Here is a 459,598-nt window from a genome sequence, read left to right on the forward strand (position 1 = left end):
TGATCAGGCACTATCTCGCCTGCGGGCTCAATCGCGGCAATATCGCCTTCGGCATCGTCGCCCTGATCATTGTCGCGGCGCTGTTCTTTGCGGCACAATTTTTGGGAACGATGCCGATCCCCGAAGCGGATTTCGTCGCCTATCTGAAGAGCCGGATGGCCGATCCCTCGCGAGCCGATCTGCTGCAATTCGCCTACATCTGGTACCAGCCGCTGTCCAAGGAGGTCTCGGACACCTGGGGGCGCCTGCCGCACAACGTCCTCGGCGTACCCGTGTTCGCGCTGCTGATCTGGCTGCACACGCCGCTGTGGCGTTTCTTTTCGAAGCTCATCGGCGCGCTCGCAAGCGAGACGCACCGCCGCCTCGTGCTCGCGGCACTGATCGGAATCAGCCTCGCCTATCTCGTGATGTTTGCGATGGTGTTCGACTATTCGCGCTGGATCTCGAACTGGGCGGTCTGCATGTTCCTGCTCCTGCATGCCGTGAAGATGCTGCCGGCCGCGCAGGAGACAGCGCTGATCCCGACGGAGGATCAGAAAACGAATATCTTCGGCCTGATCCTCACGCTGATCCCGCGCGTTGGAATCATCCGGCCGTTTTAGAGCACTGGTTGAAGTCTAATCGAGTATGGCCAACAGCGATGCTCTCTCCGTTCCCTCCCCCCTTGTGGGGGAGGGAACGCACTTTCGCCGGAGCGCGTGTCGAGTCTCATCGTTTCAGGTCTTAAAACCTCGCCCGCCTGATCCGCACATACAGCGCGCCCTCGCCGCCATGGCCGATATGCGCCGTCTCGAAGCCGACGACGAAGGCGCGGAATTCCGGCAGGCTCAGCCATTCCGGCACCAGGCGGCGCAGCACGCCGCTTTCGCCGCCGCTGCGGCCCTTGCCGGTGATGACGAGGACGAAGGTCAGGCCGTCGTGATGGGCGCGGTGCAGGAAGCCGGTCAGGGCGCGATGCGCGCGCGTCTGGGTCATGCCGTGCAGATCGAGCCGCGCCTCGATCTCGCTGCGGCCGCGCGACAGCTTTGTGCGCTCGCGCTTGCCGAGCGGCGCCAAGGGCGGGACGGCCGGTTTTGCGGCGCGCGGCGCCGGTGCAGCGGCGACCGGCCGTGGCGATGACGCAGGCCGCGTGACGGGTGCTGCGGGCAAAGGCTCGGTGCGCGGAGCGGCATGCGCCTTCGCCGCGCGGTGCTTCCTCAGCGGCTTGACCTGTTTGGCAACGACTTCCCACAGCTCGCGCTCCTCCTCGCTCAGCGCGCGGCGGCGCGGCGAGGGGCGAGGCTCCAGCACGGGCGGACGGGACGATCGCTTCATTGCTGCCGATGGGGCCGTTTCTTCACTGGCCGCTGGGGTTCGGAAGCGGGCTCGATCACGGGACGCGGCGCCGGCAGCGGGACTGGACCCGCGATGGCGACGGTGTCGCTCTTGGTTTCCGCGGGGCCGGCGGCAGCGGCCGGCTTCGCCGTCCCCTTCCCGGGGTCGGTTTGCGGAAACAGCTTGGCGATCTTCTCCGAGGGGCGCGGATCAGGCAGCGGCAGCCGGGCGCCGCGTGCCGAGGGATCGAGGCCCTTCGGCACCAGCATCACGAAATGCATGGGATGGCGCAGTCGCCCCGAGATGCGGCCGGCCTCCTGGCCTGCGCCGAAAAACAGATCGGCGCGCGCAGGGCCAATGATGGCCGAGCCGGTATCCTGCGCGATCATCAGCCGATGGAACGGTGTCTTCGAGCGTTCGGACTCGATCGGCAGCTCGCCCTCAATGAAGAACGGCGTGCCGTAGACATGCAGCGCCTTGTCCACCGCGATCGAGCGTCCCGCCGTCAGCGGGATACCCTGCGCGCCCACCGCCTCATCCTTGTCGGAGAGGTTGACCTCTCGGAAGAAAATATAGGCGCGGTTCTGGCGGCGCAGATCCTTGGCACCGTCAGGATTTTGCGCCATCCACTCCCTGATCTTCTGCATCGACATCTCTTCCTTCGGAATGATGCCGCGCTCGATCAGGACGCGCCCGACGGCAGTGTAGGGATAGCCGTTATAGGCGTCGTAATTCAGCCGGACCGTGCCGCCGTCGTCGAACTTGATCCGCGCCGAGCCCTGGATCTGCGCGAACAGCAGATCGGTCGGATCCTTCAGCCAGGCGATCTCCAGCCCGCGGCCGGCGATCTTGCCGTCCTCGATCTCGCCGCGGTCGTAATAGGGCACCAGCTTGCGGCGGCCGATCTTGCGATAGACCGGGCCCTTGTTGGGCAGGCTGACCGAATCCTGCTTGTAGCCGCGCACGAACAGATTCGAGGGACGCCGGTAGACCGGAACGTTGTAGACGTCGGTCTGCGTGCGCGATCCCTCCAGCACCGGCTCGTAATAGCCGGTGACGAAACCGTCGGGCTCGCCGAGGCGGGAGATCCGCAGCGGCGCGAAATTCTCCTCGAAGAAGGTCTTTGCTTTGGCGTCGTCGATGAGATCGAGCGATTTCGCCGCCCGGCAAGGTTCGCTCAGCGAACCTCCCAAGGCTTTCGGCTCGGCCGCGCCGGTTTGTGCATTGATCGGCTTGCAGCTGGCGCGGAACGTCTTGTACGCCGCGAGATGATTGTCATCGCTCCAGCCCTTCACGTCCGCCCAGGCCAGCGGCAGATATTGCGCGCCCGGAATTTCGAACGGCAGCGGGAGCTGCGGATAGGGCAAGGCCCGCGGCGGAGCCGCAGGCAATTGCGGGGGATGATGGTGATGGCTGCGATAGTGGCGCCGCGCGGCCTCGGCGCCGAGCGAAAACGACGACAGCACGACGACACCTGCGCAAAGCGCCGTCGCGCCGGTCTTCAGATAGACCTTAATTCGCGCTTCCGGTGCCAACCAGCTTCCAGTTCGGATCGCGAGAGGTGACGTCGCGGGCGAAAGTCCAGATGTCGGTGATGTCGGCGACCGTGTCGGCGCTGCCGTCGACGATATTGCCGGCCTTGTCTCGGGTGGCCGAGATCATCTGCGAGACGAAGCGAATCGTGAGCTGGGCGGTACGGTCGCGCAGCTCGGCGCCGACGAGTTCGGCCTTGTCGATCGAGACGAAGCGGGTCTCGGTCTTCTGCTCGTTCTTCTCGCGTTCCTTGATCGCGGCCTCGAAGCTGTCATAGACGTCCGAGGACAACAGGTCGCGCAGCGCGCGGCGGTCGCCATTGGCAAAGGCCAGCACGATCATCTCGTAGGCACCGCGGGCGCCCGAGATGAAATGGCGCGGGTCGAACGTGGCATCCTTGTCGACGATGGCATCCAGGCCCTGCGCAAGCGCGGTGCCCGGCTCGGTCAGGCCCTTCCAGCGATCGGAGGGCGGGGTCGGCTCAGCCGTCGGCGCCAGCGGGGCCTGGTCGATCACCTTGCCCGGCATGGTCACGACGTTGTTGTCCTGGGCACCCCCGAGCGCATTGCGAGCGGCGGTCCGATCGAACGGCGGCCGCTCGTTGCCGGTACGCTGCCCGAGCACGCTGCGCAGCCGCAGAAAGATGAAGACCGCCAGCGCCAGGAAGATGATGGTGTAGATGTCCACGTCGGATTCGCTTTCTGGTCTTTGCTCTGGGTCTTCGCTTTGGGGTCGTCGCCGGGAAAATCAATCCGGCCAGTAGACCGTTCCATACGGGAACGGCAAGTCTACATCACCATTTTAGGTCCACGTCAGGTCCGTGGGATGTAGGCACGAAATCTTGCCCGGCCAATGGCGCCTTTTGGCACAGCACCGAGTGTAGCGCGTTTTATGCTTAAGGGGAAACCCGATCCTGCCCGGAAATCGCGCATCTTCAATCATTTAAGGCGCAGTTTTGCGGAAAAGGCGGGATGAACGCGGCGGTTGCGACGCGGCCGGAATCCGCCTCCGGGACCGTTCGTCCTTGTGGAATGAGGCGGCCCTATGTTAGCCAACCGCCGCGAAATTCAGCCCAAATCGGGTAAGGAGAGACTCTCATGACCAATGGTAACGGCACCCCTCCCGAGGCGGCCCAGGCTCCCCAGCTCAACGTGCTGGCGCAATATACCAAGGACCTTTCGTTCGAAAATCCGAACGCGCCCAGCTCGCTCCAGCAGCAGAGCCAGCCTCCCCAGATCAACATCCAGATCAATGTCAGCGCCAACAATCTCAGCGAACAGGAGTTCGAGGTGACGTTGTCGGTCGAAGGCAAGGCCGAGACCGCGGGCAAGATCATGTTCTCGTTCGAGCTCGCCTATGCCGGCGTGTTCCGCATCGCCAACGTGCCGAAGGAGAATCTGCATCCGCTGGTCATGATCGAGTGCCCGCGCCTGCTGTTCCCGTTCGCCCGCGAGATCATCGCGACCGCGGTGCGCGACGGCGGGTTCCCGCCCCTGATGCTGGATCCGGTCGACTTCGTCGGTCTCTACCGCCAGAACATGGAGCGGCAAATGGCCGCTCAGCCGAGCGGCCAGGCCTAACCAGCCGGAGGAGCTGGAGCGGGCAAAAACTCGTTCCAGATCGCCTTGTCGCCGAGCGTTGCGATGAAGGCCTTGTGGGCCTCACGCTCGGCATCGGAAACCCGCGGCGCGAGCGGCACCAGCCGCTGCCGCCGCGGCGCATCGCCAGCCGCATTGACCCGAATCTCCTGAGCGTCCGACGCCAGAAGCAGCTGCGACTGCCGCGCCCCGACCAGATCGACATAGACCTCGGCCAGCAGCTCGGCATCCAGCAGCGCGCCGTGCTTGGTGCGGTGTGAATTGTCGATCGCATAGCGCGAGCAGAGGTCATCGAGCCGGTTGGACACGCCGGGATGCTTGCGCCGCGCCAGCAGCAGCGTATCGACCAGCCGTTCGCGCGGGATCGCCGCGCGCTTGATCTTGTCGAGCTCGGCATTGATGAAGCCGATGTCGAACGAGGCGTTGTGGATCACCAGCGGCGCATCGCCGATGAACTCCAGAAACGCATCGACGACCTCGTGGAACAGCGGCTTGGTCGACAGAAATTCGGCCGACAAACCATGCACCGCAAAAGCTTCCGCCGGCATGTCCCGTTCGGGATTGATATAGACGTGATACGTCTGCCCCGTCGGCATGCGGTTGAGCATCTCGACGCAGCCGATTTCGACCAGACGATCGCCGCGCAGCGGATCAAGGCCGGTGGTTTCGGTGTCGAGAACGATTTCGCGCATGTCTTGAGATCAGTAGCTTGAGAGCAGCGTCTTGAGAACCGTGTGAGGAGACGGCGAATCAGGCTCGCCGCTGCGGCATCTTAACGACCTCGGCCAGGATGTGGGCGATTTGCGCGCGCACCGGGTCAAGTCCGTGTGACGTATCCACCACGAAATCGGCCCGCTTGCGCTTCTCGGCGTCCGGCGTCTGCTTGGCAATGATCGCGTCGAGCTTGGCTTCGTCCATGGTACCGCGCGCCAGCACCCGCTCGCGCTGGAGTTCCGGCGAGGTCGAAACCACGACCACGGCATCGACCCGCTTCTCGCCACCGGTCTCGAACAGCAGCGGGATGTCCAGCACCACGACCGGCGCCTTGGCGGCTTCCGCCTCGGCAAAAAACTTTTGCCGGGAGGCGCCGAGCATCGGATGGACGATTTGCTCGAGCTGCTTGATGGCCGCGGGGTCGTGCACGACGCGCGCCGACAGTTTTGGCCGGTCCACCTTGCCGTTCACAGTGGTGCCGGGAAAGGCGGCCTCGATGGCGGGCGCCGCTTCGCCTTCATAAAGCTGATGCACGGCGGCATCGGCGTCGTAGACGGGCACGCCGGCCTCCGCGAACAGTTTCGCAGTGGTGGATTTCCCCATCCCGATCGAGCCGGTCAGTCCCAGGATCCGCATCGGCGCTCAGCCCTGTCTGTCATTCACACCGCAACTAGCCGTTCGCGTCGCAGGAACGCAAGCAGCGGCAGCAGCGGCAGGCCGAGAATGGTGAAATGATCGCCCTCGATCCGCTCGAACAGATGGATGCCCAGGCTTTCAAGCTGATAGGCCCCGACGCTGGTGGTGACGGCGTCGCCGGCAGCGTCCAGATAGGCTGAAAGCTCGTCCTCGGTCATTTCGCGCATGGTCATATGTGCGACCGCGACGTCTTCGAAAACAATCTTGCTGTCATGCGCCACGGCCACGGCGGAATTCAGCTCATGGCTGTTGCCGGCGAGATCGCGCAATTGCGCCAATGCCTGCGGACGGCCTGCGGGCTTGTTGAAAAGACGGTTGCCAAGAGCCAGTGTCTGATCGGCCCCGATCACGTAGCTTCCGGGATGATTGGCCGAGATCGCCTTGGCCTTTTCGCGCGCCAGCAGCAGTGCGATCTCGCGCGGATTTGAAAGCGCCGAAGCTAATTGAATACCGCGCTCGTCGATATCGGCGGTAATAGCCTTGAACTCCAGCCCGGCATTGGCCAGCAGCATTTTTCGGGCACTGCTCTGCGAGGCCAGAATCAACGGATGTTTGCCGAGCCACAGACCCATCGCGAAAGCTATCCGGAAGGCCGGTTGCGCTGGCGATCGCTGTAGAGCTTCATGATCGCCGCCGCGGTTTCCTCGATCGAGCGTCGCGTGACATCCAGCAGCGGCCAATCATGCTTGGCACTGAGCTTGCGCGCAAACGCAACTTCCTCGGTGACCGACTGCCTGTCCGTATAGGTGTCGTTGCCGGAGTCGGTCCCCATCGAAAGCAGGCGATTCTGACGGATCTGGATCAGGCGTTCCGGCGTCGCGTGCAGGCTGACGACCAGCGGCCGCGTCAGCGTCTCCAGTTGCGAAGGCACCGGAATGCCGGGAACCAGCGGCACGTTGGCGGTGCGGATGCCGCGATTGGCCAGATAAATCGACGTCGGCGTCTTGGAAGTGCGGGACACACCAACCAGCACCACGTCGGCATCGTCGAGACCTTCGACATGCTGACCATCGTCATGGATCATGGTGTAGTTCAGCGCATCGATGCGCTTGAAATATTCCGCGTTGAGGACGTGCTGGGCGCCGACGCGGCCGGTGGTCGCAGCCCCGAGATAGGCTTCGAACAGCTGCATCACCGGGCCGATAATCGACAGGCTCGGAACATTGATCTCCTTGCACTTGTCCTCGAGCCTGGAGACCAGATCCTTCTCCAGCAGCGTGAACAGCACGATCCCCGGCGCTTCCTCGATCTCGTCGAGCACGCGGTCGAGCTGCTTCTGGCTGCGCACCAGCGGATAGACATGCTCGACCGGGGTGACGTTGGCGTATTGGGCCGCAACCGCGCGTGCCACGGTGATCAGCGTCTCGCCGGTGGAGTCGGACACGAGGTGCAGATGGAAATAATTGTTCGAGGTTGGCACAAAATCTCTTTGTATGGAGTCGGTGTGGATTGTGGATTTCTGTGGAGCTTAACCCCTCGGAAAGGGTTGCGCGACACCAGGGGCGGGACAAGTGCCAATTTTCTTCACACCGCTGCCCGTCAGGACAAGTCCGGCGCCCTCGCTGCGGGGAAACGGGATTGCGCGGACAACCCCCTTGATAAGCTGCCGACAGAAAGGCGCAAGCCTTTGAAGCTGGCCGACTTATCGTAAATCGCCGCAGCGATCAGGGATATGTTGATGGATGTGAACAAGCGCGCGTGAACGTGCGGACGGAATTGTGTGAGTCCAATCCACGGTCACATAGACTCAAACCTTAAGAATCTAAGATTCTAGATTTGAGGAAGGCGCTACGGACGGATATGTGTGCAGGCAAGACCTTAACGAGTTCTTACTATCCCCAGCGTTCCCTCGGCTGGCTCAGAAATCCGGACGCAGAAAATGTTTGAAGACGTCTATCTCTGGATCAAGGCGCTGCACGTGATCGCCGTCATCTCCTGGATGGCGGGCATGCTCTATCTGCCGCGGCTGTTCGTTTATCACAGCGAGGCCGAAATCGGCTCGAAGCAGTCGGAAACGTTCAAGGTGATGGAACGTCGGCTGCTCAAGGCCATCATCAACCCGGCCATGATCGTCACCTGGCTCGCCGGGCTCTATCTCGCCTGGTCCGGCCACTGGTTCTCGTTTGGCTGGCTGCACGTAAAACTGGCATTGGTCCTGGCGATGTCCGCGGTCCACGGCTTTTTTTCTCGCTGGCTGAAGGATTTCGCCGCGGACCGACGCCCCCGGACCCAGAAATTCTATAGAATTATCAACGAGGTGCCGACCGTCCTGATGATTCTCATCGTCATCATGGTGATCGTGAAGCCGTTCTAGGCAAGGCGCGCGACGATTAGCTCAGCGCTTCGGCTTGCGGAGAAGGGAGCGATTTTCTATATTATCGATATCCCACCCAACGCAGGCGGATGTGGTTGTGTCTGAGCTTTCCAGAGGCCGGACACCGCATCAGGTTTGAAGCCTCATCGGCACTTAACCTTGCCAGACCTGCGGACCTTATCTTCTCACGTCCGCATTTCAGAGCCTCCTCGCACCCCTCCCAAGGTTACCCCACAGGACCACCCCAATGCGGGAAATTAAACTCGAAGACCTCAAGTCCAAAACGCCGGCCGAGCTCGTCTCGTTCGCGGAGGAGAACGGGGTCGAGAATGCCAGCACCATGCGCAAGCAGGAGCTGCTGTTCGCCATCCTCAAGCAGCTCGCGCTCGCCGAGACCGATATTGTCGGCCAGGGCGTCGTCGAGGTTCTCTCCGACGGCTTCGGCTTCCTCCGCTCGCCCGATGCGAATTATCTGCCGGGCCCGGACGACATCTACGTTTCGCCGTCGCAGATCCGCCGTTTCGGCCTGCGCACCGGCGACACCATCGAAGGCCACATCCGCAGCCCGAAAGAGGGCGAACGCTATTTCGCGCTGCTGAAGGTCAACACGCTCAATTTCGAGGATCCGGAAAAGGCCAAGCACAAGGTCAATTTCGACAACCTCACGCCGCTGTTTCCGAATCAGCGTTTCCGCATGGAGATCGACGATCCGACGCGGAAAGACCTTTCTGCACGCGTGATCGACATCGTCGCGCCGATCGGCAAGGGCCAGCGTGCATTGATCGTCGCGCCGCCGCGCACGGGTAAAACCGTGCTGATGCAGAACATCGCGCACTCGATCACGCACAATCACCCCGAATGCTATCTGATCGTGCTGTTGATCGACGAGCGTCCGGAAGAAGTCACGGACATGCAGCGCTCGGTGAAGGGCGAGGTCGTGTCGTCGACCTTCGACGAACCCGCGGTGCGTCACGTCCAGGTCGCCGAGATGGTGATCGAAAAAGCCAAGCGTCTGGTCGAGCACGGCCGCGACGTCGTGATCCTGCTCGATTCGATCACGCGTTTGGGCCGCGCCTACAACACCGTGGTGCCGTCATCCGGCAAGGTGCTGACCGGCGGTGTCGACGCCAATGCGCTGCAGCGCCCGAAGCGCTTCTTTGGTGCCGCCCGCAACATCGAGGAGGGCGGCTCGCTGACCATCATTGCGACCGCGCTGGTCGATACCGGCAGCCGAATGGACGAAGTCATTTTCGAAGAGTTCAAGGGCACCGGTAACTCGGAACTGATCCTGGATCGCAAGGTCTCGGACAAGCGCACCTTCCCGGCGATCGACATCTCGCGCTCCGGCACCCGCAAGGAGGAGCTCATCACCGATCCGCAGGTGCTCAAGAAGATGTACGTGCTTCGCCGCATCCTCAACCCGATGGGCACGATGGACGCGATCGACTTCCTGCTCGACAAGCTGCGCTCGACCAAGAGCAATTCGGAGTTCTTCGACTCCATGAACACCTGAGCATGGTGCAGCAAGAAATTAGAGGGCGCCTTCGGGCGTCCTTTTTCGTTGTGCGGCTCTGCTGCGGCGTAGATGCAGCATGGAGCTGTGTCGACGCGCAGATCCAGATTTCTCAGAAGATGTTGATATACCTACAGAATGCTTGACATCGGCTGGCGGACCTTTGCCAAACGGCGAGGTTTTTGCAGCGAATTTCCGGGTCTCTATTGCGATGCAACATGATCTTTGCTGCGGCAAAGGCGCAGCAAAACGGACCCGCCGCGGTCCTGGGAGCGGCCCATTTGCCTTTTCGTCCCGAGCCGGACAAATAGGCCATGCATCCGCGAGACCAGACCATCTTTGCGCTCTCGTCCGGCCGGGCGCCGAGTGCGATCGCCGTGGTGCGCGTCTCGGGTCCGCAAGCCGGTCTGGCGCTGACGACCTTGGCGGGGAAGCTGCCGGCGCCGAGGCAGGCCAGCCGCCGGCTGCTTCGTGACGGCGCGGGCCAGCCGATCGACGATGCGGTCGTGCTGTGGTTTCCGGGGCCGGCCAGCGCGACCGGCGAGGACGTCGCCGAATTCCACGTTCATGGCGGCCGCGCCGTGCTCTCGGTACTGGTCGCCGCAATTTCGATAATTCCGAATATGCGAGCCGCCGAGCCGGGCGAGTTCACGCGGCGCGCGTTCGAGAACGGCAAGCTCGACCTGACCGAAGCCGAGGGTCTCGACGATCTCATCCATGCCGACACCGACCGCCAGCGGCGCCAGGCGCTGCGCCAGTTGCAGGGCCTGCTCGGTGACCGCGCGCGCGACTGGCGCGAGCGCATCATCGAGGCCTCGGCGCTGATCGAGGCCGGCATCGATTTTTCCGACGAGGGCGATGTGCCGGCGGAATTGAGGTCGCCGGCGGTGAAAGCGATCAAGGCCCTGCACGACGAAATCACAAAAGTCCTTGCGGCACAGGGACATTCTGAACGGCTGCGTGAGGGCCTGGTGGTTGCGATCGCGGGCGAGCCGAATGTCGGCAAGTCGACGCTGATGAATCAGCTCGCGCGCCGCGAGGTCGCGATCGTCTCGCCGCATGCCGGCACGACGCGCGACGTGATCGAGGTCCAGCTCGATCTCGATGGCTATCCCGTCACGGTGATCGACACCGCCGGCATCCGCGAGACCGATGATCCGGTCGAGCAGGAGGGCGTGCGCCGCGCGCGAGCGCGGGCCGAGGACGCCGACCTCGTGCTGTGGCTGGTGGAGGGGGAGCAAGCCGTCAATCCGGACGCGCTGCGTTCCCTTCGGAAATCCGAAGGCGGCGATCGGTCGGAGGGGTCCGTCTGGATCGTCCGCAACAAGATCGATCTCGGGGGCCGGGCTAGCAAGTTGAGCAGCGAGTTCGGGATCTCGGCGAGACAGGGTGATGGCATCCCCGAGCTGGTCGATGCGCTGGTGAAATTCGCTTCCGAGTTTTTCGGAACCACCGAGGGCGCGCTGGTGACCCGGGCTCGCCAAAGGGAACTGTTGGTCCGGACGTCGGAGAGCTTGCGCCGGAGTCTGGACCTTGTAGAAGACGGCGAGGAGCTTGCAGCCGAAGAGCTGCGCGCCGCCGCTTACGCCTTGGGCCGATTGCTGGGCCGGGTAGATGTCGAAGACGTCCTCGGAGCGATCTTCCAAAAGTTCTGTATCGGAAAATAAAGCTAGTTCTTCATTGTAGAACTAGCGCTTGTTCCATTCCTTCTGTCTCACGTTATCCCGCTCGCTTTAAGCTCGATATCGATCGGGAACCCGCTTCGGAATCGGGGTGGCGTGAAGCGTGAATTGGGGCCTTTGGCTCCTTCGCCTCATCCGGTCCGGTCTGGGTGCCCGGATGTTTCACGTGAAACACTGGTTGGGTGAGAGTAAGGCCGGGCGAATTGGAGTTCCTCTCTTCAAGCGAGTCCCAGGACCATTCCAGGGCCTCTATTTTCGCCTCTTATTGCGAAGAGCCCCTGCGACGAAGCAATCCACGCTGCCTCCGAGAAAGGGATTCTGGATTGCTTTGCTCGCAATGCCTGTGGCCATCATCGGATCCAACATCCACCCAGTCGTCACCTTGCCGGGTGGAATGCCGATTTCGTTTCACGTGAAACACGAAACAATTCAATGGCCATTCTACTGTGCATGGGGTTGTTTTCGTGAAATCGCTTTCGGCCCCCTGGTCCGTGTTTCACGTGAAACATGCCTCGCCAGTTTCTTCTTCCGGCTTTCCCGACACTGAGCTAGAAGTCCGGACATGCGAACAGAGCGAGAGAGCTTCGACGTCATCGTGATTGGCGGCGGCCACGCCGGCTGTGAAGCCGCGGCTGCGTCTGCCCGGATGGGCGCAACGACCGCACTGGTGACGCATCGTTTCTCTACCATCGGTGCGATGTCCTGCAATCCCGCGATCGGCGGCCTCGGCAAGGGGCATCTGGTTCGTGAAGTCGATGCGCTGGACGGTCTGATGGGTCGCGTCGGCGATGCCGGCGGCATCCAGTTTCGCGTGCTCAATCGCCGCAAAGGTCCCGCCGTCCGTGGTCCTCGGGCCCAAGCCGACCGGAAGCTTTATGCCGCTGCGATGCAGGCCGCGATCCGGGAAACTGAGGGTCTTTCCGTCATCCAAGGCGAGGCTGACGAGCTGATCGTGGTCGATAACCGCGTCACCGGACTGCGCCTGGCGGATGGCCGGGAGCTTCGGGCAGGGGCTGTTGTCGTCACCACCGGTACCTTCCTCCGTGGTCTCATTCATCTCGGAGAGAAGAACTGGCCGGCCGGCCGGGTCGGAGAGGCGCCCGCGATGGGTCTTTCCGGCTCCTTCGAGCGCGCCGGCTTCACCCTTGGACGGCTCAAGACCGGCACTCCGCCGCGTCTCGACGGCACCACGATCGACTGGTTCGCAGTCGAAATGCAGCCCGGAGACGAGCCGCCGGAGCCGTTTTCGGTGATGACCGAGCGGATCACCACCCCGCAGATCCAGTGCGGGATCACCCGGACCACATCCGCGACCCATGAGGTGATCCGGGCCAATGTCCATCGCTCCCCGATGTACTCCGGCCAGATCAAGAGCTCTGGTCCCCGCTATTGCCCCTCCATCGAGGACAAGATCGTCCGCTTCGGCGATCGTGACGGTCATCAGATCTTCCTGGAGCCGGAAGGCCTCGACGACAGCACCGTCTATCCCAACGGCATCTCGACCTCGCTGCCGGAGGAGGTCCAGCTCGCGATCCTCGCCAGCATCCCCGGCCTTGAGCGAGTGAAGATGGTCCGGCCGGGCTATGCCATCGAATACGACCACATCGATCCCCGCGAGCTCGATCCGACCCTGCAGACCAAGCGCCTCCGCGGCCTGTTCCTGGCCGGACAGATCAACGGCACCACCGGATACGAAGAGGCTGCCGGGCAGGGCATCGTGGCCGGCCTGAACGCGGCACTGGCTGCGAGCGGGGCCGCATTGACGGTGTTCGACCGTGCCGACGGCTATCTCGGTGTGATGATCGACGACCTCGTCACCCGCGGGATCAGCGAGCCCTATCGGATGTTCACTTCCAGGGCCGAGTATCGCCTGACCTTGCGGGCGGACAATGCCGATCAGCGTTTGACCGAGAAGGGGATCGCTTTGGGGTGCGTCGGCAGTGCCCGGACCCAGCATCATCGTGCCAAGATGGACGCCCTGAACGCGGCCAGGGCGCTGTCGAAGTCGCTGGCGATCACCCCGAACGAAGCGATCAAGCACGGGCTGTCCCTGAACCGGGACGGCCAGCGCCGGTCGGCGTTCTCCCTGATGGCCTATCCGGATATCGGCTGGAGCCAGGTCCGCGCGATCTGGCCGGAGCTGTCCGCCATCGATCCCGTCATCGCTACCCATCTCGAGATCGACGCCAAGTACGATGTCTACCTCGAGCGCCAGAGCGCCGACGTCGAGGCCTTCCGGCGCGACGAGGGGCTGGTGCTGTCTGAGGTCGATTACCAGCAGGTGCCCGGGCTCTCCAACGAGGTGCGTGCCAAGCTGGAGAAGGCACGGCCGTTCACCGTCGGGCAGGCTGGCCGGATCGACGGCATGACGCCGGCAGCGCTCGGCATTCTCGCGGCCTATCTCCGGCGTGAGGCACGCAAATCCACCAAGGCAATCGCATAGGCGTTTCACGTGAAACAGCGCGGACCGGGCGGGGACAGACCGCTAACGCGACGACCAGGGACAGGTGAGGGCGCGCATCGTCGATCTGACCCGGGACCGACCAAGCCGAAGATCGACAAAGCCAGTGCCAACGATCAGGCGCTCGATTCCGTCATCGCTGCCGACAAGCGTGAGGCGCTCGAGCTCGCGCCCGTTTCACATGAAACGGAAGCCCGGCTCGATCGCTACATCGCGCTGCTGCGGGAGTGGCAGGCCAAGACCAATCTGGTCGCGCCCTCGACCCTGCCAAACCTCTGGACCCGGCACATCGCCGACTCGCTCCAGCTCGTCGATCTCGCGCCCGCCGCGAAGCGCTGGGCCGATCTCGGCAGCGGCGGCGGCTTTCCCGGCGTCGTCCTGGCCTGCGCCATGGCCGGGACGCCGGGTGCGAGCGTTCATCTCGTCGAGCGAATCGCCAAGAAGGCGGCGTTCCTGCGCGAAGCGGTTCGCGTCACCACATCTCCGGGAGTCGTACATCTCGCTGAGATCGGGGATAATGTGGATAGAATCACCGGCCCCGTCGATTGCGTCACCGCCCGTGCGCTGGCTCCGCTACATCAACTCATCGGCTTTGCGGAGCCGCTGATGCGCCAAGGCGCAAAGGCGTTATTTCTCAAGGGTCAAGATGTAGAGGCTGAATTGACCGAAGCCGCTAAATATTGGAATATCGAGCCTCGACTCCACCAAAGCCGCACGGGTGACGGCTGGATCGTGGAGCTCGATGCCGCCGAACGGCGCAGCTGAGGCGCTCAGGGGTTGAGTGGGGAAATTTCGATGACCGTGATTGACGAGCCGCAGCAAGAGCAGACCCAAGAACCGACCCAAGAACCGACCAGCGAGGTGCCGCATGGCCATCCGCGCATCCTGGCGCTGGCGAATCAGAAGGGCGGTGTGGGGAAAACAACCACAGCGATCAATCTTGGCACCGCACTCGCCGCGATCGGCGAGCGTGTGTTGATCGTCGATCTCGATCCGCAGGGCAACGCCTCGACCGGCCTCGGCATCGATCGCCGCAACCGCTCATGCTCGACCTATGACGTGCTGATTGGTGAAGCCCCGCTGCGCGAGGCCGTGGTCTCGACCGCGGTGCCGCGGCTGCACATCGCGCCCTCGACCATGGATCTCTCCGGCCTCGAGCTCGAGCTCGGCACCACGCCTGGCCGCGCCTTCAAGCTGCGCGACGCCATCGGTGCGCTCAACAACAACGTCTCGCCGGATGCCGACTACACCTATGTGCTGATCGACTGCCCGCCCTCGCTCAACCTGCTCACGGTGAACGCGATGGCGGCGTCGGACGCGATCCTGGTGCCGCTGCAGTGCGAGTTCTTCGCGCTCGAAGGTCTGTCGCAATTGCTGCAGACCGTGGAGCAGGTGCGCTCGACGCTCAATCCGAACCTGTCGATCCACGGCATCGTGCTGACCATGTTCGACTCGCGCAACAACCTCTCCAACCAGGTCGTCGCCGACGTCCGGCAGTTCATGGGCGAGAAGGTCTACAAGACCATGATCCCGCGCAACGTGCGCATCTCGGAAGCGCCGTCCTACGGCAAGCCGGTGCTGGTCTACGATCTCAAATGCGTCGGCAGCGAAGCCTATTTGCGGCTCGCCACCGAAGTGATCCAGCGCGAGCGCGAGCTGCGCGTCACGCATTGACGAGGCCGTAGGGTGGGCAAAGGCGTCTTCGCCGTGCCCACCGTCTTCCACACACGATCGGTGGGCACGCTTCGCTTTGCCCACCCCAAGATTCTACGATTCGAAATTCAGTTCTGGAGTGCTGCACCGTGAATCCAAGGGAGCTGGCGATGGCCGACGAAGCGCGTTCGCGATTGGGCCGGGGTCTTGCAAGTCTGATCGGTGACGTCGGCGGCGAGGCTCAGCATGTCGATCGGCCGCGCGCGCAGCGCAAGGTGCCGATCGAGTTCATCAAGGCCAATCCGCGCAATCCGCGCCGCACCTTTTCGGACACCGAGCTGAAGGAGCTCAGCGAGTCGATCAGGCAGCACGGCGTGATCCAGCCGATCGTGGTGCGTCCGGTGAAGGGCGCACAGGACCGCTTTGAGATCATCGCCGGCGAACGGCGCTGGCGCGCCTCGCAGATGGCCGGCCTGCACGAAGTGCCGATCGTCCCGGTCGACATCAGCGACAGCGACGCGCTGGAGTTCGCGATCGTCGAGAACGTGCAGCGCGAGGACCTCAACCCGATGGAAGAGGCGCAGGGCTATCATGCGCTCGCCAACGAGTTCAAACGCAGCCAGGACGACATCGCAAAGGTCGTCGGCAAGAGCCGCAGCCACGTCGCCAACATGATGCGGCTGACGAAGCTGCCGGCCGAGGTGCAGGCCTTCATCGCGACCGGTGAGCTGACCGCAGGCCACGCCCGCGCGCTGATCGGCGTGCCCGATCCGCTCGCCGCCGCCAAGCGCATCGTCGAGGAGGGCCTCAACGTCCGCCAGGCCGAAGCGCTCGCGCATGAAGAGGGCGTACCGGAGCGCAAGCCGCAAAAGGCGCGCGCCACCGGCGGCAAGGAAAAGGACCCCGACACGATCGATCTCGAAAAGCGCGTCAGCGACGCGCTCGGCCTCAAGGTCACCGTCAATCACCGCGATCCCGGCGGCTCGGTCCAGATCAGCTACAGCAACCTCGATCAGCTCGACGAAGTGATGAAGCGGCTGGCGAAGGGCGTGCTGTAGGCCAAGCCCTCGCTGTCATCCCCGCGAACGCGGGGACCCATACCGCGTGATTTATCGATCGGACCGGGCGCGCAGTACCGGACCGCAAGTCTTCGCCAAACGACTTCCTGTGGTTATGGATCCCCGCGTTCGCGGGGATGACAGCGTGGCTCAGCCCCGCCGCTTCGCGTTCGCGGCGATCGCCATCAATGTCCGCTGGGCGATGGCGGCGGCTAGCGTGGATTGCTTGCGGGTGTCGAGCGCCGCGGTCGCGAGCTGCTCGATGATGGCGGCGAGCCGCGCCACGCTGAAATTTCGCAGCGCCGTTTCGACCGCGGGCTTACGTGAAAAATGCAGGCGCGGATAGCCGCCGTCGAGCACGGCGGAGGCAGGCTGGCCGTCGGCGATTGCGAGCGCCGATTTGTGCAGCCACGCAGCCTGACGCTGCGCGGCGGAGATGATCACGCCGGGATAGGTGCCGGCGATCATGGCCTTTGCGAATTCGGTCTCGACGATGTCGGGCCGTCCGGCAAAGGCCCCGTCGACGATCGGGTCGAGCTTGAGCTCGGACGCATCAGCGACCACGGCCATCACGTCGTCCAGCGTGACCTCGCCTTTGCCGTGGGCGTAGAGCGTCAGCTTGCGCAGCTCGTTGCGCGAGGCCTGGCGGTCGCCGCCGAGGAACGACATCAGCGCCGCGCGGGCGTCCTGCGCGATGCGCAAATTTGCGATGCGCAATTCGTCATCCATCAGCTTGGCAAGGTCGCGCTCGGTGTCGGGATAGCAGCCGATCGCTACCGCGGCCTTGGCCTTCTCGCAGGCTTTTCGCAGCGGCGATTCCGGGCGCAGCTCGCCGGCCTCGATTACGACGCGGCAATCTTTCACCGACATCTCCGCCAGCGTATCGATGCCGCTGGCAAAGCTGCGCGAGCCGGCGCGAATGCGGATGGCGCGGCGGCCGCCGAACAGCGGCACCGTCATGGCCTCGTCGACGAGGCGCGAGGGCTCGGCGGAGAGCTCGTCACCGTCGAGCCTGACCAGCGAGAACGGATCGTTGGGATCATCGACGGCAGAGGCGATCAGCGCATCGGCGCGCTCGCGCACCAGGCCGGCATCGGGACCGTAAAGAAGGATGATCGGGCGGCCCGCATCGGGGCGGGCGAGGAAGGCGTCGATCTCTTTTCCACGCAGCGCGACCATGTTGCCTGTTACCTTGTCATTCCGGGGCGCGCGAAGCGCGAACCCGGAATCCAGAGGTTGGGAATCGAGATTCTCAGGTGCGCAATTGCGCACCGTAGTTCTCGCTTCGCGAGCCCTGAATGACGGGAATAATCAGGTGCCTGCGGTGAAGAACGAGGCGAGCCGGGTGGTGATGTTCTCAGCGATCTCGTTGGCGGCACGATCCTCCGCGTCGCGCACGGCGCGGGTGCGAGAGAAGCGCTGATAGGACCCTGGCATGTCATAGGACACGCGCGAGAACGTGGTGCCGGTCATCACCGACTTACCGGTCGCGACCTCGATCAGATTGTACTGGGCGTCGATGCCGAGGTTTTCGCTGGTCGGCAATCCCGTCGTGGCGCTGACGATCAGCGAAGAACGGCTGGAGGTGAAGCGGATGTCCAGCCGATGGGTCGGCGGCATTCCCGTCGCGGTGCCGTAGAGCTTGAAGGCGAGAGCATTGCGGACTTCGACACCGACACGGGCCTCGCGGGAGGCATTGGGCTTGGCGATCGGTGGGAGCTCGACCCCCATCAGTTTCTCGCGCAAGCCGGGGGTGCCGTCGCCACGCTCGGCATACATCGGCTGGAAGCAACCAGCCGTCAGCGCCGCCAATGCGGCGACCGCCAGCAAGCGGGCTGCGATGCGGATCCTAGCCGACAACATTTACGATCCTCTTGGGGACGATGATCACCTTGCGGACGGGCTTGCCGTCCAGGGCCAGTTTTACCGCATCGAGAGCCAAAACGGCAGCCTCGATTTCCGGATTCTGGGCCGCTGTTGCAACTGTGACGTCACCCCGCTTCTTGCCGTTGACCTGGACCACGAGGGTCACGCTGTCTTCAACCAGCAAATCGCGTTCGATTTGCGGCCAATGGGCCTCGGAAACCAGCCCGCTCTGGCCCAGAGCCTGCCAGCACTCTTCGGCAAGGTGCGGCATCATCGGGGAGAACAGCTGGACCAGGATCTGACCGGCTTCGCGGATCGCCCAGGCCAAATCAGGGGCGGGCTGGCCGGGTCGCTGCAAGATCTCCGAGAAGGTATTGGCGAATTCGCGGATATGGGCCAGGCAGACGTTGAAGTGCAGCCGCTCGATTCCGGTGGTGACCTTGTCGAGCGCACCATGGGCGGCCTTGCGCAAGGCGGTCGCGTCCGGGCCGAAGCTGGCCGGCCGGGCCGCCGGCGCGGCTTTGCCGAGTTCGATGGAATCGTTCACCAGCCGCCACAGCCGCTGCACGAAGCGCGAGGCACCCTGGACGCGCTCGTCGCTCCAGATCACGTCGCGGTCGGGCGGGGAATCCGACAGCATGAACCAGCGGGCGACATCGGCGCCGTAGGTCTCGATGATGTCGTCGGGATCGACCGTGTTCTTCTTCGATTTCGACATCTTCTCGATCGGGCCGATCTGGATGTCTTCGCCCGTCGTCAATAGCGTTGCGCAGCGCCCATTTCCGCCGACCTCGACCTTGACCTCGGCCGGCTGCACATAGGTGCCGTCGGCCTTCTGGTAGGTCTCGTGCACCACCATGCCTTGCGTGAACATGCCGGCGAACGGCTCGTCCAGCGCGATGTGCCCGGTCGCCTTCATCGCGCGGGTGAAGAAGCGGCTGTAGAGCAGATGCAGGATCGCGTGCTCGACGCCGCCGATATATTGGTCGACCGGCAGCATCCGGTTGGCGACGGCAGGCGTCGTCGGAGCGGTCTCGTTCCAGGGATCGGTGAAGCGTGCAAAGTACCAGGACGAATCCACGAAGGTGTCCATGGTGTCGGTTTCGCGCTGAGCCTTGGCCCCGCATTTGGGGCAGGTGACATGCTTCCAGGTCGGGTGATGGTCGAGCGCGTTGCCCGGCTTGTCGAAGGTCGCATCGTCAGGCAGCGTCACCGGCAAATCGGCATCCGGGACCGGCACCACATCGCATTTCGGGCAGTGGATGACGGGAATCGGGCAGCCCCAATAGCGCTGGCGCGAAATGCCCCAGTCGCGCAGGCGGAAATTCACCTGGCGCTCGCCGACCGGCGCGTTGCCGCGCTGCTCGCTTTCCAGACGTTTTGCGACCTCGTCCTTGGCCTGCTCGATGGTCATGCCGTCGAGGAAGCGCGAATTGATCATGCGGCCGTCACCGTCATAGGCGGTGTCGGTGATGACGAACGACTTCGGATCCTGGCCCTCGGGGCACACCACCGGCGTGTTGCCGAGATTGTACTTGTTGACGAAGTCGAGGTCGCGCTGGTCATGCGCCGGGCAGCCGAAGATCGCGCCGGTGCCGTATTCCATCAGCACGAAATTGGCGACATAGACCGGCAGCTTCCAATTCGGATCGAACGGGTGCACCGCGCGGATGCCGGTGTCAAAGCCCTGCTTCTCCGCGGTGTCGATGATCGATTGCGCGGTGCCGATCTTCTTGATGTCGGCAATGAACTCCGCAAGCTCGGGGTTCTTCGCGGCGGCTGCCTGCGCCAGCGGATGATCTGCCGAGATCGCCATGAACTTTGCGCCGAACAGCGTGTCCGGGCGCGTCGTGAAGATCTTCAGCTCGCTCTCGCCGGCGGGCGTCGTCGCCTGATCCAGCGCGAAGCGAACCAGCAGCCCTTCCGAGCGGCCGATCCAGTTGCGCTGCATCAGCCGGACCTTGTCGGGCCAGCGATCGAGCCCATCGAGCGCGGACAGCAGCTCTTGCGAGTACTTCGTGATCTTGAAGACCCACTGGCTCATTTCCCGTTGTTCGACAACGGCGCCGGAACGCCAGCCGCGGCCGTCGATCACCTGCTCGTTGGCGAGCACGGTCATGTCGACCGGATCCCAGTTGAGCTTGCGCTTCTCACGCTCGGCGAGGCCGGCGCCGAGCATGTCCAGGAACATCTTCTGCTGATGCTTGTAGTAGCTGGGGTCGCAGGTCGCGAATTCGCGTGACCAGTCCAGCGACAGCCCGATCGAGCGGAGCTGCTTTTTCATCGCGGCGATGTTGTCGTAGGTCCAGGCTTTCGGCGCGACCTTGCGCTCAATCGCGGCATTCTCGGCCGGCAGGCCGAAAGCGTCCCAGCCCATCGGATGCAGCACGTTGAACCCCTTGGCGCGCATGAAGCGGGCCAGCACGTCGCCGAGCGTATAATTCCGAACATGGCCGATATGGATGCGCCCGGACGGGTAGGGGAACATCTCGAGCACATAGTATTTCGGCCGCGAATCGTCGTTCTTGGAGACGAAGATCGCCTGTTCGTCCCAGAGGCGTTGCCAGCGCGGTTCGGCGTCGCGGGCGTTATAGCGTTCGGAGGTCATGGAATCGTTGGGGTTTTCGTGGGTTCGGCCGTCTCAAGACGGCGGACTAGGCCATAGAAGTCCTTAGGGGGTCAATGGGTTGCCGCAGTTTGGAACTTTGTCGGGGCCTCCGCATAACTACGAAGGTCGGCGTTGGGGTGTGATTAAGGGGTCAATGCCAATTTGCGGCCCGACGAGACCGCATGAGTGCGATGGATTCCAGCTTCGACGAGCCCGATTACGACTATGCCGCGTCCATTGCCGGACGGGCGATGCGGAGCATGGCCGAACAGCGGATTGCGCCGACCCCGGCCAATTTTGCCGTCTGGTTCCTGTATTTCGGGGACGGCCATGAGGATCTGCGCAACGCGATCGATCTTCTGATCGACCACAATCGTCCTTTCGACGCCCGAACCAATCAGGACCTGTTCAAGACCTATGTCGCGCCCCAGGTGAGTGCCGCCGTGGTCGACACGTCCGAGCGGCTGCAGGCGCTCATGGGGGCCGCGAAGGAGTTTCTGGCGACCGCGATCGCCGACAATCATTCGCAGATGCAGGTCATCAGCGAGGTGGCGGACCAGGGCAAGGCCGGCGTCGATCCGAAGGCGCTGGTTGCCCAGCTCATGAACGAGCTGGCGCGGGCCGCCACACGGGCGACACGGCTGGAAGCCGGCTTTGCGGAAAAGACCCGCGAGCTCGACGTGATCCGCGATTCGCTATCGAGGTCCGAGGAGCGCGCCCGGACCGACACGCTGACCGGCCTCGCAAACCGGCGGGCGCTCGACGAATTCCTGCGCAAGGCGCAGGCGACTGCCGCGTGGGGCGAGCCGCTCAGCGTGCTGATGCTCGACATCGACCACTTCAAGACTTTCAACGACAATTTCGGCCACGGCGTCGGCGACCAGGTGCTGCGCCTGATGGCGAAGGTGCTGCGCGAAAAGGTTCGCGAGCAGGACCTGCCGGCCCGCTATGGCGGCGAGGAGCTGATCGCGGTGCTGCCGGATGCCGATCTCGCCACCTGTGCCGAGATCGCCGAGCGGATCAGGCACGCGCTCGCCGAGTGCACGATCACCCGCCGCTCCACCGGCGAGGTTCTGCCCAGCATCAGCGTGTCGATCGGCGTGGCGCAGTACCGGGCCGGCGAAGCGATCACCGATCTCGTCGAGCGCTGCGATCGCGCACTCTATCTCGCCAAGAGCAGCGGCCGCAATCGCGTGGTGACGGAGACCGAGCTCGATCGCGCCGGGGCTGCGGGATAGCCTGTTGAGGGGTGGAGACGACGACGTTGGTCTTGGCTGACGATCAGCCCGCCATCATCATTTCGGTGGCGCCGGTCTCGATCGCCTGCACGCCGTGCTCGACGACATTGTTGCGGCCGCGGTGTTTTGCGGCGTAGAGCGCGGCGTCGGCGGCTTCGATCAGGTCGCCGGGACGCAAGGCCTCGTTCGGCTTCGTCGCGGCAACGCCGATCGAGACGGTGACGATCATGTGGGCTGAGGTGATGTGCGGCAGGCACAGCTTCAGCACGGCCGCGCGGGCCAGCTCGCCGATTTCCACGGCGCGGTTCACATCGGTGTTCGGCAGCAGCAGGCAGAATTCCTCGCCGCCATAGCGCGCCGCAAAGCCCATCGTGTCGGCGGCGATGCCGGACAGCGACTCGCCGAGCCTGGTCAGGCAGGAATCGCCCTCGAGATGGCCATAGGTGTCGTTGAACAGCTTGAAATGGTCGACGTCGATCATCAGCAGCGCGAGGTCGCTGCCATATTGCTGCGCGCGCATCCACTCGAAGTCGAGCCGGCTCTGGAAGCCGCGACGGTTGGCGAGCCCCGACAGCATGTCGATCGAGGCCATCACCGTCAGCCGGTCGTTGCTCGCGATCAGCTCGCGCTCGCGCTGGCTCAGCTGCGCCGCCATCGCGTTGAACGCGCGGGCGAGCGGCACGAACTCGGCCGGCAGGCGATTGCGCGCCGCGCGGGCCGACAGATCGCCCTCGCCGAGACGCTTGGCCATGTCGACGAGCATCTCGATCGGCTTGATGACGAGCTTTTCGGCGGCGATCAGCGCGCCGAGCAGGACGAACACGACGACGAAAGCGAGCTGGAGATAGGCGGTGCGGATGTCGCGGTTGACCGCCGCGGACACCTTGTCCTCGTCGATGCTGGCGATCAGGCGGGCGTTGGTGCCGGAGATCCGGATGTAGCTGACCGCGCGGCGCGAGCCGTCGGCGGCGAGGAAAGACAGTGAGCCTTCATCCTGGTCGGAACGAAGGGCCCTGTCGGCGATGGCCGACATCAGCGGCATGTTGTCGAGCGGACGGCCGACTGCGCTGTGCTGATCGGCCGGAGCGGCCAGCACGGTGCCTGCGCTGTCCACCAGCACGGCGGTGATGCCGGCGCGGCCGCCAAGATTGCTCATGACCTTCGACATCCAGTCGAGATTGACCGTGGCAAGGACGACGGCATCGGAGACGCCGCTGAAGGCGGACACCGGATAAACTGCCATCACCGTCGGCGTCGCTATCGGCCGCGACAGGATGAAATCGCTCAGCACGAAGCGGCCGCTCGTTTGGGCCTGCTGAAAGTAGGGCCGGTCGCTCAGGTCGAGGCCGACATACATGTTGTTCGTCGCGCACTGGATGCGCCCGTCTACGCCCGCGATCAAAAGCGTGCGGATCCAGGGCAGGTTCGACGGCAGGCTCGCGCGCAGCACGTCGCAGCTCTTGCTGACGCCGCCGGCAGAGGCGCGAATAAAGGCCTCCGATTTCAGGATGGTCTCGACCGACGAGATCACCTCGCGCTGCGCATCGGCGCTATGTCGCGCCACGGTGGTGAATTCAACCGTGGCCTGCGCGATCTGCCGGGTGCGGGTGTCTTCGAGCGAACGGATGCGCTCGAGCATCAAGGGCGCCACCAGAATCACCGCGAGCAATGCAAGCCGCGCCCGGATTCCGAGAACCTGCTTGAGTTTCGCTCGTTTGCGGTTGAGACTGATTCTTGCCATCTTCGCTACCCACCCCGTTGGCCAAGGTAAAGCGAAGGGTTCAAAAACTCTTTCTTGAACTCGGTAAAATTGGACTTACCTCGGTCAGGATCACAGCCAAGCGACGTCATGACAGAAGCCAACGCCGCGCCGGTAACCGGCCATTCACCAAACGCGCTCGCCGCGGTCGAAGCCGAAATCGCCCGCGCCTGCAAGGATGCGCGACGCGATCGCGCCTCCGTGACGCTGATCGCGGTGTCCAAGACTTTCGCCGCAGATGCAATTACCCCGGTTATCGACGCCGGACAGCGCGTATTCGGCGAGAATCGGGTGCAGGAGGCCAAAGGCAAGTGGCCTGCGTTAACGTCTGTTTACTCGGGCATCGCGCTGCATCTGATCGGACCGCTGCAATCCAACAAGGCGAAAGAGGCGGTCGCGCTGTTCGACGCGATCCATTCGGTCGACCGTCCGAGCATTTGCCAGGCGTTAGCCAAGGAAATCGAATCCCAGAACAAGCACCCGCAACTCTTCGTCCAGATCAACACCGGCGAGGAGCCGCAGAAGGCCGGCATCGCGCCCGGCGAGGCCGACGCCTTCCTCGCCAGCTGCCGCGACACCTATGGGCTGACGATCTCCGGATTGATGTGCATCCCGCCGGTCGACGAGCCGCCGGCGGCGCATTTCGCGCTGACCGCCAAGATCGCCGCGCGCAACGGCTTGACGAATCTCTCGATGGGCATGAGCGCGGATTTCGTCAATGCCATCATGCTGGGTGCCACACATGTGCGCGTGGGGAGTGCGATCTTCGGGCACAGGTGATTGCTGTCGTCCCTGCGAACGCAGGGACCCATACCGCGTGATCTTTGTTTGGTGGGCGGTCTTCGTACCGGCGAAACTCAGGTAACTCCCAATCCTCGCCAAACTTCTCCCCGGGGTTATGGGTCCCTGCGTTCGCAGGGACGACAGCCGAGCATGAGGCTACTTACGCAAACCCCACCGACACTTTCCCCAGCACACCAAAGTCCGCCGCGAAATGATCGCCGGCCTCGATCGGCAGCGGCGGATGGCACGTGCCTGTGGTCACCACCTCCCCCGCCCGCAAGGTCAGTCCAAGCCCGCGCAGCTCATTGGCGAGCCAGGCGAGCGCGGCGCGGGGGTCGCCGAGCACGTTCTTGCCGTGGCCGACACAGCGCTCGCCGCGCAGCGTGATCTGGGGCCGCTCCTCGACGAGATCCATCGCACGCCAGTTCGCAGTCGTCGCCGCGCCCAGCACGAACAGATGCGCGCAGGCATTGTCGGCGATCAGCTGCGCCTCGCCCGCTCCAGCGAAATCGGCAAAGCGCGAATCGGGGATCTCGATCGCAGGATGGAAGGTGTCGACCGCGGCGAGCACCTCATCGACGCTGTAGGGCGTTGCACGTGGCGTCAGATCGCGTCCCATGCGGAAGGCGAATTCAGGTTCGCCGACGCGCATCTCGTTGCCCTTCATCGACGCAGTCCCGCCATCGGCAATCACGGTGTCGGTCATGATGCGACCGGCGAGCGGTCCCGTGACATTGATGTGCTTCTGTCCTGATACGCTCGTGGCCGCGATCTTCCAGCCGAACAATGTCCCGCGCGACAATGTTTCGAGCCCGGCCTGGATGGCGTAGCCCTCCGTGCGGCTCTGTGGCCGCAACCGCGGCTCCAGCGCGTCAAGCTTGGTGCCGTCGCGCCAATGTTGAACGAGCACGCGCGAGGCGGCTGCGATCTGATCCCTGTCGAGCATACGTCCTCACCCGATGATGATTCTTGTTCTTGGTCCCAATCGCCGCAGCAATTGCAGCATCGCAGATTTCGTCATGGAGACGCAGCCCGCGGTCGGGCCGAAATTGTCGCGGGCCAGGTGCAAAAATACCGCGCTGCCGCGGCCGGCGACCCGCGGTCGCGTGTTGTGGTCGATTTCGATGATGAAGTCATAGAGATGGTCGGCACGCTTGAGCCGGTCACCGCCCTGCCCCTCGTCGAGCCGGATTCCCTGGTTGTAATGGCGATCCCTGGGGTCCTCGCACCAGGCGTCCTCTCCGGTGATGATCCGGGCCGGCAGGAAGCTCTGCGGACGGCTGTGTCGGTCGCCCCGCCACCACAAGCGCTTGGGACGGAAGCTGCCCCTGGGGGTGCCGCCGTCGCCCTCGCGCTTGTTGGCCAGGATGCCGCCCCGCCCCAGCGCAACCGGTATGGTCAGCGATCCCGCCGTCAGCCAGCCTCGGCGCGGATTCCCGGCCGCAGGCTTAACGCGGATCGCAGAGAGCGGTCCGGCGCTTCGATTCTTGGTGTAACCAACTGAAGCTGCTTTATTTTTCATGTGAACGTGCAATGTCGAATTCATTACAGGACATTCATCAAACCGGCCTGCTATTCTGAGTTAGAGTGCTTCCGGCTTGTGAATCGGTAACAGCCCACTACTTCAACACGAACAACAATAATAACGGCGACCCCTAAACTTCCCCTCACGGCTGGGTGCAGCATGGATGCGCGCCGAGCCGGACCCCAAAAGGATGACCCCCTATGGCCAATGCCCGCAAGATCCTGATCGTGGATGACGATACCGATCTGCGCGACACGTTGGTGGAGCAATTATCGCTACACGAAGAATTCGAAGCCTCCGCCGTCGATACCGGCGCCAAGGGCGCGAGCGCCGCCAAGGCCAATGCCCCCGATCTCGTGCTGATGGATGTCGGCCTGCCCGACACCGACGGCCGCGAGGTGGTCCGCTCCTTGCGCAAGGGCGGCTTCAAGGCCCCGATCATCATGCTGACCGGGCACGACACCGATTCCGATACGATTTTGGGGCTCGAATCCGGCGCCAACGACTATGTGGCAAAGCCCTTTCGTTTCGCCGTCCTGCTGGCCCGCATCCGCGCCCAGCTGCGCCAGCACGAGGCCAGCGAGGACGCGGTGTTCTCGGTCGGCCCCTACTCCTTCCGGCCCGGCTCCAAGATGCTCACCGCCGCCAATGCGCGCAAGGTGCGGCTGACGGAGAAGGAGACCGCCATCCTCCGCTTCCTCTACCGCGCCGGCCAGATGCCGGTTTCGCGCGAGACCCTGCTCCAGGAGGTCTGGGGTTATAATTCCGGCGTCACCACCCACACGCTGGAAACCCACATCTACCGCCTCCGCCAGAAGATCGAGAAGGATGCCGCCAACCCGGAAATCCTGGTCACGGAAGCCGGTGGCTACAAGCTGGTGCCGTGATACGCTCGAAGGGCGTGCGAATCGTTTTAGATCGCATGCCTTTGAGCCTCGGATCTGAATGTCAATTGACGACGACGTAGCGCTTCTCGAGCGTGTCCCGACATTGCGCCTGTTGGGAGACGCCTCGTTGCGCATGCTGGCGATCGGCTCCGAGCAGCGTAACTTCGTCCGCGGCGATACCCTGTTCAATCTCGGCGACGACGCCGATGCCGGCTTCGTGGTCCAGCGCGGCGCCTTCCGGGTCGATGACGGCGCCGGCGCCGAGATGATCGCCGGTCCCGGCGCGCTGATCGGCGAGCTCGCGCTGGTGGTGCCGATGAAGCGGCCGTCGAGCGCGATCGCGCTGGAGCACTCCTCCGTCATCCGCGTCGCACGCAGCCTGTTTCAGCGCGTGCTCGAAAGCGATCCGGCCGCGGCGGTTCGCCTGCGCGATGAGTTCGCGGTCCGCTCGAGCCAGATTGCCAGCGATATCCTGATGGCGGGTGCGAAGCTGACGTCGTAGCTTCCCGTCATTCCGGGCGCGCGACTTCGTCGCCCTGGAATGACAGACGCTACACCTCCAGCGTCACCGTGACAGGCACGTGGTCCGACGGCCGCTCCCAGCTCCGCGCATCGCGCAGAATCCTGAAATCGCTGACCGCATCCTTCAACGCGCGCGAGACCCAGATGTGATCGAGCCGGCGGCCGCGGTCGCCGACGGTCCAGTCGGCGGAGCGGTAGCTCCACCACGTATAGACTTTTTCCGACATCGGAATCCGCTCGCGTGCGACGTCGACCCATTCGCCGGCGGCCAGCGCGGCCTGCAGCTTTTCGGTTTCGATCGGCGTGTGCGAGACCACCTTCAGAAGCTGCTTGTGCGACCACACGTCGTTCTCGTGTGGGGCGACGTTGAGATCGCCGACCAGGATGTGGCGATCCTCGCCGCGCGGATGCAGCGGCTCGCACGCCTTCATCTCGTCGAGGAAGCGAAGCTTGTGGTCGAACTTCTCGTTCAGCGCGGGATCGGGAATGTCGCCGCCGGCGGGGACATAGAAATTATGCACCACCAGCGGCTTTGCGATACTGGCCTTCTCGCCGAACGATACGGAGATGTGACGCGAATCCAGCTTGTCGCAGAAGGTGCGGATATCAGTCGATTCGAACGGAATCTTCGAGACGATGGCGACGCCGTGATAGCCCTTCTGCCCATTCAGCGCGACGTGCTCGTAGCCGAGCCGCTTGAAGCGCTTCAGCGGAAAGGCATCGTCGATGCACTTGGTCTCCTGCAGGCACAGCACGTCCGGCCGCGCGCTCTTGAGGAATTTCGCGACCAGATCGATGCGCAGCCGCACCGAATTGATGTTCCAGGTTGTCAGGGAAAAACGCATGGGAAATGCGTCTTAGCACGGATTAGTGCTGGGAAAATGCTTGTCCACAGCGAGCTCTCGTAGGGTGGGTTAGCCGAAGGCGTAACCCACCACGGTCTTTCACCGCGGTAGCAGAAGTGGTGGGTTACGCTGCGCTAACCAACCCTACGAGACCTATCCCGGCGCCGGGCCGTAATTGGTGAAATCGATCTTGAACATGCCGGGATCGAGCTTCTTGCTCGAGTCCAGATTGTAGACCGCGATCGTGGTGTCGTAGCCCTGCGGATCGGTGACGGTCCACTGCTTCAACTGGCCGTCCTTGGCGCCGAACATCAGCAGGAGGCGGCTGGTGCCGACCAGCGCCTGCTTCTCCTCGATGGTGACGCTGACGAAGACGTCGTCGGCTGAGACGCCAACGACATTGGTGTCCTTCATCAGGTCGATGCGATCCGACAGCAGGAAACGCAGCGGCGTCTGCGACAGCGGATAGACGTCCTGGGTCGCGAGCTTGCGGTCGCGCACCACCAGCGAGGATCCGTCTGCGACGATGTCGATCGGGCTCGGCGCGTCATATTCGAAGCGCACCTTGCCAGGTTTCTGGATGTAGAAATCGCCTTGCGTCTTGCTGCCGTCGGGACCGACCTGGACGAAATTCCCGACCAGCGTCGACAGCGACGACAAATAGGCACTGACCTTGGCCGCCTGCGCCTTCTGGTTGGCATCGAAGGTCTGGAAGATGCTGCTCGGCACGTTGCGGCGCGGATCCGGGATCACCGGATTCGGCGGCGTCTGAGTCGCTCCGGTGACTGCGGGCCCGCCGGCGGACGCTCCGCCGTCGCGGCCCTTCGGTGCGGGTTTCGGCACCGGGACGTTCTGCGCGAACGAGGACGCCGTCACCATCGCAGCGGTGACGAGAAGCACGCCGGCCACGCGCGCGCCTCGCGCAGCGATGGTGGCAGCGAATCGAATGTCCGGATGTCTGATCAACGCGTCGTCCTAACGTGGCTGGGCGTCTTTTAGCGTGATTTCGGGCAAAAGCAGATAACGATTTCGCGTGAAATGATGTCTGGAGGCGGCTGCCTCACATATGGCTGTCTTCTTCCTCGACCAGAATCTCGCGCTTGCCGGCGTGGTTGGCGGGTCCGACGATGCCTTCCAGTTCCATGCGCTCCATCAAGGATGCGGCGCGGTTATAGCCGATCTGCAGGCGCCGCTGGATGTAGCTGGTCGAGGCCTTGCGGTCGCGTTTGACGATCGCAACGGCCTGCTGGAAGAGGTCGCCGCCGCCATCGCCACCCATGCCGGTGGCGTCGAACACCGCGCCGTCCTCGTCCTCGGTGGGCTCTTCGGCCGTGACGGCCTCGAGATATTCCGGCTGGCCCTGCGTCTTGAGGTGACGCACCACCTTCTCGACTTCCTCGTCGGAGGCGAAAGGTCCGTGCACGCGGCTGATGCGGCCGCCGCCCGCCATGTAGAGCATGTCGCCCTGGCCGAGCAGCTGCTCGGCGCCCATCTCGCCCAAAATGGTGCGGCTGTCGATCTTGGACGTCACCTGGAAAGCGATGCGGGTCGGGAAGTTCGCCTTGATGGTGCCGGTGATGACGTCGACCGACGGACGCTGCGTCGCGAGGATCACGTGCAGGCCGGCGGCGCGCGCCATCTGCGCGAGGCGCTGCACCGCGCCTTCGATGTCCTTGCCGGCGACCATCATCAGGTCGGCCATTTCGTCGACGATGATGACGATGTAGGGCAGCGGGTCGAGCGAGAGCTTCTCTTCCTCGTAGATCGCCTTGCCGGTCTCCTTGTCGAAGCCGGTATGCACGGTGCGCGTCGGCTCTTCGCCCTTGGCCTTCAATTCGAGCAGGCGCGTGTTGTAGCCGTCGATGTTGCGCACACCGAGCTTGGCCATGTTCTTGTAGCGCTCTTCCATCTCGCGCACGGCCCATTTCAGCGCGACCACCGCCTTCTTCGGGTCGGTCACGACGGGCGTGAGCAGATGGGGAATGCCGTCATAGACGGAGAGTTCGAGCATCTTCGGATCGACCATGATCAGGCGGCACTGGTCCGGGCGCAGCCGGTAGACCAGGCTGAGGATCATGGTGTTGATGGCGACCGATTTGCCGGAGCCGGTGGTGCCGGCGATCAGCATGTGCGGCGTGCGCGCGAGGTCGATGATCACAGGATCGCCGCCGATGGTCTTGCCGAGGCAGAGCGGCAGCTTCGCCACCGTTTCGGTGGCTTCCTTGGCGATCAGCAGCTCGCGCAAATAGACCTTTTCGCGATGCGCGTTCGGCAGCTCGATGCCGATGGCGTTGCGGCCGGGCACCACGGCGACGCGCGCCGACAGCGCACTCATCGACCGCGCGATGTCGTCGGCGAGTCCGATCACGCGCGACGATTTGATGCCGGGCGCCGGCTCCAGCTCGTACAGCGTGACCACGGGGCCCGGATTGGCTTTGACGATTTCGCCGCGCACGCCAAAGTCCTGGAGCACGCCTTCGAGTGAACGGGAATTGGCTTCCAGCTCGGCCTTGCTGAGCGGCTGGCGATCGCCGGCCTTTGGCGCGGCCAGCACGGAGACGGACGGAAGCTCGAACTTGTCGGAGGATTTCTTGGCAGCAGCCTTCGGGGCAGCCTTCTTGCGCGGGGCGCGCGCGGCGGGCTCCTCCTCTTCCTCCTCGTCTTCTTCCTCTTCCTCGTGCTGATCCTCGTCGTCCTCGTCCTCGGACTGCGGCGAGATCGAGGGCGCGGCGCGGCCGCCGCCCAGATTCGGCTCTTGGCGGCTGAACGCCACGGCCTTGGTCTTCGGGCCGCTCGAGACCAGCGAGCGGTAAGCGGCACCACAGAGCCAGATCAGCCGCGCCTTCGTGCTCATCAGTGCATGGAACAGCCAGCCCAGCGACACAGAGCCCCGATCGTTCTCCTCGTCCTCGTCGAGCGGCTTGTCGTCGTCCTCGATCTCCGAGAGCTCGTCGTCGTGCTCGCGGGCGCCAAGACCGCATGCGATCAGGAAGGTCGCGGCCATCGCGGCAAACAGGATCGTGCCCAGCACCACGCGATAGATCGTGCCGGCCGGCCCGAAAATCACTGCGGGCGCGCGCACGAGCGCATCGCCGACCACGCCGCCGAGGCCGGTCGGCAGCGGCCATGCGCCGCCATGCGGCCAGCAGCTGACGAAGCCTGCCGCGATCACCGTGCAGAGAATCCAGGAGCCGAGCCGCAGCGCCTCGCGGTCGAATGCGCGGTGGGTCATCATGCGCCAGCCCCAGACCGCGACGGTCAGAACCAGCATGATGGCGCCGAGCCCGAGGATCTGCATCGCAAGGTCGGCGCCGATCGCGCCGGCATAACCGAGAATGTTGCGGATCGGCCTTGAGGTCGCGTGGCTCAGGCTGGGGTCCTGCACCGACCAGGTCATCAGCGCTGCCGAGGCAACGCCCGACAACGCGATCAGGCCGAAGCCGGTGAGCTCGCGCACGCGCCGAGCCAGCCCCTCGCGGATCGAGGGCGGCAGATGGCCGACCAGTGGAATGACACGTTCGATTGTCGACATGCTCATGGGCCCCACCTAACCCAGAGTCTCGACCAGCCGGTGCAACGCCTGCGCCGTGGTCTCGCCATCCTGCACCAGCGCCAGGCGAATGTAGCCTGCGCCGGGATTGAAGCCGTCGGGCTGCTGCCGCGCCAAAAAGCTGCCGGGCACCACGCGCACGCCTGCTTCCTTGAACAATTTCAGACACACCGACACGTCGTCACCGATCTCGGACGTGTTGAGCCAGACGCAAAAGCCGGCGTCGGGCCGTCGGTAGCCGTAGCGGTTACCGATGATCTGGTCGGCGAGATCGAACTTGATCCGGTAGAGCCTGCGGTTCTCCTCGACATGCGCCTCGTCGCCATAGGCAAAGGTCGCGACGTGCTGGAGCGGCACCGGCACCTGCGGCGCGGCGATGTTGCGCAGCTCCAGGAACATGCCGATGAACTTCTTGTCGCCGGCGGCGAAGCCGACGCGCAGGCCCGGAAGATTTGAGCGCTTCGACAACGACTGGAACGCAGCCACGCGGGTGAAATCGGGGCCGGCGCATTCGAGCGCACTGCCCGGTGCTTCGCGGGTGTAGATCTCCGAATAGCACTCGTCGCTGAGGATCATGAAGCCATAGCGATCGGCGAGGCTCTTCAGCCGCGTGAAGTAGTCACGCGAGGCGACCGAGCCCTGCGGATTGGCGGGCGAGGCCAGATAGAACGCCACCGTGCGTGCCAGCGTCGCCTCGTCGATGGCGTCGAGGTCAGGCAGGAAGCCGTTCTCGACGGTGGTCGGCAGATAGACCGGCTCGCAAGCTGCGGCACCCGCGCCGGCGCCATAGACCGGATAGAACGGATTCGGCATCAGGATCGCCGGTTTGCCGGGGCGCGGGCCGACATAGCGGACGGCCGCGATCGCGGCGAGGAACAGCCCTTCGCGGCTGCCATTGAGGACGAGAATCTCGCCCTTGGGGTCGAGCGGCCGCGGCAGCTTGAAGCGCGACGATAGCCAGCTGCTCGCGGCTTGGCGGAACGGCTCGGTGCCCTGGTTCATCGGGTAGCGGCCGAAATCGGCGATATGCTTGGCCAGCACCGGGCCGACGAAGTCAGGCACCGGATGCTGGGGCTCGCCGACCGCGAGCGAAATCAAGGGCTTGCCGGGTTGATGCGGCGCCAGCAGCTCGTTGAGCCGGACGAAGGGCGAGCGTTCGGTGTCTAGGCTTCCACCTTCCAGCGGCGCACGGGATGAAGCGGTCATGACCATTCTGGGCGCCAGCACTCTTGGAACAGCCGGTCGCGCGAAGGCACCGGCGGGAAGCGGTTCAGTTCACCATAGATAGGGCGAGGTTAAGACGCGATTAACCATCGGCCGCCGCCTCCGTCCAGAGCAGGAATAATGAGGCCGGATAACAACGGGATGCGAGGCCGCTCGGGGGGCGCGTGGCCGGGCTTGTCCCGGCCATCCACGGTCTGTTTGCTGCCGCGTCGAAGAACGTGGATGCCCGAGCCAAGCCCGGCCATGACGAGCTTCGCAAGTCGGGCGCCTCAATGCCCCGGAAGCTTCTCGAACGTTGCCATCCCCGCCGGGATCGCATGAAACTCCTGCATGTCGCAGGTGTAGATCGCCATCTGCGGCTGGAATTGCTTTGGCTCGTCCAGCGTGCCGACCTTCAGGATCGCGGCTGGCAGCCCGGGAGCCCTGGTCACCAGATGCGTGCCGCATTCGGCGCAGAATTCGCGCGTGACGGCGCGTTCGAGATCCTTGCGCGTGAACTGCTTGGGCTGCCCCAGGATGTAGCTGAAGCCGGCCACCGGCATCGCGATGAAGGTGTTGGGCGCGCCGCCCGAGATGTACTGGCACTCGCGGCAATGGCACTGGGCCTGCATCATCGGATCACCTTCGGCCACGTAGCGCACTTCGCCGCAATAGCATCCGCCTTCCAAACGCATGACGACCTCCCCGATTATTGTTTCTTGTGGTCGATATTTCTGCGCCGCCGGTGCGGAATGGCAATCCTTTTCTTCGCTGCGAAATCAAAGCACCCCGCCCAAAAAGAAAGGGGCTCCAACTTGCGCTGGAGCCCCTCAACGGTCAGGGCATTGCCGGGTATGTGCCCGAACCGTAGTTCTGAGCGCGATCTCCGGGGAGACCGCGCCCGGGAGGAGACTTACATGTTGTAGGCGCGCTCGGTGTGCTCGGTGATGTCGAGGCCTTCACGCTCGCTCTCGACGTTGGTCCGCAGGCCAACGATCACGTCGACGACCTTGTAGAGGATCGCCGAGCCGATGCCCGACCACACCAGCGTGGTGCCAACGCCCCAGAGCTGGGCGATCATCTGCGCCGCGAAGTCGTAGTCGCCGACCTTCGGCGGGATCGCGGTGTAGTCCATGACGCCAGCGCCACCGAGGGCGGGGTTGACGAGAATGCCGGTGCCGATGGCGCCGACGATGCCGCCGACGCAGTGCACGCCGAACACGTCGAGGCTGTCATCGTAGCCGAGCGCGTTCTTCACGACGGTGCAGAAGAACAGGCAGACTACGCCGACGATGAGGCCGAGGACGATCGCGCCCATGACGCCGGAGTAGCCGGCCGCAGGGGTGACCGCCACGAGGCCCGCGACCGCGCCGGAGATGACGCCGAGCACCGACGGGTGACCCTTGATGATCCACTCCGCGAACATCCACGACAGCGCGGCGGCTGCGGTGGCGACGAAGGAGTTGGTCATGGCGAGCGCAGCGCCGCCGTTGGCTTCCAGGTTGGAGCCGGCGTTGAAGCCGAACCAGCCGACCCAGAGCAGCGAGGCGCCGATCATCGACATGGTCAGCGAGTGCGGGGCCATCAGCTCCTTGCCGTAGCCGACGCGCTTGCCGATCAGGAGAGCGCCGATGAGGCCTGCGATGCCGGCGTTGATGTGCACCACGGTGCCGCCCGCGAAGTCTATCGCGCCCTTCTTGAAGATCCAGCCGGCGTCGGCGTTGAGCTCGTCGAGCTTGGCCTGCGCCGCGGTCTTCGCGGCCGCATCAGTGGCAGCAGCGAGCGCCTTGGCCGCATCCTGGATCAGGTCCGGACCCTGCCAGTACCAGACCATGTGCGCGATCGGGAAATAGATCAGCGTGACCCAGAGCGGGATGAACAGGGCGATCGCCGAGAACTTCATGCGCTCGGCGAAGGCGCCGACGATGAGGGCGGGCGTGATCGCCGCGAAGGTCATCTGGAAGCACACATAGATGAGCTCCGAGATGTTGGCGTCGACCGAGAAGGTCGCGGCCTTCGTATCGGTGGTGACGCCCATCATGAAGGCCTTGGAGAAGCCGCCGATGAAGTCGGAACCGCCGGTGAAGGTGAGGCTGTAGCCGTACACGGCCCAGATCACGGTGACGACGCAGACGGTGTAGAACACCTGCATCAGGACGGAGAGCATGTTCTTGGAGCGGACGAGACCGCCGTAGAACAGCGCGAGGCCGGGGATCGTCATCAACAGCACCAGCACTGTCGATGTCAGCATCCAGGCGTTGTCTCCCTTGTTGACCGTTGGCTCGGCGTAGGCTGCGGTCGCAGCGAACAGGCCGACTGCGAGAGCCGCCAATCCCGCGCCATAGGGACGCTTGAACGTCATATTATTCACTCCTGATTGGATAAAGGTTGAGCGCGAAATCAAAGGGCCGCGGCATCGGCCTCGCCGGTGCGGATGCGCACCGCGTGGTCGAGGTTGATGACGAAGATCTTGCCGTCGCCGATCTGTCCGGTTTTCGCGGCGGACGTGATGGCGTCGATGGTCTTGTCGACCTGGTCGGAGGCGACAGCGACCTCGATCTTGATCTTGGGCAGGAAGCTCACGGCATATTCGGCGCCGCGATAGATTTCCGTATGGCCCTTCTGGCGGCCATATCCCTTGACTTCCGTCACCGTGAGACCGTGAACGCCGATGGCGGTCAGGGCGTCACGGACTTCTTCCAGCTTGAATGGCTTGATAATCGCCATAACAATTTTCATGGGTCCTATCCCCGCTTGGGCCCGGTCCGGACGTGGCCGGGCGTTCTCGACTGGTTCGCCACGAGGGAGAAAGTTCACTACGCGGGCACAGCCTGGACCCGTAGAATCAAATGCCGTGCCAGATCGGGCGCGGTACCTAACGGACTATGAAAACGGGTGTTTTCGCGGTGGACGGGCATTGCTGTGCAGTGCGCTATTCCGTCGCGCCCAAAACGTGGTCAGGCCTGCTCAAAATGCGAGCATGACAGGCTGCCGACACAATATTGCTCATGCGTCGGGCAGCTTAGAGGTAATTACGTAGCGCCGCCGCCTATTGCAGGGCTTCGCCGTGCTGCGAAATATCGAGCCCCTCGAGCTCGTGCTCACGGGATACGCGCAAGGGCACGAACAGGCCGACCAGCTTGAGCAGGATGAAGCTCACGCCAGCCGACCAGACGAAGGTGACGGCGACGCCATAGAACTGGATCAGGAGCTGCTGCGGGTGGCCCTCCAGCAGGCCGGCGGTGCCGCCGATGGCGCTGGTTGCGAACACGCCGGCGAGCAGGGTCCCGGTCAGGCCGCCGATGCCGTGGACGCCGAACACGTCGAGCGAATCGTCATAGTTGAAGCGGTGCTTCAGCCAGGTGCAGGCCCAATAGCAGACCGCACCCGCAATGATGCCGATGACGATGCCGTGCCAGGGCGCCACGAATCCGGAGGCCGGCGTGATGGTGCCGAGCCCGGCCACCGCGCCGGAGATCATACCGAGCACGGAGGGCTTGCGCCGTGTCGACCATTCGATCGCGCCCCAGGTCAGCGCACCGGCGCAGGCGGCAAGATGGGTGGCGATGATCGCCATCACCGCGCGTGAATTGGCCGCGCCCGCCGAGCCGCCGTTGAAGCCGAACCAGCCGACCCACAACAGCCCGGTGCCCATCACCGCGAGCGAAAGATCGAACGGCGAGAGATTTTCGGAGCCGTAGCCGTGACGGCGCCCCATCACCTTGGCGGCGACGAGGCCGGCGGTGCCGGCCGACAGATGCACCACGAGGCCGCCGGCGAAATCCAAGACGCCCATGCTGTTGAGGAAGCCGCCGCCCCACACCCAGTGCGCCAGCGGAATGTAAACGAAGATGAACCAGGCGACGGAGAACAGGAGATAGGCGGAGAACCGCATCCGGTCTGCGACCGAGCCCGCGACCAGCGCCACCGTGATGATGGCAAACGTCATCTGGTACAGCATGAACAGTGCTTCCGGAATGGACTTCGCCGCCGGGTTGACGCTGTCCATGGTCATGCCGGCGAGAAACCAGCGGTCGAGCGTGCCGATCCACGGGCCGTCGCCGACGAAGCACAGCGAATAGCCGAACGCGACCCAGAGAATGGAGATGATCGTCACCGCGGCGAGGCTTTGCGCCATGGTGGCGAGCACGTTCTTCTTGCGCACCATGCCGGAATAGAACAGCGCGAGCCCCGGGATCGTCATCATCAGCACCAGCGCGGTGGCGACGATCATCCAGGCGGTGTCAGCGGTGTTGATCTCAGAGGCCGCCGCTTGCGCCGGCGCGGCCATGACCAGCGCAAGTCCGATCGGCGCAGCCATGGCAGCTGCGCGGCGCAAATATCCCGCCATGTCGTTCCCCCAGCATAGAAATACGTCGCACGCTGTGGCGTCGTTGCCCGGCGCGATCGAAGAAGGTGTATCAGGGCGTTTTCGAGCGAAGCGGATACCGGTTCGCGCCAGGAAAACGCGTCAAAACAAAAATCTAGAGCGCGTCGCTGTCGGTTTCGCCGGTACGGATGCGCAGCGCGTGGTCGATCGGCGTGACGAAGATCTTGCCGTCGCCGATCTGCCCGGTGCGCGCGGTCGAGGTGATCACGGCGACCGCCTTGTCGGCGACGTCGGAGGCGACCGCGATCTCGATGCGCAGCTTCGGGAGGAAGTTCACGACATATTCGGCGCCGCGATAGATCTCGGTGTGGCCCTTCTGCCGGCCATAACCCTTCACCTCGGTCACGGTCATGCCGTGGACGCCGATCGCCGTCAGGGCCTGGCGGACCTCATCGAGCTTGAAGGGTTTGATGATCGCGACGACGAGTTTCATGGTCAGGCCTATTCCCCGGGATGCGCCGCGCCGTATGTCCCCGGCGCAGCGTCAATCTGGCATCTTTCCGGGCAAATGGCATAAAAAAGTTGCAGACTGAAGCGGAAAAACGTCTGGCCATGTGAACGGCCGCCTCTGTACAGGGCAGCCGTTCATCCTTCACAATGCATTTTTGGCATGGTGAACCCAAGCGTCCCGGCCGGTACAAACGTATGTTTGAGGGGGACGCTTCATGGCGAGTTGGTTCTACGCATCCGAGGGCAAGCAGCAGGGGCCCTTTCCGGAAGGGCAATTCCGCGATCTCGTCGCCCAGGGCGTCGTGCGCCCGGATACGCTGGTATGGTCCGAGGGCATGGCCGGCTGGCAGAAGGCTGTCGAAATCCCCGGCCTGATCGGCGGCGGCGGTGCGCCCCCGGTGATCCCGGCCGGCGGCCCGCCGATGATGGGCTCCGGTGGCTATGCCGGCGGCGGAGGCGGAGGGTCGCTGTCGGTCGATTTCAGCATTCTCGAGTTCACCTGGCGCACGCTCGTGCTCGTGATCGGCTCGTGCTTCGTGATCCCGGTGCCGTGGCTGTTCGTCTGGTACACGAAATGGATCGTGCCCTGCATCAAGGTTCCCGGACGGCCCAATCTCAGCTTCACCGGCAACGCGATGACGCTGGTGCCCTGGTTCTTCGGCTTCATCGTTTTGGCGATCGCGCTCGGCTTCGTCGGCAGCCAGCTGCTCTCCAATCTGCTGTTCATCGTCCAGATCGTGCTCTACTGGCTGCTGATCAAATGGATGATCGCAAACCTTGCTTCCAACGGGCAGCCGCTCGCTCTCAGCTTTACCGGTTCGGTCTGGGCCTATATCGGCTGGAACCTGCTGTTTGCGATCTCCATCATCACCATCATCGGCTGGGCCTGGGTTGCCGCGGCCCAGATGCGCTGGTTCTGCCGCAGCATCGAAGGCACGCGGCGCGAGATCGTGTTCAAGGGCAGCGGTCTCGACATCCTCTGGCGCGGCATCGTGGCTGCGATCCTGTGCAGCCTGATCATCCCGATTCCGTGGGTGTATCGCTGGATCATGAACTGGTTCGCGTCGCAGACCGAGCTCGCTCCGCGGGGCGCGCAGTCGCGCATGTAACGGCTGCTGGCTTTCGGTAGCGAGCAACCAGGATGTCCAATCGAATCTGGTTTCACGCATCTGAAGGCCAGCAGAAGGGTCCCGTTTCCGGAGGCGCAGTTTCGCGATCTGATCGCGCGGGGAATCGTGCGATCGGATACGCTGGTCTGGGCCGAGGGGATGACCGGCTGGCAGAAGGCCGGCGCGGTCCCCGGTCTCGTGCCCGGCGCATCACCGGCGGTGGCTTCGAGCGGCGACGCGCGAGGCCGGCTGTCGGTGGACCTGCCGCTGTGGCCGTTCCTGGGATGGTGCATCCTGCTGGTGGTCGGCAACGCCGTCGTGGTGCCGGCTCCCTGGATCGCCACCGGCTACTACCGCTGGCTCTTCCCGCGCGTCCACGTTCCGCAGCGGCCGAACATCGGCTTCACCGGACAGGTCGGCGATATCTGGTACGTCTTCGTCGCGCTTGCGCTGGCGGGCTATGTGGGTCTCGTCCACGACCTCTTTCAGCTTGCGACGATTCCGCTCCAGGCCTTCCTGTCCTGGATGGTCATGCGCTGGGTGGTTGCCAATCTCAGCTCGAACGGTCAGCCGATTCCGATGACGTTCGACGGGAGCCCCTGGGCCTTCATCGGCTGGCAGCTCCTGATGTTTCTCGCCATGTTCACGATCATCGGCTGGGCCTGGGTCATGGCCGCATGGATGCGCTGGATTTGCCGAAACATCGCGGGAACGCGGCGCGAGATGATATTCGTCGGCACGGGCCTTCAGCTATTGTGGCGAACCCTCGCATTCGGCTTCGGCTGCCTTCTGATCATTCCGATTCCGTGGCTGCTGCGCTGGTACTTCACGTGGACCATGGCGCAGTTCGAGCTCGTCGAGCGCGCGAGGGCAACGGCTTAGGATTTGCGTTCGCGCACGGAGCCTTCCTGCGCGACGGAGGCGACCAGCGTTCCGTCCGGCTTGAAGATCGAGCCGCGGGTCAGGCCGCGGCCGCCGCGCGCGCTCGGCGAATCCTGTGCGTAGAGCAGCCATTCGTCGGCGCGGAACGGGCGATGAAACCACATCGCATGGTCGAGGCTGGCGGGCATCATGCGCTTGTCGAACAGCGTGCGGCCATAGCGTGCCATGATCGCGTCCAGCAGCGAGAAGTCCGAGGCGTAGGCGAGCGCGCACATGTGCAGCGCTGGATCGTCGGGCAGCTTCGCGGCGGTCTTGATCCAGACGTGAATGCGGCCGTCGTCGATCTTCTGGCCGAAATAACGGCCGAGCTCGACAGGACGCAGCTCGATCGGACGATCGGATTCATAGTAGCGGCGGATGAACTCCGGCATCTCCTTGAACATCGGCTGCTTCGCCACCTCCTCCGCCGTGAGCTTCTCCGGCGGCGGCACGTCGGGCATCTTGTCCTGATGGTCGAACGCACTCTCCTCTTCGGCGTGGAACGACACCATGATCGAGAAGATCGCGTTGCCGTGCTGGATCGCGGTGACGCGGCGGGTCGAATAGCTCTTGCCGTCGCGCAGGCGTTCGACCTGGTAGATGATCGGGATCTGCGGATCGCCCGGCAGGACGAAATAGCAGTGCAGCGAATGCGGCAGCCGGCCCTCGACCGTGCGGCAGGCCGCGACCATCGCCTGCCCGATCACCTGGCCGCCGAACACCCGCTGCCAGCTGGTCTTCGGGCTGTTGCCGCGGAACAGATTCACCTCGAGTTGCTCGAGATCGAGGATCGAAATGAGGTCGATCAGGCTTTTGGACATGGAGTGAGCTTTCTCGCCGTCGTTCCGGGGCGGATGGTCCACAATGGGCCGTTCCGCCCTTGTTTCACCGCACTGTTTCGCCCACCTCAAGTCTGCTAGCAAGACCAGGATTTGATCGGGAATTTGGGTATGTCGGTACAGGGTAGCATTGTCATTGGTGGCGGCGCGTTTGCAGGGCTTGCGCTGGCCCTGGCGCTGCGACAGGGGCTCGGGCCCGAGATTCCCGTCATCGTCGCCGATCCCGCGCTCGCTACCCGGCCAAGCCGCGACCCCCGCGCCACCGCGATTGTGGCCGCCTGCCGCCGCCTGTTCGAGGCGATCGGCGCCTGGGACGACGTCAGGAGCGAAGCGCAGCCGATCCTCGACATGGTCGTCACCGATTCCAAGCTGGAGGATGCCACCCGTCCGGTCTTCCTCAATTTTGCCGGCGATGTCGCGCCGGGCGAGCCCTTCGCGCATATGGTCGAGAACCGCCGCTTGATCGATGCGCTGGTGGTGCGTGCCGAGGCCGAGGGCATCGATCTGCGCGCCACCACGGTCGCATCCTACGATGCGCGCACCGAAGGCATCGACGTGACGCTCGGGGACGGCAGCGCCATCGCGGCCAGCCTGCTGGTTGCCGCCGATGGCGCAAGGTCAAAGCTGCGCGAGCGCGCCGGCATCGCCACCCATGGCTGGGAGTATGACCAATCCGGCATCGTCGTCACGGTCGGCCATGAGCGCGATCACGAGGGCCGCGCCGAAGAGCATTTTTTGCCGGCGGGCCCGTTCGCGATCCTGCCGCTGTCGGGAAAGCGCTCGTCGCTGGTATGGACCGAGCGGCGAGCTGAGGCCGCGCGGATCATTGCTCTCAGCGACGAAGAGTTTCACGCCGAGCTCGAGCAGCGTTTTGGCCTGCATCTCGGCGAAGTGAAGGCGCTCGACAAGCCGCGCGCCTTTCCGCTGTCCTATTTCGTCGCGCGCTCCTTCATCGCCACCCGCCTCGCGCTGGTCGGCGATGCCGCCCATGTCATCCACCCCATTGCGGGCCAGGGCCTCAACATGGGCCTGAAGGATGTCGCGGCGCTGGCCGAGGTCGTGGTCGATGCCGCGCGGCTCGGCATGGATCTCGGCGCCGCCGACGTGCTCGAGCGCTACCAACGCTGGCGCCGTTTCGACACCATGGCGATGGGCGTTGCCACCAACTCGCTGAACTTCCTGTTCTCCAACCAGTCGACGCTGCTGCGCACCGTCCGCGACATCGGCCTCGGCCTCGTCGATCGCGCCCCGCCGCTGAAGAACCTCTTCATCCGCCAGGCCGCGGGATTGACGGGCGAGGTGCCGCGGCTGCTGAAGGGCGAGGCGTTGTAAGGGGCGCTGGCGCTAATCTCCGCTGTCGTCCCGGACAAGCGAAGCGCAGATCCGGGACCCATAACCACAGGGAGTGGTTTGGCGAAGACTCGGAGTTGTCACTTCGCTCCGCAACCGCTCTCTGTGGTTATGGGTCCCCGCGTTCGCGAGGACGACACCGAGTGTGTCGCGCGGTCATCGCGCAACAACGGGCTACCCGACCATCATCAATCGATCTTGCGCGCCTCTTCCGGCAGCATGATCGGGATGCCGTCACGGATCGGATAAGCCAGCTTGGCGCTGCGCGAGATCAGCTCCTGCTTTGCAGAATCGAACTCCAGCGGGCCCTTGGTCAGCGGGCAGACGAGAATTTCCAGCAGTTTGGGATCGACGCTGGCTTCAGGACGTTCGGTGGACGCGTTCATTGGAGTCTCCGGCAATCGGTAGCCTCTAGCACAGAAATCCGCGCCCGCCCATCGCGGCTGCCAAAGCGTTTTCCCGCGCAGTAGGTTACCGGTTGCGCAAAGAAAGCGCGTCAAGATAAGAAATCTACGCGGAGACCATCGTCAAGACCTCGTCGAGCAGGGACTGCAGCCGTGCTGCCGGCACCGGCGCGCCTGACAGGGCGAAGCCGAGGAATGTCCAATACAGGATCTGCGCCCGGGCCTGCGCAGTTGCCGGGGTGAGCCCGCGTTTTTCCAGCAGCCCCTCGATATAGTCGAGCCGGCGGCGGTCGATCGCGCGCACGGCCCCTTGCGCGGCCGCATCGAAGGCCGCCCAATTGCGCACCGCGCGTTCGAGCTCGAGCCGCGCACCGAACGACCTCCGTAGCAGCGCCTTGAGCGGGTCGTCGCCGGCGGCTTCGACGTCGGCGATGATCTGCTCGGCCGCGATCTCGCGCCAGCGCTTCAGCACGGTGGCCTGGAATGCGCCGAGATCGGCGAAATGCCAATAGAAGCTGCCGCGCGACACGCCCATGGATTTTGCCAGCGGATCGGCCTTGAGCGCGGTGAAGCCGCTTTTGGCGAGCGCCTTGAGACCTTCCTTGATCCAGTCGTCGGCGGAGAGCTGTTCGGTCATGTCGGTTCCCGGAGGCAAACCATACACTAGTGTATTGACAAGCCGCAGGCCAGCGCCTATCCCACCATACAGAACTGTATGGAGAGATGATGATGCGTGATCTCCTGCTGCAATGTGCCGGCCTTGCCACCATCGCCGTAGCCCTCATTCATGGCGTCCTCGGCGAGACCAAGGTCTTCGCCCGTGCCCGCATCGAGCCGGAACGGCTCCGCACCCTGATCCGCCTGGTCTGGCAGACTTCGACCGTGGCGTGGATCGGCGGCGGCGTGTTGCTGCTCGCGACTCCCTGGATGGCGTCCGAGTCGGCGCGGCACTGGATCGTCATCACGCTCGCCTGCGTGCTCGGCTTCGCCGCCTTCGCCAATGCCTGGGCCACGCGAGGCCGGCATTTCGGCTGGATGGCGCTCAGCGCCGTCGTGGCGATGACGGTCGCCGGCTACTGAGCGTCGACGAGCGACGCATGGATGCGTCCCGGCGGAGGCGAAAGCGGCATGGGCTTTGCCGTCAGCCAGGGCGTGCGCGGTCGTCTCCGCTGGGCGGACTGGCTGCAGCGCCACTCACCGGGCATGCGAAGTGCGGCCTAGCGCAATTGGCGAAGTCGGCCGTTCATCCCGGCCGTGAGGCGTAAGGCCGCAGCGCCACTGCGAATGCGGGCTGCCTGCGGACAGCACTGATCTTTTGCCGGTCGTTAGAAGAACTCTAAATCCAATTGGCCCCGTACCGGATTGACTTCACCATCACCTTTGCTTCCTTCAGTCCGGCTTCGCGGCTCGCGTAGCGCGCACGACAGAGGAGGAGACGTTCGTGAAGGTCATTCGTGTTGTTGCCATTGCACTGACGGTTGGAATGGGCATGGGGTCGGCCGCCATGGCCGACGGTTTCAAGGATTGCACCAAGCTCGACAAGGCGTCGTGGAAGCCGGCCAGCGAGGCCGAAGCCAAGGCCAAGGCACTCGGCTACGAGGTGCGGCGCTCCAAGATCGAAGGCTCCTGCTATGAGGTCTACGGCGTCAAGGAAGGCAAGCTTTACGAGCTGTTCTACAGCCCCGAAGATCTCAGCCTGAAGCACACGATCGCCAAGTAGACCGCGCGAATTGATCCGCGCAAAACAAGGCTTGAGGATGGTCTTCGCTTGATCGAAGAAGCGATGCCAAAAGCGCGCGGGGGGGCCGACCGGCCCCCCGCGGATCGAACCGCTTCGCGGACGGTCGCGGTCTGGGACCTCCCGCTGCGCCTCTGGCACTGGGCACTCGCGGCTAGCGTTCTGGCCGCGTGGTTCACGCCCACCGTCTATGACCGAACTCACCGCATCGTCGGCTATGCGGTGCTCGGACTTCTCGTCTTTCGCCTGGTCTGGGGCTTCCTGGGAAGCCGCTATTCGCGCTTCCGGATGGTCGGCGTAAGGCTTCGGGCGGCGCCAAGCTATCTCTGGAATCTGCGCCGCGGCATCACCGGCCGCTACATCGGGCTCAATCCCGCCGGCACCTTGATGCTGGTGGCGCTGCTGGCTGCGCTCGCCGTCTCGACGATCACGGGAGCGATGTCGGTCACCACCACCTTCTTCGGCGTCTGGTGGGTCGAAGACACCCACCATTATTCATCGGATGCGGTCATCGTCCTGGTCGTGGTCCACGTCGTGGGCGTGGTGCTGATGGGGCTACTCCAGCGCGAGAGCCTGGTCCGCGCGATGATCACCGGACGCAAGCGCATCCGCGGCCATTCCTAAAAATATCGTTGCCGATCGATGCACGCGTCCTGCAGCCGGCACGGTCGCGGCATGGCCTCAGGCCGTTCGTCAGATCGAGTTGTACGAGTACCGTTAACATGCCGGTAAGCATGCAATCAGGCACGGCACAAAATTAACGTGAATGGCGGTTAGCCGATCCACCATCGATAACTATCGACGATGGAGCGCTGCTGGATGTTCCGCGTTTTCTCCTGCCTTGCGGTCGAGCACGATTGGCGGCTCGTTGTACTCGCTGGTCTGGTCTGCTTCGCTGCAAGTATTGTCGCGGTCAGCATCTTTCATCGTGCGATCGCGACGCGCGCAAGAACGCGGTGGATCTGGATCACGATTGCCGGCGCGGCCATCGGATACGGCATCTGGGCGACGCATTTCGTCGCGATGCTCGCCTACGAGCCGGGCGTTCCAACGGGCTACGGCATCGTGCCGACCGCGTTTTCTCTCGCTGCGGCAATGCTCCTGACCTCGGTCGGTTTCGGCGTTGCAGTCGGCACCTCCGGCCGGTGGCGCGCGATGGCAGGGGGCGTCATCATCGGCGGCGGCATTGCCAGCATGCACTATCTCGGGATGTGGGCACTTGAGGTGCCGGGTCGAGTCGTCTGGTCGGTGGACCTCGTGTTCGTCTCGATCATTTTAGGCATGTGTCTCGGCTGCGCCGCGCTGGCTGTCGCGCTCATGTACCAGGGCTACCGGGGCACCCTTGCGGCGGCAATCCTGCTGACACTCGCGATCGTATCGCATCATTTCACGGCCATGGGGGCGGTGCAGATCACGCCAGATCCAACGCGAGCGACGACGGATAGCCTTTCGCTTTCTCCGGCCCTCCTCGCGCTTGCTATCGCCGGTGTGGCGCTATCCGTGCTGGGAATGAGCCTGGTCGGCGTGCTGGCCGATCGTCGCCTGGCGACCCGGACCGCCAGGTTCGAGGAGATCATCAACCAGCTCTCGGTTGCCCGGCAGCAGCTCGAAGGCTCGCAGAACGAACTGCAGGACCAGAAGCTCAGGCTTGATACGGCCATCAACAACATGGTCGAGGCTCTCTGCATGTTCGATGCGGAGAGGCGACTTGTGGTCTGCAACGAGCGATATGCCCTGCTCTATCGGCTGCCACCAGAGCTGCTGCGAACGGGGACCCCGCACGCCGACATCATCAGGCATCGCGTCGTGACCGGCATTCTCAAGAGCGACACCAGCGAGGGCGCAGCCGAGCAGTTCCTGTCGAAATTGGCCGCGTTGCCGTTCGATGCAGTCTCGAGCAGAATCGACGAGTTCACGGATGGTCGGTTGATCTGCGTGACGCGACAGCCGATGGCCGGCGGCGGGTGGGTGGCCACGCATCTTGATGTCACCGAACAACGCCGGTCCGAGGCCAGGATCGCTCATATGGCGCAACACGATGCGTTGACCGATCTGCCAAATCGCGTGCTGCTCAGGGAGCGGATGGAGCACGCCATTGCGGTTACGCGTAGCGGCGGCGTCGATCTGGCCGTGCTCATGCTCGATCTCGATCGCTTCAAGGAAGTCAACGACACGCTCGGACATCCGGCAGGCGATTCCCTGCTGCGCGCCGTTTCTGCGCGTCTGCGCGAGTGCACCACGGAAACCGCGCTGATCGCTCGACTAGGCGGCGACGAGTTCGCCGTGATCGACTACGTGACCAACCCGGCCGTCGAGGCCGCCACCCTCGCCGAGAACATCAGAAAGGCGCTTTGCGAACCCTTTGATCTCGGCGATCACCGGGTCACGGTGGGCACCAGCATCGGCATTGCCATCGCGCCGCGCGATGGCAGTGATTCCGACGGGCTCATGAAGAGCGCGGATCTCGCCCTCTACTCGGCCAAGAGTGGTGGACGTGGCGCATTCCGCTTCTTCGAGCCGGAACTCGACCAGCTCATGCATGCGCGACGCAACCTGGAGCGCGACATGCGGGATGCGCTTGCTGGCGGCGAATTCGAGCTGCACTACCAGCCATTCGTCAATACCGCGACCGGCGAGATCCGCGGCTTCGAAGCCTTGCTGCGCTGGCACCACCCGCGGCGTGGTCTGGTCTTGCCCGGCGAATTCATACCGCTCGCGGAGGAGGCCGGCTTGATCGTGCCGCTGGGAGAATGGATCTTGAGGACGGCCTGTGCGGAAGCCGCCAAATGGCCTGCCCATCTCAAGATCGCGATCAACCTGTCTCCCGCTCAATTCAGGAGCAAGGAGCTTGTTCCGGTCATTGTCGATGCACTGGCGAGCTCGGAAATTGCGCCACACCGGCTCGAGCTCGAGGTCACCGAGACGGTGATCATGCACGACAGCGAAGCCGTATTCGCAGCACTTGGTCAATTGCGCAAGCTCGGCGTGCGAATCGCCCTGGACGACTTCGGCACCGGCTATTCATCGCTGAGCTTTCTGCAGAGATTCCCGTTCGACAAAATCAAGGTCGACCGCAGCTTCGTCAGCGAACTGTCCAGCGCAAGGGCAGACGCGCACCATCTCGCGCGAGCAGTCGTTCGCTTCGCAGTCAGCCTCGGCAAGACGACGACCGCCGAAGGCGTCGAAACGAAGGAGCAATTGGACGTCCTCCGTGAAGAGGGGTGCGTCGAAACGCAAGGCTACTACTTCGGTCGGCCGATGCCCGCATCCGCCATTGCGAAAATGTTGCGGCGAGGTGCCAAGCGAGGTGACAAGGCAGCCGTCTGCGCTGCGTGAGCACCCGCATCCTCACTGCAGCGGAGGATCGCCGCTGGTGCGCTTCTTGGCGAGGTCCATCTCCGTCACCGCGATCAGAATCTCGGCGCGGGTCTTCAGGTCGGGCGCCTCCAGCATGGCCTGCTTCTCCGCGGGGCCATAGGGCGACATCATCGCCAGCGCGTTGACGAGCGCTTCGTTGGGCGCGCTTTCGACGCCTTCCCAGTCGACCTTGAGATTGTTGGCCTTCAAAAAGTCTGCCAGCACGGCCAGCAGCGCCTCGCGGTCGACCTCGTCCTCGCCCATGCGCGCGGTGAAGTCGTCGACGAAGGCGAAGAAATCCACCTTGCACTGCCGGTAGGCGGTGAGCACCTCGAGCTCCTCGACCACCTTGAAGCGCGAGACGCCGGTGAGCTCGAGGATGTAGCGGCCATCGCCGGATTCGGCGAGCTGGGTGATGCGGCCGACGCAGCCGACGCGGAACAGCGTCGGCTTGTCGGAATTCTTCGGCGAGTGCGCGACATCAGGCTGGATCATGCCGATCAGGCGATGTCCGTCGCGGAAGGAATCGTCGACCATCGACAGGTAGCGCGGCTCGAAGATGTTGAGCGGCATCTGGCCGCGGGGCAGCAGCAGCGCGCCCGGCAGCGGAAACACCGGAATGATCTCCGGGAGGTCGGCGGGTCCGCGATATTCGATGTTGATCGGCATCTGGTCCCGGTCCCCGCTGACTTGGTCAACCGCGCCTACGAAAACAGGATCGTCGACAAGCGCTTGCGTCCCTCGACGGTTGCATCATCCGTGCCGCCCCAGGCTTCGAAGAACTGCACCAGCTGCTTGCGGGCGCCGTCGTCGTTCCATTTGCGGTCGCGCTTGACGATCGCGAGCAGCTGCTCGGTAGCGGCCGCACGGTTGCCTTGCGCGTTGAGCGCGGTCGCGAGGTCGAATCGGGCCTGATGATCGAGCGGGTTTGCGGCGACTTTCTGTTCCAGCTCGGCGACCGGTCCGAGCGATTGCGCCTGCTCGGCGAGATCAATCGCGGCCTGCACGGCCTTTACCGCGGGGTCGTTGCGCTTGGATTCCGGCACCATGGCGAGCGTCTGCTTGGCCTGCTCCATCGCGCCGGAGACGGCATAGCATTTTGCGAGGCCCGCGAGCGCCGCGATGTTGGTGGCATCATGCTGGAGCACCTCGGCGTAGATCTGCGCCGCCGCAGCCGCATCGCCCTCGGCGAGCACGGCTTCAGCCTCATGCAGGATCTCGGCGATATTGGGCTCGCCCGGCGCGGTCACGCCTTTTGTCAGCTTTTCGATGAAGGCGTTGAGCTGGCTCTCGGGCACCGCGCCCATGAAGCCGTCGGCGGGCTGGCCGTTGACGAAGGCGATCACGGCCGGGATCGACTGGATGCCCATCTGGCCCGGGATCGCCGGGTGCTGGTCGATGTTCATCTTGACCAGCTTGACCTTGCCCTTGGCCGCCTTGACCGCCTTTTCGAGCAGAGGGGTGAGTTGCTTGCAGGGGCCGCACCACTCCGCCCAGAAATCGATCAGCACCGGCTGGCGCTTCGATTCCTCGATGACGTCCTTCACGAAGGTCTGGGTGGTGGTGTCCTTGATCAGATCGGCCGCAGCCGGGCCCGCCGCTCCGTTACCCTGGTCGATGATCGTCACGGGATCCCCTCGTCTATGTCCGGAATGGCGGGTCTTTAGCACGCCGCCACACCTTATGCTCGCTGTCGGCTCCTAAATTGGGCCGCGACGGCCGAATTTCAATCCATTGCGGCCGATTCGCCGGTTCCGGGGCACTTTCGGGCCATTTCGCCGCATTCAGGCTCCATATGGGGCCCCAAGAACCGAATCTAGATCGCCGGTAGCTGTTGCATTCCCCTCCCGGTTTTGGCATAGGACAGCCGTTGCCGGCGCGTCACGCGACCGACACAGGATGCGGGTGTAGCTCAGTGGTAGAGCACGACCTTGCCAAGGTCGGGGTCGAGGGTTCGAGCCCCTTCGCCCGCTCCAGTTTTTCCCAAAGCATCCAGCCGATCCGGACGGAAACGTGGTTCGCCGCGCCGCTGGCGGCTGTCCCGGGTTCGCAATGACAATTCTGGTCACCGGCAGCGCAGGCCACCTCGGGGAAGCCATCCTCCGGACCCTCCGGGCTCGCGGTTCCCCGGTGCGCGGGATCGATCTGAAGCCATCCTTCACCGACGCGGTCGGCTCGATTGTCGATCCCGGCTTCGTGCGCAGCCAGATGGACGGCGTCACCGCCGTCATCCACACCGCGACGCTGCACAAGCCGCATGTGGGGACCCACAGCAAACGAGACTTTGTCGACACCAACGTCACCGGCACGCTCAACCTGCTAGAGGCGGCGGCGAGCGCCGGCGTGCGCAGCTTCGTCTTCACCAGCACCACCAGCGCGTTCGGCTCGCAGCTCCGCTCCGGGGCGGGACAGGCGGCGGTCTGGGTCACCGAGGATCTGCCGCCGGTGCCGAAGAACATCTACGGCACCACAAAACTGATGGCGGAGACCCTGTGCGAGCTGTTCTATCGCGAGCGCGCTCTGCCGGTCGTCGTCTTGCGGACCTCGCGCTTCTTTCCGGAAGATGATGACGATCCGGCGATGCGCTCGGCCTACACGCTGGAGAACGCGCAGGCCAACGAGCTGCTCTATCGCCGGCTGGACATCACGGACGCCGTGAGCGCGCATCTGCTCGCCGCCGAACGCGCCCCGAAGATCGGTTTCGCCCGCTACATCGTCTCCGCCACCAGCCCGTTCGAGCCGCGCCATCTCGCCGCGCTTGCGCGCGATGCGGCCGGTGTCGTGCGCGAGCTCTATCCGGATTGCGCGCAGCTGTATGCGGCGCGAGGCTGGAACCTCCTCCCCGAGATCGACCGCGTCTATGTCAACGAGCGCGCGCGGCGTGAGCTCGGCTGGCGGCCGGAATTCGACTTCGCGCATGTGTTGAGCTGCCTTCGCGAGGGTCGCGATTTTCGCAGTGCGCTGGCGCGCGAGGTCGGCGCGAAAGGCTATCATGATTCGGTGTTCGACGACGGGCCTTACCCTGTCGCCCCCTGAGCGCCGCGTTCGTCATTTTGCTCGATGCATCAAATGCCTGTCCGGCGTCACCGCGTGCAACCCGGCCCGAGCCGTTCTACTGTGCATGGGGTTGTTTTCGCAGTTTTTGTTTTGGCCCGTCTCTCGTGCTGTCTGACGGCGAGCCGCCTGCCGGTCTGATTCCGCGTTGCAGCGAGAACGCTGTCGTCGCGGTGTTCGCGCTCATTGACACTCCGTCTCAATATTTAATGAGCGCAACCGCAACCCATGCGATGCCCTTCTCAGCACTCGCAGATGTGCTAGCCTTTTTATGTCTGCCTCTCGGCAGACCCCAAACTTCGCCTCTCGACTAGCAAAACAAAATAAATCGCAGCCCTGGCGGCTGCCTTAGGGGAGTGACGCGATGACATCGATGTTCCATCGATCCGTGTTGGCACTTGCGGCCGTGGCCCTTCTTGCGGGGACCAGCGCCGGCAGCGCGCAACAGCAGGACAAGAGCAAACCGCTGAAGAAATACGAATCCGGCACCAAGGAGTTCTGGACCCATCCGCCAGATGACTGGTTCCTCGGCGACGAGACCGAGGCGCAGAAGGGTCTCGCGCCGCCGTCGGGTCCGCCGACCGGCGCCTCCGATGCCGAGCTCGCCAACATCATCAAGAAGGTCAAGCTGCCGCCAGGATTCAAGATGGAGGTCTATGCCTCCGGCGTGCTGGCCGCGCGGCAGATGGCCTGGGGTGACAAGGGCACGCTGTTCGTCGGCTCGTTCGGCCTCGGCAACGTCTATGCCATCAAGGACAACAACGGAAAGAAGGAGGTCAAGACCGTCCTCAAGGGCCTCAACATGCCCACCGGTCTCGCCTTCAGGGACGGCGCGCTCTACGTCATCGCTGTCGACAAGCTGATCCGCTACGACAATGCGGAGGCCAATCTCGACAAGCTCGGCGACGGCAAGGTCGTCTATGACGACATGCCGTCCTATGCCGCGCATGGCTGGAAGTACATCGCAGTCGACAAGGAGGGCTGGTTCTACATTCCGTTCGGACCGCCCTTCAACATCGGTGTCCCGCCGACCAGCGTCTCGCAGATCCGCCGCGTCGATCCCAAGACCGGCAATGCCGAGATCTACGCGCTCGGTGTCCGCAACTCGGTCGGCGGCGACGTCGATCCGCGCACCGGCAAGTACTGGTTCACCGAGAATGCCCGCGACTGGATCAGCGATGATCTGCCCTCGGACAAGCTGAACATGATCAACCGGATCGGCGAGCATTTCGGCTATCCCTATTGCCACCAGGGCAATCTGCCGGACGACAAGTTCGCCATGGGCCACAAATGCTCCGAGTTCACGCCGCCGGTGTTGAACCTCGGTGCGCACGTCGCTCCGCTCGGCATGAAGTTCTATACCGGCGACCAGTTCCCCGCCGAGTACAAGAACAACATCCTGATCGCCGAGCACGGCTCCTGGAATCGCCACAAGTACCAAGGCGGCCGCATCATGCGCGTGATCGTCGGGCCTGACGGCAAGAACCCCAAGCAGGAGGTGTTCGCCTCCGGCTGGATCGAGGGCGACCAGGGCTATCTCGGTCGTCCTGACGACATCATCCTCGCCAAGGACGGATCGATCCTCGTCGCCGACGACTGGGCCGGCGCGATCTACCGCATCAGCTACAGCAAGAAGTAGCACGACAAGAGAAAGAGGCTGCGGTGGCCGGAGGGTGCCGCAGCCTCTTTGCTGAAAACGTGGATGTTGTCGTTCCGGATTGCGCGCCAGCGCAAGTCCGGAACCCATAACCATAAATCGGGGTTATGGATTCTCGGATGCGCAATTGCGCATCTTAGCTCGTGCTTCGCACGCCCTGGAATGAGCTAATTAGATCGGAATTCCCACGATGCGCCGCCAGTTTTCTTCTTACGCCATCGGCGCGCTCTCGCTTGCGGCGCTCGCATCCGTCCCGGCTCAGGCTGCGGACAATGCTGCGATCAAGGAGAAGGCTGCCGTCTGCTCCGGCTGTCACGGCGAGAACGGCATTTCGCAGACGGAGAATATCCCCTCGCTGGCCGGCCAGCCTGATCAGTTCATCCAGTGGCAGCTCGTGTTCTTCCGCGCGGGCTCGCGCAAGAACGACCAGATGCAGCCGATCGTCGAGGAGATCACCAATGAGGACATCCGCAATCTCGGCGCTTATTTCTCGCAACTGACGCCGCCGAAGGGACCGGAGGACAGCGACCCAGACCTGTCGAAGAAAGGCGCGCAAGTTGCCGCAGGCCGCCGCTGCGCCTCATGCCATACGGACAGCTTCGCCGGCACCAAGGGAGTGGCGCGACTGGCTGGCCAGCGCGAGGAATATCTGGTCAAGGCGTTGCGCGACTACAAAGCGGGCCAGCGCGTCGGCGGCGGCGTCGCCGCGATGGCCGATGTCGCCTATCACATGAGCGACGAGGAAATCACGGCGGTCTCGCACTATCTCACGCATTTGAAATAGTGCGGGGCTAGTTGCGGCAATCTCCGCTGTCGTCCCGGACAAGCGCGCCTCGAGCGCGCGCAGATCCGGGAGCCATAACCACAGGAAGATGTGGTTACGAGGGCTCGGAGTGACGACGTCGCGCACAATGTAGTCTTGTGGCTATGGGGTCCGGATCTGCGCTTACGCTTGTCCGGGACGACACCGAGTGTGTGGCTGGGTGTTACCCCGCCCGCTGCCTCTCATACGCCTTCAAATGCGTGTAGGCGATGCGCAGCTTGGGCACCGGCACCTTGGCGGCATCGGCGCGTGCGATGAGATCGCCGATGACGTGATCGGCTTCGACCGGCAGGCCCGCCTTGATGTCGCGGAACATCGAGGCCGTCATCGGCGAGCCTTCGGCGGTGAGGTTGCCCTTCACTCGCTCGAAGAACGGCCCGCCCGGCGTATAGCCCGACGCGGTGGCGATCGCGCTGGTCTCATCGAGCATGCCGAGCAGGAAGTCGCGGCCGCCGGGCGCGGCGAGGATGTTGCCGACGGAGGTGCGCATCAGGCTGGTGGAGGCCGCAAGCGAGGACAGGAACACCCACTTCTCCCACATGTCCTGCATGATGTTCTGGCTGGCGGCGGCACCGGTGATACCGCTCTTGAAGGCCTCGTCGATCGCCTTGACGCGATCTGACAGCTTTCCGTCGCGCTCGCCGTAGTTCAGCGACTGCATCGGTTGGAGCTGCACCACCTCGCGTTTCTCGTTCAGGGTCGCCGCGATGGCGCAGAGGCCGCCGAGCACGCGCTCCTTGCCGAATTTTGCATCGAGGATATCGAGATGCTTCATGCCGTTCAGCATCGGGATGATCGCCGTATCAGGTCCGACCGCCGGCGCAAACGATTTGATGGCGTCGTCGAGATCGAACGCCTTGCAGCTCAAGAGCACGACGTCGAACTTGTCCTTGAGCGCGTCGGCTTGCACGGTCGGCGGATTCTTCAAGGTCACATCGCCATTCGGGCTCTTGATGATGAGGCCGGCGCTTGCGAGCTCGCCGGCGCGGCGCGGCCGGACCAGGAAGGTGACGTCGCGGCCGGCTTGCAACAGCCTGCCACCAAAATAGCCGCCGATGGCGCCGGCGCCGACCACGAGGATACGCATGGGATGCTCCATTGTTGCTCTTGATTATTACTCTTGGCGGCTACTTATAATCGCCATTTCGAGCGAAGCGAAGCAATCCAGAATGCTGCCGCGATCACATTCTGTCGCCGGAGAATGAGCGGCTAAGTCCCGAGCACCATCTCCTCGACCTCGCGCAGCTGCTCCTTGCCGAAGAACATCTCGTTGCCCACGAAGAAGGTCGGCGAGCCGAACGCGCCGCGGGCAACGGCGTCCTCGGTGTTCTTGATCAGCCTGCCCTTCACCTCGGGTTCCTGGCTGCGGGCGAACAACTTCTGGGCGTCGAGCCCGGATGAGGCCAGCGCCTTCGCCGCGATCTCGGGATCGTCCATCTTCTTCGGCTCGCGCCACATGTGGTGAAAGGCCGCCTCGACGTATTTTTCGAATACGCCCTCGAGCTGTGCGGCAATCGCCGTGCGCATCAGGTTCAGCGTGTTGATGGGGAAATGCGGATTCCAGACATAGGGCTGGACATGGAAGCGCTTGACGAAGCGCTCGGTCTCGACCTGCTGGAATTCACGCTTGTTCTTGATGCCCGCGAGCGTCTCGGCCGGCGACTTGTTGTTGGTCGACTTGAAGATGCCACCGAGCAGGATCGGCACATATTCGAACTTGACGCCGATGCGCTGCTCGATCGCGGGGATCGCGAGGTGGCTGAGATAGGCATTCGGGCTGCCGAAATCGAACAGGAATTGCGGGGTTGTGCGGGTCAAAATCGTCTCCGTGACCTAACTTTTTTGATCTGGCTTACCCACATTGTGACGCAGCGTGCCCTGCGGGTCCACCGTTTAATGATGAGCATAATACTCTGGAAATCAGACCAGCCGTCGGATCGCCCGCTTGCGCCAGACCATGAGGTAATAGCCCATCTGCAAGACGAACATGGCGCAGAACACGATGGGATAGGCGGCCCACACGCCCGCAAGGCCCATCGTGTGGCTCAGGATCACCGCGGCAGGCAGCTCGATCGCGAGGATCGCGAAGATCGAGAGCAGCATTGGCATCAACGCGACGCCGGCCGCCCGCATGGCACCTGAGAACACTGTGGCGAGGCCAAACGGCACCGAGCTCCACAGGGCGATATCGAGCAGGCCTTTTGCCAGATCGAGCACGGCGGCATCGGTGATGAAGATGCCGAGGATTGCGCGCGGCGCGAGATAGATCAGCGCCACGAGCCCACCGGTCAAAACGAGGTTGAAAGCGAGCCCGGTCCGCACGATGCCGTCGAGCCGGGCCCTGTCGCCGCTGCCGACGGCCTGCGCGCCCAGGATCGAGACCGCGATCGAAATCGACATCGCCGTGAACTGCGTGTAGCCCATCACCTGGTTGACGGCGCCATAGGCCGCAGTGGCCTCCGATCCAAAGCGGTTGACGAGGCCGAGCAGAACCAGCTCTGCGATCGCCATCACCACCATGCCGATAGCGCTCGGCAATCCGATGCCGAGGATTTTTCCTAGCATGGCGCCGTTGAGCCGCAGGTGACCCAGCAGCGCCGCATCCGGCGCGAGCGCGTGCTTCTTTCGTAGCAGATAGAGTGCCAGCGCGATCAACGTGAGTGCGTTCGAGATCGCGGCCGCCCACGCCGGGCTGGTGATGCCGGCCGCCGGCAGTCCGAATGACCCACGGATCAACATCGGCGTCAGGATCAGCCCGATCGCGGTCGACAACGCCAGCGCCAACAGCGGCGTCAGCGCATCGCCGACGCCGCGGATCATCGCCGTCATCAACAGGAAGATGAAGCCGAGCGGCATCGTCAGCAGCATGATGCGCGCATAGGCGCTGGCCTGGTCGAGAATGTCCGCGGGCGTGGCGAGAGCCATCATCAGCTGACGGCTGAAGAGCCCGCCGATCAGCGCCACTGAGATTGAAAGCAGAAGGCCGATCGCGAGCGTCGTGCCTACGACGCTCTTGATCCGGCCGTGCTCGCCCGCGCCAAAGGCCTGGCCGATCAGCACGGTCGCGCCGGTGCTCAGCCCCATCACGAAGGCGAACAGGAAGAACATCACCGGGAAGAAGACTGAGACCGCGGCGAGCGCATCGACGCCGATCATCTGGCCGAGATAGACGTTGCTGACGGTGCCGAACAGCGATTGCAGCGCGTTGCTCAGCATCAAGGGTGCGAGGAAGCGGAGGAATGTTGTCCAGAGCGGCTTGGGGACAGACATGGATTGGCCTTTCATCAGGGCGTGCGAAGCCGTTGCCGCGCAATGCGCGGCTCGGCCGTCGATGGGAAGGTGAGAGCGCGCGCGCCTTAAGCGCGGTCGCTGTAGGCGAGCTTGACGATGTGGTCGCGGATATCGGTCGGCCAGTCCGCGATCAGTCCGGTGAAGCGTCGCCGGTCGTCGGCAAACAGCGCGCGCGAGGCTTCCTCGAACTGCGGCAGGTTGCCCGCCATGGTCGACATGAAGTGGTAGGCCGCGTCGCGCGCCTGCCGCTCGCGGTCCTTGTCGCCGCTCGCGCGCCTGGCCTCATCGACGAGCTTGCGCAGCGCGACCGAGGCGCCGCCCGCTTGCGCGTTGAGCCACTCCCAGTGTCGCGGCAACAGCGTCACCTCGCGCGCGACCACGCCGAGCTTCGGCCGCCCGCGCCCGCGCGGCTCGCTCGGTGGAGTGCTCTCCTCGACCGGCGGCGGCACAAGCTTCGCCAACCGCGCCAGGACCTCGCGATCCCCGCCGCGCAGATCGAAGTCGATCGATCGGCCGGTGCCGTCCTCGAAGATGAGGATGGGCTCGTCCGGCCGTTGCGCTACCCGCTTGACGACCAGCGCGATCTCGCCTGCCGGCCCGGACACCAGGCGACGCTGCCCCTGGAAGGCGGTGAAAATCTTCTGCATTGGAATCATTGTCATTTTGACGACGTTGGGTCATTTAATACCCGGGTAAATTGTCGGCGTCAATATACCCGGGTGAAAATATCCGTCCTGATGGCTCGACATTGTGATCCCAGGCTGGCACGAACGGCGCCGCGACTGCGCACGCCTAGCCACTACGCCTTGCCCCGGGGACCTCGCCGATGCTGACCGTTCACCACCTCAACAATTCCCGTTCGCAGCGCGTGCTGTGGCTGCTCGAAGAGTTGGGCGTGCCCTACGAGATCGTGCGCTATCAGCGCCAGCCGGACATGCGCGCGCCGAAGGAGCTGCGCGCCATTCATCCGCTTGGCAAGTCGCCCGTCATCACCGACAACGGCAACACTATCGCCGAGTCGGGCGCGATCATCGAATATCTCATCGCGACCTACGGCAACGGCCGGCTGATCCCGCCGCCGAACACGCCGGAGCGGCTGCGCTTCACCTATTGGCTGCATTACGCCGAAGGGTCCGCGATGCAGCCGCTGCTGTTGAAGCTGCTGTTCACGCTGATGCCGAAGCGCGCACCCGCGCTGCTGCGTCCGCTGGTGCGCAAGGTCTCGAACCAGGCGCTGACCACCCTGGTCAATCCGCAGCTCAAGCAGCACATGGATTACTGGGAAGGCGAGCTTGCAAAGAGCGAGTGGTTCGCCGGCAACGAGTTCACCGCAGCCGACATCCAGATGAGCTTTCCGCTGGAAGCGGCGCAAGCGCGCGGCGGGCTCGAGCAGGGCCATCCCAAGGCGATGGCGTTCCTCGAGCGCATCCACGCGCGGCCTGCCTATGCGCGCGCATTGGAAAAGGGCGGGCCGTATCAGGTGGGACGGTAGTTCTTTTTTATCGTCATCCCGGGGGCGCCCGAAGCGCGAACCCGGAATGACGAGATCCCGGGTTCGGCTCTGCGAGCCGCCCCGGGATGACAGTGACTGCTAGTGCGCGTGCAACACGCGTCCGCGCGTCTCCGGCAGCGCGAAGGCGGCGATGAAGAACAGCGCGTAAGCGACCACCGCGAAGATCGCGGTCGCATTCGCAAGCGAGGTCGACGCCGACAGCGCGCCGACGAGGAACGGAAACAGCGCGCCGATCCCGCGGCCGAAATTGTAGCAAAAGCCTTGGCCGGAGCCGCGCAGCCGCGTTGGATAGAGCTCGGTCAGGAACGCGCCGATTACTGCCCCGCAGCTTCTGCGCCGCGCGTGCGCGGATCGGGTGCGCCGAGCGGCCCGTTGGGTGTCACGACAATCGAATTGGCCGACGTCTGCCCCATCGGCTCGACGATGACATGGCCCATCGCCTTCAGCTTACCCAGAACATCGCTCGGAAAGCCGCCCTCGACACGGACTTCGTCCGGCAACCATTGGTGATGCAGCCGTGGCGCTGCGACGGCGGCCGCAACATCCATCCTGTAATCGAGGACGTTGACGATGACCTGCAGCACGCTCGAAATGATGCGGCTGCCGCCGGGCGAGCCCGTCACCAGCACCGGCTTGCTGTCCTTCAGCACGATGGTCGGCGACATCGAGGACAGCGGCCGCTTGCCGGGGCCCGGCAGATTGGCCTCGAAGCCGACGAGACCGTAGGCATTGGAGGCGCCGATTGCGGCGGTGAAATCGTCGAGCTCGTTGTTGAGCAGCACGCCGGTGCCGTCGGCAACGAGGCCGACGCCGTAGCTGAAGTTCAGTGTATAGGTGTTGCTGACGGCGTTGCCGCTGGAATCGACGACGGAAAAATGCGTGGTGTTGCTGCCCTCGCGCGGCGAGGGAGCCGCGGAAACGAGCTCCTTCGACGGCGTGGCGCGTTCGGCGGAGATGCCGGCGCGCAGCTTGGCGGCGTAGTCCTTCGCGACGAGCGTCTCGATCGGCGCGTTGACGAAGGCGGGATCGCCGAGATAGCGCGCGCGATCTGCGTAGGCGCGCTTCATCGCCTCGATCAGAAGATGCAGCGATGCCGGCGATCCCTGCTTCGAATCGGCAAGCTGAAAGCCCTCGAGGATGTTGAGCGTCTCCACCAGCACGACACCGCCCGACGAAGGCAGCGGCATCGACACGATGTCATAGCCGCGATAGGTGCCGCGCACCGGCGCGCGGATCACGGCCTGATAGGCCTTCAAATCGGCGGGCGTCATGATGCCGCCGGCGTCCGTCACGGCTTTGGCGAGCTTTTCCGCGACCGGTCCTTCATAGAAGCCGCGTGGCCCCTGTGCGGCGACGGCCGAGAGCGTTTCAGCGAGATCGCCCTGCACCAACCTGTCGCCTTCGCCCAGCGGCGTGCCATCGGGCCGCGAGAAGATTTTCGCCGAGGAGGGCCAGCGTTCCAGCCGCCGGTGCCAGTTAGGCAGCGTGTCGGCCATATCGTCGCCGACGGCGAAGCCGTCGCGGGCCAGCGCGATCGCGGGCGCAAGCAATTGCGCCAGGGTGAATTGCCCCGAGCCGTATTTCTCCAATGCCAAAGCGAGGCCCGCGACCGTGCCGGGCACGCCGACACCGAGCGCGGAATCCCGTGACTTCGCCGTATCGGGCTTGCCGTCGGCGCCGAGGAAGATTTGCGGCGTGGTGGCAGCCGGCGCCGTCTCGCGGTAATCGATCGTGATGTCTTCGTTGCGGTCCGCGGAATGGATCACCATGAAGCCGCCGCCGCCGATATTGCCGGCACGCGGATAGGTCACGGCCATCGCAAAGCCGGTCGCGACCGCGGCATCGACCGCATTGCCGCCGCTCCGCAGGATATCGGCACCGATCTGCGCAGATATCCTCTCCTGCGCGACGACCATGCCGTGCTCGGCGGCGACGGCGCGCACCGTGTCAGGCGCGGCTGGGACATAGGCCCGTCGCGCATCCTGGGCGGCCGCCGGTGACAGTCCAAACGCCAGGGCGGCTATGAAGGCGAAAAATGTCCGCCTTGTCGAATTTGACGACATCATCAAGCTTCCGCCGTGGCTTCGAACCAGTTCACATGCCTCGCTGCAATGCTATACGGTTTGCCCCAAGAGAGGCAAAACTGTTCGTGATGAGGACTGCGTGATGACGACGATCGCCCCGGATGTGCGCATGGCCGGCGTGGCGCGGACCTATCCGCCGCGCGCCGCCGTCGTCAGCTGGATTTTCTTCGACTGGGCCGCGCAGCCTTATTTCACGCTGATCACGACCTTCGTGTTCGCGCCCTATTTCGCCACCAGCATTGCGCCGAACCCCGCCACCGGCCAATCGATGTGGGGATTTGCGATGGCGGCCGCGGGCCTTGCGATCGCGTTGATGTCGCCGGTGCTGGGCGCCATCGCGGACGCCTCGGGCCGTCGTAAGCCGTGGATCGCCGGGTTCGGTGCGCTGCTGGTGGTTGCATCCTGCACGCTATGGATCGGCAAGCCCGGCGATCCCTCCATCATTCCGCCACTGCTCATCGCAGTCGCGCTCGCCAGCGTCGGCGCGGAATTCGCTACCCTCTTCAACAATGCGATGATGCCGACGCTGGTGCCGCCGGAGCGCATCGGACGGCTCTCCGGCACCGGCTGGGCCACCGGCTATGTCGGTGGAATCGTCAGCCTGATCATCGTGCTCGGTTTCCTCGCGGCCAACCCGCAGACCGGCCGCACATTACTCGGCTTCACGCCGCTGTTCGGGCTCGATCCGGTCAGCCATCAGGGCGATCGCATCGTGGGGCCGCTGACCGGGCTGTGGTTCATCGTCTTCGTGACACCGCTGTTCCTGTTCACGCCGGATTATCCGGCGAAGCGCCCGGTGCGCGAGGCTTTGCGTGAGGGGCTGTTGGAGCTGAGGCAATCGATCAGAAGCCTGCCGCAGCAGAGATCGCTGGCGGCATTTCTGCTCGCCAATATGATCTATACGGATGGTCTGGTGTCGCTGTTCGCCTTTGGCGGCATCTATGCCGCGGGCACCTTCGGCTGGCACACCATCCAGATCGGCACCTTCGGCATCATGCTCGCGATTGCCGGCGCATTTGGCGCATGGTTCGGCGGCAAGCTGGATGATCGTCTCGGGCCGAAGCGCGTCATCGCCGGCAGCTTGCTCGTGCTGCTGTTGTCCGTGGCGGCAATTCTCCTGGTCGACAAGGACAGCGTGTTGTTCATCAAGGTCGCGCCGCCGCAAGCAGACGCTCCCTTGTTCTCGAGCGCGGCCGAGCGCGCCTATCTCGTGCTGGGCTGCCTCATTGGCGCGGCCGGCGGTCCACTCCAGGCGGCCTCACGCACGCTGCTGATCCACCTCGCACCGAAGGACCGCATCGCGCAGTATTTCGGCCTGTTCGCGCTGACCGGGAAGGTGACGTCCTTCATCGGACCGCTGCTGATCGGCACGATCACCGCGGTGACCGCAAGCCAGAAGGCCGGCATGGCGGTGCTGGTGGTGTTCTTCGTCGCGGGGCTGGGGCTGTTGATGCGGGTGCGGGATTAGTCGCATCACGCGATTCATCCTTCGTCATTGCGAGGAGCGAAGCGACGAGGCAATCCAGACTATCTCCGCGGAAACAGACTGGATTGCTTCCGCCTTCGCCAAGGCTTCGGCGGACAAGTCGCTGCGCTCGCAATGACGAAGTCGGTGGGTTCGTCGTTCGCTCTTGTAGCTCGCCTTGCCGATCGACTCAGTGCCGGAAATGCCGCGTGCCCGTGAACACCATGGCGATGCCGTGCTCGTCGGCGGCCTTGATCACCTCGTCGTCGCGCATCGAGCCGCCGGGCTGCACCACCGCGGTGGCGCCGGCCTCGATGCAGGCGAGCATGCCGTCGGCGAAGGGGAAGAACGCATCCGACGCCACCACCGAGCCCTTGGTGAGCGGCTCGGCGAGCTTCAGCTCGTTCGCCGCATCCTGGGCCTTGCGCGCGGCGATGCGGGCCGAATCGACCCGGCTCATCTGACCCGCGCCGATGCCGACGGTGGCGAGATCCTTGGCGTAGATGATCGTGTTCGACTTGACGTGTTTTGCGACCCGGAACGCAAACTTGAGGTCGCGCATTTCAGCGTCGGTCGGCGCGCGCTTGGTCACGATCTTGAAGGTCATGTCGTCGACCACGGCGTTGTCGCGGCTCTGCACCAGCAGGCCGCCGGCGACCGTCTTGGCGGTGAGGCCAGGCGCGCGCGGATCGGGCAGGCTGCCGGCGAGCAGCAGCCGCAGGTTCTTCTTGCCGCCGATGATGGCGATCGCTTCCTCGGTGGCGTCGGGCGCGATGATCACCTCGGTGAAGATTTTTGTGATCTCGCGGGCCGTATCCGCGTCCAGCGGACGATTCATCGCGATGATGCCGCCGAAGGCCGAGGTGGAATCGCAGGCCAGCGCCTTGCGATAGGCGTCGACGAGGTTTGATCCCTCCGCGACGCCGCAGGGGTTGGCGTGCTTGACGATGACGCAAGCCGCGGTGCGCTTGGCGTCAAACTCGCCGATGCATTCATAGGCCGCATCAGTGTCGTTGATGTTGTTGTAGGAGAGCTCCTTGCCCTGGAGCTGCCGGGCCGTGGAGACGCCCGGGCGCTTGTCGGGCGTCACGTAGAACGCCGCGGTCTGGTGCGGGTTCTCGCCGTAGCGCAGCGACTGGATCAACTTGCCGCCGAAGGCGCGGAAGTCGGGCGCGTCGATCTCGAGCTGGCGATTGAACCAGTTCGAGATCGCGGCATCGTAAGCGCCGGTGCGCGCATAGGCCTTCGCGGCAAGCCGCCGGCGCAGTTTCAGCGTGGTCGCGCCCTTGTTGGCGGCGAGCTCGTCGAGCACGGCCTTGTAGTCATCTGCCTCGACGACAACGGCGACGTCGTCATGGTTCTTCGCGGCGGCGCGGATCATCGCGGGGCCGCCGATGTCGATGTTCTCGATGCAATCCTCGAAGCCGGCGCCTTTGTCGACGGTCGCCTCGAACGGATAGAGATTGACGACCAAAAGATCGATCGGTGCGATGCCGTGCGCCTTCATCGCGTCCACATGTTCCTTGTTGTCGCGGATCGCGAGCAGGCCGCCATGTACCTTCGGATGCAGCGTCTTGACGCGGCCGTCCATCATCTCGGGGAAGCCGGTGAGGTCGGAAACATCCTTCACCTTGAGGCCGGCCGCGGCGATTGCTTTCGCAGTGCCGCCGGTCGAGACCAGCTCGACATCATGCGCGGCGAGCGCCTTTGCGAATTCGATCAGGCCGGTTTTGTCGGAAACGGAAAGCAGGGCGCGGGTGACGCGGCGGGGATGGTCAGTCATGAGCAAGATCCTCTGTCTTAAGGAGTGTCTATGCCCAGGCGCGCGGCAGATATGTGTCGCGCTTCCCGATGGTGCTCCATCCAAGGTCGCCAGTCGCGCGAGCGAGGGCTCGATAGCAGTTTTCGGCGTGCTTCACAACGATCAGATAGGGCTGAATCCGCGCGTTTACAGCGGAAGTTCCGGTTCGCGCCGAGCGTTGCGGCGGGCATTGGTGACGGTCGGCGATGCCGTCGAGCGGACAAAGCTCCAGCGGATCGAGGGCGCCTGCCGCGCGTCCTGCCGGATCACGATCTGGGCGGTGCGGCGCGGCCCGTCATTGCCGGCCAGGAACACGCTGTCCTCGAGGTCGACCTTGTCGTCGAGCGCCTCGAAGGTCCAGACGTCGCGGTTCGGCAGCACCAGCATGACGCCGCGCGCATCAGACAGCCGGCTCGCCTTCACTGCCGGATGCAGATGGAAGCGCAGCGCAAAGTCAGCGTCGGCACCCTTGAAGCGTCCGCCCTGCGGCGGCGACAGCGTGTCCTCGCCGTCGATGCGCGCGCCGTCATTGGCGATCATCAGCACGCGGCGGTGGATCGCGCCGAATTTAGAAAGATAGCCGTCATGCGAGGTCGTGAGCAGCGTGCCGTTCTGCACGATCTCGCGATAGCTCTCGACCTCGACGGGGCCGCTGGTAACCGGCGAGCCGTGCAAGAGCCGCTTCATCGCCGACATCTCGACGAACTGGCACGACGAAGTATCGTGATAGGTCAGCGTCGAATGCGCCGCGGTGCCGCGGGCGAATGGCCGCCAATTGTCGCGGCCCGTGGTCGGCATGCCGCAATTGGTGACGATGCGGCTGATGCCGGAAGACAGTTCGAACGACAGGCAGCCGGCATGGGCATCGTGGCTGACGCCGGCTGGCGGCGGCGGGCCGGTGTCGATGATCACAGTGGTCTGGCCGGCATCGAGGCGCTGAAAGCCGGTATGCGGCATGTTCGCCATCGGCGCGCCGTGGGTGTCGTCATAAGCGAGCAGCGTGGCGAGCAGGTCGGACGATGTCGCGCTCATGCCGTTGAACAGCGCGAAGTTACCGTCGCCGTGGCGGAAGAAGCGCAGCATCGGCATCATGCGGTCGATCGCGTTGAGCAGCGCCGGCGGTGGCGCGATGTTGCGCGCAGCAAACGTCTGCCGCAGCGGCAGCAGGTCGATCAGGAGTTCGATCAGCGCGCCCGGATTGCGCGAGATGTGTCCGCCGTCGGGCAGGATCTGCCGCTGCAATTCGTCCGACAGCTTCTTCGATGCGCTGCGGATTTGGCCCGCCTGGTTGGCGAGGCACAAGGCCGCATAGCACAGCGCGATCAGCACCTGGAGCTTCGGCACCCCGTCGGGAATGTTGACCATGGTGTAGCGCAGGAAGCGGATCTCGCGCGCGAGGGCGCGCAGGTAACGGCGGTAGAACTTGTTGTCGGTCTCGCCCAGCACCAGCGGCGCCTGCGACAGCAGCGAGATCACGCGCCGGGCCAGCACGTCGGCGCGGCGCGCGACCGGGCGGCGCTTGTTGGCGGGGTTGGCGATCCAGTCCTCGATCAGCGCGCGCGCATTCGCCCGTGTCAGCGCGGTGTCGGCGGCGCGCAAATGGCGCAGCCAGCCGAAGCCGAGCAGCGCGACTTCCCAATCCTCCGACGGCGGCTCGAGATCGAAGATCGAACGGCCGTGGCAATTGACGATCTTGCCGGCGAAGACGAAGCGGCCGGCATAGATTTCGGCGGCGCGAGTCGCATCCGCGGTGCGCAGATCGTGCGGCGCGATGATCAGCCGATCGGTGCGGCCGGGCCAGACCCGCGACAGCGCAACGGAACCGCCGCTCGCGCGCGCGAGCATGTTCCGCGCGAAGCGGTTCATGACCAGCGTCGAGATACGTCTGCGTTGAGCGACCGACACGCTTTGCCTTGAAGGGGGAGAGGATTCCGACGAATCCCTATTAATCCCAAAATCGGACGTCTGACACCACCTTGAACGTGTGCGAATCAGCGTCGCGGTCGCAAAATCCGGTGCAAAATCAGGATTTAACGAGCCGGGTCGCGAAAAACCCATCGAGACCGCCGAGCTTGGGATCGGCGTTCGGCAGATGGCTGGGCAGGGTGCGCAGATCGCCGTCCCCTGTGATGATTTCGTCGAGGCCCGCGACCTCCGCGGCCTCGATCGGGACGCGGCGAAGCGCAGGCTCGCTCGCCAGCAGCGTTGCCACGGCCTGCTCACCCTCTTCGGGTTCCAGCGAGCAGGTACAGTAGACCAGCGTGCCGCCCGGCTTGAGCAACGATACCGATTTTCGCAGCAGCCGCTGCTGGAGCACAGTCATGGCGGTGACGTCGGCTTCCTGCCGCAGCCACGCCACATCGGGATGACGGCGGATCGTGCCGGTCGAGGTGCAGGGCGCATCGATCAAAATACCGTCGAAGCCTTCGGCTGGGCCGGCCCATTCCACGGCGTCAGCGACGACGGTCTCGGCCTGGAGCGACAGCCGCGCCAGGTTTTCACGCAGCCGCATCACCCGGGCCGGCGAGCGGTCGATCGCCGTGACCTGCGCGCCGGCATGCGCCAGTTGTGCGGTCTTGCCGCCGGGGGCGGCGCAGAGATCGGCAATGGACTTGCCCTTGACGTCGCCGAACAGCCGGGCCGGCAGCGCGGCGGCGGCGTCCTGCACCCACCATTGTCCCTCGGCGAAGCCGGGCAGCATGGTCACCGAGCCGTGCAGCAGCATCCGCACCGTTCCGGTCGGAAGCGTCTCGCCGTGCAGGCGGTTCGCCCATTGCGCGGCATCGGACTTCACCGTGAGATCGAGCGAAGGCTCGTGGCCGAGTGCCAGTGCCATCTCCCTTGCGGTTGCTTCGCCATAATGCGCGCTCCAGCGCGCGAGCAGCCATGGGGGCAGATCCAGCGATTGCGCGGCGACCTCCTCGACCAGCGCCGCGCCCTCGCGCGCGCAGCGGCGCAGCACGGCATTGACGAGGCCGGCATAGCGCGCGGCGCGCCGGTCGGATTGCACCAGGCGAACGGAGAGGTCGACGGCCGCGTGATCCGGCACGTCCATCCAGAGGATCTGCGCCGCGCCGATCAGGAGTGCGCTCTGCGCGCGCGGCGCATCGGAGGGGATGCCCTTGTCGAGCAGGCGGGACAGCACATGGCCGAGCGTGCCGAGCCGGCGCAGCACCGTGGCGACCAGTCGCCGCATCAGCGCGCGGTCGCGGTCGGCAAGCGTCTTCAGTCCGGGATGGGCGCCGCTGCCGTCGAGTTGGTCATCGAGCGTACGGTGCTTGTGCAGCACGCCGTCGACGATGTCGGCGGCAATCCGTCGCGCCGCGAGACCGGGCACTTCGGACGGAGGGGCGAAACGTTGAGATGGCATGCGGAAGCAAGGTTCTGAGCAAGCGGCAGTTCCGCCGCAATGGGCGCATGCCTTGAGAACCCAATCTCTGGCACGCGAATATGCCAAATGTAAGAATCGCTTCGGGCTTTTTCAGCCCTTCCGGGCCGATTTCAGGAATGCGTTATTGGACATCGCGTTGCGGCTCGTCCTGCGCTAGAAAGCCTGGCGATGAGTGATCAGCCTCCCGTTCCCGCCCGCAAGCAGCTTACGCCGGCAGCCCAGCGCGCGCTGGCCGAAGCCGAGGCGCGCCGACAGTCCGCAGCCGCGCAGGCCCAAGAGGCCGGCAAGGCGGCGCCGAAGGAGTTGCAGGGGCCGAAGGGACCCGAGCCGACCCGCTACGGCGACTGGGAGCGCAAGGGCATCGCCTCCGACTTCTGAGCGATCGCCGGTCCTGGAAGGCGTCCACTCCCGCCACTACAGATAGTGATTGTCCCTGAGATAACCGATGATGCGCTCGCAGGCCGCGTCGGTCGACATTTCTGACGTGTCGATGGTGATCTCCGGCGCCCGCGGCATCTCGTAGGGCTGATCGATGCCGGTGAACGATGGCAGCTCTCCCGCCCGTGCTTTGCGATAGAGCCCCTTGGGATCGCGATGCTCGCATTCGGCCAGCGGGGTCGCGACATGGATCTCGATGAACTCGCCTGCCTCGACCCGCTGGCGCGCCAGCTCGCGCTCGTTGCGGAACGGTGAGATCAGCGCGACCAGCGCGATCATGCCGGCATCGACGAACAGCGCCGCGATCTCGGCAGTGCGCCGGACGTTCTCCGCCCTGTCCGCGTTGGAGAAGCCGAGGTCGCGGTTGATGCCGTGGCGGAGATTGTCGCCGTCGAGCAGCGCGGCGTGGCGCCCGAGTTCGGCAAGCCTGCGATCGACGAGATCGGCGATGGTCGATTTGCCGGCACCGCTCAGCCCCGTGAACCAGAGCACGCAGGGCCGCTGCTGCTTCAGCTGCGCCCGCACGGGTTTGTCGACGGCAAGCCGCTGCCAATGAATGTTGGTGGCGCGGCGGAGCGAGAGATCGATCATTCCCGCGGCGGCGGTGCGATGGCTGATGGGATCGACGAGAATGAAGCTGCCCATGTCGCGGTCGTCGCGATAGGCCTCGAACACCAATGGACGGTCGAGGCTGAGATGGGCGTAGCCGATCTGGTTGGCGTCGAGTGTGGCAGCGCTTTCATGCGCCATGGTGTCGATGGCGATGCGGTGCTTGAGCGTCGTGATCACCGCGCCGGTCGAGGCCGCGCCGCATTTGAGCAAATAGCGACGGCCCGCGACCATGGCCTCGTCGTCGAACCAGACGAGATGGGCGGCCAGCTGATCCGAGACCTGTGGCGCGGGCCCCGCCGTCAGCACGTCGCCGCGACTGACGTCGATCTCGTCGGTCAACGTGAGCGTCACCGATTCGCCCGCCGCAGCGCGGTCGCGCTCGCCGCCGGGGGTGAGAATGCGCGCGATGCGCGTCTGGCGGCCCGAGGGCTGCACGGCGATGGTCTCGCCGATCGCGATCGTTCCGCTGGCGATACGCCCGCAGAAGCCGCGAAACTCCGCATGCGGCCGGTTGACCCATTGCACCGGCAACCGGAACGGCCGCTGCGAGACATCGCCGGAAACGTCGACCGATTCCAGATAGGCGGTGACGGTCGGCCCGGCGTACCAGGGCATCCGCGCGCTGGCGGCGACGATGTTGTCGCCGTCGGGCGCGACGACAGGGATGCACTGGACCTGCGAGATTCCGAGCTGTCCGGCCATGGTCAGATATTCGGCAGTGATGGCCGCAAAGCGATCCCCGTCGAATCCGATCAGATCCATCTTGTTCACGGCGAGCACGACGTGACGGATACCAAGCAGCGACAGGATGTGGCTGTGGCGCCGCGTCTGCGTGATTACGCCCTTGCGGGCATCGACCAGCACCACGGCGAGATCGGCGTTGGAGGCGCCGGTCGCCATGTTGCGGGTATACTGCGCGTGCCCCGGCGTGTCGGCGACGATGAAGCGGCGCAGCTTGGTGGCGAAGAAGCGGTAGGCGACGTCGATCGTGATGCCCTGCTCGCGCTCGGCCTGCAAGCCGTCGACCAGCAGCGCGAAATCGAAATCGCCGCCGGTGGTGCCGACCGTCCGGCTCTCGGACGCCAGCGCGTCGAGCTGGTCGTCGAGCAGCGTCTTGGAATCGTAGAGCAGCCGGCCAACCAGCGTGCTCTTGCCGTCGTCGACGCTGCCGCAAGTGACGAAACGCAGCGTCGGACGATCGTCCTGTTCGAGCCGCGGCGCATCGGAGGCAGCGATCGTGGGTGCCTCGTGATAGGACATCAGAAGTAGCCTTCCGCTTTCTTGCGCTCCATCGATGCGGGACTGTCCCGGTCGATCATGCGTCCCTGCCGCTCGGAGGTGCGCGAGGCCATCATCTCGCGCACGATCTCGGGGAGCGTTGCCGCGGTCGAGACCGTGGCGCCGCTGAGCGGATAGCAGCCCAGGGTGCGAAACCTGACGGAGCGCCATCGCGGCTCTTCGCCTGCATGCAGCGGCATCCGTTCATCGTCCACCATGATCAGCGCGCCGTCGCGCTCAACCACCGGGCGCGAAGCCGCCAGATAGAGCGGAACGATCGGGATGTCCTCGAGCAGGATGTAGTCCCAGACGTCGAGCTCGGTCCAGTTCGACAGCGGAAACACCCGCATGCTCTCGCCGGGTGCGAGCATCGTGTTGTACAGGCTCCACAGCTCGGGCCGCTGGTTCTTCGGATCCCAGCGATGCGCCGCGCTCCGGTGCGAGAACACGCGCTCCTTGGCGCGCGATTTCTCCTCGTCGCGCCGCGCGCCTCCGATCGCGGCGTCGAAGCCGTGGAGGTCCAGCGCCTGCCGCAACGCCTGGGTCTTCATGACGTCGGTGTAACGGGCCGAGCCGTGGGTGAAGGGGTCAATGCCCTGGCTCAAGCCGTCATTGTTGGTATGGACGATCAGGTCGATGCCGAGTTCGCGCGCGCGACGGTCGCGAAACGCGATCATCTCGCGGAACTTCCATGTCGTGTCGACGTGCAGCAGCGGAAATGGCGGCTTGCCGGGATGAAAGGCCTTCACCGCCAAGTGCAGCAGCACCGAGGAGTCTTTGCCAATGGAATACAGCATCACCGGCCTGCGGAATTCGGCCGCCGTCTCTCGCAGGATGTGAATGCTTTCCGCCTCCAGGCGCCGAAGATGGCCGGCGGCGTGAAGCTGCTCGCCGCCGGTTCTTTCAAGGAGGGGTTCGGCGCTCGTGGGATTGTCCAGCATGCGGATCACGCGGCCTCAGCGAACCAGTCGCCGAACAGATGCGCCGAAATTGCCGCATTCAGGCCGAGATCGCGGACGCACGCCGCGACCGAAGCTCGATAGGCGTCATTGACCCCGCAGCGCTCCAGGATCTCCAGCTGAGCTTCGCTCACCGAGCCCGTCGCGCGGCGCTGGTAGCGATAGGCGCTATCGGAGGTGTGCAGATTGGGCACCTTGTAGATCGTCGCTTCGCTCGGGAAGATGACGCGCGCGTTGTTTGCCTGCACGCTTCCCGGTTCCCGCCATGACGTCACGGCATTCTCGGTAAAGCTGCTCGAAAGGCCGAGGCGGTCGAACAAGACGCGCACCGACGACAGGGCCTCCTTGCTCACCTCGTAGACGTAGTGCGTGACGGGAACGCCTTGTTGCTGGGCGTAACCTGCGACGCGGGCCGCGCTGAGTGCGGCGACGACATAGTGCCGCAGCAATGTATCTTCGGGCGCGCGCGAAATCAGCTTCTCGAGCCATGACGCCAGCGAACTCGCCGGCTCGCGATCGAGCATGATGAGATGCAGACGGTGCCGCGGATAGCCTGCTTCGACCAGGAGCTGCAGCGGATTGAACAAGCTCTCGGCGAGCACGTAGGGCCCGATCGTTTCCTTGCTAAAGATGTGCGGCTCGTCGCTCGCCGAGGGGATGACCCAGGGCGTCAGCGGACGGCCGACGAGCGCGTCGCGCAGGATCGCCTTCAGCGGTTGATAATATGAAGGCATGCCGGTCATGCCGAACAGATTGCTGAGGGCGGTCGAGCCGACTCTGGCCTTGCCGCATGCAAAATAGAGCATCGGAAAGTCCTGCGCCGGACGATGCAGGAAATCCTCGGCGAGGCAGTCCGTCACTTCACGCATCAACGTCGCGAGCGTGACGGCTCTGCTCTGGAATTCGCCCACTGGGGACAGCAGCATGGTGTCGAGGGAACTGTGCTGCTGCCGAACGAGGTCGGCCATTCGTTCGAGCGAATCGGCTGAAATTGCGTCGATGTTCATGTCGGAGGACCCGCTGTAGGGAGTTCCACGAGCGATTGCTCGTTGGATCTTTTCCAACCTACAGTTGTCAGGGGTGCCGGACAATTCCGGGGAATCCCGGAGGCGCTATCCATACGCGACGAGCATTGAAGATGTGCTCGTCGCCGCTATGCAGTTTCATACCGCGCGCACGGTGTTGAGGAACTTCTCGACTTCCGTCTTCAAGAGGCTGCTTTCATTCGACAGCGAGCGCGCCGATGCCAACACCTGCCCCGACGCCGCGCCGGTCGCGCTCGCGCCATGACTGACCTGGGCGATCTTGTCTGCGACTTCGACGGTTCCCTTGGCGGCTTCGCTGACGTTGCGCGCAATCTCGGCCGTCGCTGCACCCTGTTCTTCGATCGTCGCTGCAATGGTGGACGAAATGTCTGAAATGCGGGCGATGGTCGCGCCGATTTCCTTGATCGCTCCGACGGAGTCCTCGGTTGCCGATTGCATGCCGGCGATCTGCGCGCTGATTTCCTCGGTCGCTCGCGCGGTTTGCGCCGCGAGCGCCTTCACCTCGCTCGCCACGACCGCAAAGCCGCGGCCGGATTCGCCGGCGCGCGCCGCCTCGATCGTTGCGTTCAGCGCCAGGAGGTTGGTCTGTTCGGCAATCGCGGTGATCAATTTGACGACGTCGCCAATTCGGCCCGCCGCCTTGAGCAGTTCATTGATCCGGACATCGGTGCGCTCGGCCTGCCTGACCGCTTCGCTGGCGATGCGGCTGGAATCGTGGACCTGGCGTCCGATCTCGACGACCGAGGTGCTCATTTCCTCGGCGGCGGACGCGACCGCTCCGACATTGGTGGACGCTTCCTCCGAGGCCGCCGCGACCATTCCGGAGAGTTCCTGGGTCTCTTCCGCGGTTCCCGACAGCGTACCGGCGGCTGCCTCGAGCTGCTGGCTGGCCGCTGACACAGAGTCGATGATGCCGCCGACCGCGGCTTCGAACACGCCGGCGAGCTGGGTCATCTCTTCCTTGCGCTGAGCGGCCGCAGCGGCTTCCTGATTCTTCTGCTCAACCTCCATCTGCTCGATACGGATCAGGTTTTCCTTGAAGGTCTGAGCCGCGCGAGCGTTGTCGCCGACTTCATCGCCGCGGCGCGTGTAGGGAATCTCGATCGCCTTGTTGCCGGCGGCGAGCTGGAGAAGCACGTCGCCGATGCGCCGGATCGGCCGGGCGATGTTCGACACGGAAAAGACGGCGGACCCGATCAACGTCAGAACGACGAAGACGCCGACGATCAATGCGAAGGTGGCGACGCGGTCCAGTTCGGCCAGCATCTCGCCCTTGCGGCGCGCGGCGAATTCGTTGGCAACGCCGACCAGATCGTCGATCCGTTTGCTGACTTCCAGGGCTGCCGGACGCATACGCTCTGCGAGAATGGTGGCCTTCGTCGACTCTGCGGCAGTCCTGGCGCCGCCCGAGGGGGCGCCAATGACGGTCTTTTGCGCCCCCGCCAGTTCAATGCCGCTGGTCAGATACGCATCGACGAATTTCTTGGTCTCACGATAGGCGTCCTGGGTGACCTTGCGGGTCGCCCGGTCGGTGGCCGTATCGATTTCCGCGCCGGCTTCGCCTGCTCGCGCGCGGAGATTCTCGAGGAGCTTGTCAACCTCTCCGGCTGACGAGGCGGAGCTGATCTCGAGAGCTGCGAGCTGCGCCCGCGCCATCGCCGTCTGCGCCGCTTGCGCATTGCCTTTGTTGAGGTAGTTGATCGTGACCAGGCGATTGGATTCGGCAATCGACCGGTTGCCGAGCATCTGGTTGGTCAGCATGCCGCAGACCAGCACAACGCTCACGCCGGTGACGATGCCGAGCTTTGTTCCAATGCGAAACCTGAATGACCCCACCGCTCTCTCCTCGCGTTGCTGTATAGCAGGTATTCGCAACCAATGATTGAGATTTGGGTAATATTCGCGGATCTCCGGTAGAACTACGGCCGACATATTCGACGATGGAATTTTCCTGCACGCTTGCCCGTCGATCTGGTTCCGCTATGTACGCGCCCGTGCTTTGAGTTCCCCCGTCTCTGTCCTAGCGTGATTGATGCCTTTCCGGGATCGACCTAATTCCTATCGGCCGCAATTCGGCGGCTCGCCGTTCGGTCGGCGCTTCTCCGGATTATTGCCGTGGATGTTCGTGGTGGGCATCGCGCTGGCCGTCGTGCTCACCTTTCGCCATGGAATGAGCTGGCTTGTTCCTGATGCCGATGGCGACCGCACGCGGAATGCCGAGATCGTTCTCGAGCAGGCGGGCCATCCCGATGTTCGCGAGCCGGTGGACGTCATTCGCACCATCGACGGCGACACCTTTCTCGCGCGCGTTCGTCAGCGCGGCGGCCGCGATCTCGTCGTGCGGGTTCGGTTGCGCGGCATCGACGCGCCCGAGATGAAAGCGTCTTGCCGGGAGGAGCAGGACAAGGCCGAAGCCGCGGCCCGCGCGTTGCGCGATCTGCTCGGTCAGGGCGACGTGACGATCACCAATCTCGGCCCCGACAAATACGGCCGCGTTCTCGCCGACGTCGCGACCCGGCGGACTGCGAACGTTGCGGCGGCATTGCTCGCCGGCGGTTTTGCGCGAAGCTACACTGGCGGCCATCGCGACGGCTGGTGCACGCGCAGCTGGCGCTTCTGGTAACAAAAAAGCCGCGTTCGGGGACGCGGCCTTTTCCTGTCTTGCCTTGATCCTGGCGATCAGCGCGTCACGACCACCGTGGTGCCGACCGAGACGCGGCCATAGAGATCGGTGATGTCGTCGTTGAGCATGCGGATGCAGCCATAGGAGACGAAGCCGCCGATCGAGCCCGGCACGTTGGTGCCGTGGATGGCGTATTCACCGCCGGCCAGCGTCATCGCCGCAACGCCCATCGGGTTGCGCGGCGAGCCGCCCGGAATCATGTCGGGAATGCTCGGCTTGTCACGCTTGACCTCGGCCGGCGGTGCCCAGGCCGGGTTGCGATATTTCCCGTCGATGCGGGTAGTGCCGGCCCATTGCTTGCCGGACTTGCCGACACCGACCGGATAGCGCACGGCGTGGCCGTTATCGAGGATGAGATAGAGCCGCCGCTCGCTGGTTTTGACCACGATGGTGCCCGGCGAATAGTCGGCCAGATGCGCCCCCACCATTTCCGGCCGCGCCTGCGCCGCCGTCGACATCAAGACCCCTGCCCCGATGGTGGCGGCCAGCGCCGCCGCAATCCTAATCGACATCGATTTTCCCCTAAGCCCGAACGGATCGTCCAAAATTACGCGGAACCGGCAATCGCCAGCTTGCCACGTCCTTGTCAGGGGACATTCTTAACCGCGCCCGTTAACCGGTTGGTTTCCAAGCACGGCTGCCAAGGGCCAGCCAGCAGGGGGAACAAAGGAAATGTTCGAAATAAAGTAAATGACCTGAAAACAACACTCGGCGGGAAAGATGCGGCCGCACCGGCACGCGCGCTGACGAGTGCGTGAGGATGTGAACGGCTGTTGCTTACCGGAGGGTCGACGACAAACGCGGTCTCGCGTCCCGGACAAGGCGCAGCGCGTCGCGCCGCGACGCAGAGCCGGGACCCAGTTCTTTGCGCTGGGATGGATGGGCCCCGGCTCAGCAGCGCACCGCGACGTGCGCGCTGCGCTGCGTCCGGGGCAGGAGAGCAAGCTTACGCCGACTTCTTGTTCTGCCGGTTCCTGACGAGATCATCGACCACGGCGGGATCGGCCAGCGTCGAGGTATCCCCCAGGCTGCCCGGCTCATCCTCGGCGATCTTGCGCAGGATGCGGCGCATGATCTTGCCGGAGCGGGTCTTGGGCAGGCCCGGCGCAAACTGGATCTGGTCCGGGGATGCGATCGGGCCGATCTCCTTGCGCACCCAGGTGACGAGCTCCTTGCGCAGGTCCTCGGTCGGCTCGATGCCGGCCATCAGGGTGACATAGGCGTAGATGCCCTGGCCCTTGATGTCGTGCGGGAAGCCGACCACGGCAGCCTCGGAGACTTTCTCATGCGCCACCAGCGCGCTCTCGACTTCCGCAGTGCCCATGCGATGGCCGGAGACGTTGATAACGTCGTCGACGCGGCCGGTGATCCAGTAATAGCCGTCGGCATCGCGGCGGCAGCCGTCGCCGGTGAAGTACTTGCCCTTGTAGGTCGAGAAATAGGTCTGCTCGAAGCGGGCATGGTCGCCGTAGACCGTGCGCATCTGGCCGGGCCAGGACCGCGTCAGGCAGAGATTGCCCGAGGTCTCGCCGTCCAGAACCTTGCCGTCGGCGTCGACGATCTCAGGCAGCACGCCGAAGAACGGCTGCGCCGCCGAGCCCGGCTTGAGCTTGGTCGCGCCCGGCAGCGGCGTGATCAGGATGCCGCCGGTCTCGGTCTGCCACCAGGTGTCGACGATCGGGCAGCGGTCGTCGCCGACGACGCGGTGATACCACTCCCACGCTTCCGGATTGATGGGCTCGCCGACCGAGCCGAGCAGGCGGAGCGAGGCGCGCGATGTCTTCTTCACGGGCTCGTCGCCCGACTGCATCAGCGCGCGGATCGCGGTCGGTGCGGTGTAGAAGATGTTGACCTTGTGCTTGTCGATGACGTTCCAGAACCTGGAATTATCCGGGTAATTCGGCACGCCTTCGAACATCAGCGTCGTCGCGCCATTGGCGAGCGGCCCATAGAGAATGTAGCTGTGGCCGGTGACCCAGCCGACGTCAGCGGTGCACCAGTAGATGTCGCCGTCGTGATAATCGAAGACGTATTGATGCGTCATCGAGGCGAACACGAGATAGCCGGCGGAGGTGTGCAGCACGCCCTTGGGCTGGCCGGTCGAGCCTGAGGTGTAGAGGATGAACAGCGGGTCCTCGGCGTGCATGTGCTCGACCGGGCATTCCGTCGTCACCATCGCCGCCGCCTCGTGATACCAGAGGTCGCGCGTCGGGTTCATGTCGATCTTGCCGCCGGTGCGCTTGACCACCACGACCCAGTCGACGTCGTCGGCCTTGGCGAGCGCGGCGTCGACGTTGGCCTTCAGCGGCACCTTCTTGCCGCCGCGCAGGCCTTCGTCCGCGGTGATGATGATCTTGGATTTGCAGTCATTGATGCGCTGGGCGAGGCTGTCCGGCGAGAACCCCGCGAACACCACGGAGTGGATCGCGCCGATGCGCGCGCAGGCGAGCATCGCATAGGCCGCTTCCGGAATCATCGGCAGGTAGATGGTGACGCGGTCGCCCTTCTTGACGTTGCGGGTGCGCAGGATGTTGGCCATCCGGCAGACCTCGTCGTGCAGCTCCTGGTAGGTGATATGCTTGGACTGCGAGGGATCGTCGCCTTCCCAGATGATCGCGGTCTGGTTGCCGCGCTTGGCGAGATGCCGGTCGATGCAGTTGTAGGCGACGTTGAGGATGCCGTCCTCGAACCATTTGATCGAGATGTTGCCGGGCGCGAACGAGACGTTCTCGATTTTCGTCGGCGCGTGCATCCAGTCGATGCGCTTGGCCTGCTCCGCCCAGAAACCATTCGGGTCCGAGATCGAGCGAGCGTACATCTCCTTGTACTTGGCCTGGTCGACCCAGGCGCGCTTCGCCCACTCCGCCGGGACGTCGTAGATCTTCTCGGACATGCTTCCCTCCACATACGGCAGGCCGAACGCTAGCGACCGGCGAGCCGACTTGATCATTGACTGATTATGCGTCGGGCTAACCGGGCCCGACAAGGAGCACAAGCTGGACCTTCGGCGGGCGGCCGGCCATGCGGAGGATCAAGGCCACCTGCTGTGACTGTCGCAGATCTGAAACAAGCCGGCGGGCGGCTTTTCGGGGCCTTGCCCAGCTCCGCGGAACAGGCCGGCGCAGGGGCCCCATGCATTAATGGAGGTATTTAGAAACCACCCTCACCGATTCGGGACTCGCAATAGTGTTCGGAACACCCTAAATGGCCAACCCGGGCCCGAAGAGACCCTTCGGAACAAAAATCAGAACAGCGGCATTGACCGGTAACAGACAGGGCTAAGGCATAAGACTATGATGGATCAGCAGAATCTCGGGACGATACGGCCCGCTTCAGCCGATCCTGCGGCCATTGCATTGGCCAAAGCCCTCGGACAATGGCCGAAACCCGCCGCTTTCAGGCGTCCTAGCCCGAAGAAGGCCTTCGACACGGCGCCCGCGGCGACGGTCGAAGCGCTCGCCAAGGAGCTCGGCCTGCGGCTCGGCGACCAGAACGAGCTGACCATCCGCCGCATCCGGCGCGGCAAGGGCTATTCCTTCGTGCGTCCCAATGGCGCACATATCCGCGACGCCCGCACTATCCGCCGGCTGCACGCCATGGCGGTGCCGCCGGCCTATCGCGAGGTGCGCTACTCCGCCGATCCGAGCTTGCATCTCCAGGCCGTGGGCCGCGATGCCGCAGGCCGGCTGCAATATCGCTATCACGCCGATTGGGAGAAGGTCCGCGAGCACCGCAAGGCGCATCGTCTGGAAAAGCTCGTCGGCGCGCTGCCAAAGATCCGGCGCAAGGTCTCGGCGTTCCTGTCGGGCGACGAGCCGACGCGTGAATTCGCGCTCTCGGCCGTGATCGAGCTGATCGCGCGCACTGCGATCCGTCCCGGCAATGAATCCTATGCCCGCCTCAACGGCACCCGCGGCGCCACCACGCTGCTGAAGTCGAACGTCACGCTTGAGGACGACAGCTTCGTGCTGACCTTCAAGGCGAAGGGCGGCAAGGCGGTGCGCAAGGAGTGCGATGCGGCCAAGCTGGTGCGCGCCATCGGCATTTTGCAGGGCGTCCCCGGCAAGCGCATGTTCCAGTATCGCGATGCCTACGGCATCGTGCGCGCGGTCAACACCACGCAGGTGAACGCGTTCTTGCGCGAGATCGCCGGCATCAAGATTTCGCTGAAGGATTTCCGTACGCTGATGGCGTCTGCCGTCGTCGTGGAATCGCTGTCGCGAATCACGCCGGCGACCAGCCAGCGCGGCCGCAAGAAGCAGGTGCTGGACGCGATTCGCGCCGCAGCCGACAAGCTCTCCAACACGCCGGCGATCTGCCGCAAGAGCTACGTCCACGACACCATCGTCACCGCGTTCGAGGACGGCATCCTCGAGCGCTTCGCCGCGACCATGAAGGGCCAGCGCTCGCAGGCGAGGCGCGAGCAGCTTCTGGCGCAGGTGGTGGCGACAGCCGCGGTGTAACGAGTCGTCCGTTAAGAAGCCGGATTGATCGAGGCTGGCCGGGCGAGCGTGCGCCATAGCTGGGCCAGGAACAGGCACAAGAGATATCTCAGCCAGGCGAGGATGCGGCGGAAGTTGTGTCCGACGGCTGAGAGGACGACGTTGGCGGCATCGCCGGCGCGGCCTTTGAGGTAGCAGCGCCCGAGGTGGCCTTCCGCCTTCAGGTGTCCGATGATGGGCTCGATGGCGGAGCGGCGGCGCAGCTCGCGCTTGATGACACCGAAAACGCCGCGCTTCTGGCCGGAGATGAAGACGCGACGGGGATTTTGTGCGTCGTGGCCGCGGTATCCCTTGTCGACATAGGCCCGCTCGATCGGACAGCCGGTGAGTGTCTCGGTGCGGTCAATGACGTCCCGCAAGGTGTGACCGTCGTAGGGGTTGTCGGGCAGTGCGCTGGCGTGCAGCACGAACAGGCCACCGGGAGCCCGGCGGTTGTTGGTGACGATGGAGGCCTTCACGCCGAACTCGTAAGGCGCGCTGGCCTTGCCCTTGCCGATGCACTCCACTTCCGGGGCATGGAAGGAATAGAGCTTCCAGCCGCGCTGGCGCTGCTGCTGCGAGCGGATCTGCGTGGCCCGGCCGAGCGGGAGGGCGAACGCCTGCTCCAGTGCTGGCTGGCCTTCGATCTTGCGGCGGATGTCGCGGATGATCCGGCCCAGCCGGCTACGCAGGATACGCAACTGCCGCTGATGCCGCCTGAACTGTTTGGCATGGGCGTAGCGGCCGGCCATCATCGCGGCGGCCTTGGCGATGCGAGCATAGGATTGCCGCAGCCTGACGCCGTGCCTGATCGCCAGGCGGTTGAGCCCCTTGATGGCCGCATGCAGCAGCTTGGCATCGGTCGGAAAGGTGATGGCCTTCGGCTGCACCGTGGTGTCGACCGTAACCCGCTTGAGGTCCTGGCTGCGTAATGCACCGGCCTCGTGCGCTACCCGCAAGCTCTCGGCCAGCAGCAACTCCAGCTTGTCGCCAAGCCGCTTGCGCCAATGGCTCAGGTCCGAGCGCTCGTGCGGGAACGTGTGCTGAAAGAACTCTTCCCCGGTGAAGAACTGGAAGTATGGGTCATGGACCCAGCGCTCGCACACCTCCTCATCGGACAGCCCGTAAATGTGCTTGAGCAACAGCAGACCGATCATGAAGCGCGTCTCGATCCCGGGCCTGCCGTTCTCGCTGTAGAGCGGCGCGATCTCGCCGTCGATCCAGTCCCAATCGACCTTGCCGGCGAGCAGAACCAGCTCGTGCTTCATATTGATGATCTGGTCGAGCCGAGCCCGGAACAGATCGTTCGATCCCGTCGTCTTGTGCTTCTTCGGCCGCATCGTTCCCTCCGATGCAGACAAGGAATCATGCTTCCCGCTTCGAGGGAATCCACGAAAACCAAATCGCAAGGTTCTGACGCCCAAAGCATCAAAACCTTGCAATCTGGAAATGCCCCTTAGCCCAAATCGAGATTCCCGATCAGTGGCTTAGTCCTTCTTCACGGACGACTAACGACACTGCCGTATGGTGGGCAAAGCGAAGCGTGCCCACCATTTCTGTTGCGGTGTTGGGGTAGATGGTGGGCACGGCGCAAGTGCGCCTTTGCCCACCCTACGAGAGCTACGACTTGGGCGAGACGCCGTTGTCGGGACCGGGATCGCCGCCTGCGGCTGCGGTCGTGAGCCGTTCCATATAATGCGCCCACCCCGTCGCGTGCGCGGCGGCCTGCGCTTCGCTTGGCAGGCCGCTATGGGTCATGCGCAGCAGCGTGCCGCCGTCGCGCTCGATCAGGTCGATCTCGATCAGGCTCGAGCCGGGCGGTACCTCCTGGCCGCCTTCCCATCCGAACGTGTAGGCCAGACGATGCACCGGCACGACCTCGCGGAAGGCGCCGCGGGCGACGCCGCTGCGGGGGCCGATGCCCTTGAGCAGATAAAGCCCGCCGGGATGCGGCTCCGTGGTGGCATCGGAGCCCATCCAGCTCAGGATTTTCTCGGGGTCGGTCAGATAGGCGAAAACGGTGGAACGTGGTGCCGCGATCTGGGTCTCGCGTCGCACTATGAACGGTTCGGTCATCGGCGATCATCCCTTCGCTGCCATTGGCACATGGCGGCGCCAAAGCGGCGCGTCAAGGATTGCCCGTGACAAAGGCGGCCCGCCTTGGCCATGATCGAGCCATGCAGCTCTCCCCGACCCTCGCCTGGCTTGTCGATGCCGCTTCGGATAGCGCCGGAGCTGATCGCCTGCTTGCGGAACTCGCCGCCCATCTGGTCGCCGACGGCGTGCCGCTTGCGGGGGGCGCCCTGACGCTGGAGGTGCCGCATCCGCTGATCGCGAAGCGGACCTGGTTGTGGCGTGCAGACAGCGGCCAGGTAATCGAAGCACTCGGCTTCGCGCCGGGCGGATTGGCGCCCGATCCGCCCAACGATGCCGGTCGCCGCTGGCTGCGCGACATCGCGCGCGGCGACGTCCACGAAGACATCGCCGGACGTCCAGATGGGCCGCAGCTTTGCTGGATCGGGCCGCGTCCGTTCACCGCGGACGACATCGGGCAATTGCGCCAGGCCGCGCGTTTTGCCGCGACGCCCCTCGCCGTGCTGGCCGCGCGCGCCACGTTGCGCGCGACGTTAGATGCCTATCTCGGCAAGCGGAGCGCGGAGCGGGTGCTGGCGGCACCTCTGCGCCGCGATCTCGGCGAGACCATTCAGGCCGCGCTGCTCTATGCCGACCTCCGCAACTTCACGACGTTGTCGGAAACCTCTCCGCCTGCACAGGTCATCGCCGCGCTGGATGCCTGGTTCGATCGCATCGCCGGCGCTGTCCACGCCTTTGGCGGCGAGGTGCTGAAATTCATCGGCGACGGCGTGCTCGCGATCTTTCCGGTGGTCGAGGCATCGCCCCGCCGCGCGTGCGATGCCGCCCTGCGTGCCGCAGGCGCGGCCGAGGCCGGCATGGTCTATCTCAACAAGGAGCGCGGCGCTCAAGGGTTGTCGCCGCTGGCATTCGGTGCCGCACTTCATCTGGGCGAGATGCTGTGGGGCAATATCGGCGCCGCCAACCGGCTCGACTTCACGGCGATCGGTCCCGCCGTCAATCTCGCCAGCCGGCTCGAGGGATTGTGCAAGTCGCTGGGGCGGACCGTGCTGGTGTCGGGCGCGCTCGCCGCCGAGACGGACATGCCGCTGATCGCGCTCGGATCGCATTCGCTGCGCGGCATTGCTGCGCCATGCGAGGTGTTTGCGCTGCCGGAGATGTGAGCGCGGGTATTGCAGGTCGTTGTGCGATGGCCGTGCCAAACTCTCGGTGTCGTCCCGGCGAAGGCCGGGACCCATAACCACCAAATTATATTGTAGCACGCGCTGGTAACCCCGAGTCCTCGCAAAACGATTGCTGCGGAGTATGGGTCCCGGATCTACGCGCGCCTAAGAGCGCGCTTGTCCGGGACGACGGCGGAGAATTAAGGCCGCACCTGCGGCTAAACCCCGCCCATCTTGCAGACGAGCTTCCACTCCTCGGCCGTCACCGGCTGCACCGACAGGCGCGAATATTTCACCAGCGCCATGTCGGCGAGTTTCTTCTCGGCCTTGATCGTCGCCATCGTCACCGGCGTCTTCAACGGCTTGTCGGCCTTGATATCGACGCAGACGAATTTCTCGGTCTTGTCGGTCGGATCGGGATAGGCCTCCTTGATGATCTCCGCGATGCCGACGATCTCCTTGCCCTCGTTGGAATGATAGAAGAATGCCTTGTCGCCCTTCTTCATGGCGACGAGGTTCTGGCGCGCGGTATAATTGCGCACGCCGGTCCAGGCCTCGCCCTTGGCGCCCTTTTCCACCTGCTGGTCCCAGGACCACACCGATGGTTCGGATTTCACCAGCCAGTAGTTCATCGCGCGTGCCCTATCCATTCGTCATGGCCGGGCTTGTCCCGGCCATCCACGTCTCTGCCATCAATTCAATATCAAGACGTGGATGCCCGCGACAAGCGCGGGCATGACGAGAAGACGTCATTCCTCTGCCTTGAAGGGGCGCGTCATCAGTCCCGAGATCGCGGCGTCGATCGTGCTCCGGCCGCTCAGGATCGACGCGACGGCTTCTGACACCGGCATCTCGACGTTTTGCGAAGCTGCGAGTTCGATCAGCACCGGCGCGGTGAACTCGCCCTCGGCAAGCTTGCCCGCAGGCGGCTGCTCGCCGCGGCCCAAAGCAAGGCCAAGGATGAAATTGCGCGATTGCGGGCTCGAGCAGGTCAGGATCAAATCGCCGAGGCCGGACAGGCCGGTGATCGTTTCGCTGCGTGCGCCGAGCGCGCGGCCGAGGCGCGTCAGCTCGGCAAAGCCGCGGGTCGTCAGCGCGGCCTGGGCGGAGGCCCCCAGCTTGCGCCCGACCGCGATGCCGACTGCGATCGCCAGCACGTTCTTGGCTGCGCCGCCGATCTCGACGCCGCGGATGTCCGTGGAGTGATAGGGACGGAACGTCGGTGAGCCCAGGGCCTGCACCAACGCGCTCGCCAACGTCTCATCGCCTGCCGCCAGCGTCACCGCCGTCGGCAAGCCGCGCGCGACATCGTCGGCAAAGCTCGGACCCGACAGGATCGCGGGCTGGACGTGCGGCGCGGCCTCCGCGATCACGTCGGTCATGAATTTATGGGTGCCGTGCTCGATGCCCTTGGCGCAGGCGACGATCGGCACCGGCCCTGTCAGATGCGAGGCCAGCATGTTGACGGCGCCACGCAAATGCTGCGCCGGTGTTGCGATCAGCAACATGTCGGCGCGTGCGGTAAGCGCCAGATCGCTGGTCACGACGATCTCCGGCGCGATCTGTACGCCGGGCAGTCGCGGATTGTCGCGTGTCGAGGCGATCCGCGCGGCATGCTCGGCATTCCGTGCCCAGAGCGTGACGCTCCGTCCTGCCCGCGCCGCCACGGTCGCCAGCGCCGTGCCCCAGGCGCCCGCCCCGATCACCGCGACAGATTGGAACGTGGTCATGGCTAGAATCCCGCCCGGGTCTTGCCGTAGCCGGTCGGCGCCGTCGCGTTGGCGTCGAGCAACCAGCGCGCGCGGGGCTGCGCTTCCATCGTGTCGGTCAGGCCGAGTGCGAGTCGTTCGGCGCCGGCCCAGGCGATCATCGCGCCGTTGTCGGTGCAGAGCGCGGGCGGCGGCATGATCAGTTGCGTCCCGGCTTGCTGTGCGACCTCATCGAGGGCGCCGCGGATCGCCTGATTGGCCGCGACGCCGCCGGCCGCGACCAGGGCACGCGGTGCGCCGAATTTTTCGCGGAACAGTCTGAGGCCGACGCTCAGCCGGTCGGCGGTCGAATCCAGCACGGCGGCCTGAAAGCTCGCGCAGAGATCGCTGACGTCCTGCGGCGTGATCTCGGCTAGCCGGCTCGCTTCAGTGCGGACTGCCGTCTTCAATCCCGACAGCGAGAAATTGGCGTCGGGGCGTCCCTGCATCGGCCGCGGAAACGCAAATCGCGTGGCATCGCCGCCTGCCGCCGCGCGCTCGACCTGCGGGCCGCCGGGATAGGGCAGGCCCAACATCTTCGCGACCTTGTCGAAGGCCTCGCCGATCGCGTCGTCGACGGTGGTGCCAAGCCGTACATACTGGCCGACGCCGGTGACCGCGACGATCTGGGTATGGCCGCCCGAGGCGAGGAACAGGCAGTAGGGAAATTCGATTCCGTCGGTGAGGCGCGGCGTCAGCGCATGCGCCTCCAGATGGTTCACCGCAACCAGCGGCGTGTCGTGCACCATCGCGATCGCCTTTGCGGTGGTGAGCCCGACGATGACGCCACCGATCAAGCCCGGCCCCGCCGCGGCCGCGACGCCGCCAAGCTGGGCGAAGCCGACGCCGGCTTCCTGCATCGCGCGATCGATGATGCCGTCGAGCAGATCGACATGGGCACGGGCGGCGATCTCCGGCACCACGCCGCCGAAGCGGGCGTGCTCCTCGATCTGCGACCGCACGATGTTGGACAGGATCCTGCCGCTGCCGTCAGGCGCGCGCTCGACCAGTGCCGCGGCTGTCTCGTCGCAGGTTGTTTCGATGCCCAGTACCAGCATTGGCGAATTGTTATCCAATTTGCGCCCTTGCGCTCATCCGTAAAGCAGAGTTCTGGTACGTCCGGTAGCATTCCGGGGCCAGATTGCGCAATCGCCACGCGCGGCTTCCTCACGAATGCGTGGCCGCCAATCGGTTCGGGAACACCAGCGATGTCCATTCTTGTCACACGGCCGCATCCCGACAATGAGGCGACGGCGGAAAATCTGCGCGCGCGGGGGCTTGCGGTGCTGCTTGCGCCGGTGCTCAAGTTCGAGCCGGTCGCCTTCCATGACGAGAGTGAAGCTCCCTACGGTGCCATCCTCGTCACATCGGCCAACGCGATCCGTGCCGTCGCGCCACAATTGCAGGATCTTGGTCTGTTGGAGCTGCCGTTGTTTGCGGTCGGTGAGCATACGGCTGCTGCGGCGCGCGACGCCGGCTTTGCCGAGGTGATCGTCGCCGGCGGCGATGCCGCGTCCTTGCGCGACAAGGTGATGCAGAGCGCACGCGACAAGGTGCTGAAGAAAAAGAGCACGCTGCTGTATCTCGCAGGCGCGGATCTGTCGCGCGACCTCGGCGGCGAGCTCGGTGCGGAGGGGTTCAGCGTGGTCACACAGACGACCTATCGCATGGCGCCGGTCAAGCATTTGCCGCGCGAGGTCTGCGAGGGCTTTGCCGCTCACGGCGTCGAGGCGGTGCTGCACTACTCCCGGCGCAGCGCCCGGGCGTTCCTGGATGCGGCCAGGGACGAAGGCGTCGAAATCTCGGCGCTGGCTATACCGCAATGCTGCCTGTCCGAGACTGTTGCCAGCGTGCTGCGCGATGCCGGCGCGTCGCAGGTTCTGGTGGCTGCGACACCGGACGAAAATGCCTTATTTACCACCTTGGAGCGTGCGTTGCGCACCCGTTTGGCGTAAGAGGTCGAGCCGAATCCGACGTAATCGGGTCCGTCCCGCGTATGGAAGTGTGAGGAACCGTCACGATGGCCGACCACAAGCCTGAAGACGCAGGATTGGCTCCTGAGTCCGGCCGTGCCAAGCGCACTCCGCCCACCATCGACCTCGAAGCCACCGAAGTCTCGACCCAGCCGCAGGAGGCGGCGGTCGAGCCGGAGGCTCACCTGGAGCCCGAGCGAGCCGCGCACGAGCAGACCAGGGTCGAGGAAGCCAAGTCCGAAGAGATCGAGTCCGAAGAGACCAAGTCCCAGCCGCAGCCTGAACGCGCTGAGGAACAGCCTTCCGTCGCGTCCGCGCCGATGTCGCCCTGGGTCATCGCGCCGTTCTCCGGCGCTGTCGCAGCGGCGGTCGTGATCGCGGTCGGCTGGTTGCTGGGCTGGCCCGCCGTACAGGCGCCGCCGGCCGCCCCGCAAGTCACGAGCGCGACGGTCGATGCGCTGAGCGGTCGCGTTGCGGCAGTCGAAGCCAAGGCCGGCAAGCCCGCCGCTGATCCCGCCATGGCGGCGCGGATCGACGCGCTGGAGAAATCCGCAACCGGCTTGCGCAGCGACGTCGCCAATCTGCGTGCGCAGTCCGACAAGACCGCGAGCACATTGAACGATGCGAAAGCGGCGCCGCAAACTGCCGTGCCCGACCTTGCCGCTCTGAGCGACCGCATCGCCCAGCTCGAGCGCGCCAGCAAGACCGAACGTGCCGAGCTTGCGCAGCAGGGCGAGAAGATCGCCGATGCGAAGAGGATGGACGACAAGCCGCTGCGTCATGTGGTGGCGGCGGCCCTGCTCGACGTCGCCGTTCGTCACGGCGATGCTTACGAGTCGCAATTGGCCGCAGCGCGGGCGATGGCGACAAAGCCCGATGCGCTGAAGCCGCTCGACACCTTTGCCGCGTCAGGCATTCCGACGCCGGTGGCGCTGAGCCGCGAGTTGCTCAATATCGTGCCGAAGCTGTCGCCGCCGGCGGAAGCCCAGACCAGCGGCACGGGCATCGTCGAGCGTCTCCAGGCAGGAGCCTCAAAGCTCGTCCGCATCGAGCGCACCGACGGGGTCGGCAACGATCGCGGCGCCATCGTCGCACGGGTGACGGCAGCGGCGCTGCGCAATGATTTCGTGGAAGCGCGGCGCGAGCTCAAGACGCTGGCCGAGGCCGATCGTGCGCCGGCGCAGGCCTGGCTCGACAAGGCCGATGCCCGCGACGCTGCGCTCGCCGCTTCCCGCAAGTTCGCCGACGATGCCATGGCGGATCTCGTCAAGCCTGCTCAATAAAGCTTCGCGCAACAATCAGCGCGTATAGGGATCGCCATGCTTCGCATCGTCCTCTTCCTTGTCCTGATCGCGCTGGCGGCGGCCGGCGCGGCCTGGGTTGCCGACCAGCCCGGCGATCTCGTCCTGACCGCGGGCAGTTTCCGCGCCTCGACCACGCTTCCCAAATTCGTGTTCCTGCTTGGCCTGTTTGCCGCGGCCGTCGTGCTGGTCTGGAGCATCGTGACGACGATCTGGCGCACGCCGGGGCGTCTGCGCCGCCGCCGCCATGACAAGCGCCACGCGCGGGGCCGCCACGCCATCACCCACGGCCTGCTTGCGATCGGTCATGGTGACACCGCGCTCGCCCGCCGGCACGCGGAAACGGCGCGGCGACATGCCCCGAATGATCCGCTCGCGCTGCTCCTGCATGCGCAGTCAGCGCAGCTCGAAGGCAATCGCGACGAGGCGCAGCGCGTCTTCCGCGCCATGGCCGAGCGCGAGGACACGCGCCTGCTTGGCCTGCGCGGCCTGTTCATCGAAGCGCAGCGCGCCGACGATGCGGTCGGCGCCGTGATGATCGCGGAGGAAGCGATCAAGCTGTCGCCGTCCTCGACCTGGGCCTCGCATGCGGTGCTCGGCTTCCGCTGCGCGCGTGGCGACTGGAGCGGTGCGCTTGCGATCCTCGATTCGAATCTGTCTGCGGGGCAGATCGACAAGCAGACCTATCGCCGGCAGCGCGGCGTCCTGCTCACCGCACGCGCGCTGGAATTGGCAACCATGGACCGCGACGTCGCGCGCGAGAGCGTGATGGAGGCGATCAAGCTGGCGCCGACGCTGGTGCCGGCGGCGGTGCTCGCCGCAAAATTCGAGAGCGAGGCGCATCAGGTGCGCCGCGCCATGAAGCTGGTCGAGGCCGCCTGGATCGCGAATCCGCATCCCGATCTCGCCGATGCCTATGCCCACGTGAAGCTAGGCGATACCGCGTGGCACCGCTTGCAGCGGGTCGAGACGCTTGCGGCCAAGACGTCGGCCGACAAGCCCGGTCATGTCGAGGGCCAGCTCGCGATCGCGCGCGCCGCGATCGATGCCTCCGAGTTCGCTCGCGCGCGCGAGGTGCTCGCGCCTTATGTCAAGGATCCGACCCAGCGCGTCGCGCTGCTGATGGCCGAGATCGAGCGCACCGAGCACGGCGATGGCGGTCGCGCCCGCGCCTGGACCCTGCGCGCGGTGCGCGCCCGTCACGATCCGGCCTGGACTGCGGACGGCTACGTCAGCGACCGTTGGCGCCCGGTCTCCCCGGTCACCGGCCGGCTCGATGCGTTCCAGTGGCAGACCCCGGTCGCGAGCCTGCCTTCGGACAAGGGGACCACGATCGAATCCTCGGCCTTCGAGGAGGCCATGCTGGCGGCCCCGCCGCCGAAGCGGGTGACGGTGGCTCCCAGCGAAGGCCCGGCGGAACCGCCCGTGGCGGCACCAGCATCGGCACCGGCGTCAGTGCCGGCCGCGCAGGACAATTTGCCCCCGATGGCCAAGGACGAGCCGGCCGTTGCGACCGCCGAACCGGTCCAGCCGGCCCCCGAGCCCGCCGAATCACCGCCGCCCGCGGCGACCCCCGTGTTCCGGAGCCGCGCCGACCTCGGCAAACCCGCGCCAGCGCCGATTCCTGCGGTCATCCCGATCGTCCGGGCCCCCGACGATCCCGGGATCGATGACGAGGGTCCGAGCGATGAATTTACGGAACAAATCGGTACACCCAAGGCTCAGGCCGGCGGCTGGCGCGGATTCTGGTCCCGCTGGGGCGCGTGAGCCGCATTTCGAATCCGGTTTGTCCTTGCCAATTCGGGCCATGCCCGATATCAGGAGCGCGCGTATCGGGGCCGGCATCGCCTTGGCCCCGGCAGGGTTCGCCGCAATAGCTCAGTTGGTAGAGCACGTCATTCGTAATGACGGGGTCGGGGGTTCGAATCCCTCTTGCGGCACCAGCGCCTCAGGTTGTCCAGCCCGAAGAGATGGGTAACGCATCGTACCTAAGAGATGGCTGACAACCTCGTGCCGGCCGGGTGTGGGCAATGGGGCAGGCAGGGGCATGGCGAACGGAACGGGGGCCGCGGATCGGAGCGACTGGGTCCGGCTGCCGGGCCTCGTCATCCTTGCGGCGTTGATCACCGCCATCGTCGCTTCCAAATCGCTCGACGCGTCGCGGCTGCACAGCCGGCTGTCCGTTCCGCCGCTCTATGACGACGTCGCCTATTTCGGCGACGCGGTCAGATGGGTGAGTGCCTTCGGAAGCCGCGGCGTCGCCGGCAGCGTCTGGGACTTGCTGCATCACCATGCGCCGTTTTCGACGCTGGTGGCGGCCACCGGTTTTTGGTCGTTTCCCGGAAGCTATCTCGGTCCTTATCTCGTTCATGCCGTGATCGTCTTCGGCTTCCTGCTCGGGATCATCTGGCTGGTTCGGCGACGGCCGGTCCTCGAGATCGCATCGTGTCTGATCGCAGCGGTGTGCGTGCCAGTGCTGTGGCACACGATCACGGAAGCGCGTCCCGATCTGCCCTCGGGACTTGCCATCGGTCTTGCCGCCGGTGCCATCGTCTACCGCGGCGTGCTCCGGCGCAGCGCCCGGTCGCTGGCTGGCCTCGGGGTCGCCTGTGCACTCGCCGCCTGCATCAAGCCGACGTCGTTCCCGGCTGCGCTCGCTCTGCTCGGCAGTGCGTTCGCGATCCGGCTGGTCGTCGATTGCATCCAGGCCGGCGGATTGCGCTTGTCGATCAGGACTGCGCTCGGCGCGCTCGTGTGGTTCGTGCTGCCGTTGATCGCGACCACGGCCGCGCTGATCGGGCCCGCATTGGTCGAGACCGTCACCTACATTCTTATGGTGTTCGTCGGCCAGCGCGACCTCTGGACGACGGGCGAAGGTTTCTGGCCCGGGCTGCTACGTTTCTCCATCGGTGGAGAGGGACAGTTCGGCCTGCACTATTGGCTCGCCATCGGGTTGGCCTTGATGCTGCTGCGCTTCGTGCTCGCTGCGATCCGGGGCCGGGCTGCGGTGCTGGATGCCGTCGTTCTGCTCGCGACCGTGCTGATTGCCTACGCCATTCCGTCCGTTGCCGAGATCAAGACCTACTTTTTCGGCGCAATGTTCTACGGCGTGTTCATCGTCGCGATGGTCCTCAATGGCTGCGCCATCATGGCGTCCATTGAATCGCTGCTTGCGCGCACGGCCCTTGCGACAGCCATCCGTCGCCATATGCTGACGGCGGGCCGGGTGCTTGCGCTCGCAATGGCGTTCGCGCTGTTCGTCAAGCACGTCGTGATCGGTCAGCTCAGCGTGGCGACGCCGCTGAGCGCACAGCAGCAGGACAGCATCCGCGCATCGACCGAGCGTCTCTGGTCGCTTCTGCGCGACGTCAAGCCACCGCCGTCGGGCCCGCTTTATGTCGGCTTTTCGAGTCCCTACCCGGTCACGCCCGCGACCATTCAGTTGTATGCGGCGCAGGCGCGGATGAATCTCGTCGTCCGCGGCGAGATGCTGCATCGAACGGCAGCGGCCACCGCAGACGCGCTTCTGCAGTCGAACATCCTCGTCGTCTCGAGCTCGATCCAGCACACGCTGGTCGGACCGCGGGTCGGCGATGATCTCATCGCCCGCATGGACGCGGAAAAGGGCGTCTGCCTGCTCGACAGCATGAGCTTTCCGGATGTGACGCTGCGGGTCTATCGGCGGGCGTGTTGATCGCAGCCGGCCGGTTCGAAATTGCTCCGCGATTGTGTGAGGCCAATCACTTAACCCAGGACACCTTCCCCGTAATGTCCCGGGTACGCCAACACGGGGAGATTTCACATGCGCAAGATCATTCTGGTTGCCGCCATGGTCCTGGCTTCTGCCTCTGCCCAGGCAGACGGCTCCCGCAGCCTGTCACTGTCCGCGGCGGGCGCTCAGGCCCCTGCTCCACAAACGACGCCGACCGCCGCCACGGCGCAGGTGAGCGAAGTCGCGCCAGCCGCGGAGGCGCCGAAATATTCCGATCGTCCGCCGGCAGTGTCGCTCTCTGCGCCGGCCGCCACGGTCACGCCGGCGGCTCCCGCGGTGACCACGCCCACGACCACCCCGGCGCCGGTCGCGACAACCAAGCCCGCCACCAAGAAAACGGCAAGGGCGGACCAGCCGAAGTCCAAGCGCTGGACCGAGCGCCGCATCATCAGCGAGCTGCACCGCCACGGCATCTATTGGTAAGCCGTTCGCCAAAAGCAAATGGCCGGGCAAAAAGCCCGGCCATGACGCTAGACTTTGGATCGGATCGCTGGCGTTTACTGCGACACCGTCTGCACCACGCTTCCGATCGGACGCGTGTTCGTGCTCGCGGTCGGCACCTTCATGTCCTTCATGATCGCTTCGTCATATTCCGGCAGCGTCTGCAGCGTCGTCTTGGCCTTCATCTGCACGACCTTGTAGCCGCCGGCCTTCAACCGCGCGAGCAGCGTCGGCAGGGCCAGTCCGGTATTCTTCTGGAAATCGTGCATCAGGATGATGCCCTTGCCGAGCTTGTCGAGCCGGGTCATCACCGTCTCGATGATCTTTTCCGGCGTGGCGCCCTTGCGGAAGTCGAAGGAGTCGACGTCGGTCGAGAACATCGCGACGTTGCGGGTGCCGAAATAGCCCACGATCGCCGGATTATGCTGGAGCTGCGGAAAGCGGAAGAACGGCGCGGGGTTGGCACCCAGCGCGAACCTCACCGCGCTGATGCCCTTTTCGACCTCGTCCTTGGCCATCTGCTCCGTCATCTTCTTGCCGTTCAGATTGACGTGCGACCAGGTATGCGTGCCGACCGTATGGCCCTGGGCCAGCACCTGGCGCAGGATCTCCGGATGATAGGTCGCATGCTTGCCGACCGAGAAGAACAGGCCCTTGGTGCATTCATCCGCCAGCGCCTTCAGCACATTCGGCGTGTTCACCGGCCAGGGACCGTCGTCGAAGGTCAGCACGACTTCCTTGTCGGTGAGGAAGTCGAATTGCTTGAAATGATCGAAGCCGAAGCCGGGGCCGCCGGTGGTGTCGATCTCGACCACGCGGGCGACGCCCAGCGCGTTCGGATTGGTGCAGGTCGATTTCTGCTGAACCGGCATGGCCGGGGCGGGCGCGGGTGCCTGAGCAACTGTCGTCGGCTTGGCGGCGATCGTTGCGGTGGTCTCGACGTCATCCCTGGCGGCGAGCTTCGCCGGTGCCGGCAATTGATCGGCGGCACGGGCGGCAATTGTCTTGGGAGCGGCCTGATCGGCGCGCGAGGAATAATAAAACCAACCGCCGGCGGCGATCACGACCGCCGCAACTACACTGGCCAACATCAGGCCCAACGCATTACGCATCGCTATTCTTTCCAATTACGCAACCAAACCGGCGGAATTTCCCGCGCGACGAGCCATTAATGCGAAGTAACAGTTAACGTGACACCAACACGACGGCGGTTGTGGAGGAATTTCAGGGCGGTGCGCCAAAGTGACCGACGTCACAGTCGGGGTGCGGCCCGTGACCATCATCACAGTGGAAACTGTTTTGCTGGAGCATCGTAGCTCCCATCAACAACGGGCACCGTTGCGACGGCGCCAATGGGAGCTTCAAATGACCAAATCTCCTGACACCAAGTCTCTTAACACCAAGTCCTTCTCTGCCAGTCTCCGCGACATCAGCCTGGCGCTCGGCCTTGCCGCCATTGTCTCGCTCGTCTCGACGACCTCGAGCTTCGCCTTCTCGGCCGAGGCGCAGCAGCAGTGCACCGGCGACGCCTTCCGCCTGTGCTCGTCGGAAATCCCCAACATCCCGAAGATCACGGCCTGTATGATGAAGCATCGCTCGGACCTGAGCGTCGGCTGCCGCGCGGTGATGGACAAGGATCTCGCCAAGGGCGCGTCGCGCAAGGTCGCTGACGCCCAGGACAAGCAGTAAGAGCACGCAACACCGTCATCGTTGCGTCGGTTAGCTCCCCTCGCGAATACGCCCCGGCGTCTAGCCGGGGCGACGCGGCGGCGTCATGCGGCCGCCAATAAAGCCGTTGCGGCTGAGGGATCGTCGCACTAGCTTCGCCCGCACATTCTTCCGGGTAAGAGGCATTACGCGATGACCAGATTTCTTTTCATTCTTCTCTTGCTGCTCGGCGCGTCGGTCGCATCCGCGCAGCAGCAGCCGGGCCACGATGCCTGCGCGCGCGATGTCACCCGCTTCTGCCGCGCCGTGATGAACAATGGCGATGGCGCTGTGCTCGCCTGCCTCAAGCAGAACCGCACCAAGCTGAGCAAAGGCTGCGACAAGGTGCTGACCGAGCACGGGCAGTAGTGCTTCCCGTGGCCCGGATGGAGCGAAGAAACCTACGTGCTGCTCCCCGCCGCGGTCGCGACCACCGGCAGCACCTCGGCGCTCGCACGATCTGGCGTCTCATCCTTCCAGCGCACCGAGCCGAACGGACGCTCCAGCATGCGGCGGATCCGCACCGGCTCGGGACCGATATGGAAATCGATCGCCTGCTGATGCAGCGCGCGTTCGGACTGCGTCGAGCGGTTGCGCTGGCGCAGATAGTCGAACCAGGTCGGGCAATGATAGCGCTCGGTCCACAATTCGGGGTCGGCGATGTCGCGGGCGATCGACCAGCCATAGGCGCCGTTACGTTGCCGTGAGAGCTGCACGTCCTGCATCACGTTGTGGAACGCGCGCGCGTTCTCCTGTGACACGCGGTATTCGATCTCGACCACCAGAGGTCCGCTGCGCCCTGTCAGGGACAGTTTCACCTCGGGATCGGCCAGCACGTCGGCATCCTCGTTGCGGGCACCGACGCGCGGCATCGTCAGCCAGATCCCGAGCAGGGGCGAGATCAGCATCAGGCCGGCGGCGGTCAACAATGCGACCTCGACGCCGGCATAGTCGGTGAGATGGCCCCAGCCCCAGGCGCCGATGGCGATGCCGCCGGAGATCGAGGCCTGGAATGCCGCGAGCGAGCGACCGGCGACCCAGCGCGGCGCCGAGAGCTGCACGCCGATATTGAACAGCGCGATCGCGGCCATCCAGACCGCGCCGGCCAGCACCAGCGCAGTTGCCGTCAGCACCGGCTCCGTGCTCAGGGCAAGGGCAGCCATCGCGAACGCCATCGAGATGGTGCAGGCGCGGATCGCGGCCTCGCCGCTCATGCGCTTGCGCAATTCGTGGATGTTGAGCGCGCCGACCACGGCGCCCATGCCGAAGGCCCCCAGCATGATGCCGTAGGTCTGCGCACCGCCATGCAGCAGGTCGCGCGCGACCAGCGGCATCAGCGCCATGATGGCGCCGCCGATCAGGCCCATCACCAGCGTGCGCAACAGCACGATCTTGATCGGCGGCGAATTGGTGATGTAGCGGAAGCCGGAGACCATGGCGCGGTTGAGCTTTTCCCGCGGCAGGCGCGAGGGCTCGGTGTTGCGCCGCCACAGCAGCAGCACCACCAGCAGCGGCAGATAGAGGATCGCGTTGCAGGCAAACGCCGCTACCGCGCCGAGCGCCGCGACGATGACGCCGCCGACTGCGGGCCCAAAACTGCGGGCGATGTTGTAGCTGATGCCGTTCAGCGCGACGGCCGAAGGCAGCGCATCGGGCGGCACCTGTTCGTTGACCGAAGACTGCCACGCCGGGCCGAACAGCGCGTTGCCGCTGCCCACCACGAAGCAGAAGGCGAGCAGCGTCTCCGGGCTGATGAGATTGAACCCGGCCAGCACCGTCAGCGCGGTTGCGCCGGTGAGTGCAATCATCAACGAGACCAGGGTGACGATGCGGCGGTCATACATGTCGGCGATGGCGCCGGCCGGCATCGAGATCAGCATGATCGGCAGCATCAAGGCGGTCTGCACCAGCGCCACCTTGTCCGCCGAGGCCGCCATCTGCGTCATCGCCCAGGCTGCACCCACGCCCTGGATCAGGAGGCCGAGATTGGAGAGCAGGCTGGCGAGCCAGATGCGCCGGAACACGGTGTACCGCAGAGGCGCGGTGATGCCGTCGGCGGCGATTCTCTGGCGGTTCGTCTGCTCGGTCATATCCCCTTCCAAACGTGCTGGCAGAATGGTCTTGGAGTGATCTTGGGCGATTCCGGCAAATTCAGTGATGCCTGCGAAAGTCCTTCGCTGTCCAGTGGTTAGGCCGCTATAAGCGGTGCAAAGAGTTGGGTTGCCGGGAGGAACATATGAAGCTGTCGCGACGGACGATCCTGCAGGGGGCAGGCAGCTTGCCTTTCGCAGTTGCGAGCTTGCGGACGGGCGCATGGGCCCAGACCGCGCCCGCCGCGGCGCCTGGCACCGAGGTGCCGCCGATCGTGTTCGTCCACGGCAATGGCGACTACGACGCGCTCTGGATGACGACCTTGTGGCGGATGGAATCCAACGGCATCGCGCGCGATCGCATGATGGCGATCAACTTCACCGATCCCAATGCGCGCAGCGACGACACGGTTGAGCAGGCGAACCGTTCCTCGACCGAGGACCAGCGCCGCGAGCTCGCCGCTGCCATTGCCGAGTTGAAGCGCCGCACGGGCGCCTCGCGCGTGGCGCTGGTCGGCAGCTCGCGCGGCGGCTATGCGATCCGCAATGTCATCAAGAACGGCGGCGCCAGCGATGTCAGCCATGCCGTCCTGTGCGGCACACCCAATCACGGCGTGTTCGCGACCGACGACCAGCCCAACAACGAGTTCAACGGCCGTGGCGTATTCCTGCGCGGCCTGAACGAGGGCGAGAGCGAGGTGACGCCGGGTGTCGCCTTCCTCACCTTGCGCAGCGACGGCATGGACAAATACGCCCAGGCCGACGGTCGCTTTATCGGCAAGCCGGGCACGCCGACCGGCGTCACCAATGAAGGGCCGGAGCTGAAGGGCGCCACCAATCTCGTGCTCGGCGCACTCGATCATCGCGAAGTGGCGTTCCATCCGCGCGCCTTCCGCGAGATCTACAAATTCATCGCGGGACGCGAGCCCGCGCGAATTGCGATCGTCCCGGAGCCAAGCGTCCGGCTCAGCGGCCTCATCACGGGGACGCCCGGCGGCGTGCCGACCAATCGCCCGGTGGCGGGCGCAACCGTCGATGTCTTCCGCGTCGACCCTGAAACCGGAGAGCGCAAGGGCGGTGCGCTGCACAGCGCGAAGACCGGCGCCGACGGCCGCTGGGGGCCAGCGCAGGTCGATCCCGCCTGGTCGCTCGAATTCGTCCTGGCATCGCCCGAGATGCCGACGACGCATATCTACCGCTCGCCGTTCCCACGCTCATCCGACGTCGTGCATTTGCGCGCCGCGCGCCCGCTGGGGCCGGCCGACAAGGACGCAGGAGCTGTCGTGATCATGTCGCGGCCGAGGGGCTATTTCGGCCTGCCGCGGGACGTGGTGCTGTTCGACGGCAAGGAGCCGGCCGACGTCAAGCCGGGCGTGCCCACGGATGCGGCAGCAACCCTGCGGCTTCCCGCCAGCGAGGTTGGGCGTAACATCGTGGCCGAGTTCGGCGAAGAACGAATTGTGGCGCGCGCCTGGCCGGCCCAGGAGAACAGGATTGCGGTCGCCGAGCTGACTTATTAGCTATTTTGCCTGCGTCACATCTCTCGGGAGAGAGCCATGAATATCGCCAGCGTGCGTAGGCCCATCATCCCCCCGGCTCCCCCGCGTGCGCCCGACGACATGTCGTTCTTCGGCCGGCTTGCCGTGATCCGGCGCAACATGATCGCGACGTGGGGGCAGCCTGCTTACGAGGAAGAGGTCATCAAGGGCCGCTTCTTCCTTCGCAACAGCTTCATCCTGAATCAGCCGGATGCGATCCGGCACGTCCTGCTCAACAATTACGAGAACTATACGCGCACGCCGGCGGGCATCCGCATGCTGCGCCCGGTGCTCGGCGACGGGCTTCTGATCGCGGAAGGACACTCCTGGACGTTCCAGCGCCGGACGCTCGCGCCGGCCTTCACGCCGCGCGCCACCGCCAACCTCGTGCCGCACATGACGGCGGTGCTCGACGAGACCATCGCGAAGCTCGATACGCAGACGGGCGCGCCGGTCGATCTGCGCGAAATCATGCAGCGCATGACGCTGGAGATCGCGGGGCGCACGATGTTCTCGTTCGGCATGGACCGGCATGGCGCGACCCTGCGCAATTTCATTATGGAGTATGCGTCCCGGCTGGGACGGCCCTACTTCCTCGACATGCTGCTGCCGGTGTCGTGGCCGAGCCCGATGGATTTTGCCCGCGCCCGTTTCCGCAAGCGCTGGACCGAGTTCGTCGCGATGCTGATCGCCGAGCGGCGCGCTGCCGGCAAGAAGGACGGCGCGCCGCCGCGCGATCTGTTCGATCTCATGGACGCGGCGCGCGATCCGGAAACCGGCAAGGGCTTTTCCGACGAGCAGCTCGTCGACGAGGTCGCGACCATGATCCTGGCGGGTCACGAGACCACCGCAACGGCGTTGTTCTGGGCGCTCTATCTGCTCGCGCTCGATCCGGAGACGCAGGAGGAGGTGGCGTCCGAGACAAGCGGCGAGCATCTCGACAGCATGGCCGACATCGATCGCCAGAAATTCACCCGCGCGGTGATCGACGAGACCATGCGGCTCTATCCTCCCGCCTTCCTGGTCGCGCGCGCCGCACGCGAAAAGGACAATGCGGCAGGCGTCGAGATCAGCAAGGGCGACATCATCATGATCGCGCCCTGGCTTCTGCACCGTCACGAGAAGCTGTGGGATCAGCCGAACGCGTTCATTCCAAAGCGCTTCATGTCGACGGAGGCGCCCGATCGCTTCGCCTATCTGCCGTTCGGCGCAGGTCCGCGCGTCTGCATTGGCGCGCCGTTTGCGCAAGCCGAATCCGTGCTGGCGCTGGCTCGGCTGATCGGCGCGTTCCGTGTCGAGCTCGCCGATCAGGCCAATCCCGTGATCCCGCTCGGCGTCGTCACGACCCAGCCGGACCACTCACCTATGTTCCGTATCACCCGTCGGTGACAGGCGATTGCCTGGCCGATGGCGTGATTCAACCAGCAGAGTCCCGCCATGAGCGACATCCAGGCCCAGTTCTCCGTTCTGAAGCAGACCGCTGACACGAAGGTGGTCGATGCGATTGCGCGTCTGATCGAGGACGGCGAAGATCACGAGCTCAACCGCGTCAATGTCCTCGATTTCGCCTCGCAACATGCCGTCGACGAAGAGCACGCGATCTCGGCCTTCCTGCACGCGGCGCGGCTCGGGTTGTTCGATCTCGGCTGGAACGTGCTGTGTCCGGGCTGCGGCGGCGTGCTCGGCGCGCACACCACGTTGAAGGCGCTCAAGCCCGACGACTATCACTGCGCGCTCTGCGCTTGCGGCTACAAGGCCTCCGTCGACGATCAGGTCGAGGTGTCCTTCACCGTGAATCCGCGCGTGCGGCGCATCGCGGCGCACGACCCCGACACGCTGCCGGTGTGGGAGTATTTCAAGCAGGTGTTCTGGAGCTCCGGCGTCGACTTCAACAAGGACTCATTCGCGACGCTGGCGAACGAGGTGACGCTGGATACGATGGAGTTGCCGGCCGGCGAGAAGGCGACCATGTCGCTGCAGCTGCCTGGTGACTTCGTCATCATCTTCGAACCGGTCACGCACGCCGCCCATTTCATCGACGTCCAGGGCGAGCCGACCAGGGATCGCCAGCAGCTCGCCATCATGTACAACAAGGTGCAGGCCCCGACGGGGACCACGACCATGCGGCCGGGTCCGCTGCGGCTATCGCTGGAGAACCAGGCCGGCGTGCGCGTGCTGCCGTCGGTGTTCATCGCGGCCGAGGCGCTCCATCATCTAATCGGCAAGCGCAAGCCGTTCCTCACCGCCAAGCGGATGCTGTCGAACCAGACCTTTCGGGATGTGTTCAAGGCGGACAATCTCAGTCTCGACCAGCGGCTCCAGATCACGTCGCTGACCTTCCTGTTCACCGATCTGAAGGGCTCGACGGCGCTCTACGAGCGCGTCGGCGACCTCGCCGCCTTCGATCTGGTGCGCGCGCATTTCCATGCGCTGCTCGAGATCATCTCCTCCGAGAAGGGCGCGGTGGTGAAGACGATCGGCGATGCCGTGATGGCGACCTTCGTCCGCCCCGAGCATGCCATCGTCGCGGGCCTGCGGATGCGTGCGGCGATGGACCAGCTCAACAAGCGGCGCGGCACTGATGATCTCATCGTCAAGATCGGCATCCATGAAGGTCCCTGCCTCGCGGTGATGCTCAACGAGCGGCAGGATTATTTTGGCCAAACGGTCAACATCGCCGCCCGCGTGCAGAGCCTGTCGACCGCGCAGGAGATCCACATCACCGGCCCGGTGCTCGATGCGCCCGCGGTTGCAGAGGTGCTGGAGCAGCGCGCGATCAAGCCGATCCAGAAACAGGCGGCGCTGCGCGGCATCGCCGACAAGATGGTGGTGTACGAGATCCCGTGAGCCTCAGGCGGTCATTCCGGGGCGATGCGCAGCATCGAACCCGGAATCTCGAGAGTTCGTGCTCTGCGCGCACACGGAATGACCGTGAACAGATTGCCGAAACGTAATGCAGCGCGCGGAACTGACGCACGTTGCGCCGGTTGAGTTTCCTGCTCATATAATGCTGGTAACGGCCGCGCCTCGCGGCTGTATCGATTTCGGTAGGATCTTATGCTCGACGGCCTGCGCCAATTCATCGCCGACATTGTCGCCCCCAATGACCAGAACCGCACGTTCGGCGACAGCGATTATCGGTTGGCGGCCACCGCGCTGCTGGTCCACGTAATCTCGCTCGACGGCCAGCCGAGCGCGGCCGAGCAGCGCAAGCTGCACAGCCTGATCGAAAGCCATTTTAAGCTCGATCGCGGCACTGCGGATCGTCTGATTGCGGACGCCACCCAGGTCGAGGGCGAGGCGGTGGACCTCTATCACTTCACCAGCGTCATCATGCGCTCGCTCGACGAGGAGGGTCGCAAGCGCATCGTCCGGATGATGTGGGAGCTGGTCTATGCCGACGGCCAGGTCTCCGAATTCGAAGACAACGTCGTCTGGCGCGCCTCCGACCTGCTCGGGATTTCCCAGCGCGACCGGATCGACCTGAAGCATACGGTGGCCGAGCGCGCCGGTGGTCAGGTGACGGACAGCGCCGTCGGCGGCTGATCCGCGCAAACCGGCGGATGGCCGGTTGTGCGGATCACATGACGAAACTTTAATGTAGCTGCCGGCCGTCCGGCTCCGGATTCGTCCGTAAAAACCCGGCTTTCCTGCTCCTCTTGACGCCCGCTCAGGCGGCCATGCGGCCGACGCCGCTTGCCTGTCGCGCACGGCTTATGCTCTCGTTCCGTCATTGCGGGGCCAAAAACTTCAATTCAAGAGACTTCGATCGTGGCTGAGCGGGTAACGTTGATCACCGGTGCTTCGGCGGGCATAGGTGCGGAGCTGGCGCGCGTGTTTGCCGCCAATGGACATCGCCTCGCATTGACGGCGCGGCGCGCGGATCGATTGGAGGCGCTCGCGAACGAGCTCGCCGCCAAAGGCGGCAAGAAGCCGATGATGATCGCCTGCGATCTCCAGGACCTGGACGCCGGCGAGACGATCGCGGCGGCGCTGGCCGCTGAAGGCGTCGAGCTCGACCACCTCGTCAACAATGCTGGTTTCGGCGTGTTCGGCGACGCCATCGAGCGCGATCGCGACGAGCAGATCGGGATTGTCGATGTCAACGTGCGGGCTCTGACCGATTTGTCGCTGCGCTTCGCCGATCAACTCATCAGGAACAAGGGCGGTCTTCTCAATGTCGGCTCGGTCGCGGGCTTCCTGCCCGGCCCCGGCATGGCCGTCTATTACGCGTCCAAGGCCTACGTGATTTCCTTCACCGAAGCGCTGCGGGCCGAGCTCGCGCCGCGCGGCGTTCGGGTCACCGTGCTTTGCCCGGGTCCCGTGCCCACCGAATTCCAGGCGCGCGCCGGCGTCGGCTCCGGACATGATACGGCCCTTCTCAATGTTTCAGCCGCCGCTGTCGCGCAGGAGGCCTATCGTGGCTTGATGGCCAACAAACGGGCAGTGCTGCCTGGTCTGGGCATCAAGATTGTGCCATTTGCCCTGCGCTTCTTCCCGCGGGGCTTCATCCTGGCCGCCACCAGCCGATTCCAGAGGCAGAGGCATTAGATCTCGAAGCTCCCGTATTGGCCCGGAGCTTGCTTCGGTTTCGTTGTGTGCACGAACTCACACGAAATTAACGATCGCTTAGTTATGCTGGCGGTCTGAACCGATAGCATTCGCAAAGGCCATGTCGTTACGGACGGACAGGTTTGGTAGCGCAGAGGTGGTGCCCTTCCCGAGGAGGACGCCAGGCGCCGTCGCCTCCGAAACCCAATTGCCGGTTCTGATCATCCTGCACCAGGAATCCTCGACGCCGGGCCGTGTCGGCAATGCGCTGCGTGCGCTTGGCCATCGTCTCGACATCCGCCGTCCCCGCTTCGGCGATCCCCTGCCCGAGACGCTCGATCAGCATGCCGGCGCCGTGGTCTTTGGCGGTCCGATGAGCGCCAATGATTCCGACGACTATATTCGCCGCGAGATCGACTGGATCGAAATTCCGCTCCGCGAGCAGCGGCCGTTCCTCGGCATCTGCCTTGGTGCCCAGATGCTGGCGATGCAGCTCGGCGCCCGCGTCGCGCCGCATGCCGATGCGCTGACCCAGATCGGCTACTACCCGATCCGGCCCACAGCCGCGGGCCACGCGCTCTGCCCGGCCTGGCCGGCCCAGGTCTATCACTGGCATCGCGAGGGATTCGAGCTGCCTGTCGGCGCCGAGCTGCTCGCAGAAGGCGACGATTTTCCGGTGCAGGCGTTCCGCGCCGGCAATGCCTTCGGCGTGCAGTTTCATCCTGACGTGACCTACGCGATGATGCATCGCTGGACCACGCGCGGCTATGACGGCTTCAGTGCGCCCGGTGCGCGGCAGCGACATCATCATTTCGCCGATCGTGCCGTATACGATGTCGCAGAGCGTGCCTGGCTCGACCATTTCATCGACGGCTGGCTGACGCGCCGGCCGGTGCTGGCGCAAGCCGCCGAGTAATCGCGTGCTCGCGCAGGTTCTCGCAGGTTCTTGGCGCAGGTCCTTGGCGCAAGTCTCTGCCTCTTTCCTGGATATGCTAGGCTCACCGCCAACGAGCGCGCGAACGCGCCGGAAAGCAAAGGGAGAGCGTCATGGCCTACGAGCACATTCTCTATGAGGTGAGCGACAAGATCGCGACCATCACGCTCAACCGTCCCGATCGCATGAATGCGTGGACGCCGACCATGGAGCGCGACGTGCGCCATGCGATGGAAGCGTCAAACGCCGATGACGATGTCCGCGTCATCGTGCTGACCGGCGCGGGCCGCGCCTTCTGCGCCGGCGCCGACATGGATGCGCTGAAGGGGCTCGACCCGATGACGTCCGGCGCGCGTCGAACCTGCCGCCGTTCGACATGAACCGGCGTCCGGACTGGCAGACGCGCTACGGGTTCTATCCGTCGATCAAGAAGCCTGTGATCGCCATGCTCAACGGCGCCACGGCCGGCATTGGGCTGGTGCACGCGCTCTATTGCGACCTGCGCTTTGCCGCCGACAACACGGTGTTCACGACGGCCTTCGCGCGGCGCGGCCTGATTGCCGAGCACGGCATCAGCTGGATGCTGCCGCGCATCGTCGGTCACGCCAACGCGATGGATCTGCTGCTCTCGGCGAGGCGCGTGCCGAGCGACGAGGCGTTGCGGATCGGCCTGGTGAACCGGCTCTGCCCGCCTGACAAGCTCCGCGAGGAGACCTATGCCTATGCGCGCGATCTCGCCGATTTCGTCTCGCCGAGCGCGATGGCCGTGATCAAGCGCCAGCTCTACGAGGTGCCGTTCCAGACGCTGGCGGAGGCAACGATCGAAGCCAACCGGGAGATGATGGTGGCGCTCGCCGGCAGCGATTTCCGGGAAGGCGTGGCGAGCTTCATGGAGAAGCGGCCGCCGAGGTTTACGGGGAGGTAGGGGGATTTCGGAGGGAGCCCGCCTTCGCCCTGCGGGCTTCGGCGAGGCAGCCTTCGCTAACTTCGCTGCGAGAGACTTCCCAAGGCTTGCCTAACCGTAGCTCGCGAAGCGAGCGAAGGCTGGTGGAGCCAGGCGGGATCGAACCGCCGACCTCGTCATTGCGAACGACGCGCTCTCCCAGCTGAGCTATGGCCCCTTTGTTGGCCGCTCTGGTAAACGCGACCGACAACCGGGCGCCATTTAAGTCCCCGCCAAGGTCAAGTCAAGGACGCGTGTCACCCGGTTTTAGCCATTCGGGGCGCGGACTTCCCTTGTTTGGGCGGGGGGGAACCGATATCTAGCAAAAGGCGTCAATCCCGACCGCAGCCAACGTTTTCAAAAGCCAGAGGCTTCAAAAGCCATGCGTGCCGTTCTCGACATCGTCATCATCGTGCTCGACCTCTACGTCTGGCTGCTGATCGCCTCCGCGATCCTGTCCTGGCTGATCGCCTTCAACGTCGTGAACACGCGCAACCAGTTCGTGTCGGCGGTGGCCGAGTTCCTGTACCGGATCACCGAGCCGGTGCTGGCGCCGATTCGCAACTTCCTGCCCAGTCTCGGCGGTCTCGACATCTCGCCGATCATCCTGATCCTGCTCATCATGTTCATCGAGCGGGTGATCCTGTACTACATCTACCCGAACGTGATCTGAGGGGGCTGGAGCCCTTGGTTGCGAACGAAGGTTGTAAGGAACCCTGGCGTTACTCGGCCGCAGGAATCAGCATCGCGCTGCGGGTGACGCCGCGCGGCGGTCGCGACGGCATCGACGGAATCGAGCAGCTGGCCGACGGCCGCAGCGTGCTCAAGGTGCGGGTGCGCGCCATCGCCGATGGCGGCGAGGCCAACAAGGCCGTTTTGGTCCTGCTGGCGAAATCGCTGGGCGTCCCCAAGGCCGGCGTAAAGCTCCTGTCCGGAGCTACCTCGCGGCTGAAGCAGATCGCGGTCGACGGCGATCCGGCACGGCTCGGCGAAGCCCTGCGCCAGCTCGTCTCGGCCCAATCGAAAGACTGAGGGAACTAACATGACCGCCAAGATTATCGATGGAAAAGTCATCGCCGCGGAACTTCGGGCCCGCGTCGCCGACGAGGTCGCCCGCGTCAGGCGCGAGCACAATCTGGTGCCGGGACTGGCGGTCGTGCTGGTCGGCAGCGACCCCGCCAGCGAGGTTTATGTCCGCTCCAAGCACACCCAGACCCAGGCCGCTGGCATGGCCTCGTTCGAGCACAAGCTGCCGGCCGACGTCTCGCAGGCGGAGCTTCTGGCGCTGGTCGCAAAGCTCAACCGCGATCCGGCCGTGCACGGCATTCTGGTGCAACTGCCGCTTCCGAAGGGGCTGAACACCGAAGCGGTCGTCAACGCCATCGACCCTGCCAAGGACGTCGACGGGCTGCATCCGAACAATGCCGGCCGGCTCGCCGGCGGTTTCGAAGCGCTGTCGCCCTGCACGCCGCTCGGCTGCATCATCCTGACCAAGAGCGTGCACGCCTCGCTGGAAGGCATGAACGCCATCGTCATCGGCCGCTCCAATCTGGTCGGCCGCCCGCTGGTGCAATTGCTGCTGAACGAGAACGCCACGGTGACGATCGCGCATTCGCGCTCGCGCGACCTGCCCGGCCTCGTGAAGCAGGCCGATCTCGTCTATGCCGCGGTCGGAAGACCTGAGATGGTGCGCGGCGACTGGCTCAAGCCGGGTGCGACCGTGATCGACGTTGGCATCAACCGCATACCCAAAGAAGACGGCAAGACGCGCCTCGTCGGCGACGTCGCCTATCAGGAAGCGCTTGGTGTTGCTGGCGCGATTACGCCGGTGCCGGGCGGCGTCGGTCAGATGACGGTGGCGTGCCTGCTGGTCAACACGCTGCGCGCGGCCTGTGCGATCGCCGAGCTACCGAAGCCGGCGGTGTAGCCAAACTCTCGTGCCCCGGACGCAGCGCAGCGTGAAACGATGCGCTGCAGAGCCGGGGCCTAGCGGCAGCATGGGTCCCGGCCCTGCGACGCGTCACACCGGACGATGCTACGCATCGCCGGGACATGCCGCATCGCGTCCGGGACACCAAAGCTCAGCCCTTCTTCTTCTTCTCGCGATCCATGCCTTCGAGGATCAGCTTGTGCGCGTCCTCCGGACCGCCCCAGCGCAGGATCTTGACCCATTTGCCCTTCTCGAGATCCTTGTAGTGCTCGAAGAAGTGCTGGATCTGCTGCAGCGTGATGTCGGGCAGGTCGGAGTACGACTTCACCTTGTCGTAGCGCTGCGTCAGCTTCGACGACGGCACCGCCAGAATCTTCTCGTCGCCGCCGGCTTCGTCTTCCATGAACAGCACGCCGACCGGGCGCACGCTCATGACCGCGCCGGGAATGATAGCGCGGGTGTTGATGATCAGGACGTCGCAGGGGTCGCCGTCATCCGACAAGGTGTGCGGGATGAAGCCGTAGTTACCGGGGTAACGCATCGGCGTGTAGAGGAAGCGGTCGACCACCAGCGTGCCGGCCTCCTTGTCCATCTCGTATTTGATCGGTTCGCCGCCCACGGGGACTTCGATGAGGACGTTGACTTCGTGAGGTACGTTCTTCCCGATCGAGATCGCATCGATACGCATTCAAGGCTCCGTTATTGCCGAGGATAAATCGCGCCCGGCAGCGATTTGGCGCTGTCATACGCGGGCTTGGCCCGCTGATCCATCGCGTTTTTGTGAAATAATGAATCCGGAAATCACCGGCTCAAAGGCAACGGTATCGACGGAAGGGAAACGCTGCCGCTGAGCTTTCAGCAGCTCAATTGGTCCAAGCGAAGGCAACCTTGTCGAGCGACTTCGGCCCGAACCGCTCCGAGGAGCGGGCCACCATACGGCCCCCCAGCGCCCGGTAGAACTCGGTCGCAGGATCGTTGTCCGAGAGCGCCCAGACCACCATGCTCTTCAGCCCGCTCTGCATCAGGTCGCGGCGGGCGGAGGCGAACAGGCGGCGGCCGAAGCCGAGGCCCTGGAATTCGGGGCGCAGGTACAGCTCGTAGATCTCGCCGTCGAAATGCAGGCTGCGGGCGCGGTTGCGGCCGTAATTGGCGTAGCCCGCGATCTTGTCGCCGAACACCAGCACGCTGACGCGGCTGCCCTTGCGGATCGCGCTGTCCCACCATTGCGGGCCGCGGCGGTTGATGAGCTTTTCCAGCTCGGCGCCGGGAATGATGCCCTGATAGGCGGAGCGCCAGGCTTCGTCATGAGTAGACGCCACCGCAGTTGCATCTGCAGCTTTGGCCGGCCGGACCTCGATCAGGGTTGTGCTCATGGGCGCAATCAAACCAAGTCGCCGCGCCGGCGGCAAGACCTATCGTTAATTATCGGTTAACGTGTGGACTTTGTGCATCAGTATCTGAACCATGTTGTACCGAAAAAAGACAGGACGCCGACTCGAATGGCACCGGCGTGCCGTGTGTCAGTGCAAAACTCCCTCTGCGGCAACGAATGAAGGGCGAGGGCCACGCAGAAAGTCCGCCCATAGTGATTCGTTCCTACTAGTGTGGCTGTCGCTGTTCGTGCTCGCCCTCGGCCATTCATGCGGCTTCTCAACATCTTCGCGCTTATGACTCTGCTGGCCTTGCTGACTGCGCCGCCTCTGTGCGCTCAGGTCACGTTTGGCCCATCGGGCGAGGAGGGCGAACCGTTTCGCCGACAAGAGTGGCGGGTGCCGTCGCCGGATACCGACATTGCTGCGCGTGCCCTGCTGTTTCGCCCTGCCGGGGCAGGTCCGTTCCGGCTGGCGGTCGTCGCACACGCCTCGACGCAGAATAGCTTGCGTCGAGCGCAAATGCCGCAGCCGGAATATCGTGCGCTCGCCGCCTATCTCGTCGGGCGCGGTTTTGCCGTTCTGGTGCCGGAGCGGCTGGGCCATGGCGTGACCGGCGGCCGCTATGTCGAGGACCAGGGCGGATGTGACGAGGCGGATTATGCGCGTTCGGGCCGTGCAACGGCCGAGGAAATCCGGCTCGCGCTGGAGTTCTTGCGCAAGCAGGATTTTATCCGCAAGGAGGCCGCCATCGTGATCGGCCATTCCGCCGGCGGCTGGGGTGCGCTGGCGCTCGCCAATGCCGATCCGAAGGCGATCGCCGCGATCACAGTATTTGCGCCAGGGCGCGGCGGCCATGCCAATGATGAGCCGAACCGGATCTGCGCGCCACACACGCTTCTTGCCGCCGCTGCAGAGTTCGGCAAGGGCGCGCGCATTCCTGTCACATGGCTCGTTGCAACCAATGACAGCTATTTTTCGCCGGCGTTTTCAAAGGGCCTGGCCGACGCATTTCGCGGCAGCGGCGGCAAAGTCGACTTCCACACCTTGCCGGCCGCCGGCAGCGAGGGGCACTGGATGATCGAAAGTGAGGCCGGCGTCAAAGCCGCGAGCGGGGAGCTCGTGGATGCGCTGAATAAGGGCAGGCCAACCGCGACCAAGAAGCCATGACGCTGTATTTCCTGGTCAAATTTCTCCATGTGCTCGGCGCCATCGTCATCCTCGGCACCGGAACCGGCATCGCCTTCTTCATGCTGATGGCGCATCGCACCGACGATGCGGAGTTCATCGCGCGCACCGCTTCGGTCGTCGTCATCGCGGACGCAATCTTCACACTGTCGGCCGTGCTCCTCCAGCCGATCACGGGCGGCTTGCTGATGATGCTCTCGGCGACGTCGATCACCGAGCGCTGGCTGCTCGCCTCGCTCGTGTTGTATGCCGTCGCCGGCCTGTTCTGGATCCCTGTCGTCTTGATGCAGATCGAGATGCGCGATCTCGCGCGAAAGGCCGCGGAGCAGCACAAGGCGTTGCCACAACGATACTTCGTCCTGTTTCGCCGCTGGTTCGCGTTCGGCTTCCCCGGCTTCGGCGCGACGATGCTGATCCTCTGGCTGATGATTGCAAAGCCGTTTTGAGAGCCGTGATGAACCAGCGAACCATTCTGGTGCTCGGCGCCTCCGGCCTGATCGGCCGCTTCGTTACGGACGATCTTCGCTCGCGTGGCTTTCGCGCGCTTGGCGTGGCGCGCAGCCTGTCGCCGGCGCAGAAGACGAGCGCGCTAGATATCGAGCTGCCGATCCTCTCGTTCGACGCGCCTGCGTTCACACGGCTATTGCGCGAGCATGCGGTGGATGTCGTCGTAAACTGTCTCGGCGTGCTCCAGGACGGCCCCGGCAGCGACACAGGTGCCGTGCATCGCGATTTCGTTGCGCGCCTGCTTGCGGCGATCACCGACAGCGGCCGCGCGATCCGGCTGGTGCACCTCTCGATCCCCGGAGCGGCCGAAGCCGATCGCACCGCCTTCGCAACGACCAAGCGCGAGGCCGAGCGCCTGATCGCGGCCTCAGGCATTACGCACGCCATCCTGCGGCCCGGCTTCGTAATCGCACCGTCCGCTTATGGCGGCAGCGCCATGCTCCGCGCGCTCGCTGCCTTCCCACTCAACCTGCCGGACAAGGCGATGGCGACGTCGTTCCAGCCAATAGCCATCGAGGATATTTCGGGCACCATCGCCTGGCTTGCGGCGCGCGACATCGACGATGCCTCTGTAAACGCGCTGAGCTGGGATCTGATGCAGGCTGAGCCGGTCACCATGGCCGGCGTCATCAGGCAATTCCGCCTTGCGTTCGGCACGGCCGGGTGGCCGCATGTCGCGATGCCGTCCTTCATGCTCGATCTTGGCGCTAAGATCGGCGATCTCGCCAATTATCTCGGCTGGATGCCGCCGATGCGCTCCACGGCCATCGCCGAGCTGCGCCGCGGCGTGCGAGGTGATCCCTCGGCATGGATCGCCGCCACGGGCATCGCACCGAAGACGCTGGTCGATATGATTGGTCGTCATCCCGCGACCGTCCAGGACAAATGGTTCGCGCGGCTATTCCTGGTCAAGGCGCTGATCTTCGCCAGCCTCGTCATGTTCTGGCTCGTCTCCGGCTTCATCGCGCTGTTCGTGTCCTACCGTGCCGCCGCCGGCATCCTGACGGCGCACGACTTCCCGGCCGCGCTGGTCGATCCCATCACCATCGGCACCAGCCTGATGGACATGAGCATTGGCGCGATGATTGCCTTTCGCCGCACCGCGGCGACCGGGCTCGTTGCTGGCATCGTCGCCTCGCTCGGCTATATGTTCGGTGCGGCGGTGCTGACGCCCGATCTCTGGATCGAGCCCCTCGGCGCGCTGGTGAAGACGGGGCCGGCGATCGTGCTGATGTTGGTGGCGCTCTTGTTGCTGGATAATCGCTGATGCCCAAATGGCCCGATGACGACGTGATCCTGTTCGACGGCGTCTGCGTCTTCTGCTCGCGCTGGGTCCGCTTTGTCGCGCAGCGCGACGCGGCGAAGCGGTTTCGCTTCACGCCGATCCAGTCGGACTATGGAGCCCGGCTCGCGCGGACATTCGGCATCGATCCCGACGATCCCGACACCAATGCTGTGGTTCATGGCGGCGAGGCGTTTCTGAAGTCCGACGCTGCACTGACGGTATTGTCTCTGCTTCCCCGCTGGGGTTGGGTGCGCATGTTGTTCGCCGTACCGAAGCCGCTGCGGGACCCAGTGTACAACCTCATCGCGCGCAACCGCTATCGCATCTTCGGCAAGTATGACGCGTGTTTCGTGCCTGATGCAGATTTGCGGGCGCGAGTGATCGAGTGACGCGACAGCGGCGCCACAAGATTGGTGTCGTCCCGGCGAACGCCGGGACCCATAACCACAGGACGGAGTTTGGCGAAGACTGGAAGTTAGGGTCAATCCGCGGTACGCGCACCACGCGTGACTGAAAGATCACGCGGTATGGGTCCCGGCGTTCGCCGGGACGACATTGGTGGGGAGGTTAGCGCTTCCCGATTGCCGCCAGCACTTCCGTCGCCGCCCGTTCCCCGCTGTCCCGCGCCCCATGCGCAGTCGTGAAGAAGGTTGGCGACGTCGCCTCGCCCGCAAAAAATAGCCGGCCATCGACCGGCGCGGCCAGCACGGCGCGATCCCCGGCGTGGCCGGGCAGCGCGTGCGAATAGGAGCCTCGCGCGAACGGATCATGTGCCCAGCGCGACTCCGCGAGCGGCTTCAGCTTGCGGCGGATGTCATTGCCGAGAAAGCCGGCGATTTCGTCGATGCTGTGCGCGGCGATGGCGCCGTCGCCGGAATCTTCCAGCGCGCGGGCGAAGCTGCCGCCGAAGAAGCCTTCGATGCAGGGCTGGCCGAACGGGCGGATGTGGTAGGTGCCCATCGCGGTGCGCATGGTGGCGCCGCGCAAGTTTGCTTCCTTGGGAAAGGCTTCGGCGTCGTCGAGCGCGAGCGTCACCTTGTCGTCGACGCCGAGCGGGAGGCCGGCCGCTGCGTCGACCTTGGACGGTAACGGCGGCGAAAAGCGGATCGTCTCATCGGCGATCAGGTTGGTCGGCACGGTGATGATCACCATGTCCGCGGTCAGCGTGCCCTGCGAAGTCTCGAGTCGGATGCGTCGGCCGGAATGATCGATCAGCGCGACGTTGCAGTTCAGCGCCACCGGGCAGGGCGCGCCATAGGCCGCAACAAGCGCGCCATAGCCGCGGCGGACGCGCCAGTTGAGACCAGAATCCTCATAGGCGTCCCAGTCCAGCGTCGACATGTCCTTGAGTTCGCAGCCGTTGATATAGGTCGAGATCGCATCGATCATGGGATTCCAGCGATTGCCCGCCTCGAGGCTCCGGCTCGCAGGCTCATCCTTGCCCTTCTGCGCTGCTTCCCAGAGGCGCTCATAGAACGCGTCCATCGCGCCCATGAAATCGTCGCGCTCGCCTTGCGGAAACGCGTTGCCATAGGCGCGCTCGCGCCAGGGCGGCAGGTCCTTGTTGAGCTCGAAACCGAGCTGCTGCGCGATCGAAACGAAGGAGTTCTTGTCCGCCGAGTGCAGCCAGCCGCAGCCGACGTCGAAGGTCACGTCAGGTGAGGCCTGGACGGTCCAGGCGCGGCCGCCGAGCCTGTTCCGTGCCTCCAGCACGATCGCGGAGAGACCGGAGCCCGCCAGCGCGTGTGCAGCGCCGAGGCCGGCGGCACCGGCGCCAACGATCGCGACGTCCACGGAGGAGGGGAGGGAGGTCATGGGCGGGCTCTAGCACGTTCGCTGGGTGTGCTGAAGCCGGACGGGTAAACGCTTTTGCAGGGTGGGCAAAGGCGCTCTTGCGCCGTGCCCACCATCGTCCATTGGTGGGCACGCTTGCGCTTTGCCCACCCTACGGCACTACGGAGAGCGGTGGCCTTACGCCACCGCTTCCTTGGCCTTCTCCGCGCGCTTGCGCTCGTTCGGGTCGAGATGCTTCTTGCGCAGGCGGATCGACTTCGGGGTGACCTCGACGAGCTCGTCGTCCTCGATATAGGCGAGCGCCTTTTCCAGCGTCATGCGGATCGGCGGGGTCAGGCGCACGGCTTCGTCCTTCGAGGTCGTGCGGATGTTGGTGAGCTGCTTGCCCTTGAGCACGTTGATCTCGAGATCGTTGTCGCGGGTGTGCTCTCCGACGATCATGCCCTTGTAGACCTTCCAGCCGGGCTCGATCATCATCGGGCCGCGGTCTTCCAGCTTGAACATGGCGTAGGCCACCGCGTCGCCCTGGTCGTTTGAGATCAGGACGCCGTTGCGGCGGCCCTGGATCTCGCCCTTGTACGGGGCGTAGCCGTGGAACAGGCGGTTCATGATCGCGGTGCCGCGGGTGTCGGTGAGCAGCTCGCCCTGGTAGCCGATCAACCCACGGGTCGGCGCGTAGAACACCAGGCGCTGACGATTGCCGCCCGAGGGCTTCATCTCGATCAGCTCGGACTTGCGCTCGCTCATCTTCTGCACGACGACGCCGGAATGCTCCTCGTCGACGTCGATCACGACTTCCTCGATCGGCTCCAGGGTGGCGCCGGTGGCTTCGTCCTTCTGGAACACGACGCGCGGGCGCGACACCGAGAGCTCAAAACCCTCGCGGCGCATGGTCTCGATCAGGATCGCGAGCTGCAATTCGCCGCGGCCCGAGACTTCCATCGCGTCCTTGTCGGAGGCTTCGACGACGCGCAGCGCGACGTTGCCTTCGGCCTCGCGGAGCAGACGGTCGCGGATCATGCGGCTCGTCACCTTGTCGCCTTCAGTGCCGGCGAGCGGGGAGTTGTTGACGATGAACGACATCGACACGGTCGGCGGATCGATCGGCTGCGCCGGCAGCGGCACTTCGACGGTCGGATCGCAGAAGGTGTCGGCGACGGTGCCCTTGGTCAGGCCGGCAATGGCGACGATGTCGCCGGCTTCGGCTTCCTCGAGCGGCGTGCGCTCGAGACCGCGGAACGCCAGGATCTTGGTGATGCGCCCGGATTCGACCAGCTTGCCCTCGGCGTTGAGCACCTTGACCTGCTGGTTCGGCTTGAGGATGCCGGACGAGATGCGGCCGGTGATGATGCGGCCGAGATAGGGGTTGGCCTCCAGGATGGTGCCGATCATCCGGAACGGACCTTCCTCGACCTTCGGCGGCGCGACGTGACGCAGGATCAGGTCGAACAGCGGCTCCATGCCCTTGTCCTTCGGACCCTCCGGGCTGTCAGCCATCCAGCCCTGCTTGGCCGACCCGTAGAGGATCGGGAAGTCGAGCTGTTCCTCGCTGGCGTCGAGCGCGGCGAACAGGTCGAACACCTCGTTGATGACTTCGGTCGGGCGCGCGTCGGGGCGGTCGACCTTGTTGATGACGACGATTGGCTTGAGGCCGACCTTGAGCGCCTTGGAGACCACGAACTTGGTCTGCGGCAGCGGGCCTTCAGCGGCGTCCACCAGAACCAGGGCGCCGTCCACCATGTTCAGGATGCGCTCGACCTCGCCGCCGAAATCGGCGTGGCCGGGGGTGTCGACGATGTTGATGCGGGTGTCCTTCCACTGCACCGAGGCCGCCTTGGCCAGGATGGTGATGCCGCGCTCGCGCTCCAGGTCGTTGGAGTCCATGGCGCGATCGGTCACCTTCTGGTTCTCGCGGAACGTGCCGGACTGCTGGAGGAGTTTGTCGACCAGGGTCGTCTTGCCGTGGTCGACGTGAGCGATGATGGCGACGTTACGGAGGTTCATGAGTGAGCTTCTTTGGTTCGAACAATGGGTTAAGCGCGATCTCGCCGGTCGGACCGGGACCTCTTCTCGAAACAACGCTGGAAGACTGGAAACGGGGCGCTTTCCGCCCAAAAAGGAAGCCCGGCCATATCGACCGGGCAGCCTACGCGTTGCGGCGCAATATATGCAAAAACCGCCAAAAAACAATGCGTTCTTTGGGCCTTGGTTGACTGAATTTTGCCCGGGAATTCCCGGGGCTTAGCTGCCGTTCCGGGCCGGCGGGGCCTTTCGCCCCATGATGGCCGCCCAGATCAAGACGACGCCTCCGATGCCGATGACTAGTCCCAAAAACACCAGCGACGCGATGTCGGAGGGGATCTGGCCACCCTCGACCACCGACATTCCGCCGAACAAGAGCGCGCAGAGCCCCGGCAGCAGCATGAAGATGCCGGCGATCGCCATCAGCGCGGTCAGGCAGCCGCTGCGCTGTTGCTGGTTCTGCGGAGGCACTGCCGGTGGGCTGGGGCTGGAATCGCTCATGGTCTCTTTCTCGCTGCCCTGATCAGCATCACGCCGGCAAATGCCACCAGCAGTGCGAGGGCGAGGATGGGGGTAAAGCGGGTGTCGAAGTGGGACGACTGGGTCTGGTCGAAGGCAAAGATCAAAGCGCAGATGCCGGGCAGCAGCAGGATAACCCCAAACATCACCATGAGCGCGGTGACGCATCCGCTTCGCGACGGTGGAAGTGGAGGCGTCTCGCTCAACGAGGCATCTCCTCGCGCTGCGTAGCTTCCCGATAAGTGTCGCCGCGCAGCGCCGCGCGAATGCCGTCGATCTTTCCGTTCCGGTAGAACAGATTGTAGGTGTCGAACGGAATGATCGCGCCTTGCTCTGTCACGAAATGGATGCAGCTTCGCTTGACGTTGCCGACGCAGAAATTGAAGCGATCGAGAAACTGCACGATGGTGACGCGGAACACGTTCTCGTAAGAGAGCCCTTCCGGCACCTGAAAGCTCGGCAGGCAGCAAAGCAATTCGCAGACACGCTCGCTCGTGTTCTGCGGCCCCGATGACAGTGAGAACAGATCGACGAATTTCTCCCGCAGCACCGGATATTTCTCCGGGCTGATGGTGTTGGGCATCACGGCGACAAGCTGCTCCTGCGGAATCAGCGAGGTCAGGGGCAGCACCCTCTCGCCATTGCGCAGGCCATAGCCGATCGAGATGCTTTCGGGATTGCAGGGCAGCGGGATCATGTCCTTGTCACCGAACACGCCGGTCTCGATCACGCGCTTGCGGATCTCCGACAGCATGATGCGGTCGGTATTTTTGTCGAAATTCTCGTTGCGGCCGGCGTCCTGCACCGGCTGCAGCGTGACGCCGCGCACGCATGTCCAGGTGAGCGCGTGGCGGACGATGTCGCCGATCTCGGCATCGTTGACGCCGCGCTTGATGGTCGCGACCAGCGTGGTCGACACGCCGTAGTGCTCGAGATTTTCCAGCGCCTGCTGGCGGATTTTTCGCAAATCCGCGCCGCGCAAGTCGATCAGCGCGTCGCGCTGCAGCGAATCGAACTGGAGATAGACCTCCAGCCCGCGCCTGTTCTCGGCGAGCCGCGCCACGAAATCCTTTTCGCGGGCGATGCGCAGGCCGTTGGTGTTGATCATGACGTGCCGGATCGGGCGGGCGCGCACCGCGTCCAGGATCTCGAAGAAATCAGGATGCAGCGTCGGTTCGCCGCCGGAGATCTGCACGAGATCGGGCTCGCCCTCGCTTGCGACTAGCGCGTCCAGCATCTTCTCGACTGTCGCGAGCGGGGTGAATTTCGTTCGTGCCGGCGAGGATTCCGCAAAGCAGACCGGGCAGGTTAGGTTGCAGTGCTCGGTGATCTCGATCAGCGCCAGGCAGGAATGCTGCTCGTGGTCGGAACAGAGACCGCAATCATAGGGACATCCGAATTCGGTGCGCTGCTGGAATTGCAGCGGTCGGTCACCTGGCTTGATGAAATCCTTGCACAGGCGCCAATAGGCGGCATCCGTCGACACCAGCGTCGACTGGACGCCGTGCTCCCTGCAGCGCTTTTCGTACCAGACCTCGTTGTCCAGGATCTGGATCTTGGTCGGCACCAGCTTCAGGCAGGTCTCGCAAAGAGATTGGGTCTGGCCCCAGAAAATATAGGGACGCGACTTACGCAACGGCGCGTTCATGCATGGGTCTCGCTTTGGGCGCCGTCGCCAGCATGACGCCGGCGTAGAGCAAAATGGACAGCGACAGCAGGTGAAACAGGGTGAAGGGGCCGATCAGCGTGCCGTAGGGCTTGAGGAATTCCCACGCGAAGCGTTGCGCTCCATAATAGGCAAGAACCAGGTAGAAACCATTGGTGATCACAAAGGCGTTCCGGTTCACGACGGCGAGCACATAGAGCAGCGCGAATACGGCCATGGCCGCGCTCTCATAGAGCTGCACGGGATGGCGCAGCATGCCGTCGCCGAAATCATGGGCCCATGGCAGCGCCGTCGGCGTGCCATAAGTGAAGTCGTCGAGGCCTGCGAAATAGCAGCCGAGCCGGCCGATCGCGATGCCGAGCGCCAGCGGCAGCGCAAAACGGGCACCGGTCCGCGCGGCGATCCCCGCGGACCATTTGTAGAGCTCGATCGCCACGATGCCGCCGGCAATCGCGCCCTCCACCGAGCGCGCAATGCCGCTCTCGCCCGACAGCCACAGATTGGCGGAGCCGAACAGGTAGGCCCCGAGGCCCGCGCCGAACACCAGCGCGGCGATATAGGGCAGCTCAAAGGATTGCGCCGGAAACTGCAGGCGCTGCCGCGACAGCCAGTAGACGGCCGCCGCCGCCGCCAGCCACGCCAAGACGTCGAAGATGGTGTGTAGGAAAGCCCCGCTCATGCGGGGGATATTAGCCCAGGTTCCGGCCGTGCGGGATAGTGCGCCTGCTCGTTCTCCACGCCGGGGAAGCGAGGCGGATCGCTAGCTGGCCTCCCGCTCCTCGGTCGGATAGACGCCGCGCAGCACCTCCTCGAAGTGCATTTTCACCGCGTCGTTGCACAGGCAGGCGCGAAGCCTCAGGCCGTCGCGGTTGCGAACCAGGATCGATCCGCGCCTCGTGTCGAGAATCCGTTCCGCCTTGAACGATTGAAGCACGCGGCTGGCATAGCTGCGACCAACGCCCAACAGCGTCGCAAGCTGTTCGTGGGTCAGCGGCACGCTATCCTCGTCGCCGGTGCGCTCCATCGCCGCCAAGATCCATTTGGCGGTCCGCTGTTCGATCGAATGGATCGCATTGCAGGCGGTCGACTGGAAGATCTGCGCCAGCATGCAATCGGCGTAGCGGGCAAAGATGTTGCGCAGCGACGCCGAGCGCAGCTTGGCCGCTTCCAGCTTGGCGACATGAATGCGCGCAAACGGGCCGCCGAATTTCACGCAGATCCGGGTATAGGCCGGCAGGAATCCTTCGCTGACGATGCCGCCCACCGCGCCTTCGCGACCGACCAGGATGGTCTCGACGTCTCGGCCATCCTCGTTGGGCACGAGAAAGGTCGCGAGCGCGGGTCCGCAGGGGAAGTGGACGACCTGGACATCGTCACCGGGGCTGTAGAGCAGCTGGCTGGCGGCGGAGTTTTCGACGGTCACGTGCGGTGCGAGCAGGGCGTAGTCTGCCTGGTTCAAACGCCGCAACAAATTGTTGGCCGGACGGCTCTCGACCTCGGTCATCTTGCTGATACGCGCATCCATCGTGAACTCCCATCCTCCTCCCACCTTAACGAGTTCCGTGCATTCCCTGTGTGCACAAGTGGACAGACTGGAGAACGACAATGTGGTGGGTTTCGTTCCGGGAACCTCTCCGATGCGCTGTGCGCAGGCATCGTGTCGCGGCAGTCCTGATCCGACCCCCACACACAAGATGCGATCAGGGCTCCCTGAACGCAAAAGATAACTTCCGCTTTGAACGCGTCATCGTCGGCTGGCGTGATAGAGCCGTTGTTGATTTGAGACGCAAAAGGTAATACCGTTATGTCATATGATTCGATCGACGCAAGCGCAGAAAGCCGAGCGGCTGAGGGCGGCGCGACGCTTGCTCGCGAAGAAAATCGGCATGGCGGAGGCGGCCTTGGTGCTGTCGCGCGAAAGCGGCTTGTCGCTGCGGCAGGCCTATCGCTATCTCGAAGTGGCCAAAAGCAGGGAGCGGCTCCTTCCCGCGCCGCAGCCATCAGTGACGCTCTCCCTGAAGATGCCGGCCGATCTTGCCCAAAAACTCCAGACGCATGCGACGGCTTCCAGGCTTTCGGCAAGCGAGGTGATGCGCCGAGCGGTGGCCGCTTATCTCGCGTCTGTCCGCGAAGATGGCTGAGCGGCGAAAAAAACGCGACGTTCGACTCGAATTTGCGTTCGATCGCCTCGTCGCCGTCAAACTTGAACAGGTTTACGAAATTCTCGTTCCAGATCAGGTGCGCTTCGCGCGCGCTGGCGCCGATGTGACGGGAGGCGAAGATGAAGACCGCCGCGATTTACGCCAGAGTGTCGTCGGACAAACAGAAGGAGGAGAACACGATCGCCAGTCAGACGAGCGCGCTGATCGCTTTCGCGCGCGAGCAGAACTGCGACGTGCCGGCGGAATGGGTGATCGAAGACGACGGCTATAGCGGCGCGAGCTTGTTGCGCCCCGGACTTGAACGACTGCGCGACCTCGCCGCAGAAGGGCGGATCCAAGCCGTGCTCGTCTACGCTCCCGATCGGCTGAGCCGGCGCTATGCGCATCAAATCCTTCTTATCGAAGAGTTCGCGCGCGCCGGCGTCGAAGTCTTGTTCATTCGCTCGAGACGGGCAGCGACGCCGGAAGACGAGCTGCTGCTGCAGTTTCAGGGCATGATCGCCGAATATGAACGCGCGCAAATCCTGGAACGGTCGCGGCGAGGGAAGCGCCATCGCGCCCTTCAAGGCCAAGTGAGCGTGCTTTCCGGCGCTCCGTTTGGCTATCGCTACAAGCGCAAGACCGATCACTCTGCCGCCTATTATGAGATCGACGAGCGACAGGCCGGTATCGTGCGCTGGGTCTACGAGCTTTACACCGCAAAAAGCCACAGCATCGGCGCCATCACGCGCCTGCTCAATGAGCGCCAGATTCCGACAGCCAAAGAAACAGGCCGCTGGGAGCGCTCGACGGTCTGGGCGATGCTGCGCAATCCCGCGTATAAAGGAACGGCCTGCTTTGGCAAGACGCGGATCGCGCCGCGCATGCGTGTGACGCGGCCGTTGCGATTGCGCGGCGGCGTCGCTCCTCGCAATAGCGCAAATCATGAGCTTCCTCGCACAGAGTGGATCGAAATCCCTGTGCCGACCATCATCAGCGAAGAGACCTTCGCATTGGCGAACGAGCTTTTGGAAGCCAACAAGAAGCATGCCCCGCGACGCACGATCACGCCGAGCGCCCTGCAAGGATTGTTGAGCTGCGCCAAATGCGGCTATGGGCTCTATCGCACCTCGACCAGGTCGAGCGCTCGAACCATCCATTACTACCGCTGCTTGGGCTCGGATGGCTGGCGCCGGCTCGGCGGGCCGGTCTGCGACAGTCGCCCGACGCGCCAGGATTTGCTGGACGAGGTGGTATGGAAAGAGATCGCGCGTTTACTTGAAGACCGACAGCTCATCGAAGACGAACTTGAGCGCCGGCTCAAGGCGGCGCGCAACTCCGATCCCACACAGCGCCGGGAGGAAACGCTTCGCCGCGATCTTGCGCGTTCCCGGAAAAGCATCGAGCGTCTCCTCACGGCCTATCAAGAGAGCCTTCTCTCACTTGAAGAGCTGCGCAGTCGCATGCCCGATTTGCGTAGCCGCGAACAGGCTTGCTTGTCGGCGCTGCAGGCGATCGAAGACCAATCGCAGGAGCAGGAGGTTTGTCTGCGTCTCGCTGAATCCGTGACTAGCTTCCTCGAGCGCCTCCGCTCGTCCGTCGGCGCGCTCGATATAATCGAACGCCAACGCGTGCTGCGCCTTCTCGTGAAGGAAGTCCTCGTTGGCGACGACAAGATCGTCATCCGCCACTCCATCCCCCTCCCACCCACCCCTCCCGGTGGAAAGGCGCCCGGCGCCGCCAATAGCTCCGTGACCGCTCCCCCACCGCAAAGTTATCTTTTGCGTTCAGGGAACCATGACACCCGCACTTTCCAATGGCTCAAGCTGGCCGGCCGATGTTCTGATCGTCGAAGACGACCCGATCATCGCGATCGATTTCGAGGACCGTCTGCTCGGGTTTGGGGTGACGGGCGTGCGGACCGTCGGCTCGGTGACGCAGGCGCTCGGCGCCATCGCCAAGCGTGCGCCCGACTTCGCGCTGCTCGACGTCGAGTTGATCCGCGAGACGAGCTTTGCGGTCGCCGCGCGGCTGGCCGCGCTGAAGATACCGTTCGTCTTCGTCACCGGCTATGGCGCCGAGGCGCGCATTCCGCCTGAATTCTCCGGCCAGCCGCGGTTGCAGAAGCCGTGCTCGAGCGACGCGCTGGAGGCGGCGCTGAAGGTGCGCGCCCTCGATTAGCGATCAGGCCTGCTTCGGATCGAGCGTGGTCGACCATAGCGCGACGTCGGCGCGGTCGCGCAAGGTCACCGTCATTTGGCCCGAGGCGCCGTCGATCTTGACGTGACCGAAGAATTGCATGCCGGCGGACGGCGGCAGGTTCTGGCTGTCCTTGCCCGGCGCCTTGACGAAGCGCACCTCGGGCCCAAACGTGTTGTCGAGCGCGTTCGGACCGAACGTGCCGGCATGCAGCGGACCCGACACGAATTCCCAGAACGGCTCGAACTCCTGGAATTGTGCCTTGTTCGGATCGTAATAATGCGCGGCAGCGTAGTGCACGTCCGCCGTCAACCACACCGTGTTGCTGATCGGCGCCATTTTGATGAAACGCAGCATGTCGGCAATCTCGAGCTCGCGGCCGCGCACCGGGCCGTCACCCTGCGCGACCGCTTCCGAGCCGCCCTTCGGCGTGTCCGACACGACGAGGCTGAGCGGCATGTCGGAGGCGATCACCTTCCAGGTCGCGCGCGAATTGAGCAGGCCGCGCTTGAGCCAAGCGATCTGGTCCGGGCCGAGGAAGTAGCTGGCGGGGCCGTAAGCGGTGTCCAGATTGGCGCCGTTCGGGCCGCGATAGCTGCGCTCGTCGAGCACGAACACGTCGAGATGCGGGCCGTAGGAGATCTGGCGATAGACCCGGCCCGGCTCAACGATGCTCTCGCGCATCGGATACATCTCGTGGAAGGCGCGGCCCGCGCGGGCGGCGAGCAAGGCGATGTCGCGCTCCTTGTAGGCGGCCGGCAATTCCTTCGACAGCGACCAGTTGTTGGTCACTTCGTGGTCGTCCCATTGCACGAAGATCGGCACCTCGGCATTGAAGGCGCGGAGGTTTTCGTCGGTGAGATTGTATTTGTGCGCGGCGCGGTACTCGTCCAGCGTCTCGGCGACCTTGGCCTTCTCGGGGATGGTGACGTTCTTCCAGATCTTGCCGTCGGCGAGCTTCACCTCGGATTGAATCGGGCCGTCCGCGTAGATGGTGTCGCCCGAGTGCAGGAAGAAATCCGGACGGTGCTTGCGCATCGCCGAGAAGGTGAACATGCCGCCGTCGTCGGGATTGATGCCCCAGCCCTGGCCGGCGACGTCTCCGCCCCAGACGAAGCTGACGTCGCGGCGGTCGGCCGGCGCGGTGCGGAAGCGGCCGACCACCGGCTCGCCCTCGATCGCGCTGTGGGAGAGATCGCGGAAGCGGACGCGGTAAAAGATGTCCTGGCTAGCAGGCAGGTTCTCGATCAGCATCTTCGCGGTGAAGTCGCTCTCGGGGAGCGCTGCGATCGGCGGTAGCGCGCGGGCATCCCTGAATGACTCCGTCGTCGCCACCTCGACCAGCATCTGCGCGGGCCGATCGGTGCGCGCCCACACCACGCCGCCGTCGACAGTGACGTCGCCCGACTGCACGCCATGAGTGACCATCGGCCGATCGGCCGCGCGCGAGAGATAGGGCATCGCCATCGTGCCGAGCGCACCGGCGCCGGTGGCAAGGAAGCGGCGGCGGGAGAATTTGATGTTCATGGGACGGGTCCGCTGGCTACTGTCTTGCGCTGTCATTCCGGAGCGCGCGAAGCGCGAATCCGGAATCTCGAGAATCCCCGGTACGCAATTGCGTGCCTGGTCCTTCGGACCATCCCGGAATGACCGTGGGAGCTATATTGAGACAATGTGACGCAGCGATAACGCGCGCAAGCGTTACGCGTTGCCGGCGGCCCTGAACTGGGCGCCGGCGCGCTGCAGGTTCTGCGGCAGGCTGAACAGCACCGCCTTGCGGTCGGCGACGGCGGCGTGGAACTGATCCAGCGCGATGTTGAAGGCGGTGAGCGCGGCTTCCTCGATCGCGCCGTGATCGAAGCAGCGCAGCGTGTCGCGCAGGATCTCGTCAGCCTCGGTCTGCATCTGGTCGAGCTCTTCGGTCGTCTCGCATCTGCGTGCGGCGGCGATCATGTCGAGCAGCCGTTCGCGCTGATGGTTGTTGTTGTCGCGCTCGTCCTTCTTCAGATAGCCGGCGAACCAGGCGCCGATCGAGCCCATGGCGGACAACGCCATCAGGCTCCACCAGATGTAATCGCTGTATTTGTCGAGGAAGGTCTTTTCCTCGCCATCGACGAAGGCGGCAGCGCCCGGATGCACCGGGATCACCGCATCCTTGTCGGTGTCGGGCGTTTCGATCTTCGCCGCCAGCGGGAATTCCGTCACCAGTTGCTGGCGCACGGCGAAGAGCTGGCGCGTGAACGCTGCGATGGTGGTTTCGGACACGCCTTTGCGCGCCACGACGTGGTGCGAGAAGCTGATGGTCTTGACCTCGTCATCCGGGCGGGCGGGCGAGCCGCCATAGGTGCCGGCGGGAATCTCGGACGCTTCGTAGACCGGGTGGTTCTGCGCGATCGCATCCGCGGACTCGATCGCGAGGAAGCTGGGCGCGCCGAAATCCTTGGTGGAGGCGGCGATCGCATCTGCCGTGATTTTGCTGTTGACCGGGCCGGCCGCGAGATAGGCGTCGGCCTTCTGGGCCTTGATCGCTTCGGCGACCTCGTTGGCCGGGAATTGCACGATCTCGACCTTGGCGGGATCGACGTTGTATTGCTGGAGGATCACCTTGAGCAGATTGACGTTGGCCTGGGTGCGGCCGACCACGCCGACGCGATGGCCGGCGAGCTGCGAGATCTTGGTAATCTTCGCGCCCCGCTTCTTGCCTTTGCCCGGTACGGACCACAGCACCACGACGTTCTTGCGCAGGGTCGCGACCGCTTGCGCGTTCTTGGGCACGTCGAGGTCGCCGCGCACGATGGCGAGATCGACCTTGCCTTCCGCAAGCGCATTGGCGCTGGCGGTGGCGCCGTCGGTCTGGATCGGTCGCAGCCGCACCTGGCCCTTGCTCTGCGTGAAGGCCTGCGTCAGCGCCTGCACGACCTTGACGTCGTCGCTGTTGGCGGGACCGACCGCGATCTTCAACGTCACGGGCCGCATGGCGAAGTAGTAGCCGCCGACGAGTGCGCCGATGATGGCAAGCACGAGCGCAAGAGACACGAGCGCGGTCTTCCGCGCCGCGGATCGCGGCGAAGGCGGAGAGGGCGTTTCGGCCAGGTCCAATCCCCCGGTCATCGATCTCCCAAACAGGCGCTTCAGGCTCAGTTTCATCTTGGCCGGCGATTTACGCCCGTAATTGTAGCAAATTTCTTGTCCGGCGGGGTTACATCTCCGTCATGGTTAGCGGATGGCGGAAATCCCGTATGAACCCGGGCGTCAGCGGGGTGTTAGGGTAAAGTTCCCCTGAAGGACGGAGATATGACCATGGCAGAACGGCTCTCGGCGGAGGCGCGCAGGCAGGCGCTGGGCGGACTACCCGGTTGGGGCGAGGTTCAGGGCCGGGATGCCATCGGTAAAAGCTTTATCTTCAAGGATTTCAACGAGGCGTTCGGCTTCATGACCCGCGCCGCGCTGGCCGCCGAGAAGATGGATCACCACCCCGAATGGCGCAACGTCTACAAGACGGTGGAGGTGGTTCTGTCGACCCACGACGCCGGCGGCGTCACGGCGCTCGACATCGCGCTGGCCAAGACGATGAACGCGATCGCAGGCTGAGACCGGCCGACGTCTTGCAGTGATCGGCCACATCCCCATCTTGTGATCAGTCGGGATGCGGCGGTCCGCCGCCCGGGCTGAACGGGAGTTTGTCGAACATGGCTGCCGAACACAGCGTCGGTTTCGAGCCGGCCGATCGGCTCGCGGAAGATCGCGAGAGCGTGCGCCGCCGCTTCTGGCGCAAGCTGAAGCGTGTCGCCGCGCAGCTGCCGTTCGCGGAAGACCTGCTTGCTGCTTATTACTGCGCGTTCGACCGGCAGACCCCGCGCCACGTCCAGGCCGCGCTGTTAGGTGCGATCGCCTATTTCATCCTGCCGTTCGATTTCGTCGCCGACGTGATGCCGGTCCTCGGCTTCGCCGACGACGCCGCCGTGCTCGCCACCGCCATCCGCATGGTTTCCGGCCACATCACGAATGAGCATCGCGAAGCCGCGCGCGCTGTGCTGAAGCGCGGGGTGGGTGAGATGGAAGAAGGCGCGGCGCAGTAGGCGCGGTCTGCCAACGCTGTCATTCCCCGCGACCCGGCTACGCCAAGGCTTCGCCGGGGTTGAGGTCCAGGGGCGCCGAAGCTTTAGCGAAGGCGGCAGGCGGGGAATCCAGTACGCCGCGGCTCCTCGGTTCAATCGTGACTGCCTCTGGAAGACTGGATCGCCGCCCCAGCGCGCAAGTGCGTACAAGGCGGGCGATGACAGCGAGCGTGAGGAAGAAGCTCGCTACTTCTTCCCCGCCTCCACCCGCGCCTTCTCCGCGTCCCATGCCTGGAATTGCTTGAACAGCGTTTCCCTGTCCGCGTCGGACACGTTTGCGGCCGTGGGGCTCTGCTTCAGGAACGCCTCGAATCGTTGCCGTGTCACCGGCTCGACGCCGTGCTTGTCGAGCCATTGCTGCGCCACCGGCAATCTGTTCCACCCCGACAGGGGTGCCGCGAGCGAGACCTCCTTCCATTTGGGATGGAAAGGCGCGTTCTGGAGCGCCGGGAATTTCGTGAAGAACGCGTCCACGAACAGCGCGAGCTTGCGATAGCGCTCGGTGTTTGGCGCCCAGCTATAGGCCGCGAGCACCGCCGGCACCGCGATGGTGTCCACGCTCTCGCCCTCCTTGATCAGGTTCGGATAGTCCTTGGTCGTCAGCGTCGCCGGCAGATAGTCGCTCTGGAGCGGCTTTGCATAGTCAACCTTGGCAAGATGGAAGCGGCCGTCATTGTTGAAGGTCGAGACCGATTTGTACGGCTTGCCGCCGACCACGATGACGGCGTCGATCTCGCCGGCCTTCAATTTCTCCATCGCGATGCGCTGCTCGACATAGACGAAGTTCGCCTTGATCCCGAGCCGCTCGAACACCGTGAGCGCGGTGACGAAGGTGCCGCCATTGGGCAGGTCGACGCTGACCTTCTTGCCTTCGAGGTCTTTCAATGTCGCGATCGATTTCGGCGCGATCACCTGCATCTCTTCGTTGTAGAGCTTTGTCACATAGGTGAACTGCTTCTTGATGTCCTTGGCAAAACCCTTGCGCTCGAGATAGTCGAGCGTGTCGGCCCGCACGATGCCGAGATCGACGCCTTGCAGGAACAGGATGTCGGCAACGCTCTGCACCGAGCCGCGGCCGACGATCGGCAGCACGCGGATCTTGTTGCCGTCGTCGAGCACCGAGGCGAGGTCGGCGCCGAACTGCACGTAGGTGCCGCCGATCGTGCCGGTGATCAGCGTGACGGTGTTGGCATTCAGCGCCTGCTTGGTCGAGGTCGAGCCGAACTGGAAGATGGCCTTCAGGCCGTCCGAGACCTTGGCCGGATCATATTCGGTCTGCTCGGCGCCGGCGGTGGAGGCATAGATCGTCATGATGGCGGCAAGTGCCATTCCAAAAGCGTTACGCATGATGTCCCCTGAAGAGTTCTAATTCTGAAACCGGACGAGGCGCTGGCGCGCCTCCGCCGATCCGAGTGATGCAGCCCGCTGGTACCAGTCACGTGCGGCGGATGCGTCGGCAATGACACTTCGCGCATCGCTGGTGCCGAGCACCGTGGGATCATAGGTCTGCGCCAGCAGAAGCGCGGCCGTTGCATCTTGCGCATTGGCCGCGCGTTCGAGCAGCAGCCGCGCTGCGGCGATGTCACCGATCCTCAACAGGCCCTTCGCGCGCGTCATCAACCCTGCCAGCGTGTCGGCGTCGAGCGTCCTGACCGGCTCAGGCGGTGCAGGCTGCGCCGCGACGGGCTCCGGTGCCTGCACTGGTGCTTGCACTGGTCCTTGCGCTTGCAGCGCAACCTGATAGGCGGTCGCTATCGCTTCGCGGCTTGGCACCAGCGGTGCAGGGAGGTCCCGTGAGTCGGCGCTCGCCAGCGTCGTGTTGGACACGCGGGCCGGATCCTTGAGCGGGGTCTGCGGTGTCGCCGGCGCATTGGCCGACGCCATGGCCATGTCCGGCGCGACCCCCACCCAGCTACCGGCATTGGCGGTCAAGAAGCCGCGAAAGTCGGATTGATACAGTACGGCCAGAACTGCCAGGGTGGACGCTGCCAGAACAGCGGCGAGAACACGCGGCACAATTCTGGAACGCAACTCCACCGGCGTATATTCGCTTGGGTCCGGCGCGCCGAGCGGATCGGACAGGAACAGCGGAATCGGATCGTCCTGCGAAAGATCGGCCCGTGCGGCGCGCGCACGGACAAAGGACGCGGTCGGTGGATGTGATGCGGCTCGATGGAAGTCGAGCGCACTCGACTCCTTCGACGGGCGGTACGCCGTCGTCTCCATGGTGATGCTCCCCATTACTAACGCAACGCAGGGGCATTCCCGGCTTCAGTCTTTTTATTGTTGTCCAGAAGTACCCCGCAAACTGGAGCCGGTAAATCGCCGTCTGAATCAGCCCAAAAAACGACGACGATTTGCGCGAATCGGGAGAGATTTGGGTTTGATTGCGGCGAGGCCGGGGAATGCACCGCAATTTTGGCGGGCATGGTTGAGGGAGCTTTACCAGGCGACGGCGCACGAAAAAGCTGGCGCAGCTCAAGCGACGCCAGCGATTCTAGCGGTGACGGTTGTGTATGTGGCGATGGCGATGCCTACATCCTCACGGATGCAAAATCACCTTGCCCATGGCCTGACGTCCCGCGAGCACCTTTAGTGCATCCGCCGTCTGCGCCAGCGGGAAAGTGCGGTCGACATGCGACGAGATCTTTCCTTCCGCGGTCCACTTCACGAGCTTCTCGAGATTGGCGCGGTTCTTCTCCGGATTCTGCCGCGTCCATGCGCCCCAGAACACGCCGCGGATGTCGCAGCCCTTCAGCAGCGCGAGGTTCAGCGGCATCTTCGGAATGTCGCCCGCGGCGAAACCGATCACGAGGAAGCGGCCTTCCCACGCGATCGAGCGCAGCGCCTGCTCGGCATAGGCACCACCAACCGGATCGAAGATGATGTCGACGCCCTTGCCGCCCGTGAGTTTTCGCAAGCCCTCCTTCAGATCCTCCTTGGCGTAGTTCAAGGTCAGCTCGGCGCCATGCGCCTTCGCGAATTCGAGCTTCTCGTCCGACGAAGCGCAGGCGATCACCTTCAATCCCATCAGCTTGCCGAGCTCGCAGGCGGCAAGGCCGGTGCCGCCGGCGGCGCCTAACACGGCAAGCGTCTCGCCCGGCTTCGGGCTGGCGCGATCTTCCAGCGCATGCAGCGCCGTCCCGTAGATGATGATGATGCCGGCCGCGCGGTCGTAGTCGAGATTGTCGGGGATCTTCACGATCGACGCCGCCGGCAGCGCGATCTTCTCGCGCGCGCCGTTGTGGCCGCAGGAAGCGACGACGCGATCGCCGACCTTCAGATCAGTCACGCCGGCGCCGATGCTCTCAATCACGCCCGCGACTTCCGCGGCCGGCGAGAACGGGAATGGCGGCTTGATCTGGTACTTGCCCTGAATCATCAGGATGTCGAAGAAGTTCAGCGCCGCCGCCTTGATCGCGATCACCGCTTCGCCGGGACCGGCCACCGGATCCGGCACTTCAGCCAGCACGAGATCGTCAGGCTGGCAATATTGCGAGCAGAGGATGGCTTTCATGGCGGCACCTTGGGCGTTTCGAGTGGAATTATAGTTTGGCCGTTTCTGCCGGATTTAGGCACGGGCGACAATCCGGTTTCTTTGCTGGATGCCATGTTCGGCCTATCCTCGTCATTGCGAGCGGAGCGAAGCAATCCAGACTATTTCCGCGGGACGGATTCCGGATTGCTTCGCTGCGCTCGCAACGACGGAGCAAGAAGAAAAGGGAGGATTCAAACGATGTTTGAAACAGGCCTGCTGAGGGACAAGCGCATCCTCGTCACCGGCGGCGGCTCGGGCCTCGGCGCCGCGATGGGGCGCCGTTTCCTTGCACTCGGCGCCGAGCTCGTGATCTGCGGCCGCAAGCTCGACCGGCTGGACGCAACCGCGAGCGAGATGCGCGACGAGACAGGTGGCAAGGTCACGACGATCGCCTGCGACATCCGCGACGGCGTGGCCGTCGACAGCATGATGGAGCAGATCTGGCGCGAGGCGCCGCTCGATATCCTCGTCAACAACGCCGCTGCGACGTTCATCGCACAGAGCGAGCATCTATCGTTCCGAGCCGCCGATGCGATCCTCGCGCCGACGCTGCATGGCGCGATGTATTGCACGCTCGCTGCCGGCAGGCGCTGGATCGAGGACAAGCATGGCGGCGTCGTGCTCTCGATCCTCTCGACCTCGACCATCACCGGCCGCGCCTTCACCGTGCCGTCGGCGATGGCAAAGTCGGCGCTGCTGGCGATGACCAGAAGCCTCGCGGTGGAATGGGGGCCGAAAGCCATCCGCACCGTCGCCATCGCCCCGGGTCCGTTCCCGACCGCGGGCGCGTCGGGGCAGCTCCGCCCCGAAGGCCGTGACGAAGGCTGGACCGCGCGCAATCCGCTCGGCCGGACCGGGGAGCACAGCGAGCTTGCCGATCTCGCCAGCTTCCTGGTCTCGGACCGCGCCGGCTACATCAATGGCGAGATGGTCGTCATCGACGGTGGCGCGCATCTGCGCAGTTCCGGCGCCGAGGATTTACTGCGTTGGACCGAGACGCAATGGGCCGACCAGCGCGCCGCGCGATCCAAACCTTAAGGCGCCGCTGATACCGCTAACTGCCTTCCCAAATTGGACTTTCCCGGCTATCCCTGCCGGGGGACAAAGCGCGGCCGGGCCATCTTCCAGTCACAATATTGAGGGAACCACTCCAGCATGTGGCGGGTGCTATCTTTAGCTTTGATGATCGGCATGATGACGTGCGGGATCGCCGATCTTGCGCGGGCGCAGACGGCGCAACCGGCGCCGAAGGCCGCACCGAAGTCGGCGGCTCCGCCGGCCAGTACGACTGCAAAGAGCGCGGCAAAGCCCGAGAGCAAGCCTGCGGCGCCGCCCCCGGCGGTTGCGGGTGGCGCGGAGCCGACCCTGATCGGCCAGTTCGGCACCTGGGGCGCTTATTCGGCGACGCCCAACGGCAAGAAGGTCTGCTTCGCGCTGGCAAAACCCTCGTCGTCGAAGACCAATCCGCCGAATCGGCCGCGCGATCCCGCTTATGCCTTCGTCTCGACCCGTCCGGCCGAGAAGGTGAACAACGAAGTCTCGGTCATGATCGGCTACGCGCTAAAGCCGGGCTCGGAATCGTCGGTCGAGGTCGGCGGCGCCGCCTTCGCCATGTACACGCAGGGCGACGGCCTCTGGATCAAGAACGCGGCCGAGGAGGAGCGGATGGTCGAAGCCATGCGCAAATCCGCCGAGCTGGTCGTCAAGGGGGTGTCGGCCAAGGGCACCGAGACGACCGACACGTTCTCGCTGAAAGGCCTCGCCCAGGCGCTGGACAAGATCGCCCAGGATTGCCGGCGGTAAGCCTCTCGGCTTAGTCCTTTAAGGCTAAGCGACAGCCACGGTCGCAATCGGCTGTTCCGGTTGCTATATAGGGCCGGTTCCAAGTTTTTCCGTCTTTCCGGGATGGTCCGAAGGACCAGACCCGGAATCTCGAGGTTCCGGGTTCGACGCTTCGCGCCGCCCCGGAACGACCACCTAGTCAGGTCCATTCAATGCAACCGACGACGACCGAGCCGCATAACGCAATCCTGGTGGAGAAAACGCCACTCGAGACCTATGTGCCGCCGGCGAGGCCCTCGCTGATCGGTCTGTCGCGCACGGAGCTTGCCGATCGCCTCGGCGAGATCGGCGTCACGCCGGCGCAGCGCAAGATGCGCGTGCAGCAGCTCTGGCACTGGCTCTATTTCCGCGGCGCTCAGAGCTTCGACGACATGACCTCAATCTCGAAGGGCATTCGCGCCGAGCTCGCGCAGCATTTTACGGTCGACCGGCCCGAAGTCGTGGCCGAGCAGATCTCCAACGACGGCACCCGGAAATGGCTGCTGCGTCTGCCGAGCGGCGACAATGTCGAGCGCGCCCATGAAGTCGAGTGCGTCTACATTCCCGAGACCGATCGCGGCACGCTCTGCGTCTCCTCGCAGGTCGGCTGCACGCTGAACTGCTCGTTCTGCCACACCGGCACCCAGCGGCTGGTGCGCAATCTCACCGCGGGTGAGATTGTCGGACAGATCATGGTGGCGCGGGATCGATTGAATGATTGGGCCGATCGCGAGGACGGCACGCGCCGCGTCACCAACATCGTGATGATGGGGATGGGCGAGCCGCTCTACAATTTCGACGCGGTGCGCGATGCGCTGCTGATCGTCGGCGACAATGAAGGCATCGGCATCTCCCGCCGGCGCATCACGCTGTCGACCTCGGGCGTGGTGCCGAACATCGTGCGCGCCGGCGAGGAGATCGGTGTCATGCTCGCGATCTCGCTGCACGCGGTGCGCGACGAGCTGCGCAACGAGCTGGTGCCGCTCAACCGCAAATATCCGATCAAGGAGCTGCTGCAGGCCTGTCGCGATTATCCCGGCGCCTCGAATGCGCGCCGCATCACCTTCGAATATGTGATGCTCAAGGGCGTCAACGACTCGCTCGACGATGCAAAATTGCTGGTGAAGCTGCTCAAGGGCATTCACGCCAAGATCAACCTGATCCCGTTCAATCCCTGGCCCGGCACCGCGTACGAGTGTTCGGACTGGGACCAGATCGAAAAATTCTCCGAATACATCTTCAACGCCGGCTATTCCTCGCCGGTGCGCACGCCGCGCGGCCGCGACATCCTCGCCGCCTGCGGCCAGCTGAAGTCGGAGACCGAGAAGCTCAGCGCACGCGAACGCCAGGCGCTGCGCGCCATGGCGATGACGGATTGAGGATGACACCGTACTCGACGTTCGTCATGGCCGGGCTTGACCCGGCCATCTGCGTTTATGAGCTGTCATTCCGGGGCGCGCATAGCGCGAACCCGGAATCTCGAGATTCCGGATTCGGTGCTGCGCACCGCTCCGGAATGACGATGACACGCAACAGGTCCATCAGATGTCCCTGATCGGCCGCCTCATCGTCATCTTCATCGGCTTCCTTGCCGCCTGCTTCGTCGGCGGCATGATCGTCGTCGTCGCGCTGCTGTTTCCGGAGTTCGCCGATCTCGGTGCCGGCCCCGTCGATCAGGGCACGATCGACATTTTGCTGGGCTTCGGCTTCATCTTCGTCTCCGGCTTTGCGCTGGTGCCGGCGGCGGTGATCGTTGCGATCACTGAGGCGCTCTACATCCGCAGCGTGCTCGCTTATGCCGTTGGCGGCGGCCTCGTCGGGCTTGGCTGCTATCTCGGCCTCGTTCCCTTTCACTCCGACACATTTCAGTTCGAAGGCATCGTGCGGCGCCATCTGGAGATCATGACCGGCGCCGGCATCGTCGCCGGCGTGGTCTACTGGCTGATCGCCGGCCGCAACGCCGGCGCCTGGCGCATCCCGCCGCCCCCGCGCCAGCCACCTCCGCCGCTGCCGTCGAATTCAAGGCCGGACGCGCGATGAGTCGTGCCGCTTCCGGGGTTTCCATCCCCGTCCCACTCCGCTAAACCGCGCGCCATGAACCGGACTGGACTCTTCATCGCCCTGGCGCTGTGGCTCGTGATCGGCGTTGTTTTCGGCCTCTATCCCGAGCTCGATCTCAAGCTCGCGTCGCTGTTCTTCGACCCCCAAACCAAAACCTTTCCGCTCAAGCTGAACGACTGGGCGGGCTTTGCGCGGGACGCCGCGATGTGGGTCGCCTGGGCCTTCGTGCTGCCGTCGCTTGTGGCGCTCGTTGTCAAGATGATCCGGCCCGACCGTCCCTTGATGGTGTCGGGACGCGCGATCGTATTTCTGCTGGTCACCATCATCATGTCGGCCGGCATCCTCACCAACCTCACCTTCAAGACCTATTGGGGCCGCCCCCGCCCGGTGGTGGTGACGGAGTTTGCCGGCGACCAGCAGTTCGTGGCGTGGTGGGATCCGCGGGGCGATTGCGTGCGCAACTGCTCGTTCTTCTCGGGCGAGGGCGCGACCGCGTTCTGGACGCTGGCGCCGGCCGCGCTGGCGCCGCCGGCATGGCGGCCGCTCGCCTATGCCGGCGCGGTGGTGTTCGGCGCCGTCACCAGCGGGTTGCGGATGGCGTTTGGTGGCCATTTCTTCACGGATGTGGCGATCGCCGGTCTCGTCAGTTTCGTCGTGATCTGGTTTGCCTACGCGCTGATTTACCGTTGGCCACGGACCCGGTTTTCGGACGAGGCGGTCGACGCCGCCCTGACCCGGCTGAACATGCCCGCCTACCGGCTCCGCCGGCGCCTGTTCAGCGGCAAGACCGGTCCCGAACCCTCGGTTTAAGCCATTAAATGGGTGCCGAGCCCCGCGAAATTTGATATTCGCGCGGTCAACCCGTCCATGACATCAGCCCCTTGAGACCCGATTGGAAGCGCCATGACCACGATCCTGAAAAGCCTGCCCAAGGGTGAGAAAGTCGGCATCGCTTTTTCGGGCGGCCTCGATACCTCTGCGGCGCTGCTCTGGATGAAGCAGAAGGGCGCGCGCTGCTACGCCTACACCGCCAATCTCGGCCAGCCCGACGAGGCCGACTACAACGAGATCCCGCGCAAGGCGATGGAGTTCGGTGCCGAGAAGGCCCGGCTCGTCGATTGCCGCACGCAGTTGGTCCATGAAGGTATCGCCGCGATCCAGTCGGGCGCCTTCCATATCTCGACCGGCGGCATCACCTATTTCAATACCACCCCGCTCGGCCGCGCCGTCACCGGCACGATGCTGGTCGCGGCGATGAAGGAAGACGGCGTCAACATCTGGGGCGACGGCTCGACCTTCAAGGGCAACGACATCGAGCGCTTCTATCGCTACGGCCTGCTCACCAATCCCGGCCTGAAGATCTACAAGCCCTGGCTCGACCAGCAGTTCATCGACGAGCTCGGCGGTCGCGCCGAGATGTCGGCGTTCATGACCGCCCAGGGCTTTGCCTACAAGATGAGCGCCGAGAAAGCGTATTCGACCGACAGCAATCTGCTCGGCGCCACGCACGAAGCCAAGGACCTCGAGAGCCTCGACAGCGGCATCAAGATCGTCAACCCGATCATGGGCGTGCCGTTCTGGCGCGACGACTGCAACGTCAAGGCCGAGAAGGTCGTGGTGCGTTTCGAGGAAGGGCAGCCGACCGCGCTCAACGGCCAGACCTTCGCTGATCCCGTCGCGCTGTTCCTGGAGGCCAACGTCATCGGCGGCCGCCACGGCCTCGGCATGAGCGACCAGATCGAGAACCGCATCATCGAGGCCAAGAGCCGCGGCATCTATGAAGCGCCGGGCATGGCGCTCTTGTACATCGCCTATGAGCGCCTCGTCACCGGCATCCACAACGAGGACACCATCGAGCAGTACCGCATCAGCGGCATGCGTCTCGGTCGTCTGCTCTATCAGGGCCGCTGGTTCGACTCGCAAGCGTTGATGCTGCGTGAGACCGCGCAGCGCTGGGTCGCGCGCGCCGTCACCGGCGAGGTGACGCTGGAGCTGCGCCGCGGCAACGATTATTCGATCCTCAACACCGAGAGCCCGAACCTCACTTATGCGCCTGAAAGGCTCAGCATGGAGAAGGTCGAGGATGCCGCGTTCTCGCCCGCCGACCGCATCGGCCAGCTGACCATGCGCAATCTCGACATCGCCGATACCCGGACCAAGCTCGGTCTCTATTCGAAGACCGGTTTGCTGTCGGGCAGCGAAGGCTCGCAGATATTCAAGCTCGAGAACGACAAGGGCTAATGCCCTCGCTGCCGCAGGGTGGGCAAGGCGAAAGCGTGCCCACCATCTTTCCGCGACCGAGATAGTGGTGGGCACGGCGCTCACGCGCCTTTGCCCACCCGACGATTGCGCGTAGCCCGGATGGAGCTACGCGCTTAATGACGAGGTCATGCTCGACCGTTACGGTTCCGGTCCTGTTGGAAACGGAATCGCGGAGCATCGCGCATGGTCAAGAGATCGGCACTCGCCTCTCTCATCGTCCTCGTTGGGACATCGTCATTGTCGGCCCAGACGATCTATCCGATTGATCGTGCCGAGATCCTGGCCGGCGCGCAGTTCGACTTCAAGGTCGAGTTTCCCGGGCCGGTCGATCCGGCCAAGCTGAAGGTGACGGTGAACGGCGCGGATTATGCGACCGCGTTCGGCCGTTCGGCGACCTTCATCGAGCGCGAGGACGGCAAGGAGCAGTCGGCGCTGATTCTGCGCGACGTCACGCTGACCACGCCGGGCAGCATTGCCGTGGATGTGAGCGACGGCACGCGCCAGCGCAGCGTCACGTGGACGGTCTACGACACGGGTCCGCGCAAGGCGAAGAACGTCATCCTGTTCATCGGTGATGGCATGTCGCCGGCGCATCGGGTCGCGGCCCGAATCCTGTCCAAGGGCATTGCGGAGGGCAAGAGCCGCGGGAAGCTCGCCATCGACGACATGCCTCATATGGCACTGGTGGCGACCGCGGGCTCGGACTCGATCATCACGGACTCCGCGAACTCGGCCAGCGCCTATGCGACCGGGCACAAGAGTGCCGTCAACGCTCTCGGCGTCTATGCGGACCGCACTGCAAGCCCGTTCGACGATCCCCGGGTCGAAACCATCACGAGCCTCGCCAGGAGGCGGCTCGGCATGGCGATCGGCATCGTCACCAACACCGAGATCGAAGACGCAACGCCGGCGGCGATGGTCGCGCATACGCGCCGGCGCGCGGCCTATGACGAGATCGTCGAGCAGTTGTTCGCGGCCAGGCCGGATGTGGTGATGGGCGGCGGCAGCGCGAATTTCCTGCCGAAATCTGCCGCCGGCTCCAAGCGCAAGGACGAGACCGACTACATCGCGAAGTTTCGTGACGCAGGCTACCAGGTGGCGACCACCGCGAGCGAGCTCAGCGCTTCTGCCGCAAAGCCGGAGACGGGCAAGCTGCTCGGCCTGTTCGCCACGGGCAACATGGACGGTGCGCTTGACCGCAAATTCCTGAGAGGTGGCGGCGTGAAGAAGTTTCCCGAGCAGCCTGACTTGACCGAGCAGGTGCAGGCAGCGCTGAGTATCCTTGCGAAGAGCGAGGCCGGCTTCTTCCTGATGGTCGAATCCGGACTGATCGACAAATATGCGCATGTCCTCGACATGGAACGGGCCGTCTACGACACGATCATGCTCGACAATGCGGTGCGCCAGACCCGCGAATGGGCGCGTGCGCGGGGCGATGATACCCTCATCCTGGTGCTCGCGGACCACAATCATCCCAACGGCCTTGTCGGCACGATCAACGACGACATGAGCGCCACGCCTAACGTTTCCCTGCGCGAGCGCGTCGGCGTCTACGAGCAGGCCGGATTTCCCAATTATCCGGCGCCCGATGCGGATGGCTATCCGTCACGCGTCGATGTCAGCCGCCGGCTCGCGATCTTCTCGGCCAGCCTGCCGGACCACTACGAGACGTTCCGCCCGAAGCTCGATAATCCCAACGAGCCCACCGTCAAGGCGGGCGACGACGGGACCTTCAAGGCCAACGACAAATACAAGGACGTCCCAGGCGCGGTGCTGCGCCCGGGCAATCTGTCGGCAATGATCGGCGCCAGCGTGCATTCGGGTGAGGACGTCATCCTCACCGCGACCGGGCCGGGCAGCGATGGTGTGCGCGGCTCGATGGACAATACCGAAGTCTTTCGCCTCATGGTCGACGCGTTGGGGCTGGCCGCTCGGCGGTAGCGGCGATGCTGTCCAAACAAAAATGGCCGGAATTGCTCCCGGCCATTTGCGTTTGTGCTTGCCGTTACCGCGGCGGCGCGGTGCCGGCCGGAGGCGGCGGCAGCGAGGCTTGGCCGCCGTTGAGCAGCGGCGTGATGTTGCGGATGGTTACCCGACGGTTGATCGCGCTCGGCCCCTGCGTCTGCTCCTTCAGGTACTGCTCGCCGTAGCCCTGCGACGTCAGGTTCTCGGCGGGCACACCAAACTGCTGCGTCAGCAATTCGGCCGCGGACTGCGCACGGCGGTCCGACAATGAGAGATTGTCGACCTCGTTGCCGACCGCGTCGGTGTGTCCCTCGATCAGGAACACCTCGCGCGGATTGCGCTGGATCGCCTGGTTGAGGCCGTCGGCGATCACCTGCAGCCGGGCCGCCTGGTCCGGCGGGATGGTCCACGATCCCGTCTCGAAGATGATCGTGTTGACGTCGATGCTCGGCATCTGCATGCGAACATTGGGGCTGTAGCGGATCTCGTCGAGCGAGTAACGCCGATCGATCCGCTGCACCGGCGGTGCAACCATCGTCTGGTAGATCACGTCCGGCGACGCTTCCTGGGCGTCGACGATGTAGCGATCATAGGGAATGTTCACGACCGGCGGCGGCGCGTCGACATAGAAGCCGCCGACTGCCCGCGGATCGCGGTAGGTGTTGTCGATGATGACGAGTTCGCCCCCGCGGGGGTCCCTGCGGATTCGCCGCCGCAGCGAACCGTCCGCACCGACCACGGTGATGATCTCGCTGCCGTCGGGACGGACCACGACGGTGCGGGTTTCACCGCCGACAGTGTCGGTGCGGATGTCACGGGCGCCATAGCGGAAGCGATAGAGGTCGTTGCCGCGGACGTAAGCCTGCCCGCCCGGATCGCGGATGATGATGCGGTCCGGCTCGGTGTAGACGGTGCGGCCGCCTTCGACGACCTCGCGTCGCTGGCTGTGCATGTCGGCAATGGTGGCGCCGACCACGGCGCCGGCCACCACGCCTGCACCGATCGCGAGCGGGGTCAGGTCGCGCTGCTGCGGGCGCGGCGGAGGCGGCAAGGGCGCGGCGATCGTCGGCGCGGCCCGGAAGGCGGGCGCGACCGTCGGCGGAGCATTCCGCACCCTGTCGGGTGGCGGCGTGGCGGCCGCCGAGCCCGGTACGGTGCTCGGTGCCGCGACGCCGGCGGGAGGCGCCGGCGGCCGTGGCGGAGCGCCAGCTTGCGGTGACGCAGGCGGAGCTCCGGCGGCGGGGCCGCTCGCAGGAGGCGTTGCGCCCTGTTGGCCGGGGGTCGGTCTCGCAGGCGGAGCTGGGGTCGCGCCGGGAGCAGGTGTCGGTGCTGCACCTGGACGTCCGGGCGGGGGCGTCGGCGTACCACCAGGAGCAGGCGTCGCCGTCGGAGCGGGCGTGGCACCGGGAGCCGGTGACCCTGCCGAGGGAGGTGCGCCGGGACGTCCGGGCGGCGGTGTGCCGGGGCGGCCGGCCGGCGGTGCGCCGGGCGTGCTGCCCGGAGCCGGCGTTGCGGTCGGCGCAGGCGTTGTCGTCGGTGCGGGTGTCGCAGTCGGGGCAGGTGTGGCGGTCGGAGCAGGCGCTCCCGGTCGCGCCGTCGGCGCTGCGGGCGCGGGAGAAGGCGTCGCCGCGGGTGCCGGGGCGGGGCGGCCCGGAGGAGTTGCGGCTGGCGGCGTCGGAGCCGGACGTGCTGCGGGAGGCTGCGGCGTCGGTGCGTGCTGCGGAGCTGCAGCAGGCGGCGGTGCCGGCGGCGTGGGAGCCGGGCGTGCCGCAGGCGGCGGTGTCGGGGCGTGCTGCTGCGGCGCCGCGGCAGGCGGCGGCGAGGGCTGCTTCGGTGCGGCAGGCGGCGGTGGTGGCGGCGGGGGGGCCGGACGGGCCGCAGGTGGCGGCGGAGGCGGTGGCGGCGCGGCGGGACGCGGCGGTGCGGCGGCCGGCGGCGGCGCAGCGGGCGGGTGGGGCGGTGCAGCGGCGGGCGGCGGAGCGGCCGGGCGCGCGGGCCCAGCAGGCGGCGCAGCCGCGGGTCCCTTCGGCGGTTGCTTCGGTTTTCCGTCAGGGCCCGCATCTTGAGGCTGCGCCTGCGCGACCACGAGCGGCGGCGCACTTTGTGCTTGCGATGCGGAGCTTGCGAATTGCATCGCGGTCAGAGCCGTCGTCGCGAGCAGCACGAAACGAAGATTGGTCATGGTGGTGAACTTCCCCGGAAGGTTCTTTGACGAAGTGTTGGGATGAACAGCTACGCGTTAGGCCGGATTGTGGCGGGCGATGCGGTCGCGGCCCGATTTATTTCTGCACGGAAATCGCGTCACTCCGGCAACGTTCATTGCGCATTCAGACGCTGGTTGCAATTGCCCCACATGTGATCGGCCACTTCATGCGCGATCCCGCGGCGGAATTGCATCCGTCGCAGGATTCGGCGTCAGCGGCCCGTTCGGCCCGCGCGATGGAATCTCTTCAGGCATGCGGCCCGGCAATTCGTCGGGCCGCGGTGGCGAGCCGGGCTCGCGCACCGGCGGCGTGATTTCAGGCTGCGGATTGCCCGGCGGAATTCCGGGTGGCGGTTCGGCTGGAGTCCCCGGTGTTGCCGGCGGAATCTCGGGCGGTTCGATCGGCATCGGCATCATCGGGATCAGTTGTCCGGGGAAGGACAACGATGATGCCGCGCCGATGTTCCCTCATCGCGCCGCGCTGGATCTGCCTTATTCCGGCGCGTGGCAGACGGCCTCGATGTTGTGGCCATCAGGGTCGAGCACGAAGGCGCCGTAGTAATTCGCATGGTAATGCGGGCGGATGCCGGGCGGGCCGTTGTCGCGTCCGCCGGCCGCGATGGCCGCCTTGTAGAACGCGTCGACGGTGGCGCGGTCCCTGGCCGCGATCGCGACATGCACTGGCTTGTTCATGGCGCCTTCGCCGCCGATCCAGAAATCCGGCTTGCCGTTGGCGCCGAAGCCGGCGGCGGCAGCGTGGCCGGTCTGCTCCGCCGTGACCTCCATGATCAGGCCGTAGCCGAGCGGAGCCAGCGCCTTGGCGTAGAACGCCTTGGCGCGCTCATAGTCGGAAACGGAGAAACCCAGATGGTCGATCATCGTAACCTCCTTCGTCCTTGTCAGCGTGAGAGGAACGTATTGCTTCGCGTCTTGCGCATGATCGCAAATCCGCGCGCGACCATGTCGGCAATACAATCCTGCTGCCATTCGTTTTGTGACAGATGCTCGATGACGACCGCGCGCGGCCATAGCGAGGGCGGCGCATCGCGGAAGAAGCCGATCAGCACGCGGTCCTCAAAACCCTCGACGTCGATCTTCAGCGAATCAATTTGCGTGACGCCGGCCTCGTCGAGAATGCGTGTCAGCCGCAGCGACGGCACCTTGATCGCCTCGGCGCTCGCCGTGCCGGTGACGACGTGAGTGGCGCCAAGATTACCGCCGCCGCTCTCGATCATCAGCTCGCCGTCGCTGTCGCCGGCGGCAGCCTGCACCAGGCGCACTTGCGCCGTCTTCGACGCGCCGTGGTTGAACGAGAGCCGCGCGAACGTCATGGGATGCGGCTCGATCGCGACCACCTTGCCTGTGGTGCCGACCTGCCGCGCCATCACCAGCGCAAACGTGCCGACATTGGCGCCGACGTCGAGGAAGGTGCCGCCCGCCGGGGTATGCTGGCGCAGGAAGTCGAGCTCGTCGAGATTATAATCGGGATTGAACAGCGCGCCGCGCTCTGTCGCGCTGCCCTGGTGATAGAAGCGGAACGATGCGCCCTGATATTGCACGTCGACCGGGCCACCGCGCAGCAGGTTGACCAGCCGCGACATCCAGGGCCGGAACGCGCCGCGCTTCAGCCCCGACTGCTGTGCGAGGCGAATGATCGCAGCCTGCGCCGCATTGGGCGCAAACGCGCCGAACGGCGCGGACGAAGGGGCGTTGTCAGTCGTCAAGCAGGCGGTCCTCGTTGCAAGCGGCGCATGCATAGCCGGTTTTGCGTGGGACTCCAATCTTCACGAGAGGTCCGTAGCCCGGATGGAGCGCTGCGAAATCCGGGATTCTCACCGCGCTGATGGGCCTTCCCGGATTGCGCTGCGCTCCATCCGGGCTACGAGATCACGCAGCTTTCTTCGGTGCCTTGCGCTGCCGCAGAAATCGCCCGAGCAGCCTGCGCTTGCCCTTGCGTGGGATGAGGTCGATGTCGCTGACGAGCTTGGCGCCGCCCTTGCGGCGCTCCAGCACGATCTTGCGGCTGTGGAAGGCTTCCAGCTCGGCGCGATGCGCGACGCTGACGATGGTCGCCTTCGGCAGCGCGTCGGTGACCATCTTCATCATCCTGTCCTGGCTCTTCTCGTCGAGCGCCGAGGTCGCCTCGTCGAGCACGATGATGTCGGGCTTGTGCAGCAACAGCCGCGCAAAGGCGAGGCGCTGCTTCTCGCCGCCGGATAGCGTCTGGTCCCAGGGGCTTTCCTCCTCGATCTTTTCCTTGAGATGGTCGAGGCCGACCTTATGCAGGACGTCACCGATCTCCTCCAGGGTCCAGTCCTCGGCCGCACCGGGATAGGCGACCGCGCGGCGCAGTGATCCGGAGGGCACATAGGGCCGCTGCGGCAGCATGAACAGTCGGCGATCCCTGTGAAAATTGACGCTGCCGCCGCCCCAGGGCCACAGGCCTGCGATGGCGCGCACCAGCGTACTCTTGCCGGTCCCGGATTCGCCGGCGACCAGCAGCCGTTCGCCCGACTCGATCACCACCTCGGTCTCGCCGACCACGGCCGTGCCGTCGTCGAGCGAGACCGACAGATCCTTCATCTCCAGGATGGCGTCGTTGCTGGTCTCGCCGCGCTTGATGCGGCCAAAACCGTCGCCCTGCTCGGCGCGTTCGAGTCCGTCGAGCGACATCATCAGCGAGGCGATGCGGCGCGCGCAGGCGTTCCAGTCGGCAAGCCGCGGATAATTGTCGACCAGCCAGCCGAACGCGCTCTGCACGATGGTGAAGGCGGAGGCCGCCTGCATCACCTGTCCCAGCGTCATGCTGCCGTCGAGGAATTTTGGCGCGCAGAGCAAAAGCGGCACGACCGGCGCAACCAGGCTCGAGCCCTGCGACACCAACGTGGTGCGCATGTGCTGACCGGCGAGCCGCGCCCATTGCCGGAGCACGCCGGCGAAGTTGCGGTCGATGCCGTCGCGCTCTTCCTCCTCGCCGCCCAGCAGTGCGATGCTCTCGCCGTTCTCGCGCACGCGCGTCAGCGTGTAGCGGAAATCGGCTTCGGCCTGGTTCTTGTCCTCGGAGACCTGCACGAAGCGCCGGCCGATCACCAGGATGGAGCCCGAGGCGATCGCGGCATAGAGCATCGCGGCGATCACGAGGAAGCCGGGAATGGTGAGCGTCGAGCCGCCGAACGTGACGGTGAGCGCGCCGCCGATGGTCCAGAGCACGATGATGAAGGTCGCGGCCGACAGCAGCGCCGAGGTGACGCCGGCGAGGAAATCGACCGGCGAATCGGTCGCGATGCGCAGATCCTCGGCAATCCGGTATTCCGGATTCTCGTGGTCACCCTTGACGAGGTTGAGCTGGTAGTAGCGCCCGTTCGCGAGCCACCGCGTCAGCACGCTCGCCGTGAGCCAGGCCCGCCAACGCCGCTGGATGCCCATGCGCGCGAACACCTGGATGACGCCGAGCACGATGCTGCCGATCGCAAGCGGAAAGAACATTGCGGTGAGATGGAAGACGCTCGCCGCGTCGCGCTTCTCGATGGCGTCGAAGATCGCGCGATTCCAGACGTTGATGCCGTACTGGAAAGCGACGGCCAGGACGATCAGCAGGCCGAGGCCGATCGAGAACGGCCAAGCGAGGCGATCGCCGCCCTGTCCCCAGAAGCCGCGCGCGCTGATCCAGAACCGTGTCAGCAGATAATCCTTGCGGGCCTGCTCGACCTCTTCAGGTGACAGCTCCGGGTCAGGCTCGAGCAATTCCGGCGGAGGCGGTGCGACCTTGTCGCCGTTCTCGCCGGCGATGTCGACGATGGGGGGCTTCCTGTCCTGCTCGCGTTTTCCAGCCGGCTTTTGCATGATCGGATAACGCAAGCCAAATCAACCGGTTCCCCGAGGTTCCCGAGGCGCCTTTACTCGGCGGCGCCGTCGCGGACGCGCCGGATCCGGGCCGCCCGATGTAGAATTCGCGACAATTCCTCGATCGAGTACGGCTTTTGCACCAGATCGAAGCCGGCAGCGCCATCCTGCGCCAGCGCCTGGCTGTAGCCCGTGGTCAGCACGACCGGCACGCCGATGCCCCGTTGGCAGATGGCCTGCGCCAGATCGAGCCCGGTCATTCCCGGCATGACGACGTCCGAGAACACGACATCGAAACGATCCGCGTCCATGTCGAGCTCGGCGAGTGCATCGGTGGCGTTGTCGACCAGCGTGATGCTGTAGCCGAGCTCGGTGAGGCCGTCGGCGGCGAAATTGGCAAGCTCGATATTGTCCTCGACCAGCAGCACCGACATGCCGCTGCCGGCCACCGCCGGCGCCGTGTTCGGCGCCTGCCGCTGCGGCAGCAGGTCCGCCGGCACGCGCGGCAGGTGGAGCGAGAAGGTGCTGCCGTGACCGACCTCGCTCCTAACCGTCACCTCGCCCCCGGATTGCCGGGCAAAGCCGAACACCTGGGACAGGCCGAGGCCGGTGCCGTGGCCGACCTGCTTGGTGGTGAAGAACGGCTCGAAGATGCGTTCCAGCCGGGCGGCAGGAATGCCGACTCCGGTGTCGCTGACGGTCACGCTGATGAAGCCACGGTTTGCCAAGTTCTGGTTTGCCAAGTTCTGGTTTGCCAAGCTCTGGCTTCCCAAGCTCTGGCTTCCCAAGTTCTGGTTTACCAAGGTCTGGCTGCCCGGGGCATGGGCCAGCGTGTCCGGAACGGCCGCCGCGGCCTCGACCGTGAAAACGATCCTGCCCTTGCCCTGCATGGCATCGCGCGCGTTGGTCGCCATGTTGATCAGCGCCGTCTCGAACTGGCCGGCATCGGCGTGGACGAGGCAGGGCTCGGTGGGCAGGCGCATGGTGATCTCGATGGCCGGCCCCAGCAGCGGCGCCAGCATGTCGTGCAGCGCCTGCATCCGCTCGCCGACGTCGAACACTTCCGGCTTCAGGGTCTGACGCCGCGCAAAGGCGAGCAGCTGCGAGGTCAGCTTGGCCGCGCGCGCCACTGCGTCCGCAATGGCCGTGATGTAGCGCTGCCGCCGCTCCTCCGTCAGTTGCGGCCGGTTCAACAGGTCGACCGAGGCGCGGATCACCGTCAGCAGATTGTTGAAATCATGCGCGACGCCGCCGGTGAGCTGTCCGAGCGCCTCCAGGCGCTGGCTGTGCTTGAGTGCCTCCTCGGCCTCACGCCGCTTGGCGGCTTCGGCCTGAAGGTGCTGCGTGCGCCGCAATGCCAGCGCCAACAGCAGAAACAGAAGTGCGGTGGCGGGAATGCCGAACACCAGATGCTGGCCCATGGTGGCGAGCCAGCGCGCGCGGATCGCCGAGGTCTCGAGCCCGGCGCTGACATAGATCGGATATTCGGCGACGCGCCGGTAGCCGATGCGGCGCTCGATCCCGTCCGACGGCCAGGCGACGGTGATGAGGCCGTGCGCGGGCCGCGCCGCGATTTCCCGGCCGACCGGTCCGGTCGGATCCAGCCGAAGGTCGCGCTCGAGCCGCGGGAACTGCGCGAGCAGCACACCGTCGGCGCGTCCCATCGCGAAGAAGCTGCCGGCATCGGAGCCGATCCGCGCATAGAAACTCTCGAAATATTCGGGGAGGACAGAGGCCTGGATCACCCCGATGAAAGTGCCGTCGTCGGAGTCGCGGCGGCGGCTCACCCCGAAGAAGCGCGCGCCCTGATAGGGCGGACGGGGCGTCAGGGCCGTGCCGATGAAGCTGCCGATGGTCTGGTCGACGTGAGCGTAGAAATAGTCGCGGTCTGCAAAGCGGAGCTCCGGCGGCGGCGAGGCGAGGCTGTTGACCAGCGCTTTGCCGTCCGCGTCGAAGATCCAGGCCGATTTGAGCTGCGGCAGTGAATCGGTCAGCCGCCTCAGGCGGCGGTGCAGCGCCGGCTCGCGCGCGCGGATGACGTCGTCGGGAAGGCCGCGCACGACCTCGTTGAGCTCGGCCAGGCTGCGATCGATGGTCTCGAACACCTTGAGCGCGTGCTCATGCACGACGTCGAGCGTGCGCTCGATCTCCCGGTCGGCAATGTCCCTGGTCGAGGTGTAGGAGATCGCGGAGGTGATGACGAACAGCGCAACCGGCAGCGCCAGGGATGCCGCCATCATCCACTGCAACAGCCTCAGCGAATTGCGTTGCGCCCTCTGCACAGTCGCTCCGTCCCTGACGGGAGCTTAACTGAATCTCGCGCGGGGAAGGAAGCAACTTGTGCCGGAACCGCTGGTTGTGCGCGTGGAACTTACGCGCACAGCGGGTCGGAGAAAATTCTACTCGAATTGACCGCGATCTCGGAATGTCCCGGCCGGACTGGCCGGGACACGAAGCATGAACCGCGCCTTTAGATCTGGCGCTCGACCATCTTGAGCTTCAGCTCGGCGATGGCTTCGGCCGGGTTCAGTCCCTTCGGGCAGGCCTTGGCGCAATTCATGATGGTGTGGCAGCGGTAGAGGCGGAACGGATCCTCGAGATTGTCGAGCCGCTCGCCGGTCGCCTCGTCGCGCGAATCGGACACCCAGCGATTGGCCTGGAGCAGCGCGGCGGGACCGAGATAACGTTCGCTGTTCCACCAATAGCTCGGGCACGAGGTCGAGCAGCAGGCGCACAGGATGCACTCGTAGAGGCCGTCGAGCTTCTCGCGATCCTCGTGGGTCTGGCGCCATTCCTTCTGCGGCGTCGGCGAGGTCGTCTTCAGCCACGGCTCGACCGATGCGTACTGGGCGTAGAAATTGGTGAGGTCGGGGACGAGGTCCTTCACGACCGGCTGGTGCGGCAATGGATTGATCTTCACCGCGCCGTCCTTCACGTCGTGCATCGAGCGGGTGCAAGCGAGCGTATTCTGGCCGTCGATGTTCATGGCGCAGGAGCCGCAGACGCCTTCGCGGCAGGAGCGGCGGAAGGTCAGCGACGGGTCGATGTGATTCTTGATCCAGATCAGGCCGTCCAGCACCATCGGGCCACAATCATTGGTGTCGACGTAGTAGGTGTCGACGCTCGGATTCTTGCCGTCGTCCGGATTCCAGCGGTAGACGCGAAACTCGCGGGTCTCGGTCGCGCCCGCGGGCTTCGGCCAGGTCTTGCCGCCGGAAATCTTGGAGTTCTTCGGAAGTGCGAATTCAACCATTGCTCTAACCTTTCGTCATTCCGGGGCGATGCGCAGCATCGAACCCGGAATCTCGAGATTCCGGGTCTGGTCCTTCGGACCATCCCGGAATGACGGCTACTGTTCGCTCAGTACACACGCGCTTTCGGCGGGATGTACTGCACGTCGTTGGTCATGGTGTAGTCGTGAACCGGGCGGTACTCGATCTTGACTTTGCCGGCATCGTCCAGCCAGGCCAGCGTGTGCTTCATCCAGTTCTTGTCGTCGCGCTCGGAGAAGTCCTCGCGCGCATGCGCGCCGCGGCTCTCGGTGCGATTGGCGGCCGAGTTCATCGTCACCACCGCTTGCGAGATCAGATTGTCGAATTCGAGCGTCTCGACGAGGTCCGAATTCCACACCAGCGAGCGGTCGGACACGGCGATGTCGGTGATGCCGCTGTGGACCTTCTCGATCAAGTTCTGGCCCTCGCTCAGGACTTCGCCGGTGCGGAACACCGCGCAATTGCTCTGCATCACATGCTGCATGCCTTCGCGCAGCTTTGCGGTCGGCGTGCCGCCGGAGGCGTAGCGGTAATGGTCGAGGCGGCCGAGCGCGAGCTCGGACGAGTTCGCCGGCAGCTCCGGCTGCTTGGCATTGGGCGTCAGCTTCTCGGCGAGGCGGAGCGCTGCGGCGCGGCCGAACACGACGAGGTCGATCAGCGAGTTGGAGCCGAGGCGGTTGGCGCCGTGCACGGAGACGCAGGCGGCCTCGCCGATCGCCATCAGGCCGGGGATGATGGCGTTGTCGTCGCCGTCCTTCTTGGTCAGGACTTCGCCGTGATAGTTGGTGGGGATGCCGCCCATGTTGTAGTGCACCGTCGGCACGATCGGGATCGGCTCGCGCGTCACGTCGACATTGGCGAAGATCTTTGCGGATTCGGAGATGCCCGGCAGCCGCTCGGCCAGCACCGCGGGATCGAGATGGTCCAGATGCAGGAAGATGTGGTCCTTCTTCTTGCCGACGCCGCGGCCCTCGCGGATCTCGATGGTCATCGCGCGCGAGACGACGTCGCGCGAAGCGAGATCCTTGGCCGACGGCGCGTAGCGCTCCATGAAGCGCTCGCCCTCGGAGTTGACGAGATAGCCGCCTTCGCCGCGCGCGCCCTCGGTGACGAGACAGCCCGAGCCGTAGATGCCGGTCGGGTGGAACTGCACGAACTCCATGTCCTGCATCGGCAGGCCGGCGCGCAGCACCATGCCGCCGCCGTCACCGGTGCAGGTGTGGGCCGAGGTGCAGGAGGCATAGGCGCGGCCGTAGCCGCCGGTCGCCAGAATCACGGTCTGGGCGCGGAAGCGGTGCAGCGTGCCATCGTCGAGCTTGAGCGCGATGACGCCGCGGCAGGTGCCCTGGTCGTCCATGATCAGGTCGATGGCGAAGAACTCAATGAAGAACTCGGCCGCGTGGCGCAGCGACTGGCCGTACATCGTGTGCAGCATGGCGTGGCCGGTGCGGTCGGCGGCGGCGCAGGTGCGCTGCGCCTGGCCCTTGCCGTAGTCCATGGTCATGCCGCCGAACGGACGCTGGTAGATCTTGCCGTCCTCGGTGCGCGAGAACGGCACGCCCCAATGCTCGAGCTCGTAGACCGCCTCGGGCGCGTTGCGCACCATGTATTCGATCGCGTCCTGGTCGCCGAGCCAGTCCGACCCCTTCACGGTGTCGTACATGTGCCAGCGCCAGTCGTCCTTGTGCATGTTGCCGAGCGAGGCGGAGATGCCGCCCTGCGCCGCCACCGTGTGCGAACGGGTCGGAAATACCTTGGTGATGCAGGCCGTGCGCAGGCCGGCTTCGCTGCAGCCGACCACGGCGCGCAGGCCCGCGCCGCCGGCGCCGACCACGACGACGTCATAGGTGTGGTCTTCGATCGGATAGGCTTTGCCGTTGGTGGCGGGAGCGCCGTTGCCCGTGCCATTCGTTGTGGTGGCCGATGTTCCCGTAGCCATGGGTTACACTCCGGAGGACAGTTTCAGGATCGCGTAGGTCGAGGCGAGCGCCACGGCGACCGAGAAGAAATTGTTGAGCATGATCGAGACGAGCTTCAGCTTCTCGTTATGGACGTAGTCCTCGATCACCACCTGCATGCCGATCTTCATGTGCCAGGCGCTGGCGAAGATGAAGAGGAGCAGGATCACCGCGACGGGAATGGAGCTCAGGGTCTGCGCAGCGTAGACTTGGTTGCGGCCGAGCAGCATCACGATGATCACCAGCGCCGGGATCATCAGCAGCGTCATGGCGACGCCGGTGACGCGCTGTCGCCAGAAATCGGATGTGCCGGAATGCGCGGCACCGAGATTGCGGACGCGGCCGAGCGGGGTCCGCAGGCTGCGCTTCGGCGTATCGGATGCGCTCATCGTCCACCTCCGTTCGCATAGGCGATGATCCAGATCAGCACCGTCAGCGCGATGCCGCCGATCAGGGCACCCCAGGTCAGCGCTTCCCGCTCATTGGCCTTGAAGCCGTAGCCGAGGTCCCACACGAAATGCCGGATGCCGCTGAGCATATGGTGCATCAGCGCCCAAGTGTATCCGAACACGATCAGCCGCCCGATGATGCTGCCGGCGAAGGCCTGGACGTGTGCGTAAGCGGCCGGGCCGGAAGCCGCGGCAACCAGCCACCAGACCAGCAGCAGGGTTCCGAAATAGAGGGCAATCCCGGTGGCGCGATGGATGATGGACAGAGCCATCGTCAGCGTCCAGCGGTACACTTGCATGTGCGGCGAGAGGGGTCGTTCGATCCGTGCGGTCATGGGCTTTGATGTTTTATGGCGGCCCAGCAGGGGGCGCGCGGGGATCGGAAAGGTCGGCTCTATTTACGGAGTCGATTTGGCCTGTGCAATCTCCAAATTGCCATAAATCGAACGATGGTTCAGCTCTAGAGCCTTGATGAAGCAAGGCCAATCAGGGGCTTGGTATACCAGAGCATCGGTCCGCCAACCAAACTGAGAACTCAAATTCATTACTTCGTAGCCTGCGCGAGGCGCATTGAAATCGCTATTGGAACGCCTCTAGCCCAACGTCCGCTGCTCTCCGCTCGCACCAATCGGTCGGTGTCGGCCGTAGCCGCCTCCCAAGGGCCCAGGGCGACTCGGCTCGCCGCACGCTGGCCCAGCTTCGCTGAAAACCGCGGATATGCGCAGCCCGCATTCCACCCCAGCCGGGACGTCCGGTGCGTCGACCGGGCAACCCGGATCGCCTAAAGCTGGGACCGCAGCCGTCTCCGACCGACGTCCGAAGAGGTTGCGACCAGTCGCCGGGGCAGGTCAGGGGTGATTGCAGGTCTTGATATCAAGGACATCGTCGAGCTCGCACTGTTGCTGATCGCAACCGGGGCGCTTTCGGGATTTTTGGCCGGCGTGTTCGGTATCGGCGGCGGCGCGATTCTCGTGCCAGTGTTCTACGAATGCTTCCGTATCGCCGGCGTGCCGCTGGAGGTGCGCATGCCGCTCTGCATCGGCACCTCGCTCGCGGTGATCATCCCGACCTCGATCCGTTCGTTCCAGGCGCATTACAAGCGCGGCGCCGTCGACATGGCTATCCTCAGGGTCTGGTGGCTGCCGACGTGGTCGGCGTCGTCGCCGGCAGCGTCATCGCGCGCTATGCGCCGGAGCGGCTGTTCAAGATCGTGTTCGTCTGCGTCGCCTATTCCGCGGCGGCGCGCCTCATCTTCGCGCGCGAAGGCTGGAAGTTGGGCGACGATCTGCCGAAGGGCCCGCTGATGCGCGCCTACGGCTTCTGCGTCGGCATTCTCTCGACCCTGATGGGCATCGGCGGCGGCCTGTTCTCGAACCTGCTGATGACGTTCTACGGCCGTCCCATCCATCAGGCGGTCGCGACGTCATCCGCACTCGCGGTGCTGATCTCGATCCCCGGCGCGCTCGGCTACATTTATGCGGGCTGGCCGGCGGCGGCGAACTATCCGGCCGTCGCAGCGCTGCAGATCCCGTTCGCGCTCGGTTACGTCTCGCTGATCGGAGCCGTGCTCGTGATGCCGATGAGCCTCGTCACCGCGCCGCTCGGCGTGAGAGCTGCACATGCGATGTCGAAGCGGACGCTGGAAGTGGCGTTCGGGTGTTATCTGTTGATCGTCGGCAGCCGGTTTGTGCTGAGCCTGGTGGGCGGGCTGTAGTCGCCGCGTCCACCGTCATTCGAGCGCAGCGTCGTAGGGTGGGTTAGCGAAGCGTAACCCACCGCTTCTGCCGCCGCGGAACGCAAAGAGGTGGGTTACGCCTTCGGCTAACCCACCCTACGGCTTCATCCGCAAGGACGGCGAACGCCAGCCCTATTTCTTCGCGTAGATATCCTTGTACGTATCCCGCAAGACGTTCTTCTGCACCTTGCCCATGGTGTTGCGCGGCAGCTCGTCGACCACGAAGACGCGCTTGGGCATCTTGAACTTTGCGATCCGTCCGTCCAGCGCGTTCAGCACGGCGGCTTCAGTGACGTCGGCGCCCTTGTTGCAGACCAGCACCGCCGTGACGCCCTCGCCGAAATCGGCATGCGGCACGCCGATCACGGCGGATTCGATCACGCCGGGCATGGCGTCGATCTCGCTCTCGATCTCTTTCGGATAGACGTTGAAGCCGCCGGAGATCACGAGATCCTTGCCGCGGCCGAGGATGTGGACGTAGCCCTTGCCGTCGATCTTGCCGAGGTCGCCGGTGATGAAGAAGCCGTCGTCGCGGAATTCGGACTTGGTCTTCTCCGGCATGCGCCAATAGCCCTTGAAGACGTTCGGTCCCTTGACCTCGATCATGCCGATCTCCTCGCGCGGCAGCTCCTTGCCCGTCTCGGGTTCGGTGACGCGCACGGAGACGCCGGGGAGAGGGAAGCCGACCGCGCCGGGCACGCGCTCGCCGTCATAGGGGTTCGACGTGTTCATGTTGGTCTCGGTCATGCCGTAGCGCTCGAGCACGGCGTGCCCCGTGCGCGCCGACCATTCGCGATGGGTCTCCGCCAGCAGCGGCGCCGAGCCCGAGATGAACAGCCGCATGTGCTTCGTGGTGTCGCGCGACAGCGCAGAATTCTGCAGGAGGCGCGTGTAGAAAGTCGGCACGCCCATCAATACTGTGGCGCGCGCCATCAGCTTGATCATCAAATCCGGATCGAGCTTCGGCAGGAAGATCATCGACGCCCGGGCGAACAGTGTCACGTTGGTCGCCACGAACAGGCCGTGCGTATGATAGATCGGCAGCGCGTGGATCAGCACGTCCTTGTCGGTGAAGCGCCAGTAGCCGACGAGCGAGAGCGAGTTCGACGCCAGATTATCATGCGTCAGCATCGCGCCCTTGGAGCGGCCCGTGGTGCCCGAGGTGTAGAGGATGGCGGCGAGATCGTCGTTCGCCCGCGCGACAGTCGTGAATTCGCTGCTCGCCTTGTCGGCGGCCTCGGTCAGCGAGCCCTTGCCGTCAGCTCCGAGCGTCTCGACCCCGGCCTCCACCTTGGCGGCGATCGGGGCGAGGCCTTCGGCCTTGGAGGGATCGCAGACCACCAGCGACGGCTCGGCATCGCCGATGAAGTAGTCGAGCTCGTTCAGCGTATAGGCGGTGTTGAGCGGAAGATAGACCGCGCCGGCCCGTACCGTGCCGAGATACAGCACGATATTGGCGACGGATTTCTCGACCTGCACCGCGACGCGGTCGCCCGGCTTCACGCCGCGCGCGACCAGCACATTCGCCATCTGCCCCGCCCGCGCGATCAGCTCGCCATAGCTGATATGGCCGCCGTCATGCGTCTCGATCGCGAGGCGCTTCGGATCGTCCAGGCCGTCGAACAGGCGGGAGAACAGGTTGGCGTTGGCAGCTGGGTTCATGCAACATTCCTCGCCGGCGAAGGCCGGTCAAACCGAGGGCTGGATTAGCAAAAACCGCCCCAATGAAGCAACGGAGACAGTTTGCATGACAAAAGCTGGGAAACGCGTGGCCTGGGTCACGGGCGGCGGCAGTGGGATCGGCGAGGCCGGCGCCGAGGCGCTGGCGGCCGACGGTTGGACCGTGGTGGTCTCGGGCCGGCGCAAGGACGCCCTGGATACCGTGGTTGCCAAAATCGCCAAGGCGGGCGGGGCGGCCGAGGCCATCGCGCTGGACGTGGCCAACGCTGCGGAAGCCCAGAAAGCCGCCGATCAGATCGTCGCCAGGCACGGCCGCATCGACCTCCTGGTCAATAACGCCGGCATCAATGTTCCCAAGCGCAGCTGGAAGGACATGGAACTGGAGGGCTGGGACAAGTTGGTCCAGGTCAATCTCAACGGCGTGCTCTATTGCATGCGCGCGGTGCTGCCGACGATGCGCAAGCAGCAGGATGGCGCGATCATCAACGTCTCGTCCTGGGCCGGCCGCCACGTCTCGAAGATGCCGGGCCCGGCCTACACCACGACCAAGCATGCGGTGCTGGCACTGACCCATTCCTTCAACATGGACGAATGCGTCAACGGCCTGCGCGCCTGCTGCCTGATGCCGGGCGAGGTGGCGACGCCGATCCTCAAGCTGCGCCCGGTGGTGCCGAGCGAGGACGAGCAGGCCAGGATGCTGCAATCCGAAGATCTCGGCCGCACCATCGCCTTCATCGCGAGCATGCCGGCCAGGGTCTGCATCAACGAGGTGCTGATCAGCCCGACGCATAATCGCGGATTCATCCAGACGCCGAACAACAGGGATTGAGGCGCAGCGCGCGCGTCAATCTCCGCTGTCGTCCCGGGGCGCGACAACGTCGCGAACCCGGGACCCATAACCACAGGGAGAAGACGTCGCGCGAGACGGTAACTCCGAGTCTTCGCCAAACCACTCCCTGTGGCTATGGGTCCCGGATCGGCGCTTCGCTTGTCCGGGACGACAGCGGAGTGGGCGGATCGTTCGTGCATCACACGAACGTCCCCCCACATAGTTTCACGCATCACAAAGAATTTTTCCCCGAAACCACTTCGCCAACCCTCCCGTAGTTCGGTCCAACGACGGCGCTGCTGCTTCACGCCAACAGGTCGCAGCCGCCGTTGTTGCCCCAACGCAAGACCGGCCATCGCCGGTTACAATTCAATCGGGAGACTTTCCATGTCGAAGCGCATTGCCTATCTCGCCGCCGCCGCCTTCAGCGCCCTGGCCATCACCGCGACCGTCGTCGCGCCTGTCCGCGCCGAGGAGAAGACCGTCATGGTCGGCGGTGCCGCGATGTTCCCGTCCAAGAACATCGTCCAGAACGCGGTCAACTCGAAGGACCACACCACGCTGGTCGCGGCGGTGAAGGCGGCCGGCTTGGTGCCGACGCTGGAAGGCAAGGGTCCGTTCACGGTGTTTGCCCCGACCAACGCCGCCTTCGGCAAGCTGCCGGCCGGCACCGTCGACAATCTGGTCAAGCCCGAGAACAAGGCGACGCTGACCAAGATCCTCACCTACCATGTCGTGCCCGGCAAGCTCGAGGCCTCCGACCTCACCGAGGGCAAGAAGCTGAAGACCGCCGAAGGCGAGGAGCTGACGGTCAAGAAGATGGACGGCAAGACCTGGATCGTCGATGCCAAGGGCGGCACCTCGATGGTCACGATCTCCAACGTCAACCAGTCCAACGGCGTCATCCATGTGGTCGACACCGTGCTGATGCCGGCGACGTAACACCGCGGGCTCCTGTTTCATCCCGCAAGCAGGATGCGACGAAACGGCGAGCCGGGGGCACCCGGCTCGCTTTATTGTGACCGCCATAGCCCGACGCTATCGATTCGATGGCGGACAGGGCGTAACGAAAGCGGGCGCATCGGCGTATAATCGGTGTCACACGACGTTCAGGACGGAACCACCATGTCGAGCCTCACAGTCACCGACGAGCAGGTCAGCGCCGCCCCGGCCAAAGTGATCCAGCCGGCCTGGGTCCGCATCATGCACTGGGTCAATGCCCTCGCCATGATCCTGATGATCCTGTCGGGCTGGCAGATCTACAACGCCTCGCCGCTGTTCGGCTTCAGCTTTCCGCGCGAGTACACGCTCGGCGGATGGCTCGGCGGCGGCCTGCTCTGGCACTTTGCTGCGATGTGGCTGTTGATGATCAACGGCCTCGCCTATCTCGTCACGGGCTTTGCCACCGGCCGTTTCCGCAAGAAACTGTTTCCGATCACCCCGTCAGGCGTGCTCCATGACGTCAGGGCAGCGCTGACCTTCAAGCTCGGCCACGATGACCTCACCGTCTACAATTACGTGCAGCGCCTGCTCTATGCCGGCATCATCGTGGTCGGCGTGCTGATCGTGCTCACGGGCTTAGGGATGTGGAAGCCCGTGCAGCTCTATTATCTCGTCGCGCTGTTCGGCGACTACCCGACCGCGCGCTACATCCATTTCTTCTGCATGGCCGCGATCTGCGCGTTCCTCGTCGTTCACGTCCTGCTCGCGCTGCTCGTGCCTAAGAGCCTGCGCGCCATGATCATCGGCCGCTGAGGAGGAGAGCATGGCCAAGCGTTCATTCCTGATCCCCGGCGTCGACAAGCGGCTCTTGATCAAGGACTCCATCAAGACCATGCCCGACGTCACGCGCCGCCGCTTCATTGCGGGCGGCGCCAGCCTCGGCGCGCTGACGCTGCTCACCGGCTGCGATGTGATCGACTCGTCCTCGGCCGAGGAGATGCTGAAGCAGGTCTCGAAATTCAACGATGCCGTGCAGGCCTTCATCTTCAACCCCGACGCACTGGCGCCGACCTTCCCCGAGAGCGCGATCACGAAACCGTTCCCGTTCAACGCCTATTACGATCTCGACGACGCGCCTGACGTCGCTGGCGCCGACTGGAAGCTCGAGGTTCGCGGCCTCGTCGACAACAAGAAGTCGTGGACGCTGGACGAGCTCTACAAGTTGCCGCAAGTCACGCAAATCACCCGCCATATCTGCGTCGAGGGCTGGAGCGCGATCGGCAGCTGGACCGGCACGCCCTTGCGCGATTTCCTCAAGCTGATCGGCGCCGACACAAGCGCGAAATACGTCTGGTTCCAGTGCGCCGACAAGGACGGCTACAATTCGCCCTTGGACATGCGCAGCGCGCTGCATCCGCAGACCCAGATGACGTTCAAATACGCGAATGAGATCCTGCCGCGCGCCTACGGCTTCCCCATGAAGATCCGCGTGCCGACAAAACTCGGCTTCAAGAACCCGAAATACGTGGTTTCGATGGAAGTCACCAACGACTACAAGGGTGGCCATTGGGAAGACCAGGGGTATAATTCGTTTAGTGGGAGCTAGGCGCGCTGCCGTAGTGTGGGCAAAGCGCAAGCGTGCCCACCAATACTGTATCCGCGGTGGCGGTTGTCGTGGGCACGGCGCTACGCGCCTTTGCCCACCCTACGGCACTGAGTTTTTCGGCCCCACCTTCCGCTGACACAGCGCCGCGGCCGCCCCCAACGCCAGCAGCGCCGCCGATACATTCAGCGCGTAGCTCAAACTCCCCAGCGCGTCCGTGATGGCGCCGACCACGATCGGCCCCAGCGTTTGCCCGACGCCGAACGAGATCGTCATCGCCGCGATCGCGGTCGGCCACATCGCCGGCGGATAGTTGAAGCGCACGAAGGCGGTGGTCGAGCCGACCACGGCGAAGAAAGCGACGCCGAACACCACCGCGGAGACCGCGAGCCACGCCGGCGAATGCCCGAGCATCGGCAGGGCCGCACCCAGCGCGTTGGTGCCGAGGATGATGGCGGTGGCCAATCCGCCGCGGTCGAGCGCCAGCACGCCGCGCCAGGCCCAGGGTGTGACGAAGGCGGACAGGCCGATCAGGCCCCAGAACGCCGCCTGCGCTGCGGCCCCGCCGCCGCCGTCGCGCACATAGGCGATCATGAAGGTCATGTAGGCGATGTAGCCGGCGCCGAACAGGAAGTAGCCCGCGAGGTAGATCAGCACAGGACGAATCGCGAAGGCGGCGTGGCTGCCTTCCGAGAAACGTGCCCCGCTTTCGATGCGGATCAGGAACAGCGGCGCGGTCATCGCGGCCGAGAGCAGTGTCAGCGCCCACCACACCATCCACCACGAGCCCGGCCCGAAATATTGCAGCGTGAACGGAGCGATCAGCCCCGAGGACAGAATGCCGATGCCGGGTCCGGCATAGAACAGGCTGAGCAGGAAATTGGCCCGCTCCGGGCGCGACTGGGCGATGGTCGCAGCGAGCGCGCCGCCGGCGACGAAGCCGGCCGCGGCGCCGAGACCCAGCACGAGGCGCGCCAGGCTCAGCGCGACGAAATTCCCCGTCAGCGCGCAAATGGCGAGCGCGGCGACGCAGGCCAGGGTTCCGCCGCGGATCGCGGCCGCCCAGCCGACGCGCTGGATGAGGCGCGACGCCACCAGCGCGCCCACGAGATAGCCGACGGCGTTGATGGTGTTCATGAATCCGGCGGCCGAATAGGACCAGCCGAGGGTCTCCCGCATGTCGGGCAGCACCAGCGCATAGGCAAAGCGGCCGATGCCGAGCCCGACGGTGGCCGCCAGCGACAGGGTCAGGATCAGCCGCGCGGGATGCGCGTAGGGCAGGACGCGGTCAGGGGCGTGCAAGGGGTTCTCCGGCCTACCCAGTGTGGCAGGCTCCGTCCGCCTTGCACAGCCGCACCCCGGCAATGGTGTCTTGCCAAGCGCGCAACGCCGCTCTAGCACTCCGGCCGGCCGTCATTCCGGGGCGCACGCGAAGCGGGCCGCGCCAAGAGGCGCGTCCCGGAATGACGAGAGAGGATCGAGAAGGAAACGACCATGGCGACCCACAAACTGCTGCTGCTTCCCGGCGACGGTATCGGCCCCGAGGTGATGGGCGAGGTGAAGCGGCTGATCGACTGGCTCAATTCGGCCGGGATCGCCAAGTTCGAGACGGATACCGGCCTTGTCGGCGGCTCCGCCTATGACGCGCACAAGGTGTCGATCTCCGAGGGCGACATGGCCAAGGCGCTTGCCGCCGATGCCATCATCTTCGGCGCGGTCGGCGGTCCGAAGTGGGACGCGGTGCCCTACGAGGTGCGCCCGGAAGCCGGCCTGCTGCGCCTGCGCAAGGATCTGGCCTTGTTCGCCAACCTGCGTCCCGCCGTGTGCTACCCGGCGCTGGCGGAAGCCTCCAGCCTGAAGCGCGAGGCCGTCGAAGGCCTCGACATCATGATCGTGCGCGAGCTCACCGGCGGCGTCTATTTCGGCGAGCCCAAGACCATCACCGACCTCGGCAACGGCCAGAAGCGCGCCGTCGATACCCAGGTCTACGACACCTATGAGATCGAGCGCATCGGCCGCGTCGCCTTCGAGCTTGCCAGGAAGCGCAAGAACAAGGTGACGTCGATGGAGAAGCGCAACGTCATGAAGTCGGGCGTGCTCTGGAACGAGGTCATGACCCAGGTCCACAAGCGCGAATACCCTGATGTCACGCTCGAGCACCAGCTCGCCGATTCCGGCGGCATGATGCTGGTGAAATGGCCGAAGCAGTTCGACGTCATCGTCACCGACAACCTGTTCGGCGACATGCTGTCCGACATCGCGGCGATGCTGACGGGCTCGCTCGGCATGCTGCCTTCGGCTTCGCTCGGTGAGGTCGATGTGAAGAGCAAGAAGCGCAAGGCGCTGTACGAGCCCGTGCACGGCTCGGCGCCCGATATCGCAGGCCAGGGCCTCGCCAATCCGATTGCGATGATCTCGTCGTTCGGCATGGCGCTGCGCTACTCCTTCGACATGGGCGCGCTCGCCGACAAGGTCGACGCCGCGATCGCCGCGGTGCTCGCCAGTGGCCTGCGCACCGCCGACATCAAGTCGGAGGGCACCACGGCCGCCTCGACGACGCAGATGGGCGAAGCGATCCTGAAGGAATTGCAGAAGCTGCACGCCTAAGGCGGGCACAGCTCTCGTAGGGTGGGTCAGCCATGTGGACTGCGCGAAGCGCAGACCGCTTGGCGTAACCCACCTCTTCTGTCTCCGCGGAGACAAGCAGTGGTGGATTACGCCTTCGGCTAATCCAAGGCCGGGCGTAAGCCCGGCCTTTTGATTCGGATCGCTGTCCGCTCAGTACAGCGGGAAATTCTGCGGATAGCCGCCGACGTCCTGCGGCGGCGAGAGCGGCTGGCGGTCGATCGGGCGGTTGAGATTCTCGCGGGCGAAGGACGGATAGCCAACCGCCGGCGGGAAGGCGTAGTCGGAGAACTTGCGGTCGCCCGGATTGACCTCGGTGCCGCCGTCGAGCCAGGAGCGCTTGCTGACATAGATACGGGTGCGGCCCTGCTGGTAGACGGCGTTGGGGCCGCTCGGGCCGTAATAGTGGCGGCCGCGCTCGTCATAGCGCTTGGTCTTGTTGTCAGCCGAGGCCGGCGTCGCAAGGGACAGGGCAATCACAGCGCCCGCCGCAAACAAGGTCGCCAGTTTGGCAGAGAATTTCCAGCTCATCACGTCCCCTTCAGGCGGCGCACCGCCAGTCGATTTCACCCCATACTAGCCCGGCCGGGGTGAGTGCAACTAGGTCTATTGGGTCACACCAGCTCGGAATAATCGTGCGCGCTGGCAAAAGTTGCATCAATACCAGCCACTTGAGCTTGATGCCGGTCAAAGCGCTCCGCGCAATTGCGCGTTGGCGGCGCCCAGCAGCCAGTCCGGCGAGCCCGCGAGGTCGCAAGCACGGCGCTTCAGCTCGGCACGGGCGAACAATTCCGCCAGCTTCGGCTCGTTGCCGGAGGTCAGCAGCGTCAGCCGGTTCAGCGTGCAGGCGATCGCCGCACGCCGGGCGGGCATTGTGTCGCCCTGGCAGGAGAAGCCGGAGATCTGCAAGCCTGGCTCCTCGTTGCGCTTGAGGTAGCCGAGGCAGGCCAGCGTCCCCTTGTCCGTGCCGATCGGCCGGAACAGCGCGACGGGGCCGAATTTCGTCTCGATCAGGCCGGCTTGCTCGAGCGGGGTGGCCACCCCGAGACCCATCTGGACGGCGAGGTCCGTCGCTACAGGACGGGCCACATCGAACTCGCCGCCTTCCCGATAGATTTCGAGCTCGGCCAGCGGCTGGTCCGCCGCGCTCGCCCAGCGCATCACGTCTTTGCGGCCGCCTTCGGGATGCCGAAGGATGGTGTAAGAGGCTGTTTTTTCTGATGAATCGATCCGGCTAAGGGCGAAAGCCGGGTGCGATCGGTCGGCCGTGCTCCAGCCCGGCTTGTCTGCGGGATCATCGCCGCGCAGCTCGGGCAACTGACCCAGCGCCGCGAGGGCGAGGATGGCAAACAGAGCGAGCGCCCCCACATAGGCGATCAGGCGCGCCAGCGTGCCGACCACCTCGTCGGCGAAGGCTGCCAGCGTCAGATAGAGATGGGTCCGGGTGGAGATTGCGGCCGTGCTGGCCTCAGGCGACTGCATCCACGTCCCTAAGGCATGGTCCAACGTTGTCTTGAGGCCGGTTCTCGCATAGAAGCGCTGCTCTTCCTGTTTAAGCGTCAGCTTCAGGAACGGGCTTTTTCATCGGAGAGTGAACGATGGGTTACAAAGTCGCAGTCGTCGGCGCGACCGGCAATGTCGGACGGGAAATGCTCAACATCCTCGATGAGCGCAAATTCCCCGCGGACGAGGTCGTGGCGCTGGCGTCGCGCCGCAGCATCGGCGTCGAGGTCTCCTATGGCGACCGCACCCTGAAGTGCAAGGCGCTCGAGCACTTTGATTTCTCCGATGTCGACATCTGCCTGATGTCGGCGGGCGGCGAGGTGTCGAAGGAATGGTCGCCGAAGATCGGCGCCGCCGGCGCCGTCGTGATCGACAATTCCTCGGCCTGGCGCATGGATCCGGACGTGCCGCTGATCGTGCCGGAGGTGAATGCGGCTGCGACCGAAGGCTTCAAGAAGAAGAACATCATCGCCAACCCGAACTGCTCGACCGCGCAGCTCGTGGTCGCGCTCAAGCCGCTGCACGACAAGGCGACCATCAAGCGCGTCGTGGTCTCGACCTATCAATCGGTGTCGGGCGCCGGCAAGGACGGGATGGACGAGCTGTTCTCGCAGACCAAGGCCGTCTACACCAATGACGAGCTGGTCGCGAAGAAATTCCCCAAGCGGATCGCCTTCAACGTCATCCCCCACATCGACGTCTTCATGGAGGACGGCTACACCAAGGAAGAGTGGAAGATGATGGCGGAGACCAAGAAGATTCTTGATCCCAAGATCAAGCTCTCCGCTACTTGTGTGCGCGTGCCCGTGTTCGTCGGCCACTCCGAGGCCGTCAACATCGAGTTCGAGAATCCGATCAGCGCGGACGAAGCGCGCAACATCCTGCGCACGGCGCCCGGCTGCCTCGTCATCGACAAGCAGGAGCCCGGCGGCTACGCCACGCCTTACGAAGCGGCCGGCGAGGACGCGACTTACATCAGCCGCATCCGCGAGGACGCGACGGTGGAGAACGGCCTCGTGCTGTGGTGCGTGTCCGACAACCTCCGCAAGGGCGCAGCCCTCAACGCGATCCAGATCGCGGAAGTGCTGATCAACCGCAAGCTGATCAGCGCGAAGAAGAAGGCGGCCTGACGAACTCTCTCCTGTCGTCCCGGACAAGCGCGCAACAAGCGCGCGCAGATCCGGGACCCATAACCACAGGAAGTGGTTTGGCGCGAAGCTGGTAACTCCGGGTCTTCGCAAAATTATTGCTGCGGCGTATGGGTCCCGGATCTGCGCTTGCGCTTGTCCGGGACGACGATCTCGTTTGACGCGGCAGCTGACGAAATCTCGCCCTACGCCACGCTACGCGCGTTCTTGAATTCCTTGCTCGCCTTGTCCAGCACGAACAGCGATCCCTCCGCGACGCCGAAATAGGCGCCGTGGGTCTGCATCTGGCCGCTGTCGACCGCCTTCTGCACGAACGGGAACGTCATCAGGTTTTCCAGGCTGCGGAACACCGCGGCCTTCTCGATGCGCTCGACGAATTGCGCCATGCTCTCATGGTCACGTTGCTCGACCACTTCACCCGGCTTGATGAACATCTGCATCCATTTGCCGATGAAGTCGCCGGGCGTCAGCGGCTCGATCTTGTCGACGAAGGCGCGGATGCCGCCGCATTGCGCGTGGCCGAGCACCACGATGTGCTTCACCTTCAGCACCGTCACCGCATATTCCAGCGCGGCCGAGACGCCATGCGCGTTGCCGTCGGGCTGATACACCGGCACCAGATTGGCGATGTTGCGGACCACGAACAATTCGCCCGGGCCGACGTCGAAGATCACCTCGGGCGAGACGCGACTGTCGCAGCAGCCGATCACCATTACTTCCGGCGACTGCCCCTTCACCGACAGGTCGCGGTAGCGGGTCTGCTCGGTCGGCAGCCGCTGGGTGGCGAAGGCCCTGTAGCCTTCCAGCAAATGCTCTGGGAATGCGGTCATGGCCTATGCCTAAACATATACCGCCGAGGCGAACAAGCCTTTCGAATAGGCAGACCAGATGTTATCGCCTGTGGCTGTTTGCTTGAGCATGATCCTTGCCGGAAAATCGCCGCACAGTTTTCCGGATCGTGCTCTACAACCGCCTCAGGAAACCGGAAGGAACGCTTGCATGACCCGCCCGCGCCGCAGCCATCTGTTCATGCCCGGCTCCAACCCCCGCGCGTTGGAAAAGGCGCGCAATCTCGCCGCCGACGGCCTGATCCTCGATCTGGAAGATTCCGTCGCTCCCGACGCCAAGGCGGTGGCGCGCGATGGAATCGCGGCGGCCATCGCGGCCAAGGGGTTCGGCAAGCGCGAGATCCTGATTCGGACCAACGGTCTCGACACGCCCTGGTGGGCCGACGATCTCGCCATGGCCGCCAAGGCCTCGCCCGACGGCATCCTGGTTCCAAAAGTTTCAAGTATCGAAGATCTCGATACGATCGGCCTCCGTCTTACCGAGCTTGGCGCGGCGCCGACGGTGAAGGTCTGGGCCATGATCGAGACCGCGCGCGCCGTGCTGCACGCGGAGGAGCTGGCCGAGGCCGGGCGCGATCAATCGCGGCGCCTCTCCGGCTTCGTGTTCGGCCCGAACGACATCTCACGCGAAACGCGCATCAAGATGCTGCCCGGCCGCGCCGCGATGATCCCGATGATCACGCACTGCATCCTGGCGACGCGCGCCCACGGCCTCGAAATCCTCGACGGCCCCTACAGCGACATCGCCAATTCCGACGGCTTTGCCACCGAATGCGCGCAGGGCCGCGATCTCGGCTTCGACGGCAAGACGCTGATTCACCCCTCGCAGATCGACGCCTGCAACGCGATCTTCACGCCGCCCGAAGAGGAAGTCGCGCGCGCACGAAAAATCATCGCGGCGTTCGAGCTGCCGGAGAACGTCTCGCGCGGCGCGATCCGCTTGGACGGCGCGATGGTGGAGCGGCTGCACGCCGACATGGCCCGGCGCACGATCGCAATCGCGGATGCCATTGCGGCGATGAGCAAGGGCTGAAGCGTCAACTCGAAAAAGCGATATCCGCTGTTCCGCGACAAACGGCCATCTTCTGTTCGCCAAGAGCAGAGGACGGTGCGGCCAATTCCTCGCAATACATCCGATCGATGTTGCGCTGCATGAGCGCATAACAATCGCATGCGACCTTCTCGAGCCGCGCCCGATCGATCTCTACAAACCCGCGCCCGTCGGACGGGACCGCGCCGGCCTCGCGTAGCTTGCTCATCGTCAGAGTTACTGTCGTCCGTCGCACCCCAAGCAGCTGCGCAAGCGCCTCCTGCGTCACCGGAAGCCGGTCATCGGGCACGCGGTCGTGAAGCTGCAGGAGCCACCGCGCCATGCGGCCATCCACCCGGTGCAGCGCGTTGCAAGCGGCTACGTGCTGGAGCTGCAATAACACCGCGCGGGCGTGGACTTGCACGACGTTCCTGATGGCTGTGCTTTGCGCAAAGGCGGCGCGAAATTTGGCGGCGGAAATCAGCGATGCTGTGCCGGCTATGCGAGTAACCGCGGTCACGGATGAAAGCGACGGGCCGAGCACGGAGAACGAGGCCAAAGCGCCTTCCCGTCCCATCAAGGTGGTTGCGACCGTTTGCCCGTCCGGCATATCGAGCATGAAGGCGATTGCGCCGCTATGGGGAAAATAAACCGGGTCGAGCTCATCGCCCGACCGCACCAGGATGGCATCGGGTTCGAACGAGACTTTCTGGAAGTAGGGCGTGAGCAAGCCGAGATCCGCCGGCGGCAACGCCGCCAGTAGCCGATTCCCGATGCCCGCGCGGTGGACGGTCACGATGCTTTCTTGTGAACGGGCACCCAATGAACGACGGGATCGATCTACTTCATTTGCCATGATTATCCGAAATACGAATTGCCCGAAGGGAAACTATCCAAACAGAGCCATTCGTCGAGATCAAGCACGGATAATTGCGGAGACCTTGTCGGCATCCTCCTCGCGCAAACGGGATCTTGCATACATCATACTATTCGCGATCTTTTGCCGCTCGGCGAGGTGCACCACGTGCTGATCGACCAGTGATGGTTGCAGCAGCGCGCGAGTTTAACCTTGTCCCGGCGCGGACCTCTGGGGAGATCTGCTATACCCCCGGGTACAGCGGACATCCTTGCGCCGATCCCAAGGTAGGGATTGATGAGTGTGCGGCGAGCGAAATCTTCTGCGCCGCTCACCGCGGCGCGTCCCTTGTGATTGCACAGCGGGCAGACCCGCTTCCTGTCGGGCAGCAATTGCGGCTGTGCGCGCTGACACCCCGTCGTGCAACGAGTCCTTCTTGCGTCCAACAACGTCATCTCGCGTCTCGACTCCTTCGTCCGACGGACTGTGGCAATCACCCGCATCCGTCGCGCCGCGACCTCTCGGTGCGCGCTTTGAGGTGATGTTGCGCGGAAGCACCTCGTGCGAATGCACGCGTGAATTTGATGTTTCGCGCCTGCCAACGTTGGACGCCGCGTGAAATCAAAGCATCAGTCGACAACGCTCTCGTCTGCGTCTCGCGCCGAGATCTCGCTCAATACACTAGATGCCTTCTATTCCAGATACCTTCTATTTGGCGATGCTCGCCTGGCTGTTTATTGCACTCTTTGTCTCGTCGGCGTGATGAGACGGGGCATCAATAAGAAAAGACTCCGGGGTACTATGATTCACGATTGGAACGGCACGCGCGTATTTTGGCTCGTGTCCGTATCGATGCTGCTGACCACGACATCGTCATTCGCACAGCAATCCAACGTTCAACCGTCGACCGGATCCGGACAGTCGCTTCCTCCGGTTGCCGTATCTGCGCCGGAGCGCCGCGCTGTTCCCGTCCGGAGACAGCATTCGTCCAATGCAATGCGCGCAAGGCGCCAGGCCGCCGGGCGTCAGAGCGCGCCGGCAGCAAGCGCACCTGCGACGGTCGGCGCGCAGCGTGCCGCATTGCCGGTGCCGTATGTCGGCGGACAAGTCGCGCGAGGTGGCCAGCTCGGCCTGCTCGGCAACAAAGACTACATGGATACGCCATACAGTCTCGCCAGCTATACGGAGAAGACCATCCGTGACCAGCAGGCGACCAGCGTCGCCGAGGTTCTGACCAATTCCGATCCGTCGGTCCGCGCGGCAATCGGCAGCAGCAACCGCTATGACGCACTGACCATTCGCGGCTTCCGGGTCGAGAACAGCGAGATCGCGTTGAACGGGCTGTACGGTCTGGTGCCGGCCTATCGTGTCAACCCGGCGCCGATCGAGCGTATCGAATTGCTCAAGGGCCCGGGCGCGTTCCTCAACGGCATGGCCCCGCAGGGAAGCATCGGCGGTAGCGTCAATGTCGTGACCAAACGTGCTTACGAAGATCTGACGCGCCTGACCGTCGGCTACATGTCGAATGCCCGCTTTGGCAGGGAGGTCGACGTGGCGCGCCGCTACGGTGATCAGAAGGAATGGGGCGTCCGGTTCAATGGCGGGTTCAATGGTGGAGACACCACGATCGACCGCCAATCGGTGCGTGACGGTGTCGGTTCGCTCGGTGTCGACTACCGCGGCGAGCGCTTTCGGTGGTCGGCCGATGTCATCTATCAGGACGACTGGATGAAAGCTGCGGCGCGCGGCTATACGCCGGTCAAGGGCATCGCGGTGCCCAATGCGCCGGATCCTCGCATCAATCTCGCCCAGCCCTTCGACTATGCCCGCACAAAGAGCCTCACGGGCCTGACGCGCGCTGAATACGACCTGTCCAACAACGTCACCATGTTCGGCGCCATCGGCGCCAACCAATTCGGTTATGACAAGCGGGAGGCGCCGGGAGCGACGATCCTCACGACCTCGGGCGACGCACTTTCAACGTCGCGCTTCCAGACCGGCAAGTCCGAGGCCGTGTCTGGCGAAGCCGGTGTTCGGGCGCGGTTCGATACAGGCCCGGTCGGGCATGAAGTCGTGGTCAGCGGCAGTGTCCTGAACCGAACCGACTGGCTCGGTCAGACCAATTACGGGAACTATCTCACCAACATCTACACACCCACGCTGCTGGCGGGCCCCGGCACACCGGTGTCGTCCTTCGCCGAGGGCAAGTCCGACTTTCTCGGCCTGCGAAGCGTCGGCGTTGCCGATACGCTCTCGATGATGAACGGGATGCTTCAGGTGACCGTCGGCGCCAGACAGCAGCAGGTCATTGCGAACGGCTTTGATCCCGCGAGCGGTCTGGAGACCGCCCACTATGACCAGAGCGCGACGTCGCCCTCCGTGGCCCTGCTGGTGCGACCGATCAAGGAAGTGTCCTTTTACGCCAGCTACATCGAAGGTCTTTCGCCCAGTCCCACGCCGCCGGCCGGCGCAGCCAACACCAACGCGGTGTTCGCTCCCTTCAAGACCAGGCAATACGAGGTCGGCACCAAGCTCGATCTCGGTCGCTTCGGCGCGAGCCTGGCGGCGTTCCAGATCAGCCTGCCGAGCGGCGTCGTCGATCCCGCCACCAAGATCTACAGCCTCGACGGCGAACAGAGAAACCGCGGCGTCGAGCTCAACACCTTCGGCGAAGTGGCGCCGGGGATCCGGGTTCTGGGCGGCGTGACTTATCTCGATGCACGGCTCACGAAGACCGAAGGGCACCTCCATGACGGAAATCATGCGGTCGGTGCTCCGGGCTGGCAGAGCAATCTTGGTATCGAGTGGGATGCGCCCTTCCTGCCTGGACTGACGGCGACGGCTCGCACGATCTACACCAGCCGGGCCTATGTCAGCACCGACAACATCCAGAGCGTCCCCGCGTGGATGACCTTCGACCTCGGGGCACGCTATGCTACCAGCCTGGCTGGGCGGCCGACCACGTTCCGCGGGTCCGTCACCAATCTGTTCGACAATCGCTACTGGATCGGCAATCCGACCGGCTATGTGATCAGCGGCATGCCGCGGACGCTGTGGCTATCGATGTCGGTTGACTTCTGACGCGGAATGAGCCGGCGTTGCGCCGCCTCACCGCGGCGCGACATCGGCGCGGTCGAGCGATTCCAGCGTCGCGGCATTGCCGCAGTAGCCGTGATAATTCTCCGCGGCGGTGCCCTCTGCGAGATCGCGGTCGCATTGTCCCTTGTTGTTACAGAGCGAGCAGACACGCTCCATGTCGCGGAGCAGCAGCGGCTGCGCGCGGCCGAGGCCTTCGGCGCTGATGCCGAGCTGCTGCAGCATCATTGGCAGCTCGTCGGCAGAATGCTTGCCGTGGCGGACCAGTTCCTCGAGATCGTCAGGCGCGATCCTCAAGTCGCTCGCGATCCGGTCGAAATCGGCGCGATCGAGCTGCCGCATCTCGTTCAGCTCGCGGCGGTGCTTCAGCCAGCTCGCAAAGGAGTCGATGAGGTCCTGGACGATGGGATATGGCCTGCTTGCGGTGCTCATGGAAAGCTCCCTTCGGACAGCGGAATTGGAGCGAATTAAGCACAATGATGCAGGGGCGCGTTGCGCTGGATCAAACTCGATCGAGCGAGATTGATCGCGTGTCCCGGACGCGGTGCGGCGCGAAGTGCCGCTCCGCAGAGCCGGGACCCATCTCGCCACGTTACTGGGCCCCGGCTCAGCAGCGCATCACCAAGAGGTGCTGCGCAGCGTCCGGGGCACGAGAGCTAAGCAAACCGCTCCGCCGCCCAGGCATACAGGCTGCCGGGAATCGGCTTTTCGCCGCCGCGGCCCTTGGGCGAGATGTGGAGGCCGATGATCTCGGGGTGGGTGACGAGGCCGAGATAGCTCGAGGGATCGAAGAACAATTTTGGTTCCGCATGCACGGCATAGAACGATTGCTTCGGCAGCGCGCAAGCGAGCTCGCCGGTGCGGCGCGCGAGCGCGGTGAGTGCCGCGGGGCCGAAGATCGCGACACGAATATCGGAGAGACGGTTCGAGCTGCCGCGCAGGCGGCGCATCATGAAGGTGATGCGATGACGGACCGACAGCCAGTTCGGCGTCAGCTCCTCCTGCTCCATCAGCTCCTCGAAGGCGGCGACGATGCCGTGCCCGGGCGGCAGGTAGATCACGGAATTGCCGAGCTGGCGTGGCCGCTCCCAGGCAAAGTAGGGTTTTGCCGGATCGATCTCGACCGGCTTCAAGAGCAGCACATCGGCGTCGAGCCAGAGGCCGAGATCCTTCGCCATCAGCTTCATGCGGAAGAAATCGCTGAACTGCAGCGTGGTCCAGTCGCGCCAGCTTCCATCCGGTTGCGGCGGCCGCAAGCGTTCCGAGAACGCGTGCGGCAGGATCGCTTCGGCGTCCGCGTTTGCGACGCCGGCGGGTAGGCCGGGAATGGTGTCGAAGCTGTAGACCGTGACCTTGTGGCCGGCCGCGAGCTGCGAGCGCAGACAGGTCTGGCGCAGCGCATCCATCGGGCCATGCCAGAAGGTGACGATCTCGGGCAGCATGCGGCGAAGCTATACGGGATAAGCGAGGCAAAGAAAAAGCCCCGGCGCTGTCGGCACCGGGGCTGAATGAAGACGCAAGCTCAGGCCCAGGCGCGTTCGCGCTTGAGCTTGTCCTCATAGGTGTCGATCGAGGCCTTCTTCTCCATCGTGAGGCCGATGTCGTCGAGGCCGTTGATCAGGCAGTGCTTGCGGAACGGATCGATCTCGAACTCGACCTTGCCGCCGTCGGGGCCGCGGATCTCCTGGTTCGGCAGGTCGATCGTCAGCGTCGCATTGGCGCCGCGCTCGGCATCGTCGAACAGCCTGTCGAGGTCTTCCTGGCTGACGCGGATCGGCAGAATGCCGTTCTTGAAGCAGTTGTTGTAGAAGATGTCGCCGAACGAGGTCGAGATCACGCAGCGGATGCCGAAGTCGAGCAGCGCCCAGGGCGCGTGCTCGCGGCTCGAGCCGCAGCCGAAATTGTCGCCGGCGACCAGCACCTTCGCATTGCGATAGGCGGGCTGATTGAGGACGAAATCCGGATTCTCGCTGCCGTCGTCCTTGTAGCGCTGCTCGGAGAAGAGCCCCTTGCCAAGGCCGGTGCGCTTGATGGTCTTGAGGTACTGCTTCGGAATGATCATGTCGGTGTCGACATTGATGATCTTCAGCGGCGCCGCGACGCCTTCCAGCGTGGTGAACTTGTCCATGGTTGCGCTTTCCCGGATGGGTCTAGGGGAACAGGTATTTATCGCGATCGGGGCCGGAATCCTAGGCCGAATTCGGCAGGTCTACTCTGCCTGAGCCTCAATCGCCGCCATATCGTCGTCCGACAGGCCAAAATGGTGGCCGATCTCGTGGATCAGGACGTGGCGGACGATATGGCCGAGGCTCTCGTCGTGCTCGGCCCAGTAATCAAGGATCGGCCGGCGGTAGAGCCAGACCATGTTGGGCAGCCGCGCCACGTCGCCAAGGCTCTGCTGCGGCAGGCCGACGCCCTGGAACAGGCCGAGCAGGTCGAACTCGCTCTCGCATTCCATTTCGTCCAGGACCTCCTCGGTCGGGAAGTCGTCGACGCGGAGGATCACGCCCTCGCACAGCCTACGAAATTCCGCCGGCAGGCGCTCGAAGATGTCGTGTGCCGTCGCTTCCATCTCGGCCAGCGAAGGCGCTTTCAATTCCGTCCACATGAGGCTCTCTTAGCGCGGGTTTCCCGCTGATGCATCCCGCTTTATAAAGCGCGGCGAGGTTGACGGGCGCCGCCAAAACGGGGAGCGTGGGCCTCGAATGGGACGTTTCAGGTGGGCGGAAAAATGCGAGCGAAAACAGCGCTGACGCTACTGTGCATGGGGTTGTTTTCGCCGTTTTGCGTTGGCGCCGAGGCGCAGACCGCCGGCTCCGAGATTCGCCTCGCCCAGGCAGCCCCGCCTGATGCCCCGCCGCCGCGCAAGCGGCCGCCGCGCTTGCGCGTCACGCCCTATTACAGTCCTGACGGCGTCTATCCGCGCTACAATCCCGGTCCCGACGCGGTCCGCGAATGCAACGCGACCTATGTGCAGGAATACCGGCCGAGCGGCACGGTGATCGTGCCGCGGATGAGCTGCTACTGGCGCCGCGGCTGATGCCGGTTCGACGCTCGCGCGCAGCGCGGGAGCCTCAAGGGGGCGTCATGGCGAGATGGTTTGCATTGGCCGTTGTCGTCGCGCTTGCCGCGGGCCTGCCTCGCGCGTCCGCGGCGCCGAGGGTGCCGGAGGCCTCGGCCGGGATCGCCGTCTTCGACGTGCGACGACACGCACGAACCCATGGCATTGCGCGGCCCATCGTGCGCCATGATCCCCGCTATTACGCGCGGCCGGTCCACTACCGTCCTTATCCCTACCGCGTGCCCGCGCCATTCGTGTTCGGCTACGGGCCGTTCTGGTGACGTCCTAGCCGGCGGGCGCAAATCCCTTGACCAGCAATACGGTCGCCTGCGCGCCCGCCTTGCGGTCGCGCGAAATCTCCTCGTAGTCGGGTGAGTTCGAGAAGGCGAGGAAGGCGGCCTCGTCCGGAAACGACATCATGACCAGCTTGTCGTGCGGCCACGCCCCTTCGAGCACGCGCGGTCTCTCGTCGGCAGCGAGCAGCCGCCCATTGTACTTCCTGAACACATCGAAGAACCGCGCCTGATAGCGATCGTAGGCCGCGCGGTCGGTCATCTTCAATTGTGCAATCGCGTAGACGGTCATCTCAAGACTTCCTTCCCTTAGCGGCACAGCGCCGCAGCGCGGCGCCCGCCTCGTTCATTCATGGCGCGTTCACATCGCTGTCCGCAATTTAACCCCGGGAGCGACTGCAATTGAACAGGGATGACGCGGGCCGGGAACGAGCATCGCCACTCCGCTGTCCAGATTCAGGGAGAAGTCCATGCTGAGGAGTTTGGGTCTCCGGGCAGGCCCGATGCGCCTGCTCGGGATTGCAGCTGCGGCGACGCTGATGCTGTCGGCCGGAACCGCGCGTCGTGCTGAAGCGCTGACCTTGATCAATCCGGCGACGTCACCCGCGACGAAGGCCGCGGCCGACGACCTCGTCACGAAGGTTCGCCACGGCGGCGGTGGACATGGCGGTGGCGGGCATTTTCACGGTGGTGGAGGCTTCCGCGGTGGCGGAGGACATATCGGCGGTTTCCGCGGCGGTGGATTCCATGGCGGCCATATCGGCCGCTTCCGCGCCGCGCCGGCCTTCCATGGCGGCGGCTATCGCTATGGCGGTGTTCACCGCTACGGCGGATTTCATCGCTACGGGATCTATCGGCCTCACTACGGCCATCGCCACTTCCACCGGCGCTATTATGTCGGCGGCTATTATCCCTACTACCATTATCCGCGCCGCTGCCGGGTCATCTGGACCTATTACGGCCCGCGCCGCATCTGCCGCTGGCATCGCTGGCACCATCCGTATCGGTAACTATTGGTAGGCACGATCGACGTGAAAAGGGCGCCTCAGCGGCGCCCTTTGCTCGTCCGGCGGCTAAAGCCAATCCTTCAGCTTCCACGACGAAGCTTTCCACCGCATCAGGGTCTCGACCTTCCACTGCTTGAACATCGCGGGCGGCCAGCGGCTGAGCTTCGAGATCTCCTCGATCTCGGGCTTGGCGACGATGTGCAGGCGCGGCGGGCGCCGGCGGTGCTGGCGCGTGGCCTCGCCGATCAGGTCGACATATTCGGGCTTGTTGGCCACGGCGCGCGTCCTCGCGAAAACCTCGCGAGGACGAGAGTGTCAGGCGATCGTTTAACGGCGGTTTGCCGCGATCGCTACAATTGCAGGGACCGGCTTAGCGCCAGTCCCTGACGTCGACGAAATGACCCGCGATCGCCGCCGCTGCCGCCATCGCCGGCGACACCAGATGGGTGCGGCCCTTGAAGCCCTGGCGGCCCTCGAAATTGCGGTTCGAGGTCGAGGCGCAGCGCTCTTCCGGGGCCAGCTTGTCCGGGTTCATCGCGAGGCACATCGAGCAACCGGGCTCGCGCCATTCGAAGCCGGCCTTGATGAAGATCTTATCCAGACCTTCGGCTTCGGCCTGCTCCTTCACGAGGCCGGAGCCCGGCACGACCATGGCGTTGACATGCGCTGAGACGGTCTTGCCTTCGGCAATCTTCGCCGCCGCGCGCAAGTCCTCGATGCGGCCATTGGTGCAGGAGCCAATGAAGATGCGGTCGACCTTGATGTCGATGATCTTGGTGCCCGCGGTGAGGCCCATGTACTTCAGCGCGCGGTGCTTGGAGAGGCGCTTGGCCTCGTCCGCGATCTTGTCAGGGTCGGGCACGATGCCGGTCACGGAGATGACGTCCTCAGGGCTGGTGCCCCAGGTCACGATCGGCGGCAGCTTGGCGGCATCGAGGCGCAGCTCGTTGTCGAAATGCGCGCCCTCGTCGGAGCGCAACTTCTCCCAGTAGCGCATCGCGGCATCCCAGTCCGCGCCCTTCGGCGCCTTCGGGCGGCCACGCAGGAAGTCGAACGCCTTCTGGTCGGGCGCGACCAGGCCGGCGCGCGCGCCGCCTTCGATCGACATGTTGCAGACCGTCATGCGGCCTTCCATGCTGAGCGCGCTGATGGCGTCGCCGGCGTATTCCAGTACGTAGCCGGTGCCGCCCGCGGTGCCGATCTCGCCGATGATGGCGAGGATGATGTCCTTGCCCGTCACGCCATCAGGCAATTTGCCGTCGACGGTGACGCGCATGTTCTTGGCCTTCTTCTGGATCAGCGTCTGCGTCGCCAGCACGTGCTCGACCTCGCTCGTGCCGATGCCGTGCGCGAGCGCGCCGAACGCGCCATGCGTCGAGGTGTGGCTGTCACCGCAGACGATGGTGGTGCCGGGCAGGGTAAAACCCTGCTCGGGGCCGATGACGTGGACGACACCCTGGCGCTTGTCGAACTCGTTGTAATATTCGATGCCGAATTCCTTGGCGTTCTCGGCCAGCGCCTTGATCTGCTCGATGCTTTCAGGATCGGGATTCGGCTTGGTGCGATCGGTGGTCGGCACGTTGTGGTCGACCACGGCGAGCGTCTTCTCGGGCGCATGAACCTTGCGCCCCGTCGCGCGCAGGCCTTCGAACGCCTGCGGCGAGGTCACCTCGTGCACCAGATGGCGATCGATATAAAGCAGGCAGGTGCCGTCCTCGGCTTCGTGCACCAGATGGTCGTTCCAGATCTTGTCGTACAATGTGGTCGGCTTGGACATGAGCGTCAGCTCCGAAAGAATGTTGTGTCAGCGGAAAGGCGCGCGCGGCGCGCGGGCAACAAAATCGTCAGCGCAGCTTTTAGGCTGCGCGCGTAAGCTCTGACGTTGCCGAGGTCGCGAAGCGTCCGAAGAACCGGCCAGGCAGCCGCGAGCGATCGTCGATGACGATGCGCTTGACGGGGGCGAGGCTGGCCGGATCTGGAAACATTCCAAGAATATATAGCAGGCCGAATTGGAAGCGCGAGTGGTTTGACGCGCACGGCTGACGCAACAAAAAAGCGCGGAGCCGAGCCCCGCGCTTTCGAAAACTTGCCTGATGGGGCGGAGCTTACTCGCCGACCGCGGTCTGGCGGTCCTGCTTCTCGACGATGCGGGCCGACTTGCCGCGAAGGCTGCGGAGGTAATAGAGCTTGGCGCGACGCACCTTGCCGCGGCGCACCACCTTGATCGAGTCGATCATCGGCGACATCACCGGGAACACGCGCTCCACGCCCTCGCCGTAGGAGATCTTGCGGACGGTGAAGCTCTCGTTGAGCCCACCGCCGGAACGGCCGATGCAGACGCCTTCATAGGCCTGCACGCGGGTGCGGTCGCCTTCGACGACCTTCACGTTGACGATCAAGGTGTCGCCGGGACCGAATTCCGGGATGTCCTTGCCAGCGGACAGCTTGTCGAATTGCTCTTGCTCGAGCTGCTTGATCAGGTTCATGGGTAAATCTCCATCGGCGCGCCCAGCCGCAGATCGGGGGCTGCGCGAAATTCGTCTATCCAGCTATTGCGGATGTGGCCGCTCCTATAAGGCAAGCCGGAGCGTTTGTCACCCGTCTGTCTTGTTTTTTGGCGTTTTTTGGCGTCCCGCCCGATTCGGGGCCTTGGAGGGGATCTGGGCCCATAAATCCGGCCGCCGGGCCGCCGTGAGGGCCTCCGATTGCGCCCGTCGCCAGCTGGCAACCTTGGCGTGGTCGCCCGAGGTCAGGATATCAGGGATCGGAGCGCCCTCGAACAGCTGCGGCCGGGTGTATTGGGGGTATTCGAGCAGGCCGTCGGAGAAGCTCTCCTCGGTTCCCGAGGCCTCCTTGCCCATCACGCCCGGCAGCAGCCGCACGCAGGCGTCGATCAGGGCCAAAGCGGCGATTTCGCCCCCGGAGAGCACGTAATCCCCGATCGAGACCTCCTCCAGGCCCCGCCCGTCGATCACCCGCTGGTCGATCCCCTCGAAGCGCCCGCAGATGATCAGGGGGCCGGGGCCCTGGGCGAGCTCTGTGACGCGGGCCTGGGTCAATGGCCGACCCCTCGGGCTCATCAGCAGCCGCGGCCGCTCGGGGGCGATCTCGGCGGCATCGATGGCCGCCGCCAGAACATCCGCCCGCAGCACCATGCCCGGCCCGCCGCCGGCCGGGGTGTCGTCAACGCTGCGGTGGCGGTCGGTGGCGGACGCCCGGATGTCCCGCGCCTCGATCTCCCACAGCCCGGAGGCCAGCGCCCGGCCGGCCAGGCTCACGCCGAGCGGCCCCGGAAACATCTCCGGAAACAGCGTCAGCACGGTCGCGCGCCAGGGTGAGGGGGTTGTCATCGGATCTCAATTCTCGTCGTCCCGGACAAGCGCAGCGCAGATCCGGGACCCATAACCACCGCAGCCAGTTTTGCGATGGCTGGAGCCATCAGCTTAGCCAAAAACCACGGCCTGTGGTTATGGGTCCCCGCGTTCGCGGGGACGACTCGTGGAGGGATCATTGTCATCGCCCTCGATCTCCTGCGGCAGCGCGATCACGACGCGGCCGCCTTTGAGATCGACCTCCGGCACCACTGCGTTCGTGAACGGCAACAGCATCGTCGTGCCCTTGGGTGGCGCGATTTCGATGATGTCGCCGGCGCCGAAATTGTGGATCGCGAGCACGCGGCCGAGCGCGTCGCCGTCGGTGGTGACGGCGGCGAGCCCGATCAGGTCGGTGTGGTAATATTCGTCCTCATCCGTCGCGGGCAGTTTTTCGCGCGCGACGTAGAGCTCGATGCCGTTGAGGCGCTCGGCCTCATCGCGGGTCGTGACGCCCTTGAACGTCGCGACCAGATGATCTTTTGCCTCGCGCGCCGTTGCGACCTCGAACTGGCGCTTGCCGTCCTTGGACAGCAGCGGACCGTAGCTCCTGACGGCAAAGGGATCTTCGGTAAAGGTCCACAATTTGACCGCACCGCGCACACCATGCGCGGCGCCGATCCGCGCGACGCAGACCAGCGCCGACATGACCTAGCCTTAGCCCTTCGCGGCGGCTTCGGCCTGCGCCTTGCGCTCCTTGCGCGGCACGGCCTTCTCGGGGTTGTTGCGCGCTTCGCGCTTCTTGACGCCGGCAGCGTCGAGGAAACGCGCCACGCGGTCGGACGGCTGCGCGCCCTTGGCGAGCCAGGCCTTCACCTTGTCCATGTCGAGCTTCAGACGAGTCTCGTTGTCCTTCGGCAGTAGCGGGTTGAAATAGCCGAGACGCTCGATGAAGCGGCCATCGCGGGGGAAGCGCGAGTCGGCGACGACGACGTGATAGACGGGACGCTTCTTGGTGCCTGCGCGGGCGAGGCGGATAACGACGGACATTCAGTTCTCCTTCAAAGTACAGTTTGTTCGGTTGATTGGTATTTTCGCGCCGCGCGAGACCGTGCGATCCCTCGTGACGAATTCCTCATTTCTTCTTGCCGGGAAAACCGCCGAGGCCCGGCAGCATCGGCTTGCCGCTGAGGCCCGTGAGCCCTGGCACATTCGGCAGGCCCTGACGCAAGCCGGCAGGCAGATCCTTCGGCAAATTGGGCAGACCCTGTCCGCCGCCGCTCTGCATCTTCTCCTGCAGCGCCTTCATCTCTTCCGGCGAAGGCGGCTTCATGCCGCCGCCAAAGCCCATGGCCTGCGCGATGCCGGCGAGCGGGCCGCGCTTGCCCGAGCCCATGGCCTTCATCACATCAGCCATGTTCCGGTGCATCTTGAGCAGCTTGTTGACCTGCTCGACGCTCTGGCCGGACCCTGCAGCGATACGCTTCTTGCGGCTGGCCTTGAGCAAATCGGGATGACGGCGCTCGTCGCGCGTCATGGAATCGATCACCGCGACCTGGCGCTTCAGGATCTTGTCGTCGATGCCGGCGGCCGCAATCTGGTTCTTCATCTTGGCGATGCCGGGCATCATGCCCATCAGCCCGCTGATGCCGCCCATGCTGGCCATCTGCAGCAGCTGCTCGCGCATGTCGTTGAGGTCGAACTGACCCTTGCGCATGCGTTCGGCGGTGCGCGCGGCCTTTTCGGCGTCGATGTTGGCGGCAGCGCGCTCGACCAGCGACACCACGTCGCCCATGCCAAGGATGCGGCCGGCAATACGATCGGGGTGGAAATCTTCCAGCGCGTCGGTCTTTTCACCGGTGCCGATCAGCTTGATTGGCTTGCCGGTGACCGCGCGCATCGACAGCGCAGCACCGCCGCGGCCGTCGCCGTCGACGCGGGTCAGCACGATGCCGGTGAGGCCGACGCGCTGATCGAACGCGCGCGCGAGGTTCACGGCGTCCTGACCGGTGAGGCTGTCGGCGACCAGCAGCACTTCATGCGGATTGGCCGCAGCTTTGATCGCGGCGGCTTCCGCCATCATATCTTCGTCGAGCGTGGTGCGGCCGGCGGTGTCGAGCAGCACGATGTCGTAGCCGCCGAGCTTACCGGCTTCCAGCGCGCGCTTGGCGATCTGCGGCGGCTGCTGTCCCGCCACGATCGGCAGGGTCGGAATGTCGAGGTCGCGGCCGAGCACGGCCAGCTGCTCCATCGCCGCCGGGCGATAGACGTCGAGCGAGGCCATCAGCACCTTGCGCTTGTCGCGCTGGACCAGACGGCGGGCGAGCTTTGCAGTGGTGGTGGTTTTACCGGAGCCTTGCAGACCGACCATCATGATCGGCACCGGCGGCACGGAGTTGACGTCGATGGTCTGGCTTTCGGCCCCAAGCGTGTTGATCAGCTCGTCATGGACGATCTTGACGACCATCTGGCCGGGGGTGACCGACTTGACGACGGTCGCGCCGATCGCCTGCTCGCGCACGCGCTCGGTGAAGCTGCGAACCACCTCGAGCGCGACGTCGGCCTCCAGCAGCGCGCGGCGCACCTCGCGCATCGCGGCATCGACGTCCTTTTCGGTCAGCGCACCGCGCCCCGTCAGACGATCGAGAATTCCGCCAAGCCGTTCCGACAGATTGTCGAACAATGCCGTTGTCCTCTTTTACCTCTCCCCGCTCGCGGGGAGAGGTCGGATCGCCCTTGCGATCCGGGTGAGGGGGTACGGGACCGTCTACGCGCACCATGCGCGGAGAGAGCCCCTCACCCCGACCCTCTCCCCGCAAGAGCGGGGCGAGGGAGAAGAAAGTCCAAACACCTTTACGCCCGAGGGCGCACAGCGCTGTCGGGCGTTGACCTCCGGCCTCGAGGACCAGTCGGCGGGTCGAAAAGAAAGCCTTTCCGAGAAAGTGGCGGGGTTAAACGCCGCTCACGCCCAAAAGTCAAGGAAAGTTAGGGCGCCGGAATGTCTCTACCAAGGTAACATCTTGAAAATACGTCGCTTTCGACTGCAGGTTCCTTTTCCTTTTGCCTCGCCCATATAGAAGGTGATGACTTACCTCCGCCACCAGTCCTGAAGCCCGCCGTGCCGATCACCCGCCGCCGCCTGTTCGGACTGCTTGCCGGGGCAGGCGCCCTGGTCGGTGTCCCGTCCCTTTGGATGTCCCGCATGAAAACCTACGACGGTCCCGCCTCCGACCATTTCGACGGTCTGAACTTCTTCGATCCGGACGGCGCGCCGCCGAAATCGCTTCGGGAGGTGCTGCGTTGGCAGCTCGGCGGCAAGCGGCAGCGCGCCACCTGGCCCGACTGGGCGCCCAGCCCCCATGCCGACACGCCGCCGGCGCGGGTCGACGGCGACAAGGTGCGGCTCTCCTTCGTCGGGCATGCCAGCTGGCTGATCCAGACCGGCGGCCTCAACATTCTGGTCGACCCCGTCTGGTCGACGCGGGTCTCGCCGGTCGCCTGGGCCGGGCCGAAGCGGCACAACGATCCCGGCATCGCCTTCGAGAAGCTGCCGAAGATCGACGTCGTGCTGGTCTCGCACGGCCATTACGATCATCTCGACATCGCGACGCTGTCGCGGCTCACCAAGAATTTTGCCCCGCGCGTGGTGACCCCGCTCGGCAACGACGTGACGATGCGCAGCTGGGATTCCACGATCAAGGTTGAAGCCTTCGACTGGCATGACCGCGTCGAGCTCGGCGGCGGCATCGCCGTGCACTTGGTGCCGACCCGGCACTGGACGGCGCGCGGCATGTTCGATCGCAACAAGGCGCTGTGGGCGAGTTTCGTGCTGGAGACGCCGGCCGGAAAAATCTACGTCGTCTGCGATTCCGGCTATGGCGATGGCCGGCATTTCCGCCGTGTCGCCGAGAAGCATGGGAAGCTGCGACTGGCGATTCTCCCCATCGGCGCCTACGAGCCGCGCTGGTTCATGCGCGACCAGCACATGAATCCGGAGGACGCGGTGAAGGCGCTACGCGATTGCGGCGCCGAGGCCGCGCTCGGGCATCATCACGGCACGTTCCAGCTCACGGATGAGGCGATCGACGCGCCGGCCAAGGCGCTGCTCGAAGCCCTGGATGCTGCGAAGATTCCGCAGGAGAAGTTCGTGGCGATGCAGCCGGGGCAGGTGGTGGAGATTTAGGTCTCGCTGTCGTCCCCGACAAGCGAAGCGGAGCGTAGATCCGGGACCCATACCCACAGGGAGTGGTTTGGCGAAGACTCGGAGTGGGAGAGTTGCCTCACACTCCTCCCTGTGGTTATGGGTCCCCGCCTTCGCGGGGACGACCACCGTTGTTTGGGCGGGCAGCGTGCCTCTTGCGGCCTACTGCCCCGCTTTGATCGCCCAGCTCACATTCACCGTCACCGACAGCGTTTCCTCGCCGGGCGCAACTGCGGCTTGCGGCGCTGCCATCGGCGCTGTCGCCATCCGCCCCTTGAACAGCGGCACCGGGGCGCCGCCCTCGGACACGCTGAGCGGCGCGCCCAGCGTCACGCCGGTGGCCTTGGCGTAGATCTCGGCCTTGCGGCGGGCGTCCACGACCGCCTGCTCGCGCGCGTCGTCGAGCAGTTTTGACGCCTGCGTCACCTCGAAGGAGATGTTGCCGATGTCGTTGGCGCCGGCGCCGACCAGCGTGTCGATGATGGTGGCGACCTTGGTCACGTCGCGAATTTTTACGGTGACACGGTTGCTGGCGCGGAAGCCGACCACCGGGGATGCGCCGGTGGATTTGTTCTGGCCGTATTGCGGTTGCAGCGACAGCCGCGAGGTCTGGTAATCCTTCTCGGCGATGCCGGCGCCCTTCAACGCCAGCAGCACCTTGCCCATCGCGGCGTTGTTGGCATCGGATGCTTCCTTCGCTGTCTTGGCGTCGTTGGCGACGCCGGCGTCGATCTGCGCGAGATCGGGCGCCGCAGAAATGTTGGCTTCGCCGCTCACCGTAATGGCGGATGGAAAATCATCGGCAAGCGCGGGCGTTGTCAGCAGCGTGGCGGCGAAAACGGCGGCAAGGGACGTAGCAAGTACGGTAGTCTTTTTCATCGGTCTCACTTCAGTGGCACGAAAACGTTGATCACGAGCTTGTCCTCTGCCGTCTTGAGTGGATCGGTGAGGTATTCCTCGATGAAGGTGTCCTTGGCTTCCAGTCTCTTGTCGTCGAGGTGATTGGTGATCGCCTCGTAGGTGTTGTCCATGTTGTCGTAGGAACCGCGATGGACGAATTTCAGCACCTTGCCCTCCGGCGACTTGCCGATGCTCATGTCCTTGGCAAGGTTCTTGGGATCCTGCTCGACCGGGATCTCGGCAAGGAAGGTGAAGCCGGTATCGTCGGTCGAGGTGTAGACGATCATCGCATTGCCGGCATGCTTGATGCCCTGCTTGTCCAGGAGCGTATTCAGCGCCTTGAAAGCGTCGATCAGCGTGTCGAAGGCCGAGTCCCAATTGGCAGTGCCCTTGACCATCACGACCTTCTTCGCCTCGAGCGTGGTTTCCAGGCCGAACGGATCGGCGGTCTGCACCGGGGCAGGTGTTGCGGCCGCCGCCGGCGGCGGGGCCGTGGGGCTGGGTGAGGCACTGGCTGCGGGCGAGGGCGACGTTGTCGGGGCCGGCGACGCGCTGGCGGCAGGCGACGGCGCGGGTGAGGCCGTCGCCGTTGGGGCAGGCGAGGCGCTCGCGGCCGGGGCGGGAGAAGCCGATGGGGCCGGCGAGGGACTTGCCGAGGCCGCCGGTGCCGGGCTCGGAGTTTGCGCCAGAACCTCAGGCAGGCCAAGCGACAAGGCCGCTGCCGGGATCAGCGCGGCCAGAGCAAGACGACGAAACCTGATCATTTTTATTCTCCCCAAGGCCTTAGCCAAGGCCCTTCATCAGCAAGACCTTGCCCGCCAAGGCCTAATCCGGCTTGAGCCCGGCCGCGCATCCCGGTTCGCGACGAACTTTCGCCGTTCTAACACGTGGGTGCCAAATTCGTCCCATGACAGATGCGTCATGGCAGTTCTCCTGGCAGTCCTCCTGGCGCCCGGCGGCAAATCACTGGCCAAGCGGCCAAGGATCGCCATATAAGACAGGCGAAATTCGGGAATTTTCATGAGCGCGCTGGCCAACCACGCATTTGCCAAGATGAACGGCATCGGCAACGAGATCGTCGTTGTCGACATGCGCGATTCCGCAGCAAAGGTGACGTCGGACGACGCCCGCGCGGTGGCGTCCGCGAACGGTGGCGTGGCCTACGACCAGCTCATGGTGCTGCAGAAGCCGCGGCTCGACGGCACCGAAGCCTTCATCCGCATCTACAACAGCGATGGCTCCGAGGCCGGTGCCTGCGGCAACGGCATGCGCTGTGTGGTGCGGCGCATCTTCGAGAAGAACGGGCAGACCGCCGCGACGTTCGAGACGGCGGCCGGCTTGCTCAATGCCTGGCAGGGCCCGGCGCCCGATCTCTACACCGTCGATATGGGCGCGCCGAAGTTCGGCTGGCAGGACATTCCGCTGGCGGAAGAGTTCCGCGATACCCGCTACATCGAATTGCAGATCGGGCCGATCGACAATCCGATCCTGCATTCGCCCTCCGTGTTGAGCATGGGCAATCCGCATGCGATTTTCTGGGTCGACGACGTCGACGCCTATGATCTCGAGCGTTTCGGTCCGCTGCTCGAAAACCACCCGATCTTCCCGGAGCGCGCCAACATCACGCTCGCCCATATCGTCGATGACAAGCACATCACGATCCGCACCTGGGAGCGCGGTGCCGGCCTGACCAGGGCCTGCGGCTCGGCGGCCTGCGCCACGGCCGTCGGTGCGGCCCGCCTGAAGCGGGCCGAGCGCAAGGTCGAGATCACGCTGCCCGGCGGCAAGCTCGGCATCGAATGGCGCGAACGCGACGATCACGTGCTGATGACGGGCACGGCGACCTTCGAATATGAGGGCAGATTCGATCCGGCGCTGTTTGCGCCGGCCGCCTGATGGCCGTCGACGTCGTCACCTTCGGCTGCCGCCTCAATGCTTTCGAGGCCGAAGTGATCCGCCGCGAGGCCGAGGGTGCTGGCCTTTCAGACACCATCGTCATCAACAGTTGCGCCGTCACCAACGAGGCGGTGGCGCAGGCGCGGCAATCGATCCGCAAACTGAAGCGCGAACGGCCCGAGGCGCGCATCGTCGTCACCGGTTGCGCGGCGCAGACGCAAGCTGCGATGTTCGCCGACATGACCGAGGTCGATCGCGTCGTCGGCAACGACGACAAGATGCGCCGCCAAGCCTGGCGCGAGGCCCGCGATGCCTTCGATCTCGGCGCCGGCGAGAAGATCGCCGTCAGCGACATCATGGCCGTGAGGGAGATGGCGCCGCATCTCATCGACGGCTATACGAGCGGCCTGCCGCGCGTGTTCGTGCAGGTGCAGAACGGCTGCGACCATCGCTGCACCTTCTGCATCATCCCCTATGGCCGCGGCAATTCGCGCTCGGTACCGATGGGCGCGGTGGTCGAGCAGGTGCGGACGCTGGCCGAGCGCGGCCATGCCGAGATCGTGCTGACCGGTGTCGATCTCACCAGCTACGGCACTGACCTTCCGGGCGCGCCGAAGCTCGGCATGCTGACGAAGCAGATCTTGCGGCATGTGCCGGAACTCAGGCGCCTGCGCATCTCCTCGATCGATTCGATCGAGGTGGATGCTGATCTGCTTGACGCCATCGCCGGCGATGCGCGGCTGATGCCGCATCTGCATCTGTCGCTGCAATCCGGCGACGACATGATCCTGAAGCGGATGAAGCGGCGGCATTCACGGCAGGACGCGATCGTGTTCTGCGAGCAGGTGCGCCGCCTGCGCCCCGATGTCCTGTTCGGTGCCGACATCATCGCGGGTTTCCCGACCGAGACGGAGGAGATGTTTTCGCGCTCGCTCGATCTGGTCGAGGAATGCGGCCTGACATTCCTGCACGTCTTCCCCTATTCACCTCGCCCCGGCACGCCGGCCGCACGGATGCCGCAGGTGGCGGGGCCGGCGATCAAGGAGCGCGCGAAGCGGCTGCGGGCAGCTGGCGAGATGGCGCTACGCAAGCGGCTGCAAGCCGAAATCGGTGCCACGCGCGATGTGCTGATCGAGAGTGAGGCGCAGGGCCGCACGGAGCATTACCTGCCGGTGGCGATCGCTGGCGAGCGGGTGGGAAGCGTGGTGTCGCTGCGGATCGTTGGCGGCGATGGTGAGCGACTGACTACTTAGTCGGGCTACGGCGAGTTGGACGCGCTATATCCCCAGCGTCGTCCCTGCGAACGCAGGGACCCATACCGCGTGATTTATCGGTTGCGGATGGTCGCAGTACCGAATTCCGAATCTTCGCCAAACGTCACCCTGTGGTTATGGGTCCCTGCGTTCGCAGGGACGAAACCGAGGGTGTGGATATGCCTGCCCAAAGAGCGCGCCCTACGACGCCCTGACCTGCCAGAAGCGCAGCGTCCGCTTTGCATTCTCCGGCGTCATCCGCGCAAAGTGCCCTTGCGCTCTTGCAAGATCGGCCGGCTTCATGGCGCCTGTGGCAAAGCGGCTTTCGAGCACGGCGGTTGTGGTCTCCCAGCTGAGCTGCGCCGCCTTGCACGGCACCAGCAAGCCGTCGTCGCGCAGGCTCTGCATCAGCGGGCGGATCACCTCGACGGTTGATCCGGACAATGCGGCCAGCGCCGCGGCGGTCTCTTCATAGCGCCGCTGCGCGGCGAAACCGAGCAGCGTCGCTTCGCTGAGCTGGCCGGTCGCCTTGAGCATTGCAATCGCCCGCTTGGCACCTTCGAAATCGCGGACGCCCGACATCTCGCGATCGACACCGACGGTGACGGCGGCGATCGCGCTCTGGATTTCCTCGAACAGATGCGGCGGCGCGCGCGACAGCAGGCGGGCGCGCACGGCATCGCTGGCCGAGCGCAGCAATCGACGGCGCAGCTCCGACGGCAGGTCGACGCGGACGCCGACACTGACGGCAAGTTCGGGATCGGCCTCGGCCTGCCCGATTATGACGGCGAATCCGTTTCCGGAGACGCGCGCGCCGGGATTGGCAGCGAGCCGCCGGTTGACGCTGGGATAGCGGCGCGCCAGAAGTGCGTCGGTGACGATTTCCTTTAACCACCAGCGGCCGGCGATCGCCAGCAGATGCGGCTCGCCCTTGGATGATGCGATCTTCACCAGCTCGCCGTCGTCGAGGCGGGCGGATTCCTGCAGCACGGGACCGGCGATGCGGATCTCGTTATTGCTGGCGAGGCGGCGGATTACCGAAGGCGGCGCCTGCGCGATCGGCGCCAGCTGCGCGCTGATCTCGGCGAGCGCGATGCGTGCGCCCATGTCGGCAAGGGCGCGAAGCTCGATGGTGCCGATCAGGCGCTCGAGCACCTCGTCGAACAGCGCGATCTGCTCGTCGTCGAAACTGCCGGCAGAGGAGAGGAACAGGTCGGTGACGCGCCGGGCCGTTTCCAGGCCCTTTTCCGCCGAGCCTGCGCGAATCGCGGATTCGACCTCTTCGATGATCGATAGCTCGGCCTTGGACATCACGCCTGCTCATCCTGAGCGGTTACAGAAGCTTGTTCTAAGCAACCGTCATCATTAGCGCCGAGCGCTGAACGTTTCGTAAACCATGGGCGGAAGGCGAGTGCCGACCCTCATCCTGAGGAGCCTGCAAAGCGGGCGTCTCGAAGGATGGCCGCGGGCGAGATGCGGGCCTTTCTTGGCGGCCTGCTCACCCTGAGGGTCTAAAAGATTATTCCCCGTTCCAGCCGCAGGCGCGGAGCTTTTCGTGCATGTGGGGCGGGGCCGGCGCCACGACGCGGACGGGCTCCTTGTTCCGGGAGATCGGCACCACGATCTCGCGGGAATGCAGGTGCAGCTTTGGCTCGCCGAAACGCGGGCCGTTGCCGTAAATGTTATCGCCGAAGATCGGCCAGCCGGTCGCGGCCGAATGCACCCGCAATTGATGGGTCCGCCCGGTCACCGGTTCCATGGCCAGCCAGGTGAAACCGTCACCCCGGCCCATTACTTTCCAGTTCGTGATCGCCTTCTGTCCCTCAGGATCAGGCTTCTGCCACCAGCCCCGTTCGGCGTTGAGCCGGCCGAGCGGCATGTCGATGGTGCCCTCGTCCTCGGCGGGGCCGCCCTCGACCACGGTCCAGTAGGTCTTGCCGATCTTGCCATGCTTGAAGAGGAGGCCGAGCGAGGCCGTTGCCTTGCGGTGGCGGCCGAGCACGAGGCAGCCGGAGGTGTCCTTGTCCAGCCGGTGAGCGAGCACCGGCGGCCGCGGCAGGCCGAAGCAGAGCGCGTCGAACGAGGCCTCCAGATTGGCGCCGCCCTTGGGACCGCGATGCACCGGCAGGCCGGCCGGCTTGTCGATGATCAGCATCAGCCCGTCGCGATGGAGCACGCGGGCCAGAATTTCATCGGCCGTCAATTGGGGAACATCGAGCAATTGCAAGACTTTCGGTCAAGACTTTCGTTTGGCAGCCGGAACGGCTAACACACCCCCGCCATGAACGATACCACGTCAGATCCCCCCAAGCTGAGCTGGTGGCGCCGCCTGTCCAACGGGCTGAAGCGCACCTCGTCCTCGCTCGGGACCGCGGTCGCCGACCTCGTCACCAAGCGCAAGCTCGACCGCGCCATGCTCGACGACATCGAGGACGTGCTGCTGCGCGCCGATCTCGGCACGTCAGTCGCGGTGCGGATCGCGGACGCCGTCGGCACCGGACGCTACGACAAGGCGATCTCGGCGGACGAGGTCAAGGACGTCGTCGCCACCGAGGTCGAGAAGGTGCTGGCGCCGGTGGCAAAGCCGCTCGAGATCGATACGGCCAGGAAGCCGTTCGTGATCCTCGTGGTCGGGGTCAACGGCTCGGGCAAGACCACCACCATCGGAAAACTCTCGCAGAAATTCGCCTCCGAAGGCCGCAAGGTGATGCTGGCCGCCGGCGACACGTTTCGCGCTGCGGCGATCGAACAGCTCAAGGTGTGGGGCGAGCGGACGAAGACGCCCGTGATCGCGGGCGCGCAGGGCTCGGATTCGGCGAGCCTTGCCTTCAACGCGCTGACGGCGGCGAAGGAGCAGAATATCGACGTGCTCCTGATCGACACCGCCGGCCGGCTGCAGAACAAGGCCGAGCTGATGAACGAGCTCGAAAAGGTCGTGCGTGTGATCCGCAAGGTGGATGACACTGCGCCGCATGCCGTGCTGCTTGTGCTCGATGCCACCGTCGGCCAGAACGCGCTGTCGCAGGTCGAGGCCTTCCATCGCACCGCCGGGGTCACCGGCCTCGTGATGACGAAGCTCGACGGCACTGCGCGCGGCGGCATTCTGGTGGCGCTCGCGGAGAAGTTCAAACTGCCGGTGCATTTCATCGGCGTCGGCGAAGGCGTCGACGATCTCGCGCCGTTCACCGCGCGCGACTTCGCCCGCGCCATTGCCGGAATCGAAAGCTGAAGAATGGACAAGACCCAGCCGCATCCGCTGTTCAAGCTGGCGACCGAGCTCGGGCCGCTGCTCGTGTTCTTCTTCGTGAACGCGAAGTTCAATCTATTCGCGGCGACCGGCGCCTTCATGGTCGCGATCGTGGCGGCGATGGTCGCCTCCTATGTGGTGACGCGCCACATTCCGATCATGGCGATCGTCACGGGCGTGATCGTGCTGGTGTTCGGCACGCTGACGCTGGTGCTGCACGACGAGACCTTCATCAAGCTCAAGCCGACCATCATCTACGGCCTGTTCGCTGCGATCCTCGGCGGCGGCCTGTTGTTCGGCCGCTCCTTCATCGCCGTCATGTTCGACCAGATGTTCAATCTGACGCCGCAGGGCTGGCGCATCCTCACCCTGCGCTGGGCGCTGTTCTTTGCCGGCATGGCGGTGCTGAACGAGATCGTCTGGCGCACCCAGAGCACCGACTTCTGGGTGAACTTCAAGGTGTTCGGCGTGACCCCGTTGACCATGGTCTTCGCCATCGCCCAGATGCCGCTGACCAAGCGCTACCACCTCGAGCCGGCGTCGCTGGAAGCGAGCGAGGCGGACGCGGGGGATGTTAGGAAGGGGTAAGCTCTCGTGTCCCGGACGCGCGAAGCGCGAGCCGGGACCCAGGCTCTTTCCGGCAATGCAGCCGTGGTGAGATGGGCCCCGGCTCAGCAGCGCATCGATGAAGGATCGCTGCGCTGCGTCCGGGGCACGAGCTGCCTTACGAGCCTGCCCCCAGCGCCTTCTCCATCTGCGGCAACAACACGTTGCGCAGATTGTCCGGCGTGATCGGGCCGACCAGCTTGTAGACGATGGTGCCTTCGCGGCCGACGACGAAGGTTTCGGGCACGCCGTAGACGCCCCATTCGATCGAGGCGCGGCCGTTGGCATCCACGCCGACGCGACCGAACGGGTTGCCGTAGCGCCCGAGGAAGCGCCGCGCATTGTCGGACGCGTCCTTGTAGTTGATGCCGACGAGCTGGAAGCGCTTGTCCTTGGCGAACTCGGTCAAAAGCGGCGCCTCGTCATGACAGGGCACGCACCAGGATGCCCAGACATTGACCAGGCTGACCTTGCCCTTGAACGCGGCGGGATCGAGGCCCGGCACCTGCGCATTGTCGATCTGCAATCCCTCGAGCGGCGGCAGCGCCGTCTGCGGCGCGGGACGACCGATCAGCGCGGAGGGAATCCGCGAGGGATCGCCGCTGCCGAGCCGGAACCAGAACAGCAGCGCCAGTGCGATGAACGCAATCAGCGGCAGCACCATCAGGAAAGTGCGGCGCTGCGGCGCTGCGGAGGTCGATTGCTCGTTCATGATGCGTCCATGGCGCTACGGCCGGAGCGGCGGGTGATGCCGCTGCGGTCGAGCTCGCGCAGGCGCTGCGTCTGGTTGCGATAGTCGAGCACGATCCAGCCGATCAGGATCACGACCACGAGGGCCGCTGCGGCATAGGACGTCACGATGAAGGATGCATAAGGACCGAGCGACATCATCCTGCGGCCCCAATTTCTTTCGACGCGTTTTGTCCGCGCGAACCGGCGCCCATTTCGCTCGAGAATGCGACCCGGCTCGCCTGCATCATTTGCAGGGAGCGGACCCGGCGGCGCAGGATTTCATTGCGCATCGCCGCCAGATGCAGCGTGACGAACAGCAGCGTGAAGGCGATCGCCATCACCAGCAGCGGAATCAGGAACGATTTGTCGAGGGCCGAGCCGCCCATGCGCATCACCGAGGCCGGCTGGTGCAGCGTATTCCACCAGTCGACCGAGAACTTGATGATCGGCAGGTTGAGCGCGCCGACCAGGGTCAGCACCGCGGCGGCGCGTGCGGCGCGCGAGGGATCGTCCACGGCGCGCCACAGCGCCATCAGGCCGAGATACATCAGGAACAGGATCAGCACCGAAGTGAGCCGCGCATCCCACTCCCAATAGGTGCCCCACATCGGCCGGCCCCACAGCGAGCCCGTCAGCAGTGCGAGGAAGGTGAAGGCGGCGCCGATCGGCGCTGCGGCCTTGGCGGCGACGTCGGCGAGCGGATGCCGCCACACCAGCGTGCCGAGCGAAGCGATGCTCATCACGCCCCAGACGAACATCGACAGCCAGGCATTGGGCACGTGGATGAACATGATCTTCACGGTCGCGCCTTGCTGATAGTCGTCGGGCGCAAGCGCGATTTGATAGAGACCGATTGCAAGGAGGAGCACGGTCGCGGCCGCGAGCCACGGCAGGACCCGCGCTGTCAGCGCGAGGAACCGCGTGGGGTTGGCGAGGTCGATCAGCGTCATGGTACCCTGATAATCATCGGTGGCCGCTCAGGCAATCAGCACGAAAGCGAGGGACGAAAGTTGATCGGGGTCAAGGTCAGTCCAGCGCATCTCAGTCGAGCCCGTGCCGCAGGCTCGCTGCGGCTGCGAAGGGGCCAATCACGAGGCTGACCAGGGACAGCGCGCACAGGATCGAGAACGGTGCGCCGAACGACATCGGACCGACGATCACGGCCTGCGAGGCCGCAACCCCGAAAATCAGCACGGGAATCGACAGCGGCAGCACCAGCACCGCCATCAGCAGCCCGCCGCGGTGCAGGGTCACCGCCAGCGCCGCGCCGATCATGCCGGTGAAGGTCAGGGCCGGGGTGCCCGCCAGCAGTGTCAGCGCCACCGCGCCGGTCGCGACCATGTCGAGGTTGAGCAACAGGCCGAGCACGGGGGTTGCGACAATCAGCGGCAGGCCGGCGGCTAGCCAATGCGCCAGCGCCTTGGCGGCGCAGGCGAGTTCCAGCGGCGTCCGGCTCATCGTGATCAGGTCGAGCGAGCCGTCCTCGTGATCGGCCATGAACAACCGGTCGAGGGTGAGCAGGCTCGCCAGCAGCGCGCCGAGCCAGAGGATGGCCGGCCCCAGCCGCGACAGCAGCGCCAGGTCCGGCCCCACCGCGAACGGCATCAGCACCACCACGGTCAGGAAGAACAGCACGCCAATCAGCGCCCCGCCGCCGACGCGGAGCGCGATCCTGACGTCCCGGCGGACGAGGGCGGAGAGGGCGGTCATGGGGTGACTCCCGCGGCGAGGCGGCTATGGGAGCCCGGCTCCCGCCACAGGCACACTGCGCTCCCTCCCCCCTTGCGGGGGAGGGCGGGGGAGAGGGGTAGCCCCGGGTGAGATACTCGTTTGAGGTGAGCCGCCAGCAACAAAACGCCTGCCTCCGCAACGCCAGAACCGACAGGTCTTGCCGTGTGGCACCCCTCTCCCTGACCCTCCCCCGCAAGGGGGGAGGGAACGGAGAGGCCGGGGGCCAGCCGCTCGGAAAGCTGAGGGTCGTGTCGCCTCACGCCACACCCCCGATCCGCAGCTCCCGCGAATCGATCCCCAGCGGCGCATGGGTCGCCGCGACGATCAGGCCGCCGCGCGACAGGTGCTCGCGCATCAGGCCGCCGAACATGTCCTGGCCGGTCACGTCCAGCGCATTGGTCGGCTCATCCAGCAGCCAGACCGGGCGGCGGACGGTTAAAAGGCGCGCCAGCGACAACCGGCGGCGCTGGCCGGCCGACAGGAAGCCGGCGGGGAGGTGGGTGGCATGTTCGAGCCCCACCGTGGCGAGGCTCTGGGCGAAGTCAAGACGCTCTCCCCCAAGGAAATCGGCCCAGAATGTCAGGTTTTCGGCCACGCTGAGCGCAGGCTTCAGGGCATCGCGATGGCCGAGATAGTGGCACTGCTCCGGCAGCGTCATTTCAGCGTCGCCGCCGTCCAGTACGATCGTGCCGCCCGCCGGAACCAGCAGGCCCGCGATCAGCCGCAGCAGCGAGGTCTTGCCTGACCCGTTGCGGCCGACGACCGCCACCGCTTCGCCGGCGACGGCCTCGAAATCGAGCCCGGCAAACACCTCGCGGCCGCCGCGCACGCAAACGATCCCGCGTCCAGACAGCTGCATCTTGCTTCGTACCACCCCGCTCAAAGCCGGGCCTCAGGAAAACTTGGGGTAGCGCATGGGAATTTTTGGCTCGCGAATGCTGCGGTACGATTGTGGCTGTGGCGGCGCGGTTAGAAAGCTTCTATAAGCCCGGAACTACTTGATGCAGCAACTCAACCTGCCCCTGCAAGCGGCCCAGCCTGATACGCTGACGGTGTTAAAATACCCTGCCGGGTATAACTAACAATTGGGATTCCTACATGACCTCGCTCGACAGCTTCAAATGCAAAAAGACCCTCAAGGTCGGCGCCAAGACCTATGTCTATTACAGCCTGCCCACGGCCGAGAAGAATGGTCTGAAGGGAATTTCCAAACTTCCCTATTCGATGAAGGTCCTGCTCGAGAACCTCCTGCGCAACGAGGACGGCCGCTCGGTCAAGAAAGAGGACATCGTCGCGGTCTCGAAATGGCTGCGCAAGAAGTCGCTGGAGCATGAGATCGCCTTCCGCCCGGCGCGCGTGCTGATGCAGGACTTCACCGGCGTGCCCGCGGTGGTCGACCTCGCCGCGATGCGCAACGCGATGCAGAAGCTCGGCGGCGATGCCGAGAAGATCAATCCGCTGGTTCCGGTCGATCTCGTCATCGACCATTCCGTGATCGTGAACTTCTTCGGTGACAACAAGGCTTTCGGCAAGAACGTCGCCGAGGAATACAAGCAGAACCAGGAGCGCTACGAGTTCCTGAAGTGGGGCCAGAAGGCGTTCTCGAACTTCTCCGTCGTGCCGCCCGGCACCGGCATCTGCCACCAGGTCAATCTCGAATATCTCTCCCAGACGGTCTGGACCAAGAAGGAGAAGATGACGGTCGGCAAGAAGACCGGCACCTTCGAGGTCGCCTATCCCGATTCGCTGGTCGGCACCGACTCCCACACCACCATGGTCAATGGTCTCGCCGTGCTCGGCTGGGGCGTCGGCGGCATCGAGGCGGAAGCCTGCATGCTCGGCCAGCCGCTGTCGATGCTGCTGCCCAACGTCGTCGGCTTCAAGCTGAAGGGCGCGATGAAGGAGGGCGTCACCGCGACCGACCTCGTGCTCACCGTGACGCAGATGCTGCGCAAGCTCGGCGTGGTCGGCAAGTTCGTCGAGTTCTTCGGCCCCGGCCTCGACAATCTCTCGGTCGCCGACAAGGCGACCATCGCCAACATGGCGCCCGAATACGGCGCGACCTGCGGCTTCTTCCCGGTCGACGCCGCCGCGATCGACTATCTCAAGACCTCCGGCCGTGCGGCGCCGCGCGTCGCGCTGGTGCAGGCCTACGCCAAGGCGCAAGGGCTGTTCCGCACCGCCAAGTCGGCCGATCCGGTGTTCACGGAAACGCTGACGCTCGATCTCGCCGACGTCGTGCCGTCGATGGCCGGTCCGAAGCGTCCCGAAGGCCGCATCGCGCTGCCGTCGGTCGCCGAAGGCTTCTCGCTTGCGCTCGGCACCGAGTACAAGAAGGCCGAGGAACCCAGCAAGCGCTTCGCCGTCGAAGGCAAGGACTTCGAGATCGGCCACGGCGACGTCGTGATCGCCGCCATCACCTCCTGCACCAACACCTCGAACCCGAGCGTGCTGATCGGCGCGGGCCTCCTGGCGCGCAACGCCGCTGCGAAGGGCCTCAAGGCCAAGCCGTGGGTGAAGACCTCGCTCGCCCCGGGCAGCCAGGTCGTGGCCGGCTATCTGGCCGATTCCGGTCTGCAGAAGGATCTCGACAAGGTCGGCTTCAACCTGGTCGGCTTCGGCTGCACCACCTGCATCGGCAATTCAGGTCCGCTGCCTGAGGAGATCTCGAAGTCGATCAACGACAACGGCATCGTCGCCGCGGCCGTGCTCTCCGGCAACCGCAACTTCGAAGGCCGTGTCTCGCCGGACGTGCAGGCGAACTACCTGGCCTCGCCGCCGCTGGTCGTCGCCCACGCGCTCGCGGGCAGCGTCACCAAGAACCTCGCGGTCGAGCCGCTCGGCGAGGGCAAGGACGGCAAGCCGGTGTACCTCAAGGACATCTGGCCGACGACCAAGGAAATCAACGCCTTCATGAAGAAGTTCGTGACCGCGTCGATCTTCAAGAAGAAGTACGCCGACGTGTTCAAGGGCGACACCAACTGGCGCAAGATCAAGACCGTCGAGAGCGAGACCTATCGCTGGAACATGTCTTCGACCTACGTGCAGAACCCGCCTTATTTCGACGGGATGAAGAAGGAGCCGGAGCCGGTCACCGACATCGTCGAGGCGCGCATCCTCGCCATGTTCGGCGACAAGATCACCACCGACCACATCTCGCCGGCCGGTTCGATCAAGCTCACCTCTCCGGCTGGAAAATATCTCAGCGAGCACCAGGTGCGTCCCGCCGACTTCAACCAGTACGGCACGCGTCGCGGCAACCATGAAGTGATGATGCGCGGCACCTTCGCCAACATCCGCATCAAGAACTTCATGCTCAAAGGCGCGGACGGCAACATCCCCGAGGGCGGTCTCACCAAGCACTGGCCCGACGGCGAGCAGATGTCGATCTACGACGCCGCGATGAAGTACCAGCAGGAGCAGGTGCCGCTGGTGGTGTTCGCCGGTGCCGAATACGGCAATGGCTCCTCGCGCGACTGGGCGGCCAAGGGCACCCGCCTGCTCGGTGTGCGCGCCGTGATCTGCCAGAGCTTCGAGCGCATCCATCGCTCCAACCTGGTCGGCATGGGCGTGCTGCCGCTCACCTTCGAGGAGGGCACCTCCTGGTCGTCGCTCGGCCTCAAGGGCGACGAGAAGGTCACGTTGCGTGGCCTGGTCGGCGACCTCAAGCCGCGCCAGAAGCTGACCGCGGAGATCGTCTCCGGCGACGGTTCGCTGCAGCGCGTTTCGCTGCTCTGCCGCATCGATACGCTGGACGAGCTCGACTACTACCGGAACGGCGGTATTCTGCACTACGTGCTGCGCAAGCTCGCGGCCTAAGCGCGAATTTGTGAACGGTGGCTCACCGCGACGTGAGTAGAAGGTTAAACGAAGGCGGCCTATCACAAGGCCGCCTTCGTGCGTTTGCGGCATGCTCCAGATGGGCCCGCCCGGCGGAAAACCTCCTTTCGGACGGTTGGCCTGGACGGTCGAGTGTGTCGCGCCCCGTAAGACTACGGTGACCATCCGGCGATAAGATCTCCCTTTCCACGAGCAATGGTGTGCGGCGTTCGACATGACAACAATGACGGCTTCTCATCTGGTTTCACGTTGGTCCGGTGCCCTCTGGTCGGGAGCTCTCGGCATCTGTGCGATCGTCGCCGTCATCCGTCCGGCGGAGGCCGATCCCCGCGCCGTCGTCGAATTGTTTACCTCGCAGGGCTGCTCCTCCTGCCCGCCCGCCGACCAGATCATCGGCGATCTCTCCAAAGACCCGTCAATCATCGCGCTGAGCATGCCGATCGACTATTGGGACTATCTGGGCTGGAAGGACACGCTGGCGGATTCGCGCTTCTCTGCACGGCAGCGTGCTTATTCGCGCATGCGCGGCGACCGCGAGGTCTACACGCCGCAGGTCGTAGTCAACGGCTCCACCCATGTCATCGGCAGCGATCGTGCCGGCATCGAGAGCGCGATCGGCAAGACTGACAAGGGCACGGGTGTGATGAGCGTGCCGGTGACGATGTCGCTCGCGGGCAAGCAGATCAACGTGTCGGTGGCGGCGAGCAACGAGCCGGCCGTCTCGCATGGCGAGGTCTGGATCTGCTCGATCGCCAAGTCGGTCCCGATCGCGATCACTCGCGGCGAGAATCGCGGACAGCAGGTCACCTATCACAACGTGGTGCGCAACCTGCTCAAGGTTGGCGACTGGACCGGGCGTTCAGAAAGCTGGACGGTGCCGATCGAGAACCTCACACGCGACGGCGTCGACGGCGCGGTGGTCTATGTCCAGGACGGCAGCCGCGACAAGCCCGGCACGATGCTGGGCGCGGCCTACACGTCGCTGCACTGATTTCAATTCTCCAGCGTCGTACTCACTGCCACTCTCATGGTGAGGCGCGCGCCCTTGCGCGCGTCTACCGGACGATGCTTCGCATCGCCGTCAGCATGCAGGCCCCGCTCACGCAGCTCGGCCTCGATCCTTCGAGACGCCGCGCGAAGGACGCGCGGCTCTCGGGATGAGGGATGAGATTGTTGGCGCTGATGAGAGAAGAATTTCGTCGTGCCAGAAACATCCCGACACAAACAAAAAAGGACCAACTTGCGTTGGCCCTCCTTGTCGCGCGTACAGACCCGATCCTGTTCGACCCCGGGGGGCTGGGGGCTGAGGAATCCGGAACCGAAAGGACCGGGTCAACGCACGTGAGTCTTTTCGCAATGCAGGGCGGCAGTCGCTAGGCGGAAAAGCGGCGAGAGTATGATTCCTGCTAACGATCCCGTGACGGTTTGCCGCGAGGGAGTTCCACCATAGCGTGTGCTCCGATTCGTAACCGATTCGACCGGTTGAATCAGGAGCCCCTTGCGGCGCTGGCCGGTTGGCGCAATCATGCAGCTGTCATGATCCAGGTTCCGGGGACGGTCTTCGCGGATTCGGGTCATGCCGTGCGATGAGGAAGCGCTCCATGAGTCTGTCGGAGGATACCGATCCGAGCGAGCTGCGCGCGGCGGCGCGCCCCGCCGCGGCGACGACGCAACTGAGCCGGGTGACGTTCAACCGGCTCGAGCTGCACCGTATTCTCAATCTCTACGGCCGCATGGTCGCCGACGGCGAGTGGCGCGATTATGCCATCGACTTCCTGAGGGATCGCGCCGTGTTCTCGGTCTATCGCCGTGCCTCGGAAGTGCCGATCTACCGCATCGAGAAGGATCCGCGGCTGGCGCGCAAGCAGGGCATGTACAGCGTGATCTCGGCGACCGGCCTGATCCTGCGCCGCGGCCACGAGCTGGAGCGCGTGCTGCTGGTGATCGATCGGAAGCTCGCGGTGGTATAGCCGCACAAACGGTGCCGTAGGGTGGGCAAAGGCGCGCAGCGCCGTGCCCACGTTCTGTCTCTATCGCTGGGAGATGGTGGGCACGCTTACGCTTTGCCCATCCTACGAGGCCTACTTCCCCGGCACCGTCTTCGCGCCCTCGCCGAGGTCGCGCTGCATCATCACCGTATCGAGCCAGCGTCCGAATTTCAGCCCGACATTGGGATGCGTGCCGATCATCTTGAAGCCGCCCCTGGTGTGCACGCCGATCGAGCCGGCATTGGCGGAATCGCCGATCACCGCGATCATCTGGCGGAAGCCGCGCGCCTCGCATTCGGCGACCAGCCGTTCCAGCAGCTTTGATCCGACACCGCGGCGGTGGAAGGAGGGATCGAGATAGATCGAGTTCTCGACCGTGAAGCGGTAGGCCGGGCGCGGGCGGTAGGCGCCGGCATAGGCATAGCCGGCCACGCGGCCGTCGAGGATGGCGACAAAATAGGGATAGCCGCCGTCGACCAGCGCGCGATAGCGGCGAGTCATCTCCACGAGGTCAGGCGGCTCCAGCTCGAACGTCGCGGTGCCCTCGCGGACGGCCTGCTGGTAGATGGCGGTGATGGCGGGAAGGTCGGCCTCGGTTGCAGGCCTGATTTCAGGTTCGGACATGGGGCAAGATTAAAGCCTTCCCGCTTCTGCTGAAAGGGGCAACTGTGTTGCCACACCCGTCATTGCGAGCGCAGCGAAGCAATCCAGAAATGCATCCGCGGAGGGACTCTGGATTGCTCCGTCGCAAGGGCTCGCAATGACGAGGAGAGGCCAAGGCTCAAACAAAAACCCCGGCCTTTCGGCCGGGGTTCGTGTCCGTTCGTCCTGGTCTATCGCTTAGTCGCGCTGGCCGAGGAGCTGCAGCAGCAGCGTGAACAGGTTGATGAAGTTCAGGTACAGCGACAGTGCGCCGGTGATGGCCGCACGCTCTGCGATGTCCCCGCCGGCCGAGGCGTAGCCGTAGATGTAGTCGTTCTTCAGCCGCTGGGTATCCCAGGCGGTGAGGCCTGCGAACACCAGCACGCCGACCACCGACACGATGAACTGCAGCATCGAGCTCGCCAGGAACAGGTTCACCAGGCTCGCGATGATGATGCCGATCAGGCCCATGAACAGGAACGAGCCCATGCCGGTCAGGTCACGCTTGGTGGTGTAGCCATAGAGGCTCAGCGCACCGAATGTGGCCGCGGTGATGAAGAACACCCGCACGATCGAGGTGTGCGTGAACACCAGGAAGATCGACGACAGCGAGATACCCATCAGCGCCGCGAACACCCAGAACAGGATCTGGGCGGTCGAGGGAGCCAGACGGTTGATGCCCGCCGAGATCACGAACACCATGGCGAGCGGCGCCAGCATGAACAGCCATTTCAGCGGGCTGACGAACATCGCGTAGCCGAACGGCGTCAGGAACAGCTTGCCGACGCGGACCGCGTCCGCGGTCGGGACATCGGTCACGGCAGCCATGTAGACGCCGAGCGCGGCAAGGCCAGTGATGGCCAGGCCGATGCTCATGTAGTTGTAGATGCGCAGCATATAGGCGCGCAGGCCGGCATCGACCGTCGCGGCGTCAACACGCCCGGCGGCCCTGCCGAAAGGAGAAGCGTAGTTACGGTCTAGGTCCGACATGGTCGAATTCCCGTTGGTTGGTCCGGTCCGGCACGAGGGTCGCCATGCCGCCGGTTCGTCAAACTCTATCTCGGATACCGACGCCAACCGACTAAATTTTGGCTAACAATCGGGGCTCCGAACCCATTCGATATGTGGGAAACTAACACATTCGCTGCAACCTTCCACGCGCGGCTGAATGTCGCCCTTGGCGGCAATCCTGACGCGAACCTGACGAGCAGTCGTGGTTAATCGCAGAAATCGTGCGATTTCGCTCTCGTGCGGCCATCCGCTACATTTTGTCACAAATTCCGCAACACCGTGGCGGGCTTTTTGTTCAACGCCAGCAGCGTGCCCGCGAGCCCGAGCCCGACGGTGACGACGAGCGCGGCCGCGACCACGCCGGCCGCGCTGCCGGCCTGCCAGACGAAACTCAGCGTCATCAGCCGCGTCACGATCATCCAGGCCGCGATGCTGCCGGAAATCACGCCGAATACCGCGGTCGCGAGCCCGATCAGGAGGTATTCGAGCGCATAGGCGCCGAGCAGCCGCAGCCGCGTCGCGCCCAGCGTCTTCAGGATCACCGCATCGTAGACCCGGTGGCGATGGCCGGCGGCGAGCGCGCCGCCGAGCACCAGGATCGCCGAGATCAGGGTCACGGCGCTGGCACCGCGGATCGCCAGCGCCAGATTGGTCACGACAGAGCCGACCGTCTCCATCACCTCGCGCACGCGTACGCTCGTCACCATCGGATAAGCGTCGGCGACCTGCTTGATGATCTTGCCGTCGCCTGCCGCAGTTCCGCCCGTTTCCGTCAGCGTCGCGATGTGGGTGTGGGGGGCGCCCTTGAAGGCGTTCGGCGAGAACACCAGAACGAAGTTGATGCCCATCCCCTGCCAGTCGATGGTGCGCAGATTGCCGATCTTGGCCGGGATGTCGCGGCCAAGCACATTGACCACGACCTCGTCGCCGAGCTTGAGGCCGAGCCCGTCGGCGATCTTCTTTTCCATCGAGACCAGCGGCGGGCCGGAATAATCGGCGCTCCACCATTCGCCCTCGACCACCTTGGAGCCTTTCGGCAGCTCGCCGGTATAGGTCAGGCCGCGGTCGCTCTGCAGCACCCACTCCGAATCGGTGGTCGGCTTGAGCTCCTCGGCGCGCACGCCGCGCGCGGCGACGATGCGCCCGCGCAGCATCGGTACGTTTTCGACCGTTGCGCCCGGCGCGATCCGGCGCAGATAACCGTCGAACTGCTCGGCCTGCGTGCTCGGGATGTCGATGAAGAAGAAGGACGGCGCGCGGTCCGGCAGTGCTGCCAGGAACTGCCGGCGCAGATTGCCGTCGATCTGGGTGATGGTGACGAGCACGGCGAGCCCAAGCCCCAGCGACAGCACCACCGAGGGCGTCAGCGCGCCCGGGCGGTGGATGTTGGCGATCGCCAGCCGCAGCATCGGCAGCCGCGTCCGCGGCAACCGCCTCGCGATGGCCATCAGCAGGGCGGCGATGCCGCGCAGCAGGGCGAACACGACGACCGAGGAGGCCACGAACACCGCCGCGATGCGCTTGTCGAACGACAATCCGATCACGACCGCGATCAGCAGCGCGATCACGACGGCCATGAACACGAGATAGCCCGCGCGCGGCCGATGCCATTCCGAGCTGATGGTGTCGCGGAACAGCGCGGCCACCGGCACGTCGTGGACGCGCCCGAGCGGCCACAGGCCGAAGGCGAGCGCGGTCAGGAGGCCATAAACGAAGGACAGCGCGAGTTCGTCGGCATGCACGGCCGGCACCACCGGCAGCGGCAGCAGCTTGCCGAACAGGCCGACGATCGCGAACGGCATCGCGGCGCCGAGCGCAAGGCCGATGATCGAGCCGATGCCCGCGAGCAGGAGAACCTGCGCGAGATAGATGCCGAACACGTCGCGCCCGGTGGCGCCCACGGCCTTGAGGGCCGCGATCACTTCGAGCCGGCGGTCGATATGGCTCTTCACGGCATTGGCGACGCCGACACCGCCGATCAGCAGCGCGGCAAGGCCGACCAGCGTCAGGAACTGCGTGAAGCGGTTGATGTTGCGTTCGAGCTGCGGCGAGGCGTTGGAGCGGCTGCGGATCTCCCAGCCCGCCTGCGGCGCGGCGCTCCGCGCGTCCGCGATGAAGGCTTCGGTGGCGCGCTCGTTGTTCGCCGTATCAGGCAACTTCACCCGGTAGACCCAGCGCACCAGGCTGCCGGGCTGGATCAGGCCGGTGGCGCGCAGGCCCGCCTCGCTGATCAGGAAGCGCGGTCCGAAGCCGATGCCGCCGGCGAGCTTGTCGGGCTCGGCTTCGACGGTCGAGCGGATCTGGAAGCTCGCGGAGCCAATGGTGACGCGGTCGCCGGTCTTGAGCGAGAGCCGCGCCAGCAGTGTCGGATCGGCGGCGGCGCCGAACGCGCCGTCGCGCTCTGCGAGCAGGTCGGACATCGCCAGCTGTGGCGCCAGCGTCAGCTGGCCCAGCATCGGATAGGTGTCGTCGATCGCCTTCATCTCGACCAGTGCGAGCTGGCCATCGGCCGCGCGCGCCATGCCGCGCAAGGTCGCGGCGGTCGAGACCGTGCCGCGCGAGCGCAAGAAGGCGACCTCTTCAGGTTTCGCCTCGCGCTGGAACAGCACGAAGGAGACGTCGCCGCCGAGCAGCGTGCGGCCCTCGCGGGCCAAGCCGTCGGAGAGGCTCGCCGACACCGAGCCGACGCCGGCGATCGCCATCACGCCGAGCGCGATGCAGGCGATGAAGACATAGAAACCGCGCAGGCCGCCGCGCAATTCGCGCAGCGCGTAACGCAGCGACAGTGCGACGCCGTTTGGCTTCGCGAACGGTTCGGCCGAGGCGCTCATGCCGGCGCAGACTGCGTGTCGATGCGGCCCGAACGCAGGCGGATCACGCGGTCGCAGCGATGCGCGAGCGAGGAATCGTGCGTGACCAGCACCAGGGTCATGCCGCGCTCGGCATGCTTGCTGAACAGGAGGTCCACGATCTGTTTTCCCGTGGCCTCATCCAGATTGCCGGTCGGCTCGTCCGCGACCAGGATGGCGGGATCCGGTGCCAGCGCGCGGGCGAGCGCGACGCGCTGCTGCTCGCCGCCGGAGAGCTGGGTCGGATAGTGATGCAGGCGGTCGCCGAGCCCGACCGATTGCAGCTCCTGCGCCGCGCGCGTTGCGGCATCGGGATTGCCGGCGAGCTCCAGCGGCACAGCGACGTTCTCCAGCGCCGTCATGGTCGGGATCAGATGAAAGGACTGGAAGACGATGCCGACCTGGCGGCCGCGGAAGCGGGCCAGCGCGTCCTCGTCGAGGGCATTGAAAGGCGTGCCCGATACCACCACCTCTCCACTATCAGGACGCTCCAGCCCCGCCATCACCATCAGCAGCGTGGATTTGCCCGAGCCTGACGGGCCGATCAGGCCGATCGTCTCGCCCGAGGCGACCCGCAAGCTGATATCCTTGAGGATGTGAACGCGTGCCGCGCCCGTACCCAATGAGAGATTGACGTTGGAGATGGCGATGGTGTCCGCCGAGGCGGCGGCGAGCGAAGAGGAATCTATGCGAGTGTCCATGGTCCGGTCATATGGCAACTCCGATGGCGCGGTCGAGAGGCGTTACGGATTGTTCATGCACATAGCCGTGTTGATGCTCGGTTTGATGACGATCGCGACAACGCCGTCGTTGCAGGCTCAGCCGGCGGCCAAACCGATCAAGCTCGTGGTCCTCGGCGATTCCTTGAGTGCGGGCCTTGGCCTCCCGGCCCAGGATTCATTCCCGGCCAAGCTCAAAAAATCCTTGCAGGACAAAGGTATAGCCGTCGACATGACCAACGCCGGCGTGTCCGGCGACACCTCCTCGGGCGGCCGCGACCGGCTCGACTGGTCGGTCCCCGAGGGAACCGACGGCGTCATCGTCGAGCTCGGCGCCAACGACGCCCTGCGCGGCGTCGATCCCGATTTGACGCGGGCCGCACTGACCGACATCGTCCAGCGGCTGAAGGCGCGCAAGATCGCGGTGATGCTGTGCGGCATGCTGGCGCCGCCGAATTACGGCGCCGATTATGCCGCGCGCTTCAATTCGATTTATCCGGATCTGGCGAAGAAATTCGACGTGCTGCTCTATCCGTTCTTTCTCGAGGGCGTTGCGGCCGACGCCAAGCTCAACCAGGCCGACGGCATCCATCCGACTGCGGCCGGCGTCGACATCATCGTCGGCAACATCATGCCCACCGCGGAGGCATTCCTTGGCACGATCACTGAGCAACGCCGTTGAAAAGCGGGCAGCGCCAACCCTCATACCCAGGGTTTTACCGGGGTGAGGCGCGCGATGCTTCGCAGAGTCACACAACTGCGATAGGAATCAGGGTACCGGTGATTCGTCACCGGCTCTAAAATTTGGATATGGTCTGTCCCACGGATCATGCCCAAGCATCGGGAGTGCGAAACGATGCCGCGTTTGTTCACTGGTCTGGAAATCCCGGCCGAAGTCAGCCAGACGCTTTCCAATTTGCGGGGTGGCCTTCCCGGCGCCCGCTGGATCGACCCCGAAAATTATCACGTCACCCTGCGCTTCATCGGCGATATCGACGGCCTGTCCGCCAACGAGATCGCATCGATGCTGTTTCGCGTCGACCGCAAGCCGTTCGAGGTGAAAGTGCAGGGGCTCATGAGCTTCGGCGGCCGCAAACCGAGAGCAGTCGTTGCGACGATCGCGCCGAGCAAGCCGCTGATGGAATTGCAGGCCGAGCTCGAACGGATGATGCAGCGGATCGGTCTCAACCCCGAGGGACGCAAATACATCCCGCATGTCACGCTCGCCCGGCTGCACGATGCCAGCGATCGCGACGTCGCCGACTATCTCTCGCTGCGCGGCTACTTCCCGAGCAAGGCGTTCATGGCCGAGCGTTTTGTTCTGTTCTCCTCGCGCGCATCGACCGGCGGCGGCCCGTACGTGGTCGAGGATGCCTACGAGTTGTGTGAGTAGGCGGAAAATCGAACGGTGCGGGTCGATCAATTTTGGCGATACGGCTCGCTGGGCCTCAGTATTGCTCTGTACCTCTGGTGCCTTTCCCTCGATGCTTTTTGCGCGCCTGCATGCCAGCGCGGATACGACATCTTGATCGCCGGGCCGTTCGGCCTGTTAGCGTCCGTCACGAATTGGACCTGGCTCGCCAACCCCGTCCTTTTTTCGGCATGGTTTGGTCTCGCAGTCGCGGACAGGATCTCTGACGCGAGATTCTTCGGTGCAGGCCTGGCTGCACTCGTCATCGCGGCATCGTTCCTGCTTCAACGGGAAGTCATGATGAACGAAGCTGGCAACCTCAATCCCATCCGGGCCTATGGGGCCGGGTATTGGGTTTGGTTGTCGAGCATGGCCGTCTGCTGCGTCGGAGGCTGGCGACGGCCGAGCTTTCGGCGCGCAACAAAAATACGGGATGAAGCCCCTGCGGGTCTCTTCCGGCCGCTCTTGCCGAGGACGTCTACGAACTGTGTGAGTGGGGCCCGCACCTCGGCGCGTTATCGCAGCGGCGTCACGCTCGACCGGTTGATGTCGGTCTTCGCAAAGTCCTCGCCTTTGAACAGCAGTGGTTCGCCACGGGTCATGGCCAGCGCATAAGAAAAGCAGTCACCGTAATTGAGCGACGCGGCGTGACGCCCTTTTCCGAAACGCCGCCAGGCGCGCCGGGCCGCGTCGGCTTGCACGGCATCGACCGCGACGATCTCAGCGCCGATCTTGACGAGCCAGAGATCGAACTCGCGCCCGCCCGCATCGCCCAGCCGCGTCTCGATCACCATCGTCGCTTCAAGCACCGTCGCCGCGGAAATCAGGCGGATCGGATCGTCCACGATCAGTCGCTCCATATCCGCGGCATCGTCTTCGTCGAGCGCGATTGCCACGATCGCGGATGTGTCGATCACCATCAGCGGGGCAATCCATAATCGTCGTATCCGAGGATTTCTTCAGGCTTGCGGTCGTCCAGGACGCGCATCTCGCTCCAGCGCCGTCTGATCTCGGCAAGGTCTTCAAGCAGCGCGTCCTTGTGTGTTTGAGCGTTGAGCCGGCGCAATCGCTCCTCGATCGCGCGCTTGGTCGCAGTCGTGATGTTCTCCCCCGTCAATTGTGCCAGACTCCGGGCCAGTTGCTCGGTTTCGGGGTCCTTGATGCTCAGCGCCATGCTCGGCTCCTTGGTTCCTAGATAGGTATATTCTACCTCAAGGCGCCGCAAGCTGGATTCTGACGGCCCGCTCGGCTGTCGTCCCACCGGGGCATCCGGCCGGTTTCCGCGAAAGAGGTCGCGCATAAGCCGTTGCGCCAATACGCGGTTGCAATTTCCGTCGGTCTCTGGCGGTAAAGGGCCATGCTCTCGACCCCCAGTTCCCCCTTCAGCGAAGCCTATCAGGCCCAGATCGCGTCCGGCGCGATCGAGCCCGATGCTGCGCAAGCCGAAGTCGCCGAAGCCTATGCCGCACTGGACCAGCGGCTCGCGGACTACAAACCGCAGCGCAAGCAGGGCCTGCTTGCCCGCCTGTTCAGCAGTGACAAGGATGAGGCGCCGCGCGGGCTCTACATCCATGGCGAGGTTGGCCGCGGCAAGACCATGCTGATGGATCTGTTCTTCCAGCATGCCTCGGTCGAGCACAAGCGGCGGGCGCATTTCCACGAATTCATGGCGGACGTGCATGAGCGCATCTACGACTATCGCCAGAGCATCGCGCGCGGCGAGATCGCCGACGGCGACGTCATCGCGCTGACCGCGAACGCGATCTTCGAGGAGAGCTGGCTGCTCTGCTTCGACGAATTCCACGTCACCGACATCGCGGATGCGATGATCCTCGGACGCCTGTTCGCGAAGTTGTTCGAGCTCGGCACCGTCGTGGTCGCGACCTCCAACGTCGCACCTGACGATCTCTACAAGGGCGGTCTGAACCGCTCGCTGTTCCTGCCCTTCATCAAGCAGATCACCGACCACATGGACGTCGCGCGGCTCGATGCGCGCACCGATTTCCGGTTGGAAAAACTTCAGGGCGTGCCGATGTGGCTGACGCCAGCGGACGCTGATGCGGACGCGGCGCTCGACCGCGCCTGGTCGCGGATGTCGGGCGGCGCCAAATGCCGCTCGCGCGACATTTCGATCAAGGGCCGCATCCTGCACGTGCCATGCTCGGCCCACGGCGTGGCGCGGTTCTCGTTTGCCGATCTCTGCGAGAAGCCGCTGGGGGCATCGGACTACCTCAGGCTGGCGCACGACTATCACACCATCCTGGTCGACCATATTCCAGTGATGGACCAGTCCCAGCGCAACGCCGCCAAGCGCTTCATCACGCTGATCGACGCGCTCTATGACAATGCCGTGAAGCTGATGGCCTCGGCCGACGCCAACCCGATCTCGCTCTACCTGGCCCACGAGGGCGTTGAGGCCATGGAGTTCAAGCGGACGGCGTCGCGCCTGATCGAGATGAGCTCGGAATCCTATCTGGCGCTGGCTCACGGCCGCAAGGATTCCACCGCAAGCGGCTCCACCAAGGGGCTGGTGGAGACTTAAGTCCTATTCCTGTCGAAGGTACCGCTGTCATTCCGGGGCGCGACGAAGGTCGCGAGCCCGGAATCCATCGCGCCACAAAGCTCTGCCGCCCGATGGAGTCCGGGCCTGCGCCTGTCGGCGCATCCCGGAATGACGGACCGGTTATGGCTGCTATCGCGCCAAGCCCGACAATTGGGCATCCGGCGACTTGAACGGGGGAGGCGAAAGGGATAACCACCCTCTCAGTTTTCCCCACCTTACGTGTCTAAAGGACAGGCTCACATGGCGCGCGACAAGATTGCTTTGATTGGCTCCGGTCAGATCGGCGGAACGCTGGCTCATCTCATCGGCCTGAAAGAGCTGGGCGACGTGGTGATGTTCGACATCGCCGAAGGCGTGCCGCAAGGCAAGGCGCTCGACATCGCGCAGTCCTCGCCCGTCGACGGCTTCGATGCCCACTACACCGGCGCGAACTCCTATGAAGCGCTCGACAACGCCAAGGTCTGCATCGTCACCGCCGGCGTGCCGCGCAAGCCCGGCATGAGCCGCGACGATCTTCTCTCCATCAACCTCAAGGTCATGGAGCAGGTCGGCGCCGGCATCAAGAAGTACGCCCCCGACGCCTTCGTCATCTGCATCACCAATCCGCTCGACGCGATGGTCTGGGCGCTGCAGAAGGCTAGCGGCCTGCCGCACAAGAAGGTCGTCGGCATGGCCGGCGTGCTGGATTCGGCGCGCTTCCGCTACTTCCTGGCCGACGAGTTCAACGTCTCGGTCGAGGACGTCACCGCGTTCGTGCTCGGCGGCCATGGCGACACCATGGTGCCGCTGGTGAAGTATTCCACCGTCGCCGGCATTCCGCTGCCGGACCTCGTCAAGATGGGCTGGACCTCGCAGGCGCGCCTCGACGAGATCGTCGACCGCACCCGCAACGGCGGCGCCGAGATCGTCAATCTGCTCAAGACCGGCTCGGCCTTCTACGCGCCGGCCGCCTCGGCGATCGCGATGGCCGAGAGCTATCTGCGGGACAAGAAGCGCGTGCTGCCCTCGGCGGCGTACCTGAACGGCGAATACGGCGTGAAGGACATGTACGTCGGCGTGCCCGTCGTGATCGGCTCCAAGGGCGTCGAGCGCGTCGTCGAGATCGAGCTCGCCGGCAAGGACCGCGAGGCCTTCGACAAGTCGGTCGGCGCGGTGCAGGGTCTGGTCGACGCCTGCAAGAAGATCGCCCCCGATCTTCTCGGCCGCTAAGGGTCAAGCACTTCCCGCCGAAGCCCGAAAACCGGTCTTCGGCGGTTTCATTTCCGGGGCCCGGTTGTCGGGACAGGCCCCGGGTCGGCAGTCCAAAGATCGATGTCAAAGAATCCCGGTTGCAGTTCCTGTGGTATATGGTATGCCAGCCACAAGACTGAGGTGGGCCCTAGAGGTCACCGCCCGCGGGTTCAGGGAGCGACCATATGAATATCCATGAATATCAGGCCAAAGCGCTGCTGGGTGAGTTCGGCGTGCCGATCTCCAAGGGCGTGCCGGTCCTTAAAGCCGCCGACGCCGAAGCTGCCGCGAAGGCGCTGCCGGGTCCGGTCTATGTGGTGAAGAGCCAGATCCACGCCGGCGGCCGCGGCAAGGGCAAGTTCAAGGAAGCCTCCGCCGGCGACAAGGGCGGCGTCCGCATCGCCAAGTCGGCCGCAGAGGTCACCGAGTTCGCCAAGCAGATGCTCGGCGCCACGCTGGTGACGATCCAGACCGGCCCCGCCGGCAAGCAGGTCAACCGCCTCTACATCGAGGACGGCTCCGACATCGACAAGGAATTCTACCTCTCGATCCTGGTCGACCGCGAGACCTCGCGCGTCTCCTTCGTCGTCTCGACCGAAGGCGGCGTCAACATCGAGGACGTCGCGCACAACAGCCCCGAGAAGATCGTGACCTTCTCGGTCGATCCCGCCACCGGCATCATGGGCCATCACGGCCGCACAGTTGCGAACGCGCTGAAGCTCTCCGGTGATCTCGCCAAGCAGGCCGAGAAGCTCACCGCGCAGCTCTACGCGGCCTTCGTCGCCAAGGACATGTCGATGCTGGAGATCAACCCGCTGGTGGTGACCAAGCAGGGCCAGCTCCGCGTGCTCGACGCCAAGGTGTCGTTCGACGACAACGCGCTGTTCCGTCACCCCGAAGTGCTCGCGCTGCGCGACGAGACCGAGGAAGACGCCAAGGAAATCGAGGCGTCCAAGTACGACCTCAACTACGTCACCCTCGACGGCAACATCGGCTGCATGGTGAACGGCGCCGGTCTCGCCATGGCGACGATGGACATCATCAAGCTCTACGGCATGGCGCCGGCCAACTTCCTCGATGTCGGCGGCAGCGCCAGCAAGGAGAAGGTCGCGGCCGCGTTCAAGATCATCACCGCCGATCCCAACGTGAAGGGCATCCTGGTCAACATCTTCGGCGGCATCATGAAGTGCGACGTGATCGCCGAGGGCGTTACGGCTGCGGTTCGTGAAGTCGGCCTCAGCGTGCCGCTGGTGGTCCGCCTTGAAGGCACCAATGTCGAGCTCGGCAAGAAGATCATCCGGGAATCCGGCCTGAACGTGGTGCCGGCCGACAATCTCGACGACGCCGCGCAGAAGATCGTGAAGGCCGTCAAGGGAGGCTAAGGCCATGGCCCAGGACCATCTCGCCGCATCATCTCCGCTTCCCGAGCACGCGCGCCTCGCCGCGTTCGCCGGCGAATGGGATGGCGAAGAGGTGGTCTTCCCGTCGCGCTGGACGGCGGGCGGGCCGGCAACTTCGCACGTCGTCGCGCGCATGGACCTGAATGGATTTTATCTGATCCAGGACAGTGTCCAGAAGCGCGACGGCCAGCAGATCTTCGCCACCCACGGCATTTTCACCTACGACCGCGACGACCGGACCTACAAATTGTTCTGGTACGACTCGCTCGGCTATACGCCGCCTTCGCCCGCTTCCGGCGGGTGGGTCGGCAAGACCCTGACGCTGGTGCGCGGCTCGCTCCGCGGCAATGCGCGTCACGTCTACGAAATCATCAATGAGGATTCCTACTCGTTGAAGATCCAGTTCTCGCCGGACGCGGAAGGCTGGGCCGACGTGCTCACCGGCGTCTACCGCCGCATCCACTGACCCTCTCACTCTGTTAGTTTCGCGAAAGCAGACCTCATGTCCATCCTGATCGACAAGAACACCAAGGTCATCTGCCAGGGCTTCACCGGCAAGAACGGCACCTTCCACTCGGAAGCCGCGATTGCCTATGGCACCAAGATGGTCGGCGGCACCTCGCCGGGCAAAGGCGGCGCGACGCATCTGGGCCTGCCGGTGTTCGACACCGTGCGCGATGCGCGTGAGAAGACCGGCGCCGATGCATCGGTGATCTACGTGCCGCCGCCGGGTGCGGCCGACGCGATCTGCGAAGCCATCGACGCCGAGATCCCGCTGATCGTCTGCATCACCGAGGGCATTCCTGTCATCGACATGGTGCGCGTGAAGCGCTCGCTCGCGGCTTCCAAGTCGCGCCTGATCGGGCCGAACTGCCCGGGCGTCATGACCGCCGGCGAGTGCAAGATCGGCATCATGCCCGCCAACATCTTCAAGACCGGCTCGGTCGGCATCGTCTCCCGCTCGGGCACGCTGACCTATGAAGCCGTGTTCCAGACCTCCCAGGAGGGTCTCGGCCAGACCACTGCGGTCGGCATCGGCGGCGACCCGGTCAAGGGAACCGAGTTCATCGACGTCCTGGAAATGCTGCTCGCCGACCCCAAGACCGAGTCGATCATCATGATCGGCGAGATCGGCGGTTCCGCCGAGGAGGACGCCGCCCAGTTCCTCAAGGACGAGGCCAAGCGCGGCCGCAAGAAGCCGATGGTCGGCTTCATCGCCGGTGTCACCGCCCCTCCCGGCCGCCGCATGGGCCATGCCGGTGCGATCATCTCGGGCGGCAAGGGCGACGCCGGTTCCAAGACCGAAGCGATGAAATCGGCTGGGATTACAGTGTCTCCGTCGCCCGCCCGCCTCGGCCATACGCTTGCCGAAAAGTTGAAAGGCTAATTCACTTCTTCGTACTTTTCCGGGCGAAGTTTCGCAGCAAATAGGGTAAAGGGTGCCTGTCGCGCCGAGCCTCTGCCGGGGAGCTCGGTGCCAGCGCCGTTTGTTATGCGCGAACCGAAATCGCCAGGAACTCAAGTATGTCTCGCCAGGACGCGAACGCAGCCTTTGCCTTGTCCTCCTTTTTGCAGGGCACCAACGCCACCTACATCGACGAAATCTACGCCCGCTACGAGAAGGACCCGTCCTCGGTCGACGCCGAGTGGCAGGAGTTCTTCAAGAGCCTGAACGACCAGCCCGCCGACGTCCGGAAGAACGCCGCTGGCCCGTCCTGGGAGCGCGCCAACTGGCCGCTGACCCCGCAGGACGATCTCACCTCCGCCCTCGACGGCAACTGGGCCGAAGTCGAGAAGGCGGTCGGTGCCAAGATCGCCGCCAAGGCGCAGGCGAAGGGAGGCGACAAGGGCGCCGGCCTCTCCTCCGCCGACCTGCTCCAGGCGACGCGCGATTCCGTCCGCGCCCTGATGCTGATCCGCTCCTACCGCATGCGCGGTCACTTCCACGCCAAGCTCGATCCGCTCGGCATCGAAGCCCCGCGCAACCGCGAAGAGCTCGATCCGCGCACCTACGGCTTCAGCGAAGCCGATTTCGACCGCAAGATCTTCCTCGATCACGTGCTCGGTCTCGAATACGGCAGCTTGCGCGAGATCACCGCGATCTGCGAGCGCACCTATTGCCAGACGCTCGGCGTCGAATTCATGCACATCAGCAACGCCGCGCAGAAGGCCTGGATCCAGGAGCGCATCGAGGGTCCGGACAAGGAGATCTCGTTCACCCGCGAAGGCCGCAGAGCCATCCTGACCAAGCTGGTCGAAGCCGAAGGTTTTGAAAAGTTCTGCGACACCAAGTTCACCGGCACCAAGCGCTTCGGTCTCGACGGCGCTGAATCGCTGATCCCGGCGCTCGAGCAGATCATCAAGCGCGGTGGCAATCTCGGCGTGAAGGAGATCGTGCTGGGCATGCCGCATCGCGGCCGCCTCAACGTGCTGACGCAGGTGATGGGCAAGGCGCACCGCGCCCTGTTCCACGAGTTCAAGGGCGGCTCGGCCAACCCCGACGCGGTCGAAGGCTCGGGCGACGTCAAATATCACCTCGGCGCATCCTCGGACCGCGAGTTCGACGGCAACCGCATCCATCTGTCGCTGACCGCCAATCCCTCGCATCTCGAGATCGTCGATCCCGTCGTGCTCGGCAAGGTGCGTGCGAAGCAGGACCAGCACGGCGATCCGCCGGACATGCGCATCTCCGTCATGCCGCTGCTGATGCACGGCGACGCCGCGTTCGCCGGCCAGGGCGTGGTCGCCGAGTGCTTCGGTCTGTCCGACCTGAAGGGCTACCGCACCGGCGGCTCCGTGCACTTCATCGTCAACAACCAGATCGGCTTCACCACCTATCCGCGTTACTCGCGCTCCTCGCCCTATCCGTCGGATGTGGCGAAGATGATCGACGCGCCGATCTTCCACGTGAACGGCGACGATCCGGAAGCCGTCGTGTTCGCGGCCAAGGTCGCGACCGAGTTCCGGCAGAAATTCCACAAGCCCGTCGTCATCGACATGTTCTGCTACCGCAGGCATGGCCACAACGAGGGCGACGAGCCGGCCTTCACCCAGCCGGTGATGTACAAGCGCATCGCCGCGCATCCCTCGACGCTCGAGCTCTACGCTCGCCGCCTGATCGGCGAAGGCGTGATGACCCAGGGCGAGGTCGACAAGGCCAAGGCCGACTGGCGCGCCCGGCTTGATGCCGAGTTCGAGGCCGGCACCTCCTACAAGCCGAACAAGGCCGACTGGCTCGACGGCAAGTGGGCGGGCTTCAAGATCGCCGACCAGGAAGAGGACGCCCGCCGCGGCGTCACCGGCGTCGATTTGCCTGTTCTGAAGGACATCGGCCGCAAGATCACCAAGGTGCCGGATGGTTTCCGCGTCCACCGCACCATCCAGCGCTTCCTGGAAAACCGCGCCAAGGCGATCGACGGCAACGCGGGCATCGACTGGGCGACCGGCGAGGCGCTGGCGTTCTGCACGCTGCTGCAGGAAAACCACCACGTCCGCCTGTCCGGACAGGATTCGGAGCGCGGCACCTTCTCGCAGCGCCACTCGGTCCTGATCGACCAGGAGGACGAGAGCCGCTACACGCCGTTCAACCATCTCGGCAACGAGCAGGGCCATTACGAGGTCATCAACTCGCTGCTGTCGGAAGAAGCCGTGCTCGGCTTCGAATACGGCTACTCGCTCGCCGAGCCGAACACGCTGACGCTCTGGGAAGCCCAGTTCGGCGACTTCGCCAACGGCGCGCAGGTCGTGTTCGACCAGTTCATCTCCTCGGGCGAGCGCAAATGGCTGCGCATGTCCGGCCTCGTCTGCCTCCTGCCGCACGGCTATGAGGGGCAGGGACCGGAGCACTCCTCGGCGCGACTCGAGCGTTACCTGCAGATGTGCGCCGAAGACAACATGCAGGTGGTCTACCCGACCACGCCGGCGAACTACTTCCACGTGCTGCGGCGCCAGCTTCATCGCGAAATCCGCAAGCCGCTGATCGTGATGACACCCAAGTCGCTGCTGCGTCACAAGCGGGCAGTGTCGCGCATCGAGGAACTTGCGAAGGACACGACCTTCCACCGCATCCTCTATGATGACGCCCAGATGCTGCCGAACGAAGCCGTCAAGCTCGTTCCGGACGAGAAGGTCCGCCGCATCGTTCTGTGCTCCGGCAAGGTCTATTACGACCTCTACGAGGAGCGCGAGAAGCGCGGCATCGATGACATCTATCTGATGCGCGTCGAGCAGCTCTATCCGGTGCCGCTGAAGGCGCTGGTGGCCGAGCTGTCGCGCTTCAAGAAGGCCGAAGTGGTGTGGTGCCAGGAAGAGCCCCGCAACATGGGTGCCTGGCACTTCATCGAGCCCTATCTGGAATGGGTGCTGAACCAGGTGAACGGCGTGAGCCGGCGTCCGCGTTATGTCGGCCGCGCCGCTTCCGCCGCGACCGCCACTGGTCTGATGTCCAAGCATCAGGCGCAGTTGAAGGCGTTCCTGGACGAAGCACTGAGCTGAACTTTCTTAACTGCGTCATGCCCCGCTCGGAAGAGCGGGGCATCCAGTAGGTCGCGACTGCGAACGTCCCGGCTCGCTGGATGGCTTGCTTTTCGCGGGCCATTGACGACCGACTTATGACCGCACCGGCGATCCCTTAAGGAAAAGACCATGACTGAAATTCGTGTGCCGACGCTCGGCGAATCCGTCACCGAGGCCACCATCGGCCGCTGGTTCAAGAAGGCCGGCGACCCCGTCGCCGTCGACGAGCCCTTGGTGGAGCTCGAGACCGACAAGGTCACCATCGAGGTCCCGGCGCCCTCCGCCGGCACGCTGAGCGAGATCATCGCCGCCGATGGCGCCACCGTCGCGGTCGGCGCGCTGCTCGGCCAGATCACGGAAGGCGCCGCAGGCGCTGCCAAGGCCGCCGCGCCCGCCAAGCCCGCCGCTGCCGCTCCTGCCGCCGCTGCTGCTTCCGCCCCGGCCCCGGCCGCGAAGGCGCCGCCGGCCGACGCACCGCTCGCCCCGTCCGTGCGCAAGCTCTCGGCTGAGACCGGCGTCGATGCCTCCACCGTTCCGGGCTCCGGCAAGGACGGCCGCGTCACCAAGGGCGACATGCTCGCCGCGATCGAGCGTGCGGCCTCCGCGCCGACCCCGGTCAACCAGCCCGCCGCCGCCGTGCAGATGCGCAGCCCGTCACCGGCCGACGATGCCGCCCGCGAAGAGCGCGTCAAGATGACCCGGCTGCGCCAGACCATCGCGCGCCGCCTCAAGGACGTGCAGAACACCGCGGCCATGCTGACGACCTTCAACGAGGTCGACATGACCAACGTGATGGCGCTGCGCGCCCACTACAAGGATGCGTTCGAGAAGAAGCACGGCTCCAAGCTCGGCTTCATGGGCTTCTTCACCAAGGCCGTCGTGCAGGCGCTGAAGGACATCCCGGCCGTCAACGCCGAGATCGACGGCACCGATTTGATCTACAAGAACTACTACCACATCGGCGTCGCCGTCGGCACCGACAAGGGCCTCGTCGTGCCCGTGGTGCGCGACTGCGACCACAAGTCGATCGCTGACATCGAGAAGGGCATCGCCGATTTCGGCCGCCGCGCCCGTGACGGTCAGCTCAAGATCGACGAGATGCAGGGCGGCACCTTCACCATCACCAATGGCGGCATCTACGGCTCGCTGATGTCGACCCCGATCCTGAACGCGCCGCAGTCCGGCATCCTCGGCATGCACAAGATCCAGGAGCGGCCGATGGTCGTCGGCGGCAAGATCGAGGTCCGCCCGATGATGTATCTGGCACTGTCCTATGATCACCGCGTGATCGACGGCAAGGAAGCCGTCACCTTCCTGGTTCGCGTCAAGGAGAGCCTGGAAGATCCGGCGCGCCTGGTGCTCGATCTCTGATCCCTGATGCTCTGCGAGCGCCGTCGCCATTCGCGACGGCGCGTGTCGAACCATGGAGGCGCGCGTGACGGATAAAGTCGTTGTCATCACCGGCGGCAGCCGCGGCATCGGGCGGGCGACCGCGATTGCGGCGGCCGCGCGCGGCTTTCGTGTCGTGGTCGGTTACGCCAGCAACAAGAAGGCCGCCGACGAGGTGGTCGCGCTGATCGAGGCCAGCAATGGCAAGGCGATCGCGGTGAAATGCGATGTGGCCGAGGAAAGCGACATCCTCGAGCTGTTCAAGGCGGCCGACAAGTTCGGCACGTTAGGGGCGCTCGTCAACAATGGCGGCATCGTCGGCCAGAGCGGCGTGCGGGTCGACGAGATGTCGGCCGAGCGCATCCAGCGCGTCATGGCGGTCAACGTCACCGGGTCGATCCTCTGCGCGCGCGAAGCGGTGAAGCGGATGTCGACCAAGCACGGCGGCAACGGCGGCGTCATCGTCAATCTGTCGTCGGTCGCCGCCAAGCTCGGCTCGCCCAACACCTATGTCGATTACGCCGCGTCCAAGGGCGCGGTGGATTCCTTCACCATCGGTCTTGGCCATGAAGTCGCAGCCGAAGGCATCCGCGTCGCCGCGATCCGCCCCGGCCTGATCGACACCGAAATCCACGCCGCCGGCGGCGAGCCCGATCGCGCCCATCGTCTGGCCCATCTGGTGCCGATGAAGCGCGTCGGCACATCGGATGAAATCGCCAATGCCATCGTCTGGCTGATGTCGGACGAGGCCTCCTATGTCACCTCAGCCATTCTCGATGTGTCCGGCGGACGCTGACGCACCGGCGGACGCTGACACATCCTCATCACGCCTAACCTTACGGGACTTTCTCTCATGGCTACCTACGATCTCGTCGTCATCGGCACCGGACCGGGCGGTTATGTCTGCGCGGTGCGCGCAGCCCAGCTCGGCATGAAAGTCGCCGTGGTCGAAAAGAACGCAACCCTCGGCGGCACCTGCCTCAATGTCGGCTGCATGCCGTCGAAGGCGCTGCTGCACGCGTCCGAGATGTTCGAGGAAGCCGGGCACTCCTTCGCCAAGATGGGCGTGTCGGTCTCCTCGCCGAAGCTCGATCTTCCCGCGATGATGAACTTCAAGCAGCAGGGCATCGACGGCAACGTCAAGGGCGTCGAGTTCCTGATGAAGAAGAACAAGATCGACGTGCTCAAGGGCACCGGCAAGATCTTGGGGACCGGCAAGGTCGCGGTCTCCGCCGACGGCAAGTCGCAGACGATCGAAACGAAGAGCATCGTGATCGCGACCGGTTCGGACATCGCGCGCCTCAAGGGCATCGAGATCGACGAGAAGCGCATCGTGTCCTCGACCGGCGCGCTGTCGCTCGACAAGGTGCCCGGCAAGCTCTTGATCGTCGGCGCCGGCGTGATCGGCCTCGAGCTCGGCTCGGTCTGGCACCGTCTCGGCGCCGAAGTCGTCGTCGTCGAATTCCTGGATCGCATCCTGCCCGGCATGGACGGCGAGATCGCCAAGCAATTCCAGCGCATCCTGGAAAAGCAGGGCTTTGCGTTCAAGCTCGGCGCCAAGGTCACCGCGGTCGACAGCTCAGGCAAGACGCTGAAGGCGACCATCGAGCCCGCCGCCGGCGGCGCCGCCGAGACGCTGGAAGCCGACGTCGTTCTGGTCTGTATCGGCCGCGTGCCCTACACCGACGCGCTCGGCCTGAAGGAGGCCGGCGTCGCGCTGGACAATCGTGGCCGCGTGCAGATCGATCCGCACTTCGCCACCAGCCTGAAGGGCGTCTATGCCATCGGCGACGTCGTCGCAGGCCCGATGCTCGCGCACAAGGCCGAGGATGAAGGCGTGGCGGTGGCCGAGATCATCGCCGGCCAGGCCGGCCACGTGAATTACGATGTGATCCCAGGCGTCGTGTATACCACGCCGGAAGTGTCCTCCGTCGGCAAGACCGAGGAGGAACTGAAGCAGGCGGGCGTGGCTTATACCGTCGGGAAATTTCCCTTTACCGCCAACGGCCGCTCCAAGGTCAACCAGACCACTGACGGCTTTGTGAAGATTCTCGCAGATGCGAAGACCGATCGCGTGCTCGGCGTGCACATTATCGGCCGCGAAGCCGGCGAAATGATCCATGAGGCCTGTGTTCTCATGGAGTTTGGCGGCAGTGCGGAGGATCTCGCGCGCACCTGCCACGCGCATCCAACCCGCTCGGAGGCCATCAAGGAAGCCGCGCTTGCAGTCGGCAAGCGGGCCATCCATATGTAGCCAAGCGCCCAGCGCCGAATCGGGCGGGAAACACATGCTGCGCCGCCTTCTTCAACCGGTCTGGGTCCTGCTTGCGATCGTCTTCCTGATCGAAGCCTGGCTGTGGGACCATCTCGAGCCGATCGTTGCGCGGGTTGTCGCAGCCGTCCCGCTCGCACGTTTCAAGCAATGGCTGACGGAGCGCGTCGATGCGCTGTCGCCGGCCATGACGCTGATCGTGTTCGCGGTCCCCATCGTCCCGCTGTTTCCGCTCAAGCTGGTCGGCCTGTGGCTGCTCACGCATGAATACTGGACCAGTGCGGTCTTCACGATCGTTTTCGCGAAGCTGCTCGGCGTCGGCGTCACCGCCTTCGTGTTCGACGTGACGCGCGACAAGCTTTTGGAGATGCACTGGTTCGAGCGGATCTACGATCTGGTGATGAAGGTCCGCGCCAAGGCCGCCGAGCTGGTCGACCCGATCAAGCGCCGTATCCGCGAGCTGATCGCCGGCAACGGCGAGGGCTGGTCGTCACGCACGCTGCGTGTGATCCAGCGCTTCAGGAAGAGCGTGCACCAGGCGCGGTAGCTGCCCGCACATTCAGTCTCTCACCGTCACCCCCGCGCAACCGCGAAGCGGTTGTCGCTGGAGGTGGCCGCTTCTTCAGCGGCCGCCCTGGAAGGGCGACGGCCCGGCTGCATCTCGGCCGTTCATCCTTCGAGGCTCCGGGCGCAGTGCTGATGCACTGCGCTCCTCGCACCTCAGGATGACGGAGTTGGTGCGACGCTGCTGCGCCAACTAATGCAAATGCACCAGATGCGGCCACCACAGGCCGAGCGCGGTCATGAGCAGGCCGCCGAGCGTCAGGATGCCGGCGACATAGGCCAGCGCGAACATGCCGGTGATGATGGTGGCCGAGGCCAGCACGATGCCGATCTGGAAGGCGGCCGACGCCAGCTCGAAGTGATGGTATTTCGCGGTCGCCTCGTCGCGCTCGTGCTCGGCATGCTTGGCCTTCTCGGCGAGCTGCTCGGTGCCTTCGCCGGTCTCGGGCTCGGAGCGGTAGCGCTGCGCGGTCTTGGTCCAGTCGTCGATCTGCTTCTGCACCGTCGCCTTCATGGCGTCGTCGGTGGTGCCGGCCAGCGTCAGCTTGCCCTGCTCGGCCGCGGTCACCACCACGGTACGGCGGATGCTCTTGGCCTGGAAGAACGCCCAGAGATTGGCGCCCTCGACGTTCTTGCTGATGGATTCGGTCTGGGCGCCCTTGCCGAGCGTCTCCGAGATCGCCAGGAACAGCGCCAGCACGGCGATCAGGAGCGCGATCTTCTTGTTCGAGCCGGACGCGTGTTCGGCGTGCTCGGCATGCTCCATGCTTTCATGTGCGCTCATCAGTCTCTCCTGCCTCGGTTCCGCAACGATTGACCGAACCGCGCGGCGAGCGCAAGAGGCACGCTCGCTGTGACAGCTTCATGTCAGGAATCAGTGGCGTTCAGCGCCTTGGATGCGCGCTGGCATAGACTTCCAGCAGGCGCTCGGAATCGATTCCGGTATAGATCTGCGTGGTCGAGAGCGAGGAATGGCCGAGCAATTCCTGGATGGCGCGTAAGTCCCCGCCGCGTGACAACAGATGCGTGGCGAAGGAATGCCGGAGCGCGTGCGGCGTCGCGCTGTCGGGCAGGCCGAGTGCGCCGCGCAGCCGCTCCATCGCGAGCTGGATGATGCGTGGGCTCAAGGGACCGCCGCGCGCGCCGACGAAGATCGGGCCCTCGGCGGGCAACGGATACGGGCACATCGCGACGTATTCCTGCACGAGCTCGAGCACGTTCTGCAGCACCGGCACCATGCGGGTCTTGTTGCCTTTGCCGGTCACGATCAGCACGTCGCCCTCGCCGGGACGCGGCACCTCGCGGCGCTTCAGCCCGAGTGCTTCGGAGATGCGCAGGCCGGAGCCGTAGAGCAACGCCATCACGGCAGCGTCGCGCGCCAAAATCCAGGTCTCGCGATCCTCGCCCGCCCGCTCGTCGGCATCGGCAAGGCGCTTGGCCGATGCCATCGGCAGCGGCTTCGGCAAGGTCTTGGCCACCTTCGGCGCGCGGATCGCCGAGAGTGCGCCGACCTTGCCCTTGCCTTCGCGCTCGAGGAAGCGGCCGAAGGAGCGCAGGCCCGCCAGCGCACGCATCAAGCTGCGGCCGGCAATGTCGTCGGCGCGGCGCATTGCCATGAAGGCGCGGACGTCGGTGGCTTCCAGCGCGGCGAAGCGCTCGAGCGTCACGCGTTCCCCCCAGTGGCTGCAGAGGAAATCCAGGCACTGCCGCAAGTCGCGGCCATAGGCTTCCAGCGTCTTCGGCGACAACCGCCGCTCGGCGCCGAGATGCGACAGCCAGCGCGTCATCTCCTGCGCGATCGAGGGATCGGCGCTGGCGAGTTCGATTTGTGGGGTGACGGCTTTGCTCATGCGCACTGGACGTGGTGATTCCACCCAGTATATCGCATCACACCCGTTTATCGTTCGCTAAGGCCGCCTCAGGGCGCTAGCCTTGAGGCCCCCGGTTCCGATTCTTCGTTCATGGATCACACCTCGCGCAGCACCACCGCCCCCACCAACGCGACCGGCATGGTCGACGTGCTGGTGCCGGTCGCGCTCGACCAGACCTATTCCTACAAGGTGCCGCGCGGGATGGAGCTGAGGGCGGGCGATCTCGTCGCCGTGCCGCTCGGGCCGCGCGAGGTGCTGGCCGTGGTCTGGGGAGAGAACGCCAATCCCGATCCGCGCCTGCACAACCGTCTCAAGGAGGTCAACGAGAAGCTCGATATCCCGCCGCTCAAGCCCGAGCTGCGGTCCGTGGTCGACTGGGTCGCCAATTACACGCTGAGCCCGCGCGGCATGGTGCTGCGCATGTGCCTGCGGATGGGCGAGAATCTCGGCCCCGAGCGGGTGCGCCCCGGCGTTCGCCTGGTCGGCGATCCGCCGAAAAGGCTGACGCCGGCGCGCCAGCGCGTGATCGAGGTGCTGTCGGACCGGCTGCTGCACGGCAAGTCCGAAGCCGCCAAGGAAGCCGGCGTCTCCTCAGGCGTGATCGACGGGCTCGTCGACGAGGGCACGCTCACGGTCGAGCCGATGCCGCCGCCTCCGCCGCCGCCCGTGCCCGATCCGGATTTCGGCCGGCCGGACTTTACCCCGCTGCAGCGCGCGGCGGTCGACACGATGCGCGCGCTCGCGGCCAACGGCACCTTCCACGTCGCATTGCTCGACGGCGTCACCGGCTCCGGCAAGACCGAGGTCTATTTCGAGGCGATCGCGGAAGCCATCCGCCGCGGCAGGCAATCGCTGATCCTGATGCCGGAGATCGCGCTCACCGGCCAGTTCCTCGATCGCTTCGCGCAACGCTTTGGCGTGCGGCCGATCGAATGGCATTCGGAGCTGACGCCGCGCACGCGCGCGCGGAACTGGGCGGCGATCTCTGGAGGCAGCGCGCCGGTCGTGGTCGGCGCGCGCTCGGCGCTGTTTCTGCCCTACGCCAAGCTCGGCCTGATCGTCGTCGATGAAGAGCACGACCAGGCCTACAAGCAGGACGAGGGCGTGCATTATCACGCCCGCGACATGGCGGTGGTGCGGGCGCATATCGCCAAGATCCCGGTCGTGCTGGCCTCGGCGACGCCGTCGGTCGAGTCCGAGGTCAATGCGCGCAAGAACCGCTATCAGCGCATCGCGCTGCCCTCGCGCTTCGGTGGCCAGCACATGCCGCATATCGAGGCCATCGACATGCGCCGCGAGCCGCCGGCGCGCGGCCGCTTCATCTCGCCGCGGCTCGCGGGGGAGATCAGAAAAGCGATCGAGAAACGCGAGCAGGCGCTGCTGTTCCTCAATCGCCGCGGCTATGCGCCGCTGACCCTGTGCCGCGGCTGCGGCCATCGCTTCGCCTGCACCATCTGCGATGCCTGGCTGGTCGATCACCGTTTCCGTCAGCGCCTGGTCTGCCATCATTGCGGCTTCTCGATGCCGCGTCCGCATCTCTGCCCGAATTGCTCGGCCGAGGAATCGCTGGTCGCGGTCGGCCCGGGCGTCGAGCGCCTGCAGGAGGAGGCGGCGGCGCTGTTTCCGCAGGCGCGCACCATGGTGCTGTCGAGCGATCTCATCACCTCGATCGAGACGATGCGCTCGGAGCTTGCCGAGATCGCGGAGGGCCGCGTCGACATCATCATCGGCACGCAGCTCGTGGCCAAGGGCCACAATTTCCCGCGGCTCAATCTGGTCGGCGTGGTCGATGCGGATCTTGGTCTTTCCAACGGCGATCCGCGTGCGGCGGAACGCACCTGGCAATTGCTCAACCAGGTGATCGGCCGCGCCGGGCGCGAGCAGGGCCGCGGCGTCGGCTATCTCCAGACCCACCAGCCCGATCATCCCGTGATGAAGGCGCTGATCGCCTGCGACCGCGAGGCCTTTTACGACAGCGAGATCGATCTGCGCGAGCGCACGCTGTATCCGCCGTTCGGCCGGCTCGCCAGCCTGATCATCTCCGCCGGCGACCGCCCGAGCGCCGAGGGTCTCGGCCGCCGCCTCGTCGCGCTCGCCCCGCGCGACGAGCGCGTGGTGGTGCTGGGACCTGCGGAAGCGCCGCTCGCCGTGATCAAGGGCCGCTACCGCTTCCGCATCCTGGTGAAATCGGCGCGCGGTTTCGATCTGTCGGACTATTTGCGCAATTGGCTCGCCGTCTGCCCGAAGCCGACGGGCAATCAGAAGCTCGAAGTCGACGTCGATCCGCAGAGCTTCTTATAGCGGGCCACCGCTCTCTCCCCTCTCGTGCCCCGGACGCAGTGCAGCGCCCTTCAGCGCTGCGCTGCTGAGCCGGGGCCCATGGCGCCATGCTGCACCGTGTTGCTCTGGGTCCCGGCTCTGCGCCGCAACGCTCACGCGTTGCAGCTTGTCCGGGACACGAGCGGCGATGACGAGCCAATAAACCAAGAAAAAAGCCCGCGGTCCCCCAAGACCGCGGGCTTGTTTCATGCGCGCATCAAACTGATGAAAACTGCGCGCGCTCGATGAGACGCTTTGTTGCGCCTTAGGAGACGACTTCCGCGGTGACGCGGCCGACGCCGGCGCCGGTGAGGCCGATGGCGCGGGCAGCGCCCGTGGAGAGGTCGAGAACCCGGCCGCGAATGAACGGGCCGCGGTCATTGATGGTGACGACAACGCTCTGGCCGCGGTGGGTGACGCGCAGCTTGGTGCCGAACGGCAGCGAGCGGTGCGCCGCGGTCAGGGCGTTCTGGTTGAAGCGCTGGCCCGAGGCCGTGCGGCTGCCGGACTCGTTGCCGTAAAAGGAGGCCACGCCGGAGAAGCTGTGGCCCGTGCCCGAGGTCGGCGTCATCGACGCATTGGCGTTGCGCCAATCGGAGGTCGCGTTGGTATCGGTCTGAGCGTGGTGGCGGTGATGATGATGCCGGTGATGCCGGGATTTGGCGGAAGCTTCGGTGGCAGTTCCACCGATGAGGAGAGTTGCGGCTACGAAAGCAATCGCCGTGCGTGGCCGGGTCACAAAGCCCAGCGTCTTCAAAGACAGCATTTAGTGGTCCCTAAGCTAGTATTGCCACACATGTGGCTAGTGGAGCCCCCATCAGTTTGTGAGCGGGTTGGCGTTTCGATTCCTAATGAGGCGTGAATTGGGCAGTAAATCCATTCTGTGTCGTCATGAAACATCTTGTTACCGCGACGAGATATTCAGCGGATGTTGCGTAATCTTCGCCTTTAACGATTTGTTAATTCACTTAATACTTCGAAATACTGTAAAAACGAAGTCATCACCTTGAGCATTTAGAATTGGGTAAGTATTCGGCGAGTGGAGCCGGCGAGGCGGGAATCACGCCTCAGCGATCCGTGTTCATGGCCGCTATGCGCTGAGAGCAGGAACCAACAAGGCGAGACACGGCAGAACCCCGCGACAATTCCGTGACGGGCACCTCGTCACCATGTCCCTGCTCAAGTCCCTGATAGCGGTCGTCGGATCGGGTAGTGATCGATGCATCCAGCGTGCGACGAACTGGCGACAGAACCTCGTGCCTTTAATTTGGCGTCATGTTGCACCTGCGCGCCTGCTATGTTAGCAAAGCCGCGATTTTAACGGATCCGGCACGTCCCGTGTCGGCCGGAAATCGAAGTCCCGCTTGAATTCCAAGGGCTTGGATCGCTTGGCGCCGCGTTGTGGCGACGGTTTTTCCCTTGCGAGTTTGACAGCAAAAAGAGCGCGTCTGTGGCTGCAGAAGATACGTCCGTTTCAGGTGTGTCCGGCCGTTATGCAACGGCCTTGTTTGAACTGGCCCGCGACCAGAAAGTGGTCGACGAGGTCAAAGCCGATCTCGAGAAATTCGAGGCCATGCTGAACGAGAGCGCCGATCTGAATCGCCTCGTCCGCAGCCCGGTTTTCGCAGCCGATGCCCAGTCCAAGGCCCTGTCGGCCGTGCTGGCCAAGGCCGGCATCGCCGGCATCTCCGCCAATTTCCTGAAAGTCCTGACCGCCAATCGCCGCCTGTTCGCGGTGGTCGACGTCATTCGCGCCTACCGGGCCCTGGTCGCCAGGTTCAAGGGCGAGGTGACGGCCGACGTCACCGTGGCGGAAACGCTTTCGGACAAGAATCTCGACGCCCTCAAGGTTGCCCTGAAGTCGGTGACCGGCAAGGACGTCGCGCTCAACGTGAATGTCGATCCCTCGATCATCGGTGGCCTCGTCGTCAAGCTCGGCAGCCGCATGATCGATAGTTCGCTTCGCACCAAACTCAATTCGATCAAGCACGCGATGAAAGAGGCAGGCTGATGGACATCCGCGCCGCGGAAATTTCCGCGATCCTCAAGGACCAGATCAAGAATTTCGGCCAGGAAGCTGAAGTCTCCGAAGTCGGACAGGTGCTGTCCGTCGGCGACGGTATCGCTCGCGTCTACGGTCTGGACAACGTTCAGGCCGGCGAAATGGTCGAGTTCGAGAACGGCACCCGCGGCATGGCGCTGAACCTCGAAACCGACAACGTCGGCGTCGTGATCTTCGGCGGCGACCGTGAGATCAAGGAAGGCCAGACCGTCAAGCGCACCCGCGCCATCGTGGACGCGCCGGTCGGCAAAGGCCTGCTCGGCCGCGTCGTTGACGCGCTCGGCAATCCGATCGACGGCAAGGGCCCGATCCAGGCCGACAAGCGCATGCGCGTCGACGTCAAGGCGCCCGGCATCATTCCGCGCAAGTCGGTGAGCGAGCCGATGGCGACCGGCCTCAAGGCGATCGACGCCCTGATCCCGATCGGCCGCGGCCAGCGCGAACTGATCATCGGCGACCGTCAGACCGGCAAGACCGCGATCGCGCTCGACACCATCCTGAACCAGAAGCCGCTCAACGCGCAGCCCGACGAGAACATCAAGCTGTACTGCGTCTACGTCGCGGTCGGCCAGAAGCGCTCGACGGTTGCCCAGTTCGTGAAGGTGCTGGAAGAGCAGGGCGCGCTCGAATATTCGATCGTCGTCGCCGCCACCGCGTCGGATCCGGCGCCGATGCAGTACATCGCGCCGTTCACGGCCTGCACCATGGGCGAGTTCTTCCGCGACAACGGCATGCACGCGGTCATCATCTATGACGATCTGTCCAAGCAGGCCGTCGCCTACCGCCAGATGTCGCTGCTGCTGCGCCGCCCGCCGGGCCGCGAAGCCTATCCGGGCGACGTGTTCTATCTGCATTCCCGTCTGCTCGAGCGCGCGGCCAAGCTCAGCAAGGATCACGGCTCGGGCTCGCTGACCGCACTGCCGGTCATCGAAACCCAGGCCAACGACGTGTCGGCCTACATTCCGACCAACGTCATCTCGATCACCGACGGCCAGATCTTCCTGGAAACCGACCTGTTCTTCCAGGGCATCCGTCCCGCGGTGAACGTCGGTCTGTCGGTGTCGCGCGTCGGCTCCTCGGCGCAGACCAAGGCCACCAAGAAGGTCGCCGGCAAGATCAAGGGCGAGCTGGCGCAGTACCGCGAAATGGCGGCTTTCGCGCAGTTCGGCTCCGACTTGGACGCCTCGACCCAGCGCCTGCTGAACCGCGGCTCGCGCCTGACCGAGCTCCTGAAGCAGCCGCAGTTCGCGCCGCTGAAGATGGAAGAGCAGGTCTGCGTGATCTGGGCCGGCACCAACGGCTATCTCGATCCGCTCCCGGTCAACAAGGTGCGCGCGTTCGAGGACGGCCTGCTGTCGCTGCTGCGCGGCAAGAACGTCGAGATCCTCAATTCGATCCGCGATACCCGCGACCTCTCCGACGACGTGGCTGCCAAGCTGAAGTCGGTTGTCGAAGGTTTTGCGAAGAGCTTCGCGTAAGAAAGAACCGTCGCGGCCGGGCTAAAGCGCGAAGCGCGTCTTCGCAATTGAAGTCCCGGCCATCCACGTCTAGCGACGTGTGAGACGGCACGTGGATGCCCGGGACGAGCCCGGGCATGACGACTGGGATAGGCTAGCGGCTTGATCCAAGAGATCGAACCGCCGGGGTGAACGAAGAATGGCGTCACTTAAAGACATGCGCGTGCGCATCGCCTCCACCAAGGCGACGCAAAAGATCACCAAGGCCATGCAGATGGTCGCTGCGTCCAGGTTGCGCCGCGCCCAACAGGCGGCCGAAGCTGCGCGCCCCTATGCCGACAAGATGAGCGCGGTGATCTCCAACATCGCCAGCGCTGCCGCCGGTTCGCCCGGCGCGCCGGCGCTGCTTGCCGGCACCGGCAAGGACCAGGTTCACCTGCTGCTGGTCTGCACCGGCGAGCGCGGCCTGTCCGGTGCCTTCAACTCCTCGATCGTGCGTCTCGCGCGCGATCGTGCCCAGGCGCTGATGGCGCAGGGCAAGGAAGTCAAATTCTTCTGTGTCGGCCGCAAGGGCTATGAGCAGCTCCGCCGCCAGTTCGACAAGCAGATCGTCGAACATCTCGACCTGCGCAGCGTTCGTCAGCTCGGTTTCGTCAACGCCGAGGACATTGCCAGGAAGGTGCTGGCCCGTTTCGAGAATGGCGAGTTCGACGTCTGCACGCTGTTCTACGCGCAGTTCAAGTCGGTGATCGCCCAGATCCCGACCGCGCAGCAGATCATTCCGCTGGTCGTGGAAGAAAAGGCGGCGAATGCGCCGACGACGTCCTACGAATATGAGCCGGAGGAGGACGAACTCCTTTCGGGCCTGCTGCCGCGCAACATCGCGGTGCAGATCTTCCGCGCGCTGCTGGAGAACACCGCTTCGTTCTACGGCGCGCAGATGAGCTCGATGGACAACGCCACCCGCAACGCCGGCGAAATGATCCGCAAGCAAACCCAGATCTACAACCGAACCCGTCAAGCCCAGATCACCAAGGAGCTGATCGAGATCATCTCCGGCGCCGAGGCGGTCTGACGCACGAACTCAACGACGGTCGTTCAAGTAAAGAATTTCGAAGGAGAGCTTCATGGCTACAGCAGCTAACCCGGTCGGTCGCGTCACCCAGGTCATGGGCGCCGTCGTCGACGTTCAGTTCGAGGGCCACCTCCCGGCCATTCTCAATTCGCTGGAAACCAAGAACGGCAACATCCGCCTCGTGCTGGAAGTTGCGCAGCATCTCGGTGAGTCCACCGTCCGCACGATCGCGATGGACGTGACCGAAGGTCTGGTGCGCGGCCAGGAAGTGACCGACACCGGCCAGCCGATCCGCGTTCCCGTCGGCGAAGGCACGCTCGGCCGCATCATCAACGTCATCGGCGAGCCGATCGACGAAGCCGGCCCGGTCAACGCCGAAAGCCTGCGCCCCATCCATCAGGACGCGCCGAGCTATACCGACCAGTCGACCGAAGCTGAAATTCTGGTCACCGGCATCAAGGTCGTCGATCTCCTGGCTCCGTATGCGAAGGGCGGCAAGATCGGCCTGTTCGGCGGCGCCGGCGTCGGCAAGACCGTGCTGATTCAGGAGCTGATCAACAACGTCGCGAAGGCGCACGGCGGTTACTCCGTGTTCGCCGGCGTCGGCGAGCGTACCCGCGAGGGCAACGACCTCTATCACGAGTTCATCGAATCCAAGGTCAACGCCGATCCGAAGAATCCGGATCCGAGCGTGAAGTCGAAGTGCGCGCTGGTGTTCGGTCAGATGAACGAGCCGCCCGGCGCCCGCGCCCGCGTCGCGCTCACGGGTCTCACCATCGCGGAAGACTTCCGCGACAAGGGCCAGGACGTGCTGTTCTTCGTCGACAACATCTTCCGCTTCACCCAGGCCGGCTCGGAAGTGTCGGCGCTGCTCGGCCGCATTCCTTCGGCGGTGGGTTATCAGCCGACGCTCGCCACCGACATGGGCGCGCTGCAGGAGCGCATCACCACCACGCAGAAGGGTTCGATCACCTCGGTGCAGGCCATCTACGTTCCGGCCGACGACTTGACCGACCCGGCGCCCGCGACCTCGTTCGCGCATCTTGACGCGACCACCACGCTGTCGCGCTCGATCGCCGAAAAGGGCATCTATCCGGCGGTGGACCCGCTGGACTCGACCTCGCGCATGCTCTCCCCGCTGGTCGTCGGCGAGGAGCACTACGCGGTTGCCCGTCAGGTCCAGCAGGTGCTGCAGCGCTACAAGGCGCTCCAGGACATCATCGCCATTCTCGGCATGGACGAGCTTTCGGAAGAGGACAAGCTGACGGTGGCGCGCGCTCGCAAGGTCGAGCGCTTCATGTCGCAGCCGTTCCACGTCGCCGAAATCTTCACGGGATCGCCGGGCAAGTTCGTCGAGCTCGCCGACACCATCAAGGGCTTCAAGGGCCTGGTGGAAGGCAAGTACGACCACCTGCCCGAAGCCGCCTTCTACATGGTCGGCACGATCGAAGAAGCCGTCGAGAAGGGCAAGAAGCTGGCGGCGGAAGCCGCCTAAGCTGGCGAATAGCGAACAGGGAGTGGCGAATAGCTGCTCCCTGTTTCAAGCAATCGCCATTCGCTACTCACCATTCGCAGGTTTGTTATGGCCACCTTCCACTTCGATCTCGTCTCTCCGGAAAAGCTCGCCTTCTCGGGCGAGGTCGATCAGGTCGACATCCCCGGCGTCGAGGGTGATTTCGGCGTGCTGGCAGGGCATGCGCCGGTCGTGGCCGCGATCCGTCCGGGCATCCTCACCATCACCACCGGCGGCCGCCATGAGAAGGTCATCGTGCTCGGCGGTCTCGCCGAAGTCTCCGAAAAGGGCCTGACCGTGCTCGCCGATGTCGCGACGTCGCTGGCCGAGCTCGACCGCGCCCAGTTCGCCGCGACCATCTCGGAGATGGAAGAGGGGCTGAAGGAGCATGAAGGCGGCGAGCTCGATCAGGCGATCGAGCGGCTCGACCACTTCAAGAGCATCCAGCAGCAGCTCAACTCCACGGCTATGCACTAAGCCCCGGGGCACCGCTCCGGGGCTCGAACGAGAATCCTGCAAGACATTCCCTGACCAAGTGCAGCGCTCGTCACACCCGTGGCGGGCGCTGAAACTTTGTTGCACCCCGCCGCCGATAACGGCATTCTGCAGGTGCGAATTTGGTCCGGGGGCCGGTGGCGGATGAAACGCAAGATCGCAGCGATTTTCGCGGCCGATATTGCCGGCTACTCGAGACTGGTCGCGGAAGACGAGGAGGAGACGCTGCGGCGTCTGGCCTCCTATCGCGAAGTCGTCGACGATTTCATCGCGAGGGCCGGCGGGCGCATCTTCAATACGGCGGGCGATGCCGTGCTCGCGGAATTCCCGAGCGCGGTCGATGCGGTGCGTTGCGCGATCGACATCCAGGAATCCCTGCGGACCCGCAACATGGCCTATCCGCCGAGCCGGCAGATGTCGTTCCGCATCGGCATCACCATCGGCGACGTGGTCGAGCGCAACGGCGATCTGCTCGGCGACGGCGTCAACATCGCGGCGCGGCTGGAGGGTCTCGCCGAGGTCGGCGGCATCTGCGTCTCGCGCGCAGTGCATGAGCAGGTCGCCAACAAGCTCTCGGTGCAGTTCGCCGATATCGGCGCGCAGGAGGTCAAGAACATCCCGACGCCGGTGCATGCCTACATGGTGGCGATGCGGCGCGAGGACGGCAGCTATACCAAGCCGCAGCTGAAGAAGGCGGGCTCAAAGCTCGCCACGGCGCCGGTATGGATGTGGCCGCTGGTGGTCGCAGTCGTCTCGATCGCCGCCATCGGCGTCACCGGCTTCCTCTACAACACCAAGCTCAAGCAGACGGCGAATGTCGCGGCGACGCCGGCCGCAGCACCAAGCGCGGAGCCGAGCTCCGCGCCGACGCAGCTCGCCAAGGCGCCGATGTCGCCGATGGCGCCGCAGAATGCTGGCGCTGCGATGGCGCCGATGCCTGCGCCGTCACCCTCGGCCGCGCCGATAGCGGGCAAGTTTGCGGCCGACAGCGTGCCCTTCATCAACGAGCGCGTCCGCACCTTTCTTGCCGGAGACTATTCCACCGCCGGCGACTACAAGGCCTTCGCGCTCAATGTCGGCGGCTTCACCGGCTCGGCCCTGAATCAGCCGAACGAGGAGGCCGCGCGCAACACCGCGCTCGATCAGTGCCAGAAGCGCGCCGATGCCGCGCAATCGCCGCGGCGCTGCGAGCTCTATGCGGTCGGCAACAACGTCGTCTACACGCACGGCAAGCCGCCGATGCCGCCGTCTCCCTATTTCCGGCGCGACGCCATGACCGAGCGGAGCTTCGCATCGAAGGAGTTTCCGATGGTGCGCGAACCGCAAAAGGTCCGGCTCGAGAATATGTTCGTGCCGGCGGCGAAATCCCGCTCGGTTGCGCTCGGCCCTGGCGGACAATATTTCATGGTGCTCGGCGCCTCGTCCGCCGAAGATGCAGCGCGCCGTTCGCTGGAATCGTGCGGCGCGATTGCCGGCGTGGCGTGCCTCGTGGTCGCAATCGACGACAATTTCGTCGTTCCGATCGCGACGCTGTTCAGGATCACCGGCTTCTTCAATGCCGCCTCCAACGCCTCGATCATGGCGGATGCGCGCGGCGAGGTCGTGCGCAAGCTCGGTGACGGCATGGGCTGGAACGCGGTCGCGGTCGGCACCGCGGGCCGGCCAGGCCTCGGCGTCAAGGCAGCCGACGAGCAGGCCGCCGTCACCTCCGCACTCGCCGACTGCGCCAAGCGCGACAGCGACTGCCACGTCATCGCGCTCGGCCCGTTCACGGTGGGGCCGATTAATTAGCGCGTGCTTTGATTGAGCCCGATCGCTGCCGGGCGCGAGATGCGCTCCCTCTCCCGCTTGCGGGGGAGGGCTGGGGTGGGGGTGTCTCCGCAACGGGACACTCCCTGGGTGGAGAGAGCCCCCACCCGGCGCTTCGCGCCGACCTCCCCCGCAAGCGGGAGAGGTTGGACACCCGTGACGGATTGCGCAGCGCGGTGAACTTCTTCCGCGGTGTCAATCGCTTCACAACAACCACACCGCACCGCGCCGGCGGCGGCCTTCTACTGTGCATGGGGTTGTTTTCGCAGTTTTAGTTCGCGAAGGCCGCAAACTCTCCTGCCACCGCGCGATAGACCTCCCGTCGGAACGGCACCACGACGTCGGCAACACGGTCCAGACGCTCCCAGCGCCAGGCGTCGAACTCGGCGGGCTGGCCGTTGCGCGGCGTCAGCGGGTCGATCTCGTCATCCTTGCCGGTGAAGCGCAGCGCGAACCATTTTTGCCGCTGGCCGCGAAACTTCGCGAGGCGATGCGTCTGCGGTCCGTCATAGGGCGGGAATTCGTAGCTGAGCCAATCGGTCTCGCCGAGATAGTCCGCGCTGACGACGCTGGTCTCCTCCCAGAGCTCGCGCATCGCGGCATCGCGCAAATTCTCGCCGTCGTCGACGCCGCCCTGCGGCATCTGCCAATCGAGGCCGGGCAGGATGATCTCGGGACCGTCGCCCTTGAAGCGATGGCCGATCAGCACGCGGCCATCGGTGTTGAAGAGGGCGATCCCCACGTTGGGGCGGTAGGGCTTTTCAGTCGTCACGCGCAAATCTCTCATCGTCATTCCCGGGTGCATTAGCACCGAAGCCGGGACGACAATTCGATTTATTGGTCCGCCAGCGCAGAAAATTCCTGCACCACGCGCTCATAGACCGGGCGCTTGAAGGGAATGATCAGCCCGGTCAGATTCTTCATCGGTTCCCAGCGCCAGCTCACGAATTCGGCCTTGTGGCCGCCGCCGCCAGGATTGGCGACATTGATCTCGCTGTCCTTGCCGGTGAAGCGCACGGCGAACCATTTCTGGCGCTGGCCGCGGTAGCGGCCCTTCCAGGCGCGCCCGGCGACCGTGCGCGGAATGTCGTAGGTGAGCCAGTCCGGGACCTCGCCGAGCCGCTCGACCGAGCGCACGCTGGTCTCCTCATAGAGCTCGCGCTTGGCGGCTTCCCAGGTGTCCTCGCCGGGATCGACGCCGCCTTGCGGCATCTGCCAGACATGGGTGTCGTCGACATGCTCGATGCCGCCGGCGCGGCGGCCGATGAACACCCGTCCCTCTGTGTTGATCAGCATCACACCGACGCAGGTCCGGTAGGGCAGATCCTCGTAACGCGCCATTCCGCCAGACCTCTCGCATGCTGCTGGTTGCGGCTTGACCGGTCCCGCGGGACCCGTGCCGTACCAATCCGTTGATTTAGCTGGATTTTGATTTCAGCATCGCGGTTGTCAATGGCACCAAAAGGATACCCCGGTCGCCCAATGTCTTGGTCCAGGCGCCGATGCGCTCGATCGAGACGGGAAGGGCGGAGGCGGTGCCGACAGCCGCGCCGCGCTCGCGTGCCGCCGATTCGAGCTTGTTCAGGGCGCGGTCGATCTCGGTCGGGGTCGGCACCACGTCGATCGCGATGTCGCCCTTGCCGAACGGCATGGCCTGGTTCGCCGCGGCCTGGGCTGCAATGCTGCGGGGCGAGGAGCCGTCGTCGAAGAAACCGAGGCCGCGCTTGGCCGCCTCGCGGATGATCGGCTGCATCGCCGGCTCCGTCGCGACGAAGCGGGCGCCCATGAAATTGGTGATGCCGGCATAGCCCTGCATCCGGCTGAAATGCCAGTACAGGCGGTCCATGTTCTGGTCGGCGCTGAGCGAGGTCAGCAGCGTCTGCGGTCCCGGATCATTGTCGGGGAAGTCGTAGGGCTCCATCGGGATCTGGAGGAAGATCTCGTGGCGCTGCGCGCGGGCCCGTTCGGCGAGCTTGCCGGGATCGGTGCCGTAGGGCGTGAAGGCCAGCGTCACCGCTGCCGGCAGCCTCATGATGGCATCGGCGGTCTTGGCGGCGCCGACGCCGAGGCCGCCGATCACGATGGCGACCACGGGCATCTTGGCGGCCTTGGCGCGATCGGCGTCCGCCGCATAGACGTTGAACGGCTTCAGCCCGTCGGCGACCACCGGGATCATGCCGTAGCGTGACTTCTCAAGCAGTTTTGGATTGATCCCGGCCATGACCGGCGGCGGGGCCGAAGGGGCCCCGGCCTTGTCGCCTGCGTCCTCGCCGATCACCACGTCGTGGCGGGCGCCGGTGGAGCCGTCGATCATGGTGACGGTCTTCTGCTCGCCGGGGGCGGCCTGCTTCGGCGCCTCCTGGCTGTCGTGCTTGCCGTCCTGCTTGCTAGCTTGCTTGCTGTCCTGGCCGGCGGCCGGCTTCTCGTCGGCAGCCTTGTCGGCGCCCTTCTCGCTGATGGCGATCCGCGTCATCGGCTCGCCGCCGAGCGGATCCTTGTTGAAGATGGCGAAGCCGGCAAAGGTGAGGAGGAACAGGCCGAGCAGCACGGCGAGCGCCTGCATGGCCGTGAACGGCAGCCGCAGCCGGCGTTTCCGGCGCGGCTTGTCCTGTCCGAGCGGGGCGCTCAGATCATCGGCCGTTTCAGTCATGCGCGATCCCGAATCACTGCCAATGACGATACCACGCCGGGGTCAAGCGGCGGCAGGCCGGGATAGGCCGGGGATCCCAGGAGTTATCAGCAACCAGGAGTTCCAAGCAAAAAGGGCGGCTCCCAGGAGCCGCCCTTTCGTGGGATCGCGCGGATACGCCGACTTAGTTCGCCGCTTTGGGCTTGTCGGTCGTGGCCTTGTTGTCGCCGCCGGGGGTGGGCGCGGCGGAGGCGCTGTTCTTGATGCCGTGGAGCAGGTCGTCGGCGAGCTTGAGCGCCTTATCGTCCTTGGCGTCCGGCGGGACGTAGGACTGCGAGCCGGTCTTCTCGTCGCCGTCGTTCTTCAGATGGCCGCGCAGCGAAGCCTCGCCCTTGGTGTCGGTGCGCGACTTCAGCTCGTCCGGCACGTCCTGCAGCACTTCGATGTCGGGCACGATGCCCTTGGCCTGGATCGACTTGCCCGACGGCGTGTAATAGCGCGCCGTGGTCAGCCGCAGCGCGCCATTGCCGCTTCCGAGCGGAATGATGGTCTGCACCGAGCCCTTGCCGAACGAGCGCGTGCCGACGATGGTCGCGCGCTTGTGGTCCTGCAGCGCGCCGGCGACGATCTCCGAGGCCGAGGCCGAGCCGCCATTGACCAGCACAATAACAGGCTTGCCCTTGGTCAGATCGCCCGAATGCGCGGTGCGACGCTGGGTCTCCTCGGCATTGCGGCCGCGGGTCGACACGATCTCGCCCTTCTCCAGGAACGAGTCGGAGACAGTGACTGCTTCCTCGAGCAGGCCGCCCGGATTGTTGCGGAGGTCGATGATGTAGCCCTTCAGCTTGTCGCCGATCTGGTTCGAGAGGTTGGCGACCTCGCGCTTCAGGCCTTCGGTGGTCTGCTCGTTGAAGGTGGTGATGCGGATATAGGCGATGTCGTCGGCCTCGACGCGTGCGCGCACCGAGCGGACGCGGATGTTGTCGCGCACCAGGGTGACGTCGATCGGATTGTCCTGACCCTTGCGGATGATCTTGAGCTTGATCTTGGTATTGACGGGGCCGCGCATCTTCTCGACCGCCTGGTTCAGCGTCAGGCCCTGCACCGCCTCGTCGTCGAGATTGGTGATGATGTCGTTGGCCATGACACCGGCGCGCGAAGCTGGGGTGTCGTCGATCGGCGAGACCACCTTGATCAGGCCGTCTTCCATCGTGACCTCGATGCCGAGGCCGCCGAACTCACCGCGGGTCTGCACCTGCATGTCGCGGAAGCTCTTGGCGTCCATGTAGCTCGAATGCGGATCGAGGCCGGTGAGCATGCCGCTGATGGCGGATTCGATCAGCTTGGTGTCGTCGGGCTTCTCGACATAGTCGGAGCGCACGCGCTCGAAGACGTCGCCGAACAGATTGAGCTGACGATAGGTGTCTGCGGTGGCGGCTCGCGCGCTGGAGCCCATGAACACCGCACGCGGCTGGGTCACGAACAGCATCAGCGCCGCACCGGTGGCCGCGCTGAGGAGGATTACTGAAGTCTTGCGCATCATCCGCGAACCTTCTCGCCTTCATTTGCGGCCCACCATGGGCCTGGATCGATTGGAGTGCCGTCCTTACGGAACTCGACATACAGCACAGGTTGACTCGCGTTCGTCGCGAGAATGGAGGCGACCTGAGAGGTCGATCCCATCGTCGCGACCGGCTCCCCCGTGAGCACAAACTGTCCGATGTTGACCGAAATGCGCTCCATCCCGGCGATCAGGACATGATACCCGCCCCCGGCATTGAGGATCAAGAGTTGTCCATAGCTGCGGAACGGGCCTGAATAGACCACCCAGCCGTCACACGGCGTTGTGACCTGGGAGCCGGGCTTGGTCGCCAGGGAAATGCCCTTCTGGACCCCGCCGGCCCCGTCGGAACCGCCGAAATCCCTGATCTTGTTACCGTTAACCGGAAGAGGCAGGAGACCCTTGGCGGAGGCAAAGACGATCGCGGGGGTGGTCCGGGACCGGTCCTTGAACACGCCCGGGCCGGACTTGACGCTCGCGCTTGCGGCCGCCTTGGCCTCGGCCTGCCTTGCGGCCTCGGCTGCCTTCTCGGCGGCCTTGGCTGCGCTCTGCAGATCCTGCTCCATCTTGGTGATCAGGCCCTGGAGATCGCCGACCTGTCTCGAAAGCGCGATGGCGCGCGAATTCTCGGCATCGAGGTCCTTTTCGCGTGCCGCCTGCTGGCGCTGCCGCTCGTCGACGAGGGCGGTGAGCCGGGTCTGGTCGCTCCTGACCTTGTCGCGATCGGAGGCGAGCTGGTCGCGCTCGGTGGCGATATTCTTGCGCAAGGCCACGAGCTCGCCGAGCTCGCTTGCGATCCTTTCGGCGCGGCCGCGCAGCTCCGGCACCACGGCGCCGAGCAGCATCGCCGTGCGCAGTGATTGCAGCGCATCTTCGGGCCGCACCAGCAGCGCAGGCGGCGTGCGCCGTCCGGCCCGCTGCAGTGCTGCCAGCACCTCGACGATGTCGGCACGGCGCGAATCGAGCGAGGAGCGCATCGCCTGCTCGCGTCCGTTGAGCGCGCGCAACCGGGCTTCGGTCTCGCCGATCTTGGTCTCCACGTTGCGCACATTGGCGGCGGTGTCGATCAGCTGCTGATTGAGCTGAGTACGGTCCTGGCCGAGTGAGGTGATCTCGGCCTTGAGCTTGGCCTGCGCCTCTTCCGCGCTCTTCTGCCTGGCACGCGCGGCTTCGAGTTCCTGCTCGCGCTGCTTGATGGCGTCGGGCGAGACGGCGGCGGTCTGGGGCGCCGGCGCCGCGGTCTGGGCTTGCGCGAGGCTTGCGCCGGCAACGCTTGTGATCAGCAACAGGTTGAGGAGCGGCGCTCGCATCGTGTCGGCAAAGGTGCTCGTTGTGGCGCGCATCACGCGCGGTGATAGGGGTGGCCGGCCAGAATGGTGGCGGCCCGATAAAGCTGTTCCAGAAGCATGACGCGGACCATTTGGTGCGGCCAGGTCGCAGAGCCGAACGCGATCGCGAGCTTCGCCTTACGGCGCAATTCGGGCGAAAGTCCGTCCGCCCCTCCGATCACGAAGATAGTATGTCCGGCTCCCTCGTCTCGCCAGCGTCCGAGATGCCGTGCGAATACGGTGGAGTCGAGATTTTGCCCGCGCTCGTCCAGTGCCACCAGGATCGATTTGTCCGGAATATGCGCGGAGATCGCGGCGGCCTCTTCGGTCATCCGCGTCGCGGTGTCGCGCGCGCGGCTCTCGGGGATTTCGTGGACCAGGAGCTCGCGGAATCCGAGCTTGCGGCCGGCCTCGTCGAACCGCTCGAAATAGCGGTCGGCAAGCTCCCGTTCGGGGCCCTGCTTCAGCCGGCCCACCGCAATGACAGCAACGCGCATGATATCTTCAGGGGTCTGATATCTTCAGGGTCGTGTTTTCAAGACCGCGCGCAAATGGCGCGCGCACGACGCTAGCATGCGCGTCAGCCGATTCGAAATCGGCTCGATCAGCCTAGATCGCCTTTGCCGCGATCGCTTTCGCAGCCCCTGGGCCCTGGGTGTACAATCGCTCGAGATTGTAGAACTCGCGGACCTCGGGTCTGAACACGTGCACGATCACGTCGCCGGAATCGATCAGCACCCAGTCGCAATTGGGCAAGCCCTCGACATGGATGTTCTTGATGCCGTTTTCCTTGAGGCCCTTGGCGACGTTTTCCGCGATCGCGCCAACGTGCCGGTTCACCCGGCCGGTGGTGACGATCATGTAGTCGGAGTACGCCGATTTGCCGCGAAGGTCGATGGTGACCGTCTCTTCCGCCTTCATGTCGTCGAGGCGGGAGAGGATCAGGCTCAGCGTCTTGTCGGCGTCGGGTTGCGCCTTCAAGGCCGCAGCGTTGGCTGATGTTTTACGCGCCGGCTTGGCAACCTTGGGTAAAACAGACTTCGTCGAAGCTGACTTGGACAATACAGATGTGGTCAGGGACCATTCCTTTCACTGTATCGCGAACGCCGAATCCGGCGCTCACCGGTTACACTACATCATGTGGGGTTAAGGGTTTCAATATGCCAGAGAGGCTGAAGCCCACACGAGATCCGCGCACTTGTCCTCACATTGTACCTTTCCAGCTCCCGTCCGGGTTCCGTAAGCCGGTCGAGGACAGATTCAGCTTCATTCCGGTCAGGAAAACCCAGGCCGGCGCCGGCTGATTCGCAAGCAGCGCTGCCTTGTTCTCGGGGAGGCGATAGCGCGCCAGCGCCTGGGCGGCGGGGGAGGCGAGGGCGCGAAAACTCTGCGGCGGGCGGTCGATGACTGCCATCGGCACCTGGCCGGCGATGCGCCGCCAGTGCTGCCAACGATGGAATTGAGCGAGATTGTCGGCGCCCATGATCCAGACAAAGCGCAGGCCGCTGAGGCGGCGGCGCAAGGTGTTGATCGTGTCGATAGTGTAGCGCGTGCGGATGACGGATTCGAGACAGCTGACCTCGATCCTGGGATCATCGGCGACGTCGCGCGCGGCCTGCATGCGCTCCCCGAGCTCATGCAGATTGCCGTTCTCCTTCAGCGGATTGCCCGGAGTCACCAGCCACCACACGCGGTCGAGCTGAAGGCGCTTCAGCGCGAACTGGCTGATCGCGCGATGCGCCTGGTGCGGCGGATTGAACGAGCCGCCGAGCAGGCCGATGCGCATGCCTTCGGTGTAGGGCGGTATCGCCTGCGCGAAGAAGCGGGGGGCGACGAAATTGTTACTCAATGTCCGCGCCCCGCGACGTTACTTACGGCCGTGTCTGACCGGTGCCGTGAACGCGATATTTGAAGCTCGTCAGCTGCTCGGCCCCGACCGGGCCGCGGGCGTGGAAGCGGCCGGTCGCAATCCCGATCTCGGCGCCGAAGCCGAACTCGCCGCCATCGGCGAACTGCGTGGAGGCGTTGTGCAGCACGATCGCGGAATCGACCTCGCTCAGGAATTTCCTCGCAGCCGCCTCATCCGCGCTCACGATCGCATCGGTGTGATGCGAGCCATGGTTCTGAATGTGCGCGATTGCGCCATCGACGCCGTCGACGACCTTCGCCGCGATGATCGCGTCGAGATATTCGGTGTCCCAATCGTCTTCGCTCGCAGGTTTTACGCGCGCATCCGTTCCTTGCACCGTTTCGTCGCCGCGTACTTCGCAGCCCGCCTCGATCAGCATCTCGACCAGCGGCTTCAGATTTTTGCCGGCCGCGGCGCGATCGACCAGCAGCGTCTCGGCCGCGCCGCAGACCCCGGTGCGGCGCATTTTTGCGTTGAGCACGAGCGACTTCGCCATCGCGAGGTCGGCGCTGGCATCGACATAGACGTGGTTGACGCCTTCCAGATGCGCGAACACAGGCACGCGCGCCTCCTGCTCGACGCGCGCGACGAGGCTTTTTCCCCCGCGGGGCACGATCACGTCGACGGCGCCGTTCAGGCCCGACAGCATCATGCCGACGGCCGCGCGGTCGCGCGTCGGGACCAGCGTGATCGCAGCTTCAGGCAGGCCGGCTTCACGCAGGCCCTGCACCAGGCATTCATGGATCGCGCGGCAGGACCGAAAGCTGTCCGAGCCGCCGCGCAGGATTACGGCATTGCCGGACTTCAGGCACAGCACGCCGGCGTCGGCCGCAACGTTCGGACGGCTCTCGAAGATCACGCCGACGACGCCGAGCGGCACGCGCACGCGCTCGATCCTCATGCCGTTTGGCCGCTGCCAGCTCTCGGTGACGATGCCGACGGGATCGGCGATGCCGCGTACGATGCCGATGCCCTCGGCCATGCCCTCGATGCGGGCCGGCGTCAGCGTCAGGCGGTCGATGAAGGAGGAGGTGGCATTGCCGGAGGCGCGGGCTTCGGCGACGTCCTCGGCATTGGCGGCGAGGATCGCCGCAGAGCTCGCGCGGATCGCCCGCTCCATGGCTTCCAGCGCCCGGTTTTTCTGCTCCGGCGGCGCCAGCGCCAGCACGCGCGCGGCAGCGCGGGCACGGGTGGCGAGATCAGACATCAGCGCCTGGAGATCGGCATTGCCGTCAACGGCTTTGAGGGGGGCGGCCATTGGAGTTTCAACCTTCTGCTAAGGCGGTGTCCTAGCACGGAAATCCCGCTTTTGCGAAGGGCGGGGAGGGTATGGCTGGGGCCCGGCGGGCGGTTGCTGGGCTCGGCCACCGGCCTAGCCCCAACGTCATGGCCGGGCTTGACCCGGCCATCCACGTCTTGCCCGGCCTTCGAAAGGACGTGGATGCCCGGGACAAGCCCGGGCATGACGGCTTGGGTGCTCTTCGGGCCTTACCCGCCCACCACCAGATCGTCGCGGTGGATCATCTCCGATCTTCCGCTGATACCGAGGATGGTCATCACGTCCGGGGAGGAGCGGCCCTTGATCCGCTCGGCGACCTCGGCGTCGTAGGCGATCAGGCCGCGGCCGACCTCGCTGGTGTCGGGGCCGCGCACGATCACGGCATCGCCGCGGGCGAACTGGCCCTCGACCTTGATCACGCCGGCCGGCAGCAGGCTGGCGCCGGCACGCAGCGCCGTCACCGCGCCGGCGTCGATGGTCAGCGTGCCCTTCGGCTCCAACGTGCCCGCGATCCAGCGCTTTCGCGAGGTGATGGGATTGGCCGGCGTCAGGAACCAGGTGCAGCGGCCGCCGTCGGCGATCGCCTGCAAGGGATGCTCGATCTTGCCGGAGGCGATCAGCATATGCGTGCCGCCGGTGGTCGCGATCTTGGCCGCCTCGACCTTGGTGCGCATGCCGCCGCGCGACAGCTCGGACTCGGCGTCTCCCGCCACGGCTTCGATCTCCGAGGAGATGCTCTCGACCACCGGAATGAGCTTTGCGTTCGGATTGTTCTTCGGTGGAGCGTCGTAGAGCCCGTCGATGTCGGACAGCAGCACGAGCAAGTCGGCGCTCGCCATGGTGGCGACGCGCGCGGCGAGGCGATCATTGTCGCCGTAGCGGATCTCGTTGGTGGCGACCGTGTCGTTCTCATTGATCACGGGGATCGCGCGCCACTCCAGCAGCTTGCCGATGGTGGAGCGTGCATTGAGATAGCGACGGCGCTCCTCGGTGTCCTGGAGCGTCACCAGGATCTGGCCGGCGCCAATGTCGTGTGCCCCGAGCACCTCGGACCAGATCCGCGCCAGCGCGATCTGGCCGACGGCGGCGGCGGCCTGGCTCTCTTCCAGCTTCAGCGGGCCGCGCGGCAGCTTGAGACGGCTGCGGCCGAGCGCGATCGAGCCGGAGGAGACGACGAGGACGTCGCGCCCCTCCCTGTGCAGCTTGGCCATGTCGTCGGCGAGCGCGGCGAGCCAGGATGCCCGCACCTCGCCCTTGTCGGAATCGACCAGCAGCGCGGAGCCGACCTTGACGACGATGCGGCGGAATTGACTGAGTTCGGGGCTGGCCATGGCGGTCGTCAAATTGCTCTGTCGTTGGTCCGGCGGAGCAAAAAGGGGCGGCGCCGATGCGGCTAGCTTTTGCAGCAGGACGGTGGCCGGCGCAAGGCAGCGGAGCCGGTAAATAGGCCTAACGGCGCCCTTGTCGGCCGAGGCCCGGGCAGTCTATGCCTCGAATAATCAATAACGAGGGAGGATGACGTGGACCGACGCAGCTTCATCGGCGGAGGCCTCTCGCTGCCCTTGCTGGCGCAGGCCAGTGGCGCACATGCTCAATCCGGCCCGCTGACGCGCATCATCTTCCCGTTCGCGGCAGGCGGCAGCGGTGATGCCTTGTGTCGTCTCATAGCCGAGCAATTCGGCGCCCCGCTTGGGCGAACCATGATCGTCGAGAATCGTACCGGTGGTGACGGGTTGATCGGAATCAGGGCCGTGAAGGGCGCAAGCTCCGACGGCAATACAATCTTGGTGGCGACGGGTCCGACCATGTACCTGCTGCCGATGGTGGAGAATCAACCGAGCTTCGACGCGGCCAGGGATTTCGTCCCCGTGTCGCAACTGGTTCGCTTCGAGTTTGCCGTCGTTGCAAGTCCCGCGATCGGGGTGGGTAGTTTCAGTGAACTCGTCACCTGGTTGAGGGCAAATGTCGCAAAGGCCGCCTATGGGACACCAGGCAGCGGCAACATCCCGCACTTCCTCGGATGGCGACTTGAACAGATGCTTGATCTTTCAATGACCCGGGCGCCCTATCGCGGGAGTGCGCTGGTCATGAATGATCTCATCGCCGGCCATCTGCCGTTCGGCATCACCACGGTATCCGATGCGATCGCGCAGCATCGTGCCAACGGCGTGAGGATCCTCGCGATTGCAAGCGCAGAGCGCTCGACGTTCGTCCCCGACGTGCCGACGCTGAAGGAAAGCGGCATCGATCTCGTTGCCGACGGCTGGTACGGCATGTGGCTCCCCGCCGGCAGCCCGCCGGATTTTGCCGAAAAGCTCAGCGCAGCCGCGGTCGCGATGCTGGCCAAGCCGGAGGTGAAGGAGAAGCTCACCGCGATCGGGTTGATTCCGGTCGGGAGCAATGCGGACGGGCTTTCGAAGGAGCTCGCCGCCAACACGGCGTTCTGGCAGCCGATCGTCAAGGCGACGGGATACAAGATCGAGAATTGAACCGTAATCGTGAAGTGGGTCTCCGCTAATGGAACAGCAGCTGCTTGGCGCCGCGCGGTTGTTTGCGAGTCACTATCAAATCGTCGTCTGCGACGATCCGCGCAGACCGCTTGGTGCTGATGAAAATTGGAATGACGAGAAGGCCAAACGGGGCTTTGCAGGCGCGCCCACGTTCCGCATGATCAATACCGAAGCTGATCTTAATGACCATTGGGTCGAGCTGGTCGCCGCTAGCCGGCCGCCCTCCTTCGATGAATGGCAGCGGATCACCTGCGTCCACTTCCGATCCGAGAGCGGACGCGTTCACGTCATGTCGGTGATCGACAATGAGCCTGCATATTCCGCAGGCGTGGAGCCGGGCGATTATTCGATCTATGCGGCCGCGCAAAATCTCGGAATCGATCAATTGAGCCTCGGCGAGAGCACGAACCTCGCTGATGTCGAATTCGCCCAGCGAAAAGATGTCGAGTGGTATCGCCTCTTTCTGGTTCCGGGCAAACCGGAGTTCGAAGGACGACTCGTGGACCGCCCTTAAGACGTACCGAGCGATGATTTGGCTTACATCTTCGCGCGTTGCGCGATGCCGTCCTTGATCGCGTCGAGCTCTTTCTCATCCCAGATGCCGATCAGGAAGCCGCCTTTCACTTGGAGCTGGTTCTCGGCATAGGCTGCGATCTTCTCGCGCGGCGTGGTGATGTGGTCGTTCGGATGCAGCGCCCAGTCGAACAGCTCGGCTCGCAACCGCGCGATGATGCCGCCGCATTCGGGGTCGTCGCCGCGATCGACATATTCTTGCGGATCGGTTTCGAGGTCATACAGCATCGGGCGGAAGCCGGAGGCGTGAATGTATTTCCAGCGGCCGTCGAACACCATGAACAGGCGGCAGCGCTCGATCGGCTGGTTCAGCTTCAGCCGCACATCCTGCATGGCATAGTCGTATTCGGAGAAGGCGACCTTGCGCCAATCAGGCGGCGTCGATCCGCGCAGCAGCGGAAGCAGCGAGCGCCCTTCGAGGATGTGACCCGGCACCTTGCCGCCGAAATAGTCGACGAAGGTCGGCGCGAGGTCGATGCCTTCCACCAGCGCGTCGCTGCGCGTGCCGCGTGTGGCGTCGGCCTCTTTCGACGGGTCGATGATGATCAACGGAATCTTCGCCGACTGCTCGTGGAACAAATCCTTCTCGCCCATCCAGTGATCGCCGAGATAATCGCCGTGATCACTGGTGAACACGATCATGGTGGTGTCCAGCAGATCGCGTTCTTCCAGAAACTTCATCAGCACGCCCATCTGGTCGTCGATCTGGGTGATCAGGCCCATATAGGTCGGGATCACCTTCTCGCGGGCATCGTCGCGCGCCATGTTGCGGGAGTAACGCATGTCCATATAGGCGCCGAACACCGGATGCGGATTCTGCCGCTCGCGCTCGGAGCGGATCACCGGGATCATGTCCGAGGTCGAGTACATGCTGGCGTAGGGCTCCGGCGCGATATAGGGCCAGTGCGGCTTGATGTAGGACAGATGCAGGCACCACGGCCGACCATCGGTCTCGGCCTCGCCGATGAAATCCATCGCGCGCCGCGTCATGTAGGGCGTTTCGGAATGCTCATCCGGCACGCGCGCCGCCTTGTCGGCATGCACCAGCAGCCAGCCGTTCTGCAAGCTACCGTCCTCTGCCGCGCCTGAGTTCGCCCAATGCTCCCAGGGATTGCTGGCTTCAAAACCCTGTTGGCGCAGATATTCGTCGTACTTCGGGCGCGGGCGGCCGGTCGGATGCAGACCGTCGTCGCGCTCATACGGTTCAAAGCCGCATTCGGCGACGTGCACGCCGATCATCGATTCCGGGGGAATGCCGAGCGCCTTCATGCCTTCGAGATCGGGCGCCATGTGGGTCTTGCCGACCAGCACGTTGCGCACGCCGATCTTCTTGAGGTGATCGCCGAGCGTGGGCTCGCCGACGCGCAGCGGCCAGCCGTTCCAGTGCGAGCCGTGCGAGCGCATGTAGCGGCCAGTGTAGAACGACATCCGCGACGGGCCGCAGATCGGCGATTGCACATAGGCCTTGCTGAACAGCACGCCGCGCTTGGCCATCGCGTCGATGTTCGGCGTCTTCAGCGTGGGATGGCCGGTGCAGCCGAGATAATCATAGCGAAGCTGGTCGCACATGATCCAGAGAACATTCTTCGCGCGCGCCATGCGTCATCCCTGCATTTTCTTGATTGTTCGATGCTGCGCTATTGGGCCAGGGAAGACAAGCCAGAGATGCGCCGTGACCGCAGCCGCAATCTCCGCCGTCGTCCCTGCGAAAGCAGGGGACCCATAACCACAGGGCGTGGTTTGGCGAAGACTCGATGTTCGGTACTGCAACCATCCGCAGTCGAGAGATCACGCGGTGTGGGTCCCTGCGTGCGCAGGGACGACAATCACGCCGACCACGGCTCCGCTTCGGCCGCGCTCTTGGCCTTGGCCGACACCGGGGCCTCGCCGATCACCTCGACCAGCGCGCGCAGGGCTTCCTTCACGCCATCGCCGGTGACGCCGGAGAGCAGCAGCGGCGTCTTTTTCGCAGCCCGCTTCAGCCGGTCCTTCTGCTTCTTCAATTCGTCCGGCTCAACCGCGTCGATCTTGTTCAGCGCGACGATCTCGATCTTGTCGGTCAAGAGCCCGCCATAGGCGTCGAGCTCCTTGCGCACCGTCTTGTAGGCCTTGCCGGCGTGCTCGCAGGTCGCATCGATCAGATGCAGCAGCACGCGGCAGCGCTCGACATGGCCGAGGAAGCGGTCGCCGAGGCCGGTGCCTTCATGCGCGCCTTCGATCAGGCCGGGAATGTCCGCGAGCACGAATTCGCGGCCGTCGGCATTCACGACGCCGAGCTGCGGATGCAGCGTGGTGAAGGGATAGTCGGCGATCTTCGGCCGCGCCGCGCTGACCTTGGAGAGGAAGGTCGACTTGCCGGCATTGGGCATGCCGACGAGGCCGGCATCCGCGATCAGCTTCAGCCGCAGCCAGATCCAGCGCTCTTCGCCCACCTGGCCGGGATTGGCGTTGCGCGGCGCGCGGTTGGTCGAGGTCTTGAAATGCGCGTTGCCGAAGCCGCCATTGCCGCCCTCGGCCAGCACGAACTTTTCGCCGACCTTGGTGAAGTCGTGGATCAGCGTCTCTCGGTCCTCGTCGAAGATCTGCGTGCCCATCGGCACCTTCAGCACGATGTTCTTGCCGTTGGCGCCGTGGCGGTCCGAACCTGAGCCGTTCTCACCCTTCTGCGCCTTGAAGTGCTGCTGGTAGCGGTAGTCGATCAGCGTGTTGAGGCCATCGGCGACCTCGATGATGACGTTGCCACCACGGCCGCCATTGCCACCGGAGGGACCGCCGAATTCGATGAACTTCTCGCGGCGGAACGCCACGCAGCCGTTCCCGCCGTCACCGGAGCGGATATAGACCTTTGCTTCGTCGAGGAATTTCATGGGCCATAGGTAGGCCAGCAGGTCTCCCGCGGCAACCCGGATAGACCCGCAAATCGGCCGAATTTCTCGCGATTTCGCCCCTTGCTTAACCAGTCGGCCGGCGCCGGATCAGGAATTTCTGCATCCCCTCCAGCACCAGCTCCTTGCGCTGGTTGAACACGGTGCTGCGAAGCGTCACCGCGCCGGTGGTGCGGCCCGGCATCAGCTCGGTGACCTCGAGCGCGGGGTAGATGGTGTCATCGGCAAACACGGGTTTGAGGAACCGGCTCGATTGCTCGAGGAAGCCGACCAGGGAGTCCTCGACCATGAACGGAAACAGGCCGGCGCCGGGGGCGGTGTGGATCAGCGTCTGGAAACCGTGGGCGAGCAGATGCGGCATGCCGCGGCTGCGGCAATATTCCACGTCATAGTGCACAGGATGGGTGTCGCCGCTCGCGGTCTGGAACGCGGCGAATATCGCCGAGGTCTGGGTCCGGCTCGGCAGCACGAAGCGTTCGCCGATGACGAAATCCTCAAACCAGCGTTGCGTGGGGATCATGCGATGCTGGGTCGGATCGAAGTCGGGCATGTCCCTGCTCTCTGTTCGTGGTCGGCCTATCGCTACCGCGACGCGAAGAGTGCGACAATCCGTTCAATTCGCCGGATGCGGGCTTGTCCCTGTGGCTCATGCCATTACAACGGCGCTCGATGCCCCTGTTCAAGAACCTCTCAGCCTATGACGATCGCTCCGCGCGCCTCGCCGGCATTGGGCTGATGGTGCTGTCGATCTTCATGTTCTCGTTCGGCGACGCCATGGGCAAGTTCCTGGTCGGGACTTATTCGGTGGGGCAGCTCTTGTTCCTGCGCGCCTGCGCGGCGCTGCTGCTGCTCGCACCGCTGATCTGGCGGCAGCGCCACGATTTCGTCCGCCTCGAGCGGCCGTGGCTCCAGCTGTTTCGCGTCGTGCTGTCGACGCTCGAGGTCGCCGCCTTCTTCCTCGCCACCGTCTATCTGCCGCTCGCCGACGTCATCACCTATTATCTCGCCGGTCCCATCTTCGTCACCGCGATGTCGGCGATCTTCTTAGGAGAGAAGGTCGGCTGGCGGCGCTGGACCGCGATCCTGATCGGCTTTTGCGGCGTCCTGATCGCGCTGCGGCCGTCGGCGCAGACCGTCAGCCTGCCGGCGCTGATCGCGCTCGGCGGCAGCCTGTCGTTTGCGACCTTGATGCTGATCACGCGCAGCCTGCGCAAGACGCCCGACATCGTGATGGCATCCTCGCAATTCGTCGGCACGTTTTCGCTGGGCGCGGTGCTGTCGGCGTTTCACTGGGTGCCGCCGACGCCGAGCAGCCTCGTGATCTTCGCGCTGGCCGGATGCGTCTCGGTCACCGCGCTGTTCTGCGTCAACCGCTCGCTCAAGCTGGCGCCGGCCAGCGTCGTGGTGCCCTATCAATATTCCATGATCGTCTGGGCCGTGATCTTCGGCTTCGTCGTGTTCGGCGACGTGCCGTCAATGGCCACGCTCGTCGGCGCCGCGATCATCATCGGGGCGGGGTTCTATATTTATCTGCGCGAGCGCGATTTGGGGCGCGCAAGTGAAGAGATCAATCCGCCGGCGTAGCCCCACCCACGCTGTCGTCCCGGGGCGCGCGTAGCGCGAGCCCGGGACCATACCCACAGGAAGTCGTTTTGCGAAGTCTCGGAGTGGGAGCGTTGCCCCACACTCCTCCCTGTGGTTATGGGTCCCCGCCTTCGCGGGGACGACAGCGGTGATTGAGGACGCGCCCGCGCCCTACCTCACCCGTCTTGCACTGCTCCAGCTCTTCAGCGACGCCCACACGCCGCGCGAGAGGCGGAAGCAGTCGACCGGCGTCGAGGAGCCCAGCGCGAGGAAACGGTGCAGCTGCACGCCGCTCCACTGGAAGCCACACTTCTCCAGCACGTTGCGCGAGGCCGGATTGGTGACGCGCGCGCCGGCATAGAGGTGCTCGTCCTCGAACTCCTCGAAGAAGAAGTCGATCGCGCCGCGGGCGGCCTCGGTGGCAAAACCCTGGCCCCAGTGCTCGACGCCGAGCCAATAGCCGAGCTCGGCATTGCCGGGCGTGGAGCAGTCGATGCCGACCATGCCGACCGGCCCGGTGTCGTGCTCGATCAGGAACACGGTCTCGCTGCCGAGCGCGGCGGTGGCGCGAACGAAGGCGACGGCGTCGTCCTGCGAATAGGGATGCGGGAGGCGGCGGGTGTTTTCGGCGACACGGCGGTCGTTGGCGAGCCAGGCGATGGTCCTGACATCGGCGAGGGTCGGCCGCCGCAAGGTCAGCCGTTCGGTGGCGACGACACCAGGTCTCGCCTCAGCCAAGGTCGCGCTCGAGAAATCCTGCAACATGTCCGGCTCCGTGAAAGTCACTAAGTCAAAGTGAGCAAGTCAAAAGAAAAGGGGAGGCCGGTTTCCCGCCTCCCCCTTGGAGCCTTCGATCTCTTGCGATCTCTGGACTCCGCCGGTTTGGTAGGACCGGCGGACTCCAATTTGATCCACCGTCTATTCAGCCGCCTCTGCGAGCGGGAGCACCGATACGAAGGTGCGGCCGTTGGCTTTGGCCTGGAACGTGACGCGACCCTCGATCTTGGCGAACAGAGTGTGGTCCGTGCCCATGCCGACATTAAGGCCCGGGTGCCAGGTGGTGCCGCGCTGACGCGCAATGATGTTGCCGGGAATCACAACTTCCCCGCCGAACGCCTTGATGCCGAGGCGCTTACCCTTGGAATCGCGACCGTTGCGCGATGAACCGCCTGCTTTTTTGTGAGCCATGGCTCGTCTCCGAAATCCTGCGTATTTCTAGATCAATTCCTTGACGGAATCATTTCAAAACTTCTCACGCATCAATTCGTGAATTGGCGTGATCGATTTCGCGTTACTCGGCGGCTTCCGCTGCCGGCTCCTTCGCCACCTTCTCCCGCTTCGGACGCGGGCCCTTGGTGGGCTTGGCGCCATCGGTCAGGATCTCGGAGATGCGGAGCACCGTGATCTCGTCGCGATAGCCGCGCTTGCGGCGCGAATTCTTGCGGCGGCGCTTCTTGAACGCGATGACCTTGGGGCCGCGCTTGTGGTCGAGCACCTCGACCGCAACGGACGCGCCTGCGACCGTCGGAATACCCAGCACCGGCGTGTCGCCGCCGACCACCAGGACTTCATTCAGCTGAATGATCGAGCCGACTTCGCCTTCGATCTTGCCTACTTCGAGAACATCATCCGGCACGACGCGGTATTGCTTGCCGCCGGTTTTGATGACTGCGAACATCGTTTTTTCTCCGTGTTCAATCCCGGCCTCGCGACGGATATCGTCGGGGTCGGCTTTTTGTCAGTCGCTAAGGGTTTATGCGAGTTTTGTGCGGGCGGGAGTTATCCCTTTGAAAACCCACGCAAAAACAAGCGGCGCGAGAAACGCCCCGCGCCGGTTGTGGGACTTATAGCCGCCGGCCGCGAAGAGTCAAGGAAAAGCGGGCGAAAAGCGCCCGGATTTGAAGGATTTGGCCCGGCCTGCGGCCTTCGGCCGAATCCCGACCGGCTTTGCAACAAAGCGGTTCCCTCGCAGTTAGTCCGCCGGAACAGGTAAGCGGGCAAGGGCTCTCATGGCAACAGACGAACTGGTCAAGACGACGGGCATCGCCCATCACGGCGCGGAGCGGCTGCCGTCGGTGGAGATCGACAGCTTCAACATCGAGATGAAGGACGAGGACGGCTTTCTCGGCGATCGCGCCAGCAAGGGCGCCTTCCGCGACATCCTCGACCGCTGGCGCAAGCCGCTGCGCAAGACCGGGGAGGACCCGTTCGGCAAGGAACCGTCGGAGGAGATCAGCAAGAAGACGCTGGATGCCATCCTGGTCGGCGACGACACCGAGGCCTCCGCGGTGGTGCACAGCGCGATCGAGGATTTCGCCCAGGAGCTCGCTTACGTCACCCGGCGTTTCCTCAAGACCAAGGCCTGGGCCAAGACCGAGCGCATCGTGGTCGGCGGCGGCTTCCGCGATTCCCGGCTCGGCGAGCTCGCGATCGCGCGCACCGAGATCATCCTGAAATCCGAGGACTTCAAGATCGACATGATGCCGATCCGCCATCACCCGGATGAAGCCGGCCTGATCGGCGCGCTGCATCTGGCGCCGTCCTGGATCTTCGAGGCCCATGACAGCATTTTGGCCGTCGACATCGGCGGCACCAATATCCGCTGTGGCCTGGTCGAAACCGCTTGGAAAAAAGCAAAAGACCTGTCGAAGGCCAAGGTCGTGAAATCCGAGCTGTGGCGTCACGCCGACGATGAGCCGACGCGCGAAGGCGCGGTCAAGCGGCTCACCAAGATGCTGAAGGGGCTGATCACGGAAGCCGAGAACGAAGGCTTCAAGCTCGCGCCTTTCATCGGCATCGCCTGTCCCGGCGTGATCAAGGACGACGGCTCGATCGAGAAGGGTGCGCAGAACCTGCCGGGCAATTGGGAGAGCAGCAAGTTCAACCTGCCGGCGAGCCTGATCGAGGGCATCCCCGAGATCGGCGAGCACGACACCGCGATCCTGATGCACAATGACGGCGTGGTTCAGGGCCTCTCCGAGGTGCCGTTCATGCAGGACGTCGAGCGCTGGGGCGTGCTCACCATCGGCACGGGCCTTGGCAATGCGCGCTTCACCAACCGCCGCAAGGACAGCGGAAAGGACCGGGACACTACGGAGAACGGCAAGAAAAAGGCCAAGGAAAACAACAAGGACAGCGCCAAAAGCGACAAGGAGTAACCTTGACTGGTTAGGTTAAGGACCGGATTGCGTTGCGGCGCCGGGGCCGCACGCTAGGGTCGAACGGTCGCCTCACCCTGGCCGGCGAAGCCGCCCTTCCCAGCCAGTATTTCAATGAGCGGCACGGGACCGCCAGTGTTTACCGCGTCTGGCGGTCCCACCCCGTTTTTTACCAGACCCGTGATTCGGGACCCGCGCGCGGTTTCAGCCGGCGCGTCGGCTGACCGGCGGCCGTATTTCCGCAAAGTGCCGCCGAAATCCGCAAGTCAGCCCCGCCACCGCCGCGACATCGTGGGGTCCGGCCGGAAAACCGGTCTGATTTTCGCCCCGCGCGCCTTGTCTGGCCCGCCATCCTCGCCTATTAACGCCCCCAACCACAGGGGCCCTGCTCCTACCATGGCGCCTTCAGGAGAGGTGGCAGAGTGGTTGAATGCACCGCACTCGAAATGCGGCATAGGTGCAAGCCTATCGGGGGTTCGAATCCCTCCCTCTCCGCCAATTAGCGCCCGACCTCCATCAATCTGTGAGCGCGAGCAGTAAAGTATCCAGTGATGGCGATGAAGATCGGACCGCAGCCCGCGAAATGGCTGCACAAAAAAGCCAAGCAAGGGATGCGTGGCTATCCGGTCGGTACGCTTGCCTTCTATGGTCCCGACAATCAACGGGCCTCGAAGGTTGCGGTGTCGGTGATCCGGTATGAAGGAGCTGAGCCCGATCTGCGTCGCTGGTTTTCGGAAACCGGCGACGTGCGAACCGATCCGATAATTCTCTCGGAGATCGCTGCGCATCTGCGTCAAAGCTCCGTGCACTCGGTGGCGATGGTGGACGGAATCATTGGATGTCCGCACGAAGAAGGCGTTGATTATCCGATGGGCGAGCCTTGCCCAAGGTGTTCCTTCTGGAGGGGACGAGATCGCTGGACAGGCGAGTTGGATCCCGGCTGAATATTTCTCGCGCAGGCTCCAGAGCGGTATTCTGGCGGTCGCGCATGCGATCCGCGAACGCAGCCTCACCGGTTGACCTGCTACGCAGCAACCGACACCCCGATGTCCCCACCAAAGCGGTGCCAGCTTGAACCCACCACCCGCACGACCCGACCTAGCAATGCCCCGCCATCATGCGGGCCCAAGGTAACCTCACCCCAATGTTCGAAAAGTCCTACCGCGACCGCCTCGAGGCTGATCTTGCGCAATGGGAGGCCGATGGCGTGATTGCGCCGGCGGCGGCTGCCTCGATCCGTAATGCGCTGCCGCCGCTGCCTGCGGGCATCAACATTGCCGTGGTGGTCGGCATCGTCGGCGGTCTGTTGATCGCGGCTGCATTCCTCGCCTTCGTGGCGGCGCACTGGACCGAGATCGCGCGGCTGTTGCGGTTCGCGATCCTGCTCGCCGGCATGATCGCTACCTCTGGCCTCGGGGCCTGGTTCGCGGCGAGCGGCCGCAATGTTCTCGCCGATCTCTGCGCCAGCGTCGGCGCGATCATCTTTGGCGCGGGCATCGCGCTGGTCGGCCAGATGTATCATCTCGGCGACGACTTTGCCGGCGGCATGCTGCTGTGGTCGATCGGCGCGTTCGCCGCGGCGCTGCTGACCGGCTCGCGCGGTGCGCTCGCGGTCGGCCTCGTCGCCGCCGGCATCTGGACCTGCATGCGGATCTACGACGCGCCCGACGTCCTGCATCTTCCGTTCGTGGCGGTCTGGCTGATCGCAGCAAGCCTCGCCTTCGCCTGGAATTCGCGCGCCGCCGCCCATCTCGTCGCGCTCGCGGTGCTGCCGTGGTGGATCGCGACGTCGCTCCGCTTCGAGTTCGACGGCGCCCAGCCGTCCTTCGTGCTCGCCAACGGCGCCGCCCTGCTGTTCGGCGCCGGGCTCGCGCTCGCAGCCTGGCCCTCGCCGAGGGCGCTCCGGCTCGGGACCGTCCTGTCGATCTACGGGGCGTTCTCGCTCGCCGCTGTCGCTGTCCTGGAGGTGACGACGGTCGACGACTTCATTCGCTTCCGGACCGGCACGGCGTCCGGCCAGCCGCTGTGGGCGATCCTGTGCGGGGCCGCAGGGGTGATCCTCGCCCTCGTCTCCGCCACGTTCACGAAGCGTGCGGGTGAGATCCTCGGCGCCTGCGCGACCGGGCTGGTGTTGCTCGCCGCGCCGATCTGGCCGGTCTCCACGGCCGGCGAGCCCTGGTTCGCTTATGCCGCGCTGTTGTGCGCCATGCTGTGCCTCGTCGTGTCAGGCGTGCTCGATGACGTGCGTCCGCGCATCGTCGCCGGCTGGCTCGGGATCGCCGGCGTCATCGCCGGCATCACCTGGGCGGTGAAGGGCTCGTTGCTGCGTCGCTCGGCGTTCCTTGCGGCGGCCGGCATCGTCACTGTCGTCTTTGCAACGGCGCTCAATCGCGCGCTGCCGAGGGCTGCGCGATGAACAGGTTGGTCACGTCCGTTTCCGAGTTCTGGCAGCGCATCCCGAAAGCCGTGCTGTTCGCAGCCGCCGTCCTGCTGCAATGCGTTCTGCTGGTGCTGATGGTCGCCGACCGCATGCAGATTTTGCGCGAGGGCACCGAGGTCACTCTGCAGACGCAGCCGGTCGATCCGCGCGATCTCCTGCGCGGCGACTATGTCGTGCTGCGCTACGACATCTCGCAGCTGCCGGCCGGTGCGCTCGCCGGCAAGACGGCCGACGCGCGCAACCCCGTCGTGTTCGTCAAGCTCGCGCCCAATGCCGATGGCGTCTACGCCGCCGTCTCGGTGCATGCCGAGCCGGTGCCGGTCACGGCGCCCGAGGTGCTGATCCGCGGCCGCGTCAGCCATTCCTGCGGATCCAACGTCCGCACCTTCTGCGACAGGCTGACGATCAAATACGGTCTCGAAAGCTATTTCGTGCCCGAAGGCGAGGGCGGGAAGCTCGAGCAGGCCCGCAACCAGCAGAAGCTGCGGATCGTTGCCGCCGTGCTCCCCTCAGGCCGCGCCGCCATCAAGCGGCTGCTGCTCGACGGCGAGCCGGTCTATGAGGAGCCGTTGTATTAAGTTGCTTCGTGTGCGCCATGACAATGCTTGAAGCGCTTTCCTGAATTGCATGGGCAAAGGTCGTTGCGTCGCAAGCCTGCAAGCTCCCCCGACGTCCCTGGTTCACCGGGACTCTTCAGGAGTGACGTTGATGATGCGCCCGGACCGGCGGCCGCCAATTCCGGGGTCGGTGCGTTTCGACGATTCAGCAGCCACCCGGCCAATATTCCGGTCACCACGAACCCGCCCAGCAGCGCCATTCCCATCTTGATGTCGTTAGCCTCCTTGCGCTCCTTCTCCTCGGACTCCCTCGCCGCTTGTAAGCGTTGCTCTTCCCGTTCCACATACCACTTTGCAGCGGCTTGAAGCGCCGTCGGCGGAACCGTCCAGCTCACCGATGATTTTTCCGGTCTTGAAAGAACGATCGCCCGCGACAGCAGTGCCATTTGCGACGGCGACTTGCTTTCAGAACTGACTCTGTTCGCCGTCAAACGCGATGCGAGCCCGAGCGAAACCCCACCACAGACCGATGAGACCAGCGTCAGACGACGATTGCCCTTCGCTTCTTCGAGGGTTTCCCAGCGCCCCAGGCCTGGAAGCGAATCCGGCAATGCAACGTGATCGATCTCATGAGCGTCGATCAGTCGCGTGAGATCATACGCGTAGAGGTTCCGTTCCTTCAGGATATGTGCAATCGCGAAATGCCGGTAGATATTGTACATGTCGCGCCAGATCGGCTCGGCACGAATTGTCTCCTCCATGCGAGCGGTCCAATCACTTGCGATGGGATCTTCGTTCCCGCTCTTGGCCCCTGCATCTGCGTCGGCATCCGCGTCGCTGAGGATCACCTGGGCCGACTGCAGGAACGCTGTTTCATAATCGTGCGCATATTCGAACTTGCCGGGTTCAAACCAGAACCGGCGCCGGCTGCTCCAATCGCCCGTGGACGTGCCAGCCCGAAGCATCTGCCGCGACTGGTTGAGCCGGCGCGTGAACGTCCCGGGCAAGGGCGGATCAACCGGCAATTGAAGCGTGCCCTGCGAAACCTGCTTCATGCGATAATCGGCTTCGACGAGCACCTTCGTCACGCGGGAATGCCTGGGCAGGGCGTCCACGCGAACCATTTGCGGCTGTTGCGAGCACATGCGCAGGTATTGTTGCTTCGCCGCCGCGTCGCGCCCGGCAATCTGGTCGAGACCGGGCGTTTGGCTTCTGTCCGGGTCCAGAGAGATTCCCGGCTCGATCTTCCCGTATTTTCTGTCGGCCGATCTGATTGCGACGATGAGATCGTCGAGATAGAGATCCGGTTGGCCCCTCTCGGCAACTCCGCAAAGCAGGATATCGTTGTCGTCGTCCCGGCAGACAGCGTCGATGCGGGTCAATCCGGTAAGCCGCTTTGGTCCGCCCGACTTCGCCCGCTTCAAGGCTTCGCGCAGCGAAACCGCGACGTCCGCCCGCATGTCCGTGATCGCCGTCGCGGGGGGAGCCTTGCAGGCGCTGTCAGCCGCCACCGCAGCCAGGGGCTGTTGCGCGACGAGCGCGCTGACGCCCGACGCCAGGAAGCCGCGCCGATTGACAAGCACTCTGTGCATCATGAAGGTCTATTTCCCCGCTTCGAGAAATTTCGAAGTTAAGTATCCGGCTTCTTCAAATTGAGAACCTTGCGCCTGAGCTCGCCCAGGTCGCTTTCCTTCCCCGTCGGAGCCGCTCCGATGTGCACGCCGCCGACAGGTGCCGCGGATGGCGAGTGAGTTGGACTGCTGACGTTTGACCCGGATGGCTTTGAGCCGATTTCGGGTGAATTCGAACCTGATCCAGCTCGCTCGCCGGCGCCGCTGACGCCCGACTCTCTGGTTGGAAAGGAATTTCCGCTTGGCGAGGAATTTGGTCTCCGGGCGCTGGGGGCCACTCGTCCGCCGCCGTCACCTGAAACGTCCGAGTCCAGCGGCGTGCGCTGATTTCGCCAACGCTGAAGCTCCTGCAACTCGCGAGCGACAGCGGCTGCGCCGTTCAGCCGCATCCGCTCCTCCTGGGGACTCTCGTAGTCCGGCCGGGTCGTGAGGTTTTCTCTCAACGAAGCCCTGTCAATGCATTGTCCGGCATCATAGGCAGTTCGAGCGACGTCCTGCTTGAGACTGTCGCACTCCATGCATTTTTTATACAGACCCTGCAATTCGACGGAGATGTAGCTGCAGTTCCACCCGGGACCGTGCTTCTTCTGCAGGGTCTCGGCCTGGGCCGGAAAATTGCAGGCTCCAACAGCTGCAATTGCCGCGAGAATGAAGTAGCGCATGAATGTCATTCAGCTAATGATGTGACCGGATCGACGGCCGGCAAAACAATTTTCACTCGCAGCTTAAACCAGCAGAACTATGCTGCAACTTCTTTCCGTCCAATTAGCATCGGCCTTGCACAGTTTGGCTAATTCCGTTGTTGCGACGGGTATCAGGCGCCATGGTTTCGGGCGTGTTTTTTCAATGCTCGCCGCAGCACGTCCCACATGCGGGGATCGTTCATTTGCGCCACGTTGAAGCGCATGAAGTGATGTGACGTCTGCGACACGCTGAACACGTTGCCCGGCGCGAGCACGACATCGTCCTCAAGCGCGGCGCGCGCGACCTGCGCGGCGTCCTGTCCGCCTGTGAGCCGGCACCAGAGGAAGAATCCGCCGCGTGGCATCAGCCATGGCTCCAGCCCCAACGCCTGAAGTTTTCGCGCGACGTCGCGGCGCGTCCGCGTCAGCTTTTGCCGGAGCTCGTCCATGTGCTTGCGATAGCTGCCGCCGGCCAGCACCTTTGCGATGATCTCGGTCGCGGCCGGGCTCGGGCCGCCAAAGCTGGTTGCGACTTGGAGGTCGACGAGATGCTCGATCCAGTCGGCGCGCGCGGCGATGTAGCCTGAGCGTACCGAGGCCGACAGCGTCTTGGAGAAGCTGCCGATGCGGATCACGCGGGTGAGCCCGTCGAGCGCCGCTAGGCGCGGCGAGCGCTCCGGCTCGAAATCGCCAAAGATGTCATCCTCGATGATGGTGAGGTCGTGCGCGGCGGCCACAGTCAGAAGCCGGTGCGCGGTTGCAAGCGACATCGTCGCGCCGGTCGGATTGTGCAGCGCTGAATTGGTGACGTAGAGCCTGGGACGTTCGGCACCGAGGATCTGCTCGAAGCGGGTGACATCAGGGCCCGACGGCGTATAGGGCACGCCGACGATCCTGGCCTGATGCGCCCGCAGCAGCGCACGGAAATTGAAGTAGCAGGGATCGTCGACCAGCACCGTGTCGCCGGGACGGAGCAGGAAGCGGCAGACGAGGTCGGCGCCTTGCGTGCCCGAGCCCGTCAGCATGAGCTGATCGACCGACGCGGGAATCGAATCCTCGGCAAGGCGCGCGAGCAGCAGCCGGCGCAGCGAAAGGCCGCCGCGCGTGCTGCCATAGTCCGTCAAGAGATCCGCATCGGTCCGCGCAAGGGCACGGACGGCGCGGCGCAAGGCCGCTTCCGGCATCCACTCCGCCGGCAGCCAGCCGCAGCCGGGCTTCGACACGGCGGCGTCGGCATCGAGCGATTGCCTGGAGACCCAGAACGGATCGACCTCCCGGTCGCGCCGCGGCCCGGCCTCGGTCAGCGCAAGCGGCGGCATGATGGTCGGCGAGACATAAAAGCCGGAGCCGCGACGGGCGCGGATCAGGCCTTCGGCTGCGAGGCGATCATAGGCTTCGACGACGGTCGACGGCGACACGCCCATCGTGGCGGCCAGGCTGCGGACCGATGGCAGGCGGTCGCCGGCACTGAGCGCGCGGCCGGCGACCTTGGCGCGGATCGCGCTCATCACGTCAATGGTCCGCGTGCCCCCGCGTCCCTTCGATGGCGCTCCGATGTCCAAGGTGTATCACCTTCCATACCCATACAGATTTGCCGGATTGTACTGGATTGTGACTGGTCGTGCCACCGCCGGCAGCCGAGTATCGCGGCTCGGGAAAGGCGGAACGGACATGCAATCTGCGGGAAGCGGCTGGGGCAACGGCCTGCTCGGCGTCATCATCTTCAGCGGCTCGCTGCCGGCGACGCGCGTCGCGGTCGGCGGCTTCTCCGCGCTGTTCCTGACATCGGCCCGCGCGGTCATCGCGGCGCTGATCGGTGTGGCCGTGCTCGGCGTGCTGCGGCAGGCCCGGCCGCAGCGGGGGGATTTCGCCTCTCTCACCATCGTCGCCATCGGCGTCGTGGTCGGCTTCCCGCTGCTGACGGCGCTCGCGCTCCAGCACATCACCTCGGCCCGTTCGATCGTCTTCATCGGCTTGTTGCCGCTCTCCACCGCGGTCTTCGCCGTGCTGCGTGGCGGCGAGCGGCCGCGGCCCTTGTTCTGGCTGTTCGCGATCCTCGGCAGCGCCACGGTGGCCGGCTTTGCCTTGTCGAATGGCGGTTCGGCCTCGCTCACCGGCGATCTCCTGATGGTGGCTGCGATCGTGCTGTGCGGCCTCGGCTATGCCGAAGGCGCCGCATTGTCGCGCCGGCTCGGCGGCTGGCAGGTGATCTCCTGGGCGCTCCTGCTCGCGCTGCCGCTGATGGTGCCGGTCGCGGTTCTGACCTGGCCGGCGAGCTGGAGCGGCGTCAGCGTGCCCGCCTGGATCGGGCTCGCTTACGTCTCGATCTTCAGCATGTTCGTCGGCTTCATCTTCTGGTACCGCGGCCTTGCGATCGGCGGCATTGCGCGTGTCGGCCAGTTGCAGCAGCTCCAGCCGTTCTTCGGTCTCGCGCTCGCCGGCCTGCTGCTGCACGAGCCCGTCGCCTGGAGCATGATCGTCGCGACCGTCCTCGTGGTCGCCTGCGTCTTCTTCGCGCGCCGGTTTGCGTGAGGCTTGTGCCTCACGCCTGCCCCATCACTGTCTTCGTCAGCGCGCCCTTTGCAAACTTCTTCAGCGGCATCGGCTTGCCGAACAGGAAGCCCTGCACGAGATCGAAGCCGAGCTCGTTGGCGGCGACGAGGTCGGCGCGGCTTTCGACCCCCTGGGCCACGCTGCGCGCGCCAAAGCCCTGCGCGAGCTCGACGATGTGACGGCACACCGTACGCTTCAACCGGTCACTGCCGCTGCCGGTGACGAATTGCCGGTCGGCCTTCAGCTTGACGAAGGGGACTTTGTCCCGCTCCATCAGCGCCGGCCAGTTGGCGCCGAGATTGTCGATCGACAGGCCGATATTGTGTAGCCCGACCTCGCGCGCGACCTCGGTCAGGAGATCGATATCGCGGATCGCCTCCTCGCTGTCGATCTCGACCGTCAGCCCGCCGAAGGCCGGATGCGTCGGCACGCGGCGGCAGAGATCGCGCACCGCCTGCGGCTCCTTAAGATAGGACGCGGGCAGGTTGATCGAGAGATCGACCGGGGTCTGCTGCTCCAGCAGATAATGCCAGTCCCGTATCGCGCGCTCGATCACGAATTCGGAGAGGTCGCGCAGATGCGGATCGCGCTCTTCGGGAATGAAGTAAGCCGGCGGCACCACGCCCCAGGTCGGATGCCGCATCCGTACCAGCGCCTCGGCGCCGCTGCGGATCAGCGTGCGCGCGTCGATCTTGGGCTGGTACCAGAGCTCGAGCCAGCCGGCATGAAGGGCCTCGCCGACATGCACGGCGGGACTCGGCGCGGGCTCTTCCGGCAGCAGCATGGCGATGCGCTCGCGCAGCGTTTCCGCCGCAAAGGGCGTGGTCAATGGCGGCAGCATGGCAAGGCCATATTCCTCGCCGACCTGCCGCACGGCCTTGACGATGATCGACTCGCGGGCGCCGACGGCGAGAACCTTGCCGGCGAATGCCTCGCGCACCAGTATTTCGAGGAATCTCCCCGGCTCGATGCCGTCGGCGGCGACGCCGAGCAGGATCAGGTCCGGCAATTCGGTGGCGAGCACGGTTTGCAGCTCGTCCGAGCTGGCGCATTCGCTGGTGACGAAGCCGAGATCCTCCAGCACCTCGCTGAGGAAGGCGCGCAGATGCCGCTTGCTATCGGCCACGCAGGCGCGCGGCGTTACCTTTCGTCGTCCGAAGGTCACAGGCCTTCGTCCGACGAGTTCAACCATCCCATCGTTCATCAACACCACTCCCGTTCCGTGACGGTTTCTTAAACGCCGAGCGTGGGTTCAAATAAGGAGAGCTTCACATCGTTCTTGAATTATCTGAGTAACGTTAAGCCCTGCAATTCGAGCTAATTTGTCGACAGACTCTTCGCAAAGAACTCGCATACCCGAGCACCACGCGCGCAACGCCTGCCAGCGCACGCGAAATGTCTCTCGCGCGATCTGAGCTGCGTCCTGTTCGCCGACGGATGGAAGCGAGCGACGCAGATGTGTGCCCTTTCGAAGCAACGACGCGACCAGCGGAGATTAATTTCCGGCGTTTCTTCGGGGTGTGCGACCGCTCGTTGCGACGAAGACGGTGAACAGGACCGCGTCGTCCGCGGTGGGCGGGCTGCGTTGCGGCGGTCGCTCTCCCCGATGGCTTTGGGTGGATTGGGAGCGTGCGGCGGCGACGTTCGGAGGATTGCATTCGCGCGATGCGCGCAAGTTTCGCTTTCGCTCGTGACGGTTCTGCGACACCGCGTCCGGGCCCACGGCTGCAAATGTGAAGTGCATCACACGCGCATTGCTGCACCTGCGCTATTGCTCCGCACAGCCGGTGGTGGGCTGTCGAGGATTTACGACAATGACGATGCGGCGAATGATGTATTGGTGGTTCAGGATCGTGATGTCAGGGCGATTTCTCGATCGCTTCCTGTGCCTGCCGCGTGCGCATTAAAGCGCGATGCGATCATCGCGCTTTGGGTTATTGTTCAAGCGTGATCTTTTCGGAAAACCGCTGCGCACTTTTCCGGATCATGCTTTAGGCACCTCGCGCGATATCAGGTCTGCCCGATCAATTTGCGAAACGCCGCCGCGCCGTCCTGCACCACGTCGCGGCCCTTCCAGGCCAGATAGGTCAGCTTGCCGCCGAGCGTGTCGTGGCTGCGCAGCCGGCGCGAGCCGAGAATGTGGCCGACATTGGACGGGAAGCGGCTCACCTCGGCCGACACCAGCGCCGCGATCGCGTCCATCAATTGCTGGAGCCGGATTCCCCATTCGCAACCCTCGATGCCGTCGATGCGCACCTTGAGTGCATATTCGGTGTCGTAGATCTCGGCGAGCAGGTCGCGGGCGACCAGCACCCGGTTGTGCCGGAGTGCGATCCGAAGCGCGAGGCGCTTGTCGTCGAGCCGGTCGAGTACCATGGGAATGACGCAGGCATAGGGCGTCGCGGCGACATCGGTGACGCTCTTGCTCGCAGCGGCCTTGGTGGCGAGACGCGCCAATTGCCAGGGCATCGTCAGGCGCCTCGCCACCAGCGCCAGCGCGAAGGGCAGCGCATCGGGATGAGACTTCTTGAAGGCGTCGAGCTGCGCGGTGATCTGGGCAACCCGGCCGTCGTCGAATTTCACGATCTTCTCAGGCAGCTTTTCGTTGAACTTCGGCAGCGCATCGCCCGCACGCAGCACGTGCTGCATCTTCCTGACGTCGTCGAAGGCGGTGCGTGAGGCCGTGTATTGCGCGAGTTTGCCGCGCGCGAATTCGGTGCTCTCCACTGATGCGAAGGTGCTCTCGAGGACCTTCACGACCTTGGTCTGGAAGGTCGAGGCGACCTTCAGGGCTTCCTTCGGGTTGTTGGCGGCGACCTGGTCGTTGATCGCCTTGATGTAATCGCGTGCCATGGTCGGCAGCAGGTCGCGGCAGATCCACTCCCAGATCGGCGTGAGGGTGTTGCGCGAGATCCGTCCCATATTGGCGTGCTCGGGCGCGCCGTCGATCAGGAGCAGCTCGAGCGGCGCGAAGAAATAGCGCGACGGGCTGGTGGCGCGCGCCTGGGTCGATCCGTCCTTGCGAAACTCGGCGCGCAAGCGCGACTGGATGTCGGACGAGCCGGGCATGTCGATGCCGCACAGCTCGAGCCGTTCGAGTTCGCTGAGCAGACAGCTGCGCGACAGCGGCGTCAGCCTCTGCAGGAATTCCGACAGCCGATCGATGTCGTTCATGGCACGCAATCTTTCGCAGCGTTTCCCGCGGGCGTGCGGGCCCAATGCGTGGAGGCATTTGCGCGCTCTCTACTTCCCCTCAGAGAAGCAAGTCGCCGTTAATTAATCCGTAAAACCCGGGGGGCGGCGTCGGGCCAAAGCAGCGGTTAAGGATGATTTCGTCCGTGTGCCCAAGTCTTGGGCGAAAAACTCAACCCTGGCGTGGGCCGGCGCCGCCAAACGCAAGCACAAATTGTGCCGGCGACACCACTTTAACGCAAAACCGACAAAATCACCGTAGTCTACGGAGCAAAAAGTTAACCACAGACCGCCCCCGGTTCCGCTAAACGAGTGACATGGGGTCACAGAATGATACGGCCACCGATTCGCGGCCGTCGGAATGGTACGAAAGCAGCGCTGCTCCAACTGAAGAGCTCGATTTCGTCCGCCTGAGCGCCGCCCGGGCCAAGGCCGCCGACGAAATGGCTGCTGCCATCGCCCGCGAGCTCAACGGCCCCCTGACTGCCCTGCTGCTCTACATGGGCGAGATCAAGCATCACAGCGATCAACTCGCGCCTGTGACCGGCGACCGCGCCTATTTGCAGCGCGTGGTCGAGAACGCGCTGGCACAAACCGAGCGCGTTTGCGGCCTGGTCAAGCAGCTTGCCGGTCCTCACAAGGGTGGCTTGTCGATCCCCTCCAGCGCCGAGGACGCGGAATCGAAGGCCGTCCGCGCCCAGCAGGCCCAGCGCGTGCCGAGCGCCGAACTCCTCAGCCTGTCGGGTCAGAAGCGGCTGACCAAGCGCGAGCGCGAGGTGCTGAGGCTGATCAGCGAAGGTTATTCGAACAAGCAGGGTGCGCTTCGAATGCAGATCAGCCCGCGCACGTTCGAGAGCCATCGCGCCGAGGCGATGCGCAAGCTCGGTGCGCGCAACACCGCGGATCTCGTCCGCGCGGCGCTGCTGCACTCGATCGACTGAGGCTGGTGTGTTGCAGCGCCGGCGGGCGATGCGGACAAGGCCCCGAGAGATCTTCCGGGACGTCTGAAAAACCCGATCGCGCTCAGAAATAATCTTCGGCGAAGGGACGCGCGCGCGAGACGGGACGCAGCGGCTTGATCTCTTCCTTCGGTCCGTTCGGGATGATCGTGATGGTCCAGCGGGGCGGCATGCTCGATTCATGCTCCAGCACCGAACGCACGAAGCCGGTCACCGTGGACTCGCCAGCCCTCACCGTCGCCATGCGGCCGTTGAACTGAGCAATACGGAAGCGGCGAACCTCTTTCTGGTCCGCGGTCTCGTAGGTGAACATGGAAACCCTCCTGGTTTCCGGCGACTATCGCCACCTATGATTAGCCATCTCTAAAAATCCCAAGCCGTAGAAGTACGGCGGGAATGCACGCGCGTGTGGTTAGCCCTGCGGCTCCTGCGCGCGCGCGGCGGCGTAGGCGGCGTCCATCAGGTCCAGGAGATCGCGGAATTCGCCATCGCCGAGCCTCTCTGCGGACTTCTCCAGTCGCAGCGCCAGCGCCGCGAGCCTGACATAGCCGAACGTTCCGGCCGCGCTCTTCAGCGAATGCGCTTCGCGCGCGATCCTGGCGTGATGCTGCGCCGGCGGGAGCGTGCGAAACAATTGCAGGCGCGCGGAAGTCTCGCTCCAGAATACATCGCGCACTTCGCAGGCACCGTCCTCGCCGATCTCGCGCACCAGCGCTTCGTAAGCGCGCGGCTCGCGCGCAGGCTCGGCATCGAGCGCCTTCTGCGCGGGCGCGACGGTGACTTCAAACATGGGCCTGCTGCCTTGATCACGGGTCATTTGTCGCGCGGCACGTCCCGGCGCGAGGAATGCCCCGTGTCTACGGCATTCGAATTTCAGTTCCGGTAGCAGGACACTAGGTGTTTGCAGGCCGGCATTAGCAGGCAGTTTACCATGCGCGTGCGGCGGTCAGCGCGCGCCGAGCAGCCGGTCGTACTGGGCCTTCACGGTGGCGTAGCATTCGCACGCCGTCTGGCGCAGGCCGTCGAGGTTGGTGATCTGGATGTGCCCGCGGCTGTAATGGATGAAATTGGCTTGTTGCAGGGTGTTGGCGACCAGCGACACGCTGTTGCGCCGTGCGCCGATCATCTGCGCCATGGCCTCCTGGGTCAGCAGCAGCCGGTAGTCGCCCGAGAGGTCATGCGTGTGCAACAGGCAGCGCGACAGCCGCGACTCCACCGGATGGGCGGCATTGCAGCCTGCCGTCTGCTGGACCTGGGCGTAGACCGCGAGCCCGTGGCGCGTCAGCAACGTGCGCAGGGTGCTGCTCTGATCGGCGGCGATCCGCAGCCGGTCGAGATCCATCACCGACGCGACGCCCGGAACCAGCACGATGGCGGTGTTCAGCGCGGACGCATCGCCCATGGTCGAGAGCGTCCCGAGCAGGCTGTCTCGGCCGATCATGGCGACTTGCACATGCTCGCCCTTGGCGAGTTTCACCACCAGCGAAATGACGCCGCGGTGGGGAAAATACGCGCGCTTCAGCGCCTCGCCGGTCTCGACCAGCACTGCGTCATGGGGCAGGTCGACTGTTCGCAGGTGCGGGCGGATCGATTCATAGTCGTCTGCCGACAGTGCGGACAGGAAACCGTTGGCTGAGCGCACCATCGTTTCCAAAAGCTGCCTCCCGTTCCCGCGCCATCGAATCGCGATAGACGAAATCACGCCCGGCGGCGGGTAAGTTCCATCATGTTCACGCCGGGATATATTGGCAATTGGGACACGTTGTCCGACCACGGCAGCGGTCCTGCCACGCTGCGTGCACGCCCGCATACCGTTGATTGCGCCGAGCTGTCGTCACGGCCCGGTTCCTACCAGGCGGAGGTGGTGGGCTTTCACGGCCGAATGGCAGTCGCAGGACGTCGTCTCCAGCGCCCGCAGATCGAGGATTTCAATCTGGCCGCGGCTGTAGTGAATGATGCCGGCCCGCTGCAGCGCATGCGCGACCAGCGAGACGGCATTGCGCCGTACGCCCAACATCTGCGCCAGCGCCTCCTGGGTCAGCGGCAGGATTTCACTGTCCGAGAGATCGCGGGCACGCAGGAGCCAGCGCGCGAGGCGCGCCTCGACCGGGTGCAGCGTATTGCAGAGCAGCGACTGCTGCGCATGCGCGAGCAAGGCCTGCTCATGGCGGACCATCAGCTGGCGAAACGGCGCGCTTGCGGCAGCGACCGTACGGAAAGCTGCGATTTCCAGCACGGAAGCGGTCCCTGGGAACAGCACGACCGCGTCTGTCGGCGCGATGCCGCCGGCAAGCGCCGCGCCGCCACCGACGACACTGTCGCGGCCCAGCATCGCCACCTCGATCATCTGTCCTTCGGACAGGCCCACCGTGATCGAAACGGATCCGCCATGCGGGAAGTAGACATATCTCAGCGCAGCACCCGCCTCGCACAAGACAGATTTCCTGACCATTTCGACTGTGGCGAGATGCGGACGCAGCAGATCGAGATCTGCCGCGTCGAGCATTTGCAGTAATTGGTTGGACGGGCGGCCGCTCGCAATCATCGAAGGTCAATCCGGCGTGTTCGATGTACGATCGGTGTAAAGCCCGCTCGTCATCCAGTTGCGCGGTGACAAAAACATATTGTAAAGGTTGTGGGGCTGTCCATATACCCGTTAGAGGGCAGACAGGCTGCGGCATTTGCGGCGGAAATAAGAATGGCGCGCTGATTCGCTCATGAGCCTGTGCGCCGGTCCTGCAGGGGCTGCGCAGGAAAAAGCTGCAGGGGGGCTTTCATGAGCCGGAAGCATTGCATCCGCGCTGCGATCAGAGGCCGGTCGACCCGCGCAGTGTCGTCCGTTGGACCAGCATTTACAGCCATCCAATATTGCCATGAAGCCTGGCGTCGCGTGGCCGCAGATTTCGCGTCCATCTTCCCCGTGCCGCCAACGACATTCGCGACCGTCCATTTTTTCGATTGAAAGCAAAGGAGAACGGCGTGCCCCACGGTTCAATTATTGAATCGCCAAAACGGGAAACTCAAATGGGGACAGAAGGTCTGCGCCATATTCTCGTTGTCGACGACGACCCGATGGTCTGCATGGCCATCGAGGTCTATCTCCAGCGCAACAATTTTCGGGTAACGATTGCCGAAGGAGGTGAAGCCGGACTGCGCGCGCTCGAACACCAGCAATTCGATCTGATGATCATCGATATCTTTATGCCGCACATGCGCGGCTTCGAATCGATCCGGCTCTTTCACGAGCGGGCGCCGGTCATTCCGCTGATCGCGATGTCCGGCTACGCCTTTGCAAATCTGAATTCGCCTGCACCCGATTTCCTCCGGATGGCGCTCGAGCTCGGTGCCGCACGCTGTCTGCGCAAGCCGTTCACGCCGCACGCGCTGCTCGCCGCCATCAACGATTGCCTGGCGGAGCACCGTCCCGACGGCGACATCGCCTCGGCCGCGCGATTGGGTTAGCGCGGCGCGGGCGGCTATGGCCACGGGGTAACGGTTCGTTTACCGCGTCCGCGGACCACGCAGATCGCGCCGCCAATGCGAACTGAGGGGCGCGACTGCGCCTCTGGTTGCGGACGGCGCGGTTCGATGTCCCGCAGGCCGCCCCTATCGTCCTTCATGAGCAGGATTTTCCGGCGCGCTTCGCCCGCTGTTATCGGCCCGTTTACCTCACGCGTCCCCACCGTCGCGGCGCGGAGCCGGTTTTGCCGAAAGGCGCAGCCGCATGCGGGCGAACCGCAAACTTCTCTTCAATATCCGTATTAGGACGGAGGATGAAATTAACGGGACTGTGAAAAGGGATGTCTAACGATCGAGAATAGGGCTTCCGTCCGTGCCAAAGGTGGCGCAGGCGCCGAAGTCCAGGGGTCAGGTCAGTAAGGCGTAGCTCATGGATGATCTGTTGCGGGAGTTTTTGACGGAGACCAGCGAGAGCCTGGACACCGTCGACAACCAGTTGGTGAAGTTCGAGCAGGAGCCGAACAACGCCAAGATCCTGGATAACATCTTCCGCCTGGTCCACACCATCAAGGGCACCTGCGGCTTCCTCGGATTGCCGCGGCTCGAAGCGCTGGCGCATGCCGGCGAGACGTTGATGGGCAAATTCCGTGACGGCATGCCGGTGACCGGGCAGGCGGTGACGGTGATCCTGTCCTCGATCGACCGCATCAAGGAAATCCTCGCCGGCCTCGAGGCGACCGAAGCCGAGCCCGAGGGGACCGACCGCGATCTCATCGACAAGCTGGAAGCGATGGTCGAGCAGGGCATGGCGGCAATGGCCGCGGGCGCTGCCGCCGCTCCCGTTGCCGAAGCTCCGCCGCTGGTGCCGGAAGCCCCGGTTGCCGCTGCTGCGCCGGCAAACCTGACCTCGGGCACGCTGATCGACCAGACCCTGGAGCGCCCGCTGCGTCCGGGCGAAGTCTCGCTCGACGAGCTCGAGCGCGCCTTCCGCGAGACCGCGATCGAGGCGCCGACGCCTGTTGCTCAGGCTGAAGCCAAGCCCGCGCCGGCCGCTGAAGCGCCCGCGCCCGTTGCCAAGGAAACCGCCAAGGAAGCAAAGTCCGCCAAGGAGAAGGCCGCGCCGAAGAAGTCGATGGCCGACGAGGGCGCCAGCGAAGGCGACCGCATCGCCAACCAGTCGATCCGCGTCAACGTGGATACGCTGGAGCATCTGATGACCATGGTTTCCGAGCTGGTGCTGACCCGCAACCAGCTGCTGGAGATCTCCCGCCGCAACGAGGACACCGAGTTCAAGGTGCCGTTGCAGCGCCTGTCCAACGTCACCGCCGAGCTGCAGGAAGGCGTCATGAAGACGCGCATGCAGCCGATCGGCAATGCCTGGCAGAAGCTGCCCCGCATCGTCCGCGACCTGTCGAGCGAACTCGGCAAGCAGATCGAATTGGAGATGCACGGCGCCGACACCGAGCTCGACCGCCAGGTGCTCGACCTGATCAAGGACCCGCTCACCCACATGGTGCGCAACTCCGCCGATCATGGCCTGGAGACCCCCGCCGAGCGTCTCGCATCCGGCAAGGGCGAGCAGGGCACCATCCGCCTGTCCGCCTATCACGAGGGCGGCCACATCATCATCTGCATCGCCGACAACGGCCGTGGCCTCAACACCGAGAAGATCAAGGCCAAGGCGATCTCCTCAGGGTTGGTCACCGAGGCCGAGCTCGAGAAGATGAGCGAAGCCCAGATCCACAAGTTCATCTTCGCGCCCGGCTTCTCCACCGCAGCCGCCATCACCTCGGTGTCGGGCCGCGGCGTCGGCATGGACGTGGTGCGCACCAATATCGACCAGATCGGCGGCACCATCGACATCAAGTCGGTGGCCGGCGAGGGAAGCTCCGTCACCATCAAGATCCCGCTGACGCTGGCGATCGTCTCCGCCCTGATCGTCGAAGCCGCCGGCGACCGCTTTGCGATCCCGCAGCTCTCGGTGGTCGAGCTGGTGCGGGCCCGCGCCAACTCAGAGCACCGCATCGAGCGCATCAAGGACACCGCGGTCCTCCGTCTGCGCAACAAGCTGCTGCCGCTGATCCATTTGAAGAAGCTGCTCAAGATCGACGACGGCGCCGCGTCCGATCCCGAGAACGGCTTCATCGTGGTCACGCAAGTCGGCAGCCAGACCTTCGGCATCGTCGTCGACGGCGTGTTCCACACCGAAGAAATCGTGGTGAAGCCGATGTCGACCAAGCTGCGTCACATCGACATGTTCTCCGGCAACACCATCCTGGGCGATGGCGCGGTGATCATGATCATCGACCCCAACGGCATTGCCAAGGCGCTTGGCGCCGCCGGCTCCTCGGCCCATGACATGGGCGACGAGAACGGCGCGCACCACATCGGATCGGGCGAGCAGACCACTTCGCTGCTGGTGTTCCGCGCCGGCTCGTCGCAGCCCAAGGCGGTCCCGCTTGGCCTCGTCACCCGCCTGGAAGAGCTGCCCGCCGACAAGATCGAGTTCTCGAACGGCCGCTACATGGTGCAATACCGCGAGCAGCTGATGCCGCTCGTTGCCATGGAAGGCGTCACCATTGCCAGCCAGGGCGCCCAGCCGATCCTGGTGTTCGCCGATGACGGCCGCTCCATGGGCCTCGTCGTCGACGAGATCATCGACATCGTCGAGGAACGGCTCAACATCGAGGTCGGCGGCTCCGCCTCCGGCATCCTCGGCTCGGCCGTGATCAAGGGCCAGGCCACCGAGGTGATCGACGTCGGCCACTTCCTCCCGATGGCGTTCGCCGACTGGTTCACCCGCAAGGAGATGAAGCCGTCGATGCACTCGCAGTCGGTGCTGCTGGTCGACGACAGCGCCTTCTTCCGCAACATGCTGGCGCCCGTGCTCAAGGCCGCCGGCTACCGCGTCCGCACCGCGCCGACCGCGCAGGAGGGCCTCGCGGCACTGCGGGCGCAGAGCTTCGACGTGGTCCTGACCGACATCGAGATGCCCGACATGAACGGGTTCGAGTTCGCGGAAGTTATCCGCTCCGACAACAATCTGGGCTCGATGCCGATCATCGGCCTGTCCGCGCTGGTGTCGCCGGCGGCGATCGAGCGCGGCCGTCAGGCCGGCTTCCACGACTATGTCGCCAAGTTCGACCGTCCCGGTCTGATCGCGGCGCTGAAGGAACAGACCGCGGGTGCCGCCGGCGCCTCCGAGCTGAACCGGGCAGCGGCGTAAGAGCAGGACAGGGATCAGGAGAAGCAGATGAACAAGAAGACGCAAGTGGGCGAAGGCGCCATGGTCGAATACGTCACCGCGATGATCGGCGGCCAGCTGTTCGGCCTGCCGATCTCCCGGGTCCAGGACGTGTTCATGCCCGAGCGCGTCACCCGCGTGCCCTTGTCCTCGCGCGAGATCGCGGGCGTGCTCAATCTGCGCGGCCGCATCGTCACCGTGGTCGACATGCGCGCCCGCCTCGGCCTGCCGCAGCCCGAGGACGGCAAGGTGCCGATGGCGGTCGGCGTTGACCTCCGCGGCGAATCCTATGGCCTCCTGATCGACCAGATCGGCGAGGTGCTGCGCCTGCCGGAAGCCGGCATGGAAGAAAATCCCGTCAACCTCGACCCCCGCATGGCCAAGCTCGCCGGCGGCGTCCATCGCCTCGACGGCCAGCTCATGGTCGTCCTCGACGTCGATCGCGTCCTCGAGCTCGAAACCAAAGTGCAGATGGCTGCGTGAGCCAACGAAACATCGAAGCCGGAGAACCAAAATGAAGACATGTTTGGTGGTCGATGATTCCAGCGTCGTTCGCAAGATCGCGCGCCGGATCCTGGAAGGCCTGGAATTCCAAGTCACCGAAGCCGAGGACGGCTCGAAGGCGCTCGAGATCTGTCAGCGGCAGCTGCCCGACGCGGTGCTGCTCGACTGGAATATGCCGGTCATGGACGGCTTCGAATTCATGGGCCACATGCGCCGCCTGCCCGGCGGCGACCAGCCCAAGGTGGTGTTCTGCACCACCGAGAACAATGTGGCTCATATTGCCCAGGCGCTCAGCGGCGGCGCCAACGAGTACATCATGAAGCCTTTCGACAAAGACATCATCGCCGACAAGTTCGCTGAAGTTGGTTTGATCCCGGTCGGACAAGCCATGGTCTGAGTGTGTCTGGCCCGCGTATTTAGGCCAGAGTGTTCCAGTACAGCTTCGAAGAGGCCATCCGTGACCCCGACCGAGTATGAGTATCTGCGTAAATTCCTGAAGGACAATTCCGGTCTCGATCTTTCCGCAGACAAGCAATATCTGATCGAAAGCCGCCTGCTGCCGCTGGCCCGCAAGGCCGGGCTCTCCGGCATCGGCGAACTCGTGCAGAAGCTGCAGGGCGGCTCGCGCACGGTGATCACCGACGTGGTCGAAGCCATGACCACCAACGAGACCTTCTTCTTCCGCGACAAGGTCCCGTTCGATCATTTCCGCGACACCATCATGCCCGAGATCATCAAGGCGCGGGCCGCCCGCCGCAGCATACGGATCTGGTGCGCCGCCGGCTCGACCGGGCAGGAGCCCTATTCGCTGGCGATGTGCCTGAAGGAGATGGGCGCGGCCCTTACCGGCTGGCGCATCGAGATCATCGCGACCGATCTGTCGCAGGAGGTGCTGGAGAAGGCCAAGGCCGGAATCTACAGCCAGTTCGAGGTGCAGCGCGGCCTGCCGATCCAGATGCTGATGAAATATTTCAAGCAGACCGGCGAGACCTGGCAGGTTAATCCCGAATTGCGGGCGATGATCCAGCACCGGCAGCTCAACCTGCTGCACGATTTCGCGCAGCTCGGCACCTTCGACGTCATCTTCTGCCGCAACGTGCTGATCTATTTCGATCAGGACACCAAGATCAACATCTTCAACCGGCTGGCGCGCCAGATCGAGCCCGACGGCTTCCTGGTGTTGGGTGCGGCCGAAACCGTGGTCGGCCTGACCGATACGTTCCGGCCGATTCCGGAGCGGCGCGGCCTCTACAAGCCGAACGATCCGCGTGCCGCAGCCGCCAAGCCGGCTCTCGCCGGCGCCGCGCCGCGCCTGGCGGCCATGGCAGGACGATAGACATGGCCGAGGATGGCAAGGGTACGGAACGCGTGACTTTCAGTCGCGGCTACGATGTCTGCATCATGGCCATCGACGGCACCTGGCGCCGCGACTGCAAGCTCAACGCGATCTCCGATACCGACGCCATCCTCACGGTGGAAGGCTCGATCCAGGGGTTGAACCTGAAAGAGTTCTTCCTGCTGTTGTCGTCCACGGGCCTCGCCTACCGCCGCTGCGAGCTGGTCCGCGTCAACGGCGCCGAGATGGACATTCAGTTCCTGCGCGGCAAGAACAGGAAGAAGCGCGGCGCAGCCGGCGGCCGCGACGAAGCGGCGTGATCCGCCCGCATCCGTCGCCGTCTTTTCCGGCCCGTTGCTTCACATTTTCTGAAAACATCCGAGTGAATTGGCGCCAGGAACTTTACGCGGCCTAAGCGCGAAGCGTGTATCCATTGTTGGTCCCAATCTCAGGATACTGAAATGCCCAGAAGTTCTCTTTCCCCCATCCCCTCAAACCTGCCCGACGGCGCCGAGCGGCGTGCGCTTCAGCTCCTTGTGGTCGATGACGACGCCACGCAGCGCAGCCTGATCACGGTCGCCGCCAAGCAGGCCGGCCACGAAGTCACCGTGGCGCCGTCAGTGGCGGATGCGATCGAGAAGCTCCGCGCCGCGCGCTTCGACTGCGTGACGCTCGATCTCGTGCTGGAGGATGGCGACGGCATCGACGTGCTGCGCGAGATGGCGGCGGCGAAGTTCGGTGGCGCGGTGATCGTCATCAGCGGCATGGACGGCAAGCGCCGCAGCGCCGCCCGCAGCTTCGCCCGGTCCGTCGGGATCGAGCTCCAGAGCCTGCCGAAGCCGCTCGACCTTGCGGCCTTGCGCATCAGCCTCGCCAATCTCGGCAAGACCGCGATGGGCCTTCCGGCGATCCACACCTGGGGTGGTGTTGCCACCGACGCGATCGTGGAACGCCACCGCGCGTAAGGTTTGCGGAGCTGCCATGCGATGGCATGCGGCCCTGCGCCGCGCTGATAGCGATCTATGCCGGGGTGCCGGATTCAGAGAGGCATTGCAGGGCGTGGCCAAGGCCCGCCCGGCAGGCGTTGAGGGCGGCGCTCGCCGTCGCATAGCGCGGCGTGACGTCGTCGAGCACGAAAATGTCGGCGGAACCGGCCGGATCGCCATGATCGTCGTGCGCCAGGCCCATTTCCAACAGGCCAGCTTCCATCATGGCTGCGTCGATCAGGCGCATGCTGCTCTCGATCCGTGTGATCAGGGAGCGAAGATCGGCAGCGATCAACCGACGGCTGTCGGTCTCAAGCATCGCGATGAGCGGGGGTGTGCCAGCGAAATTTAGCATGGATATTCTCCGTACCCCGCAATTAGGCACCCTGCCGCTACTTGTGCGTTAAGTCCATGTCCCGTACAAATACGGGTGGGCCGAATCCGCGCCGAACGCCATAACAGTTGGCGCGGACGCGAGTCCTTCATGCCAACTGGATGTGGCACATGGCCGAACAAAGCTCTCGCGGTGAAATCTTCGTGGTCGACGACGACCCTGCCGTTCGCGACACCCTGTCGATGGTGTTGAAGGCGGCGGGCTATGAGGTGATCTGTTTTGCGGACGGCGCAGCGCTGCTCTCCGTCGCGCGAAACCGCACACCGGCTGCGATCCTGCTCGACGTGAACATTCCCGGAAAGTCGGGCCTCGACATTCTGAAGGAACTGCACGGCGAGGATTATCCGGCGCCGATCTTCATGATCTCCGGACAGGGCGACATCGCGATGGCGGTGGGCGCGATCAAGAGCGGCGCGCTGGACTTCATCGAGAAGCCGTTCCGCGGCAGCGAAATCGTCGGCCGGCTCGACGAGGCGATCGGCGCCTATGCGCGCAGGCAGGCGGAGAACGCCTCGCCGAAATTCGGCTCGCTGCACTTCCCCGGACGTGAGCCGCTGACGCGCAGGGAGCGCGAGGTGCTCGAGCAGTTCGCCTCCGGTGCGTCCAACAAGGAAGCCGGCCGCACCCTCGGCATCAGCCCGCGCACCATCGAGGATCACCGCGCCAACATCATGAAGAAGCTCGGCGCGCGCAACGCCGCCGATCTGATCCGCATCGTGATGACCGCGGCCCAGCGCGCGTCGTAACTCGTGCCCCGGACGCAGCGCATCATGCAATGATGCGCTGCTGAGCGGGGCCCATCTCTCGAATTTCACCGCTGACAGTTCTGGTCCCGGCTCTGCGTCGCAGCGTTGCACGCTGCGCCTTGTCCGGGACACACGAGCAATCAGCCGCTCAGTGCCTTGCGGATGATCCGCGCGAGATCCGATTTGCGATAGGGCTTGGCCAGCAGCAGGACGCCGGAATCCAGCCGGCCGTGATGGATGATCGCATTCTCGGTATAGCCTGACGTGTAGACCACCCTGAGATCGGGGCGTGTCTTCATCAGTTCGTCGGCGAGCTGCCGTCCGTTCATCTTGCCGGGCATGATGACGTCGGTGAACAGCAGGTCGAACGGCCTGCCGGCGGCAACGATCGCGAGCGCCTCCGCCGCGTTCGCGGCCTGCAAGGTGACGTAACCCAGCGCATGCAGCTGCGCCAGCACGTAGTCGCGCACCAGCCGGTCGTCCTCGACCACCAGGATCGTCTCGTGTCCGCCCTCGATCGTCGCAGGCGTCACGCCCTCGCCGATGGCCGTCGGCGTCTTGCCGGGCGGCAGGTACATCTTGATCGTGGTGCCGTGGCCTTCCTCGCTGTAGATCTTGATGTGGCCTGCGGACTGCTTGATGAAGCCATAGACCATCGACAGCCCGAGTCCGGTGCCCTTGCCCGGTCCCTTCGAGGTGAAGAAGGGATCGAACACCCTGGGCAGCATGTTCGCAGGGATCCCGGTGCCGGTGTCGCTCACGGCGATCAGCACGTAATGGCCGGGACGGACGTCGTTGCCGCTGGCATAGACCTCGTCGAGATAGGCGGCGCCGGTCTCCACGATCAGCTTGCCGCCGCCGGGCATGGCGTCGCGGGCATTGAGCGCGAGATTGAGGATCGCGGTGGTGAGCTGGTTGGGATCGACGATCGCGACGCAATTCTCGTCCTCGAACACCGATTCGATCTGGATCTGCTCGCCCAGCGTCGGCCTCAACAGCTTCGCGGTGTCGACCACCAGCGAGTTGATGTCGATCTCGCGCGGCTGGAGCGGCTGCTTGCGCGCGAAGGCGAGCAGGTGCTGGGTCAGATCGGCGCCGCGCGCGGCGGCCTCGTCGATCATCTTCGTGATGGCCGCAAGCTGCGGCTCCTTTTCGACGGCCTCCGCGAGAATCTCGATCGTCCCGGTGATGACGGTGAGGATGTTGTTGAAATCGTGCGCCACGCCGCCGGTGAGCTGGCCGACCGCCTCCATCTTCTCGGCATGGCGGATGCGCTCCTCGGCGGCGATCTTGTCGGTGAGGTCGCGGTAAAAGACGTTGAACAGCAGGCCTTCGCGGCGCTTCAGCGCGGTGACGCTCAGCTCGGCCTTGAATTCCTTGCCGTCGCGGCGGCAGCACATCAGCTCGCGGCGGCGGTTCAGCGTCCTGCCGTCCTCGTTCTTCAGGAATTGCTTCAGGCCGGCCCTGACCCTCTCGCGTTCGCTCTCGGCGACGATCAGGTCGATCGTGCTCTTGCCGAGCACCTCGTCGCGGCGCCAGCCGAACAGCTGCTCGGCCTGCGAATTCCAGTTCAGGATGCTGCTGGTCTCGTCGGTCTGGATGAAGGCGTCGAGCGAGGTCTCGACGATGTTTCGGGCGAGTCGCTCGCTCTCGCGCAGCGATTCCTGCGCGAGCCGCGCTTCCGTCATGTCGCGTCCGACGAAGAAGAAGCGCTGCGCCTGCTCGGACCAATTGCCGAGCCAGGACAGCCAGACCTCGTGTCCGTTCTTGTGGAAACAGCGGGTGTCGCCGAGCTTGGGGCGCTCGCCGCGCCGCAGCGCGCGCATGTCCTCGCGCGATTGCGCCAGATGGTCGGGATGAATGAAGTCCGCGCCGCTGCGGCCGATCATCTCGTCCGGCCGGTAGCCGAGAATGGTCTCGCTGCTCGGGCTGATCTGCGCGACATGGCCCCGCGGGTCCATGACCATGATCAGATCCTGCGAGGTATCGAAGATCTGTCGGCGCTCTTCGAGCTGCTGCTGCAGCTGCCGCTCGGCCCGCCGCGCCTCGGTGAGACTATGCGCGGTCCCGGAGACGCCGATGATCTCGCCGGACGGCCCCCTGATCGGCGAGAGGCTGAGTGAGATCTCGACCGGCGTGCCGTCCTTGCGCAGGCGCACCGTCTCGAACCGCTCGATCGACTCGCCCCGCGCGATCCGCGCCAGATAGTCCTTGCCATGCTCGCGCCGGTCGGGCGGCACGATGATCGCAGTGGATTTCCCGATCGCTTCACTCGCCGAATAGCCATAGAGCCGCTCGGCGGCCGGATTCCAGCCCGTGATGATGGCGTCGAGCGTCTGCATCACGATCGCATCGTCGGACGATTCGACGGCGGCGCTGAACAACTGCTCGCGTGCCGCATGATGGCTTCGTGCGGCCTCGGTGCGGCGATGCTCCCGGATCTCGCGCTCGAGAGCGGCTGTCTTCGCCCGCGTCTCTTCGACCATCTGGGCGAAAGCCCGCGCCAGCACGCCCGTCTCGCCGCTGGCATCGACGGGGATGTCCGCCTGCCGTCCGCGGCCGATCGCCTCCACGGCCGCGGTCAGGCGGCCGATCGGGCGGGTCAATGAGCGCGCCAGCAGCACCGCGAGCGCCGCTGCGGCGAGGACGGCGAGCACGCCGACCAGCACGGACGTCTTTTGAATGGCGGCCGGCACCCGGCCGAAGACGGACGGGGGAATGGTCACGATGATTGCGGTCCATTCCTTGCCCGCCAGCAGCGCCGGCGCGATCGCCGCGCCGGTCGGCCGGCCCGACGCGTCGGTCATGAGCCGCGTGGATAGGTCCGACGTGCCGGCCATGGCCGAGAAGAATGGAAAATCATCGCGCCAGTTGGTGGGGCGGCCCTGCAATGAGGCGAATTCCCGCGCGCGATCGGGATGAACGAGATAATCGCCGTGCGAATTCACGACGTAGATCTCGCCACCCGAGCTCGCCGTCGAGCGGATGCGGTCGAGGGCCGGACGCATGTCGATATTGGCGATGATGATCCCGAACGGCTTGCCATTCGGCGTGAACAGCGGCGTAGCGACCCGCAGCGTCGGAGTGTGCAAGACCGTGGTGCCCCCCTGGCGGGTCGCGAGATCGATCGGCGACACGTAAATCTCGCCCGGCGCCAGCCTCATCGTGTCCTGAAAGTAGGCTCGGTCGCCCTTGCGCTCCAGCTCGCTGTTGGGGACGATCCGCGCCGCTCCATGCGGGCCGGAGCGGTCGACGCGGACCAGCTCGCGCTGGTCGTCGTCGAGACCGATGATGCGAAACTGCCCGTAGCTGGGCTTGGCCTCGATCTCGGCTGCGAGCCGCGTCGCGATGCGGTCGCGCCAGGTCTGCTCTGTAACGCCGTCAAGGGGGTCAACTCCTCCGCCGAGACGGGCGCGGATCAGGCCGTTGATGGCCGCGGCAGAGCGATAGCCGATCAAATCGCCGCGGACTCCGGCAACATAGGATTCCAGGTTGGCCGCGAGCAGGCGTGACTGGGCCTCGACCCGCTCCAGGACGCGCGGAATGACCGCTTGCGTGGTGTTGCGAAAGCCGAGCCATCCGACTGCGGCCACGGTGACCGCCACCAGCAGGATCATCGCGATCGCCAGCCGCGTTGCGAGGGTCAAGCGGATGTTCGCAGGGCTTCCCGGATGACCGCGCCTGGTCTGGCCTGGAGCAGCGGCGCCCCCGTCATCGGTGGCCGGAGCTGACATCGGACCCCTCCGGCTCGCCTGCTTTCAGGCAGCCATCGACCGCGGCGAGCAGGGCGTCGGGCCGGAACGGCTTTTGCAAACTTGCCACCGCGCCGAGCTTGGTCGCCATCTTCAGGAAGTCCGGCTCCGCATAGGCATCCGGCGTGATCGAACGGCCGGAAATGACGATGATCGGAATGGCCGGAGCCAGCACCCGGATGTGACGCATCGTCTCCAGCCCGTCCATGCCGGGCATGAAGATGTCGAGAAACAGGAGGTCGAACCGGCTGGCCTCGAACAGCGCAAGTCCCTTGCGGCCATCGCCCGCGACGGTGACGTGATGACCGGCCCTCTCCAGGAGCAGCCGGATCGTGAGTTGGACGGCCGGGTCGTCATCCACGATCAGGATGTTGGCCACGTCTGAATTCCTCCGGGCCGGACAGGACGTCCCCACCGGCCGCAAATCAAACCATCAAAGACGAAATTGTTGCGCGGATTCAGCCCGGCCTGCAAGCACTTCGCGAACGTCCGGTGAATGCTCGCCTAAGCCGAAAACGGGGACGCATGCTTATGCACGGTTGCGTGCATAAGGGTTCGTCAGGCTGGTGGTCTGTCTAATCGGTCAGATATTCCGGATAATGGCTCCGGATCTTGTCGAGTTCGCTGAGCGTGCCCGACAAATGCTTGCGCAGATGCTGTTGCGCGGCATCGGAATCTCCGGCTTCGATCGCGCGGGTGATCAGCTTGTGGTGACGGACGATGTTCTGGGCCTTGCCGGGTGAGGGCAAATGCAGCCGGCGCAGCCGGTCGATATGTCCGCTGCGGCTGCGCACCAGCGTCCAGAGCTCCTGCTTGCCGGCCGCCGCATAAAGCTGGGCGTGAAAATCATTGTCGGCGGCGATGAAGCTCTCGAAGTCCCCGGCTTTCGCGAACTGCTGCTGAAGCGCGATCACATGGTCGAGGCGGAGGACCAGGGCCTGGTCATGCTGCTCCGCGAGCAGCCGGACGATTTCGAGCTCCAGCGCCTGGCGCAGGAAATGCGCCTGCTCGGCGCGGCCGACATCGACCCGGCTGACCACGGTCGCGTGCTGCGGAAACACGTCCACGAGCCCTTCTTCCTCGAGCCGCATCAGGGCGTCGCGGATCGGCGTCGAGCTGACCCCGAATTGCGCGGCGAGATCCGTGCGCGACAGCGGCGAGCCCGGGGGCAGTTCGAGCGCGAGAATGGCGTTGCGCAGCCGCTCGAACACCTGCGGCGCGGCCTGCCGGGCCCGGTCGAGCCGCGCGCCGGGGCGGGCCGCGCGGGGCGCGGGATGGGCTGTTTCCATGGCGAGGGCTCCGGCGGACTTGCCTTTGATGCACTAATGCATTAGTGCATCAGCAGGATCGCTCGTCAATGGCGGCCGGAGGAAACGAACAATTATGATCAAGCCATTCCAGCGTGGCGCTGCCGCCATCGCCCTGATCGTCGCAACCGTGCTGGCGGCTTCGCCGGCGCGTGCGCAGCAGAAATCCGAGATCGCGCTGTCGCGCCAGCCCGGCATTTTCTACATGCCGAGCCACATCATGGAGAAGCTGAAGCTGATCGAGAAGCACGCAGCTTCACTCGGCCTCGCGGGCGTCACCACCAAATGGATCACCTTCTCCGGCGGCGGCGCGCAGACCGATGCGCTGCTCGCGGGCGGCGTCGACATCCTCAACACCGGCACCGGCAATCTTCTGCTGCTGTGGGACCGCACCCGCGGCGGCGTGAAGGGCATCGTCGCGACCTCGGCGCAGCCGATGACGCTGATCAGCCGCGACGCCAACATCAAGTCGATCAGGGATTTCGGCCCCTCCGACAAGATCGCGGTGCCGACCGTCAAGGTGTCGACCCAGGCGATCGTGCTGCAGATCGCGGCCGCCGAGGCCTTCGGCGCCGACCAATGGTCGAAGCTGGATGCCAACACCGTTCAACTCGGCCATCCCGACGCTTATGCGGCGCTGTCCAATCCCAAGCACGAGGTGCACAACCACTTCTCCATCCCGCCCTTCACCTTCCTGGAGCTGAAGAACGTGCCGGGCGCGCATATCGTGCTGTCGTCGCCGGACGTGATGGGCGGGCCGCTCAGCCAGGCCCAGTTCTTCACCACCACCAAATTCGCCGAGGCCAATCCAAAGATCATCCAGGCCGTGCGCGACGCGACCAAGGAAGCGCAGGCCCTGATCCGCAGCGACACGAAGCAGGCGGTCGAGATCTACAAGGAGATCACCGGCGACAAGACCTCGGTCGAGGAGTTGCTCGATCTGCTCAAGGAGCCCGGCATGATGGAGTGGAATCTCGAGCCGCAGGGCACGATGAAATTCGCTGCGCATCTGTTCAAGACCGGCACGCTGAAGAGCCAGCCCAAGGCCTGGACGGATTATTATCTCCCCGTCGCGCACGATCTGAAGGGCAACTGATGGCGCTGCTCGACGTCAGCTCCGTGACGCTGCGCTACAAGACCTCCAGCGCAGTCGTCACCGCCACGGAGAGGGTGAGTTTCACGGTCGACAAGTCCGACCGCTTCGTGCTGCTGGGTCCGTCCGGCTGCGGCAAGTCGACCCTGCTCAAGGCCGTCGGCGGCTACATGACCCCGAGCGAGGGCCGCATGACCATAGGCGATCGCGAGATCCACGGTCCCGGCGCCGACCGGATGATGATCTTCCAGGAGTTCGACCAGCTCCTGCCGTGGAAGAGCGTGCTCGCCAACGTCATGTTTCCGCTGCTGACTGCGCGAAAACTGTCGCGCAGGGACGCCGAGGCCAAGGCACGGGCCTATATCGAGAAGGTCGGCCTCACCCGCGTGGTCGATGCCTATCCGCACACGCTGTCCGGCGGCATGAAGCAGCGCGTCGCGATCGCGCGCGGCATGGCGATGGAGCCTGATATCCTCTTGATGGACGAGCCGTTCGCGGCGCTCGATGCGTTGACGCGCCGCACCTGCCAGGACGAGCTGCTCCAGCTCTGGAGCGAGACCAAGTTCACCGTGCTGTTCGTGACCCATTCGATTGCGGAGGCGATCCGCATCGGCAACCGCATCCTGCTGCTGTCGCCGCATCCCGGCCGCGTCAAGGCCGAGGTGATCGACGTCGACAAGGTCTCGAACGAAGACGGCAGCGCCGGCCGGCTGGAGAAGGAGATCCACGATCTCCTGTTCGCCGGCGAAGCCACCGCGCATTGAGGAGCCTCTGATGGGCGAAGCCAGGATATTGCTGCGGGCCGAACCGGTTGCTGCCATCGGCGCAGGCGAGGTCGAGCGCAAGCTGAGCGTGCTTGAGCTGTTGTGGAACGACGGCTTCGTCCGCAAGTCGGTGATCATCCTGTTCCTGGCGGCGGTCTGGGAAGCCTACGGCCTCACCCTCGACAATCCGCTGCTGTTCCCGACACTGCACGACACCGCGATCACGCTGTTCGACCGCGTCAAGGACGGCACCATTCCGATGCGGGCCTGGACGTCGCTGAAAGTTCTGTTCATGGGCTATTCGGCCGGCATCGCGCTCGCCGCCATCTTCACCGTGCTCGCGATCTCGACCCGCATCGGCACCGATTTCCTCGAGACTGTCACGGCGATGTTCAATCCGTTGCCGGCGATCGCGCTGCTGCCGCTGGCCCTGATCTGGTTCGGCCTCGGCAATGGCAGCCTCGTCTTCGTGCTGATCCATTCGGTGCTGTGGCCGGTCGCGCTCAACACCCATTCCGGCTTCAAGAGCGTGTCCAACACGCTGCGCATGGTCGGCCGCAATTACGGCCTGAGCGGCTTGCCCTACGTCGCAAAAATTCTCATCCCGGCCGCCTTCGGCTCGATCCTCACCGGCCTCAAGATCGGCTGGGCCTTTGCCTGGCGCACGCTGATCGCGGCGGAGCTGGTGTTCGGCGTGTCCTCGGGGCAGGGCGGGCTCGGCTGGTTCATCTTCGAGAACCGCAATTTGCTCGACATACCCGCCGTGTTCGCGGGCCTCTTGACGGTGATCATCATCGGGCTCTTTGTCGAGAACCTGATCTTCCGCGCCATCGAGCGGAACACCGTGCAGAAATGGGGCACCCAATCATGACCAAGAAGAAAATAACGCCCGACCAGCTCCGCAGCGCGCGCTGGTTCGCGCCCGACGATCTCCGCTCGTTCGGCCACCGCTCCCGCACCATGCAGATGGGCTACGCGCCGGAGGAGTGGAAGGACCGGCCGATCATCGCGATCCTCAACACCTGGTCGGACGCGCAGCCCTGCCACATGCACTTCAAGTCGCGCGTCGACGACGTCAAGCGCGGCATCCTGATGGCCGGCGGCCTGCCGCTGGAGCTGCCGGCGCTATCGCTGTCGGAATCGCTGCTGAAGCCGACCACCATGCTCTATCGCAATCTGTTGGCGATGGACGCGGAGGAGCTCTTGCGCAGCCATCCCGTCGACGGCGTCGTGCTGATGGGCGGCTGCGACAAGACCACGCCGGCGCTGCTGCTGGGCGCGACGTCGATGAACATTCCGGCGATCTATCTGCCGGCCGGCCCGATGCTGCGCGGCAATTGGAAGGGCAAGACGCTCGGCTCCGGCTCGGACGGCTGGAAATACTGGGACGAGCGCCGCGCCGGAAAGATCTCCGACAAGGACTGGCTCGACATCGAGGCCGGCATCGCCCGCAGCTACGGCACCTGCATGACCATGGGCACGGCCTCGACCATGACGGCCATTGCCGAAGCGATCGGCATGACGCTGCCCGGCGCCTCCTCGATCCCCGCGGCCGACGCCAATCACATCCGCATGGCCTCTGAATGCGGCCGACGCATCGTCGAGATGGTTTGGGAGGATTTGACGCCGAAGGTGATCCAGACCAGAAAAGCCTTCGAGAACGCGATTGCGGTCGCGATGGCGATGGGCTGCTCGACCAACGCCATCATCCATCTGATCGCGCAGGCTCGCCGCGCCGGCAAGGACATCGGCCTCGACGATTTCGAGATCGCGAGCCGCAAGGTGCCCGTGATCGCCAACGTGCGGCCGAGCGGCGATGCGTATCTGATGGAAGACTTCTTCTATGCCGGCGGCCTGCCGGCGCTGATGGGGCAGATCAAGCCGCATCTGCATCTCGACTGCATCACCGTCACCGGCAAGACACTGGCTGAGAACATCGCGGGCGCCGAGGTGCACAATGCCGATGTGATCCGCTCGGTCGACAATCCCATTTACAAGGAAGGCGCGCTCGCCGTGCTCAAGGGCAATCTCGCGCCCGACGGCTGCGTCATCAAGCCTTCCGCCTGTGCGCCGCGCTTCCTCAAGCACACCGGGCCGGCGCTGGTGTTCGACGATTATCCCTCGATGAAGAAGGCGGTCGACGATCCCGATCTCGATGTCACCGAAGACCACATTCTCATCCTGCGCAATGCGGGGCCGCAAGGTGGCCCGGGCATGCCGGAATGGGGCATGCTGCCGATCCCGACCAAGCTCGTGAAGCAGGGCGTGCGCGACATGGTGCGCCTCTCGGATGCGCGCATGAGCGGCACCAGCTATGGCGCCTGCATCCTGCACGTCTCGCCGGAATCCTACATCGGCGGCCCGCTGGCGCTGGTGCAGAACGGCGACCGCATCACGCTCGACGTTGCCGCCCGCACCATCAATCTCGACGTCCCCGAAGCCGAGCTCGCAAAACGCCGCGCCGCCTGGAAACAGCCCGAGCGCCGCTTCGAGCGCGGCTATGGCTGGATGTTCACCAAGCACATCAAGCAGGCCAATGACGGCTGTGACTTCGACTTCCTCGAGACCGATTTCGGCGCGCCGATCGGCGAGCCGTCTATTTACTAGCCCACTGTCATTCCGGGGCGCGCCCCTTGGCGCGAGCCCGGAATCCATACTCCCGATCGTGGTTATGGATTCCGGGCCTGGCCCTGCGGGCCATCCCGGAATGATGAAAGAGAGAGTTCGACCAAATGACAAAACTCAGCGAAGCCACCCGCAACAAGCTCAAATCCGTCTCCACGGCCACAGTGGCCACCGCCTTGTTCAAGCGCGGCCTGCGGATCCAGATGATCCAGGACGTGCATCCGCTCGGTGCCGACCAGCCGACCATGGTCGGCGAAGCCTTCACGCTGCGCTACATGCCGGCGCGCGAGGATCTCAACACCATCGACGTCTTCAAGGATCGCTCCCATCCGCAGCGCAAGGCGGTCGAGGATTGTCCGGCAGGCAGCGTTCTGGTGATGGACAGTCGCAAGGACGCGCGCGCGGCCTCGGCCGGCGCGATCCTGGTGACGCGCTTGATGAAGCGCGGTGTCGCCGGTGTCGTCACCGACGGCGGCTTTCGCGATTCCGCCGAGATCGCCAAGCTCGGCATCCCCGCCTATCACCACCGCCCGTCGGCGCCGACCAATCTCACGCTGCACCAGGCGATCGAGATCAACGTGCCCATCGGCTGCGGCGATGCGCCGGTGTTCCCCGGCGACGTCATTCTCGGCGACGCCGACGGCGTGATCGTGATCCCCGCCCATCTCGCCGACGAGATCGCCAACGAAACCTTCGAGATGACGGCGTTTGAGGATTTCGTCACCGAGGAAGTCGGCAAGGGACGTGGCATCTTCGGTCTCTATCCCGCCACCGATCCGCAGACGCTCACCGACTTCGCGGAGTGGCGGAAGAAGAACGGCCGCTAAACCAAAACGAACTCACGTCAAGAAACGAGCCGGCGCATCAAGCGCCGGCCTTTTAGCAAGCAGGGAGGATTTCAATGAATTTCACGCGACGTAACCTCATGGCCGCCGCCGGCGCAGCGGCAGCATCGACGCTTCTCGCCCGCGCCGCCGGCGCCCAGTCGTTCCCGTTCACGCCGAACCAGCGCTACCCCGATCCCGCCGTCCAGATCCTCGATCCCAGCTTCGCAAAATACCGGCTCTATTCCTCGACGGTCGAGCAGGTCGCATCAGGCATGCGCTGGGCCGAAGGCCCGGCCTATTTCCCCGAGGGCGGCTATCTCCTGTTCTCGGATATTCCCAACAACCGGATCATGAAGTTCGACGAGAAGACCGGCCAGACCAGCGTGTTCCGCGCCAATGCCAATTACGCCAATGGCAATGCGCGCGACCGCCAGGGCCGTCTCGTCACCTGCGAGCACTCCGTGACCCGCCGCATCACCCGCACCGAGACGGACGGCACGATCACCGTGCTCGCCGACAAGTTCGAGGGCAAGCGGCTGAACGCGCCGAACGACATCGTGGTGAAATCGGACGACAGCATCTGGTTCACCGATCCGCTGTTCGGCATCAATGGCGAGTGGGAGGGCAAGAAGGAAAAGGCCGAGCAGGCCACCACCAACGTCTACCGCATCGCCAAGGACGGCAAGATCAGTGCCGTCCTCACCGACCTCGTCAATCCCAACGGCCTTGCCTTTTCGCCGGACGAGAAGAAGCTCTACATCGTCGAGTGGAAGGGCACGCCCAACCGCAGCATCTGGAGCTACAATGTCGGCGACGACGGCGCGCTCAGCGGCAAGACCAAGCTGATCGACGCCGCCGACCAGGGCTCGCTCGACGGTTTCCGCGTCGACCGCGACGGCAATCTCTGGTGCGGCTGGGGCTCCAACGGCGCGCTGCAATCCGAGCCGACCGATGTCGGCGGCCGCAAGGTGTTTCAGCTCAAGGCCAGGCCCGAAGATCTCGACGGCGTCATGGTGTTCAACGCGGACGGCAAGCCGCTCGCCTTCATCAGGTTGCCCGAGCGCTGCGCCAATCTCTGCTTCGGCGGCCCGAAGAACAACCGGCTCTACATGGCGAGCAGCCATTCGGTCTATGCGCTGTATGTCGAGGCGCATGGAGCGGTGTGAGATATCTCGCGGCTCACACTCGATGTCGTCCCGGACAAGCGCAGCGAAGCGAAGCGCCGATCCGGGACCCATAGAAACAGGGAGAAGTTTGGCGAAGATCGCCAGTTAGAAAGTCTTCCGGTACGGCTACCCGCACTCCATCGATACATCACGCGGTATGGGTCCCCGCCTTCGCGGGGACGACAGCGGAAGGTGTTGCGACGGCTGCGGCTAACGCTACACCCCGGCCTCCGCCATCCCCGCCGCCCACAGCGCGAACGCATAGACGATCGCGACCTCATCGAGCCGGTCGAACCGCCCCGAGGCGCCGCCATGGCCGGCGCCCATGTTGGTGCGGAGCAGGACGGGGCCGCCGCCGCTCATGGTAGCGCGCAGGCGCGCGATCCATTTCGCCGGCTCCCAATAAGTCACGCGCGGATCGGTGAGCCCGCCCATCGCCAGGATCGCCGGGTACGCCTTCGCCGCGACATTGTCGTAGGGCGAGTAGGACAGGATCGTTCGAAAATCCTGCTCGCTCTCGATCGGGTTGCCCCATTCCGGCCATTCCGGCGGCGTCAGCGGCAGGGTGTCGTCGAGCATGGTGTTGAGCACGTCGACGAACGGCACCTCGGCGACGATCCCTGCGAACAATTCGCCGGCGCGGTTGGCGACCGCGCCCATCAGCATGCCGCCGGCCGAGCCACCATGGCCGACGATGCGCTTTGCGCTCGTGTACTTCGCGTCGATCAACGCCTGCGCGCTGGCGGCGAAATCGTCGAACGAATTCGTCTTCTTCTCGCGCTTGCCGTCGAGATACCAGCCCCAGCCCTTGTCGGCGCCGCCGCGGATATGGGCGATGGCGTAGACGAAGCCGCGGTCGACCAGCGACAGGCGGTTGGCGTTGAACGAGGCCGGCATCGCCATGCCGTAGGAGCCGTAGCCATAAAGCAGCAGCGGCGCCGTGCCATCGAGCTTGAGCCCGCGGCGGTAGAGGATCGACACCGGCACCTCGGCGCCGTCATGCGCCTTTGCCGTGATGCGCGTGGTGACGTAATCGGCCGCGTTATGGCCCGACGGAATCTCCTGGCGCTTGCGCAAGGTGCGCGTGCGCTTGACCATGTCGTAGTCATAGACTTCCGACGGCGTCGTCATCGACGAATAGGCAAAGCGCAAATTCGTCGTCTCGAATTCGTAGGAGCCCATCGTATCCAGCGAATAGGCGGCCTCATCGAAGGCGATGGCATGCTCCTCGTTCGAGACGAGATCGCGGATCACGATCGCCGGCAGCGCATTGGCGCGCTCCAGCCGCACCAGATGGCCGGCATAGAGATCGAGGTCGATGAGGTAGATGCCGGGACGATACGGGATCAGATCGCGCCAGTTCTTGCGCTCGGGCGAAGAAAGCGGCGCGGTGACGATCTTGAAGTCGATGGCATCGTCGGCATTGGTGAGGATGAAGAGCTGATCGCCGCGATCGGCCAGCGAATATTGCACGCCTTCCTCGCGCGCCGCGACGAGGCGCGGCGGCGCCTCGGGGTTGGCGAGATCGATCAGCCGCTGCTCCGAGGTCTCGTGGTCGCCGCCGGCGATTACGCAGAAGCGGCCGCTGGTGCTCTCGTGCAGATGGGTGAACCAGCCGGCATCCTGCTCTTCATAGATCAGCGTGTCGTCGGCCTGTTTGGTGCCGAGCCTATGCCGCCACACCTGCATCGGCCGATGGTTGTCGTCGAGCTTCACATAGAAGAAGCTCTTGCAATCCGCGGCCCAGACCACGCCGCCATCGGTCTCCTCGACCACGTCGTCGAGATCCTTGGCCGTAGCCCAGTCGCGCACGCGGATCGAAAAATATTCCGAGCCCTTGGTGTCGGCGCTCCAGGCCTGCAGCTTGTGATCATACGAGTGCCGGCTGCCGCCGAACCTGAAATATTTGTGGTCTTTGGCAAGCGCATCGCCGTCGAGCACGATCTCGCCGTCGCCGCCGTCGCGCGGCATGCGGCCGAACAGCTCGTGCTGTCCACCCCCGCGAAACCTGCGGAAATAGGCAAACGGGCCGTCCGGCGACGGCACGCTGGAATCGTCCTCCTTGATCCGCCCGCGCATCTCCCGCACCAGTGTCTTCTGCAGGCCGGCGGTGTGGCCGAGCAGGCTGTCGGTGTAGACGTTCTCCTCATCCAGATATTTGCGGATGTCGGGATCCAGCACCTTGGGATCGCGCAGCACCTCCTGCCATTTCGCGTCCTTCAGCCAGGCATAATCGTCGGTAACGGTGATCCCGTGCCGCGTGAAGGAATGCGGCCGGCGCGGGGCGACGGGGGGCTGGGAAGGGGTTTTGGCCTGGGTCACTCGGTCCTCATCTCAATACGTGTTCCATCTTATATCGTCCCGATTCCACGAATTGCCAGCACGACTCCGCCAGGCCTGCCGGGTTGTTGACCGGCCCCTTGTATGCTTTACGGACCAATATCCCCGCCGCCGGTCCAGCCTGATGCTGTTCAATTCCTACCCGTTCATCCTGTTGTTCCTGCCCGTCGTTCTGGCCGGCTATTTCTGGCTCGGGCGGCGCAGCAATCTCACCCCGGTGATCTGGCTGGCGCTGGCCTCGCTCGCCTTTTACGCCATCGGCAACTGGCAGTTCGTGGCGCTGTTGCTGCTGTCGATCGCCTTCAATTACGGCGTCGGCCATCTCCTCATCGTGGCGAAGCTCGGCCCGTCGCACCGCAAGGCGGCGCTCGCGCTCGGTGTCGTCGGCGATCTTCTCGTGCTCGGCATCTTCAAATATGCCGGCTTCCTCACCGAGAACCTCAACGCCTTGTTCGGCACGCATGCCGCGGTTCACATCCTGCTGCCGGTCGGCATCTCCTTCTACACGTTCACGCAGATTGCGTTCCTGGTGGACGCCTATCGCGGGCAGGTCGCAGCCTATGCGCTGCCGCACTACGCGCTGTTCGTGACTTATTTCCCGCATTTGATCGCCGGGCCGATCCTCCACCACAAGGACATGATCCCGCAATTCGAGCGGAAGGAGACCAAGCGTCCGGACGGACATCTCATGTTGTGCGGTGTCATCATCTTTGCCATCGGCCTGTTCAAGAAGACCTGTCTCGCCGACGGCATCCAGCCGCTGGTCGCACTCGCCTTCGAGGCGCGGTCGCCGAGCTTCGACCAGGCCTGGCTCGGCGCACTTGCCTACACGTTCCAGCTCTATTTCGATTTCTCCGGCTATTCCGACATGGCGATCGGGATCTCGCTGATGTTCGGCATCTTCCTGCCCGTGAATTTCAACTCGCCCTACAAGGCGTCCAGCATCGTCGAGTTCTGGCGCCGCTGGCACATGACGCTGTCGCAATTTTTGCGCGACTATCTCTATATCCCGCTCGGCGGCAACCGCCACGGCCGCGTGCTGCGCTACCTCAATTTGATGATCACGATGCTGCTGGGCGGGCTTTGGCACGGTGCGGCCTGGACTTTTGTCATTTGGGGCGCGCTGCACGGGGCCTATCTCTGCGTCAATCACGCTTTCAACGCCCTGATGCCAACCATTCCGTCGGTCCTTGCGCGTCCGGTTCGCATCGCCGGAGCAGCGCTGACGTTCCTCGCCGTCGTCGTCGCCTGGGTGTTCTTCCGCGCCGAGAGCGTCGCATGGGCGCTGCGCGTCCTTCACGCCATGGCCGATCCCTCGAACATCGTCTTTGGCCGTGAGGAGATCGCGGCGCTGGTGCTGATCTCCATCTACGCTGCGCTGGTGTGGCTGGCGCCGAACACGCAAGGCATCTTGGGATACGATCACGCTAACCGCCGGGTCGGCGAGAACTTGCGGGCAGGGCGCATGCGGCCGCTGTTTCTCTATGGCGCATCGCTGGTGCTTGCGTTCGGCATCTTGGGCATCCAGAGCCACAGCGAATTCATCTATTTCCGGTTCTGATGCGCGGGCCGTTCACCAGTCTCAAGCGTCTTCTGCTCGCGAGCATCGCATTCGTGCTCGGTGCGGCCGTGCTCACCTACGTCGTCGATCCCCTGCAGCTGTTCCGCCCGTCGCGCACCGCCTTCTATTCCGACGATACGCGCGTGCAGAATGCCGGGCTGATCCGCAGCCAGTCGTTCGACGCCGTCTTCATGGGCACCTCGCTCGCGATCCATTTCCGCCAGAGCGACATCGACCGTGCGCTCGGCGTTCGCTCGCTCAAGCTGGCGATGACCGGCTCCAACTCACGCCAGCAGGCCTTCGTGCTGGAGCAGGCGATCGACCGCGGCGCGAGGCGCGTGATCTGGGCGATGGACGATTTCATCTTCGTCGATGCGGCCGACATCGAGGCCGATCCCTATCTGTCCGTCGATCTCTATCGCGGCACGACCAAGGGCATCGCGTCCTATCTGTTCAGCGCCGCGATGGCGAAAGAGGCGCTGTTCGCGCTGCTGCGGTCGGTCCCGCCGTTGCAAGGGCCGCTGACTCGCGCGGCGCCGTTTCTTCCCGTCAAGTTCGCGCTGGCTGATGTCGACGACATCTACGCGCTGCCGCGGGATTTCGATGTCGCGCGCGAGTACAATGCGAAGAGGACGCTCGCCGCCTTCGCCTACATCACGAGCCCCATGCGCAGCCGCTTTCTCGGCGAAGGCTACGGCTATGACGCCATGGCCGGGCATTTCGAGCGCGATGCCGTCGGCCTGATCACGCGCCACCCCGACGTGACCTTCGACATCTACTTCCCGCCCTATTCGGTCCTGCAATTCGTTGCAATGCGCGATGCCTCGCCCGAGACGCTGAAGATCGTCACTGACCTGACGGCAGTCGTCGCGCAGCGCCTCACGCAGCTTCCCAATGTGCGTCTGCACGATTTCCGCGCGATCAAGGCGGTGACGCACGATCTCGATAATTACGGCGACGTCATCCACCATTCGCCGGCGGTGGACGCGATGGTGCTGCAGTGGCTGGCGAGTGGGAAGCATCGGGTCGATCCGAAGCAGCCGACGGCGTCGCTGGATGAGCTGAAGTCACAGGTCGAGGCGTATCGTGTGCCGAAGTAATCGCGGCAGACTCAGTCGTCGTCCCTGCGAACGCAGGGACTCATAACCCCAGGAAGGAGTTTGGCGAAGACAAGCAGCGAAAAGTCTGGGCGCGGTATTGCGACCGCGCCCCATCGATAAATCCCGCGGTATGGGTCCCTGCGTTCGCAGGGACGACAGCGTAGTATGTGGCGCCTCTACACCGCCACCTCGTCGCCGAGATACGCCACCGCCGCCTCCAGTCCGCCCATGCCGTGCGGGATCTTCAGGGCGTTCAGGCCGATCTCGATCACCCCGAGCGTGCCGAGCAGCATCGGCGCGTTGACATGGCCCATATGGGCGATGCGGAAGGCCTGGCCCGAGAGGTCGCCGATGCCGGTGCCGAGCACCACGCCGCACTTGTCCTTGCAATAGCGTTGCAGCGCCGCCGGATCATGGCCGTTGCTCATGGTCACCGTGGTCACGGTGTTGGAGCGCTCGCTGGCCTCCGCCACGTTAAAGCCGAGCACCTGGCCTTCCGACCATGCGCCAACCGCGCGGCGTGCGGCTTCGCCGAGCAGGCTGTGGCGGCGGAAGGCGTTCTCCAGGCCTTCCTCGTGCAGCATGTCGATCGCCTTGCGCAAAGCGAACAAGAGATGCACCGGCGCGGTGCCGGCGTATTTGCGGTAATTCTCGGTGCCATCGCGCTCGCTCCAGCTCCAATAGGGCGTCGACATGTTGGCCTTCTTGTGCACCTCGAGCGCGCGCGCATTGGCGGCGACGAAGCCGAGGCCGGGGGGCGTCATCAGGCCCTTCTGCGAGCCGGACATCGCAACATCGATGCCCCATTTGTCCATCTCGAACGGCATGCAGCCGAGCGAAGCGACGGTGTCGACCATGTACAGCGCCGGATGGCCGCTCGCCTTGATCGCCTTGCCGATCGCCTCGATGTCGTTCTGCACGCCCGAGGCCGTGTCGACCTGGACGACGACGACGGCCTTGATGGTGTGCTCCTTGTCGCGGCGCAGGCGCTCCTCGACCTCGTGCGGCCGCACCGCGCGGCGCCAGTCGCCCTTGAGCACCTCGACCTCGGCACCCATCAGCGCCGCCGCATTGCCCCAGCCGATCGCGAAACGGCCACTCTCCAGCACCAGCACCTTGTCGCCGCGCGACAGCACGTTGCTCAGCGCCGCTTCCCAGGCGCCGTGGCCGTTGGCGATGTAGATGTAGGACTTGCCCTTGGTCGAGAACAGTTTCGAGATGTCGCCGAGCAGGCTCTCGGTCAGGTCGAGCATCTCCTTGGAGTAGATGTCGATCGCCGGACGATGCATCGCCCGCAGCACCTCGTCGGGCATGGTGGTGGGCCCGGGGATGGCCAGAAATTCCCGGCCCGCGCGAACGGTCATTGCTCTTGATCCTTGTTGCTTGAGAACGGACTGGTGAGTTTGTTGAATCAGGTTTTACGCGCCGTGAACCGCCAAGAAAAGCACGCAAAACGCAGGTCTGGGGCTCTCATCTCTTGGTCTCGCGGCAGCCGGCGGCTTCCGCCTCTTCGACCGAGCAGAACCAGCGGGTGCCCTTGCTGATCTTCATCTTGATCTGGGTGTACCAGCGGCTGGTCGGCTGGTGAAAGATGCATTCTCCGGCGCTGTTGACGTTGCCCTTGATGGTGCAATCCGGGGAGGGCGCCACCGGTCCCGAGGCCGAGGCGAGCAGCACCGCATGCGCCCCGTCGGGCGGCTTGGTGGCGCCGAGGATGACGGTCTTCTTGTTGCGCTCACGCCAGTCCCAGGGCGCGATGAAGGCGCCCTGCCACATCCCGGCTTTTGCCTCACGCGCGGCGGCCTCGTCGGGCTCGTAGTCCTTGGAGATGCGGGTGTAGGCCAGCGCCCAGCCGCTGCGCACCAGCCATTTCTGGATGTCCTCGCCGCCGACCTCGCAGCGCGCCACGGTGCGGCCGCGCCGGTCGATCGAACGGGTATGGCAGACCCAGCTCTTGCCCTCGGCGTATTTGGCGAGCTCGTCCCGCGCCGCGACGCCGCAGGTCCAGCGTTCGCTCTTGGTGTTGAGGCAGAGCTGGTCGACCGCGGGCGCATCGATGCCGCCGAGCCGGATCCGCGTGTTGCCGATCACCACGGCATCGCCGGCGCGCACCTTTGCCGTGCCGGTGATGTCCGTGGCCAGTGCCAGTGACGGGAGAGCGAGGAGAGACAGCGCAATCAGGACTTTTCGCAACATGCCGGCCCGCGTGTGATGAAATGTCGATAGAGCGCGCGATTGTGGTCGGCTTTTGGCCATCGGGCCAGCTTATGCTCAACAGATAGGCTTTCAACTTCCCGTCATTGCGGGAGGTCTCTCGGCTCGTGTCCCGGACGCGGTGCGGCGTGTAACGCCGCTCCGCAGAGCCGGGACCCAGAAATCCACAGACACATCTCGCGGAGGCATGGGCCCCGGCTCTGCAGCGCACCGCACCGGACGATGCTTCGCATCGCCGGGGGCGCTGCGCTGCGTCCGGGGCACAGGTACAGTGCGCCCTCACCCCCGCGTCATCGCCCGCTTCGCTACCGCGAGCCCCATCAGCACGAACGCCGACGTCACCTCCGGCCCGCCCACCAAAATCCGCGTCGGCGTCTTCATCTTGTTCCACTCATAGGCGCGGAACGGGCCGCGGCGGCCGCCTTCGCCGAGACCGGCGACGATCACGTTCAGTGCCGGCGCGAAGGCGCGCGGGTCGGCGCCGAGATGGCCGAGCGCGATCAGCGCCAGCGCCGCGTCGAACACGTTCATCTCCGCGGCCATCAGCTCGCCCTTGACGTAAGACAGCACGCGATGGCGGATGAAGTCGAAATCGCCTGCGGGATCGATCGCGGCCTGGGCCGCCAGCGGCAGCGCCAGGAACGCCGCATAGCAGCGGCCGAAATAGGCACTGTAGAGCTCGGGCAGATAATAGATGTGCGAGCGCGGATTGGCGAAGGCGCCGCTCGCCGCCAGCCGCTTCTGGAAGCCGATGATGCGGTGCACCGTGGCGAGCCGCGCCGGCGTCTCCAGAATTTTCCAGCGCGCCAGGTTGCGAAAGCTCACCTCGAGAATGTCGAGATTGAGCGTCGGATCGAGATCGTTGCCGTAGGGACGCTCGCCCTTGAGGTTGTCGATCCAGGTCGCGACGCCGCCCTCATAGTCGATATTGTCGTTGAGCGGCACGGTCACGCGCGGCTCGTTGACGCCGGCGCGCACCTGATAGCCGGCGTAGAAATCCAGCAGCGGCTGATCGATGATCTCATCAAGGCAGCCGGCCTGCGTCGCAGCGGAGATCGAGCAGGCCGTGGTGTCGCAATCCGGCACGTAAACGCCGAAGCCGAGATCCTGCTTGATCTGCGCGAAGTAACGGGAAAAGCGCGGATGCGGCGCGGGCGCCAGCGCGGTGACGACGTTGAAGCGCGCACCGTCGATGCCTTCGACCTCCTCGCGGCTGATGTTGACGCAGAAATCCACCATGTCGGCGATGGCGCGCTCGGCTGCAATCTTGTCGGCCGGCGAGGCAAGTCCGGTCTCGCCATAGCTCAGCAGCGCTTCGATGAAGAACGCATCGTAATAGGCCGAGCGGTGGCGGATCTGCACCGGTTCCCACATTGGTTCCGCGATGCCGGTCCAGGGCGGATTGACGACGGCACGCGCCGGCGTGCGCGCGATGAAGACACGGGCGAGGTTGAACAGCAGCGAGGAATTCTTGTAGCCGCGTGCGTTGAGGCCCGTGAGCGCCATGATCAGCTCGCGCCCACGAAAGTCAGGGTCGCCGATCAGATTGAAGGCGGCGTAGGTCGGCAGAAAGCCGTTTCGGCGGTACGAGCCGAGCAGATGCTGCGCGCAGTCGCGGATCACGCCGTCGATCTGCGCCTCTGGCGGCGCGGAGCCGGTGAACATCGCCGGCGGCGGCCTGGGATGGTCGAGCGCGATGCTGTCGACGAGATCGGCGACAGGCTGGCCGACCGCCGCCCAGTCCGGCTCGGCCTCGTCGCGGGCGCGCGCCAGCGCCGCGCGCAGCGCCGTCAGCCTGGCCTCGTCGCGCAGCTCGGGCAGTCCGGCCCGCCGCAGCAGCACCCGCAGCGCGGGGTTGCCGAGCGCGGTCTTGTAGAATTTGGCCAGATGCGGATCGCCGCTGGCCGCAGCAGACAAGACGGGATCGCAGACGTCGTAAAGCGAGGGGCCGTCCTTCCGCGCGGTCAGCGCCCGGCAGGCGGCGCCGGCAAAATAATGAAAGTTCATGAAATACCTGGTCGCGGGGCCTTTGGCGGGGTTTTGGCCGGGGGCCGGCCAGCGCGCTTCCTGCCACGCGCCACCCCCTGCAAGTCGTTGAAAAGGCTACCCGGATTCGCGGGAAATACAAATGTGATGGAAGTCACGGAAAAAGCCGGCACGAAGGCTGCATGATCGAGGCTCGAAAAGGCTGTCGGGGAGGGAAAACCAACAAATCTGCGCAGGAGAATTAACGAATATCGTCAGTGGCTTAGCTCAAATTTTGGGCAATCTATTGCCGGGCACCCTATATGCGGTTAAAGGTTTGTTTGGTGCGGCGCCGCAAATTGCGCGCAATTCGGGGGCACATCCCCGGCCAATCCCTCAAACCTAAAGACGCTATCGCGCTACTCAAACAGTGTGCGCGCGTGGGGCTGGTCTTTGGCACAGGAAACGAACGAGATGAATGTAAAGCAGCTCGACCTTTCCCGACGCACCATCGCGTTGGCCGCCGCCCTGATCGGCACGGTCTCGCTGGTGATCGGCGCCCATGCTGCTCTCAACATGCGCGCGATCGATGCTGCCAAGGCCGTCTCCACCGACCAGATCACCGGCTCGATCGGCCAGACCTCGCGCCTGGCGCTGGTCATCGGCAATGGACATTATCCCGACGCCAGCGCGCCGCTGACGCAGTCGATCAACGACGCCCGCGCGCTGTCCTCGTCGCTGCGCAAGAACGGTTTTGACGTCGACATGGTCGAAGACGCGACCAAGGACGACATGGTCCGCGCCGTGGGCCGCCTGAAGTCCCGGATCAAGCGCGACACCGTCGTCATGCTGTTCTTCGGCGGCTACGGCGTGCAGGCGGGACGCGAGAGCTACATGCTGCCGGTCGATGCCGTGATCTGGAAGGAAAGCGACGTCCGCCGCCAGGGCGTCTCGATCGACGGCGTGATCGACATGATGAAGGAGCAGGGCGCCAAGGCCAAGCTCGTCGTCGTCGACGCCTCCCGCCGTAACCCTTACGAGCGCCGCTTCCGCTCCTACAGTCACGGTCTCGCGCCGATCAGCGCGTCCGACAACGCACTGATCCTGTCCTCGGCTTCGCCCGGCAAGGTCGTCGACGACGGCAAGGGCGAGCACAGCGTGCTGGTCAGCGAGTTCCTGAACAACCTCAGTGCGAAGGGCAGCGCCGAAAGCGTCTTCAACAAGACCCGCGTCGCCATCTCCCGCGCCAGCGAAGGCGACCAGGTCCCGACCGTGTCGTCGTCCTTGCTCGAGGACGTCCATTTCGGCGAAGCCGGCGGCTAGTTTTTCTCTCGCGTCTTGTGACGCAATCGTAGGGTGGGCAAAGGCGCATCGCGCCGTGCCCACCATCTTTCCAGGATTTGGATAGAGGACGTGGGCACGCTCCGCTTTGCCCACCCTACAGCATGCTATCAAATTTACGATCTCTCGTGCCCCGGACGCGGCGCATCATGCAATGATGCGACGCTGAGCCGGGCCAGTTTTTTGACCGTTGCTGTGTGACGAGATGGGTCCCGGCTCTGCGCAGCAGCGTTACACGCTGCAGCGCGTCCGGGACACGAGGAAGCCTACTTCGCCGCTTCCGCGGCCATCACCGGGCGCACCGGATCGCCTTCGCGCAGGAGCGCGCCGGCGCGGGCGACGACGACATCGCCGTCGTTGAGGCCGTCACGGACCTCGATATTGCCGCCCGACATCAATCCGACCTCGACACGCTTGGTCTCGACGCGGTTGCGGCGGATCACCTGCACCACGGTGCCGGCGGATGAATATTGCACGGCGGTCAGCGGCACCGCGACGTTGCAGCTCTGCCCGGTCTTGATCAGCGCGCGTCCGCTCGCCTTCAGCAGCAGCCGCTTCTGCGAGGAGATGCCGATATAGACCATGCCCTGCTGGATGTTCGGCTCCACGGTCGGACCGATGCGGCGCACCTTGCCGTCGATGTCGCCGGCGCCCGCGATCCGCACGGTCGCCGGCTGATTGACCGCGAGCTTGCGCATGTCGGTGGTCGCCACCAGACCGACGAGATCGTATTCGCTGCGCGCCACGATCGTGAACAAGGCCTCGCCCTTGGCCGAGGCGAAGTTGCCGATCTGGGCGGTCGACGTCGCGATCACGCCCGCCACCGGTGCGGTGACCTGCAGCGTGCCGCCCTCGGGGAGCGCCAGCCGCGCCAGCACCTGGCCGGCGGTGGTGGTGTCGCCGGCTTCGGCCAGCACATCCGTGACCTTGAGGCCCGGACGTTCGGGCCGCACCGAGGTTTCCTCCCGCGCGATGATCGTGCCGGTGGCCTCGACGATGTCGGAGAAGCAGGACTTTGCGACTTTCAGCACCGTGACCGCCGGCCCCCTGGGCGCGTCGTCATCGGCGGCTGCGGCCGGATCGGGACCGAGGATGAGCATGCCGGCGACGGCTGCGGGGCACAGGCTTCGAACGACGGCACGGGGCAAATGACGCATCGGAAATTCCACGGGGGCTATGCCTCCAATCGATAGCAGATGGCAGGGCTGCGGACTACGGCAGCGTTGTCCCAAAAAGGGTGGCCACGCCGCCGCGGGCCGTCGCAGCAAGTCTTTGATTAGTCGCTGGATTGGGCAACAGGTTCGCTTTTCCCGGGCGGGCGCGCCGCGGTCGGCACTACTCCCAAAGTGCCGCCGATCACGGTCTTCTCATCTGCCGGGGGCGCCTGTAAGGAACTAGAATCAGGATGACGCGGCAGGGCGGCCGCACAGCTCATGGTCGAGGCGGGATGCAACGGTTCGTTTGCGAGCAGAATATCGTTCATTTCGAGCGGCTGCTCAATGAAACGGCCGACCCGACGGTCCAGAACACCGTGCGCGCGCTGCTCGCATCGGCCAAGCGCCAGTTGGCGCTGCTGAACTCGGCGGCATCAGGGGCCGATACGACGCCGTTCGAACAGCGCCGGCGGCAGCACGGCGACACCGACACGATCCGGCAGCAATTCCAGCCCGAATTCGATGCCTCCCCGCATCCCTATATGCTGCTGGACCCGGGGCCGGGCCTCGTGATCGTCGACGTCAACGATGCCTATGCAGCCGCGACTTTGACCAGCCGGGCCGAAATCGTCGGCCGCTCGCTGTTCGAGATGTTCCCTGATAATCCCGACGATCCGCTCGCCGATGGCGTCAGCAATCTCTACAGCAGCTTGAGGATCGTCGGCGAAACCGGGCGGGCCCATGCCATGGCGATCCAGCGTTACGACATCCGCGATCCCGGCGGCACCTTCGTCGAGCGTCATTGGCAGCCGATCAACTCGCCGATCCACGACACGACGGGCCGTCTGGTCTATCTGCTGCACCATGTCGAGGACGTCACGGCGCAGGTCACGGCACAGGTCGCGGCGCGGGCCTAAACGGCCCGTCAGCCGCGGCGCTCACCCAGCAGCTTGCCGTTGGCCCGGTCGATCAAATGCAGGCGCGTGCAGGCCGGACAGGACACCGACACATGCGTGCGGTCGGCGGGCTCGTCGCCGAGCCGATGCTGCACGTTCATGCCGGTCTGCGGGCATTTGAAGACGATCTGACGGTCCATGACCGATGATATGACGACAAGGCGCGCCTTCCGAAATTACGGATGATTACGTAGGTCGGCGGCGGCGCCCCTCACGGCAGGTTCAGGAACTCCACCCAGTTCGGCTTCTTGCCGGTGGGGTAGGATTTCAGCCTGGCCAGCGCGCCGCTGCCCTGGTCGATCGCATAGACCGTCATGCTGTCGGAGAGCTCGCCGACCGCGGCGAGGTAGCGCCCCGTGGGATCGATGTGGAAGCCGCGCGGCTGCTTCTCGGTCGGCACGCTGCCGATCGTGGTCAGCTTGCCGCTGGCGGCGTCGACCTTGTAGGCGGTGAGCGTGTTGGTGGTGCGCTCGGAGGCGTAGAGGAAGCGGCCGTCCAGAGTGATGTGGATGTCGGCGGCCCAGGGTTTTCCCGAAAAGCCTTCCGGCAGCGCCGTGGTGCGCTGGATCTCGTCCCAGGCGCCGCTCCTGGCCTCGTAGGTGAATGCGGCGACGTCGCCGTTCAGCTCGTGGATGAGATAGACGAACTTGCCATTGGGGTGGAATACGAAGTGCCGCGGCCCGGATTTCTCCGGCACTTTGTGGGCGGGCGGATCGTTCGGCGTCAGCGTGCCGGTCGTGGCATCGAACGCGAAGCCCAGCACCTGATCGGAGCCGAGATTGGTTGCGAACACGAAGCGGTTGTCGGGCGAGGTCAGGAAGGCGTGCGCGTTCAGCCCGGTCGGGATCACCTGCTTCGGCTCGCCGGCGACGCCGTTGGCGGAAAGCGGATTCAGCGCGACCTTGTTGCCGCCATAGGAGGCGCTGAACAGGAATTTTCCGCTGCGGTCGACGGCGATGTTCGCCATGCTGTCCGCGAGCGGTCCGTTGCCGATAGGACTGAGCTGGCCCGTCTTGGGATCGATCGCAAAGCTGACCGCCTGGAATGGCTGCGAGCGGACACCGGCAATCAGCACGCGGTGGTCGGGCGTGATCGCGAGCGGCGTCGAGGAGCCGGGCTTGTCGACGCCCTTGAAGACGGCCGTCTGCACGGGCGTCATCTCGCCGCTCTCGGTCATCTTGAACACGCTGATGTCGTTGCTGTCGGCGTTGCCGACATAGGCGAAGGTCTCGGCCATGCCGGCGTGGACTCCAGAAATGAGAGTGAGGGCTGCGAACAGGGTGGTGGCGATCGCAGCGCGTGGCGCTTTGGATGCGATGCGTCGGGTCGATCTCAACATGGGCTCCTCCTGAGGGCCGGTCGCGGCCTTGTCGTTTTGCCGGCGAGGATAGCGGGTGGCGCGCCGCCGCACCAAATTCCAGTTGGGATCGATCGATGCCGAAATTGTATCGGTCGCCGGAGAACGGCTACCGCATCGCCGCGGTCCGGGAGGGCAGATGCGGACTGGACGGATGAGCGGGTGGTCCGAGCACAGTCCAGACGGCGACCGCCACCAGAGCGGACGTCAGGATGGTCCAGGTGATGAGTCGTTTCCGCATCTGGTCGAATCCGTCGCTGTCATGAAGCTGCGGGGCACCGGAATCGTGCACTGCAAACCGCGGCAATCCTATGAACTCGTTCACAGGCGAAAACGGCCGGCGCAAGGCGAACCAATGCCGCGCGAGCGCATTGAACCGGCATGCCCCGTGAAAACGATCTCGAAGGTAAGCCCGACATGGGCGGCAAGCATGGCGGTCAGGCCGGCCAGCCCAAGTCGCCACGGCGCCCGCACCAAGGCGAACACGATGAGGACGTCGTGGCAAAGCGCCACACCGGCCAAACCGATCAGGCGTCGCCGCCGACCAAATCAAAATAGCGTCTTGCCGCGCGGTCCTGCCGCGCCTCGTGTTGGGAACCGCGGCATCGCTCTGCCGTTACCCGTTCCCGCAGGCTGAGAGATTGAAAACGGAGGCTGGCTCGTGTTTTGGATTTATTGGAACACCGCCTGGTCGCTGATCATCAGCGGCATCATGGTTGCCACCATCGTCAGCCACCCCGATTCCGAGTTTGTCGAAGTGCAGGCCGCCAGACGGTCGGTGTGAACATCCTGTCCTTGTGGAGTTCGTCGCGGCTCAAATCATGCTGCCCGGCATGAAGCAGCGGATGATGCGAACCAGCCCTTGAGCGGCGAGTTCGCGTATCGGCCGTCGTCGCGAGCCTGCGCGGCGAGGCCCCCTGCTCCCAGGATGTCGGTAGGTGACCCCTAAGCACGTTCTGAGCTGCTGGCGATCACAGCCGGGCTTCTGCCGCCGAGAACAGTCGTTCGCTCCGCGGTCCTGCAGTCTTATACCGCCGACATCGGGTCGACGTGTCCGGAGGGAACGGTTTCGTCTGGTTCTACAGGCAGCGTGAACTGAAAGATGGCGCCCCTCGGTTCATTTGCGCCGGCCCACATCCGTCCGCCGTGCGCCTCGATGATCGAATGGCAGATGGCCAGACCCATGCCCATCCCCTTGGATTTTGTGGTGAAGAAGGGGTCGAAGAGGCGGTCCATCGTCCTCGGGTCCAGTCCCGGACCAGAATCCCGCACGCTGACGAATACGCCGTTCGAGGCAGTTCTGCCGGTGCTGATCAGCAGATCCCGCGCCCCATCGCCCATTCCGCCCATCGCCTCGACTGCATTGATGATCAGGTTGAGGATCACCTGTTGAACCTGGACCCGATCCGCTTGAATCGGTGGAAAGCCCTCCGCAAGTCGCGTCCGCACCAGGACGCCATTCTTGGCCGCTTCGAGACGGGTCAGGGCGATGACCTCAAGTACCACCGCGTTGATCTCCAACGCTACCCTCTGTTGAGGCGCCTTCTTCACCAGGGCCCGGATCCGCCCGATTACATCGCCGGCTCGCAGACCGTCGTTGACGATACAATCGAACATCTGCCGGACCTGCTCCAGATTCGGCGGCTGGGCAGCCAGCCAGGACAATCCGGCCTCGGCATTGGTGACCATCGCCGTGATCGGCTGGCTGACTTCATGGGCGATCGAGGCCGCGAGCTGCCCCATCATGGTGACGCGATTGGCGTGCGCGAGCTCCGCCTGCGCAGAGCGCAAGGCTTCTTCGGCCCGCTTGCGTTCGGTGATGTGCCGCCCGACGCCGCGGTAGCCGACGAAGCGGCCCGTCTTATCGAACACCGGCAGCCCCGAGACGGACACATAGCGCTTGCTGCCGTCGCGTGCCGGCCTAGCGAGCTCAAAATCACGGAACGACAGATGGGCATCGAGCGTTTCCCGGTGCTTGCGCCAGGCCTCTGCGTCAGGCTCAAGGTAAGGCACTTCCCAGCGCGTCTTACCGATCTCCGACTCCGCCGCCGGCGCGTCGACGAGGCTCTCCGCGAATTCCTGGCGGGTAAAGCGATGCTGCGCGTCGGTCTCCCAGTACACGTCGAAGGAGAATTGCACGAGGGTGCGAAAGCGCTCCTCACTCTGGCGCAACGCCTCTTCCGCCCGCTTGCGCTCGGTCAAATCAAGGATGAAGCCAACGCCTTGATTTGTACCCTCTTCGAACATCGCCCCGCCGATTAGCACGGACACACGGCTTCCGTCCTTACGCAAATACTCCTTCTCGAATGGCGCGAGGGTCCCGATCAGCTCCAGCTCCGCAATGTTACGTGCGTCGAGGTCGCGCCATTCCGGCGGCGTCAGCATCGTACGGTGCAGGCGTCTCGCGGCGAGATCCTCGCGGTCGTAACCCACGATACGCAGAAACGCGTCATTGGCCTCAAGTATGCAACCTTCGAGGTTCCAGATCATGACCCCTATGATGTTGGAGTCGACGAGGCGTCGAATCTTCCTGTCGCGCTCCAGGAGATCGCTGTGGAGTTGCACGTTCTCCTCGGTCGCCTTTCTCCGCCGCTTCGTCTCGATCCGCGCGAGCACCATCGCGGTCCCCACCAGGACGGCGCCGATGACGCCGGCTGCGAGGCCAAGCCGCGTCCTGCGTCGTTCGAGGTCCCCGGCGCGCTTCTCCCAACCTACGAGCTGAAAACGCTCAACGTCCTGCAACAGGTCGATTTGCAATCGGATATCGTCCATGCCGCGGATCATTGCCTGGGCCGCCTGCCCGGATACGCGGGCCGCCGTTTTGACGAGGTCGTCGATCTCACGCAGCTTTTCTGAAATGATCAGAGCCAGATGTCCGGCGCGAAAACTCTGTAACGGATCGTTTGCGACCAGAGTCTGGAGCGCCTCAGTCTCCCGTCGTACGCTTTCGTCCGAGACGCCGTAAGCCTTGAGATAAGCCGGGTCGAGGGTGAGCAGATACCCGCTCCTTTCAGTCTCCAGGTCGACGATGATCGTCCGAAGCCGATCAAGGGTGTCAATGACCTGGCCGCTGTGCTCGAGCGAGAGATTGATCGCCTCGCCGTCACGCCAGCTTTGGAGACCGAGCAATCCGGTCACCGCGGACAACGTCAGAAGCGCTGCAATCACAGGGATCAGCGGTCGTGCAAACCATCGCGAAAAGTGGCTCCGAGCAAAAGCTGGCATCGGCTTCGTGTCTTCGGTGACCGCCCGGCGGTCGCGTGATAGAATGGCGGGCAGCGCATGCACGCAACGATAGCACATGCGCGTTGGCGCGGGACCCGGGAACCCAACATTCCCGGCCGCGCATCCCGGCTTCGCAATGGCGCGAACTGACGGATATGGCTCAGCTTCGCATCCTGTGAATGCCATAGCTGGGGGAGCACCATCATGGATGGAAACTCATCAAGCGGTCGCGCGCCCGTCAGCCGGCGCAGCTTCGTCAAGGGATTGGGCGCTGCGGGAGCAGTCTTGCCGGCCTTCACCATGTTACCGCGCACGAGCTTGGCCGTGGATGACCAGGCCTATGCCAGCGCCGCAATCGACTGGAAGCAGTTTGCGGGGCAGGCGATCACGCTCGCAGGTGCGATCCATCCCTGGTCCAGTGCGATCACGCCGCTGTTGCCGGATTTCACCAAGCTCACCGGCATCAACGTCGTGACCGACTTTGCACCGGAAACCACATACCTAAGCGCGATACCGATCAGGCTCGCACGCGGCAGCAGTACACCTGACGTTTGCATGTTCGCCACGTACGGCCAGGGCATCTCCGGAGGGTGGCTCGAGCCGCTGAACGCTTATTATTCCAAGAAGTCGCTGACCGATCTTGTTTGGTATGACGAGCGCGATCTTCTCAAGACCGCCCGGACTTTCTCGCTGTGGCCGGACGGCGAGAGATACGGCTTCACGATCACGTCCGAGGCGATGACCCTGTTCCTCAACAGCGAAATGTTGGCAGCCAAGGACTTGCCGGCTCCCCAGACTTTCGACGAACTGCTCGCGACCGCCAGGGCAGTCAAGACCGATGCGATATCGGGAATCGCGATGCGAGCCCAGGCGGGCGGCAATTCCACCCCAGCGGCCATGGCTTTCGTGTTCTCTTACGGTGGCGCCATGATCAAGGACAACAGGGCCGCTTTCGCGAGCCCTGAGGCGATCGCGGCCGTCGACATGTACGGACGGCTGCTCCGCGAGGCCGGGCCTATCGGGGTCGGCAGCTATGAATGGTACCAGGTGCTGGACGATTTCCTGCAGGGCAGGACAGCAATGGCGATCGATAGCAGCAACTTTGCGACCGACATCTCCAATCCAGCGAAGAGCCATGTCGCCAAGCAGGCGGGGTTTGCAGCCTTTCCGCATCTCCCCGGCCGCGAACCCGTCCCCTTCATGTCGCACTGGCAGGCGTGCATCAATTCCAAATCAAAGAACAAGCAGGCCGCTTTCCTGTTCCTGCTATGGGCAACGAGCAAGCCGACCTCGTTGCGGACCGCAGCTGCGGGACTGGCAACGACACGGCTGTCGGCCTGGTCGAGCGAGGCTTTCAATAACGCATTCGGCCGGCAAGCAGCCGAGGCAGCACTGAGCAACTTGCAAAAGGCCGATGTCGATCGCGCCAAGGCAATCCTTTTCCACCCGCAATCGAGACCCATCCAGGATGTCTTCATGATTGGCGTTAATGAAGTCGTGTCCGGAGTCAGATCGGCAAAGGATGCAATGATCGCCGCGGCTGAAAAGGCCAATGCCGCGATCCGTGGATAAGGGAGCCGTTCCGAAGCAGTACGCGCGTCATGGCTCGCGCGAGTAGGGCGGATCAACGTCGGCTGGCCGATGGACGGCGGACCTCATCGCCGGCTGTGGCTGACAGCCGAGTGTGACCCATTGCAGAGTCGACGGGATTGATGTGGTAGAAGTCTTTCTCAGTCCAAGTTTGTCCGGCGGGTTAGGCCGCACTTGTGAGATGCATAAACTCCGCAGCGTTTTCCTTTCAGCGTCGCGCCGCTAAGCCGCAACCGCCTGCGACGCCAGCAGCTGCTTCAGCTTCGCCGCCGGCACGGCCGGGCTGAACAGCCAGCCCTGCATCTGGCTGCAGCCGAGCCGGCGCAGCACCTCGCGCTGGGCTTCGGTCTCGACGCCTTCGGCGGTCGTCGCCATGTGGCGGGCTGCGGCCATGTGCACTACGGCCTGCACGATCGGGGAGGAATCTTCGGACTGACCGATGTCGTTGATGAAGCTGCGGTCGATCTTGATCTTGTCGAACGGGAAGCGGTGCAGATAGCTCAGCGAGGAATAGCCTGTACCGAAATCGTCCAGCGCGATGCGCACGCCGAGCTCGCGCAGCTGCTGCAGGATCGTCAGCGCCTCCTCGTCGTCGCGGATCAGCACGGTCTCGGTGATCTCGAGCTCGAGCCGGCCCGGTGCAAGTCCGGACTCCGCGAGCGCGGCAGCGACCTTCAACGCCAGCGTCCGCGAGCGGAACTGCACCGGTGAGACGTTGACGGCGATGTGAATCTGGCCGGGCCAGGAGGCGGCCTCACGGCAGGCCTGCTTCAGTACCCATTCGCCGATCTCGCCGATCAGTCCGGTATCTTCCGCCACGGGAATGAAATCCGCCGGCGAGACCATGCCGCGCTCGGGATGGCGCCAGCGCAGCAGCGCTTCGCAGCCGGTCACGACATTGGCCGCGAGATCGACCAGCGGCTGGTAGTGCACCTCGAACTCGCCGCGGGCGAGGGCCTGGCGCAGATCGAGCTCGAGCTGACGGCGCAGCCGCGCCTTGGCGTCGTATTCGGGCGCGAAGATGCGGAAGGTGCGGCGTCCCTCCGACTTCGCCGCATACATGGCGAGATCGGCGCGCTTGAGCAAATCGTCGAGATTGTCGCCATGGTCGGGCGCGATCGCGATGCCGATGCTGGCATCGGTCGGGACCTCCTGGCCCTTGCAGTCCACCGGCGTGCGCAGCGTCGTCAGGATCTGCTCGGCGAGCGCCGTCAGCTCGGCCGGATCGCTCGTGCCGGCCTTGACGATGGCAAACTCGTCGCCGCCGAGCCGCGCGACGAGGTCGTTGCCGCTGACGCAGGCGCGCAGGCGCATCGCCACCTGCCGCAGCAATTCGTCGCCGACCTCGTGTCCCAGCGAATCGTTGACGCCCTTGAACTCGTCGACGTCGATATAGAGGATGGCGAACGGCTTGCCTTGGGTAAGCTCCGCCACGCGCCGCTCCAGATGGCCGCGCAGCAGCACGCGGTTGGGCAGGTCGGTCAGCGCGTTGTAATGCGCCATATGGGCGATGCGCTCGTCGGCGCGGATGCGCGCGGTGACATCGTCGTGGGTCGCGAGCCAGCCGCCGGCAGCGCCGGGCTGGTTCTTGATCTCGATCAGGCGGCCGTCCGCGGTCTCCACGATGGCGCTCTGGGTGCGCCCGACATGGCTCAGAATGTCGTCGCAATAGGCCCCGACGTCGCCATGGAACGAGCCGGTGTCATGGCGGTGCCGGATCACGTCGCGGAAAGTGGTGCCGGGCTTCACCACGTCGGCGGACAGGCCGTACATCTCGATGTAGCGCCGGTTGCAGACGATCAGCCGCTCGTCCTGGTCGAACATCAGGAGCCCTTGCGTCATCGTGTTCATCGCGGTGTCGAGCCGCTGCTTTTCGAGCGAGAGCCGGTTCGTCACCTGGCGGAAGATCAGGAACAGCGTCAGCACCAGCAGGCCGATCGACAGCACGGCGACGGTGACGAAGAATTTCGTCTGCGTGCGCCAGGTCGCAAGCGTCGCATCCAGCGACTTGGTCGCGACCACGACCAGCGGCTCGCCGGCGAGCAGGCGCGAGGCGACGATGCGGTCCTTGCCGTCGATCGGGCTGGCGAGCTGCGTGGTGACAAAGGTGCGGTCGAACACCGCCACCTGCTCCGGCGTGCCCTTGCGAAAGTTCTGCCCGATCATCGCATCGACACGCGGAACGCGCGCCAGCAATTGGCCGTTCTGGTGGTGCATCGCGATCGAGGATTCCTCGCCGAGCCCGGTCGAGGCGAAGAAGGATTCGAACTGCTCGGGCGCGATCGCGCGCGAGACCAGCCCGAGGAATTCGCCATGCGGGCCGGACACGCGCCGCGCGAACACGATCGCCGGTCCGCTGCCGAGCCGGCCGTTCACCACCTCCACGTCTTCCTGCGCAGTCGGATCGTTCTTGAGGCGGTTGAAGTAGCCGCGGTCCGCGACCGAGACGTCGGGGACCGGCCAGCGCCGCGACGAGTTGATCAGCATGCCCCTGGAATCGAACAGATTGGCGCCGGCGACGTCGGTCCAGCCGCTGGCTTTCGCACGCAGCACCTCGTGCATGGCCAGCGTGCCCATCTCGCTGCGGAAGATGTCGGCGGATTCGATGCCGCGGCTCTCGAGCTCGGTGATGATGCTCTTCTGCAGCACCGCGAAATCCTCGAACTCGCGGTCGAAATGCCGGGCCAGCAGGCGCACGGAATTTTCAAGGCTGTCGCGGCCGCTCTCGATTGCATTCTGCCGGAAGCGGTCGACGGTGAGCGCGGTGCCGATTGCGGTCGCGGCCATCAGCACGAAGCCGCCGACGATCAGCCATGTCAGTGGCGCTCCCCGCCAGCGACGGAGCAGCGCGCGCATGCGCGCGGTCCATCGGATCGATGTGCCCATCCAGCCCTCCCGTGGGATGCAAGGTGCAGCAAAACCGACAAGACCCCGTTACCAGCGAGGGTTAGGAAACTATGAATCGGAACGAAATCAGAGGGTTGGTTCCAGCGATCGCGGCGATTGCGGTGTACTCACCGCCTGATCTCCCACTCAAGCGCTTCCGCATTGCCCTTGGCGAACATCGCGGGGACATCGAACTTGCCGGTCTTGAGGTCATAGCGGCATTTCCAGTCGGCGAGCCCCTTCACGGCGACGTTCTTCGGATGCTTGTCCATTTCGCCCGACAGCGAGATCAGCAGGTAGCGGTTGTTGGGCCAGTCGACGCCGAGCCAGCGATACCCATCCTCCGTGCCTTTCATGAGATTGGCCGAGATGTGGTAGTCGAGCTTCATCTTCTTGGTGTCGGGACGGCTGTGGAAATAGGCCCAGGCGAGATCGCTGAGTGATTGCTTCGTTGCGCTTACGAACTTCCCGTTCTCGACATGGTAGAGAAAGAGGTCCTGCGAGCCCGAGCCAGTCTTCTGCATGCGCACCAGCCATTGCGAGTCGCTGGTGAAGCGGAAGCCGGCGCCAAAGCCCTGCTCGGGCTTCAGCTCCGTCATCTGATCCCCGCGCCGCGCCCAGACCTGCCATTTGACGCCGAAAAGGTCTTCACTGTCCTTCATGTACTGCTCGAGCTTGGTGGCGCCGTCGGGCGAGGTGAAGGCCAGCTCGGCATTGTTGGTGAGGACAAACCCCTGCGGCGGGCCGGAGGCCGCGAGTGCGGGGGCGGCGGCGAGGGTCAGGGCAAGCGCCAGCCCAAGGGTCAGACTTGGGGCGGAACGGCAAAATGCGGTCACGGGAAAATTCCTCAAAAAATGCCGCGATGCGGCCTCGCGTGATTTGACGCCGGCGGGGTGGCGCCGGTTCATCCCTGAGTGCCGGGACGGAGGTCTCATCCCATCGACCGTCTTGCTGCCGCAGCCAATTCGGCGCACCCTGCCGCCCTCGGCTGATTTGCCACCCAAGGTTCTTTTCCGATGATGACCGCATCCAAGGCCTTCATTGCTCTTTGCCTGCTCGCACTGGTCGGCACGGTGCTGGTGATCGGCCCGACCGAGCTGCGCCGCCTGCTGCCGGACGGGACCAAGACCGCCGTCGCCGCCAAGCCCGAGTCCAAGGTCGAACCAAAGGTCGAGGCCAAGGTCGACCTCAAGCCCGAGCCGAAACTGGAACAGCCCAAACCGGACCAGCCAAAGCTTGCCGCCATCGCGCCGCCTGCGCCCGCGGCGTCGCCGTCGCCAGCCCCCGAGCCGAAGGTGGCCGCGCTGGGCGAGATTCAGAAGCAGGTCACGGCGCTGCCCGATCTTGCACCGGTCAAGCCGCCGCTGGCGGTCGCCGACACCGGCCCCCGTTTCGACGTCGCCCGCGTCGACGATCACGGCGAGGCGGCGGTGATTGCGGGCCAGGCCACGCCGGGTGCCAAGGTCGAGCTGCTGCGCGACGGCAAGCCGCTCGATACGGTGGTCGCGGACGCTTCGGGTCAGTTCGTCATGACCCCGCCGCAGCTTCCCGCCGGCTCCTATGAATTGACGCTCCGCGCCAGGGCGCCAGATGGCACGGTCACGCAGTCCAGCCGGACCATGCCGGTGACCATCGCCGAGGCGGCGCCGCCGCCCGCGCGTCCGGCACCGGTCGCCAGGCAAGACGTGAAGCAGGCCGAGAAGCCGGACGACAAATCGGATGTCGTCGCCGCCCTGCAGTCGGGCTCGCCGCATCTGGCCGCGGCATCCGACAGGCTCGCGGCCCGGCCGAAGCTGGTCGGCGCGCCGAAACCTCGCGTCATGGCGCGGGCGCCGGCGGCGACGACCGTTGCATCGGCCTCGCCGGCGGATGGCCTCAGCGCCGCGCCGGCGGAGACCGGCAGCCGGGTGATTTCCCGCGGCGACAGCCTGTGGGCGCTCAGTCGGCTGGCTTATGGCGACGGCGCCCGCTACGCCGTGATCTTCAAGGCCAACCGCGACAAGATCCACAATCCCAATCTGATCTATCCCGGCCAGACGTTTGTGATGCCGCAAAAGGCGGAGTGAGGGCGCGGTCTTTCTCCTCCTTCTCCCGCGGGCGGAATGAAGTCAGCCGCCGCCCGCGACGCTTTGCCCTGTGTCCCCCGGGGAACAATTGGTTCCCCGGCGCGTCATCTCGATGCGCCGCAGTGCGCGCGCGGGCAGCTGGGAGGAGGCCGAATTGGTCAGGTCAGCGGTCGTGTCAGGACGCATGGGACTGGCGCTGGCAGGCGCGACCATCATGATGGCGGCAGTGCTGCTGCCCGGTAAGGCTGAAGCGCAGTTCGGATTGCGCGGCGGTCCGCTTGGCGTCGCACGCTTCGCCGTTGGCCATGTGATCGGCATGTCGCGCTTGCGCCATTCCCGCATGGCGGTGCGGGGCGGCCGATACCGCTCCGCCGCGTTGAGGTCGCAAGATCCACGTCAAGATCCGCGCGGCGCCGAGCGCAGCCAGAATTCCAATCCTTACGTCCTGCGTGCGGCACTCACGGCGCAAGCAGCCTTGTCGGGCTGGCAGGGCGGCCGCCGACCGCAGGGTTGGTGGCGCCATCCCGACGGCAGCTACGGCTGGGTCGGCCCGGTGTTCTGGCCGTTCGCGCATGACGACCTCACCAATGCCGTGGTCTTCGGCGATGCGACCAGCCTGTCGCTTTACGGCTATGGCGACATCTATGCCGCGCTCTTCGCGCCCTATGCGGCGACCGAACTCGCGGCCTACACCGCACCGCAAGGCCGGCGCGGGCGACGGGTCCCGACTGCGGAGACCCTGTGCGAGGCCAGCGACACCGGCGGTCTGCCGGTCGACCGCATCGCCAGCGCCCTGCAGCCGAACGAATTGCAGCGCGTGGCGCTCGACGAGCTCGCATCCGCCTGGACCAATGCGCGCGACACCATCCGCGCCGCCTGCCCGGCGCAGGCGCCCGCCAGCGCGTTGGAACGGCTGGGGCTGATGCAGGCGCGCATCGAGGCCATGATCAAGGCAGCCGACGCCATCGAGGCGCCGCTGGCGAAGTTCACAGGTCTGCTCGATGACGGCCAGAAGGCCAAGCTCGAGGCTCTCTCCAAGGACCGTCGTGCCGCGCTCGCGTCCATGCAGCGCAAGGATACGAGCAAGGATACGAGCAAGGATGCGCAGGCCTCGAGCGCCTGCGACCCGAACAGCGATCCCCGCTATGACGAAAAGCTGCAGCGTCAGTATGAGCAGCTCGTGCAGCAGCAATGGCCGGCAGATGATGTCGCCTCGACGCTCCGTCTCGACGACACCGCCCGCGCCCGCTTCGAGGTGCTCCAGGACACCACGCTGCGCACCATGGAAACGCTCAGTGCCTGCCCGTCACAGACGCCCGAGACACCGCAGGCCCGCCTCACCGCCGTGAAAGCGCGGCTTCAAACGATGTTGCAAGCGGTGAACGGCGTCACCGATGCGCTCGACGATTTCGAGGCGGATCTGACCGACGAGCAGAAGGCCGGCTTCGAGGCGATCGGGCCGAAGCGGGGGGCGTGAGGCCGACGGCGAGACGTCTCCCCGTGAAATCGGTTAGCTAATCTCCCGCCTGACCTTCGCGGCCGCATCGCACATGGCCTTCAGCTTCCCGAATGCGGTCGCGCGCGGCATGTATTTCATGCCGCAATCGGGCGCGGGGATCAGACGGTCGGGCGACACGTGCTTGAGCCCGTTGCGGATGCGATCGGCGACAGTATCGACGCTCTCGATCGCGGGGTCCGCGAGGTCGAGCACGCCGAGCATGATCTTCTTCGACGACAAATCCTTGAGCACGCCGAGGTCGAGCTTCGGCTGCGCCGCCTCGATCGAGATCTGGTCGGCGATGGTGTCGTCGAGCTCGGCCAGGTAGGAATAGCCGGCCGGCTTGTTCGAACCCGGCACGACGGCCGCATAGCCAAAGCAGAGATGCACCACGGTCGGCACTGTGATGCCCTGCAGCGCGCGGTTGATCGCCTTGACTGCATAGCGCTTGGCGAGCTCCGGATTGTTGCGCACCCAGGGCTCGTCGAGCTGGATCACGTCGGCGCCGGCCTTTTGCAGATCGAGCGCCTCGGCATTGACGGCCTCGGCCAGTGCCATCGCCAGCTCTTCCTCGTCCTTGTAGAACTCGTTCTTGGCCTGCTGGCTCATCGTGAACGGGCCGGGAAGGGTGATCTTCGCCGCACGCTCGGTGTTCTCACGCAGGAACTGCATGTCATGCAGCTCGACCGGGCCTTTGCGCCTGATGGGACCGACGACGCGCGGCACCGGCGTCTTCGTGTTGCCGGTGCGCGCCACGATCATCGCGGGATTGTCGCCGTCGATGCCATCGAGCGCGGTGGCGAAACGGTTGGAATAGCTCTCGCGGCGAATCTCGCCGTCGGTCACGATGTCGATGCCGGCGCGTTCCATGTCGCGGATCGCGACGATGGTGGCATCGTCCTGGGCTTCCTCCAGATGCTCCGCCGGCAGCCGCCACATGTCGTGCAGGCGGGTGCGCGGCACCACCTTCGACAGCATGGCGCGGTTCACCAGCCATTCCGGCTGCGGATAGCTGCCGACCACGGTGGTCGGCAGGATGTGCGTTGGCATGGGCATGGGGTTCTCCTTCTTATTGTTGTTGAGCGCTGTTGTGAGCGCGTCTGGTCAGGCCGCGCGCGTTGCCGCGACTGAACCCTCGTCCTTGACGGGATTACTGAGGATGCCGATGCCGGAGATCTCGATCTCGACGACGTCACCGCCCTTCATCCACAGCGGCGGCGTGCGATAGGCGCCGACGCCGCCGGTCGTGCCTGTCACGATCACGTCGCCGGGCACGAGCTCAGTGAAGGTCGAGCAATAGGCGATCAGGGCCGGCACGTCGAAGACGAGATCGGAGATCGGCGCCTTCTGCACCTCGACGCCGTTGAGCCGGGTGATCAGCGTCTGCGCGGTGACATCGGTCAGCTCGTCGGTCGTGACCATCCACGGCCCGAAGCCGCCGGTCCCGGCAAAATTCTTGCCCGGCGCGAATTGCGAGGTGTGGCGCTGCCAGTCGCGGATGCTGCCGTCATTGTAGCAGGCATAACCTGCGACATGGCTGAGCGCAGCTTCACGCGCGATGCGGCGGCCGGCCTTGCCGATGATGACGGCCATTTCGCCCTCATAGTCGAAACGCTCGGATTCCAGCGGCCGGATCATCGGCTGGCCGTGGCCGACCTGGCTGTTGGCGAAGCGGGTGAAGATCATCGGATGCGCCGGCGTCGGGTGGCCGCTCTCGGCGAGATGCGTGGCGTAGTTGACGCCGATGCAGAAGATCTTGTCGGGATCGGGGACCGTCGGCAGCAGCGCGACGTCCTGCAATGCGTAGTCGGGCTTCTCGGCGATGAGCTTCTTCAGCTCGTCGAGCGAGCCCTTTGCAAGCAGCGCCTTCAGCGTCGGATAGGCCTTCAGGCGCTTGCCGGCATCGATGACACCCTTGTCGGTGACGATGCCATAGCTCGCACTGCCGGCGATGGTGAAGCTTGCGACTTTCATGGGTCAAACACTCTCTTCGATGGAGGAAACATAGTCGTTGATCGGAAGCGCGATCTCGCCGCCCCGGATCGGAACGCAGGCCGGCGGGAAGTCCTGGCGGAAGCGGGCGCCGGCCGCACCGGCGCGGTCGAGAAAGCGTTCCAGATGCGCCATCGCGCCGGTCGGAAGATCGTGCAGCACCATCAGTGTCCAGGGCTGCCGGCTGCATTGGTCGAGCGCGCGCTCGGTCCAGCCGTCGGGGTCGTCCCAGTCGCGCGGAATCGAATTCCAGAGCACGCAGCTGTGCTTTTTGCGTGTGAGATAGTCGACCACGGACGGCTTGAGCAGCCGCTTGTCGAGATTGCCGCCGCCACCGAACGGCCGGAACCAGCGCTGCGGATGGGCGAGATCGCCAATCGCGTCCTGCGTGCGGCCGATCTCGTTCTCCGCGGTGTCGCGCCCGGATTGCTCGCCAAGCGGGATGCTGTGCGTGAAGGTGTGGTTGCCGATCCAGTGCCCCTCGCGGTGCGCGCGCTCCGCAAGGCCGCGCCGCTCGGGGTTGGCGAGCTTCTCGCCGATGACGAAGAAGGTGGTCTTGATCCCGCGCGTCCCGAGAATGTCGAGCACGCGCGGCGTCACCTCGGGATCGGGGCCGTTGTCGAATGTCAGGGTCAGATCGTACACGCAGCTACCTCAGGTCGCCGGCTGCATCGCGCCTGTCGCGATGTCGTCGTTGGCCTGGCCGGCGCGGGTGCCGGTCTGCCAGATCGCCGCCTTGCGCTCGATCCACCGGATTACGGCGTTGAAGCCGATCGCGAGGAACAGCACCAGCAGCACGCCCGCGAACACGTGCGGGCTGTCGAGGATGGTGCGGTAGCGCGAGATCAAATAGCCGATGCCGGCCGAGGAGATCAGCATCTCCGAGACGACGACGCCGACGATCACCAGCGCGCCGCCGACACGAAGGCCGGACAGGACGGTCGGGATCGCCGCGGGGATGATGACGCGGACCAGCCGCTGGCTCAGCGTCGCGCCCATGCTGCGGGCCGCGAGCAGGAGCTGCGGATCGATGGTCTGGATGCCGGCAGCGGTCGCGAGCATCGTCGGCAGAAAGCCGTAGATCGAGGCGAACGCGATCTTGGATTCCGAGCCGATGCCGAGCCACACGGTGAAAACGGGATAGAGGATCACCAGCGGCACCGCGTAGAGGCTCGACACCATCGGCATGATCAACACGCGCGGGCGCGGCAGGCTGCCGACGACGGCGCCGAGCAGGATGCCGCCGCCGCAGGCGAACGCCATGGAGACCACGACCTCGTAGAGCGTGACTGCCAGCGCATGACCATATTCGCCGGCGTCGGTCCATCCGGCCATCAAGGTGGACGATAGCGAGGGCAGGAACAGCTCGGCAATGAGCCCGGTGCGCGGCAGCAGCTCCCACAAGGCGATCAGGCCGATCACGATCAGATATCGCAACGTCCTCGCGCTTATTCTGGCACTGATCCTGGCGCTCATCGTCGCCTCACGCCGATTTGCGGATATGCCGCCAGATGCGGTCGCGCAGGCTCCCGAACGCATCGCCGCTCAGCATCTCGTAGGTGCGAGGCCGCGGCAGCTGGACCTGAAGATGGTCGACGATGCGGCCGGGCCGCGCCGACATCACGATCACCTCATCGGCGAGATAGACGGCTTCGGTGAGGCTGTGGGTGACGAAGACGACCGTCTTGCCGGTCGCCGCCCAGATGCGCAGCAGCTCGTCGCCCATGGTCATGCGCGTCTGCTCGTCGAGCGCTGCGAACGGCTCGTCCATCAGCAGCACGGGCGGATCCTGCACCAGCCCGCGCGCGATCGAGACGCGCTGCTTCATGCCGCCCGAGAGCTCGTGCGGATGGCGCCTGCCGAAACCTTCGAGCCCGACCAGCTTGAGCGCATCCTGCGCCTTGGCGCGGCGCTCGGCCTTGGGCACGCCGCGCAGCGCCAGCGGAAACTCGACATTGTCCTCGGCCGTCAGCCAGGGAAACAGGCTCGCTTCCTGGAACACCACGCCGACCCTGTCGGGGTCGGGCTGCAGGATCGGCGCGCCGCTGATGGTGATCGCGCCCGCGGTCTGCTGGCGCAGGCCCGCCATCATCATCAGGAGGGTGGACTTGCCGCAGCCACTGGGTCCGACCAGCACCACGAAGCGGCCGGGCTTGACCTCGAGGGAGACGTCCTCCAGCGCGACGACGTCCTGCGACCGGGTCTTGAACACCTGGCCGACATTCTTCACCTCGATCGCGCCGGCGCGCGGGGCGGGCTTCAATTGGGTCACGTTCGCCAATGGCTGCATCGCGTTTCCACCCATCTGACAAGTTCGTTGAAGGTCATGGCGATCGCGGCGACCATCACGACGCCGGCGAGGAGCTGCTTCATCTGGAAATTCTCGCCCCAGGTCGCGATCTGGTGGCCGATGCCGTCGCGCGAGGCGTACATCTCGGCGAGGATGACGCCGGTGAGGTTGAAGATCATGGAGATCCGCAAGGCCTCCAGCAGCACCGGCAGCATGCTCGGCAGATAGACCCGGAACGCGGTCTGCATCCGCGTGGCGCCATAGGAGCGTGCCACCGTCAGATGCTCGACCTTGACCGACTCCACCGCGGTGGTGGTCGACATGATCACGATGAAGATCGTGGAGAAGAAGCCGAAGCCGACCTTCTGGGCAAAGCCGACGCCGAACACCAGGATGAACATCGGCAGGAAGATCGACTTCGGGATGCTGAAGGCGAAGAACAGCAGCGGCTTGGCGACATCGGCGAAGTAGCGGTTCTCCGCGACCAGGAAGCCGATCAGCGCGCCGAACGGCACGGCCAGCGCGAACGCCGTCAGCACCTCGGTCGCGGTGACCATCAAATCCTTCTGCACCGCGGCGCGCTGCAGCAGTTCGCCGAGCGTCACGAATGTGTCGGAGGCCGACGGCAGCAGCCGCGGATTGACGATGCCGGTGCGCGACAGCATTTCCCACAGCGCCAGGACCGCGACGATGATCGCGATCCGCGCGAGGTTGATGGCGAGCGTGCCCTGCATCGTTACGGCTTGGTCGGGACGGGCTTGAACTTGGTCGAGATCACGTCCTCGGCGGGCACGATGTCCTTGAGCCCGCCGAGCTTGGCGAGATCGAGCGACAGCTGCACGGCGGCGCTGACGTTGGCCGCGCCCATGTCGCCGCTGGTCTCCAGCTTCATGATGGTGTTGTCGTATTCGAGGCCGGCGATCTCCGGCGGCATTTCGTAGAGCTCGGCGATCAGCTTGACGGTGACGTCGCGATTGGCCCGCATGAATGCGACCGCGCCGTAGAGGGCGTTCACCGCCTTCTGCACCATCTGGGGTTTTGCATCGGCAAACTTGTCGAGCACGATCCAGCCCGCGGTGAGGTTCGGCGGCACAGCGGTCGAATAGTCGAGAATGGTCTTGGCTTCGCCGGATTTCGAGATCTGGAAGCTCAGCGGCGAATAGACCACGGCGGCCTCGACATTGCCGGCGAGCAGGTTCGGCACCAGGCCGCCACCGCCGACGGGCACGCGCGTGAAGTCGATCTTCTTGTCCTGAATGGTCCACAGCGCGAGCAGGTCCGAGCCCGAGCCGGCCGCGGTGATCGCCACCTTCTTGCCGTTGAGGTCCTTGACGTCGAGCGTGGATTTGGTCGGCACCATCAGCTGCCAGCCGAAATTGCCCATCGCGGCGTTGGCGACGATGCGCGACATCACGCCCTTCTTGCGCCCGGCGGAGACCAGCGACGGCGGATCGAGGATGATGTCGGCCGCGCCTGCGGCCATGCCCTCGAAGGTCTCGGCACCGCTGCGGTAGATGGTCAGCTCGGCCTGGATGCCTTCCTTCTCGAACAGCTTTTGCCGCACCGCCGTCTCGGCGATCGTCGTCGGCCAATATGTCTTGGTGGGCAGGCCGACGCGGATGGTGTCGGCGGCGCTCGCGGGGCCGGCCAGGATGGCGGCGGCAACGAGCGATAGGAGCGCATGACGGCGATTGATCTTCATTGTTTCCTCCCGGTCTGTCTTTTCTTGTTTGTGTGCCGGATTCGTCCGGATCGTCAGGTCGTGCGGCTCACCTCCGCAATGCGCGAGGCGGCGAGCTCGACGAATTCCCTGGTGATACCGAAATGCTTCGACAGAGCGCGAACCGCCGCATCGGCGTCGCGCTTCATCACGGCCGCGACGATCGCCTCGTGCTCAGCCTCGACGTCGCGCGGCTTGACGCCGGGCTCGCGACGGATCGACAGACGCCGATATCGCTCGCTTTGCTCGTGCAACACGTCGCGGAAGCCGAGCAGCCATGGCGAGCCGCAGGCGTTGACCAGCGCACGGTGGAAAATGCGGTGACGGATCACCCATTCCTCGTAATGCACGGTGGGATCATCGGGGTAGTGATAGGGGACGGCTTTCAGGGCCGACCAGGTCGACTTCACCGATTCGAGCCAGGCATCGTCGCCCCGCTCGATCGAGCGTCGCAGCGCGAGCCCCTCGATGTCGATCCGGGTCTGCGTCACGTCGGCAAGATCGGCGAGCGACACCGGGCTGACGCGGAAGCCGCGCTGGTCCGCGGCCTGCACCAGGCCGTCGGCGACAAGGCGCGACAGTGCCTCGCGGACGGCGGCAAGGCTCACCGAAAACTGCTTGGCGAGGCCGGCGATGTGCAGCTTCTGGGCCGGCAGCAGCCGCGCCGCCAGGATATCGGCGCGCAACCGCTCATGCAGCGCCGACGTCAGGCTGCGCGGACCATCCCCGGGGTTTCCGGACATATCGAACTGAAGCGGACCCATCGGGCGATGATTGCAAGGCGGCATCCCGGGGTCAATAGAAAATCGAAAATCGATTTTTATGGCAGGCGAGCTGGGGCTGGCGTTGGAAGCTCCGGAAGCTCCATCGGTGGGGCCTGTCCCGCCGACGCCGCCGACGCCGCTTCGATCAGCCGCACGCCCAGTCGAATTTCATGTCCCTGAAGTCGAGCTGCGCGTTGCCGGTGCCGAAATTGTAGCCGCCGAGATATTCCTCGAACTCGATATAGAACGGACTCATCTCCGGCACCGCCTGGCACGGCCGCATGGTGCCGCCGAGATGGTTGTGGGCGTGGTCCTTGGCCCAGTCGTGCAGGCGGTAATTCTCGGTGCTCGCGACGCCGCCGACAAAGTAGTAGTAGGGCTGATAGTCGCTCGGCGGGTTGCGCGGGAAGTGCGGGTCCTGCGGGGCCTTGCCGGCGTTGGGATCGGTCGCGCGCGGCATCAAGGCGATCGCGAGGTTCTCGGCCAGATCGGGGCGCGGAGGGCCGGCGAACATCTTCTGCGCAAAGGGCGGGGCCGTCTCAAAGAAGGCACTGGCGCCGCCGACATCGAGCCAGCGCGGCCGGTCGGCCGTCGCCAGCGCAAGCGGCGCCGGCGGTGTCGCGAACGGGCCTTCGTATTCGCTTCTGGTCAGCAACAGCGCGGCATATTCGTAGTCGAGGATGTCGGTCATGCGCGACAGGCGCGGATGCGATGGCTGCGCCATCACGGCGTCGCGGATCTCGGGGACATCGGTCGCGCCGCCGTCAGTGTGATCAGCCGGAGTGGCGAAGAACGACACCGCGACGATGTCCTCGCCATGCACGCGATAGTCTTCCGGCAGCAGCAGCGTGAAGCCGTGCATCAGCGGATAGCCCGTGACCGGATCGAGCGGCCATTGCTCGCTGCTGATGCCCGGCGGCAGGCCATAGACCCAACCCTGGTCGCGCGCGCGATCGGCGGGACGGTCCAGCATCTGCAGATCATAAGCACGCGAAGGCAAGGCAAACGCCACTGGTCGTCTCCATCGTTTCCTCGCCGTTGAGGCGAGAGTTGGTCGCAGGGAGGAGGGATGTGGTTCGGGGGATTCGTTCGCGGGGACACCCCAATACGGTTGCGTAAGCCGCCGCCCAACCCTCCGATTGGGCTTCCGTCTACCCTAGCACCATCTGGGTCGCCTTCTCTTGCCAGTCTGACGGCCCGGTGAACGCCCTCATGAATCCGGATCGCGCTTCGTCAGCCGCTTCGCCTCGGCTGCGAGCTTTGCCAAATCCACCTCGGCTTCCTTTTCGGCCTGGCGCGAGCGCTCTCCTGCGCAAGCGTGGCCTGATTTCGAATAATCAAAATTTCTCTTTACCAGAAGCGCGACACGCCCTATGCTGCCTCCAACTCATCCCCCGGTAAGGGACGGATCGCGATCGTCAGGGTTCGTGGGGTGAGGGGCGGTGGACGCGGGCGGCGTTGGTGCCAGATGCGGTCGCAGGGCGGGGTGTCCCCGTGAGCGATCAGCGGGCGCGTGTACGACGGGGCTGCTCGCGTACGGCAAAATCGTGTGGTCGTGACGCCCGAATATCCGGCGTCAAGTCTTGCAGCGGTGCGCTGGTCCGACCGGACCTGTGCATCCCATGAAAGCTGCAAGGCGACGGTGGCAAAGGGATCGACTCACCGGCGAGAGCGCGACATAAGCCGTTTCAACCACTGCGCAGGGAAGGCCGGGCATTCGGCCGCACCTGTTTCTCCCCTGTGAGCGACTATCACGCACTCACGCACAGGGGTCTTGCGGGTGCCAGCCGGTGCCCGGTCTTCCCTGCGCCCTTCCACTTCGAAGGGTGCCGAGACCAAGCAAAAACCCGGGCGCCATGTGCCGCGGGATCGCGAAATGCTGTTTGTAAGCGATAGCAGGCAATGCCTCACCATGCGAGGCGAGCGAGAGAGCTAACCGCGGCGCCGCGCCACTGAGGCGTCCACCACGTTCTCGACTTCCTCGCGCCAGTTCAAGATCTCCATCGCGAGCACGGGATGATTGAAACCCTTGAGCTGGAGATCATCGAGGGCGCGCGCTTCCACCCAGGGCTCTACGATGCCGTAGACGCGGCGGCTCACCACGATCTGGTTGGGCTTGGCCTCGCCGCACAGGCGAGAGGCGAGGTTGGTCACGCTGCCGATCGCGGCATATTCCAGCCGCTGCTCGAAGCCGACCTGGCCGAGCGTGGCATAGCCGACCGCGATGCCGATGCCGAAGCCGAGGCTGTGCCCGCGGTTGCGCCAGCGCTCGGTCAGCGGGCCGATGGTGTCGCGCATCTCCACCGCCATCTTCACGGCGCGCTTGGTGTGGTCCTCGAACTGGATCGGCGCGTTGAACAGGATCATCACGCCATCGCCGGCATATTTGTCGAGCGTGCCCTCGTACTTGAAGATCAGCTTGCCGAGCGCGGCGTGATATTCGCGCAGCACGTTCATCGCCTCTTCCGGCTCGGTCGCTTCCGTGAACGCGGTGAAGCCGCGCAGATCGCAGAACACCACGGTCACCTCGCGGCGCTGGCTGGTGAGCAGGCCTTCGGGGCTGTCGGAGGAGGCGATCAGCTGTGCGACCTGCGGCGCCAGGAAACGTTCCAGCTTGCGGATGCGCTCGATCTCGCCGAGCTGGGTCTTGACGCGCTCCTCCAGCGACTTGTTCCAGTTCTTCAATTGCTCGGTCTGCTCGCGCAGCTTGTCGGCCTGGGCGCGCACGGTCTCGTTCGCCGTCTCCAGGGCGTGGCTCTTGTGGTCGACCTCGGTGAACAGCCGCGCATTGCGCATCGCCAGCACGGCCTGGTTGGCGAAGGTGCGCATCAGGCCGATGATGCTGGCGGCGAACTCGCCGCTCGCGCGGCGCAGCACCACCAGCGAGCCGAGCGTGCCCTGCTGGTCGACCAGCGGCACGACCAGCACCGAATGGAAGCCGGCCGCGATCGCGACCTCGCGCAGCGGCTGCTCGGCGGCCGCGCCGAGTTCGGCAATCGCGATCGGCTCGCCGCTTTCGGCGGCATCGCTCAGGATGTTCTCGCCTTCGTCGATGGTGACATGCGCGCCGTCGGGGGATTTGTCGATGCCGTTGGCCTCGATCAGGTTGAAGCGGCGCGTCTCCGCATCGAAGCCGTAGATCAGCACCGCATCGGCATGGGTGATCTCGATCGCGCGCGCGGCGATCGTCGGCAGCACGGCGTTGAGATCGAGCGAGGCGGCGACGGCGCGGCCGACCTCCTCGAGCACCTTCAGCTCGTTGATCGACTGCGCCAGATCGCGCGTGCGCTCCTCGACCTTGGTCTCCAGGTCCGAATAGGTCTCCTGGATCTGGCCGGCCATGCGGTTGAACTGACCGGCGAGGTCCTCCAGCTCGTCCGCGGTGCGCACTTCGATGCGGTGACTGAAATCGCCCTCGCCGAGCCTGTAGGCGCCGTCGCGCAGCGCGGTGATCGGAATGATCATGCGGCGGGCGAGCAGCGTGCCGGCGAGGATCGCGACCATCAGCCCCATGCCGATCAGGAGCGCGATGCGCACCAGCTGGTCGCGGATCGGCGTCAGGGCCTGCGTGGTCGGCTGCTCGAACAGCACGCTCCAGCCGAGCTTCGGCACCGTGCTCGCGGCGCTCATCACCGCATGGCCGTTGAAGTCGGTGCCCGAACTGTCGGCCTCATGGCCAGGCGCGATCGCGGCCGCGACCTGCGGCAGCTTCGACAAATCCTTGCCGACATCGGGCCCTTTCGACGACGTCGCCAGCACGCGGCCGCGGGGATCGACGACATAGGCAAAGGCGGCCTTGCCCACTTGCGCGTCGGACAGGAAGTCGGAGAGAAAGCTGAGATCGATCTCGGCCACGGTGACGCCGGCATTGAAGCCGGAATGCGCCACCGAGATCGACATGAACGGCGTCCGGTCGGCGAACCAGGCCGGCGCATAGCTGACGCCGCGGGCGACGGTGTCGGTGAAGCGCATGTCGCGGGAGAGGTCGGCGTTGCTGCCGGTCGTGGTCGACTGGCGGGAGACGCGCAGCACCTCGCGGCCTTCGCCGTTGAGCTGGAACAGCTGGTTGACGACCGAGACCTGGTGCAGCAGCGACGCGTAGTCGGCGCGGCGCTTTTCGAGGGTGTCCTGGCTCGCCCGCGTCACCCAGCTGATCTGGCGATCGAGCTCCGAGATCGACTGCTCGATCCGCCGGGCGGCGGCTTGCGCCTTGTCCTCCAGCCCGTCGGTCAGCTGGGTCTTGGTGGCGCGGTAGGAGATCCAGGTCTCCATCGCGCCGTTGACGGCGAGGACGAACACGACGAGGCCGACGAGGGAGACGACGTATTTGGCGAACAGGCCCTCGCGCAGAAACCGTGTCTTGTCGTTCGCTCCTGCCATCCCGATCCTCTCGCGCCGCCATCGACGCTGCGCGCTCACGGGCCGTGCAGGCCCTTCCCGGCCGTTCTATCACAATTTGGGCCAAAGGACCGCCGCGTGGGCCGGGGACCGGCCGGCGTGGTTACTCCCTGTGGACGCCGGGGCCGGCGGAAGGCCGGTGAATTGCCGCAGCCTCATCCGTTCGGAGGAAGCCGGTGGCGGGGAAGCTGATGTAAGGGGATTGCCGTGGAGCCCAGCCCGCCAATCACCGGTTAAAGAGTTGCCGCAGCACGTCGTTCATTGGCTGACTGTCCTGCTGCGCGACCGGCGGGTCCTCAAGGGCTGGAGCCGCGGGCGAGGCCTGCGGCGACGGCGTGGACGGCGTTGCCGGCAGGCTGCGGCTGCGGCCACTGCCTGGCGCGGCGCCAGTGCTGCTTCCCGCGCCGCTGGAAAGCCCCTGCTGAATCAAATTGCCGATGGCTTCGCCCAAGGGGCCGCCGAGCAGATTGTTCTGCCCCGGCTGCTGGGCTTGCGGATTGGCGTTGCCGGCCGCATTGCCGCCGGGTGCAGTCGTTCCGCCGAGACCAAGGCTGCCCAGAATGTTGCCGAGCCCGGCGCCGTCAGGGCCGAACAGGCCCTTGCCCATCTCGCGCAGCTTGGCATAGGCGGCGTCGGGATTGTCCAGCATGCCGGCCATATCAGGGTAGATCTTGGGCTGCGACCAGCTGCCCTGGATCATCACGGGAATGCCGAAGCCGACCGGCTCATTGGCGCGGCCCTGGCCTTCGGTCGTCATCACCAGCTTCGGCTCGACGCGAAAGCCCATCATCTTGGTGTCGAGCGCGATGGTGCCGGCACCGGTCACGCGCACCAGCGGCCCGATCAGATTGAGATCGGTCGTCACCGCCTGGCCCTTGTCGATGCGGAAGGAGGCCGAGAGCTGCGACAAATCCGTGCTCTGCTCCTGGCCGGCATTCTGGTTGTCCTGCCAGCCGGACAGCGTGCCCGATGTCAGCGAGCGGATCATCTGCGCGACATTGATACCGCGGATGGCGCCGTCCTGGAAATTGACGAAGGCCGTGCCCTGCATGTTGGCCATCAGCGCGTGCTGGCTGGTGCCCGCGCTGCGAAGAGCGAGCTTGGCCTGCAGCTTGCCGTCGATGCGGTCGAATTCGGCAAGGCCCTGAAGCAGCGGCAGCGCACGCACGCCGACGAGATCGGAATGCATCGCAAAGCTCGGCGCACCGGTGGTCGCATCGAGGATCACCTCGCCGGAGACCTGGCCGCCATAGGCGCCGAGATTGGCGGTGCCGGCCTTCAGCACGCCGCCGGCGAGCTTCGCATCGAGCGCCAGAGGCGCGATGCGGGCATCACCGATCACGGCTTCGTTCGCGGAGATCCGCACTTGCGCATCGACATAATTGAGCCCGGAGACGTCGATCGGCGCATTGCTCCAGGGCTGCCCGGCTGCGCCCTCCGGCGATTTCGCCAGCGGAATCGCCAGCCGCTGGAAGTCGAGGTCGAGCTTGACCAGCGGCTTGCTGGCAATGTCGACCGAAGCCCAGCCGTTGAATGTGCCATCGCCGAGCCGGCCATTCACGCCGTTGATCATCACGACGTCGCCGTTCATTCGCATCTCGGCATGGCCGGTGAGCTGAGACTTCAACACGTCGGGCATGTCGATGGCGAAATCCACCGGGATCGTCGGCCGGTCGGCCGGCGGCGCCGGCGTGGTCGCCTTGATGTCGAACTTGGTCGGGTGGTCGCCGACGCGCGCGGTGCCGGTGACATTGACCTTGCGGTCGCGGCCGATGGTCGCCTCCGCGTTGATGGCACTGATGCGGCCCTCGACACGGTCGCGCACGCGCGCGAATGCGACCTCACCGTCGGTGACCTTGATGCGGTCGATGGATGCCCCGCCGACATCGAGCGCGAGCGGCTTCGACGACCCCCCCGCATTCGGCAGGCGTTCACGCAGCAGCGGCTGGTAGAGCACCGGATGGGTGACGATCAGCTCGCGGATCTCAGGGCGGCCCGACCACACGCTGGAGAGCGACATGTCGGCCTGCACGCTGTCGACCGTCACGCGCGTGATGCCGCTGCGATCCCGGGGGTCGGCAAGCGAGAGGTCGTTCAGGGTGACGTTCAGCGTCGGCCACAGGCTGATCTTCGTGGTGCCGTCGATCGAGAGACGATAGCCGGTCGCGCTCTCGACGCGCGAGGCGATCGTCGACGTCAGGAAGCCCGAGGGGATTCCGACCACCAGCAGGAGTGCGATCACGACGATGACGGCGGCCAATGCCGCGCCGGCGAATTTTACTGCTCTCATCTCGACTTTCCACTGACGGACGATCGGCGTCGAATCCCGCCGGCTATCCATCCTTCGCGGCCGAGTTTATCCCGGGACGGGAAGCGGCTCCAAGCGCGTAAAAATAGTCAGGGGGTGCTGCAAAGTTATGTGACTTATGACACACTTCCCCGACGCGGTTTTACGCGATCCTGATCGTGATGGTTTCAAGCGATTTGCCAAGCGTCTGACAAGATGACTGACCAGGACTTCACAAGGACATTGAAATGAGCAAGCAGGCCGAATTTGCGGTCATTTTGAAGATGAACGCGATGTTCGCGGATCTCGGTGCAGACGAGCTCCAGCGGCTGTCCAATCTCTGTCACACCCAGCACCTGGGGAACGGCGAGGTGCTGTTCCAGAAGGGTGATGCCGGCAACGCGCTGTTCGGCGTGCGCCGCGGCCAGGTCCGCATCGAGACAGGTGCCTCCGACGGCAGCCGGCTGACGCTCAATTTCATGGGCCCGGGCGACCTGTTCGGCGAGGTCGCGGTGCTGGACGGCCAGAATCGGACCGCGGATGCGACCGCGGGCGAGGCCAGCGAATTGTTCGTGCTGCGGCGCGAAGATTTTCTCAGCTTCCTCGAACGCGAGCCGAAGGTCGCGATCAAGATCATCGCGCTGCTGTGCCAGCGCATCCGCTGGCAGAGCGAGCGCATGGAGGAATCCATGCTGCAGCCGCTGCCGGTGCGCCTCGCGCGGCGGCTCTGCGCACTCGCCGCCGATTTCGGTTCCGAGGTGCACATCTCGCAGGAGCAGCTCGGCGTCTTCGTCGGCGCCGCCCGCGAAAGCGTCAACCGCCAGCTGCAGGCCTGGCGCAAGGAAGCGATCCTCGATCTCCAGCGCGGCCGCATCCTGCTGCGGAACATGACCAAGCTGACCGCGATCGCGCGGAACGAGTAGCAGCTAGGCTGCCTCCGGCACATAGTGCAAGAGCAGCAGCTCGGATCGCAAACAGGGCGCAACGGCGTAGGGCCGCCCATCGTCGTCGCTGAATTCGACAAGTACTGTCTCGTCGTCGAACTCTTCGACGATCGTGCCAACGTTTCCCCTCGCCAACCTGTGCTCAGGCAGGTTTGCGAGCAATGCGACGACGTCCAGCGCTCGCGGTGCCCGATCTTCCTTCTTGTTCGTTGCGCTCATCATAGCACCCAACAGGTGACAAAGGTCGGCCGGTCGTCGCCGACCCGTATGATCCATGCGGTTCTTACCACAGCTTGCTTTCGATGTCGCCTGAGCAGGACATCCACCCGCCAGTGGGTGCCCCAGCGATCCGTCGCAACTTCGGACGCATCGCCGGAAATTGCGGCTTCCAGCAGTGCGTCGCGAAGCCACATGGCATCTCCACGCTGAAGGTCTAGTGCGTCGCGGAAAACTCTTGCCTTATGCCGGCCGCGTGGATGCAAGGGATTGAGGCAATAATCTTCGATCTTCCGAATGTCGACGCTCGCTTTCTCACCATTCGGGATGTGCGTCATAGTAACCTGATCCGGCTCCAGCCGCTCGAACCCTACTCCGCCGCGGGGTGGATGATATTCTTCGGCGCTGGCCCTGCTTCCGCTGGTGCCGCTCCGTGATGACCGTCCGTCTCGGCATCCTCGCTGTGCACGATCAGCCGCTTGGCGAAGCGCCAGATCAGGGCGCCGAGATCGTCCATCACCATGAACATCGCGGGCACGAACACCAGCGACAGGATGGTCGAGAAGATCAGGCCGCCGATCACCGCGAGCGCCATCGGCGAGCGGAACTCGCCGCCGGCGCCGACCGCGAGCGCGCTCGGCATCATGCCCGCGGCCATCGCGATCGTGGTCATCACGATCGGCCGGGCGCGCTTCATGCCGGCGTCGATCATCGCCTCTTCGCGCGGCTTGCCGGCGTGAATGGCTTCGATCGCGAACTCCACCAGCATGATCGCGTTCTTGGTGACGATGCCCATCAGCATCAGAATGCCGATCCACACCGGCGTGGTGAGCTGCTTGCCGGTGATGAGCAGGGCCGCGATGGCGCCGCCGATCGAGAGCGGCAGCGAGAACAGGATGGTGATCGGCTGCAGGAAGGTGCCGAACAGCAGCACCAGCACGGCGTAGACCATCATCAGGCCCGCCGTGATCGCGGTGGCGAAGCCGTCGGACAGCTCGTTCAGGCTTTCGGCGTCGCCGGAGGGAGAGACCTTCACGCCCTTCGGCCGGCTCTTCATCACCGGCAGGTCGTAGATCTTCTTGGTGGCGTCGCCGAGCGCGGCCGAGCCGACGAGGTCGGCGGCGACGGTCGCCTGCCGCTCGCGATCGTAGCGGTTGATACTGGTCGGACCCTGGTCGAGCTTGACGTCGGCGATGACCGAGAGCGGCACGCCGCCCTTCTCGCCGTGCTCGCCGAGCGGCACGCGCAACTGCTCCAGCGTCTTCAGATTGCCGCGCGCGGCATCCTCGAGCTGCACGCGGATCGGCACCAGGCGGTCGCCGACGTCGAACTTGGCGAGCGCGGGTCCGACATCGCCGATGGTGGCGACGCGGATGGTCTGCGACAGGCTTTCGGTCGAAACCCCGAGCCGCGCGGCGAGATCGGCGCGCGGTTCGACGCGCAGCTCCGGCCGCTCCAGCGTGGTTTCCGAGATCACGTTGGAGATGGTGGGAATCCGCTTCATCTGCGTCGCGAGCTCGCTCGCGAAATTGTTGACGATGTTGGCGTCGACACCGGTCACGACCAGCGAGATGGCGCGCAGGCCGTTCTCGTCGAGGAACCAGAAGCGGATGTCAGGAATGTTCTCCAATTCCTGGCTGATCGAGAATTCGAGCTCGCGCTGGGTGATGTCGCGGGCATCCTTGGGCGTGTAATTGATGATCAGTGCGGCGCGCCGGACTTCCTGGGTGCCCGGCGGAACGCGCCCGCCGTCGACGAAGATGCTCTTTACCTCGGGCCGTTTGCGCAGGCGCGCGACGATGTCCTCGGTGACCTTCTCGGTATAGGCGAGCTGGGTGCCCGGCGGCAGCTCGAGGGCAAGCAGCGAGCGCGAACTGTCCTGCGCCGGTAGAAAACCCTGCGGCAACAGCGTAATGCTCCAGATCGAGGCGGCAAAGACGCCGAAGCCGACCAGCACCGTGATGAAATAGTGTTTTACCGACCAGGCCACGATCCTGTGATAGGACCGCAGCACGCGGCCGGGCGGCGGTTCTTCGTGAGTGCCAGGCTTGAGGAAGTAGGCGGCGAGCACCGGCGTGACGAAGCGCGCCGCGAGCAGCGAGAAGAACACCTGCACCGAGACGGTGATGCCGAACTGCTTGAAGAACTGTCCGGCGATACCCGACATGAAGCTTGCCGGTGCGAAGATCGCGATGATGGTGAGCGAGATCGCGATCACCGCGAGGCCGATCTCGTCGGCGGCTTCGAGGGCGGCACGATAGGGCGACTTGCCCATGTTCATGTGCCTGACGATGTTTTCGATCTCGACGATGGCGTCGTCGACCAGAATACCCGTCGATAGCGTGATGGCGAGGAAGCTGACGAGGTTCAGCGAGAAGCCGAGCAGGTCCATCGCCCAGAACGCCGGGAAGATCGACAACGGCAGCGAGATCGCGGCGATGATGGTGGCGCGCAGGTCGCGCAGGAACAAGAGCACGATGACGACGGCGAGGATGGCGCCTTCGAACAGGGTCGAGATCGCCGCGTGGTAATTGCCGTTGGTATATTCGACCGAGGTGTCGATCACCTTCAGGTCGACGTCGGGATAGGCGGCCTTGAGTACGTCGATGCGCTTCTGCACGGCCTCGGCCACCTTGACGTCGCTGGCGCCCTTGGAGCGCTTGATGCCGAGCGCGACGATCGGCTCGCCGTTGAAGCGGGCGAAGGTGCGGCGGTCTGCGATGGTGTCGGTGACGGTGCCGAGATCGTCGAGCCGGACCTCGCCGCCGCCGAACAGCGGGATCATGGTGCCGGCAAGATCGCTCAGCGTCTTTGCACCGGCGAGCGTGCGGATCGCCTGGTCGTTCTTGCCGATCTCGGCCCGGCCGCCGGCGACGTCGACATTGGTACCGCGCAGGCTCTGGCTGACATTGACCGCGGTCAGCCCCATCGCCTGCAGGCGGTCGGGATCGAGCGAAACAAGAATCTCGCGCTCGACACCGCCGATGCGCTCGACCTGGGCGACGCCGCGCACGCCTTGCAGCGCGCGCTTGACCACGTCGTCGACGAAATAGGAGAGCTGCTCGGGCGTCTTGCCGGGCGAAATCGCGGCGTAGGTGACGATCGGCAGGCCGATGACGTCGACTCGCTGGATCAGCGGCTCGGTGACGTTCTGCGGCAGGTTCGAGCGGACACGCGTCACCGCGTCCTTGACGTCGTTGAGCGCGCGGTCGGTGTTGGTTTCAAGCGCGAACTGGATGGTGGTGACCGACACACCGTCGGTGATCTGTGAGGTAATGTGCCGCACGCCCTCGACGCCGGAGACGGCGTCTTCGACCGTCTTGGTCACCTGCGATTCGAGTTCGGCGGGCGCCGCGCCGAACTGCGATACCACGACCGAGATCACGGGAATGTCGGCCGAAGGCAGCCGCGTCACCGCGAGCTTGGTGAAAGACACCCAGCCGAGAATCAAGAGGATGATCGAGAAGACGACCGACGGCAGCGGATTCCGGATCGACCAAGCCGAGATATTGAGAGCCATCAGCGTACCCGCGTGCGATCGAGTTCATCGGCGAACATGGTCTTGATCTGGTCGCCGTCATGGAGCGAAGAGCCGGCGTCGGCCACGACGATTTCGCCGACGTCGAGGCCTTCCAGGATTTCCGTCGCGTTGTCGGACGAGAGCCCGACCCGCACCTTGCGCGTCTCGATCGTGTTGCCCTTGACGACCTGAATGGTGAGATGGTCGATCGCGGTCTTGGGGATCGAGACGCCGCAGCTTCGCTTGGCGTCGATCGAGGCACGGGCGAACACGCCGACCTTCAGCGACGGATTGTTGGTGACGCTGATGCGGACGCGGCCGAGCTGCGTGGCGCGGTCGATTTCGGGCGCAACCAGCCGGACCCGGCCGATCAAATCGGGCGCGTCGTCGCGGCTGATGCGCACGGTGGCGCCCGAACTGAGCTTGGGCATGTGCACCGCCGGAACCTGAGCATCGAGCTCGATCTCGTTGTTGACGGCGATGCGGAACATCGGGCCGGCCTGCGGTGAAGCGGGCGCGCCGACAATGGTGCGGACTTCGGTGATGAGGCCCGGCGCAGGTGCCTTCAGCGAGATCGGGCCTTGCGGACCGGGTCTCTGCGGCTGGCCCGGGATCTGCGGCGGCGCGGTCAGGCGCGCCAGCTCCTGGTTGTCGGCAACGACGGTGCCTTCGGTGACGAAGAGGTCGGTGACCTTGGATCCTTCCTGGTCGGCGATGACCACCGCCTCGCGGCGCGGCACGAAGAAGCCGGTCACCCGCACGAGGTCGGAGAAGCAGGCATTGGTCGACTTCGTCACGATGACGAGCGCCTCGCTCTGCGTCTCCTTCGGCTCGGCGCGCTTCCGATGCTCGAACAGGTAATAGCCGACGCCGAGCGCGACGACGAACACCACCGTTCCGGCAGGCTTGAGATATTCGGAGAGTTTCATCGCCGGATCATCCTGGCCTGGCTCACGGCCATCCGCGCGAGGCCCATCGAGAACGTTTCCCTGAAACAAAGCGGCGTCCCGCAAGGCCGCGGGACGCGCTTTGGGGGCGAGACTTTACACCACATCACGACTTGTCACTTCAGAGGATTGCGTCGTGCTCACTTCGATGCGGTGGTCTTGTTTTCCATGTTGACGACCTGGACGCGGCGGTTGGCCTCCGCCATCGGCTGGCTCGGATTCTTCAGCTTGCTCTTGCCGTAGCCGACGGTGACGAGGTCGGTGGCGGAGATGCTGTACTTGTCGACGAGATAGCGCTTGATCGCATCCGCGCGGCGTTCCGACAGGTCCTGGTTGTAGGTTTCGCCGCCGGCGGCATCGGTGTGACCGGCGACCACGAAGGTGGAGCCCTTCAGGTCGGGACTGGTCAGCGCGCGACCGAGCGCCTGCACGGACGGCATCGACTTGGCGCTGATATTGGCGGAGTTGTAGTCGAACGTGATTTCGAGATCGATGTTCGGCTTGTCCTTGGCGACCGACGCGATTTCCTCGCGCTCGGTCGAGGACAGCGAACGCGTCGAGCGGCCGCGCACCGACTGGATCAGCTTGGTCTCGGCCGCGTTCGGCGCGGGATCGGCCTGCGGGGCGATCGAGAGGCCGCGGGTCAGGGGCTTCTTGGCCGGCGGCGCCAGCGCGCGGACGATATCGTCCTCGGTGACGTTCTTGCTGTTGCCGTCATCGCCGGCGAAGGCGGGCGAGGCCGGAAGCGACAGCGCGGCGCCAAGAGTGATTATGGACAGGATCGCGGTAAGTCCCTTTGCAGCCGATTTCATAACCAGTCCCTCCTGCGCAGCCAGCTCGCGCGGTTCCAAATTCCTGCCAAAATTCCTGCAATGAGCCCCCCGGGGAAGGCTGCCTGCGGCATCCGTTCGTTAGTCTTCCCTGGGCCACCAGGGGTTCGAGGCGCCGCCTGCCTCAATTCAAAAAAATACTAGCGCACTCCGTAGCTTGCGAACTCCTGAACGATGTTCGGATCCATTGCCTTGGCATTGGCGATATCAAGCGCGCCTTCCTGGGCGGAGCCATTGCGCTGCTTGGCGAGGCCACGTCCGTAGAGCGAGGAAGTCAGGCGCGGGTTGATCCTGAGGGCCGCATCGAAATCGGCGATGGCATTCTTGACCGCGCCCGATTTGAGGTTGACGAGCCCGCGGCTGTCCAGCGCATCGACGAAGTTGGGCCGCAGCCGCAACGCCTCGTTGCAATCCTTCAGCGCGCCCTGGAGGTCGCCGACCACGGTGCGGGTCCAGCAGCGGTTGTTCAGCGCCTCGACATCCTTGGTGTTGATCCGGAGCGTGTCGTCGAAATCCTTGATGGCAAGGTTGTAGGCGCCCTTGCTGGCATAGACCTGGCCACGCCGGTACAGCGCGTTCACGTCATCAGGATTGGCGGCGATCTTGGAGGTCAGGCTCTTGATCGTTGGATCGTCGGCCAGCGCGGCAGCGCTCGGCCCGCTGTCGGTGCTCGGTGCCGGAGCGGGATCAATCGGTTTGACCGGCGGTGGCGGCGGGGGCAGGGCGGCCTCGACCTGCGGCTTCGGCGTGGGGGCCGGCGCAGGCGCAGGAGGTGGAGAAGCAGGCGCGGGCGCCGCAGCGGTGTCGGCCGGCTTCGGCGGCGGAGGCGGTGTCGGCGGCGCGGGCGGTGACGGCGGCGGGTTGTTGGCGACGACCGGCGGCGGCGCGGGAGGCGCGGGCGGCGTCGCCGGTGCCGGACGCGACCCGCCAGCTCCCGGGCTGAACGAGAAATCTTCGGCCAATGAAGAGGATATCCAAGGCACCTGCTCGCCGCGCGACGCGCGGGTCACGCCCATCTTGGTGCGATTCAACGTCTCCTCGGCCATCAGGTCGGGGACCCGGATTTCCTTCAGGAGCTCCTGGACGAACAGGCTGTGCTCGCCGCCGGCGTCGGAGACCACCGAGGCCAGCGCCGCCGAATACATCACCAGCGTTCCGTTCGGCGCGATGACCGGGGTCAGGCCAGCCGAGAAGCTGCGGAACCGGCGCTCGAACGGATTGCGCCGGGAGGCGTCGATCAGCGCGATCTTGACGCCGGCGCCGCGGGTGTTGAGCTCGCCGAGGACGGTCTCGAGGCTGAAACCGTCACGGCGCACGTCGGATTCGGTCCAGATCTGCGCATCGATCGGCAGCATGTAGCTCTGGCGCGCCGACTGGATGCCGAAGCCGCTGAAGAATACCAGCGCCACCGATCCCGGCTTGATCTTGCCGTAGAGCTTGTCGAAGGCGCGGCGCATGCCGTCGCCGGTCAGATTCTCGGCGATCTCGACCGAAAAGCCGTCGCGCTTGAGCTCGTCGGCGACGTCGCGGGCATCGTTGATCGGTTCCTTCAGCGGGGCATCCGCATCCGGGTACTTCGCGTTGCCGATGACCAGCGCAAAGCGGTCACCGGCCGCAAGCGATGGGGCAGTCGGGATGAGCGAGATGAGCAAGGGCAGAAGAAGAAAGAAGCGAATTTTCATAATCAGCGCGGTCCAGCCAAAAAGGCGCCGTTACCAGCTTGCGCCGCGGCGACCTTAACTTACGCTTCCTGCATTATCAAACCGGGGACGGGAGGCGTCAACCACTTGGAGATTCGGCGTTATCGCGACGATTGACCGCAACGCCCGGGTGCGCCGCAGGGGGAATAAACAGGCTGTCATGTTTGTGCTCGACGTGATCCGGCTCGATCTTACCGGCGGCACGTTAGGGCCTCCATGGCGACGAAAATGTGATTGGTCTCACATTGAGGGCATGCCTCCGTCGCGCCGCGCGGCGTTTGACCTTTGCAGCGGACAATGGCTTGGTGCGCAGGATCGTCCCGGAAGGTCCACTCAGAAAAGCAAAGCAAAAAGCAGGAATCATGGGAAACGCCTACGAAATCTACGCGCTGCGCTATGCGACGATGTCGCCGCGCACCCCCAGCATGAACTTCCTTCAGCCCGATCCGCATGACAGCGCGGCGCAGGACCTCGACTATTTCGTCTGGCTGATCCGCGGGCACGGCCGCGACATCCTGGTCGACACCGGCTTCAATGCCGAGGAGGCGAGCGCGCGGGCGCGCAAGCTGACGCTCAATCCGGTCGACGCGCTGGAGTGTTTTGGCGTCAAGGCATCGAGCATTCGCGACGTCATCGTGACGCATCTGCATTACGATCATGCCGGCAATCTCGACCGCTTTCAGAATGCGCGCTTCCATCTCCAGGAGCGCGAGATGGCTTATGCGACCGGCCGCTGCATGTGCAACGGCCTGCTGCGACATCCGTTCTCGGTCGAGCACGTCACGCAGATGGTGCGCCACGTCTATGGCGAGCGCGTCACTTTCTATTCGGGCGACGGCGAGGTCACGCCCGGCGTCACCGTGCACCGTGTCGGCGGCCATTCCGACGGCTTGCAGGTGGTCAGGGTCGAAACTGCGCGCGGGCCGGTGGTGCTGGCGTCCGATGCCGCGCACTACTACGCCAATCTGCAGCGCAAGAGCCCGTTCCCGATCGTCTACAATGTCGGCGACATGGCGGTCGGCTGGGAGACGATCGAGCGCCTCGCCGGCCATCCCGATCGATTCATCCCCGGCCACGATCCGATCGTGACGGAGATCTATCCGCGCGCCAGCGACAAGGTCGATGCCTGGGCACTGCATCTGCCGCCGACGCGGTCGTTTGCGAAGTGAGGGCGAAGCCGTCATTCCGGGGCGCGCGAAGCGCGAACCCGGAATCGCGCGCCACAATCTCTGGATTCCGGGTTCGCCGCTTTGCGGCGCCCCGGAATGACAGCGTCGGCAAATACGCCTGCTTGGCGTCGGCCTCTTTGCTGGTCTGGATCAGGTCGAGACTCGCTTCGATCTTGCCGAGCCGGGTCGAGAGCGCCGGTTTGATTCCAGTCTGACCTTTTCCTCGGACGTGTGCGGTCTCCGAGACGGGCGGCAGATATGGTTTCAACGAGTGCCGGCAGGATCCACACAAGCAACGATATCGCGGGGAGATTTTCGAGCCGCTAGCTCCGGCGGAGAGAATATCGCCAGGTATCCTCCGTCCCCTGCGAGCTTAGATGTGGCGACCTCGCGATAGCCGACGGCAGTTAATTCGCAGCGCAAGAGCTCAATTGGCGTGCCGTGCTTCGACGTCGGAAGCTCAAGATCGACAATTCCCACCCGTGCACCCTGCTTCAAGGCGGGCGCGAGATTGTAGAGGAAGGCATAGGGTTGGGCTATCTCGTGATACATATGCGCAAGGATTGCGGCGTCCAGCGAGGAAGCGGGCAGACGCGGGTCGTGGGGTTCGCCGAGCGCGAATTGCACGTTCGTTAACTTCAGAAGTTTTGTTCGCCTGGCGAGTTCGACGAGGTAATCCCGCGTGACGTCCTGGGCAACGACAGAGCCGGCGGGTCCGACGAGGTGCGAGAGCCTGACCGTGTGGTAGCCACTGCCTGCTCCAATGTCGCCGACTGTCATACCTGGTTTCAGCTCAAGAACGCGTGCGATTTGACCGGCCTCATTGAGGGCGTCGCGGCGCTCTTCGGCGGAGCGGCGCGGGCTGACGATTCGTGCGACAGGGCGCTGCGGTGAGGGAAACTCGTTTGCAGCGACTCCGGGGGGAGCCAGATAACCCATGTCAACCGCGTATGCGCGAGCTGCAGCAAAGGCCACAAGTAGCATCGCTATATACGCCACTGCCGTCACGGGCCTACCAAGCTTTCTCAACCGGACTCCCAAAAGCCGACGTCTGCGCCTCTATGAGTCGCTAATACGCCTGCTTGGCGTCCGCTTCCTTGCTGGTCTGGATCAGATCGAGACTCTCCTCGATCTTGCCGAGCAGCGCCGAGAGCTGCTTGCGCTCCTGCGCGGAGAGGCAGGCGAGGATCTCGTCCTCCCGCCGCAGCAATTGCGGGAACAGCTCTTCGTAGAGCGCGCGGCCCTTCTTCGTCAGTTGCAGGCGGAATTCGCGGCGGTCGGCTTCGTTCTCGACCCGCTCGATCATGTCCTCGCTGAGCAGCGTGGTCACCGCGCGGCTGATGGTGGATTTGTGCGTGCGGGTGCATTGCGCGATGTACTGCGCGCTACAGGCATCGTTGCGGAACCCGAGCGTGGCGATCACGCGCCAGGCCGGAATGTCGAGGCCATGCCGTTCCTGATATTCGACCGAGAGCGCGGAACTGACCTCGGCCGCGAGCCGGTTGAGACGGAACGGCACGAACTTGAACAGGTCGAGCCGTGCCTTTGGCCGCGCGGAGGCCTCATCGGCTTGCCGTGCCTTCAGTGCGATATCGCTGGATGTCCTCGCCAAGGAGCGCGCTCCGAATTCCAGTTGACGGCCGGCCGGCTCCGGTCCAAAATAGTTGCACGTGAGACTATCTAGCAGATCAGTGCTCCCCTGACCATAGCCGAGGTTCGAGTATGGCGCAGGCCAAGCCACTTCAGGGCAAGACACATCAGGCCAAAGCCCAGTTCGGCTATCGCCGCCATGCCGATCAGGACCGCGCCGGCCAAGGCCCGGCCGAGCATCCGGTCGTGGTTGTCGGCGCCGGCCCGGTCGGGCTGTCGCTCGCGATCGATCTTGCCCAGCGCGGTCAGCGCGTCGTCCTGCTGGATGACGCCGACCGCATTGGCGAAGGTTCGCGCGCGATCTGCTTCTCGAAGCGGTCGCTGGAATATTGGGACCGGCTCGGCGTCGGCGACCGTATGGTCGCCAAGGGCGTGGTGTGGAGCGTCGGCCGGATCTTCCACGGGGACTCCCTGCTCTACCAGTTCAACCTCCTGCCCGAGGACGGCCACAAGCGGCCCGCCTTCATCAATCTCCAGCAATATTACGCCGAAGCCTATCTGGTCGATCGTATCAGCGACCTGCCCGAGATCGACCTGCGCTGGCGCAACAAGGTGACGGCGCTGGAGCAGCGCAACGACGGCGTGGCGCTGACGATCGAGACACCCGACGGCGCCTATCGCCTGCACGCGCAATATGTGATCGCCTGCGACGGCGCGCGGTCTTCGCTGCGGCAGATGGTCGGCGCCGAGTTCGCGGGACAGGTGTTCGAGGACCAGTTTCTGATCGCCGACGTCAAGATGACCGCGGAATTCCCGACCGAGCGCTGGTTCTGGTTCGATCCGCCGTTCCATGCGGGACGTTCCGCGCTGCTGCACCGGCAGCCCGACGATGTCTGGCGCATCGACCTCCAGCTCAATCGCTACGCCGATCCCGTGGTCGAGAAGAAGCCGGAGAATGTGCGGCCGCGGATCGCGCGCATGCTCGGCCACGACAAGTTCGAGTTCGAGTGGATCTCGCTCTACAAATTCCAGTGCCGGCGGATGGACCGCTTCATCCATGGCCGCGTGATTTTCGCCGGCGATTCCGCGCATCAGGTTTCGCCGTTCGGCGCCCGCGGTGCCAATTCCGGGCTCGAGGACGCGGAAAACCTGTCCTGGAAGCTCGACCGCGTGCTGCGCGGCACTTCGCCCGCAAGCCTGCTCGAAAGCTATCATGCCGAGCGCAGCATGGCGGCCGACGAGAACATCCGCGAGTCGACACGCTCGACCGATTTCATGGCGCCGAATTCGCATCAGGAAGCGCGGCTGCGCAAGGCGGTGCTGTCGCTGGCCAAGGAAACCGAGTTCGGCAAGCGCATGGTCAACGGCGGCCGGCTGTCGGTGCCGTGCAGCTATGACTCGCCGCTGTCATCGCCGGATGCAGATGTGTGGGGCGGCGGACCGTCTCCCGGCTGCTCCATGCTCGATGCGCCGGTTGCCGAGCAGGCCTATCTGACGGACGCCTTCCGCAAGGGGGGAACGGACTTCACCCTGCTCTCGTTCAGCAATGGTGCGGCGATTGATGTGCCCGACGGGGTCAAGGATGTTCGCATCGGTGGCGAGGGCGGACTTGCCGATCCCTCGGGCCTCGTCGCAAAGCGCTATGACGCCGCGCCGGGTGCTGCCTATCTGCTCAGGCCCGATGGCTATGTCGCCGCGCGCTTCCGCCATCCGACGCGCGCCGCGATCGCGGCTGCGTTGTCGCAGGCTCAAGGTCTCAATTGAGGTTTCGCATGCCGTTGTCCACCAGCTCCAACTTTGCGCGGCCAGACGATGCCTTTCGCGCCATCGTCGAGGCGCATCGCGGGCTCACCGAGGAGCAGAGCGCCGATTTCGATGCGGCGCTGGTGCTGATCCTCGCCAACCATATCGGCGAGATCGATGTGCTGCGTGAGGCGATCGAGCTTGCCAAGCGCCGCATGATCGACGGTCAGCAGCAACAACAGCAACAACAATAACCCAGAAGACTCAAAGGACGAATTGATGGCGAAGAACTTCGCATCCACCGGCGATCTCTCGGAAAAGAAGATCACCTTCTCCGAGATCGGCACCGATCTCTATGCCTTTACCGCCGAGGGCGATCCGAATACGGCCGTGATCGTCGGCGACGACGGTTGCCTGGTGTTCGACGCGCAGGCGACGCCGGCGATGGCGAACAAGGTGATCGAGCGCGTCCGCACTGTGACCGACAAGCCGATCAAATATGTCGTGCTGTCGCACTATCACGCCGTGCGCGTGCTCGGCGCCTCCGCCTACAAGGCGCAAGGCATCGTCGCCTCGCAGGAGACCTATCGTCTGATCGAGGAGCGCGGCAAGCAGGATTGGGATTCCGAATACGGCCGCTTCCCGCGGCTGTTCCAGGATGCGCAAAGCATCCCCGGCCTGACCTGGCCGACGCTGACCTTCGAAGGCGAGATGTCCATTTATCTCGGCAAGCGCGAGGTGCGGCTGATGCAGCTCGGGGCCGGCCACACCTCCGGCGACATCGTCGCCTGGGTGCCTGATGCCGAAGTGATGTTCTCCGGCGACCTCATCGAATATCACTCGGCCTGTTATTGCGGCGATGCGCATTTGCGCGAATGGCCGATGACGCTGAACGAGATCCGCAACTTCAATCCCAAGGCGATCGCGCCGGGCCGCGGCGATGCGCTCAACGGCACGGCTACGGTGCGCGAGGCCATCGCAATGACGCGCGACTTCGTCACTTCGCTTTATGGTGCGGCCGAAATCTCGGTGGCGAAGGGGCGCACGCTGAAGGAATCGATGGCCGCGACCCGCGAGGTGATGGATCCGAAATTCCACAGCTTCGCCATCTACGAGCACTGCCTGCCGTTCAACGTGTCGCGCGCCTTTGACGAGGCGTCGGGGATCGACGATCCCGTGATCTGGACCGACAAGCGCGACCAGGACATGTGGGCAGCCCTGCAAGGAGGAGGATAGTGATGAACATCAACACCTCGCCCGATCAGATCGTCCGAAGCTCGGCACAGGTCACCCCGGGCTACATGTCCGGCTTCGGCAACAGCTTTGAGACCGAGGCGCTGCCGGGCGCGTTGCCGATCGGGCGCAACTCGCCGCAGCGCTGCGCCTACGGACTCTATGCCGAGCAATTGTCCGGCTCGCCCTTCACCGCGCCGCGCGGCACCAATGAGCGCTCGTGGCTCTATCGCATCCGTCCGTCGGTGAAGCATTCCGGCCGCTTCGAGAAAGTCGAGGCCGGCCTGTGGCGTTCGGCGCCATGCCACGAATACGATCTGCCGATCGCGCAGATGCGCTGGGACCCGACGCCGCTCCCGGAGGACGATGTGACCTTCGTTCAGGGCGTGCAGACCATGACGACGGCGGGTGACGTCAATACGCAGGCCGGCATGGCCGCGCATGTCTACCTCATCACCAAATCGATGGTGGATCAGCATTTCTACAATGCCGATGGCGAGCTGATGTTCGTGCTGCAGCAGGGCAATCTTCGACTCGTCACCGAGTTCGGCCGCATCGACGCCGAGCCCGGCGAGATCGTGGTGATCCCGCGCGGCGTCAAGTTCCGCGTCGAGATTCCGAACGGGCCGGCGCGCGGCTATCTCTGCGAGAATTACGGCGGCGCGTTCACGCTGCCGGAGCGCGGGCCGATCGGCGCCAACTGCCTGGCCAATGCACGCGACTTCCTCACCCCCGTCGCGCATTACGAGGACAAGGACACGTCGACCGAGCTGTTCGTGAAATGGGGCGGCTCGCTGTTCAAGACCACTCTGCCGCATTCGCCGATCGACGTCGTCGCCTGGCACGGCAATTACGCGCCCTACAAATACGATTTGCGTACCTTCTCGCCGGTTGGTGCGATCGGCTTCGATCATCCCGATCCCTCGATCTTCACGGTTCTGACCTCGCCGTCGGAGACCGCGGGCACCGCGAATATCGACTTCGTGATCTTCCCCGAGCGCTGGATGGTCGCCGACAACACCTTCCGTCCGCCCTGGTATCACATGAACATCATGAGCGAGTTCATGGGCCTGATCTACGGCGTCTACGATGCCAAGCCGCAAGGCTTCGTCCCCGGCGGCATGAGCCTGCACAATTGCATGCTGCCGCACGGCCCGGATCGCGACGCTTTCGAGCATGCCAGCAACGGCGAATTGAAGCCGGTGAAGCTGACGGGGACCATGGCCTTCATGTTCGAGACCCGCTACCCGCAGCGCGTCACCGCGCACGCCGCGAACGCGTCCACGCTGCAGGACGATTACGCGGATTGCTGGAAGGGGCTGGAGAAGCGGTTCGATCCGAGCAAGCCGTAGTCTCTCTTACCCTCCCCTGGAGGGGGAGGGTCGTTACGCATGCAGCGAAGCGGAATGCGTAGCGGGGTGGGGTGACGGTCTCTCCGCGAGTAACGCTGCCCGTGTTGAGAGATCACCCCACCCCGTCCCATATTTCGCTGCGCTCAATATGAGCCGACCCTCCCCCTCCAGGGGAGGGTGACACCGTCACCGCTGTGCCACGAGAAACCTATGCCCCACCCCAACGACCCCAGCCTCCGCTCCTTCATCGACGTCGATCCCGCCTCCGACTTCCCGATCCAGAACCTGCCCTACGGCGTGTTCTCGACCGCGGCCAATCCGACGCCGCGCGTCGGCGTCGCGATCGGCGATTACGTGCTCGATCTCTGGGAGCTCGAGCAGGATTCCCGGCTCGATGTCGGTCCGCTCGGCGTGTTCTCCGGCGCCTCGCTCAATCCTTTCATGGCGCTGGGACCAAAGGTCTGGACCAGGACGCGGGCGCGGATCAGCGAGCTCCTGCGGGCCGATCATCCGGAGCTGCGCGACAATGGGGAGCTGCGCAGCCGCGCGCTGGTGCCGGTGCGCGATGCAAGGCTGCATCTGCCCTTCACCGTCTCCGGCTACACCGATTTTTACTCGTCCAAGGAGCACGCCACCAATGTCGGCGTGATGTTCCGCGGCAAGGACAATGCGCTGCAGCCGAACTGGCTGCACATGCCGATCGCCTATAACGGTCGCGCCTCCACGGTCGTGGTCTCCGGCACCCAGGTGAAACGGCCGCGCGGGCAGCTGAAGCCGCCGAATGTCGAGCTGCCGAGCTTCGGGCCCTGCAAGCGGCTCGATTTCGAGCTGGAGATGGGCGTCGTGATCGGCCAGCCCTCGCCGATGGGCGGCATGCTGACGGAGAGCCAGGCCGAGGAGATGATCTTCGGCTTCGTGCTGCTCAACGACTGGAGCGCGCGCGACATCCAGCAATGGGAATATGTGCCGCTCGGCCCGTTCCTCGCCAAAGCGTTCGCGACCTCGATCAGCCCGTGGGTGGTGACGCGCGAGGCGCTGGAGCCGTTCCGCCAGAAGGGGCCGGAGCAGGAGCCGGTGCCGCTGGATTATCTCAAGCAGGGCAAACCGCAGAACTACGATGTCGCGCTCGACGTCTCCTTGCGCGCCGCCGGCGCCAACGCGCCGGCCGGCATCAGCCGCACCAATTTCAAATACATGTACTGGTCGTCGGTGCAGCAGCTGATGCACCATGCCTCCTCCGGCTGCGCCATGAATGTCGGCGATCTCCTCGGCAGCGGCACGATCTCCGGTCCGGAGAAGAACCAGCGCGGCAGCTTGCTCGAGATCAGCTGGAACGGCACCGAGCCGATCGAGCTCCCCGGTGGCGCCAAGCGCTCATTCCTGGAGGATGGCGATAGCCTCGTGATGCGCGGCTGGTGCCAGGGCTGCGGCTATCGCGTGGGGTTCGGTGAGGTGGAAGGGACGATTTTGGCGGCGGAGTAGCCGCGCGCTCCTGTCTTGTAGGGTGGGTTAGCGTCAGCGTAACCCACCTCTTCAGTGTCCGCGGTCGCAGACGTGGTGGGTTACGCTGCGCTAACCCACCCTACGCATCGACGGCGTGGAGAGACCTACCGGCTCTCCGGCGGCACGTCCCGTATCCGCGCGCAATGCGCCGCGACGTCCTCGACGCTGTATTTCAGATGCACCCGCTTGTCCGACGGCGCCTGTTTGCTCGTGCAGACGCCCGGCCGCCATTCCTGCGTCGGCCTGATCGGGCGCGGCGCAAAACCGCCGCCGCAGTTCGGGCAGACGTTGGACAGTTTCGTCTCGACGCAGTCCGCACAGAACGTGCATTCGTACGAGCAGATCCGCGCGTTCGTCGCATCCGGCGGCAGGTCGCGGTCGCAATATTCGCAGTTCGGTCGAAGCTGGAGGGCCATGGCTGAATCTCCGGATTGGCTGGGATCATCGCAGATCGCGCGGGGAGCGCGAATGACGTAGTTCCCTCGATTTCAGCCGGCCTTGATCTCCCTCAGCGGCAATCGCGAGCTCTCCTTCAGCCTGTCGAGCACGATCGAGGAGCGCACATGCGCCACGCTCTGATGCGGCATCAAGACGTCGTTGACGAGGTTGGAGAGGCCCTTGAGATCGCGCAGCACTGCCTTGAGCACGTAGTCGGCGTCACCGGTGAGCGAATAGGCCTCCTGGATCTCGTCGATCCGGTTCACCAGCGCGCGAAACCGCTTGGAATTGTCCGGCGAATGGGTCGCAAGGCCCACCTGGATGAAGGCGATCACGCCGAAGCCGAGCGCCTCGCTGGAGAGATCGGCGTGATAGCCCGCGATCACCTTCTCCTCCTCCAGCCGCATCCGCCGCCGCGAGCATTGCGAGGCCGAAAGTCCCGCGAGGTCGGCCAGCTCCTGGTTGGTGAGGCGGCCGTCGTCCTGGAGTGCGCCCAGGATCTTGAGGTCAAAAGCGTCAACCTGAATCATGCGTGCTTTGTCCATTTCATGCACAGATCGTGCATAGGATAGCTAAATGCCGTCTCGTTTGCACGCTCCTTGCGCGTCCCATGAAGGATAATTCCTTTCAACAGCAATTCGGGAGAACACCATGGGACCGTTTCCGCACGATGCACCGCCGGCCACTGTCAGCGCCGACAATCCGATGGGCACCGACGGGTTCGAATTCGTCGAATATGCGCATCCCAATCCGCAAGAGCTGCATGCGCTGTTCAAGCTGATGGGTTATGCGCCCGTCGCGCGCCACAAGACCAAGAAGATCACGGTCTATCGCCAGGGCGACATCAACTATCTCGTCAACGAGGAGCCCGGCACCCACGGTTACGAGTTCGTTGCCACGCACGGGCCCTGCGCCCCCTCGATGGCGTTCCGCGTGGTCGACGCGAAGGCGGCCTATGACCGCGCGATTTCGCTCGGCGCGGAGCCTGCCGATGTGTCGTCGGCCCAGAAGACGCTCGATGTGCCCGCGATCAAGGGCATCGGTGGCAGCCTGCTGTATCTCGTCGATCGCTACGGTGCCAAGGGCTCGGCCTATGAGGCCGAGTTCGAATGGCTTGGCGCGCGTGATCCGCGGCCTGCCGGCGCCGGCCTGTTCTATCTCGACCATCTCACCCACAACGTCCATCGCGGCCGCATGGACGTCTGGGCCGGCTTCTACGAAAAGCTGTTCAACTTCCGCCAGATCCGCTTCTTCGACATCGAGGGCCGCGCCTCCGGCCTGTTCTCGCGCGCACTGACCAGCCCAGATGGCAAGATCCGGATTCCGATCAACGAGGACGCCGGCGATTCCGGCCAGATCGAGGAATATCTGAAGACCTATCGCGGCGAGGGCATCCAGCACATCGCCTGCGGCTGCCGCGACATCTACCGCACCATCGAAGGCCTGCGCGTCGCCGGCCTGCCCTTCATGCCGTCGCCGCCGGAGACCTATTTCGAGCGGATCGACGCGCGCCTGCCCAAGCATGGCGAGGACCTCGCGCGTCTCCGGAAGAACGGCATCCTGATCGACGGCGAAGGCGTGGTCGAGGGCGGCCAGACCAAGGTGCTGCTCCAGATCTTCTCGGCCAACGCGATCGGCCCGATCTTCTTCGAGTTCATCCAGCGCAAGGGCGACGACGGATTCGGCGAGGGCAACTTCAAGGCCCTGTTCGAATCGATCGAGGAGGATCAGATTCGGCGCGGAGTGCTGAAGGTGGATGCGGCGTAGGCACCTGCGTTAGACGCGGGGTGCACCCTCAATGTCGGTGTCGTCCCCGCGAAGGCGGGGACCCATACCCACAGGGATTAGTTGCTACAGGGAGTAGTTGCGGCGCGAGCAGATAACTCCGAGTCTCCGCCAAACCGCTTCCTGTGGTTATGGGTCCCGGATCTGCACTCGCTACGCTCGCTTGTCCGGGACGACGGCGGAGTTTGAGGCGGCAGCGGAGAGTCTATCTCTTCCACGCCTGCGTCACCGCGGCGATCTCCGCTGCCTCCGGCTCACGCACCGTCGACGGTGTCCGCGAGAACCGCGGCGCCGGCGCGGGCTGCTTGACGCCATGACGCTCGACGAACACGTTGCGGGCGACCATGTGCGGATGCTGGGTTGCTTCCGACATGGTCAACACCGGCGCGAAGCAGATGTCGGTGCCTTCCATGATCTTGCACCAGTCCTCGCGCGTCTTGCTCTTGAACACGGCCTTCAGCTTCTCCTTGAGCGCCGGCCAGGCCTTGGGGTTCATCTGCGCGTCGAAATCGGCATCGGTCAGGCCCGCATGCTCGCGCAGCAGCGCGTAGAACTGCGGCTCGATCGAGCCGATCGAGACGAAGTGCCCGCAGGCACATTCATAGACGCCGTAGAAATGCGCGCCGCCGTCGAGGAAGTTCTGGTCGCGGCCCTCGGTCCAGCGGCCGAGCGTGGTCATGTCGAAGAAGAACGACATCAGCGATGCCGCCCCGTCGCACATCGCGGCATCGACGACCTGGCCCTTGCCGGATCGCTGCGCCTCCAGCAGGGCTGCGAGCACGCCGACGACGAGATAGAGCGCGCCGCCGCCGAAATCGCCGACCAGATTGAGCGGCGGCACCGGTGCTTCCTTCGTGCCGATGGCGGCGAGCGCACCGGTGATGGAGATGTAATTGATGTCGTGGCCGGCCGCATTGGCGAGCGGGCCTTCCTGGCCCCAGCCGGTCATGCGGCCATAGACCAGCTTGGGGTTGCGCGCGAGCACGACGTCCGGGCCGAGCCCGAGCCGCTCCATCACGCCGGGACGAAAGCCCTCGACCAGCGCATCGGCGCTGGCAAGCAGGTCGAGCACCTCTGCGATCGCGGCCTTGTCCTTGAGGTCGAGCTCGATCACCTTGCGGCCGCGCCCCGCCACCGACTTCATGCTCTTCTTCGCGCCGACCCGGTCGAGCGTGACGACGTCGGCACCCATGTCGGCCAGCATCATGCAGGCGAACGGGCCGGGGCCGATGCCGGCGAATTCGACGATGCGGAAGCCCGAGAGCGGGCCGGAGGAGCGGACGGTCGAGGTGGGCGCTGATTTGTCGAGCACGTTGTTGTTTCCTCGGGTCGCGGGCGGATGCCGATGGTTCGGCAATCGCCGCTGACATTCTTCTTTGGAGCGAGTTAATCGGCTGATTAACTTTTCTCGCCTTCATGCCAGCGAGGCAAGCGCTTTTGATGCCGCATGGCCAAAATAAAACGGCGCGCACCGAAGTGCGCGCCGCGGAAAATTTGTGTCGAGGCGCTATCAGCGCGCCGCGGCCACCGCGCGCTGTGCCATTACCTTGATGAGGTTGGCGCGGTACTCGGCAGTGCCGTGGATGTCGGCCAGCAATCCGTTCGCCGAAATCGTCACGCCGTCGATCGCCGACGGCGACCAGTTCGCCTTCAGCGCCGCCTCAATCGCGGGCACCCGCATCACGCCGCTCTGCGAGGCGCCGGTCGCGGCGACCCGAACCTCGCCCGATTTGGTCTGCGCGACGAACACGCCGGTCAGCGCAAAGCGCGAGGCCGGATGCCGCATCTTCTCGTAGCCGGCTTTTGCCGGCACCGGGAACGACACGGCGGTGATGATCTCGCCGTCTTCGAGTGCCGTGGTGAAGAGGCCCTGGAAGAAGTCCTCGGCCGAGATCGACCGCTTGTTGGTCTTCACGGTGGCGCCAAGGGCCAACAAAGCGGCCGGGAAATCCGCGGCCGGATCGTTGTTGGCGATCGAGCCGCCGATCGTGCCGCGGTAACGCACGGCGGGGTCGCCGAGCACCGAGGTGAGATAGGCAATCGCGGGAATCGCCTTCTTCACATCGGCATTGGTCATGATGTCGTAATAGATCGTGGCGGCCTTGATGGTCAGCGTGTCGCCCGACAATTCGACGCCCTGCAGCTCCTTGATCTTGCCGAGGTCGATCACGTCGGAGGGGCTTGCGAGGCGCTGCTTCATCACCGGCAGCAGCGTCTGGCCGCCGGCAAGGAACTTCGACTCGCTGCCCTTGGCGAACAGGCTGGCGGCCTCGTCGACCGAGGAAGCGCGATGATAGGTGGTCTGGTACATCTTGGTTCCTCCCTCTTAAGCCGCGTGGATCGTGCGCCACACCCGGTCAGGGGTTGCGGGCATTTCCAGGTTGTTCTTGCCGATCGCATCCGTGATCGCGTTGATCACGGCTGCAGAGGCGCCGATCGCGCCGGCCTCACCGCAGCCCTTGATGCCCAGCGGATTGCCCGGGCACAGCGTCGTGGTGTGGGAGAGGTTGAAGGAGGGCACATCGTCGGCGCGCGGCATGGCGTAGTCCATGAACGAGGCCGTGACCGGCTGGCCGTTGGCATCGTAGATCGCATGCTCGAGCAGCGCCTGTCCGATGCCTTGAACAAGGCCGCCATGGACCTGGCCCTCGACGATCATCGGGTTGATCAGCCGGCCGAAATCGTCGGCCGCGACGAAGTTGACGAAGGAGGTCTTGCCGGTGCCGGGATCGACCTCGAGCTCGCAGATATAGGTGCCGGCCGGGAAGGTGAAGTTGGTGGGGTCGTAGAAGGCGCTCTCCTTCAGACCCGGCTCCATCCCGTCAGGCAGATTGTGCGCGGTATAGGCTGCAAGGGCGACCATCGGCAGGGCAATCGCCTTGTCGGTGCCGGTGACCTTGAACTCGCCGTTCTCGATGACGATGTCGGCCTCGGAAGCTTCCAGCGCATGCGCCGCAATCTTCTTGGCCTTCGATTCCATCTTCTCCATCGCCTTCAGGATCGCGGTGAGGCCGACGGCCGCCGAGCGCGAGCCGTAGGTGCCCATGCCGAACTGCACCTTGTCGGTGTCGCCATGGACGATCGAGACCTGGCTGATGGGAACGCCGAGGCGCTCCGCGACGAGCTGGCAGAACGTGGTCTCGTGACCCTGGCCGTGGCTGTGCGATCCCGTCAGGATCTCGATGGTGCCGACCGGGTTGACGCGTACCTCGGCCGATTCCCACAGGCCGACGCCGGCGCCCAGGCTACCGACCGCCTTCGACGGCGCGATGCCGCAGGCCTCGATGTAGCAGGACACGCCGATGCCGCGCAGCTTGCCGTCGGCTTTCGCCTTGGCCTTGCGGGCGGGGAAGCCGGCATAGTCGATCGCCTTCATGGCAGCGTCGAGCGAGGCGTTAAAGTCCCCGGTGTCATAGGCCATGATGACAGGCGTCTGATGCGGGAACTGGGTGATGAAGTTGGTCCGGCGCAGCTCGGCCGGATCGACCTTCAACTGCCGCGCCGCCGTTTCCATCAGCCGCTCGATCAGATAGCTCGCCTCGGGGCGGCCCGCGCCGCGATAGGCGTCGACCGGCGTGGTGTTGGTGTAGACCCCGATCACCTCGGCGTGGATCGCCGGGATGTTGTACTGGCCCGACAGCAGCGTCGCGTAGAGATAGGTCGGCACCGAGGACGAGAACAGCGACATGTAGGCGCCGAAATTGGCGTAGGTCTTTACCTTGAGGCCGGTGATCTTGTTGCTGGCGTCGAACGCCAGCTCGGCATGGGTGACGTGGTCACGGCCATGCGCGTCGGTGAGGAAGGCCTCGGTGCGGTCGCCGGTCCATTTCACGGGACGGCCGATCTTCTTGGAGGCCCACAGCGCCACCATCTCTTCGGGATAGATGAAGATCTTGGAGCCGAAGCCGCCGCCGACGTCGGGGGCGATCACGCGCAGCTTGTGCTCGGGGGCGATGTTGTAGAACGCCGACAGCACGAGGCGGGCGACGTGCGGGTTCTGCGAGGTCGTGTAGAGCGTGAAATGCTCTTCCGCCGCGTCGTAATCGGCGATCGCCGCGCGCGGCTCCATCGCGTTCGGGGCGAGGCGGTTGTTGGTGACGTCGAGCTTGACCACATTGGCGGCCTTGGCGAAGGCGGCATCGGTGGCACCCTCGTCGCCGATCACCCAGTCATAGACCTGGTTGCCGGGAGCTTCGGGGTGAAGCTGCGGCGCGCCAGACTTGATCGCGGCTTGGACGTCGGCGACCGCCGGGAGCTCTTCATAATTCACGACGACGGCCTCGGCCGCGTCGCGCGCCAGATTCTTGCTGTCGGCGATCACGACCGCGACGGCCTGACCGACGAAGCGCACGGTCTCCGGCGCCATCGCCGGCCATGCGCCCATCTTCATCGGGCTGCCGTCCTTGGAGGTGATGGCCCAGCCGCAAATGAGGTTGCCGACCTTGTCGTCGACAATCTGCTGGCCCGTGAGCACCGCGACCACGCCCGGCATCTTCAGCGCGGCGGAGGAATCGATCCCCTTCACCTTGGCGTGTGCGTGCGGGCTGCGGATGAAATGGGCATGGGTCATGCCCAGCAGCTTGATGTCGTCCACGTACCGGCCCTTGCCGGTAATGAAACGCTTGTCTTCCTTGCGCACGACTCGCGCGCCGATGCCTTCTACACCCATGTCTGGTCCTCCCGACCGGAAATTTCTTTGACCGCGCTTTCCCTCGAAAGCTGCAGCCGTGGTTCTTTTCGAGGCGTGCCGCTTTACTCGGCCGCCTGCGAGACCTTCATGCGCCCGGCTGCATCCAGCACGGCTTTGACGATGTTGTGGTAGCCGGTGCAGCGGCAGATATTGCCTTCCAGCTCGGTTCGGACGGTCGCCTCGTCAAGCTGGCCGCCGTGACGATGCACGATGTCGATCGCCGACATGATCATGCCCGGCGTGCAATAGCCGCATTGCAGGCCGTGATTGTCGCGGAAGGCGGCCTGCATCGGGTGCAGCTCGTCGCCCTTGGCGATGCCTTCGATGGTGGTGATGCTGGCCCCGTCGGCCTGGCCCGCCAGCATGGTGCAGGATTTCACCGCGCGGCCGTCCATGTGCACGACACAGGCGCCGCACTGGCTGGTGTCGCAGCCGACATGGGTACCCGTGAGATTGAGGTGATCGCGCAGCAGTTGGACCAGCAGCGTGCGGTCCTCGACGTCGACAGCAACGGCCTTGCCGTTCACCGTCAGTTTGACTGTAGACACGATGTCGTCCTCCCAGAATGTTTGTAGTTATTCCAATTAGAAACAGCGCGATGAAACTTTGCAACTGGGATTTTGGGTCGCCGGCGTCACGAAACGGTCGTCGAGGCGCCGCGATCAGACAACAGCGATCCGTGCCGCCGCCAGCGCATGGCGCGACCTGTCCGAAACCTGCAAGGAGATGGTCTCTCGTCTTCCGCGGCGTCCACCTCTGCCATCGCGCGAAGGTTGCTCGCCCCGCGGATGTCGGTCCTTGGCGCCGCCGATTGTCTCTCCCTTGGGATTCTTGTCGTCGTTCCGAAAATAGGAGCACGGCCGGGCAACTTTGTAATCGCGATCTTGGTAGTAGGATTTGGCGCGGTAAGCCATTGATTTCATTGAAGCGTTGATCGCCCACGACGAGCCGGGCCGGCTCGGGGGGCTGCCGGGAAGCGGACTGACCAAGTCCGCCTGTACCCCCTGGCGATCAATGGACGCGAAGAAGACAACCGATCTCTCGAGATGGCTTCGCCAATCGAGCGCCCACCGTCGTTCTGAAGGCGGGCCGGTCAAAGCGAGCGACAACGACACCGTGACATTGACGGATTTCGTAACGCCCAGCGGCCATCCGTCGCGGTTGAACCGTCGTCGTGATTTGTGGACGTCGCTGATGCCGACTTTCGACGGAACGCGCGGATGGCTGCACGATGTTGCCGCAATCCAATCACTGGTTTCGAGCTGCCAACGAGCGACAAGAAGCGAGTGCCGACAACGAGATGAGTGGCCAAGCCTGACAGTGATTTGCACTACTACCTTCCGCCTATACTAAGCGCGAAAAGTCGATGCTGTAATTTCCGTGATGGTTCGCAGGCGAACTGCGTATCGAAAGCGCAAAAGCGCATCGGCGCCCAACGTGGCGCGCAAAGCAACATCACGGAGGGAATAATGACCTTTGGAACGAGGGGCTTCTTGGCCGGCATTTCGATGATCGCGATGCTGGGCGCCGGCACGATTGGCGTTCGCGCCAACGATTCACTGCTCAAAGCGCAATCCGATTCCAATCAATGGGCGGTGGCGGGCCACGACTACGCCAACACGCGGTTCAGCCCGCTCAACCAGATCAACGCCGAGAACGCCGGCAAGCTGTCGCTTGCCTATTCGTTCTCGCTTGCATCGCTGCGCTCGAACGAATCCTCGCCGATCGTCATCGGCAACACGTTGTACGTCTCGACGTCATGGGGGCCGAAATACGTCTACGCGCTCGACGCCGCGACCGGTGCGCGCAAGTGGACCTACGAGCCGGAGATTCCGGACGACGTGCTGCAATACGCCTGCTGCGACGTGAACAATCGCGGCGTCTCCTACGCTGACGGCAAGATCTTCGTCGGCCGGCTCGACGGCAAGCTGACGGCGCTCGACGCTGCGACGGGCAAGGCGCTGTGGACGGCGAAGGTGGTCGATTACAAGCAGGGCTCGGTCATCACCTCGCCGCCGCTGGTCGTGCGCGACAAGGTCATCACCGGCTTCGGCGGTGGCGAGTACGGCGTGCGCGGCGCGCTTCAGGCCTTCGACATCAACACCGGCAAGCTCGCTTGGCAGACCTTTACCGTTCCCACGCCGGAGGAGCCCGGCGGCGATACCTGGAAGGGTGATTCCGCGCAGCATGGCGGCGGCGCGGCCTGGCTGGTCGGCTCTTATGATCCCAAGACCGATACCGTGTATTGGGGCACCAGCAATCCCGGGCCGTGGAACACTGCCGTGCGCTCGACCGGCAATGGCGATTTCGGCAAGCTGACCAACCTCTACACGGCCTCGACGCTGGCCCTCGACCCGAACACCGGCAAGATCAAGTGGCATATCCAGACCACGCCCGCCGACGCCTGGGACTATGACGGCGTGAACGAGGCCGTGCTCGCCGACCTCAACATCGGCGGCAGCAACGTTCCGGCGCTGATGAAGGCGGATCGCAACGGGTTCTTCTTCGTCGCCAACCGCGAGACCGGCAGGGTTCTTTCGGCGGAGAAGTATGTCTTCTCGAACTGGGCGCAGAAATTCGATCTCGCCACCATGCGCGCGGTCGAGGATCCCGACAAGCGTCCGGGCCCGGGCCATCCCGCCAAGGACATCTGCCCCAATCTGATCGGCGGCAAGAACTGGCAGCCGATGTCGTTCAACCCGCAGACCGGCCTCGTCTACATTCCCTCCAACAATGTCTGCATGGATTGGTCGGTCAGTGACGTCGCCTACAAGCGCGGCGTGTTCTATCTCGGCGCAGAATTCCCGACCAAGGAAGGCCCCGGTGGCTTCCTCGGCGAGCTCGTAGCCTGGGATCCCGTCAACCAGAAGAAAGTCTGGTCCATCAAGGAAGACCTGCCTTTCAATGGCGGTACGCTGACCACTGGCGGGGGCCTGGTGTTCGCCGGCAACATCCATGGCGATTTCCGCGCCATCGATGCGAAATCCGGCAGAATGCTCTGGAGCAAGAATCTCGGCTCCGGCATCGGTGCGGGTCCTGTGACCTACATGGTCGACGGCAAGCAATACGTCGCCATCGTCGTCGGCCGTACGGCAGCACTGCCCGCGTTCCTGGGCGAGGTTGGCAAGAAGATGACGGCTGCAGCTCCCGAGGGCGGCTCGCTCTTCGTGTTCTCCGTCCAGTGACCACTGGCGCGTGTATCCCGAGGTGAGGGGATACACGCGCTCTTTTCCCAAAGTGTGATCGCGTCGTTGCGGCCGAGGCAGGGCCTTGTCGCAACGTGACGCCAACGATGCCCAACCACGGGAGGTGAGGATGCGTCCAAATCGTTCTGGCCTTGGCAATAGCAGACGTCGCGCCATCGCAGCTTTACTTGCATGTGTTGCCGGTTCCGCGCTCATCGTGCCAGCCGCCACAAGCCGCGCCGACGAAGTGAAGCCGTTCCGGCTCTGTGCCGATCCGACCAATCTTCCGTTCTCGAGCAACAGCCCCTCGCAACCCGGCCTCTATGTCGAGATCGGGCAGGCGCTGGCGCGGGCGCTCGGGCGGCCGATCGCCTACGACTGGTACAAATCGTATTTCGGCAAGCGCACCGTCCGCGTGACGCTGCTCGGCAAGCAGTGCGACGCCATGATCGGCCTGCCGCGCTCCGAGGATTTCATGGGGCCAGCCGTCATCTTCTCGAGCACGGTTGCGCGTGAGGGTTACGCCCTCGTGACGGCAAAGGACCGGACGGTCTCCGGGATCGACGAACTCCGGGGCAAGCGGGTCGCCGTGCAGTTCGCCAGCACGCCACAGAACCTCCTGGCGACGCGTGACGACATCCAGAAGGTGACGGTGCTGTCGCCCGAGGAAGGCATGCAGGCGCTCGATCGGGGCAAGGCCGACGTCGCCTTTATCTGGGGACCCGTGGCCGGCTGGCTGAACAAGACCGTCTACCAGGATCGGTATCGCGTTCAGCTCACCGAAGGCGAAGGTTTGTCGTGGGACGCGGCGATCGGCTTCGCGAAGGCCTCGACAGAACTGCGCGACCAGATCGATGCGGTCTTGCCGGACCTCGAGCGGACCATCGCCGACCTCAAGGTGAAGTATGGCCTGCCGACCGGTCAGGCTCTCCACTTCAATGCCGTGCAGACGCCGGCGGGAACCACGACCGGAGCCGGGACCGGCGCGGCGCATGTGGCCAGCGTCGTCGCGACCGAGACCAAGGGCGACGCGCTGGCGTCAAATGCCGAAGCTGTCGGTCAGGGCAAGGAGATCTTCAACGGCACCTGTGCGCATTGCCATGGTCCCGACGCGATCCAGAGCGAGCGGAAGATCGATCTGAGGCTGCTACGTCACCGCTACGGCGACGAGATGCGAGAGAAATTCCTGACCACGGTGCATGAGGGGCGTCCGGCCAAGGGCATGCCGTCCTGGAAAGAGGTCTTCACCGACAGCCAGTTCGACAACATCTACGCCTTTCTGCTGACGGTTCAGGCCGAATCGAACGACTGAATGGTCTTGACCGGACGGCATCGGGGAGATGTTCTAGGGTCCGTTTCGCATCCATCGGCACGAACGTCCGATGGATGCGCCCGCGCGATGGACCCCGGGGAAGGTGCCATGACCAGCTTCCTGATCATCGACGATCATCCGCTGTTTCGCGAGGCGCTCGGCAATGCCGTGCGGCTGGCGCTGCCGGAGGCCCGCATTCTCGAAGCGATGTCGATCGAGGACGCCTTACGGGTGCTTTCGGTCGAACGGGGGATCGACCTTGCGCTGCTCGATCTCTCGCTTCCCGACGCAACCGGTTTCTCCGGCTTTCTCAGGCTGCGCGAGACCTATCCGCGCCTGCCGGTCGCCATCGTCTCGAGCGAGGAGGATCAGCATGTGGTCCGCGAGGCGCTGGCGCTGGGTGCTGCCGGCTATCTGCCGAAATCCACGTCCAAGCGCGAGCTCGCGCAGTCGATCGAAGGCGTGCTCGGCGGATCGGTGTCGGTGCCGAAGGATTTCGTGGCGGAGCCGCAGCGGAAGCGGGCCGACAGCAGCAAGGCACTCAGGGTCAAGCTTCGCGAACTGACGCCGCAGCAGCTTCGCGTGCTCGATCTCCTTCGCCGCGGCTATCCGAACCGGCAGATCGCGCAGGAGCTTCAACTCGCCGAATCCACTGTGAAGGCGCACATCACCGAGATCCTGCGCAAGCTCGGACTGTTCAGCCGCAACAAGGCGATCGTCGAGATCGGCAAGGTCGATCTGCCGGATCCGCGGCAGCGGCCCCATCCGAGGATCGATCGCGGGAGGCCGCAATGAGCTGCTGGTCCGATTTGATCTGGATCAAGCCGGGTTGCTCCGGCGACGGCATGCTCGCCGGTCTGATCGCTGACTTCGGTGACGAGCTGGGAACGGCCCAAATCTGATGCGGTTTCTGATTGTCGAGGATCATCCGCTGTTTCGCGAGGCGCTCGAGGGAGCGCTGCAAATGGCGACGCCGGATGCCGAGATGCTTCAGGCCACCTCGATCGACGGTGCGCTCGAATTGTTGGCGTCGAGGCCCGATGTCGACCTCATTCTTCTCGACCTGTCGATACCCGGGACGACCGGACTGTCCGGCATCATCCGCATCCGCAAGGCGTTTCCGCGCATTCCCGTCGTCATCGTGTCGGGGCACCAGGACGCGCAGATCATCTCGGGCGCATTGTCGCTCGGCGTATCCGGCTACATCCTCAAATCCTCGTCCAAGCAGGAGCTGGCGCATTCGATCGGCGAAGTCGTGCGCGGCGCGGTGTGTCTGCCGGCCGCTTTTCGCGCGCTGGCCCGCCCGCAGCGTTCGCCGATCGCGGCCCAGGAGCTGCTGAAGCGCCTTCACGATCTGACGCCCCAGCAATTGCGCGTCCTCGAAATGCTCAAGCGCGGCTTGCAGAACAAGCAGATCGCCTTTGAGCTGAAGATCTCCGAGACCACCGTGAAGGTTCACGTCTCGGATATCCTGCGCAAGCTGAACGTGATGAGCCGCACCAAGGCGATCGTCGAAATGTCGAAGATCGATTTTGCGACGCTGGCGGGCTCGGGAGCGGCCGCGAAGCGCGACCGCGCCCGGACCGATCCGCAGGCATGATTGCCACCTCGTTCGCAGCCGATGCGACGCGAGGTGATGAACTAAAGCGCGATATGCGATCAGGATGAATCGTCATCGCGCTTTTAGGTTGTTGTTTAAGCATGATCTTTTCGGAAAACCGCTGCGCACTTTTCCGGATCATGCTTTAGCTCAGCAGGAACGACAGCAGCGCGCGCATTTCCGCCGGCCTGATCGGCTTCTTCAGCACTTCCAGCCCGTAGCGGCTGGCTTCCGCCGCAGCCTTTTCGGAATAATCCGCGGTGATGATCATCGCCGGCACGTCCGACTTCAACCGCTGCCGGATTCCCTCGACGGCCGACAATCCGCTTTCGCCGTGATCGAGATGGAGATCGGCGATGATGGCGTCCGGCGTGCCGCCGAGCTCACTCAAGCGCTGGGCGGCATCCGCGGCGGATCTCGTGGTCGCGACGTCGCAGCCCCATCCTTCCAGCAAGGCGGCCAGCGCCTCCGCGCCCGAGGCGTCGTTCTCGATGAGCAGGATCTTGGCCCCTCCCAGACCGCCATAGTGCAGGTCTGCGGGCTTCATCTCCTGCAGGTCGTCGCTGACATCGGCGCGATCGGCCTGCTCCAGCTCGAGCACAAAGGTCGATCCGCGGCCGACATGCGACGACAGCCGCACCTCGTGGCCGAGCGCCGTCGCGAAGCGGCGCACGATCGAAAGTCCGAGGCCGAAGCCGGCCTGGTCGGTCGCGCTCGCGTCGCCGCGCTGGAACTCCCGGAAGATCGCCTCCTGCTGCGCCTGCGCAATTCCGGGCCCGGTATCGGAGATCTGGATCGCGATGCGATCGCCACGCCGTCTGCATCCCATGATGACGCCGCCGCTGCGGGTATAACGGATCGCATTCGCGAGCAGATTTTGCAGGATCCTCCGGAGCATCATCGGGTCGGACAGGACCGCGAGCGGCGAGCTGCGGACGCGCAGGGACAGTCCCTGCCTCCAGGCGATCGGCTCGAACTCGTCGCGGAGCTGGTCGAGCAGCGGCCCAAGCGCAGTCGGCCGCACGTCGGGCCGGAGCGCGCCCGCATCGAGCTTCGCGATCTCCAGAAGCGAGCGGAGCAGGTCTTCCAGCGTGACCAGGGAGCGGTCGACCTGGTCGATGAGCAGGCCCGCTTCCTGCGACTCCATCATCTCGGTGAGGGCCGACAGGGTCAGGCGTGCCGCGTTCAGCGGCTGCAGGAGATCGTGGGTGACCGAGATCAACACGGACGATTTCAGCGAGCTTGCAGCTTCGGCCTGCTGCTTGGCGCGGTACAAGCCTTCGTTGGCCCGCTCGACCGAACGCAGGGCATCCCGCAACTGATGCGTCCGGTCGCGAACTTGATGGTCGAGCGCAATTGCGGTTTCGAACAGTGAGAACGCATTGAGCTGCTGGTCCATCGACCGCTCGACGCGCGACATCAGCGCCGCATTGATCTTCTTCAGCTTGACCGACTCCCGCCGGAGCTGCTCGATCGTTTCGGCATCCTGCCAGGTCTCTGCCACGTCGGCTCCGTTACGTCGGCCGCCTGCCGATGGCGACGCCGGTGAAGGTCTGGTTCACGTGCATCGAGCCGAACTGTTCGCCGTAGGTATGGAACCCGACGACGCGGTTCTGCCGGTACAGCTCGGACATTTCGCGTGAAAGCTGATGCTGCTCGGCATCCAGCCGGCGTAGCAGGCATTCGAAGCCAATATAGAGAGAGACGTCGCCGATCTGGTCACGGGTTTCCGCGAAGGCGTCGCGGGTGGCTCCGACCAGGCTGCACGAGGTTGCCGTCGTCAGCACCATGCCCTCGTCGATCGCGCAGAAGAAGCGCAGCGAGCCGTCGGGATCGACGCGCTGGATCGACCGCGCATAATAGGACCCGCCGACCCGGACCAGCACCGGATGGGATGCGAAGGAGAACGGGTCGAGCTTGGCGTCGATGATTCCGACGGCACGGGAATATTCCGCGGCGGCAGGCTCGGCGTTCAATTCCTTGACGACGCGCTGCTCGATATCGGCATCGGTGACCACCATCTTCTGTGCGGTCGGCTCGAAATTGTCGCATTTGAACACGCGGAACGGCAGCGACGTGTTCAGGAGAATGAGGAGAGCCGCGTCGGTGTGGGCCTTGCCGTCGAAGAACACCCAGGTCCTTTCGAAGCGCAGGCCGTCGCCGGCCGACCCGCCGACGATCGGGATATTGTCGAGCGAGGCATAGAGGGCGGACATCACAGCTTCTTCGCGGCGGCACATGCCGTCGATCAGCACCAGGCCGAACGGGTTGCGGCCGCTGACCTCCGAGGTTGCCCGCAGCAGCTCGTGGCGAAGCTCGCTGCCGATCCGGCGGCCGTCCTCGACGTGGAAATTGGCGAGATTCAGGATCGGCCGGACCACGGCGTTGAAGTCAGCCTGGCTGAACGTCATCGCGACAACGCTGTTCTCGTCCCAGCCGTCCGGCGCCAGCTCGCCTGCCGTCGTGCAGCCGCAGACCGGCGTGTCCGCAAAGTGTCTCGTGATCTCGGCGATGAATCGATGAGGATCGTAGCGGGGGGAGAGGAAGACCAGGACCAGGGCCAGCTCGTCCGACGGAAGCTGGGCGACCAGCTCGGCAACGGCCTCGTCGACGTCGGAGCTTTCGATTTCGCGACCGCAACGCTGGACGAACCGCCAAACCGAAGATCGGCCTGCCCCACTTCGTTTCTCTCCTCAAGGACCGGCTTGGTCTGTCGCCAAGATCTGCCGCCAAGTGCCGAAAACAGTAGGGCTTTTCCAGTCTACCCGCAACAAGTCGCGCGGTGTCCGGCCCGGACTGGAAGTCGCCGGTCTGGTGCTTGCGCAGCCCGCGATTGCGAGCCGGAGGAATTTACCGCCCCTTGACGATTCTGCCTTAGTTTTGCGCATGCGGTCGGGGAGGCGGGGCGCCTTCGGATCGCGGCTGTTTGGAATAAGTAATGGGGGTGGGAATGTCCGGGCGTATCGCGTCGCCATCAAAGCGCACAATATTTCCCACCCTGAGGTTCCGCGCCAAGATCATCCTGGGTTTCGCGGTCGTGCTGGCGATCTCCGCCGGCAGCATGGCCTTCTCCTATTTCGGCTTCGAGCGGGTTTCGGCCGGGGTCGGGTCCTACCGCAGCAGCGTGTCGGAGGCCGACCTCGCCCGCAACATCGACCGCGAGCTGCTCGGCTACCGTTCGGCCGTCAAATATTTCGTCGTCACCGGCAAGGAAGATGACGCCAAGGCGGCGCTCGAGGCCGAGGCCAGCCTGAAGAACGCCATCGACCAGGCCGTGAAGAGCGCCAAGACCCCGGCGCGGGGGGAGAGTCTCGACAAGCTCGCCAAGGAGTTCGCGAATTTCTCCGCAACCTTCGCCAAGGTTCTGCAGGCCAAGCGTGACAGCACGTTGCTGGTGCAGAACCAGCTGCAGCGCCAAGCCAATCTCCTGAAGTACAAGCTGGACGATATCGGTAACAACGCTTCCGATTCCGAGGCCCAGTCGATCGAGTTCGGTACCAAGCAGGTCAACGCCCAGTTCCAAACCGCGAGTGCTGCAGCCACCAATTTCGTGCTCACGTCCGATCAGGCGATCGCGACCAGCGCGCTGGCGCGGCTGAAATTCGTGGAGAACTCGCTCGGCGCGGTCTATTCGATGGACGACAAGATCGTCGCCGGACTGAAGGAGGCCAAGACCATCCTCGGCGCCTATCGCGAAGCGCTGGAGAAGCTGATCGCCAACGCCAAGTTGGTCGACGGGCTCGTCACCGAGATGAGCGGTTCGGCCGGTGCGATCCTGCAAGGCGCCACCGCCATGAAGGCGGACCTCGTCGCCGAGCAGCAGCGGCTGGATTCGGAATCGGAAGCGACGATCGGGAAGACCGAGCAACTGGTTCTGATGCTCGCCATCGGCGGTACGCTGCTTGGTGCGGTCCTCGCCATCCTGCTCGGCACCGGCATCTCGCGTCCGATGATCGCGATGTGCAAGGCGATGCGTGAGCTGGCCTCGGGCAATTTCGACGTGGTGCTGCCGGGTCTCGGCCGCAAGGACGAGATCGGCGAGATGGCCGGTGCGGTCGAGGAGTTCAAGGTTCAAGCCGTGGCAAAAGCCGAGCGCGATGCCGCCGCCAGCGAAGCCCAGAACAGGGAGGCGAGCGCTGCCCGCCGCTCCGAGCTGATCCGCTTCGCCGACGATTTCGAGAGCGCGGTCGGCGCCATCGTCTCCAACGTCTCGGCCTCGGCCGTGCAGCTGGAATCGGCGGCCTCCACGCTGACCCGCACCGCCGAGACCACCCAGAGCCTGTCGAGCCAGGTCGCCGGCGTCTCCGAGCAGGCGTCCTCCAACATGCAGTCGGTTGCCACCGCGACGGAAGAGCTCTCGGCCTCGGTCGAGGAGATCGGCCGCCAGGTCCGCGATTCCAGCCGGATTGCGGAAGCTGCCGTCGTGCAGGCCAAGGAGACCGACGGGCGCATCGGCAAGCTGTCGCATGCCGCCCAGCAGATCGGCGAGGTGGTCAAGCTGATCACCGCGATTGCCGAGCAGACCAACCTTCTGGCGCTCAACGCCACCATCGAGGCGGCACGCGCCGGCGAGGCCGGCCGCGGCTTCGCCGTGGTCGCCAGCGAGGTGAAGTCGCTGGCGAGCCAGACCGCGAAGGCCACCGACGAGATCTCCTCGCACATCACGGGCATGCAGGGCGCCACGGCCGAGTCGGTAGCCGCGATCAAGGAGATCGGTGCGACCATCGGACAGATCTCGTCGATCTCGACCTCGATCGCCAGTGCGGTCGAGCAGCAGGGCGCGGCGACGCAGGAGATCGCCCGCAGCGTCCAGACCGTCGCGCAGGGCACCCAGACCGCAGCCACCGACATCGGCGAGGTCAACCGCGGCGCCGCCGAGACCGGCTCGGCCTCGGAGGAAGTGCTGCACTCGGCCAAGACACTGTCATCCGAAAGCACCCGCCTGCGCGCCGAGCTCGATCGCTTCATGGGGAATATCAGGGCGGCGTAAGTTGCTTGGGTTCGTGCTGAGTTAGACGATCGGCTGTCACCCCACTCTCCGCTGTCGTCCCCGCGAAAGCGGGGAACCATAACCACAGGGAACGGATATGGAGCGAGCGGGCAACTCCGAGTCTTCGCCAAACCACTCCCTGTGGCTATGGGTCCCGGATCAGCGCTCCGCTCCCGGCAACGCTACGCGTTGCCAAGAGCTCCGCTTGTCCGGGACGACAACGGAGATTTGGCGCCCGCACTAACTTATGACGGCATTTGTAACGGCGCGGGCAAGCGCACCTTAACAAATCCCCGCGTCACCTAACCGCGAGTTGCGGCGCCACAAATTTACCACAGCTTATCCTTTGCCGATTACCGTGCGGGCGAGTCAGGAAGCGGGCTGCTTCCGGGCTGCGCCTGGTTTTCCGCGAATGGAATGGGGTGGGGGAATGTCGGTCACGTCGAAGTCGAACCAATCGAAGCTGCCAAGCTTGCGTTTTCGCGCAAAAATCATCCTCGGCTTCGTGGCGGTGCTAGCCATCCTCGCCGTCAGCATGGCTTTCGCCTATTTCGGCTTCGAGCGGATCCAGGCCGCCGTGGCTTCCTACCGCACCAGCGTGTCGGAAGCCGACCTCGCCCGGACGGTCGATCGCGAGTTGATCGCCTATCAGGGACTGGCTCGGGCCTATACCCTGACGGGGGCGGTGGATGACGAGACCGCAGCCAAGGCCGCCGAAGACAATCTGAAGAGCGCGATCGCCAAGTCGATGTCCGCCACGACAGGCGCCGCCCGCCGCGAGCAGGTCGGCAAGCTGGAGGCCGAGTTTCAGCGCTTCACGAAGGTGTTCGGGGAGATCATCGTCCTGACGCGCGAGAACAACAAGATCGCGGCCGATGAGCTCAACAGCGTCGGCAACAAGATCCGCTTCAAGTTCGACGACCTCGCCGATACCGCCGCGCTGGCGGGGCTGGCATCGGTCCAGACCACGGCCAAGGACATCACCTCGCAATATCTGGCTGTCTCCACCTCGGTCAGCGCCTTCGTCGCCAAGCCGGAGCCGAAGACCGCCGACGGCGTGATCGCCCGCATCAAATTCCTGGAGACCCTGCTGGTCTCGATCTATGCCAGCGACCAGAAGATCACCGACCGCGTCACCGAGATCGGCAATCTGCTGAAGCAGTACCGCACCTCCTTCTCAAAGCTGACCGAGAACGTGAAGATCATCGTCAAGTCGAACGGTGAGATGACCAAGACGGCGGCGACCATCCTCAAGCTCTCGGCCGAGCTGCGTTCGGATTTGACTGCCGACCAGCAGCGCATCGAGGCGAGCGCCAACGCGACGATCGGAGAGACCGAGCAATTGATGCTGATGATGGCGCTCGGCGGCCTTGCCATCGGTGCCGTGCTGGCCCTGTGGCTCGGCAACGGCATCTCGCGTCCGATGATCGCGATGTGCAAGGCGATGCGTGAACTGGCCTCGGGCAATTTCGACGTGGTGCTGCCGGGTCTCGGCCGCAAGGACGAGATCGGCGAGATGGCCGGTGCGGTCGAGGAGTTCAAGGTTCAAGCCGTGGCAAAAGCCGAGCGCGATGCCGCCGCCAGCGAAGCCCAGAACAGGGAGGCGAGCGCTGCCCGCCGCTCCGAGCTGATCCGCTTCGCCGACGATTTCGAGAGCGCGGTCGGCGCCATCGTCTCCAACGTCTCGGCCTCGGCCGTGCAGCTGGAATCGGCGGCCTCCACGCTGACCCGCACCGCCGAGACCACCCAGAGCCTGTCGAGCCAGGTCGCCGGCGTCTCCGAGCAGGCGTCCTCCAACATGCAGTCGGTTGCCACCGCGACGGAAGAGCTCTCGGCCTCGGTCGAGGAGATCGGCCGCCAGGTCCGCGACTCCAGCCGGATTGCGGAAGCTGCCGTGGTCCAGGCCAAGGAGACCGACGGCCGCATCGGCAAGCTGTCGCATGCCGCCCAGCAGATCGGCGAGGTGGTCAAGCTGATCACCGCGATTGCCGAGCAGACCAACCTTCTGGCGCTCAATGCCACCATCGAGGCGGCACGGGCCGGCGAGGCCGGGCGCGGCTTCGCGGTGGTCGCCAGCGAGGTGAAGTCGCTGGCGAGCCAGACCGCGAAGGCCACGGACGAGATCTCCTCGCACATCACGGGCATGCAGGGCGCCACGGCCGAATCGGTAGCCGCGATCAAGGAGATCGGTGCGACCATCGGACAGATCTCGTCGATCTCGACCTCGATCGCCAGCGCGGTCGAGCAGCAGGGTGCCGCGACGCAGGAGATCGCGCGCAGCGTCCAGACCGTCGCGCAGGGCACCCAGACCGCGGCCACCGACATCGGCGAGGTCAACCGCGGCGCCGCCGAGACCGGCTCGGCCTCGGAGGAAGTGCTGCACTCGGCCAAGACACTGTCATCCGAAAGCACCCGCCTGCGCGCCGAGCTCGATCGGTTCATGGGGAATATCAGGGCGGCGTAAGTTGCTTGGGTTCGTGCTGAGTTAGACGATCGGCTGTCACCCCACTCTCCGCTGTCGTCCCCGCGAAAGCGGGGAACCATAACCACAGGGAGCGGATATGGAGCGAGCGGGCAACTCCGAGTCTTCGCCAAACCACTCCCTGTGGCTATGGGTCCCGGATCAGCGCTCCGCTCCCGGCAACGCTACGCGTTGCCAAGAGCTCCGCTTGTCCGGGACGACAGCGGAGTTTGCGCGGTTGATGTAGAAGGTCAGCATCGACAGCGCGCTTCGCACTCGTCCGCACGGCGCCGCGCTTGGCGCTCGTCGTCCTGCGCAAGGCTGTTTTGCGGGATTGTGTCGTCTTTCTGACATGAGCCATGCGTCAACTCCTTGCGGCTCCATCGGAAACGAGCGGTACGAAGGGCGTTCCCGTGGGAACCCGGCCTCGCCGCAGACGTTGTCGCAGGTGGCAGGCGGAATGCCGCACCCCGATGATCGGATCAACCCCGTCCACGTCATGTGAGCCGGGGGCGCTTCCATTGATCAGACACAACAACCCGATGGAATTGCAGCAAAGCCCAGCGCCGAACTATGCTCCTGTGGTCGCGGCAGCCGCGGCCGATCGCATCGTCGAGACCAGTATCCCCGCGCGGCTCGACGCGCTGCCCTGGAGCGGCTTTCACACTCGCGTCGTGCTGGCGCTCGGCATCACCTGGATCCTCGACGGACTCGAGGTGACGCTGGCCGGTGCGCTCTCCGGTGCGCTGAAGCAGAGCCCGTCGTTGCAATTCACCAATCTCGATCTCGGCATTGCCAATTCCGCCTATCTCGCCGGCGCCGTGCTCGGTGCGCTCGGCTTCGGCTGGCTGACCGACCGCATCGGCCGCAAGAAGCTGTTCTTCATCACGCTGGCACTCTATCTCTCGGCGACGGCCGCGACGGCTCTGTCATGGAATGTCGCGAGCTACGCGCTGTTTCGTTTCCTCACCGGTGCCGGCATCGGCGGCGAATACACCGCGATCAACTCGACCATCCAGGAGCTGGTGCCGGCGCGCTATCGCGGCTGGACCGATCTCGTCATCAACGGCAGTTTCTGGATCGGGGCCGCAATGGGCGCGGTGGCGTCGATCGTGCTGCTGGATCCTGCCGTGATCAACCCCGATCTCGGCTGGCGCCTGGCTTATCTCATCGGCGCGACCGTCGGCCTCGTCGTGCTCTTGATGCGGATGTGGATTCCGGAGAGTCCGCGCTGGCTGATGATCCATGGCCGCCCCGATCAGGCCCACGCAATCGTCGACGAGATCGAACGCTCGGTGATCGGACACGACCAGGATACGAGCGACGGACGCTTCACGAAGATCCGGCTGAAGATGCGCGATCACACGCCGATCCGCGAGGTCGTGCACACGCTGTTCTCGGCGTACCGCCAGCGCGCGCTGGTCGGCCTCGTGCTGATGAGTGCGCAGGCGTTCTTCTACAATGCCATCTTCTTCACCTTCGCGCTGGTGCTGACCGATTTCTACGGCATCAGCGCCGATCATGTCGGCTGGTACCTGCTCCCCTTCGCCGCCGGCAATTTCCTTGGGCCCCTGCTGCTCGGCCGGCTGTTCGATACGCTCGGGCGCCGCATCATGATCATGTTCACCTATGGCGTGTCGGGCCTGTTGCTGGCGATCTCGGGCTATCTGTTCTCCATCGGCGTCCTCTCGGCGCAGGGGCAGACCATCGCCTGGATGGTGATCTTCTTCTTCGCCTCGCCGGCCGCGAGCGCGGCCTATCTCACCGTCAGCGAGACCTTCCCGCTCGAAGTTCGCGCGCTGGCGATCGCGGTGTTCTACGCGGTCGGCACCGGCATCGGCGGCGTGATCGGGCCGGCGCTGTTCGGCGTGCTGATCGACACGGGATCGCGCACCAGCGTGTTCGCCGGCTATCTGCTGGGGTCAGCCCTGATGATCGCGGCCGCGATCGTGGCGTGGCGCTATGCCGTCCCTGCGGAGCGCAAATCGCTCGAACAAATCGCGCGGCCGCTCGCCTTTATGGAGTAGACTGATGAAATCGGAATTTGCAGAAATGGCGTTGGACCAGAAGCGCACCATGCCGGACGACGAAGCACCCGATGCGGTGCCGGTGCCGCATGCGCTGGTGCCGCATCTCGACGAGATCGCGATTCTGCTCGACATCGACGGCACGCTGCTCGACCTGATGCCGACGCCACGCGAGGTGTGGGTGCCGCCGGGCCTGTCGGACACGCTGAATCGGCTGACCGAGCGCACCTCCGGCGCGCTGGCGCTGGTCAGCGGCCGCTCGCTCAACGACATCGACCTGATCTTCGCGCCCGATGTGTTCCGCGCCGTCGCCGGCCACGGCGCGGAGATGCGGCTGTCGATCGACAATGAGGCCGATGACGTGCACGCCCCGCCGCTGGACAAGGAGCTGAAGCGGCGCCTGGCCGCCATCGCCAAGCTTTCGCCCGGCATTTTGCTCGAGGACAAGGGGTATTCGCTCGCGCTGCATTACCGCCTCGCCCCGCACGCGGAGAAAGCGATCTACGAATCGGTCTCGGTGATCCGCGCCGACCTGCCCAATGCGCCGATCGAAGTGCTGCCCGGCAAGTTCGTCTGCGAGATCAAGCATTCCGGATTCACCAAGGCGACCGGCGTGCGCGAACTGATGAAGCGGGAGCCGTTCAAGGGACGGCGTCCGATCTTCATCGGTGACGACGTCACCGATGAAACCGTGTTCGCGATCATGCCCGACATGGATGGGCTTGCCTTCTCCGTCGGTCGCCGTGCCATGGGCGTGAATGGCCATTTCGACGCGCCGAACGATGTGCGTGCGTTCCTTGCCCGCCTGCTCGACCCGAGGTGAAATAAAGGCAAGGCCGCGTCGCAGACATGATGCTTTGGGAACGGCGCCGTCGCGCGCCGCTAAGCGTGCTGCGCAACATGGCCGCATAAGCTGACTTTGCAACGAAATCTCGGGTTCCCGAAGCGAAACCAGTTCCAACGCGCGTGCCCGATTTTGGTTTCAATTGGTTGAAACGATGACAGGAACCATATTGATGAACGGCAGTTAAACGGGGTGGAATGAAACAGGAGGGGACGACCTGTGAACTTAGTCGTCGTTTCGAATCGCGTCGCGCGCGGCAAGCCTAACGAGCCCATGACGGGCGGCCTCGCGGCGGCCTTGTTGCCGGTGGTGGAACATTCGGGCGCGATCTGGGTGGGTTCTTCGGGCCGTGTGCGTGACGGCCATCAGAAGGAGCCGTTCGCGGAGATCGAAGCGCTCGGATCGGGCGCGATTGCGACGTTGGACCTGCCGGCGGCGCATTACGGCGGCTATTACGAAGGCTTTGCCAATTCGGCGCTGTGGCCCGCGCTGCATTCGCGCAGCGATCTGATCCGCGTCTCGCGCGACGATTACGTCAGCTATCGCGAGGTCAACGCCTTCATGGCGCGCGCCTTGATGCGCTTCCGAAAAGCCAAGACCGCGTTCTGGGTGCAGGATTATCATTTCCTCGCGCTCGGCGCCGAACTGCGTGATCTCGGCGTCGACGATCCGATCGGCTTCTTCCTGCATACGCCGTGGCCGGTCGCCGCGGTGATGCAGGGCGTGCCCAATCATCGCGAGCTGATCACGGCAATGCTGGCCTACGATCTGCTCGGCTTCCAGACCGAGGAGGATTGCCAGAATTTTCTCGGCTACGTCGCGAGCGAGCTTGGCCTCGCCGTCGAGGACGGCGTTGCGATTTCGCAGCATGGCCGCACCCGCTGCGAGGTCTTCCCGATCGGAATCGATGCGGAGAAGTTTGCGCAATACGCGGCGAAATCGGCCTCGCATCCCGACGTGTCGCGGCTGCGGCGCAGCCTCAATGGCGAGCGCCTCGCGATCGGTGTCGACCGGCTCGACTATTCGAAGGGCCTCGTCAACCGCATCAGCGCGTTCGACCGGCTCTGGACCGAACAGCCGCAATTCTTGCGCAGCATCTCGCTGCTGCAGATCGCCAACCCCTCGCGCGGCGGCATCGAAGCCTATGGCAATCTGCAGAACGATGTCGCGCGCCTCGTCACCGACGTCAACGGCCGCCACGGCGAGGTCGACTGGACGCCGATCCGCTATTTGAACAAGGGCTTCAGCCAGGCGGTGCTCGCAGGGCTCTACCGGACCGCGCAGATCGGCGTGGTGACGCCGCTGCATGACGGCATGAACCTCGTCGCCAAGGAATATGTCGCCGCGCAAAACCCGGCCGATCCCGGCGTGCTGGTGCTGTCGAAATTCGCAGGCGCGGCCAACGAGCTCGATGCCGCGCTGGTCGTCAATCCGCACGACATCGACGGCATGGCCCGCGCGATCGCGATCGCCGCCGCGATGCCGCTCACCGAGCGCAAGATGCGCTGGGACGCGATGATGAAGAAGCTGCGCGGCCACACCATCCAGCAATGGTCGGCCGATTTCGTCGCCGAGCTCGAGAAGTGCCGGACGGAGAAGGCCGCTGTCACCCCGCTCGCCACGCAGCCGCCGCAGGCTCTGCGCTGGCTGAAGTCGGCGATCTCAGGCGTAAGGCTGATATAGGATTCCGCGTCATGGCCGGGCTTGTCCCGGCCATCCACGTCTCACCCCAAGTCCTTAAGAACGTGGATGCCCGGGACAAGCCCGGGCATGACGGCGTACGACTGCGGCCTCAATAGCAATACGACACCCCATCCAGAATGGCGCATTGCCGCTTGTTCGGCGCGTTGGGATCGTCCATCGGCGCCATGCCCTTGCCCTGGCCGACGAACACGCCGGGCCCGACATGCACCGAGCTCTTGTTGCCGATGATCACGCTCGGATGCGGCGCCGAGCTCGAGCGCGTGCCGTCCGGCCAGATGATGGCATCGCCCGACAGCACCCCGCGCCGGCCGTCGTTGCAGCTGACATCGACCCCTTGCCGGGTGCAGACCTGGGCGGCGGCGGGCACGGCGAAGGCGGAGCCAAGGGCCGAAATCAGGCCAAGGGCGACGATGGTGCTGCGGATGGTCATGGCGTCCCCGGTCGTGTTTGCTGTTCTTACGTGAATCGTCGCGCCAAACCCGTCACCGGTTCAGCCGGCAGGAGGGTCATGGCATCTGCCGTGCCAGATATTATCCCGTAAATACAATATCTTACGGAAAATTCACCCGATTTCCCGGCGATCCCTTGCAAAATCATCGGCGCCCCTTCAAGAGAGGGCGCTCCGGAGAGATGGCCGAGTGGCTTAAGGCGCACGCTTGGAAAGCGTGTGTGCGGGAAACCGTACCGTGGGTTCGAATCCCACTCTCTCCGCCACATAGCTAAAATGATCTCGTAGTTGGAGCTACAGAGAGGCCAGAAACTCGGCCATTTTCCTGCTTTTTGCGGGCAGAGAAGCTGCTGGCGGTCATCCAACTCCGGCCTGAATGAGGCCGGAGAACCGAATTTTCTCTGAATCTTTGAACCCCGCAATTCGGTCAAGTACGGCATTTCTCAGAAAATCAACGGCTTGGCTGCGGAGTGGTTTGAATTCGTCTCGCTCAACCAAATAGGGAATAGCAGGTTTGAGCCTCCTATCCAGCCACCAGTCTCGCAGTTACCACGGTTTACAACTTATGCCGCACAAAAACCGAAACCCGAGGTTTTCGCAGTCGAGTAAGTCTCTAGGCATCCTGTCTCCGTTTCTCGGGGCTGAAATTCTCGATTTATTGCCTTAAGTTGCATAGGGTTTTCCACGCTCGCCACGAGATTCTGAGCAGCATCTGAAAATTTAGAAGGCCATTTTGACGCGAGAGATCAGGTTCATTGAGTTAAACCGGACGTTCCACGAGCTCTCTCAGCACGCAGGAAAGAGCGATGACGTCGATCTCTCGCAAGTTTTCCACGTGAGGAGCAATCTCGGGTGGGCCGATGTTTTGCAAATGCCGCGAGCAGTAATCCTTTCGGAAGCTGGCTCGGGCAAAACTCAAGAAATCCGCAACGTGGCCTCGCGGCTTCGAGCGGAAGGGAAAGCTGCATTCTTCTTGCGGCTCGAATTGATTCCAGAAGACTTCGACATCGCTTTCGAAGTTGGATCAATAGAATTGTTCGATAATTGGGTTTCTTCGTCAGAAACTGGCTGGCTATTGTTAGATTCAGTTGATGAGGCTCGCCTTCGCAGTCCGCTTGATTTTGAACGATCGGTCCGTCGGCTGGGGAAGCTCATCGAAAAAGCTAAAGCGCGGTCCCACATTATTCTCACCGGGCGTACGCACGCTTGGCGACCGAAAACCGACGTTGATCTATGCGAGCGACATATTGGTTTTCTCCCTCAAGCGTGCGCCATAGCAGGTGAGGAGACAGCTGCGACTGCTGAAACGGAAGTTGCAGTTGAAGATGATTTTGAATTGAGCAAGCAGGAAGAGCCGAGCAATCGAAAATTTCGCATTATTGCCTTGGATGACTTATCCCAAGATCAGGTCAAGATATTCGCAGAGGCTAAGGGCGTTGCAGACGTCGGCAATTTCGTCAGAGAAATTGAGAGAGTTGACGCGTGGTCATCTACGACGCGCCCGCAAGATTTAGAAGATGTGATTGTCCTATGGAATGATAAAGGAGAGATCGGAAATCGTCTTCAAGTCATGAAAAATAGCACGGCACGACGCCTCTCCGAGCGTGATCAACCGCGAGCGGAGGCTCAACCGCTTTCTGATGACCGCGCCTTAGAAGGAGCCAAGCTTATCGCCGGTGCAGCCACCTTAGGTCAGACACAAGTCATACGGGTCCCAGATGGCGCCAGCAACACGGCTGGCCTGTCTGCGAAAGAGGTGTTGCCTGGCTGGGGAGACGATGAGATTGCGGCGCTACTATCGCGCCCCATGTTTGACGACGCAATTTACGGGGTTGTTCGTTTTCACCATCGCTCGGCGCGCGAATATTTGACGGCCGTTTGGTTAAAGCAGCTTCTGGACCGTCCTGCATCGAGAAAGGCAGTGGAGGATCTCCTTTTCAAAACGATATATGGGATAGAAGTTGTCGTTCCAACGATGAGGCCAGTGTTGCCGTGGCTCGCGATCTTCGATGATAAGATCAGGGAACGCGTCCGGAATTTAGCGCCAGAAGTCATCGTCGAAGGAGGTGATCCTAATTCTTTGCCACTGCCAACACGCAGAGAAATTCTGGACGAAATCTGCGCGAAAATTGCGCAGGAACGCGTCGTTCATTCAGCGACCGAATACTCAGCTGTTCAACGTTTCGCGCAAGCAGACATAGCTGAAGATATTCGCCGCCTTCTGAAGCAGTATGCATCAAACGATGCCGTGACGGGCTTTCTCACTCGGATGATATGGCTGGGAAGGCTGCAATCGCTTCAGCTTGAGGCTCAGCAGGTCGCTCTTTCCAGATCAGCCTCCCGGTATACAAGGATTTCCGCCATTCGTGCGGTTCGGGAGGTTGGCACCGAGGTGGACCTTGCGAATGTTCGGCAGGCGTTTCTACTGGAATCTCCGCGTTTGGATCGTGATTGGCTCGGCGAGCTTGTAACCGACTTACCGCCTAGCGCCGACAATGTCGTCTGGGTGCTCTCTGCTATAGAGAAAGCGAAGGATAAGGAGCCATATTCAGTTGATCGCCTCACAGATGCGTTGACGTCGTTTTCGGACGCGGCCGATTTGCGCCTTTTGTCCGCTCTCCTTGACGGCATCGTTAAGCTCTTTGACACGCCCCCTTATATCGAACGGGGATACTGTGAAGTATCCCAGCGCTACTCTTGGATCATGAAGGCTGCGGCTCACGCGGTCGAACGTCTCATTTCTGCGAAGGATCCTGCGGCGTTGCACTGGCGCAGTTTGGAGACTCTTCGAAAATTCCGAGCGGTCCGTGAATGGGGTGAAGAAGCGAAAGAGATTAAGGTCGGGTTTGGCAAAACGGTTCCCGGTTGGCTTGAACTCAACGATGCTTCGTTTTGGCATGACATCGCCGAAACAAGAAAGGTTACCACGCGAAAAAAAGATGAGCCGTTAACCGACTTTTGGCCGGCTTGTGTCTTTGGTGCGTTTTGGAAGTTTAACGCAGGCGATTTCGACCGTGTTTGCGAGTGGATTGAAAACCGCTCCGAACCCGACGACCGCTTGGTCGCGCTTTCCCTTGCTTTTTCAATCTACGCAGAAAATGACAAGCCGAGAGCTTGGCGCGAGAGGTTGAAGCAGATATGCGCGCGCGACGAAGCGCTGAAGGCGAAGTTGGTGCAGCTGACCACGCCCTCTCCTGAAGCCCTAAGGTATCGCCAGGAGGAGCGCCGATGGAAGCGTCGCGCTGATGCTCGGAAACAGAAGGAGCTTGACCAATTTGCGAAAAACGTAGCTTACGCACAGGGAAACCTAGATTTCATCCGAGACCCTAAGTTTCCAAGCGCCGACGATCTCTCGCAATTGCAGTGGTATTTGCACCACTTCATCCGTGAACAAAGTGAAGGAAATTCGTCCAAATGGACGGAGGGGCGATGGCGCGAACTTATTCCGTCGTTTGGTCGGGATGTCGCCGAGGCATACCGGGATGGAGCCATAAATTATTGGCGAAAGTATCACCCCGTCCTTCGGTCTGAAGGAGCCACGCCAAATCAGACGTCGAATAAAGTGATTTTTGGTTTGACGGGTCTAGCGATCGAGTTGCGAGAGTATCCTGACACCCTGCGCACTTTGATGCCCGAACAGGTGACGCGCGCGACTCGGTACGCAGTTCATGAATTAAACGGGTTCCCCGCTTGGTTCGCTGATCTCTATGCGCATTCTCGAGCAGATGTCTTAAAAGTCATTTTGGGCGAAATCGATTGGGAGCTGAAATCCGGTTCGCCCGAATCCAATACCAACTATGTTTTGAGCGACATAAGTTGGTCCGCAGAATGGGCATGGAACGACATTGCGCCCGAGCTGTTTGACAGGCTTCAAAAATTCGAGCCGAAAAATGCTTCGCAGCTTCATCATATCATAAAAATTATGCAGGGATCGAGCATTGCTGACGCTGATATTGCACGCTTGGCCGCATCGAAGGTCAATGATGAGAATAATCGCCATATGGCCGATTGGTTCGCTGTGTGGGTTGGTGTAGACCCAGGCAAAGCAATTCCCGCATTGTCGGAAAAACTAAGAAAAGAGACGGAGGTCGAAAAACGTACGCTACTTGCTATGCATTTTGTGACAAAGCTTTGGGGTGGACGACGTTCGGAAACGTTCGGCGCCCGAAGTGCATTCCGTACACCGGCGCATTTAGAGGCTTTGTACGAAGTCATGCATGAATGCATTCGAGTGCAAGAGGACATCGAACGCGCAAGCGGGGTCGCGTATTCTCCCGAGTTACGTGACGATGCACAAGATGGACGCAATCGAATATTGAACGAGCTGGTTAAGGTGCCCGGAAAGGAAGCATTCTTAGCGCTGCAAGCGATTGCTAAGGCACATCGTCAGCATCCTTCGTTTCCCCACCTAGAAAATCTCTGCCGGCACCGAGCAGAGCAGGATGCCGATTTGCAGGCTTGGTCACCAGAAGCCGTCTGTGAGTTCAATGAAAGGCTTGACCGCACGCCTTCGACTCACCGCGAACTGGCGGACTTGGCGATGCTTCGCTTTCTCGATCTCAAAGATGAGCTGGAGAACGGAGACGACAGCATTTCGACTGTGGTTCGCGCGATCGAGCAGGAAACGGTGTTGCGAAACTTTATTGGGCGCGAGCTGCGAGAGAAGGCGTTCGGTCGATACGCAATTCCTCAGGAGGAGCAATTCGCCGATGACAAGAAGCCGGACCTCCGCTTCCATGGGATGGGGTTCGATGCTCCAGTGCCTGTCGAGCTGAAGATCTCAGACAATTGGACGGGACCGAAGCTGTTTGAGCGGCTCGAGAATCAATTAGCGGGCGATTATCTTAGGGACCGGCGCGGTGGCCGTGGCATTTTCCTTTTGGTGTATCGTGGAGAGAAAAAGGGGGGCTGGCAGATTCCTGGCGCGCGGAACTTCGTGAATTTCGATGAACTGGTCGCAGCGTTGCGAAGGCATTGGGCTTCTATTTCATCAAAGTTCGCGAACATCGATGACATCACAATTGTAGGAATCGATCTTACCAAAAGAAGTAATTAGGGTGCGCCGCAGTGGCGTGACAGAGTTCAGGCAGCATGTTTCACCGGCAACGATGCGGAAATCCGCGGCCCGCTCGAAACCACTCCCATATATGTGGGGAGCTTTAGCGCGCTCTAGCTTTCCGAGCAGATGAGCTGATCAGAACCTGCTGCTCATCCCACTCAGCGGGGATGGATTTAAACAGCTGCGCCAGCTCGAGGCCGTCAGGCTGCAGGCCGTTCAGGATGGCTTCGGTGATGGCCGGCGAGAGCAGCGTCAGCCGAAGCACGCGGGAAAGATAGGACTCGTTGATCTTCTCCGCCTTGGCGAGGTCGCGCACCGTGGTGAACATGTTGGACTCGAGCATGTTGCGCCAGCGATGCGCTCGCACCACCGCTTTGATCAGCGTGTTGTCTACCTGGGGCTTTTCGGGCGCCCAAACATCGACATTGGCAGGCGTGACTACGCGCTTACGTCCACCCGATCGTTGCAATGAAAACGGGATGCTCACGACCATGGTTCTGCCGTCGCGGCTAAGCTTGGGTTGCCCGATAGGGCCGAGGTTAAGGGTGGTCGGTCGGTTCATTCGGCGGCCTGCTGGAAGGGCTGAGGCTGCAATTCGGAGGAGAGCGATGTCAGGCCCTGGATCTTCAAGGTGATGTCCATTCGCTCGGCGTGCACGTCGATGCGCTCGACGAGCAACGCGACGATCCGTGCCTGTTCTGTCGGGAACAGCTCATCCCAAAGCGCGTCAAAGCCAAGCAGGGCGCTACGCACCTCCGCCTCGTTGACCTCCGCGGATTGGTTGCGGAGAGCACGCCAGGTTTGAATGATGACTTCGGGTGTTTGCAGCAACCGTCGCACCTGATCGATGATGATGCGCTCCAACTCAGCGGCGGGGACCAATTTGACGGGACAATCCGATCGACCCTGCTTCATCGCGGTCTGGCTGATGTAATAGCGATAAAGCCTGCCCGACTTCCGGGTGTGGGTTGGCGACATCGCTGCACCGTCCGGACCGAACAACAGACCTTTCAGCAGGGCAGGTGATTGTGCCCGGCTATTGTTGGCCCGCTTGCGCGGGCTCTCCTGGAGGATGGCGTGGACCTGATCCCAGAGCTTCTGATCGATGATTGCTTCGTGCTCACCTGGATATGAGGTGCCCTTATGAACGGCCTCGCCAAGATAGACCCTGTTGTGAAGGATCTTGTACAGCACCCCCTTGTCCAGGAGCTGTCCGTACCGCGTGCGTTCGTCGGCCGCAACGAGCTCGCGGGCCAGCAGGGTCGCGGACTTGAGCTGGACGAAGCGACGAAAAATGGACCGAACCCGTTCTGCATCGACTTCATGAATGAGCAATTTGCGGTCACGGACTTCATAACCGAGCGGCGTCCACCCTCCCATCCATTTGCCGCGCTTGCGAGATGCCGCAACCTTGTCGCGGATGCGCTCTCCGATCAGCTCGCGCTCGAACTGGGCAAAAGTCACGAGGATGTTGAGGGCCATGCGGCCCATGGCGTCCTTGGTATTGAACGATTGGGTGACAGAGACGAACGTCACCCCATGGCGTTCAAAGAGCTCCACAAGGTTGAGGAAGTCGAGCATCGACCGCGACAGTCGGTCGATTTTGTAGACGATAATGACGTCTATCTTGCCGGCTTGGACGGCAGCGACAAGCCGCTTAAGGGCCGGCCGTTCAAGGGTACCACCTGAAAAGCCGCCATCATCGTAGCGATCGGAAACCGCCGTCCAGCCCTCGGCTCGCTGGCTGACGATGTAAGCCTCACAAGACTCTCTCTGAGCGTCGAGCGAGTTGAAGTCCATGTCGAGGCCTTCCTCGCTGGACTTGCGGGTATAGACGGCGCAGCGGACCTTACGGACGCCAGGGCGCCCTGGGGCTGCGTTCTCACGGGAGTTGGCGAACAAGGAAGCTCGGCCCTTTTGAGTCTTGCGGGAGTTCATTTGCCAGCCGACTTTTTCAAGCCGAAGAAGACCCAGCCATTCCAATTTGTGCCGGTGATCTGGCGGGCAACCGAGGACAGGGACTTGTAGGGGCGGCCGAGATATTCGAAGTCATCGTGGCGAACGGTGACGCAGTGCTCCACACCCTCCCATTCGCGGATCAGCTTGGTCCCGGCAACGGGACGGAGAGGGGGACGGGCCTTGCGGTCTGCCGGCTTCTGATTGGCATATTGCTCAGCCATGGCCTTGAGCCGTTCGGTCGTTTCCCGGCTCAAGCCGCCATAGGCCAATTCCTGAATGCGGTAGGCCAGCCGGCTCTCCAGGAAGCGGCGGTTATAGGCAGGGGGCTCAGTATCGAAAAGCTCGCGCCAGCGGGCCTTAAGGACGGGTGCGGAGGCGCCTTTCAGGGCCGCCAATTGCGACAAAATGGACGCTTTCACGGGGTAACTTCCTGGGCTTTGCGGGCCACATCACCCTCAGACTGCTCGCCACAGTCGAGCAGAGTTTTTGCCGCACAGCGGGTTTTTTGACTGGACTTTCGATCGGAAAGACGCTGGTGGGCGACCGCAAGAATGGCCGCAATTTCCCGGAGGTCGCTGTCCGAATCGGTCATGGACTGAGTCCCAAGTGGCTCAGACCGTGTACTCGACAGCTTTTTAGGGCGTCTCGGTTGAAAAATGGCAGTGAAAGGAAGAAGAATCGCTGTCTGTTGATTTGGAGATTCTCTCCCGAGTCATGGCGGTCTCAAAATACATCGACTTCGTGGACCTCGTTGATGGGTGGTCGGAGCAAAGCGGTGAGCTTCCATTGCTCACCCTGCGCCGCATCTGCGACGGGGCGATCTCTGGCCATTTTCCAGAAGGAACATTTGTGCTGCCGAACGGCGAGCCGATCGACCTTCTTGAGCTGTATTGGGCGATGAAAAGAGAGATCGGAGCGCACGCCCCGATCGATCGGGACTACGGAACTAAGCTCATCAATCGGATCATCGTTAGCAAGTCTGGGATACGCAGGTTCTGTGAACAACACGGGGTGGAGCTACCTCCCGGCGTCAGGTCATTAAAATCGAGCCTACGTCGTCTGGTGGGAAAGCCGCGACACCTCGGTCCTCCCGATTGTCCCGGTGGGCCCGCCGCTGCGGTCCGTCGAGAAGCGATCGACTGGGCGACGGCCGGCTTAGACACTTCGGAATATCTCATTGCAGCTGCACAGCATTCCATCGAAAGGGCGCCCGAACGCGAACTCGATCCTTGTCGCGACCATGGCCCAAAGATCGAAGCAGGTGACGAGCCCGGCCAACCCGCAAAGCCTGGCGAACACGGGCGCGAATGGAAGATCGTCGATACAGCGGCACGGCCTGCGTTCGAGGTAATCACTGAGCCAGTTCAAGTGTTTGACTCGCAGAGCAGGCGGAGCGCCGGCCGTCCTCCCGGTTCCGGCTCCTATCAAGCAGGTGATCTAGAGCTGGTCGAGGAGATGCGGGCTGATATCCTTGCAGGCAAACATACATCGATCGCCGCCGCGGCCCGGGCTCGAGTGTCGCGAGCAGCCGGGTTTGGCAGCGAGGCATCTAAGGAAAAGCGTCTTACAACGAGATATTCCGAGCGCTATCCCGCCTGACCACCCGTTTATCTGCTTTTCTCCTCCATTTAACTTCCGAGACTGGGCGATCTTATCTTGGCTAGCTGTCGACGCGCTGGATCGCGGAATCGTCCGCCTGTAGGCCAGCGCCCAACAGCGCTGGCCGATGCCTTTTCAAAAAAACGATATGCTGCTTGCCTTCAAGCACATTGCGATGTCGGAACTGCTCAATGGTACCGAAAAGCAGTTCGCAGTTTTCTTAGTCGATAGCTTCAATCGGAAGACCGGCCGGTGTGATCCTTCGGAAGAAACTGCCGCCCACATTCTCAAATGCAGCACGCGGACGATCATCAGGGCTGGCAATCGCCTCGTGGAAGCCAAGTTGTTCCGTAAGCGCAAGCACGCAGGCAACCGGCACTGCAATAGCTACGAGCCGAACTGGGAAGCCTTTCGCGAGTTCGAACACCAGTACCAGCTCCGGCGCAAAAAGTGGGCTGCTCGCTTTGAGCGTCCAAACTTGTCGCCTTCACATTGCCAACCTTGTCACTCTCAGACTGACACTTTCGGCTCCTCAACCTGTCAATCGCGTCACAGTCAGCCCGACAACGATGTCATACAAACCTCTTCCATCAACTCTATTGAAGGAATGGAGCCCACTAATCATATCTCATCAACCTTGCAGACCGACACTCGCAATGAACATCTCCCGCGCTGGAATAGAAGCAGGCTTAGCGATGAAGGAAAGGCTTCTGACGCCTTCGGTCGCCATAGCGGGCAGCGTATGAGTGCTGCAGCAGCGGCGGCGGAGGGGTCAGCCACTCTTAGGTGGAATAACGATCTACTGAATGAATTCCGCTCGACGCCAACGTTAGCCCTGATCGTGGATGCAATGGACCTTCCCATGCAAGAGACTGCGACGGCGGCAGAAATGAAACAGAGGGGAGGTGGAATGGCCTACATTATTGAAGAGCTTGTTGCTCGTGGGGTGTTGTACCGCAGCGGAGCTGGCCTCTGAGTGGACCAAATCTTTCAAAGGAGGCGCCGTGCGTTGACGGCTGCCTCGGGTGGCTGGCCCTGCTCTGTCCTAATCACTACAGGAAGCAGACATCTCGATCTTCCAGGTTGAGGTCAGCCACGGATTTAAGAGCAGGTGTAAGCTGCCAGCGAGATCGTCTCCGAATGCGTCTTCCTCACAAGGCATGCAATGCATTTTGGACAATAGAAATAACGGCGTCGCCCGGCATTCGGCCGGTGGTGGGCAATCGTTCGGCTAAAGTTAGCACCGCCCGCCATACGTCGGTCTTATCCATTACGGTGCAAACTTCTTTAGATCGTTCCGCGAAAAGTCCTGTTGCCTCTGCCTCGTTCAAGCCGACCCGTTGACAAGTCTCAATGACCTTCTGGCGGTCATCGCTGCACCCGCCGTCATACCAGACCAATTCGAATGGGACGTTTGCAAATTTTGCTTGTGCCGCTGCTCCGGCAGCAATCTCGAAAAGCCGTACGCTCGCCCATTCCAACGGATCGATGCCCATAAAAGAAAAGAGCTTGCGCCACTCCTCCACCGTCGGCCAAATGCCCTCCCGGATGCCTTCGCGCTCCCCAAATTCCTTTAGCCCGGGCATGTTGAGCGGTAGCTCGAACACGGAGCAGTGTGGACTGCCCCGGTCCATTTCTATCCAACGGATGGCGTTGTCATTGGTGATGCCTACACGGCCTATCGAGAGAACGCGGGCAACGGCATGGCCAGACTCATGGACAGCAGTATCTCTCCTTGCACCCCCACCGAAATCCATATGCTCACCTCCAACGATCAGACCACTGTAAACTAAACGCGCGATAAGTATCGTTTTAACTGGTCCGACGCATTCCGATCATGATCGACCTAGTCCTGGGAGTGCGCGAGCGTCGTTTTCGCACGGGTCCTTCTGGCACTTGGGTCGACCGCGGGTAATTCGCACCCCGCCGCTTCGCTAGCCGAAGGCATCGAAAAGTTAGGTTGACAAGGTTGACAAGGTTGACAGTCCACCGTTGAGGACACGACGGTCATTCACCCGCGGCACGCCGCGCGACTTATTCGGCAACATCGGCTTAACGACGGGGCGACTCATAGTCCGTGAGTTCGTAGCGCATGATTCGGCCCCTTCCGTTGTGTGGCTTGAATCATGGCTCGGCTGTCGGGCTCAACTGGTCGCTATGCACTCGAAAGCAGACCTATTATGCTCACCTTGAGTTTTGTCGTTCCTGACCCACAGCGGACTCCGGCGCATCGAGCTCCCCTGACGGAGTGGCTTTTAACTTAAGCTAATACGCCCGCAAAAGTACGGGATTGTAGTTCCGCCGATTGTGGCGCACCACAGGGTATCGCCGACCGAGGGCTCGTCCGTAGGCGTCGGCGGCTGAGAGACGTTCGCGCTCCCGCCTGCCAACCGGGAGGCCGAATGTCTCACTCTTCCATCGACGAAATAGCCCAGCAAAGCGACGTCTTCACTATGGTCGTTGAGGACGAGCCGTTGGTGCGAGAGTTCATTGCAGATGCCCTGAGCGACGGCGGCTTCCAAACGGAACTGGCTGCATCCGGCACCGAAGCGGTGCAGCTTCTGCGTGCCAACGTCGGCAAGTATCGCGCGCTGATCACAGACATCAATATGCCTGGACCGCTCAAAGGCTGGGACGTTGCCCGAGAAGCCCGAGAACTTAATCCGGAGATCCCTGTCGTCTACATGACAGGCGACGCGGCCCATCAGTGGCCTTCCATGGGTGTTCCCAACAGCTTGCTCTTACGGAAACCGTTCGCACCCGCTCAAGTCGTTACGGCCGTCGCAAGTTTGCTGAACAGCGTCTCCACCAGCGGAAACTCAATGCTGCCCTGAAGACGACGCCGGCGATTCTGCGTCCCGGGCCCACAGGACCTGATCACGAAGACTGCTTTTCCAAAATGGCCCGGGTCGGCAACGTGGCCTAATGAGAACAATCCTGAAGGAGCGGCGACGAAGGGTGCTCATGACCCGAAGCGGAACTGGAGTGCCTCCGCTTTTCTTTAGGAACGGCGGCCCTTCCATGCTAGTTGTCGTGCATCAAAGGGACTTCAACGGCCGCCTCTGACTGAGAGACGCTACAGCGCTCCCGCCCAAGGGAGTGAGCTTATGCCCCGATTCCACTTTCACATTCTCGACGGAAAGGCTCTGACCGACCATGAAGGATTGGAGCTGCCCGACATCGCCGCGATCAGGTGCGAGGCCATCCAGTTTGCTGGTGCGGTGTTAAGAGACCACAGAGCGGACGACATTTGGCCAGTCGAGCCTTGGCAGATGGTCGTCAACGATAGCCCAAATCCAAACACCGGCCGGATACACTTCAAACTGACAGTGACAGCGACGGAGTAGGCGCCGTGCGTTGTCACGCCTAACGTTCTTCGCTTCAAGCGTTGTATAGGTGGATCAGCCTTAACAAATGTTGGTACCGATCGCCCTTGGTGAAGATTGGCGATAGCGCGTCGTTCCTACGTATGCGCGAGATATCGTACTTGGCTCCGAGGCCCCGCCGTTATAGGCTGGCAGCACAATCCGATCTGAACCGATGGCCCTCTACTACTTTGATACCCGCGACAATGACTACTTCGTCCCCGATGACATCGGTGTCGAGATAGCCACGTTCGACCAGGTCAAGCTCGCCGCCTCTCAGGCGATGGCGGACTTTGCCAAGGACGTGCTGCCGGGTTCAGTCGTCCGCATCCTGTCAATCGAGGTTCGAGATTCCTCAGGGCCCGTGCTTCGCGTTGTGCTTCGCTTCGAGATCGAACATCAGCTGGCTCATTGAGCGGCGGTCGGGGCCTGCCGGCGTGCCAATTGGCGGCACGTTCTTAACTTGGACCACGCGGGCTCACGCTTAACTCAGCGGAACGTCCGACGATTTGAGGCTCGCAAAGCCGGTCTTATTCCTGTAGGTTACTTCTATCCCCGGCAGATACCATTGGGCGCTGGAGCTGAGAGTTCGAGGGACTCCCGCCTGTCCTGGCCGGAGTGGTTGCCATCATTCGGGTCGCAAGGGGATGATCCGGTGTCGGCAAATCTTGCAACAGCGCTTGTTACCAAACTCACCGTCTCGAACCATCTGGATGGCGACGACATCCGCGCCATTGAGAGCCTGAGGTTTCGCGAGCGGCACGTTGGCGCCCGGGAAGTCATTGTGGCCGATGGCGTTCGTCCCGGCGAGTGCTGCCTGATCGTTGAGGGGTTTGCCTCGCGCTCGAAGACGACGGCTGATGGGGCGCGACAGGTGTTGTCCTTGCACATCCCGGGCGACATACCCGACCTTCAAAGCCTCCACCTCAAGGTCATGGACCATGACCTTGTCACCATCTCACCTTGCACACTGGGGTTCATTTCGCACAGCGATTTGAGGGAAGTGACCGCACGGCGTCCAAACCTCGCCGCAGCCCTGTGGCGAGAGACCTTGATCGATGGTTCTATCTTCAGGGAGTGGATCGTGAATGTAGGGCGGCGAACCGCTTTGCCCAGAATGGCTCATCTGTTGATGGAGATGCACGAGCGGCTTCGAGCCATCGGCCGCACCCGGGAGGGAGACTTCAGCTTGCCCATCACGCAGGTCGAACTCGGCGATTGTTTGGGACTTTCAGTGGTCCATACCAACCGTACCCTTCAAGCTCTGCGCAAGGAGGGGTTGATAGAGACGGACCGATCCGGATTCCATTTGCTGGACCAGGGACGACTGGAAGAGTTGGCGGGCTTCGATCGGACCTATCTCCATCTGTCGCCGAGCGCCTAGTAAACTCGGAAGATTGATCGCTCCTCATCAGTCATCTTCAACTCTCCGAAGGCTGTTTAAATACCTAAGGCGAGCATAGTCTTTGGGACGTACAAATCCGAAGAGGTAAGACCGTGGTTAGGCGGCTCTTTCCTGAGAGTGTCCACCCCTGGTCCGTGGCAGACCTTGTCGCGCGGCCGCCAACTTGTCTGCTCCTGGCCCTTAGCCGACGTACCGCGACATCTCCCGGTCAGTCCGCTTGTGACCCACAGCGGACTCTAGGGCCAGCCTTAGCGTGTGATCTGGCGTTCATTCCGCTAAGCTGCCCGAACTGAGCTTAAGAATTTGCCAACCTCGAGCTTTAGTCGATTGCTGTCATGGGAGAGTGACTGAGCAGCCGATAACAGTTGAGACGACGCGGAACCCGTTTCAGTCGCCCCCTGCTGCACGTCGGTGATGTGAGTCGAGACACCATGCGTACCCTGAGCGGCTTGCTGTACGTTTCGCGAGATTTCCTGCGTAGCAGCACCTTGCTCTTCAATCGCCGCTGCAATCGTAGATGAGATTTCGGAAAGCCGCTCGATAGTTCCGCTGATCTGCCGGATCGCGGCAACCGATTCATCAGTTGCGCCTTGGATAGACGTAATTTGCTGACCGATTTCTCCAGTCGCCTTTGCGGTCTGTTCCGCCAGGGCCTTTACTTCGGAGGCTACAACAGCAAAGCCGCGTCCGGCATCGCCCGCGCGGGCAGCCTCAATTGTAGCATTTAGCGCGAGCAGATTGGTTTGACCCGCGATTGTGTTGATCAATTCCACGACGTCGCCAATGCGAGACGCGGCTTTGGACAGCGTGCCGACGCGTTCATTTGTAGCCCGAGCCTGCTGCACGGCCTCACTAGCAACCCGCGCAGACTCCTGAATTTGTCGGCTTATCTCAGTGATGGAGGATGCCAGCTCTTCACTCGCGGAAGCAACAGACTGCACATTTGTGGAGGCTTCTTCGGACGCCGAGGCGACCATCGTCGTCAATGTTTGCGACCGCTCGGCGGTTCTTGTCAACGTTGAGGCGGAAGCTTCAAGCTCCGTTGAAGCTGTGGAGACCGTCTCGACGATTTCACCAACAGCGCTTTCGAAGGCGTCAGCTAAATTGCGCATGTCGCGCTTGCGCTGCTCGGCGGCCGACTTCTCCCCCTCAGCCTGTGCTTCCCGCAGTCGTTCAGTCTCAATCGCGCTTTCCTTGAAGACCAGAACCGCACCGGCCATCTTGCCGATCTCGTCCTTGCGATCGACGCCGTCGATTGCGACAGCCCGGTCGCCGCCCGCAAGTCGCCTCATGATATCTGTCATCGCCACGATTGGTCTCGAGACACTCGCGATGATCAAGTATCCCATCAGAGCGCAAAGCCCGGCGGCTACCGCCAAGGCGCCCAAAATCCACATCCGGGCGGATCGGAAAACTTCGGCGCCTTTGTCCGCTTCCTTCTTGCCCGCATCTACATTGAAGGCGAGAACATCGGCGAACCCCTTGCGGACGAGCCTGAAGTCCTCGGCCATTTTGCTCATGTAGAATTGCGCGGCCTCATCCCGGTTCTTCTTCGCGAGATCGGCAAGCTGCCTGCCGTTTTGCAGATAGGTCGCCCAAGCCCTCTTGAGAGGTTCCACGATAGCCATCTCAGCCGGTGTAGTGACCGTGGGCTCGTATTTCTTCCAGACCTGGTCAAAATCTTGGAGCGTTTCTCCTATCAGGCCTTCCGAGCGAGCTACCTCGCTCGCACTTGACGAGAGGACCAACTGCCCTTGGCGCTGCCGCACTTGCTCGGCGGACTTGGAGAGCGAGCCAAGCCATCCAGTCGCGGGCAGCCAATTGTCGCGGATTTCGGCCGCCGATTCATTCACTGAACCCAGGCGATCAACGGCGAAGGCGCCTAAGCCTAGCGCCGCGAGGACCACGACGGAGAATGCCGAGAAAACCTTGTTTCGAATCGAAATGTCGGTGAGGCGCATTATAGTACCTACTTGGCTGAATTTTGTACAACTTGTAAGCAGCGTAGGTTTGTTCTCATTGAGAGCGAGTAAATTTTAGCATTAATTATAGGCAAATGCCGATTTTCTAAGCAACTACTGGTGCGCTTGTGAAGGCGACGCCACCTCAGCATTCACCAAATGTCGCTAGACTTCGCCCCGGAAAGGGATCAAGCGCCTTCTGAACTGTCAGAAGTGCTGCGACATGTTCAAAGCCCGGAGTGGGCCGGAATTCCCGAACTCAGGCGAGATCGGCGCGATGGACGACTCGCCCGGAGGAATTTCAGTTCCGGGCGCTCCCAGAACGTGCATGACACTCTTGAGTCACACGGCTCCCGATGCTCGGCCGTTGCCATGACGGACCTGACTGCCCACGGCCGAAAACCGGCGCTGTTGACCCTAAGCTGACACTTTTTGGATCGCTTTTTGAGTGCGCAAAGCCGCCGGGTGCTAGCTGTTTCTGACCTCGGTGGCGTAATTTGAATTTGCGAGTGGCTCAGTTGAGTAGGTCGCTCAGTTTGAGTAGGTTTAGAAGATTAATTGTTTCCAGCCTTGTATCAAAAGATGCAGAACCAACCCCGGGGGTAAGTCATTATCCCTTCATCACGGAGCGGACCTCGGCTTTTGTCCGTGATGAGAACGCGCCTTGCGCTCCCGCCTTTCTCAAACGGAAAAGGAGCGCGCTGTGACGATCATTCCTCGGCGTCGTTTCAAACAAACAAAATCACTCAAGGAACGGCTTCTCGAAGAAGCTCACAAGCTCTTGGAGGAGGCCAGATTGCTGCCGCACGGACCGGTGCGCGACGCGGCATTATTGAGAGCGAGGCAAGCAGAGACTGCCGCTCATATGGAAGACTGGCTCAACTCGCCCGGCCTACGGCCGCCGAAGAAGGACGATCTCCCGGGGCCGAAGTGAGGCCGCCTCGGTGGATGGCCTCTTTCAAGGGATGCGAGCAGGTAGGCCAAGCGCCGCAGAAACGGCGCATCTGCTCACGGCACTTTTCGCCCGAGGTCTCTTAGGAGCGAGTGGAGAAAATCACTCGCATGGTCGTACCGCGCGCCGCCGCTCGCGATTTCACGGGCCCGCGGCTCCACTACACTGCCTACTGTTTCTGGACCGAGTAGGTCAGCTTTTTCGGACCATTGCTGCAGCAGGCGATCAGAAATATATTCCGCAGACCCGAACAACCTCAAAAGGCATTCCTCGGCTCCGGCTTTGTGATCGTGATGAGCTTTCGCCGCGTAGAAGGCGAATAGTCCACGAAAAGCATCACGGGAAACGGCTGGTTTTGCCATTGCAATGTCCCCGCAGAATTGAATTCTCAACGAAGAGGCCACCTCAAGGGCGGCCTCAGGAGTTCACTGCTGATCTAAATAACACGTACTAAAACCCCTGCCGCAGCGTTGCCGTTGCTTCAGAACCCGGGTGTAAATAGATGCGAGATGAACGCCAGCCCCGGTCCTCAGAAGCATGCCAAGTTGATTCGCTTCTGCCAACAAGAATCTGACTGCTGTCGGGAAAAATCGGCAATCCCAATCTATGTCAGTTTATTTGACATACACACCAAGCCGTTCGGCAAGCCAAGTATCATAATGATCCATCAAGCACGTGCTCGACGAGTTCGGCAATTAGGTCATAGCAAAGGAAGGGCCTCTGCGATGGTAGACGAACTACTCGAGGCCTTTGATGCGAAGGTAAGCGCATGGCCTGTTTGCAGCCGCTTGGTTCGATACAGCGGTTTGTCTGGAGTTGGGAGCAAAGCCGACCTGTAGGCTGAGCGCCCGGACTTCTCAGTTTGACCCATCGCGGACATTCGGTGCTCTCGGTCCATGAAGCGACCCTCGTGGGGAGCGGATCTTCGGTGCCTAAAGTTAAGGACCGGCGCGGTCGATCAAGATTTCCCCCAACACCCAGAATCCGGCTGGGCGCTACAGAGCGCACACACAAGGAAAAAGTTGCGCTCGGGAAAACGTTAAGTGATCTCTCTAAGAGGACGCTTTGGGTGCTTTCTTATTTTTCTGGCGGATGAAGCTGACCTTCAGCTCATCACCGTTCACCCCATCGAGTTGGCATCGGCGATATGCAAGGCCGGTAGAGGAGAGAACAAGAAAGAACTCGATTAGGGATAAACCCTCAATTGAGGTTTCAATTTGGAGGGTCGCACCCGCATCAGAGACATCCTTGAGTTTACAGGAGCGCCGCCAAGTTCCATCGATGCCCATCAACTGCACGGGCAAGCTATGCTCGAATGTGACCCTTCGGCCTTCTTGTTCTTTGTCTTTTGGCATGGGCAAACAGAAACACTCTGCCGATGCTAAGCAAGGGGTGACTAAGGAAAGGTAACTGGCTCGGGAAAAATAGGCATCCCCTAATCTCGGCTAATTCTGGGCCAGTTCCGAAGGCTCAAAATACGACACGTAGTCCGCTTGGCTCGCGGGCGACGTTTGGCTCGGATATGGTCTGTCGGGGCACACCATAACTGACGCGGCACCGTTCAAACCGGCGCTTTGGACCCTGAGGGGATTTTTGACCGCCTGACGTCGGGATTTGTTCTCGTTCAACGGTTGGCGCTGGCCTGTTTCCGCGCGCGGTGGCCTAATTGATTTTGGGAGTGGCCTGATTCAAATAAGAGCGACGACCGCAGACTATCCCGGCTGTGAGCCTGCGGTCTCGCTCCACCTTTCCACACGATCTATGGAGCAGGCACAGGGGCCGCCTTGCCACCGGCCTTGGGGGCTAACTTGGGGGTTCGGAAAGGCCAAAACGATCCGCTCCCGACCGCGTGGCCCGCCGGCTTACACTGGTCTTGTTATGCAAAGCAGGCAATGATTGCGAGAACCACGTCCGCTCCTAGGTCGCCGGAATACATTGTGAAGAGAAACCCGGCTCCAAGGGCGACTACAATTGCTTTGAGGGTAATCATCTCGAAAACTCCCCGTTAATCAGAGGAGCATAGGCCCAGCTCGTTTCAGGACTGTTTCGGGCGCTCTGTGGATGGTTTCGTTCACCAGAGCGTTATCTGTATCGCTACGGAAAACGGCGAAGGCCGCAGCGGGAGGTTCATTCGCTACGGCCCGCGCCTGTCAAAAAACCCGGGTGAAAACTTCTAAGTGAAATATGAGACCAGTCCCGGTGATCAGGAACCCTATTGGTCGGCGGCCTGGCTGCCCTCATCGTCACCGAAGCTTGCCTGCTCGCGCTTGATTGGCTTGTCCTGAGCAACGACGACGTGGCTGCGGTTATCCGCTGACCACACCAGAATTTTGAAGACTATCTTTTTTGCGGATCGTCGCGCCGTTGTGCCGCTTCGGTGTTGCGATCCAGCTGCGCGCGGTGGCGCCGGTTCAAGCGCCCTGATTTCAGAGTTCCATAAAGGATGGCGCCGCCAAGTATAAATGCGCCGATGAACCACAGCCAAAGGAGCGAGACTGACGTATCGCCTCCTAATAGCATGCCTACCCCGCTGTTGCCCATTCGGTTCTCCTTGTAAAGCACCCACCGGGTGGGCCACCGACCGTTCTTCTAGCCTCACGTTTCCGCGCTAAAAAATCTTTGGACGCTGTTCAAGGCCTAGTGCCGCTCGCGCGCTTGCCTCTTTCGCCGTTCTCCGTCGTCCTTCTTCAGAACCGCTAGGAAATGCCATCCCAATTTCGCGCGCCCGTTTTCGAATTGATCGGCGGCCCCTATTCAGAACGGTACAAGCGCGAAAGATCGAGGGGCCTCCATCGAGGGTGCGAAGCCGCTCTGTCTGCTCAGACGTCCATGAATCAGACGTACATGAAAAGGTGTATGCCTTGGTCATAATTACCTAATTATTCGCCGCATCGACTGTTCCTAGCCAAAACGTAGCCTCTTCGGCAGATAACACTTGTCCCACGCTTGAATGGAGCTTGCATCGTTTGGTTGGCACCCGGCTTTTCTCCGGAGATCGTCTCTATCTGGCTCCGCGCCGACGCGCAGAGATTCGTCGATCGGCGGGTTTGACCCCCTTTACCTACATCTGAACCCTGCAACTTGATGCGATACTTTTTCGACATCCGCGATGACTCCTACTCCGCAGATGATGATGCCGGAGAATATCTACCGGACATCGATGCTGCACGTCGAGAGGCCGTCCGAATCGCAACTCAGATCGCAGGCGACATTTTCTTGGCTAAAGGCTCTGAAGTTCGCGTTGTGGTCAGGGGAGAGCTAAAGCCCCTTTTCGAAATCACCGTCAAACTGAAGACCAAGGATCTTCCTTGATCAGGGCTAAGGGACCACCGGCAACTTACCTCTTCGCTCCAGGCGCGATTGAGAGCTCTCGCAAACAAAAGCCCAGGTTAGCGGATCGGGCATTAGGATGGATCATGGCAAAACGTAGGCCTTGCTCCAAAGACCGCAAGCAACACCGCGCCCCCTCGGTTAAGCTAATTCTTTGCGAACCGCGGCGGCCGAATTACCGACCTTGTCGACGGCCTTCTGCAACTCGTCCTTCGAGACGCCAAGCTGTTTAGTCCAATACTTGACCTCGAAGTCTTCGTTCATGTTGATCTTACTACGGTCGCGCTGGTCCCGCTTCGTAAGATTGTCGCTCATGTTCCTGTTCCATCGCTTGTAAAAGCCGTTCATCGTCGAGAACGGCTAGCAGATCGTTGATCGTCTTCTCGCAGTCCCTCGGGCCAGGCTCGACATACCGGGCCAGAATGGCTTGTGCTTCTTTCATCGCCTCGGTTACGAGATCCGGCATGCCGGTACTCCAAACATTCGCTGAGAAAACGCCGTCAGGAACGCCGCGTTCCCCTGCTCAACCCTTTGAACGAACTGGCCCGCAGCAGACCTTCGGAGGTGATGTCGCGGTAATCGATGTCGGCATAGAACTTAGGTTCGACCCACGTGGCCTTAGGCTTCCTGATGGTCTTGGTTAGCGTCTGTTTCGGACTTACCACGGTGTCGAGCGCCTTGCGGATTTGCGCCGAGGCGGTTCGGCTCCAGCCGGTCCCGACCTTTCCCATGTAGACCAGATCCTTGCCCTCCTTCTTGCCCAGATAGAGCGCGGCCACGCCGGATGGGTCCTTGATGAAGCCAACCACGGGAAACTTGCCCTTCTGAACGACCTTGATCTTCTGCCAAGCCTCCACCCGATCCGATCGGTATGGAGCATCCACGCGCTTGGAGACGATGCCTTCGTAATTCAGCTTGCTGGCTGCGGCGAACAGTGGCTGGCCGTCCCCTTCGTGGTGCTCGCTATAAATGACGGGATCCTCGACGTCGTGCTCCTCGATCAGATCCTTGAGCAACCTCTTCCGCTCGATTTGCGGCTCTTTCCGTAGATCTCTGCCGTCTAGCCATAGGAGATCGAAAGCGAAGTAGACTAGTCGATCCTGATCGCCTCTGCCGAGGTCTGCCTGCAGCTCTGAGAAGTTTGTGCGCCCATCATGGATGACGACTACCTCGCCGTCGACGATGGCCTGTCCTTCGATACCGAAGGCAGCAGCGATCCTCGAAAACTTGCTGATCCAATTGTGGCCGTTGCGGGTGTAGGCCCGGCGATCGTCGCAGTCGATCCGGAGCTGAATGCGGTACCCGTCGTATTTGACTTCGTGAATCCATGGAGATCCCGAAGGTGCCTTCATCTTCAGGGTCGCCAACTGGGGTTCGATGAACCCCGGCATGGTGGGGACCTCGGTCTTTTCGGCCCGAGGCGCCTTTGTACTCTTTGCCACGCTACTCAACTCACAAAAACCCGCCGCCGGGTTGGGGCCGACGGCGGGCAGTCTACCTGCCTCAATCAACGAGTCTCGCAACTTCGAAAGCGGCGAGGAGTTCCAGCGACTGCACTGTTCGCAAGGTGTCGGGTTTTGCGCCTCAGGCCCCGACGGGCGCCGATGGGCGATCCAGTCCTTCTCAGAGCGCATCGAACTCTCGGCTAGAGCCGGCGTTTACTGACATCATGTCAGACGCATTCGACTATTTCCGCGCCTACGCCGTCCGAGCTCTCTGCAAAGCGAGAGCCCTGCCGCGGGGCAAGATGAAGCATCTGCAACTGGTGGCCGGCCGGATCTACAATCTCCTCAAGAAGGAGGCTGCCTACGGCCCGAATGTCCAGCACCTCGAGGACTTTCGCGCAGCCCAGAAGCTCGAGGCCTCTCTCGATCGGTCAAGTGTTCGCTCCGGCGGTTGCCTTGATCCGGCGGCGCCGCAAAGCTCGGACCGGGAGGCTGGCTGAATGCCCTCGCTTGACGCGCGCGGTGTGGCAAGTCTTCTGCGAGAGTACGCGCAGCGCTCCGCTTTGAAAGGCGGCAATCCCTACCGGGCGAAAGCCTTCTCGCGGGCCGCCGACAACCTGGCCGCCCTAGCCGTTTCTCTGAACGTGCTTGTCGCCGAAGATCGACTTACTGAGATCCCGGGCGTCGGCGACGCTATTGCCGACATCATCGCCAAGGTTCACAAGACGGGCAGTCATCCTAGTCTCGAAAAGCTGCGGAAGGAGTTTCCCGCGGGAGTGCTCGAGATGCTCGCCGTGCCCGGTCTTCGTCCGGAGAAGGTGCTGCGCCTGTACAAGGATCTCGGCATCGCCTCGCTCTCGGAGCTGGAGGCCGCCGCCAAAGATGATCGCATCAAGAAGGCGAAAGGCCTCGGCGCCGCGCTGCAGACCAAGATCCTGCAGAACCTGGCGATCGCCAAAAGCGGAGAAGGCCGCCTCCACCTGCACCGCGCCGCCGCGCTGCTCGCGCATGCTAAGGACTTTTTTCGCAAGTCCCGTCCCGAACTTAAGCGTGTGACGATCGCCGGCGAGTTCCGCCGCGGTTGCGAACTCGTGGGCGATCTCGCGATCGTTGCGGAGGCTGCCAAGTCGGACAAGTCATCGACGCAATCTGCCGACGGGCTACAAATCCGAGTGTCCGACCGCAAGCACTTCGGCGCTGCTCTCCTCTTCGCGACAGGCTCCGACACGCATATCGAACAACTCCGGGCTTTGGCGGCGAAGAAGGGAATGCGATTGGAGCCCGACGGCTTGCACAAGGGACGCGCCCTGATCGCCGGCGAGGAGGCTGAGATCTATCGCGCCCTCGGTCTGCCATTCATCGACCCTGAGCTCCGGGAAGGGCGTGGCGAGATCGAGGTGGCTCTGAAAGGTAAGCTCCCCAAGCTCGTCACCGACCAGGACCTGCGCGGCATCCTGCACTGCCACACCGATGCCTCGGACGGGACCGAGACGCTGGAGACCATGGCCAAGGCCACGCGCCAGCGGGGCTTTGAGTATTTCGGCGTGGCCGACCATTCCAAGTCTGCCCACTATGCCGGCGGTCTCTCCGTTGAGGAGATCGCGCAGCAGCACCGGGAAGCCGATCGATTGAACAAGCGCTTCGGCAAGGACTTCCGGATCCTCAAGGGTATCGAATCCGACATCTTGGCGGACGGGTCGCTCGACTATGACGACGACGTTCTAGAGCGCTTCGATTTCGTGGTCGCCAGCATCCATGGGCGCTTCAAGTTGGATCGCAAGGCGCAGACGCAGCGCCTGCTTCGGGCTATTTCCGACCCTCACACCACCGTCATCGGCCACATGACGGGTCGACAGCTCCAGCGGCGGCCGGGCTACGAAATCGACGTTGAGAAGGTGCTGCGGGCCTGCGCCAAGCATGACGTTGTCGTAGAGATCAACGCCCACCCATGGCGGCTCGACCTCGACTGGCGCTGGCACCAGGCGGCGCTGGAGTTCGGCTGCGTGCTGAGCATCAATCCGGACGCGCACTCGATCCCCGAACTCGACCACATGCACTGGGGCGTCCAGATGGCCCGCAAGGGCGGCGTCCCTGCCGACCGGGTCCTGAATGCAATGACGCTCCCTGAAATCACGCGGTACCTGCGTCAGAAGCGGCGCTCGCTCGCCCGCGCCGCCTGATGTTGCAGGGGCACGATCTGGGGCTCGAGGGCAGAGTCGTCGCAGTCGCCGCCGATCGCAGGCATCACTTCAGCAAACCAACTCAGGAGCGCATCATCCTGGTGGAAGGCCACGGCGTCGAAGGCGACGCTCACGCCGGCCCGTTCGTCCGGCACCGCTATTTGGCACGCCGCCGGCCCCGCTTGCCCAATCTCCGGCAGGTTCACCTGATCCCATCCGAACTGTTCCCGCCTCTCCTCGAAGCTGGCTTCGAGGTCGGCGCCGGCGACCTCGGCGAAAACGTCACCACCTCCGGATTGGACCTCGAACGGCTGCCGCTCGGGAGCCTGATCGAGCTTGGGCCGTCCGCGGTCGTCGAGCTGACCGGCCTCCGGACGCCCTGTGTCCTGATCGACCGCTTTCGGGTGGGCCTGAAGCGGCAGGTGCTCTCGTCAGCGGAAACGGGCCCTTTGTTCAAGTCCGGGGTGCTGGGCGTGGTACGGGCCGGGGGACCGCTCATGGCCGGCGACAGCGCGCGGGTTCGCGTCCCGTCTCCCCCATTTCGGCCTTTGCCGGCCCTATAGAGAGCCCTGCCATGGCCCGAAAGTCGACCTTGCCTCTTCGCCTGCAGCCCATGTTGGCCACGCTGACGGATGCGCCGTTCGACGATCCCGATTGGGTCTTCGAGGACAAGTTCGATGGTTTCCGCATGGTCGCGGAGATCCGGCGAGGTCGGGTTGCGCTCTACAGCCGTAATGGGAAAATCATCAGCCATTCCTACGTCGAGGTCGCGAAAGCGCTAGAGGGCGCGAAGTCCGACGCCGTGATCGATGGCGAGCTCATCGCAATCGGCAAGGACGGCGCATCCCATTTCCAGTTGCTCCAGAACGCCCTGCGCCATGAGGCCAAGCTCTTGTACTGCGTGTTCGACCTCATGTTCGCGGACGGCAAGGACCTGCGAGCGCTGCCGCTCCTGGAGCGCAAGAAGCGGCTCAAGGCCATCCTGCCGCGCCACAAGCTGATCGCGTTTAGCAACCACCGCAAAGGCAATGGAACGAAGTTCTTCGCAGAAGCCGAGCGAAAGCATCTCGAAGGCGTCATGGCCAAGCGCGCCGACAGCCCGTATGCCTCCGGACGCCGGACCGCCGACTGGCTGAAGGTGAAGACTGCGCAGCGGCAGGAGGTCGTTATCGCCGGCTTCACGGCGCCGAGGCGAACTCGGCCGTTCTTCGGCGCCCTCGTGCTGGCCGTACGCGAGGACGACGGGTGGCGGTACATCGGCCACGTCGGCACTGGTTTCAGCCACCAGGTTCTGGAAGAGCTTCACGGCAAGCTCGTGAAGCTCAAGACGGCCAAGTCGCCCTTTGCCGCCAAGGTGAAGGACGAGCAGGTCACGACCTGGGTGCGTCCTTCGTTGGTTGCGGAAGTGAAGTTCGCCGAGTGGACCAGCAAGGGCGAGCTGCGCCAGCCGGTCTATCTCGGCCTGCGGTCCGACAAAAAGGCCAAGGACGTCATTCGCGAAAGGAGTTGGTCGCGAAACTAAGGCAGCTGAGGCGGAGGAAGGGACCTGGGTTCAGCCTCGCTCGGATGCCGAAGGCCACGGCGGCAGGGGCGGCAAGCCGAGAGCCTTGCGTACAGGTCCGAACGACCTCCGGTGAGCTGCACATGCACCAAGCCTGGCAAGCGCATCATAATGAGCCGGCACCGGGTAACCCTTGTGATCCGCGAAACCGTAACCGGGATGGCGCTCGTCGAGCGTCCGCATGGCCATGTCGCGCTCGACTTTCGCGAGGATGGAGGCGGCCGCGATGCTGGCGGACTTGGCGTCGCCCTTGATGATGGCCTCCTGAGGGATATCGATCTCCTTCAACCGCTTCGCGTCGATCAGCAAGTGCTGGGGCGTCAACGCGAGTCCCCGGACCGCCCGCTGCATGGCTTGGATGCCCGCCCAATAAATGTTGATCGTGTCGATCTCCTCGACCTCCACGAACGCCACACACCAACTCTCTGCCTTTGCCTTGATCTCCTTCGCGAGCTCCTCGCGGGCCGCAGCGTCGAGTTTCTTCGAGTCGTCGATCCCGACTATCCGGGTACCCGGCTTAAGGATCACAGCGCCTGCGGAGACCGGACCGGCGAGAGGGCTCATTCCGGCCTCGTCCACGCCTGCCACGGCATGAACGCCGCTCTCCCATAGAGAGGTTTCAAAATTAAACATCTTGCGGAGGCGCTGCCCTTCGGACCTGTTTTCGAAGCGGCGCTTATCGATCGAAGCCAGGATGGCGCGGGCTCCCGCGCGGCTGTCGGCCCGCAAGATCTGCTCGACGCTGGCCTCGAGCGGTCTTTTCTCGACGACATAGCGCTGACGCAGCACATCGAGTGAATACTGGGACATGGAAGCTTTCGTGGAGACTGACTGTGTGGGAGCGTGTCGGTAAACTTTGTGGCGATTGTCTGAAGCTGTGCTACGCCGCCCGACCGCTCGCAGCGCCTTTCGAAAGGAACCGGCCCGGCCTTCACCTGAGATGGATCGCATCCACCGATCTCAGAACGGAACTAACCGGTGTTCTCATCCCTTTACGAGGAGTGGAGCCTCGATCCCAGGGTGCTTCCGAGGGACAGGCCCATGCTCCGAGAGACCGGCAACGAAGAACAGGTTTTGGACCGCACTGCCGAAGTCGCGGCTGCCATCGCGGAAGAAGGCCTTCGCTACGTCAGCGATTCCTCCCCCGGTTACACGCGCAAGCGGACGGGGACAACGTTTAGCTACTACGACAAGGATGGTAAGCGAATTACCGACGCTGCCGTCATCCGCCGCATCAAGTCTATCGGTATCCCGCCGGCATACGAGTCCGTGTGGATTTGCCCCTCCGCCAACGGTCACATCCAGGCGACCGGGCTCGATGCGCGAGGCCGCAAACAGTATCGCTATCACCCCAAGTGGCGGGAACTTCGTGACCAGAACAAGTACGAGCACATGATCCAGTTCGCGGCTGCGCTGCCGGCGCTCCGCGCCAGGGTCGAAGCCGACATGAAGCTGGACGGACTACCTCGCGAGAAGGTGCTGGCCACGATCGTCAGTCTGCTGGAGAAGACGTTGATCCGGGTCGGCAACGCCGAATATGCGGAGAAGAACAAGTCCTACGGGCTCACCACGATGCGACGCAAGCACGTTTCCGTCGGCCGCGGTGTCCTTCGGTTCGACTTCACGGGTAAGTCGGGCAAGCAGTGGAAGCTTCGCGTCGAGGACAAACGGATAGCCGCGATCGTGAAGCGATGCGCTGAGATCCCGGGACACGAGCTCTTCAAGTACCTCGACGATGACGGACAGCCGCGCACCGTCGATTCCGGCGACGTCAACGCCTACATCAAGGACATCACGGGAGAGGACTTCAGCGCCAAGGATTTCCGGACTTGGGCGGGGACGGTTCTCGCGGCGTTCGCCCTTGCCGAATTCAAGAAGTACGATAGCCAAGCCGAGGCCAAGCGCAACGTGGTCGCCGCGATTGAGAACGTCTCGAAACAGCTCGGCAACACGCCGGCCGTCTGCCGGAAGTGCTATGTGCACCCGGAAGTCTTGGACGCCTACATGTCAGGTGATCTCGTGAAGATGATCGAAGCCAAGATCGCGCAGAAGTTCAAGCGCCAGTACGCCAAGCTTACGTCCGACGAGATTATGGTGCTGGCGTTTCTCCGCAAACGTCTAGATGCTCTAAAGGCCGCCGCCTAGTCCCGTGACCAGTTTTTTGGACGACCGCGCCCACCGCCATGGTGCCGAGTTGGCCTAAATAGGCACCGTGCTCTCGTCGCGGAAATGGGCCCCCCGTTCAGGTTGGGGTACTGGTGTCAGTCGGGCGCGAAGGGTCGCGGCTGGCCACGCTCGGTTAGGCTCCTGTCCACATTTAGCCCCTTGCCGGCTCCGTCGAATGCCCCGTGCATAAATCGGCGGCCCGATAGCCGAATCGAATTGTGTTCGGTAGCTCGGAGTGGCATGGCCGCAAACAAGGTAACGGCGGTACGCTTGGGACTGGGGAGGCAACCGACGGTCCGGAACTATCAAGCCGCCACCGCTGGCGGCTTTTTTTCGGTCGCCCTCCCTCAGGAGGCGTTCGCTCTTGCTCGTTCACGGGCCTCGCGCCGACGTTCGCGGCGCTGGCGCCGCCGCTTCGCACGGTCGGCGGGTTGCCGCAGCGGAGGAACTGGCGCCGGCGACGTCGTGGTCGTGTCCTCAACTAGAGGCACCTGCCCCGTTTCCAAAGCCGTTGGCCGCGCTTCCATCATTTCAAGCACCGCCCGCCCTTTGGCCGAGATCTTCCATCCTCCGCTTATGCGCTCGACCAGTCCTTGTGAAAAGATGTTGAGGTCCGGCACCTTGGCCGCGAGCCGCTGGGTCCGGTCCGCCCAGTCGCGGCCACTCGTCGCCAGGATAGCCATGTCACGTTTCAGGTCTTCCATCACGGCAAACCCGTCCGGGTATGCCGCCAAGATCTTCAAAACAGTGATCTGGAAGTTCACACCCGCACCTACGATCAGCGCCACATCGTCGGCGCGTACGAGAGGGCGTCGCGGCCGATCTGCCTAAGGCCCTCGGGCGAGACTTCGCCTCTAGACGCAGCTTCCAAAATTTTCGATGCGACGTGGGCACGGGCTCCAATCTCGCGGTGCGAGACCCTTTCACAGACTTCATCGAGAATCGCGCGCAACAGCGCGGTGGTTGCGGTGTCAAACATGAGTTGCCCCTTTAAGGGAAAGCCCTATTCTATCCTGGTTCCGCCCAACTTGGGAATTCAGACATTTTAAGTTTTGGAGTATGTGCAGTGCGGAATCTTGATCGACAGTTGCTGCCGACCGAAAGGGGCGAGCAACGGTTCCAGTGATCGCCGCGACTGCTGAAGTCTGTTGTGCGTCTCGAGACGAGAGGCGACACCTGCTCACCAGGGTCATATCGAGCAGGTTGAGACGGGGAGTCCTCAAGCACGCGCGCGAGCGAATCCGCATCAATTCAATGGCCGACGCCCGTGGCCGAGACCGGCGCTTTTCAGGACCGGAGGAGCGGATAGGCTAAGATTAGTATGGTTGGTGCCGACCGCTGTTGTTCATACCCTTGATGAGGTTCGCAAGTGACAATCCAGTCAGTGTAGCCGCGGTCTGCATTACCGAGGAGCTTGCGAGGCGGCCCGCAGGTCGAACCGATCCCTCGCGCGAGAGTTGCAGCGCCCGATCTGGCTCGGCAGATGGCGGGAGGGTCGGCATGCTTCCGGTATTGTCGATTCCGCACTGGAGTTTTGTGACGCCGTTGCTAGCGGTATCAGCATCTTCGAGTAGCCCGGTGAAGCCTCTTCGATGGCATCACCTTCGCGGCACGTTGGGGAAATTCACCGGGGCATCGACGGCGCGGAATTACAGTCAATGCGGTATCACTCTCGATGGGACCCGTTGCGCCGCCACCCGGGCGGCGGATGAATTGAACGTTGGGCTGGAGCGTCAGACCGGCTTGCACTTCTATTGGCAGACAGCGGTCAGGAGCTCTTCAGGTCGCAACGGTCATTGCTGGCCACAGATGAGCGGAATCCCAATCAAGGGCACGTGCACGGGAAGATCTCGGCCAAGCCACCTAGGGAGGAACTCAAAAACGCGCTGGCACAGGCATCAAAGGACCTCTAATTAGAAGGGCATGTTGAGACCTACTGCCGGCCGGGAGGCCCATTAACAAATGAAACAGCGGAAGGATGCAGCCCTCCGATGGCTGTGGTTTTCGCTGGCCGCCTCGATCATCGCCCCGGCGCTCGTGTTCGCCTATGCTGCATACTCTGCCTATCAAGATGCCTTCGAACTGGCAGACGAGCGAATCGAACGTAGTTTGGAGGTTTCAGCGGAACAGGCTCTTCGAGTGTTTCGCTCGATCAACGTAACGCTGGACAGTATCGACCAGATCACGCGCGGCAAGACGGACTCGACGATCAAGGATTCCGGGGCTGAGCTTAGTGAGCGCCTGAAGCAATTCGCGCATACATTTCCCGACATCAGTTCAATTTGGGTGCTAGACCACAACGGCGATGCAATACTGTCGTCTCTATTTTTTCCGGTGCCGGCTGCCTTCAACGCACCAGAGCGCGCTCACCTAAAAGCAGAGTTAGCTCAAAACGACGAAGCTTATATTGGACGTGTGGTCGGCATTTCTCTGACGGGTGCAATCCTGTTTCCAGTCAGCAAACGACGGCACGATAGCTCAGGTACTTTCAACGGCTACACGCTAATTTCTGTCCTCCCTTCTGCTTTCGAGAATCTTTATGCAACCTTGCGCGGCACGTCGAGCGCAAGCTTTGCCCTGATTAGAGACGATGGTGCAGTTCTCGCCCGTCACCCGATCGCGGCTCGTCCTGGCATCGTCTTGGATCCGTCGAGTGGCTTTGGTCAATTGATCAAAAGTAGCCCGGAGGGGGGAAGATATACGACGGTATCGAATGTGGACGGACTAGAACGCCGTTTTGCAGTTAGAAAGCTTGTAGGACTGCCTGTATATGTTTCTTCCAGCATGGAAACGTCGGAGATAAGAAGCGCGTGGCTCCGCCAACTAGGTGGGTATCTGGCCATCGGCGCACCCGCCCTCGCTCTGGTCTGCTTTTTCATTGTCCTAACCGCCCGCAGCACAGCGGCGTTTTATGCAGAGGCAGAACGTCGAGAAACTCTGGAGCAGGAAATGCGTCGCTCGCAGCGGATTGAGGCGGTCGGTCAGCTCACCGGCGGCATCGCGCATGACTTCAACAATCTGCTGACGATCATCATTGGCAATCTGCAGATGGCGAGCCGTAGGGTCACCGACGAAAAGCCAAGAGCGTTGCTCGAAAACGCTCAAAGGGGCGCCTTGAGGGCAGCCGAACTCACTAAGCGTCTTTTGGCGTTCTCTCGGAAGCAGGCTCTCGACCCAAAGCCGGTCGATCTGAACAGACTTGTTCGAAATGTAACGGACATGCTAGCTCGAACGCTGGGCGAGACAATCTCAATTGAAACAAACCTCGCGCCTGATCTGTGGGAGGCGCAGGCTGACGTAACGGAGCTTGAATCTGCGGTTCTGAACTTGGCGCTCAACGCCCGAGACGCGATGCCGAATGGAGGCACGCTCATACTGGAAACGGCAAACGCGTCTCTGGACACGCAGCTCTCCGCATCATCTGGTCAACTAAACTCCACCCAATATGTGTCCATTTCAGTCAAGGACACAGGAACAGGTATGGCGCCGGAAGTGGCAGACAAAGCTTTCGAGCCGTTTTTTACAACCAAACCGCCCGGGATGGGGACCGGCCTCGGGCTGAGCCAGGTCTATGGCTTCGTCAAGCAGAGCGATGGTGACGTTAGAATTAGCTCAGCGCCAGGTGCAGGCACGACAGTCACGATCTTTCTCCCGCGACGAACGGATGTCAGTGAACCAGCTCGTAAAGAGCAGTCAATCGGAGGCGTTCCTCGAGGGCATGGTGAACGTGTGCTGGTCACAGAGGACGATGAAGGGGTGCGGCAGTTTGTGGCAGGCACATTGGTCGAGCTAGGCTATGAAGTCATGCAGGCGCAAGATGGTGATGCAGCGCTTAACGTGCTTGCCACAAGCCAGGTGGACCTGCTCCTGACTGACGTCGTGATGCCGGGCATGAACGGACGCGATTTAGCTGCCGAAGCGCAGCGTCGGCGGCCTGGTCTGAAGGTGCTTTACATGACCGGTTACTCGCGCGACGCAATCGTTCATCAGGGTAGGCTCGATCGCGGCGTTTCTCTCATTCAAAAGCCGTTTACGCAGAGCGACCTTGCCGGGAGAGTGCGGAGCGTTCTCACGGCCGTTGAGACAAGAGAGGGAAGGTCGACCTAGGTCCGCTCACCTTCGGCGCATGGCGTACTGTTGGTCTACGAGCCAAGGGAGGCAGTGCTTCGCAAGCGCGTGAGTCTGGCTACGCAAGCCAGAGTGGGTCTTTGGCCTGCTTCTTCCATAACTTTCAATACGCGAATCACTGCCGCGATTCGATGTTCAACCGCGCCAATTGTTGCATTTCGTGAGGCGGTGGCTCATTGCCTTCTCCCCAGGTCCTGCGTCTTCCTTATCGCCGGTTGCAATGATCTGCAGGGCTCCATCCGCAAGCGGCCTCTAGAAACTTAGCTTTCTCCGAAGTCTTCGCCATGGGCCGTCCCTGGCTGAGCAGGCCAAGTCGCACACGGCCAACAGCCATCGTCCTCATGGCGATACATGACGACTCGTGAAGGAATGTTCTTAACAAGCACCGTGCGGTTTTGAGAGATCGTTCGCGAACTTCACCGCGCGGATCCTCCTGGACAAGTTGTCGACGAGTGTCCGGTCGGTCCTTAAGTGTTTTCTGCAGGGATACGCCGGCTAAATACGCCCAGGGGTGTGAGCGTAAATTCGCTCCGAGTGGCTGAAGATCTCGAACGCCTCTCCGCGCGCGATACCGACAACCGCGATGCCGGCTGCTTCCGCCGTCCGGATCGCAAGCGCGGTCGGCGCTGACATGCCGACGACGATTCCAGCGCCGATTGCTGCCGTCTTCTGCACCATCTCGACCGATATCCGGCTCGTGAGGATGATGGCGCCAGCGCACCCGGCTATTCCCTCGACGGCGATTGCGCCGGCGAGCTTGTCGAGCGCGTTGTGGCGACCAACGTCCTCGCGAACCACCATGGACTTGCTGCCCGGCTGAAAAAAACCTGCCGCATGGGTGGCGTGGGTCTCGTGATTGAGGATCTGTGACTCCGTAAGAGCGGCAATCGCCATGCGGATCTGTTCGGGCGAGAGGCACGCCGGGTGCTCGACGGGCCGAACGATCCGGCCGGCCTCGCGCAAACTGTCGATGCCGCACAGGCCGCAGCCGGTTGGCCCCACCAGCAGCCGCCGTCGCTCCTTGAGCCGCCGGCCGGCGTCCGGTCGGAGCCATAGCCGGAGTTCGATGCCGTCGGGACCCGGGACGACGGAGAGTTCCTCGATCTCGCCGATGTCCCCAATGATTCCCTCCGTGAGGCTGAAGCCCCGGGCCAGGTCGGCCAGATCGGCGGGGGTCGCCATCAGCACTGCGACGGTGGTCCCGTCATAGACGAGGGCGACGGGGCATTCCTCTGCCACGATGCGCGCATCCCGCGCACCGCTCGACGTGAGCCTGGGCATCGCGACCGAGGCGCGAGGTGTGGATGCGCTATCGCATACGTCGAGTTGAGAGCCATGCATGGATGCGTCCCAGGGCTGAGTTACGACGCGAGAGCCAAGGCAAGGTTCCGAACGCATAGGAACTCGCGATGGCATCTCGGGTTTTGGGTGCAGGGCGCTGGGTGTGTGGTCTGCGATTGAAGGATGCGTCATGCGGCAAAAGGCAAAGGTAGAGACTTATGATTCTCCCGCCGGTGGCTGGGGCTCTCTCAACGCCGTGGCTCACATCCTGACGCAGGAGGAGGTTGCGGTCCTCGGCAGCGAGATTCTGCTCAGGCAGAACAAGCCCGATGGATTCATGTGCGTGAGCTGTTCCTGGGCCAAGCCGGCCAAGCCGCGGCCGTTCGAGTTCTGCGAGAACGGCGCCAAGGCGACCGCCTGGGAAGTGACCAACAAGACCGTGACGCCGGATTTCTTTGCGCAACATACGCTGGGTGAGCTGCGAACCTGGTCGGATCATCAATTGGAGGAGCGGGGACGCCTGACCACGCCGATGCGTTATGACAGCGCCAGCGACAAATACCTGCCGGTCGCCTGGGACGACGCTTTCCGGGACATCGGCGCTGAGCTGAACCGGCTCGATCCCCGTTCGGTCGTTATGTACACGTCCGGCCGCGCGTCGCTCGAAACCAGCTATATGTACCAATTGTTCGGTCGCATGTACGGGACCAACAATTTTCCCGACAGCTCCAACATGTGTCACGAGAGCACTTCGGTCGCATTGCCGGAGGTAATCGGAGTTCCAGTCGGCACGGTTCTGCTGGATGATTTCGAGGCCACCGATTGCATCTTCTTCTTCGGGCACAACACCACCACGAATGCGCCGCGCATGTTGCATCCTTTGCAGGAGGCGGCGCAGCGCGGCGTGCCGATCGTGACCTTCAATCCACTGCGCGAGCGTGGCCTGGAGCGCTTCGTCAATCCGCAAAATCCAGTGCAGATGATCGCCGGCGGCACGCGCATCAGCTCGCAATATTATCAGGTGCGGGTCGGCGGCGATGCCGCCGCCATCACCGGCATTTGCAAATGGGTGATCGAGGCGGACGACCTCGCCCGTGACAATGGGGATGCGCGGGTCGTCGATGTCGCATTCATTCAGGAGCACACTGCGGGCTTCGAGGAATTCGCTGCCTTCTGCCGGGCACAGGAGTGGGATGAGATCGAGCGGGCGTCGGGCCTCACCCGGATGGCCCTGCGCGAGGCCGCCAATACCTACATGGCTGCCAACGCTGTGATCGCCAATTACGGCATGGGAATCACCCAGCACAAGCACGGCGTCGAGACGGCGAAGATGATCATCAATTTGCTGCTGCTCCGCGGCAATATCGGCAAGCCCGGCGCGGGGGTTTCGCCGATCCGCGGTCATTCTAACGTCCAGGGCCAGCGCACGGTCGGCATCTCCGAGAAGACCAAGCTGGTGCCGCTCGACAAGCTCGCCGAGCTCTATGATTTCGAGCCGCCGCGGTGGGATGGGGTGTCCACCGTCGATGCCTGCGAGGGCATCCTGAAAGGCAGCATTCGCGGTTTCGTCGGTCTCGGTGGCAATTTTTTGCGCGCCGTTCCGGAGCGGTCGTTGATGGAGCCCGCATGGTCCGGCCTGCGCCTGTCCGTGCAAATCGCGACCAAGCTCAACCGCACCCACCTCGTGCCGGGCGAGGTGACCTATCTGCTGCCATGCCTTGGCCGGATCGAGATCGACCGGCAGGATAGCGGCGAGCAAGCCGTGTCGATGGAGGATTCGACGGCCTGCATCCACGGCTCGCGGGGTCAACGCAAGCCCGTGGCCGAACACCTGCTGTCCGAGCCGGCGATCGTCGCCGCGCTCGCGAAGGCGACCTTGAATTCAAATCCGAAGGTCAATTGGGACGCATGGCGCGGCGATTATTCGAAAGTTCGGGACGCGATCGAGCGTACCTATCCCGACCAGTTCAAGGACTTCAACAAGCGCATGTTCGAGCCCGGCGGTTTTCCGCGGCCGCTTGCGGCCCGCGAGCGCAAGTGGAAGACGCCGAACGGCAAGGCGAACTTCACCGTTCCAAAGTCGGCCTTTGCGCCACCCCTCGAAAGCGATGGAATCTACGAGCTGATGACGATGCGCGCCGATGGACAGTTCAATACGACCATCTACAGCGAAGACGACCGCTTCCGCGGCATCACCGGCGGTCGCTACGTCGTCTTCATGAACCCTGCCGACATGGAGGATGAGGGGTTGAAAACGGGAGACACCGTCACGCTTTTCACGGAGGCGGGAGATGGCGTCGAGCGCAGCTTGAGCGAACTTCAGGTGGTCCCCTACGGCATCCCGCGCAGGAGCATTGCGGGATATTATCCGGAATGCAACGTGCTGATCCCGCTTTGGCACTACGCGGAGGGAAGCAAGGTTCCCGCGGCCAAATCCGTTCCGGTGCGCCTCTACAAGGACACTCCTGTCGAATTGGTCGAGGCCGCAGAGGCCCTGACCTCGGCGTCGTGACGCGCCATGGGTGACGACAGCAAGATCAGGGCTGGAGGACGATGAGAGACAGCGCCTCGGAAATTGCGGAGATCAGGGACGCGGTTCATCTGTGCATCGACATGCAGAACATTTTTGCTCCCGGCGGCCTGTGGGCGACGCCCTGGATGGAGCGTGTCCTGCCGACGATCGTCTCGATCGTTGCGCGATGCGAAGCGAGAACGGTCTTCACGCGCTTCGTCACGCCGGAGAACTCCCAGGATCGACCCGGACAATGGCAGAGCTATTTCCGCCGCTGGTATCAGGCAACCCGCAGGCATCTTCCGTCGTCCGCTCTCGAACTCGTACCGTCTCTGAACAGATTTGTGCCGCCGGCTGCCGTCATCGACAAGCTGGCCTATTCGGCATTCAGCAATCCCGGCCTTGCGCGCCTGCTGGTCGAGAAGAACGTCGGCACGATCGTGGTTTCAGGCGCCGAGACAGACGTCTGCATTCTGTCGACGGTGATGAGCGCGGTCGACCTCGCTTCAGGATTGTCATCGTCGAGGACGCGTTGTGCAGTTCGTCCGACATCGGTCATGACGCGCTCATGACGATGTACCGCACCCGCTTTCATGGTCAGGTAGATCTGGTGACAGCGGAAGAGCTCACGGAGTTTTGGCGGGAGTAGAACCGGATGCGCGCGCGTCTCTTGTTGATCCCAGCGGTCCTTGCCGGCTGCGCCGCAACAGTTGCCGGCTGGTGGATGAGCGCGCCACAGCGCATCACCGCGGCCGAAGCGCGGGTCGTATCCGAGACGGAAGGAGATCCCGAGCGCGGCAAGCTCGTGTTCGCGGCCGGCGATTGCGCGTCCTGCCATGCCTCGCCAGGCCAGTCTGATCGTTCGCGTCTTGGCGGCGGGATAGCGTTGGCCTCGCCGTACGGAACGTTTCGCGCGCCCAACATCTCGCCTGATCGGATCGACGGCATCGGAAACTGGACCGCCGAGGATCTCGCCAATGCACTGCTGCGCGGCGTGTCTCCGGACGGAAGCCACTATTATCCGGTCTTTCCCTACGTCAGCTTCACCCACACGCAGCCCGAGGACGTCCGGGATCTCATGGCCTATTTGCGCACGCTGCCCGCGGTGAAGGGACGGCCGCCGAATCATGAGATCAATCCGATATTTCGCATTCGCCGTGCCTTGGCATTCTGGAAGATGCTGTACTTCAAGCCTGGCCCGATCGCGCCAGACCCGGCGCGGGACGAGAAGTGGAATCGCGGGCGCTATCTGGCCGAGGCGCTCGGCCATTGCGCGGAATGCCATTCCACGCGCGACATGCTGGGTGGGATCAAGCCGAGCACGCGCTATGCCGGCGGGCAGGATCCTGCCGGCACCGGCTTCTATCCCAACATCACGGCGGCGCGTCTCGGCGACTGGTCGGAAGCCCAATTGGCGGCGATGCTGAAAACGGGGAACACGCCAAATCACGGCCGCGTCGGCTCGTCGATGTCCGACGTCGTCACCAATTTGGCCGTGCTGCCCGAAAGCGACCGGGAGGCGATTGCCTCTTTCGTGAAATCCTTGCCGTCACGGCCGACGCCCAGCCCTTGAGCACGGCTTCACTGCGCAAAAAGGTAGGCGGCGACGTCGCGTGCCTCGCCTTCCGTGATGCCGGTTGCGGGCATCGCGGTCCGGGGCGAGAACGCTTGTGGTGTTACCATCCATTGAATCAGATTGTCCGGCGTATTGCTCGCAACGCCTGCTATGTAGACGCGCGCCCGAAGGCCGTCGAGCGGACCACCGACCTTTCCGTCGCCGCCGGGAATGCCTGAGATGGTGTGGCAGCCGGCGCAGCCATAGCGGCGGATCAACTCCGGGGCGCGAGTCGGATCGCCCCCGGTCATGGCGCGGGCGATGTTCTCCGTCTGCTGGCGCCCACTCCACGCGAAGCCGGCTCCGACGGCTGCGGCAACGAGGAGGCCCGCTGTCGTCAATGCGAGAGCCGTCCACTTAGGAAGCGTGAAGCGCATCGGCTCTCTCCCGGTCTTGGCCGGCCCGTCGGATCCAGAGCGCGATTAGCGCGAGCGCGGCGCCCGCATAGATCGTTCCGGCCGGTACCCACATGATGATGCCGGCCAATTGCTGGTCCTCGAGTGGTGTCAAACCCCAGACCGCAGCGGCGTCCGCCTGCTGCCGGTAGAGCAGGTGCGGGGCCAGTGCCATCAACGCGCCGAGGATACTGGTGTGGAGCATGGTGACGAACACATGCCAGGCGGCGCTGCCGGTGTCGCTCCGCCGGAATACCGACCACCAGAACAGGATAGCGGTCAGAAAGAAGCTCAGATGTTGCAGACGATGCAGAAGGATATTCTCGACAGCAGCATCGAACAGCGCCGGCGCGTGCCAGGCCCAGATCGCGATCCCGTGCAGCACCGTCGCATTGCGGCCGGTGCTCGAGAAGGCCCACAGCTTTGTCGCAAGCGCATGCCGCATTGCGCGGCCGATCGTCAGCCTCAGCCGTCGGGGCAGGCTCCAGAGCAGCGCTCCAACCGGACGCGCAATCACCAGCAGGGGCGCCGCCACGGCCATCAGGATCTCGTGCTCGATCATGTGGAATGAGAGGAGGCGCTCTCCGATCCAATGCAGCGGTGACACCAGCGCGCCGGCAAGCGTCAGCCAGCCTGCAGCGCAGACGACGTCCTGCCATATGCGTTTGCGCCCTTTCGTTGCCAGTACCAGCCTGCCGATGCCGTACATGAGCCCAAAGGTGATGAGCGGCGCGACGATCCACGGATCGAACGTCCAGCTCGGTGCTGCAGCCTCCGGCGGTGCCCCATGCGCATAGACCGCGTGCGGCACCCACCAGGCAATCGTCGCAAGGCCTATTTTTCGCATCCGCTCAACACCACGGCCGCGACGCCCTGCATCAGCAGGGCGAAGGTGAAGACGCTTGCGGAAAGCGTACTGACGATCCCGCCTAGATGGGCATTCCTCTGCTCGGCTGCCACGCCAGCGACGCGGCGCAGGGACCACCAGGAGGCCAGGCCCGACGTTGACGCGAGCGCCGCTCCGACGAATGAGATGATGGCGGACAAAGACAGCTGGGAGCGGCAGTCGGCGTAGGGCAGGATCTGTCCAAGCTGCATGTTCACAGCCCAAGTCAACGCGGCGAACCAGAGACCCGCCCAAATCGAGAGATAAGTAAAGAACCGTGACGCGTTCATAGCCGTGCCAGCCAATAGATGCAGCCATAGATCGGAAGCCAGGTCGCGACGACAAAGTTCCAATACATGGCGTTGTCTTGGACGTCGCCGAACCTCCGTTTATTCGGGCCGTGCCGCGTGAACATGAGCACCCCCAGCACGAGAGTGTCGACGAGGTCAGTGATGATGTGGGTGGTATGGAGGCCCAGCAGTATCCACACGACGGAGCCATAGGCATTGCTGTCCCAGCTGACCTTCAGGGCCGGAAATTCGAAGATGCGCACGATCAGGGGGACGATACCGAAGATCGACATGATCACCATCCCGATTTGCACCTTGCGCAGATCCTGATGCTCGGCCCAGCGCGAGATCAGGATGTTCGGAACGAGGCTGATGCCTAGGATCAAGGTCACCAGGGTGCCGGGAAGCAGGTCGGGAGCCGGCGCGTTGATCGGCCAGACAGTGGCCAGGCTCATCAGATAGAGATAGACGGCGATGGTGAGCGCGAAGCCGGTGGCCTCGATCAGCATAAAGGCCAGCGTTCCCCACCAGGTGACGCTCGCCGTGCCCATGCCATGCAGTGGCAGGCGGCCGAGGTCGAGCACGATCTTCTCTCTCATGACTCATCCTCCGGCGTGCCCTTGGGCCAGAACCAGCCGATCAGCGCGACAGCGATCGGAATGGAGCCCCAGACGACGGCCCAGGGCGAGAAGATCGACCAGATCAGCATGATCGTGGTCGCGACCGCTGCCAGCAGCGGCCAGATCGAGTTACGTGGCGAGGCTTCACGCGCCTGCGGTTCGGCGGCGGCGAGCGTGGTCACGATCAGTTCGCGGCGATCGGTGCGCAAGCCATCAGCGACAGGCAGGGTGTCGCGCTCGTCCCACAATGGATGCAGACTGCCAACGACCGGGATCATCGCGAAATTGTAGCTGGGGGGCGGCGATGTCGTTGCCCATTCCAGCGTCGGCGCATCCCAGGGATTGTCCGGCGCAACCTCGCCGAAGCGTGCGCTCTTGAGGACATTGATGAAGAACAGCAGGAATCCGGCGGTGAGCACGACTGCGCTGAGGCTGATGAACACATTGAGCCCGTGCCAGGGCAGGTCGGGCTGATAGGTGTACACCCGGCGCGGCATGCCTTCGAGACCGAGGATGTGCATCGGAAAGAAGGTCGCGTTGAAACCGACGATGATGAGCCAGAACGACCACCGCCCGAGTGTTTCGCTCATCATGCGTCCGGTCAGCTTTGGAAACCAATAGTGGACGGCACCCAGCAAGGGAAACACGGCGCCGCCGATCAGCACGTAATGGAAATGCGCGACGACGAAATAGGTATCGTGTACCTGGGTATCGAACGGGACCGACGCCACCATGACCCCCGTCAGCCCGCCGATGACGAAGGTCACGATGAATCCGATGATGAACAGCAGGGGTGTCTTGAACACCGGCCTGCCGTCCCACAGCGTGGCGAGCCAGCAGAACATCTGGATGCCTGCGGGAATCGCGATCGCCATGCTGGATGCGGTGAAGAAGCTGTCGCCGAGCCGGGGCAATCCCGCTACGAACATGTGATGCACCCAAAGCCCGAAGGCGAGGATGCCGGTCGCAATCAGCGCCATCACCAGTCCGAGATAACCGAAGGCGGGACGTCGCGCGAATGGCTCGATCATAGTCGAGACCATGCCGGCGGCGGGTAAGAAGATGATGTAGACCTCGGGATGGCCGAAGAACCAGAACAGATGCTGCCACAGCAGCACGTCGCCGCCTTCGGCAGGATTGTAGAAATGCGTGCCGAAGAGGCGGTCGAGGATCAGTCCGGTGCTCGCAATCATGATGGCCGGCATCGCCATGATCACCAAGAACGACGTCACCAGCATGGACCAGACGAACAGCGGTATGCGGTCGAGCGTCATGCCGGGTGCACGCTGCTTGAAGATCGTGACCACCAGCTCCACCGCGATGGCGAGCGCCGAGAGCTCGGTGAAGGTGATCATCTGAGCCCAGATGTCGGCGCGCTTACCGGCACCGTATTGCGGGCCGGACAGCGGCACATAAGCGAACCAGCCGACGTCGGGCCCCATGTCGAGCGCGAACGCGATCCAGAGCAGCGCACCGCCTGCCACATAGATCCAGTACGAAAATGCGTTCAGGCGCGGGAACGCGATGTTGCGCGTGCCGACCATCAGCGGCACGAGATAGACCGCCACGGCTTCCATCACGGGCACGGCAAACAGGAACATCATGTTCGCGCCATGCATCGTGAAGATCTGGTTATAGCGGTCGGGGCCGATCAGGCGTGCCTCCGGCTGGGCGAGCTGGAGGCGCATCAGCGCGGCGAGCACGCCGCCGAGAGCCAGAAAGACGAAGGCGGTGAAGATGTAGCGGCGGCCGATGATCTTGTGGTCGACGGTCGTAAGTGCGCCCCAGAAGCCGGGCGGGGTCTTCCAGGTTTCGGCCAGCGTGCTGGTCAGGCGCGTGCGCTCGATATCGATGTCGCGCGTATCAGGCGCCGTCGCGGGGCGGGTCATTTCAGGCTCGCCAGATATGCGGATATCGCGCGCAGCTCGTCGGGCTTCAGCGGCACCAAAGGCATGTTGTTGCCGGGCTTGATTGTCTGCGGATCGGCGATCCAGGCCGCGAGCGAGCCGCGTGTAGTCTCGAACATGCCGGACGCGATGGTGCGGCGGCTGCCAACATGGGTGAGATCGGGCCCTGTGGTGCCGGCCGCCGCAGTGCCGCGAACGGTGTGGCAGGCGGCGCATGGCTTCGTCAGAAACGTCTGCAATCCGGCAGCGGCTTCCTCGTCAATCGGTGGAGTTGCCGTCTGTCGCTGTGCGGCCGCCCATCTCTCGAAATCCTCTTGCGGTTCGGCAATCACCAGGAGCGCCATATGGGCGTGCTGCATGCCGCAGAACTCGGCGCATTGACCGCGATAGACACCGGCGCGCTCAGCGCGGATGGTGAGCTCGTTGGACCGGCCGGGAACGAGATCCTGCTTGCCTGCGAGACTCGGGACCCAGAACGAGTGGATCACGTCGAGGCCTTCGAGCTTGAGGCGTACGTTGCGGCCGACCGGAATGTGGATCTCGTTGGCGGTCTCGAACCGCTGGGATGGATGGGGGCCGATATATTCGAGCCCCCACCACCATTGCAGACCGCGCACCCGGATCGTCAGATCGTCCTGACCGGCCACATTGAGCGTGCGGGTCGCAATGAAGCTCAACACGGTGAAAGTGCTGATGATGAGAATGGTGGCGACGACGGCACCGGTGACGGCCAGGGTCATGCGTCGCTCGCGCACCGGTTCGGGAGTGGTCGGATGCGCATCGCGTGTCCGCCACAAAGCCGCGATCAGCGCGACCATCACCAGCATCCAGACCACAGAGCAGACCGCGACGATTAGAATGATCAGATGTTTCAGGCTGATCGCCGCGCTGCCTTCGACATCGAGCACGGATTGCCAATTGCCGCCGCATCCCGTCAGTGGGACGGCGAGCATCGCGCTCAAACCGACTCTGGTGGCGGCGCGGATCACGGTGTCGGTCCCTGGTCAGGATGCACCGGCGAGGGACCTTCGTCGAACAGTAGCTTGGCCGGTGCGCGATTTTCGGCTGGCCGCGTCTGCTTCTCGTCGTTGCGGCTCGGTGCGGCGGTCTTGCCTTCGTAAGAGCCGATGGTCTGCACGTAGCCGGCGAGCTGCCAGATCTGATCCGTCGTCATCTTATCGCCGAACGCGGGCATTCCATGCGGCCGCCCGTCCCGGATCGAGGCGAAGATCGAGACCAACTCGGGGCCGTAATACCACCAGCCGTCGAGAAAGGCTGGGCCGCTGCCGCCTTGGCCGTCGCCGTGGCAGCTCTTGCAGCCGAACCAAGTATAGAGCCGCTTACCCTGGCTCAGATTATACGCATTGGCCTCGTAGGGTTTGCCGAGCTTAAAATACACCTCCGGCGGCGCGCCGCCGATGCGGCTCGGCATCAGAGCGATCTTGTCGAGCGCATCGGCAACGGGCGGGTCAAGCCGCAACTGCCGCTCTTCCCGTTGGCATCCCGCCAAAGCGGCTGAAACACCAAGGAGAACGCCGGCCATCCGTTGCATCTGTTCGCTTGAATTGAGGAACTGGTAGCGTAAAGCGACTCGCCGAACCAAGGTTCCTAGCGCCCTAAATTGGCGTTGTCGCCGAGCACGTTGCGGAGGCGATGGCGACCGCCGAAACGCCGCCCGCGTCGTGCGTCAGCGCAATCTCGCCCTGCTGGGCATGGCGAATGGCAGGCGCCATGAAACGCAGGCGGGCGTCCCCGTGACTGCGCCCCATCTGGTCGGCCATGCTGACCGCTCGGCATGGTGGTGCTTGACGGACGCCGCGTCGCCGCTAAACCCCGGCGCCAGAAGGGCCTGTGAGCCGGGGATGCGTCTTCATGCAGCCTGCCTCCGGCCGGGGATGGTTGCTGTCGTCACCACGCTTTGAGCGTGATGATCACGCTCTTTGCCGCAGAGCAGGATTAACGCGTCCGGCAAAGGGCTTTTGGGCCCGCGGTCGAATTGCTGAGATCAGCAGGCCGCTGCGACCCCGCCAGTGCCGTTTTGCGGATCGGCGGCGTCGTTCTGCCTATTCGGCTGACCGCTGCGATGTAGGCCCGCATGCTCGAGCCGTAGCGCGATCCAGCGGGCGAGACAGCGCCAGGGATCGTTCGTAGAGGGGGGTCAAAACGGTCTTCTGTTTGGGAAGTACAAGGGGGGACCGGTGTATGTCACGCCATAACTGGGCTCTTTCATACGTGCCGCTGGTTTGGGACCTGCTATGTGAGCGATTTGCGTGCCTTCCATCCGTTCAATTAAGATATTGAAATCAAACAAGTTTTTGAAGATGGCTCGAGCGGTCCAATAGAGAATGTTCGAGCCCGGGTTCTCTCCCTCCGCCATCCCACCGAAATGATCTCGTACTTCGATCTGGAGGGAGCCATAAACGCGGCCGTTTTCCTGCTTTTTTACCGACGGAGCAGTCCGCTCACCCATCCAAGCTATCGCCGGATAGGTCCGGAGAACCGAATTTTCTCCGAATCTTAGAACCCGCAAGATCGGTCCAGTACGGGATTTCCGGGAAAACCAACGGCTTATTTGAGTCGCGTTTTGAATCTCTCTCGCCCGACCAAGCGGTCATAGCGGAATTTGTTAGTTCGATGCCGGCATCGGCTTGAGTGACTCAGTTACAGCAATGAAGTCATTATACTTTTGTCCCGGTGGCCGGCCGCTTAGGCCCAATCATCGACCTCAGCCGCTGTCCAGCACGTTGACAAGATACCGAGCCGGTCGACGTCAGGCGCGTATGCTGCGGCCAGGGTCGATTACCACCGGGCGGTTTTGACGCCCTACGCTGGGCCGTCAACGGATCAAAGCAAGCTGCCAAAAAGCCGATGCACAGCGTCGATATCGTCGGGACCGGCTGAATTGCTTTGAGAGATCGGCTGATAGTCGTCATCAACGCCCTCGTCCATCGACTTTCGGGTTTTCTCGATAGCCACGTTCAGCCGCTTGATGACGTTTTTGAACACTTGTTTGTGCGACTTCTGGATGTCGCGAAGTGTGTCACGCATGCTTTCGAGATCCGAGAGCTCGTTGCAGTCCTCCACTTCATCGAACACGCCCTTCCGTCGGTAGTCCTGATATTCAGTCGCAAAGCGAGCCTCACTTTTCGCTGTCCAGCCCGAGGCCGTTGCTCGATAATCGAAAACTGACCTCCAATCATAGGTTCGAGCCTGGCCAAGCATTCCCAGAACAATGTCCATTATTTCGGCATGAAGGTCGGCTCCGCCGTTAGCGTAAACCCACGCCGACGTTTCGAGGGTACGCAACACCTCGAGCATACCCGGGATAAAAACACTAAACGATTTTTGCAGGTGGTCATAAGCCAACGAGACTAAGCCCAGGAGTTCCATGGACTTTGTGTCGTCGGCCCACCGTATGATCGTGCGCAAGCGGCTATCCGGAGCGTCGTCGATATAAGTGCCAGTCGCACGACCGTTGCTGTCTTTATGCCAGCGCAGATGCGGCACTGTGATGACGCGCTTCAATGCCTCAAGCAACGGCAGACTGGGCATCAAGATCGCGTTGAGAGTCTCGGAATCCCGTTCCTTCTGCAAATCACGCAGTACTCGAATTTGGGAGAAATGAACGGCGGAACCGATAAGGTCGTGGCCATACTCTGCATTGTTCCGAAACAGGTTCTGAACGAAATCGCGAACGGACGCGTTAATAAAGCTGACCTTCCGGTCGGAAAATTTAACAAATGAACCCTCTAAATTGTTGAGAGAGTGTTTGAAGTCATTCGCAGTTGTCCGGAAGTTGTACTTTTTTGATTTGAAGTCATGGAGCGTTCGCCACGCGGCTTCCAGGACATCGACTTCAGCGCTCCATTGCACGGTAGCTAACGTGAAGAGGATGTTGCGGCCAGCCTCTGAAATCTGATTGTCGAATGCGTGGGCCCAAATTTCTCCGGGATTGTTCAGAAGGGCGCTAACGTGTTCCTGATAGCCGCTTGCCGGGATATCTTTGACGCGGGCGTAGCCGGAAAGCCATTCGATAAGCCGCGGATTGAAATTTCGATGGCGAATGACCCGAATGTAAAATGCGCCTTGCACGATTGCCGCTTTATACCCGGCAGGAAGCTCACTAAAAAAGAGGTGGTTGTAGAGGATACGTGCTTTCTGACCGAACGAATAATCACGGAGCTCCAATAGGCACCGGTGACTAATGAGTGATCCGTGGCGTAGTCGTTCTGATGAACTCAGCGCCGTTCGTAGAGTATGCTCGCGGGTGGTCAGGATAAACCGACTTGCTTTCGATCGACGTATTGCCTCCATGAAGTGAAGGAGTGCAGCGTCCTGATTCTTGGCCAGCAATTCCGGACGTTCTGGAAGAAATGTTTCTCCTAAGAAATCGTCAAAGTAGAAGATCTGCTTTGCGGTCGGGTCAAATAGCCGCTTGCCTTCTTCAATTCCCCCTTCAATTACGACAGGTCGGAAGCCTTGCGCCAGATGCGCGAAGAGCAGCATTTCAGCGAGCGTCGTTTTTCCGATCCCGGGCTCGCCCGAAATGACCACAACACGGCTGTCATCTAGTATTTGTTGGGCGCGAGGGAACGCTTCATTCTGGACGAAAAGCGGCACCTTGCGATTGACGCGGTCGACCTCGAATTGGGTTTGAGAGTGTTCGGCATTGTGCAATACCCTTTGCATGACGGCTGTGCTGGTAAGCCAGAGCTTGAAATTGGCAGTCTCGACGGCCTTGTGCCGTCGTAACAGGCTGTTGAGCCGATCCCTGCCAAAAACGTCGGACTGCCGCTTCAAGTACGGTTTAAAGAGCCCGACAAGGGTTTTCACATTGGCTGGTGTCAATCCGAGGGATGTTGCTAATACATAACGTTGTGGCGCGAGGAGACGTACTTTCGGCAGCTCCTCCTTCTTCAAATGCGCGAGCAATTTAGAAAAAGTGGTCTGCGGAAAGTGCTTGCATTGAACGAGCGCTTCTTTCTTTGAGTCTGAAAAGGCTCGTAGATCGATTCCCGCGTCAGGGCCTGGCGTGAAAATCTCAAGATCGGACTTCCACTCGGCGCGGAGTAAATCGGCGACAAGCTGTTCAAAGTCGAAGGCGGATAACCGCTTGAAGTCATAGGTCGGCATCGGAGCGGTCCAAGCGAGCGGTTAGTTGGTTTGGCCACTTTGCAGCCGCCAAGAGGCTTCCTGCCTATTGAACACGTAGGCGGGGCGGAGAATCGTCGAGATTGGCTGATACATGGGTGCTATCTTTCTAAGAGGTAACCCGTCGGATGAATGGAATTGAGTGCAGTCTTCCTTGTTCGCGCAACGCGTAAGTTCGATCGGTGCGCATCAGGCATCGATTTTTGAAGCGATGCCGCCTCGTCCCACGGCGCTCGCATCCAAAGATCATATTCTTCAGGTGTAGTGAGAATGACCGGCATAGTCTTAGCGCGAACTGGCGCGACCACGCCATCCGCCGGGCACGTTGGAGACGCACAAATAAAATGGTTTCCCTCGGTCGGATTGGCCTTGGTGCCGCGCGCCTCGCCTCCAGCCGGTCCAAACTCCCGCAAAGGAAAAGACAGGCCGCGATGGCTTGAGCGCGAACCAGACCACGTCCTTTTTCCTATCTATGGCGTGCTTAAAGCCGTCGGCGTTCTTTAGCGACGCCGGATTGGGCTTATCGTTGCGCTCCGAAATGCGGGTCGCCGGCAAGAGGCAGCGGTTCTCGCGTTTGAGCCAATGGCGCCAATGCGGAGATGTCGGATTGCGGATGTTGGTATTGATGCCACGATGTTGCGGTGGATTGGGGAGGCCCCACCGCATCTTGATCAGCTCGCGCTCGCCGTCGACGTTTTGAATGATTGGCGCTTCCCAATCGGGAAACACTGCCGGCATGCCGGGCAGATTGCCTGCGGCATCACGCGGGACGCGAAAGAGCGCCTTGATGGCACCCTGATTGGTGGTGATGCTGTAGAGCGTGCACATGCTACGGAAGGTAGTCCTTTTTCAATCGATTTAAGTCGCCGGCGGCGACTTTGAGTTGGGCTGTGGACGGCGGCGTATCGTCATGAGGCCCCGGAGTGACGTAACCATAGGCGGCATTGAGTTTGCCTCTGTGAGAAGGGTCTAGGGTCAGGAGCGCAAGTGCCTGGGCACTGAAGTCGCCATAGGCTTTGCCGTCGTAGTCAGTAATCGAGGCCATGGCGTCGCCGTTGGCATGGCGCGACTTCACGATAAGTTCCTTGCAGAAACGCTCGATAATCCGGCGCAGGCGCGTGGCGCCTTCTTTTCGCTGCTCGCTGTCTTGAGAATTGATGAACGGGCGGGCTTGCGCGAGCATGGTCGCGAGGGCATCGCCTTGGCCGCGAATCTCGCTTCCGGCAACGGGGTTCTCGCGCACGATCTGGAATTGGGCGGCACCGCGGTGCTCCCAGCGGTGGCCAATGTCCTTCCAGCTTTTATGATCTTGGGTGATGACGACGACTTGTACACCTGCATCCAGCAGCGCTTCGATGACGGAAGATGCAAAATTGGGACGAAAATCGTCGTCGCTCGTGAGAACAGGATCGTCCAGCACGACGAAGCCGGCTCCGCCGTCAATGGCGCGGGCAAGAAAGAGCGACAGGCCTAGGCAGTGAAGTTGCGATTGACTGAAGACCGCAACCGCATCGCGTAGCTTGATATCGCTGCGATCCTCCTTAGCGGAAAGCGCGACTTTGACGTCGACCGTTCTCCGTGTCTTGGTGCCGCGGCGCTGGACCCCACTGAAGAAAGTCGGCTCGCCGGGGCGAAGTCTCTCCCACCAGGCAAGGACTTGAACGCTGAGGTCGCTGAATTTCTCGTCGGCCACTTTGCCGATAGCGACGTCGATCTCGCGGAGCGCTTTCTCAAGGGCCTTGACGGTTTGCTGGTGCTCACGGAGCTTATTGAGAGCTTGGAGCGCGGCGGCGGGGTCGCGCGCGAGGGCGATAAGCTCCTCCCATCCGGTCGTTTGAACACTCTGGTCGACGGCCGCCATTATGGCGCCGCTGATGGTGTCGACGGCGGCTGTGTAGGACGCCGTCGCAGTTTCAAGCTGAGCAAAACGATCAGCAGCATCCGCCACGCCGTTAAGAAGATCGGTGTCGGTGTCCCATGCCGCGATACCATTGATTGCGGCTTCGATGCCGACGCGCAATGCCGCGATGTGGTCGCAGTATCTCTTCGTTGTACGCCACAGCGCGCGGGAGGCCGCGGCCCAACGGCGCGACCCTTCGGCATGACCCGAGAGGGCTTCCGCGCGCCTAACCGTAAATCCCCGCGTTCGTCTGTCGGCGGCTGTAACCGTCGTAAACCGCGGCAGCGCCGCGAGAGCTGCGGTGCTCAAAGTCAGCAATTGGGCATTGGTCGCCCGTAGCGCTTCAAGCGCGGCCTTTTCGGCAGCTTGATAGGCTTCATTGGCGGTCAGCTGCTCTTTCAGGAAGGCAACGCGCTCCGGGGTAAGCGTGCTGGCCGTCCCGCAAAGAGGACAGTCTGTTGGTTCCGAACACGCGTGAATGGTCGGAATGGCAAGCGCACTTTCAAAAAGGGCGACAAGCCGCTGGGATTCGCTCGAAATCGCAGCTTTCTCGCGGCGATAGATGGTCAGTGCATCCGCAAGGCCACCGATCGGATCAGTCCACGGAGCCAGCGGCTTACGAGAGAAAAGCTCAATTGGAAACGCCTGCGCCCGGCGGCCCGTGAGTTCCGCGTCAAGTTGCTCGATACGTTCGATGAAACTCGCTTTGGCGGTAACGCCAATCGAGTCGAGGATGGTCTGTATGGCAGTTGCGAGCGCGCGCTCGATAGTCTGCTTTGTTTTCGCGTTGCGGATGGCCTTTAACACGGTCGCCAATTCCGCTATGTTCCCCAAGGCGGACAGGTGCTTGATTCCGGCGCACGAAGGTGCGGGAAGTTCTGCAGGAAGCATCGACACCGATGCCCGGAAATCTTCGAGGTCTTGCGTATCGAGCACGGCGCGAAAGTATGCCGCGCGTTCCGTGGGTGACGCCGTAAAAACGTAACTAAGCGTGTGCTGGGCCAGGACGGGAGCGCGCAAAGGCGGATGGAGAAGGCGCAAACCGAGGCGCGCTTCCACATCGGACTCGCTGCACCCAGCGCCATCGATTTCAAGCTTGCTAACGCAGTCTGTACTGCCATCGTAATCGGTAGTCAGCGTGCGACGGAGCCGGCGGCAGACTCCATCGGGACAGACAAAATGAGCTTCGACGAAGACCGCCACTGAGTCCGGGATGTGGGCGTTGCGGAGCGCGCGAGAGAATTCGTCTTTTGCGCTCGCCAGCAATTCGCGCCGCGCGATGTGACCGGTGAGTAGGAACTCGATCGCTTCGGCCAGGCTGGTTTTACCTTGGCTATTCCCGCCCCACAGAGCGACGACCGACTCCGGCAGCGTGAAGGATTGCAGGCTCGCGCCGAAACCGCGGAAGCCTTGAAGATCAATCTGTCGAATGCGGTGCTTCATCTTGGCTCGCCTTCTTGGCAGCATGATCTTTCATGGCCGACAACATGCGTTCCTTCGCCTGATCATGAGGACTCGTGCGCCATGCATCTAGCAACGCGGCGGCGAGCGTGTCGGGCTTCAAATAGCTCTGAAGCCGATCGAAATTCGATAAATCTGGAGCGGCTGGAGGTTGTTCTGGTGGGTCAATCGTCCCTGACATCGGGTGGTCCTCTTTCTGGGAGACTTTGCGAGAGGGAACAACCCGTAGGCGAGTCCCTGCAAGGCTAAAATCAGAAAGAGGGCAAGGCCTCCGCAGATACCCACAGCCAGTTCTGGGTTAGTTTAGTCCCTGATAGGCTTAGTGACTTACCAGTTGGACTCGATGTTCCATAACATCCCGATGAGCGAAGCCATCTGGCCAAAGAACTGTTCTCAATCGGAACAGTTCTTTTCGACTGCGCGTACCGGTCCTAATTGGTCTCGAATAGTCTTCGTTGCTGGTCCCACTCGGCCGGAATGGATTTCAACAGCTGCGCCAAATCGAGTCCGTCTGGCTGAAGGCCATTCAGGATTGCATCGGTGAGGGTCGGCGAGAGCAGGGTGAGCCGAAGCACGCGGCAGAGATAGGACTCGTTGATTTTCTCCGCCTTCGCCAGCTCGCGCACCGAGGCAAAGAGGTTTGTTTCGAGCATGTTACGCCAGCGATGAGCCCGCACCACGGCCTTGACCAGCGTATTGTCGACGTTGGGCTGCGGAGGTGACCAGGAGGGTGAGTTCGCGGGTGTTACCACGCGCTTGCGGCCGCCCTGACGACGGAATGAAATCGGGATGCTGACGACAATGGTGCGACCATCGCGGCTCAGCTTGGGCCTGCCGATCTCGCCAAGCGTCATCGTCGTCGGCCGGTTCATTCGGCGGCTTCCTGGAATGTAGTCTGTGGCTGCAATTCCGAGGAGAGCGAGGTTAGCCCTTCGATCTTCAAGGTGATGTCGAGCTTCTCCGCCCCAAGATCGATTCGCTCCACAAGCAGTTCAATGACGCGGGCCTGCTCGGCAGGAAAAAGCTCGTTCCAGAGCTCGTCAAACCCGAAGAGCGCGTTGCGGACCTCGGTCTCGCTGATGTCAATCCGCTGCTTGCGCAAAGCGCTCCAAGTCTGGACGATGATTTCCGGCGTTTGCAAAAGCAAGCGAACTTGGTCGACAATGATCCGCTCGAGTTCGGCCGCGGGTGCCAATTTGACCGGGCAATCCGATCGACCGTGCTTCATTGCCGTTTGGCTGATGTAGTAGCGATAGAGGCGACCAGACTTGCGGGTGTGTGTCGGCGACATCGCGGCGCCGTCGGGCCCAAACAGCACACCTTTCAGGAGTGCGGGGGTCTGCGCGCGGGCGTTGCCGGCACGTTTGCGCGGGCTTACCTTCAAAATGGCATGGACCTGATCCCAGAGCTTGCGATCGATAATCGGCTCGTGTTCGCCGGGATACGCGGTGCCTTTGTGGACCGCTTCGCCAATGTACACGCGATTGTTGAGAATCTTGTAGAGGACGCCCTTGTCCAATACATGCCCATAACGATTCCGCTCGCCAGCTGCGACGAGTTCGCGGGCTAAGAGAGTTGCGGATTTGAGCTGCACGAACCGCCGAAAAATAGCTCTGACCCGTTCGGCATCGGCTTCGTGAATCAGCAACTTGCGGTCGCGGACTTCATAGCCGAGCGGCGTCCAGCCGCCCATCCACTTACCGCGCTTGCGAGAGGCCGCGACCTTGTCGCGGATCCGCTCGCCAATCAGTTCGCGCTCGAACTGGGCGAAAGTCACCAGGATGTTCAGCGCCATGCGGCCCATGGCATCCTTGGTGTTGAAGGATTGGGTGACGGACACAAAGGTCACCCCATAGCTTTCGAACAATTCGACAAGGTTGAGGAAGTCGAGCATCGACCTCGAAAGCCGGTCGATCTTGTAGACAACAATGACGTCGATCCTGCCTGCTTTGACGTCTGTCAGAAGCCGCTTCAGCGCCGGTCTTTCGAGCGTGCCACCCGAGAAGCCACCGTCATCATAGCGATCCCGGACGGGTGTCCAACCCTCAGCTCGCTGGCTTGTGATGTAGGCCTCGCAGGACTCTCGCTGCGCATCGAGCGAGTTGAAGTCCATGTCGAGACCTTCCTCGCTCGACTTGCGGGTATAGACCGCACAACGGACTTTTCGGGCCGAAGATCGGTCCAACCCTGATGGGTCGAACGAACTGGCGAATGGCCTCGCCTGGCGCTTTGGCGATTTACGGGAGGTCATTTGCTCAGCGAATTCTTCAGCCCGAAAAAGACCCAACCATTCCATTTCGTGCCCGTGATCTGACGGGCGACCGAGGACAGGGACTTGTAGGGACGCCCGAGATACTCGAAATCGTCGTGGCGAACGGTGACGCAGTGCTCCACGCCCTCCCATTCGCGGATCAGCTTCGTGCCGGCGACCGGTCGCAAAAGCGGTCGAGCCTTGCGGTCCGCCGGCTTCTGGTCGGCATATTGCTTGGCCATGGCTTTGAGCCGCGCGGTGGTTTCCCGGCTCAGGCCGCCATAGGCCAATTCTTGAATACGGTAGGCCAACCGGCTCTCAAGGAAGCGGCGGTTATAGGCCGGCGGCTCGGTATCAAATAGTTCGCGCCAGCGGGCCTTCAGTACGGGGGCAGCGGCGCCTTTAAGGGCGGCCAATTGCGCCAGCATGGACGATTTCATGGCCGTTCTCCGTTCTGCGGAACGGGTCGACCAACGCTCTGGAAAGACGAGAAGTAAAGCGAGTTTTCCCCGTTCACTTCCGAAACTTGACTGGACTTTCGATTCATCAAGCGTGCAAGACCGCATGCCAAAATCTTAGCAATTTCGGACAAGCAATCATCACTTGCGAGGTTGATCCTCGGAGCTGAACGAACCAGCGGAATCATTGCGGTTGACCATTAGCTGCGGCGTCGCAGGTGGCTAACCAGGCATCGATTTCATGTACGAAATAGTAAACCAGGCGAGCTCCGCAGCGATGATGGGGCGGCCCGATCCCGATCATGCGCCACTTGGCGAGCGTGGATCGGCTTACGCGGAGGTACTTTGCTGCTTCAATGGCTCGCAGCCGTCGGCATTGTTCTTGATGCACCTTCATGCTCCTTGGCCACTATGATTCGTCTCGTGCCAAGGAAACTGTCAGAAGCTGCTTATAGCGTCAGGTCATACAAAGGCGCCCATTTGCTAGACTGACCCCAGCGGCTGGGATGCTCGAGTCCAATGTTTTCGAGAAATTCGGGCTCGAACAGGAAGTAGCGCCAAGACTCCTTCGGGTGCTCCATATTGCGCTCGACGCGGCAGTAGCTTGCCTTCATTGCATCTGGTCCGCCGAACGCAGGCGTGTTTCTGAGGATCATCGATGCGCATTCGTAGGCCCTTAGCCAGTCGTGTCCGTACCAGATTGACATTCTCATTGGATGCTCGAGCGCATTTGCAGGTGCGTCCGCATCCATTTTGAGCGCTTCGCTAAAGTGCTTTTGCTGAAAGCGCGCTTCTCGAACTGAATCCCAGCGCATGAAATCGATCATATCCTGTCGGCAACGGTCCAGGATGCCAGACGAGCGGCCTCGGTTCCGGGGTCGACTGGGACCCAATTGCTGGCAGTATCCTCGAGCAGCATGACTGACTAGCCAGTCGGGAACGGGTACCTTATGACGATCGCAGAAGAAAAGCGCAGCTGCTGGCGCGAGTTCGATGCCGGCATCGGTCGCCATTTGCAATTTATGGAGCTGACGCTGTTTAGGGCCGTCAGCTGCCAAGCGCGTTCGGTGCACTTCCATGGCTCGAAGCCCCCGTAATGATTCGTCATCACGATAATATTCGAGCGCCTGTGAGCAAGAATAATCCTTTTACATAGTAGTAGTCGATCTTCACAATTTCCATTCGGCACAAAGGGGCCTCTGATTGCGTCCGTAATGCAGACGGGATTCGCATGTCAGTCACTCCACTAGAGACGCTCCTCGCTCACAAGGTCATAAATCTGGCTACCGAGCTCTCGGGAGCAGAAAAGCGGGTGGCCGGGGCGCTAATTGATCATTTCAACCGTCGCACAGGACAGTGCGACCCGAGCCTCAATACGCTCGCTGATCTTATTGGCATGAGCCGTCGCACGGTTATGCGCGCGGTCGCTCGTCTGGAACGGTTGAGCCTTTTTCGGAAGGTGCGTCACGGTGGGAAGTTCCACCGCAATAGTTACGAACCAATCTGGTCCTCGTTTAGAGAGGCCGAAGATCGATGGAATGCTCGTCGCAAGTTTCGGCAGCAGAAGTTTGCGTCCCTCGATGTGTCACCTTCGACGGAACAGACGCGACACCCTGAGGGTGACGGGTATGGCTACCAAACCTATTCTAGCAATCCACTATATAAAACCTTAGCAGCCAAACGTCCTGAGGGTTCTGCCGCGCGAGCAGCGCCAGTTACGTCACGGAGTAAAGGCTTGGCGACGAAGTTGCCGAGGAAAGAGTTCGAAGCATCCAATTCTAGAGTGCCGACGACGTCTTCCGCAAACGTGGCGCGTATCGCTGCCGAACGGCGATGGAGCGATAATCTTCGATGTGAGCTGTCGACGAAGGTCGCGGTGTACGGAGCAATCGTCGATTTCATTGACGAGCCACTGCGTATTGCTGCCACGGAAGCTGAACTCAACTGTCGCGGTGCTGGGCTGCGACTTGTCCTGCAGCGTTACCGCGATAGTGCCGCGAAGATGGGAGATCGTGGTGAATAGGCAGGCCGGGGGGCGGGTCAAACCTCAGGGGCGTGTGCAAGCACAAACCGGCGCCACTCTCATTCAGGGATTTTTTTCCTGCGCAGGCAAACTTTTGGGCCTGTGGAGGGATGTATTTCGGGCGCATCACCTAACGAAGCATCTGCATGGGCTGCTAAAGACTGTAACGCTCTGAAGGTGCAAGGCATTTTCGGCGCAGTTCGTTCTGCCTCCCTCGCGGTCTGCCTCAACGTCGTAAGCAGCCGACAAAATCGACGATTATTTTCCTTCGAGGCAAGGTGAACACCAGCAGACCAGGGCAAAAAAGACGAATCAAAACAACGGCCGTGGTTTGGAAAAAACTGTCGCGAAATTCCCTAGGGGGGAGGGGTGCCCGATGACATGGCAATGTGCAAAAGGCCGAGACAAGACATGACACACGCGACGTACCCAGAAGAAGCGAACGCACGACTTCAAATCGAATACTGGCCGCTTGATCGGCTGATCCCCTACGCGCGCAATGCGCGCACCCATAGTCCGGCCCAGGTCGCCGAGATCGCCGGCAGCATTCGCGCCTTTGGCTTTTCGAATCCGATCCTCGTCAGCGAAGACGCAGATATCATCGCGGGACACGGCCGGCTGGCCGCTGCTCGCAAGCTTGGACTGAAGGAGGCGCCGGTCGTGGTCCTCCGAGGATTGACGGAGGTGCAACGCCGCCAGTTGGTGCTTGCCGACAATAGGATTGCGCTAAATTCAGGTTGGGACAGCAAGATGCTCAACCTCGAACTGGCTGACCTGTCTGCGTTGGGTGCCGATCTCGCATCCATTGGATTCAGCAAAAAGGAGTTGGCGGCAGCGCTGTCAAGGGTCGAGAGCGGCTTAACGGACGAGAACGATACCCCCTCTATCGTCGAGGCCGCGGTCTCCGGACCCGGTGACATCTGGCAGCTCGGCCCTCATCGCGTTGCGTGCGGCGATAGTCGAGATGCAGCTCTCGTCCACTCGCTGCTGGCTGGTGCTTTGCCTCAATTGATGGTCACCGATCCGCCCTATGGCGTCGAGTACGACCCGGAATGGCGTCATCGCCGCGGCGTCAACAATTCGAAGCGTACAGGCAAAATTCGCAACGACGAGATCGCCGACTGGGCGCCTACCTGGGGCTTATATCCAGGCGAAATCGCTTATGTTTGGCATGGTGCTTTACGGTCGACCATCGTAGCCGAAAGCCTTCTAAAGAGCGGCTTTTCGATTCGCGCGCAGATCATCTGGGCCAAGGAGCGCTTGGTCATGAGCCAGGGAGACTATCACTGGCAGCATGAGCCCTGTTGGTATGCGGTCCGGAAGAAGGGCAACTGGACTGGCGATCGCAAGCAAACCACCGTCTGGAATATCAGCAGCCGTGGGCAGGATGCCGAAACCAAGCATTCGACCCAAAAGCCAGTCGAATGCATGCGCCGGCCAATGCTGAACAATTCGAGTTCCGGACAGGCGGTATATGAACCCTTCCTTGGAAGCGGAACGACCCTGATCGCGGCGCAATCATGTGGGCGCATCTGCTTGGCATCCGAGATCGATCCATTGTTCGTCGATGTCGCGATTCGCCGATGGCAGGCCTTCACAGGTGAGAAGGCAATTCGTGAACGAGATGGCGCGTTCTTTGAAACGCTGGAGCAGGGGACGCAATCCGCGGGTGACGCTCGTGATCCGCTGGTGTGATCGGAACGGACATGCGTGGCCGTCGTCCAAAACCAACAAGGATCAAGGCTTTGACGGGAAATCCGGGGAAGCGTCCCCTCAATGTGCACGAGCCGCGGCCTGAACCCGCGCTACCTGAGTGCCCACCGGAACTCAATTCGGTTGCCAAGCGTGAATGGGCGCGGCTGACCGGCGAGCTTTCAAAACTCGGTCTCATAACTCACCTCGATCGCGGCGCGCTAGCTACCTACTGCGGCGCTTACGCGATGTGGGCAGAAGCGATGGAGCAGATCCAGAAGTTCGGTACGATGGTCAAATCACCGACAGGATATCCGATACAGTCACCCTACCTAGCAATTGCCAATCGACAGGCGGAGATCATGATGCGCATCGCGTCGGAGTTCGGTTTCACGCCTGCAAGCCGGAGTCGGATATCCTTGCCCCCGCAAGATCAGCTACCACTTTTTGATGGGGAGGATGGAGAGATCTGAGCGCCCTGTGGACATTCGCGCCTTTAGTGGTCAGTAATTTAGAAACGGTCGTGCAAATAAGACGGGATAAACTTTCGAGATGGTCGCATATGCGAGCTATACGGCTCAAGAATTTCTCACTTCGCCGGACGACGCAATCTTCGCCCGCCTGGTTCGAAGTGATGCAGTTTCTGGGTTCAGCCAGTTCTCTCATAAACAAGGATGGTCGTGGGGTGAAGCCGTTCGGCTTATGAAATCGGCTTGCGAACAGCTCATCGCCACTAACATACGATACTCCGATGTCGGCGTCGTCTTAGAATACCGCATCCCCCGCCGAGAAAAGCGGTTGGATGCTGCCTTCCTATTTGGCGAAACAATCGCAGTTGTTGAGTTTAAAGCAGGGAGTTCCTCCGCGACGAGCGACGCTTTGGCTCAAGTCGCCGACTATTGTCTCGATCTGGCCTACTATCACGCGGAAAGCCAAGGGCTGAAGATTGTTCCCATCGTGTGCTCAACGGAGGCCCAGTCCAGCCAGGTGGTGCCGACATCCGATGCGACGTTGATTGAGGACACACAGTGCGTCGGGGAAGCCGATTTCGCAGCGCTGCTAACTCGCATCGCGAACGACGACAGGAAAAGGCCTTCGGATAATATTTCGCGCGAACGGTGGTGCTCGAGTTCCTATCGTCCGATTCCTGGAGTCATCGAGACCACGGTGAGTTTGTTCAACAAGCACGGCTCAGACGACATCAGCGCCGCGCTGGCCGATCGCGATACGATCGATCGCTCCATGCACGCTATTGAGGGTATCGCGCGAGAGTCTCGCGAGCGGAGCCAAAAGACTTTGTGCCTTCTCACGGGCGTTCCTGGCGCCGGTAAGACGCTTACCGGACTTCGTATCGCGCATAGCCCGGCCTTTCTTCAGGCGGGTTGGCGGAGCGTCTTCCTGTCAGGAAACGGTCCACTGTTGAAGGTCTTAAAAGCCGCTTTGGCGGCAGACTATAAAGATCGTCAAGGCTGCACTAAAGCTATCGCGCAGCGACATGCCGAATCATTGCTCCATAGCGTGCATGCATACCTTGCCGAAGCGCAAAAGACCCAATCGCCGCCGTCAGAGAGCATTGTAATTTTTGACGAAGCGCAGCGCGCCTGGGATGCAGCCAAGATGCAGAAGATGGCGGCGCGACAGCGCAGCTTCGGTGCCGTGTCTGAATTGTCCTCACCTGTTACGGCGACTTCCGAACCGGCTCAGATTCTGGAAGTAATGAACCGCCATGCGGGCGGCGTCATGGTCGTGGCTCTCTGCGGAAGCGGGCAAGAGATCCATGATGGGGAAGCTGGCGTTGGAGAATGGATTGCCGCGCGAAATCAGTCCTATGCTAACTGGCGGCTCATTTGTAGCCCTTCCGCAATCGAGCGAGCGGGTGTCGACGCCGCAGGTGCGAACGCGGAGGTGTGGCCGAGTATGCATCTGAGTAGCTCAATCCGCAGCCATCGTGCGTTGGAGCATGCTGACTGGGTTGATGCTGTACTGACGGGACGTCCCAAAGATGCGCGCCGCCACATAGATCATATCGGTTTCCCGATAGCCCTCGTCAGGCGCCCGGATGATGCCAGGGCGTGGTTACGCAAGACGACCCTCGGCTCCAGGCGCTTCGGCTTGGTCGCAAGTTCGGGCTGTTCTCGCTTGAGGCCATATGGGCTCGAAGTTTCGGCCGGGTTCAGGAAGGAATTGGACTACGCTGAGTGGTTCACCGCGCCGCGAGGTGATTTGCGATCGTCATTTGCATTGGAGACCGCGGCAACGGAATTCGAGTGCCAGGGCCTCGAGTTGGACAGGGTGGCCGTTTGCTGGGGGTGGGACCTAACCGTTGGCGATGGTGAACTCCTGCCGCGGACGTTCCGCGGGACCAACTGGACCAACGTGAGGCGGCCGAGGGAGCGTGAGTACACGATCAACAAGTATCGTGTTCTTCTGACCAGGGCACGTGAGGGCATGGTGATTTGGGTGCCTATGGGAGATGAGGAGGACCCGACCAGATCGCCGTTCGAGATGGACCGGCTGGCTGATTACCTGGTCGATTGTGGCGTGCAGCCTATTCGGCAGTCGGTCGACGGCTCACTTCTTCCATAACATCTCATATCCGAGCGATGTCAGATGTTCGGGGAGAAAGTGGACGCGCCGTCAGTCCGGCTTGGCTGTCCCTTAGTGCCCGCTCCGGACATTGGCGATGCGTTTAGTCGACTCTATCCTGACCGGCGCGCGGTAATCAGGCCCGCGTTTGTCGCTAAGGCGCGAGCGAAACGCTCGACTCAATTTGGGCAGGTCGCAAGCAGCCGCAACCTGAGTGAAGCGGTTGATCTCGCGGCAAACTATGCTGCGTCGTGGATCCGGTGCAATCCTGAATGCGGTTACACGATCTCACGGATGCGATTATTCAATGCGCAATCGCGAGCGTACCCGGCGTTGGCCGGACAACGGGCGGCGCCGGCTTGGGTGATGAGGAAGGTGCCCGTGGTAGCAGGGATATGGGCGCAGGATATGCCGCACGACGTGGGGCCACCGGAGCGACAGGCGCACGGGGCGTAACGCCTGGTGCCGGAGCGGGAGGGGGCGGCGCAATGCTCGCAGTGGCCTCATGGGCGCTCGACTTCCGGAGTCGAATTTCAATACGCCGTCGCTGCTGGATGCTCGCGGGTATTCCTTCAGTCGCCAAGGTCTCGTCAGTATTCACGAGTTGAGCGCCTGAGAGTGGCAGGATCTTGTAGTTCGCAAGCTCCGCGTTTTGCTTGAGGACGCTCACGACTGCTACAGCGCGAGCCAAGCCGAGGCCGGCGTTGTCTGCCGGGATGAGTTTTCCGACGTCCGCCTTGCCTTTCAAGACCGGGAGCAGATCCCGGTCCAGATTGGACTGATGTACACCAAGGGGCTGCTCGTCGGTGTGACCGACCACCTCGACGACATCCACATCGTACTGTTTGATGTACTCAAGAACCTTGGCTGGTATTTTGGTCAGAAGGCTTTCACGGAAAGGTGCGGAAAGATCAGCGCTGCCGCTCTTGAAGAAATTGCCGTCGGCCTCGCTGAGGCTGATGATCGGCGGCCACAGATGGCCGGCCGAGCCTCCTGCCGTGGTAGTACGGTTGAGCGCGTCGATGATGGACTTTGTTGATAGAGGAGGCTCGCCCGGTTTGGCTAGCGCACGGCTGATTGCCGCCATAGCGCTTGCATCCGTGACCGCTTTGTCGACATCGATGCCGTTGGCATTGAGTGTTTTGACCTGCTCAATACGGTCGCGGAGCTCCTTTAGCGTCAGACCGGACTTTTGGAGTTCGTCGGCGGTTGCGCGGCCTTCAACCAACTCCCGCCAGTACTGATCGATTGCTTGAGGATTGCCGCTTCCGGCAATAGCCTTGAGCTTTTCGACGAGCGCCTCATTCTTGCTCAGCGTCTGAACCAGGTCCTGACTGCGTTGATTATCGGCAAGCAGCTGCTCGATGCGCTTGTCCGCCGCAGCGCGCTTCTCCTGCTCCTTCAGGATGAAGGTCGCCATCGCCATGAGCAGGCAGAACACCAGGAGAAGCATGATCTCCGCCATCGTCAGGCCGAGGACCAAGCCTTGCCGGTACGAGGAACCCTGCCTGGTGATCTGGCCGTTCAAGACTGACATGGTTGCCGCCTAGGTGTTGTGCCCCCGGCCGGCCCAGGGGCCGGTCGCATACCGCTCCGCATTCTCCGCGCGGATTTCATTCATCAGGCCATTTAGCGCTGCCGCAAGAGCCTGCGTCTGCCGCAGGTTCTCATCCATTGCCTTTGCCTGTGTCTCGGCACTCTTGTTAAACGAATTTACGGCGCGCGAAAGGCCTTGGATCATCGGCGCGAGCTTGATTTCGATAATCTGCTCGGGCGTCTGCAGTGACGTCAACTTGCCGACGACGGTGTCGATGGCCTTGATCATGGCTGCCGTGCTTTTAGATAGCCGATCCCCTTGCTCTTCCAGCTGCTTGGACATAGCCTCGAACGTTCTCGTGGCGTGGCTGTTCATCATATTGAGAGCTTCGCCGGAACGCTTCGACGCATCTTCAAGAGGCTGGCGGGCAGTAACGGCGAAATCCTTGATCTCGCCCGCCAGCTCTTTACGGGTCTCCCCAAGCGTCTCTTTCAGCTCATCGAGCGCATCGCCCAAGGATTGCTGGGTCATCCTGCGAAAGGAGCTGAACTCAAGGATGGTGCTCTCAAGCTCGACTTTCACCTTGCGGGAGGCCTCGGCAAGCTCCAGGCGCGCCGTCGCCTCAACTTCGATCGGGTCGCGGCGCATCTGATTGAAGAAGATGCGAAGAGCGACGCCGGCAATCGTCGAGGCGATGGCGATGCCGAAATTCTTGACGATCTGCTCGGATCCCCCCTCGGGGGAGAACTGATAGAGCGACACGCCGAGGCTGGTCAGGGTGAACAGGAAGCCCATATAGTACAGATTATCGCCGGACTGGTCGTCTCGCAGGCGAAAGAGCCGCGCTAGTCCGAGAAGGAGCGCGTACCCGATCATGATCAGGACCGGCACTGTCGTCACCAACTGAGGGGCGAAGTCGTGCAGCTTTGAAAAGACAATGTATCCGCTGCCTGCCAGCACCACCGCGAAGAACAACAAGCCGCTCAGCAAGCCTGGTGGCAAAAGCCTGTCCTTATTGTCGACCGCCATCAGCTATGCTCCCTGCAGGCGCTTGAGGCTGCCGACCAGACCGCGATTGTCAGAGATCCATTCTCGCCAGAATCCCATGAGCTGCGTGTCATCCACAACCGGTTTGCCGTTGATCTGGCGGCTGACTAGCCGCACGAAGACCGTCGCATCATGAAGCTCGGTCCGGTACTTCAGGTACGCGGGAGATTGCCTAAAGCGTTGATAGGACAGGTCGCCGGATCGGGGATACTGGCTGTAGTCCTTTGTGGACTCAATCATGTCGGAGATGACGTAGAGCGTTTTCTTGATGTTTTGCCTGGCGGTCCCGGAAAACTCGCTGATCGCGATATCCTGGATCGCACCCATGATCGGCGAGGCGGAGGCCCGGGCCGGCGTGACGCTCTTGTCGATCGCCTCTAGTGCGGGCTTGCGGAAACTCTCGATCCAGCGCTGACGCGCCACCTCGATATTGTTGGTCCACTCGCTCAGGCCCGCCCCGTTGCCGGGATTGCACTTGGCGAACAGCGAGCGGCTGCGCAGACCGCCGACATCTAGCACCCGGATATCGAGCTTGTGGTACGGCGGCAGCGTGGTGACGATCTCCTCCAGAAGTCCGAGAACCTCGCGCCGGGTGGCGTCAGGCAGATCATCCGACGTGTCGATCAAGACGACCGTAACGCCGCGAGGCCCATCGACTGGGCATAGGGTCTGTTCTGCGACAGTCGGTGGCCGCTCGGTGAAGAACGCGAAATAGGCCAACCCCGCCCCACACGAGACCGCAACCAGAAAAAGAACGATACCGAGGTATCCTGCCCAACCGATGCCGGGCGAGCTGCGCCGCCTGGGTCTGGGTCTAGCCACTCTTGTTGCCCTTCTCCGGAAAGAACTGGTCGATTTCGCGGTATGACCGCATCGCCCGCTCGAAGGCCTCATTTATGGCATTAATCTGGTCCTTCAACAGACCTTGGGTCTCCTCGATCATTTGGCGAAGCCGATCGCGCGCGGTCGAGTCGGGCTCGGCGTTTGCATAAACGATGCGCTCCAGGACGAACGGTCTGCTAAATGAGGCAGGGGGAGGAGTTGATCGGGCCTTACGGTTCGCCTCGCGGTACAGGCCCAACAGTGTGCGGCCGGCCATCTCAATCTGGTTTTGCTGCTGAACGAAGCGCTGATTGAGTCGGCTGCGGCCCTGGAGAATCGAATCGTATTCGGCTCGCCGCTTTGAAAGGTCGGTCGACGCCGCGTTCATGACGTCGGTGGCATCCTGCCGGATGTCTCTGAGCCGCTCGATCAGGTCGCTCTTGAGATCCGTGAACTGCTTGCTGGCGTCGTTCCAGCGTCGCTCAAGGCCAGCATAGCCGATGTAAGGATCAAAGAACGTAAGACCGTCCGCCATCGCGACCAGCGAGAAAACCAGGCCGATGCTGATGAACACCCATGAATTGACGTCGGTCAGATCGAAAGGCGCCGTCAGGAGGCGGTGCAAGACATCTTGGCCGACGTCGCCGCCCAGGTTTGGCTTCATTTCGCGCAGATGCGCGAGGGTTAGGTTCAGCGTACCCGCGAAGGCGAGGTAGCCGACAAAGAAGATCGCGCCGATCAGCTTGAGCAAAAAATTGCGGTGGAAGATCGGCCTGATAAGGACCAAGCCCCACAGGAAGCTCGCAAGGATGTTCAGGGCGGCAAAGGTTGCCGCCTGGATCGCCGCGCCGATATAGCCGCCCATGTTGGCCTTTGCCAAGAAGCCCGCGTTGACGGCGACTTCGATGACAAAAAGAATGGCGAGCAATCCAACCTTCAGGATGATCTTTCCCGGAGTTGCCAGCCGGGCAGGCCGCTGCAGGCGGTGCCGCTTGCGGAACGCTTCACGCTCCAACTCGGATTCATGGAGGCGGCGGCGGTGGACGAACAGCTCGTCACGTCCCATGGTCGCTTCCGCTTCGAAATCGCCGACGGCTTCCGGCGCGGTCTGCTGGATGATCGCGAAGCGTTCCTCGAAGCTGAGCGAGGTCAGCCGTTCGTCGTAGGTATGCAGATGATCCTGATAGACCGAATGGGAATCCTGTTTGTGGGCCTCTACCCGTTCGATGATGAGGTGCTCGACGTCGTCCAGGGTTTGCTCGTCCGCTCCGGGCCGGTTCTGCGAACCGCGCTCCTTGCCGAGATTGATGAGCCTTAGCTCGTCCGCGACGCGGTCGACGTTCAGATCGACGAAGACGGTTGTGGCCGGATGATAGTCGTGCGGCGGCTTGTTAAGCACGGCCCATAGCCGCGCGATAGGGGAAAGCCGGGTCTGGGAGCGGTCCATTGTGGTTCGCAACTAAAGCTTCGATTTACGGCAGCCGGCGGCCTGTGCTTCGGCCTCTGTGCAGAACCAGCGGTGCGACGAGCTCGGCTGCATGTTCAGCCGGTCGTAAAAGCGGCCGCCCGGGACGTGATATATGCATTGCGGCGCGCTGCTCAAATTACCTTTTATCAAACAATTGCCGGAAGGCGGCGCCGGATTAGCTGTCGAATTTGAGATCAAGGCGCGCTGGGCCATGGTGGGGACGGTAAGTGCACCCATTATTACCGTCAAATTGCTGCGATGGCGCCAATCCCACGGCGCGATGAACGCGCCGCTCCAAAGCCCGCGCTGATGTTCGCGTGCCAAATCTTCGTTGGCCACGTACTCCGTGGAATATCTTCGAAACGCCAGAGCCCAGCCGTTCTGGACAAGCCAGCGCGATACGTTCTCGCCCCCGACCGTGCAGGAACCCAAGGATCGCCTGTAGATGTCCGTGCCTGTCAGCTCGCAAGACCACTCGCGGTCTTTGCTGAAGGTCCGCAGCCGCTCCCGCGCTTCGATGCCGCATGTCCATGTCTTGCCCGCAGCATCGAGGCAGACCTGATCAGTCTCCGGAGCGTCGATACCGTTGAACCGGATCTTGGTCTGGCCGATGTAAACGGTATCTGCATCGACGATTTGCGGTACGCCGCGCACCTGCCCGGCGCATGCGGCATGCACGCTGATCAGGAAAAGGGCCGCGACAGCCAGCCAACACCGCAAAGATCCCCCCTTTTTGCACCGATCTTCGATAGTTAACAGTCTATTACACTTTTTAAGCGAATGGCGAGGGAAGTGCGCTTGCGTTGCTGATATGGTTAATCGCCCGCGTGCGGGGGCTTGCTTGAACCCCATCTATAGGTCAGCTGCTTCAGCAGGTGACCTGTAATCTCGATTGGCCCAACTCGGCCCTTCGGCCCTCGTGTTTGTAGGTCTGCTGAAGACGTCGAAGCGAATGTCGGCCGGTGGCTGACTTCTTCCATAGCAACTGTTCTCGGCACAGATACGATCGAAAGTAGCAAGCGTTCTCTAAGCTGATGCGAGGCCGCAGCGCCACCACCAGAACGATCCAGAGTCGGACCGTCCAGGACGGTCGAGGGTGGACAGCCCGGCCTCGACTCTGTCACAACATCTCGTTGTCATGGGAGCGTCAGAAAATCCGATGGATGGGCAACCAATAAACGATCGGCTTTTTGCGGATCTTCATCAAATCAAAGATCGGTGCCAGGCCTCGGGCGACATAATCACGACCGAACAGCACGACCAATACATTCACACTTTCAGCGAGCGATTTGGTCCGGACGTACTTCGCGGTTTGGACGGCGAAGCGTTGTTGCTGGCGATGCACGGTCGCCGTGACAGTGACGCGCGCTGCCTGAGTTATTGGTTAGAGTTCAAGAATGACGAAACGTTCGTAACAAACGCATTTGGCGGCATTGGCGGAGGGGCGGCACTAAAATTTGGTGTGTATCAAAGACCAACGGATGGAGCCTGGATTGGAGGCAAAGGGACAAGCCCGAAGGCGATCGGCATGGACGAAGCGATCCAGATCGCGCGTCGCCAACGTGACGAATTGATTGCCGGAGATAGGGTGTTGAGCTCTCTGACTTCGATCGACCACTCCGACGAAGTTTACAATCAGTTGCAAGGGCTGATAGAGGCCGCCGCACCGGATCTAGCCCGCGATGGCTGGGCGCATAAATACTGGTTCTTGGCGCATCCCGACAAGCTAGATGACTATCATAGCCCACGTTACCAGCGATTTCATCTCTACAAGCTGCTGCAGATGCCGCCGGACCAGGCGGGCATACTCGACGCGGGAGCACCACGATTCCTCTGCGCCGGTCGGTTTGTATCCATTGCTCGGCGTCTAGGCGTTCCGGTTAGCGTGTTGACTTCGGCATTAAATAAAAGAACGGGCGGATTTCATCGGTACTGGCGAATTGGTACGACCGAAGGAAGCTCCGGTGATAGCCAGTGGTCTCCGATGCGCGACGGCAATTACGTTTCCATCGGCTGGCCAGATACGGTCCCCGACCTTTCTTCTTACATTGGAGAAGAAAAGGTCACCCTCAAAGATCGGATAACGGAGTGGTTGATTCCTGCTTATGCAAATTCCGGAGTAGCTTCTCGGAAAGCGGGCGAGATCGTTAAGTTCGCCCGTGACATGGCAGAAAATGATCTCATCCTCGCATGCGAAGGGCAGACGGTTCTCGGCATAGGACGGGTTATTGGGCCCTATGAATATGAGGGCGGCCTCCGATTCCCCCATAAACGTCCAGTTAAGTGGCTACTGCTTGATTCCTGGCAGCTGCCTCAGTCTGAGGGGCCGCGCACCACGGTTTATGAGTTGGGCAAGAACGGCGAGAACTTGCTCGCACTTGAACGTAGACTGTTTGATGGTGGAACTGGCTCATCTGGTGTCCCCGAGACTCGCAATCGGACAACCGTCAGTGTTACGCCACTGCCTGAGCTAGATTCGTTCGCGGCAAGAATAGACGGCATCTTGCGCCGGAAGGGGCAAGTGCTGCTCTATGGTCCGCCCGGCACAGGAAAAACTTATCTTGCGCATCGAGTAGCAAACGATCTCGCCGCGCGGCAATCATTCCGTAAGCCTTACTCCCAGCTTTCAGAAGCAGAACGGGTGCAAGTTTCTGGTCCACAAGGCTTAGTGAGAACGTGCACCTTTCATCCTGGTTACAGCTATGAAGATTTCATAGAAGGATTTCGTCCGAACACTGTTGCTGGACAAATGGTCTTTGAACGACATGCGGGAATCTTCAAGCAATTGTGTGCTGAGGCTGAGAAGGCCGGCGACAAGCACTTCTTTCTCATCGTTGATGAGGTAAATAGGGGTGACGTGCCTAGAATCTTTGGCGAGCTGATAACACTGCTCGAACATGACAAGCGAGACAAACCCGTTACGCTTGCGAGCGGTACAAGTTTCTGCGTTCCGTCGAACGTTTTCATTGTTGGCACTATGAATACAGCGGATCGGTCGATTTCGTTACTCGACATAGCTTTGAGAAGGCGCTTTGGGTTTGTTGAGCTGATGCCTGACAGCTCCCTTCTCGACAAACGAGCGGTCGGCGATCTGCCTCTCGGCGCTTGGCTTGACACGCTCAATTCACGGTTGCGCAGGCACCTGAAGCGAGACGCACGAAATCTTCAGATTGGTCACGCCTATTTGCTAGGTCACCCGATCACATCCGTAGCGGAGTTCTCGCGTGTGCTTCGGGAGGACATCATCCCGCTCGTCGAGGAGTATTGTTACGATGATTTTGGTACATTGAGTGAGATACTGGGGCCAGGCCTTGTCGACGTTAAAGGTGGGCGTATTCGGGATGAAATTTTCGATCCGAAGAATGAGGATAGTCTGGTTCAGGCTCTTACTTACGAAGAAATGACGCTTACCCTAGTTCAGAAGGGTGATCAGAATACCGATGCGGAAGATGCGGTTGAATTGACTTCCGACGAAGTAGACGATGCTGAAGCGTCTTGATCCTTGCAGGAATATTGAGCCTATCGTGATGAACGAATGGGCTTCTTGTGACCCGACCTCGCGCCCTCAACTCATGGGCACGACATTCAGAAGTAACCCAGAGGCTCAAAAAACAGCGGACGTGCTTCGAAGCTGCGTCGATATTCGAGAAGGATACAGAGGGCTCGAAGTATCGACTACATCTTTCGTGGGGCACGTAGCTGTAGGGCCACTTCGGATTACGATCAATCCAAAGATATCAGGTACACCCCTCGCAACGCTTCTTCAGTATGCCTATGGACTGCGCGACCTACGAATGCTCGGAGATGCAGTCGCCCCCACCGCAAAGTTAGGATTCCGCGATATTCTGATTGCCTTACTCGTAGCAGAAATTGAGGAGTTATCGCGCTCGGGCCTGCTGCGGCGGTACATTCCCGTTTCAGAGAAGCTGACAAGTCCTAGGGGACGTATCCTTGTTGGAAGCATAGCATCCCGCGGCGGTATCATCGATGGATCGGTGCCCTGCCGGCATTTTCATCGTCATTCCAATTGGAAGCTGAATCAAGTTCTTCGGTCTGGGCTCGAGCTTGCTGGAAGCATGACAGCAGACCGCGAATTATATTTGCGTGTTAGGAGGGGGATCGACGCGTTCCATGAGGTGGAAGCACGACCAAGCCTGCACCAAAGGGATCTCGATGAGGTCGAGCGTGGGCTGACGCGTCTTACCGCAACGAGTAAGCCTGCCTTGCGTCTTATCCGGCTGCTCCTGGAAATGCATGGCACTTCATTTGATGTCGTTGCGCCTGCCCATCTTATTTCCGGTTTTCTTTTCGACATGAACCGTTTCTTTCAACTTCTACTGTCACGATTCTTAGGCGAAAATCTCGTGGACGAGTCCATTCGGGATGAGTATGTCGCTAAAGACGTTTTCGCATATGCGGCTCATGGAAATCCCAGGGGGCGGCCTCTGCCTCGGCCGCGACCAGACTTTGCCCTGTTCAGAGCTAAAAAGTTGGTTGGATTCCTCGACGCGAAATACCGCGACATTTGGCAGAAGGGGTATCCCGCTGAGTGGCTCTACCAGCTGTCCGTGTACGCGTTAGCGTCTCCAAATCAGCAGAGCATTATTCTGTATGCGACGACATCTCCGGAAGCGCGCGACGAGCGGATTGACATTCGTCATCATTCGCTCGGAAGTGCGGGATCTGTAGTCATGCGCCCTGTAGAGCTGCAAACGCTTGCCTGTCTGGTATCATCCTCCGAGTCTCCGCTGGCGCGTAAGCAGCGCACCGCTTTCGCTCGGTCTCTGATTGCCTTTTAGCGACGCCCTGCGGCACGTTCCATAACATCGGATGTGCGAACGCGCGGCTGTCCCTGTCGACACCCTCGCTGGCACGCCGCTGCGTTCGGCGGTTGCGGCCCGGACGCGAAGCTCTTTCGCGTTCGTTCGAAGGCCTGTATCGTTGTTGCGGAAGCCGTGTCCCCAGGGCCCGGCGGCATTCTCGGGGGATGGATGCAGAAGAACGGTGCGGCGATCGTCTTCAGCGCTGGCGACCTCATTGGGCATCTGAATTGTCATTACCTCACACACCTCGACCTTAAGGTCGCCGAGGGCGAACTTGCCAAGCCAAAGCTCCGCGATGACCCGGCCCTCGATGCCCTGGTGGAGCGCGGCAAGATCCATGAGCAGGGTTTTGTCGACCATCTCGCCAAGCAGGGCGGGACCGTCGCCGCCATTGCCGGCGTTGGCATCGATTACGCCTCGGTTGTCCAGACGCGGCAGGCGATGGCGCGCGGCGACGCGGTGATCGTTCAGGCGGCTTTACGGGATGAGAATTGGAGCGGCCGAGCCGACGTGCTGCGTCGGGTCGAGAGCCCGAGCGGTTTGGGTGCCTGGTCATACGAGGTTACCGACACTAAATTGGCTCGCGAAACAAAGGGCAACACGGTCCTGCAGCTGAGCCTCTACTCGGATCTATTGGCGACCATGCAGCAGAAGGTCCCGGAGACCGCCCATGTCGTGACGCCCGGGACGGAGTACCTGCCGGAGGCCTACCGCGTGGCCGATTTTGCGGCGTTCTATCGACGCATCAGGCGAAGCCTGGAGACATTTGCGGCTTCGCCTCTGCATGACAGTCTCTATCCCAACCCGATCGAGCACTGCGAGGTCTGCCGATGGCGTGAGCCCTGTGCTTCGAGGCGGCGCGCTGACGATCACCTTTCGCTTGTCGCAGGAATCACCAAGACCCAGATTGAGGAACTGGCCCGGCGAGGCGTGGGCACCATGGCCGCCCTTGCCACGCTGCCCATCCCGCTGCAATGGCGGCCTGATCGGGGCAGTGCGCCAAGCTACGAGAGGGTGCGCGAACAAGCCAGACTCCAGGTTGAAGGCCGCGGAGGGGGCCGGCTCCTTCACGAGGTGCTACCGCAGGTGCCGGAATTTGGTTTGTTCCGGCTGCCCGAGCCTTCGGCCGGCGACATCTTCTTCGATTTCGAGGGCGATCCGTTCGTGGACGGCGGCGGGCTCGAGTTCCTGTTCGGCTATCTCTATGCCAACGACGCCGGCATGGAAGCCTATGTCGGCGACTGGGTCACGACACGGCAGCACGAACGGGCGGCGTTCGAACGTTTCATCGACTTCGTCACTGAGCGGCTGGCCAAGCACCCTGGCTTGCACATCTATCACTTCGCCCCCTATGAGCCAGCCGCGTTGAAGCGCCTGATGGGACGGTACGCGACGCGCGAGGACGAGGTCGACAACCTGCTTCGGGCCGGCGTGTTCGTGGACTTGTACGCCATTGTCCGGCAAAGCATCCGCGCCAGCGTCGAAAGTTACTCGATTAAGAAGCTGGAGCCGCTGTACGGGTTTGACCGCACCGTCCCGCTGATCGATGTCGGCGGCGCCATGGCGCGGGTGCAGGCCTGCCTCGAATTGGCCGACGCCGGCGGAATTGACGCGGGGGATCGGGTCGCCATCATCGGTTACAACCGCGACGACTGCGCCTCGACGCGCGCTTTGCGGGACTGGCTTGAGGGGGTGCGCGGCGGGCTAATCGCGCAAGGGAAGGCGATCGATCGGCCGCAGCCGAAGGCTGCCGAGATCGGCGAGGATCTAAGCGCTTGGAAACGCCGGGTCGCTGGGCTTGTGTCCAGGTTGACCAGCGACGTTCCGGACGATGTGGCCGAGCGCAGCGCAGAGCAGCTGGCCCGTTGGTTACTGGCTCATTTGATCGATTTCTTCGGCCGCGAGAACAAGGCGGTGTGGTGGGAGTACTTTCGGCTGAGTGACTTGTCAGCGGAGGATCTCTTGTATGAGCGCGCCGGACTAGGAGGGCTGACGTTTCTCGGCAGTTTTGGTGGGACCCTGAAGGCTCCGATCCACCGCTACAAGTTCACGGTCCAGGAGACCGACGTTCGTGCAGACGACGATTTGAAAAGTGTTGGCGGCGACAAGCTTGGCAAGGTCGTCGCGATTTGCATTGATAACAGGACGATCGACATTAAAAAACGCCAGGACTCGGCAGGCGTTCATCCCGAAGCTGCGTTCGCACACAAGTTCGTCGATAACCAAGTTCTCGCAGAATCGATCTTCAGGATCGGAGAATATGTGGCCGATCATGGGATCATTGGGCCGGGCGCATATCGTGCTGCTCGCGACTTGGTGCTCAAAGTCGCTCCAAGAATTCGTGGGCAGCAGTTGGAGCAGCCTGGCGAGCCGCTGCTGGCGGCCGCGATGCGCGCCGCGCTTTCACTTGATCAGAGCGTCTTTCCGGTGCAAGGGCCGCCTGGGGCAGGCAAGACCCATGCCGGCGCGCGCATGATCTGTGCGCTCGTGCGCGACAACCGGACAGTCGGCGTAACGGCCAATAGCCATAAGGTCATTCGCCACTTGCTCGATAAGTCGCTGGAGGCGGCTGCCGAGCAGAAATTGGTAACTCAATGCATTCAAAAAGTCAGCGATGAGCCGGCATCTCTGCCAGGACTTCAACTGACTACCAAGAGTCCAGAGTTTATCGACGGGCTCGGTAATGGCTACCAGGTTGGTGGTGCTACCAGCTGGTTTTGGGCGCGTCCGGATGCGGCGGGCATTGTAGATGTTCTGTTCGTCGACGAAGCAGCGCAGATGTCGCTAGCAAACGTGTTAGCCGTGTCGCAGGCGGCCGAGAGCATTGTCCTCCTCGGCGATCCAAGGCAGCTTGAGCAGCCGATGCAAGGGAGTCATCCGGATGGCGTTGCGACATCGGCGCTTGACCACGTCCTGGGTGAGCACGCAACGATCGAGGCTGGCCGTGGGCTTTTCCTTGGAGAAACCTGGCGCTTGCACCCCGATATCTGTGCCTTCACGTCCGAGCTGTTCTATGAGGAGCGCCTCCGCTCGCGACCCGGCTTGGAGCGGCAGGAAATCAGGTCATCGAGCCGAGTGAATGGGTCCGGCCTTCGCTATCTTGCCGTGCAGCATGAGGGTAACCAGAATTCCTCTCCCCAAGAGGCAGACGAGATCAAAAGGCTCGTCGATGAAATCCTGGGGAGCGACACCAAGTGGGTCGACGGTGAAGGGAAGGCGGCTTTGATCGGATTGGCGGACATCCTGATCATCACTCCCTACAACGCGCAGGTGTTCGAGCTTCAGGAGCGATTGCCGGGCGGCGCATCGGCACGGTTGACAAGTTTCAGGGACAGGAGGCACCGATCGTGATCTATTCGATGACTACCTCTTCTCATTCCGACGCCCCACGCGGGATGGAGTTTCTCTATAGCGCGAACCGGCTGAACGTGGCCACGTCGCGTGCGAAGTGCCTCTGCATTATGGTTGCCTGTCCGCGTTTGTTCGAGGTCGAATGCCGAACGCCCCGCCAGATGGTGTTGGCAAATGCCTTCTGCCGCTATTTGGAGTTAGCCCTTCTCTTATAAGACACAAATCTTGAACTGCGCTCAGAAGCCGTAACGCGAGCGGTGGTGCCTTAAGTATTTCTGATGATGCGAATTGAGATTGGAAATTTTTAAATCAGAGGTTACTCCAAAACATTTCAGGCTTTCTTCGTCTAATTTATTTGAGATCAGAATCAACCCGCCCTCGTCGAATGAAACAAAACCCCGATCAAACAACCCGTCAATGTGCACGGCGAGCAGCAATCCATTATTCGGATCAAGTCGCTCATAAGAGTTTGCTTCACACCAGGGCTTGATGTGGGAGGCCCTAAGCAATTCTGGGATTGCCAAACCTGTAAGCGCACAACGCGCGCCCCAAAGTTCTAAGAGTTCTCTACGAAAGTTCTGTTGGCCCAACCTAATCGCGCGTTTGGCTTCAGTCTCTGTACGAGGATCAACATCCATCTTATCCATGGAGTTCGTGGAACCCGCTACGGGAATTCCTTCAAGGATGTCGATGAAGCTTTGCAAGGCTTGTTTTGATGTGAAACCAAAATCAATCCCATAGGGAATTGGATCTTGACCGGACCAAATACGTTTTGGAAAGGCCCTCATAGTCGAATTGTGATAGAAAAGATTTCGGTTCAACCTGTGTACGCCAGGAATTTGCAACAGGGCTGTGACGCCCTCTTCGTAAGAGGGGTCGACTACCAATACTGACCTGTTGCTGTCGAACTTGATGTAAAGCGTGATTGAGCCGCGCGTGGCGCGCCGCGTTTTTACGCCGACCGGAGCCACATTGAAGCCCAATGTTTCAAGCTCTTTGCAAACCGTTTCCCTGTTAAGATCATTAACGAGGCGCTTCGTCGGGGCATTTTCGAAAGACCAACGGACAACCACAGGCTTGGTATTCTGAATATCCACCGCCTTCGCTCGCCCGGCATACGTAAACGGTGAACGATCGGCGGACCGATGAAAAATATGCGTTACTAACGAGCCGTTCGCGATAGCCCGCATCAAAGGTTGAGACACATTTGAGCGGCCCTTTGCCGACCAGACGAGTTGGTTGCCATCCCACCGATTTGGATAATCGTGGCCGGTTCGGCCAGCTGATCCGACGTTGCAAAACACGAATAGCTCGTCGCCAAATTTCGTGTAGCCAGTTGCCCAATCACCGCCGCGACGGTCTTCGGGCACGCCGAGCAGTTGCTGAATCTGTGCTCGTGTATACTGAGTTCCAGTATCGAATTCCATTCACCACCCATGAAACAATAATTTTCTGCACTGTTCTCGATCAGTAGAGACTTAATTGCTTCCTCTCTAGCAATGCGCCGCGACGCCGGCATGTCCTGGAAGGATCGTTGCAAGTGCGCGAACTATGCAGCCCTTTCTACAAAATAGTCAGCGGATGTTGCGCTGCACCTCTCAATCCGTCCTCAACCTCTCAATACGCGAACCTACATTCTGCCTCATCGGCTCGTCAGAAAGCATCTTGGCCCGCCGCCGAACCTATCTAAGCGGATTGAACGAGTAGGCAACCCCGATCCGACCGGACTGCATTGACTGATCAAACTGGGTCGAACGCGAGTAACCCTGCGAAGACGTGCCCGAAACAAACCCGAATTGATCCTGCGTGTGTGCTGTGTCGAATTTAGTGTAGCGATACTCCGCCCGTACCCGCCAATTCGAATAGAGCTTGCGCTCGATGCCGACGCCTCCAGTCGGCCCGCTAGCCCGAAACGTCTCGTTGGGCTGATAGAAGGGATTGTCAGTCACGTTGCGGGCCTCAAACTGCGCAAAGGTCCAGCCTCCAAGCCCGTAAAGCAGGGTGTCGTCGTCGAGAAGCACGCCGGCGCGCAACAAGGCCGATGCCATCCACCGAGAGGTGAGTTGCGGGCGATAATTGCCGGTCGCCGTTGCCCCTGTTGCGCCGTTCTGGTCGAAATAGCTGTAAGAGCGCGCCCCAGAGGAGCTGAAGTTCAGGTCAGAAGCGGTTGCTTCAAGTTGTCCGCCGAAAACGAGGCGAGAAACCTGCACATTTGCTCCCGCAAACAGGTCGATAAACGCTCCTGCATTGCTCGTTGGCGCTGATAGATCTGAGGTATTGTAGCCAGTTAGGAAGCCGGGGGATGCGATCGTTGCCTGCCCAGCAGAGGTGGTGCTGGATTTGGTGGCAGCGCCGCCAGCGGAGGCGCCCCAGAAGATACCGGTCCAACCGGGCTCGATACCAGGATGATCATCCCTTGAGCGAAGGGGCCCGGGCTGCAGAGGAACGGCGGCATTTGCGGTTCGGAAGTTTTTAGAGGGATCCATGCGAGCATGGGCAGCGCGCGTCCCTTCTAGCTCTCGTTTATATTCCAGGTTCTTTGCTTCGAGGGTCGCAACACGCGCTTCCAGCACGGCCAATTTTTCGAGGATTTTGTCGGTGTCCGCCGAACTTGCTTGAGCGCCCTCACTTACGAGTGACATCGCAATGGCGACCCCAATGAAAAGACCCCGTATCATCTGCATCCCCCAGTTGTATTTATGTTTTTGTAGCCAGGTTAGGATCGGGACACAAGCGGCCCCCGCGGCGATCGCGGTGCATAAGGTTCGCCAGCCAGTCCGAGCGTCGATGCTTGGGGATGGTTAGCTAACTGAGCTGGGCTCGGCTTGAAGATATGCGCGTGGCGGGGTGTCGGGCTTCGAACTCGTCGGCTGGGGACGCCGACTCATCGGCCGAGCCGGCTCATCCGCTGGCTGACTTCTTCCATAACCACGCATACGCGAATGCTGCGGAATTGACGAAAAATGTCGCGCGGAGTGGGCGTTAGGCGGCTGTTGCTTCTGACTCGGTGATCCGCTGAAATTCGAACAGCAATTCCTGAAAGTGCTTGGCGAGATAGCCGACCACCTTGCCGTTGCGCAAAAGCTTTGAAAGGTAGCCAACCGCCAGCACCAGATCGAGGTGGTCGGTGCCATAGGTCTGTTCGGCCACCTTGAACTCGCGCGCGAGCGAAGCTGACTCCCGTTCCATCAGCGCAAGCTGTTCGTCTGATAGCCCTTTAGGCGTGCGCGGTGTGTAGCCGCTGGCGAGCTGGTTTCGAGGCGTTGCCGCCACCAGCGAGCGCACATAGCTGTTGGAAAAATTGTTCATCGCGATCATCAGCTCGGCCGCCTCGATCTGCCTGATCGGGGCAAGCTTGCGCAGTTCCGAGAACGAATTGAGCGTCAGATGTTTTTCTTTGAGCAATTCGACGGCCTCAGCACAAATGCCGTCCAACAGCTTGCGACGCCGACGAATGCTGACGACATCAACATTAAGCGCTTTGGCAATCCGCGCTTCGGAGACGCCGTTTTCGACCGCTTTCAAGATCATCCGATGTTCCTGAATAATGGCTATCCGGTTGACGCGCTTGTTGTAGGTAAAAGCCTCATCTTCGGTCGACACCAGGCACTCGATCTCCACCAGACCGCGGTCTCGCAGCACCTCGAGCCGCAAATGGCCATCCAGCAGGAGGAATTTGCCGTGGCCGTCGCGGCTGCGTGCCACCACGGGTGGTTCGACGAGCCCGATCTCGCCAATCGAGGCTGCGATCTGGCGATATTTCGGCGAGCGCTTCACCTCCTCCGACACGAGCTTCAACGGCTGGATGTCGGCGAGCCTGACCGATACCGTTCGTTCTTCAAAGCCCATCCGGACCGCGATGTGAGGCCGGCGTGCCATGGTCTATCCGTGCCCATGTAGCCGCAGGGCAAGGTTCTTGGGCAAGGTATCGAGTTTTTCGTCTCCCAGGATCGAGAGGAACTCCGGCTCGATCAATAGCTTGCGCAGGGCTTCCAGGATGAAGACCAGCCGTGCCTTGGTGCTATTGGATTTGCGGATCAAAATCCGCTTGCGGTCGACGTCTTGTCGATACGCCCGCAAAAGAGCGTTCGAACTGATCGGAGTGCCGTCGGTCCGGCGTGGACCAGTCTTATAGCCCTTACCTCGACGTCGCCGTTGCTCGATCAATTTTTTGGCCGATAGCAGGCGCTGGCCCCTTAGCAGCCTTTCTTCGTAAGCCTGTTGCAGGACGGCCTGGATGTCGTTGTCCTGGGCCTGCGAAATCATAACCGCGATACTGACAGGCATTTGCCCCGCTTCGACCGCGCGGAGGAGGCGGTGTTCCCCGCCTTCCAGCAGGCTGCTCACGCCCTTGACATACTCGAGGCTAAGGCCGGTCTTGCGCGCAATATCGTCGAAATCATAGCCACGCTGTCTCAGCCCCTCGATGTCATGAAGAAGGTCGATGGCACGGTGCTGACGCCGTGCGCAGTTTTCGACCAGGCTCATAATGGCACTGTCTTCGGCCGTCGCATCCACCACGACCGCGGGGATTTCGCGCTGCCCGAGAGCTTGATAGGCCTCAAGGCGCCCCTGGCCACATACCAGATCGTAACGGGGGTCACCTTCGCAAGTCTTCCGTTTGACTGTGATTGGCCGCTTCAGGCCAAGTTCGGCGACGCTGGTCACAATCTCCTTGAAGATTCGGCGGTTGCGTGCCCGTGGATTGACGACGTCGATGGCTCCGACTGGAATGATCTCAATGCATTGAGCCGATCCCATAGCTGACCTCCATCAGTTGCGAGCGCGCCGCAAGTTCAAACAGCATATCCAGCGTGTCGAAACGATAGGCATCCAGTGCCAGGCCGTTGTGTTCGGCGAGAGCAACCTGTTCTGCTTCCATCTCAAAGCGTGGCAAGAGGTAGTAATCGAGCACGGCGCTGTTCATCTGGTTCATCCGGATCGCCACCGTAATGTCCGGCCGCAGCCCCGCATCAAACCGGATCTTCCAGCGATGGGAGCCAGCTATGGTCTGTTGAGATCGGACCAGGCAAAGCGAAGCGGAAAATTCGTCATTGACGGTGAGGAGGTCGGTTTCGGTGTCTTGGCGGACTGATCCCCCGATCTCTTCGATTCCGCGCACCGTTGCTGCAATAAAGTCGGGATACATTCGGCGTAATGCGCGATTGATCTCGATATAGCGGTAGTCCCGGTCTGGGGTGAAGCCGATGAGTTCATAGGCGCGAACCAAACTGCCGAAGCGCGCGCGATAGGCGCTGCTGGATGGCCCCACCTCAAGTTCATCGATGATGATGCCCGAGAGATAACCGTGCTGTTCCAATAAGCCGCGAAGGACATCCAGAAGCTCTTCATCGGAGTAGCGCTTACAGCGTTCGAATATAATGGTTTGCGCGGATCTAAATGTCTCCTCGTCGACAATGGGGTCAAAGGCCTGGTCGTGACGAATCCAGCGCTCAGGAGGATTGTGGACTCGGCGACCTTTGAGCTTGCATGAGCATCTGTTCCAAACATTGTTTCCAATGTATTTTTCGTTGATCAGGATTTGATGCACGGTCGCTCTGGACCAAGGGCGGTCGAGATCGGTGGTAATGCTCTTGGCGTTGAGGCTGTCCGCGATCTCTCGCTCGCTCTTGCCTTGCGCGACAAAGGCCTCGTAAATGAAGCGGATAGTTTCGATCTCTTGCTCCGGACCAGGGATGAGAACGATCCGGTCGGTTTGGATGCTCTTGTGCTCGCCGCGAACTAGTTCCGCTTTGGCCATGCCGTTTTGATCGATCAACTGCCGCCTTAGGCCAAATCCCGCCGGACCACCTTGACGGTAGCCGAGCTCGATTAGGCGCCGCTGTCCCGCAAAGACCTTGACTGATAGCTCTCGGCTATACTCCCCAGCCATCGCGCGCTTGACGCCCTTGACGATGGTCGATACGGGGCTGCCGTCATTCTCGAATTGCTCGGCGCAGTATCGCACCGAAATGCCTGCGCGCTTGCAGATGTACTCGTAATAGGCGCTTTCGTCGGCGTCCTGGAAGCGCCCCCAGCGGCTGACATCGTAGACGAGGATCGTCGCGAACTCGGCCACGCCATTTTGGACATCCTCGATGAGCTGCTTGAGAGCCTGCCGGTCATCAAGATTGAGACCGCTTTTGCCACTATCCTGGTAGGTCTTTTCAATCCGAAAGCCGTGACGAGCGGCGTACTCGCGAAGGGCCTGTGACTGGTTCGCCGTCGAATATTGTTGATGGTCCGTCGACATCCGAACGTATTCGGCCGCGGATCGGGCGGCCTGGCTCTCCGGTTCAACGCCTGAATGAGACGTGCCCTGCAACATCGTCGCCCTACTAGCGTCAAGAATGCATGGTCGAGTTTTTGAAACTATAGCTTAGCTCGGGGGGAAACATGTTTCCGAAAACGGGCAAGAAGTTTCCAAACGGCGGAAAGCAATCGCCTACTTACGCGAGCTTGATCGCCGACATTCTGAGATCCGAACTCGGCAACAGCCATCAAGCCCAGAAGACCCTAATGCGGTGGACGGGGGCAAATGAAAGAACTGCTAAGAATTGGCTTTCCGGCTCAAACGGGCCGAGCGGCGAGCATTTGTTGCAACTCATGCGCAATTCGGATCGTGTTTTTGAGTTTGTCTTGAGGCTGTCGCGGCGGCCCGCCCTTCCATCGAATCAGAGGCTGGAGGAGGTACGAAACAGCCTGCGAAATACGGCTGACCTACTCTCGGAAGTCATAGAACCCACGACCGACAATTTGTAACGTCACCCCGCCTTAGGCGACCCCGTTAGACAGGTGATATTTGTCAGCCGATGTTCAAGAAGTCGCCGTCGCGGCCAGACCCGGCCAAGCTCACTCTTAGCGCCAGCCTTATCAAGATCGCCTTGTGGGGCCTTGAACGCGGACAAGCTCCCACGCGGAGCGCTCCTCTGCGAACGGCCAAACCGAGTAAAACTCGATTCGGGCGCGCAGCGCAGGCTATTTGCGCAGATCGGACCCCAGGGTGGCCAGCGTTTCCGTCTGCGACGGAGCGCCAATCGATCAATCTACCGGACGATTTCAGCATAGTGGTCAGAGGCCGCCCCCGCTGATGTCCGGCTAAATGGGCAACACTACGTCTTCCTTCACGCCGCGGGCTACGATCTGGAGCGATCCGTCCGGAAGGGGCCGCTGCAGCTTGAGAGCTTGCTCAGCGGGCGCATTCATCCAGGTTTCGACCTCCTCGGGAGTCGTCAGGATCACTGGCATCGCCTTCGGATGGATTGCGCCGACTTCGGCGTTCGCCTCCGTGGTCAGGAACGCGAAAAGGTCATTGTTGGTCTCGCCTTCCTTAACTTTCCGGACCGAGGTCCAGTTGGTCCAGATGCCGGCGAAACAGGCGAGCGGACGGGGCTCGTTGAGTGCGAACCAGATGTCTCCGCCTTCGGCCTTGTTGAACTCGCTAAATGAGTTGAATGGCACCACGCAGCGATTCTCGACGCCAAGCCAGCGCGTCCAGTGCTTCGACTTCACGTTTCGGATGTTGGTGGTACCGGAATCCGGCTCCATCCGGAGCAGTTCCCTGAAGTCTACCGCCTTGCCCTTGGCTTGCAGTTTCTCGGCTCGCTTCTGGGTCGCATCTATGAGCGCTTTTGAGGAGGATGGCATGCCCCAGCGCGCGATCGCGAGCTCGCGGCCACTGGCTCCGGTCCGGACGATCGGTGCCTTGTAGTCCGGAAATACGCCTGGCATCGGCGCAAGGTTTCCGACGTGTTGATTGACCGCGCGGAATAGCGCACCGATTGCGGCTTGGTTGGTGGTGATTGAATAGAGATTGCACATCGATCCACTAATCCCCGGCTCAGGCCATCACTCCTCAGTCAGATGTACCCATTTATAGGGTGTGATCTGCCTTGTCTTGATCAGCTGGAGCATGCGGGTGGGCGCCGGGGTAGAGTGTGGACCGGCAGGAGCGGCACTTGAGCGAAGCCTCCAACTTCCAGAGCGGCGTATCCCTATCGCGTCTTCTGGCAGGCTCGCGCGTGTCTTGCTGCGGGCGCACACGACCTCCAGCCATGCAAATCCGCCGTTGAGGCATTGACCGATCGTCGGCGACGGCTGTGCGGGCCCGCCATAGCCCTCCATAGACAGACCAAGCTTCGGCCTCGGCCCGGTCCACCTCGCGAATAGCCCGCTCGGCGCGCCCGCGGGCGCCCTCAGCGTGAATCCTCGCGCCCATGATACGGCCGCCCCAGATGACCTCTCGCGACATGGTGCTCATGCGAGACAGATTCCGGCGAACGGCGCGGAGGCAAGCCGCTAGATTTTGAGGCGCAGCCGAGACCCCACACCTCAACTCGGTCAAGCGTGATATTGAGCCCATCTACGCCAACCATCATTATGGACATAGCAAATGTCCGCCCGGTTCACGCTGGTGCGCCTAGCCATATTTGGACGATGCGGCCTGTTGATTTCGCCCTGCGGTTGCGGTTGTATGCGAGCTATTTTCTTGCTGGGGGAACATCTTAATGCGCGTTGTGGCGATCTTGGCGCTTTGCCTGTCTTTGGGCGGATGCCTCACCAACGAGCAGCTTATTGCGGAACGCAATGTCAAAGACGATCAAAAGTGTCAGGGCTATGGGGCTCGGCCGGGCACAGATGCCTATGTAAACTGTCGCGCTCAGTTGGATAGCGCGCGCACAACGGCTACGGCCATTAATAGTGCTACCCCGGCTCAAACGAACGTAGTTGTGCAGTCCTCTGATCTGCCGACACCTATGCCTTCGACAGTCCCAGGACAGCGTTGTTCAGCACGAGGGCCATTTTGCTAAGCAGCAAAGATTATCGCGTTCGTTCGCGCTTGGTCAGGCCAATGCTTAGAACGTCAAATCCAAAATATTTTTGATATACCGAATTTCGTTTGCTCCGTCGGGCAAAACAGGAGTTTGTAGGGCGCTGGCTCTAATCAAGAGAGGACCAGCGTAATGGGCGGCGAAATCGAGGCCTCTTCCGAACTAGCTAAAATCGCGAAGCTGAATGGAGATTTCCGCAGGAACTACGGGACCGTGCTCGGTGCGTTTCTGTATCTGCGCTCGATCAGTGCTGCGCGCCGGAGGTCCTGGCTCTGGTCTGCCTTGGCGTCGGTGGTGGGTTCGCTCGCACTGAACTGGGTCGGGAAGCACAGTTCATCTTGGTTTTCAGGTTGGCTAGGTTAGGCTGGACCTGGCCAACGGTAGGGGCGTTCCATGGGAACTGCACTCACTGTCCAGAATGCCAGGATGTTACGACGACGCGAAAATGAACCGCGGGCGGCGCAATACATCCGGATGTCGACGGATCGACAACTATATTCGATCGCAAATCAAATGGCTTTGATCGCAAGCTACGCGGCTGAGCATCGGCTCGAGATCGTGCGCACGTATATCGATGAGGGCATTAGCGGACTGAGAATCAACAACCGCAAGGGACTTATCGATCTGCTCAATGACGTGCAATCGGGAGCCGCGGACTTCGCCAGCATCCTCGTGCGGGACGTTAGCCGCTGGGGCCGGTTTCAGGACACGGATGAAAGCGCGTACTATGAGTTTATCTGCAAGTTGGCTGGCGTAAAGGTGATCTATTGCGCTGAAATCTTCGAGAACGATGGAAGCCCGATGTCCGGCCTGTGGAAAAGCATGAAGCGCTTGATGGCGGCCGAAGACAGCCGCGACAAGTCGGCAAAGGTCTTTGCAGGACATTGCCGGATCGTTGGACTTGGCTATCGAGTGGGCGGACGGCCCGGTTTTGCACTGCGCAGAGAGCTGGCCCCGGTTGTTTGGACAGCGCCCCGCTGGATTTAAGTGGATTCCTGCCGGGTTATGCTGAACGCGGGGCTTTACGATTTTGTCGTTGCGTCGGGAGGGCGTAGCCCGACCAGAGCGACGACAAAATCGTCGGCGACGGTCATGCGGCCATCACCATAGCTTGCGTGCCGAAGTAAGCCTCGTCGGGCGTGCGCCCGTCAAGGCTCGAGTGAGGGCGTCCCTGATTGTAGAAGGCCAGATACTTGGCAATTGACGCTCGCGCCTCGGACACGCTGTCGTAGGCGCGGAGATAAACTTCTTCGTATTTGACCGTGCGCCAGAGCCGCTCGACAAACACGTTGTCGCGCCAGGCGCCCTTGCCATCCATGCTGATGGCGATCTTCGCGTCCAGCAGCACATCGGTGAACTCGAGGCTGGTGAACTGGCTGCCCTGGTCCGTGTTGAAAATCGCGGGCCTGCCGTGCTTCGCCAACGCCTCCTGGACCGCTTCGACGCAGAAGGCCGCCTCCATTGTGATCGAGACGCGATGGGCCAGGACCCGTCGGCTGAACACATCGACGACCGCCGCGAGATAGACGAAGCCACGCCGCATCGGAATGTAGGTGATGTCCATTGCCCACGCATGGTCGGGCCGCTCGATCTTCAATCCGCGCAACAGGTACGGGTAGATCTTGTGACCCGGAGCCGGCTTGCTCGTGTTCGGGCGACGATAGACCGCCTCGATCCCCATGCGCTTCATCAGCGTCGCGATGTGGCGGCGACCGGCGTATACCCCCTCCCGCCGCAGCAACGATCGCAGCATACGCGCTCCCGCGAAGGGATAATCGAGATGCAGCTCATCGAGCCGACGCATCAAGGCAAGGTCCTCGGCCGAAACTGGCCGAGGTTCATAGTAGACCGTGCTGCGAGCCAGCTTCAGGACCTTCGCCTGGCGCACGATAGAAAGATCATGACCGCGGTCGATCATCGCTTTGCGCTCAGCAGGCCCGCCTTGGTGAGCGCGCCGGACAAAAAATCGTTTTCCAACGCCAGCTCGCCGATCTTGGCATGCAACGCCTTCAAATCGACCGGCGTCTCGGCCGATGTCTTGTCATGCCCAAACACGCCGGCGGCGCCTTCCAGGAGCTGGTTTTTCCAGATCGTGATCTGGTTCGGATGAACATCAAACAGTTGCGCCAGCTCCGCCAGTGTCTTGTCTCCTTTGACCGCAGCCAAAGCAACCTTCGCCTTGAATGCCGGAGAATGCGTCCGGCGGCTCTTCTTCGTCATCTTCGCTCCTGATTCGCAGCAAGAATCCTCGCCGCTGTCAGGCAGAAAATCCACTCAAGCTACTGTCCGAATTTGCGGGGCCAGCTCTCAGAGAACTGATCGACGCAACGGGCAATTCGAGGGGCTTTCTCCAGAGTGGCGAGCAGAAGGCATTGCACACCGACAGAGTGTTGCTCCGGGCGGGGTCTCCCGATGAAATCGCGATCGTGCGGTGGATATTCGAAAGCTTCGTTCGCGGGAAAGGCGAAACCGACATCGCCCGCGAGTTGAATGCTAGGGGCGCAGTCAACCATTGCGGCGTCCCGTGGAATCTCCAGATGATCGGCCGCATCCTTCGCAACGAAAACTACATTGGCAACACCGTCTATTACCGGACATCGAGCTACCTGCGGCAACGTCGCGTTATCAACGGCAAGGCCAAGTGGATCCGCAAAGAGGGCGCCCTTGAGCAAATTGTACCTCGCAACGTTTTCGATGACGCCCAGAGGATTATCGAGCGTCGGGTGCGACAGCATTTGTCGTCCGATTTGTTGCTTAAGAAGTTGCGCGTCTTACAGCTCCGGCTAGGAACTCTGTCCGCCGATGCGATCAACCGGGCGAAAGGGATGCCCTGCGCATCCATATATGAACGCCGGTTCGGCAGCCTCCGCAAAGCCTATGAGCTGATTGGTTTCGCTCCGCCGGGAGACTATAGTTACATCGACACGCGTGGCGAGTGCCTGAGCCTGGTCCAACAACTCGCCGTCGGGATTGGTGCTAGGGTGCGCGGGGCGGACTCCCAGCTCATTGCGGAACGAACGGGAGGCTGCTTGGCCCTGAAGGATGGGTCCTTCATATCATTGCGCGTCATTCGATGCTGGGAGCACCCTCAGCGGCACTGTCGCGTCTGGACGCTACGGCGTAGCGCCAAGCAGCATCCGGGTATCGCCGTTTTGGTCAGGTTGGATGAGCAGAACAAAGTACCACTCGACTACATCCTGACGACGAGAGACCGCATGCCCGAGCGACCGCTGATAATGACAGAGGCGGTCGTGAGAAAACGATTTCGGAACAGGTTCAGGCGCTCGACCGACTTGATCCGCGCGTTGAAGCGCCGACTTAGCCGCTAGCTGGGACAGCCTGTACGTAACGGACTACGATCTATTTATCTTGCTGAGACGCCCAGGCGGGAGCGTCGGCGCCTTTCTTCACGATGCCGATGAAATAGAAAACGCTCTCGCGCGTAAGCTCTTTGTGGTCGCCGTGAGTAAACACGATCTCGAGGCCGGCTGCGTCGATCATCTCGCGGAAAGTTTCCACGGTCGAACCGCGATTGTTCTCTTGAAGCACGATAACTCCATTGTCGGCCAAGTAGGGATGTATCGTGTTGAAGAACTCGCGATGGATCTCCCAATCAGGGTCGTGCGCGCGGATATCACCTTCGTACTGGTCGATGAAGTGGGGCGGATTGCTCACCACCAAATTCCACCGCTCGCTCCTGGGTATGCTCCGAAGATTGTTGGACTCGTAAACTGAGACCCGGTCCTCAAGATGATTCAGCCTGACCGTATTCTTGCAGCGGGTCACCGCCGCCGGATTAATGTCGGCCAGGCACAGCGTTTCGCACAAGCCGTGGCCTAACATGGAAAAGCCAATAAACGCTGGTCCGGCGCACCACTCGAAGAGGCGAGGCTGTTTAGGCATTCCACGGGAGCGCAGAAACGGAATGAAGTCTTGGCCGAACTCGAGGCCGCCTCCATCGAGCTCGCTCTTGTATTCGACCGTGACCCCACCCAAGTCGACCCGCTTCGCAGGCCTTATTCGACGTAGCGCCGGTCTGACGAGGCTGTGCTCGATCGTATGCAGAACGCCCATTGCCAACACCTGCAAATGAAGAGGCCCGCAACATGTGACCCGGTCGTTCGTGGGCTGCCGCGCGAGTTGATCAAGAAAAGACTTCGCCTTCTGGCTGTACATTTCTGAATGTTTCTGATTGTGTCAACCGGAATCCTACGAAGTACCGGGACGACCATGAGTTTCACTCAGAGGCTCCGAAGGCGGCTCTTTCCGCCGCGCGACGCGATCGAAGGCTATGAAAACGAGGAGTTGGTCGACACCATCTGTCGTAAGACAGCTGCTTATCAGGGGCAGGCCAACTGGCCGTTGGTCGCAGATTTAACAACAGTACTCGATTTCGGAGGTGGCGCCGGCGTTCACTACAAGACCGCCCGCCAGCAATCGCCTGACATTCGATGGGCCGTCGTTGAGACGCCTGCCATGGTAAGGCGCGCGATGGAGCTTGCGACCGACAGGTTGAGGTTTTTCGAGCGGATCGAGGAGGCGGCCGATTGGCTCGGAAATGTCGATCTGATTCATTCGAATGGCGCAATTCAGTACGTGCCCAATCCTGTCAGGACCATCCGATCACTCTGCGCAGTCGCCCCGGCGAAGCTGATTTGGCATCGCGTCCCGATCAGCGAGGGAGAAGGCAGGCGAGAAGTTCAGACCTCCTACTTGAGCGACAATGGGCCGGGACAGGCACCCTCGCTCGCGGAGAAGCTCGTGAGATACGAGCGGACCTGGATTCCCGAGCAAGCTTTCATCAGGGCCCATGAGGGTTACCGGATGGCGGAACGCAGCCCGGATCCCCGCGAGCACGGAACATATCAGTTCAGATTTGTGCCAGACTAGCGAGGGCGGCGGGGCATATTTCGGCCCTTCCTGCACCTAAGAGATAGTAGAGCGCGATAGATTTTCATTCTGACGCTGTCGGAACTCGGGCGGCCCGTTCGTCTTGAATCGGAGCCAACCAAACGGAGTTCCGCGTCAATGGCCCCCCGCGCCAACTGGAAAGGCTTCCTGCGCCTGTCCCTGGTCACCTGTCCCGTAGCGCTCTACCCGGCGACGTCGGAGAGCGAGAAGGTCGCCTTTAACCAGCTGAACCGGGCCACGGGCCATCGTATTAAGTACTTGAAGGTCGACGCTGACACCGGCGACGAGGTGCCGAACGAGGACATAGTCAAAGGTTATGAGCTGGAGAAAGGGCAATACATAGAGATCTCAAAAGAGGAACTCGAAGAAATTGCGCTGGAGTCCACACGGACCATCGAGATCGACGAGTTTGTTGACAGGTCGGACATCGACCCCCGTTACCTGATCCGCCCTTACTACATTCGCCCAGACGGGAAGGTCGGACACGACGCGTTCGCGGTGATCCGCGAGACCATCCGGGAGATGGACAAGGTCGCGATCGGTCGGGTGGTGCTGACGAACCGCGAGCACATCATCGCGCTCGAGCCGATGGATAAGGGTCTGGTCGGTACGCTTCTGCGCTACCCCTACGAGGTTCGCAGCGAGCAGGAATATTTCGATGAGATCCAGGACGTGAGGGTCACCAAAGACATGCTGGATCTCGCCAAGCACATCGTGAACCAGAAGGCGGGGCGGTTCGATCCGGAGAAGTTCGAGGACCATTACGAAACCGCGCTGATCGACCTCATCAACCAGAAGCGCTCCGGCAACGTCATACGGCCTAAGGAAAGGCCCAAGGGCGAGAACGTGGTCGACTTGATGGAGGCGCTGCGACAGAGCGTCGGTCGGAAAGCTGCGCCGGCGAAGGAAGCAAAACCCGCCAAGAAGCCGAAGAAGGCGCCAGCCGGACAGAAGGAAATGCTGATGTCTATCGCCGGCAAGAAGCCTGCGAAGGAAGCGCCGGCGAAGAAGCCGGCGGCAGGTGCGAGGCGGAAGTCGGCTTGAGCGTGAAGCATCCGGTGACGCCGCTCTACGCTGACGAAGCGGCTGATGTCCGCCAGGCGTGCAGTCCGGGGCCCGCCAAGGCGTCGAAAGATCGGGAAGCCGAAGTCGCCGCGCATCGTGCCGTAGACGGAGCCAAAAGGGCTAGGCGAACGGGGGCCGGTCTGCTGGCAGCGGGTTGCGCTCCGGAGGGAAATGCTTACACCGCAGTCCGTTCAGCCAGGCGAAACTGACACGATTCAACTCGGCTGTCAGAATGAACGTCCCATCCATGTCGAACCGATACAGCAATCATCCCCGCCTCATCAATCGTTGTCCGGACATTCCGGACATGTGTCTCCGATCGAATCCAAGACGTCGCGTATCTCCGCAGCTGCTTCGTCGCTGGTGATGCCGGCGGGCGGATCCTGACGGGCGAGATCGATGGCGTGCTCGCGGGCGTAGGGGTCAGCTCGGTCCTTTGCCCAGCCATGCTCCTGGCATTCGTGGATAGCGCCGGCCTCCTGCAGCAAGCTGAGTGCCCATCCATGCAACGTTCGGATGGCGGGCCGCCTTTGCTTCGTCATCAGCATCGAGATCGCTCCTGCCGGGACGAATCAATCCGCCCAGTTGATCGTTCCAGGCGGTTAGCACGGGGCAGGGATTCGCAACCGACAGGGCTGGGTTTGTCCACGTCTTCCTCAGAGCCTGTGCAGAACACCTCGCCACTCGGCACGCCCACGGTCCGGCATCAGCAAAAGCCGTAGCGAATTCTCTTGAACCGAGAAGCGGTTAGATCGGCTTTCTTTTCCTAGCGAGAGAACCTGAGCCGCAGCAGTCGAGCAACTTTCTTTCGAGATTCCCTCCCTCCGCCAGTTCCTTTTTTGAACATCCTCCCTATTTCTAGCCTAAGTACCCGATGGCGCGTGTTTCCAGCGCTTTTTTACGCTGAACCGTACTCTGCCAATCAGGTTTATCCCTCACACCTTCTCCAAGTGCGCTGATTTCTCCAAACCTCTGCACTTCAGAGGGTGTAACGGACCATGAGACCCATTGAACTCAGAGCGTTTTTATCGTCGGAAAAGCAGGAGAATTCCTTTCTCTCTTGGCAGCCAAGATCGCCAAAAACAGCAGTCGACTTAGGATTTAGACCAGTCATTCGAAATCTCTGCGACTCCGTTTTCCATAACCGGCCTTCTCGCTACAACCTGTCACCTGTCTTTGCCCCCCACCACGATACGGCAAACTGTACTCGCGCCGGCAGAGCTGCAAGCTTTATCTTCTATCAATGCCATAAAGGCGAATGCGGGTGCGGTGGGTGCCGAGCGTGTCCCCATCAATAACGCTGACCTGTCCGTGTCGCTCGCACGGCGGCCGCCTTCATCACGAACTACATAGCGAAAACTCGGACCAGAATCCACAATACTGGACAATCTCGCAATTAGTTGTCGCTTCTCGATTGCCATCGACGGAGTACGTCTGCCGCGATATTGTCCCGAGTGGGCATCAGCGCGGCGCGAGACATCTGCTCGCGTTCTAATATTTCTTTCAGCCCGCCTACGTGCTCGTGAGACATGGCGATCTTTCGGAGAATAACATCAGTCGCATTAGATTGGACTACAAAGTCCTCCACCGGAAATCGCGTCCCATCGTTCTGCATAAAGTGAATTCCCGAATGCGCCAGTGTGGTGAAAAGACCTGACTGGGCCGTAAGATATTCGTTGTCGCCGGCCGGCGGCTTCACTACCGATAACGTTGGGTCGAGCCGCGGAGCCCCGTGAGGTCCGTTAGGAAATTGCATTCCAGCAACGCTCACCCGCGAAGCTTTTTCACGGTGCAAAGCCCAAAATACGATGCTCTCGTTTGTCTTAGGTGAGAAAAGATGCTCGACCGAGAAAAATGCAGCCGCCATAGGGTTTGCAGTCCAATCAAGATATCGAGTTGGAATGCCGTGATGCTGGGCCAAAGCAATCATCGGGGGAAGATCGGAGTAAATCGAAAACTCGTCGCCTAAGAGAGGAAAATGCGCAAACCAAAGCCAGTTCGGAGAGACCGCCGGTTCAGGCGGCAAATTCAACAGCGGAATTGACAACCCAAGATCATTGCACCCTAGCCCAAAGTCCCAAATGGGTAGCAGTTCAGAAGTTGTAGAGATCGCAAGCTGCTTCGCCAACTCCGTGTCGTTCGGCCCGAACACCGCGGGGCCGGTCAGATAGTTAGTGGGGGGCCAACTCCATATGAGCTGTTGCGCTGGATTGGATGCCTCGAATCTCTTCTGAGCCTCACGCCTTGCCGCAGAGATGACCGCATTAGGACGCCACGCGGAAGGTAATAGCTTCCAGGCTGATTCGGCGTGTCCTCGATACACCCACGGGCAGTGGCCATTATCCCACCAGACTGAATTCGACCGTCGTATCGCTGCAACAAATTCGTCTGCCGATTCAGCCCTCCAGCTATCTATGCCAGGCGCCTCACGGGTCCAGTTTATCTCCCCCATTGATTGGGCTCGCTCTTCGCGCGTTGCAATCTTGACTTGTTAAGAACATACTGAGCACATGCCAGCTGATCAATATGAGTAATCCAAAGCCCCACACCTCCGCGCGGCCTCCGCTTTCGGACGCGACGACTTTAGAGTCTGCTGTCGATCGGGCTATGGCGGTGACGCTCGCGAGGCGGTAAGTCGCTGCTGACCGAAAACGAATTCGAAGAAGCGCAAGTCTCGTAAGGTTACGTGCGTGGCGTCAAGCATGCCCGCTTCAACACGTAAACAGAATAACCTGCCTGAGAACTAGTGGTCATGATCGACAACGCCGATAACGAAGCAGTACGGGACGCCGCTCTTTTCGCGGCAACGAACACGGGCTTGTTCCCACAAGCGAACACCTCCCTCTTTAGGTATGTGGGAATACGAGGCAATGCGTGGGAATTCATCGAAAAAACCTTGTTAACCGATACCCTCCCGTTGTCGCGAGCCACGACGCTGAACGATCCCTTTGACACCAATCCTGTCATAGTCAACGACGTAGTGACGTCAGATATCTTCGGCTTCGCAGAGGAAATGCTGCGTCAACAAGGCCAAATTTTCGATTTAGAGAAGGTGGTCAACGAGCAAGGGCAGCGCGTATCAAAGAAAGAACTGGAAGAGCGGGCCACGTCTCTTATCCACTCCCTCTTCAAGCAGCGGAATGAAATATGTCACATCGCATCATTCACTCGGCGGATATCATCAGAGCTTCAGTGGAGCCACTACGGGGATAGTTACAAAGGGCTCGCATACCATTTCGTTACCCGGCCTTCCCACAACAGCGGATTCAAGCTGGCGCGGCCGGTTCGCTATTCACTACAGCGTCCGATTATTTTGCTGAGCGAGATGATGGACCACATAAGTACATTTCAGTCAGGTGGTGGCTTCACTCTAAGGTGGCTATCGTTCGAACAGCGCTGCTTTTTAACAAAGTCCATGGAATGGGCTTATGAAGAGGAGCAAAGGATCATCAAGCAAGGAGGAATTTCCGAGATTTCCTTCCAGGATCGGGAGCTTGTTTCAATAATTGTAGGCCCTCGATTTCCACAAGATCACCTTGAAAGATTGAAGGCGATTCTCGCAAAACGTCAGCGGCCTCTCAAATTGTTCCGCGCACAATCCTCACCTACAAGCTATGCAGTCGAAGTAGACTGGCATAACAATCTCTTCTTGAGTTAGACGCCCAACCCGCATGCCGGCCGCAATATCGGGCGAGCTTTCTTTAATTACTTCATTGACCGAAATGAGTGCGCTGCGCCGCCCAGTCCCCAGGGAATGGCGTCAGCAACGATTTCAGCTCAAGTGTTTTGCTTTGTCGACCGTCCAATATGGACTGGACTAGATCCGGAGCGAGTAAGGTAAGGCGGAGCACTCGGCAGACGTAGGACTCGTTGACAGCTTCGCGCTTGGAAAGTTCTGCTGCGGAAGCATAGCATCCAGTCTCGATGAGTCGCCGCCATCGGTGCGCTTTCGCGAGAGCAGTAATCAGGCTGTTGCTCGGTCGCAATCGAGGTGAGGTCCAAGCCTCTACACCGGCTGGAACTACAATTTGCTTCCGTCCGCCGCTCTGCCGGAAATCAACCGGAATGCTAACGACTAGCTCGCGTCCATCGCGGCTGAGCCGCGCATTCGGTTTGGATATGGTTGTCACGCCGCCTCCGCAATAGACCCGTTGCCCTTGAGATCCGCGATCAGCGAGGCGAAGCCGTCCACCCGAAGGTGCACATCAACCTTTGCAGTGTCGACGACCACCTTAGCTGCAATAAGCTGGAGGATGCGGGATTGTTCGGCAGGGAATAACTCGCCCCACACCTGGTCAAAATCGACGAGGGCGTCGCGGACCCATCCCTCAGTGGCCCCGGGCATGTGGATGCGCATTTGCTTCCAGGTCGCGACAATCAACTCGGGCGACGCGAGTACGCGCCGGACTTGGTCGACAACGATGTCCTCGATCTCGCCTGCCGGGACGCGGAAGGCCGCGCCGGATGCAGCCGCGCCTTTGATGGTCTGCTGGCTGACGTAGTAGCGGTATAGCTTTCCTCGGCGCCGAGTATGCGTTGGGGACATCGCCACGCCCGCGCCATCGAAAATCAGGCCCTTGAGCAGGGCAGGGGTCTGCGCCCGGTGCTTTGCGGCACGCTTACGAGGGCTTTCCTGAAGAATGGAGTGCACCTGGTCCCAAAGCTTGCGTTCGATGATCGCATCGTGCTCGCCGGGATACGCGGTACCCTTGTGTACGGCATCTCCAATGTAGGTCCGGTTGTTGAGCATCTTGTAAAGCACGCTCTTATCGATGGCCTGGCCATAGCGATTGCGGACGTCCTTCTGCTTGAGCTCTCGGGCGAGGAGGGTGGCTGAGCCTAAGGTCACAAACCTGCGGAAGATCCACCGGACAGTCTCCGCATTCTGGTCATTGATCACCAGTTTCCGATTTTTGACCTCGTAGCCGAATGGGGCCCAACCGCCCATCCACATGCCCTTCTTGCGAGACGCCGCGAACTTGTCGCGAATGCGCTCGCCGGTGACCTCGCGCTCGAACTGGGCAAAGGACAGCAAGATGTTGAGCGTCAGGCGCCCCATAGACGTCGTGGTGTTGAAGGCCTGCGTGACAGAGACAAAGGTAACGGTGCGTCGGTCGAACGCTTCCACAAGCTTGGCAAAGTCCATCAGTGACCGCGATAGCCGGTCGATCTTGTAGACCACGACGACGTCGACCTTGCCGGCCTCGATGTCGGCCAGCAAGCGCTTGAGGGCGGGTCGCTCCAGCGTGCCACCAGAGAAACCACCGTCGTCATAGTGATCGGGAACGAGAAGCCAACCTTCCTGCTTGTGGCTTGCGACGTAGGCTTCGCATGCCTCTCGCTGGGCCTCCAGGGAGTTGAACTCCATGTTCAGGCCTTCCTCGCTGGACTTGCGGGTGTAGACCGCGCAGCGCAGCTTGCGCATAACCGGCTTGCTCATACGGACGCCCGCTGGCTCTTCAGGCCGAAGAACACCAAGCCATTCCACCGCGTGCCCGTGATGGCTCTGGCGACCGCAGAAAGCGATTTGTACGGCCTGCCCTGGTACTCGAAGTCGGCGTCGCGGACCGTCACCCGGTGCTCGACACCCTTCCACTCCCGAATGAGGCGGGTGCCGCTGACGGGCCGGTCAGAATTTTTGTGCCGAATGGGCTTGCTGCCCTTGGCCGGCAGGTCGGCCGCCAGGGCTTCCAGCCGCCGGACGGTGTCGGTTGACAGTCCACCGTAAGCCAGCTCCTGGATACGGTACGCCAACCGGCTTTCGAGGAAACGGCGGTTGTAGGGAGGCGGCTCCGAGCCGAACAGCTCGCGCCAGCGCGCCTTCAGCGTGCCCACGGGGGCGCTCTTAAGAGCCGAAATCTGCGCCAAAACGCCGCCGCTAGCCATCTGCCGTTCTCCTTTCCAAAGGCGCGGCATGTCCGCTCTGGTCAGGCGAGATGTCGAGTGAAACATCTCCCGTGTGGTCGGAAAATCCGCTTGCCTTTCGGGCCTGGATCCGGCTGAGGCCGAGCGCCAAAAGCTCGGCGATTTCGGCAATTCGGTCGTCGGCGGAAGGAATGTGTGGAGATCCTGTGATCATCCGCACTGTTTGGAGATGATTCGGGAAGGTGTCCGGCGGTCAACCCCACCCGTTATGGGGTAGGTTTACAGAATCGATTCCCAGTCTGCGGACGAACATGTCTAACCATCACTTTGCGCCAGCGCCTGACGCAGAAATCAAGCCGAAGGGCCCGCAACATGCACTTGAAGGAGCAGCAGCCTTACTGGCGCCCTTCAAACGCCGGCTCGAGGCGCATGCGCCAGCGGATGCACGAGAGGCGATGGCGGCACAGGATCCACGCCTTTTGGCCTCTGCGGAAGTCCATAGCTTGGCGGAGGACCTCAATAGTGCGCTGTATCGGGCTCGTCAGGCACCAAGGGTCAAGGATGTGGTGGCCGAGCTCGGCCGAGCCCGAGATCTTCTTCGGGAAGCCAATTCGGCGATTGTCTCTCTCGGGGGATGGTCCCGCTTCCATCTTCGAACGCCTTCCGAACTTTATGACGATGGTGTCGAGCCTTGCTGGCTGCCTTCCTACGAAGACGGAAATGCCGGTGAATTCGTTGGACTAGCCTCGCGCATAGCCGATCAGATGAACGAGGTTGTCGACATGCTGCAAAAGGTGTTTGGCGACGGTCAGATCGCTGACCGCGGCGGTGCTCAAAATTATGAAGACCGATTTCTCGGCCCGGTGAAGAACAGGTTCATTCGGGAGGCCTTCGATGTGTTCGATGCCTATCACCCAGGAAGCGCGAGCTCGTCAGACGGCTCGCCGTTTTTCTGCTTCGTACACAAGGTCTTTGAGTTTGCGACCGGGGAGCATGACGAAGATAAGATGGCCCTCGGATATAAGTTGCGAGAGCTGATTAGCGCGCTGCACGGTTTTAGCCGAGCAAAGGCTGAGTATTGGAGCATTGAGCTGATGCTCAACTCCGGCGACCAAGACGATCCAACCAGGGGCGATCTCGAAAGGCGCCAAAGGGAAGCGAAGAAGCAGATGGAGCTGCACCAAAGGAAGCTCGTCCCAGCCCTCGCTCAAAAAGGCCGACCCCCTCAAAAAACCGGCAAGTAGGCCGCGGGCGCGAATCATCCGGGTAACGGCCTTCTTCGACCTCGTTTACGAGGTGGAAGGAAGCACAATGGATAGCCGGGAACGGGAGCGGTCTGGACAACCCCGCGGCATGAAGGCCGCGGCCCTGGCGTACGCTGCCAAGGGCTGGCCGGTTTTCCCGTGTCATCCCGAGACTAAGCAGCCGCTCGTCAAGGGAGACGCGGAGCCGGCCACCGGCAAAGCCATCCCGGGGTCTGGCGGTCTCAAGAAGGCAACTACAGACAAGGCGCAGATTGAAGCTTGGTGGCGAAAGTATCCCAACGCGATGATCGGGGTGCCGACAGGCGCGACCATTGGCGCCTTCGTGGTCGATATCGACGCCGGAACTGATAGCAAAACAGGCGAGGTTTATGACGCCGCGGCAATCCTCGGTCGCCTCGAAGCCGCGCTTGGCTGCCCGCTGCCGCCGACACGGGCCTGCCGCACTCCGCGCGGCGGTTTGCATCTGTACTTTGGATTGCCAGAGGGCGGCGGGGCGATGCCACGTAATCGTGCCGGCATCTTGAAGAGGGTCGATGTGAGAGGGGAGGGCGGATATGTCATTGTTCCTCCTTCACTGCGGTCAGACGGCGCCGACTATGTTTGGCAGAGCGAGGAGGATGCTGCCGAGGCCTGCGCTCCCGCCGAACTACTGCGCTTCTTGGCGACACCAGCTCGACGCGATAGTTTCCCCCAGACCGCCAGAGCATCGGCTAAGGAGGCCTACGGGCTAAAGGCCCTCGCCGATGAAATCAGTGTCTTGCGAAACGCGGCTGATGGCACTCGCAATGATACGCTTTTTCATAGCTCCATAAAGCTGGCGCAACTTGCAGCCTCGGGACATCTTGATGAGCTTTTGGCCCGCTCCTCCCTGGAAGCGGTCGCTCGGCAATGGCCAAACATTGAAAAGTCAGAAACGACAATCGCCTCCGGCTTTGCTCGTGGTCTCGCGGAACCGAGGTCAGTCCCGGCGCGGGCAGCCAGAAATCGACCGGCTGAGCGGATTGCTGTCGTCGCGCCGACGGCACGGAAGATCGCCGCCTCTACCCTCGAGCGCCTCGGACTGGATGAGGATCACCAGCTCCAGCTCGACAGAGAACTCGCTCAGTGCCCCCTGACTGACCTGGGAAACGCGGAGCGTCTTGCTCGCCGTATGCAGGATCGGCTGATGGCGGTCCCGACGCGGGGGTGGTTTCGATGGGACGGCTGGCGTTGGACGATGAACGGCGCAGAGGACGCGGCGCGAATTGCGGCGCAGTACGTGGCGCGGTCGATCCAGCGCGAAGCGGATGCGCTCTCCAGAAGTGACGAAGACGCGATCGTCGAAGTTCGCTCTCCTGGTGCAAAATGTGAGCGGGAGATCAGGTTATCCGACAAGCTGAGGGATTGGGGCAGAGAGACAGAAAACGATCGGCATTTGACCGCATTGCGCAAGCAGGCCGAGCCGATGATGGCGGTCGATCAGGCGCGGCTCGATGCGGATCCGATGAAGATCAACACAAAAAACGGGACGCTTGAGGTCAATCGCAGCTGCGCAGACGAGGATCCGATCAGCTTTTATCCTCATGATCCCGCCGATCTAATCACAAAGGTCATCGATGCCGAATACGAGGCAAGCGCGACGTGTCCAGTGTATGACGCCTTCCTGAAGAAGGTTCAGCCCTCATCTAAAGTGCAGCGCTTCCTGCACCAATGGGCTGGCCTCGGTCTGACCGGCGACACGTCAGAACAAAAGCTGCTGTTCTTCTGGGGAAAGGGACGCAACGGCAAGACGACGTTGGTGGAGGCGTGGGCGTCGATTTATGGCGACTATGCGTGCTCGCTTGCGGTTGAAACTTTCATGGACAATGGCAGGGGGCGCAGCGGAGGCCAGGCGACGCCGGATCTCGCGCTCCTGCCGGGGATCCGGTTCGTTCATACTGACGAGCCGGCGCGCAACGCGCGTCTGTCGGAAAGCCATGTAAAGCTTCTGACAGGAGGCGATACCATCCAAGCCCGTGAGCTGAACAAGGGCTTTTTCAGCTTCAAGCCGCAGTTCAAGTTGACGATGTCGGGCAACTACCGGCCGAAGGTGGACGGTGGTGAGGCGTCTCAGGGGACGTGGCGCCGCCTGATCATGGTCCGGTGGGCGATTACGGTTCCGGAGCAAGACGTTGATCGGCAGCTATCGACGAAGCTCAAGGCCGAAGCCTCGGGCATCTTAAATCGATTACTTGATGGCCTTCGCGATTGGATCGACCGTGGCCTTCTCGTCCCCGATGAGATCAAGGAGACGACGGAGGAGTACCGCAGTGATAGCGACGTTCTTGGTCGCTTCCTCCAAGAATGCACTATGCGGGCGGAGGGCCAGCGTCTGTCCAACGCAGAGCTCCATAACCTGTTTGTAGTTTGGAGCAGAAAGAATGGTGAGCGGCCGTGGACAAAGAAGAGTTTAACCAGCGCGATGAAGGAGCGAGATTACGAGCAGTCCCGAGGGGAGGAGCGCTATTGGAAGGACATCGTGGCCACCAAATCGGCGGGTGACTTTGCGGTTGGCGCCGCGGCTGAGGACGATTTAGACGGCGACGAAGCGGAAAACGACAGTTGAAAGTGTCGGGGAATGCGAGAGTCCAGGAAGTGTCGAGGCTAAAGAAGCCCGAGAAAACTGAGGCTTCCCGACAGTTTCGACACTTTAGACACTTCTTTGCACATAACTCCCTAAGCGCGCGCCCGCGCGCGCAGGAAGGACTAGCTCAGGACACCGAAGTGTCGGGCAGGTTCGGTGTCAACCGGCGTCAACCTTGTCAACCGTGTCAACCTAACTTTTGGAGTGCTCCGGCTGGCGATACTGAGGGGTGCGAATTACCCGCGGTCGGGCGGATAGCCAGAGGGACCCGTGAAACAAAGAAGTCGACCGCGATGAAGCGATCGATCGGCTGGAGCAGCAGAGCTTAAGGAACGCAATCAATAGGGGCGTGGCGGTGCCTAACACGCTTGGTAGCCCATCGTCGAGGCGCCGCACCGGGCCGGTTCTGTCTCAATAGCGGACCTGTCGTGACAGCGGGGCATGGGCAGCTTGTGACCCTTAGGCGACATTCGCCTACTCGAAATTCGCGGTGCAGCAGTCTCGTGCCGTCGCGCAAACCCGCCTTACAAAGGCTTGATCTCTACTTTACGGAATTTGATCGTTCCCGCGCCGTGTTGCAGGGCGATCGAGCCTTCATCGAACATTCCGTTCCGCAGTTCGGCTGTTTTCTGACCGTTGAGCACGACCGTGATGTCGCGCCCCTTCGCCGTGATCTCGAATGTGTTCCATTTGCCGCCGGCTTTCGGCTTCGGATTGATCTCGATGTAACGTGTGATCGCGCCGGTGCCGTAACTTGGATCGGGCCGCTGGTCAAAGATATTTGCTTCGTAGCAGGTACGGTCGGTGATCTTCTTGGCATCGAGGCAGCGGAAGTAAATGCCGCTGTTTGCATCATCGCTCGGCCAGAATTCGATGCGCAGCACGAAGTCCTTGTACGGCTTCTTGCTAACGAGATAACCGGCCTCCTTGTCTTCCATCTTGTCGGCAATCACCGTGCCGTCCGCCAGATGCCAATTGGACTTCCCGATCTGATCCCATTGTTCGAGGTCTTTGCCATCGAACAGCGTGATCCAGCCGGCTTCCTCAGCTTTAGCCTGCGGCAGCGACTGGCTCACGGTGAAACCCAAGGCGACGAGTGCAAGAGCGAATTGCAAAGAACGGAGTGACGTCTTTCGCATGATTGACTCCTCCTGGCCGGTCCGCCGATTGTCCTTCCGGTCGGCAGTCTTGATGATAAGGCCTTGCGTAAATTCTGGCTAGGCTCGTCCCTCACGCATTCAACGAAGATACGGGAGGCATCGATGGACTAAGGCTCCCTATGCTGAAGTTGGCGATGCGCAGGAGTCGCTCGTTACCTTCGATGAGGTGCCCCTTGGAGCGACGAGGCACTGAAGCTGTGCGACCGCAGCATGCTCGTCGTGGACGCACTGCGCTGCCCATCGCGACGTAACGCATAAAGCCGGTCTGTCACCACTTAGGCAGAACGGTGCGACGAGACGTGTTGGAAGTCGGTTCAAAAATAGCTCTTCAATGTGCCGCGCCGTCGGACGTCGAGTGTGGCGCAGTGGAAGCCGCCACCAAATGCGGCATAATGTAAGAACTCACAGAGAATCGGTTCGAATCCCCAATTCTCCAACGCACGCGTCATCGCAATATGATGTGGATCTACGATGACGCGTTTCTCATCTACCATCAGTACGTTCATGTTGAGCCATTTCCCGCATAGCGAAGTGATCCTGAGCATAGGATCGGTTATCGGGTCGGGCTCGGGGGCCACGAGGATGTCCCATCCTTTCAAGATGGCCGGAAGGTGGTCGACGTCTATGTATTCGGGATTAATCAGAATCTTGCCGGGCCCAAGCGGCAATATGGTGGTGTCGATGTGCATTGGATTGGGACAGCAGCTCTTAATCTCATGGATGCGATAACCGTCGCCAAGGTGGCGACGCAGCCATTCGATACCAGATGCATTCGTGACGTTGCTGCGGGTCACGAATAGGTCGCGCCCGCAGCGAAAGAAGTCGGCGGCGTCAAAGACCGGCTCGAATTCGGTGAGGATGTATGAGATCGGCTCGCCTTTTTTAGGGACGCGGAATTCTGGATCGAACAATTCGTCCGTCAGTTGCGGTCTGGGCGCGCTCGTCCACCGCGCGCCACGTTGGAAATAGTCTTTCAGAATCGGACGATAGGAATGCGTCTCGAAGTACCGACAGGGCCAAACCATTGGGGTTTCAATGATCTCGTCGCCGATCACGAGCATGCTGTCACGCGGGCAGGAATTGCAGAAGCCGCGCGAGGACCATTCCGGCGTGCTGAAACGTTTCCTGTGATCGACGGCGTCCGGCCGCCTTACGATGATACCCAGCGACTGTAGCAGCGCCACAAAGCCATCAATCTCACGCTGAGCCGGTTCGATCATGATCTTTGGGTAACGGAAGCCTGCGAACAGCGCCTGGGCACGCGCCGCCATGCCCGGAATGTTGCAGGTCACAACCGGATGATCGGACGGGATAACCGCGCCCTCAAGCCTTCCGACTATCACTTCCTCCAGCATGCCCCACTCGTCGTGTGAGCTCACCGGAGAAACTTGGCCCGATGGGACGGCATCCGGACCGCGAACGCGTGTGACCATGTCCATGCATGAGGCCCTCTGTGCGCTACAACAGCCGCAGGTCCCGGGAGTTCCAGAGATCCGACCGCGGTCGCGGGGTCGAGTCGCAAATCCTTGGTGTCGCCTGATGGCCGGTGGCTGACCTCAGCCCGGAGCGCGGCGATGTCCGCTTCCGAGAGATAGCCCCACCAAGGGCATGCTGGCTAACGAGGGCAGCCTTTGACCCGAAACAGACATGACCGTATCGCGGTCGCTTACCCCTCCGGCACCCCGGCCACGCGCATGCCCTCATAGACGCGCGCGCGCCCGGCGAGGTATACCGGATGGTCACTTACGGCGAAGGCACGGAAGCGGCGGATGTTGAAGTTCGGATCAAGCGTAAGTCCTGCTTGTACGGCAGCCCGCGCTTGGTCTAGCGCGCCGAGACGCGCCAAAGCAGCCGCAAGACAGAAATGCACGACGGCGTAGTTCCGGTTTGCGTCGAGGCACCGGCGCAGTCAGACGACAGCTTCGGCATCAAGGTTGAGCTGCATCTTGGCGAAGCCGACCCAAGCCATCCATCGGGATCCCAAGGTATCGCGAGGAGAAAGGCGGAATGCCTCTTGAACGTGTATTTCGGTTTCCTCGCCACGGCCGAGAAAATACTTGGCAAAACCGATGAGCGGATGGGCGTTGGCAAAATTTCGATCCAGCGCCAACGTCTGCTCAAATTCACGGATGCCTTGATCCGCTCGTTTCGTAAACATTTGCACGCAGCCCAAGGTCAGATGGGCCAAAGCGTGG

407 protein-coding genes, 5 tRNA genes, 10 pseudogenes and 1 riboswitch (2 of these 423 cut by a window edge) are annotated in these 459,598 nt (G+C 63.4%); of the genes and pseudogenes, 187 read left to right on the plus strand and 235 right to left on the minus strand.

Going from position 1 to position 459,598, the window contains the following annotated elements:
* Positions 1-602: the 3' portion of a hypothetical protein gene (locus CIT37_RS01065; RefSeq protein WP_095424548.1), read on the plus strand. The gene continues 523 nt to the left of window position 1, outside the view; the window shows 602 of its 1,125 coding nt (coding positions 524-1,125); its start codon lies off the left edge, out of view; the stop codon is at positions 600-602.
* A gap of 121 nt (positions 603-723) precedes the next feature.
* On the opposite strand, the gene CIT37_RS01070 is transcribed toward CIT37_RS01065, so the two are convergent.
* From CIT37_RS01070 to CIT37_RS01080, 3 genes are read right to left on the minus strand one after another with little or no spacing between them, the layout of a single operon-like run.
* Entirely contained in the window at positions 724-1,314 is a 591-nt protein-coding gene (locus CIT37_RS01070; RefSeq protein WP_038948660.1) for a Smr/MutS family protein, read from the minus strand.
* Positions 1,311-2,849, minus strand: coding sequence for a murein transglycosylase A (mltA, locus tag CIT37_RS01075; RefSeq protein ID WP_028139380.1), 1,539 nt, complete (start codon positions 2,847-2,849; stop codon positions 1,311-1,313). The genes CIT37_RS01070 and mltA overlap by 4 nt, the downstream gene beginning before the upstream one ends.
* The gene (locus tag CIT37_RS01080) at positions 2,827-3,534 is read right to left on the minus strand and encodes a Tim44/TimA family putative adaptor protein (protein ID WP_028139379.1); all 708 of its coding nucleotides are present in this window, start codon (positions 3,532-3,534) and stop codon (positions 2,827-2,829) included. Before CIT37_RS01080 ends, mltA begins: the two co-directional genes overlap by 23 nt.
* A gap of 410 nt (positions 3,535-3,944) precedes the next feature.
* Between CIT37_RS01080 and secB the strand changes: the two genes are divergently transcribed.
* Positions 3,945-4,427 (plus strand): protein-export chaperone SecB, encoded by a 483-nt coding sequence (secB, locus tag CIT37_RS01085; protein WP_018323536.1) that lies wholly within the window; start codon positions 3,945-3,947, stop codon positions 4,425-4,427.
* Here the strand turns inward: secB and dnaQ are convergent.
* The 4 genes from dnaQ to CIT37_RS01105 are packed head-to-tail and all read right to left on the minus strand — an operon-like array spanning position 4,424 to position 7,275.
* Positions 4,424-5,137, minus strand: a complete 714-nt coding sequence (gene dnaQ / locus CIT37_RS01090; protein ID WP_028139378.1) for a DNA polymerase III subunit epsilon — start codon at positions 5,135-5,137, stop codon at positions 4,424-4,426. The two genes, secB and dnaQ, sit on opposite strands and share 4 nt — an antisense overlap.
* A 58-nt stretch (positions 5,138-5,195) precedes the next feature.
* A complete protein-coding gene (gene coaE, locus CIT37_RS01095; protein WP_028139377.1) occupies positions 5,196-5,795 on the minus strand; it encodes a dephospho-CoA kinase in 600 nt (199 codons plus the stop codon).
* Between the two features lie 23 nt (positions 5,796-5,818).
* Entirely contained in the window at positions 5,819-6,427 is a 609-nt protein-coding gene (locus tag CIT37_RS01100) for a Maf family nucleotide pyrophosphatase (protein ID WP_028139376.1), read from the minus strand.
* Between the two features lie 8 nt (positions 6,428-6,435).
* On the minus strand, positions 6,436-7,275 hold the full coding sequence (locus tag CIT37_RS01105; protein WP_018323540.1) for a pyruvate, water dikinase regulatory protein: 840 nt from the start codon (positions 7,273-7,275) through the stop codon (positions 6,436-6,438).
* Between the two features lie 459 nt (positions 7,276-7,734).
* On the opposite strand from CIT37_RS01105, the gene hemJ reads away from it, so the two are divergent.
* The 7 genes from hemJ (at position 7,735) to CIT37_RS01140 (ending at position 16,536) form a co-directional block, all read left to right on the plus strand.
* The gene (gene hemJ / locus CIT37_RS01110; protein WP_028139375.1) at positions 7,735-8,169 is read left to right on the plus strand and encodes a protoporphyrinogen oxidase HemJ; all 435 of its coding nucleotides are present in this window, start codon (positions 7,735-7,737) and stop codon (positions 8,167-8,169) included.
* Positions 8,170-8,416: 247 nt separating this feature from the next.
* Positions 8,417-9,682, plus strand: a complete 1,266-nt coding sequence (gene rho / locus CIT37_RS01115) for a transcription termination factor Rho (protein ID WP_008133567.1) — start codon at positions 8,417-8,419, stop codon at positions 9,680-9,682.
* 314 nt (positions 9,683-9,996) lie between these two features.
* Entirely contained in the window at positions 9,997-11,349 is a 1,353-nt protein-coding gene (gene mnmE, locus CIT37_RS01120) for a tRNA uridine-5-carboxymethylaminomethyl(34) synthesis GTPase MnmE (RefSeq protein WP_095424547.1), read from the plus strand.
* 577 nt (positions 11,350-11,926) lie between these two features.
* The gene (gene mnmG / locus CIT37_RS01125; protein ID WP_095424546.1) at positions 11,927-13,807 is read left to right on the plus strand and encodes a tRNA uridine-5-carboxymethylaminomethyl(34) synthesis enzyme MnmG; all 1,881 of its coding nucleotides are present in this window, start codon (positions 11,927-11,929) and stop codon (positions 13,805-13,807) included.
* A gap of 153 nt (positions 13,808-13,960) precedes the next feature.
* Positions 13,961-14,590: a 16S rRNA (guanine(527)-N(7))-methyltransferase RsmG gene (rsmG, locus tag CIT37_RS01130; RefSeq protein ID WP_370126364.1), complete on the plus strand. Its 630-nt coding sequence runs from the start codon at positions 13,961-13,963 to the stop codon at positions 14,588-14,590.
* A 30-nt stretch (positions 14,591-14,620) separates the two neighbouring features.
* Positions 14,621-15,499 carry a ParA family protein gene (locus tag CIT37_RS01135; RefSeq protein WP_018323546.1) on the plus strand — a complete coding sequence of 293 codons (879 nt, stop codon included), beginning with the start codon at positions 14,621-14,623 and terminating at the stop codon, positions 15,497-15,499.
* A gap of 149 nt (positions 15,500-15,648) precedes the next feature.
* On the plus strand, positions 15,649-16,536 hold the full coding sequence (locus tag CIT37_RS01140; protein WP_028139371.1) for a ParB/RepB/Spo0J family partition protein: 888 nt from the start codon (positions 15,649-15,651) through the stop codon (positions 16,534-16,536).
* A gap of 150 nt (positions 16,537-16,686) precedes the next feature.
* Here the strand turns inward: CIT37_RS01140 and holA are convergent, their stop codons facing one another.
* From holA to leuS, 3 genes are all read right to left on the minus strand, one after another.
* Positions 16,687-17,715 (minus strand): DNA polymerase III subunit delta, encoded by a 1,029-nt coding sequence (gene holA, locus CIT37_RS01145; protein WP_028139370.1) that lies wholly within the window; start codon positions 17,713-17,715, stop codon positions 16,687-16,689.
* Between the two features lie 132 nt (positions 17,716-17,847).
* Entirely contained in the window at positions 17,848-18,399 is a 552-nt protein-coding gene (gene lptE / locus CIT37_RS01150) for an LPS assembly lipoprotein LptE (RefSeq protein ID WP_018323549.1), read from the minus strand.
* Positions 18,386-21,010: a leucine--tRNA ligase gene (leuS, locus tag CIT37_RS01155; protein WP_095424544.1), complete on the minus strand. Its 2,625-nt coding sequence runs from the start codon at positions 21,008-21,010 to the stop codon at positions 18,386-18,388. Before leuS ends, lptE begins: the two co-directional genes overlap by 14 nt.
* A gap of 191 nt (positions 21,011-21,201) precedes the next feature.
* Here leuS and CIT37_RS01160 point away from each other — a divergent pair, with 191 nt between their 5' ends.
* A complete protein-coding gene (locus CIT37_RS01160; RefSeq protein WP_028139368.1) occupies positions 21,202-22,248 on the plus strand; it encodes a GGDEF domain-containing protein in 1,047 nt (348 codons plus the stop codon).
* 43 nt (positions 22,249-22,291) lie between these two features.
* Here the strand turns inward: CIT37_RS01160 and CIT37_RS01165 are convergent, their stop codons facing one another.
* Positions 22,292-23,989, minus strand: coding sequence for a diguanylate cyclase domain-containing protein (locus CIT37_RS01165; RefSeq protein WP_028139367.1), 1,698 nt, complete (start codon positions 23,987-23,989; stop codon positions 22,292-22,294).
* 108 nt (positions 23,990-24,097) lie between these two features.
* On the opposite strand from CIT37_RS01165, the gene CIT37_RS01170 reads away from it, so the two are divergent.
* On the plus strand, positions 24,098-24,787 hold the full coding sequence (locus CIT37_RS01170) for a YggS family pyridoxal phosphate-dependent enzyme (RefSeq protein WP_095424543.1): 690 nt from the start codon (positions 24,098-24,100) through the stop codon (positions 24,785-24,787).
* 163 nt (positions 24,788-24,950) lie between these two features.
* On the opposite strand, the gene CIT37_RS01175 is transcribed toward CIT37_RS01170, so the two are convergent.
* Together CIT37_RS01175 and CIT37_RS01180 are read right to left on the minus strand one after the other, a co-directional pair.
* Positions 24,951-25,736, minus strand: a complete 786-nt coding sequence (locus CIT37_RS01175; protein WP_095424542.1) for a 2-keto-4-pentenoate hydratase — start codon at positions 25,734-25,736, stop codon at positions 24,951-24,953.
* A 6-nt stretch (positions 25,737-25,742) separates the two neighbouring features.
* Entirely contained in the window at positions 25,743-26,312 is a 570-nt protein-coding gene (locus CIT37_RS01180) for a L,D-transpeptidase family protein (protein ID WP_028139364.1), read from the minus strand.
* Between the two features lie 203 nt (positions 26,313-26,515).
* Between CIT37_RS01180 and CIT37_RS01185 the strand changes: the two genes are divergently transcribed.
* Both CIT37_RS01185 and CIT37_RS01190 read left to right on the plus strand, forming a co-directional pair.
* On the plus strand, positions 26,516-27,202 hold the full coding sequence (locus CIT37_RS01185; RefSeq protein ID WP_007598630.1) for a response regulator transcription factor: 687 nt from the start codon (positions 26,516-26,518) through the stop codon (positions 27,200-27,202).
* A 58-nt stretch (positions 27,203-27,260) separates the two neighbouring features.
* On the plus strand, positions 27,261-27,704 hold the full coding sequence (locus CIT37_RS01190; protein ID WP_018323556.1) for a cyclic nucleotide-binding domain-containing protein: 444 nt from the start codon (positions 27,261-27,263) through the stop codon (positions 27,702-27,704).
* A 49-nt stretch (positions 27,705-27,753) separates the two neighbouring features.
* Here the strand turns inward: CIT37_RS01190 and xth are convergent, their stop codons facing one another.
* From xth to CIT37_RS01235, 9 genes are all read right to left on the minus strand, one after another.
* On the minus strand, positions 27,754-28,569 hold the full coding sequence (gene xth / locus CIT37_RS01195) for an exodeoxyribonuclease III (protein ID WP_038948670.1): 816 nt from the start codon (positions 28,567-28,569) through the stop codon (positions 27,754-27,756).
* A 153-nt stretch (positions 28,570-28,722) separates the two neighbouring features.
* Positions 28,723-29,478, minus strand: coding sequence for an outer membrane lipoprotein carrier protein LolA (locus CIT37_RS01200; protein WP_095424570.1), 756 nt, complete (start codon positions 29,476-29,478; stop codon positions 28,723-28,725).
* Positions 29,479-29,629: 151 nt separating this feature from the next.
* Complete coding sequence (locus CIT37_RS01205) at positions 29,630-32,107, minus strand: DNA translocase FtsK (RefSeq protein WP_038948671.1); 2,478 nt, start codon at positions 32,105-32,107, stop codon at positions 29,630-29,632.
* 9 nt (positions 32,108-32,116) lie between these two features.
* A complete protein-coding gene (locus CIT37_RS01210) occupies positions 32,117-33,331 on the minus strand; it encodes an aminotransferase class I/II-fold pyridoxal phosphate-dependent enzyme (protein ID WP_028139360.1) in 1,215 nt (404 codons plus the stop codon).
* Between the two features lie 281 nt (positions 33,332-33,612).
* Entirely contained in the window at positions 33,613-34,017 is a 405-nt protein-coding gene (locus CIT37_RS01215) for a GFA family protein (RefSeq protein WP_028139359.1), read from the minus strand.
* 218 nt (positions 34,018-34,235) lie between these two features.
* A complete protein-coding gene (locus tag CIT37_RS01220) occupies positions 34,236-35,684 on the minus strand; it encodes an ammonium transporter (protein WP_028139358.1) in 1,449 nt (482 codons plus the stop codon).
* Positions 35,685-35,722: 38 nt separating this feature from the next.
* Positions 35,723-36,061 carry a P-II family nitrogen regulator gene (locus tag CIT37_RS01225; protein WP_008142813.1) on the minus strand — a complete coding sequence of 113 codons (339 nt, stop codon included), beginning with the start codon at positions 36,059-36,061 and terminating at the stop codon, positions 35,723-35,725.
* 310 nt (positions 36,062-36,371) lie between these two features.
* On the minus strand, positions 36,372-37,673 hold the full coding sequence (locus CIT37_RS01230) for an ammonium transporter (RefSeq protein ID WP_028139357.1): 1,302 nt from the start codon (positions 37,671-37,673) through the stop codon (positions 36,372-36,374).
* Positions 37,674-37,806: 133 nt separating this feature from the next.
* Positions 37,807-38,145: a P-II family nitrogen regulator gene (locus CIT37_RS01235; RefSeq protein WP_018323564.1), complete on the minus strand. Its 339-nt coding sequence runs from the start codon at positions 38,143-38,145 to the stop codon at positions 37,807-37,809.
* 232 nt (positions 38,146-38,377) lie between these two features.
* Between CIT37_RS01235 and CIT37_RS01240 the strand changes: the two genes are divergently transcribed.
* Positions 38,378-39,271 carry a DUF4339 domain-containing protein gene (locus CIT37_RS01240; RefSeq protein ID WP_095424541.1) on the plus strand — a complete coding sequence of 298 codons (894 nt, stop codon included), beginning with the start codon at positions 38,378-38,380 and terminating at the stop codon, positions 39,269-39,271.
* Positions 39,272-39,397: 126 nt separating this feature from the next.
* Positions 39,398-40,153 (plus strand): GYF domain-containing protein, encoded by a 756-nt coding sequence (locus tag CIT37_RS01245; RefSeq protein WP_334262533.1) that lies wholly within the window; start codon positions 39,398-39,400, stop codon positions 40,151-40,153.
* Here CIT37_RS01245 and tesB read toward each other — a convergent pair.
* Positions 40,150-41,013, minus strand: coding sequence for an acyl-CoA thioesterase II (tesB, locus tag CIT37_RS01250; RefSeq protein ID WP_018323567.1), 864 nt, complete (start codon positions 41,011-41,013; stop codon positions 40,150-40,152). The genes CIT37_RS01245 and tesB overlap by 4 nt on opposite strands.
* Positions 41,014-41,142: 129 nt before the next feature.
* Here tesB and CIT37_RS01255 point away from each other — a divergent pair, with 129 nt between their 5' ends.
* Positions 41,143-42,363 (plus strand): ubiquinone biosynthesis hydroxylase, encoded by a 1,221-nt coding sequence (locus CIT37_RS01255; protein WP_095424540.1) that lies wholly within the window; start codon positions 41,143-41,145, stop codon positions 42,361-42,363.
* A gap of 206 nt (positions 42,364-42,569) precedes the next feature.
* Here the strand turns inward: CIT37_RS01255 and CIT37_RS01260 are convergent, their stop codons facing one another.
* Both CIT37_RS01260 and CIT37_RS01265 read right to left on the minus strand, forming a co-directional pair.
* Complete coding sequence (locus tag CIT37_RS01260) at positions 42,570-42,767, minus strand: Trm112 family protein (protein ID WP_028139353.1); 198 nt, start codon at positions 42,765-42,767, stop codon at positions 42,570-42,572.
* A 124-nt stretch (positions 42,768-42,891) separates the two neighbouring features.
* Positions 42,892-43,422 (minus strand): TetR/AcrR family transcriptional regulator, encoded by a 531-nt coding sequence (locus tag CIT37_RS01265; protein ID WP_028139352.1) that lies wholly within the window; start codon positions 43,420-43,422, stop codon positions 42,892-42,894.
* Between the two features lie 92 nt (positions 43,423-43,514).
* Here CIT37_RS01265 and CIT37_RS01270 point away from each other — a divergent pair, with 92 nt between their 5' ends.
* The 4 genes from CIT37_RS01270 to CIT37_RS01285 all read left to right on the plus strand — a co-directional run bounded on the left by CIT37_RS01270 (position 43,515) and on the right by CIT37_RS01285 (position 47,859).
* Positions 43,515-43,865 (plus strand): hypothetical protein, encoded by a 351-nt coding sequence (locus CIT37_RS01270; RefSeq protein ID WP_028139351.1) that lies wholly within the window; start codon positions 43,515-43,517, stop codon positions 43,863-43,865.
* Between the two features lie 361 nt (positions 43,866-44,226).
* Positions 44,227-44,505, plus strand: coding sequence for a PepSY domain-containing protein (locus tag CIT37_RS01275; RefSeq protein WP_018323571.1), 279 nt, complete (start codon positions 44,227-44,229; stop codon positions 44,503-44,505).
* Between the two features lie 63 nt (positions 44,506-44,568).
* The gene (locus CIT37_RS01280) at positions 44,569-45,147 is read left to right on the plus strand and encodes a cytochrome b/b6 domain-containing protein (RefSeq protein WP_095424569.1); all 579 of its coding nucleotides are present in this window, start codon (positions 44,569-44,571) and stop codon (positions 45,145-45,147) included.
* A gap of 195 nt (positions 45,148-45,342) precedes the next feature.
* Positions 45,343-47,859 (plus strand): EAL domain-containing protein, encoded by a 2,517-nt coding sequence (locus CIT37_RS01285; RefSeq protein WP_095424568.1) that lies wholly within the window; start codon positions 45,343-45,345, stop codon positions 47,857-47,859.
* A 12-nt stretch (positions 47,860-47,871) separates the two neighbouring features.
* Here the strand turns inward: CIT37_RS01285 and CIT37_RS01290 are convergent, their stop codons facing one another.
* Positions 47,872-48,549 (minus strand): LON peptidase substrate-binding domain-containing protein, encoded by a 678-nt coding sequence (locus CIT37_RS01290; protein ID WP_018323574.1) that lies wholly within the window; start codon positions 48,547-48,549, stop codon positions 47,872-47,874.
* Between the two features lie 35 nt (positions 48,550-48,584).
* Entirely contained in the window at positions 48,585-49,508 is a 924-nt protein-coding gene (gene trxA / locus CIT37_RS01295; RefSeq protein ID WP_095424539.1) for a thioredoxin, read from the minus strand.
* A 273-nt stretch (positions 49,509-49,781) separates the two neighbouring features.
* Between trxA and CIT37_RS01300 the strand changes: the two genes are divergently transcribed.
* The 4 genes from CIT37_RS01300 to CIT37_RS01315 all read left to right on the plus strand — a co-directional run bounded on the left by CIT37_RS01300 (position 49,782) and on the right by CIT37_RS01315 (position 53,375).
* Positions 49,782-49,856 (plus strand) — tRNA-Gly (locus CIT37_RS01300).
* Positions 49,857-49,932: 76 nt separating this feature from the next.
* Positions 49,933-50,916 (plus strand): NAD-dependent epimerase/dehydratase family protein, encoded by a 984-nt coding sequence (locus tag CIT37_RS01305; RefSeq protein WP_161966304.1) that lies wholly within the window; start codon positions 49,933-49,935, stop codon positions 50,914-50,916.
* Positions 50,917-51,298: 382 nt separating this feature from the next.
* Positions 51,299-52,573 carry a PQQ-dependent sugar dehydrogenase gene (locus tag CIT37_RS01310; RefSeq protein WP_028139346.1) on the plus strand — a complete coding sequence of 425 codons (1,275 nt, stop codon included), beginning with the start codon at positions 51,299-51,301 and terminating at the stop codon, positions 52,571-52,573.
* A gap of 208 nt (positions 52,574-52,781) precedes the next feature.
* Positions 52,782-53,375 carry a c-type cytochrome gene (locus CIT37_RS01315; RefSeq protein WP_038948678.1) on the plus strand — a complete coding sequence of 198 codons (594 nt, stop codon included), beginning with the start codon at positions 52,782-52,784 and terminating at the stop codon, positions 53,373-53,375.
* Positions 53,376-53,577: 202 nt separating this feature from the next.
* Here the strand turns inward: CIT37_RS01315 and panE are convergent, their stop codons facing one another.
* The 4 genes from panE to CIT37_RS01335 all read right to left on the minus strand — a co-directional run bounded on the left by panE (position 53,578) and on the right by CIT37_RS01335 (position 57,367).
* Positions 53,578-54,501: a 2-dehydropantoate 2-reductase gene (gene panE / locus CIT37_RS01320; protein ID WP_028139344.1), complete on the minus strand. Its 924-nt coding sequence runs from the start codon at positions 54,499-54,501 to the stop codon at positions 53,578-53,580.
* Positions 54,502-54,623: 122 nt separating this feature from the next.
* Positions 54,624-55,232 carry a 2-hydroxychromene-2-carboxylate isomerase gene (locus CIT37_RS01325; protein WP_161966305.1) on the minus strand — a complete coding sequence of 203 codons (609 nt, stop codon included), beginning with the start codon at positions 55,230-55,232 and terminating at the stop codon, positions 54,624-54,626.
* Between the two features lie 102 nt (positions 55,233-55,334).
* Complete coding sequence (locus CIT37_RS01330) at positions 55,335-56,684, minus strand: MATE family efflux transporter (RefSeq protein WP_173015740.1); 1,350 nt, start codon at positions 56,682-56,684, stop codon at positions 55,335-55,337.
* Positions 56,685-56,770: 86 nt separating this feature from the next.
* Complete coding sequence (locus tag CIT37_RS01335) at positions 56,771-57,367, minus strand: DUF2239 family protein (RefSeq protein WP_085968531.1); 597 nt, start codon at positions 57,365-57,367, stop codon at positions 56,771-56,773.
* 164 nt (positions 57,368-57,531) lie between these two features.
* Between CIT37_RS01335 and CIT37_RS01340 the strand changes: the two genes are divergently transcribed.
* Positions 57,532-58,197, plus strand: a complete 666-nt coding sequence (locus CIT37_RS01340; protein WP_028139340.1) for a glutathione S-transferase family protein — start codon at positions 57,532-57,534, stop codon at positions 58,195-58,197.
* A gap of 99 nt (positions 58,198-58,296) precedes the next feature.
* Here CIT37_RS01340 and CIT37_RS01345 read toward each other — a convergent pair.
* Positions 58,297-58,533, minus strand: a pseudogene (locus tag CIT37_RS01345) (MFS transporter); the annotation flags it as partial.
* On the minus strand, positions 58,533-60,284 hold the full coding sequence (ggt, locus tag CIT37_RS01350; protein WP_095424536.1) for a gamma-glutamyltransferase: 1,752 nt from the start codon (positions 60,282-60,284) through the stop codon (positions 58,533-58,535). The pseudogene CIT37_RS01345 and the gene ggt, both read right to left, overlap by 1 nt.
* Positions 60,285-60,384: 100 nt before the next feature.
* Here ggt and CIT37_RS01355 point away from each other — a divergent pair, with 100 nt between their 5' ends.
* Entirely contained in the window at positions 60,385-61,770 is a 1,386-nt protein-coding gene (locus CIT37_RS01355; RefSeq protein WP_028139338.1) for an MFS transporter, read from the plus strand.
* A gap of 187 nt (positions 61,771-61,957) precedes the next feature.
* Here the strand turns inward: CIT37_RS01355 and purH are convergent, their stop codons facing one another.
* The 3 genes from purH to CIT37_RS01370 form a co-directional block, all read right to left on the minus strand.
* Positions 61,958-63,550 carry a bifunctional phosphoribosylaminoimidazolecarboxamide formyltransferase/IMP cyclohydrolase gene (purH, locus tag CIT37_RS01360; RefSeq protein WP_028139337.1) on the minus strand — a complete coding sequence of 531 codons (1,593 nt, stop codon included), beginning with the start codon at positions 63,548-63,550 and terminating at the stop codon, positions 61,958-61,960.
* Positions 63,551-63,575: 25 nt separating this feature from the next.
* A riboswitch (ZMP/ZTP riboswitch) is annotated at positions 63,576-63,657 on the minus strand.
* Between the two features lie 58 nt (positions 63,658-63,715).
* A complete protein-coding gene (locus CIT37_RS01365; protein WP_028139336.1) occupies positions 63,716-65,434 on the minus strand; it encodes a heparinase II/III family protein in 1,719 nt (572 codons plus the stop codon).
* Between the two features lie 157 nt (positions 65,435-65,591).
* Positions 65,592-66,938 carry an RsmB/NOP family class I SAM-dependent RNA methyltransferase gene (locus CIT37_RS01370; protein ID WP_028139335.1) on the minus strand — a complete coding sequence of 449 codons (1,347 nt, stop codon included), beginning with the start codon at positions 66,936-66,938 and terminating at the stop codon, positions 65,592-65,594.
* A 189-nt stretch (positions 66,939-67,127) separates the two neighbouring features.
* Here CIT37_RS01370 and CIT37_RS01375 point away from each other — a divergent pair, with 189 nt between their 5' ends.
* Positions 67,128-67,337: a DUF1674 domain-containing protein gene (locus CIT37_RS01375; protein WP_028139334.1), complete on the plus strand. Its 210-nt coding sequence runs from the start codon at positions 67,128-67,130 to the stop codon at positions 67,335-67,337.
* A gap of 36 nt (positions 67,338-67,373) precedes the next feature.
* Here the strand turns inward: CIT37_RS01375 and cysN are convergent, their stop codons facing one another.
* From cysN to CIT37_RS01395, 4 genes are all read right to left on the minus strand, one after another.
* Positions 67,374-69,269, minus strand: a complete 1,896-nt coding sequence (gene cysN / locus CIT37_RS01380) for a sulfate adenylyltransferase subunit CysN (RefSeq protein ID WP_038948688.1) — start codon at positions 69,267-69,269, stop codon at positions 67,374-67,376.
* Positions 69,269-70,228, minus strand: a complete 960-nt coding sequence (gene cysD / locus CIT37_RS01385) for a sulfate adenylyltransferase subunit CysD (protein WP_095424567.1) — start codon at positions 70,226-70,228, stop codon at positions 69,269-69,271. The genes cysN and cysD overlap by 1 nt, the downstream gene beginning before the upstream one ends.
* Before the next feature lie 5 nt (positions 70,229-70,233).
* Positions 70,234-71,253 carry a sulfotransferase family protein gene (locus tag CIT37_RS01390; RefSeq protein WP_038948690.1) on the minus strand — a complete coding sequence of 340 codons (1,020 nt, stop codon included), beginning with the start codon at positions 71,251-71,253 and terminating at the stop codon, positions 70,234-70,236.
* A gap of 156 nt (positions 71,254-71,409) precedes the next feature.
* Positions 71,410-73,128 (minus strand): methyl-accepting chemotaxis protein, encoded by a 1,719-nt coding sequence (locus CIT37_RS01395; protein WP_167456558.1) that lies wholly within the window; start codon positions 73,126-73,128, stop codon positions 71,410-71,412.
* Between the two features lie 196 nt (positions 73,129-73,324).
* On the opposite strand from CIT37_RS01395, the gene CIT37_RS01400 reads away from it, so the two are divergent.
* The gene (locus CIT37_RS01400) at positions 73,325-73,915 is read left to right on the plus strand and encodes a thermonuclease family protein (RefSeq protein ID WP_095424535.1); all 591 of its coding nucleotides are present in this window, start codon (positions 73,325-73,327) and stop codon (positions 73,913-73,915) included.
* A gap of 56 nt (positions 73,916-73,971) precedes the next feature.
* Here CIT37_RS01400 and CIT37_RS01405 read toward each other — a convergent pair whose 3' ends face one another.
* Positions 73,972-74,487 carry a L,D-transpeptidase gene (locus tag CIT37_RS01405; RefSeq protein ID WP_028139328.1) on the minus strand — a complete coding sequence of 172 codons (516 nt, stop codon included), beginning with the start codon at positions 74,485-74,487 and terminating at the stop codon, positions 73,972-73,974.
* A gap of 434 nt (positions 74,488-74,921) precedes the next feature.
* Positions 74,922-76,868, minus strand: a complete 1,947-nt coding sequence (gene acs, locus CIT37_RS01410; RefSeq protein WP_161966306.1) for an acetate--CoA ligase — start codon at positions 76,866-76,868, stop codon at positions 74,922-74,924.
* Between the two features lie 400 nt (positions 76,869-77,268).
* On the opposite strand from acs, the gene CIT37_RS01415 reads away from it, so the two are divergent.
* The gene (locus CIT37_RS01415; RefSeq protein ID WP_028139326.1) at positions 77,269-78,438 is read left to right on the plus strand and encodes a DNA topoisomerase IB; all 1,170 of its coding nucleotides are present in this window, start codon (positions 77,269-77,271) and stop codon (positions 78,436-78,438) included.
* Positions 78,439-78,449: 11 nt separating this feature from the next.
* Here the strand turns inward: CIT37_RS01415 and CIT37_RS01420 are convergent, their stop codons facing one another.
* A complete protein-coding gene (locus tag CIT37_RS01420; protein WP_011084757.1) occupies positions 78,450-79,796 on the minus strand; it encodes an IS5-like element ISBj5_B family transposase in 1,347 nt (448 codons plus the stop codon).
* Positions 79,797-80,076: 280 nt separating this feature from the next.
* Positions 80,077-80,532 (minus strand): SRPBCC family protein, encoded by a 456-nt coding sequence (locus CIT37_RS01425; protein ID WP_038972988.1) that lies wholly within the window; start codon positions 80,530-80,532, stop codon positions 80,077-80,079.
* Positions 80,533-80,633: 101 nt separating this feature from the next.
* On the opposite strand from CIT37_RS01425, the gene CIT37_RS01430 reads away from it, so the two are divergent.
* The gene (locus CIT37_RS01430) at positions 80,634-81,713 is read left to right on the plus strand and encodes an adenylate/guanylate cyclase domain-containing protein (protein WP_028139324.1); all 1,080 of its coding nucleotides are present in this window, start codon (positions 80,634-80,636) and stop codon (positions 81,711-81,713) included.
* A 218-nt stretch (positions 81,714-81,931) separates the two neighbouring features.
* On the opposite strand, the gene CIT37_RS01435 is transcribed toward CIT37_RS01430, so the two are convergent.
* The 3 genes from CIT37_RS01435 to tsaD all read right to left on the minus strand — a co-directional run bounded on the left by CIT37_RS01435 (position 81,932) and on the right by tsaD (position 84,519).
* Entirely contained in the window at positions 81,932-82,345 is a 414-nt protein-coding gene (locus CIT37_RS01435; protein WP_028139323.1) for an EVE domain-containing protein, read from the minus strand.
* 117 nt (positions 82,346-82,462) lie between these two features.
* The gene (locus CIT37_RS01440) at positions 82,463-83,443 is read right to left on the minus strand and encodes an NAD(P)H-dependent glycerol-3-phosphate dehydrogenase (protein ID WP_095424589.1); all 981 of its coding nucleotides are present in this window, start codon (positions 83,441-83,443) and stop codon (positions 82,463-82,465) included.
* Between the two features lie 2 nt (positions 83,444-83,445).
* A complete protein-coding gene (gene tsaD, locus CIT37_RS01445) occupies positions 83,446-84,519 on the minus strand; it encodes a tRNA (adenosine(37)-N6)-threonylcarbamoyltransferase complex transferase subunit TsaD (RefSeq protein WP_095424590.1) in 1,074 nt (357 codons plus the stop codon).
* A 150-nt stretch (positions 84,520-84,669) separates the two neighbouring features.
* Here tsaD and CIT37_RS01450 point away from each other — a divergent pair, with 150 nt between their 5' ends.
* The 6 genes from CIT37_RS01450 (at position 84,670) to CIT37_RS01475 (ending at position 90,930) form a co-directional block, all read left to right on the plus strand.
* Positions 84,670-85,416, plus strand: coding sequence for a uroporphyrinogen-III synthase (locus CIT37_RS01450; RefSeq protein WP_038972985.1), 747 nt, complete (start codon positions 84,670-84,672; stop codon positions 85,414-85,416).
* Between the two features lie 65 nt (positions 85,417-85,481).
* The gene (locus CIT37_RS01455) at positions 85,482-86,717 is read left to right on the plus strand and encodes a hypothetical protein (protein WP_095424591.1); all 1,236 of its coding nucleotides are present in this window, start codon (positions 85,482-85,484) and stop codon (positions 86,715-86,717) included.
* Positions 86,718-86,753: 36 nt separating this feature from the next.
* Positions 86,754-88,502 carry a heme biosynthesis protein HemY gene (locus CIT37_RS01460; RefSeq protein ID WP_095424592.1) on the plus strand — a complete coding sequence of 583 codons (1,749 nt, stop codon included), beginning with the start codon at positions 86,754-86,756 and terminating at the stop codon, positions 88,500-88,502.
* 100 nt (positions 88,503-88,602) lie between these two features.
* Positions 88,603-88,678, plus strand: a tRNA-Thr gene (locus CIT37_RS01465).
* 104 nt (positions 88,679-88,782) lie between these two features.
* A complete protein-coding gene (locus CIT37_RS01470; RefSeq protein WP_095424593.1) occupies positions 88,783-90,429 on the plus strand; it encodes a glycosyltransferase family protein in 1,647 nt (548 codons plus the stop codon).
* A gap of 108 nt (positions 90,430-90,537) precedes the next feature.
* Positions 90,538-90,930 (plus strand): hypothetical protein, encoded by a 393-nt coding sequence (locus tag CIT37_RS01475; RefSeq protein ID WP_028139316.1) that lies wholly within the window; start codon positions 90,538-90,540, stop codon positions 90,928-90,930.
* A 74-nt stretch (positions 90,931-91,004) separates the two neighbouring features.
* Here CIT37_RS01475 and CIT37_RS01480 read toward each other — a convergent pair whose 3' ends face one another.
* Positions 91,005-92,060, minus strand: a complete 1,056-nt coding sequence (locus CIT37_RS01480; protein ID WP_028139315.1) for a polysaccharide deacetylase family protein — start codon at positions 92,058-92,060, stop codon at positions 91,005-91,007.
* 253 nt (positions 92,061-92,313) lie between these two features.
* On the opposite strand from CIT37_RS01480, the gene CIT37_RS01485 reads away from it, so the two are divergent.
* The gene (locus tag CIT37_RS01485; RefSeq protein ID WP_028139314.1) at positions 92,314-92,637 is read left to right on the plus strand and encodes a hypothetical protein; all 324 of its coding nucleotides are present in this window, start codon (positions 92,314-92,316) and stop codon (positions 92,635-92,637) included.
* Between the two features lie 171 nt (positions 92,638-92,808).
* Positions 92,809-93,024, plus strand: a complete 216-nt coding sequence (locus tag CIT37_RS01490; RefSeq protein WP_028139313.1) for a hypothetical protein — start codon at positions 92,809-92,811, stop codon at positions 93,022-93,024.
* Between the two features lie 32 nt (positions 93,025-93,056).
* Here CIT37_RS01490 and CIT37_RS01495 read toward each other — a convergent pair whose 3' ends face one another.
* The gene (locus CIT37_RS01495; protein WP_028139312.1) at positions 93,057-94,745 is read right to left on the minus strand and encodes an MFS transporter; all 1,689 of its coding nucleotides are present in this window, start codon (positions 94,743-94,745) and stop codon (positions 93,057-93,059) included.
* Positions 94,746-94,891: 146 nt separating this feature from the next.
* On the opposite strand from CIT37_RS01495, the gene CIT37_RS01500 reads away from it, so the two are divergent.
* From CIT37_RS01500 to CIT37_RS01530, 7 genes and pseudogenes are all read left to right on the plus strand, one after another.
* Entirely contained in the window at positions 94,892-96,265 is a 1,374-nt protein-coding gene (locus CIT37_RS01500) for a hydrolase (RefSeq protein WP_095424594.1), read from the plus strand.
* 36 nt (positions 96,266-96,301) lie between these two features.
* On the plus strand, positions 96,302-97,672 hold the full coding sequence (locus CIT37_RS01505) for a cytochrome P450 (protein WP_028139310.1): 1,371 nt from the start codon (positions 96,302-96,304) through the stop codon (positions 97,670-97,672).
* A 48-nt stretch (positions 97,673-97,720) separates the two neighbouring features.
* Positions 97,721-99,130: an adenylate/guanylate cyclase domain-containing protein gene (locus tag CIT37_RS01510; RefSeq protein WP_028139309.1), complete on the plus strand. Its 1,410-nt coding sequence runs from the start codon at positions 97,721-97,723 to the stop codon at positions 99,128-99,130.
* Positions 99,131-99,340: 210 nt separating this feature from the next.
* Positions 99,341-99,829, plus strand: a complete 489-nt coding sequence (locus CIT37_RS01515) for a tellurite resistance TerB family protein (RefSeq protein ID WP_018318970.1) — start codon at positions 99,341-99,343, stop codon at positions 99,827-99,829.
* Between the two features lie 225 nt (positions 99,830-100,054).
* Positions 100,055-100,834, plus strand: coding sequence for an SDR family NAD(P)-dependent oxidoreductase (locus CIT37_RS01520; protein WP_095424595.1), 780 nt, complete (start codon positions 100,055-100,057; stop codon positions 100,832-100,834).
* Positions 100,835-100,955: 121 nt separating this feature from the next.
* Positions 100,956-101,750 carry a glutamine amidotransferase gene (locus CIT37_RS01525; protein ID WP_028139307.1) on the plus strand — a complete coding sequence of 265 codons (795 nt, stop codon included), beginning with the start codon at positions 100,956-100,958 and terminating at the stop codon, positions 101,748-101,750.
* 131 nt (positions 101,751-101,881) lie between these two features.
* A pseudogene (locus CIT37_RS01530) lies at positions 101,882-102,693 on the plus strand (enoyl-CoA hydratase).
* Positions 102,694-102,813: 120 nt separating this feature from the next.
* Here the strand turns inward: CIT37_RS01530 and CIT37_RS01535 are convergent.
* Positions 102,814-102,889: transfer RNA gene (locus CIT37_RS01535), tRNA-Ala, on the minus strand.
* Between the two features lie 204 nt (positions 102,890-103,093).
* Here CIT37_RS01535 and CIT37_RS01540 point away from each other — a divergent pair.
* The 3 genes from CIT37_RS01540 to folD are packed head-to-tail and all read left to right on the plus strand — an operon-like array spanning position 103,094 to position 104,638.
* Positions 103,094-103,384: a YggT family protein gene (locus tag CIT37_RS01540; protein ID WP_007598721.1), complete on the plus strand. Its 291-nt coding sequence runs from the start codon at positions 103,094-103,096 to the stop codon at positions 103,382-103,384.
* A gap of 14 nt (positions 103,385-103,398) precedes the next feature.
* Complete coding sequence (locus tag CIT37_RS01545) at positions 103,399-103,743, plus strand: DUF167 domain-containing protein (protein WP_038972975.1); 345 nt, start codon at positions 103,399-103,401, stop codon at positions 103,741-103,743.
* Positions 103,744-103,753: 10 nt separating this feature from the next.
* Complete coding sequence (gene folD, locus CIT37_RS01550; protein ID WP_038950929.1) at positions 103,754-104,638, plus strand: bifunctional methylenetetrahydrofolate dehydrogenase/methenyltetrahydrofolate cyclohydrolase FolD; 885 nt, start codon at positions 103,754-103,756, stop codon at positions 104,636-104,638.
* A gap of 154 nt (positions 104,639-104,792) precedes the next feature.
* On the opposite strand, the gene ppa is transcribed toward folD, so the two are convergent.
* Positions 104,793-105,329 carry an inorganic diphosphatase gene (gene ppa, locus CIT37_RS01555; protein WP_018318963.1) on the minus strand — a complete coding sequence of 179 codons (537 nt, stop codon included), beginning with the start codon at positions 105,327-105,329 and terminating at the stop codon, positions 104,793-104,795.
* A 175-nt stretch (positions 105,330-105,504) separates the two neighbouring features.
* Positions 105,505-106,014, minus strand: a complete 510-nt coding sequence (locus CIT37_RS01560; protein WP_018318962.1) for a GNAT family N-acetyltransferase — start codon at positions 106,012-106,014, stop codon at positions 105,505-105,507.
* A 267-nt stretch (positions 106,015-106,281) separates the two neighbouring features.
* Between CIT37_RS01560 and CIT37_RS01565 the strand changes: the two genes are divergently transcribed.
* Genes CIT37_RS01565 through CIT37_RS01580 form a run of 4 tightly spaced genes read left to right on the plus strand, consistent with a single transcriptional unit; the run spans position 106,282 to position 109,380 of the window.
* A complete protein-coding gene (locus CIT37_RS01565; RefSeq protein WP_095424596.1) occupies positions 106,282-107,181 on the plus strand; it encodes a dienelactone hydrolase family protein in 900 nt (299 codons plus the stop codon).
* Complete coding sequence (locus tag CIT37_RS01570) at positions 107,178-107,645, plus strand: DUF2269 family protein (protein ID WP_095424597.1); 468 nt, start codon at positions 107,178-107,180, stop codon at positions 107,643-107,645. Before CIT37_RS01565 ends, CIT37_RS01570 begins: the two co-directional genes overlap by 4 nt.
* 8 nt (positions 107,646-107,653) lie before the next feature.
* Positions 107,654-108,973, plus strand: coding sequence for an SDR family oxidoreductase (locus CIT37_RS01575; protein ID WP_161966307.1), 1,320 nt, complete (start codon positions 107,654-107,656; stop codon positions 108,971-108,973).
* Complete coding sequence (locus tag CIT37_RS01580) at positions 108,973-109,380, plus strand: thiol-disulfide oxidoreductase DCC family protein (protein ID WP_095424599.1); 408 nt, start codon at positions 108,973-108,975, stop codon at positions 109,378-109,380. Before CIT37_RS01575 ends, CIT37_RS01580 begins: the two co-directional genes overlap by 1 nt.
* Before the next feature lie 178 nt (positions 109,381-109,558).
* Here the strand turns inward: CIT37_RS01580 and CIT37_RS01585 are convergent, their stop codons facing one another.
* From CIT37_RS01585 to CIT37_RS01615, 7 genes are all read right to left on the minus strand, one after another.
* Positions 109,559-110,806 (minus strand): flavin monoamine oxidase family protein, encoded by a 1,248-nt coding sequence (locus CIT37_RS01585; RefSeq protein ID WP_095424600.1) that lies wholly within the window; start codon positions 110,804-110,806, stop codon positions 109,559-109,561.
* Between the two features lie 156 nt (positions 110,807-110,962).
* Positions 110,963-112,789: a translational GTPase TypA gene (gene typA / locus CIT37_RS01590; RefSeq protein WP_038950936.1), complete on the minus strand. Its 1,827-nt coding sequence runs from the start codon at positions 112,787-112,789 to the stop codon at positions 110,963-110,965.
* 237 nt (positions 112,790-113,026) lie between these two features.
* Positions 113,027-113,308: a hypothetical protein gene (locus CIT37_RS01595; RefSeq protein WP_095424601.1), complete on the minus strand. Its 282-nt coding sequence runs from the start codon at positions 113,306-113,308 to the stop codon at positions 113,027-113,029.
* Complete coding sequence (locus CIT37_RS01600) at positions 113,305-113,532, minus strand: DUF308 domain-containing protein (protein ID WP_038950938.1); 228 nt, start codon at positions 113,530-113,532, stop codon at positions 113,305-113,307. The genes CIT37_RS01595 and CIT37_RS01600 overlap by 4 nt, the downstream gene beginning before the upstream one ends.
* The gene (locus CIT37_RS01605) at positions 113,529-114,974 is read right to left on the minus strand and encodes a radical SAM protein (RefSeq protein WP_095424602.1); all 1,446 of its coding nucleotides are present in this window, start codon (positions 114,972-114,974) and stop codon (positions 113,529-113,531) included. Before CIT37_RS01605 ends, CIT37_RS01600 begins: the two co-directional genes overlap by 4 nt.
* A complete protein-coding gene (locus tag CIT37_RS01610) occupies positions 114,955-115,671 on the minus strand; it encodes a prolipoprotein diacylglyceryl transferase family protein (RefSeq protein WP_038950940.1) in 717 nt (238 codons plus the stop codon). Before CIT37_RS01610 ends, CIT37_RS01605 begins: the two co-directional genes overlap by 20 nt.
* A gap of 81 nt (positions 115,672-115,752) precedes the next feature.
* Positions 115,753-116,517 carry a Crp/Fnr family transcriptional regulator gene (locus tag CIT37_RS01615; protein ID WP_095424603.1) on the minus strand — a complete coding sequence of 255 codons (765 nt, stop codon included), beginning with the start codon at positions 116,515-116,517 and terminating at the stop codon, positions 115,753-115,755.
* A gap of 361 nt (positions 116,518-116,878) precedes the next feature.
* Between CIT37_RS01615 and CIT37_RS01620 the strand changes: the two genes are divergently transcribed.
* From CIT37_RS01620 to CIT37_RS01630, 3 genes and pseudogenes are all read left to right on the plus strand, one after another.
* Positions 116,879-117,133, plus strand: a complete 255-nt coding sequence (locus CIT37_RS01620) for a ribbon-helix-helix protein, CopG family (protein WP_223153759.1) — start codon at positions 116,879-116,881, stop codon at positions 117,131-117,133.
* Positions 117,134-117,273: 140 nt separating this feature from the next.
* A pseudogene (locus CIT37_RS01625) lies at positions 117,274-118,341 on the plus strand (recombinase family protein); the annotation flags it as partial.
* A 589-nt stretch (positions 118,342-118,930) separates the two neighbouring features.
* Positions 118,931-119,314, plus strand: coding sequence for a response regulator (locus CIT37_RS01630; RefSeq protein WP_028139293.1), 384 nt, complete (start codon positions 118,931-118,933; stop codon positions 119,312-119,314).
* A 3-nt stretch (positions 119,315-119,317) separates the two neighbouring features.
* Here CIT37_RS01630 and CIT37_RS01635 read toward each other — a convergent pair whose 3' ends face one another.
* Together CIT37_RS01635 and CIT37_RS01640 are read right to left on the minus strand one after the other, a co-directional pair.
* Positions 119,318-120,859, minus strand: a complete 1,542-nt coding sequence (locus CIT37_RS01635; RefSeq protein ID WP_161966308.1) for an alkaline phosphatase D family protein — start codon at positions 120,857-120,859, stop codon at positions 119,318-119,320.
* A 174-nt stretch (positions 120,860-121,033) separates the two neighbouring features.
* The gene (locus tag CIT37_RS01640) at positions 121,034-122,479 is read right to left on the minus strand and encodes a TAXI family TRAP transporter solute-binding subunit (protein ID WP_095424334.1); all 1,446 of its coding nucleotides are present in this window, start codon (positions 122,477-122,479) and stop codon (positions 121,034-121,036) included.
* A gap of 153 nt (positions 122,480-122,632) precedes the next feature.
* Between CIT37_RS01640 and CIT37_RS01645 the strand changes: the two genes are divergently transcribed.
* A complete protein-coding gene (locus CIT37_RS01645; RefSeq protein WP_028139290.1) occupies positions 122,633-122,923 on the plus strand; it encodes a 4a-hydroxytetrahydrobiopterin dehydratase in 291 nt (96 codons plus the stop codon).
* Between the two features lie 98 nt (positions 122,924-123,021).
* Positions 123,022-123,411: a YkvA family protein gene (locus tag CIT37_RS01650; protein ID WP_028139289.1), complete on the plus strand. Its 390-nt coding sequence runs from the start codon at positions 123,022-123,024 to the stop codon at positions 123,409-123,411.
* Positions 123,412-123,636: 225 nt separating this feature from the next.
* Here CIT37_RS01650 and CIT37_RS01655 read toward each other — a convergent pair whose 3' ends face one another.
* The 3 genes from CIT37_RS01655 to CIT37_RS01665 form a co-directional block, all read right to left on the minus strand.
* Complete coding sequence (locus CIT37_RS01655) at positions 123,637-124,797, minus strand: TAXI family TRAP transporter solute-binding subunit (RefSeq protein ID WP_038950943.1); 1,161 nt, start codon at positions 124,795-124,797, stop codon at positions 123,637-123,639.
* 18 nt (positions 124,798-124,815) lie between these two features.
* Positions 124,816-125,676: a hypothetical protein gene (locus CIT37_RS01660; RefSeq protein WP_095424336.1), complete on the minus strand. Its 861-nt coding sequence runs from the start codon at positions 125,674-125,676 to the stop codon at positions 124,816-124,818.
* A 316-nt stretch (positions 125,677-125,992) separates the two neighbouring features.
* Positions 125,993-126,967, minus strand: coding sequence for an NADPH:quinone oxidoreductase family protein (locus CIT37_RS01665; protein ID WP_038950945.1), 975 nt, complete (start codon positions 126,965-126,967; stop codon positions 125,993-125,995).
* A gap of 219 nt (positions 126,968-127,186) precedes the next feature.
* Between CIT37_RS01665 and CIT37_RS01670 the strand changes: the two genes are divergently transcribed.
* The 7 genes from CIT37_RS01670 to CIT37_RS01700 all read left to right on the plus strand — a co-directional run bounded on the left by CIT37_RS01670 (position 127,187) and on the right by CIT37_RS01700 (position 135,073).
* Positions 127,187-128,026, plus strand: a complete 840-nt coding sequence (locus CIT37_RS01670) for an SDR family oxidoreductase (RefSeq protein WP_028139285.1) — start codon at positions 127,187-127,189, stop codon at positions 128,024-128,026.
* Between the two features lie 117 nt (positions 128,027-128,143).
* Positions 128,144-128,791 (plus strand): invasion associated locus B family protein, encoded by a 648-nt coding sequence (locus CIT37_RS01675; RefSeq protein WP_095424333.1) that lies wholly within the window; start codon positions 128,144-128,146, stop codon positions 128,789-128,791.
* A 191-nt stretch (positions 128,792-128,982) separates the two neighbouring features.
* On the plus strand, positions 128,983-130,188 hold the full coding sequence (gene rlmN, locus CIT37_RS01680) for a dual-specificity RNA methyltransferase RlmN (RefSeq protein WP_028139283.1): 1,206 nt from the start codon (positions 128,983-128,985) through the stop codon (positions 130,186-130,188).
* A gap of 166 nt (positions 130,189-130,354) precedes the next feature.
* On the plus strand, positions 130,355-130,849 hold the full coding sequence (locus tag CIT37_RS01685; protein ID WP_028139282.1) for a hypothetical protein: 495 nt from the start codon (positions 130,355-130,357) through the stop codon (positions 130,847-130,849).
* Between the two features lie 54 nt (positions 130,850-130,903).
* A complete protein-coding gene (locus tag CIT37_RS01690; RefSeq protein WP_161966309.1) occupies positions 130,904-131,680 on the plus strand; it encodes a phosphatase PAP2 family protein in 777 nt (258 codons plus the stop codon).
* Positions 131,681-131,773: 93 nt separating this feature from the next.
* Positions 131,774-133,111: an argininosuccinate synthase gene (argG, locus tag CIT37_RS01695; RefSeq protein WP_095424331.1), complete on the plus strand. Its 1,338-nt coding sequence runs from the start codon at positions 131,774-131,776 to the stop codon at positions 133,109-133,111.
* A gap of 204 nt (positions 133,112-133,315) precedes the next feature.
* A complete protein-coding gene (locus tag CIT37_RS01700; protein ID WP_095424330.1) occupies positions 133,316-135,073 on the plus strand; it encodes an alkaline phosphatase in 1,758 nt (585 codons plus the stop codon).
* A 64-nt stretch (positions 135,074-135,137) separates the two neighbouring features.
* On the opposite strand, the gene CIT37_RS01705 is transcribed toward CIT37_RS01700, so the two are convergent.
* The 10 genes from CIT37_RS01705 to sdhC form a co-directional block, all read right to left on the minus strand.
* Positions 135,138-137,279, minus strand: coding sequence for an OmpA family protein (locus CIT37_RS01705; RefSeq protein WP_109866576.1), 2,142 nt, complete (start codon positions 137,277-137,279; stop codon positions 135,138-135,140).
* Positions 137,280-137,465: 186 nt separating this feature from the next.
* Positions 137,466-137,708, minus strand: a complete 243-nt coding sequence (locus tag CIT37_RS01710; RefSeq protein WP_026202099.1) for a hypothetical protein — start codon at positions 137,706-137,708, stop codon at positions 137,466-137,468.
* An 84-nt stretch (positions 137,709-137,792) separates the two neighbouring features.
* Complete coding sequence (locus tag CIT37_RS01715; RefSeq protein ID WP_018318935.1) at positions 137,793-138,179, minus strand: VOC family protein; 387 nt, start codon at positions 138,177-138,179, stop codon at positions 137,793-137,795.
* Between the two features lie 20 nt (positions 138,180-138,199).
* A complete protein-coding gene (locus CIT37_RS01720) occupies positions 138,200-139,024 on the minus strand; it encodes an FkbM family methyltransferase (RefSeq protein WP_028139277.1) in 825 nt (274 codons plus the stop codon).
* Positions 139,025-139,187: 163 nt separating this feature from the next.
* A complete protein-coding gene (locus tag CIT37_RS01725; protein ID WP_028139276.1) occupies positions 139,188-141,143 on the minus strand; it encodes an ABC transporter ATP-binding protein/permease in 1,956 nt (651 codons plus the stop codon).
* A gap of 53 nt (positions 141,144-141,196) precedes the next feature.
* On the minus strand, positions 141,197-143,425 hold the full coding sequence (locus tag CIT37_RS01730; RefSeq protein ID WP_095425499.1) for a hybrid sensor histidine kinase/response regulator family protein: 2,229 nt from the start codon (positions 143,423-143,425) through the stop codon (positions 141,197-141,199).
* A 188-nt stretch (positions 143,426-143,613) separates the two neighbouring features.
* Positions 143,614-144,396: a succinate dehydrogenase iron-sulfur subunit gene (locus tag CIT37_RS01735; RefSeq protein ID WP_028139274.1), complete on the minus strand. Its 783-nt coding sequence runs from the start codon at positions 144,394-144,396 to the stop codon at positions 143,614-143,616.
* A 107-nt stretch (positions 144,397-144,503) separates the two neighbouring features.
* Positions 144,504-146,354 (minus strand): succinate dehydrogenase flavoprotein subunit, encoded by a 1,851-nt coding sequence (gene sdhA / locus CIT37_RS01740; RefSeq protein WP_028139273.1) that lies wholly within the window; start codon positions 146,352-146,354, stop codon positions 144,504-144,506.
* A 3-nt stretch (positions 146,355-146,357) separates the two neighbouring features.
* On the minus strand, positions 146,358-146,762 hold the full coding sequence (sdhD, locus tag CIT37_RS01745; protein ID WP_028139272.1) for a succinate dehydrogenase, hydrophobic membrane anchor protein: 405 nt from the start codon (positions 146,760-146,762) through the stop codon (positions 146,358-146,360).
* Positions 146,759-147,157 carry a succinate dehydrogenase, cytochrome b556 subunit gene (gene sdhC / locus CIT37_RS01750; RefSeq protein ID WP_018318928.1) on the minus strand — a complete coding sequence of 133 codons (399 nt, stop codon included), beginning with the start codon at positions 147,155-147,157 and terminating at the stop codon, positions 146,759-146,761. The genes sdhD and sdhC overlap by 4 nt, the downstream gene beginning before the upstream one ends.
* Before the next feature lie 519 nt (positions 147,158-147,676).
* Here sdhC and CIT37_RS01755 point away from each other — a divergent pair.
* Positions 147,677-148,536: pseudogene (locus CIT37_RS01755) on the plus strand (sulfite exporter TauE/SafE family protein).
* Between the two features lie 153 nt (positions 148,537-148,689).
* On the opposite strand, the gene CIT37_RS01760 reads toward CIT37_RS01755, so the two are convergent.
* Entirely contained in the window at positions 148,690-150,219 is a 1,530-nt protein-coding gene (locus CIT37_RS01760; RefSeq protein WP_028139270.1) for a malonate--CoA ligase, read from the minus strand.
* 85 nt (positions 150,220-150,304) lie between these two features.
* On the opposite strand from CIT37_RS01760, the gene CIT37_RS01765 reads away from it, so the two are divergent.
* From CIT37_RS01765 to CIT37_RS01780, 4 genes are all read left to right on the plus strand, one after another.
* On the plus strand, positions 150,305-151,066 hold the full coding sequence (locus tag CIT37_RS01765; protein ID WP_028139269.1) for an SDR family oxidoreductase: 762 nt from the start codon (positions 150,305-150,307) through the stop codon (positions 151,064-151,066).
* A 387-nt stretch (positions 151,067-151,453) separates the two neighbouring features.
* Entirely contained in the window at positions 151,454-152,008 is a 555-nt protein-coding gene (locus CIT37_RS01770) for a fasciclin domain-containing protein (protein WP_028139268.1), read from the plus strand.
* 183 nt (positions 152,009-152,191) lie between these two features.
* A complete protein-coding gene (locus CIT37_RS01775) occupies positions 152,192-152,821 on the plus strand; it encodes a cytochrome b/b6 domain-containing protein (protein ID WP_028139267.1) in 630 nt (209 codons plus the stop codon).
* Between the two features lie 10 nt (positions 152,822-152,831).
* Entirely contained in the window at positions 152,832-153,614 is a 783-nt protein-coding gene (locus CIT37_RS01780; RefSeq protein ID WP_095425498.1) for a molybdopterin-binding protein, read from the plus strand.
* Positions 153,615-153,713: 99 nt separating this feature from the next.
* On the opposite strand, the gene CIT37_RS01785 is transcribed toward CIT37_RS01780, so the two are convergent.
* The gene (locus CIT37_RS01785) at positions 153,714-154,913 is read right to left on the minus strand and encodes a YbfB/YjiJ family MFS transporter (protein ID WP_095425497.1); all 1,200 of its coding nucleotides are present in this window, start codon (positions 154,911-154,913) and stop codon (positions 153,714-153,716) included.
* 192 nt (positions 154,914-155,105) lie between these two features.
* On the opposite strand from CIT37_RS01785, the gene leuB reads away from it, so the two are divergent.
* Positions 155,106-156,218: a 3-isopropylmalate dehydrogenase gene (leuB, locus tag CIT37_RS01790; protein WP_038949833.1), complete on the plus strand. Its 1,113-nt coding sequence runs from the start codon at positions 155,106-155,108 to the stop codon at positions 156,216-156,218.
* 171 nt (positions 156,219-156,389) lie between these two features.
* Here leuB and CIT37_RS01795 read toward each other — a convergent pair whose 3' ends face one another.
* A complete protein-coding gene (locus tag CIT37_RS01795) occupies positions 156,390-156,767 on the minus strand; it encodes a hypothetical protein (protein WP_028139263.1) in 378 nt (125 codons plus the stop codon).
* A 156-nt stretch (positions 156,768-156,923) separates the two neighbouring features.
* A complete protein-coding gene (locus tag CIT37_RS01800) occupies positions 156,924-157,718 on the minus strand; it encodes a hypothetical protein (protein WP_028139262.1) in 795 nt (264 codons plus the stop codon).
* 116 nt (positions 157,719-157,834) lie between these two features.
* Here CIT37_RS01800 and CIT37_RS01805 point away from each other — a divergent pair, with 116 nt between their 5' ends.
* Entirely contained in the window at positions 157,835-158,869 is a 1,035-nt protein-coding gene (locus CIT37_RS01805) for an aspartate-semialdehyde dehydrogenase (protein ID WP_028139261.1), read from the plus strand.
* Positions 158,870-159,072: 203 nt separating this feature from the next.
* Here CIT37_RS01805 and CIT37_RS01810 read toward each other — a convergent pair whose 3' ends face one another.
* Positions 159,073-159,717 (minus strand): carbonic anhydrase, encoded by a 645-nt coding sequence (locus tag CIT37_RS01810; protein WP_028139260.1) that lies wholly within the window; start codon positions 159,715-159,717, stop codon positions 159,073-159,075.
* A gap of 169 nt (positions 159,718-159,886) precedes the next feature.
* On the opposite strand from CIT37_RS01810, the gene CIT37_RS01815 reads away from it, so the two are divergent.
* Complete coding sequence (locus CIT37_RS01815) at positions 159,887-160,768, plus strand: HpcH/HpaI aldolase/citrate lyase family protein (protein WP_028139259.1); 882 nt, start codon at positions 159,887-159,889, stop codon at positions 160,766-160,768.
* A 4-nt stretch (positions 160,769-160,772) separates the two neighbouring features.
* Here CIT37_RS01815 and CIT37_RS01820 read toward each other — a convergent pair whose 3' ends face one another.
* Positions 160,773-161,621, minus strand: a complete 849-nt coding sequence (locus CIT37_RS01820; RefSeq protein ID WP_244429177.1) for a Crp/Fnr family transcriptional regulator — start codon at positions 161,619-161,621, stop codon at positions 160,773-160,775.
* A 996-nt stretch (positions 161,622-162,617) separates the two neighbouring features.
* On the opposite strand from CIT37_RS01820, the gene CIT37_RS01825 reads away from it, so the two are divergent.
* Positions 162,618-164,702 (plus strand): TonB-dependent receptor, encoded by a 2,085-nt coding sequence (locus CIT37_RS01825; RefSeq protein WP_202975901.1) that lies wholly within the window; start codon positions 162,618-162,620, stop codon positions 164,700-164,702.
* 27 nt (positions 164,703-164,729) lie between these two features.
* Here CIT37_RS01825 and CIT37_RS01830 read toward each other — a convergent pair whose 3' ends face one another.
* From CIT37_RS01830 to CIT37_RS01845, 4 genes are all read right to left on the minus strand, one after another.
* Complete coding sequence (locus CIT37_RS01830; RefSeq protein ID WP_028139258.1) at positions 164,730-165,149, minus strand: hypothetical protein; 420 nt, start codon at positions 165,147-165,149, stop codon at positions 164,730-164,732.
* A 224-nt stretch (positions 165,150-165,373) separates the two neighbouring features.
* On the minus strand, positions 165,374-166,159 hold the full coding sequence (locus CIT37_RS01835) for a glycosyltransferase family 32 protein (protein WP_038949837.1): 786 nt from the start codon (positions 166,157-166,159) through the stop codon (positions 165,374-165,376).
* Positions 166,160-166,239: 80 nt separating this feature from the next.
* Positions 166,240-166,845, minus strand: coding sequence for a 3-isopropylmalate dehydratase small subunit (gene leuD, locus CIT37_RS01840; RefSeq protein ID WP_095425495.1), 606 nt, complete (start codon positions 166,843-166,845; stop codon positions 166,240-166,242).
* An 81-nt stretch (positions 166,846-166,926) separates the two neighbouring features.
* Positions 166,927-167,325, minus strand: coding sequence for a metallopeptidase family protein (locus CIT37_RS01845; protein WP_028139256.1), 399 nt, complete (start codon positions 167,323-167,325; stop codon positions 166,927-166,929).
* A gap of 156 nt (positions 167,326-167,481) precedes the next feature.
* On the opposite strand from CIT37_RS01845, the gene CIT37_RS01850 reads away from it, so the two are divergent.
* A complete protein-coding gene (locus tag CIT37_RS01850; protein WP_028139255.1) occupies positions 167,482-167,757 on the plus strand; it encodes a hypothetical protein in 276 nt (91 codons plus the stop codon).
* 47 nt (positions 167,758-167,804) lie between these two features.
* On the plus strand, positions 167,805-168,059 hold the full coding sequence (locus CIT37_RS01855) for a hypothetical protein (RefSeq protein WP_028139254.1): 255 nt from the start codon (positions 167,805-167,807) through the stop codon (positions 168,057-168,059).
* Between the two features lie 4 nt (positions 168,060-168,063).
* Here CIT37_RS01855 and CIT37_RS01860 read toward each other — a convergent pair whose 3' ends face one another.
* Positions 168,064-168,363 (minus strand): DUF1330 domain-containing protein, encoded by a 300-nt coding sequence (locus CIT37_RS01860; RefSeq protein ID WP_095425494.1) that lies wholly within the window; start codon positions 168,361-168,363, stop codon positions 168,064-168,066.
* A 178-nt stretch (positions 168,364-168,541) separates the two neighbouring features.
* Between CIT37_RS01860 and CIT37_RS01865 the strand changes: the two genes are divergently transcribed.
* Entirely contained in the window at positions 168,542-169,081 is a 540-nt protein-coding gene (locus CIT37_RS01865; protein ID WP_095425493.1) for a hypothetical protein, read from the plus strand.
* Between the two features lie 63 nt (positions 169,082-169,144).
* Here the strand turns inward: CIT37_RS01865 and CIT37_RS01870 are convergent, their stop codons facing one another.
* The 7 genes from CIT37_RS01870 to ffh form a co-directional block, all read right to left on the minus strand.
* Positions 169,145-169,354: a hypothetical protein gene (locus CIT37_RS01870; protein ID WP_095425492.1), complete on the minus strand. Its 210-nt coding sequence runs from the start codon at positions 169,352-169,354 to the stop codon at positions 169,145-169,147.
* A 94-nt stretch (positions 169,355-169,448) separates the two neighbouring features.
* Positions 169,449-170,855, minus strand: coding sequence for a 3-isopropylmalate dehydratase large subunit (leuC, locus tag CIT37_RS01875; protein ID WP_095425491.1), 1,407 nt, complete (start codon positions 170,853-170,855; stop codon positions 169,449-169,451).
* Between the two features lie 328 nt (positions 170,856-171,183).
* Complete coding sequence (gene rplS / locus CIT37_RS01880; RefSeq protein ID WP_095425490.1) at positions 171,184-171,564, minus strand: 50S ribosomal protein L19; 381 nt, start codon at positions 171,562-171,564, stop codon at positions 171,184-171,186.
* Positions 171,565-171,672: 108 nt separating this feature from the next.
* Complete coding sequence (gene trmD, locus CIT37_RS01885; RefSeq protein ID WP_095425489.1) at positions 171,673-172,428, minus strand: tRNA (guanosine(37)-N1)-methyltransferase TrmD; 756 nt, start codon at positions 172,426-172,428, stop codon at positions 171,673-171,675.
* Between the two features lie 117 nt (positions 172,429-172,545).
* Positions 172,546-173,097: a ribosome maturation factor RimM gene (gene rimM, locus CIT37_RS01890; RefSeq protein WP_028139247.1), complete on the minus strand. Its 552-nt coding sequence runs from the start codon at positions 173,095-173,097 to the stop codon at positions 172,546-172,548.
* 9 nt (positions 173,098-173,106) lie between these two features.
* Complete coding sequence (rpsP, locus tag CIT37_RS01895) at positions 173,107-173,439, minus strand: 30S ribosomal protein S16 (protein ID WP_008133080.1); 333 nt, start codon at positions 173,437-173,439, stop codon at positions 173,107-173,109.
* An 85-nt stretch (positions 173,440-173,524) separates the two neighbouring features.
* Positions 173,525-175,072, minus strand: coding sequence for a signal recognition particle protein (gene ffh, locus CIT37_RS01900; RefSeq protein WP_095425488.1), 1,548 nt, complete (start codon positions 175,070-175,072; stop codon positions 173,525-173,527).
* Between the two features lie 435 nt (positions 175,073-175,507).
* On the opposite strand from ffh, the gene CIT37_RS01905 reads away from it, so the two are divergent.
* A complete protein-coding gene (locus CIT37_RS01905) occupies positions 175,508-176,572 on the plus strand; it encodes an MBL fold metallo-hydrolase (protein ID WP_161966310.1) in 1,065 nt (354 codons plus the stop codon).
* A 180-nt stretch (positions 176,573-176,752) separates the two neighbouring features.
* On the opposite strand, the gene CIT37_RS01910 is transcribed toward CIT37_RS01905, so the two are convergent.
* Both CIT37_RS01910 and CIT37_RS01915 read right to left on the minus strand, forming a co-directional pair.
* Entirely contained in the window at positions 176,753-177,469 is a 717-nt protein-coding gene (locus CIT37_RS01910; RefSeq protein ID WP_161966311.1) for an SIMPL domain-containing protein, read from the minus strand.
* A 5-nt stretch (positions 177,470-177,474) separates the two neighbouring features.
* Positions 177,475-178,254: a GyrI-like domain-containing protein gene (locus CIT37_RS01915; protein ID WP_028139243.1), complete on the minus strand. Its 780-nt coding sequence runs from the start codon at positions 178,252-178,254 to the stop codon at positions 177,475-177,477.
* A 256-nt stretch (positions 178,255-178,510) separates the two neighbouring features.
* Between CIT37_RS01915 and dapF the strand changes: the two genes are divergently transcribed.
* Positions 178,511-179,386, plus strand: coding sequence for a diaminopimelate epimerase (dapF, locus tag CIT37_RS01920; RefSeq protein ID WP_095425486.1), 876 nt, complete (start codon positions 178,511-178,513; stop codon positions 179,384-179,386).
* Positions 179,386-180,639 (plus strand): tRNA (N(6)-L-threonylcarbamoyladenosine(37)-C(2))-methylthiotransferase MtaB, encoded by a 1,254-nt coding sequence (gene mtaB / locus CIT37_RS01925; protein WP_038949849.1) that lies wholly within the window; start codon positions 179,386-179,388, stop codon positions 180,637-180,639. The genes dapF and mtaB overlap by 1 nt, the downstream gene beginning before the upstream one ends.
* A 201-nt stretch (positions 180,640-180,840) precedes the next feature.
* On the opposite strand, the gene CIT37_RS01930 is transcribed toward mtaB, so the two are convergent.
* Together CIT37_RS01930 and CIT37_RS01935 are read right to left on the minus strand one after the other, a co-directional pair.
* On the minus strand, positions 180,841-181,950 hold the full coding sequence (locus CIT37_RS01930; protein WP_028139240.1) for a DUF2336 domain-containing protein: 1,110 nt from the start codon (positions 181,948-181,950) through the stop codon (positions 180,841-180,843).
* A 208-nt stretch (positions 181,951-182,158) separates the two neighbouring features.
* Complete coding sequence (locus tag CIT37_RS01935) at positions 182,159-182,860, minus strand: RluA family pseudouridine synthase (RefSeq protein ID WP_028139239.1); 702 nt, start codon at positions 182,858-182,860, stop codon at positions 182,159-182,161.
* 60 nt (positions 182,861-182,920) lie between these two features.
* Here CIT37_RS01935 and ftsY point away from each other — a divergent pair, with 60 nt between their 5' ends.
* Positions 182,921-183,868, plus strand: a complete 948-nt coding sequence (ftsY, locus tag CIT37_RS01940; protein WP_028139238.1) for a signal recognition particle-docking protein FtsY — start codon at positions 182,921-182,923, stop codon at positions 183,866-183,868.
* Positions 183,869-183,871: 3 nt separating this feature from the next.
* Positions 183,872-184,474: a septation protein A gene (locus CIT37_RS01945; RefSeq protein WP_028139237.1), complete on the plus strand. Its 603-nt coding sequence runs from the start codon at positions 183,872-183,874 to the stop codon at positions 184,472-184,474.
* 136 nt (positions 184,475-184,610) lie between these two features.
* On the opposite strand, the gene CIT37_RS01950 is transcribed toward CIT37_RS01945, so the two are convergent.
* The 5 genes from CIT37_RS01950 to ccmA all read right to left on the minus strand — a co-directional run bounded on the left by CIT37_RS01950 (position 184,611) and on the right by ccmA (position 187,814).
* Positions 184,611-185,204: a DsbE family thiol:disulfide interchange protein gene (locus CIT37_RS01950; protein ID WP_028139236.1), complete on the minus strand. Its 594-nt coding sequence runs from the start codon at positions 185,202-185,204 to the stop codon at positions 184,611-184,613.
* On the minus strand, positions 185,201-185,380 hold the full coding sequence (ccmD, locus tag CIT37_RS01955) for a heme exporter protein CcmD (protein WP_038949857.1): 180 nt from the start codon (positions 185,378-185,380) through the stop codon (positions 185,201-185,203). The genes CIT37_RS01950 and ccmD overlap by 4 nt, the downstream gene beginning before the upstream one ends.
* The gene (locus CIT37_RS01960) at positions 185,380-186,174 is read right to left on the minus strand and encodes a heme ABC transporter permease (RefSeq protein WP_028139235.1); all 795 of its coding nucleotides are present in this window, start codon (positions 186,172-186,174) and stop codon (positions 185,380-185,382) included. Before CIT37_RS01960 ends, ccmD begins: the two co-directional genes overlap by 1 nt.
* A 91-nt stretch (positions 186,175-186,265) precedes the next feature.
* Positions 186,266-186,934 carry a heme exporter protein CcmB gene (ccmB, locus tag CIT37_RS01965; protein WP_095425485.1) on the minus strand — a complete coding sequence of 223 codons (669 nt, stop codon included), beginning with the start codon at positions 186,932-186,934 and terminating at the stop codon, positions 186,266-186,268.
* Positions 186,935-187,211: 277 nt separating this feature from the next.
* A complete protein-coding gene (ccmA, locus tag CIT37_RS01970) occupies positions 187,212-187,814 on the minus strand; it encodes a heme ABC exporter ATP-binding protein CcmA (protein ID WP_095425484.1) in 603 nt (200 codons plus the stop codon).
* 239 nt (positions 187,815-188,053) lie between these two features.
* Between ccmA and acnA the strand changes: the two genes are divergently transcribed.
* The 3 genes from acnA (at position 188,054) to CIT37_RS01985 (ending at position 192,765) form a co-directional block, all read left to right on the plus strand.
* Positions 188,054-190,774: an aconitate hydratase AcnA gene (acnA, locus tag CIT37_RS01975; RefSeq protein WP_028139232.1), complete on the plus strand. Its 2,721-nt coding sequence runs from the start codon at positions 188,054-188,056 to the stop codon at positions 190,772-190,774.
* 235 nt (positions 190,775-191,009) lie between these two features.
* Positions 191,010-191,786: a DUF1223 domain-containing protein gene (locus CIT37_RS01980; protein WP_028139231.1), complete on the plus strand. Its 777-nt coding sequence runs from the start codon at positions 191,010-191,012 to the stop codon at positions 191,784-191,786.
* A gap of 610 nt (positions 191,787-192,396) precedes the next feature.
* Positions 192,397-192,765 (plus strand): DUF2794 domain-containing protein, encoded by a 369-nt coding sequence (locus tag CIT37_RS01985; protein ID WP_028139230.1) that lies wholly within the window; start codon positions 192,397-192,399, stop codon positions 192,763-192,765.
* Positions 192,766-192,876: 111 nt separating this feature from the next.
* Here CIT37_RS01985 and CIT37_RS01990 read toward each other — a convergent pair whose 3' ends face one another.
* From CIT37_RS01990 to CIT37_RS02005, 4 genes are all read right to left on the minus strand, one after another.
* Positions 192,877-193,407 (minus strand): GNAT family N-acetyltransferase, encoded by a 531-nt coding sequence (locus CIT37_RS01990; protein WP_028139229.1) that lies wholly within the window; start codon positions 193,405-193,407, stop codon positions 192,877-192,879.
* A gap of 216 nt (positions 193,408-193,623) precedes the next feature.
* Entirely contained in the window at positions 193,624-194,415 is a 792-nt protein-coding gene (locus CIT37_RS01995) for a Bax inhibitor-1/YccA family protein (RefSeq protein ID WP_028139228.1), read from the minus strand.
* A gap of 281 nt (positions 194,416-194,696) precedes the next feature.
* Complete coding sequence (locus CIT37_RS02000; protein WP_095425483.1) at positions 194,697-197,267, minus strand: ABC transporter permease; 2,571 nt, start codon at positions 197,265-197,267, stop codon at positions 194,697-194,699.
* The gene (locus tag CIT37_RS02005) at positions 197,264-197,986 is read right to left on the minus strand and encodes an ABC transporter ATP-binding protein (RefSeq protein ID WP_028139226.1); all 723 of its coding nucleotides are present in this window, start codon (positions 197,984-197,986) and stop codon (positions 197,264-197,266) included. The genes CIT37_RS02000 and CIT37_RS02005 overlap by 4 nt, the downstream gene beginning before the upstream one ends.
* Positions 197,987-198,041: 55 nt before the next feature.
* On the opposite strand from CIT37_RS02005, the gene CIT37_RS02010 reads away from it, so the two are divergent.
* Together CIT37_RS02010 and thpR are read left to right on the plus strand one after the other, a co-directional pair.
* Entirely contained in the window at positions 198,042-198,686 is a 645-nt protein-coding gene (locus CIT37_RS02010) for an arylesterase (RefSeq protein WP_038949866.1), read from the plus strand.
* Between the two features lie 174 nt (positions 198,687-198,860).
* Positions 198,861-199,397: an RNA 2',3'-cyclic phosphodiesterase gene (gene thpR, locus CIT37_RS02015; RefSeq protein WP_028139224.1), complete on the plus strand. Its 537-nt coding sequence runs from the start codon at positions 198,861-198,863 to the stop codon at positions 199,395-199,397.
* Between the two features lie 533 nt (positions 199,398-199,930).
* On the opposite strand, the gene CIT37_RS02020 is transcribed toward thpR, so the two are convergent.
* Both CIT37_RS02020 and CIT37_RS02025 read right to left on the minus strand, forming a co-directional pair.
* A complete protein-coding gene (locus CIT37_RS02020) occupies positions 199,931-200,335 on the minus strand; it encodes a type II toxin-antitoxin system VapC family toxin (RefSeq protein WP_028139223.1) in 405 nt (134 codons plus the stop codon).
* Positions 200,335-200,589: a type II toxin-antitoxin system VapB family antitoxin gene (locus CIT37_RS02025; protein ID WP_038949867.1), complete on the minus strand. Its 255-nt coding sequence runs from the start codon at positions 200,587-200,589 to the stop codon at positions 200,335-200,337. The genes CIT37_RS02020 and CIT37_RS02025 overlap by 1 nt, the downstream gene beginning before the upstream one ends.
* Positions 200,590-200,772: 183 nt before the next feature.
* Here CIT37_RS02025 and zapE point away from each other — a divergent pair, with 183 nt between their 5' ends.
* From zapE to CIT37_RS02075, 10 genes are all read left to right on the plus strand, one after another.
* The gene (gene zapE, locus CIT37_RS02030; RefSeq protein ID WP_028139221.1) at positions 200,773-201,957 is read left to right on the plus strand and encodes a cell division protein ZapE; all 1,185 of its coding nucleotides are present in this window, start codon (positions 200,773-200,775) and stop codon (positions 201,955-201,957) included.
* 261 nt (positions 201,958-202,218) lie between these two features.
* Positions 202,219-203,187, plus strand: a complete 969-nt coding sequence (gene mdh / locus CIT37_RS02035) for a malate dehydrogenase (protein WP_008145224.1) — start codon at positions 202,219-202,221, stop codon at positions 203,185-203,187.
* 206 nt (positions 203,188-203,393) lie between these two features.
* Positions 203,394-204,590 carry an ADP-forming succinate--CoA ligase subunit beta gene (gene sucC / locus CIT37_RS02040; protein WP_038949870.1) on the plus strand — a complete coding sequence of 399 codons (1,197 nt, stop codon included), beginning with the start codon at positions 203,394-203,396 and terminating at the stop codon, positions 204,588-204,590.
* Positions 204,591-204,594: 4 nt separating this feature from the next.
* Positions 204,595-205,074 carry a DUF1579 family protein gene (locus tag CIT37_RS02045; RefSeq protein ID WP_038949871.1) on the plus strand — a complete coding sequence of 160 codons (480 nt, stop codon included), beginning with the start codon at positions 204,595-204,597 and terminating at the stop codon, positions 205,072-205,074.
* 36 nt (positions 205,075-205,110) lie between these two features.
* Positions 205,111-205,995 (plus strand): succinate--CoA ligase subunit alpha, encoded by an 885-nt coding sequence (sucD, locus tag CIT37_RS02050; RefSeq protein ID WP_028139218.1) that lies wholly within the window; start codon positions 205,111-205,113, stop codon positions 205,993-205,995.
* A 137-nt stretch (positions 205,996-206,132) separates the two neighbouring features.
* Positions 206,133-209,102: a 2-oxoglutarate dehydrogenase E1 component gene (locus tag CIT37_RS02055; RefSeq protein WP_038949872.1), complete on the plus strand. Its 2,970-nt coding sequence runs from the start codon at positions 206,133-206,135 to the stop codon at positions 209,100-209,102.
* A 150-nt stretch (positions 209,103-209,252) separates the two neighbouring features.
* The gene (odhB, locus tag CIT37_RS02060; RefSeq protein WP_095425482.1) at positions 209,253-210,494 is read left to right on the plus strand and encodes a 2-oxoglutarate dehydrogenase complex dihydrolipoyllysine-residue succinyltransferase; all 1,242 of its coding nucleotides are present in this window, start codon (positions 209,253-209,255) and stop codon (positions 210,492-210,494) included.
* 64 nt (positions 210,495-210,558) lie between these two features.
* Positions 210,559-211,308, plus strand: coding sequence for an SDR family oxidoreductase (locus tag CIT37_RS02065; protein ID WP_161966312.1), 750 nt, complete (start codon positions 210,559-210,561; stop codon positions 211,306-211,308).
* 57 nt (positions 211,309-211,365) lie between these two features.
* Positions 211,366-212,766, plus strand: a complete 1,401-nt coding sequence (gene lpdA / locus CIT37_RS02070; RefSeq protein WP_028139214.1) for a dihydrolipoyl dehydrogenase — start codon at positions 211,366-211,368, stop codon at positions 212,764-212,766.
* 34 nt (positions 212,767-212,800) lie between these two features.
* A complete protein-coding gene (locus CIT37_RS02075) occupies positions 212,801-213,331 on the plus strand; it encodes a hypothetical protein (protein ID WP_028139213.1) in 531 nt (176 codons plus the stop codon).
* A gap of 210 nt (positions 213,332-213,541) precedes the next feature.
* Here the strand turns inward: CIT37_RS02075 and CIT37_RS02080 are convergent, their stop codons facing one another.
* Both CIT37_RS02080 and CIT37_RS02085 read right to left on the minus strand, forming a co-directional pair.
* Positions 213,542-214,132, minus strand: a complete 591-nt coding sequence (locus CIT37_RS02080) for a DUF4337 domain-containing protein (RefSeq protein ID WP_028139212.1) — start codon at positions 214,130-214,132, stop codon at positions 213,542-213,544.
* Positions 214,133-214,232: 100 nt separating this feature from the next.
* Complete coding sequence (locus CIT37_RS02085) at positions 214,233-215,198, minus strand: tyrosine recombinase XerC (protein ID WP_095425480.1); 966 nt, start codon at positions 215,196-215,198, stop codon at positions 214,233-214,235.
* A gap of 111 nt (positions 215,199-215,309) precedes the next feature.
* Here CIT37_RS02085 and CIT37_RS02090 point away from each other — a divergent pair, with 111 nt between their 5' ends.
* Complete coding sequence (locus CIT37_RS02090) at positions 215,310-217,520, plus strand: primosomal protein N' (protein WP_095425479.1); 2,211 nt, start codon at positions 215,310-215,312, stop codon at positions 217,518-217,520.
* A 283-nt stretch (positions 217,521-217,803) separates the two neighbouring features.
* On the opposite strand, the gene CIT37_RS02095 is transcribed toward CIT37_RS02090, so the two are convergent.
* Positions 217,804-218,304, minus strand: a complete 501-nt coding sequence (locus CIT37_RS02095; protein ID WP_028139209.1) for a septal ring lytic transglycosylase RlpA family protein — start codon at positions 218,302-218,304, stop codon at positions 217,804-217,806.
* A gap of 684 nt (positions 218,305-218,988) precedes the next feature.
* Here CIT37_RS02095 and CIT37_RS02100 point away from each other — a divergent pair.
* The 6 genes from CIT37_RS02100 to CIT37_RS02125 all read left to right on the plus strand — a co-directional run bounded on the left by CIT37_RS02100 (position 218,989) and on the right by CIT37_RS02125 (position 225,931).
* Positions 218,989-219,549 (plus strand): F0F1 ATP synthase subunit delta, encoded by a 561-nt coding sequence (locus CIT37_RS02100; protein ID WP_095425478.1) that lies wholly within the window; start codon positions 218,989-218,991, stop codon positions 219,547-219,549.
* Positions 219,549-221,078, plus strand: a complete 1,530-nt coding sequence (gene atpA, locus CIT37_RS02105) for a F0F1 ATP synthase subunit alpha (RefSeq protein WP_028139207.1) — start codon at positions 219,549-219,551, stop codon at positions 221,076-221,078. The genes CIT37_RS02100 and atpA overlap by 1 nt, the downstream gene beginning before the upstream one ends.
* Before the next feature lie 178 nt (positions 221,079-221,256).
* Entirely contained in the window at positions 221,257-222,132 is an 876-nt protein-coding gene (locus CIT37_RS02110) for a F0F1 ATP synthase subunit gamma (protein ID WP_095425477.1), read from the plus strand.
* A 52-nt stretch (positions 222,133-222,184) separates the two neighbouring features.
* Positions 222,185-223,627 carry a F0F1 ATP synthase subunit beta gene (gene atpD, locus CIT37_RS02115; protein ID WP_095425476.1) on the plus strand — a complete coding sequence of 481 codons (1,443 nt, stop codon included), beginning with the start codon at positions 222,185-222,187 and terminating at the stop codon, positions 223,625-223,627.
* A gap of 87 nt (positions 223,628-223,714) precedes the next feature.
* Positions 223,715-224,122, plus strand: coding sequence for a F0F1 ATP synthase subunit epsilon (locus CIT37_RS02120; RefSeq protein WP_091964925.1), 408 nt, complete (start codon positions 223,715-223,717; stop codon positions 224,120-224,122).
* Positions 224,123-224,284: 162 nt separating this feature from the next.
* The gene (locus tag CIT37_RS02125; RefSeq protein WP_095425475.1) at positions 224,285-225,931 is read left to right on the plus strand and encodes an adenylate/guanylate cyclase domain-containing protein; all 1,647 of its coding nucleotides are present in this window, start codon (positions 224,285-224,287) and stop codon (positions 225,929-225,931) included.
* Between the two features lie 289 nt (positions 225,932-226,220).
* Here the strand turns inward: CIT37_RS02125 and CIT37_RS02130 are convergent, their stop codons facing one another.
* The 10 genes from CIT37_RS02130 to proB form a co-directional block, all read right to left on the minus strand.
* Entirely contained in the window at positions 226,221-226,721 is a 501-nt protein-coding gene (locus CIT37_RS02130) for an RNA pyrophosphohydrolase (RefSeq protein WP_161966313.1), read from the minus strand.
* Between the two features lie 62 nt (positions 226,722-226,783).
* Entirely contained in the window at positions 226,784-227,290 is a 507-nt protein-coding gene (locus tag CIT37_RS02135; protein WP_028139202.1) for an RNA pyrophosphohydrolase, read from the minus strand.
* A 76-nt stretch (positions 227,291-227,366) separates the two neighbouring features.
* Positions 227,367-228,599: a divergent polysaccharide deacetylase family protein gene (locus tag CIT37_RS02140; RefSeq protein ID WP_028139201.1), complete on the minus strand. Its 1,233-nt coding sequence runs from the start codon at positions 228,597-228,599 to the stop codon at positions 227,367-227,369.
* Between the two features lie 163 nt (positions 228,600-228,762).
* Positions 228,763-230,121 carry a S41 family peptidase gene (locus tag CIT37_RS02145; protein ID WP_018318850.1) on the minus strand — a complete coding sequence of 453 codons (1,359 nt, stop codon included), beginning with the start codon at positions 230,119-230,121 and terminating at the stop codon, positions 228,763-228,765.
* Positions 230,118-231,449 carry a murein hydrolase activator EnvC family protein gene (locus CIT37_RS02150; RefSeq protein WP_095425500.1) on the minus strand — a complete coding sequence of 444 codons (1,332 nt, stop codon included), beginning with the start codon at positions 231,447-231,449 and terminating at the stop codon, positions 230,118-230,120. The genes CIT37_RS02145 and CIT37_RS02150 overlap by 4 nt, the downstream gene beginning before the upstream one ends.
* A gap of 32 nt (positions 231,450-231,481) precedes the next feature.
* Positions 231,482-231,964: a 23S rRNA (pseudouridine(1915)-N(3))-methyltransferase RlmH gene (rlmH, locus tag CIT37_RS02155; protein WP_028139199.1), complete on the minus strand. Its 483-nt coding sequence runs from the start codon at positions 231,962-231,964 to the stop codon at positions 231,482-231,484.
* Between the two features lie 112 nt (positions 231,965-232,076).
* Positions 232,077-232,448: a ribosome silencing factor gene (rsfS, locus tag CIT37_RS02160; protein ID WP_028139198.1), complete on the minus strand. Its 372-nt coding sequence runs from the start codon at positions 232,446-232,448 to the stop codon at positions 232,077-232,079.
* 223 nt (positions 232,449-232,671) lie between these two features.
* Positions 232,672-233,316 carry a nicotinate-nucleotide adenylyltransferase gene (locus tag CIT37_RS02165; protein ID WP_095425473.1) on the minus strand — a complete coding sequence of 215 codons (645 nt, stop codon included), beginning with the start codon at positions 233,314-233,316 and terminating at the stop codon, positions 232,672-232,674.
* 22 nt (positions 233,317-233,338) lie between these two features.
* Positions 233,339-234,634, minus strand: coding sequence for a glutamate-5-semialdehyde dehydrogenase (locus CIT37_RS02170; protein WP_095425472.1), 1,296 nt, complete (start codon positions 234,632-234,634; stop codon positions 233,339-233,341).
* Positions 234,635-234,864: 230 nt separating this feature from the next.
* Complete coding sequence (proB, locus tag CIT37_RS02175) at positions 234,865-235,986, minus strand: glutamate 5-kinase (RefSeq protein WP_028139195.1); 1,122 nt, start codon at positions 235,984-235,986, stop codon at positions 234,865-234,867.
* A 189-nt stretch (positions 235,987-236,175) separates the two neighbouring features.
* Between proB and CIT37_RS02180 the strand changes: the two genes are divergently transcribed.
* Positions 236,176-237,144: a Bug family tripartite tricarboxylate transporter substrate binding protein gene (locus tag CIT37_RS02180; protein WP_095425471.1), complete on the plus strand. Its 969-nt coding sequence runs from the start codon at positions 236,176-236,178 to the stop codon at positions 237,142-237,144.
* 28 nt (positions 237,145-237,172) lie between these two features.
* Entirely contained in the window at positions 237,173-237,679 is a 507-nt protein-coding gene (gene comJ, locus CIT37_RS02185) for a competence protein ComJ (protein WP_038949252.1), read from the plus strand.
* Between the two features lie 23 nt (positions 237,680-237,702).
* Here the strand turns inward: comJ and CIT37_RS02190 are convergent, their stop codons facing one another.
* From CIT37_RS02190 to CIT37_RS02200, 3 genes are all read right to left on the minus strand, one after another.
* Positions 237,703-239,337, minus strand: coding sequence for an alkaline phosphatase family protein (locus CIT37_RS02190; protein ID WP_095425470.1), 1,635 nt, complete (start codon positions 239,335-239,337; stop codon positions 237,703-237,705).
* A gap of 227 nt (positions 239,338-239,564) precedes the next feature.
* Entirely contained in the window at positions 239,565-240,605 is a 1,041-nt protein-coding gene (gene obgE / locus CIT37_RS02195; RefSeq protein ID WP_028139191.1) for a GTPase ObgE, read from the minus strand.
* Between the two features lie 85 nt (positions 240,606-240,690).
* On the minus strand, positions 240,691-241,173 hold the full coding sequence (locus CIT37_RS02200; RefSeq protein ID WP_038972604.1) for a MaoC family dehydratase: 483 nt from the start codon (positions 241,171-241,173) through the stop codon (positions 240,691-240,693).
* Positions 241,174-241,292: 119 nt separating this feature from the next.
* On the opposite strand from CIT37_RS02200, the gene CIT37_RS02205 reads away from it, so the two are divergent.
* Positions 241,293-242,207 (plus strand): DMT family transporter, encoded by a 915-nt coding sequence (locus tag CIT37_RS02205; protein ID WP_038972603.1) that lies wholly within the window; start codon positions 241,293-241,295, stop codon positions 242,205-242,207.
* A 171-nt stretch (positions 242,208-242,378) separates the two neighbouring features.
* On the opposite strand, the gene CIT37_RS02210 is transcribed toward CIT37_RS02205, so the two are convergent.
* The 3 genes from CIT37_RS02210 to rplU all read right to left on the minus strand — a co-directional run bounded on the left by CIT37_RS02210 (position 242,379) and on the right by rplU (position 243,885).
* Positions 242,379-242,972 carry a GNAT family N-acetyltransferase gene (locus CIT37_RS02210; RefSeq protein ID WP_161966314.1) on the minus strand — a complete coding sequence of 198 codons (594 nt, stop codon included), beginning with the start codon at positions 242,970-242,972 and terminating at the stop codon, positions 242,379-242,381.
* Between the two features lie 153 nt (positions 242,973-243,125).
* Entirely contained in the window at positions 243,126-243,395 is a 270-nt protein-coding gene (rpmA, locus tag CIT37_RS02215; RefSeq protein ID WP_008137923.1) for a 50S ribosomal protein L27, read from the minus strand.
* A 103-nt stretch (positions 243,396-243,498) separates the two neighbouring features.
* The gene (gene rplU / locus CIT37_RS02220; protein ID WP_028139187.1) at positions 243,499-243,885 is read right to left on the minus strand and encodes a 50S ribosomal protein L21; all 387 of its coding nucleotides are present in this window, start codon (positions 243,883-243,885) and stop codon (positions 243,499-243,501) included.
* A gap of 331 nt (positions 243,886-244,216) precedes the next feature.
* Here rplU and CIT37_RS02225 point away from each other — a divergent pair, with 331 nt between their 5' ends.
* The 5 genes from CIT37_RS02225 to CIT37_RS02245 all read left to right on the plus strand — a co-directional run bounded on the left by CIT37_RS02225 (position 244,217) and on the right by CIT37_RS02245 (position 248,383).
* Positions 244,217-245,365, plus strand: a complete 1,149-nt coding sequence (locus CIT37_RS02225; protein ID WP_038949258.1) for an ROK family protein — start codon at positions 244,217-244,219, stop codon at positions 245,363-245,365.
* Positions 245,366-245,773: 408 nt separating this feature from the next.
* A tRNA-Ser gene (locus CIT37_RS02230) sits at positions 245,774-245,863 on the plus strand.
* A gap of 53 nt (positions 245,864-245,916) precedes the next feature.
* Positions 245,917-246,309, plus strand: coding sequence for a hypothetical protein (locus CIT37_RS02235; RefSeq protein WP_240536464.1), 393 nt, complete (start codon positions 245,917-245,919; stop codon positions 246,307-246,309).
* A gap of 200 nt (positions 246,310-246,509) precedes the next feature.
* Complete coding sequence (locus CIT37_RS02240; protein WP_028139184.1) at positions 246,510-247,781, plus strand: DUF2157 domain-containing protein; 1,272 nt, start codon at positions 246,510-246,512, stop codon at positions 247,779-247,781.
* Positions 247,778-248,383, plus strand: a complete 606-nt coding sequence (locus CIT37_RS02245) for a GDYXXLXY domain-containing protein (protein WP_095425468.1) — start codon at positions 247,778-247,780, stop codon at positions 248,381-248,383. Before CIT37_RS02240 ends, CIT37_RS02245 begins: the two co-directional genes overlap by 4 nt.
* Here CIT37_RS02245 and CIT37_RS02250 read toward each other — a convergent pair.
* The 3 genes from CIT37_RS02250 to CIT37_RS02260 form a co-directional block, all read right to left on the minus strand.
* On the minus strand, positions 248,380-249,957 hold the full coding sequence (locus CIT37_RS02250) for an SEC-C metal-binding domain-containing protein (RefSeq protein ID WP_095425467.1): 1,578 nt from the start codon (positions 249,955-249,957) through the stop codon (positions 248,380-248,382). The genes CIT37_RS02245 and CIT37_RS02250 overlap by 4 nt on opposite strands.
* 35 nt (positions 249,958-249,992) lie before the next feature.
* A complete protein-coding gene (locus CIT37_RS02255) occupies positions 249,993-250,655 on the minus strand; it encodes a hypothetical protein (protein ID WP_131233037.1) in 663 nt (220 codons plus the stop codon).
* Between the two features lie 152 nt (positions 250,656-250,807).
* Complete coding sequence (locus tag CIT37_RS02260) at positions 250,808-252,184, minus strand: aminotransferase-like domain-containing protein (protein ID WP_371731487.1); 1,377 nt, start codon at positions 252,182-252,184, stop codon at positions 250,808-250,810.
* Positions 252,185-252,347: 163 nt separating this feature from the next.
* On the opposite strand from CIT37_RS02260, the gene CIT37_RS02265 reads away from it, so the two are divergent.
* Positions 252,348-253,208: a DMT family transporter gene (locus CIT37_RS02265; RefSeq protein ID WP_095425466.1), complete on the plus strand. Its 861-nt coding sequence runs from the start codon at positions 252,348-252,350 to the stop codon at positions 253,206-253,208.
* A 10-nt stretch (positions 253,209-253,218) separates the two neighbouring features.
* On the opposite strand, the gene CIT37_RS02270 is transcribed toward CIT37_RS02265, so the two are convergent.
* Both CIT37_RS02270 and CIT37_RS02275 read right to left on the minus strand, forming a co-directional pair.
* On the minus strand, positions 253,219-254,433 hold the full coding sequence (locus CIT37_RS02270) for an EAL domain-containing response regulator (RefSeq protein WP_095425465.1): 1,215 nt from the start codon (positions 254,431-254,433) through the stop codon (positions 253,219-253,221).
* Positions 254,434-255,239: 806 nt separating this feature from the next.
* Positions 255,240-256,403, minus strand: a complete 1,164-nt coding sequence (locus CIT37_RS02275) for a hypothetical protein (protein ID WP_095425464.1) — start codon at positions 256,401-256,403, stop codon at positions 255,240-255,242.
* A gap of 335 nt (positions 256,404-256,738) precedes the next feature.
* On the opposite strand from CIT37_RS02275, the gene CIT37_RS02280 reads away from it, so the two are divergent.
* The gene (locus tag CIT37_RS02280; RefSeq protein WP_028139177.1) at positions 256,739-257,362 is read left to right on the plus strand and encodes a helix-turn-helix domain-containing protein; all 624 of its coding nucleotides are present in this window, start codon (positions 256,739-256,741) and stop codon (positions 257,360-257,362) included.
* Positions 257,363-257,444: 82 nt separating this feature from the next.
* Here CIT37_RS02280 and CIT37_RS02285 read toward each other — a convergent pair whose 3' ends face one another.
* From CIT37_RS02285 to CIT37_RS02300, 4 genes are all read right to left on the minus strand, one after another.
* Entirely contained in the window at positions 257,445-257,693 is a 249-nt protein-coding gene (locus tag CIT37_RS02285) for a hypothetical protein (protein ID WP_038949373.1), read from the minus strand.
* A 99-nt stretch (positions 257,694-257,792) separates the two neighbouring features.
* Positions 257,793-258,170 (minus strand): Hpt domain-containing protein, encoded by a 378-nt coding sequence (locus CIT37_RS02290; protein WP_028139175.1) that lies wholly within the window; start codon positions 258,168-258,170, stop codon positions 257,793-257,795.
* A 156-nt stretch (positions 258,171-258,326) separates the two neighbouring features.
* Positions 258,327-259,025 (minus strand): Crp/Fnr family transcriptional regulator, encoded by a 699-nt coding sequence (locus tag CIT37_RS02295; RefSeq protein ID WP_038949375.1) that lies wholly within the window; start codon positions 259,023-259,025, stop codon positions 258,327-258,329.
* 189 nt (positions 259,026-259,214) lie between these two features.
* Positions 259,215-259,925 carry a Crp/Fnr family transcriptional regulator gene (locus CIT37_RS02300; protein WP_095425463.1) on the minus strand — a complete coding sequence of 237 codons (711 nt, stop codon included), beginning with the start codon at positions 259,923-259,925 and terminating at the stop codon, positions 259,215-259,217.
* A 434-nt stretch (positions 259,926-260,359) separates the two neighbouring features.
* On the opposite strand from CIT37_RS02300, the gene CIT37_RS02305 reads away from it, so the two are divergent.
* The 7 genes from CIT37_RS02305 to CIT37_RS02335 all read left to right on the plus strand — a co-directional run bounded on the left by CIT37_RS02305 (position 260,360) and on the right by CIT37_RS02335 (position 266,888).
* Positions 260,360-260,842: a response regulator gene (locus CIT37_RS02305; protein ID WP_038949377.1), complete on the plus strand. Its 483-nt coding sequence runs from the start codon at positions 260,360-260,362 to the stop codon at positions 260,840-260,842.
* Between the two features lie 427 nt (positions 260,843-261,269).
* Entirely contained in the window at positions 261,270-264,065 is a 2,796-nt protein-coding gene (locus CIT37_RS02310; protein ID WP_109866577.1) for a hybrid sensor histidine kinase/response regulator, read from the plus strand.
* 27 nt (positions 264,066-264,092) lie between these two features.
* Positions 264,093-264,566, plus strand: a complete 474-nt coding sequence (locus CIT37_RS02315; protein WP_095425505.1) for a chemotaxis protein CheW — start codon at positions 264,093-264,095, stop codon at positions 264,564-264,566.
* 31 nt (positions 264,567-264,597) lie between these two features.
* Positions 264,598-264,984 (plus strand): response regulator, encoded by a 387-nt coding sequence (locus CIT37_RS02320; RefSeq protein ID WP_028143851.1) that lies wholly within the window; start codon positions 264,598-264,600, stop codon positions 264,982-264,984.
* A gap of 60 nt (positions 264,985-265,044) precedes the next feature.
* The gene (locus tag CIT37_RS02325; RefSeq protein WP_028143852.1) at positions 265,045-265,923 is read left to right on the plus strand and encodes a CheR family methyltransferase; all 879 of its coding nucleotides are present in this window, start codon (positions 265,045-265,047) and stop codon (positions 265,921-265,923) included.
* A gap of 2 nt (positions 265,924-265,925) precedes the next feature.
* On the plus strand, positions 265,926-266,243 hold the full coding sequence (locus tag CIT37_RS02330; RefSeq protein WP_018321617.1) for a hypothetical protein: 318 nt from the start codon (positions 265,926-265,928) through the stop codon (positions 266,241-266,243).
* A 141-nt stretch (positions 266,244-266,384) separates the two neighbouring features.
* Entirely contained in the window at positions 266,385-266,888 is a 504-nt protein-coding gene (locus CIT37_RS02335) for a response regulator (protein WP_028143853.1), read from the plus strand.
* Between the two features lie 55 nt (positions 266,889-266,943).
* Here the strand turns inward: CIT37_RS02335 and CIT37_RS02340 are convergent, their stop codons facing one another.
* Complete coding sequence (locus tag CIT37_RS02340) at positions 266,944-267,264, minus strand: hypothetical protein (protein ID WP_028143854.1); 321 nt, start codon at positions 267,262-267,264, stop codon at positions 266,944-266,946.
* Positions 267,265-267,413: 149 nt separating this feature from the next.
* Here CIT37_RS02340 and CIT37_RS02345 point away from each other — a divergent pair, with 149 nt between their 5' ends.
* Positions 267,414-268,049: a response regulator transcription factor gene (locus CIT37_RS02345; RefSeq protein ID WP_026202588.1), complete on the plus strand. Its 636-nt coding sequence runs from the start codon at positions 267,414-267,416 to the stop codon at positions 268,047-268,049.
* Positions 268,050-268,189: 140 nt separating this feature from the next.
* On the opposite strand, the gene CIT37_RS02350 is transcribed toward CIT37_RS02345, so the two are convergent.
* The 3 genes from CIT37_RS02350 to CIT37_RS02360 all read right to left on the minus strand — a co-directional run bounded on the left by CIT37_RS02350 (position 268,190) and on the right by CIT37_RS02360 (position 273,090).
* Positions 268,190-271,783, minus strand: a complete 3,594-nt coding sequence (locus CIT37_RS02350; RefSeq protein WP_095425506.1) for a PAS domain S-box protein — start codon at positions 271,781-271,783, stop codon at positions 268,190-268,192.
* Positions 271,761-272,180: a response regulator gene (locus CIT37_RS02355; protein WP_095425507.1), complete on the minus strand. Its 420-nt coding sequence runs from the start codon at positions 272,178-272,180 to the stop codon at positions 271,761-271,763. Before CIT37_RS02355 ends, CIT37_RS02350 begins: the two co-directional genes overlap by 23 nt.
* Positions 272,181-272,376: 196 nt before the next feature.
* Complete coding sequence (locus CIT37_RS02360) at positions 272,377-273,090, minus strand: GntR family transcriptional regulator (RefSeq protein ID WP_038951262.1); 714 nt, start codon at positions 273,088-273,090, stop codon at positions 272,377-272,379.
* A gap of 94 nt (positions 273,091-273,184) precedes the next feature.
* Here CIT37_RS02360 and CIT37_RS02365 point away from each other — a divergent pair, with 94 nt between their 5' ends.
* The 6 genes from CIT37_RS02365 to CIT37_RS02390 all read left to right on the plus strand — a co-directional run bounded on the left by CIT37_RS02365 (position 273,185) and on the right by CIT37_RS02390 (position 279,583).
* Positions 273,185-274,204: an ABC transporter substrate-binding protein gene (locus CIT37_RS02365; RefSeq protein WP_038951261.1), complete on the plus strand. Its 1,020-nt coding sequence runs from the start codon at positions 273,185-273,187 to the stop codon at positions 274,202-274,204.
* Positions 274,204-274,965 (plus strand): ABC transporter ATP-binding protein, encoded by a 762-nt coding sequence (locus CIT37_RS02370; RefSeq protein ID WP_018321609.1) that lies wholly within the window; start codon positions 274,204-274,206, stop codon positions 274,963-274,965. Before CIT37_RS02365 ends, CIT37_RS02370 begins: the two co-directional genes overlap by 1 nt.
* Before the next feature lie 10 nt (positions 274,966-274,975).
* The gene (locus tag CIT37_RS02375; protein WP_028143859.1) at positions 274,976-275,836 is read left to right on the plus strand and encodes an ABC transporter permease; all 861 of its coding nucleotides are present in this window, start codon (positions 274,976-274,978) and stop codon (positions 275,834-275,836) included.
* Positions 275,833-277,572 carry an L-arabinonate dehydratase gene (gene araD, locus CIT37_RS02380; RefSeq protein WP_038951259.1) on the plus strand — a complete coding sequence of 580 codons (1,740 nt, stop codon included), beginning with the start codon at positions 275,833-275,835 and terminating at the stop codon, positions 277,570-277,572. The genes CIT37_RS02375 and araD overlap by 4 nt, the downstream gene beginning before the upstream one ends.
* 125 nt (positions 277,573-277,697) lie before the next feature.
* Positions 277,698-278,417, plus strand: a complete 720-nt coding sequence (locus CIT37_RS02385) for a ribonuclease activity regulator RraA (RefSeq protein WP_028143861.1) — start codon at positions 277,698-277,700, stop codon at positions 278,415-278,417.
* Positions 278,418-278,491: 74 nt separating this feature from the next.
* On the plus strand, positions 278,492-279,583 hold the full coding sequence (locus tag CIT37_RS02390; RefSeq protein ID WP_028143862.1) for an SMP-30/gluconolactonase/LRE family protein: 1,092 nt from the start codon (positions 278,492-278,494) through the stop codon (positions 279,581-279,583).
* 216 nt (positions 279,584-279,799) lie between these two features.
* On the opposite strand, the gene CIT37_RS02395 is transcribed toward CIT37_RS02390, so the two are convergent.
* A complete protein-coding gene (locus tag CIT37_RS02395; RefSeq protein ID WP_095425508.1) occupies positions 279,800-281,905 on the minus strand; it encodes a S9 family peptidase in 2,106 nt (701 codons plus the stop codon).
* 142 nt (positions 281,906-282,047) lie between these two features.
* Between CIT37_RS02395 and CIT37_RS02400 the strand changes: the two genes are divergently transcribed.
* The gene (locus CIT37_RS02400; protein WP_095425509.1) at positions 282,048-283,484 is read left to right on the plus strand and encodes an MBOAT family O-acyltransferase; all 1,437 of its coding nucleotides are present in this window, start codon (positions 282,048-282,050) and stop codon (positions 283,482-283,484) included.
* Positions 283,484-284,584 carry a hypothetical protein gene (locus tag CIT37_RS02405; protein ID WP_095425510.1) on the plus strand — a complete coding sequence of 367 codons (1,101 nt, stop codon included), beginning with the start codon at positions 283,484-283,486 and terminating at the stop codon, positions 284,582-284,584. Before CIT37_RS02400 ends, CIT37_RS02405 begins: the two co-directional genes overlap by 1 nt.
* Positions 284,585-284,760: 176 nt before the next feature.
* Here the strand turns inward: CIT37_RS02405 and CIT37_RS02410 are convergent, their stop codons facing one another.
* From CIT37_RS02410 to CIT37_RS02420, 3 genes are all read right to left on the minus strand, one after another.
* Complete coding sequence (locus CIT37_RS02410; protein ID WP_095425511.1) at positions 284,761-285,948, minus strand: pyridoxal-phosphate-dependent aminotransferase family protein; 1,188 nt, start codon at positions 285,946-285,948, stop codon at positions 284,761-284,763.
* 106 nt (positions 285,949-286,054) lie between these two features.
* Positions 286,055-286,780, minus strand: a complete 726-nt coding sequence (locus tag CIT37_RS02415; protein WP_028143867.1) for a thermonuclease family protein — start codon at positions 286,778-286,780, stop codon at positions 286,055-286,057.
* Between the two features lie 297 nt (positions 286,781-287,077).
* A complete protein-coding gene (locus CIT37_RS02420) occupies positions 287,078-288,805 on the minus strand; it encodes a hypothetical protein (RefSeq protein ID WP_095425512.1) in 1,728 nt (575 codons plus the stop codon).
* A 432-nt stretch (positions 288,806-289,237) separates the two neighbouring features.
* Between CIT37_RS02420 and CIT37_RS02425 the strand changes: the two genes are divergently transcribed.
* Positions 289,238-290,086 carry a caspase family protein gene (locus CIT37_RS02425; protein ID WP_028143869.1) on the plus strand — a complete coding sequence of 283 codons (849 nt, stop codon included), beginning with the start codon at positions 289,238-289,240 and terminating at the stop codon, positions 290,084-290,086.
* A gap of 284 nt (positions 290,087-290,370) precedes the next feature.
* Here the strand turns inward: CIT37_RS02425 and CIT37_RS02430 are convergent, their stop codons facing one another.
* Entirely contained in the window at positions 290,371-291,261 is an 891-nt protein-coding gene (locus CIT37_RS02430) for an efflux RND transporter periplasmic adaptor subunit (protein WP_028143870.1), read from the minus strand.
* Between the two features lie 290 nt (positions 291,262-291,551).
* On the opposite strand from CIT37_RS02430, the gene CIT37_RS02435 reads away from it, so the two are divergent.
* The gene (locus CIT37_RS02435; RefSeq protein ID WP_095425513.1) at positions 291,552-292,175 is read left to right on the plus strand and encodes a PAS domain-containing protein; all 624 of its coding nucleotides are present in this window, start codon (positions 291,552-291,554) and stop codon (positions 292,173-292,175) included.
* An 8-nt stretch (positions 292,176-292,183) separates the two neighbouring features.
* Here the strand turns inward: CIT37_RS02435 and CIT37_RS02440 are convergent, their stop codons facing one another.
* From CIT37_RS02440 to CIT37_RS02450, 3 genes are all read right to left on the minus strand, one after another.
* A complete protein-coding gene (locus CIT37_RS02440) occupies positions 292,184-292,354 on the minus strand; it encodes a hypothetical protein (RefSeq protein WP_018321596.1) in 171 nt (56 codons plus the stop codon).
* Positions 292,355-292,425: 71 nt separating this feature from the next.
* Positions 292,426-293,553 carry a lactonase family protein gene (locus tag CIT37_RS02445; RefSeq protein WP_161966315.1) on the minus strand — a complete coding sequence of 376 codons (1,128 nt, stop codon included), beginning with the start codon at positions 293,551-293,553 and terminating at the stop codon, positions 292,426-292,428.
* Positions 293,554-293,680: 127 nt separating this feature from the next.
* The gene (locus CIT37_RS02450; RefSeq protein WP_256379486.1) at positions 293,681-293,812 is read right to left on the minus strand and encodes a hypothetical protein; all 132 of its coding nucleotides are present in this window, start codon (positions 293,810-293,812) and stop codon (positions 293,681-293,683) included.
* A 140-nt stretch (positions 293,813-293,952) separates the two neighbouring features.
* Here CIT37_RS02450 and CIT37_RS02455 point away from each other — a divergent pair, with 140 nt between their 5' ends.
* Complete coding sequence (locus tag CIT37_RS02455; RefSeq protein WP_154694121.1) at positions 293,953-294,129, plus strand: hypothetical protein; 177 nt, start codon at positions 293,953-293,955, stop codon at positions 294,127-294,129.
* 103 nt (positions 294,130-294,232) lie between these two features.
* Positions 294,233-294,355, plus strand: coding sequence for a hypothetical protein (locus CIT37_RS02460; RefSeq protein WP_256379453.1), 123 nt, complete (start codon positions 294,233-294,235; stop codon positions 294,353-294,355).
* Between the two features lie 242 nt (positions 294,356-294,597).
* Here the strand turns inward: CIT37_RS02460 and CIT37_RS02465 are convergent, their stop codons facing one another.
* Complete coding sequence (locus CIT37_RS02465) at positions 294,598-296,796, minus strand: PAS domain S-box protein (RefSeq protein WP_174719468.1); 2,199 nt, start codon at positions 296,794-296,796, stop codon at positions 294,598-294,600.
* Between the two features lie 204 nt (positions 296,797-297,000).
* On the opposite strand from CIT37_RS02465, the gene CIT37_RS02470 reads away from it, so the two are divergent.
* Positions 297,001-298,368 (plus strand): ABC transporter substrate-binding protein, encoded by a 1,368-nt coding sequence (locus tag CIT37_RS02470; protein ID WP_028143873.1) that lies wholly within the window; start codon positions 297,001-297,003, stop codon positions 298,366-298,368.
* A gap of 240 nt (positions 298,369-298,608) precedes the next feature.
* Here CIT37_RS02470 and CIT37_RS02475 read toward each other — a convergent pair whose 3' ends face one another.
* Both CIT37_RS02475 and CIT37_RS02480 read right to left on the minus strand, forming a co-directional pair.
* The gene (locus CIT37_RS02475; protein WP_095425515.1) at positions 298,609-301,272 is read right to left on the minus strand and encodes a bifunctional diguanylate cyclase/phosphodiesterase; all 2,664 of its coding nucleotides are present in this window, start codon (positions 301,270-301,272) and stop codon (positions 298,609-298,611) included.
* 128 nt (positions 301,273-301,400) lie between these two features.
* Positions 301,401-302,108, minus strand: a complete 708-nt coding sequence (locus tag CIT37_RS02480; RefSeq protein WP_095425533.1) for a hypothetical protein — start codon at positions 302,106-302,108, stop codon at positions 301,401-301,403.
* 180 nt (positions 302,109-302,288) lie between these two features.
* Between CIT37_RS02480 and CIT37_RS02485 the strand changes: the two genes are divergently transcribed.
* Positions 302,289-303,338: a LysM peptidoglycan-binding domain-containing protein gene (locus CIT37_RS02485; protein WP_095425516.1), complete on the plus strand. Its 1,050-nt coding sequence runs from the start codon at positions 302,289-302,291 to the stop codon at positions 303,336-303,338.
* Between the two features lie 184 nt (positions 303,339-303,522).
* Complete coding sequence (locus tag CIT37_RS02490; protein WP_049801917.1) at positions 303,523-304,815, plus strand: Spy/CpxP family protein refolding chaperone; 1,293 nt, start codon at positions 303,523-303,525, stop codon at positions 304,813-304,815.
* A gap of 33 nt (positions 304,816-304,848) precedes the next feature.
* Here CIT37_RS02490 and CIT37_RS02495 read toward each other — a convergent pair whose 3' ends face one another.
* The 11 genes from CIT37_RS02495 to CIT37_RS02545 all read right to left on the minus strand — a co-directional run bounded on the left by CIT37_RS02495 (position 304,849) and on the right by CIT37_RS02545 (position 318,290).
* Entirely contained in the window at positions 304,849-305,892 is a 1,044-nt protein-coding gene (locus CIT37_RS02495; protein ID WP_202975902.1) for a uroporphyrinogen decarboxylase family protein, read from the minus strand.
* Between the two features lie 48 nt (positions 305,893-305,940).
* A complete protein-coding gene (locus CIT37_RS02500) occupies positions 305,941-306,810 on the minus strand; it encodes a fumarylacetoacetate hydrolase family protein (RefSeq protein ID WP_095425518.1) in 870 nt (289 codons plus the stop codon).
* A 3-nt stretch (positions 306,811-306,813) separates the two neighbouring features.
* Positions 306,814-307,473 (minus strand): polysaccharide deacetylase family protein, encoded by a 660-nt coding sequence (locus tag CIT37_RS02505; RefSeq protein ID WP_028143880.1) that lies wholly within the window; start codon positions 307,471-307,473, stop codon positions 306,814-306,816.
* A 9-nt stretch (positions 307,474-307,482) separates the two neighbouring features.
* Positions 307,483-308,304: an ABC transporter permease gene (locus tag CIT37_RS02510; protein ID WP_028143881.1), complete on the minus strand. Its 822-nt coding sequence runs from the start codon at positions 308,302-308,304 to the stop codon at positions 307,483-307,485.
* A 7-nt stretch (positions 308,305-308,311) separates the two neighbouring features.
* Positions 308,312-309,118, minus strand: a complete 807-nt coding sequence (locus tag CIT37_RS02515) for an ABC transporter ATP-binding protein (protein ID WP_244611351.1) — start codon at positions 309,116-309,118, stop codon at positions 308,312-308,314.
* Entirely contained in the window at positions 309,097-309,852 is a 756-nt protein-coding gene (locus CIT37_RS02520; protein ID WP_028143883.1) for an ABC transporter permease, read from the minus strand. The genes CIT37_RS02515 and CIT37_RS02520 overlap by 22 nt, the downstream gene beginning before the upstream one ends.
* A 2-nt stretch (positions 309,853-309,854) precedes the next feature.
* Positions 309,855-310,820, minus strand: coding sequence for an ABC transporter substrate-binding protein (locus tag CIT37_RS02525; RefSeq protein ID WP_095425520.1), 966 nt, complete (start codon positions 310,818-310,820; stop codon positions 309,855-309,857).
* 53 nt (positions 310,821-310,873) lie between these two features.
* Entirely contained in the window at positions 310,874-311,581 is a 708-nt protein-coding gene (locus CIT37_RS02530; protein WP_244611352.1) for a GntR family transcriptional regulator, read from the minus strand.
* 166 nt (positions 311,582-311,747) lie between these two features.
* Complete coding sequence (locus tag CIT37_RS02535) at positions 311,748-312,575, minus strand: hypothetical protein (protein WP_244611353.1); 828 nt, start codon at positions 312,573-312,575, stop codon at positions 311,748-311,750.
* 959 nt (positions 312,576-313,534) lie between these two features.
* The gene (locus CIT37_RS02540; protein WP_095425523.1) at positions 313,535-315,982 is read right to left on the minus strand and encodes an adenylate/guanylate cyclase domain-containing protein; all 2,448 of its coding nucleotides are present in this window, start codon (positions 315,980-315,982) and stop codon (positions 313,535-313,537) included.
* Positions 315,983-316,226: 244 nt separating this feature from the next.
* Entirely contained in the window at positions 316,227-318,290 is a 2,064-nt protein-coding gene (locus tag CIT37_RS02545; protein WP_095425534.1) for an AsmA family protein, read from the minus strand.
* 245 nt (positions 318,291-318,535) lie between these two features.
* Between CIT37_RS02545 and CIT37_RS02550 the strand changes: the two genes are divergently transcribed.
* Positions 318,536-319,210, plus strand: a complete 675-nt coding sequence (locus CIT37_RS02550; protein WP_028143892.1) for a Crp/Fnr family transcriptional regulator — start codon at positions 318,536-318,538, stop codon at positions 319,208-319,210.
* 3 nt (positions 319,211-319,213) lie between these two features.
* Here CIT37_RS02550 and CIT37_RS02555 read toward each other — a convergent pair whose 3' ends face one another.
* The 6 genes from CIT37_RS02555 to CIT37_RS02580 form a co-directional block, all read right to left on the minus strand.
* Entirely contained in the window at positions 319,214-319,450 is a 237-nt protein-coding gene (locus CIT37_RS02555; protein WP_095425535.1) for a DUF4926 domain-containing protein, read from the minus strand.
* A complete protein-coding gene (locus CIT37_RS02560) occupies positions 319,450-319,785 on the minus strand; it encodes a DUF6883 domain-containing protein (protein WP_152036310.1) in 336 nt (111 codons plus the stop codon). Before CIT37_RS02560 ends, CIT37_RS02555 begins: the two co-directional genes overlap by 1 nt.
* Before the next feature lie 32 nt (positions 319,786-319,817).
* Positions 319,818-322,967: an efflux RND transporter permease subunit gene (locus tag CIT37_RS02565; RefSeq protein WP_095425524.1), complete on the minus strand. Its 3,150-nt coding sequence runs from the start codon at positions 322,965-322,967 to the stop codon at positions 319,818-319,820.
* A complete protein-coding gene (locus CIT37_RS02570) occupies positions 322,967-323,896 on the minus strand; it encodes an efflux RND transporter periplasmic adaptor subunit (RefSeq protein ID WP_095425525.1) in 930 nt (309 codons plus the stop codon). The genes CIT37_RS02565 and CIT37_RS02570 overlap by 1 nt, the downstream gene beginning before the upstream one ends.
* Positions 323,897-324,054: 158 nt before the next feature.
* The gene (locus CIT37_RS02575) at positions 324,055-324,726 is read right to left on the minus strand and encodes an OmpA family protein (RefSeq protein ID WP_095425536.1); all 672 of its coding nucleotides are present in this window, start codon (positions 324,724-324,726) and stop codon (positions 324,055-324,057) included.
* Positions 324,727-324,884: 158 nt separating this feature from the next.
* Positions 324,885-326,426, minus strand: a complete 1,542-nt coding sequence (locus tag CIT37_RS02580) for a caspase family protein (protein WP_095425526.1) — start codon at positions 326,424-326,426, stop codon at positions 324,885-324,887.
* Positions 326,427-326,806: 380 nt separating this feature from the next.
* Between CIT37_RS02580 and CIT37_RS02585 the strand changes: the two genes are divergently transcribed.
* Entirely contained in the window at positions 326,807-327,613 is an 807-nt protein-coding gene (locus CIT37_RS02585) for an N-acyl homoserine lactonase family protein (protein ID WP_095425537.1), read from the plus strand.
* Positions 327,614-327,725: 112 nt separating this feature from the next.
* On the opposite strand, the pseudogene CIT37_RS02590 reads toward CIT37_RS02585, so the two are convergent.
* The 3 genes and pseudogenes from CIT37_RS02590 to CIT37_RS02600 all read right to left on the minus strand — a co-directional run.
* Positions 327,726-327,806, minus strand: a pseudogene (locus CIT37_RS02590) (MarR family winged helix-turn-helix transcriptional regulator); the annotation flags it as partial.
* Between the two features lie 71 nt (positions 327,807-327,877).
* The gene (locus CIT37_RS02595) at positions 327,878-328,597 is read right to left on the minus strand and encodes a class I SAM-dependent methyltransferase (RefSeq protein WP_038973104.1); all 720 of its coding nucleotides are present in this window, start codon (positions 328,595-328,597) and stop codon (positions 327,878-327,880) included.
* A gap of 85 nt (positions 328,598-328,682) precedes the next feature.
* Positions 328,683-329,225: a MarR family winged helix-turn-helix transcriptional regulator gene (locus CIT37_RS02600; RefSeq protein WP_028143899.1), complete on the minus strand. Its 543-nt coding sequence runs from the start codon at positions 329,223-329,225 to the stop codon at positions 328,683-328,685.
* Positions 329,226-329,335: 110 nt separating this feature from the next.
* On the opposite strand from CIT37_RS02600, the gene CIT37_RS02605 reads away from it, so the two are divergent.
* From CIT37_RS02605 to fahA, 5 genes are all read left to right on the plus strand, one after another.
* The gene (locus CIT37_RS02605; protein ID WP_095425527.1) at positions 329,336-330,967 is read left to right on the plus strand and encodes an FAD-dependent oxidoreductase; all 1,632 of its coding nucleotides are present in this window, start codon (positions 329,336-329,338) and stop codon (positions 330,965-330,967) included.
* A gap of 8 nt (positions 330,968-330,975) precedes the next feature.
* Complete coding sequence (locus tag CIT37_RS02610) at positions 330,976-331,200, plus strand: DUF2783 domain-containing protein (protein WP_028143901.1); 225 nt, start codon at positions 330,976-330,978, stop codon at positions 331,198-331,200.
* Positions 331,201-331,225: 25 nt separating this feature from the next.
* Positions 331,226-332,182 carry an MBL fold metallo-hydrolase gene (locus tag CIT37_RS02615; protein WP_028143902.1) on the plus strand — a complete coding sequence of 319 codons (957 nt, stop codon included), beginning with the start codon at positions 331,226-331,228 and terminating at the stop codon, positions 332,180-332,182.
* A 2-nt stretch (positions 332,183-332,184) separates the two neighbouring features.
* Positions 332,185-333,531: a homogentisate 1,2-dioxygenase gene (gene hmgA, locus CIT37_RS02620; protein WP_028143903.1), complete on the plus strand. Its 1,347-nt coding sequence runs from the start codon at positions 332,185-332,187 to the stop codon at positions 333,529-333,531.
* 210 nt (positions 333,532-333,741) lie between these two features.
* Positions 333,742-335,013 carry a fumarylacetoacetase gene (fahA, locus tag CIT37_RS02625; RefSeq protein WP_028143904.1) on the plus strand — a complete coding sequence of 424 codons (1,272 nt, stop codon included), beginning with the start codon at positions 333,742-333,744 and terminating at the stop codon, positions 335,011-335,013.
* Between the two features lie 125 nt (positions 335,014-335,138).
* Here fahA and CIT37_RS02630 read toward each other — a convergent pair whose 3' ends face one another.
* Together CIT37_RS02630 and CIT37_RS02635 are read right to left on the minus strand one after the other, a co-directional pair.
* Positions 335,139-335,450: a DUF1272 domain-containing protein gene (locus tag CIT37_RS02630; RefSeq protein ID WP_028143905.1), complete on the minus strand. Its 312-nt coding sequence runs from the start codon at positions 335,448-335,450 to the stop codon at positions 335,139-335,141.
* Between the two features lie 72 nt (positions 335,451-335,522).
* Entirely contained in the window at positions 335,523-336,002 is a 480-nt protein-coding gene (locus tag CIT37_RS02635; RefSeq protein ID WP_161966316.1) for an Lrp/AsnC family transcriptional regulator, read from the minus strand.
* Between the two features lie 121 nt (positions 336,003-336,123).
* Between CIT37_RS02635 and hppD the strand changes: the two genes are divergently transcribed.
* Positions 336,124-337,239, plus strand: coding sequence for a 4-hydroxyphenylpyruvate dioxygenase (gene hppD / locus CIT37_RS02640; protein WP_095425529.1), 1,116 nt, complete (start codon positions 336,124-336,126; stop codon positions 337,237-337,239).
* Positions 337,240-337,462: 223 nt separating this feature from the next.
* On the opposite strand, the gene CIT37_RS02645 is transcribed toward hppD, so the two are convergent.
* The 5 genes from CIT37_RS02645 to CIT37_RS02665 form a co-directional block, all read right to left on the minus strand.
* A complete protein-coding gene (locus tag CIT37_RS02645) occupies positions 337,463-338,569 on the minus strand; it encodes a CaiB/BaiF CoA transferase family protein (RefSeq protein ID WP_095425538.1) in 1,107 nt (368 codons plus the stop codon).
* A 198-nt stretch (positions 338,570-338,767) separates the two neighbouring features.
* On the minus strand, positions 338,768-339,568 hold the full coding sequence (locus tag CIT37_RS02650; protein WP_028143909.1) for an FAD binding domain-containing protein: 801 nt from the start codon (positions 339,566-339,568) through the stop codon (positions 338,768-338,770).
* Positions 339,569-339,583: 15 nt separating this feature from the next.
* Complete coding sequence (locus CIT37_RS02655; RefSeq protein WP_028143910.1) at positions 339,584-341,926, minus strand: xanthine dehydrogenase family protein molybdopterin-binding subunit; 2,343 nt, start codon at positions 341,924-341,926, stop codon at positions 339,584-339,586.
* An 83-nt stretch (positions 341,927-342,009) separates the two neighbouring features.
* Entirely contained in the window at positions 342,010-342,495 is a 486-nt protein-coding gene (locus CIT37_RS02660; protein ID WP_018321562.1) for a (2Fe-2S)-binding protein, read from the minus strand.
* 114 nt (positions 342,496-342,609) lie between these two features.
* A complete protein-coding gene (locus tag CIT37_RS02665; protein ID WP_152036311.1) occupies positions 342,610-343,278 on the minus strand; it encodes a hypothetical protein in 669 nt (222 codons plus the stop codon).
* Between the two features lie 138 nt (positions 343,279-343,416).
* Here CIT37_RS02665 and CIT37_RS02670 point away from each other — a divergent pair, with 138 nt between their 5' ends.
* From CIT37_RS02670 to CIT37_RS02685, 4 genes are all read left to right on the plus strand, one after another.
* Positions 343,417-345,132, plus strand: a complete 1,716-nt coding sequence (locus tag CIT37_RS02670; RefSeq protein ID WP_095425530.1) for a PQQ-dependent methanol/ethanol family dehydrogenase — start codon at positions 343,417-343,419, stop codon at positions 345,130-345,132.
* A gap of 130 nt (positions 345,133-345,262) precedes the next feature.
* Positions 345,263-346,444, plus strand: a complete 1,182-nt coding sequence (locus CIT37_RS02675) for a c-type cytochrome (RefSeq protein WP_028143913.1) — start codon at positions 345,263-345,265, stop codon at positions 346,442-346,444.
* A 108-nt stretch (positions 346,445-346,552) separates the two neighbouring features.
* Positions 346,553-347,239, plus strand: a complete 687-nt coding sequence (locus CIT37_RS02680) for a response regulator (protein WP_028143914.1) — start codon at positions 346,553-346,555, stop codon at positions 347,237-347,239.
* Positions 347,240-347,345: 106 nt separating this feature from the next.
* A complete protein-coding gene (locus tag CIT37_RS02685) occupies positions 347,346-348,044 on the plus strand; it encodes a response regulator (protein WP_038950738.1) in 699 nt (232 codons plus the stop codon).
* 145 nt (positions 348,045-348,189) lie between these two features.
* Here CIT37_RS02685 and CIT37_RS02690 read toward each other — a convergent pair whose 3' ends face one another.
* Together CIT37_RS02690 and CIT37_RS02695 are read right to left on the minus strand one after the other, a co-directional pair.
* Positions 348,190-349,548: a hybrid sensor histidine kinase/response regulator gene (locus CIT37_RS02690; protein WP_038973099.1), complete on the minus strand. Its 1,359-nt coding sequence runs from the start codon at positions 349,546-349,548 to the stop codon at positions 348,190-348,192.
* A gap of 10 nt (positions 349,549-349,558) precedes the next feature.
* Positions 349,559-350,724, minus strand: a pseudogene (locus tag CIT37_RS02695) (FIST N-terminal domain-containing protein).
* A gap of 270 nt (positions 350,725-350,994) precedes the next feature.
* Between CIT37_RS02695 and CIT37_RS02700 the strand changes: the two are divergent.
* From CIT37_RS02700 to CIT37_RS02720, 5 genes are all read left to right on the plus strand, one after another.
* A complete protein-coding gene (locus tag CIT37_RS02700) occupies positions 350,995-353,034 on the plus strand; it encodes a methyl-accepting chemotaxis protein (protein WP_038974743.1) in 2,040 nt (679 codons plus the stop codon).
* A gap of 430 nt (positions 353,035-353,464) precedes the next feature.
* Positions 353,465-355,498: a methyl-accepting chemotaxis protein gene (locus tag CIT37_RS02705; RefSeq protein ID WP_161966317.1), complete on the plus strand. Its 2,034-nt coding sequence runs from the start codon at positions 353,465-353,467 to the stop codon at positions 355,496-355,498.
* A 539-nt stretch (positions 355,499-356,037) separates the two neighbouring features.
* Entirely contained in the window at positions 356,038-357,522 is a 1,485-nt protein-coding gene (locus tag CIT37_RS02710; protein WP_028142004.1) for an MFS transporter, read from the plus strand.
* Between the two features lie 4 nt (positions 357,523-357,526).
* The gene (gene otsB, locus CIT37_RS02715; RefSeq protein WP_095425356.1) at positions 357,527-358,345 is read left to right on the plus strand and encodes a trehalose-phosphatase; all 819 of its coding nucleotides are present in this window, start codon (positions 357,527-357,529) and stop codon (positions 358,343-358,345) included.
* 240 nt (positions 358,346-358,585) lie between these two features.
* Positions 358,586-360,049 carry a trehalose-6-phosphate synthase gene (locus CIT37_RS02720; protein ID WP_028142002.1) on the plus strand — a complete coding sequence of 488 codons (1,464 nt, stop codon included), beginning with the start codon at positions 358,586-358,588 and terminating at the stop codon, positions 360,047-360,049.
* A 109-nt stretch (positions 360,050-360,158) separates the two neighbouring features.
* Here the strand turns inward: CIT37_RS02720 and CIT37_RS02725 are convergent, their stop codons facing one another.
* On the minus strand, positions 360,159-360,500 hold the full coding sequence (locus CIT37_RS02725; protein ID WP_095425357.1) for a hypothetical protein: 342 nt from the start codon (positions 360,498-360,500) through the stop codon (positions 360,159-360,161).
* Positions 360,501-360,694: 194 nt separating this feature from the next.
* Between CIT37_RS02725 and CIT37_RS02730 the strand changes: the two genes are divergently transcribed.
* Positions 360,695-360,784: transfer RNA gene (locus CIT37_RS02730), tRNA-Ser, on the plus strand.
* A 467-nt stretch (positions 360,785-361,251) separates the two neighbouring features.
* Entirely contained in the window at positions 361,252-365,574 is a 4,323-nt protein-coding gene (hyoA, locus tag CIT37_RS02735) for an NACHT domain-containing antiphage protein HyoA (RefSeq protein ID WP_244611354.1), read from the plus strand.
* A gap of 103 nt (positions 365,575-365,677) precedes the next feature.
* Here the strand turns inward: hyoA and CIT37_RS02740 are convergent, their stop codons facing one another.
* The 4 genes from CIT37_RS02740 to CIT37_RS02755 form a co-directional block, all read right to left on the minus strand.
* Positions 365,678-366,139 carry a hypothetical protein gene (locus CIT37_RS02740; RefSeq protein WP_095425359.1) on the minus strand — a complete coding sequence of 154 codons (462 nt, stop codon included), beginning with the start codon at positions 366,137-366,139 and terminating at the stop codon, positions 365,678-365,680.
* A complete protein-coding gene (locus CIT37_RS02745) occupies positions 366,136-367,377 on the minus strand; it encodes a recombinase family protein (protein ID WP_244611355.1) in 1,242 nt (413 codons plus the stop codon). Before CIT37_RS02745 ends, CIT37_RS02740 begins: the two co-directional genes overlap by 4 nt.
* Before the next feature lie 134 nt (positions 367,378-367,511).
* A complete protein-coding gene (locus CIT37_RS02750; protein WP_095425360.1) occupies positions 367,512-367,955 on the minus strand; it encodes a DUF2924 domain-containing protein in 444 nt (147 codons plus the stop codon).
* Positions 367,952-368,128, minus strand: a complete 177-nt coding sequence (locus CIT37_RS02755; protein ID WP_154694122.1) for a hypothetical protein — start codon at positions 368,126-368,128, stop codon at positions 367,952-367,954. Before CIT37_RS02755 ends, CIT37_RS02750 begins: the two co-directional genes overlap by 4 nt.
* Positions 368,129-368,250: 122 nt before the next feature.
* On the opposite strand from CIT37_RS02755, the gene CIT37_RS02760 reads away from it, so the two are divergent.
* Complete coding sequence (locus CIT37_RS02760; RefSeq protein ID WP_095425361.1) at positions 368,251-369,135, plus strand: hypothetical protein; 885 nt, start codon at positions 368,251-368,253, stop codon at positions 369,133-369,135.
* 148 nt (positions 369,136-369,283) lie between these two features.
* Complete coding sequence (locus CIT37_RS02765) at positions 369,284-370,111, plus strand: helix-turn-helix domain-containing protein (RefSeq protein WP_109866578.1); 828 nt, start codon at positions 369,284-369,286, stop codon at positions 370,109-370,111.
* A gap of 175 nt (positions 370,112-370,286) precedes the next feature.
* On the opposite strand, the gene CIT37_RS02770 is transcribed toward CIT37_RS02765, so the two are convergent.
* Both CIT37_RS02770 and CIT37_RS40105 read right to left on the minus strand, forming a co-directional pair.
* A complete protein-coding gene (locus CIT37_RS02770; RefSeq protein ID WP_095425363.1) occupies positions 370,287-370,892 on the minus strand; it encodes a hypothetical protein in 606 nt (201 codons plus the stop codon).
* 231 nt (positions 370,893-371,123) lie between these two features.
* Positions 371,124-371,229, minus strand: a pseudogene (locus CIT37_RS40105) (IS5/IS1182 family transposase); the annotation flags it as partial.
* A 308-nt stretch (positions 371,230-371,537) separates the two neighbouring features.
* On the opposite strand from CIT37_RS40105, the gene CIT37_RS02775 reads away from it, so the two are divergent.
* The 4 genes from CIT37_RS02775 to CIT37_RS02785 all read left to right on the plus strand — a co-directional run bounded on the left by CIT37_RS02775 (position 371,538) and on the right by CIT37_RS02785 (position 373,884).
* Positions 371,538-371,969 (plus strand): response regulator, encoded by a 432-nt coding sequence (locus CIT37_RS02775; RefSeq protein WP_050996185.1) that lies wholly within the window; start codon positions 371,538-371,540, stop codon positions 371,967-371,969.
* Between the two features lie 273 nt (positions 371,970-372,242).
* Positions 372,243-372,482: a DUF6894 family protein gene (locus tag CIT37_RS40110; protein ID WP_095425364.1), complete on the plus strand. Its 240-nt coding sequence runs from the start codon at positions 372,243-372,245 to the stop codon at positions 372,480-372,482.
* 193 nt (positions 372,483-372,675) lie between these two features.
* Positions 372,676-372,915: a DUF6894 family protein gene (locus tag CIT37_RS02780; protein ID WP_036030131.1), complete on the plus strand. Its 240-nt coding sequence runs from the start codon at positions 372,676-372,678 to the stop codon at positions 372,913-372,915.
* Between the two features lie 240 nt (positions 372,916-373,155).
* Positions 373,156-373,884, plus strand: coding sequence for a Crp/Fnr family transcriptional regulator (locus tag CIT37_RS02785; RefSeq protein ID WP_095425365.1), 729 nt, complete (start codon positions 373,156-373,158; stop codon positions 373,882-373,884).
* A gap of 296 nt (positions 373,885-374,180) precedes the next feature.
* Here CIT37_RS02785 and CIT37_RS02790 read toward each other — a convergent pair whose 3' ends face one another.
* The gene (locus CIT37_RS02790; protein ID WP_095425366.1) at positions 374,181-375,869 is read right to left on the minus strand and encodes a methyl-accepting chemotaxis protein; all 1,689 of its coding nucleotides are present in this window, start codon (positions 375,867-375,869) and stop codon (positions 374,181-374,183) included.
* Positions 375,870-376,569: 700 nt separating this feature from the next.
* On the opposite strand from CIT37_RS02790, the gene CIT37_RS02795 reads away from it, so the two are divergent.
* Positions 376,570-376,800 carry a hypothetical protein gene (locus tag CIT37_RS02795; RefSeq protein ID WP_334262546.1) on the plus strand — a complete coding sequence of 77 codons (231 nt, stop codon included), beginning with the start codon at positions 376,570-376,572 and terminating at the stop codon, positions 376,798-376,800.
* 74 nt (positions 376,801-376,874) lie between these two features.
* Here the strand turns inward: CIT37_RS02795 and CIT37_RS02800 are convergent, their stop codons facing one another.
* The 3 genes from CIT37_RS02800 to CIT37_RS02810 all read right to left on the minus strand — a co-directional run bounded on the left by CIT37_RS02800 (position 376,875) and on the right by CIT37_RS02810 (position 379,359).
* The gene (locus tag CIT37_RS02800; RefSeq protein ID WP_095425367.1) at positions 376,875-377,180 is read right to left on the minus strand and encodes a hypothetical protein; all 306 of its coding nucleotides are present in this window, start codon (positions 377,178-377,180) and stop codon (positions 376,875-376,877) included.
* A gap of 690 nt (positions 377,181-377,870) precedes the next feature.
* Complete coding sequence (locus tag CIT37_RS02805) at positions 377,871-378,173, minus strand: hypothetical protein (protein WP_095425368.1); 303 nt, start codon at positions 378,171-378,173, stop codon at positions 377,871-377,873.
* 982 nt (positions 378,174-379,155) lie between these two features.
* The gene (locus CIT37_RS02810) at positions 379,156-379,359 is read right to left on the minus strand and encodes a hypothetical protein (RefSeq protein ID WP_095425369.1); all 204 of its coding nucleotides are present in this window, start codon (positions 379,357-379,359) and stop codon (positions 379,156-379,158) included.
* 543 nt (positions 379,360-379,902) lie between these two features.
* On the opposite strand from CIT37_RS02810, the gene CIT37_RS02815 reads away from it, so the two are divergent.
* Positions 379,903-380,130, plus strand: a complete 228-nt coding sequence (locus tag CIT37_RS02815) for a DUF6894 family protein (RefSeq protein WP_095425370.1) — start codon at positions 379,903-379,905, stop codon at positions 380,128-380,130.
* Positions 380,131-380,289: 159 nt separating this feature from the next.
* On the opposite strand, the gene CIT37_RS02820 is transcribed toward CIT37_RS02815, so the two are convergent.
* Complete coding sequence (locus CIT37_RS02820) at positions 380,290-380,463, minus strand: DUF3606 domain-containing protein (protein ID WP_095425415.1); 174 nt, start codon at positions 380,461-380,463, stop codon at positions 380,290-380,292.
* Between the two features lie 185 nt (positions 380,464-380,648).
* On the minus strand, positions 380,649-381,782 hold the full coding sequence (gene ligD / locus CIT37_RS02825) for a non-homologous end-joining DNA ligase (protein WP_244611356.1): 1,134 nt from the start codon (positions 381,780-381,782) through the stop codon (positions 380,649-380,651).
* A 35-nt stretch (positions 381,783-381,817) separates the two neighbouring features.
* Here ligD (CIT37_RS02825) and CIT37_RS02830 point away from each other — a divergent pair, with 35 nt between their 5' ends.
* Genes CIT37_RS02830 through ligD (CIT37_RS02845) form a run of 4 tightly spaced genes read left to right on the plus strand, consistent with a single transcriptional unit; the run spans position 381,818 to position 385,295 of the window.
* The gene (locus CIT37_RS02830; RefSeq protein ID WP_095425371.1) at positions 381,818-382,093 is read left to right on the plus strand and encodes a hypothetical protein; all 276 of its coding nucleotides are present in this window, start codon (positions 381,818-381,820) and stop codon (positions 382,091-382,093) included.
* Positions 382,094-383,773 carry a DNA polymerase/3'-5' exonuclease PolX gene (locus CIT37_RS02835; protein ID WP_095425372.1) on the plus strand — a complete coding sequence of 560 codons (1,680 nt, stop codon included), beginning with the start codon at positions 382,094-382,096 and terminating at the stop codon, positions 383,771-383,773.
* Entirely contained in the window at positions 383,773-384,336 is a 564-nt protein-coding gene (locus tag CIT37_RS02840) for an MOSC domain-containing protein (protein WP_095425373.1), read from the plus strand. Before CIT37_RS02835 ends, CIT37_RS02840 begins: the two co-directional genes overlap by 1 nt.
* Positions 384,337-384,347: 11 nt before the next feature.
* The gene (ligD, locus tag CIT37_RS02845; RefSeq protein ID WP_095425374.1) at positions 384,348-385,295 is read left to right on the plus strand and encodes a non-homologous end-joining DNA ligase; all 948 of its coding nucleotides are present in this window, start codon (positions 384,348-384,350) and stop codon (positions 385,293-385,295) included.
* A 30-nt stretch (positions 385,296-385,325) separates the two neighbouring features.
* On the opposite strand, the gene rnhB is transcribed toward ligD (CIT37_RS02845), so the two are convergent.
* Positions 385,326-386,144, minus strand: coding sequence for a ribonuclease HII (rnhB, locus tag CIT37_RS02850; RefSeq protein ID WP_095425375.1), 819 nt, complete (start codon positions 386,142-386,144; stop codon positions 385,326-385,328).
* A 231-nt stretch (positions 386,145-386,375) separates the two neighbouring features.
* On the opposite strand from rnhB, the gene CIT37_RS02855 reads away from it, so the two are divergent.
* Positions 386,376-387,479, plus strand: coding sequence for a DNA topoisomerase IB (locus CIT37_RS02855; protein ID WP_095425417.1), 1,104 nt, complete (start codon positions 386,376-386,378; stop codon positions 387,477-387,479).
* A 368-nt stretch (positions 387,480-387,847) separates the two neighbouring features.
* Here the strand turns inward: CIT37_RS02855 and CIT37_RS02860 are convergent, their stop codons facing one another.
* Both CIT37_RS02860 and CIT37_RS02865 read right to left on the minus strand, forming a co-directional pair.
* Positions 387,848-388,264, minus strand: coding sequence for a hypothetical protein (locus tag CIT37_RS02860; RefSeq protein ID WP_095425418.1), 417 nt, complete (start codon positions 388,262-388,264; stop codon positions 387,848-387,850).
* Positions 388,265-388,278: 14 nt separating this feature from the next.
* Positions 388,279-388,479 carry a hypothetical protein gene (locus tag CIT37_RS02865; protein WP_095425376.1) on the minus strand — a complete coding sequence of 67 codons (201 nt, stop codon included), beginning with the start codon at positions 388,477-388,479 and terminating at the stop codon, positions 388,279-388,281.
* 983 nt (positions 388,480-389,462) lie between these two features.
* Here CIT37_RS02865 and CIT37_RS02870 point away from each other — a divergent pair.
* Positions 389,463-391,607 (plus strand): hybrid sensor histidine kinase/response regulator family protein, encoded by a 2,145-nt coding sequence (locus CIT37_RS02870; RefSeq protein ID WP_095425377.1) that lies wholly within the window; start codon positions 389,463-389,465, stop codon positions 391,605-391,607.
* Between the two features lie 516 nt (positions 391,608-392,123).
* Here CIT37_RS02870 and fdhD read toward each other — a convergent pair.
* Positions 392,124-392,969 carry a formate dehydrogenase accessory sulfurtransferase FdhD gene (gene fdhD / locus CIT37_RS02875; RefSeq protein ID WP_095425378.1) on the minus strand — a complete coding sequence of 282 codons (846 nt, stop codon included), beginning with the start codon at positions 392,967-392,969 and terminating at the stop codon, positions 392,124-392,126.
* Between the two features lie 130 nt (positions 392,970-393,099).
* Here fdhD and CIT37_RS02880 point away from each other — a divergent pair, with 130 nt between their 5' ends.
* The 3 genes and pseudogenes from CIT37_RS02880 (at position 393,100) to CIT37_RS02890 (ending at position 396,994) form a co-directional block, all read left to right on the plus strand.
* Positions 393,100-395,421: an FdhF/YdeP family oxidoreductase gene (locus tag CIT37_RS02880; protein WP_095425379.1), complete on the plus strand. Its 2,322-nt coding sequence runs from the start codon at positions 393,100-393,102 to the stop codon at positions 395,419-395,421.
* A 41-nt stretch (positions 395,422-395,462) separates the two neighbouring features.
* A pseudogene (locus CIT37_RS02885) lies at positions 395,463-396,070 on the plus strand (cysteine hydrolase family protein).
* A gap of 6 nt (positions 396,071-396,076) precedes the next feature.
* Positions 396,077-396,994: a c-type cytochrome gene (locus tag CIT37_RS02890; RefSeq protein ID WP_095425380.1), complete on the plus strand. Its 918-nt coding sequence runs from the start codon at positions 396,077-396,079 to the stop codon at positions 396,992-396,994.
* Between the two features lie 8 nt (positions 396,995-397,002).
* Here CIT37_RS02890 and CIT37_RS02895 read toward each other — a convergent pair whose 3' ends face one another.
* The 18 genes from CIT37_RS02895 to CIT37_RS02975 all read right to left on the minus strand — a co-directional run bounded on the left by CIT37_RS02895 (position 397,003) and on the right by CIT37_RS02975 (position 413,182).
* Positions 397,003-397,413 (minus strand): c-type cytochrome, encoded by a 411-nt coding sequence (locus CIT37_RS02895; protein WP_095425381.1) that lies wholly within the window; start codon positions 397,411-397,413, stop codon positions 397,003-397,005.
* Complete coding sequence (locus CIT37_RS02900) at positions 397,394-398,278, minus strand: cytochrome c oxidase assembly protein (RefSeq protein ID WP_095425382.1); 885 nt, start codon at positions 398,276-398,278, stop codon at positions 397,394-397,396. The genes CIT37_RS02895 and CIT37_RS02900 overlap by 20 nt, the downstream gene beginning before the upstream one ends.
* Positions 398,266-398,529, minus strand: a complete 264-nt coding sequence (locus tag CIT37_RS02905; protein ID WP_152036313.1) for a hypothetical protein — start codon at positions 398,527-398,529, stop codon at positions 398,266-398,268. The genes CIT37_RS02900 and CIT37_RS02905 overlap by 13 nt, the downstream gene beginning before the upstream one ends.
* Before the next feature lie 74 nt (positions 398,530-398,603).
* Positions 398,604-399,206: a cytochrome c oxidase subunit 3 gene (locus tag CIT37_RS02910; protein WP_095425384.1), complete on the minus strand. Its 603-nt coding sequence runs from the start codon at positions 399,204-399,206 to the stop codon at positions 398,604-398,606.
* A complete protein-coding gene (ctaD, locus tag CIT37_RS02915) occupies positions 399,203-401,116 on the minus strand; it encodes a cytochrome c oxidase subunit I (protein ID WP_095425385.1) in 1,914 nt (637 codons plus the stop codon). The genes CIT37_RS02910 and ctaD overlap by 4 nt, the downstream gene beginning before the upstream one ends.
* Positions 401,113-402,087 (minus strand): cytochrome c oxidase subunit II, encoded by a 975-nt coding sequence (coxB, locus tag CIT37_RS02920; protein WP_095425386.1) that lies wholly within the window; start codon positions 402,085-402,087, stop codon positions 401,113-401,115. Before coxB ends, ctaD begins: the two co-directional genes overlap by 4 nt.
* 32 nt (positions 402,088-402,119) lie before the next feature.
* Entirely contained in the window at positions 402,120-402,677 is a 558-nt protein-coding gene (locus tag CIT37_RS02925) for a c-type cytochrome (RefSeq protein WP_095425387.1), read from the minus strand.
* 73 nt (positions 402,678-402,750) lie between these two features.
* A complete protein-coding gene (locus CIT37_RS02930; RefSeq protein ID WP_174719450.1) occupies positions 402,751-402,915 on the minus strand; it encodes a hypothetical protein in 165 nt (54 codons plus the stop codon).
* Positions 402,916-403,292: 377 nt separating this feature from the next.
* On the minus strand, positions 403,293-403,604 hold the full coding sequence (locus tag CIT37_RS02935; protein WP_152036314.1) for a hypothetical protein: 312 nt from the start codon (positions 403,602-403,604) through the stop codon (positions 403,293-403,295).
* 374 nt (positions 403,605-403,978) lie between these two features.
* Positions 403,979-406,267 carry an nSTAND3 domain-containing NTPase gene (locus tag CIT37_RS02940; protein WP_095425388.1) on the minus strand — a complete coding sequence of 763 codons (2,289 nt, stop codon included), beginning with the start codon at positions 406,265-406,267 and terminating at the stop codon, positions 403,979-403,981.
* A 303-nt stretch (positions 406,268-406,570) separates the two neighbouring features.
* Positions 406,571-407,113 carry an SOS response-associated peptidase family protein gene (locus CIT37_RS02945; protein ID WP_244611358.1) on the minus strand — a complete coding sequence of 181 codons (543 nt, stop codon included), beginning with the start codon at positions 407,111-407,113 and terminating at the stop codon, positions 406,571-406,573.
* A gap of 1 nt (position 407,114) precedes the next feature.
* Entirely contained in the window at positions 407,115-409,628 is a 2,514-nt protein-coding gene (locus CIT37_RS02950; protein WP_161966319.1) for an AAA family ATPase, read from the minus strand.
* Positions 409,603-409,827: a hypothetical protein gene (locus CIT37_RS02955; RefSeq protein WP_152036315.1), complete on the minus strand. Its 225-nt coding sequence runs from the start codon at positions 409,825-409,827 to the stop codon at positions 409,603-409,605. The genes CIT37_RS02950 and CIT37_RS02955 overlap by 26 nt, the downstream gene beginning before the upstream one ends.
* A gap of 250 nt (positions 409,828-410,077) precedes the next feature.
* A complete protein-coding gene (locus CIT37_RS02960) occupies positions 410,078-410,518 on the minus strand; it encodes a hypothetical protein (protein WP_095425390.1) in 441 nt (146 codons plus the stop codon).
* The gene (locus CIT37_RS02965; protein WP_244611359.1) at positions 410,515-411,759 is read right to left on the minus strand and encodes a recombinase family protein; all 1,245 of its coding nucleotides are present in this window, start codon (positions 411,757-411,759) and stop codon (positions 410,515-410,517) included. The genes CIT37_RS02960 and CIT37_RS02965 overlap by 4 nt, the downstream gene beginning before the upstream one ends.
* A 134-nt stretch (positions 411,760-411,893) precedes the next feature.
* Positions 411,894-412,337 (minus strand): DUF2924 domain-containing protein, encoded by a 444-nt coding sequence (locus CIT37_RS02970; protein WP_095425392.1) that lies wholly within the window; start codon positions 412,335-412,337, stop codon positions 411,894-411,896.
* Positions 412,338-412,539: 202 nt separating this feature from the next.
* The gene (locus CIT37_RS40115; protein WP_095425393.1) at positions 412,540-412,752 is read right to left on the minus strand and encodes a helix-turn-helix transcriptional regulator; all 213 of its coding nucleotides are present in this window, start codon (positions 412,750-412,752) and stop codon (positions 412,540-412,542) included.
* Between the two features lie 52 nt (positions 412,753-412,804).
* Positions 412,805-413,182, minus strand: a complete 378-nt coding sequence (locus tag CIT37_RS02975) for a hypothetical protein (protein ID WP_095425394.1) — start codon at positions 413,180-413,182, stop codon at positions 412,805-412,807.
* A gap of 404 nt (positions 413,183-413,586) precedes the next feature.
* On the opposite strand from CIT37_RS02975, the gene CIT37_RS40335 reads away from it, so the two are divergent.
* From CIT37_RS40335 to CIT37_RS02995, 4 genes are all read left to right on the plus strand, one after another.
* Positions 413,587-414,378, plus strand: coding sequence for a helix-turn-helix domain-containing protein (locus tag CIT37_RS40335; protein ID WP_095425395.1), 792 nt, complete (start codon positions 413,587-413,589; stop codon positions 414,376-414,378).
* Between the two features lie 411 nt (positions 414,379-414,789).
* Positions 414,790-416,073: a site-specific DNA-methyltransferase gene (locus CIT37_RS02985; protein WP_095425419.1), complete on the plus strand. Its 1,284-nt coding sequence runs from the start codon at positions 414,790-414,792 to the stop codon at positions 416,071-416,073.
* Between the two features lie 11 nt (positions 416,074-416,084).
* Positions 416,085-416,543 (plus strand): phage terminase small subunit P27 family, encoded by a 459-nt coding sequence (locus tag CIT37_RS02990; RefSeq protein ID WP_095425420.1) that lies wholly within the window; start codon positions 416,085-416,087, stop codon positions 416,541-416,543.
* 79 nt (positions 416,544-416,622) lie between these two features.
* Positions 416,623-418,656 (plus strand): DNA/RNA helicase domain-containing protein, encoded by a 2,034-nt coding sequence (locus tag CIT37_RS02995; RefSeq protein WP_095425396.1) that lies wholly within the window; start codon positions 416,623-416,625, stop codon positions 418,654-418,656.
* Between the two features lie 304 nt (positions 418,657-418,960).
* Here CIT37_RS02995 and CIT37_RS03000 read toward each other — a convergent pair whose 3' ends face one another.
* The 5 genes from CIT37_RS03000 to CIT37_RS03020 all read right to left on the minus strand — a co-directional run bounded on the left by CIT37_RS03000 (position 418,961) and on the right by CIT37_RS03020 (position 424,250).
* Positions 418,961-420,193 carry an OmpA family protein gene (locus CIT37_RS03000; protein ID WP_095425397.1) on the minus strand — a complete coding sequence of 411 codons (1,233 nt, stop codon included), beginning with the start codon at positions 420,191-420,193 and terminating at the stop codon, positions 418,961-418,963.
* A 9-nt stretch (positions 420,194-420,202) separates the two neighbouring features.
* Complete coding sequence (locus CIT37_RS03005; RefSeq protein WP_095425398.1) at positions 420,203-421,222, minus strand: hypothetical protein; 1,020 nt, start codon at positions 421,220-421,222, stop codon at positions 420,203-420,205.
* A 3-nt stretch (positions 421,223-421,225) separates the two neighbouring features.
* Positions 421,226-421,867: a hypothetical protein gene (locus tag CIT37_RS03010; protein ID WP_095425399.1), complete on the minus strand. Its 642-nt coding sequence runs from the start codon at positions 421,865-421,867 to the stop codon at positions 421,226-421,228.
* 187 nt (positions 421,868-422,054) lie between these two features.
* Complete coding sequence (locus CIT37_RS03015; RefSeq protein WP_152036316.1) at positions 422,055-423,509, minus strand: hypothetical protein; 1,455 nt, start codon at positions 423,507-423,509, stop codon at positions 422,055-422,057.
* A gap of 12 nt (positions 423,510-423,521) precedes the next feature.
* Positions 423,522-424,250: a thermonuclease family protein gene (locus CIT37_RS03020; RefSeq protein WP_161966320.1), complete on the minus strand. Its 729-nt coding sequence runs from the start codon at positions 424,248-424,250 to the stop codon at positions 423,522-423,524.
* Positions 424,251-424,626: 376 nt separating this feature from the next.
* Here CIT37_RS03020 and CIT37_RS03025 point away from each other — a divergent pair, with 376 nt between their 5' ends.
* From CIT37_RS03025 to CIT37_RS03040, 4 genes are all read left to right on the plus strand, one after another.
* Positions 424,627-427,029 carry an AAA family ATPase gene (locus CIT37_RS03025; protein WP_152036317.1) on the plus strand — a complete coding sequence of 801 codons (2,403 nt, stop codon included), beginning with the start codon at positions 424,627-424,629 and terminating at the stop codon, positions 427,027-427,029.
* The gene (locus CIT37_RS03030; protein ID WP_095425403.1) at positions 427,013-428,329 is read left to right on the plus strand and encodes an McrC family protein; all 1,317 of its coding nucleotides are present in this window, start codon (positions 427,013-427,015) and stop codon (positions 428,327-428,329) included. The genes CIT37_RS03025 and CIT37_RS03030 overlap by 17 nt, the downstream gene beginning before the upstream one ends.
* A gap of 192 nt (positions 428,330-428,521) precedes the next feature.
* Positions 428,522-431,704 (plus strand): TM0106 family RecB-like putative nuclease, encoded by a 3,183-nt coding sequence (locus tag CIT37_RS03035; RefSeq protein WP_275937775.1) that lies wholly within the window; start codon positions 428,522-428,524, stop codon positions 431,702-431,704.
* An 8-nt stretch (positions 431,705-431,712) separates the two neighbouring features.
* Positions 431,713-431,919 carry a hypothetical protein gene (locus CIT37_RS03040; protein ID WP_275937779.1) on the plus strand — a complete coding sequence of 69 codons (207 nt, stop codon included), beginning with the start codon at positions 431,713-431,715 and terminating at the stop codon, positions 431,917-431,919.
* A 21-nt stretch (positions 431,920-431,940) separates the two neighbouring features.
* On the opposite strand, the gene CIT37_RS03045 is transcribed toward CIT37_RS03040, so the two are convergent.
* From CIT37_RS03045 to CIT37_RS40125, 7 genes and pseudogenes are all read right to left on the minus strand, one after another.
* Positions 431,941-433,131: an HNH endonuclease gene (locus tag CIT37_RS03045; RefSeq protein WP_095425404.1), complete on the minus strand. Its 1,191-nt coding sequence runs from the start codon at positions 433,129-433,131 to the stop codon at positions 431,941-431,943.
* Positions 433,132-433,386: 255 nt separating this feature from the next.
* Complete coding sequence (locus tag CIT37_RS03050) at positions 433,387-434,382, minus strand: outer membrane protein (RefSeq protein WP_161966321.1); 996 nt, start codon at positions 434,380-434,382, stop codon at positions 433,387-433,389.
* A gap of 304 nt (positions 434,383-434,686) precedes the next feature.
* Positions 434,687-435,583 carry a plasmid partitioning protein RepB C-terminal domain-containing protein gene (locus CIT37_RS03055; protein WP_095425406.1) on the minus strand — a complete coding sequence of 299 codons (897 nt, stop codon included), beginning with the start codon at positions 435,581-435,583 and terminating at the stop codon, positions 434,687-434,689.
* Between the two features lie 3 nt (positions 435,584-435,586).
* Entirely contained in the window at positions 435,587-436,465 is an 879-nt protein-coding gene (locus CIT37_RS03060; RefSeq protein ID WP_095425407.1) for a ParB/RepB/Spo0J family partition protein, read from the minus strand.
* Entirely contained in the window at positions 436,443-438,032 is a 1,590-nt protein-coding gene (locus tag CIT37_RS03065; RefSeq protein ID WP_095425408.1) for a recombinase family protein, read from the minus strand. Before CIT37_RS03065 ends, CIT37_RS03060 begins: the two co-directional genes overlap by 23 nt.
* A 770-nt stretch (positions 438,033-438,802) precedes the next feature.
* Complete coding sequence (locus CIT37_RS03070) at positions 438,803-439,525, minus strand: SOS response-associated peptidase (RefSeq protein WP_095425410.1); 723 nt, start codon at positions 439,523-439,525, stop codon at positions 438,803-438,805.
* A gap of 27 nt (positions 439,526-439,552) precedes the next feature.
* Positions 439,553-439,964, minus strand: a pseudogene (locus CIT37_RS40125) (hypothetical protein).
* Between the two features lie 964 nt (positions 439,965-440,928).
* Between CIT37_RS40125 and CIT37_RS03075 the strand changes: the two are divergent.
* Positions 440,929-441,522: a recombinase family protein gene (locus CIT37_RS03075; protein WP_095425412.1), complete on the plus strand. Its 594-nt coding sequence runs from the start codon at positions 440,929-440,931 to the stop codon at positions 441,520-441,522.
* 103 nt (positions 441,523-441,625) lie between these two features.
* Here the strand turns inward: CIT37_RS03075 and CIT37_RS03080 are convergent.
* Positions 441,626-442,755, minus strand: a protein-coding gene (locus CIT37_RS03080) for an IS3-like element ISRj2 family transposase (protein WP_109866565.1) whose coding sequence is annotated in 2 segments (ribosomal slippage) — positions 441,626-442,503 and positions 442,503-442,755 — 1,131 coding nt in all. Because the reading frame shifts where the segments join, the coding sequence is not laid out codon by codon here.
* Positions 442,756-442,907: 152 nt separating this feature from the next.
* On the opposite strand from CIT37_RS03080, the gene CIT37_RS03085 reads away from it, so the two are divergent.
* Complete coding sequence (locus tag CIT37_RS03085) at positions 442,908-443,864, plus strand: recombinase family protein (protein ID WP_244611393.1); 957 nt, start codon at positions 442,908-442,910, stop codon at positions 443,862-443,864.
* 31 nt (positions 443,865-443,895) lie between these two features.
* Here CIT37_RS03085 and CIT37_RS03090 read toward each other — a convergent pair whose 3' ends face one another.
* On the minus strand, positions 443,896-444,711 hold the full coding sequence (locus tag CIT37_RS03090) for a methyltransferase (RefSeq protein WP_095424489.1): 816 nt from the start codon (positions 444,709-444,711) through the stop codon (positions 443,896-443,898).
* A 54-nt stretch (positions 444,712-444,765) separates the two neighbouring features.
* Between CIT37_RS03090 and CIT37_RS03095 the strand changes: the two genes are divergently transcribed.
* Both CIT37_RS03095 and ku read left to right on the plus strand, forming a co-directional pair.
* Positions 444,766-445,425, plus strand: a complete 660-nt coding sequence (locus tag CIT37_RS03095) for a class I SAM-dependent methyltransferase (protein WP_152036318.1) — start codon at positions 444,766-444,768, stop codon at positions 445,423-445,425.
* Between the two features lie 138 nt (positions 445,426-445,563).
* The gene (gene ku, locus CIT37_RS03100) at positions 445,564-446,490 is read left to right on the plus strand and encodes a non-homologous end joining protein Ku (protein WP_095424491.1); all 927 of its coding nucleotides are present in this window, start codon (positions 445,564-445,566) and stop codon (positions 446,488-446,490) included.
* A gap of 302 nt (positions 446,491-446,792) precedes the next feature.
* Here ku and CIT37_RS03105 read toward each other — a convergent pair whose 3' ends face one another.
* Positions 446,793-447,059, minus strand: coding sequence for a hypothetical protein (locus CIT37_RS03105; protein WP_095424492.1), 267 nt, complete (start codon positions 447,057-447,059; stop codon positions 446,793-446,795).
* An 848-nt stretch (positions 447,060-447,907) separates the two neighbouring features.
* Complete coding sequence (locus tag CIT37_RS03110; RefSeq protein ID WP_161966322.1) at positions 447,908-448,639, minus strand: FRG domain-containing protein; 732 nt, start codon at positions 448,637-448,639, stop codon at positions 447,908-447,910.
* Between the two features lie 624 nt (positions 448,640-449,263).
* Between CIT37_RS03110 and CIT37_RS03115 the strand changes: the two genes are divergently transcribed.
* Entirely contained in the window at positions 449,264-450,169 is a 906-nt protein-coding gene (locus CIT37_RS03115; RefSeq protein ID WP_095424494.1) for a DUF2971 domain-containing protein, read from the plus strand.
* Positions 450,170-450,637: 468 nt separating this feature from the next.
* Here CIT37_RS03115 and CIT37_RS03120 read toward each other — a convergent pair whose 3' ends face one another.
* Positions 450,638-451,951: a recombinase family protein gene (locus tag CIT37_RS03120; RefSeq protein ID WP_095424496.1), complete on the minus strand. Its 1,314-nt coding sequence runs from the start codon at positions 451,949-451,951 to the stop codon at positions 450,638-450,640.
* Complete coding sequence (locus CIT37_RS03125) at positions 451,948-452,397, minus strand: DUF2924 domain-containing protein (protein ID WP_095424531.1); 450 nt, start codon at positions 452,395-452,397, stop codon at positions 451,948-451,950. The genes CIT37_RS03120 and CIT37_RS03125 overlap by 4 nt, the downstream gene beginning before the upstream one ends.
* Positions 452,398-452,687: 290 nt before the next feature.
* Here CIT37_RS03125 and CIT37_RS03130 point away from each other — a divergent pair, with 290 nt between their 5' ends.
* Both CIT37_RS03130 and CIT37_RS03135 read left to right on the plus strand, forming a co-directional pair.
* Positions 452,688-453,620: a hypothetical protein gene (locus tag CIT37_RS03130; RefSeq protein WP_152036319.1), complete on the plus strand. Its 933-nt coding sequence runs from the start codon at positions 452,688-452,690 to the stop codon at positions 453,618-453,620.
* A 109-nt stretch (positions 453,621-453,729) separates the two neighbouring features.
* On the plus strand, positions 453,730-456,225 hold the full coding sequence (locus tag CIT37_RS03135) for a phage/plasmid primase, P4 family (RefSeq protein WP_161966323.1): 2,496 nt from the start codon (positions 453,730-453,732) through the stop codon (positions 456,223-456,225).
* Positions 456,226-456,767: 542 nt separating this feature from the next.
* Here CIT37_RS03135 and CIT37_RS03140 read toward each other — a convergent pair.
* The 3 genes and pseudogenes from CIT37_RS03140 to CIT37_RS03150 all read right to left on the minus strand — a co-directional run.
* Positions 456,768-457,382, minus strand: a complete 615-nt coding sequence (locus CIT37_RS03140; RefSeq protein ID WP_095424500.1) for a 3-keto-disaccharide hydrolase — start codon at positions 457,380-457,382, stop codon at positions 456,768-456,770.
* 335 nt (positions 457,383-457,717) lie between these two features.
* Positions 457,718-458,836: an amidinotransferase gene (locus CIT37_RS03145; RefSeq protein ID WP_038951250.1), complete on the minus strand. Its 1,119-nt coding sequence runs from the start codon at positions 458,834-458,836 to the stop codon at positions 457,718-457,720.
* A 233-nt stretch (positions 458,837-459,069) separates the two neighbouring features.
* Positions 459,070-459,598 (minus strand): annotated as a pseudogene (locus CIT37_RS03150) (adenylate/guanylate cyclase domain-containing protein); it runs 1,262 nt beyond the window's last position.

It is taken from the genome of Bradyrhizobium ottawaense, from assembly GCF_002278135.3.
In the GTDB taxonomy this organism is placed as follows: domain Bacteria; phylum Pseudomonadota; class Alphaproteobacteria; order Rhizobiales; family Xanthobacteraceae; genus Bradyrhizobium; species Bradyrhizobium ottawaense.

Coding starts and splice junctions, on each gene's coding strand:
- ggt (WP_095424536.1), bottom strand. CDS start 60,284: ATGATGTCGTCAAATTCGACAAGGCGGACATTTTTCGCCTTCATAGCC.
- CIT37_RS02615 (WP_028143902.1), top strand. CDS start 331,226: ATGGCGAAGAACTTCGCATCCACCGGCGATCTCTCGGAAAAGAAGATC.
- CIT37_RS01580 (WP_095424599.1), top strand. CDS start 108,973: ATGCCCAAATGGCCCGATGACGACGTGATCCTGTTCGACGGCGTCTGC.
- CIT37_RS02775 (WP_050996185.1), top strand. CDS start 371,538: ATGTCTCACTCTTCCATCGACGAAATAGCCCAGCAAAGCGACGTCTTC.
- CIT37_RS01660 (WP_095424336.1), bottom strand. CDS start 125,676: ATGGAGACGACGGCGTACCGCCCGTCGAAGGAGTCGAGTGCGCTCGAC.
- sdhD (WP_028139272.1), bottom strand. CDS start 146,762: ATGAGCGCATCCGATACGCCGAAGCGCAGCCTGCGGACCCCGCTCGGC.
- CIT37_RS01585 (WP_095424600.1), bottom strand. CDS start 110,806: ATGACCTCCCTCCCCTCCTCCGTGGACGTCGCGATCGTTGGCGCCGGT.
- CIT37_RS01990 (WP_028139229.1), bottom strand. CDS start 193,407: ATGTCCGAACCTGAAATCAGGCCTGCAACCGAGGCCGACCTTCCCGCC.
- CIT37_RS02745 (WP_244611355.1), bottom strand. CDS start 367,377: ATGGACTTCAACTCGCTCGACGCTCAGAGAGAGTCTTGTGAGGCTTAC.
- CIT37_RS01705 (WP_109866576.1), bottom strand. CDS start 137,279: ATGACCAATCTTCGTTTCGTGCTGCTCGCGACGACGGCTCTGACCGCG.
- CIT37_RS02200 (WP_038972604.1), bottom strand. CDS start 241,173: ATGCCCGACTTCGATCCGACCCAGCATCGCATGATCCCCACGCAACGC.
- CIT37_RS01440 (WP_095424589.1), bottom strand. CDS start 83,443: ATGACCACGTTCCAATCTGTCGCGGTGATCGGGGCGGGCGCCTGGGGC.
- CIT37_RS01560 (WP_018318962.1), bottom strand. CDS start 106,014: ATGAGCACAACCCTGATCGAGGTCCGGCCGGCCAAAGCTGCAGATGCA.
- CIT37_RS01400 (WP_095424535.1), top strand. CDS start 73,325: ATGCCTTTCCGGGATCGACCTAATTCCTATCGGCCGCAATTCGGCGGC.
- CIT37_RS02370 (WP_018321609.1), top strand. CDS start 274,204: ATGGCGCTGCTCGACGTCAGCTCCGTGACGCTGCGCTACAAGACCTCC.
- CIT37_RS02365 (WP_038951261.1), top strand. CDS start 273,185: ATGATCAAGCCATTCCAGCGTGGCGCTGCCGCCATCGCCCTGATCGTC.
- CIT37_RS01210 (WP_028139360.1), bottom strand. CDS start 33,331: ATGGTCATGACCGCTTCATCCCGTGCGCCGCTGGAAGGTGGAAGCCTA.
- CIT37_RS01715 (WP_018318935.1), bottom strand. CDS start 138,179: ATGATCGACCATCTGGGTTTCTCCGTTTCCGACTATGAGCGCGCCAAG.
- CIT37_RS01510 (WP_028139309.1), top strand. CDS start 97,721: ATGAGCGACATCCAGGCCCAGTTCTCCGTTCTGAAGCAGACCGCTGAC.
- xth (WP_038948670.1), bottom strand. CDS start 28,569: ATGCGTTTTTCCCTGACAACCTGGAACATCAATTCGGTGCGGCTGCGC.
- rlmN (WP_028139283.1), top strand. CDS start 128,983: ATGCAACCGACGACGACCGAGCCGCATAACGCAATCCTGGTGGAGAAA.
- CIT37_RS02725 (WP_095425357.1), bottom strand. CDS start 360,500: ATGACCATCCGCAGCACCATCGTCGCCCTTGGCCTGATTTCGGCCCTT.
- CIT37_RS03120 (WP_095424496.1), bottom strand. CDS start 451,951: ATGAGCAAGCCGGTTATGCGCAAGCTGCGCTGCGCGGTCTACACCCGC.
- CIT37_RS03065 (WP_095425408.1), bottom strand. CDS start 438,032: ATGTTGCAGGGCACGTCTCATTCAGGCGTTGAACCGGAGAGCCAGGCC.
- CIT37_RS02535 (WP_244611353.1), bottom strand. CDS start 312,575: ATGCTGGACCGTCCCGCCGATCGCGCGCGCGACCAGGGTTGGGTCTAT.
- rho (WP_008133567.1), top strand. CDS start 8,417: ATGCGGGAAATTAAACTCGAAGACCTCAAGTCCAAAACGCCGGCCGAG.
- CIT37_RS01665 (WP_038950945.1), bottom strand. CDS start 126,967: ATGAAAGCCATCCTCTGCTCGCAATATTGCCAGCCTGACGATCTCGTG.
- rimM (WP_028139247.1), bottom strand. CDS start 173,097: ATGTCGGCGCTGGTCTGCGTCGCGCGGATCGGCGCCGCGCATGGTGTG.
- CIT37_RS02940 (WP_095425388.1), bottom strand. CDS start 406,267: ATGCCGACCTATGACTTCAAGCGGTTATCCGCCTTCGACTTTGAACAG.
- CIT37_RS01435 (WP_028139323.1), bottom strand. CDS start 82,345: ATGAACTACTGGCTGGTGAAATCCGAACCATCGGTGTGGTCCTGGGAC.
- CIT37_RS02530 (WP_244611352.1), bottom strand. CDS start 311,581: ATGTCCGGAAACCCCGGGGATGGTCCGCGCAGCCTGACGTCGGCGCTG.
- CIT37_RS01825 (WP_202975901.1), top strand. CDS start 162,618: ATGCGCGCAAGGCGCCAGGCCGCCGGGCGTCAGAGCGCGCCGGCAGCA.
- CIT37_RS03045 (WP_095425404.1), bottom strand. CDS start 433,131: ATGGAATTCGATACTGGAACTCAGTATACACGAGCACAGATTCAGCAA.
- CIT37_RS02865 (WP_095425376.1), bottom strand. CDS start 388,479: ATGTTTGACACCGCAACCACCGCGCTGTTGCGCGCGATTCTCGATGAA.
- sdhC (WP_018318928.1), bottom strand. CDS start 147,157: ATGACCGCACGGATCGAACGACCCCTCTCGCCGCACATGCAAGTGTAC.
- CIT37_RS02560 (WP_152036310.1), bottom strand. CDS start 319,785: ATGACGCACATCCCGAATGGTGAGAAAGCGAGCGTCGACATTCGGAAG.
- CIT37_RS01175 (WP_095424542.1), bottom strand. CDS start 25,736: ATGCTCGACAGGGATCAGATCGCAGCCGCCTCGCGCGTGCTCGTTCAA.
- hppD (WP_095425529.1), top strand. CDS start 336,124: ATGGGACCGTTTCCGCACGATGCACCGCCGGCCACTGTCAGCGCCGAC.
- CIT37_RS02570 (WP_095425525.1), bottom strand. CDS start 323,896: ATGAAACTCTCCGAATATCTCAAGCCTGCCGGAACGGTGGTGTTCGTC.
- CIT37_RS02970 (WP_095425392.1), bottom strand. CDS start 412,337: ATGAAATCGTCCATGCTGGCGCAATTGGCCGCCCTTAAAGGCGCCGCT.
- leuB (WP_038949833.1), top strand. CDS start 155,106: ATGGCGACCCACAAACTGCTGCTGCTTCCCGGCGACGGTATCGGCCCC.
- CIT37_RS01595 (WP_095424601.1), bottom strand. CDS start 113,308: ATGAGCGATTCCAGCCCCAGCCCACCGGCAGTGCCTCCGCAGAACCAG.
- CIT37_RS02400 (WP_095425509.1), top strand. CDS start 282,048: ATGCTGTTCAATTCCTACCCGTTCATCCTGTTGTTCCTGCCCGTCGTT.
- CIT37_RS02300 (WP_095425463.1), bottom strand. CDS start 259,925: ATGATTGCGAGCGGCCGCCCGTCCAACCAATTACTGCAAATGCTCGAC.
- CIT37_RS01795 (WP_028139263.1), bottom strand. CDS start 156,767: ATGAGCTGGAAATTCTCTGCCAAACTGGCGACCTTGTTTGCGGCGGGC.
- CIT37_RS02580 (WP_095425526.1), bottom strand. CDS start 326,426: ATGAAAATTCGCTTCTTTCTTCTTCTGCCCTTGCTCATCTCGCTCATC.
- CIT37_RS02110 (WP_095425477.1), top strand. CDS start 221,257: ATGGCGTCACTTAAAGACATGCGCGTGCGCATCGCCTCCACCAAGGCG.
- CIT37_RS02855 (WP_095425417.1), top strand. CDS start 386,376: ATGCTCCGAGAGACCGGCAACGAAGAACAGGTTTTGGACCGCACTGCC.
- CIT37_RS02295 (WP_038949375.1), bottom strand. CDS start 259,025: ATGGTGCGCTCAGCCAACGGTTTCCTGTCCGCACTGTCGGCAGACGAC.
- CIT37_RS01255 (WP_095424540.1), top strand. CDS start 41,143: ATGTCGGTACAGGGTAGCATTGTCATTGGTGGCGGCGCGTTTGCAGGG.
- CIT37_RS02830 (WP_095425371.1), top strand. CDS start 381,818: ATGTCAGACGCATTCGACTATTTCCGCGCCTACGCCGTCCGAGCTCTC.
- CIT37_RS01505 (WP_028139310.1), top strand. CDS start 96,302: ATGAATATCGCCAGCGTGCGTAGGCCCATCATCCCCCCGGCTCCCCCG.
- lpdA (WP_028139214.1), top strand. CDS start 211,366: ATGGCTACCTACGATCTCGTCGTCATCGGCACCGGACCGGGCGGTTAT.
- CIT37_RS01290 (WP_018323574.1), bottom strand. CDS start 48,549: ATGCCGATCAACATCGAATATCGCGGACCCGCCGACCTCCCGGAGATC.
- CIT37_RS01160 (WP_028139368.1), top strand. CDS start 21,202: ATGGATTCCAGCTTCGACGAGCCCGATTACGACTATGCCGCGTCCATT.
- atpA (WP_028139207.1), top strand. CDS start 219,549: ATGGACATCCGCGCCGCGGAAATTTCCGCGATCCTCAAGGACCAGATC.
- CIT37_RS02445 (WP_161966315.1), bottom strand. CDS start 293,553: ATGTTGAGATCGACCCGACGCATCGCATCCAAAGCGCCACGCGCTGCG.
- CIT37_RS02935 (WP_152036314.1), bottom strand. CDS start 403,604: ATGGGTGAGCGGACTGCTCCGTCGGTAAAAAAGCAGGAAAACGGCCGC.
- CIT37_RS02995 (WP_095425396.1), top strand. CDS start 416,623: ATGGTCGCATATGCGAGCTATACGGCTCAAGAATTTCTCACTTCGCCG.
- CIT37_RS02525 (WP_095425520.1), bottom strand. CDS start 310,820: ATGAAGATCAATCGCCGTCATGCGCTCCTATCGCTCGTTGCCGCCGCC.
- CIT37_RS02555 (WP_095425535.1), bottom strand. CDS start 319,450: ATGAGCGCAACGAACAAGAAGGAAGATCGGGCACCGCGAGCGCTGGAC.
- CIT37_RS02945 (WP_244611358.1), bottom strand. CDS start 407,113: ATGTGCACGCTCTACAGCATCACCACCAATCAGGGTGCCATCAAGGCG.
- rplS (WP_095425490.1), bottom strand. CDS start 171,564: ATGAACCTGATCAAGCAGCTCGAGCAAGAGCAATTCGACAAGCTGTCC.
- ppa (WP_018318963.1), bottom strand. CDS start 105,329: ATGCGTATCGATGCGATCTCGATCGGGAAGAACGTACCTCACGAAGTC.
- CIT37_RS03070 (WP_095425410.1), bottom strand. CDS start 439,525: ATGTGCAATCTCTATTCAATCACCACCAACCAAGCCGCAATCGGTGCG.
- CIT37_RS01995 (WP_028139228.1), bottom strand. CDS start 194,415: ATGTCGGACCTAGACCGTAACTACGCTTCTCCTTTCGGCAGGGCCGCC.
- CIT37_RS01420 (WP_011084757.1), bottom strand. CDS start 79,796: ATGCGGCCGAAGAAGCACAAGACGACGGGATCGAACGATCTGTTCCGG.
- purH (WP_028139337.1), bottom strand. CDS start 63,550: ATGACTGACCATCCCCGCCGCGTCACCCGCGCCCTGCTTTCCGTTTCC.
- CIT37_RS01685 (WP_028139282.1), top strand. CDS start 130,355: ATGTCCCTGATCGGCCGCCTCATCGTCATCTTCATCGGCTTCCTTGCC.
- CIT37_RS02250 (WP_095425467.1), bottom strand. CDS start 249,957: ATGATGCACAGAGTGCTTGTCAATCGGCGCGGCTTCCTGGCGTCGGGC.
- CIT37_RS02780 (WP_036030131.1), top strand. CDS start 372,676: ATGGCCCTCTACTACTTTGATACCCGCGACAATGACTACTTCGTCCCC.
- leuC (WP_095425491.1), bottom strand. CDS start 170,855: ATGTCCAAGCCGACCACATTGTACGACAAGATCTGGAACGACCATCTG.
- CIT37_RS01370 (WP_028139335.1), bottom strand. CDS start 66,938: ATGCCATCTCAACGTTTCGCCCCTCCGTCCGAAGTGCCCGGTCTCGCG.
- acnA (WP_028139232.1), top strand. CDS start 188,054: ATGACCTCGCTCGACAGCTTCAAATGCAAAAAGACCCTCAAGGTCGGC.
- CIT37_RS01770 (WP_028139268.1), top strand. CDS start 151,454: ATGTCGAAGCGCATTGCCTATCTCGCCGCCGCCGCCTTCAGCGCCCTG.
- CIT37_RS02925 (WP_095425387.1), bottom strand. CDS start 402,677: ATGGCCGGCGTTCTCCTTGGTGTTTCAGCCGCTTTGGCGGGATGCCAA.
- leuD (WP_095425495.1), bottom strand. CDS start 166,845: ATGGACAAGTTCACCACGCTGGAAGGCGTCGCGGCGCCGCTGAAGATC.
- ccmB (WP_095425485.1), bottom strand. CDS start 186,934: ATGACCGCCCTCTCCGCCCTCGTCCGCCGGGACGTCAGGATCGCGCTC.
- CIT37_RS01450 (WP_038972985.1), top strand. CDS start 84,670: ATGTCCATTCTTGTCACACGGCCGCATCCCGACAATGAGGCGACGGCG.
- CIT37_RS02120 (WP_091964925.1), top strand. CDS start 223,715: ATGGCCACCTTCCACTTCGATCTCGTCTCTCCGGAAAAGCTCGCCTTC.
- CIT37_RS02420 (WP_095425512.1), bottom strand. CDS start 288,805: ATGAACTTTCATTATTTTGCCGGCGCCGCCTGCCGGGCGCTGACCGCG.
- CIT37_RS02500 (WP_095425518.1), bottom strand. CDS start 306,810: ATGAAAGTCGCAAGCTTCACCATCGCCGGCAGTGCGAGCTATGGCATC.
- CIT37_RS01605 (WP_095424602.1), bottom strand. CDS start 114,974: ATGAACGCGCCGTTGCGTAAGTCGCGTCCCTATATTTTCTGGGGCCAG.
- CIT37_RS02655 (WP_028143910.1), bottom strand. CDS start 341,926: ATGGGTGTAGAAGGCATCGGCGCGCGAGTCGTGCGCAAGGAAGACAAG.
- CIT37_RS02375 (WP_028143859.1), top strand. CDS start 274,976: ATGGGCGAAGCCAGGATATTGCTGCGGGCCGAACCGGTTGCTGCCATC.
- leuS (WP_095424544.1), bottom strand. CDS start 21,010: ATGACCTCCGAACGCTATAACGCCCGCGACGCCGAACCGCGCTGGCAA.
- CIT37_RS01235 (WP_018323564.1), bottom strand. CDS start 38,145: ATGAAACTCGTCGTCGCGATCATCAAACCCTTCAAGCTCGATGAGGTC.
- rlmH (WP_028139199.1), bottom strand. CDS start 231,964: ATGCGCGTTGCTGTCATTGCGGTGGGCCGGCTGAAGCAGGGCCCCGAA.
- CIT37_RS01640 (WP_095424334.1), bottom strand. CDS start 122,479: ATGAAACTGAGCCTGAAGCGCCTGTTTGGGAGATCGATGACCGGGGGA.
- CIT37_RS02455 (WP_154694121.1), top strand. CDS start 293,953: ATGCCCCGTGAAAACGATCTCGAAGGTAAGCCCGACATGGGCGGCAAG.
- CIT37_RS02490 (WP_049801917.1), top strand. CDS start 303,523: ATGGGACTGGCGCTGGCAGGCGCGACCATCATGATGGCGGCAGTGCTG.
- CIT37_RS02900 (WP_095425382.1), bottom strand. CDS start 398,278: ATGCGAAAAATAGGCCTTGCGACGATTGCCTGGTGGGTGCCGCACGCG.
- CIT37_RS02510 (WP_028143881.1), bottom strand. CDS start 308,304: ATGAGCGCCAGGATCAGTGCCAGAATAAGCGCGAGGACGTTGCGATAT.
- CIT37_RS02740 (WP_095425359.1), bottom strand. CDS start 366,139: ATGAACCGACCGACCACCCTTAACCTCGGCCCTATCGGGCAACCCAAG.
- CIT37_RS02415 (WP_028143867.1), bottom strand. CDS start 286,780: ATGTTGCGAAAAGTCCTGATTGCGCTGTCTCTCCTCGCTCTCCCGTCA.
- CIT37_RS02550 (WP_028143892.1), top strand. CDS start 318,536: ATGAGCAAGCAGGCCGAATTTGCGGTCATTTTGAAGATGAACGCGATG.
- CIT37_RS01850 (WP_028139255.1), top strand. CDS start 167,482: ATGGGGTTGTTTTCGCCGTTTTGCGTTGGCGCCGAGGCGCAGACCGCC.
- CIT37_RS01515 (WP_018318970.1), top strand. CDS start 99,341: ATGCTCGACGGCCTGCGCCAATTCATCGCCGACATTGTCGCCCCCAAT.
- CIT37_RS02435 (WP_095425513.1), top strand. CDS start 291,552: ATGCAACGGTTCGTTTGCGAGCAGAATATCGTTCATTTCGAGCGGCTG.
- CIT37_RS02450 (WP_256379486.1), bottom strand. CDS start 293,812: ATGCGGAAACGACTCATCACCTGGACCATCCTGACGTCCGCTCTGGTG.
- trmD (WP_095425489.1), bottom strand. CDS start 172,428: ATGACAACCCCCTCACCCTGGCGCGCGACCGTGCTGACGCTGTTTCCG.
- CIT37_RS02145 (WP_018318850.1), bottom strand. CDS start 230,121: ATGATGCGCAAGACTTCAGTAATCCTCCTCAGCGCGGCCACCGGTGCG.
- CIT37_RS02770 (WP_095425363.1), bottom strand. CDS start 370,892: ATGGATTTCGGTGGGGGTGCAAGGAGAGATACTGCTGTCCATGAGTCT.
- CIT37_RS01960 (WP_028139235.1), bottom strand. CDS start 186,174: ATGACGCTGATCGACCTCGCCAACCCCACGCGGTTCCTCGCGCTGACA.
- CIT37_RS02240 (WP_028139184.1), top strand. CDS start 246,510: ATGTTCGAAAAGTCCTACCGCGACCGCCTCGAGGCTGATCTTGCGCAA.
- CIT37_RS02315 (WP_095425505.1), top strand. CDS start 264,093: ATGAACAAGAAGACGCAAGTGGGCGAAGGCGCCATGGTCGAATACGTC.
- otsB (WP_095425356.1), top strand. CDS start 357,527: ATGAAATCGGAATTTGCAGAAATGGCGTTGGACCAGAAGCGCACCATG.
- CIT37_RS02320 (WP_028143851.1), top strand. CDS start 264,598: ATGAAGACATGTTTGGTGGTCGATGATTCCAGCGTCGTTCGCAAGATC.
- CIT37_RS01500 (WP_095424594.1), top strand. CDS start 94,892: ATGAAGCTGTCGCGACGGACGATCCTGCAGGGGGCAGGCAGCTTGCCT.
- CIT37_RS01425 (WP_038972988.1), bottom strand. CDS start 80,532: ATGACCGAACCGTTCATAGTGCGACGCGAGACCCAGATCGCGGCACCA.
- dapF (WP_095425486.1), top strand. CDS start 178,511: ATGAGCGCGCTGGCCAACCACGCATTTGCCAAGATGAACGGCATCGGC.
- CIT37_RS01805 (WP_028139261.1), top strand. CDS start 157,835: ATGGGTTACAAAGTCGCAGTCGTCGGCGCGACCGGCAATGTCGGACGG.
- CIT37_RS02005 (WP_028139226.1), bottom strand. CDS start 197,986: ATGGACACTCGCATAGATTCCTCTTCGCTCGCCGCCGCCTCGGCGGAC.
- CIT37_RS02815 (WP_095425370.1), top strand. CDS start 379,903: ATGCGATACTTTTTCGACATCCGCGATGACTCCTACTCCGCAGATGAT.
- CIT37_RS02235 (WP_240536464.1), top strand. CDS start 245,917: ATGGCGATGAAGATCGGACCGCAGCCCGCGAAATGGCTGCACAAAAAA.
- CIT37_RS02545 (WP_095425534.1), bottom strand. CDS start 318,290: ATGAGAGCAGTAAAATTCGCCGGCGCGGCATTGGCCGCCGTCATCGTC.
- CIT37_RS02895 (WP_095425381.1), bottom strand. CDS start 397,413: ATGCGCTTCACGCTTCCTAAGTGGACGGCTCTCGCATTGACGACAGCG.
- CIT37_RS01225 (WP_008142813.1), bottom strand. CDS start 36,061: ATGAAAATTGTTATGGCGATTATCAAGCCATTCAAGCTGGAAGAAGTC.
- CIT37_RS02340 (WP_028143854.1), bottom strand. CDS start 267,264: ATGCTAAATTTCGCTGGCACACCCCCGCTCATCGCGATGCTTGAGACC.
- CIT37_RS02290 (WP_028139175.1), bottom strand. CDS start 258,170: ATGTTTGAAGTCACCGTCGCGCCCGCGCAGAAGGCGCTCGATGCCGAG.
- thpR (WP_028139224.1), top strand. CDS start 198,861: ATGCCGCGTTTGTTCACTGGTCTGGAAATCCCGGCCGAAGTCAGCCAG.
- CIT37_RS02350 (WP_095425506.1), bottom strand. CDS start 271,783: ATGTCAGCTCCGGCCACCGATGACGGGGGCGCCGCTGCTCCAGGCCAG.
- CIT37_RS01650 (WP_028139289.1), top strand. CDS start 123,022: ATGGCTGCCGAACACAGCGTCGGTTTCGAGCCGGCCGATCGGCTCGCG.
- cysD (WP_095424567.1), bottom strand. CDS start 70,228: ATGCTGGACAATCCCACGAGCGCCGAACCCCTCCTTGAAAGAACCGGC.
- CIT37_RS01165 (WP_028139367.1), bottom strand. CDS start 23,989: ATGGCAAGAATCAGTCTCAACCGCAAACGAGCGAAACTCAAGCAGGTT.
- CIT37_RS03035 (WP_275937775.1), top strand. CDS start 428,522: ATGCAGAAGAACGGTGCGGCGATCGTCTTCAGCGCTGGCGACCTCATT.
- mnmG (WP_095424546.1), top strand. CDS start 11,927: ATGCGAACAGAGCGAGAGAGCTTCGACGTCATCGTGATTGGCGGCGGC.
- CIT37_RS03095 (WP_152036318.1), top strand. CDS start 444,766: ATGAGTTTCACTCAGAGGCTCCGAAGGCGGCTCTTTCCGCCGCGCGAC.
- CIT37_RS03145 (WP_038951250.1), bottom strand. CDS start 458,836: ATGGTCACACGCGTTCGCGGTCCGGATGCCGTCCCATCGGGCCAAGTT.
- CIT37_RS01405 (WP_028139328.1), bottom strand. CDS start 74,487: ATGTCGATTAGGATTGCGGCGGCGCTGGCCGCCACCATCGGGGCAGGG.
- coxB (WP_095425386.1), bottom strand. CDS start 402,087: ATGCTCGCCGTCCCACTGACGGGATGCGGCGGCAATTGGCAATCCGTG.
- CIT37_RS02425 (WP_028143869.1), top strand. CDS start 289,238: ATGAATGTAAAGCAGCTCGACCTTTCCCGACGCACCATCGCGTTGGCC.
- hemJ (WP_028139375.1), top strand. CDS start 7,735: ATGTTTGAAGACGTCTATCTCTGGATCAAGGCGCTGCACGTGATCGCC.
- CIT37_RS01365 (WP_028139336.1), bottom strand. CDS start 65,434: ATGAACCGCTTCGCGCGGAACATGCTCGCGCGCGCGAGCGGCGGTTCC.
- CIT37_RS01735 (WP_028139274.1), bottom strand. CDS start 144,396: ATGGTTGAATTCGCACTTCCGAAGAACTCCAAGATTTCCGGCGGCAAG.
- mdh (WP_008145224.1), top strand. CDS start 202,219: ATGGCGCGCGACAAGATTGCTTTGATTGGCTCCGGTCAGATCGGCGGA.
- CIT37_RS02225 (WP_038949258.1), top strand. CDS start 244,217: ATGGCAACAGACGAACTGGTCAAGACGACGGGCATCGCCCATCACGGC.
- CIT37_RS01460 (WP_095424592.1), top strand. CDS start 86,754: ATGCTTCGCATCGTCCTCTTCCTTGTCCTGATCGCGCTGGCGGCGGCC.
- CIT37_RS03115 (WP_095424494.1), top strand. CDS start 449,264: ATGATCGACAACGCCGATAACGAAGCAGTACGGGACGCCGCTCTTTTC.
- CIT37_RS02610 (WP_028143901.1), top strand. CDS start 330,976: ATGCCGTTGTCCACCAGCTCCAACTTTGCGCGGCCAGACGATGCCTTT.
- CIT37_RS02010 (WP_038949866.1), top strand. CDS start 198,042: ATGCACATAGCCGTGTTGATGCTCGGTTTGATGACGATCGCGACAACG.
- CIT37_RS02385 (WP_028143861.1), top strand. CDS start 277,698: ATGACAAAACTCAGCGAAGCCACCCGCAACAAGCTCAAATCCGTCTCC.
- CIT37_RS01375 (WP_028139334.1), top strand. CDS start 67,128: ATGAGTGATCAGCCTCCCGTTCCCGCCCGCAAGCAGCTTACGCCGGCA.
- CIT37_RS02595 (WP_038973104.1), bottom strand. CDS start 328,597: ATGCTACTTGTGGCCTTTGCTGCAGCTCGCGCATACGCGGTTGACATG.
- CIT37_RS02975 (WP_095425394.1), bottom strand. CDS start 413,182: ATGATCGATTTCATGCGCTGGGATTCAGTTCGAGAAGCGCGCTTTCAG.
- CIT37_RS02310 (WP_109866577.1), top strand. CDS start 261,270: ATGGATGATCTGTTGCGGGAGTTTTTGACGGAGACCAGCGAGAGCCTG.
- CIT37_RS01760 (WP_028139270.1), bottom strand. CDS start 150,219: ATGAACCCAGCTGCCAACGCCAACCTGTTCTCCCGCCTGTTCGACGGC.
- CIT37_RS01860 (WP_095425494.1), bottom strand. CDS start 168,363: ATGACCGTCTACGCGATTGCACAATTGAAGATGACCGACCGCGCGGCC.
- CIT37_RS01170 (WP_095424543.1), top strand. CDS start 24,098: ATGACAGAAGCCAACGCCGCGCCGGTAACCGGCCATTCACCAAACGCG.
- CIT37_RS01910 (WP_161966311.1), bottom strand. CDS start 177,469: ATGAAAAAGACTACCGTACTTGCTACGTCCCTTGCCGCCGTTTTCGCC.
- CIT37_RS03105 (WP_095424492.1), bottom strand. CDS start 447,059: ATGCTGATGACGAAGCAAAGGCGGCCCGCCATCCGAACGTTGCATGGA.
- CIT37_RS01690 (WP_161966309.1), top strand. CDS start 130,904: ATGAACCGGACTGGACTCTTCATCGCCCTGGCGCTGTGGCTCGTGATC.
- CIT37_RS01630 (WP_028139293.1), top strand. CDS start 118,931: ATGACACCCGCACTTTCCAATGGCTCAAGCTGGCCGGCCGATGTTCTG.
- CIT37_RS02495 (WP_202975902.1), bottom strand. CDS start 305,892: ATGCCCATGCCAACGCACATCCTGCCGACCACCGTGGTCGGCAGCTAT.
- rpmA (WP_008137923.1), bottom strand. CDS start 243,395: ATGGCTCACAAAAAAGCAGGCGGTTCATCGCGCAACGGTCGCGATTCC.
- CIT37_RS02955 (WP_152036315.1), bottom strand. CDS start 409,827: ATGTCAGGGACGATTGACCCACCAGAACAACCTCCAGCCGCTCCAGAT.
- CIT37_RS01180 (WP_028139364.1), bottom strand. CDS start 26,312: ATGAAAAATAAAGCAGCTTCAGTTGGTTACACCAAGAATCGAAGCGCC.
- CIT37_RS03075 (WP_095425412.1), top strand. CDS start 440,929: ATGGGAACTGCACTCACTGTCCAGAATGCCAGGATGTTACGACGACGC.
- CIT37_RS02330 (WP_018321617.1), top strand. CDS start 265,926: ATGGCCGAGGATGGCAAGGGTACGGAACGCGTGACTTTCAGTCGCGGC.
- odhB (WP_095425482.1), top strand. CDS start 209,253: ATGACTGAAATTCGTGTGCCGACGCTCGGCGAATCCGTCACCGAGGCC.
- CIT37_RS01430 (WP_028139324.1), top strand. CDS start 80,634: ATGCAGCTCTCCCCGACCCTCGCCTGGCTTGTCGATGCCGCTTCGGAT.
- fahA (WP_028143904.1), top strand. CDS start 333,742: ATGCCCCACCCCAACGACCCCAGCCTCCGCTCCTTCATCGACGTCGAT.
- sucD (WP_028139218.1), top strand. CDS start 205,111: ATGTCCATCCTGATCGACAAGAACACCAAGGTCATCTGCCAGGGCTTC.
- CIT37_RS01205 (WP_038948671.1), bottom strand. CDS start 32,107: ATGAGCATGTCGACAATCGAACGTGTCATTCCACTGGTCGGCCATCTG.
- CIT37_RS01570 (WP_095424597.1), top strand. CDS start 107,178: ATGACGCTGTATTTCCTGGTCAAATTTCTCCATGTGCTCGGCGCCATC.
- CIT37_RS01815 (WP_028139259.1), top strand. CDS start 159,887: ATGACCCGCCCGCGCCGCAGCCATCTGTTCATGCCCGGCTCCAACCCC.
- folD (WP_038950929.1), top strand. CDS start 103,754: ATGACCGCCAAGATTATCGATGGAAAAGTCATCGCCGCGGAACTTCGG.
- CIT37_RS02950 (WP_161966319.1), bottom strand. CDS start 409,628: ATGAAGCACCGCATTCGACAGATTGATCTTCAAGGCTTCCGCGGTTTC.
- CIT37_RS02515 (WP_244611351.1), bottom strand. CDS start 309,118: ATGCAGCCATTGGCGAACGTGACCCAATTGAAGCCCGCCCCGCGCGCC.
- CIT37_RS02285 (WP_038949373.1), bottom strand. CDS start 257,693: ATGTTCACCTACGAGACCGCGGACCAGAAAGAGGTTCGCCGCTTCCGT.
- CIT37_RS02675 (WP_028143913.1), top strand. CDS start 345,263: ATGCGTCCAAATCGTTCTGGCCTTGGCAATAGCAGACGTCGCGCCATC.
- CIT37_RS01855 (WP_028139254.1), top strand. CDS start 167,805: ATGGCGAGATGGTTTGCATTGGCCGTTGTCGTCGCGCTTGCCGCGGGC.
- CIT37_RS02820 (WP_095425415.1), bottom strand. CDS start 380,463: ATGAGCGACAATCTTACGAAGCGGGACCAGCGCGACCGTAGTAAGATC.
- CIT37_RS02540 (WP_095425523.1), bottom strand. CDS start 315,982: ATGGCAGGAGCGAACGACAAGACACGGTTTCTGCGCGAGGGCCTGTTC.
- CIT37_RS03050 (WP_161966321.1), bottom strand. CDS start 434,382: ATGATACGGGGTCTTTTCATTGGGGTCGCCATTGCGATGTCACTCGTA.
- CIT37_RS01930 (WP_028139240.1), bottom strand. CDS start 181,950: ATGTCCAAGGCCGAGCTATCGATCATCGAAGAGGTCGAATCCGCGATT.
- CIT37_RS02890 (WP_095425380.1), top strand. CDS start 396,077: ATGCGCGCGCGTCTCTTGTTGATCCCAGCGGTCCTTGCCGGCTGCGCC.
- CIT37_RS01280 (WP_095424569.1), top strand. CDS start 44,569: ATGCCAAAAGCGCGCGGGGGGGCCGACCGGCCCCCCGCGGATCGAACC.
- CIT37_RS01830 (WP_028139258.1), bottom strand. CDS start 165,149: ATGAGCACCGCAAGCAGGCCATATCCCATCGTCCAGGACCTCATCGAC.
- CIT37_RS03040 (WP_275937779.1), top strand. CDS start 431,713: ATGACTACCTCTTCTCATTCCGACGCCCCACGCGGGATGGAGTTTCTC.
- CIT37_RS01710 (WP_026202099.1), bottom strand. CDS start 137,708: ATGCCGATCGAACCGCCCGAGATTCCGCCGGCAACACCGGGGACTCCA.
- CIT37_RS01230 (WP_028139357.1), bottom strand. CDS start 37,673: ATGGCGGGATATTTGCGCCGCGCAGCTGCCATGGCTGCGCCGATCGGA.
- CIT37_RS01310 (WP_028139346.1), top strand. CDS start 51,299: ATGACATCGATGTTCCATCGATCCGTGTTGGCACTTGCGGCCGTGGCC.
- CIT37_RS01100 (WP_028139376.1), bottom strand. CDS start 6,427: ATGGGTCTGTGGCTCGGCAAACATCCGTTGATTCTGGCCTCGCAGAGC.
- CIT37_RS01810 (WP_028139260.1), bottom strand. CDS start 159,717: ATGACCGCATTCCCAGAGCATTTGCTGGAAGGCTACAGGGCCTTCGCC.
- CIT37_RS03055 (WP_095425406.1), bottom strand. CDS start 435,583: ATGGCACGCCGGCCTCACATCGCGGTCCGGATGGGCTTTGAAGAACGA.
- CIT37_RS01945 (WP_028139237.1), top strand. CDS start 183,872: ATGGACAAGACCCAGCCGCATCCGCTGTTCAAGCTGGCGACCGAGCTC.
- CIT37_RS01620 (WP_223153759.1), top strand. CDS start 116,879: ATGGCGGAGGCGGCCTTGGTGCTGTCGCGCGAAAGCGGCTTGTCGCTG.
- CIT37_RS02760 (WP_095425361.1), top strand. CDS start 368,251: ATGGCGGTCTCAAAATACATCGACTTCGTGGACCTCGTTGATGGGTGG.
- CIT37_RS02440 (WP_018321596.1), bottom strand. CDS start 292,354: ATGGACCGTCAGATCGTCTTCAAATGCCCGCAGACCGGCATGAACGTG.
- ligD (WP_244611356.1), bottom strand. CDS start 381,782: ATGCGCTCTGAGAAGGACTGGATCGCCCATCGGCGCCCGTCGGGGCCT.
- ccmD (WP_038949857.1), bottom strand. CDS start 185,380: ATGTCGCTCGGTCCTTATGCATCCTTCATCGTGACGTCCTATGCCGCA.
- CIT37_RS02575 (WP_095425536.1), bottom strand. CDS start 324,726: ATGAAATCGGCTGCAAAGGGACTTACCGCGATCCTGTCCATAATCACT.
- CIT37_RS02190 (WP_095425470.1), bottom strand. CDS start 239,337: ATGGCGCGCGCGAAGAATGTTCTCTGGATCATGTGCGACCAGCTTCGC.
- CIT37_RS01475 (WP_028139316.1), top strand. CDS start 90,538: ATGCGCAAGATCATTCTGGTTGCCGCCATGGTCCTGGCTTCTGCCTCT.
- CIT37_RS02705 (WP_161966317.1), top strand. CDS start 353,465: ATGTCGGTCACGTCGAAGTCGAACCAATCGAAGCTGCCAAGCTTGCGT.
- CIT37_RS01285 (WP_095424568.1), top strand. CDS start 45,343: ATGTTCCGCGTTTTCTCCTGCCTTGCGGTCGAGCACGATTGGCGGCTC.
- cysN (WP_038948688.1), bottom strand. CDS start 69,269: ATGTCCTATCACGAGGCACCCACGATCGCTGCCTCCGATGCGCCGCGG.
- rnhB (WP_095425375.1), bottom strand. CDS start 386,144: ATGTCCCAGTATTCACTCGATGTGCTGCGTCAGCGCTATGTCGTCGAG.
- CIT37_RS02985 (WP_095425419.1), top strand. CDS start 414,790: ATGACACACGCGACGTACCCAGAAGAAGCGAACGCACGACTTCAAATC.
- CIT37_RS02905 (WP_152036313.1), bottom strand. CDS start 398,529: ATGCAGCTTGGACAGATCCTGCCCTACGCCGACTGCCGCTCCCAGCTG.
- CIT37_RS02755 (WP_154694122.1), bottom strand. CDS start 368,128: ATGACCGATTCGGACAGCGACCTCCGGGAAATTGCGGCCATTCTTGCG.
- CIT37_RS02150 (WP_095425500.1), bottom strand. CDS start 231,449: ATGCGAGCGCCGCTCCTCAACCTGTTGCTGATCACAAGCGTTGCCGGC.
- proB (WP_028139195.1), bottom strand. CDS start 235,986: ATGGCCAGCCCCGAACTCAGTCAATTCCGCCGCATCGTCGTCAAGGTC.
- CIT37_RS02465 (WP_174719468.1), bottom strand. CDS start 296,796: ATGCCAGCTTTTGCTCGGAGCCACTTTTCGCGATGGTTTGCACGACCG.
- CIT37_RS02650 (WP_028143909.1), bottom strand. CDS start 339,568: ATGTACCAGACCACCTATCATCGCGCTTCCTCGGTCGACGAGGCCGCC.
- CIT37_RS02390 (WP_028143862.1), top strand. CDS start 278,492: ATGAATTTCACGCGACGTAACCTCATGGCCGCCGCCGGCGCAGCGGCA.
- dnaQ (WP_028139378.1), bottom strand. CDS start 5,137: ATGCGCGAAATCGTTCTCGACACCGAAACCACCGGCCTTGATCCGCTG.
- tsaD (WP_095424590.1), bottom strand. CDS start 84,519: ATGCTGGTACTGGGCATCGAAACAACCTGCGACGAGACAGCCGCGGCA.
- CIT37_RS40110 (WP_095425364.1), top strand. CDS start 372,243: ATGCCCCGATTCCACTTTCACATTCTCGACGGAAAGGCTCTGACCGAC.
- CIT37_RS01315 (WP_038948678.1), top strand. CDS start 52,782: ATGCGCCGCCAGTTTTCTTCTTACGCCATCGGCGCGCTCTCGCTTGCG.
- CIT37_RS02125 (WP_095425475.1), top strand. CDS start 224,285: ATGAAACGCAAGATCGCAGCGATTTTCGCGGCCGATATTGCCGGCTAC.
- CIT37_RS02090 (WP_095425479.1), top strand. CDS start 215,310: ATGGATCACACCTCGCGCAGCACCACCGCCCCCACCAACGCGACCGGC.
- CIT37_RS01260 (WP_028139353.1), bottom strand. CDS start 42,767: ATGAACGCGTCCACCGAACGTCCTGAAGCCAGCGTCGATCCCAAACTG.
- CIT37_RS02680 (WP_028143914.1), top strand. CDS start 346,553: ATGACCAGCTTCCTGATCATCGACGATCATCCGCTGTTTCGCGAGGCG.
- CIT37_RS01265 (WP_028139352.1), bottom strand. CDS start 43,422: ATGACCGAACAGCTCTCCGCCGACGACTGGATCAAGGAAGGTCTCAAG.
- CIT37_RS02805 (WP_095425368.1), bottom strand. CDS start 378,173: ATGCCAAAAGACAAAGAACAAGAAGGCCGAAGGGTCACATTCGAGCAT.
- CIT37_RS01305 (WP_161966304.1), top strand. CDS start 49,933: ATGACAATTCTGGTCACCGGCAGCGCAGGCCACCTCGGGGAAGCCATC.
- CIT37_RS01645 (WP_028139290.1), top strand. CDS start 122,633: ATGGCAGAACGGCTCTCGGCGGAGGCGCGCAGGCAGGCGCTGGGCGGA.
- CIT37_RS02275 (WP_095425464.1), bottom strand. CDS start 256,403: ATGAACGACATCGATCGGCTGTCGGAATTCCTGCAGAGGCTGACGCCG.
- CIT37_RS01835 (WP_038949837.1), bottom strand. CDS start 166,159: ATGCTGCCCGAGATCGTCACCTTCTGGCATGGCCCGATGGATGCGCTG.
- CIT37_RS02685 (WP_038950738.1), top strand. CDS start 347,346: ATGCGGTTTCTGATTGTCGAGGATCATCCGCTGTTTCGCGAGGCGCTC.
- sucC (WP_038949870.1), top strand. CDS start 203,394: ATGAATATCCATGAATATCAGGCCAAAGCGCTGCTGGGTGAGTTCGGC.
- CIT37_RS03090 (WP_095424489.1), bottom strand. CDS start 444,711: ATGTACAGCCAGAAGGCGAAGTCTTTTCTTGATCAACTCGCGCGGCAG.
- CIT37_RS01140 (WP_028139371.1), top strand. CDS start 15,649: ATGGCCGACGAAGCGCGTTCGCGATTGGGCCGGGGTCTTGCAAGTCTG.
- rpsP (WP_008133080.1), bottom strand. CDS start 173,439: ATGTCCGTCGTTATCCGCCTCGCCCGCGCAGGCACCAAGAAGCGTCCC.
- CIT37_RS01565 (WP_095424596.1), top strand. CDS start 106,282: ATGCGGCTTCTCAACATCTTCGCGCTTATGACTCTGCTGGCCTTGCTG.
- CIT37_RS02075 (WP_028139213.1), top strand. CDS start 212,801: ATGCTGCGCCGCCTTCTTCAACCGGTCTGGGTCCTGCTTGCGATCGTC.
- rplU (WP_028139187.1), bottom strand. CDS start 243,885: ATGTTCGCAGTCATCAAAACCGGCGGCAAGCAATACCGCGTCGTGCCG.
- CIT37_RS01480 (WP_028139315.1), bottom strand. CDS start 92,060: ATGCGTAATGCGTTGGGCCTGATGTTGGCCAGTGTAGTTGCGGCGGTC.
- atpD (WP_095425476.1), top strand. CDS start 222,185: ATGGCTACAGCAGCTAACCCGGTCGGTCGCGTCACCCAGGTCATGGGC.
- CIT37_RS01270 (WP_028139351.1), top strand. CDS start 43,515: ATGCGTGATCTCCTGCTGCAATGTGCCGGCCTTGCCACCATCGCCGTA.
- CIT37_RS01775 (WP_028139267.1), top strand. CDS start 152,192: ATGTCGAGCCTCACAGTCACCGACGAGCAGGTCAGCGCCGCCCCGGCC.
- CIT37_RS01185 (WP_007598630.1), top strand. CDS start 26,516: ATGGCCAATGCCCGCAAGATCCTGATCGTGGATGACGATACCGATCTG.
- araD (WP_038951259.1), top strand. CDS start 275,833: ATGACCAAGAAGAAAATAACGCCCGACCAGCTCCGCAGCGCGCGCTGG.
- ku (WP_095424491.1), top strand. CDS start 445,564: ATGGCCCCCCGCGCCAACTGGAAAGGCTTCCTGCGCCTGTCCCTGGTC.
- CIT37_RS01820 (WP_244429177.1), bottom strand. CDS start 161,621: ATGGCAAATGAAGTAGATCGATCCCGTCGTTCATTGGGTGCCCGTTCA.
- CIT37_RS02800 (WP_095425367.1), bottom strand. CDS start 377,180: ATGGCAAAACCAGCCGTTTCCCGTGATGCTTTTCGTGGACTATTCGCC.
- CIT37_RS01725 (WP_028139276.1), bottom strand. CDS start 141,143: ATGCAAAAGCCGGCTGGAAAACGCGAGCAGGACAGGAAGCCCCCCATC.
- CIT37_RS01780 (WP_095425498.1), top strand. CDS start 152,832: ATGGCCAAGCGTTCATTCCTGATCCCCGGCGTCGACAAGCGGCTCTTG.
- CIT37_RS02270 (WP_095425465.1), bottom strand. CDS start 254,433: ATGAACGATGGGATGGTTGAACTCGTCGGACGAAGGCCTGTGACCTTC.
- CIT37_RS01495 (WP_028139312.1), bottom strand. CDS start 94,745: ATGACCGAGCAGACGAACCGCCAGAGAATCGCCGCCGACGGCATCACC.
- CIT37_RS02170 (WP_095425472.1), bottom strand. CDS start 234,634: ATGGCCGCCCCCCTCAAAGCCGTTGACGGCAATGCCGATCTCCAGGCG.
- zapE (WP_028139221.1), top strand. CDS start 200,773: ATGCTCTCGACCCCCAGTTCCCCCTTCAGCGAAGCCTATCAGGCCCAG.
- CIT37_RS02835 (WP_095425372.1), top strand. CDS start 382,094: ATGCCCTCGCTTGACGCGCGCGGTGTGGCAAGTCTTCTGCGAGAGTAC.
- CIT37_RS02585 (WP_095425537.1), top strand. CDS start 326,807: ATGGGAAACGCCTACGAAATCTACGCGCTGCGCTATGCGACGATGTCG.
- CIT37_RS01220 (WP_028139358.1), bottom strand. CDS start 35,684: ATGACGTTCAAGCGTCCCTATGGCGCGGGATTGGCGGCTCTCGCAGTC.
- CIT37_RS02085 (WP_095425480.1), bottom strand. CDS start 215,198: ATGAGCAAAGCCGTCACCCCACAAATCGAACTCGCCAGCGCCGATCCC.
- CIT37_RS02765 (WP_109866578.1), top strand. CDS start 369,284: ATGCTGCTTGCCTTCAAGCACATTGCGATGTCGGAACTGCTCAATGGT.
- hmgA (WP_028143903.1), top strand. CDS start 332,185: ATGAACATCAACACCTCGCCCGATCAGATCGTCCGAAGCTCGGCACAG.
- CIT37_RS03030 (WP_095425403.1), top strand. CDS start 427,013: ATGCTGAAGCGTCTTGATCCTTGCAGGAATATTGAGCCTATCGTGATG.
- comJ (WP_038949252.1), top strand. CDS start 237,173: ATGGAACAGCAGCTGCTTGGCGCCGCGCGGTTGTTTGCGAGTCACTAT.
- CIT37_RS02265 (WP_095425466.1), top strand. CDS start 252,348: ATGCAATCTGCGGGAAGCGGCTGGGGCAACGGCCTGCTCGGCGTCATC.
- CIT37_RS03060 (WP_095425407.1), bottom strand. CDS start 436,465: ATGGGATCGGCTCAATGCATTGAGATCATTCCAGTCGGAGCCATCGAC.
- CIT37_RS02810 (WP_095425369.1), bottom strand. CDS start 379,359: ATGGGCAACAGCGGGGTAGGCATGCTATTAGGAGGCGATACGTCAGTC.
- ligD (WP_095425374.1), top strand. CDS start 384,348: ATGGCCCGAAAGTCGACCTTGCCTCTTCGCCTGCAGCCCATGTTGGCC.
- CIT37_RS02260 (WP_371731487.1), bottom strand. CDS start 252,184: ATGAGCGCGATCCGCGCCAAGGTCGCCGGCCGCGCGCTCAGTGCCGGC.
- holA (WP_028139370.1), bottom strand. CDS start 17,715: ATGGTCGCGCTGCGTGGAAAAGAGATCGACGCCTTCCTCGCCCGCCCC.
- CIT37_RS02245 (WP_095425468.1), top strand. CDS start 247,778: ATGAACAGGTTGGTCACGTCCGTTTCCGAGTTCTGGCAGCGCATCCCG.
- lptE (WP_018323549.1), bottom strand. CDS start 18,399: ATGTTGTCGGCTAGGATCCGCATCGCAGCCCGCTTGCTGGCGGTCGCC.
- CIT37_RS02930 (WP_174719450.1), bottom strand. CDS start 402,915: ATGGCCGACCAGATGGGGCGCAGTCACGGGGACGCCCGCCTGCGTTTC.
- CIT37_RS02205 (WP_038972603.1), top strand. CDS start 241,293: ATGCCCCTGTTCAAGAACCTCTCAGCCTATGACGATCGCTCCGCGCGC.
- CIT37_RS01950 (WP_028139236.1), bottom strand. CDS start 185,204: ATGAACGAGCAATCGACCTCCGCAGCGCCGCAGCGCCGCACTTTCCTG.
- CIT37_RS01525 (WP_028139307.1), top strand. CDS start 100,956: ATGTCGTTACGGACGGACAGGTTTGGTAGCGCAGAGGTGGTGCCCTTC.
- CIT37_RS03140 (WP_095424500.1), bottom strand. CDS start 457,382: ATGCGAAAGACGTCACTCCGTTCTTTGCAATTCGCTCTTGCACTCGTC.
- CIT37_RS01215 (WP_028139359.1), bottom strand. CDS start 34,017: ATGCGTTTGGAAGGCGGATGCTATTGCGGCGAAGTGCGCTACGTGGCC.
- tesB (WP_018323567.1), bottom strand. CDS start 41,013: ATGTCCAAAAGCCTGATCGACCTCATTTCGATCCTCGATCTCGAGCAA.
- CIT37_RS02360 (WP_038951262.1), bottom strand. CDS start 273,090: ATGGAAACAGCCCATCCCGCGCCCCGCGCGGCCCGCCCCGGCGCGCGG.
- CIT37_RS02080 (WP_028139212.1), bottom strand. CDS start 214,132: ATGAGCGCACATGAAAGCATGGAGCATGCCGAGCACGCCGAACACGCG.
- CIT37_RS02880 (WP_095425379.1), top strand. CDS start 393,100: ATGCGGCAAAAGGCAAAGGTAGAGACTTATGATTCTCCCGCCGGTGGC.
- CIT37_RS01415 (WP_028139326.1), top strand. CDS start 77,269: ATGATGGATCAGCAGAATCTCGGGACGATACGGCCCGCTTCAGCCGAT.
- CIT37_RS01485 (WP_028139314.1), top strand. CDS start 92,314: ATGACCAAATCTCCTGACACCAAGTCTCTTAACACCAAGTCCTTCTCT.
- CIT37_RS01240 (WP_095424541.1), top strand. CDS start 38,378: ATGGCGAGTTGGTTCTACGCATCCGAGGGCAAGCAGCAGGGGCCCTTT.
- CIT37_RS01455 (WP_095424591.1), top strand. CDS start 85,482: ATGGCCGACCACAAGCCTGAAGACGCAGGATTGGCTCCTGAGTCCGGC.
- CIT37_RS02140 (WP_028139201.1), bottom strand. CDS start 228,599: ATGACTGAAACGGCCGATGATCTGAGCGCCCCGCTCGGACAGGACAAG.
- CIT37_RS02605 (WP_095425527.1), top strand. CDS start 329,336: ATGGCGCAGGCCAAGCCACTTCAGGGCAAGACACATCAGGCCAAAGCC.
- fdhD (WP_095425378.1), bottom strand. CDS start 392,969: ATGCATGGCTCTCAACTCGACGTATGCGATAGCGCATCCACACCTCGC.
- CIT37_RS02405 (WP_095425510.1), top strand. CDS start 283,484: ATGCGCGGGCCGTTCACCAGTCTCAAGCGTCTTCTGCTCGCGAGCATC.
- typA (WP_038950936.1), bottom strand. CDS start 112,789: ATGAACCTCCGTAACGTCGCCATCATCGCTCACGTCGACCACGGCAAG.
- CIT37_RS01490 (WP_028139313.1), top strand. CDS start 92,809: ATGACCAGATTTCTTTTCATTCTTCTCTTGCTGCTCGGCGCGTCGGTC.
- sdhA (WP_028139273.1), bottom strand. CDS start 146,354: ATGGCTACGGGAACATCGGCCACCACAACGAATGGCACGGGCAACGGC.
- CIT37_RS02280 (WP_028139177.1), top strand. CDS start 256,739: ATGGGGTCACAGAATGATACGGCCACCGATTCGCGGCCGTCGGAATGG.
- CIT37_RS01845 (WP_028139256.1), bottom strand. CDS start 167,325: ATGTGGACGGAATTGAAAGCGCCTTCGCTGGCCGAGATGGAAGCGACG.
- CIT37_RS01335 (WP_085968531.1), bottom strand. CDS start 57,367: ATGACAATGATTCCAATGCAGAAGATTTTCACCGCCTTCCAGGGGCAG.
- ftsY (WP_028139238.1), top strand. CDS start 182,921: ATGAACGATACCACGTCAGATCCCCCCAAGCTGAGCTGGTGGCGCCGC.
- CIT37_RS01575 (WP_161966307.1), top strand. CDS start 107,654: ATGAACCAGCGAACCATTCTGGTGCTCGGCGCCTCCGGCCTGATCGGC.
- coaE (WP_028139377.1), bottom strand. CDS start 5,795: ATGCGGATCCTGGGACTGACCGGCTCGATCGGGATGGGGAAATCCACC.
- CIT37_RS03135 (WP_161966323.1), top strand. CDS start 453,730: ATGAAGGCCGCGGCCCTGGCGTACGCTGCCAAGGGCTGGCCGGTTTTC.
- CIT37_RS02255 (WP_131233037.1), bottom strand. CDS start 250,655: ATGCGCTACTTCATTCTCGCGGCAATTGCAGCTGTTGGAGCCTGCAAT.
- mnmE (WP_095424547.1), top strand. CDS start 9,997: ATGCATCCGCGAGACCAGACCATCTTTGCGCTCTCGTCCGGCCGGGCG.
- ccmA (WP_095425484.1), bottom strand. CDS start 187,814: ATGCAGCTGTCTGGACGCGGGATCGTTTGCGTGCGCGGCGGCCGCGAG.
- CIT37_RS01765 (WP_028139269.1), top strand. CDS start 150,305: ATGACAAAAGCTGGGAAACGCGTGGCCTGGGTCACGGGCGGCGGCAGT.
- CIT37_RS02025 (WP_038949867.1), bottom strand. CDS start 200,589: ATGGCGCTGAGCATCAAGGACCCCGAAACCGAGCAACTGGCCCGGAGT.
- CIT37_RS01670 (WP_028139285.1), top strand. CDS start 127,187: ATGTTTGAAACAGGCCTGCTGAGGGACAAGCGCATCCTCGTCACCGGC.
- CIT37_RS01070 (WP_038948660.1), bottom strand. CDS start 1,314: ATGAAGCGATCGTCCCGTCCGCCCGTGCTGGAGCCTCGCCCCTCGCCG.
- CIT37_RS01635 (WP_161966308.1), bottom strand. CDS start 120,859: ATGAACATCAAATTCTCCCGCCGCCGCTTCCTTGCCACCGGCGCCGGT.
- CIT37_RS02470 (WP_028143873.1), top strand. CDS start 297,001: ATGGATGGAAACTCATCAAGCGGTCGCGCGCCCGTCAGCCGGCGCAGC.
- CIT37_RS02345 (WP_026202588.1), top strand. CDS start 267,414: ATGGCCGAACAAAGCTCTCGCGGTGAAATCTTCGTGGTCGACGACGAC.
- CIT37_RS40115 (WP_095425393.1), bottom strand. CDS start 412,752: ATGAAGGTGCATCAAGAACAATGCCGACGGCTGCGAGCCATTGAAGCA.
- CIT37_RS02990 (WP_095425420.1), top strand. CDS start 416,085: ATGCGTGGCCGTCGTCCAAAACCAACAAGGATCAAGGCTTTGACGGGA.
- CIT37_RS01540 (WP_007598721.1), top strand. CDS start 103,094: ATGCGTGCCGTTCTCGACATCGTCATCATCGTGCTCGACCTCTACGTC.
- CIT37_RS02710 (WP_028142004.1), top strand. CDS start 356,038: ATGGAATTGCAGCAAAGCCCAGCGCCGAACTATGCTCCTGTGGTCGCG.
- CIT37_RS01390 (WP_038948690.1), bottom strand. CDS start 71,253: ATGAACATCGACGCAATTTCAGCCGATTCGCTCGAACGAATGGCCGAC.
- CIT37_RS02135 (WP_028139202.1), bottom strand. CDS start 227,290: ATGGCGCGTTACGAGGATCTGCCCTACCGGACCTGCGTCGGTGTGATG.
- CIT37_RS02960 (WP_095425390.1), bottom strand. CDS start 410,518: ATGAACCGGCCGACGACGATGACGCTTGGCGAGATCGGCAGGCCCAAG.
- CIT37_RS01655 (WP_038950943.1), bottom strand. CDS start 124,797: ATGCGTAACGCTTTTGGAATGGCACTTGCCGCCATCATGACGATCTAT.
- CIT37_RS01865 (WP_095425493.1), top strand. CDS start 168,542: ATGCTGAGGAGTTTGGGTCTCCGGGCAGGCCCGATGCGCCTGCTCGGG.
- CIT37_RS02095 (WP_028139209.1), bottom strand. CDS start 218,304: ATGCTGTCTTTGAAGACGCTGGGCTTTGTGACCCGGCCACGCACGGCG.
- CIT37_RS02430 (WP_028143870.1), bottom strand. CDS start 291,261: ATGCGTCATTTGCCCCGTGCCGTCGTTCGAAGCCTGTGCCCCGCAGCC.
- CIT37_RS01190 (WP_018323556.1), top strand. CDS start 27,261: ATGTCAATTGACGACGACGTAGCGCTTCTCGAGCGTGTCCCGACATTG.
- CIT37_RS02630 (WP_028143905.1), bottom strand. CDS start 335,450: ATGGCCCTCCAGCTTCGACCGAACTGCGAATATTGCGACCGCGACCTG.
- CIT37_RS01675 (WP_095424333.1), top strand. CDS start 128,144: ATGTGGCGGGTGCTATCTTTAGCTTTGATGATCGGCATGATGACGTGC.
- CIT37_RS02635 (WP_161966316.1), bottom strand. CDS start 336,002: ATGATTCAGGTTGACGCTTTTGACCTCAAGATCCTGGGCGCACTCCAG.
- CIT37_RS03130 (WP_152036319.1), top strand. CDS start 452,688: ATGTCTAACCATCACTTTGCGCCAGCGCCTGACGCAGAAATCAAGCCG.
- CIT37_RS01355 (WP_028139338.1), top strand. CDS start 60,385: ATGACGACGATCGCCCCGGATGTGCGCATGGCCGGCGTGGCGCGGACC.
- CIT37_RS03125 (WP_095424531.1), bottom strand. CDS start 452,397: ATGGCTAGCGGCGGCGTTTTGGCGCAGATTTCGGCTCTTAAGAGCGCC.
- CIT37_RS02410 (WP_095425511.1), bottom strand. CDS start 285,948: ATGACCGTTCGCGCGGGCCGGGAATTTCTGGCCATCCCCGGGCCCACC.
- ctaD (WP_095425385.1), bottom strand. CDS start 401,116: ATGACCCGCCCCGCGACGGCGCCTGATACGCGCGACATCGATATCGAG.
- CIT37_RS40335 (WP_095425395.1), top strand. CDS start 413,587: ATGTCAGTCACTCCACTAGAGACGCTCCTCGCTCACAAGGTCATAAAT.
- panE (WP_028139344.1), bottom strand. CDS start 54,501: ATGCGTATCCTCGTGGTCGGCGCCGGCGCCATCGGCGGCTATTTTGGT.
- CIT37_RS02055 (WP_038949872.1), top strand. CDS start 206,133: ATGTCTCGCCAGGACGCGAACGCAGCCTTTGCCTTGTCCTCCTTTTTG.
- CIT37_RS01615 (WP_095424603.1), bottom strand. CDS start 116,517: ATGGATGCGCGTATCAGCAAGATGACCGAGGTCGAGAGCCGTCCGGCC.
- CIT37_RS01980 (WP_028139231.1), top strand. CDS start 191,010: ATGACAACAATGACGGCTTCTCATCTGGTTTCACGTTGGTCCGGTGCC.
- CIT37_RS02335 (WP_028143853.1), top strand. CDS start 266,385: ATGCCCAGAAGTTCTCTTTCCCCCATCCCCTCAAACCTGCCCGACGGC.
- CIT37_RS02520 (WP_028143883.1), bottom strand. CDS start 309,852: ATGCAGGGCACGCTCGCCATCAACCTCGCGCGGATCGCGATCATCGTC.
- CIT37_RS02670 (WP_095425530.1), top strand. CDS start 343,417: ATGACCTTTGGAACGAGGGGCTTCTTGGCCGGCATTTCGATGATCGCG.
- CIT37_RS01330 (WP_173015740.1), bottom strand. CDS start 56,684: ATGTCTGTCCCCAAGCCGCTCTGGACAACATTCCTCCGCTTCCTCGCA.
- CIT37_RS01700 (WP_095424330.1), top strand. CDS start 133,316: ATGGTCAAGAGATCGGCACTCGCCTCTCTCATCGTCCTCGTTGGGACA.
- CIT37_RS01915 (WP_028139243.1), bottom strand. CDS start 178,254: ATGATCAGGTTTCGTCGTCTTGCTCTGGCCGCGCTGATCCCGGCAGCG.
- obgE (WP_028139191.1), bottom strand. CDS start 240,605: ATGAAATTCCTCGACGAAGCAAAGGTCTATATCCGCTCCGGTGACGGC.
- mtaB (WP_038949849.1), top strand. CDS start 179,386: ATGGCCGTCGACGTCGTCACCTTCGGCTGCCGCCTCAATGCTTTCGAG.
- CIT37_RS02965 (WP_244611359.1), bottom strand. CDS start 411,759: ATGGACTTCAACTCGCTCGATGCGCAGCGAGAGTCCTGCGAGGCCTAC.
- CIT37_RS02565 (WP_095425524.1), bottom strand. CDS start 322,967: ATGGCTCTCAATATCTCGGCTTGGTCGATCCGGAATCCGCTGCCGTCG.
- CIT37_RS01135 (WP_018323546.1), top strand. CDS start 14,621: ATGACCGTGATTGACGAGCCGCAGCAAGAGCAGACCCAAGAACCGACC.
- CIT37_RS02475 (WP_095425515.1), bottom strand. CDS start 301,272: ATGGGCACATCGATCCGATGGACCGCGCGCATGCGCGCGCTGCTCCGT.
- CIT37_RS02210 (WP_161966314.1), bottom strand. CDS start 242,972: ATGTTGCAGGATTTCTCGAGCGCGACCTTGGCTGAGGCGAGACCTGGT.
- argG (WP_095424331.1), top strand. CDS start 131,774: ATGACCACGATCCTGAAAAGCCTGCCCAAGGGTGAGAAAGTCGGCATC.
- CIT37_RS02020 (WP_028139223.1), bottom strand. CDS start 200,335: ATGGTGATCGACACATCCGCGATCGTGGCAATCGCGCTCGACGAAGAC.
- CIT37_RS01340 (WP_028139340.1), top strand. CDS start 57,532: ATGCTGACCGTTCACCACCTCAACAATTCCCGTTCGCAGCGCGTGCTG.
- CIT37_RS02870 (WP_095425377.1), top strand. CDS start 389,463: ATGAAACAGCGGAAGGATGCAGCCCTCCGATGGCTGTGGTTTTCGCTG.
- CIT37_RS01470 (WP_095424593.1), top strand. CDS start 88,783: ATGGCGAACGGAACGGGGGCCGCGGATCGGAGCGACTGGGTCCGGCTG.
- secB (WP_018323536.1), top strand. CDS start 3,945: ATGACCAATGGTAACGGCACCCCTCCCGAGGCGGCCCAGGCTCCCCAG.
- CIT37_RS02910 (WP_095425384.1), bottom strand. CDS start 399,206: ATGAGAGAGAAGATCGTGCTCGACCTCGGCCGCCTGCCACTGCATGGC.
- CIT37_RS02045 (WP_038949871.1), top strand. CDS start 204,595: ATGGCCCAGGACCATCTCGCCGCATCATCTCCGCTTCCCGAGCACGCG.
- CIT37_RS02485 (WP_095425516.1), top strand. CDS start 302,289: ATGATGACCGCATCCAAGGCCTTCATTGCTCTTTGCCTGCTCGCACTG.
- CIT37_RS03000 (WP_095425397.1), bottom strand. CDS start 420,193: ATGTCAGTCTTGAACGGCCAGATCACCAGGCAGGGTTCCTCGTACCGG.
- CIT37_RS02700 (WP_038974743.1), top strand. CDS start 350,995: ATGTCCGGGCGTATCGCGTCGCCATCAAAGCGCACAATATTTCCCACC.
- CIT37_RS03015 (WP_152036316.1), bottom strand. CDS start 423,509: ATGGACCGCTCCCAGACCCGGCTTTCCCCTATCGCGCGGCTATGGGCC.
- CIT37_RS01610 (WP_038950940.1), bottom strand. CDS start 115,671: ATGAGCGGGGCTTTCCTACACACCATCTTCGACGTCTTGGCGTGGCTG.
- CIT37_RS01985 (WP_028139230.1), top strand. CDS start 192,397: ATGAGTCTGTCGGAGGATACCGATCCGAGCGAGCTGCGCGCGGCGGCG.
- acs (WP_161966306.1), bottom strand. CDS start 76,868: ATGTCCGAGAAGATCTACGACGTCCCGGCGGAGTGGGCGAAGCGCGCC.
- CIT37_RS02840 (WP_095425373.1), top strand. CDS start 383,773: ATGTTGCAGGGGCACGATCTGGGGCTCGAGGGCAGAGTCGTCGCAGTC.
- CIT37_RS02000 (WP_095425483.1), bottom strand. CDS start 197,267: ATGAGCGCCTCGGCCGAACCGTTCGCGAAGCCAAACGGCGTCGCACTG.
- CIT37_RS03005 (WP_095425398.1), bottom strand. CDS start 421,222: ATGGCGGTCGACAATAAGGACAGGCTTTTGCCACCAGGCTTGCTGAGC.
- CIT37_RS01800 (WP_028139262.1), bottom strand. CDS start 157,718: ATGCAGTCGCCTGAGGCCAGCACGGCCGCAATCTCCACCCGGACCCAT.